This window comes from Pseudomonas brassicacearum (genome assembly GCF_009601685.2).
GTDB lineage: Bacteria > Pseudomonadota > Gammaproteobacteria > Pseudomonadales > Pseudomonadaceae > Aquipseudomonas > Aquipseudomonas kilonensis_B.
On the sequence record NZ_CP045701.2, the window covers coordinates 1660444 to 2121816 of the forward strand.

The following is a 461373-nucleotide window of genomic DNA, read 5'->3' on the forward strand; positions in this document are numbered from 1 at the left end:
TACACGGATTGGGCCTACACCATCAACTACGACTTCTCTCACAACGCCGGCAGCTCGGACGACGGTTACTTCGACGAAGCGTCCATGGCCTACAACGGCTTCAAGCCGGTCTCGATCAAGTTCGGTCGTTTCGACCCGGATTTTGGCCTGGAAAAAGCCACCAGCTCCAAGTGGGTTACCGCACCGGAGCGTAACGCCGCCTACGATTTGATCGATTGGGCCAACGGCCACCAGAACGGTCTGGGTCTGCAAGCTTCCAGCACCTTCGCCGATTCGTTCTATGCCTCCGCTGGCGTATTCGCCAAGGACAACAACGACACCGACGGCGACAGCGTCAAGCAATTCAATGGTCGCTTCGTATTCGCACCGATGCACGATTCCGGTAACGTCCTGCACTTTGGTGTGAACGTTGCTTCCCGTGACGTCTCCGACACCGTGTTCGACGCACGTTATCGCTCCCGCCTGGGCATGCGTGGCGTTGAAACCCTGGGCGGCAACGATGCCGGCCCTAACGGCAACCGTCCGCTCCTGGGCGGCGCCAACAACTCGCCGGCCGGTTCGTACGACACTGACACCGCCTTCGGCCTGGAAGCCGCTTTCGCCATGGGGCCTGCGTCGATCCAGGGTGAATACATCTCCCGTAAGACCAAGGCTGACAGCGACGCCTTCGAAGACATCAAAGGCCATGGCTTCTATGTCCAGGGTGCCTACACCCTCACCGGTGAGTCCCGCGGCTATAAAGTCGGCAAGTTTGATGCAATCAAGCCCCAGAACAAATCCATCGGCGCCTGGGAAGTGTTCTATCGCTTTGACAGCATGACCGTCGAAGACGACAACATCACCACCGCCTCGGCGACTCGTGAAGTGGGCGATGCCGAAGCCAAGGTGCACAACCTGGGCGTGAACTGGTACGCCAACGAAGCGGTGAAAATTTCCGCTGCCTACGTCAAGGCCAAGACCGACAAAGTCACCAACGCCAATGGCGACGACGATGGCGACGGTTTTGTAATGCGCGCCCAGTACGTGTTCTAAATCGCACTGACTTGATACAGAGCTCTTTCTTCATCCGTTATAGCTCCTTTCAACCCCGCCTCTGGCGGGGTTTTTTTATGTGCGTGCGGTCAGGATCGGCGATACTCGCCCCATCCGCCGTCTGGATATCGAGGAACCGCATGCCGCTTCACGTCTTGGACAGCTTGTCCGCCATCGCGCCGCACGAGTGGGACGCGCTGGTGCCCGCCAATCAACCGTTCCTGCGCCACGCCTTCCTGAGCTCGCTGGAAGACAGCGCCAGCCTGGGACCGAGTTCCGGTTGGCAAGCCGAGCATTTATTGCACATTGAAGACGGTCAACTGCTGGCGGCCTTGCCCAGCTACCGCAAGTGGCATTCCTACGGTGAATACGTGTTCGACCACGGCTGGGCCGACGCTTGCGCCCGCGCCGGCATCGACTATTACCCCAAGTTGCTGACGGCAGTGCCGTTCAGCCCGGTCAGTGGCCCGCGACTGTTGGCGGCGCGGGTGGAGGACGGCTTGGAGTTGCTGGGCAGCTTGCCTGGGTATCTGGAGATCGAAGGGCTTTCCAGTGCCCACATCAACTTCACCGATGCCTTCACCGACGCGGCGCTTGCCGGGCAAGAAGGCTGGTTGCAGCGGATCGGCTGCCAGTATCACTGGCAGAATCGCGGTTATCGCGACTTCCAGGATTTTCTCGACGCGCTCAGTTCCCGCAAGCGCAAGCAGATGCGCAAGGAGCGCGAACAAGTGGCGGGGCAGGGCATCGCGTTCCAATGGCTTGAAGGTCATCAGTTGGACGAGGCGCAGTGGGATTTTGTCTACGCCTGTTACGCCAACACCTACGCGATACGACGGCAGGCGCCGTACCTGACCCGAGCGTTTTTCAGCCTGCTGGCCGAACGCATGCCCGAGGCCATTCGTGTGGTGCTGGCCAAGCAAGGTTCGCGACCGGTGGCGATGGCGTTCAGCCTGGTGGGCGGCGACAGTTTCTACGGGCGGTACTGGGGCTGCCTGGCGGAGTTCGACCGCCTGCACTTCGAGACCTGTTTCTACCAGGGCATGGACTACGCGATTGCCCGCGGCTTGCAGCGTTTCGATGCGGGTGCCCAGGGCGAGCACAAACTGATTCGCGGGTTCGAGCCGGTGATTACCCGCTCATGGCACTACCTGCGCCACCCCGGTTTGAAAGCGGCGGTCGAAGATTTTCTCGCTCGGGAGCATGAGGGTGTGCTGGCGTATGCCGAAGAGGCGAAAACAGCACTGCCTTATCGGCAGTGCTGATCCTCGCGGGTATGACTCAGCGGTTTTCCTGGCCCAGCCAGCGGTAGGAGACACCGCCGACGACGGCGCCCAGCAGCGGCGCTACCCAGAATAGCCACAGTTGCTCGATGGCCCAGCCACCGACAATCAGCGCCGGACCGGTACTGCGGGCCGGGTTGACGGACGTGTTGGTGACCGGAATCGAGATCAGGTGAATGAGCGTCAGGGCCAGGCCGATGGCAATTGGTGCCAGCCCGGCGGGCGCACGTTTATCGGTGGCACCGAGGATGATCAGGATGAACATCGCCGTCATGACCAGCTCGGTGACAAAACCGGCCGCCATTGAATACCCACCAGGCGAATGCTCGCCATAACCGTTCGCTGCCAGGCCGGACGCGGCCAGGTCAAAGCCTTCCTTGCCGCTGGCGATGAAGTAGATCAACGCGGCGGCGAGCACCCCTCCAATGAGTTGGGCAATGATGTAGGCAGGCAACTCTCTGGCCGGAAACCGCCCGCCCACGTACAAGCCCAACGAAACGGCGGGGTTCAAATGGCAACCCGAGATATGGCCGATGGCGAACGCCATGGTCAGCACCGTCAGGCCGAACGCCAGGGCAACCCCCAGCACGCCAATCCCCGAGGCGGCCAATACCGCGCTGCCGCAGCCGCCCAATACCAGCCAGAACGTACCCAACAACTCAGTCGTTGAACGTTTGAGTAGAGACATAAGAATCCTTGATGAAACAGTCGTGATAATCGGTTATGCATCCAGCAGTATTACGACAGGTTCATCTCCAGAACCTGAGCTGAGTACAGCAGGATTTTGCGAAGAATCCAGCGGCATAAAAAACCGCCAGCGTCATGGACGGTGGCGGTTCTGGCCGTGGTCGGTGGGGAGTATGTCGTTGCGGTGTGGGCTAAATGGATCCTGGACAGATTTTTTCAGAATGGCGCTCGGACACTGGGCTGTGGGAGCAAAGCTTGCTCGCGATGCTGGCGCCTCGGGCCATCCGGGAGACCGCGTTATCTTTATCGCGGGCAAGCCTTGCTCCCACACGATCCCCACGCCTCCTGTCTGTAGAAGCTCAATCGATCCCCACAAACCCACCGGTCTGATGCTGCCACAGCCGCGCATACAACCCGCCATGGGCCAGCAGTTCGGCATGGCTGCCGGTTTCGGCGATGCGGCCGTTCTCCAGCACCACCAAGCGGTCCATCCGGGCGATGGTGGAGAGGCGGTGGGCGATGGCGATCACGGTCTTGCCTTGCATCAAGGTCTCGAGGCTTTCCTGGATCGCCGCCTCGACTTCCGAGTCCAGCGCTGACGTCGCTTCGTCCATGATCAGGATCGGCGCGTCCTTGAGCAGCACCCGCGCAATAGCGATGCGCTGGCGCTGGCCGCCGGACAGTTTCACGCCGCGCTCGCCCACATGGGCATCGAAGCCGGTGCGGCCTTCGGCGTCCGACAGCAATGGAATGAACTCATCGGCCCGGGCCTTGCGCACGGCTTCCCAGAGTTGCGCATCGGTGGCGTCTGGCTTGCCATAGAGCAGGTTGTCACGGATCGAACGATGCAGCAGCGAGGTGTCCTGGGTGATCATGCCGATGCGCTCGCGCAGGCTTTCCTGGCCGACTTCGGCAATGTCCTGGCCGTCGATGAGGATGCGCCCGCCTTGCACGTCATAGAGGCGCAGCAGCAGGTTGACCAAGGTGGATTTACCGGCGCCGGACGGACCAATCAGGCCAATTTTTTCGCCGGGCTTGATGGTCAGGTTGAGGTCGTCGATCACGCCACTTTTCTTGCCGTAGTGGAAACTCACATGCTCGAAACGCACCTCGCCCCGGCCCACCGCCAGGGGCTTGGCCTGGTCGCGGTCGGTGACGCTGACGGGTTGGGCAATGGTCTGCAAACCGTCCTGGACCATGCCGATGTTTTCGAAGATGCCATTGACCACCCACATGATCCAGCCGGACATGTTGACGATGCGGATCACCAGCCCGGTCGCCAGGGCAATGGCGCCCACGCTGATCAGCGACTGGGTCCAGAGCCACAGTGCCAGCGCCGTGGTGCCGACGATCAGCAGCCCGTTCATGGTGGTGATGACCACGTCCATGCTGGTCACCACGCGACCGGCCAACTGGGCTTTTTCGGTCTGCTCCTGGATGGCTTCGCGGGCGTATTGCTGCTCGAAGTTGGTATGGGCGAACAGTTTCAGGGTGGTGATGTTGGTGTAGCCGTCGACGATCCGGCCCATGAGCTTGGAGCGGGCATCGGACGACACCACCGAGCGCTCCTTGACCCGCGGCACGAAATAACAAAGTGCACCGATGTAGGCAGCGATCCACATCAGCAGCGGGATCATCAGGCGCCAGTCGGCTTCGGCGAACAGCACCAGGGAGCTGATGGCGTAGATCAGCACATGCCAAAGGGCATCCACGGCCTGCACCGCGGAGTCGCGCAGGGAGTTGCCGGTCTGCATGATGCGCTGGGCGATGCGCCCGGCGAAGTCGTTCTGGAAGAAATTCAGGCTCTGCTTGAGCACGTAGCTGTGATTTTGCCAGCGGATCAGGCTGGTCATGCCGGGGCTCAAGGTCTGGTGCACCAGCAGGTCATGCAGGGCCACGAAGATCGGTCGGAAAATCAGCGCCACCACGGCCATCCAGGCCAGCTCCAGGCCATGGATCTTGAAGAAGTCCACATTGGGCGTGCCCTGGGTCAGGTCGATGATGCGGCTCAGGTAGCTGAACAGCGCCACTTCGATGAGCGCACCGATCAGGCCCACTACCAGCAGCACGGCGAAGCTGGGCCAGACCTGTTTCAGGTAATAGGTGTAGAAGGGCAGGACGCGATTCGGTGGAGCCGAAGTGGGGGCGTCGCGGAAGATATCGATCAGTGTTTCGAAGCGGCGAAAAACCATGGGTAAATGCCCTGGCAGGGGCTCTCCTTATTGCTATGGGCGGCGCGCGATGACCGCGTCGCCCAGGCTGCCGTGCGCCTCTTCAGTCGATGCGCTTGGCCGACTTGATGATCACAGGATCGGCCGGCACGTCTTTCATGCCGCTGCGTTGGGTGGTTGGCGAGTTGACGATGATGTCGACGACATCCATCCCTTTGACGACCTTGCCGAACACTGCATAGCCGTCTCCAGTATCGAGGAAGTCGTTATCCTTGACGTTCACGAAGAACTGGCTGGTGGCGGAATCGGGTACGGATGTGCGGGCCATGGACAGCGTGCCACGGACATTATGCAAACCATTTTTCGACTCGTTCTTGATCGCAGCTTTGGTTTCTTTCTGCTGCATTTGCTGAGTGAAACCTCCGCCCTGGATCATGAACCCCGGGATCACCCGGTGAAAAATCGTGTTGTTGTAGAAACCACTGTCCACGTACTCAAGGAAGTTCTTGGTACTGATGGGGGCCTTGACCGGGTCCAGTTCGATTTCGATCTGACCGTTGGTGGTGTCCAGCAATACATGGGGTGCCTTGGCTGGCGTGGCGGCCATCAGGTTGGCGGCAAACAGTACGGTGCCGGCGGCGAGGGCGATTTTTTTCAGCATGGGTTCAGTGATCCTGAGTGGTGGAGTCGGTTGCGGTCAAAAAGTCGAGCAGGGTTTGGTTGAAGCGTTCGGGTTGGTCCAACGGGGTAGCGTGCCGTGAATCGGCGATGACCACCAGCCGTGCATCGGGCAGCAGCTTGACATAGGCTTCTTTCAGCGCCACCGGGGTGTAGTCGTGGTCGGCGCAGATGACGAGGGTTGGACAGACAACCTGCGAAAGTCGTTCCTGAACGCCCCAGCCTACGATCGCATCGAAGCTGGCGAGATAAGCACGTTTGTCGTTCTTTGCCCAGCGCCGGGCCATTTCCAGGCGTAACTCGGTTTGCTCAGGCTTGGGAAATAACTTGGCGCCGAGGGCCTTGCCGATGGTTTCCAGGCTAAGAATGCGCATCAGGCTCCAGCGCTTGAACCATTGCCAGCAATCGTCGGGCGTGCGGACTTTGACTTCGGGCGCGCTGTTGACGATGCACAGGCTCTTGATCCGCCCGGGTTCATCCACTGCCAGCTGAAAACAGATCATGCCGCCCATGGACCAGCCCACCAAGTGCACCGGGCCCAGGCCCAGGTGTTCGATCAAGGCGATCAGGTCGGCGCTGAAACCTTCGATGCTGTAGCGCTCCCGCGGCTTGTCGGAGCGACCGTGGCCGCGCACATCCACCACGATCAGGTGGTAATGGGCGGACAGCACCGGGACCTGCTTTTCCCAGTCCCGGGTGCTGGAACCCAAACCGTGGACCAGCAGCAAGGGCGTGCCGTGGCCATATTCCTCGTAGTGCAGGTTGCAACCTTCGTGTTCGAAATAGGCCATCGGCGAAGTCCTTGTCAGGCTTGTTCAGGGGCCGCGAACGGCGCATCCAGCGGCGCGGTGTCGAAGGTGCGCAGCAATTCGACCAGGATTTGCGTGGCTGGGCCCAGGGGTTTTTCCTTGTTCGAATACAGATAGAAGCTCGGGTTGCGGCTGCCACCTTGATCCAAGGGTAGCTGTTTAAGCGTCCCTTCCTTGAGTTCCCGCTCGATCATGTGCCGGGGCAGCCAGGCGAAGCCCAGGCCGCTGCCTACGAACGTCGCGGCGGTGGCCAGGCTGCCGACGGTCCAGCGCTGTTCGGCACCGAGCCAACCCACATCGCGAGGTTGCTGGCGTCCGGAGTCGCGGATCACCACCTGCAACTGGCTTTCCAGATCCTGGAAAGTCAGCTCGCGGTTGAGCCGATGCAGGGTGTGTTCGGGATGGGCCACCGCGACGAATTCAACGTCGCTCAATTCCGCCCCCAGATAGCCAGGAATGCTGAAGCTGCTGATGGCCAGGTCGGCCACGCCTTCGAGCAGCACTTCTTCGACCCCAGACAACACTTCTTCGCGCAGCCGCACCCGACAGCCACGACTTTGTGGCATGAACGCCGTCAAGGCGCGAACGAGGCGGGCGTTGGGGTAGGCCGCGTCGACCACCAGGCGCACTTCCGCTTCCCAGCCTTGCTCCATGTGGTGGGCCAGGTCTTCCAGTTGGCTGGCCTGTTTCACCAGTTGCCGGGAACGGCGCAGCAGTACGCCGCCGGCTTCGGTCAGCACGGCCTTGCGCCCATCGATGCGCAGCAACGGCACGCCGAGCTGATCCTGCATGCGGGCCACGGTGTAGCTCACTGACGACTGGGAGCGATGCAGCACTTCAGCGGCCTGGGCGAAACCGCCGTAGTCGACCACGGCCTGCAAGGTGCGCCATTGATCAAGGGTGACGCGGGGCGCTTTCATATCGGGCTCCTCTTGTCCTAAGCTGGCAGTCCCTTGGTGGAGACTGCCGAATGAAGAAAATCTGCTGTGTGGTGCTGGCTTTGCTACCACTGACCGCGTTTGCCTACCCGATCGATGTTGAAAAACACCTCAACGGCCTGAGCATCGACTACAACGCCTATGACACCGATGCCGACATCGGCTCTATCCAGGTCAACAACTACGGGAGCACCGATGCGGCTTGCACCGTGGTCTTCAGAAATGGCCCCGAAGCACCTCGCACCCGCAAGATCGAAGTCGCCGCCGGCAAGTTCAAGAACGCCACGGCCAAGTTCAACCGCAACATCATCAAGCTGCGCATCAAGCTGACCTGTCGGCCGAAATAGCCAGGCAGCGGGGCAGACAATACTGCTTGCTCCGCTTATAAACGAATTTATCGATGATTTGCAGCAATTATTTGCGCTTTTTCATCGATATGCTCGCGTTTAACCTTCACTCCATCGACTGACAACATTCTCAGATGGAGCCTACAAGCCATGTCCCGCGTTCTGATCATCGAAAGCAGCGCCCGCCAGCAAGACTCGGTGTCCCGTCAACTGACCCAGACCTTCATCAGCCAGTGGAAAGCGGCGCACCCGGCCGACGAAATCAGCGTTCGCGACCTGGCCATCAACCCGGTGCCGCACCTGGATGCCAATTTGCTGGGTGGCTGGATGAAGCCGACCGAGCAGCGCAACGACGTTGAAAACGCCTCGCTGGAACGCTCCAACCAACTGACCGATGAACTGCTGGCCGCCGACGTGCTGGTGATGGCTGCGCCGATGTACAACTTTGCTATCCCCAGCACCCTGAAAGCCTGGCTCGACCACGTGCTGCGTGCCGGTGTGACATTCAAGTACACCCCCACCGGCCCTCAAGGCCTGCTGGCCGGCAAGCGCGCCTTCGTCCTCACCGCCCGCGGCGGTATTCATGCCGGCGGCAGCACGGACCATCAGGAGCCCTACCTGCGCCAGGTCATGGGTTTCATCGGGATCCACGACGTGACCTTCATCCATGCCGAGGGCATGAACCTGGGCGGCGATTTCCAGGAGAAGGGTCTGAATCAGGCCAACGCCAAACTGTCCCAGGTCGCCTGATCCGTTAATCCTCGGGTAATCGCCAGGTGTTCTAGTGACCTGGCGCTTCCCTTCAAACCGTTTTGCGCATCGAACCTCCCTTTGCACTTATTGCTCCTGAGTGCATCAGCCCGATTGAACGCTTTAGCGAAATCGGGCTTTTTTTTGGGGAAGAGAAAATAACGACCACTTGAAATGGGCGCCCCTCAAGCCTTGAGGGCTGGGTGATGTGCAGGTCGCAGACTCACTGGTATTTGGCACGTCTGGCGATGCCTGCTGTGGTAATTTATGCGCGCAATTACAGTACGGAGACTGTGATATGTTCAAAGTCAAACGCAAGACATGGGCTTTATTCTTGGTCTACCTCATAGGGGCGGCTGGCTATATCTCTTACCTCTATGTCGAGACGCAAAGCGTCCTCACTGACAATATCAATAATAAATTGCTGCATGCCGCGCTGGGCGCTTCGGCCATTCTCGGTGACCGTTACCATGACAATCTGGTCGATAAACAGTCCAAATCACCGACGCAAGACTGGGACACCATAGAGCGGCTCTCCGGCTTCAACGAGTCCATGGGCACTGCTTTTGTCTATAGTGTGATCAAGCGAGGTGGAAAAGCTTATCTGGTCAGTTCCAGCGCATCGAAAAAAGAAATTCAAGAGAAGAATTTCGTGCGTTTCTTCGATCCTTATCCCGATGCCAGTCAGGCTTTACTCGATAGTTTTGAGCGCAACGAGCCAACCTGGATCGACTACTCGGATCATTGGGGTGATTTTCGCGCGGTGTTTGTCCCCTTAAAATCACAAGACGGTACCGCGTATGTTGTCGGTGCGGAAGTTACCTTGGCGGACTACTACCAACAACTTAATCATGACGCCCTGTACCATATCATCCTGGCCATCCTGGTATTTCTCGCTTTCCTGCTTTTGCGCATGCGTGCTCATCTGCAGCAACTGCGAGTCAATGAACAGGTATTAAAACAGGCGAAAAATGCCGCCGAGGACGCTGATCGTTCGAAAACCAGCTTTCTGGCAACCATGAGTCATGAAATTCGCACCCCAATGTACGGTGTGATTGGCGCGACCGAGTTGCTGGCCCGGTCCGCCCTGGATCCCGAGCAACGTCGTCTTCTCACCACGATTCATTCCAGTGGACGGAGCCTGCTGTCTCTTATCGATAACATTCTCGACCTGGCAAAAATCGAGGCGGGCAAACTTGAATTGAAACCTCGTGTTTTCGAAGTGAGAGCGTTGGTTTCATCCTGCATGGAAATGATCCGGCAAAGTATTCAGGACAAACCGATAGTGCTGGAGGCGCAGTTCTCGCCGGACGTACCGCCTTTGGTCAAAACCGATATGGATTGCCTTCGCCAGATTTTGATCAACTTGCTGGGCAATGCGGTCAAATTTACCGACGCCGGTAAAGTTTCCCTCTTGGTCACCACCAGCGGTTATGGCTCTCAAGCGTGGCTCGACTTCTCCATACGCGATACCGGCATCGGTATCCCCACGGAACGGCAAGACAACCTGTTCAAGCCCTTTGCCCAGTTTAAAGGGCCAGCAGGACAACGCTTCATAGGGAGTGGGTTGGGTCTTTCGATCTGTAAGAACCTGCTCGAGGCGCAACAGGGAACGTTATTTTTCACCAGCGAGCCTGGTGTTGGCTCGACATTTTCCTTCTCGCTCCCCATGGCGCTTTTTTCAGTCTCGGAAATACCCGTCAAGGATGATCATGCGACGGTTGGCTTCGACTCATCTTTTGCCGAGGATTATCCGCTCGATATCCTTTTGGTGGAGAACCACCCGGTGAGTCAGAAGGTGGCCATGGCGATGCTACAAGAGTTGGGTTATGCACCCGACCTTGCGTCAGATGGCCTGGAAGCGGTCAATCGTTGTATGGCTTCGATGCCAGAGATCATTCTGATGGATATCAACCTGCCCGTGATGGATGGGTTGGAGGCCGTGCGCAGAATCCGCGAATTACCCCTGGGCGATACTTGCTACATCGTTGCTTTCACCGCGAGTGTTTTTTCCAGCGAGATAGAGCGTTTCAGGGCTGCGGGTGCCGATGACATCTTGACCAAACCGGCAAACTTCCAGGCGCTGACCCGAGTGCTCCAGCGTGCCGCCAACCATCGGCACCAGCGTCAGGCCAACCCTTGGGTCGTGGATGAAGTTTCAAGTTAGTGGGAAACCAGTGGGAGCGAGCAAGCTCGCTCCCATCGTTCAAAAACGCTATCTTCGCCGCCATTCGATACGAGGGGCGGTATGGGCTATCTACTTTTTGTGACATTGATCCAGGCGTTTTCCTTCAGCCTGATCGGCGAGTACCTGGCTGGGCATGTGGACAGTTATTTCGCGGTACTGGTGCGAGTGCTGCTGGCCGGGCTGGTGTTCATTCCGCTGACGCGCTGGCGCCAGGTGGAGCCGGCGTTCATGCGCGGCATGCTGTTGATCGGCGCCTTGCAGTTCGGCGTCACCTACGTCTGCCTGTACCTGAGTTTCCGAGTGTTGACGGTGCCCGAGGTGCTGCTTTTCACCATCCTGACGCCCCTGCACGTGACCTTGATCGAGGACGCGCTGAACCGACGCTTCAATCCCTGGGCGCTGATCGCGGCGCTGGTGGCCGTGGCCGGTGCGGCGGTGATTCGCTACGACCGGATCAACCCGGATTTCTTCATGGGCTTCTTGCTGCTGCAATTGGCCAACTTCACCTACGCTGCCGGACAGGTGCTGTACAAACACCTGGTGGCCCGCCACCCGAGCGACCTGCCGCACTACCGGCGTTTCGGTTATTTCTATCTCGGTGCGCTGATGGTGGCGTTGCCGGCTTTCCTGCTGTTCGGCAAGGCCAACTTCTGGCCGCAAGCGCCGCTGCAATGGGGCGTGCTGGTGTTCCTCGGCCTGGTCTCCACCGCGCTGGGGCTGTACTGGTGGAACAAAGGCGCGTGCCTGGTCAACGGCGGGACGCTGGCGGTGATGAACAACCTGCATGTGCCGGTGGGCCTGCTGGTGAACTTGCTGATCTGGAATCAGCACGAGGCATTGGGGCGGTTGCTGCTGGGTGGGTCGGTGATATTGGCGGCGGTGTGGATCAGTCGGTTGGGGGTACGCCAACCGCAACCTGCAAACTGAAAAATCCTTGTGGGAGCGGGCTTGCTCGCGAAAGCGGAGTGTCAGGCAACAAATATATCGACTGAGACGACGCCTTCGCGAGCAAGCCCGCTCCCACAGGGGGATCTGTGCTGGGTCAAACCACCTGCTTCTGCGGCTCCGGCAACTGGCTCGCCCCCAGCACCGCCGGCAGCAGCCCCGAACGCAGGTCCGTGCCGCTTGGCTGCTGGTACAGGTTCAACCCGAACTCCGGCATCACCGCCAGCAGGTAATCGAAAATATCCCCTTGGATACGCTCGTAGTCGGCCCATGCGGTGGTGCGGGTGAAGCAGTAGATTTCCAGCGGGATGCCCTGGGCGGTGGTCTGCATCTGCCGGACCATGCAGGTCATGTTCGGCTGGATCTCCGGGTGGCTTTTCAAATACGCCAGTGCGTAAGCGCGGAAGGTGCCCAGGTTGGTCATCCGCCGACGGTTGGCCGACATCGCCGCGACGTTGCCCTGGGCCTCGTTCCAGGCCTTGAGTTCGGCCTGCTTGCGGCCGATGTAGTCGGTCAGCAGGCGCACCTGGGTCAGGCGCTGCTCTTCCTCGTCATGCAGGAAACGCACGCCACTGGCGTCGATGAACAGGCAGCGCTTGATCCGTCGCCCGCCGGACTGCTGCATGCCGCGCCAGTTCTTGAACGACTCGGACATCAGGCGCCAGGTGGGGATCGAGACGATGGTCTTGTCGAAATTCTGCACCTTGACCGTGTGCAGCGTGATATCCACCACGTCACCGTCGGCGCCGACCTGGGGCATCTCGATCCAGTCGCCGACCCGCAGCATGTCGTTGCTGGTCAGTTGCACGCTGGCGACGAACGACAGCAGGGTGTCCTTGTAGACCAACAGAATCACCGCCGACATGGCCCCCAGACCCGACAGCAGCAACAGCGGCGAGCGGTCGATCAGGGTGGCAACGATGATGATTGCGCCAAACACATACAGCACCATCTTCGCCAGTTGCACATAGCCTTTGATCGAGCGGGTGCGGGCGTGCTCGGTGCGGGCGTAGACATCCAACAGGGCGCTGAGCAGGGCGCTGATGGCCAGCACCATGAACAAAATGGTGAAGGCCAGGGCGACATTGCCCAGGAAAACCATACTGGTCTTGCTCAGTTCCGGCACCAGGTGCAGGCCGAACTGGATGATCAGTGAGGGCGTCATCTGTGCCAGGCGATGAAAGACCTTGTTATGGCGCAGGTCGTTGACCCAGTTCAAGGCCGGTTGGCGCCCCAGCAACTTGGCAGCGTGCAAAATCAGATAGCGCGCCACACGGCCAAGCACCAGGGCGATGACCAGCAGCAATATCAGGGCGAGGCTGGAATGCAGGATCGGGTGCTGGTCAAGGGCACCCCAGAGATCTTGGAGCTTGACCCAGAGTTGTTTGATGTCCATGGGCGAAACGGTTCTTCTATAAAGACGCGACGGTGCAATTAGAGCATTTAAGCCCGGTCAAGTGACCGTTGATGCAATAACGGCTGATAAAAATGCACTGATTTACCGCCGTTTGTATAAAGAAACTCGGCCTTCGCGCTCGAAACCGTTACCCTATGCAGCTGTTTTTTTGCATTTCTTCGAGGTAGCACCCGTGTTTTCCCAATTCGCCCTGCACGAACGCCTGCTCAAAGCCGTGGCCGAGCTTAAATTTGTCGAGCCAACGCCGGTGCAGGCAGCGGCTATTCCGCTCGCGCTCCAGGGGCGTGACCTGCGGGTGACGGCGCAAACCGGCAGCGGCAAGACCGCCGCGTTCGTGCTGCCGATCCTCAACCGCCTGATCGGCCCGGCCAAGGTCCGCGTCAGCATCAAGACGCTGATCCTGCTGCCAACCCGTGAACTGGCCCAGCAGACCTTGAAGGAAGTGGAACGCTTCTCGCAGTTCACCTTCATCAAGTCCGGCCTGATCACTGGCGGCGAAGACTTCAAGGTCCAGGCCGCGATGCTGCGCAAGGTGCCGGACATCCTGATCGGCACCCCCGGGCGGATGATCGAGCAGTTGAACGCCGGCAACCTCGACCTCAAGGAAGTCGAAGTGCTGGTGCTGGACGAAGCCGACCGCATGCTGGACATGGGCTTTGCCGAAGACGTGCAGCGCCTGGTGGACGAGTGCACCAACCGCCAGCAGACCATGCTGTTCTCCGCCACCACTGGCGGCTCGGGCCTGCGGGAGATGATCGCCAAGGTGCTGAACAACCCCGAGCACCTGCAGCTCAACGCGGTCAGCCAACTGAACTCCACCACCCGCCAGCAGATCATCACCGCTGACCACAACCAGCACAAAGAACAGATCGTCAACTGGTTGCTGGCCAACGAGACCTACGAAAAAGCCATCGTATTCACCAACACCCGGGCCATGGCCGATCGCATCTACGGTCGCCTGGTGGCTCAGGAATACAAGGCGTTCGTGCTGCACGGCGAGAAGGACCAGAAGGACCGCAAGCTGGCCATCGACCGCCTCAAGCAGGGCGGCGTGAAAATCCTCGTCGCCACCGACGTCGCCGCCCGCGGCCTGGACGTGGAAGGCCTGGACATGGTCATCAACTTCGACATGCCCCGCAGCGGCGACGAATACGTGCACCGCATCGGTCGTACCGGACGCGCTGGCAACGATGGCCTGGCGATCTCGCTGATCTGCCACGGCGACTGGAACCTGATGTCGAGCGTCGAGCGCTACCTCAAGCAGAGCTTCGAGCGCCGCACCATCAAGGAAGTCAAAGGCACCTACGGCGGACCGAAGAAGGTCAAGGCCTCGGGCAAGGCCGTAGGCGTGAAGAAGAAAAAGGTCGACGCCAAGGGCGACAAGAAGAAAACCGGCGCCAAGGCCCCGACCAAGCGCAAGACCGCCAACCGCCCGAAGAGCGACACCCCGTCGCTGGTCAGCAAGGACGGCATGGCCCCGCTCAAGCGCCGTAAGCCAGAGGCGCCGGCGGCTGAGTGAGTCAGCGTTAGCGTTTTATAAAAAGAACCGGACCTTGAGTCCGGTTTTTTATGGGTGACTGAAACTGACAAAACCCTGTGGCGAGGGACCTGTAGGAGCTGGCGAAGCCTGCGATCTTTTGATCTTGATCTTGATCTTGATCTTGATCTTGATCTTGATCTTGATCTTTCGCTTGCGACTCAATTGTAGGAGACAAGATCGCAGCCTCGTTGCACTCGACAGCTCCTACGCTCCTACGCGCCTACATAGCTCCTGCGATCCAGCGAGAGCAAGCTCCCTCGCCACAAAAGCGGGTTGTGCTCGGCTGTGGCTAATCATCCAGCCTTCTTCTCAGCGTTCTTCAATTCTTCCAGACGCTTATCAATCAACTGGCACTTATCCGGCACATCCTTGCTGGCAGTCTCCAGGTCCATGGCCTTTAACTCGTCGTTCATTTCCTTGGCCTTGGCCGGGTTCTGCTCGGTGAGCTTGGTCACTTCTTTTGCCAACTGTTCGCGCTTGGCGGTCGCTTCCTCTGGCGTACAAGTGGCCCAGGCGGGCAGGGCGCAGGTGAGGGTGGCGGCGAGGGTGAGTTTCAAGAGGGTTTTCATGGCAGGGCCTCATATTCCTTGTTGGGCAGGTAATGGGTTGAGGCCCGAGCTGGATCGAAAGTTCACCTTGAGCGCTCATCGCTTGAGGTCTTTTTCGAAGTTTTCCTAGCCGATATTAAACAGTCGGCTACCATGGAGGATGCGACTAGTAGCCCTGTGCCTGCAACGCCGGGACGCTTCTCGACACGGAATTTGAGTGGTGGAACAACTAGCCAGTCAGGACGTCCCGGCGGCCTGTCGTAGCAGTGAAATTCAAAGGAATGAAACCTATGAGCTTTGGAACGATTTTCTGTCGGCTGATGTTGTGTTTGTGCGGTTTACTCACGATCTCATCGGCTTACGCGCAAAGCGTGGTCATCGCCACGCCGCAACAAGGTGTGGGGATCGAAGTCGATGTGTTTGACCGTCCTGATGCCGCTAATGGCCAACCTTCTTCGACGAGCATGGTGCCCTTCACCTCGGCGGGGTTGTTTACCCCAGCGGTGCAATCGTTCAAGGGCAAGCTGTATATGTTCTGGGCCACTGATAGCGATTCCACTCATATTTATTTTTCCACTTCAGCGCAGGGAAAAAATTGGTCCTCTCCACAGCCTATCCCCGTAGCTAACATCTTGGGTAATGTTTCAGTCACCGTGTTCAAGCAAAAACTGGTACTGATCTTTACCGACGAGAACAATATAAACAGCGTCAGCTCCGAAGATGGAGTGAACTGGTCCAAGGTCAATCCTGTGACGACCTCCAGCGATGCCGACAATAACAGTCCTGTGGTGTATAACGGGCAACTGTTTGTCTTCTACAGTGCGGAGGATGATGACACTGTTTACTATGTAACGTCGGATGATGGCCTACAGTGGAGCAAGGAAAGCCTGGGGTTCAAGGCAAACGCTTATAGAGTTCTGAGTATTGTGCCCGTGGTTTATAACGGTGAGCTGTCGGTCTATTACTCTTATGATCTTAATAATTTGGCCGTTCGCACTTATGACCGGAGCGGTCACTGGGGCGATGAGCAAAAACTGTCTGGCATCACAACAGAGCTTCTCCTGAGTCGTGCAGCAATGATCGGTAACCGCATTTTTATCAGCAGCGGCCCTAATACTTTTGCTTCAACCGATGGGGTCAATTGGACTCCTTATTTTTCCAAGAGCTTCCCAGGATATTTTACTTCTGCACCGGGCTTGGGCGTTTCCTATGCCATTACCACAAGCGATCTCACTGGGGATAACCCGCAATTGCCTTCGGACCTGGCGACCGGTCTTAGCCATACCGACTATGCAACCTTCGCCTGGCGCAGTTTTTTTGCACTGAACAATATGGCCAAGACGCCATTACCGGCTAACCGGGGCGTCGGTAACCCCGGCAGCAGCTTTGCCGATTCGGGCAAGGTCTCACAATCTCCCAACCCCTTGTTGTGGCAAACCTTTGCCCACCGTAGCGAGCTGTTTCCGGCGGTAGGGTTCAATCACGTTGGCGGCCCTACGCTTGCGTTTGGGTCAGGCCCGCAATACACCTATACCCAATTTCTCAAGAACGGGATACGTGTGGCGCCAGGCGCTGACTTCACCCTTTACAACAATCTGGATGAGGCGACCCAAATAGGACAAAACGCTATTTTTTTTCCGGTCAATCCGCCGAATGTGGCGAAGGCAGGGGGAAATTACGCCCCTTCAAACGACAGCCAGATCCTGTTCGAGGCCAAGGCCAACCCCGTCGTTTACGAGTATGCGAAAGGCCTGACCAGTTATCCGGATCATATTGTGCTGCCCGACGGTGCGGTGGAGGTCAAGGCAGCATGGCGCAAGCTGGCCGACATTCCGGTACCGGATCGCGCGCGCTACCATACGGCGACAGTGGTGACTTATAAGGGCACCGACAGTGACCCGCAGGCGCAGAACGAAGACTACGCACTGGTCGCCTTGCATATCATCCATAAGACGCCCAACTACCCGACTTTTATCTTCGCCACGTTCGAGCACGAGGATGCGCTGACGTTGCCCGATGGCAAGTCGCCGACCGGACTCTATTACATCGCCAACTACAACCAGATTGCCTACCCCGGTCTCGATAGCAGCAGCCCCCCGACCGCCACCTTCTCCGACGGCAACAAAACCTATACGGTTGCCCTGCCGCAGGCGGGCAAAGTCGTAAGCGCTAACCCCAATTTGCCCGTCTACTCAGGCAATCACGGGATCCCCGAGGGACAGGCTGGGCCGATCTCGGTAGTGCAACCATTAACCATGCATTCGGAAGTCGTAGCGGTGAACAACCAGGTCAAGCGGCTCATGGACGGCAGCAGCGAATTCAATAATTCGGTCTGGAAGCATTATCGGCTCAAAGGGGTGCAGGCCATCCCGTCGAGCACTCAAACCGACCCGGATTACTACCTGGCCAATATCATGGTCGAAAGCAGTCAGCCGGGGATTCAGCTGTTTCGCGGCAGCAACGTATTTCCGATTCAGGGTAACAACACCCTGACCAATGCGCGCAACCTAACGAACATCAAGGTGCCGGATTACGAGCACAGCACCCAAAGCCTGACCATGGGCGGTTGCATGGGGTGTCACGGCATCGCCCAGAGCTCGCTCAAACAAGGTTTCAGTTTCCTGTTCGATGCGATCAACCCCACGTTCAGCAAAGGTGTTACCGGCTTTTCGGGCCCAGAGACCGTAGGTTTACCTGATCCGCGGACCATGAAGGCACGGGCCTTGAAATATTCTCTCGGCCCGCGCAATACGCAAGCCGTTGAGGAGGCGGGCAAGTAGTCGCCATGCACCTGCGAAGCAAAAATAGCCCTGCTTTCTGAGACGGGGCCAAGCCCTTTCGATAAAAACCGGACCTTGAGTCCGGTTTTTCATGAAGCCAAACCTGAATTTCACGCCGCTGCGAGAAAGCAAGCTCGTGCTGGGCTCCGTAGGAGCTGGCGAAGCCTGCGATCTTTTGATCTTGATCTTGATCTTGATCTTTCGCTTTAGATTCAAGTGTTTGGGGAAAGATCGCAGCCTCGTTGCACTCGACAGCTCCTACACAGCTCCTACGCAGCTCCTACGCAGCTCCTACGCAGCTCCTACGCAGCTCCTACACAGCTCCTACACAGCTCCTACGCAGCTGCGTGAGCAGGTTCCGGCGCCACACGGCAATTTCGCAGCGGTCTGATTTCAGATGAACGGTTCCAGTAATAGCCTCGAAGCTAGACCCAATTAGTTGACGTCAAAATGATGGCTCATTAATATCGCGCCACTATTTTGATGTCACTTTTTTCGAGGGATCGAACATGTCCTCACCCGCCTTTTGGGCGAGGTTGTGCCTGGCTTTGCTGTGCCTTTCTCCACTGACCCTGGCTCACGCCGCCCCCACGCCGGGCGACACGGACCTGATCCGCGAGCGTCAGAACCGTTTGCTCGAAGAGCAGCGTCGGCGCCTGGAGGAGCTCAAGGACCTGCCCGGCCAGGAGGCGAAGCCGACCCAGCCGACCGCACCTGCCGATACCCGTTGCTTCCCCATCAAGACCATCGAACTCAAGGGCGCCGACAGTCTTTCCGCTGGCGAACGCGAGCAGTTGCTTGCGCCCTACATCGGCCAATGTCTGGGTGTGCCGCAGCTTAACGAGCTGCTCAAAGTCATCACCGACCACTACATCGAAAAGGGCCTGGTCACTAGCCGCGCCTACCTGCCGCAGCAGGATCTTTCCAGCGGTCACCTGCAAGTGCTGGTGGTCGAGGGGCGGTTGGAAGGCCTCAAGGGCGCCGAGAACAGCAAGCTGTCGGACCGCGAGTTGGCGATGGCTTTTCCCGGTGCAGTCGGCGAGCTGGTCAACCTGCGGGAGATCGAGCAGATGGTCGATCAGCTCAATCGCCTGCCGTCGAACCAGGCAAAAATGGAGCTGACCCCCGGCCAGAACGTCGGTGGCAGTGACGTGCGGGTTACCAATGAACCGAAAAAGCCTTGGCGCGCCGGACTGTCGCGTAGCAACGACGGCCAGCGCAGCACCGGCGAGCAGCAGTGGGGCAGCAGTTTCGAGTGGGACAGCCCGCTGGGCCTGGCCGACCAGTTGATGTTGCGCGGTGGTCACGACGCGATGACCGACCACCAGCACACCTCCCGCAACGCCATGCTCTATTACAACCTGCCATTTGGCTGGTGGAACGTCAGTTATACCTACAGCCAGAGCGAATACCGCTCGCAGATCCCAGCCAACGGTTTCAACTTCAAGCAGACCGGCGACAGCCAGAACCATCAGTTGCGGGTCGAGCGGGTGATCCACCGTGATGCCCTGAGCAAGACCTCCCTCAACACGGGCCTGGCGTATCTGCGCACCAACAACTTCATCGAAGACAGCAAGCTGGCGGTGAGCAGCAATCGCCTCAGCGAAGCCCAGTTCGGCATCAACCATGGCCGGCGGGTTGGCAATGCTTTCGTCAACCTCGACCTGGGCCTGCAAGAGGGTATCGGCGCCTTCGATGCCCAGGGCGACAACGATCCAGGGCCCGGCCAAGCCGATGCCCGCTACCGCAAATACACCGCCACCGCTAGCTACCTGCAACCGTTCCAGGTGTGGGGCGAGTCCTTCAGCTTCAGCAGCCTGATGACCGGCCAGCGTAGCGAAGACGTGCTGTTCAGCCCGCAGCGTATGAGCCTGGGCGGCCAATCGTCGATTCGTGGCTACAAGGATCAGTCGCTGTCCGGCGACAGCGGCGGCTATTGGCGCAACGACCTGCGCTGGAGTCGCCCGGTGACGTTGGAGTGGCTGCGTCCGGTGTTCGCCGAATACGGCACCAGCCTCGGTTATGACCAAGGCGTGATTCGTGGGGATCGCTACAACGGCGACCAGCACGGGCGCATGTCGAGCAACTCGCTGGAGCTGTTTGCCCGCGGTGAGCACCTGAACGCCAGCGTCACCTTCGCCCATTCCCTGGAACGTCCGGATGCCCTGACCGAGCGCGAAGCGCCGATCTACTTCCGCGTGGATGTACTCCTCTAAATTTTGCTGCAACGAGACCTGATCATGGACGACCGCCAATACGCCTTCCTGGCCCGCCAGCCTTCCTCTGCCCTGCAACCCCGCGAGCAGTTCTGGGGCATGCCCAAGCGCGGCCTGGCGTTCCTGCTGGCCAACGTCATGTTCTGGCAACCGCTGTGGGCCCAGGCCGACGGCATTGTGGTCAGCGCGCCGGGCACCGGCCTGGACCGGGCGGGCAACGGCGTGCCCATCGTCAATATCGCCAAGCCCAACGGCAGTGGCCTGTCCCACAACCAGTTCAAGGATTACAACGTCGGCAGCAACGGCGTCATCCTCAACAACGCCACCGCCCGCACGCAGTCCACGCAGTTGGGCGGGATCATCCTCGGCAACCCGAACCTCAACGGTACGGCCGCCAAAGTCATTCTCAACGAAGTCAACGGCGGCAACCCCAGCCAGTTACGTGGCTACACCGAAGTGGCGGGGCAATCGGGCCACGTCATCGTCGCCAACCCGTACGGTATTACCTGTAATGGCTGCGGTTTTATCAACAGCCCGAAAGTGACCTTGAGCACCGGCAAACCGGTGGTGGAAAACGGCCAGTTGAGTCGTTACCAGGTGGACCAGGGCAGCGTCACGATTGAAGGCGCGGGCCTGAACGCCAATAACGTCGATCACTTCGAAATCATCACCCGCAGCGCCAAGATCAACGCCGAGATCCAGGCCAAGAACCTGACCATCGTCGCCGGGCGCAACGACGTCAACGCCGACACCCTCAACGCCACCGCCCGCGCGGACGACGGCAGCGCCAAGCCGGAACTGGCCATCGATTCCTCGGCCTTGGGCGGTATGTACGCAGGCACCATCAAACTGGTGGGCACCGAAGCCGGCGTCGGCGTGAAGCTGGACGGCAAACTGATCGCCAGTGGAGGTGATATTCAGCTCGATGCCAATGGGCATTTGAGCATGGTCGATACCTCGGCCAGCGGGGCGGTCAACGTCAAGGCTGCGAGCCTCGATGCCCAAGGACCGGTCTATGCCGGCACGACCCTGAACGCCCAGACCCAAGGCAACCTGACTAACCAACAAACCCTGGCGGCGCGGGACGGCATCGTCCTGAACGCGGGTGGGCAGTTGAGCAACAACGGCATCATTGAAGCCGGGGTCAATGCCGATAACACGCGCAATGCCATGGGTGATGTGAGCGTTACGGCGCAGAGCCTGAACAACAGCGGCAAGAGCATCGTCGCCAGTCGTAACCTCACCGCCGACGTTGCGCAAACGTTGAACAACCAGGGCGGGACCCTGAGCGCCGGGCAAACCACGACGGTGAAAGCTGGGACCCTGGACAACCAGAACAAAGGCCGCGTCCTGAGCAACGGTGTGCTGAACGTCACCGCCGACAAGCTGCTCAACACCCAGGGCGTCGTCAGCAGCAATGGCAACCTGACGGCCAATGTCGGGCAGTTGAACAATGGCAGCGGTGAATTCAACAGCTTGAGTAACGTCACGTTGCGCGTCGCCTCGCTGGATAACGTGGCAGGTCTGGTGGCGGCGGGGCAGATGCTCGACATCAACGCCAGCGGACAGGTGAACAACCGGGGTGGGCGTCTCACTGCGAGCAAAAGCGCTGAGTTGAGCGCCGGTTCGCTGGACAACCGCCAGGGATCGCTTTCTGCCCAACAAGGGCTGAATCTGAATCTGACTGGGCAACTGCTCAACGCTCAAGGCAGCGTGACCAGCAGCGACACGCTGCAGTTAAAGGCCGGCCAGGTGGATAACACCGCTGGCCGCATCGCCAGTGCGAAGGAGCTGGATGCCAGCGTTACTGGCCTGGATCAGCAGAACGGCGAACTGTTCAGCAACACGAGCCTCAGCCTGGACATGAATCAGGGCCAGTTGAACAACCAGGGCGGGCTGATCAACGCCTCGGGTGCGTTGCTGTTGAACAACCTCAAGGACGTGAACAACCAGAACGGGGAAATTTCCAGCAAGCAAGCGTTCATCCTGGCGGCGCAGAACCTGGATAACAGCGGCGGCAAATTGCTGAGCAACCAGGGCCTGATGCTCAGAATTGCCCAAGTGCTGGACAACGCCCGCGGCGCGATCTCGGCGGCCTCGGTGGATAGCCGCAGCAACAGCCTGGACAACAGCGAGGGCCTGATCAGCAGTCGCGACCGACTCGATCTGACTGTCGACGCCTTGCTCGACAACCAGCGCGGCTCACTGATCGCAGACGGCGCGCTGCTATTGGTTGCCGACCGCCTGGACAACCGAGTCGGGGAGATCGTCGGCAAGACCGGGCTCAACGCCACCGTCAACACGGTGGATAACCGTCAAGGCACGCTGATCAGCACCGATGCCCTGAAGCTCACGGCGGCCAGCCTCGACAACCGCCAGGCCGGTTTGATCGGCGCGACAAAAGGGCTGGATCTCGATGTCGACGACCTCGACAACCGTGGCGGCGAGCTGTCGAGCAATGCAGACGTCACGCTGGTCAGCCAGAACCTCGACAACAGCGATGGCGGCCAGGTGTTCGCCGGCCAGGCGCTGAAGCTGACGGTCGATCAACTGCTCAACCGCACCAAGGGCCTGCTCAGTGCCAAGGCTGGATTGGAACTGGACGGCGGCTCCCTCGACAATAGCGGCGGCTATCTGATCAGCCAGCAGAATCAGCGCATCAACCTGAGCCGAGACCTGCTCAACAGCCAAGGCCAGCTCAGCAGTGAAGGCTCGTTGAGTGTCACCGCCGCCAACCTGACCAACACCGGCGGCAGCTTGTCCAGCGCCAAGGACCTGACCGTGCGCAGCCTGGGACGCCTCGACAACCAGGGCGGCGAACTGGTCGCCGACGGCGGGTTGCTGCTCACCAGCGCCGCGCTGGACAATCGCCAGCAGGGCCACATCAGCGCCAAGGGCGCGGTAGGCGTTACCACCGGTGCCTACGATAACAGCCAGAATGGCCGTCTCAACAGTGCCAGCACGCTGAACCTTGTCGCGGGCCAAGTCACCAACCAGGATGGCGGGGCCATCGGCAGCCAAGGCGCGCTGACGGCGTCGGTAAAAGGTCTGGATCAGCAGGGCGGCAAGCTGTTCAGCAACACCTCGCTGAGCCTGGACATGAACAACGGCCAGCTCAACAACCAGAGCGGCTTGATCAACGCCCCCGGCATGCTGCTGCTGAAAAACCTCAGCGGCGTGAACAACCAGGGCGGCGAAATCTCCAGCGCCGAAGCGTTCATCCTCGCGGCGCAAAACCTCACCAACGACAACGGCAAACTGCTGAGCAGCCAGGGCCTGACCCTGCGCATCGCCCAGGCGTTGAACAACGTCGAAGGCATGATCGGCGCGGCCACCGTCGATACCCAGACGCAAAGCCTGAACAACAACGGCGGCACAATCACCAGCCGTGGCAACCTCGTCCTGACCGTCGATCAACAACTCGATAACCAGGCCCAAGGCCTGATCAGCGCCGCGCAACTGCTCACCCTCAAGAGCAGCAACCTGAACAACCAGGGCGGCAGCGTATTGGCCGGCGGCGCGTTGGTCCTCAATGCCATGGCCCTGAACAACAGCGCCAACGGCCTGATCAACGCCCAGGGCGACCTCACTCTCGACGCCGATTTTCTGGACTCCAGCGATGGCGGCGAAGTCTCGGCCAAGGGCGACATCAACCTGACCCTGGCATCGCTGACGCAAGACGGCGGCCGCCTGCTCGGCGAAAAAGCCGTCACGCTGAACCTCGGCAACGGTGACCTGAACAATCGCAACGGTTTGATCATCGCCAAAGGTCCGCTGACGTTCAACGCCGTGCGCGACCTGAGCAACCAGGGTGGCGAAATCTCCAGCAGCCAGAGTTTCGACCTCAAAGGCCGCACGCTCGACAACAGCGGCGGCAAGCTGATCAGCAGCCAGAACCTGGGCCTCGACGGCCAAGCGCTGGTCAACCAGAACGGGTTGATTTCCGGCTGGCAAGGACTGCTGGTCAACGGCGCGAGCCTGGACAACCGCAACAACGGCACCCTGTCCAGCCGCAACGGCAACGTGACCCTCAACCTGCTGGGCAACCTGCTCAACGGCAACGGCGGTGCGTTGGTCAGTCAGGGCAGCCTCGGTGTGACCGCCGTGTCGGTGGATAACACTAAAGGCATTCTCAGCAGTGGCGGTGCGCAGAACCTCAACCTCAGCGGCGCGCTCGATAACGGCCAGGACGGTCTGATCGACAGCGGCGCGGGCCTGACCATCAAGGCCACCTCCGTGGCGAACGTCAGTGGCGCGGTCAACGCGCAGCAAACGCTGACCCTCGATGCCAACGATGTAAACAACCGCCAGGGCACGCTGGTGGGTAACGCCGAAGTCACCCTGAACCTCAATGGCGTACTCGACAACAGCGCCGCCAAGCTCGCCAGCGCCGGCCCGCTGACCGTAAAAGGCGCGACGGCGATCAACAACCAGGGCGGCCAGATTGCCAGCCAGGATCAAATGACCCTGCTCACCGGCTCCCTGGACAACAGCAACACCGGGACCATCGCGGCAAAAAATGCCCTGGCGATCACCGCCACCGGCGCGGTGCAGAACCATACCAACGGCCTGATCTACAGCCAGACGGCGGATATCGAACTCGATGCCGCGAGCCTGGCCAATGGCAAGGGTGAAATACAAAGTCAGACCGGCCTGGATTTCGCACTGAGCGGTGATCTCGATAACCAGGGCGGCAAACTCATCGCCCAGACCGGCGATGTCAGCGTCACGGCGGCCAACATCGACAACCGCGGCGGCACCCTCGCCGCAATCAAGGGCGCCCTTGAAGCGCGCACCGTGGGCGTATTGCGCAACGGCTTCGATGTGAACAACAAGGGCGGCGTGATCCAGGCCCAGCGCCTCAATCTCCGCGCCTTGGCTGGGCTGAACAACAACGGCGGGCGGATCGCGGCTCAAGCGGGCGATGTCATTATCAACACGGCTGATCTGAATAACCGTAGCGGTGGGCTCTATGCCACTGGGCTGGTTAGCATCAGTGGCGCCGACCTGGATAACGGCGCGAGTGGCCAATTGGCGGGCGGCACCTTGGATTTCACCTTGAGAGGCGCCCTGAGCAACGTCGGCGGCGTTCTCGAAAGTGACAGCCGCATCGGCTTGAACGCTGCCAGCTTAAACAACCAGGGCGGCCAATTGCGTACTCTGGCCAGCAGCGGCAGTACTCGCCTGCAAGTGACGGGCGTGTTGGACAACCGCAATGGCGTGATGGAAGTCGCCAACCAAGACTTGACCTTACAGGCCGGCAGCTTCCTCAACACTGGCGGCCGCTTGCTGCATGGCGGTACGGGAGAGTTCCAGATCGACTTGGCCAACCTGGGCAGTGCCGGTGGTGACATTGTGACCCTCGGCGGCCTGACCCTGAGCGCCGCCAACTGGACCAACAGCAGCGTGATCCAGGCTGCGCGGCTGAATATCGACGTCGGTCAACTGACGCTCACTGGCAGCGGCCAGTTGCTGGCGACCGACAGCTTAGTGGGGCGTGGAGGCAACTGGACCAACAACGGTCTGATCGCCAGTAACGGCACACTGGATATGGCCCTGACCGGGCTATACGCGGGTAGCGGCCAGGTCACTAGTGTCGGCAATCTCGGCCTGAGCGCCGCAGGCATACAGGTATCAAGCGCTGGACGGATCGCCGGTGCGAGCGATGTGCAGGTCAGGGCCGGCGGTACGTTGGTCAACCAGGGGCGCATCACCTCCGCCCGGGACCTGACCCTCAATGCCGCCAATCTGAGCAACAGCGGCACGATCGGCAGTGCCGGCAAGCTTGACCTGGTCAGCCAGGTGCTGCGCAACGAAGGCGCGGACGCAGGTAATCAGAGTTTAATTTCCAGTGGCGGCGACATGCGCCTGCTGGTCGGCGACTTCACCAACCGCTTCGCTACGGTGTATAGCCTGGGAGGCCTGCTGGTGGCTGGCGATGCAGCGCTCAATCGCGCCAACCGCATCGACAACGTATCGGCCACGTTGCAGAGCGGTGGGGCGATGGGGCTGTACGCCAGTACGGTCAGCAACCGCAAGGACGCGTTTTCCGTCAGTGAGCAATTGGTTTCCGGCACCATCACTTATCAGTGTCTCAACTGTAAGGGACGGCACTACGACTTCTTCTATTACCTGACCGAAGAGATCGTCCGTTCAGTGCAGGCGGACTCCGCAGCGGCATCAATCAATGCCGGCGCTGCGCTGAAAGTGCAGTCATCACTTTTTGAGAACAAGCACAGTACCGTCAGCGCCGGGTCGTCCATCGATATCAGCGCGGATAATTTCAACAACGAGGGGGCGTCCACCGAAAGCGTGCTGCGCACCCGGCAGTTCCGCAATCCCAACGACAGCGAGCGAAGCTCCGTCTGGGACAGCCTGACGCGTGAGGGCGGGGCGATCGCCGAATACGCCAAATACAACTCAAAGACCCAGTTCGTCTACCAGGAAGAATGGTATGACGTCGACGGCAGTTACATCACACCAGTGGCCCAATCAAAACAGGACACCGGCATAGCCAACCCGAACTACCGGCCCAACTCGGGCTATGCGGTACCCAGCAAAATCCTGGGTTATACGCTGATCGATACACGCGAGACGCAAACCAACACAGGCGTGGCCGCTAACGCCGTCATTCAGGCTGGCGGCGCGGTTAACATCACCGCCAGCCAGACGCTGGGCAACGGCGTTACACGCCAGAACACCGGCTATTCCAGCCAATCCCTGAGCACGGCAAACACTCAGGCCAGCAGTGTGGTCAATCCCAACACCGCGCGCATCAATGCACAATTGCCGCCGGACCTGGCCCAGCGTCAGGTCAACCCGCTGGACCTGCCAGGCTTCGTCCTACCCACCGGCGGTAGCGGTTTGTTCCGTCTGAGCGCTCTGGCCGCAAGCCAGGCCAACACCTCTAGCGTCGCACCGTCGCCAGCCAATTGGACCCTGGGAGGTGCCAGCATCGGCCTTACCCAACGCCAGCAACCTTTGGAGCAGACCGGCCCAACCCAGCTGAGCGGCGGCAATGGACCGATCTTCCAGCCTGGCGCTTCAGCGGTGCTGCCGCAGGTGCTTCCCGCAGCGGCGCAGGGCGTCCCCAGCACCGCTACCGTGGTCAATCCGCAAAGCATCGCTCGAGTGCAGGGCCTACCCCTCAACAGCCGCGGACCGCAGCCGCATAAATATCTGGTCGAGACCGATCCTGCATTGGCTGACCTCAAGCAATTCATGAGCTCGGATTATCTTCTGGACAAGTTGGGGTATGACTCGGACGCCAGCTGGAAACGCTTGGGCGACGGATACTTCGAGCAGCAAATGATCCAGCAGGCGGTGACGGCTCGTACCGGCAAGCGCTTCATCGATGGCCAGACATCTGACGATGCGCTTTACCGGTATCTGATGGACAACGCCATCGCCAGCAAGCAGCAACTGGGCCTTTCGGTGGGCGTTACCCTGACCGGCTCTCAGGTGGCGGCCTTGACCCACGACATCGTCTGGCTTGAAGAGCACGAAATCATGGGCGAGAAGGTGCTGGTGCCGGTGCTCTACCTAGCCCACGCCAACGACCGCCTGGCGCCGACTGGCGCGCTGATCGAAGGCCAGGATGTGAACCTGATCGCCGGTCAGAACCTGGAGAACAGTGGGACCCTGCGTGCCAAGAACAATCTGTCGGCCAGTGCCGGCCAGGACTTGGCCAACGGTGGTTTGATCCAAGCCGGCGGTCGCGTCGATTTGCTGGCAGGCAATACCTTGTCCAACGGTGCGGGAGGCATCATCAACGGCCGTGATGTCAGCCTGAACAGTCTGCTGGGGGATGTTGTAAATGAACGCACCCAGACCCTGCAGAAGGGCGGCTACGTCGTTGAAGGTAAGCTGGACAGCGCCGCCCGTATCGAAGCCTCCAACGATCTGATCGCCGGCGTCGGGCGCGACTTGCTCAACATCGGTGGCGTGATGCTGGCGGGCCGCGATGTGGAGATCCGCACCGGGCGTGACCTGCTGATAGGTTCTGCCGAACAGACCTACAGTTATCAAAACGGGACGCGCAACCGCAGCGAGTCCATCAAACAGTCCGGCTCGCAGATCACCGCTGGTCGTGACTTGGACATGGGCGCCGGCCGCGACTTCGCCGCCATCGGCAGCAACCTGGAGGCCAAACGTAACATTGCCATTGACGCGGTCGGCGACATGACCCTGGCTTCGGCTGCCGATGAGGAACACTCCTACTCCAAGAGCAAGAAGGTGACCCGCCAGGAGGATCATGTCCGTCAGGTCGGCACCCAGTTGAGGGCCGGCGGTGATGTTTCCATGACCGCGGGTGAGGATATTCGTCTGATCTCCAGTCGGGTCAGTGCGGGTGATGAGGCGTATCTCTATGCCGCAGACCAGCTCGAATTAACGGCTGAGGCCGACAGTGACTACTCGCTTTACGAGAAGAAGAGCAAGGGCAGTTGGGGGAAAAAGAAGACCAAGCGTGACGAAGTGACAGACGTGCGTCATGTCGGCAGCGCGATTACCACGGGCGGTGACCTGATTCTGGAGAGCGGAGGGGATCAGCGATACCAGGCGGCCAAGCTCGACAGCGGCAATGACCTGACCGTCAGCAGCGGTGGCGACATCGTTTTTGAAGGCGTGAAGGATTTGCATCAGGAGAGTCACGAGAAGAGCAAGTCCAGCGCAGCTTGGTTCAGCATGAAGGGTAAAGGTCGCACTGACGAGACCCTTCGCCAGAGCGAACTGACTGCTCAGGGCGACCTGGTGATCAACGCGGTGGGCAAGATCCACGCTGACGTGCGACAGGTGAACAAGCAGACGGTAAGCGCGTCCATCGATGCGATGGTCCAGGCCGATCCAAAACTGGCGTGGCTCAAGGAGCTTGATGCGCAGGGCGGGGTCGACTGGCGGCAGGTACAGGAGGTCCACACCAGCTTCAAGTACGCGAACTCCGGTCTGGGCCCGGCTGCGCAGATGGTAATCGCCATTCTCATGACCGTCATGCTCGGCCCTGCGGGTGCTGGCCTTGGCGGCTGGGCCCTGGCAGGTGCCTCCAGCCTGGCAACCACCGGCACGGTTGCGACCATCAACAACAAAGGAGACATAGGCGCCGGTTATAAAGCCGTTCTTAGCAAAGATGGCCTTACCAACGCCGCGATCGCAGCCATCACTGCCGGTGTAGCCGAGAACTATCTTGGCGATATGACCATGACCAAGCAGGTCAATGGCAAGACGGTGATTGACTTAAGTTCTATCGAAGCCGTCAGTCATTTTGCCGGTCAGCAGTTGATCAACAACGCATCCGCTGCCGCGATCGCCAAGGCTTTCGGTCGAGACGTTACGTTGGCCGGTATCCTCCAGTCGACGATCTACAGCACCTTGGCGGCGTACTCCTTTGACCAGGTGGGTAACCTCAAGCTGAAGACGGGCAGCCCGGAGAAGATTGCCCTCCATGCATTGGTAGGCGGCATGATCGCCGAAGCTTCGGGCAGCGACTTCGCAGTCGGTGCAATGGCGGCTGGTGTGAACGAGGCGTTCGCCAACCAGCTGCGGCGTATGTCGGCCCAGATGGACCCGCAAAATCGCGACCACCTGATGCTGATGTCTTCGCAACTGTTAGGCGTAGTGGCCGCTGCCGCTGTGGCTGGTGATGACGCGAACAGCCTGCAGACAGGCTCGTATGTGGCTGGCAATGCGACCCAATACAACAACCTCAATCACCATGACATGAGTGACTTTGTCGGGGACATGAATGCCTGTGGTAGCAGCGAGATCTGTCAGAAGAACACGTGGGATGGGGGGAAGTACGAGGAGATCAGTAACGAAATCACCGATTGGTCGGAGAAGGCCGTCAGTGGAGCTTTTGCCAAATCCTTGTTGACTTCGATCCAGGGCGGGCTGACCGCTCTGAATGACCTCAATTGCACGACGGCGACTTGCACGCAGTACAAGGACACTCTGACTGAGCGTGCGTTGAACGACCTGACGAACTTGGCGAAGGTTACTGACACGTGGGAAAACGCAACAAGCGTGGCTGCGCTGGTCATACCGACCTCAGGCGGCGCGCGTGGTGCTGGCGCTGGCGAAGGAGGGATTTCGCCTAGGGTTCAGGCGGCTTTGGATAAGTTTACGGAGGCCAAGGCCATACGTACGGGCGCGACCCTAACGGCGGAGAAAACTGCTTTGCCGGCAGGTTATCGCGAAGGTAATTCCGTAGGTGCGGCTTTCAACGAGAGGGGTGGGTTACCGGAGGGCTACCGTCGGGTCATCAACACTAAAACTGGTAACACGGAGGTGTTGGCAGCGGACGGAAAGCTCTACCTTGAGACTAGTAATGGACTGACACCGAAGGCTGGGGGTAATCTTGCGGGGTTGGTTGATGCAGAGAAAAATATTGCCGGTGCAAAAAGTAATGGTTTTGCTGAGGCCTTAACTGGTGTTACACAGAAACAGCTCGATAAGAAATTTAAACATGCCTCTGATTTTGGTGTGGTGACAACAAAGAAGAATTCTGAAACACTGGCCCAGTATGAATCTGCAATCAAAACTCATATGGCATCCACTTCTACGATTCAGCAAGGTACATACGGGTTTGTAAAAGATTCAAAAGTGTTTTTTAACTCGGCCACCAACAACGCTGTTGTGCTTGATGCGACAGGAAATTTTGTGACGGGATTTAAGCTTTCTCCAGGAACTCAGCAGTTTGAGAATTTCATTAAAAATGGAGTGCTGCGATGAGCCTTACTATTTTAGAATTTGCACGATCGTTTGTAGCGGGAAGACTGACAGCCGAAATTTTCGCTGAGGCTTATATTGAACTTTGGAAGATTGAGCGAGATAGGAACGTCCTTCAACTCGATGAACCCTCGTTAAATGAGTGTCTATCAAGTATTTTTTGTGCTGCGGATATGTACGAGCCAAGCGAGTCAAGGGAAGAGTATGAGCTTGACGACGAAATGCTTAGAACTGAGGTTGCGAATTTGGTGCAAAAGATAGTGCCTGATTAGCTGTTTCAACGGGGGGGACGGATCACGTTATCTGTGCGGTTTCTTAGATAGAAAATGTGGTCTGTCCCCTGAGGAGACTTTACACATGATGGAAAAAGGGAACACCCATTAGCCGGTCTCAAGTCAAGGCTAAAAGCCAACTCCGGGCATCTCTCATGAACTCCGCAATGGCCTCTGGAGTACTGAGATATTCTGCGGGGTCAAATTCTGTAAAGGTCTCAATCATTTTGCTCTCCGCGTATGTGAAAAACGGGCGACCCAAAGGTTGCCCGTTTTCGTTACCCAGCAGCTTGCGCTCGCAACCGTCTCCCAATCACATCGAAAAAAGCGAAAAAAGGGGACAGAAAAAAGGGGACAGATTTATTTTTTGATTCTTTGCTACGCTGAAAGCTTCCACGGAGGAGGAATCAAATATGCCCAGGATGGGACGTATTGTTATACCGAATTACCCACACCATATCGTACAACGTGGTCATAACCGTCAAGTGGTGTTTGCCGTCGCTGAGGATTATCAACGCTACCTCACGGATCTGCGTGAACTTAAGGATGCATTTGGCGCAAAGGTCTACGCCTATTGCCTGATGACCAATCATGTTCGTCTGTTGCTGGCTCCGGGGGAGTCGGTCGCTGGATTGGGGCAGTTGATGAAGGCTCTGGCGGCGCGTGCGACGCGCTACCGCAATCGGTTGGAGGGGCGTTCAGGCACTTTATGGGAAAGCCGTTACAAATTCAGTGTGGTGCAGTCGGATTCTTACTTGCTTGCCTGTTGCCGTTACATCGAATTGAATCCCGTGCGAGCTCGTATGGTGGCTGATGCTGCGGATTACCCATGGTCGAGCTATCGAGCCCGGGTAGGTAATGTGCCAGACGGCCATTGGCTGGATGCTGATCCATGCTTTGTTGCTCTGGGTAATACAAGTGCGGAGCGTTGTCGTCGGTATGAAGAGTTCGTACGCCAAGCCGTTCCAGCGGACGAGATCAGATTGAATCGCAGATGCTCTGCAACGAGGTCAGTTGACGGGGACGAGCCGTTTTGTGGACGAGGTAGAGCGGATTGTTGGTGTACGGATAGAGCAACGAGGGCAGGGCCGGCCAAGGATTGATTTGGAAAAATAAATCTGTCCCCTTTTTTGTTTGCTTTTTTTGATTGGCACTACTACGTTGAAGGATGGCGGTGTCCCCACTTCTGTGTTAAAGGTATTTACCGATAGAGCCGGCAATTTGATAACAACTTTCCCTGTTAAGGCGGGTATTTGATGGGTAGTCTTCCAACTAAAGTGTGGGGTGAGTTTCAGTTGGCAGTCTCAGCTCTGGCTGATGAGGCACCTTCTAGGCAGGTTCTTGAATTATTACTTTGCTGGACTCGGAGCAATTATCAGCATCTTGACTGTGAGCCGTATACGACCTATGGGTTTGATAGGATTGTAAAGGTCAATGAGAGGGAAATGCCGGTTGAGAGATCCTGTTTTAAGGTCGCGGATTTAATAAACTTTAAAAATACTATCCTGAAGCGCCAGTCTCAAGAGGGAGAGGCGATTGCGAGATTTTTGCGCGATACGGTCGAGGAGCTGATAACGGTCGAAGTCGATGAGCAATGTCCAAAGTGTAAGTCTGCTGGAGGGCGCATTTTTATAGGTAGATATAACGGATTGCTAGCTTATCAGTGTGGTGTCTGTGGTCATTCTCATTATTCAGATGGAACTAGGGTTAAAAGGGATGAGTTAGACTTCGCGAGCGAAATGCAGCTACGAGAGCTCGGTTTGAATCAGTAGAAAACGTGTCTATCCCTCTGAGGGATCCCTAGACAATTCGGTCATCCCCTTGGCGCGTGTGACTCCTTCCGTCGCTTTGGCGATATAACTTGTATCGCCGGTTTCCTGGGCATTTCTCACGAACTCCGCAATGGCCTCGGGAGTGCTGAGATATTCTGCGAGGTCAAATTCTATAAAGGTCTCGATCATTTTACTCTCCGCGCATGTGAAAAACGGGCGACCCAAAGGTCGCCCGTTTTCGTTACTCAGCAGCTTGCGCCCGCAGCCGTCTCCCAATCACATCCATCACATCGCAGCCATCCCGCAACGCTATCGTCAGCATTTTGCAAAAGTCAGAAAGCACCACCGTATCGGAGCTGATATCCGAGCGGAACGCGATGTTTTCCAGCACCTGGGTCACGGTGCGGATGCGGTAGTCGGCGGTTTCGAAAAGGACGTCCAGCGGGGCTTCGGTATCGATGAGCAACGTTGCGGGGACGCAGTCGATGCCAGTGATGGGCATATATCGATTCATTTTGAAGATCTCTGTTTGATTGGCTGAAAGCCATCACTCAATCGTCGCCAAACGATTGGGTGGTGGCTGTGCGCAGGTTGGCGAACCGGTTACAGAGAAAACCGGCAGATCCGAAGATCTCCCGCGCACAGCCGCCGTGGAATATAGCGGCTTTGCGGGTGCGTCGGTACCTGCAATCAGCTGGTAGCTTTCGCATTCTCTGTAATCGAGTCGCCAAACCCGAATCGCCTTTTTGGGCGACGAGGGACTATAGGCTGGCCCGCTCCGGTGCCACAAGACACCGCTTTCCGAGCTTCATGTAGGACGTTTGGCCTGGCATTTGTCGGCTTAAATCGGGCGACTGCTGCCCAGTCGAGCGGGAGCAAGCCCCCTCGCCACGGGGGGCGCGCTCGACCGGGCGGGTTGGCGCATCAACTGTGGCAGCAGCCGTGGGGCTTGGCCTCTTCGTATTTATCGTGGTGCCGCACCCAGTCCATGATTTCGTCTTCGTTGCGGCCCTTGGGCGTCAGGTCGAGGTAGTTGTAGGTGCCGACCAGGATGTCGAGGCCGCGGGCGTAGGTGGAGTAGGTGTGGAAGATGTCGCCGGCTTCGTTGCGATAGAAGACGCTCAGGCCGGGGAGTTCGCCTTCGGTGGTGTCGGTTTTTTCGTAGTTGTAGGTGGCTTTTCCGGTGGCGGTGTCTTCGGTTTTGAAGCTGACGCCGAAGTCGTAGTTGAAGTCGCAGCCTTGCGATGAGACCCAGTCGAAGGCCCAGCCCATGCGGCGTTTGAAGGATTGGAATTCGGCGAAGGGCGCGCGGGATACGGCGACCACGGCGACGTCGTGGTGGGCCAGGTGTTGGTTGGCACCGTCGATGTGGTCGGACAGGAACGAGCAGCCCTGGCAGCCTTCTGTCCAGCCGGGGCCGAACATGAAGTGGTAGATGATCAGTTGGCTGCGGCCGCCGAACAGGTCGGCCAGGCTCAGTTCGCCGTGGGGGCCTTGGAAGCGGTAGGGTTTGTCGATTTTTACCCAGGGCAGGGCGCGGCGTTCGGCGCTGAGTTTGTCGCGTTCGCGGGTGAAGGCTTTTTCGTGGGTCAGGTGCTGGCGACGGGCGGCGAGCCATTCTTCCCGCGAGACGACTGGATGATTCTCTACGTTCATGGTGATTTCTCCTGTGGTCAGAGCCGCGAAATCGGCCTTTAACAGTTGGTCGTTTGGCCTCGGAGCAATTCGACAGGCCGTTGGTCGGCTCAAGGTAGAGACCGCCTGGAAACCCGGCTGAACGGCGGCGCAGCGCCTCGGTCACAACCTAGGTAGGCATCTCACTCTTTGGAGGATGGACCAGGATGACGACTTATAACTGGGACTTGATCGAACGGTTGTTGCACGAAGTGCAGAACGGCGCCGGCCACAGCTTTACCCCTCGGCCTTATGCGGAGGAGCATGCGGCGGCGAAAGCGGCTGAAGGCGAGGCGATCGAGAACCTCGATCATCTGAAAACGGTTGCCGGGGAGTACGAAAAGTTGCTGCTTATGCGTGGCTATATTGAGCCTCGGCCGGAGGAACAGGGCGGCAATGGCGAGAATTTTGTGCTGACGCCGCGTGGTTCGCGGTTGTTGAGCCTGATCGACAGCAGCATTCCGGGTAATGATCATCCGCGCCAGGTGTTGGATGAACAGGAAGATGCGCTGGATGAGTTTACTTTTGATGATTTGGCTTCGAAGGCGCAGATTGCCTGACAGGCCTGTACTGAATCCCGTGGGAGCAGGGCTTGCTCCCACACAAGCTCGCTCTCACATGGGATCTCAGTGGTTTTAGGAGCGTGCTGCTTTCAGGCACTTCAAATCACTGAAATCCTTCTTCACCCCGTCGATCTTCTTCAGCAGCCGTTCGCGCTGGGGCGGGGTGCTTTCGGCCATCAGGTCCACCAGCAGGCTGCGGGCCTGGGCTTCGGTTTTGCTGAAGGCTTCGCGGTAGGCGGGGGTCCAGAGGCTTTCGCGGTTGACCAGCAATTGTTCGATGCGTTTGGGGAAGTCGGGGCTGTGGCGTTGGGCCACTGCTTCGCTGAACTGGTTTTGCCAGTGGGCGCGGTTGGCGATCCATTGCTGGTTCTGGTCACCCAAGGCGGTGGACCAGGCCATCACTCGTTGGCGCTGGGCGTCGTTGAGCGGGCCGAGCCAGTCGTCCAGGCGTTTGACCATGCGTTCGCTGCGTTCCTGGATCTGTTCTTGCAGCGTCGGCTTGAGGTATTGCTGCTGGCGTTTGCGCTGGTCCTTGACGAAGGCGGCGTCCATGTCATCGACTTGGTCGTCGTTCAGGCCTTGCAGCAGTTCGATGGCCGAGGGGGTGATTGCCCGTGCGGTTTGGGCGATGGCGGCCTCGGCTTCCCGGGTACGCTGTTGCAGGGCTTCGTCGGTCACCTGGTCGGTTTGCACCATGGTCTTGAGGCGATCCAGCCAGTCGAGGTAGCCGGGCAATTGAGTGGTGCAGTGCCAGGTCAGGTGGTCCTTGAGGCGTTCGTTGAACCAGTCTTTTTGCTCGCCTCTGATGTCCAGGTAATCGTTGAGGGTCCAGGGGATGATCAGGTCGAGGTTGCGGTAGGCCAGGCCTATACGGCTGCAGGCGGTGAGCATCAGCAGCAGGGCGATGGACATGGCAGTGCGGGTCAACCAGCGCGGCATGAGCGAGTCCTTGCGAAGGCGTAGGTGCTTTGTTTGAGCATCGCAGACGCGCGGCAGTTCAGCCGATTAAATGCGTAACGCTTAGTAAAAAGGGTGGGCCATCTTGAGGGTCAGCAGGCTGTCGCATTCGCTGTTGTGGCCGGAGTATGCCGAGCAACTGCTGCCGCTGAGGCTCGAGTCGCTGTAGATCAGGTCCAGGTCGATGCCCATCCAGGGACGGGAAATTCTCAGTGACCAGTCGCTGAAACTGCCTACATAGCCGTTCTCGACCGACACTGGCGTATTGAGTTGGTGGGTGGTGTATTTGGCGCTGATGCCAATGCCGAACGGTATGTTGCCACCCAGGTCGGCAAACAGCGTGCTGTTCTGTTTGTCCGGATCGTTGCTCAGGGCCGCACCGAAGCGGCTGCCGAGCACGGTCAGGCCGCCGTAGAACTCCTGGCTGTCGAGCGTATCGAGGGTGGGGTAGCTGTAGTGGATCAGGCCGACTTCGTAGCCCAGGGTCTGGTCGAAGGGCTGTTTAAAACCTATGTAGGAATCCACCTCCAGGTCGGCGGATACGCCCACGCTGGGTGACCACTGACCGACGTACCAGCCGCTGTCGTGGCTCAGGTCCAGGCCACCATGGAACGAACCGGTGCTCGACGGCGTGACCAGGCCCTGGGCCATGCTGCGGCTGGGAGTGGTGCCGAGCTTGAGGTCGAAGTCGCCGAGTTCGCGCTGGAATACCTGCCCATGGACGAGAGAGCACGAGAGCAGGCTGACCGTCAGCGGAACAATGGGGATGCGCATGCTGCATTCCATCAATAGCGAGGGGCAGGAACGATAACTAAGCTGAAAGGCTTGAGCTAGAGAGGTGCAAGCATACCGGCGAATGCTCGGCTGCGAAGTCCGTTCGTCGATTCATGGGAAATGGGTGGTGCTAGGAGGGTTCCAGTCCAAGCGCTTCGAAGCTCAAAGCGCTTTGGGACCAGGTGACGCACAGCTTACTTCTTGCCCAGGCTGATCTGCTTGGACGGGCCGAATGTCTGGCCGCTGACGCCTTTGGCAATTTGCTGGATCTCGCCGCCAGACTTGAGGAACGCAGCGATCTGGTCGTTGATCGACTCGCTGGTTTCAACGGCTGGAGCTGGCTTTGCTTTGCTGTTGGATGCTTTTACGCGCATGACGGCCATTAACCTGTAGATAATTAATTGGGCCAGGCATCGTACAGGAAATACTTGACAATTGCTTGGCAAATATCCTTCTGAATTATCGCTGTGGTGACGAAATAATGAGCGGTGACCCTGCAATGATTGCCCTAAGCCTCTGTTTTAAATAACAACCGTGGGCGAAAGAGGGCGACGATGGCGAGCGCTACGCACCGTCGCCCGCCTGACGAGTGGCCGTGCCTGGGGCGAAAGCCCAGGAAAATCAACGGTTGTGCAGGGCCTTGCCTGTAAACCTTGCCTGCGGCCACGAATCACACCGCAAAACCGGGTAGAATGCCGCCCACGCAATGAGGGTATTGGAAATGGCTTTAGTCGGGCGCTACAACAGTTTGCAAGTAGTTAAACACACTAACTTCGGTTTATATCTGGACGGCGGTGCGGACGGCGAAATTCTCCTGCCCAATCGTTATATTCCCAAGGATATTCCCAGTGAAGATGAAGACTGGCTCAATGTTTTCATTTATCTGGACAGCGACGACAAACTAATCGCTACCACGGAAAAACCCAAAGTTCAGGTGGGTGAGTTCGCCAGCCTGAAAGTGGCTGAAGTCAACAGCATCGGCGTGTTCCTGGACTGGGGCCTGCCCAAGGATCTGTTGCTGCCGTACTCCGAAGAAAAGCGCCAGATGACCGCCGGCGAATACTGTGTGGTGCACGTCTACCTCGACAAGCACACTCGCCGCATCACCGCCACGGCGCGCCTGGATCGTTACCTGGACAAGACTCCGGCCAACTACACGCCGGGCCAGGAAGTGGATTTGCTGGTCGCCGAAGCCACCGACATGGGGTTCAAGGCGATCATCAACAACAAGCACTGGGGCCTGATCCACAAGAATGAAATCTTCAAGTTCATGCGCGCCGGCAAACAGGAAAAAGGCTTCATCAAGGAAATCCGCCCGGACGGCAAGATCAGCCTGAGCCTGCAGCCCGTGGGCCAGGAAGCCGCCACCAGCCTGAACGCCAAGATCCTCGCCAAATTGCGTGAGAACAACGGCACGTTGCCGGTCAGTGACAAGAGCGACCCGGTGCTGATCAGCAGCCTGTTTGGCGTGAGCAAGGGCAACTTCAAGAAGGCCATTGGTGCGCTGTACAAGAATGGGCAGATTGTCATTCATGCCGATCGCATTGAATTGAGCTGATTTTCAGTCGAGCCACAGCATCTGTGGCAAGTAAGGGTTTTATGTGGCCAGGGAGGCCAGCTGTGGGAGCAAGGCTTGCCCGCGATAAGGCGATGCGGTCTTTCTGATACCGAAGCGCCTGTTTCGCGAGCAAGCTTTGCTCCCACACAGCGGCGCGCTGCGACTTTCCTCTGTATACAAAACTCTGCACCTTTAGCATGCACCCACGCCCTGTTCGTGGGCGCATACCTGCTATTGCTCGGCTTTCGCCGCCGCCACACACCCCGGTTTGTCTCACATTCCTCGCCTATGGCACGCATTCTGCGTAGCAACGCGTATACAAACCATGCCGGCTCCCGTGCGCAGTATGGTGAGCAGGTCGATGCGGGGGCACGGCGGTACTCAAAGGAGCCCCGCAATGTCCGAGCAATTGCCCAACGGCTACAGCCCCCGCCTCTATAACGAGGACTTGGGCCCGCTGCCGCAGAAATGGAATTGGTACAACATCTTCGCCTTCTGGATGAGCGATGTGCACAGCGTGGGCGGTTATGTCTTCGCCGCCAGTCTGTTCGCGCTGGGGTTGGCGAGCTGGCAGGTGTTGATTGCCTTGCTCGGCGGGATCTCCATCGTGCAGTTGATCGCCAACCTGGTCGCCAGGCCGAGCCAACAGGCGGCGGTGCCGTACCCGGTGATCTGTCGGCTGGCGTTCGGGGTGTTCGGGGCGAATATTCCTGCGGTCATTCGCGGCTTGATCGCCGTGGCCTGGTACGGCATTCAGACGTACCTGGCCTCCAGTGCGCTGATCATCGTGGTGCTGCGGTTTTTTCCTTCGATGGAAGTCTACGCGACGCCGCATTTCGCCGGTTTGTCCTACCTGGGCTGGTTCGGTTTCCTCAGCTTGTGGTTCGTCCAGGCGCTGGTGTTCTGGACCGGCATGGAATCGATCCGTCGTTTCATCGACTGGGCCGGGCCGGTGGTGTATGCCGTGATGTTCCTGCTGGCCGGTTGGATCGTATGGAAGGCCGGTTGGAGCAATATCAGCTTCACCCTGGCGGAAAAGTCCCTGTCTGGTTGGCAAGCATTCGGCCAGGTGATCGTGGCAACGGCGCTGGTGGTGTCTTACTTTTCCGGCCCGACCCTGAACTTCGGCGATTTCAGCCGTTACTGCCGGAGCATGTCTGACGTGCGCCGGGGCAATTTCTGGGGGCTGCCGGTGAATTTCCTGGCGTTCTCCCTGGTCACCGTGGTGATTGTTTCCGGGACCTTGCCGGTGTTCGGCGAAATGCTCCATGACCCGATCGCCACTGTGGCGCGCATCGACAACAATGTGGCTGTCTTGCTGGGCGCCTTTGCCTTTGTGACCGCCACGATCGGCATCAACATTGTCGCCAACTTTGTCTCCCCAGCGTTCGACTTCGCCAACGTCGCCCCCAGCAAGATCAGCTGGCGCGCCGGCGGCATGATCGCGGCGGTGGCCTCGATTTTCATCACGCCGTGGAACCTGTTCAACAACCCCGAAGTGATCCACTACACCCTGGACGTGCTTGCTGCGTTTATCGGGCCGCTGTTCGGGATCCTGCTGGTGGATTACTACCTGATCAAAAAGCAGCAGATCGACGTCGATGCGCTGTTCAATGACGGGCCGAGCGGGCGTTATTACTACAGTGGCGGCATCAACTGGACCGCGGTGAAGGCGCTGATTCCGGCGACGTTGATGGGCGTGGCGATCACCTTCACGCCGCTGCTGCAGCCGATGGCCAACTTTGCTTGGTTCACCGGTTGCTTGCTCGGCGGGGTGTTGTATTTCGCCTTGGCGCGACGTGAGCCGGCCGCGCAGTTGAACAAGTCGTTCAGCCCGGCCGGCCAGGCCTGATCACCGCAGCGCGGTCTGGGCGCAAGGGCTTGTCGCGCCCCGGCTGGCGGGCCGCAGCAACAGGCCGCCGGCCAGCAGCAGGCCGCTGCCGGCAATGATCAGCGCCGGTTGCAGGCCGCCGCTGAAATGGCTGCTCAGCGCCGCCAGCAGGGGCCCACTGAGCTGGCCGACGGCAAAGCAGGCGGTCAACAGGCCTGCGTTGCGCTGGGTGGCGTGGGGCGCCAGTTCCCGGGAGCGCAGCATCACCAGTTGCATGCAGGCCAGGAACGGCGTGCCACACAGGATCACGCCCAACGCCAGGCCCGGGCCGCTGCCCAGCAGGCAGGCAAATACCCCGGCGGCTTGCAGCCAGAGCGTACCGATCAGCCAGCGACCGGTGGTGTTCGGGTTGGGGCGACGCAGGCTGACCAACAACACGCCGGTGGCGGCGGCCAGGCCGAAGCAGGGCCAGAACAGGTCTGCCAGCCATTGCCCGTGGAACTGCGCCGAGGCCATTTGCGATAGAAACGTGGCCGGAATGATGTAGCCCACGCCATACAGTGCGTACACCACGCCCAGTCGAGCGATGCCAGCGTTCGGCGAAGGGCTGGCCGGCCCGGCGACAGGTGTTGTTGCGCTCGGCTGCGGCACAATTGGCAAGATCACCAGCAACATCACCAACGCCACGCCGGCATACACCAGCCACAGGGTGGCGGAGCTCTGGCCCAGAAGGTTCGAGCCCAGGGCGAGCAAGCCGGTCAGGAAAATCCCCAGCCCCGGGCCGGCAAACACCAGCGCGCCGAGCCGTGGCCGTCCCGCCGCCGCTGCCAAGGGTTGGCTCAGGGCGGTGATCATCACCAGCACCCAGGCGCTCGCCACGCCGGTACCAAAGCGCAACGCCAGGTGTGGCCAGAAACCCCAGGCCCAGAACGACGCCAGTGTCAGCAGCACGCACAGCCACAGGCCGCCGAGTAACCGCCGCCGCACCTGTTCCGGACGGCGGGCGAACATGGCATCCAGCGCGCCGAGCAAATAACCCAGGTAGTTAGACGCAGCAATCAGACCGGCGGCGGTCAAGTCGAGCTGACCTTCGCCGATCAAATGAGGTAACTGGGGCGTAAGGGCGAAGCGGCCAATGCCCATGGCCATCATCAGCGCGATGAAACTGCCGAGCAGGCGAATTAGAGGTGACATGGTCGTTCTCCGGGTGTCGAGGCGAATGACCGTCAGGCTAGGACTGATTGACTTTCATTAAAAATGAATAATAGTGAGTAACTTGTTCTTTTTTGGAGAATGTCGTGGAGTTCAGCCAATTGCGGATTTTCCAGGCTGTGGCCGAGGAAGGTTCCATCACCCGGGCTGCCGAGCGCCTGCACCGGGTGCCGTCGAACCTTTCGACCCGGCTCAAGCAGCTTGAAGAGCAGCTGGGCGTGGACCTTTTCCTGCGCGAGCGTCAGCGTTTGCAGTTGTCACCGGCAGGAAAAGTCCTATTGGACTATGCGGCCAAGCTTTTCGCCTTGCACGACGAAGCCCATGCCGCCGTGCAGGGTGGGCAGCCGGCCGGGGATTTTGTGCTGGGTACGATGTACAGCACGGCGGCGACGCATCTGCCGGACCTGCTGGCGGCTTATCACCGGGCGTATCCGGCGGTGAACCTGCAGGTGCAATCCGGGCCGAGTGGTGAATTGCTCGAGGGCCTGCTCACCAATCGGCTCGACGCGGCGCTGGTGGACGGCCCGCTGGAGCTGGCGGGGCTTGATGGCGTGCCGTTGTGCGACGAGCGGTTGGTACTGATTACCGAGGCCGATCATGCGCCGGTACGCAGTGCGCTGGATGTGCAGGGCCGCGCGGTGTTCACGTTCCGGCGTGGCTGTTCCTACCGGATGCGGTTGGAAGCCTGGTTTGCCCATGACCACGCGACCATGGGCCGGGCGATGGAAATCGAGTCTTACCAAGGGATGCTGGCGTGTGTGATCGCCGGGTCCGGGGTGGCATTGATGTCCGAGTCGATGCTCGCCAGCCTGCCGGGCCGCGAGCGGGTGGCGGTACATCCGCTGGCCGAGCCGTTTGCCAGCGCCACGACCTGGCTGATGTGGCGCAAAGGCATGGTCGGGGCCAACCTCAACGCCTGGATCCAATTGCAACAACAGGCCTGGCCGCGAGCGCCCCTGGCGACGGCGCAATCGGCTTGAACTCCGGGAGGTGGATTTGGATCAATTCAGTAACAGATCATTGCAAACTGAGACGAGCATTGCGTAGAACATCGGACTATTATCAGTGCGAAGGGGCCACAGTAATTTGCCGCTCGTACCACCCTGAGGGGGCACCACGATGAAAGAGAAAATCCAGAATTGGCTTCACGACCTGGGTGTCGCGCTTGGCCTGATCGAGCCACCGATGCAACCGGTACCGATCCGCACCGATGACGAGCAACGCCGCCGCCAACCGCGCCGCCGGTAAACCCACCAGGCATTTGGAGAGATCGCAGTTGCGGACCATTTCAATTGAGATGGCCCGCCACTGCGATCTTTTTGTTTGTGATATGAGGAAGCTTGCCCGCGCTGAGCTCTGTCGAAACTCTGTTGAAGCTCTGTTGAAGCTCTGTTGAAGCTCTGTAGGAGCTGTGTAGGAGCTGTCGAGTGCAACGAGGCTGCGATCTTTCTCCAGCCACTTGAATCTCAAGCGAAAGATCAAAAGATCAAAAGATCGCAGGCTTCGCCAGCTCCTACAGAGCCCCGCGCGAGCTACGACCTTCACCACAGGGGCGATGTCAGGTAAAAAAAGGGCATGGCCACCGACGCCACACCCCTCGAAGAAAACCGCCTCTCAGTGTTTGCTCAAATCACCTTGGCCACCGCACTTGGCCGTGGCGACAGCAAGCTCACCAGCACGAAACTCACCAGTGCCACGCTCAGGCTGTAGTAGATCGGCGTGTTGGCGTCCAGGCCGTCCTTGAGCATGAAGAACAGCGCGGTCAGGAAGCCCAGCGACATGCTGCTGATCGCGCCGGCCGTGGTGGCGCGCTTCCAGTAGATGGCGCCGATCAGCGGGATCAGCATGCCGCCCACCAACAGGTTGTAGGCCAGGGTCAGGGCACTGATGACGTCGCTGACCACCAGGGCGATCACCAAGACCACCGCGCCCATCAGCAGGGTCGCGATGCGGTTTTCATGAACGTCGCCACTGCCACTTTCACGGCCCTGACGCAGACGGGGCAGCAAGTCCTGGACCACCGTGGTGGACGCCGCGAGCAGGCCCGCCGCAGCAGTGGACATCAGGGCTGCCAGGGCTGCGGCGATCACCAATCCACGAATGCCGTTGGGCAGGCTGGTCTGGACGATGCTGGCGAAGGCGTTGTTGACGTTCGCAAGGTCCGGCAGCAACACCTTGGCCGCCATGCCGATCAACGCACCGGCCAGGCCGTACAGCACGCAGTACAGGCCGGCGGCGGTGCCTGCCACTTTCGCCACGCCCTCGCTGCGGGCGGTGAACACCCGCTGCCAGATGTCTTGGCCAATGAAGATGCCGAAGAAGTAGATCAGGAAGTAGGTGAGGATGGTGTCCCAGCCAATCGCGGTGAAATCGAAGTAGCTGGCCGGCAAGGCCGCCACCATCGCGTCCCAGCCGCCGGCATCGCCGATGGACATCGGCATCAGCAGGAACACCAGGCCAACGGTCATGATCAAGAATTGCACGATGTCGGTGAGGGTCAGCGACCACATGCCGCCGATGGTGGAATACAGCACCACCACGCCGCCGCCCACCAGGATCGACACCCAGAACGGCAAGCCGAACAGCACTTGCATCACGGTGCCGATGGCGATGGTCGAGGTGGCGCCGATCATCAGCGCGTAAACCAGCATGATCAGCGCACTGGCCTGGCGCGCGGCCGGGTTGTAGCGGCGCTCCAGCACTTGGGTCACGGTGTAGATCTTGAGCTTGAGCAACGGCTTGGCGAGGAACAGGCTCAGGCCGACGATGCCCAGGCCAATGGCGCCGCACAGCCAGAATCCGGAAATGCCGTAGACGTAGCCCAGGCGCACGGTGCCGATGGTGGACGCACCGCCCAGTACTGTGGCGGCCATGGTGCCCAGGTAGAAGCCTGGGCCGAGGTTGCGCCCGGCGACCAGGTAGTCATCACGGGTTTTGGCGCGGCGCATGCCGTACCAGCCGAGGGCGATCATGCCAGTGGCGTAGAGAAGAACGACGATTAAGTCCAAAGCCATGGTGGCGTGTCTCCGATTCTATTTTTTATATGGGACGAGGCGGTGCTGTCCCTGGCACTGCAGCCTCAGTGCGAACGCGCTTTTGTGGCCAGAGATTGCTCCCGCTGGGCTCTGTAGGAGCTGGCGAAGCCTGCGATCTTTTGATCTTTTGATCTTTCGCTTGAGATTCAAGTGTCTGGGGAAAGATCGCAGCCCCGTTGCACTCGACAGCTCCTACATAGCTCCTACACAGCTCCTACGGACTCAGTCGAGCGGGAGCAATCTCTGGCCACAGGTATTTCGTGTGTTCGGATCAGGCGGTTTGCCTGAGGGCTGGTTTGTCGATGGACACCGAAGAGTCCTTGCTACGCGGATCCCCCGGCCCATACACCGCCGCGGGCTCTGGAAACAGGCTCAGTAATACCAGGTACACCACCGAGGCCAGCCCCAGGGTTACCGGCAGGCTGATGTCGATCCCGCCAGCCAGTTCCCCCAGCGGCCCGACGAACTGCCCCGGCAGGTTGACGAAGCACAACCCCACCAGCGCGCTGGGGATCCATGCCCCCAGGCCGCGCCAGTTCCAGCCGTGGCTGAACCAGTAGCGCCCGCCGGTTTCGCCGCGGGTGAACACTTGCAGGTCATCCGGGCAGTAGAAGCCGCGGCGCACCAGCAGGCCGATGATCATGATCACCATCCACGGCGTGGTGCAGGTGATGATCAGCACGGCGAAAGTCGAGACGCTCTGCACCAGGTTCGCCGCGAAGCGCCCGATGAAGATGAAGGCGATCGACAGCACGCCGATCAGCAGTGTCGCCTTGACCCGCGACAGCACCCGTGGAAACACGCTGGACATGTCCAGGCCCGTGCCATAAAGCGATGTGGTGCCGGTGGACATGCCGCCGATCACCGCGATCAGGCACACCGGCAGGAAGAACCAGCTTGGCGAAACCGCCAGCAGCCCGCCCACGTAGTTGTTGGCCGCGATGTAGTCCGGCGCCTTGATCGCCACGATGGTGGCGGTGGCGAGGCCGAACAGGAACGGGATCAACGTCGCCAGCTGCGCAGCGATCACGGCCAGCATGATGCGGCGCTTGGGCGTATTGCGGGGAATGTAGCGCGACCAGTCACCCAGGAACGCACCGAAGGAAATCGGGTTGCTCATGGCCACCAGCGCTGCGCCGATGAACGCCGCCCAGAAGCCCGGCTGGCCGAGACTGACCGTGCCGGCGAACTGGCTGTCGAATGTGGGCGCGAAGGCGAGGATGCCCAGCAAAAACAGCAGGCTGGCGGCCCACACGGCGATGCGGTTGACCCACAGCATGAAGCGGAAGCCATAGATGCACACCGTCAAGACCAGCAGGGCGAACAAGCCGTAGGCCAGGCCCAGGCTCAGGTCGGTTTCCGGTACGCCGATCAGCCGCTTGGCGCCGCCGATCAACGCGTCCCCGGAACTCCACACCGACAGCGAAAAGAACGCGATGGCGGTCAGCAACGACAGGAACGAGCCGACGATCCGCCCGTGCACGCCGAAGTGCGCACCGGAAGACACCGCGTTATTGGTGCCGTTGAGCGGGCCGAACAGGCCCATGGGCGCGAGGATGATCGAACCCACCAGGACGCCCAGCACAATGGCCCAGGCACCGGCCTGGAATGACAGGCCGAACAGCACTGGGAAACTGCCGAGCACGGCGGTGGCGAAGGTGTTGGCGCCGCCGAAGATCAGGCGAAACAGGTCGCTTGGGCCGGCGGTTCGTTCGTGGTCCGGGATCTGCTCGACCCCGAAGGTTTCAATTTGCGTAAGGCTGTTGTCGTTATTGTTATGCATGATCTGCTCCGATCATAAAGGTGCGCCCGTCGTGTGCGGGCGTCACCTGTTGCTAAGGGATTGGCAGCCCTTCCGGCATTGCGGACAAATGTTCGTGGCAGGCCAGCCATGGGCCTTGTTGTTCTTGGCGAAACACAATGGTTTCGCGCTCCTGGCTAAAGTGAAGCTCCCCTTGCATGCGCAGCTCGGTGGCCACGTCATGGATGAAAATAGCCACGTCCCCTTGCAGGCTGACGAAGGCGTTGCTCGAGGTGCAATTGAGCACCTCGAAGCCATCCTCGGACCGCCAGCGATCCCACAACGCCTGGTAGGCATCGCGTGACAGCAGGGGCTGTTCGAGGGTGTAGAACACGAAACTGGCATCGGCGGTGAACGCGCCGAAGTAGGCGTCGCGGTCATTGCGGGCGAAGGCCGACACCAAGTTTGCGGCGGCCTGGAGCACCTGGTCCTGTTCGTTCATGGGCGCACCTCAGCGATGAACCACGCCAGGCAGTACGCAGAGCATCTCGTACAGCAGGTTGGCGCCCAGCAGCGAGGTGTTGCCGGTGGTGTCGTACGGCGGCGAGACTTCTACCAGATCGCAACCGACCAGGTCGAGGCCTTGGCAACCACGGACGATTTCGATCGCCTGGATGGTGGTCAACCCACCGATTTCCGGGGTGCCAGTGCCAGGGGCCCAGGCCGGGTCGATGCCGTCGATGTCGAAGCTCAAATACACCGGGCCGCCGCCGACTTTTTCACGCACTTCGGCCATCAGCGGGGCCAGGGATTTGTGCCAGCATTCTTCGGCCTGGACCACGCGGAAACCCTGGTTGCGGCTCCAGTTGAAATCTTCGGCGGTGTAGCCCTGGGCCCGCAGGCCGATCTGCACCACGCGGTCGCAATCGAGCAGGCCTTCTTCCACGGCGCGGCGGAAGGTGGTGCCGTGGGCGATCTTCTCGCCGAACATGTGGTCGTTCACATCGGCGTGGGCGTCGATGTGCACCAGGCCGACCTTGCCGTGCTTCTTGTGGATGGCCCGCAGGATCGGCAGGGTGATGGTGTGGTCGCCGCCCAGTGTCAGGGGAATGACGTTGTGTTCAAGGATCTTGTGGTACGACTCTTCGATGATCCGCACCGCGTCCAGCAGGTTGAAGGTGTTGATCGGCACGTCGCCGATGTCGGCCACCGACAGCGAGTCGAACGGCGCGGCGCCAGTGGCCATGTTGTAGGGGCGGATCATCACGGATTCAGCGCGGATCTCGCGCGGTCCGAAACGGGTACCGGCGCGCAGGGAGGTGCCGATGTCCAGCGGCACGCCGACGAACGCAGCGTCCAGGCCGGCAGCGGTTTGCAAATGGGGGAGTCGCATCATGGTGGCGATGCCGCCGAAGCGCGGCATTTCGTTGCCGCCCAGTGGTTGGTGAAGAATCTTGTCCACGGGTAGGGCCTCATCGTTTGTTTTATTTATCAGGGGCCGATTCTGCGAAAAGCCGTTGCCGTGAAGAATCGCTGGCGGCAAATACTTAGTTCAGATTTTTCTAAACTAATGGCGGGTGGGGCGATAGACTCTGCGTCAGTGCAGTCCTGGGGGACATGATGCCCCCTGTGGCGAGGGAGCTTGCTCCCGCTGGGCTGCAGGAGCTGTGTAGGAGCTGTCGAGTGCAACGAGGCTGCGATCTTTCCCCAGACACCTGAATCTCAAGCGAAAGATCAAGATCAAGATCAAGATCAAAAGATCGCAGGCTTCGCCAGCTCCTACAGAGCCGAGCGGGAGCAAGCTCCCTCGCCACAAAAGCGCGACAAGTTCTGTCTATGTGTGATCCGGAGACACCCCCCATGGCCAACGCTCTACCCGACCTGAAACTGCTGCGTATTTTCGTCAGCGTGGTCCGACACCAGGGGTTCGCCAATGCCCAGCACGAGCTCAACCTGTCCACGTCGGCCATCAGCACCTACATGAGCCAGCTGGAATCAGCTTTGGGCCTGGTGCTGTGTCATCGCGGCCGGGGCGGGTTCAGCCTGACCAGCAAGGGCGAGTTGTTCCATCAGGAAACCTTGCGTCTGTTGGCTGAACTCGAAGGGTTCGAGCAGTACGCTGCAGCGCTCAAGGGTGAACTGCGCGGCACCTTGAACCTGGGGGTGATCGACTCCACGGTCAGCGACAAGGCCTTGCCGTTCGCCGAAGCCATCGGTGCCTACAGCCAGGAGCATCCGGCGGTGCATTTGCACCTGTCGGTCATGAGCCCTTACGAGCTGCAACTCGGCGTGCAGGACAACCGTCTGGACCTGGCCATCGGTGCGTTTTCCACGCGCATGAGCGGGCTGGTCTACATGCCGCTTTACCGTGAACAGCACTGGTTGTATTGCAGCAACCGCCATCCACTGTTCAATGAGCGGCGCATCCCCGAGCAAGTGATCACCCAGCAGCGCATGGTCGGGCGCGGTTACTGGAGCCAGGCCGAACTGGCCCGCCATGGCTTCAAGCACAGCGCGGCGACGGTGGAGAGCATGGAGGCGCAGTTGATCCTGGTGTTGTCCGGTGCCTACGTCGGTTACCTGCCTGAGCACTATGCCCAGGCTTGGGTCGACAAGGGCGACTTGCGTGTGCTGTTGCCGGCGACCTTCGGCTATCAGGCGCCGTTTTCGATGATCGTGCGCCGTGGTCGCAGCCGCGAGCCGCTGATCCAGACCTTCCGTGATTTGCTCAAAGCTCAACTGAATCAGGCCTGACCATGTCCAGAACTCAATGCCCGCGCTGCCAACGACCGCAAAGCCACTGCCTGTGCCCGTTGATCCCCAGCCTCGACAGCCGCACCCGCGTCTTGCTGTTGCAGCATCCCAGCGAAGTGAACCATGCCTTGAACACTGCCCGCTTGGCGGCGTTGGGGCTCAGCAATGCGGAACTGGTCGTGGGCGAGGTGTTCGAGGATTTGCCCAGGTTGCTCAATCAGCCGGGTTATCAGGCGCGGTTGTTGTTTCCGGCTGACGATGCACATCCGCTGCAAGCCTATGCGCCCTCCGATAACCCGCTGCTACTGGTCGTGCCCGACGGCACCTGGCGCAAGGCACGCAAGCTGCTGCACCTCAACCCGCTGCTGGCGGCGTTGCCGAGGGTGACGTTGGCCGAAGGCGGCGTGTCTCGTTACCGCTTGCGCAAGGCGCCGGGGCCGGGGGCGTTGTCGACGGTGGAGGCGATTGTCCAGGCGTTGCAGGCACTGGAAGCGCCGGCGAGCTTCGAACTGTTGCTGAGGCCGTTCGAAGCGTTGATCGAGGGGCAGATTGCGGCGATGGGGGAGGAGACCTATCAGAAGAACCATGGAGGGGGTTAGAGGCCCCTGTGGCGAGGTAAATTCGGATCACCGCTCGCGCATCGCCTCGGTCCGCGCCTTCAACACCGGCTTGAGCAAGTAATCCAGGACACTTTTCTCCCCGGTGATGATGTCCACCGTCGCCACCATCCCCGGAATGATCAACAAGGGTTTGGCATCCCCGCCCAAATGGTTTTTGTCGGTGCGCACCTGGATCAAGTAGAAGCTGTTGCCCTTGTCGTCGGTGATGGTGTCGGCGCTGATCAGTTCGAGCTTGGCGCTCAGCCCGCCGTAGATCGTGTAGTCGTAGGCGCTGAACTTGACCATGGCTTTCTGGCCCGGGTGCAGGAACGCCACGTCCTGGGGGCGGACCTTGGCTTCGATCAGCAGGTTGTCTTCCAGGGGCACGATTTCCACCATGTCGTTGCCCGGCTGCACCACGCCGCCGATGGTGTTGACCTTCAGTTGCTTGATCACCCCATGCACGGGCGAAACTACGGTAGTGCGGGTCACGCGGTCGTCGATGGCGATGCTCGAGGCGGTGATTTTCGACAGTTCGGTGCGTTTTTCGTTGAGGTCCTTGGCCGCCTCGGAACGGAAAGTCTGTTCCGATTCGTCGATCTTGCTCTTGATCTCGTTGATCGCCGATTCGGCCCGGGGAATGGCCAGGGTGGTGGCGTTGAGCGAGCCGCGGATTTCCACCGCGCTGCGCTTGAGCCGCAGGATCTCCACCGGTGATACCGCACCGGTGCGCACCAGCGGCGCGGACATGTTCATTTCCTCTTGCAGCAAAGCCAGGGAGGAGCTGAACTGGCCTTGCTTGGAGCGAAATTCCGCCAGTTCCTGGGTCTTCTGCCGCAGCTGTTCGGTCAGGGTGCGTTGCTCGCTGGCCAGGCGGCGCTGGCGTTGTTCGTACAATGAGCGCTCGTCCTCGGCCACTTGCGGGGCCTTGGCGATCACCTCGGCCGAAAGATTGAACGGCCGGCCCTCGGCCTCGGCCGACAGGCGCTCGACCTGGGCGGTCAAGGCATAGCGGTCGGCCTCGCTCTCGCCCTTGTTCGACAGGAACCGCGTGTCGTCCAGGCGCAGCAGGGTGTCGCCCTTGTTCACCATCTGGCCTTCGCGCACGAAAATCTCAGTGACGATGCCGCCCTCCAGGTTCTGGATCACTTGGATCTTGCTCGACGGAATCGCCTTGCCTTCACCGGTGGTGACTTCCTGCAACACCGCCAACTTCGCCCAAACCAGCCCGGTGACGATCAACCCGGCGGCCAGCCACACCGTAACCCGAGAGCGACGGGGCGAATCCTGCAGCGTGGCGCCAGCGGTTTCCGGCATGAACTCGCTTTCGGCGCTTTTGCTGAAACTGCCGAAGTAGCTTCGGGCGGCTGAATCCGGTGTTTGAGCAGACATGGGGCGATACCCGTTGGTTAAATGAAAAGAGCTGGGTGCTGCTTTTTGTGGTGAGGGAGCTTGCTCCCGCTCGGCTGTAGGAGCTGTGTAGGAGCTGTCGAGTGAAACGAGGCTGCGATCTTTCCCCAGCCACTTGAATCCCAAGCGAAAGATCAAGATCAAAAGATCGCAGGCTTCGCCAGCTCCTACAGAGCCCAGCGGGAGCAAGCTCCCTCGCCACAGGTGTTAATCATGTCCCCGGACCAAGCAGGGGGTGTGTTGGCTTCTATACCGCCGCGGACCCCACCCGTCCTTTGCGCAGCGCATCGATCACCGCTTCCTTCGGCCCATCGGCCACGATCCGGCCGTTATCCAGCACCACCAAGCGGTCCACCAGGCTCAGCATCGAGGTGCGGTGGGTCACCAGCAGCACGGTCTTGCCCTGTACATGGGTGTGAAGCTTCTGGCGCAAGACGTCTTCGCTGCTGTTGTCCATGGCGCTGGTGGGTTCGTCCAGCAGCAGGATCGGCGGGTCGAGCAGCAGGGCCCGGGCCAGCAGCACGGCCTGGCGTTGGCCGCCGGAGAGCAGTTGCCCGCGCTCGCCCACCGGGCGGTCGAAACCTTGGGGGTGTTGGCGCGCCAGTTCGGTGACACCGGTCAGTTCCGCCACTTCCAGCATGCGCGCGTCGCTGATATAGCGGGCGCCCAAGGTGAGATTGTCCCGCAGGCTGCCGGCCAGCAGCGGCAGGTCATGGGCAACGTAGCCAATCTGTTGGCGCAGGTCGGCGACGTCCAGTTGCCGCAGGTCCAGACCGTCCAGCAATAACTGGCCTTCTTCCGGTGCGTAGAAACCCATCACCAGCCGCGCCAGGGTGCTTTTGCCCGAGCCACTGCGGCCGATGATCCCGACCCGTTCGCCGGGTTTGAGGCTGAAACTGATATTGGCCAGCGCCGGGGCGCTCTGGCCGTTGTAGTGGAACGTCACACCGCTGACGTCCAGCGCGCCCTGCAACTGAGTGCGCTCCAGGGGCCGCTGTTTGGCGTCACGCTCCTGGGGCAACGCCATCAGCGCATCGGTGCTGCGCATGGTGAGCTGGGCTTGCTGGTAACGGGTGATCAGCCCGGCGATCTGCCCGAGCGGGGCGAGGACCCGGCTGCCGAGCATGTAGGTCGCCACCAGTGCGCCGACGCTGAGGTTGCCGGCGATGATGCTGTAGACCCCGGCAACGATGGTCGCCATGCCCGCCAGTTGTTGCAGGAATAAGGTGCCGTTGGTCGCCAGTGCCGAGAGGTTGCGCGCATGGCTGTCCAGGCGGGTGAGGGCGCCGTGGGTGCTTTCCCATTGGTGCTGGCGCTCGCTCTCGGCGCTGCAGGCCTTGAGGGTTTCCAGGCCACTGAGGGTTTCGATCAGCAGTGCCTGGCGCTGCGCGCCCAGGGCCAGGCTTTTTTGCACGGTGTCGCGCAGGCGCACCTGGATGATCATCGCGAAAACAATGGTGAGCGGAAACGCGACCACGGGAATCACCACCAGCCAGCCGCCCAACAGGCCGATCACCACCAGCATCAGCACGGCAAAGGGCAGGTCGATCAGGCTGGTAAGCGTCACCGCCGTGAGGAATTCGCGCAGGCCCTGGAAGTCGTGGATGCTCTGGGCAAAGCCGCCGATGGTCACCGGCTTGGCCTTCATCGCCATGCCGGTGATGCGCTCGAACAGGGTGGCGGAGAGAATCACGTCGGTTTTCTTGCCGGCGGTGTCCAGCAGATGGGCGCGCACCACCCGCAATACCAGTTCGAAACCGGTGCCGATCAACAGCCCCACGGCCAGCACCCACAAGGTGGACGTGGCCTGGTTCGGCACCACGCGGTCGTAGGTCTGCATGACGAACAGCGGCACCATCAGCCCCAGCAGATTGATCAGGAAACTCGCCAGGATCGCGTCGCTGTACAGCCAGCGCGACAGTTTCAAGGTGTCGCGAAACCACGCCTCGACCCGCGGTACCAGGGGCGAGCGCAGGTCTTCGAGTTCATGTCGCGGCCGGGCGAACAACGCCTGGCCGCTGTAGTCGAGGGTCAGTTCCTCGCGGCTGACCCATTGCTCGCCGCCGTCGGCTTCGCTGGGCAGGATCAGCGCCTTGCCATCCTCACCCCAACGCCGCAATACCGCACAGCGACCGCCCACCAGGATCAGCATCACCGGCAGGTTCAGAGGTGAAATATCCGCCAGCTCACGACGCAACAGTCGCGCCTGCAAGCTTGCCCGGGCCGCTGCGCGTGGCAGCAGGTCCAGGCTCAAGCGTTGGTGCGCCATAGGAAGCCCGGCGCTGAGGCTGGCGCGGCTGACCGTCGCGCCATGGAGTTTGCAGAGGATCAACAGGCCGTCCAGCAAGGGATCATCGAAGTTCAGGCGCGGGTCAGCGCTCGGGGTTGCGGGTTCCATGCTGGTCACATTGTTCGCTCCCATTTTTCTTTTTGGAGGGGGCTACTTCAGTTCCGGCAGCCGAGCCTGGTTCTTGACTTCGGTCTGCGCGATCGCATCGGCCGGCAGCACGATCCGTTGTTTTTGCAACAACAGGCCCATGTTCGCCAGTACCCGGTACATCGAGTACTCCTCGGTGTAACGCACCTCGGTGTAGCGACGGTTGGCGTTGTACAGCTCGTTTTCGCTGTCGAGCACGTCGAGCAGGGTGCGCTGGCCGAGACCGAACTGATCCTGGTACGCGGAGCGCACGCGGGCGGTGGTTTCGGCGTATTCGCGGGCGGTGGGGGTCTGTTTGCGGGCGTTGAGCATCGCGTTCCAGGCCAGGCGCGTGTCTTCGTTGAGCTGGCGCAGGGCATTGTTGCGGATGTCCATGGCCTGGTTGATCTGGTGGGCGTTGGACGCCAGCCGGGCCTTGTCGCTGCCACCGCGCAACAGGTTGTAGTTCATCACTACGCCGACCCGCCAGTTGTTGTCGTGGCCTTCTTCGCCACCGATGTTGTTATTGGCGCCCACCGCCGCCTCGGCGTCGAAGCGCGGGTAGAACGGCGACTTCGCCACTTCGTACTGGCTCTCGGCAGACTGTATGTCGGCCTGGGCCGATTTCAGGTACGGGTTGTTATCCACCATGCTTTGCTGGGCTTCGCGCAGGTCGGTAGGGAGTTCGCCTTTGGTCGAGGGCGGTGCTTCCAGTTCATCGGGCATGCGCCCGACCACGCTGTAGAAGTTCGCCTCGGCGTCGGCCAGGTCGACTTGGGCGGTGTCGTAGTTGTTTTCCGCCAGGGCCCGACGGGCGTTGGATTGGTCGGAGTCGGCGGTACTGCCCACCCCGCGCTCGGTGCGCAGGCCGATCTGGTCGTTGACCCGCAGGTGCGCCTGCAGGTTGTTCTTGGCCAGGGTCACCAGTTCGCGACGCTTGAGCACTTCCAGGTAGACCTCGATGGTGCGCAGGGCCAGATCCTGGGCGGTGCCCTGGGCGTAATAGGCCCGGGAGTTGACCACGCCCTGGGTGCGCTCCACTTCATTGGCGGTGTTGAACCCGTCGAAGATCATCTGCCGCAGGCGCAGCTCCGATTGGGTGTAGGTCAGGATATTGGTGTGGTGATTGCCCAAGGCCCGGGTGTTGGTGTTGTCGCTATAACCACGGCCGTAACCGGCATTGAGGTCCACCGACGGGAAAAAGCCCCCTCGGGCGACCTTGACGTCTTCATTAGCCGACAGACGGCTGTCCACCCGTTGTGCCAGCTCAGGGTGAGTGGCAATGGTGCTCTGGATCGCTTCGGTCAAGGACATGGCCTGCGCCTGAGAAGAGCAGGCCATGGCCAGCAAAACCGCGCTGCAGAGGGGGGTTAGAACGCGCATGGGGTGCATCTCCTGGGGTCTGTAGTGCTTCGCTTGTCGCCAAAATGTTGACGTATTTAAGATCAAAACCGTTTCAACCTTGTAACAACACAGCTAAGAACATCCTGAGACAAACCTAAGAAGAATTTCTCATAACCTTTATTTCGAAAAAAACTTATGTGCTTGAAAAAAACCGGCACATTGTTCAAAGCGAAAGCCTTTGAATTTGCGGGTTCTGACGGATTTTAGGCGTCAATAAAAGTTCCAGGCAGATTTTTAAGCAACGTGAAGAAGTGTCGAAAGGGCGATGTGTTAGGTGGATTTTAGTGACGGTTTTTTGTCGTTTTGGCGAATTGCCAGCACCTCCTGCTTTCATGAAAGCTGGCAGATTTTCCAGCTTTTTGGGTCGCCAAACCTAAGGACGGATTCTTCACCCAGACAGGTGCCGATTGCGGTCGGCAACGGAGGAAATGCACATGGCAGCGCTCATCGGTATCGTCAGCAAAGTAGTCGGGCAAGTTTTCGCAGAAGCGGCCGGTGGCCTGCGGCGGCCTCTGGTCGAAGGCGATCGGCTTTACGCCGGCGAACACCTGGTCACCGGTGCCGAAGGGGCCGTGGCTGTTCATATGCAGAACGGCCAGACGTTGACCCTGGGTCGCGAAAGCAACCTGACCCTGACCCCACAGTTGCTCGCCAACCATGCGCCTCATGTCGACACGCCCGACACGGCTGCGCCGAGTGACGCGCAACTGACCGATGTGCAAAAGCTACAGCAAGCCATCGCCGCTGGCGCCGACCCTACCCAGACCGGTGAGGCCACGGCCGCCGGCCCCGAGGGCGGCAACCCGAGTGGCGTGGGCGGTGGGCACGGTTTTGTGCTGCTGGAGGAAGTCGGCGGGGAGGTCGATCCGCAGATTGGTTTCCCGACGGCCGGGTTCAATGGGATTCCCGAGCTCCCGCAACTGCGCCTGGCCGGTGATCCGGATAACACGGGCGACAATGCAATCGTGCCGCCGGTGACACCGGATAACCCGGTGACCCTCGACGGGGTCAATGTCGAGGGCGGCGAACTGACCACCAACGAAGCCAATCTGGCCGATGGTTCGGCCAGCAATCCAAGTGCACTGGTGCAAAGCGGCACCTTCATGGTTTCCGCGCCTGACGGGCTGAACAGCCTGAGCATCGGCGGCATCAACGTGATCACCGGCGGCGTGCCCGCAGGCTTCCCCCAAACCATCACGTCGGCGCTGGGCAACACGTTGACCATCACCGGCTATGACCCGGCCACGGGCGTGATCAGCTATAGCTACACCCTGACGGACAATGAAACCCATCCTGCCGGCGGGGGTGCCAACAGCATCACCGAACAATTCCCGGTGGTAGCCGTCGACACTGATGGCGACACGGCCACCGGCACCCTGGACGTCAACATTACCGATGACGTGCCCCAGGCGATCGACGACAGCCACGCCAACACGGCGTCGGAAAGCCTGGTTACCCTCACCGGCAACGTATTGCCCAACGACCATCAGGGCGCCGACCGGATCCCCACCGGTCCCGACAGCGGGCCGATCATCGGCGGTACGTTCACTGGCACCTACGGCACCCTGGTGCTCAACCCCAACGGCACGTACACCTACACCCTGAACACCAGCGACCCGCAATTCGTCGCGTTGCATGGCGGGGGCAGCGGCACCGAAACCTTCACCTACACCCTGACCGATGCCGACGGCGACACCAGCACCGCCAACCTGGTGCTGCAAGTGCACAACAACGACGACCCGGTGATCATCACCGGCCTGGATGCTGACGGTGGCGAGCTGTCATTGCAGGAGAAAAACCTCAGCGACGGCAGCAGCCCGGATGCACCGGCGCTGACTCAAAGTGGCACGTTCAGCGTGACCGCGCTGGACGGTGTGCAGACCCTGAGCGTGGGCGGCATCAACGTCGTCACGGGTGGTGTGGCAGCGGGTTTTCCTCAGTCGATTACCACCGCGCTGGGCAACACCCTGACCATCACCGGCTACGACGCCACCACGGGCGTGGTCAGCTACAGCTACACCTTGCTGGACAATGAAGCTCATCCAAACGCCAACGGCGCCAACAGCCTCAGCGAGCAATTTGCGGTCATTGTCACCGACGATAACGGCACCACCGCTAACGGCAACCTGGACGTGAACATCGTCGATGACTTGCCTGAAGCCGTGGACGACAGCAACGCCAGCACGGCTTCGGAAACCAATCTGACCCTGACCGGCAGCGTGCTGACCAACGACACCCAAGGTGCAGACCCTGTGGCGTCCGGTCCCATCACCCCCGGTACTTTCACCGGTACTTACGGGACCTTGGTGCTCAACGCTGACGGTTCCTACACCTACACCCTCAACACCAGCGACCCGCAATTCGTCGCGTTGCATGGCGGGGGCAGCGGCACCGAAACCTTCACCTACACCCTGACCGATGCCGACGGCGACACCAGCACCGCCAACCTGGTGCTGCAAGTGCACAACAACGACGACCCAGTGATCATCACCGGCCTGGATGCTGAAGGTGGCGAGCTGTCATTGCAGGAGAAAAACCTCAGCGACGGCAGCAGCCCGGATGCACCGGCGCTGACTCAAAGTGGCACGTTCAGCGTGACCGCGCTGGACGGTGTGCAGACCCTGAGCGTGGGCGGCATCAACGTCGTCACGGGCGGCGTGGCGGCGGGTTTTCCTCAGTCGATTACCACCGCGCTGGGCAACACCCTGACCATCACCGGCTACGACGCCACCACGGGCATGGTCAGCTACAGCTACACCTTGCTGGACAATGAAGCTCATCCAAACGCCAACGGCGCCAACAGCCTCAGCGAGCAATTTGCGGTCGTTGTCACCGACGATAACGGCACCACCGCTAACGGCAACCTGGACGTGAATATTGTCGATGACTTGCCTGAAGCCGTGGACGACAGCAACGCCAGCACGGCTTCGGAAACCAACCTGACCCTGACCGGCAGCGTGCTGACCAACGACACCCAAGGTGCAGACCCTGTGGCGTCCGGCCCTATCACGCCCGGCACTTTCACCGGTACTTACGGCACCTTGGTGCTCAACGCCGACGGTTCCTACACCTACACCCTCAACACTGCCGATACTGACTTCAAAGGCCTGCACGGTGGTGGCAATGGCAGCGAAACCTTCACCTACACCCTGACCGATGCCGACGGCGACACCAGCACCGCCAACCTGGTGCTGCAAGTGCACAACAACGACGACCCAGTGATCATCACCGGCCTGGATGCTGAAGGTGGCGAGCTGTCATTGCAGGAGAAAAACCTCAGCGACGGCAGCAGCCCGGATGCACCGGCGCTGACTCAAAGTGGCACGTTCAGCGTGACCGCGCTGGACGGTGTGCAAACCCTGAGCGTGGGCGGCATCAACGTCGTCACGGGTGGTGTGGCAGCGGGTTTTCCTCAGTCGATTACCACCGCGCTGGGCAACACCCTGACCATCACCGGCTACGACGCCAGCACGGGCGTGGTCAGCTACAGCTACACCTTGCTGGACAATGAAACCCATCCAAACGCCAACGGCGCCAACAGCCTCAGCGAGCAATTTGCGGTCATTGTCACCGACGATAACGGCACCACCGCTAACGGCAACCTGGACGTGAACATCGTCGATGACTTGCCGACCGCTCACGCTGATTCCGCCTCGGTGGATGAGGGCGGGACGGTCAGTGGCAACGTCCTGAACAACGACGAAGGCGGTGCCGACGGGCCGGCCGCGAGTGGTGCCGTGATCGGCGTGCGCGCTGGCGACGACACCTCGACCCCGGCGATTGGCGGCTTGAATACCCAGATCAACGGCACCTACGGCTACCTGACCCTGGACGCCAACGGCAACGCCGTCTATCACAGCAACCCCAACACCGTCAGTGCCCCAGGCGCGACCGATGTGTTCACCTACACCGTGCGCGATGCCGACGGTGACGAAAGCACCACCACCATCACCATCGATGTTGATGAAAGCTGCATCGTTGCTACGTCGGACCACGAAATCAGCGTCTACGAAAAAGCCCTCGACCTGACCCAGGACGGCCAGGACCTGGCCCCTGGCACCGTCACCGGCAGCGACCCGAGCGCCACCAGCGAAACCGCCAGCGGCAGCCTTGTCGGCTCGGTCACCGGCGCCATCGGTGCCGTGACCTTCACCTTGGTGGGCAACGCCACCGGCGCCTACGGCCAACTGTCACTCCAACCTGATGGTTCCTACACCTACACCCTGACCTCGCCCGCCACGACCACGCCCCAGGCCAACGATGGCCCGAACGTGCTGAGCGAAAGCTTTACCTATCAGGCCACGGACTCGTTGGGCAACACGGTCACCAGCACCATCGTCATCGACATCGTCGACGACGTGCCCAACGCCCATGCCGATTTCGCCTCGGTGCTGGAGGGCGGCACAATCAACGGCAATGTGCTGGACAACGACGTGCTGGGCGCGGACGGTGGCATGGTGATCGGTGTGCGCGCCGGCAATGATACGTCAACCTCCGCAGTCGGTGGCCTCAACAACCAGATCAACGGCACCTACGGCTACCTGACCCTGGACGCCAACGGCAACGCCGTCTATCACAGCAACCCCAACACCGTCAGTGCCCCAGGCGCGACCGATGTGTTCACCTACACCGTGCGCGATGCCGACGGTGACGAAAGCACCACCACCATCACCATCGATGTTGATGAAAGCTGCATCGTTGCTACGTCGGACCACGAAATCAGCGTCTACGAAAAAGCCCTCGACCTGACCCAGGACGGCCAGGACCTGGCCCCTGGCACCGTCACCGGCAGCGACCCGAATGCCACCAGCGAAACCGCCAGTGGCAGCCTCATCGGTTCGGTCAGCGGTGCCGTGGGCACATTGACCTTCGCGCTGGTGGGCAACGCCACCGGCGCCTACGGCCAACTGTCACTCCAACCTGATGGTTCCTACACCTACACCCTGACCTCGCCCGCCACGACCACGCCCCAGGCCAACGATGGCCCGAACGTGCTGAGCGAAAGCTTTACCTATCAGGCCACGGACTCGTTGGGCAACACGGTCACCAGCACCATCGTCATCGACATCGTCGACGACGTGCCCAACGCCCATGCCGATTTCGCCTCGGTGCTGGAGGGCGGCACGGTCAACGGCAATGTGCTGGACAACGACGTGCTGGGCGCGGACGGTGGCATGGTGATCGGTGTGCGCGCCGGCAATGACACGTCAACCTCCGCAGTCGGTGGCCTCAACAACCAGATCAACGGCACCTACGGCTACCTGACCCTGGACGCCAACGGCAACGCCGTCTACCACAGCAACCCCGACTCTGTCGGCACCCCAGGCGCGACCGATGTGTTCACCTACACCGTGCGCGATGCCGACGGTGACGAAAGCACCACCACCATCAGCATTGACGTGCACAACAGCTGCCTCATCGCAGAAACCGACCACGACATAACGGTCTACGAAAAAGCCCTCGACCTGACCCAGGACGGGCAGGACCTGGCCCCTGGCAGCGTCACCGGCAGCGACCCGAGCGCCACCAGCGAAACCGCCAGCGGCACTTTGGTCGGTTCAGTCAGCGGTGCCACTGGCGCCATCACCTTCACCCTGGTAGGCAACGCCAACGGCGCCTACGGTCAACTGTCGCTCCAGCCTGATGGTTCGTACACCTACACCCTGACCTCGCCAGCCACGACCACGCCCCAGGCCAACGATGGCCCGAACGCGCTGAGCGAAAGCTTCACCTACCAGGCCACGGATTCCCTGGGCAACAGCACCACCGGCAGCCTGGTGGTCAGCATCGTCGATGATGTACCAAAGGCCGTTGCGTCCGAGCGTTCGGTCACGGCGGTGCAGATCGACTCGAACCTGCTGATCGTGCTCGACGTGTCCGGCAGCATGGCCGATGACTCCGGTGTGCCAGGGCTTTCGCGGTTGGACCTGGCGAAACAGGCAATCAGCGCCTTGCTCGATAAATACGATGACCTGGGGGATGTGAAAGTCCAGCTCGTGACGTTCAGCAGCAGTGCCACCGACCAGACGTCGGTGTGGGTCGACGTGGCGACTGCCAAGTCGCTTCTCTCAAGCCTGTCGGCGGGTGGCGGGACCAACTACGATGCGGCGGTGGCGGCGGCCAAGACGGCGTTCGTCACGTCCGGGCAACTGACCGGGGCGCAGAACATCGGCTACTTCTTCTCCGATGGCAAACCCACCTCGGGCCAGGAAACCGGTGCGGCAGATGAAGCCGCATGGAAAGCCTTCCTCGACGCCAATGGCATCAAGAACTACGCCATCGGCCTGGGCAGCGGCGTCAGCAACGCCCACCTCGACCCGCTGGCCTACGACGGCAGCGCCCACACCAACACCAATGCGGTAGTGGTCACCGACCTGAACCAGCTCAATTCGGTGCTCTCCGGCACCGTGCAAGGCGCGCCGGTCACTGGCAACCTGCTGGGCGAGGGGGGCTCGTTCGGCGCCGATGGCGGGTTTGTCAAAAGCCTGGTGGTCGATGGGACCACGTACAGCTATGACCCGACGGCCAACGGTGGCCAGGGTGCCCTGAGCGCCAGCGGCGGGGTCAACCACGGCAGTTTCAATACGACCACCAACACGCTGAGCATTGCCACCGCCCACGACGGTACCCTGGTGGTCAACCTCGATACCGGTGCGTTCAGCTATACCTCCCAGACCGCCACCAGCACATTGATCACCGAAAACATCGGCTACACCATCAGTGACAACGATGGCGACCTGGCCAGTTCCAACCTGGTGATCAACGTCGTGCCCAACAGCCCGCCCGTGGCGATGGACGACAACATCATCACCAACGTGCTGTCAGGCAACATCGTGGTACCGGGCGAATTGCTGCTGGGCAACGACAGCGACGCCAACGGCGATCCGCTCACGGCCTCACCCACCAGTTTCAATACCGGTTGGACCGCCAAAGGCGGGGACTTCACTGGCAGCACCGGCACGGTCAGCTTCACCGGTAACAACGTGCAGTCGATCAACCTCAATCGCAGCGCCTTCGTCGCCAATGCCGCGAGCATGACGGCGGTGCTGGTGGTCAGCGGTGCGCTGGGTGCGGTTTCCAACAATAATGTCAACGATGAAGACCGCCTCAACATCAGTCTCAAGCAGGGTGAAACCCTGACCTTGGACCATAACCTGGCGGGCGGTCGTATCACCCTCGAGTACTCTCTCAATGGCGGGCCTTTCATTGCGATCAGCGACGGCGCTTCGTTCACTGCCGCGGCGGATGGCAACTACCAGATCCACGTCACCAACATCGCCAATGGCAGCGGTGGCAACCCCAACGGCGCGGAAAACTATCAACTGACCATGACCGTCAATTACGCAGGCGCCCAGGACAGCACGCCGGATTATCATGGCAGCTACACCGTCAGCGACAACCATGGCGGTAGCGACAGCGCGGCGGTGGGCATCAGCTACCAGGCGGGCCATACGCTGACGGGCACCACCGGGGACGATGTGTTGATCGCCGGCGACGGTGACAACACCCTTAATGCGGGCGACGGCAACGACATACTCAGCGCTGGCTCGGGCAACAACACCCTGCACGGCGGGGCAGGCAATGACTTGCTCTACAGCGGCACGGGCAACGACTTGCTCGACGGGGGAGCGGGTAACGACACGGCGAGCTATGCCCACGCGACCGCCGGGGTCACGGTGAACCTGGGACTGTTGGCGGCGCAGAACACCGTAGGCGCCGGCACCGATACCCTGACCGGCATCGAAAACCTGGTCGGCTCGAACTTCAACGATACCCTCACCGGTGACGGCGCCAGCAACCGCATCAACGGCGGATTGGGCCATGACGTGCTCAATGGCGGTGGCGGCGATGACCTGCTGATCGGCGGCCTGGGCAACAACACGCTCACTGGCGGCAGCGGTGCCGATACCTTCCAATGGCAGGCAGGCAACAGCGGCCACGACGTGATCACCGACTTCACCCCCGGCCTCGATAAACTCGACCTGTCCCAACTGTTGCTAGGGGAGAACGGCAGTGCGGCATCGCTGGACGACTACCTGCACTTCTCCGTTACCGGCAGCGGTGCATCGCTTGTGACCAGCATCGACGTCAGTGCCATTGCCGGTGCTACACCGAACCAGACCATCGACCTGGCCGGCATCAACCTAGCCAGTCATTACGGCGTTACCCCGGGAGCGGACGGGATGATCGCGGGCGGGGCGGATACCGCGACCATCATCAACGGAATGCTCAACGATCATTCCTTGAAGGTGGACACCGTGTGAGTTGAGCTGAAACGACAAAACCCGGCGACGTGCCGGGTTTTGTCTGCTACGGGGAGTGATACTTCACCCCCGCAAATCAAAGGCGCGTTCTTATCCATTGAGTCAGACGAAATGGATTATCCAGCTCAGCGAAGTCATTGTTCCGTTCAAATACTGGGCTTGCACCCGGCACTCCTTGCGGCCCGGACCGCTTATGGTAAACGGCGCCGTCGTCCAATGGCCTTCGCTGTCCGCGACGCGTTCCACGCCGGCGGGTTGACCATCGACGAAGATGACCAGGGACATGCCGGGCAGTGCAAAGCCGCTGAAATGGGCGGCCCCGGCGGTGGTGGTGCCGCCATTGGGTACGTGTTCGCCGTTGCTGTCAATCATTGTCAGGATACTGGGCCGCAGTCGTTGCCAGACCCAGATCGTCTTGATCTGATAGTCGTTGCCATCCCCTGATGCGGTAGCGTTCTTGATTCGGAAATCAACCTCGGCATTCGCCGTCGCTTTCAGCGTACCCGCAAGGTTCGTCCAATTTTGGGTAAGGGGCGTTGGCGGGAACATTTCTCCTTGCGAGGTGTTTGTTTCCAGGTTGAGCGACGGTGTGGCGGGGGTCGGGGTTACGATTCGACGGGTCCTGATGGCGAACTCATAGTCCGCTCCAGCGAGGACCGCGAATGGCCGGTGCAAAATGATGCCGTGGCTGTTGTTGGTATACGTCATGTTTTGCAACAGCCACCCGTCTGCTGGGTCATTCACGCGCACCAGGTCCCTACCGTCACTCGCAGCAGGACCTTTTGCCCAGTTATCGTAGTCGGCGGCGAATGTCGATTGATAATTCAGAGCCTGGTAAACAACCAATGGCCAGGAATTTGAAGAGGTTCCCGTTCCTGCGTATCGCGCCGTCAAGGCAATACTGCCCGCCCTCAAAGGCGTACTGGTTACACATCGCCAGACGCCGGCGGCATCGCTGCGTGTAGTACCCACCGGCGTGGCCCCCTCGAAAAGGTCCACATTGGTGGATGGAGTTCCTTTCCCGTGCACCACCACCTGCCGATACGGCGTGCTTGAAATCTGAGGAATGTCATTGCCATTACCATCCTCCACCCGATCGATCCGCAGCTCGACGTTCGCGCTTTGTACGGTGAAACGCCAGGCGTTGGAGGTCAATCCTTCGCCATACTTGGCGACTGCCGTGAAACTGAGTAACCCGATCGGCAGTCCGGTAGCCGTATAGGTCCAGGTGCCGGTGGGACTGGCAGTGATGGTTCCCAAGGGCGTCTGATCGCGGAAAAAATCCATTGCCCCGCTCGGTTGCGCGGTGCCGGTGAAGGCGACGGTGGTATCGGTGGTGATGCCGTCGTTTTCGATGGGCCCGTTGGCACCTGCCGCTGCGCTGATGATCGGTTTTGAGACGGTGTCGAGGTGAATATCAAGATAATGGGTCTCCGACTGATTGGAGTTCCCCAACTGGTCCGTCACCCTGAATTGGAGCGCTGTATACGGGTCGTTACCGGCCTGTAGGAAGGTCTCGGTAAACAGTGTGCGCGTCACCGGTATCGAACCCGCCGGCACTTCAAATGGAACGTTCACATCGCCCAATAAGAAGTTGATGCGGTCATGGTTTCGCCGATTTGAGTAGGTGAAACCGAACTCCACACCTTGAGCTGCCCGCTCGGCACTGACTCCGTCCGTAATGACATCCGGCGGGATCACCAGATTCAGCCCTTGGGGTGCAGGCTCACCGGGTGCCCTCAGGTGATACAGCACTGTCAGGTCCCTCGAAGTTTCGCCGTTTTGACTGGGGCGGCTCACCTTGTAATACAACCGATTCACACCATTCAGTAACCGCCCATGGGGTACATGCAACTCCATGCGCAGTTGTTCCTCCCCGGGTCCCACGTTCTTGCCATCCACGGGGAACGGATCGTCATTGATGTACAAATCAGCTCGATCATCCACAGCCATCGTCCAGGAACGTCGCTGCAGCTCGGTCCATGGATCGATCAGGCATCTCAGGCCGCGAGGTTGATCGTCGTAGAGACTTTTGGGTATGCCACCTGCCGCGATACCGGCCGGTTGCACGGGCGTCACCCAACCCAAAATGATCACGGGGTATAAATCGAACAGTTCGTTCAGAGTGGAGGATTGGATGTCCATGTTGTTTTCCTGATAGGGGCGCGCGCGGGCTTCCAGCGTCAGGAGTAATCAGACATCTGGTTGGAAGGTTTGGCTACTGTCAGGATTGACAGGTGCGGGGGTGGCTTGGACGAACGGTTGGGCCAGCGAGGGGGGGCGAATAGAAATGGTTTTTCAGGATCTATGCAGGGTCTTCTGCCTGAGGATATAGATCGTCACCAGCACCGCACTGGTGAGCATGAACCCCCGCGCCCACGGCAGGGGCACCAGGTAGCAGGAAAAGAGGATGCTCACCCACATCAGCCCGATGGCGTAGACCTTGCCTTTGAGCGGAATACCGTTGCCGCTGAGGTAGTCGCTGATCCAAGGGCCGAGGCGGGGATGACTCACCAGCCAGCGGTAGAAGCGCGGCGAGCTGCGGGCGAAACAGGCCGCCGCCAGCAGCAGGAAAGGGGTGGTTGGCAGTACGGGGACGAAGATGCCGATGACCCCCAGCGCTACGCTCAGCCAGCCAATGGCCAACAGAACGTAACGCAGGATCAGCGGGCGAGTGCCAACTGGCGAGGGCACCCGGTCACTCAGTGGTGGCGAGGCTTGAGGATCGCCGGTTTTTCGTCCGGTGCGTTGCACAGCAGGTACAAGGCGGTAAGGGCTTCGGGGATCTGGACGATCATGTCGTCCATCAGGTTGGCGTCGGCGGCGATGTCAGAAAATTCCGGTTGCTCGTCGAACAGGCCGGAACCGACCATGATCGGCAGCAGCATTTCGCTGACTTCCTCTTCGGCGGTTTCGAACCAGGCGGCTTCGCGCAGGAACACGCCTTCCATGAAGCCGATGCACCAGCCACGCAATTCCGAATCGTCCGGGTCATCGCCCAGGTCCAGGTCGCATGGCAGTTCGAATTCTTCGTCGGAAGCCAGTTGGCGGGCGATGTGGGCCTTGAGGCCGACCAGCGTGGCTTCGATTTCGGCACGCTGGGCTTCGTCGCTGTAATGCGGCTCTTCGGCAAACAGGGCATCGATCCACTCACGGTCCGGCACCGTTTCTGCGCAGATGGACAGGGCGGTCAGATAGCCGTGAGCGGCCACGTAGTCCAGCGCCTCTTCGTGCAGCTCATCGGCGTCGAGGAAGACTTGCAGGCGGGTCAGTTGCTCAGCGAAGGACATTACGGGCTACCTTGGGGAATAAACAATGCGGGAATTCTAGGCCTTCTTGAGCCCCCAAGCCAGCCGCGTGGCGTATTTGCCTCTACTTGGGCGCACGAGCGGACCGCGATCCCTGTAGGAGCTGCCGAAGGCTGCGATCTTTTGATCTTGATCTTTCGGTTTTCGCTTGAGGCTCGATTGGCTGGGGAAAGATCGCAGCCTCGTTGCACTCGGCAGCTCCTACAGGGCGCATGGCGTGCAATCGCCTACTTGATCACCTCCTGTCAGCAGCCACCTTTGCAACGAAGGCCTCGGGTATACTGCCGCGTTTTGTGATGCCCTGCGGCGTCCCGCCGGTTCGAAACGCGCACTTACGATTCGCCGGTGCAGCTTTTGTGGTTCTGAACCAGCCTTGCAGGGATGTTTCGGTGATTTTTGGAGTTTCTATGCTCGAACAGGCTCAACGCGTCCTCAAGGACATCTTCGGCTACGACAGTTTTCGTGGCCGCCAGGGTGCCATTATTGAGCGCGTGGCCAGCGGTGGCGATGCCCTCGTGCTCATGCCCACCGGCGGCGGCAAATCCTTGTGCTTCCAGGTACCGGCGCTGTTGCGCAATGGCCTGGCGGTGGTGGTTTCGCCGCTGATCGCCTTGATGGACGACCAGGTCGCGACCCTCGAGGAGTTGGGGGTTGCCGCCGCTTCGCTGAACTCTACCCTCAGCGCCGAGCAGCAGCGGGACCTGGCGACGCGTATCAAGCGCGGCGAAGTGAAGATGTTGTACCTGGCCCCGGAGCGCCTGGTGCAGCCGCGCATGCTGGCGTTCCTGCAGAGCCTGGAAATCGCCCTGTTCGCCATCGACGAAGCCCACTGCGTGTCCCAATGGGGCCACGATTTCCGACGCGAATACCTGCAGCTGGGGCAACTGGCGGAGCTGTTCCCCGACGTGCCGCGCATCGCCCTGACTGCCACCGCCGACAAGCGCACCCGCGAGGAAATCGTCGAGCGCCTGCACTTGCAGAACGCCGAGCGGTTCCTGTCCAGCTTCGACCGTCCCAATATTTTCTATCGCATCGTACCCAAGGAGCAGCCGCGCAAGCAGTTGCTGGCGTTTCTCTCCGAACGCCGCAGTGATGCCGGCATCGTCTATTGCCTGTCGCGCAAGAAGGTCGATGAAGTGGCGGCGTTTCTGTGTGAGCAAGGGTTTCCGGCGTTGCCGTATCACGCCGGCCTGCCCAACGACCTGCGGGCCTATCATCAGAAGCGCTTCCTCAACGAGGAAGGCCTGATCATGGTGGCCACCATTGCGTTCGGCATGGGCATCGACAAGCCCAACGTGCGTTTTGTCGCGCACCTGGACCTGCCCAAGTCCCTCGAGGCGTACTACCAGGAAACCGGGCGTGCCGGCCGTGACGGCTTGCCGGCCGATGCCTGGATGGCCTACGGCCTGCAAGACGTGGTGATGCTCAAGCAGATGTTGCAGAACTCCGAAGGCGACGAGCGCCACAAGCGCCTGGAACAACACAAGCTCGACGCGATGCTCTCGCTGTGCGAGGAAACCCGCTGCCGTCGCCAGACCCTGCTGGCCTACTTTGACGAAGACATGCCCCAGCCTTGCGGGCATTGCGACAACTGCGTCGATGGCGTGGAAACCTGGGACGCCACCGAACCGGCCCGCCAGGCCTTGTCGGCCATCTTCCGCACCGGCCAGCGCTACGGTGTCGGGCATCTGGTGGACGTGTTGCTGGGCAAGGACAACGAGAAGGTCCGCAACTTCGGCCACCAGCATCTTTCAGTGTTCGGCGTGGGCAAGGCGCGCACCGAGAGTGAATGGCGTTCATTATTCCGACAACTGGTGGCCCGCGGCCTGGCCGACATCGACCTGGAAGGCTACGGTGGCCTGCGTTTGTCCGAAAGTTGTCGGCCCTTGCTCAAAGGCGAGGTCACCCTCGAACTGCGCCGCGACCTCAAGCCGGCAACGGCGGTCAAGAGCAGCAAGAGCCAGGCCAGCCAACTGGTGCGTGGCGAAGAGCGCGATCAATGGGAAGCCTTGCGTGCCTTGCGGCGCAAGCTGGCCGAGGAGCACGGCGTCCCGCCATACGTCATCTTCCCCGACTCGACGCTGCTGGAAATGCTCCGCAGCCAGCCCACCTCCCTGGCGGAAATGGCCCGGGTCAGTGGCGTGGGCGCGCGCAAGCTGGAGCGCTATGGCGAAGCTTTCCTCCAGGTACTGGGCGGCGAGGCCGAAGCACCGAAAGTGGTGGCCGATGTGCGCCACGAACTTATCACGCTGGCCCGGGCCGGCATGACGCCATTACAGATCGCCGGGCAACTGCAGTGCTCGGAAAAGAACGTCTACACAATGCTGGCCGAGGCCATTGGCAAACAGCAGTTGTCCCTGGAACAGGCACTGGATCTGCCCGAAGAACTGATGGGGGAGGTGCAGGATGCATTCCTGGATGGCGAAGGCGAGTTACCGCCGGTGTCCGAAGTTGCCGCACTGTTTGTCGGACGGGTTCCCGAAGGCGTGCTGTATTGCGTCAGGGCTGCATTGCAGTCGGAATTTGAAGTCTGATCAGTGAGTTGCGTTCCTTTAACGATTCAGTACAAGGCGAGCCTTGCTTGAACCCAAAGCTCATGCTTAGCTGACTAATAATTAGTTTTTCTCTATTTCAGATCTGATGAGTTTTTTTATGCCGTTAACCGATCAACACCGTTTTGGCATGCAGTTGGCGCAAATGTCCCGAGGCTGGCGTGCCGAACTGGATCGTCGCCTGGCCGGGCTGGGCCTGTCCCAGGCGCGCTGGCTGGTGCTGTTGCACCTGGCCCGTTTCGAACAGGCGCCGACCCAGCGTGAACTGGCCCAGAGCGTCGCCGTCGAAGGCCCGACCCTGGCCCGGCTGCTCGACAGCCTGGAAACCCAGGGGCTGGTGCAGCGCCAGGCCGTGGCCGAGGACCGCCGGGCCAAGAAAATCGTGCTCTGCGCACCGGCCCTACCGTTGATCGAACAAATCGAAACCATTGCCACGCAACTGCGTCGTGAGCTGTTCGAAGGTGTCGACGAAGCGGACATGCGCGTGTGCATGCGGGTCCACGGGACGATCCTGGCCAACCTGGAAAAATCCTGAGGTATATCCCTGGCGCCAGACTTTTGAGATTCGGCGATTAGCGAACTATAACCAGTACTAAGTGATCGTATTGGATGCGTTTACGCTCAGTCTGGCAGTCGAAAGGGATACCCATGCTTGAAAGTTTGCAGTCCACGTTGCGCAGTTGGGTCAACGTGTCGGTCGTCGTGGGTACCCTGGGGTATTCGGCCTTGGCTTCGGCGCTGGGACTTGGCGAGATCACGCTTCATTCCGCCCTGAACCAGCCGTTGCGCGCCGATATCGCCCTGGTCGACGTGACCGGGGTCGGCGAGGGCGATCTGTCGGCCAGCCTGGCGAGCCCGGACGATTTCAGTCGTGCGGGTGTGGAGCGGGTGTTCTTTCTCAATAACCTGCGCTTCACGCCGGTACTGCGCGGGGAGCGCAGCTTCATTCGGGTGACCTCCAGCAAACCGGTGGAAGAACCCTTTCTCAATTTCCTGGTACAACTCGATCAGCCCAACGGGCGTCTGCTGCGTGAATACACCGTGCTGATCGACCCGCCGGGCACACCGGGTATCGTGCCGGCCGGTGACGAACCTTCCGTGGCCCCAGCGTCCGCGGTGCCTGCCATCAAGCCGCCCCCGGCGGTACAGGGCAAGCGTTACACCGTCGTGCCGGGGGACAACCCCTGGCTCATCGCCAGGCGCCTGCATGACGCCGGCAGCAACGCGTCAGTCAATGAGTTGATGCATGCAATCCAGGCCCTGAACCCCGGCAGCGACCGGTTATCCATTGGCCAGCGCTTGTTGCTGCCCGATTCGGCCGTGCTGCCGATGCCGGCTGCAACCCCTGCAGGCCAGGCCCCCGCCGCGTCCGATGAGCAATTGGCCGCCAGCGTGCTGCAAAACCAGCAGCAACAGAAGACTATCGAGCAACTGCAGGCACGGCTTCAGGCCCAGGATGAGGAAGTCGCCGGCCAGCGCAAACAGATCACTGAATTACAGACCCGGCTGGCCGAAGTTGCGCCAGCCCCTGTTGTGTCGGCGCAATCGCAACCGACACTTCCTGCACCTGCACCTGCACCTGCACCTGCACCTGCAGCGGAGACACAACCGGCTACAGAACCGCTTGCAGAACCAGAGGGTATCAATTGGTCATGGGTGGCGGGGCTGGTGGGCCTCTTGGGGTTGTTGGCGTTGTTACTGTTCGTTCGGCGTCGGCAGCAGCAGGCGGAGGTGGCGCCGGTGACCGGGCATCCCGAGCCGATGCTGGAAGAGGGCAACGAAACCTTTGCAGCACTGCCCGATACGGAGCCGCCGGAGGCCGCGACCTCGTTCAACAACGGGGATGCGCCCCTGGGGGACGTACTGGAGGGCGTCGGAATCTACTTGACCTACGGTCGTTTCACCGAGGCTGCGGGGCTGTTGCGCGCCGCATTGCTGGCGGAGCCGGAACGCACCGACCTGGGCCTCAAGTTGCTGGAGGTACTGGGCAAGCAGGGCGACGTCATCGGTTTCCAGGCTCAGGAACATCATTTATTGGCACAAGGTATCGATGCCGGGACGCTGGAGGAAATCCGCGGGCGCTATCCCAAGGCTGCCGCAATTGCTGCGCCGATCGTGGCATCGGCGCAACCTCAGGTGCCGGCTCTTGCAACCGCACCCACTGCTGAACGTGAGCAGGCGCCCAGTGACGAGTTCGAGTTGGACCTGGATGCATTGTCCATGGAAACCAGCTGGGACCTCGCCGATGCCCAGGACAACACTGCTGGAAAAGATGCGGTTTTACCCCATGCCGCCGAGGGCTTGTCGCTTTCAGGGTTCGACGAGCCGGACCTGCAATGGGAAACGCCACTGGAAACCGAGTCGCTGGATGATGCTTTCCTCGATGGCTTTGCCGACGAAGAACAGTCGCTGGAACTCGAGCCGCTGGCCCTTGAGCCTGTTTTCCTGGACACCACGCCCCCTGAACCTCAGGCCCCGGAACACTCGATCAAGCTGGAACAGGCACAGAATTGCATCGACGATGGAGACCTGAAGACCGCCGTCTCCCTGCTTGAAGAACTGCTCAAGGAGGGCGATGAACCCCTCAGGCAGACTGCCCAGGTGCTGCTGGCCGGGATTCGCTAGTGCTATCGGGGTTGTAGCGGCTGGCCTCATCGTCGGAACGCCGCCCGGAGCAAGCTCGCTCCCACAGGGAACGGCGATTCCGGCTACACCCCGGACCCCATGTGGGAGCGAGCTCGCTCGCGATAGCCGCCTATCAGGCTGTCAAATCCTGTCCAGGCAGCCCATCAAAACGTCTGCCCCAGGTTCAGATACACCGCCTGTTCATCATCGTCGTTAAAGCCATAGCTGAAATTCAGTGGCCCCAGTGGCGTATCGAAACCGAGGAAAATGCTGGCGGCGTTGATGTAGCCGCTGTCGAATTCGTTGTCGTTGTTCCAGGCCCGGCCGCGTTCCAACGAGCCGCCGATGTACAGCGGGAAGTCCAGTGGCAGGTAGGCCCGCGGTGTGAGGCGGCGGTAATACACGGCACGCATCAGGCTGATGTTCTGCCCGGAGACCCCATCTTCGCGAAAGCCCGACAGTTGCCGTGCGCCGCCCAGCACAAAGCTGGAAGTCACGACCTCGGCAGTGTCCAGTGTTCGGCCGTAGCGCCCGCCCAGGATGAAGGTGTCCGGGCCGCGGCTCAGGGCCTTGTCCAGTTTGAACTCCCATTGGCGATAACGCTGGTCGGAACCCAGCCCCGGTTCGTATTGGCGCCAGGTCAGGCCAATGTCTTCCCCTTCATGGGGAAAATACACGTTGTCGAAGGAATCGAAGGAGTACTTCAGCTCATAGAAACCTTCATTGAAGTTTTCGCTGGGCTGGTCGTGATCACCAATGCGCACATCCGCCTTGCCCCAGGCCTGGCCGACACCGAAGCGGATTTCGCCATTGTTGCTGATCTGGCGGCCCACGTTCAGCCCGAAGCCATAGCGCTCGACGCGATACTGGGCCACCGGATCGTTGTCCAGGATGGCCTCCACGTTGCGCGATTCGAATTGCCCGTAGGGGGCGATGAAGTAGCGCGAGCCGACGTCCAATGGCTGGTAGAACTCGCTGTATAGCTCTTGCTTGTCGCCGATCTGCGCCCGGGTCAGCCATTCGGCGCCCAGGCGATTGATGCCGTTGACCCGATAGCTGGCTCCCAGGTTGAAAGCGCTGTCGCCGCGCATGTCATCCGACAGGCTCAGCCCCAGCCGCAGGTAGTCGGTGCCGGTGCGCCTGCCCCGGGCGCTGATCAGCAGTGTGTGGTCCGGGCCCTTGCGGACCACGCGATATTGCACTTGCTCGAAGTAGTCCAGGCCGTACAGCGTGCCCATGTCGGTCTGCAGGCGGCCCAGGTCCAGCGGTTCACCGATCTGCTGGCGAATGTAGTAGCGAATCACGTCATCGCCGACTTTCGAGTCGTTCTCCACGCGGATGGCGGTGATGACCGGCGTGCGCTCGCTGGGGGTGCGCGCGGCCATGAGTTCGGCGTCGGGGGCCTCGGACGGGCGCAGAGGGGCCAGGCGTGCCTCGAGTATCCGCGTGGCGCGGTAGCCGGCGTCGATCATTTCCCGGGCCTGGCCGAAGTCGGTGGAGCCGAAGCTCGCCAGCGCCGGCTGGATCAGCACGTCGTCTTTTTTCAGGGTTGCCAGTTGCTCTTCGGAGTTGCGCCGGGTCATCAGGGTGGTCGATTGGTTCAGCACGTCGAGCACCGTGACCAGTTGCTTGCGATTGCGCAGGGGCGTACCGATGTCGACCACGATAGCCACGTCTACGCCCATTTCCCGGGCCACGTCCAGCGGGATGTTGTCGGACATGCCGCCGTCCACCAGCAACCGGCTGTCCAGTTCCACCGGGGCGAACACCGCCGGGATCGACATGCTGGCGCGAATGACCTTGGGCAGGTGGCCTTTGCGAAACACGACCTTTTCGCCGCTGGCGATGTCAGTAGCGACCGCGCGAAACGGGATCGGCAGTTTGTCGAAGTCCCGGGTGTCACTGGCGTGGGCCAGCAGGCTTTCGAGCAGCAGGGCCAGGTTCTGGCCCTGGATGACCCCCAAGGGCAGGCCGAGGCTGCCGTCGTCGCGAAAGCTCAGTTTCTGTTTGACCAGGAAGTCGCGGTCATCCTGCTTGCGTCGGAATGGCACGTCCTTGCGTGGCGGCGCATCGGACAAGGCCTGTTGCCAGTCGATGCCCAAGGCGAGTTTTTCCAGTTCGTCGATCTTGTAGCCCGAGGCATACAGCCCGCCGATCACCGCGCCCATGCTGGTGCCGGCGATGGCATCGATCTTGATGCCTTGCTCTTCCAGGGCCTTGAGCACGCCGATGTGGGCCAGCCCCCGTGCGGCACCGCCGGACAGCACCAGGCCGATTTTCGGGCGTGGCGCTTCGACGGTGGGCTCGTTGGCATGGCCGAGCAGGGGCAACAGCAGCAGAAGCAGGAGGGGCAGGAGGCGGCGCATCGTCAATCTCGGGGCGGGCGATCAAAGGCGGGTATTATAGCGACGCCTTCGAACCCAGGAGTTCACCCGTCATGACTGAACACAAACCGGAAGTCGTCATCACCTATTGCACCCAGTGCCAATGGCTGTTGCGCGCTGCCTGGCTGGCCCAGGAGCTGCTCAGCACCTTTGGCGATGACCTGGGCAAGGTGTCGCTGGTGCCGGGCACCGGCGGTGTGTTCCACATCAGTTGCGACGGCATGCAGATCTGGGAGCGCAAGGCCGATGGCGGTTTTCCCGAAGCCAAGGTCCTCAAGCAGCGGGTCCGCGACCGGATCGACCCGGAGCGGGACCTGGGCCACAACGATCGGGGTCAGTGAGACGCGGCTTGGGCGCCGACCTCCGGTTTCTTCGAACCGCCCAGTTGGCTTGAGATCACGATGGCCGTGATGATCACCACGCCGCCCAGCAGCATGCGCAGGGTCGGGCTCTCATCGAACAGCCACCAGGCCATGGCGATGCCGTAGACCGGCTCCATGGCGAACACCACCGCCGCCGTACGGGCCTTGATCACCGCCAGGCTGGCGACGAACAGGCTGTGGGCCAGGCCGGTGCAGAACACGCCGAGCAAGCCGATCCACAACCAGTCGATGGGGCGCACGTCGCTCAATTGCGGCGCGGCCATCGGCAGCAGGCACACCCCGACCACCACGTTCTGGCACAGCGCGGCCTGCACCGGCGGTACGTGCGCCGAACCGGCGCGGTTGGTCAATGACAGCAGGGAAAACAGCAGCCCCGAGGCCACGGCCCACAGCAGGCCAGTGGTGGCGCCGCTGGCCAGGTCGAAGTTCGGCGTGACCAACACCAGGCCGATGCTCACCAACACCACCAGCCAGATTTCATTGGCGCGAATCCGCTCGCGGAAGATCAGCCCTTCGAGTAGCACCGTAAAGGCCGGGAAACTGGTGAACCCCAGCGTGGCGATCGCCACGCCGGCAACCTTCACGGCGATGAAGAAGCTCACCCAGTGCCCGGCCAGCAACAGCCCCCCGAGCAGCAATCGCCGGCCATCCTGGGCCCGCAGTTTCTGCCAGCGGCTGCTGCTGGCGAACCGGGCGAACACCGCAAGGGCAAGCACGGCGAAGATGGCGCGACCAAACACAATGACCGCCGGCGAGGCTGCCGCGAGTTTGCCGAATACACCGGTCAGGCCAAACATGAGTGCGCCAATGTGCAGGGCGCCGAGGGCGGTACGGGGTGTCATTTCAATCCTTTCAACAGATAAGCCAAAACCAACGGACAAACATCAATACCCTGTAGGAGCTGCCGGAGGCTGCGATCTTTTGATCTTTTGATCTTTTGATCTTTTGATCTTTTGATCTTTTGATCTTTCGCTTGAGATTCAAGTGTCTTGGGAAAGATCGCAGCCTCGTTGCACTCGTCAGCTCCTACACAGCTCCTACACAGCTCCTACACAGCTCCTACACAGCTGCTACTGGGCATTTAAGCGTTTGGGAGGGGGTGGTGTCTGTCGCGATCCTAGCGATTTTTAGCGCGTATCTAGCGTTGACGCCGCAGCTTGCCCGGCGAGACGCCGAATTCGCGCAGCACCGCCGCGGCGAAGGCACTTTGGGAGCTGTAGCCGACGCGGTGGGCGATCTCACCGATGGGCAACTGCGAATCACGCAACAACGCCACGGCCTTGTGCAAGCGACGGCTGCGGATGTAATCCATCGGGGTTTGTCCGCACTCGGCGACAAAGCGCGCGTGCAAGCGGGCGCTGGAAAGGCCGGCGACTCGCGCCAGGTCCGCCACTTGCAGCGGATAGGCGGCGTTCTGGTCGATGTGCGCGTTGAGTGCGGCGTAGGGCAGGCGCCGGCCGCCGAGGGTTTCCTGGCGAGCGTTATTGAGACTCGCCAGCAGCAGCACCGCGCCTTGCTGGGCGATCACCGGATCGTCCACCGGGCTCCCCGCCAACCAACTGACCAACTGGCTCTGCCCCGCATCCAGGGGCAGGCGTGCAGTGTCGTCGAGCAAGCGGCGGCTGGCGTCGGCGTGGTCCCCCAGGCATTGCCCGACCCAGTCATCACTGGGCACATCCAACACCAGGCAACGGCTGCCGTGGGGGCTGCCGCAGGCGTGATGCGCGCCGGCCGGTATCACCACGAAGCTTTGTTGCACCACCTGGCTGCCATGGCCTTCGACCTCGAAATCCAGTGCGCCAGACAGCCCGAACACCAATTGGGCATGCTCATGGCTGTGGACGATCAAGTCGTGGCTGTAGTGGCGTAGTGTGAGGATCGGTCTCATCGCGGTCTCCCGTGTCAGGCCGCCAGCATACACCGAGGGCGCAACGCCCGGCGCTGTCATGCAATGGACTTGTGTTTGTCATGGGCCATTAACCGCTGGCGTGCACAGTGGCAAAAACGATCAGAGGGTTGCCCAATGACCAGCGCAGAGCTCGCCAGACCCAGCCGCAAACAGCGTGTTCGCACCTTGTGGATTTCCGACGTGCACCTGGGCACCCGGGATTGCCAGGCCGAGCACTTGTCGCAGTTCCTCAAGGGTTACCACGCCGACAAGATCTACTTGGTGGGCGACATCATCGATGGCTGGAAACTGCGCGGTGGCATGTATTGGCCCCAGGCCCACACCAACGTCATTCGCCGCTTGCTGACCATGAGCAAGCGCGGCACTGAAGTGATCTACGTCACCGGCAATCATGACGAATTCCTGCGGCGCTATTCGAAGCTGATCCTGGGCAATATCCAGCTGGTGGACGAAGCGGTGCACGTCACTGCCGATGGTCGGCACCTGTTGGTGATCCATGGCGACCAGTTCGATGTCATCACCCGGTACCATCGTTGGCTGGCGTTCCTCGGGGATTCGGCCTACGAGTTCACCCTCACGCTGAACCGCTGGCTCAACCATTGGCGGGCCCGTTACGGCTACGGCTACTGGTCGTTGTCGGCGTACCTCAAGCACAAGGTCAAGACCGCCGTCAGCTTCATCAGCGATTTTGAAGAAGCGATCGCCCACGAGTGTGTGAAGCGCGAACTGCATGGCGTGGTTTGTGGGCATATCCACCATGCCGAGATCCGCAAAGTGGGTGAGGTGGATTACCTCAATTGTGGCGACTGGGTCGAATCCTGCACGGCGCTGATCGAGCATTGGGACGGGTCGATCGAGTTGTATCGGTTGGCGGAGGCCCAGGCGCGCGAAGCGCAGTTGAAAGCACTGAAAGTCGCCGAACCGGCTTGAAACCGTAGGAGCTGACGAGTGCAACGAGGCTGCGATCTTTCCCCTGACGATTGAATTTCAAGCGAAAGATCAAGATCAAAAGATCGCAGCCTTCGGCAGCTCCTACAGGGCCGGTGCCTGCGTCATCGCCGCCTTGTAGATCGACTGCTTCGGCGTGGCAAACACCCTTTCCAGCATCGGTTCGAAGAAGCTTAGCGGCAAAGTGTCGTATTCGGGATCGAACGCCGCCGCGTCATATTTCGCACAAAAGTCGATCGTCGCCTGGTACTGCGGATGTTCGAAAAACTGCTCGCGCAGGTGTCGGTCCATGCCCAGGTGGTGGAAGAAGTAATAGCCTTGGAAAATCCCGTGTTTTTCCACCATCCACAGGTTTTCGGCGCTGACGAAGGGCTTGAGGATCGCCGCGGCGATGTCTGGATGGTTATACGAGCCCAGGGTGTCACCGATGTCGTGGAGCAGGGCGCAGACCACGTATTGCTCGTCGCGTCCGTCACGGTAGGCACGGGTGGCGGTTTGCAGGGAGTGGGTCAGGCGATCCACCGGGAACCCGCCGAAATCGCCGTCCAGCAGTTTCAAGTGGGCCAGGATCCGCCCCGGCAATTGCCGTGCGTAGGCGCTGAAGTCAGCCGCGATGATCGCCCAGTCTTCCTGGGTACCGTCCTGCATGTGGGTAAAGCGGGCATGGGTATTCATAGTCAGACCTTTGGCTAGAACGCAACCTTGCCCAGCAGCATGTCGCGGTACATGACGAAATCGCCGAGCAGGCTGTAGAACGGGTGCTGGAAGGTGGCGGGACGGTTTTTTTCGAAGAAGAAGTGTCCGATCCAGGCAAAGCCGTAGCCGGCCACGGGCAGGGCGAGCCACAGCCACCCGCTGCCCACTACGAGGGCCGTGACGAAAATCAGGATGACCAGGGAGGTGCCGATGAAATGCAATCGTCGGCAGGTGCTGTTGCTGTGCTCGCCGAGGTAATACGGGTAGAACTCAGCGAAGGTATTGAATTGTTTGGCATTTTCCACGACAGCTGGCTCTGTGGTTATTGTTCTGATGCTTGAAGTCTAGAGCTATCAATTGCTATGGCCAGTGACAATCGGCGCCACTTTAGTATCCTTCGCAAATCCAGCCGTACCCTGCGGCTCGTCATGCAAGTAAACGTCATGAACGAACGAACCACTTCTTCAAGCTGGGCGATGGGGATTGTCAAGGCGTTGGAAATGGACGGCCTGGATTGTCGGGTGCTGTTCAAGCAACTGGGGCTGGACTTTGATGCGCTGGACGATCCGGATGCACGTTTCCCCCAGGACTCGATGACGCGGCTCTGGCAACGGGCGGTGGAATTGTCCGGTAACCCGGCCATTGGCTTGAACATGGGGAAAGTGGTGCGCCCGGCCTCGTTTCATGTGGCGGGCTACGCCTTGATGTCCAGTCGCACGCTGGCGGAGGGTTTCCAGCGACTGGTGCGATACCAGCGGATCATTGCCGAAAGCGCCGACTTGAGTTTTCGTCGGTTGGAAGAGGGTTACGGGCTGATCCTGACGGTGCATGGCGACCATTTACCCCCCACACGCCAAAGTGCCGAAGCGTCCCTGGCCTGTGCGTTGGCCCTGTGCAACTGGCTGACCGGACGTACCTTGCACCCGGTAAAAGTGCTGTTCCAAGGCACCGCCCCCCTGGACCTGACGCCTTATCAGCGAGCCTTCTGCGCGCCGCTGGTGTTCGGCGCGGCCTATGACGCGCTGATCTTTGAACGGGCCGACATGGAGGCGCCGCTGCCGACGGCCAACGAAGCGATGGCGCAGTTGCATGACCGGTTTGCCGGCGAGTACCTCGCGCGTTTTTCGGAAAGCCGTGTGACCCACAAGGCGCGACAAGTGTTGTGCCGGTTGTTGCCCCAGGGCGAGCCCAAGCGTGATGTGGTGGCGCAGACGCTGCACCTGTCACAGCGGACCTTGCAGCGGCGCTTGCAGGAAGAGGGCACGAGTTTTCAGAGCCTGCTCGAAGACACCCGTCGCGAACTGGCCGAGCAGTACCTGGCGCAGCCGGGCATGACGTTGCTGGAAATCGCCTATCTGCTGGGATTTGCCGACCCGAGCAATTTTTTCCGGGCCTTCCGCCGCTGGTTCGACACCACGCCGGGCGAATACCGGGCACGGTTGGGGAGCCAGCCTGAAGCGGTCAGTGACGCCAAAACGCCGGGATACACAGCACGAACACCGTGATGATCTCCAGTCGGCCCAGCAGCATGCCCCCTGACAGAATCCACTTGGCCGCGTCCGGCAGCGGTGCGAAGTTGCCGGACGGCCCGATGGTCTCGCCCAACCCCGGGCCGACGCCGGACACAGTACTGGCCGCGCCGGTCAGCGCCGTCATCCATTCCACCCCGAGCAGCGACAGCAGCAGGGCGATCACGCAGATGGTGATGGCGAAGAAGAACGAGAACGTGAGGATCGAGCGCACGATTTCTTCGTCGAGGCGATGACCGTTGTATTTCTGCTTGATCACCGCGCGGGGGTGGATCAGTTGATTGAGGTTGGCCCGCAGCAGGATATAGGCGACCTGGAAGCGGAAGATCTTGATCCCGCCGGCCGTCGAGCCTGAACAACCGCCGACGAACCCCAGGTAGAAGAACAGCATCAGTGAGAAGTTGCCCCACAGGCTGTAGTCGCCCAGGGCGAAGCCGGTGGTGGTGACGATGGACGTCACGTTCAGCGCCACGTGCCGCAGCGCCTCCAGCCAATGCAGGTCGGTGGTCGCCCAATACCAGGTGCCGAGCACCAGCCAGGTCACCAGCAACACCCCGATGAGCCCCTGGACCTGCTGGTCCTTGATCAGAGCCCGGCGATTACCCCGCAACATCGAGACGTACAGGGCAAACGGCAAGCTGCCGAGGATCATGATGACGATGACCACCCAGTGCACCGCCGGCTGGGTCCATTTGGCCAGGGATTGGTCCGAGGTGGAAAAACCGCCGGTGGAGATCGCCGACATCGCGTGGTTGATAGCATCGAACAGACTCATCCCGGCCCACCAGAGCGCCAGGGTGCCGAGAATGGTGATGCCCACGTAGGACGCCACGATCAGCCGCGCCACCATGTGGGAACGGGGCATGACTTTTTCCGAGCGGTCCGACGATTCGGTCTGGAACAGCCGCATGCCACCGATGCGCAGCAAGGGCAGGATCGCCACCGCCATGCCGATGAAGCCGATACCGCCGAGCCAGTGCAGCAGTGAGCGCCACATCAGGATGCCCGGGGACATGGTGTCCAGGCCACTCAGGACGGTGGCGCCGGTGGCGGTGATGCCGGACATGCTTTCGAAAAACGAGTCGGTGTAGCTGATCTTCTGGGTCAGCAGGAACGGCAACGCGGCAAAGATACACACCACCAGCCAACTGCTGACGGTCAGCAAGTACATGTCGCGCGGGCGCAGGTGGATGTGTTCCGGGCGCCCGGGAAGCACCAGTGCCAGGCCGGCGAGGAAGGTGATCATGCTCGACCAGAGGAACGACGGCAGGTCGCCGGTGCGCTCGAAGACCACCAGGGTGGCCATGGGCACGACCATGAAGATCGCCAGGGTGATCAGGAAGATGCCGATGATGAAACCAATGATCCGCAGGGTCGGCAACGCCATGAAGTCCGCTCAGGCTGAAAGGGAAGGGCGCCATTCTACCTGCGGCAAGCATCCTGTAAACCGGCACCCGGCGCCAGTTGGCGCCAGGTCGCGGAATTTGCGCTAACGAACTCGCCGCACAGCCACTAGAATAGCCGGACATTTTTTCAGGAGGTGGCCGATGCAGGCTCTCGACGCTTTGCTCAACCGTGTTTCCGTCCCGCGCCTGGTGGACCCGGCCCCCACGCCCGAACAGCGCGAACTCATGTTCGCTGCGGCCATGCGGGCGCCGGATCACGGCCAGTTGCGGCCATGGCGTTTTTTGACGGTCGAAGGGCAGGCGCGGCATCGCATGGGCGAACTGCTGGCCGAAGCCGCGCGGTTCAATGACCCGCTGGTATCGGAAGCCGTTGTGGAAAAGGCCCTCAATGGCCCCTTGCGCGCGCCCCTGGTCGTAGTGGTGATTGCCCGTCTGCAGGACCATTTCAAAATCCCCAAATCCGAGCAACTGCTGGCGGCTGGCTGCGCGGCCCATGGCATCTTGTTGGCTGCGTATGCCCAAGGGGTTGGCGGCGTGTGGCGCACCGGTGAACTGGCGTACTCGCCGCAGGTGGCCAGGGGGCTTGGCCTTGAAGACGGGGAAGAGGTGATCGGTTTCCTCTACCTGGGCACACCGCAGAAAGAAGCGCGCACGGCGCCGAAAGTGGAAACTGCAGAATTTGTCAGCGAGTGGACAGGCCTGTAGGAGCTGCCGAGCGAAGCGAGGCTGCGATCTTTTGATCCTGATCTTTCGCTCGGAACTCGATTTATAGAGGAAAGATCGCAGCCTCGTTGCACTCGACAGCTCCTACACACCGTCCAGCGGGAGCAAGTGGCCTTACTTGCAAACGTCTGCAATCGCCTCGGCCAGCAGATCCAGGCGCGTGGCGTCGATGCCGGCCACGTTGGCCCGGCCGGTGCCGACCATGTAGACACTGTGGCGCTCGCGCAGGTGCTTGACCTGCTCTGGCGTCAGGCCGGTGTAGGAGAACATCCCGCGTTGCACGCCGATATGGGCGAAGCGCTCGCGCAAGCCATGGGGTTCGAGGGCCTCCAGCAAGCCGCTGCGCAATTGCGCGATGCGCAGGCGCATGGCCTGGACTTCATCGGCCCACAGGCTTTTGAGTTCCGGGTTGCCGAGAATGGTCGCCACCACGGCTGCGCCATGGTCCGGCGGCGTCGACCACAGGTTGCGGGCGATGTTTGCCAGTTGGCTGCGGATGTCCACCAGCTTCTCGGCATCCCGGGCGCAGACGATCAATGCACCCGTACGATCGCGGTAGAGGCCGAAGTTCTTCGAGCAGGAACTGGTGACCAGCACCTCCGGCAACGCATCGGCAAACAGCCGGACCGCCCAGGCGTCCTGCTCCAGCCCATCGCCAAAGCCCTGGTAGGCGAAGTCGATCAGCGGTAGCAGGTCGCGGCTGCGCACCACCTCCAGCACCTGACGCCATTGCTCATGGGACAGGTCGAACCCGGTGGGGTTATGGCAACAGGCGTGCAGCAGCACCACATCACCTTTGGGCGCCTGGTTCAGCGTCGCCAGCATTGCTTCGAAATCCAGGCGGTTATCAGCGCCCACGTAAGGGTAGTGACTGACCTTGACCCCGGCCGCGGCGAAGATGGTTTCGTGGATCGGCCAAGTCGGGTTGCTCAGCCATACGCCACGGCCCGGCAGGCATTGGGCGATGAAGTCGGCACTCAGGCGCAGCGCACCGGTGCCGCCCGGTGTCTGGGTGGCGCTGGCACGTCTTGCGCTGATCAGCGGAGAGTCGGCACCCAGCACCAGCTCATTGATCAACTGGCCGAACGCGGCGTCGCCATGGCCGCCGATGTAGGTCTTGGTGGTCTGGCGATCCACCAGCCGCTGCTCGGCCTGTTTCACTGACTGAAGAATCGGCGTCAGGCCCTGGGCATCCTTGTAGACACCCACGCCCAGGTCGAACTTGCTTGGGTTGCTGTCCGCCGCGTAGGCCTCCATCAGGCCGAGAATCGGGTCGCCGGGTACCCGGCCGATGGCATCGAAATGCATTACTTGCGGCCCTCGGCGGTCTTGGCCACGTCATCGGTGCGGGCGGCCATGATGAAGTCGTTGCGGTGCAGGCCCTTGATGGAGTGGCTCCACCAGGTCACGGTGACTTTGCCCCATTCGGTGAGCAGGCCTGGGTGGTGGCCTTCGGCCTCGGAAATTTCACCCACAGCGTTGGTGAACGCCAGGGCGTGCTTGAAGTTCTTGAACAGGAAAACTTTTTCCAGTTGCATTACGCCGTCGCGCACTTCGATGTTCCAGTCGGGGATCTGCTTGATCAGTACCGGCAGTTCTTCGTCGCTGACTTGTGGGGCGTCGGCGCGGCAGGCTTCGCAATGGGCTTGGTTCAGAGTGTTCATGGTGTGTTCCTGGATCGAATATTTGAAAACGTCGATGCACCCACGCTAAAGCAAAGCCGCGTTGTGCAACAGACTCAATTGAGATTAAAAGACGCGGTTCACGCAGCCTTTGGTGGGAATTTCGGGGCGTGCAAGCCCAGTTCCCGACCGCGCTTGACCATGCCCATGATGTCTTCGTGGGCCAGGTCGAACAGGCGCTTGAGTTCTGGCAGCACGAAATACACCGGTTGCAGGATGTCGATGCGATACGGCGTGCGCATGGCTTCCAGTGGATCGAAGGCTTGATGCTCGGGCTCGTCGGACAGGCAGTACACGGTTTCCTTGGGCGAGGACAGGATGCCGCCACCGTAGATGCGCCGGCCCTGTGGGGTTTGCACCAGGCCGAACTCGATGGTCATCCAATACAGGCGCGCCAGGTAGACGCGTTCTTCCTTGGAAGCCTGTAGGCCGAGTTTGCCGTAGGTGTGGGTGAATTCGGCAAACCAGGGGTTGGTCAGCAATGGGCAGTGGCCGAAGATCTCGTGGAAAATGTCCGGCTCTTGCAGGTAGTCCAGTTCTTCCCGGGTACGAATGAAGGTTGCCACCGGAAACTGCTTGCTGGCGAGCAATTCGAAGAAGGTCTGGAAGGGGATCAACGCCGGCACCCGGGCAACCTGCCAGCCCGTGGTCTCGCCCAGCACTTGGTTGATTTCGCCCAGTTGCGGGATACGGTCGTGGGGCAGGCCAAGCTTGTCGATGCCGTCCAGGTATTCCTGGCACGCACGGCCTTCGATGACTTTCAGCTGGCGGGTGATCAGCGTATTCCACACCGCATGTTCTTCGGCGGTGTAGTGGATAAAACCTTGCGCATCGGGCTCGCGGGCCACGTACTGCGTCTGCTTCATGCTGTTCTCCTGCTGATTTCCCTCTCGGGGAAGACGTGTTGTTGTTATGTCCAGCGATGTATTAGAGATAACCCGAAGCAGGGAGATGTGCAGCACTCTGACAAAGGTGGGATGGGTAAAAGAATGGCAAATTCGTAAAGTTTTCGTTACGAATTGACGGGTGCGCCGATGTTATCGGGATTTTCTTGTGGGAATCTGCCTATAGCTGTCACATAATCTTGACAGTTATTTCCGCTGCCGGTCGGAAACCCTCATGGCAAAGGCCGGGCTGCGCCGTAGGAGCTGCCGAAGGCTGCGATTTTTTGATCCTTTCGCTTGGGATTCAACTGTCTGGGAAAAGATCGCAGCCTCGCTTCGCTCGGCAGCTCCTACAAGCGGGAACAAGCTCCCTTCCCACGAGTTTCCAATACACATCGGGCCTTTTCATGCGCATCAAAGTCCATTGCCAGAACCGCATCGGCATCCTGCGGGACATCCTCAACCTGTTGGTGGAGTACGGCATCAACGTCGCCCGGGGGGAGGTGGGCGGCGAGCATGGCAACGCGATCTACCTGCACTGCCCAAACCTGATCAACATCCAGTTCCAGGCGCTGCGTCCGAAATTCGAAGGTATCGCCGGGGTATTTGGCGTCAAGCGTGTAGGGCTGATGCCCAGCGAGCGTCGGCACATGGAACTCAACGCCTTGCTCGGCGCTTTGGAATTCCCGGTGCTGTCCATCGACATGGGCGGCTCCATCGTTGCGGCTAACCGAGCGGCGGCGCAGTTGCTCGGGGTGCGAGTGGACGAGGTGCCGGGGATTCCCCTGTCCCGCTATGCCGAGGATTTCGACTTGCCGGAACTGGTGCGGGCCAACCAGTCGCGCATCAACGGCCTGCGGGTCAAGGTCAAGGGCGATGTGTTCCTGGCGGACATCGCGCCGCTGCAATCGGAACACGACGACAGCGAAGCCATGGCCGGTGCGGTGCTGACGCTGCACCGGGCCGACCGGGTGGGCGAACGTATCTATAACGTGCGCAAACAGGAATTGCGTGGCTTCGACAGTATTTTCCAGAGTTCGAAGGTCATGGCGGCGGTGGTGCGCGAGGCCCGGCGCATGGCACCGCTGGACGCGCCGCTGTTAATAGAAGGTGAAACCGGTACCGGCAAGGAACTGCTGGCCCGCGCCTGTCACCTGGCGAGCCCGCGCGGGCAATCGCCACTGATGGCGCTCAACTGTGCCGGGCTGCCGGAGTCCATGGCCGAGACCGAGCTGTTCGGCTACGGCCCGGGGGCCTTCGAGGGTGCCAGGGCCGAAGGCAAGCTCGGCCTGCTGGAACTGACCGCCGGGGGAACGCTGTTTCTCGATGGTGTCGGGGAGATGAGCCCGCGCCTGCAAGTGAAACTGCTGCGCTTTCTGCAGGACGGTTGCTTCCGGCGTGTCGGCAGCGATGAAGAGGTGTACCTGGACGTCAGGGTGATCTGCGCCACCCAGGTCGATTTGTCCGAACTCTGCGCCCGGGGTGAATTCCGTCAGGACTTGTACCACCGCTTGAACGTCCTTTCCTTGCACATCCCACCGCTGCGCGAATGCCTCGATGGCCTGGCGCCGCTGGTGGAACATTTCCTCGACCAGGCCAGCCGCCAGATCGGCTGTGCCCTGCCCAAGCTGGCCCCGGCGGCGATGGACCGTCTCAGTCACTACCACTGGCCGGGCAACGTCCGGCAGTTGGAAAACGTGCTGTTCCAGGCCGTTTCCCTGTGCGACGGCGGCACGGTGAAGGCTGAGCATATCCGCCTGCCGGACTACGGCGTGCGCCAACCCCTTGGCGATTTTTCCCTTGAGGGTGGGCTGGACGAGATCGTCGGGCGTTTCGAGAAAGCGGTGCTGGAGCGCTTGTACTCCGAGCACCCCAGTAGCCGGCAACTGGGCAAGCGGCTGGGGGTTTCCCATACGACCATTGCCAATAAGTTGCGCGAATATGAGGTCGGCAAGGAGCCCGGAGCGTAATCAAATGTGGTGCGGTTGCCGGATGGGTAAACCTTTGCCTTGCAGCGGCACGACACCGCCGGTTTTTCGTCTTCGATACATTTGCACAATCGCTTCCAGAACCTCCAGGCCCTTTGTTTACCGGGTCCATCAGCGCCAGAAAAAAGTTGGTCTGCAAATTGCTTGAGGCTGTGCAACACAGCAGTGGGCGGCAAACGTCCGGCATGCAGAGGAACGACAGTGGACAAGTACCTTTATGTGGCAATGACCGGCGCCAGCCAGAACGCACTGGCGCAGCGGGCCCATGCCAACAACCTGGCGAACATCTCCACCAATGGTTTTCAGAAAGACCTGGAGCAGGCGCGCTCGATGCCGGTGTTCGGCGACAGCTTTCCGGCGCGGGCGTTTGCCATGTCCGAACGGCCTGCCACGGACTTCACTCCGGGGGCGCTGGTAGAAACCGGTCGTGACCTCGATGTGGCGGTCAGTGGGCCGGGCTGGATGGCCGTGCAGAACCCCGATGGCGGTGAAAGCTACGTGCGCACCGGCAGCCTCAATGTTGACGCCTTGGGCGTGCTGCGCGCCGGCAACGGTATGCCGGTGATGGGCAACGGCGGTCCGATCGCCGTGCCGCCAGAGCAGAAGATCGAAATCGGCCAGGACGGCACCATCAGCATCCGCGCCATGGGCGAAGGCCCGCGGGTGATGGCTGAAGTGGACCGCATCAAGCTGGTCAATCCGGACCTCAAGAACATGACCAAGGGCCTGGATGGTTCGATCCGGACCAAGGACGGCCAACCGGCGCCCATTGATGCCAATGTGCAGTTGGTGTCGGGTTTCCAGGAGGCGAGCAACGTCAATGCCGTGGATGAAATGACCTCGGTGCTGGCCCTGGCCAAGCAGTTCGAGCTTCACGTCAAGATGATGAACACCGCCAAAGAAGGCGACGAGGCCATGGCTCGGGTCTTGCAGATCTAACCATTAACTAAAGCGTCGCGCCGAAAAACAGGCGTACGAGGAGAATCGAATGCTTCCGGCTCTATGGGTTGCCAAAACAGGTCTGTCCGCCCAGGACACCAACCTGACGACCATTTCCAACAACCTGGCGAACGTTTCGACCACGGGTTTCAAACGTGATCGTGCCGAGTTCCAGGACCTGCTGTATCAGGTGAAACGCCAGCCTGGCGCCCAGTCGACCCAGGACAGCGAACTGCCGTCGGGCCTGCAAGTGGGTACCGGTGTGCGCATCGTCGGCACGCAGAAAAACTTCAACGCCGGCAGCCTGCAAACCACCGAGCAGCCCCTGGACATGGCCATCGACGGTCGCGGTTTCTTCCAGATCCTGCAGCCGGACGGCACCACGTCCTACACCCGCGACGGTACGTTCCACCTCGACTCCAACGGCCAGATCGTCAACGCCAGCGGTTTCGCCCTGGAGCCGGCCATCATCATTCCGAACGATGCCCAGACCTTTACCGTGGGCCGTGACGGCACCGTGTCCATCACCGTGGCGGGCAACCCGGCCGCCCAGGTGATCGGCAACCTGCAGACCGCCGACTTCATCAACCCGGCCGGCCTGCAAGCGGTGGGCAACAACCTGTTCCTGGAAACCGCCGCCAGTGGCGCGCCGCAAGTCGGCACCCCGGGCCTGAACGGCTTCGGCACCACGCTGCAGAACACCCTGGAAACGTCCAACGTAAGCACCGTCGAGGAGATGGTCAACATGATCACCACCCAGCGTGCCTACGAGATGAACTCCAAGGTGATCTCCACTGCCGACCAGATGCTCTCGTTCGTTACGCAGAATCTGTAACCGCGTCGCAACGTCCGTCATTACGTAGACAGGGCGGCCCCAGGGTCGCCTGCAACACCAAGAGGTAGGGTCATGAAACGCTTCGTATCTGTTCTGGCACTGAGTGGGGTCACCGCGCTCGCGGGCTGTGTCGCGCCGACACCCAGGCCCAATGACCCGTATTACGCCCCGGTGTTGCCGCGCACGCCGTTGCCGGCTGCGGCCAACAATGGTTCGATCTACCAGGCCGGCTTCGAGCAGAACCTGTACAGCGACCGCAAGGCCTTCCGGGTCGGTGACATCATCACTATCACCCTGAACGAGCGGACCCAGGCCAGCAAGAACGCCAACTCGCAGATCGACAAGACCAGCGAGACCAGCGTTGGCCTGACCTCGCTGTTCGGCTCCAGCCTGACCACCAACAACCCGATCGGTGGCGGCGACCTGAGCCTCAACGCCGGCTACGGCTCCGACCGTGCCACCAAAGGCGACAGCAAGTCCGGCCAGAGCAACAGCCTGACCGGTTCGATTACCGTGACCGTCGCCGATGTGTTGCCCAACGGCATCATCGTCGTGCGCGGCGAGAAGTGGCTGACCCTCAACACCGGTGACGAACTGGTGCGCATCGCCGGCATGGTTCGCGCCGACGACATTGCCACCGACAACACGGTTTCCTCGACCCGTGTGGCCGATGCGCGCATCACCTACTCGGGCACCGGCGCCTTTGCCGATGCGAGTCAACCGGGTTGGTTCGACCGTTTCTTCCTCAGCCCGAAGTTCCCTTTCTAGGTGGCCCCGTTGAATCTTAAACAGCTGTTGATCGGTGCCTTGGTAATGTCGGCAGCCTTTAGCGCTCAAGCCGAGCGTCTGAAGGACATCGCCAGCATTTCCGGCGTGCGTTCCAACCAGTTGATCGGCTACGGCCTGGTCGTGGGCCTGAACGGCACCGGTGACCAGACCACCCAGACCCCGTTCACCCTGCAGACCTTCAACAACATGTTGTCGCAGTTCGGTATCAAGGTGCCGGCCGGCTCCGGTAACGTGCAGTTGAAGAACGTCGCGGCGGTGTCGGTCAGTGCCGATCTGCCGGCGTTCGCCAAGCCTGGCCAGCAGGTGGATATCACCGTTTCGTCCATCGGTAACTCCAAGAGCCTGCGTGGCGGCACCCTGCTGCTGACGCCGCTCAAGGGTATCGACGGCAACGTCTACGCCATCGCCCAGGGCAACCTGGTGGTCGGCGGTTTCGATGCCGAGGGGCGCGACGGTTCGAAGATCACCGTCAACGTTCCGTCGGCCGGTCGCATCCCTGGCGGTGCGTCGGTGGAGCGTGCGGTGCCGAGCGGTTTCAACCAGGGCAACAGCCTGACGCTGAACCTCAACCGTTCCGACTTCACCACCGCCAAGCGTATCGTCGACAAGATCAACGACATGCTCGGCCCAGGCGTGGCCCAGGCCCTCGACGGTGGTTCGGTGCGCGTCACGGCGCCGCTGGATCCGAGCCAGCGGGTCGACTACCTGTCGATCCTGGAAAACCTTGAGGTCGACCCGGGCCAGGCGGTGGCGAAAGTCATCATCAACTCGCGTACCGGCACCATCGTGATCGGCCAGAACGTCAAGGTGTCTCCGGCCGCCGTGACCCACGGCAGCCTGACCGTGACCATCACCGAAGACCCGATCGTCAGCCAGCCGGGGCCGCTGTCCAACGGCCAGACCGCCGTGGTGCCCCGCTCGCGAGTCAATGCCGAGCAGGAAGCCAAGCCGATGTTCAAGTTCGGCCCGGGCACTACCCTGGATGAAATCGTCCGGGCGGTGAACCAGGTCGGCGCGGCGCCGGGCGACCTGATGGCGATCCTCGAAGCCTTGAAGCAGGCCGGCGCGTTGCAAGCCGACCTCATTGTGATTTGAGGGGCGAGCCATGGATATGCGCAAGGGCGCTTTGATCAGCGGGGACTCGGGTTCCTACTCGGACCTGAACCGCTTGAACCAGCTCAAGGTCGGCGACAAGAACAGCGACAGCAACCTGCGTAAAGTGGCACAGGAATTCGAGTCGCTGTTCCTTGGCGAAATGCTCAAGTCCATGCGTTCGGCCACCGAGGCCTTGGGCAAGGACAATCCGATGAACACGCCAGAAGCCAAGCAGTACCAGGAAATGTACGACCAGCAGTTGGCCGTTTCCATGTCCCGCGAAGGCGGTGGTATTGGCCTGGCCGATGTGCTGCTGCGCCAGATGTCCAAGAACAAGCCACTGGCCCCCGGCGAGGCGGCGACCTTGTCGGCTGCCAAGCAACAAGAGGCGCTGGACAAGGTTGCCAAGGCGCCGGTGCCGACACCGCTGGCTGCCGGGACCCTGCCTACTGACGGCCCATTGTCGCGTATCAGTGGCCAGCGTCCGTTGTGGGCTTCGCGGGCCGTGAGTGCATCGCAAGGGGCCGAGGGCGTCCACCGCAACGACATGGAATTGCTCAACCAGCGCCGCCTGGCCCTGCCACCGAAACTGGCCGACCGCCTGCTCGCCGGGCTGGTGCCTTCGGCGGCGGTCAATGCCGATGTGCCTGCGCAGAACGTCCTGACGGATCGCGCCATCGCCGCCGTCAAGCCGGCCACTGGCGACCTGGCCAATGGCGACTGGTTGGCCGCACTCAAGGCCGCCGAGCCGAAAGGCGACATGCAGGTCTATGGCCGCGCCGTGGCACAGCCACCGCTGGCACCGGCCCGCAAGGCCTTCCGCGATGCCGATGAATTCGTCAATGCCATGTTGCCAATGGCCAAGGAAGCGGCCGATCGCATTGGCGTCGACCCGCGTTACCTGGTAGCCCAGGCCGCCCTGGAAACCGGTTGGGGCAAATCGGTCATGCGCCAGCCCGATGGCAGCAGCAGTCACAACCTGTTCGGCATCAAGGCCAGCCAAAACTGGAAGGGCGATTCAGCCCGGGCGATTACCAGCGAATTCCGTAATGGCGCGATGGTCAAGGAGACGGCCGAGTTCCGTTCCTACGCCTCGTACCGTGACAGTTTCCATGACCTGGTCAATCTGCTGCAAAGCAACAGTCGCTATCAAGATGTGCTGAAGTCGGCCGATAACCCGGAACAGTTTGTACGCGAGTTGCAGAAGGCCGGTTACGCCACCGACCCGCACTACGCCAGCAAGATTTCGAACATAGCCCGGCAGATGACGAGTTACCAAAACTACGCTTCTGCAGGCGCCACCACGACTTTATAAGGTCTGAACCATGAGTTTGCTCAATATAGGGATGTCGGGTCTGTCAGCAAGCCAGACTGCGTTGGTGACCACGGGTAACAACATCGCCAACGTCGATACCGCCGGTTATTCGCGCCAGCAGACCGTGCAGACCACCAAGGCCTCGAACCAGTACGGCAACGTGTTCATCGGTTCCGGCACGACCCTGGCCGATGTGCGTCGGGTGTATAACGCCTTCCTTGAAGCACAACTGAAAACCACCACGTCGCTCAACAGTGACGCGGCGGCCTATCAGGGGCAAATCACGCCACTCGATTCCCTGTTGTCGGACAGCGGCACCGGTCTCAACGGGGCGCTGACCAAGTTTTTCGCCTCGGTGCAGAACGTCAACGCCAAGCCGGGTGACGATGCGTCCCGCCAGTTGCTGCTCAGCGATGCCCAGGCCTTGAGCAACCGTTTCAATTCGGTTGCCAGCCAGTTGACCGAGCAGAGCCAGAACATCAACGGCAACCTGTCGAACATGGTGGAGCAGGTCAACAACCTGGCGGCCACCGTTGCGCAGTTGAACAAGAAAATCGCCGAAGTCTCCAACTCCGGTGGCGCACCCAATGACCTGCTCGATGCCCGCAGCGAAACCATTCGCCAGCTCTCGACGTTCACCGGCACGCAGGTCGTCGAGAACGGCAGCAGCCTGGACATCTACCTGGGCTCCGGCCAACCACTGGTGATGGGCAATACCGTCAATACCCTCGAAGCGGTGCCGGACAAGAACGATCCGGGGCGCATTGGCATCCAGCTCAACAGTGGCTCCAGCTCCATGGACTTGACGTCGGTGCTCACCGGCGGCGAGATCGGTGGCTTGATGCGCTACCGCAGCACCGTGCTCGACCCGGCCATGAACGAGCTGGGTCGCGTGGCCCTGGTGGTCGCCGACCAGATGAACAGCATCCAGGCTTCGGGTATCGACATGAACGGGGCCTTCGGCTCCAACCTGTTCAGCAACATCAACAGCGCTGCGCAAATGAGTCAGCGCAGTGTTGCGTCGTTGAACAACAGTGCGGGCTCCGGCAACTTCAACATTGCCATCGAAGACACCGGCAAGCTGACCACCAACGATTACAAGGTGACGTTCACCAGCGGCACGGACTACACCGTCCAGCGCCTGCCCGACGGCACCTCGATGGGCGCGTTCAACACCGCGACCACGCCGCCGCCGGTGATCGACGGTTTCTCGATGACCTTCGCCAACGGCACCGCAGCCGCCGGCGACTCGTTCAAGCTCACCCCGACCCGCAACGCGGCGGCCAGCATCAAGACCGAGATGACCGACTCCAAGCGGCTGGCGATTGCCGCGCCGTTGGGCGCCGCCATCGTGCCAGGGGGCAGCGGTACGCTGACCATTCCGGCCAGCGGCCAGCCAACCATGACGACGAAGCTGGACATCTACGATGAGGCCACCACCAGCATCATCCAGAACGGCATCAAGAATTCCATGCCGGTCAAAGTGGTGTTCGGCGCGACCTCGGCCGATGGCACGAGCCAGGCTTATCAGTTGCTTGATGCACAAGGCGGTACGATCAGCAGCGGTACGATCAAGCCCGGCGAAAGCAACACCCTGAGCCTGAGTGTTCCGCTCAAGGACGCCAGCGGCAACCCGATCCTGGATTCGTCCGTACCGCCGGTGCAGCGCACCGTCACGTTCGACATGTCCATTGCCGGTGCCCCGTCCGATGGTGCCTCCATTAATGTCAGCCTCAGCCAGCCCGGCAGCCTGGACAACCGTAACGGTACTGTCCTGGCGGGTTTGCAGACTGCCAAGACCGTGGATACCGATTCTTCCAGCAAGGGTATTTCCCTGAACGATGCCTACGGCAAGCTGGTAGAAGGCGTAGGTTCCAAGGCCGCCCAAGGCAAGCTCGACAGCGCCGCCACCGGCGCGATCCTGGATAACGCCAAGAACGCCCGCGACTCGCTGTCGGGCGTGGACCTGGATGAAGAAACCGGCAATCTGGTCAAATTCCAGCAGTACTACACCGCGTCTTCGCAGATCATCAAGGCTGCGCAGGAAATCTTCAGCACGCTGATCAACAGTCTTTAAGGAGTCGTAGCCCATGCGCATTTCCACTTCCCAGTTTTACGAAAGCACGGCTGCGAACTACCAGAAGAACTTCGCCAACGTGGTCAAGACCAGCGAAGAGGCCAGCAGCCTGGTGCGGGTGAACACCGCTGCCGATGATCCGGTAGGCGCTTCGCGTCTGCTGCAACTGGGCACGCAAGCGTCGATGCTGGCTCAGTACGAAACCAACACCAACACCATCAAGGCGACCCTGGGCACCACTGAAGCGGTGATGACCAGCATTGGCAACGTGCTGCAGCGCGCCAAGGAATTGGCCGTCGGTGCCGGCAACGCCGGCTACACCGACGCCGATCGCCAGGCCAACGCCTCGGAGCTGGCGCAGATCGAAGAACAACTGCTGAGCTTGATGAACAGCAAGGACGAAAACGGCAAGTACATTTTCGCCGGCTCCAAGGGCGACACCATTCCGTTCACCCGCAACAACGATGGCAGCTACAGCTATAACGGTGACCAGGTGACCCTCGACCTGCCTGTCGGCGACACCATGTCGATGGCCACCAACAGCACCGGCTGGGAAGTGTTCCAGCAGGCCGTCAACACCAGCCGCAGCCAAGTCACCATGACTGCGCCTGCGGTGGATGATGGTCGCGTGGTGCTGTCCAACGGCCAAGTGTCGTCCAGTGTCACCTACAACAGCAAATTCCGCAGCGGCGAGCCGTACACCGTTGAGTTCACCAGCGGTACGCAACTGAAAATCACCGACTCCGGCGGCAACGATGTCACCGCAGAGGCCAGCCTGGGCGGCGCTTTTGACCCCAACAGCAAAAGCGGCCAGGCGGTACAGTTCCGGGGACTGGAACTGACCTTGAACATCAACCTGCAAACCGGTGATACCGCGGGCACTGTGTTGCCCGGCCATACTTTCACCCTGGCCGCCAAACCGGACACCTTTGTCACGACTCGCAGCCCGGGCAACCCGACCACGGTCCAGGTCACTGGCAGCGAAATCACCGACCCGGTGGCCTATCACGCCAGTTTTCCTACCGGTTCGGCCGTATTGAAGTTCACCAGTGCCACCGATTTCGACCTCTACAGCGCGCCGCTGACCGCCAACAGCCAGCCGGTGTCCAGCGGTACCCTGGCCGGCAACGTGGCTACCGCTTCGGGCGTGAGCTTCACACTGGACGGAACGCCTGCCGCTGACGATCAGTTCAGCATCGCGGTCAACACCCATGAGACCCAGAATATTCTGGACACTGTTAACCAGTTGAAAACTGCGTTGAGCACGCCGACCAACAACGATCCGATTGCGTTGCAGAAGTTGCAGGCATCGCTGGCCTCCGGCATCGGCAACCTGGCCAGCGGCACCGATCAGTTGTCCAGCGCCTTGAGCTCGGTAGGTGGGCGTGGCCAGGCCCTGGAAACCCAAAGCGACACGAACCAGAGCCTGCTGTTGGCCAATAACCAGACTCAATCATCGATTCGTGATTCCGATGCGGCCGAAGTGATGACTCGCCTGACCTTGCAGCAGACCATGTTGCAGGCCTCGCAACTGGCGTTCAGCAAGATCGCCCAGTTGGGTCTGTTCAACAAGATCTGAGCCGGTATAGACCGAGCCGCCAACCGTCTTTTTTTAAGCGGTTCCGGGGCTCCGACCTGAAAAGGACGGAGCCCGCCGCTCGAGAGTTTTAACCGTGAAGTCACTTCCGCTCGTCAGTATCGTTATCCCCGCCTACAACCCTAGGTTCTTCGACCAGGCACTGCTCAGTGCCTTGGCCCAGACCTACGAACATATCGAGATCATCGTTTGCGATGATTCGCCTGGCGATGAGATTCGCCAGATCGTCGACTCCTTCACTGAACCGTCCCATCCGATCCGCTATTTGCGAAACTCGAAGCGACTGGGGCTTCAGGGCAACCTGTTGCGGTGTGTCGAAGAGGCCAGCGGTGAGTTCATCAAAGTGCTGTGCGATGACGACCGTCTCTTCGCACCGAGCATTGCGATGCAGGCCCAGGCGTTGATGGATCATGCTGACGTCAGCGTTGTGTTCGCGCTTCGGTTGTTGTGTGACGCAGGTAACTTCATCCTGCCACCCCGTGTGGACAATTGCCGCTTCTCGCCCAATGACGCTTTGCTCAAGGGCGACGACATGCTGGCGATTTTCGAGAGCACGCCGACCAATTTTGTCGGTAATTTCAGTTCGACCCTGATGCGTCGAGCCGATGTGCTGGAATTGTTGCCCGCCCTGATTCAGGAGGGTGCCGGATTTGTTGCGGTGCTCGATTTTGCTTTGTTTGTCTGCCTGATGCGGCGCGGTAATCTGATTGCCTTGAATACCGTGTTAGGTATTGAACGGCTCTACCCGGAGCGTTTGAGCAAGACCCCGGAAATGCTCAAGGCCGCAAGAATAGAATGGGAATGGCTGGCGCAGATGCTTGTTGCGCGCAGCGGTGAAGCGGCTCCGGCCTCCGGCTGGGTGCGCTGCGTTGACCTGGACAAAGTCACCGACCAGCCTCACGCCTGGCAGGAGCTGTGCGTGACTCGTGTGCTAGGCAATCGCAATACCGTCGTCAACGGTCGGGTAGGCGCCCAGAGCGAGAGCTATGCCGAGTTCTACCGTGAATGGCTGTCTATCCGTCGTTTCAGTGAGGTTGAACGGCGTGTCATGCCTGCGCGCATCGACAGTTGGTCGCTGCGTCCGAACATCGTGCCCATTGTCATCGACGGTGCCGGTGACGATGTGGCATTGGCGTCCACGCTGCGCAGCATAGACGGCCAGCTCTATCCGGCCCAGGCTGTCGTGGTGCTTTCCGATGCCCGTTGCGAGGCCAATGACCGGGTGTTGCAGTTGCCCTATCAGCCCGATTGGGCGCGGCAACTCAATGCCATTGTCCCGCAGTTGGAGGGCGCGCATTGGTTTTACCTGTTGCGTGCCGGCGACACGCTGCGTGATTCGGCCTTGTTGATTCTGGCCGAGCGCGTGGCCGGGAAGCCGGGAATTCTCTGCGCTTACAGCGATGAGGGCGCATTGGTAAACGGCGAGTCCATCGAGCCGGTATTCAAGCCTGATTTCAACCTCGACCTGATGCGCGCCTATCCCTACGTCGGCCGGGCCCTGGCCTTCGAACGCGAGCGTTTCATGAGTCTGGGCGGGTTCGATCCGGTTCGCGGTGAGCTGGCGCCCCACGACCTGCTCTGGCGGCTGGTGGAGGAGGCCGGCCCGCAAACCATCGAGCACATTGCCGAGATTCAGGTGGAGTCGACACTGAGCTTCGCCCAGTGGTTGTCGTGGCCGGAGGTTATCGAGGGCAATGCCCCTACGGTTGGTGCTCACCTGGCGCGAATCGGCGCACCTCATGAGATTCGCCAGGATGTGTTGCCGCTGATCAATCGCATCGACTACCGATACGGCACTCGTCCGTTGGTGTCGGTCATCCTGCGCACGGGGGATTCGCTGACAGCCTTGCAGCGCTGCTGCGAAAGCCTGATCGAGCGCACGGCCTATACGCATTATGAAATTCTGATCGTGGATAGCGGCGTCCGGGATCCGGCCATGCTCGGCTGGCTGGCGGACATGGCGCAGTTGGGCGCAAGCATGCTGCGCGTGCTGCGTTACGCCGGTGACGACAATGACGCCGCGGTGCGTAACTTCGCCGCGAGCCAGGCTCGAGGCGACTACTTGTTGCTGCTGAGCCCCCAGATGGTCATTTGCGAGAGTGACTGGTTGGACGAATTGATCAACCACGCCTTGCGCCCGGAAGTCGCGGTGGTCGGCGCAAGGATACTCAGCCCCCAGGGTACGATTGTCGGCGCAGGGCAGATCCTCGGGTTGGCCGGACCGGTAGGGTCACCGTTTTATGGCGAGTCCGCGACCTCTCGTGGCTACATGCAACGTCTGCACACGACCCAGAACTGGAGTTCGGTCAGCAGCGAATGCCTGATGGTGCGCAAGCAAGTGTTCGAAGAACTCGGTTGCCTTGATGAAACGACTTTCACCCAGGGCCTCAGTGACGTCGATTTGTGCCTGCGCGCAGGTAAGGATGGCTATCTGGTGGTCTGGACGCCCTACGCCAGCGTCATGCAAACAACCGGGCAATCGCCAGCCCAGCCGGAAGAAGCGTCGCAGGAGCGCGAGCGTGAAGTTTTCTATCGCAAATGGTTGCCGCAGATTGCTCGTGACCCGGCTTACAGTCCTTCCTTGAGCCTGGGGGCTTCCAGCTTCAGCCTGGAACCTTCGCTGCGCAATAACTGGAATCCCTTCTGCTCCCGTGCGCTGCCGCTGGTACTCGGGCTGCCGGTCAACGCCACTGCGGTTGGCCACTATCGTGTCACGGCCCCGCTGGCCGAACTCGAAGCCAGCGGGCGAGTGATTGCCCGGTTGGCCTATGAGTCGCCTTCGACCGTGGAAATCGAACGGTTGTCGCCAGATACCATCGTGTTGCAAGGGCGCTACAGTGAGGGCGCGGCCGGTGACATCCTGCGGATGAAGAAATATTCCAATGCCTTGCGGATTTTCGAGCTCGACGACTACGTAGTCAGTGCCCCCAAGAAAAACACCCACGCCCGCAATAAGCCGGTCAACACCGAGCAGATGCTGCGCGAGGGGATTGGCTTGTGTGATCGAGTGGTGGTGACGACCCAGCCGCTGGCCGATGCCTTGTCCAGCATGCATAGCGAAATCCGGGTGGTGCCCAACATGCTGCCGCCCGAACCATGGACCCGCTTGACCAGCCGACGAGGAACATCCTCCAAGCCCCGGGTTGGCTGGGGCGGCGGGACCAGCCACAGCGGCGATCTGGAAATCATTGCCGATGTCGTCCGCGAACTGGCCAATGAGGTGGAGTGGGTATTCTTCGGGATGTGCCCGGATGCGTTGCGTCCCTACATCCATGAGTTCCATGCTTCCGTCGGTTTGAACACTTACCCGTTCAAACTGGCCAGCCTGAACCTCGACCTGGCGCTGGCGCCGTTGGAGTTCCACATCTTCAACGACTGTAAGAGCAACCTGCGCTTGCTGGAGTACGGCGCCTGTGGTTATCCGGTGATCTGCACCGACACCAAGGCCTACGATGGCTTCTTACCGTGTACCAAAGTACGCAGCAACAGCACCGAAGAATGGATCGCGGCCATCCGCATGCATCTGGCCGATCCGGACGCCAGCTACCGCATGGGCGATGAACTGCGCGAAGCGGTGCTTCGTGATTTCATGCTCAGCGGCGATAACTTGCAGCATTGGTTGTGGGGATGGTTGCCGGATTGATGTGTGGCAGGGGTAAATCCCCCTCGCCACAAAAAACAGCGCTCAGTTCCCTTTCCGACCCCTATGCCCCCCGAAACGCTGCCATCGGAGCTGGCGCGTTTCCTGCAAGCCCCCCTCATATCGCCATAAAACGAGCGCTCGCGGTCCATCGCAGCGTCCGGATCGGCATTGAAGGTAATCCCTGCGCCCGCAAAGCGAAACAACGCTTGGCCGAGCCCGGTGATGAACAAGAGGGGAGACGATGAAGGCAGTTATCTTGGCAGGTGGTCTCGGTACGCGGATCAGCGAGGAGTCGCACCTCAAGCCAAAGCCGATGATCGAGATCGGCGGCAAGCCAATTCTTTGGCACATCATGAAGCAGTATTCCGCTCATGGAATCCACGACTTCGTGATCTGCCTGGGCTACAAGGGCTATGCCATCAAGGACTTTTTCGCCAACTACTTCCTGCATACCTCTGACGTCACCTTCGACATGTGCAACAACCGCATGGACGTTCATCAGAACTACAGCGAGCCATGGCGCGTGACGCTGATCGACACGGGCGAAGAAACCATGACCGGCGGGCGGCTGCGTCGGGCGGCGCGTTATCTGGAAAACGAAGAGGCGTTTTGCTTTACCTATGGCGACGGCGTCTCGGACCTCAATATCGGTGCGCTGGTGGATTTTCACTTGGCGCACGGCAAGCTTGCTACGGTCACGGCCGTCCAGCCGCCGGGACGCTACGGCGCGCTGGAGCGCAATGGCGATACGGTCCTGGGCTTTACCGAAAAACCCCGGGGCGACGGTGGCTGGATCAACGGTGGTTTCTTTGTACTCTCGCCGAAGGTCCTGCCTTATATCGCTGACGACCAGACCTCCTGGGAGGCCGAGCCGCTGGCGGCATTGGCAACGGAACAGCAGCTCCAGGCGTTCCAGCACGACGGTTTCTGGCATCCAATGGACACCTTGCGGGATAAAAACCACCTCGAAGCCCTGTGGCAAAGCGGGGAGGCCCCATGGAAGCAATGGGACTGAGCCCGGAGTTCTGGCGCGGCAAGCGGGTGCTGGTCACCGGCCATACCGGCTTCAAAGGCAGTTGGTTGACGCTCTGGCTGCAGAGCCTGGGCGCGCAGGTCAGTGGTTTTTCCTTGGACCCGGCCACCCAACCGAACCTGTTCGAACTGGCCCGGGTAGGCGAGGGCATCGATGACCGACGCGGCGACTTGCGCGACCTCGGCGCCTTGCTGGAAGTGCTTGCCGACGTGCAGCCGCAGATAGTCCTGCACCTGGCGGCCCAGCCGTTGGTGCGTGAGGGTTATCGCGACCCGTTGGGTACCTATTCCAGCAATGTCATGGGCACCCTGAACCTGCTCGAGGCGATCCGTCAGATTGGCGGCGTGCGCGCCTGTGTATTGGTAACCACCGATAAGGTCTACGCCAATCAGGAGTGGCTGTGGCCCTATCGTGAAAATGAACCCTTGGGCGGTCACGATCCGTACAGCAGCAGCAAGGCTTGCTGCGAATTGCTGGCGCAGTCTTATGCCGCATCGTTTTTCTCTGCCGATCGTTATGCCGAACACGGTCTGGCCCTGGCCACGGCCCGTGCCGGTAATGTGCTGGGCGGCGGTGACTTCGCTCCTGAGCGTCTGATTCCGGACGTGCTCAGAGCCTGGTCGGCGAACGAGCCGGTGACGCTGCGCTATCCCCAGGCCGTACGCCCTTGGCAGCACGCCTTGGAGCCGCTGGCCGGTTACCTGCAATTGGCCGCGAGCCTCTTTGAGCAAGGTCCGGAGTTCGCCGGTGCCTGGAACTTCGGACCCGGAGAGGCCGACATGTGCAGTGTTGGCGAAGTCGTCCAGTTGCTCGCCGAACGCTGGCCGTTGGCGCCAGGCTTGCGGATTGAACCGAGTGATTTGCACGAGGCTGGCCTGTTGCGCCTGGACAGCAGCCGCGCCCGGCAATTGCTCGATTGGCAGCCGCGCTGGTCGCTGCAGCAATGCCTGGCCCAGACCCTCGATTGGCATTTGGCCTGGCAGAACGGCGATGACATGCGTGCGATAACTCTGAATCAATTGAATCTCTACAGGGGTCGGTTATGACTGATTTCACCCTTCAGGCGTTAGCGCTGGAAGGCTTGTATCTGATCCGGCAAAAAGTCTTCTGCGATGATCGTGGGCGTTTTGCCCGATTGTTCTGTCAGTCCCGCCTCACGCTTCAGGGACGACCGTTCGCTATCCGCCAGATCAACCATTCACGTACGGTCGAAAAAGGTAGCGTACGAGGCTTGCACTACCAAAAGGCCGGATATGCAGAGTCCAAGCTGATTACTTGCATACGTGGCGCGGTATGGGATGTGGTGGTCGATTTGAGGCCGCAATCCCCAACCTACCTGCAGTGGCATGCCGAAGAACTGCGAGCCGATGACGGACGCAGTTTGCTGATTCCTGCCGGCTTCGCCCATGGTTTCCAAGCCCTGACCGATGATACTGAGGTGCTTTACCTGACAGATGCAGACTACGCGCCAGATCATGAAGCCGGCCTCTCGGTCATTGATCCTGCACTGTCTATCCCCTGGCCGCTGCCGGTTAAAAACCTGTCGGCCAAAGACGCGAGCCATCCGTTGCTGGACAAAGACTTCAGTGGAGTTGAGCTGTAATGGGGTATTCCTCGACCGTGCTGGTCACGGGGGCCACCGGTTTTGTCGGTCGGCATCTGGTCAGTGCTTTACTCGCCAAAGGCTTCAAGGTTCGAGCTTCAGGTCGAAACGCCGACATCGCGCGTGCTATGCCATGGTTTGATGATGTGGAGTTCTGCGCGGTAGACATCCACGCACCGGACCTGGACGTGGGTGCTCTGACTGACGGGGTCGATACCATCGCGCATCTGGCTTGGCCAGGCCTGCCGAACTATCAGGCGCTGTTCCATTTCGAGCGAACCTTGCCTTTGGACTACGCGTTTCTCAAACGCGTGATCGAGGCCGGCGTCAGCCATGTGCTGGTCACCGGTACCTGTTTCGAATACGGGCTGCAAAGTGGCCCATTGAGCGAGACGATGATCGCACAGCCCTGCACGCCGTATGGTCTGGCGAAGCATACGTTGCATCGGTTCCTTGAAGCCTTGCAGCGAGAGCATGCATTTACGTTGCAGTGGGCACGCCTGTTTTATTTGCATGGTGCAGGACAGAATCCTAATAGTCTGTTGGCCAGTCTTGATCGGGCGATTGATGAAGGTGATGGGCAATTCAACATGTCTGCGGGCGACCAATTACGCGACTATCTGGAAATCGGACAAGCCGCTTCTCAGTTGGCCTCGCTGATTGCGCGGCGCGATGTCGATGGGGTAATCAACTGTTGCAGTGGCCATCCGGTGTCGGTACGGGCGCTGGTTGAACAGCGAGTGCGCGAGCGTCAGTCGGCCATCGCCTTGAATCTGGGGCACTACGGCTACTCGAGTCATGAGCCCATGGCGTTTTGGGGCGATGCTCAGCGGATTTCGCAGCTCAGGAGAGAAGAACATGCAGCATGAACTGTATCGGGCAAGCGGACTGCCGATCCTGCAGAATCGCACCTTTGCCACTGCCGAACAGGCTCAGGCATCGGCCAGCGCGGATATCGTACTGGTGCAGGACAGCCAGAGCGGTCTGATCTTCAACCAGGCATTTGACGCCAGCAAACTCAGCTATGACGTCGACTACCAAAACGAGCAGGCGCACTCAGTTCAGTTTCAACAGCACCTGAATGATGTCGAGGCGATCCTGGCGCAACATTTCAAAGACAAAAGCCTGATTGAAGTTGGCTGCGGCAAAGGTTATTTCCTAGAAATGCTGCGAGGCCTTGGCTACGCCATCACCGGGATCGATCCTTCCTATGAAGGTGACAACCCTGATGTGATCAAGGCTCCCTTCAGTCGAGAGCTGGGCATGGCGGCTGACGCTATCGTGTTGCGCCATGTGCTGGAGCACATCAGTAATCCGGTCGGCTTTCTGGCTGAAATCGCGGCTGCCAACCAGGGCGGACAGATTTATATCGAAGTGCCGTGTTTCGACTGGATTATTCAGCACAGCGCCTGGTTCGACGTGTTCTACGAGCATGTGAATTACTTCCGCCTTGCCGATTTGCGCGCAATGTTCGGGACGGTGCACGAGGCTGGGCATTTGTTCGGCGGCCAATACCTTTACATCGTTGCAGACCTGTCGACACTGTGCTGTACACCAGCCGAGGCACCACAGCCGCTGATGCTGCCGGAGAACTTCACCGCCAGCCTCGACCGCGCCGTGCAGATCATCCGCGGAGCGCCCGAGCAAGGTTCGGCGATCTGGGGTGCTTCCTCCAAAGGCGTGATCTATTCATTGGCGCTGCAACGCGCAGGCGTGGCAGTGGATCGTGTGGTGGATATCAATCCGGCTAAGCAGGGGCGCTATTTGCCTCTGAGTGGTGTGCGCGTGTCTTCTCCCCAAGAGGCGATGGACACCTTGCCCGAAGGCGCCAATCTGTTTGTGATGAATTCCAATTACCTCGAAGAGATCAAGCGGATGACCGGTGGGCGCTACGTCTATCACGCCGTTGACAGCGCTTCGTTCCAATAACCGCGAGACTCGAACATGACCGACAATACCCTTCACCAAGCTTTTGAAGCCCAATGCCAAGCTGAAATCTCAGCTCAAGGCCAAGACGAGAAAGTCGTTGCGCTGGCCAAGGAGTTTTTCAACGAATCGGCCCGCCACAAGTACAGCTACCATTTTTCATGGATGGGGCGGCCGATCATCCAACTGCCACAGGATATGATGGCCATGCAGGAGTTGATCTGGCAGATCAAGCCTGACCTGATCATCGAATGCGGTATCGCCCACGGCGGTTCGATCATCTATTACGCCTCGCTGCTGGAGTTGCAAGGCCACGGTGAAGTGCTGGGTATCGACCTGGATATCCGCCCGCATAACCGCGAAGCCATCGAGAGCCACCCGATGAACAAGCGGATCTCGATGATCGAGGGTTCGAGCATCGATGCGGCCATCGCCGAGCAGGTCCATGCAGCGGCCAAAGGCAAAAAGGTCATCCTGGTGCTCGATTCCAACCACACCCATGATCATGTGCTCGAAGAGCTGCGTTTGTACGCGCCGCTGGTTTCGGTGGGCAGCTATTGCGTAGTGATGGACACGGTGGTCGAAGACATGCCGGCGGACTTTTTCCCGGATCGTCCATGGGGTCCTGGCGATAACCCGAAAACCGCCGTATGGAAATACCTTGAGGAAAACGGGGATTTTGAAATTGACCAGCAATTGCAGAACAAACTGCTGATCACCGTTGCTCCAGACGGTTATCTGCGTCGGGTTCGTTAATCCATCCGTTTCAAGTCATTGGCGTCTGGCAGGTTGTGGGGACAGGAAATATGCAGGTTCGAAACAATATTCAAAACAACGTGGCACCGCTGAGCGAGCGGTTCACGGTGGTGGTGATCTCCCACAACCGCAGCGCATTCCTGCGGCGCACATTGCATTACTACAGTAGCTATCCGTGTTCGGTGCTGGTGCTTGATTCGTCGGTTGAGCGCGATGAGCAAATCGCCCGGGATTTTCCGTCGGTTGATTATCGCCATTTGCCTCAGTTCACCTACAAGGGGCTGCAGGACAAACTGGTGTACGGCGTCAATCAGGTCACGACGCCGTACATGGTGTTCGCCGCCGATGACGATTTCCTGTTGCACGATGCGTTGACCGAATCGGTGGAGTTTCTCGAGGCCAACCCCGACTACGGCCTGTGCCATGGCTACGGGATCATGTATCTGTCGTGTGCGACCGAAGTGAATTACTTCCGTCGCGATCGCAAGGTGCATGAGGATTACAACAGCGAGCTGGCCGAAGACCGGGTAATCCGCTTCATGGATCAGTTCCTGCCGCCATTTTATGCCGTGACCCGCACTGATCTGCTGCAGCAGTGGTATGGCCTGTTGCCGCCGGGCACCAGTTTCGAATGGCAGGAGATCGGCCACACCTTTTATCTGCTGGCCTGCGCCAAGGCGCGGATCCTGCCGATTCCATTCGCCGTTCGTGAACTCAACTACGGCGGCTCAGAGCACAACACCAACGTGTTGACCGTGCTCAGCTACAAGGATGCAAAAAGTGTCGCCGAGCGAGAGCAGTTCGCGGAGTTCCTGGCGTCCCTTCCGACACCGCTGCGCGAGCAGGCTCCGGGACGGATCAAGCAGATTGCTCTGGACAGCTTCGCGGCCATGGCTGACTGCCTGCAGCAAGGGCGTTCACTTAAGGGTACACAGATCATTCGTTCGGCCTGGCTGCAGGCTGGTGACGAGCCAGTGCGTTCGTTTGGCCCGCAACAATTTGTCGAGATGCCTTTTTACAACCAGCGCGTATTCGATCTCCTGACCCAGTTTGAATTCCTGTTGCACGCCATGCCGGCCGGTCGCCTGCAGCTTCAGCAGTTGGAAGGTATTCTGCTACGCCAGCACGAACTGATGCGCGTGCAACCCAACGATAACGAACGCACATTGCGCAGTCGCTTGTGGGAAGCCCAAGGCCTGTATGCGTTCAACCGTACCGTGGTCAAGCGCTTGGCCGAATCGTTGAAAAACAGCGCAGAGCCTGATGAGGCGGTGAAGTTGCAGGCCTGGGCCGAGCGACTGGACTCGGTGCCGGGTCAGCAGGACCGCCGGCTGCTGGAAAACATGCACTCCGGCCGTCTGTTGAACTGGCTTGAGGTACGTAATCCGGGCGCGCAGCAACTCAAGTCCATCGCGGCTCATCTGGCTGAGCATCAAGGTGGCCCGCGCTTCGGCATCTTGCTGTTGGACCTGGACGCTGACATGTTCAAGCTGCAGGCCACCTTCGACAGCCTGGTCAATGGCCATTGCAAAGCATTCAACGTAGTGGTGTTCACCACGGGTGACCTACCGGCGACCACTTCGGTACGTGACACCGTACACTTCGTCAAAGTCAGCCCCACTAACTATGTCGAGCGCATCAACCAGATCATCGGGCAGTCCAGCGCCGACTGGCTGATGCTGGCCGAGGCCGGTGACCAGTTCACCGCCAGTGGCCTGCTGCGCGCCAGCCTCGAACTGATCGGTGCCGAAGGTGTGCGCGCCGTGGCCATGGATGAAATCCAGCGCAAGGCTGACGGCAGCCTCACCGACGTATTCCGTCCGGGCGTCAACTTCGACCTGCTGCAATCGGTGCCCTCGTTGATGGCGCGTCACTGGCTGATTCGTCGTGAGGTGCTGGCCCAGGCTCGCGGCTTTACGGCTGAATACACTCAGGCCCTGGAGCTGGATCTGTTGTTGCGCCTGATTGAGGACGCAGGGTTGGCCGGCCTGGCGCACCTGGCCGAGCCGTTGTTGATCTGCAACGCCCCGGCCCAGGAAGAAAACCCCCAGGAGCGTCAGGTACTGACACGTCACCTGACCGCTCGAGGGTATCGCGCCCAAGTCACCTCGGCACAGCCGCTGACGTACCAGATCGATTACCAGCACGCCGAGCGGCCCTTGGTATCGATCATTCTCGAAAGCCGGGACAACCTTGAGCAAGTACAGCAGGCGCTGGTCAGCGTGCTGCAGCGCACGCGTTACCATCGGCATGAAATTCTGATCGCGGACAATCACAGCCAATCCGAAACGTTGGCCCAGTGGCTCGACAATCTGGAAGGCAAGGGCGATCGGATCCGCATCCTGCGCAGCGACCAGCGCCTCGGCACTTCGGCCCTGAACAACTGGGCGAGCGCCCAGGCCAAAGGGGATTACCTGGTGCTGCTGTCGGCCCAGGTGCAGGTGGTCAACGCCAACTGGCTCGACAGCCTGCTCAATCAGGCCCAGCGGCCAGAAGTGGGAGTCGTCGGCAGCAAACAAATGGATATACGCGGCATTACCACCCAGGCTGGCCTGGTGCTCAAGCCAGACGGTCAGGTGGTCACGGTATTTGTTGGCGAGCGCAAGGACGCCAAGGGCTACCTCAATGGTCATCAGGCGGAACAGAACTACTCGGCGGTGTCCGGCGCGTGCTTGATGATCCGCAAAGACTTGTTCGACGCTGTGGGTGGCCTGGACGAAGAGCACTTCGCCGACGCCTTCGCCGATGTCGATTTGTGCCTGAAAGCGGCTGATGCGGGTTATCTCACGGTCTGGACACCCCAGGCCCAGATGCTGCACGCCGGTACGTTCCCCGATGCGCCGGAGGCGGCCGACGCCTTGCGCAACAAGTGGCAGGCGCGCTTCGACCACGACGCCGCTCGTAACCCCAACCTGGCCCTGACCGGTACTGGCTTCGCGCTGGGCGACGCCACGGCGGTGGACTGGGCGCGGTTGCTCGCATAGGCCTGGCTGTCAGGTAAAAGGACTCAAGGTATGTTCAACGGTAAATCGATTTTCATCTCTGGCGGCACTGGTTCGTTCGGGCGCAGTTTTATTCGCCGATTGCTGGAGCATTATCAGCCCAAGCGCGTGGTGGTTTTTTCCCGCGACGAACTCAAGCAGTACGAGATGCAGCAGACGTTCAATGCCCCTTGCATGCGTTACTTCTTGGGGGATGTGCGTGACGCCGACCGTTTGCGCCAGGCCATGCGCGGTATTGATTATGTAGTGCACGCGGCGGCTCTCAAGCAAGTGCCGGCGGCAGAGTACAACCCCACCGAGTGCATTCGCACCAACGTCAATGGCGCGGAGAACATTATCGCTGCGGCCATCGACAATGGCGTGAAAAAGGTCGTGGCACTGTCCACGGACAAGGCGGCTAGTCCGATCAACTTGTACGGTGCGACCAAGTTGCTGTCGGATAAACTGTTCGTGGCGGCCAACAATATCGCTGGCGAACAACAGACCCGATTTGCTGTGGTGCGCTACGGCAATGTTGCCGGCTCGCGAGGCTCGGTGGTGCCGTTCTTCAGCAAGCTGATCTCGGAAGGCGCGACGCAGTTGCCTATTACCGACGAACGTATGACCCGCTTTTGGATCACTCTCGATCACGGTGTGCAATTTGTGCTCGACAGTTTTGCCCGCATGCACGGCGGTGAAGTCTTCGTGCCGAAAATTCCGTCGATTCGTATTGTCGATCTGGCGTTGGGCATGGCTGGGCATTTGCCTCACAAAAACGTTGGGATTCGTCCTGGCGAAAAACTCCATGAGCTAATGGTGCCGCTGGACGACGCGCGCATGACCATCGAGTTTGCCGATCACTACACCATCCAGCCGTCGATTCGCTTTACCAGCGTGGATGTGGATTTTACGGTGGATAACCTGGGCGAACGAGGCAAGCCTGTGGCGGAGGACTTCGAATATCGCTCCGACACCAATCCGCATTTTTTGTCGGTGGATCAGATTGCCGACCTTCATGCCCGGTTGCCGACATGATTCCCTACGGTCGGCAAAGCCTCGATCAAGCTGACATCGATGCGGTGGTCGCGGTATTGCACTCCGATTGGCTGACCCAGGGGCCGACGCTTGAGCGTTTCGAACAGGCCATGGCCCTCCGTTGCCAGGCCGATCACGCCGTGGCGGTGTGCAATGCGACCGCCGCGCTGCACATCGCCTGCGTGGCGGCGGGGCTAGGGCCAGGTGATCGTTTATGGACTACCCCCAATACCTTCTTGGCTTCGGCCAACTGCGGGCGTTATTGCGGCGCGCAGGTCGATTTTGTCGATATCGATCCGCTGACCTGGAATCTCGATGTCCATGCCCTTACCACAAAGCTTGAAGAGGCCGAGCGCGATGGGACTCTGCCCAAAGTGTTGGTGGCGGTGGCATTCTCGGGGCAAAGCTGTGACATGCGCAGAATCGGTCAGCTATCCGAGCGATACGGCTTCACAGTGATCGAGGATGCTTCCCATGCTGTGGGGGCGTCTTATGCGGGCCGACCAGTGGGCTGTGGCGAATTCGCGGACATGACAGTGTTTAGTTTCCATCCGGTGAAAATCATCACGAGCGCCGAAGGCGGCATGATCCTGACCAATCGCCCGGACCTGGCACAGCGCCTGCAACGCCTGCGCAGCCACGGAATGACCCGCGACGCCGGTCAAATGACCGAGTCCAGCCATGGGCCGTGGTACTACCAGCAGGTCGAGTTGGGTTTCAATTACCGCATGACAGACCTGCAGGCCGCCCTGGGGCTCTCGCAGTTGAACAAGTTGGATGGGTTTATCGCACGGCGCCGTGAGTTGGCAGCGCGATACGATCGTTTGCTGAGCGGTTTGCCATTGACCTTGCCGGGCTTACAGCCCGAGGCGGAGTCGGCCTGGCATTTGTATGTGGTGCGCTTGCAACTTGATGGCATCACCCTCAGCCACCTTCAGGTATTCGAGGGCTTGCGCGCAGCCGGGATTGGCGTAAACCTGCATTACATTCCGGTTCATTTGCAACCGTATTACCGTGACCTGGGATTCGCCACAGGTGATTTTCCCCAGGCCGAACGTTATTACAGCGAAGCGATCAGCTTGCCTATGTTCCCTTCCCTCAGTGATGAACAGCAGGACTATGTGGTCGAGCAACTACACCGATTGCTTGAGGAGTAACGACACGTGAGCGCAGTCGCGATCATTCCTGCCCGTGGCGGCAGCAAACGGATCCCGCGCAAGAACCTGAAGCTGTTCGATGGCGTCCCGATGATCGTCCGCTCGATTCGTACAGCCCTGGCGTCACGGTTGTTCGATGACGTGATTGTCAGCACCGATGACGAAGAGATCGCTGAGCTGGCGCAGGCCCATGGTGCGCAGGTGCCGTTCATGCGACCTACGACATTGGCCGATGATTTCACGGGGACGGCAGCGGTGATTGCCCATGCCTTGGGTAAATTGCGTGAGCGCTCGTTCGATTTTGCCTGTTGCATCTATGCCACCGCGCCGCTGTTGCAGGCTCGGTTCCTGCGTGAGGGATTTGAGTTGTTACGCGAGCACCCTGACAAGTCATTCGCGTTTTCAGTGACCGGTTTCGGTTTTCCCGTACAGCGGGCCTTGACCTTGGATGAGCAGGGCGCGCTGACCCCGCTTTATCCGCAGTTTCGCGACACGCGCTCCCAGGACCTGCCCGAAGCGTTTCAGGACGCGGGCCAATTCTACTGGGGGCGCCGGGAGGCTTGGTTGCGCGGTGATACGTTGTTTTCGCCCAGCAGCTTGCCGGTGTTCCTGCCTCGCCATCTGGTGCAGGACATCGACACACTCGAAGATTGGAAGCGGGCCGAATACCTCTATGCGGCATTGAAGGCTGGCGGTGAGCTGCAATGAGGGTTCTGATCCGTGCCGACGCTTCGCCAACCATTGGCAGTGGGCACATCGCCCGCTGCCTGACCTTGGCTCGGGTGTTGCGCGAGCAGGGGGCTCATGTCGCGTTTGCTTGCCGCCAGTTGTTGGGGCATCGCCTGCAAGCGTTGGCGTCCGAGGGCTTCGAGACGTTTGTCCTACCGGATTTTTATCCTGGGGAAGACCCGCAGCAGGCCATCGAGTCCTTGCTGCCCTGGCAGGCGGATATCACGGCGTTGGAACAGGTATTGGCCGGCCAGGCTGGTTTCGACTGGCTCATCGTCGACCATTACGGCCTGGATCATTATTGGCAAACTGCCGCCCGGCGCTTTGCGCCAAGGATCATGGCAGTGGATGACTTGGCCACCCGCACTTATAGCGTTGATTTGCTACTCAACCAGAACCTGTCCGGGAACCGAGCTGCCTACTCGGGTTTGTTGCCGGCGCATTGCCAGGCGCTGTTGGGGCCGCGTTATGCGCTGTTGCGAGATGAGTTTCGCTGCGGGGCGATTACCATAAAACCCCAGGCCAGGCGTGTACTGGTGAACTTCGGTGGGTTTGACGCGGCGATGCAGACTCACCGTGCCATGCTCGCGCTGGCGGATTTCGATGAGCTTGAAGTCGATTTTGTCGCGGGTGCCGACAACCCGGCCTGGGCTCAGATGCTGGGGATGTCGGCGAGTCGACCTCACTGGCGACTGCACAGCTTCGTCAGCCATTTCCATCAGCTCATGATCGAAGCCGATCTGTTCATTGGCGCCGGTGGTGGTACCAGTTGGGAGCGCGCCGCAATGGGGTTGCCAACAATTTGCATCGCGGTATCGAATAATCAGCAGGCCAATAGCGAGGTGATGGCGATCTCCGGAGCCCATATTTATCTCGGCCGCCACGAGGAGGTCAGTGTCGAACAGTTACGTCAGGCCATTGGCTTTGTCGCAGGCAATCAAGACCTGCGCAGAAGTTTGGCCGAGCACTCCCGGCAACTGGTCGATGGCCTGGGCGTCCAACGGGTCGCCGTCGCGTTGGCCGGTGCATTGTTGCAAGTTCGCCCGGCCACACAAGACGACGCCCAATTGCTTTTTGATGGCCGTAACGCCGAGGCTGTGCGCCGTGTATCGCTGGATACATCGGTGATCGACTGGAGCCGCCATTGCCAATGGTTGCAAGCAAGCCTGGTCAATGCGCAACGCCTGTTGCTGATCGGCGAAGCGGCAGATGGCCCGGTGGGCGCATTGCGTTATGACCTGCAGGGTGACGAGGCGCTCGTGTCAATCTATCTGTTCGAAGACCGGATGGGGCTGGGGTGGGGCAAAGCGTTGCTGGCCCGTGGCGAAGCGTTTGCTGCTGTCCATTGGCCTCAATTGCGGGCTCTTACCGCACAAGTTTTGCCGGCCAATCAAACCTCCCTGAGCCTGTTTCGCCAGGCCGGTTTTATTCAGAGCACTTGCGTGCTCACGCGCGTATTGAAGGACCACCCTCATGAGTAGTTTCAAGATCGGCCACCGTACCCTCGGGGCGGAGGCGCCGCCGTTCATCATTGCCGAGATGAGCGGCAATCATAACCAGTCCCTGGAGGTGGCGTTACAGATCGTCGAGGCCGCCGCCCGGGCGGGGGCGCACGCCTTGAAGCTCCAGACCTACACGGCCGATACCATGACGCTGGATTTGAGCGCGGGCGAGTTTTTCATCAAGGACCCTAACAGCCTCTGGGCTGGAACGTCTCTTTATGATCTGTATGAAAAAGCCCATACACCTTGGGAATGGCATGCGCCGATTTTTGCCCGGGCCAAGGCGTTGGGCATGCTGGCGTTCTCGACCCCGTTCGACGAAACGGCGGTAGATTTTCTTGAGAGCCTGGATGTGCCAGCCTACAAGATCGCCAGTTTCGAAAACACGGACCTGCCACTGATCCGCCGGGTTGCCGCGACTGGTAAACCGTTGATCATTTCCACCGGCATGGCCAGCATTGCCGAGCTCGACGAAACCGTGCGCGCCGCCCGCGAGGCCGGTTGCAAGGATCTGGTGCTGCTCAAATGCACCAGTACCTATCCGGCCACGCCGGCCAACAGCAATGTGCGCACTATCGCTCATTTGCGAGAATTGTTCGGCTGTGAGGTGGGCTTGTCGGACCATTCCATGGGGGTCGGGGTCTCTGTCGCCGCCGTGGCGTTGGGCGCGACCGTGGTGGAAAAACATTTCACTCTTGACCGCGCCGCTGGCGGTGTGGACGCCAGTTTCTCTCTGGAACCGGCGGAACTCGCGGCGCTGGTGATCGAAACCGAGCGCGCCTGGCAGGCGCTTGGGCAGGTGCACTATGGCGTGACGGAGGCTGAGCGCAAGTCGCTGGTCTATCGCCGGTCGCTGTACGTGACGCAAGACATGAACCCTGGTGATGCGTTTACACCGCAGAACCTGCGGGCCATCCGCCCGGGCCTGGGATTGGCTCCCAAACATGTGGACTCGGTGATGGGCCGGTGCGCTCGCCAGGCAATCGCGCGGGGTACTCCCCTGGCCTGGGCGCTGGTTGAATAGCTTTGTGATCGAGCTAATCAGTAAAATCGCGTGACCTATGAGTCATAACGCGCATCTTCACTGTATTGTATTGACCGGGAAGATGGCGCCTGGCCCTTATCAGGCCCAGTGATAGCCCTTTACACTTCCCGTTTGTCGGCGCCCCTCGATTCCTTGCGAGCGGTGGTATTGGGCTGTTTTTGATTGGGAAGCCGTAATGATTGGCATAAAAAGCATTGCGAGCTACGTTCCTGTAGCCGGCGTGGACAATTACGCACAGGGTGCGAAATTCGAAAAGGATGAAGAGTTCATCCTGGGCAAGATCGGTTCGGCCTTCTTGCCACGCAAGGATGACGGGCAGGAAACCTCGGACCTGTGTGTAGAAGCGGCCAATGCGCTGTTTGCCAACAATCCCGGACTGAAGCGCGAATCTGTCGATGTACTGATCGTCGTCACCCAGAACGGTGACGAAGAAGGTTTGCCTCACACGGCGGCCATTGTTCAGGACAAGCTCGGCTTGCCGACCACCGTGGCGGCGTTTGATATCTCCCTGGGCTGTTCGGGTTATGTCTATGGCATCTACGCCATCAAGGGCTTCATGGAAGCTGCCGGCCTGAAAAATGGCCTGCTGATAACGGCCGATCCGTATTCGAAAATCGTCGATCCGGAAGACCGCAACACCACGATGTTGTTTGGCGACGCCGCCACCGCGACCTGGATGGGTGAAGAGGCGCCTTGGCAGCTGGGCAAGGCCAAGTTCGGCACCGACGGTTCCGGCGCGCCGCACCTGAAGGTCAGCGACGGCGTGTTCTTCATGAACGGCCGCCAGGTGTTCAACTTCGCCTTGCTCAAGGTGCCGGCCCATCTGCATGAGTTGCTCGCCGATTCCGATCTGCAGGCCAGCGACATTGATGCGTTCTGCATTCACCAGGGCAGTGCGGCGATTGTCGATGCCGTGGCGCGGCGTTTCGAGGGTGAGCCGGAAAAGTTCATCAAGGACATGGTCGAGACCGGGAACACCGTGTCGTCGAGCATTCCGTTACTGCTGGAAAAACACGTGCTCGATTCCGATTGGACGCGCGTGGCATTAAGTGGTTTTGGCGTGGGCCTGTCCTGGGGCTCGGCGATCATCTATCGCCCGTAAACCACTAAAACCCGGGCACAAAAATAGCGTCCAAGGTGTAACCTTGAACGCTATTTTTTTGCCTGATGCAAAAGCGAGATGCCATGAGCGAGTTCTTTGAACACAACCTCCAGGTGATCCAGCAGCGTTGGCCTGCCCTGGCCGAGCACCTGTTGCTGGAGGATGTTGGTGCGTTGCAGGCGGATCTGGTCGAGGGGCTTGGTTCGACCCTGAGCATCAATGGCATTCAGTTGACCAGCCGCCATGACCGTCTCGCCGAGGCAGACCTGCAAGCCGCCAGCCTGCCGCTGGACGCTGCCATTGTGCATGTTTATGGCACTGGGCTGGGGGATCTGCAAGGCCGGCTGTTGGAGCGGGTAGGGCTCGCGAAACTGTACGTGCATGTCCTCAACGGTTCGGTGTTCGCCTTGGTGTTGCAGCTGCTGGATCAATCGCCATGGCTCGCCGATCCACGGGTCGAACTGCTTTATGCGGGGGACCTTGCCGAGATCCAGTCGCCATTTTTTGCGTTGCCTGCCGAGCTGGTGTTAGCCGATGACTTCAACGCGAAAATTCGTGATCGATTGATGAGTGAAACCCACCTGGCGTTCAACAACCGTGAATTCCACCCTGAGGCACCGCAAATCATCGAGCGCCTGCAAGCCACTTTCGGCCTGGTGCAAGCAGATCGTGATGTTACCGAACTGTTCAACTCCCTAGATGGACGGGAAGCGTTTGTCATTGCCACCGGCCCTAGTCTTGAGCAGCACTTCGAGGCGCTGCGCGGCCTGAACGACCAACCTGGGCGTCCCTTGCTGGTTTGTGTCGATACGGCCTACCGACCGTTGATCAACCACGGCATCCGACCGGATATTGTGGTCAGCATCGATCAACGTATCTCGACGCAACATCTCCCGTCGCAAAACACGGGCGCCATTTCGCTGGTCTACATGCCAATGGCTGACCCCGTGATGCTCGGCGCCTGGCAGGGGCCTCGGTATTGCGCTTACTCCTCCAGTCCGATTTATGGATCGTTGCGTCAACAATCGCGTCGAGGCGAACTGCATGTGGGCGGCAGCGTGATTCATCCGGCGGTGGACCTGGCGGTAAAAATGGGAGCGGCACACATCACTCTGTTCGGGGCCGATTTCGCCTTCCCTAATGACAAGACCCATGCCGGCTGGGGGGATGGCGACCTCGGGCCGCAACTGGGCGCGGCAAAACACTGGGTGCTGGATGGTCATGGCCAGCGGGTCAAGACCCAGCTCAACTTTCGCAGCTATCTGTGTGAACTGGAGCGTTTTATCGCCAACCATCCCCAGGTGCGTTTCTATAACAGCAGTCGGGATGGGGCGATGATCGTGGGCACTGTTTTTCATCCGGAGTTTGTGCGATGACCGGGCTTGAAACTGTGGTTGTTGATGCCCGTGAGTGCGCGCGCTTGTTTCGTCTGGGGTGCGATGTCGAGGCAGGGCTGGCGATGGTGGCGATGATCGAAGCGGCACAGGCTTTTATCGAGCTTATGCCTGGCGACCTCCAATCATCGTGGAGCGGGTTGCTCACGTTGATGTTCAACGATCAACAGGGCCAGAACTGGCTTTCGCTGGCTGATTATCTTGAGTACGAGTTGGTTGATCTGTTGACCGCTGGTCAGGCGATTTAAGTCGTTGGCCTGTTGATCGTTGCCATCTTCCGATCAGGTTCCGATTGCGGCAGTTCCCTGGCGTCATTTTTTTACCCTGCGGGTGTTGCCAAGTCCTTGATTTATGAGGGGTGGCACCCTGATGGCAAAATTTTTGAAAAAACCGCTAAAGCAAGTTCCGATTACGACGATAACTATTACGAAGGTTCTCTAGGCCACACCCGGCGGTTGCCAGGGCCGGAAGCCGCAGTACCCAACCAACGAGGAATTCGTCATGGCTTTAACAGTAAACACCAACGTCACATCGTTGAACGTTCAGAAGAACCTGAACCGGGCTTCCGATGCTCTCTCCACTTCGATGACCCGTCTGTCTTCCGGCCTGAAAATCAACAGCGCCAAAGATGACGCCGCCGGCCTGCAGATCGCTACCCGTATGACTTCGCAAATCCGCGGTCAGACTGTTGCGATCAAAAACGCCAACGACGGTATCTCCATCGCTCAGACCGCTGAAGGCGCTCTGCAGGAATCCACCAACATCCTGCAGCGTATGCGTGAACTGGCTGTCCAGGCTCGAAACGACTCCAACGGTACTGCTGACCGTGTGGCTCTGAACAAAGAATTTGCTCAGATGTCGGACGAACTGACTCGTATCGCTGATTCGACCAACCTGAACGGCAAGAATCTGATCGACGGTTCCGCTGGCACCATGACCTTCCAGGTCGGTTCCAACACCGGTGCTACCAACCAGATTACCCTGACTCTGGATAGCGGCTTCGACGCTGCAACCCTGAGTGTTGACTCTGGTGCCATCGCCATCACCGGTAACAGCAGTGCCACTGCAGAAGCCAGCACCTCTGCTGCAATCGACGCAATCGACGCTGCACTGGCAACCATCAACGCCAGCCGTGCTGACCTCGGTGCTGCACAAAACCGTCTGACCAGCACCATCTCCAACCTGCAAAACGTCAACGAAAACGCTGCTGCTGCATTGGGTCGCGTACAAGACACCGACTTCGCTGCTGAAACTGCCCAGCTGACCAAGCAGCAGACTCTGCAACAGGCTTCCACTTCGGTTCTGGCCCAGGCCAACCAGTTGCCATCCGCTGTACTGAAGCTGCTTCAGTAATAGCTGGATGAGTTTTAGCGGGGGAGTGCGCTTGCGTACTCTCTCGCTTTTTCCGTTCAAGAGGTGATGGACATGGATATGAGCGTGAAGCTGAACTTGTCTTATCCAGCTGCGAAGCCGGCGACGACATTTGCCGAAAAATCAGCGGAGAAGCCTCGAGCCGATGCTGCCGAAGTGGTACCGGTCAAGGATAAGCCCAAAGACGCCGTGGCCGAGCAAGAGAAGCTGAAGAAGGCGGTTCAGGAAATCGAAACCTTCGTTCAGTCGGTCAAGCGCAACCTGGAGTTCTCAATCGATGAGCCTTCAGGCAAAGTGGTTGTCAAAGTGATTGCCAGTGGTTCCGGTGAAGTGATTCGCCAGATCCCTAATGAAGAAGTGCTTAAACTGGCGAACAGTTTGAATGATGCAAGCAGCCTGTTGTTCAGCGCACAAGCCTGACAGCTGGCACGAATTTTGTTGTTTGGTTCTTTTGAGCGTTGTAAAGGTCAAAAGGCCGGCGGCACACTGAAGGGAGTCCCACATGGCAAGTCCAATTCTACCTGGCTTGGGTTTAGGCTCTGGCCTTGATACCGGTGCTATCGTCAAGGCATTGGTGGATTCTGACAAAGCAGCCAAGCAAGGTCAGATTGACCGTGCCACCAAGACCAATGCGGCCAATATTTCGGGGATCGGCACCCTGAAGTCGCTGCTGGCTACCTTCCAATCTGCGCTTGAAAGCCTGGGCAGCACGACCACGCCCCAATTTACTGGGGTCGCTGCTACTTCGGCCAACACCAGTGCGTTGACGGTGACAGCCGGAAATTCGGCAGTTAGTGGCACTTACTCGGTAAATGTCACTCAGTTGGCGACGTCATCAAAAGTCGCTACCGCCGCATTCGCGGGTGGCACCTCCAGTGCCGTAGAGGCGGGCACGCTGACCATCAGCCAAAGTGGCACCGATTACACGCTTGATATCCCAGCTGACGCGACGCTGCAGTCGGTTCGGGATGCGATCAATAGCAAATATTCCTCCAGTGGTTTGACCGCCAACATCGTCACGGACAACTTTGGTTCCCGTTTAGTGGTGGGGTCGACGAAAACCGGCGCTGGCAGTGATATCTCGCTCAGCGGAATTGCCAGCCTGGCCGCCGACGGTTCTACGGAGATGGGGACGCCCAGCGCAACTTCTTCGGGTTCAATCGGCCTCGCTAAAGACGCAATTTTTACTGTTGATGGGCTGTCAATGACCAGTCCAACCAACAAGCTGGATAATGTTATTTCGGGCTTGAACATGACATTACTCGTCGCCGGCTCCGGTCCGACAACTGTCACCGTTGCCGCCAACACCGACGGCCTGAAAGCTTCGATCCAGAAATTCGTCGATGCTTATAATGCCATTGCCAAGGCAGTAACATCGTTGACGAAGCCTTCGACGGATGCTGATGGTAATTCCGTTCCTGCAGCGTTGACCGGCGACTCATTGCCACGCTCGCTTTTGGCCGCGATTCGCGCGCCGTTGTCCGAAACCGGTGCCGGCGATAAGCTGACCGTGTTGTCCCAATTGGGAATTACGACCAACCAGACGACTGGCGCCCTGGATTTTGACAGTGCAAAATTCGCAACTGCCGTGAACGAAAAGCAGTTGGGTGGGGAAATCCAGACCCTGTTCACCGGGGAAAATGGCCTGATCGAGCGCATGCAGAATGCACTCAATCCCTACACGGAGACCAGTAAGAAGGACTCCAATGGAAAGTCCGTCGATAACATCCTTACGGCGCGATCCAAGAACCTGGAAATTCTTAAGGCGAAACTGAGTGAAGACCAGTTGGCCTTGGACCGCCGCATCGAAACCCTCACCGCCGTACTGACCAAAAAGTACAACGACATGGACACTCTGGTTGGCAGGCTTAAAGCCACCGCCAGCAACATCACCTCCATGTTCGAAGCGTTGACGGCACAACAGAAAAACAGCTGATCTTCGACCGATGCAAAAGGCCCGGCAACGTTTTGACAGCGTTCCGGGCTTTCGGCTTTTCGACCTAAAGTTTTTTGACGCAGCGTCGATACGCTGTTTATACGAACCGAAGTTTTTTGATGAGGTAGAACATGAATCCGATGTTAGCCCTTCGCCAATACCAGAAGATTGGCGCCCAGGCGCAAACCTCCGAAGCAAGTCCCCATCGTCTGGTGCAGATGCTGATGGAGGGCGGGCTGGATCGCATTGCCCAGGCCAAGGGTGCAATGGAGCGTAAGGATATCGCCAACAAAGGCGTACTGATCAGCAAGGCCATCGGCATTATCGGCGGTTTGCGTGAAGGCCTGGACCTGGAAAACCAGGCCGAATCGGTAACCGAGCTGGATAACCTCTATACCTACATGATGAAGCGCCTGGCCGAAGCCAACGCCAAGACTGATCCGAAGATCCTCGACGAAGTCGCCGATCTGCTTGGCACGGTCAAGGAAGGTTGGGATGCCATCGCTGTACCGGGTCCGCAATTCTAAGGAGTACGCTCATGAGTCTTGTCTTGCAGCGAATCGAACAAACCCGTGATGCCCTGGTCGATGCCCTGGCCGAGCGTAATTGGGAGGCAATCGGCCAGTTGGACCTGGCTTGCCGTTCCTGCATGGAAGACGTCCTGAGCGAGTCTGAGGTGGACGAGGCGGCGTTGCGCAATAATCTTGAGGAATTGCTGGGGGTGTATCGGCAGTTGCTGGAGGCGGCGACGGGGGAGCGTCAGGCGATCGTCGACGAGATGCAGCAGATCCATCAAGCACAGAGCGCCGCAAAGGTTTACCATCTGTTCGGTTAATGCTCAGTTAATGAGAGCCCGTTGCGCCATAAATTTGACTGTGCACGGTTTTTTGACTTAACTAGTAGCTGTTTACAGATTTAAGGCGTCTACAGGCATGACAAGTCTGCAAGCGTCTAGCTTGCCCCCTAATTTCGGGCATTGGGTTGACTAGGGAAGTTGCTATTGCATGTGGCGTGAAACCAAAATTCTCCTGATTGATGACGATAGCGTCCGCCGCCGCGACCTGGCGGTGATCCTGAATTTTCTTGGCGAAGAAAATTTACCCTGCGGAAGCCATGACTGGCAGCAGGCTGTCGGCTCATTGTCGTCCAGTCGTGAAGTCATTTGTGTCCTTATCGGGACCGTAAATGCTCCCGCATCGCTTTTGGGCTTGCTAAAGACACTCTCAACCTGGGATGAGTTCCTTCCGGTTTTGTTAATGGGCGAAAATTCTTCCCTTGACTTGCCTGAAGACCAGCGTCGCCGAGTACTTTCCACGCTCGAAATGCCGCCCAGCTACAGCAAGCTGCTTGATTCGCTGCACCGCGCGCAGGTTTATCGCGAGATGTACGACCAGGCCCGCGAGCGCGGCAGGCATCGTGAACCCAACCTTTTTCGCAGTCTCGTCGGCACCAGCCGGGCGATCCAGCACGTGCGCCAGATGATGCAGCAGGTCGCCGATACCGACGCCAGCGTGCTGATCCTGGGCGAGTCGGGCACCGGCAAGGAAGTGGTTGCGCGCAACCTGCATTACCATTCCAAGCGCCGCGAAGCGCCGTTCGTGCCAGTCAACTGTGGCGCGATCCCGGCCGAGTTGCTGGAGAGCGAGCTGTTTGGCCATGAGAAGGGCGCCTTCACCGGTGCGATCACCAGCCGTGCCGGGCGTTTCGAGTTGGCTAACGGCGGTACGCTGTTTCTCGATGAAATCGGCGACATGCCATTGCCCATGCAGGTCAAGCTGTTGCGGGTCCTGCAGGAGCGCACCTTCGAACGCGTGGGCAGCAACAAGACCCAGAGCGTCGATGTGCGGATCATTGCCGCCACGCACAAGAACCTCGAGAGCATGATCGAGGTTGGCAGTTTCCGCGAAGACCTCTACTACCGCCTCAACGTTTTCCCTATCGAAATGGCGCCACTGCGTGAGCGCGTCGAAGATATTCCGTTGTTGATGAACGAACTGATCTCGCGCATGGAGCACGAAAAGCGCGGTTCGATCCGCTTCAACTCGGCGGCGATCATGTCCCTGTGCCGCCACGGCTGGCCGGGCAACGTCCGTGAGCTGGCCAACCTGGTGGAACGCATGGCGATCATGCACCCATACGGGGTGATCGGCGTGAATGAATTGCCGAAGAAATTCCGCTACGTCGACGACGAAGACGAGCAGATGGTCGACAGCCTGCGCAGCGATCTGGAAGAGCGGGTGGCGATCAACGGCCATACGCCGGACTTCACCGCCAATGCCTTGTTGCCGCCTGAGGGCCTGGATCTCAAGGATTACCTGGGAGGCCTGGAACAAGGGCTGATCCAGCAGGCGCTGGACGATGCCAACGGCATCGTGGCCCGCGCGGCAGAACGCCTGCGCATCCGTCGCACCACCCTCGTGGAGAAGATGCGCAAGTACGGCATGAGCCGTCGCGAAGGAGATGAACAGGCGGATGATTGACGCCTGTTTTCCAACCGCCTGATTTTCAGGCGGTTTTTTTTCGGCACGGGTATTGCTATAGCCCTCGCAACGTTCCGTTTAACTGACGGTCAGCCAAGCGAGAGAGCACGATGACCCAAGCCGCCCAGATGTCTCCTGTCCCTGAATCGGGACACATGCCGTCCGCCGAACAGGCAAGTCGGCTTGGACTTGAGCAGGCATTTTCGCTGTTCAACCAGATGTCCAGTCAACTGACTGATTCCTACAGCCTGCTCGAAGCCCGAGTCACCGAGCTCAAGGGTGAGCTGGCCGTGGTCAGCGCCCAGCGCATGCAGGAACTGGCGGAAAAGGAACGCCTGGCTAATCGTCTGCAAAACCTCCTCGACCTGTTGCCCGGTGGCGTTATCGTCATCGACGCCCACGGCCGTGTGCGCGAAGCCAACCCGGCGGCTTGCGAGTTGCTCGGCCTGCCGTTGGAAGGTGAGCTGTGGCGGCATGTCATCGCCCGCTGCTTTGCGCCCCGGGAAGACGACGGTCATGAAGTGTCCCTCAAGGACGGTCGTCGCCTGTCCATCTCGACGCGCTCGCTGGATGCCGAGCCGGGGCAGTTGGTGCTGCTCAATGACTTGACTGAAACCCGTCACCTGCAAGACCAGTTGGCTCGCCATGAGCGCCTGTCTTCGCTGGGGCGGATGGTGGCGTCGTTGGCTCATCAGATTCGTACGCCGCTTTCTGCCGCGCTGCTCTATGCCAGTCATCTGACTGAGCAGCAATTGCCGATGCAAACCCAGCAACGGTTCGCCGGACGCTTGAAAGAACGCCTGCACGAACTGGAGCACCAGGTGCGCGACATGCTGGTATTCGCTCGCGGCGAGCTGCCGTTGACCGACCGCGTGACTCCCAAGGCCTTGCTGCAGTCACTGCAGGCCGCGGCGTTGACCCATGTGCAGGAACTGCCGATCCGCTGGCAGTGCGATAGCCACGTCGGTGAGGTGTTGTGCAACCGCGACACTTTGGTGGGCGCGGTGTTGAACCTCATCGAAAACGCGATCCAGGCCAGTGGCGGTGACGTCCGGCTGAAAGTGCACTTATATACACGCGACCACACCTTGCGCTTGTGTGTCAGCGACAGCGGCAGCGGTATCGAGCCGGCCGTTCTGGTGCGCCTGGGCGAGCCATTCTTCACCACCAAGACCACTGGCACCGGCCTGGGCCTGACCGTGGTCAAGGCTGTGGCGCGTGCCCATCAGGGAGAATTGCAACTGCGCTCGCGGTTGGGCCGTGGCACCTGTGCGACGGTGTGCTTGCCGCTGTTTTCCAATGCGCCAGGGGTGGAGTGAAAGCCATGGCGATCAAGGTGTTGCTGGTTGAAGATGACCGGGCCTTGCGCGAGGCGCTGGCCGATACGCTGGTGCTCGCCGGGCACGACTACGCCGCCGTCGGTTCGGCGGAAGAAGCGCTGCTGGCAGTGGGCCGCGAAGCATTCAGCCTGGTGGTCAGTGACGTCAATATGCCGGGCATGGATGGCCATCAATTGCTCGGCCTGCTGCGCGCCCGTCAGCCGCAACTGCCGGTTTTGCTGATGACCGCTCACGGCGCCGTCGAGCGCGCGGTGGATGCCATGCGCCAGGGTGCGGCGGATTACCTGGTCAAACCGTTCGAGCCAAAAGCACTGCTGGACCTGGTCGCGCGCCATGCCTTGGGCAGTCTCGCGGTCGAGGGCGAAGGGCCGGTGGCCATCGAGCCGGCCAGTGCACAACTGCTGGAATTGGCCGCGCGGGTAGCACGCAGCGATTCAACCGTGTTGATTTCCGGCGAGTCCGGTACGGGCAAGGAAGTGCTGGCGCGCTACATCCATCAACAGTCCCGGCGCGCCAGCGAACCGTTCATCGCCATCAATTGCGCGGCGATTCCCGACAACATGCTCGAGGCGACACTGTTCGGTCATGAAAAGGGCTCGTTCACCGGGGCCATCGCCGCCCAGGCCGGTAAGTTCGAACAGGCCGACGGCGGTACGATCCTGCTGGATGAAATTTCAGAAATGCCGATGGGCTTGCAGGCCAAATTGCTGCGGGTATTGCAGGAGCGGGAAGTGGAGCGAGTCGGTGCGCGCAAGCCCATCAGCCTGGATATCCGCGTGGTGGCAACCACCAACCGTGATCTGGCTGGCGAAGTGGCGGCGGGGCGGTTTCGTGAGGACCTCTATTACCGCCTGTCGGTCTTCCCGCTGGCCTGGCGTCCGTTGCGCGAGCGCACCGCCGATATCCTGCCGCTGGCTGAGCGTCTGCTGAACAAACACGTCAATAAAATGAAGCATGCTGCCGCCCGGCTTTCAGCCGATGCCCGGGCCTGCCTGATCGCCTACCCGTGGCCGGGCAATGTCCGGGAGCTCGATAACGCCATCCAGCGGGCCTTGATCCTGCAGCAGGGCGGCTTGATCCAGCCGGAGGATTTCTGCCTGGCGGGCCCGGTGGCGTGCGCGCCATTGCCTGCACTGTCGCCGGTACCAGCTGCGGCCTTTGCCCCTCCGGTGGAAGTGGAGGGCGAGTCGGCCGGTGCCTTGGGCGACGACCTGCGTCGTCGCGAGTTCCAGATGATCATCGACACCCTGCGCGCCGAACGCGGTCGCCGCAAGGAGGCGGCCGAACGCCTGGGGATCAGCCCGCGCACCCTGCGCTACAAGCTGGCGCAAATGCGCGACGCTGGCATGGACGTCGAGGCTTATCTGTTCGCCAGTTGAATGATGTGCACCGAATATCCCTTGTGGGAGCGGGCTTGCTCGCGAAAGCGATTTGCCAGTCACCGTTGCATTGACTGAACCACCGCTTTCGCGAGCAAGCCCGCTCCCACATGTATTTGTTTTTTGCGGCCATGGAGCTGGCACCCTTGTTGCTAATACCTGAATACCCGCTGAGTAAGTGTCAAAAAAATGCGGGCCGCCAGAGAGAGTAGACCATGAGCCAAGGTATTGAATTTAATCGGTTGATGTTGGACATGCGGGCCATGCAAATGGACGCCATGGCCCAGCCTAAATCGGTCGCGGTCCCCCAGGTGGGTGGCAGCAGCTTTTCCGACATGCTCGGTCAGGCCGTCAATAAAGTGAACGATACCCAGCAGGCGTCGAACCAGTTGGCCAGTGCTTTCGAGATTGGCAAAAGTGGCGTCGACCTGACGGACGTAATGATCTCCTCGCAGAAAGCCAGTGTCTCGTTTCAGGCGTTGACCCAGGTTCGCAACAAACTGGTTCAAGCCTACCAAGACATCATGCAGATGCCGGTTTAAAGGAAATTATTGAGTCATGGCAGAAGCAGCCGTTGATAACGTTCCGGCCAAGGCCACTCCGGTAGACGGCAAACCGCCGCTGTTCGGTCTGTCCTTCCTGGAAAATCTCTCCGAGATGACCATGCTGCGTCAGGTGGGCCTGTTGGTCGGCCTGGCTGCCAGCGTGGCGATTGGTTTTGCCGTGGTGCTGTGGTCCCAGCAGCCGGACTACCGGCCGCTGTATGGCAGTCTGGCGGGTATGGACGCCAAGCAAGTCATGGAAACGCTGGCTTCCGCCGACATTCCTTATACCGTCGAACCCAATTCCGGCGCCTTGCTGGTCAAGGCCGATGACGTTGCCCGTGCGCGCCTCAAGCTCGCCGCAGCTGGCGTGACACCTACCGATGGCAACATCGGTTTCGAGATCCTCGACAAGGACCAGGGCCTGGGTACCAGCCAGTTCATGGAAGCGACCCGTTATCGTCGCGGCCTGGAAGGTGAGCTGGCGCGAACCATTTCCAGCCTGAACAACGTCAAGGGCGCCCGCGTGCACCTGGCGATTCCGAAAAGCTCGGTGTTTGTGCGCGATGAGCGCAAGCCCAGCGCTTCGGTATTGGTCGAGCTGTATTCGGGCCGCTCCCTGGAGCCAGGCCAGGTCGTTGCCATCGTCAATCTGGTGGCGACCAGCGTACCTGAGCTGAGCAAATCGCAGATCACAGTGGTCGACCAGAAAGGCAACCTGTTGTCCGATCAGGCGGAAAACTCCGCGCTGACCATGGCCGGCAAGCAATTCGATTACAGCCGTCGCATGGAAAGCATGCTGACCCAGCGGGTGCACAACATCCTGCAACCGATCCTGGGTAACGATCGCTACAAGGCCGAAGTGTCGGCCGATGTCGACTTCAGTGCCGTCGAGTCCACTTCCGAGCAGTTCAACCCCGACCAGCCGGCACTGCGTAGCGAGCAGTCGGTCAATGAACAACGTACCGCCAGCAATGGCCCGCAAGGCGTACCGGGTGCCCTGAGCAACCAGCCGCCGTCGCCAGCCAGCGCACCGCAGACCACCGGTGGCGCCACGGCGGCCGCCGGCATGGTGCAGCCAGGCCAGCCGCTGATCGATGCCAATGGCCAGCAGATCATGGACCCGGCCACCGGCCAGCCGATGCTGGCGCCGTACCCGGCCGACAAGCGTCAGCAGTCGACCAAGAACTTCGAGCTTGATCGTTCCATCAGCCACACCAAGCAACAACAGGGTCGTTTGAATCGCCTGTCGGTCGCCGTGGTGGTGGACGATCAGGTCAAGATCAACCCGGCCAACGGCGAAACCAGTCGTGCACCATGGAGCGCCGACGAATTGGCGCGCTTTACTCGCCTGGTGCAGGACGCCGTCGGTTTCGACGCCAGCCGCGGCGACAGCGTCAGCGTGATCAACGTGCCGTTCTCCCAAGAGCGCGGTGAAGTGGTCGCCGATATTCCGTTTTATTCGCAACCCTGGTTCTGGGATGTGGTCAAGCAAGTACTGGGTGTGCTGTTTATCCTGGTGCTGGTGTTTGGCGTGCTGCGCCCGGTGCTCAACAACATCACCGGTGGCGGCAAGAGCAAGCAATTGGCAGGCTTGGGTGATGTCGAGCTGGGAGGCATGGGCGGCCTGGATGGCGAATTGGCCAACGATCGCGTCAGCCTCGGCGGGCCGCAGAGTATTCTGCTGCCAAGCCCGAGCGAAGGCTATGACGCTCAGTTGAACGCCATCAAGAGTCTGGTGGCAGAAGATCCGGGTCGTGTGGCCCAGGTCGTGAAAGAGTGGATTAACGCAGATGAGTGATAATCGAGCCGCTGTTGCCAAATTGTCCCGGGTCGACAAAGCTGCGATCCTGCTGCTGTCCCTGGGTTCGACCGACGCTGCCCAAGTGCTGCGCCACATGGGGCCCAAGGAGGTCCAGCGTGTGGGCGTGGCCATGGCACAAATGGGCAACGTGCACCGTGAGCAGGTCGAGCAGGTGATGAGTGAGTTCGTCGACATCGTCGGCGATCAGACCAGCCTGGGCGTCGGCTCCGACGACTACGTGCGCAAGATGCTCACCCAGGCACTGGGTGAGGACAAGGCCAACGGCCTCATCGACCGGATCCTGCTGGGCGGCAACACCAGCGGCCTGGACAGCCTCAAGTGGATGGAACCGCGGGCCGTTGCCGACGTGATTCGCTACGAGCACCCGCAGATCCAGGCGATCGTGGTGGCTTACCTCGACCCGGACCAGGCCGGTGAAGTGTTGGGCAACTTCGACCACAAGGTGCGCCTGGACATCATCCTGCGGGTGTCTTCGCTCAACACCGTGCAGCCGGCGGCCCTGAAAGAATTGAACCAGATTCTCGAGAAGCAGTTCTCGGGCAACTCCAATGCCTCGCGCACCACCTTGGGTGGCATCAAGCGCGCGGCGGACATCATGAACTTCCTCGACAGCTCGATCGAAGGTCAGTTGATGGACTCGATCCGCGAGTTCGACGAAGACCTGTCCGGTCAGATCGAAGACCTTATGTTCGTGTTCAACAACCTGTCCGATGTCGACGATCGTGGCATCCAGGCGCTGTTGCGCGAAGTGTCGTCCGACGTGCTGGTACTGGCCCTCAAGGGGTCGGACGAAGGCGTCAAGGAAAAGATCTTCAAGAACATGTCCAAGCGGGCGGCCGAACTGTTGCGCGACGATCTCGAGGCCAAGGGCCCGGTACGCGTCAGCGACGTGGAAACTGCACAGAAGGAAATCCTCACCATCGCCCGCCGCATGGCCGAAGCCGGGGAGATCGTTCTCGGTGGCAAGGGCGGCGAAGAGATGATCTAAGGTCGTTATGTCTGCCAAGAGTGATGAAGCACCCAGCGACCTGATCCGCGCCCGCGACGTCGGTGGTTTCGACGTCTGGTCGCTGCCCAGCTTCGACCCCCATGTTCCCGAGCCTGAGCCCGAACCGGTGGAAGAGCTCCCGGAACCGGAGGAAGTGCCGCTGGAAGAAGTCCAGCCGCTGACCCTCGAGGAAGTCGAGAGCATTCGCCAGGAAGCCTATAACGAAGGCTTTGCCGTGGGTGAAAAGGAAGGTTTCCACAGCACCACGCTCAAGGTCCGTCAGGAAGCCGATGTGGCGCTGACGGCCAAGCTCCGTGCGCTGGAATCGCTGATGCTCAACCTGTTCGATCCCATCGCCGAGCAGGACACCCAGATCGAGAAGTCCCTGCTGGGGCTGGTGCAGCACATCGCCCGGCAAGTGATCCAGCGCGAACTGGCCATCGATTCGACTCAGATCGAACATGTCATGCGCGAGGCGCTCAAGTTGTTGCCATTGGGCGTGGGTAACGTGCGGCTGTACATCAATCCCCAGGACTTCGAGCTGGTCAAGGCCCTGCGCGAGCGCCATGAGGAAACCTGGCGCATCGTCGAGGACGCTTCGCTGCTGCCCGGCGGCTGCCGTGTGGAAACCGAGCACAGCCGCATCGACGCCACCGTTGAAACCCGCATCAGCCAGATCATGGCCAAATTGTTCGACCAGTTGCACGAACAGGCCCTGCACCCGGCCGCTCCCGACCTGAGCCTGGAGTTACCGGACGAACCCCTGGTGGGTGCTGATGCAGCGCCGGCCGATGCAGGGTTGGATGCTGGGTTGGATGTGCCTGAATTGGATGCTTCTGCGCTGGACAGTCGCGATGCGCCTTGAGCGAACCAGCTTCGGCAAGCGCCTGGGCAGCTACGCCGAGGCCAGCGAGCTGGCCGGCCAACCGATCCTGGAAGGCCGTCTGTTGCGCATGGTCGGCCTGACCCTCGAAGCCGAAGGCCTGCGTGCCGCCATGGGCAGTCGCTGCATGGTGATCAACGACGACAGCTATCACCCGGTGCAGGTCGAAGCCGAAGTCATGGGCTTCTCCGGCAGCAAGGTCTTCTTGATGCCAGTGGGCAGCGTTGCAGGCATTGCCCCGGGAGCGCGCGTGGTGCCCCTGGCTGACACCGGTCGGCTGCCCATGGGCATGGGCATGCTCGGACGCGTTCTGGACGGGGCCGGGCGGGCCCTGGACGGCAAGGGCGGCATGAAGGCTGAAGACTGGGTGCCGATGGACGGCCCGACGATCAACCCCCTCAAGCGCGACCCCATCAGCGTACCGTTGGACGTGGGTATCCGCTGCATCAACGGTTTATTGACGGTCGGACGCGGCCAGCGCCTGGGCCTGTTTGCCGGTACTGGGGTGGGCAAGAGTGTGCTGCTGGGCATGATGACCCGCTTCACCGAAGCCGACATCATCGTGGTGGGGCTGATCGGCGAGCGGGGGCGCGAGGTCAAGGAATTCATCGAGCACATTCTCGGTGAGGAAGGACTTAAGCGTTCGGTCGTGGTGGCGTCCCCTGCGGACGATGCGCCATTGATGCGCCTGCGGGCAGCGATGTACTGCACGCGCATTGCCGAGTACTTCCGCGACAAGGGCAAGAACGTCCTGTTGCTGATGGATTCGCTGACCCGTTTCGCCCAGGCCCAGCGGGAAATTGCCCTGGCCATCGGCGAGCCGCCGGCCACCAAGGGTTATCCGCCTTCGGTATTCGCCAAGTTGCCGAAACTGGTGGAGCGCGCCGGCAACGCGGAAAAGGGCGGTGGTTCGATCACCGCGTTCTATACCGTGCTGTCCGAAGGCGATGACCAACAGGACCCCATCGCCGACTCGGCCCGGGGTGTACTCGACGGGCACATCGTGCTGTCCAGGCGCCTGGCCGAGGAAGGGCATTACCCGGCCATCGACATCGAGGCGTCCATCAGTCGGGTCATGCCGTCGGTGATCAGTGCCGAGCACATGAAGCGGGCCCAGCAGTTCAAGCAGTACTGGTCGCGCTACCAGCAAAGCCGCGACCTGATCAGCGTCGGCGCCTATGTCCCTGGCGGTGACCGCGAGACCGACACCGCTATCAACCTTTACCCCGCCATGGCCGTCTACCTGCGCCAGAGCCTGAACGACAACATCGGCATGGGCGCCAGCGAAGCGCACTTGCAGACTATTTTCGCCCCGGTCTCAGGCACGTAACCGGCCATGGCCACGAGTCGTGCGGCGCGCCTGGCGCCAGTGGTGGACATGGCCGAAAAGGCCGAGAAGACCGCCGTCCAGCGACTGGCGTATTTCCAGGGCCAGGTCAAAGTCGCCGAAAGCAAACTGGCCGATCTCGAAAACTTTCGGCTCGAATACCAGGAGCAGTGGATCGCCCGTGGCGCCCACGGGGTTTCCGGACAGTGGTTGTTGGGTTACCAAGGATTCCTTGCGCAGTTGGGTACCGCTATCGACCAGCAGCGCCAGAGCCTGGTCTGGCACCAGAACAACCTGGAGAAGGCCCGCCAGAGCTGGCAAGAGGCATTTGCCCGGGTCGAAGGGCTGCGCAAACTGGTGCAGCGTTATATTGATGAGGCTCGGCAACTGGAAGACAGGCGCGAACAGAAACTGCTCGATGAATTGTCCCAACGCCTGCCACGTCAGAATCCCTATTGATGTGAAGCCTGGATTCTGTCGGATGAATGAGGCAATACCTTGCTCAGACCTTTACCAGATGCTACACCTTGTACACGTATGTCCATGACAAGGAAGCCGATCATGTCAGTTGTTACCGAAGTATCCCCCGATGGGCATAAGCTGACGATCTCGATCAAAGGTCGATTCGATTTCGGACGGCATCAGGAGTTTCGCGAGTCCTATGAACGGCTCAACAAGAAACCCGACTCCATCGTGGTGGATTTGAAAGAAGCCACTTATCTCGATAGTTCCGCCTTGGGCATGCTCCTGCTGTTGCGTGACCATGCCGGTGGCGACGCGTCAGATATCCGGGTCGTCAACAGCAGCAGTGACGTCAAGAAAATCCTCGCGATCTCCAATTTCGACAAGCTGTTCGACATCAGTTGATCGCCATGCAATCGTCGTCGGAGTCGCTGACGGTCCTGATTGCCGAAGACAGTGCCGCTGATCGACTGCTGTTGTCGACCATTGTCCGCCGCCAGGGGCATCATGTGCTTACTGCGGCCGATGGCGCCGAAGCGGTCGACGTCTATCTGGAGCAACGTCCGCACCTGGTGCTGATGGACGCGATGATGCCGGTGATGGACGGCTTCGAAGCCGCGCAGAAAATCAAGCAGTTGGCCGGGGACCAGTTGGTCCCGATCATTTTCCTCACCTCGTTGACTGAGGGCGAAGCCCTGGCCCGTTGCGTGGAAGCGGGCGGCGACGATTTCCTGGCCAAGCCTTACAACCAAGTGATCCTGGCGGCCAAGATCAAGGCCATGGACCGCTTGCGTCGGTTGCAGGCCACGGTGGTGGAGCAGCGCGACCAGATTGCTCGGCACCACGACTACCTGCTCAACGAGCAACGGGTCGCCAAGGCCGTGTTCGACAAGATCGCCCACTCCGGCTGCCTGAGCGCGCCGAACATCCGTTACTTGCAATCGCCTTATGCCCTGTTCAACGGTGATCTGCTGTTGGCAGCGTTCAACCCGGCCGGCGACATGCACGTCTTGCTGGGGGATTTCACTGGCCACGGTTTGCCAGCGGCGGTCGGCGCGATGCCGCTGGCGGAAGTGTTCTACGGGATGACCGCCAAGGGCTACGGCTTGGCGCAGATCCTGCGAGAGATGAATGCCAAGCTCAAACGCATCCTGCCCGTGGACATGTTCTGCTGCGCGACGTTGTTATGCCTGAGCTTCCAGCGTTGCACGGTAGAAGTCTGGAACGGCGGCATGCCCGATGGATACCTGCATGACAGCCTCAGCGGCGTGCGTACGCCATTGCCGGCGCGGCACCTGCCGTTGGGCGTGCTCACCCCTCAATTGTTCGATGACCGCACCGAAGTACATCCCATGTCGCTGGGTGACCGGGTGTTCCTGTTGTCCGATGGCGTGATCGATACCACCAACGAAGACGAGCAATTGTTTGGTGTGGAGCGGCTGCAGCAGGTGTTCGCAGCCAACCGTGAACCCGACCTGCTGTTTGAAGATATCCAGCAGGCCCTGCGAGATTTTCGCGGTGAGTCGCGGGATGATTTCAGCATGGTCGAGTTACGACTGGTTGCGCCGACGCAACTCAACCCGCCGCCACCGGTCTATTCCGATAGCGGCCAGTCCAGCCCGCTGGATTGGTCGGTGAGCTTCGAGTTCCGGGCGCAGACACTCAAGCGCTTCAACCCGATGCCCTACCTGCTGCAATTGCTACTGGAGGTCCATGGGCTCAGGGCGCAGAGTGGCGCCCTTTACAGCGTCATGTCGGAGCTGTATTCCAATGCCCTGGATCATGGGGTGCTGGGTCTGGACTCGAGCCTCAAGCGTGATGCGGCGGGTTTTGCCCACTACTACCGCGAGCGCAATACGCGCCTGGATGAGCTCAACGACGGCTATGTGCGGGTGCACTTGCATGTCTCGCCAGGCGGCGAGGGTGGTCGCCTGGTCATAGAGGTCGATGACAGTGGTGAGGGCTTTGATGTCGACAGGGTGCTGGCGCGTCCTGTGGACTGTGAGCGATTGTCGGGACGCGGCGTGAGCCTGGTGCGTCAATTGAGCCACCAAGCCAGTTGGTCAGACGATGGTCGTAGTGCGCGTGTGGAGTTTTTCTGGGAGGCTCCGGCATAATCGGGGGCCATTCTTGATCAGGGAGCGAACAAGTGAACGAGATTCATCTGGACCGCGACGTGCTCAGCACGTTGAAGGAAGTCATGGAGGAGGGGTATCTGGAATTGCTGGATACGTTTCTCAATGACTCGGAGGCTCGCTTGCGCGTGCTGCATGAGGCAAGCGACGCTGAAAAACTCAGCGCCACGGCTCACAGCTTCAAGGGCAGCAGCAGCAACATGGGCGCTATCCGCCTGGCCGAGCTATGTGGCGAACTGGAACAGCGTGCCAAGCAGCCGTCATTGGGCGGTATCGAGAAACTGGTCAGCGAAATCGACAGCGAATTTGCTTGTGTTCGCAAGCTTTGCAGGGAAGAGCGCGAAGGCTTCCACTGCTGAGATTGGACGATCGGGCAGACATTGGCCCGCGCCTTGCATTGCCTAGTCTCGACTGTACCTATGATTCCAGTGCAGCGGAGACTTTATTTATGCCTGTTACCCCCAATACACTGCTTCAGGCCTCTGTCCGGGCCAAGCCTCAGGCCGCCGTCAATTCACCGGCAGCGGCCCCCGATCTCGGGGATAGAGCCTCCAGCTTCGCTCAAGTCTTCGCCAAGCAGGCGCCTGCCAAGGCAGCGCTAGCCCCTGAGCCAGCGATGAAGTCGGTGCGCGACAACGCTTCCAGCGACACCGTCAAAAAAGACACCGGCAACCAAACCCCTGCCGCCTCGGAGTCGACGGTTGCCGATAGCGGCAAACCCTTGCCCGCGGACAAGCCGGCCAGCGCCGACGACAAGACTGGCAGCGACGACAAGGCTGACTCGGCAGAAACGCCTGTGGCGGATGCTGCACCTGTCGATCCGAGCCTTGATCCAGGACTGCAGCCGGACATGACGGTGCCGGTCGCGACAGCCCCGGCGGAACCGGCCCCTGCGGTGGTCACGACTGAAGCTCAGCCAGCCACCGCGGTGGCAGCCCCGCTTGCATCACTGGCGACGCCGGCCCAGGCTGCGGCCCCAGTAGACGATCCGGCCTTTGACCCTCAAGCCGACCCTCTCGACGCATTGCCAGCGTTGCGCTTGGCGATGGAGCAGGGCGGTCATGTTTCCGCCGCTAGCCAGGCCCAACCCAAGGGGGCTGCCCCGGCGTCACCCGACGGTGAGCCGACTTCGGCGCAGACCTTCGCCGCCGGCATGGCGAGCATGCTTACCGTGCAGGCCGACCAGAACAGTACCGAGTCCGGCAGCCAGGGCGGCGACAAGGCATTCGGTGGCTTGATCAGCGAAGGCCTCAAGGACCTGGGCGCCGCTTCCAGTGACACTCGCGTGGACGATTTCGCCAACCGCCTGGCTGCACTGACCCAGGCTGCTACGCCCAAGACCGCCAACGCGGTGCCGGTCAACCAACCTATCGCGATGAATCAGAGCGGCTGGACCGAAGAGGTGGTCAACCGGGTGATGTACCTGTCCAGCGTCAATCTGAAGGCGGCCGATATCCAACTGCAACCCGCCGAACTCGGGCGCTTGGATATCCGGGTGAACATGGTTCCGGACCAGCAGACCCAGGTCACGTTCATGAGCGCTCACTCCGGCGTTCGCGAAGCCCTCGAAGGCCAGTTGCATCGGTTGCGGGACAGTTTCGCCCAGCAGGGCATGGGCCAGGTCGACGTCAGTGTGTCTGATCAATCCCGTGGTTCGCAGAACCAGGGGCAGCAGGCCCAGCAACAAGCCCAGGCTGGACGCACCACGTCGTCGGGTGGACGAGTGGATGCGGTAGATGAACACCTGCCGGCCAGCGTCGCGGAAGTGGCGGCCAGCACCACCAGCGTCATTGGCAGCAGCGCGGTCGACTACTACGCCTGATCAAGCGACGTTTTCCCTTGTGGGAGCGGGCTTGCTCGCGAAGGCGGTGTGTCAGTTCACGATTATGTCGACTGATACACCGCCTTCGCGAGCAAGCCCGCTCCCACATCGGTTTATGGCATCTGAAGATTACATCTGACGCCGTCCTTCCTCTTCTGGCATAACACTTGCTCCAGCCTTGCCGTGCAACAGTGAAAACCCCGATTAGTGACGGATTATTGGCATGGCGAAGAGTGAAGCAGCAGCTGTAAAAGACCCTGCAACCAAAGGCAAACTCAAGCTGATCATCATGATCGTGGTGGGTTTGCTCCTGGCGGTTGGTGTGTCCGTGGGGGCGACCTGGTATGTCATGCACAGCGCTCAAAGCAAGCCGGCCGTGGCGGCGGAAGCAGCGCCAGTGGGCAAGCAGCCGGCGATCTTCGAACCCATGGCGCCGGCCTTCGTGGCCAACTACACCCAGAACGGTCGTCAACGCTACATGCAGGTGAGCATTACCCTGCTGGGCCGCAACCAGGCTGACCTGGAAGCGCTGCGGGTGCATATGCCACTGATCCGCAATAACCTGGTGATGCTGTTCTCCGGACAGAATTTCGACACCCTGGCCACTCCGGTCGGCCAGGAAATGCTGCGTCAGAAAGCCACAGCCAGCGTGCAGGAAGTGGCTCAGAAAGAGCTCGGCAAAGTGGTGATCGAACAGTTGCTCTTCACTAACTTCGTATTGCAGTAGGAACACGACATGGCCGTGCAGGACCTGCTGTCCCAGGACGAAATCGATGCGCTGTTGCATGGTGTCGACGACGGTCTGGTACAGACCGAAAACGCTGCTGAACCGGGCAGCGTCAAAAGCTACGACCTGACCAGCCAGGATCGCATCGTTCGCGGACGCATGCCGACCCTGGAAATGATCAACGAACGTTTCGCCCGCTACACCCGCATTAGCATGTTCAACATGCTGCGCCGTTCGGCCGACGTGGCCGTCGGTGGCGTGCAGGTGATGAAGTTCGGTGAGTACGTACACTCGCTGTACGTACCCACCAGCCTCAACCTGGTGAAAATCAAACCGTTGCGCGGCACCGCGCTGTTCATCCTTGACGCCAAGCTGGTGTTCAAGCTGGTGGACAACTTTTTCGGTGGCGACGGTCGTCACGCCAAGATCGAAGGGCGGGAATTCACCCCGACCGAGTTGCGCGTGGTGCGCATGGTGCTGGAGCAGGCCTTCGTCGACTTGAAGGAAGCCTGGCAGGCGATCATGGAAGTGAACTTCGAGTACATCAACTCGGAAGTGAACCCTGCCATGGCCAACATCGTCGGCCCAAGCGAGGCCATTGTGGTCTCGACCTTCCACATCGAGCTCGATGGCGGTGGCGGCGACCTGCACGTGACCATGCCGTACTCGATGATCGAGCCGGTGCGCGAAATGCTCGACGCCGGTTTCCAATCGGACCTCGACGATCAGGACGAGCGCTGGATCAATGCGCTGCGCCAGGACGTGCTGGATGTCGACGTGCCGATCGGCGCGACGGTCGCTCGGCGCCAACTGCGTCTGCGGGACATCCTGCACATGCAGCCGGGGGACATCATCCCCGTCGAGATGCCGGAAGACATGATCATGCGCGCCAATGGCGTGCCGGCCTTCAAGGTCAAGATGGGCTCTCACAAAGGCAACCTGGCGTTGCAGGTGATCGAGCCGATCGAACGCCGCTGAGCGGTGTCGAACTTCTTAAGTTTGTAACGGATTTTTGCTTCTAACTGATTTTTTGCCCGCCGAGGACAAATGATGGCTGACGATATGAATACCCAGGATGACCAGGCGCTGGCCGATGAATGGGCTGCGGCCCTGGAAGAAACCGGCGATGCCGGGCAGGCTGATATCGACGCCTTGCTGGCGGCTGACACTGGCGCCCATGCGTCCAGCCGCTTGCAGATGGAAGAATTTGGCAGCGTGCCCAAGAGTCATGAGCCGGTGACGCTTGATGGCCCGAACCTGGACGTGATCCTCGATATCCCGGTGTCCATTTCCATGGAAGTGGGCAGCACCGACATCAACATCCGCAACCTGCTGCAGCTCAACCAGGGCTCGGTGATCGAGCTGGACCGCCTGGCCGGCGAGCCGCTCGATGTGCTGGTCAACGGGACCTTGATCGCCCATGGCGAAGTGGTGGTGGTCAACGAGAAGTTCGGCATTCGCCTGACGGACGTGATCAGTCCGAGCGAACGCATCAAGAAGTTGCGCTGAGTGAAAGGTTTCTTCGCAGTCGCCGCGATGCTGCCATTGAGCGTGCTGGCGGCCGAACCGGTTGCCACGGCCGCCGCTGCGCCGGCGATAGGCAGTGGCGTCGCCGGGCAACTGGCGCAATTGGTGTTCGGCTTGCTGCTGGTGCTGGGCTTGATCTTCTTTCTCGCCTGGCTGTTGCGGCGTGTGCAGCAGGCGGGGCCGGCTGGCAAGGGGCAGGTCATCGACATTGTCGGTTCCCGCGCGCTCGGGCCGCGCGACCGGCTGGTGCTGGTGCAGGTCGGTAACGAGCAGATCCTGCTGGGCTTGAGCCCCGGCACCATCACCGCCTTGCACGTGCTCAAGGAGCCGGTGCAGGTGCCCTCCACCGAGCCGGCCAGCCCCGAATTTGCCCAGCGCCTCATGGAACTGTTGGGCAAAGACCAGAAGGATAAAAAGTAATGCCGTTGCGCATTCTGTTGGCATTGGCCCTGATGCTGGCCGCACCGTTGGCGTTCGCCGCCGATCCGCTCTCGATCCCGGCGATCACCCTCGGAACCAACGCCGAAGGGGCCCAGGAATACTCGGTCAGCCTGCAGATCCTGCTGATCATGACCGCGCTGAGTTTCATCCCGGCGTTCGTCATGCTGATGACCAGCTTCACTCGGATCATCATTGTCTTTTCGATCCTGCGCCAGGCCCTGGGCCTGCAACAGACGCCCTCGAACCAGATTCTCACCGGCATGGCGCTGTTCCTGACCATGTTCATCATGGCGCCAGTGTTCGACCGGGTGAACCAGGATGCGCTGCAACCTTACCTGGCAGAAAAAATCACCGCCCAGGATGCCGTGGCCAAGGCTGAAGTGCCGATCAAGGATTTCATGCTGGCCCAGACTCGCAGCAGCGACCTGGAACTGTTCATGCGCCTGTCCAAGCGCACCGATATCCCCAGTGCCGATCAGGCGCCGCTGACCATCCTGGTGCCAGCGTTCGTGACGTCCGAGCTCAAGACCGCGTTCCAGATCGGCTTCATGATTTTCATCCCGTTCCTGATCATTGACCTGGTGGTCGCCAGTATCCTGATGGCCATGGGCATGATGATGCTCTCGCCGCTGATCATTTCCCTGCCATTCAAGATCATGCTGTTTGTGCTGGTGGATGGCTGGGCGCTGATCATCGGTACCCTGGCGGGCAGTTTCGGCGGTGTTTAGGCCTTTTGTGCGGGTAGGACGATATGACGCCTGAAGTAGCGGTAGACCTGTTCCGTGAAGCGCTCTGGCTGACGACCATGATGGTCGCCATCCTGGTGATCCCCAGCCTGCTGGTGGGGCTGCTGGTGGCAATGTTCCAGGCCGCGACCCAAATCAACGAGCAAACCCTGAGCTTCCTGCCGCGCCTGCTGGTGATGTTGGTGACGCTGATCGTCGCCGGTCCCTGGCTGGTGCAAACCTTCATGGAATACATCCTGCAGTTGTACGGCAGTATTCCGCAGTTGATCGGCTGACCTCATGTCGATGCTCGCACTGACGGACACCCAGATCAGTACGTGGGTGGCATCGTTCATCCTGCCGCTGTTTCGCGTCGCCGCGGTGCTCATGAGCATGCCGGTGTTCGGTACGACCCTGGTGCCGACCCGTGTACGGCTGTATTTCGCCTTGGCCATCACGGTGGTCATCGTGCCCGGGTTGCCACCGATGCCGCCAGTCAATGCCCTGGACCTCAGCGCGCTGATGCTGGTGGCCGAGCAGATTCTCATCGGTGCCCTGATGGGGTTCTCGCTGCAGCTGTTCTTCCAGGCGTTCGTGGTCGCCGGACAAATCATTTCGATTCAGATGGGCATGGCGTTCGCGTCCATGGTCGACCCCACCAATGGCGTGACGACGGCGGTGATCGGTCAGTTCCTGACGATGCTGGTAACGCTGTTGTTTCTTGCCATGAACGGGCATCTGGTGGTGTTCGAGGTATTGACCGAGAGCTTTACCACCCTGCCGGTGGGCAGTGCGATGCTGGTCAATCATTTCTGGGAAATCGCCGGCAAGCTCGGCTGGGTCCTGGGTGCGGCGATGGTGCTGGTATTGCCTGCGATCACCGCGTTGCTGGTGGTTAACATCGCGTTTGGCGTGATGACCCGTGCGGCACCGCAATTGAATATTTTCTCCATTGGTTTCCCGCTGACCCTCGTGCTGGGCATGGTGATTTTCTGGGTCAGCCTGGGGGATATCCTCAACCAGTATCAGCCGCTGGCCACTCAGGCCTTGCAGCTTTTACGCGACATGGCACAGGCACGCTGAACCATGGCCGAGAGCGAGAGTGGTCAGGACAAGACAGAAGACCCCACGGAAAAGCGCAAGCGCGAGTCCCGGGAGAAGGGTGAGATTGCCCGATCCAAGGAGCTCAACACGCTTGCGGTGATGCTGGCCGGGGCGGGCGGGTTGCTGATTTATGGTGGCGGGTTGGCCCTGGACCTGCTGGAAATCATGCGCCTGAACTTCTCCCTGCCCCGTGAGGTGCTGCTCAGTCCGGGCGCGATGGGTCTGTATTTGCTGCATTCAGGCAAAATCGCGATTCTGGCGGTACAGCCGGTGCTGATTTTCCTCCTGCTGGCAGCCATCATTGGCCCTATTTCTTTGGGGGGCTGGTTGTTCGCCGGGAAGAGCCTGGCGCCGAAATTCAGCCGGATGAACCCGGCCAACGGCCTTAAGCGGATGTTCTCCACGAATGCCTTGATGGAGTTGCTCAAGGCTCTTGGGAAATTCTTCCTGATTCTCTTCGTCGCGTTAACGGTTTTACAAGCCGACATCGACGACCTGCTGCGCATCGCCCATGAGCCCCTCGAGCAAGCCATTATCCATAGCGTGCAAGTGGTCGGCTGGAGCTCGTTGTGGATGGCTTGTGGGCTGATCCTGATCGCCGCCATCGACGTGCCGATCCAGCTGTATCAGAGCAAGCAGAAGCTGATGATGACCAAGCAGGAAATACGTGACGAGTACAAGGACCAGGAGGGCAAGCCGGAGGTCAAGCAGCGGATCCGCCAGTTGCAGCGCGAGATGTCCCAGCGGCGGATGATGGCAGCGATCCCAGACGCCGATGTGGTCATCACCAACCCGACCCACTATGCCGTGGCGCTCAAGTACGACCCCGAGAAAGGCAACGCACCCGTGTTGCTGGCCAAGGGCAGTGACTTCCTGGCGCTGAAGATCCGTGAGATCGCCGTGGCCAATGAAGTGATGCTGCTCGAATCCCCGGCCCTGGCGCGGTCGATCTACTACTCCACTGAACTCGACCAGGAAATTCCCGGAGGCCTGTACCTGGCCGTGGCCCAGGTGCTGGCCTACGTCTACCAGATCCGCCAGCACCGCGCCGGCAAGGGCAAGCGCCCCGAGCCGCTCAAGGATCTGCCAATCCCGCCGGATTTGCGCCGCGATTCGTAGGAACTGCCGAAGGCGGCGATCTCTTGATCTTGATATCTCGACTGCGAGGTGAAAGATCGCAGCCTTCGGCAGCTCCGACAAAAGTTGGAAGGCTTCTTGCAATACCCCGTCTGCGCCCCCTCCGGGCGTCAAAAGTTTGCTTCACAGGAACGGGGAATATTGGTGGATCGCTCTCAGTTACTCAGCACCGCACGCAACAACGTAGCAGACCTCAGCCGGGGCAATCTGGGCGTGCCGCTGTTGCTGATGGTCATGCTCGCCATGATGATGTTGCCGGTGCCGCCGTTCCTGCTGGACGTGTTCTTCACGTTCAACATCGCCCTGTCGATCGTCGTGCTGCTGGTGTGCGTATACGCCCTGCGGCCGCTGGACTTCGCGGTGTTCCCGACCATTCTGCTGGTGGCGACGCTCATGCGTCTGGCGCTGAACGTGGCGTCCACCCGGGTCGTGATGATCCACGGTCATGATGGGCATGCGGCCGCTGGCAAGGTGATCCAGGCCTTCGGTGAGGTGGTGATCGGCGGTAACTACGTGGTTGGTATCGTGGTCTTCGCCATCTTGATGATCATCAACTTCGTTGTGGTAACCAAGGGCGCCGGGCGGATTTCCGAGGTGAGCGCGCGTTTCACCCTCGATGCAATGCCGGGCAAGCAGATGGCGATCGACGCCGACCTCAACGCCGGCCTGATCGATCAGAGCCAGGCCAAGCTGCGTCGTCTTGAAGTCGCCCAGGAAGCCGAATTCTACGGTTCCATGGACGGTGCCAGCAAATTCGTACGCGGTGACGCCATCGCCGGTTTGCTGATTCTGTTCATCAACCTGATCGGCGGCATGGCCGTCGGCATCTTCCAGCACAACATGACGTTCGGCGACGCTGGCAAGGTCTACGCCTTGTTGACCATCGGTGACGGTTTGGTGGCGCAATTGCCATCACTGTTGTTATCCACAGCTGCCGCGATCATGGTGACCCGTGCTTCGGGCTCCGAAGACATGGGCAAGCAGATCGGCCGGCAAATGTTCGCCTCGCCCAAGGCCCTGGCGGTTGCCGCCGGCCTGATGGCGGTGATGGGCCTGGTGCCGGGCATGCCGCACTTTTCCTTCCTGAGCATGGCCGCCCTGGCTGGCGGCGCCGCCTATCTGTTCTGGAAGAAACAGAACGTGCAGAAAGTCCAGGCCCTGCAAGAGGTCAAGCGCCAGCAGGAACTGCTGCCGTCGCCGGCCCGCGCCATGGAAACCAAGGAGCTGGGCTGGGATGACGTGACGCCAATCGACATGATCGGCCTGGAAGTCGGTTATCGCCTGATTCCATTGGTCGACCGCAACCAGGGGGGGCAGTTGCTGGCGCGGATCAAGGGGGTGCGCAAGAAGCTCTCCCAGGACCTGGGCTTCCTGATGCCCACCGTGCATATCCGCGACAACCTCGACCTGGCGCCCAGTGCCTACCGCCTGACTTTGATGGGGGTGATCCTGGCCGAAGCGGAGATCTACCCCGACCGCGAATTGGCGATCAACCCCGGACAGGTCTACGGCAGCCTCAACGGCATCACCGCCAAGGATCCGGCTTTCGGCCTGGAAGCGGTGTGGATCGAAATCAGCCAGCGGGCCCAGGCGCAGTCCCTCGGCTATACCGTGGTGGACGCCAGTACGGTGGTGGCAACCCACTTGAACCAGATTTTGTACAAGCACTCCAGCGAGCTGATCGGCCACGAAGAAGTCCAGCAACTGCTGCAAGTACTGGCCAAAGGCTCGCCGAAGCTGGCTGAAGAGCTGGTGCCGGGTGTGGTTTCGTTGTCGCAGTTGCTCAAGGTGCTGCAGGCACTGTTGGCCGAACAGGTGCCCGTGCGCGACATACGCAGTATTGCCGAGGCTATCGCCAACAACGCCTCCAAGAGTCAAGATACCGCCGCCCTGGTGGCTGCGGTTCGGGTCGGCGTGTCCCGCGCAATCGTCCAAAGCATTGTAGGGACTGAGTCTGAGCTGCCTGTGATCACCTTGGAACCAAGGTTGGAACAGATATTGCTCAATAGTCTGCAGAAGGCAGGACAAGGCTCGGAAGAGGGTGTCTTGCTGGAGCCAAGCATGGCTGAGAAGCTGCAGCGTTCGCTGATCGAAGCAGCCCAGCGGCAAGAGATGCAAGGCCAACCGGTGATCCTGCTGGTGGCCGGTCCGATTCGCGCGATGCTCTCGCGATTCGGGCGCCTCGCGGTCCCGGGGCTGCATGTGCTGGCGTACCAGGAAATACCGGACAACAAGCAAGTGACCATCGTTGCGACAGTAGGGCCCAACGGCTGAGGTAGTGGTTTATGCAAGTGAAGCGTTTTTTCGCCGCCGATATGCGTCAGGCCATGAAGCTGGTTCGTGACGAGCTGGGCGCTGAAGCAGCCATCATCGGTAATCGCCGGATCGCTGGCGGTGTCGAGCTGACGGCCGCTCTGGATTACAAATTGTCGGCGCTGGCTCCACGGGCTCCGAACATGGAACTCGAAGACGAACTGCGCAAGACCCAATCGCGTATTGCCAGCGCCCAGGCCGAACTGAGCCTGCGCGGCAGCGAAGGCGAGGGCGCGGCGGGCACCAATCGTCAATTGTTCGCCGGTCAGCCGCTGACGGCCGGCCTGCCGTTGACCGCTGCCGAACCGCTGATCGAGCAGGCCCACGCCGAACCGCGTCGTCCTGAGCCGGCGCCAGCAGCGCCTGCCCGAGGTGTCGATCCGCGTGCCCTGGACTCGATGCGCTTTGAACTCAACAGCCTGCGCGAGCTGATGGAAGTCCAGCTCGGCTCCCTGGCCTGGAACCAGCTGCAAGGCAGCCGTCCAGCCCAGGCCAACCTGTGGCGTCGCCTGCAACGCATCGGCCTGTCCGGCCCGTTGTCCCGGGACCTGCTGGCGCTGATCAATGGCATCGAAGAGCCTCGCCAGGCCTGGCGCATGTTGCTGGCCCACCTGGCGCGGATGATTGCGACCCCGGAAGTCGAGCCGCTGGAAGAGGGTGGAGTGATTGCCATGGTCGGCCCTGCCGGCATGGGCAAGACCACCACCCTGGCCAAGCTCGCCGCCCGTTACGTACTCAAGTACGGTGCCCAGAGCATTGCCCTGGTGAGCATGGACAGTTTCCGTATCGGTGCCCAGGAGCAACTCAAGACCCTCGGCCGGATCCTCAATGTGTCGGTGACCCATGTGGATCCGGGCCAGTCCCTGGCCCAGGCACTGGAGCCGCTGCTGCGCAAACGCGTCGTGCTGATCGATACCGCAGGCCTGCAAGCCAGCGATCCAGCCCTGCGCATGCAGCTCGAAAGCCTGGCTGGACGCGGTATCAAGTCAAAAAATTATCTCGTGTTGGCAACCACCAGCCAGAAACAGGTTCTAACCGCCGCATACCACAGCTACAAACGCTGCGGGCTGGCCGGCTGCATCCTGACTAAGCTGGACGAAACGGCAAGCCTGGGCGAGGTGTTGAGCCTGGCGATCGGTCATGAACTACCGGTGGCCTACCTGACCGACGGGCCGCGGATCCCGGATGATTTGCATCTGCCGCGCCGTCATCAACTGGTCAGTCGTGCCGTGAGTGTGCAAATGCAGGAAGAACCCAGCGAAGAAGCCATGGCTGATATGTTCGCTGATATCTACCACAGCCCGACCAAGCAGGTCGGCTGAGGTAATCATGAATATTTTTTGTACCTACATCGATGGTCTGCCATGCATTGTTCCGTATGTGAACGCGCAGCCAGTAATGTGGCCTCCGTCTAAGTAAGACAAGGTAAAGAACGAACATGGGCAGCATGCATCCCGTACAGGTGATCGCGGTGACCGGCGGCAAAGGTGGCGTCGGGAAGACTAACGTGTCAGTGAACTTGTCCCTGGCTCTGGCAGAGCTTGGCCGACGGGTCATGCTGCTGGACGCCGACCTGGGCCTGGCGAACGTCGACGTGTTGTTGGGGCTTACACCCAAACGCACGCTGGCGGACGTGATTGAAGGGCGCTGTGAGCTGCGCGACGTGTTGTTGCAGGGGCCGGGCGGCATTCGCATCGTGCCGGCTGCCTCAGGCACCCAGAGCATGGTTCACCTGACCCCGGCCCAGCACGCCGGCCTGATCCAGGCTTTCAGCGACATCGGCGACAATCTCGATGTGCTGGTGATCGACACCGCAGCCGGTATCGGTGACTCGGTCGTCAGTTTCGTGCGCGCCGCCCAGGAAGTGCTGCTGGTGGTCTGCGACGAACCGACGTCCATCACTGACGCCTATGCCCTGATCAAGTTGCTTAACCGCGACTATGGCATGAACCGCTTCCGCGTCCTGGCCAACATGGCCCAGAGCCCGCAGGAAGGACGCAACCTGTTCGCCAAGTTGACAAAGGTCACGGATCGCTTCCTGGACGTCGCCCTACAATACGTCGGCGCAGTGCCTTACGACGAAAGCGTACGCAAGGCTGTCCAGAAGCAACGTGCCGTTTATGAAGCCTTTCCACGTTCCAAATGCGCGCTGGCGTTCAAGGCGATCGCCCAGAAGGTCGATACCTGGCCACTGCCGGCCAACCCACGCGGGCATCTGGAATTTTTCGTCGAGCGTCTTGTGCAACAAACAGCAGGGCCCGTGCTATGACAGCCAGCGGTTACAACCATCTCTACAAAAAATCGGCACGGGACGCCCAATACGAATTGATCGAGCGTTACGCGCCACTGGTCAAGCGTATCGCCTATCACTTGCTGGCGCGCTTGCCGGCCAGTGTCCAGGTCGAAGACTTGATCCAGGCGGGCATGATCGGCCTGCTCGAAGTGTCGAACAAATACGACGCGAGCAAGGGCGCGAGTTTCGAGACGTATGCCGGTATTCGCATTCGCGGCGCCATGCTCGATGAAGTCCGCAAGGGCGATTGGGCGCCGCGTTCGGTACACCGCAATACCCGCATGGTCAGTGATGCAATTCGTGCAATTGAAGCTAAAACCGGGCGTGACGCTAAAGATCACGAGGTTGCGGCCGAACTCCAGTTGAGTCTCGACGATTATTACGGGATTTTGAACGATACCTTGGGCAGCCGCCTGTTCAGTTTCGACGACCTGTTGCAGGACGGCGAACACGAAGGGCTGCACGAGGATAACGCGAGTGCTCACATGGAGCCGTCGCGTGACCTGGAAGATGAGCGTTTCCAGAGTGCGCTGGCGGATGCGATTGCCAATTTGCCGGAGCGTGAGCGACTGGTCTTGGCGCTGTACTACGACGAAGAGCTGAACCTCAAGGAAATCGGTGAGGTCCTGGGGGTCAGCGAATCGCGGGTCAGCCAGTTACACAGCCAGTGCGCGGCCCGTTTGCGGGGGCGTTTGGGGGAGTGGCGAGCGCGTTGACAGGCAGTGTGGGGACACTGCGAACGAGGCTGGCCTGGCAGGTGCTGCGCCAGTCTCCATCCGTTGTGCTCCAAACCGTCGTCGAGTGTTGTGCCGGATTGATTGAAATGGCGCGTCCAGGTGCTGGGCGCGTTTAAGACTGCTTGGAGGTCGAATTGGACAAGAACATGAAAATCCTCATCGTTGATGACTTCTCAACGATGCGGCGGATCATAAAAAACCTGTTGCGTGACCTTGGGTTCACCAACACGGCCGAAGCAGATGACGGGACCACTGCGCTCCCGATGTTGCACAGTGGCAACTTCGATTTTCTGGTCACCGACTGGAACATGCCGGGCATGACCGGTATCGACCTGTTGCGTCAGGTGCGTGCCGACGAAAAACTCAAGCATCTTCCGGTGCTGATGGTCACTGCCGAAGCCAAGCGCGAGCAGATCATCGAAGCGGCCCAGGCCGGTGTGAACGGCTATGTGGTCAAACCCTTCACGGCCCAGGCGTTGAAAGAGAAGATTGAAAAAATCTTTGAACGCATCGGTTAACGGCGCCACGGGGGAGCTATGGATAACGAATCTTCAATGGGCGATTTCGAATCGACCCTGAAAAAACATGCCCGCGAACTGGTCGACAGCCTTGAAAAAGGTCGCTTTGGCGATGCGGTTCAAATGATCCATGAGCTCAACCAGACCCGTGACCGCGGTCTGTATCAGGAGGTGGGCAAGCTCACGCGTGAATTGCACAGCGCGATTGTCAATTTCCAGATCGACCCGAATATGCCGCAGGCCGAAGAAGTCTCGCAGATCACCGACGCCACCGAGCGTCTGGGTTATGTGGTCAAGCTGACCGAGGCTGCGGCCAACCGCACCATGGACCTGGTGGAAAGCGCAACGCCGCTGGTCAATGGCCTGAGCGAAGAAGCCCAGGCCTTGAGCACCGACTGGGGGCGGTTCATGCGGCGCGAAGTCGGTGCCGAAGAGTTTCGGGAGCTGGCCCGTCGAGTCGACGGTTTCCTGACGCGCAGCAGCACCGAGAACCGCGCGGTGGCCAGCAACCTCAACGATATTCTGCTGGCCCAGGACTATCAGGACCTGACCGGCCAGGTGATCAAGCGGGTGACCCAATTGGTCACCGAAGTGGAAAGCAACCTGCTCAAATTGGTGTTGATGGCCAGCCAGGTCGACCGCTTTGCCGGCATCGAACACGACCGTGAAGCGATGCTCGCTGAAAAAGATCCACAAAAACATCTCTCTCAGGGTGAAGGTCCGCAGATTCATGCCGATAAAAGAGAAGACGTTATGTCCGGTCAGGACGATGTGGACGATTTGCTGTCCAGCCTTGGATTTTGATTTAGCCCTATTTTAGGAGCAGCCATTAATGAGCTTCGGCGCCGATGAAGAGATCCTTCAGGATTTCCTGGTTGAGGCCGGCGAGATTCTAGAGCAACTGTCCGAGCAACTGGTCGAGCTGGAAAGCCGACCAGATGATGCGGATCTGCTCAATGCAATTTTTCGCGGTTTCCACACTGTAAAAGGAGGCGCCGGCTTCCTCCAGCTCAACGAGCTGGTGGAGTGCTGTCACATTGCCGAAAACGTGTTCGACATCCTGCGCAAGGGTGAGCGTCGCGTTGATTCGGAACTGATGGACGTGGTGCTCGAAGCGCTGGATGCGGTCAACAGCATGTTCAGCGAAGTGCGTGAGCGCTCGCCGATCACCGCTGCCACCCCCGAGCTGCTCGCTGCGCTGTCGCGTCTGGCCGAGCCGCAATCGGCTGACGAAGCGACTCCGGTTGCCGAGGCCGTGGTTGAAGAACCGGTCGCCGAGGAATCGGGCGACATCACCGATAACGAATTCGAACAACTGCTGGACTCCCTGAATACCGTCAAGGCCCAGGCCGAGGCGCCGGTCGCTCCGGCTGCACCTGCTGCGCCGGCTGTCGATGGGGCTGCCAGCGATGAAATCACCGATGCCGAGTTCGAATCACTGCTCGACCAGCTCCATGGCAAGGGCCAGTTCGCGCCTGATGCCGTGGTCCCGCCGGCGGCCCCGGCCGCGCCGAAAGCCGCGGGCGACAGCTCCGACATCACTGACGACGAATTCGAAGCCTTGCTTGATCAGTTGCACGGCAAGGGCACGTTTGCCGTTGACGCGCTGGATTCAGCCATCGCTTCGGTGCCGACGCCGGCCAAGCCCGCCGCCGCTGCCGCGGGCAGCGACCTGATCAGCGATCACGAATTCGAATCACTGCTCGATGAGCTGCACGGCAAGGGCAAGTTCAGCGAAGTCGGTACCGCTTCCGCTGCGCCTGCTGCGCCTACTGCCGCTGCCACTGCGGCCGCACCGGCGGCCAAGGCTGCGCCCAAACCCGCTGCCAAGGCACCGGAACCGAAGGCCGAGCCCGCCAAGGCTGCCGCTGCTGCTCCGGCGCCAGCCCGTGCTGCGGCGGCTGCGCCAGCGGACAAACCGGCCAGCGAAGCCGAGACCACCGTTCGGGTCGATACCGCACGCCTGGACGAGATCATGAACATGGTCGGCGAACTGGTGCTGGTGCGTAACCGTCTGGTGCGCCTGGGCCTCAACAGTCAGGATGAAGCCATGTCCAAGGCCGTGTCGAACCTCGACGTGGTCACGGCAGACCTGCAGACCGCGGTCATGAAGACCCGGATGCAGCCGATCAAGAAAGTCTTCGGGCGCTTCCCGCGCCTGGTTCGCGACCTGGCTCGCCAGCTCAAGAAAGAAATCAACCTGGAACTGGTGGGTGAAGAGACCGACCTCGACAAGAACCTTGTCGAGGCCCTGGCCGACCCGCTGGTCCACTTGGTGCGCAACGCGGTCGACCACGGCATCGAGTCGCCGGAAGAACGCGAAGCCTCGGGCAAGGTCCGCAGCGGCAAGGTGATCCTGGCCGCTGAGCAGGAAGGCGACCACATCCTGCTGTCGATCTCCGACGACGGCAAAGGCATGGACCCGAACGTGCTGCGTTCCATCGCGGTGAAACGCGGTGTGATGGACAAGGATGCCGCCGACCGCCTGAGCGACACCGAGTGCTACAACCTGATCTTCGCCCCGGGTTTCTCGACCAAGACCGAGATTTCCGACGTGTCGGGCCGTGGCGTGGGCATGGACGTGGTGAAAACCAAGATTTCCCAGCTCAACGGTTCGATCAATATCTACTCGACCAAGGGCCAGGGCTCGAAGATTGTCATCAAGGTCCCGTTGACCCTGGCGATCATGCCGACCCTGATGGTGATGCTGGGCAACCAGGCATTCGCCTTCCCGCTGGTCAACGTCAATGAGATCTTCCACCTCGACCTTTCGCGCACCAACGTGGTGGACGGCCAGGAAGTGGTGATCGTACGGGACAAGGCACTGCCACTGTTCTACCTCAAGCGCTGGCTGGTCAGCTCCGCCGCTCATGTGGAGCAGGGCGAGGGCCATGTGGTGATCCTTTCGGTGGGCACCCAGCGGATCGGCTTCGTCGTCGACCAATTGGTGGGCCAGGAAGAAGTGGTCATCAAGCCGTTAGGCAAGATGCTCCAGGGCACCCCGGGCATGTCCGGCGCCACCATCACCGGCGACGGCCGCATCGCGTTGATTCTCGATGTGCCAAGCATGCTCAAGCGTTACGCCGCCCGGCGTATTTGATTCTGGAGGGGCGTGGCCCAGGGCCGCGCCTCGTCTAACGGAGTGTTTATGGTAGTTAAAGTCCTGGTGGTGGACGATTCGGGGTTTTTCCGCCGCCGCGTCTCGGAAATTCTTTCGGCGGACGCGAGTATTCAGGTCGTCGGTACCGCGACCAACGGCAAAGAGGCGATCGATCAGGCCCTGGCACTCAAGCCGGACGTGATCACCATGGACTACGAGATGCCGATGATGGACGGCATCACGGCCGTGCGGCATATCATGCAGCGCTGCCCGACCCCGGTATTGATGTTCTCGTCCCTGACCCATGAAGGCGCCCGGGTGACCCTCGATGCGCTGGACGCCGGGGCGGTGGATTTCCTGCCGAAAAATTTCGAAGACATTTCGCGCAACCCAGACAAAGTCCGGCAGTTGCTGTGCGAAAAGGTCCACAGCATTTCCCGCAGCAATCGCCGTGTCGGTGCCTACAGCGCATCGGCGCCAGCCCCTGTTGCGGCGCCCAGCCCGACGCCGGCTGCATCGAGCAGCTTCAATCCGGCACCGGCACGCAGTGCCCCGGCACCTGCGCCGGCTCGCCCGGCACCCGCCAGTACGTCGTCGCCGGCGCCCAAGCGCAAAGCCTACAAGCTGGTCGCTATCGGTACGTCCACGGGTGGCCCGGTGGCGCTGCAGCGGGTCCTGACCCAGTTGCCGGCCAACTTCCCGGCCCCCATCGTGCTGATCCAGCACATGCCGGCGGCCTTCACCAAGGCGTTTGCCGAGCGCTTGGACAAGCTGTGCAACGTCAGCGTCAAGGAAGCCGAGGATGGCGACATCCTGCGTCCAGGCCTGGCGTTGCTGGCACCGGGTGGCAAGCAGATGATGATCGATGGCCGCGGCGCGGTGAAAATCCTGCCCGGTGACGAGCGTCTGAACTACAAGCCCTGCGTGGACATCACCTTCGGTTCCGCGGCCAAGTCCTACGGTGACAAAGTTCTGGCGGTGGTGCTCACCGGCATGGGCGCCGACGGTCGCGAAGGCGCGCGCCTGCTCAAGCAGGGCGGCAGCGCGATCTGGGCCCAGGACGAAGCCAGCTGCGTGATCTACGGCATGCCGATGGCCATCGTAAAGGCCGATCTTGCCGACGCGGTGTACAGCTTGGACGACATTGGTAGACACCTGGTCGAGGCCTGCCTGTAATGGATGTGCTCAGCCTGATCGGCATCATCATGGCGTTCGTCGCCATCATTGGCGGCAATTATCTGGAAGGCGGTCATCTGGGCGCGCTGGCCAACGGCCCAGCGGCGTTGATCGTGCTCGGTGGCACCATCGGCGCGGCGTTGTTGCAGTCGCCCATGAGCGCTTTCAAGCGCGCCATGCAAGTGCTGATCTGGATTCTGTTCCCGCCCCGTGTCGACCTGGCCGGTGGTATCGATCGCGTGGTGAACTGGAGCCTGACCGCTCGCAAGGAAGGTTTGCTGGGCCTGGAAGGGGTGGCCGATGCCGAACCTGACAGCTACTCGCGCAAAGGCCTGCAATTGCTGGTGGACGGCGCCGAGCCGGAAGCCATCCGCAGCATCCTGGAAGTGGATTTCTACACCCAGGAAAGCCGCGACATCGAAGCGGCCAAGGTATTCGAAAGCATGGGCGGCTACGCGCCGACCATTGGCATCATCGGTGCGGTGATGGGCCTGATCCACGTGATGGGCAACCTGGCCGATCCATCGCAACTGGGCAGCGGCATCGCCGTGGCGTTTGTCGCCACGATCTATGGTGTGGCGAGTGCCAACCTGGTGTTGCTGCCCATCGCGGCCAAGCTCAAGTCCATCGCGTTGCGCCAGTCGCGCTATCGCGAAATGCTGCTGGAAGGGATCCTGTCGATCGCCGAAGGTGAAAACCCGCGCTCCATTGAGTTGAAGCTCCAGGGCTTCATGGACTAAGACCATGGCACGTCGCAGACACCGTGAAGAACACGTCAACCATGAACGCTGGCTCGTTTCCTACGCCGACTTCATCACGCTGCTGTTTGCCTTTTTTGTGGTCATGTATTCGATTTCGTCGGTCAATGAAGGCAAGTACAAGGTCATTTCCGAGGCGTTGATCGGCGTATTTACCGACTCCGATCGTGCCCTCAAGCCTATCCCCATTGGCGAAGAGCGACCAAAGACGATCACGCCGGCCAAACCCTTGGTCAAGGACAGCGAGCAGGTCGATGCCGGTATCGCCGGTGGTAGCGATCCGTTGAAAAGCATCGCCGACGACATCAGCGCGGCGTTCGGCGACCTGATCAGTTCCAACCAGATGACCGTGCGTGGCAACGAGTTGTGGGTCGAGATCGAGCTCAATTCCAGCCTGTTGTTCGGCAGCGGCGATGCCATGCCCAGTGACATGGCGTTCAACATCATCGATAAGGTCGCGGCGATCCTCAAACCCTTCGACAACCCGATCCATGTCGAAGGCTTCACGGACGACCAGCCGATCCGTACCGCGCAGTACCCGACCAACTGGGAACTGTCCTCGGCCCGTTCGGCGAGCATCGTGCGCATGCTGGCGATGCAGGGAGTGAACCCCGGTCGCCTGGCCTCGGTGGGCTACGGCGAGTTCCAGCCGGTCGCCAACAACGCCACGGCCGAGGGGCGTGCGCGCAACCGGCGGGTGGTGCTGGTGGTGTCGCGCAACCTCGATGTACGTCGTAGCCTGACCGGTACCGGTACCGCCAAGGCAACTCCAGATGCGGCATTGAAGCGGGCTGGCACACAAACTGCACCGGCTCCGGTCAAGTCGCCGGGAAGACAGAGTGCCGTCAATTCTCCGTCACCCGCTTTATAACCGAGCTATTTCTCGGTCGAGCCTGTTTCGGCCGGGAGGAACGATCCGAATGAGAGTCTGGGCAGTCGCCAATCAAAAAGGTGGTGTGGGCAAGACCACATCTTCCATCGCTTTAGCCGGGTTGCTGGCCGAGGCGGGCAAGCGCGTGGTCATCGTCGACCTGGACCCCCATGGCTCGATGACCAGCTATTTCGGCTACGATCCCGACAGCCTGGAGCACAGCAACTACGACTTGTTCCTGCACAAGGGTGCTGTGCCCGAGGGCTTGCCGGGGCAATTGCTGTTGTCCACCAGCAACGAGCGGATTTCCCTGCTGCCATCGAGCACCGCCCTCGCCACTCTGGAGCGACAGTCGCCCGGGCAAAGCGGGCTGGGCCTGGTGATCGCCAAGAGTCTGGCGCAGCTGTGGCAGGATTTTGATTACGCAATCATCGACAGCCCGCCGTTGCTGGGGCTGCTGATGGTCAATGCCTTGGCCGCCAGCCAGCAATTGGTGATCCCGGTGCAGACTGAGCACTTGGCGGTCAAGGGCCTGGAGCGCATGGTCAATACACTGGCGATGGTCAACCGCTCGCGCAAGCAGACGCTGGCCTTCAACATCGTGCCGACCCTGTTCGATCGTCGCACCCAGGCCTCCCTGGGCACCCTGCGGGTGTTGCGGGACATGTACCCGGATGACATCTGGCAAGGCTACATCCCCGTCGATACCCGCCTGCGGGACGCCAGCCGCGCAGGTGTGACCCCTTCGCAATTCGATGGCAAGAGCCGTGGCGTGCTGGCCTACCGGGCGCTGCTCAAGCACCTGTTGGCCCAGCAGCTTGTTCCGCAGCAGGTGGCCTGATTGAAATCTCTGTATGTGGGGGCTGTAGGAGCTGGCGCAGCCTGCGATCTTTCAGTGAACCTGAATGTGCCGCAGATCAAAGTCAAAGGATCGCAGCCTTCGGCCGCTCCTACTCGGATGTCTGACAGTTTTGCAGGCTCAAGTCTCATGGCATTCATGCCGATAACCTCTTCAAGTGGCGCACTGTTCCTATGAGCCGCCCGATAAAGACAACCTCGCGTCCGCAAATGGCCCTGCAGTCCTATCTGGATGGGCTGCTGCAGGAAGCGACCGAAGAATTGCCGCCACAGCCAAGCGTGATCGAGGCGTTGCCCGAGAACGTCGAAGCCAAGGGGGAGCTGGATGAATTTCAGGCGGCCGTGCTCGAAGAGCAGGCCCGTGATGCACAGAAATCAGTAGTGGCTGCAGCGGTCGAGGCACCGTTTATCAAGCCTCAGGTAGCGGTCATGGACGCGCCTGCGCCGATCCTGGCGCCGGTCTCGACCGTAGCCCCGCTGCTGCAAGGCCTGGTGACGCCGGTGGTGGAAATCCATTTGCCACCGAGCAACCCACCGCCTCCGGTGCCGGGCGATGACCGGCCGGCCTGGGCTGCCGAGCCGTTCGAGTGTTTGTTGTTCGATGTGGCCGGGTTGACCCTGGCGGTGCCGCTGGTATGCCTGGGATCGATTTATTCCCTGGCCGGGCAGGAATTGACGCCGTTGTTTGGTCAGCCGGAATGGTTCCTCGGGATCCTGCCGAGCCAGGCCGGCAACCTGAAGGTACTGGATACGGCGCGCTGGGTGATGCCGGACCGTTATCGCGATGACTTTCGCCAGGGCTTGCAGTACGTGATTTCAGTGCAGGGTTACGAATGGGGGTTGGCGGTGCATCAGGTCAGCCGTTCGCTGCGCCTGGACCCGAACGAGATCAAGTGGCGCAGCCATCGAGGGCAACGGCCATGGCTGGCCGGTACGGTGATCGAGCACATGTGCGCCTTGCTGGACGTTTCCGAGCTGGCGGAGTTGATCGCCAGCGGTGGGGCAAAACATCTGGGCGGCAGCAAGAAGCCGGTCCAGAAACCGAAATAAGACAACCGGTGGCGCACAGCGTCGCCGGACAGAGTACACGCCGCCACAGGCGGTTTTTCGAGGGGTCAGGGTATGAATGATAAGGCGTCGTCTCAAAAGGGTTCTGAAGATCCGATTCTGCAATGGGTGACCTTCAAGCTCGATAACGAAACCTACGGCATCAACGTGATGCGTGTTCAGGAAGTGCTGCGCTATACCGAGATCGCTCCGGTACCGGGTGCACCGAGCTACGTGCTGGGCATCATCAACCTGCGTGGCAACGTGGTCACGGTAATCGATACCCGCCAGCGCTTCGGCCTGATGAATGCCGAGATCAGCGATAACACCCGGATCGTCATCATCGAAGCCGACAAGCAAGTGGTTGGCATCATGGTCGACAGCGTCGCCGAAGTGGTTTACCTGCGTCAGTCGGAAATCGAGACTGCGCCGAACGTGGGTAACGAAGAGTCCGCCAAGTTCATTCAGGGCGTGTGCAACAAGAACAACGAGTTGCTGATTCTGGTTGAACTGGACAAGATGATGAGCGAAGAAGAGTGGTCGGAACTGGAGAGTATCTGATTTGATTCTTGAGGTAGCAGTCATTGTCCTGTTCCTTTTCTGGGCAGGCACGCTGGCGATGTTCTTGGCGTACATACGTGGCCAGCGGCAGATCGCCGCTCAGCAGGCCCAGGGCGATGCGCTGCGCGACCAGCGCATCAAGGACCTGGCCAAGCGCGTCGACGATTACCAGAACGGCACCGTGCGCATGGGCGAAGCGCTCCATGAGCTGCGTGCCGTGGTCGCGCCGTTGCCGGATAAACTCGCCCAGTTGGAACAGCGCGACCCCTCCAGCCTGTCCTTCGCCCAGGCTGCCCGCCTGGTGGGTATGGGCGCCAGCGTCGACGAACTGACCCAAGCCTGCGGCCTGACCCAGGCCGAGGCGGAGTTGATGAGCAAGCTGCACAAGGGCGACTGATCGCCATGTAGGAGCTGCCGAGCAACGCGAGGCTGCGATCTTTTGATCTTGATCTTGATCTTGATCTTGATCTTTCGCTTGAGATTCAACTGTCAGCAGAAAGATCGCAGCCTCGCTTCGCTCGGCAGCTCCTACACAGCGCCTGACCTTCAACTCGTTGAAGGCTCAGTAATCGTCACCGCGGTCGGTCACATCCTTCTCGACGCTCGGCGCATTCGGGTCATGGCCCTGGGGAAACTTGCCCTTGAGGTTCCAGGCAAAGGCGATGATTTCGGCAATCGTGCGATACAACTCTTCCGGGATGCTGTCCCCCAGCTCCATCCGCGCCAAGAGTTTCACCAGCTCGGCATTTTCATAGATCGGTACTTCGCTTTCGCGGGCGATGCGCAGGATTTCCTCGGCCAGGGCTTCGTCGCCCTTGGCGGTGAGGGTGGGGGCGTGGTGACCGTCGTACTTGAGGGCGATGGCCTGGCGGGGTTCGGTGTGGGTTGTCATGCGGTTTCGTCTACCCAGCGTTGTTCCAGGCGGGTCTTGGGGCCTTGGGGCGGGGTGCCGAGGTGGCAGTCCAGGTCGCCGACGTTCAGGCCACAGGTCACCAGGCGCTCACGCAATGCTGTCAGGTTGCTTTCGATCAGGCTCGCGGTGTACGGCCGTTCCGCCCACAACTGGCTGGACAGGCTGCCGCTGAGCAACTGCGCCTGAACCTGCAACGGGCCTAACGGTTCCATGTCGAACGCCAATTCCACCCGCCAGAGCTGCTGCTTCGGCTCGCGTTCTTCCCGGCGTTCGTCTGGTTGTTCCCGGGGCGGGGTTTCCTCGCGCTGGAACTTGACCTGCAACGGCACGATGTCCTGCAGGTTGCGCATCGGGATTTCCAATTGCCAAGTGCTCATCAGCCGACCGTCGTCGGTCAGGCCGGTCTGTTCCAGGCTCGACAACTGATGGCTTTGCAAGCGTGACACGGCGGCAGCGGCCAGGCGCAACAGGTGTTCCAGGTTGCCTTCTTCATCCTGGCCTTTCATCAGGCGCGAGGGCAGTGGGAAGCTGGTGGGTTGGGGCTTGGCGCTGACCTGGCCGAGGGTTCCCAGGGCATTGCGGACAAAACTGGGCAGCACCTGGGCCAGGGTGTTGGCGGCAATGATGGCCGTGAGGTTGGTGGAGGCGGGCAGGGCCGGGGTCAGTTGGGCGATCAGCTTGAGCAGGTCGCCTTTGAGGTCCGGTGCCGGCCCCGGCAGCTGCCCGGCGAGCAACTTGCTTTCCAGGAACACACCGCTGGCGACCATGGCTTGGGCCAACCCCTTGGGCGTGCTCAACTGCTGGACATCCGGCAGGCTGGCCAACAGGCGTGTCACCGCGGCGCGCAGCTCGGCACCGGTGTCGTCAGTGGCCGGCAGGTTTTGCAGGGCCGTGATCAGGCTGTCCAGCGAGCCCTGGCGGCTCACTTGGGTGACCAGTTGCTGGCTCACAGCCAGTTGCTCCTGGCGGTTGCTCAGCGGAACGAATTTCAGCGTCTGGGTATCTTGCACCTGGGCACTCAAGAGTGTGCCGATGCGCAGTGGTTGCGGGCTGTCGATGTCCAGGGTATTGCCAGCCTGGGCGGTGTTGAGCAGGCTCACCAATGACCGATAGACCGCCGGTTGCCCAGGCAACTGCGGCAACGCCTGACTGGTCAGCACTTTACCTTGCAGAAGGGTGCCGACCGGCATCTGCGCCGTGTCGATGCGCGTCAAGGTGGCGACGCTGGAGGCCACGGCCTGTTGCACGGCGATCGCCAGGTTGCTGGCGGACGGCTGGGTCACGGCCAGGCTGGTGCCTTGGGGCAACGGCTGGGTGCTGGTGGCCTGCACGGTGGTCTGGCGGCCGCTCTCCAGAGTGACCTTGAGCAACAGCTGGAAAGTCTGGTCGGCCTGCTTGAGCGACAGCACTTCGGCCTGGGCGATCTGGCCCGAGCTGATCAGGCCTTCGGTCGGCACCAGCAGTTTGAGCAACTCGCCACTGACCACTGGCGCGCGCGTCGTTGCCGTGGGCTGGGGCACCGGCAGGATGTTCATGTCGCCTGTCATTTGCGGTCTTACCTTGGGGAAATAAGCTCTCTTGAGAGTGGGTTAGGGCATGTATAATGCCGCCCGTCTTTCAGGGAGTGGCGAAAACCTTGCAATTGTTTGACGCAGCTCTGTGGAACAGGCCGTCAATGCATCTATGCTGCACCACTTTAACGGCCGCTGCACCGCCGACTTGAACCGTATAAGGCCCGCGATCCCTTGACCAGTCCTCTCCTGCAAACCGTCGGCCTCGCCTGTGAGCGAGACTTGCGACTGCTTTTCGAAAATCTCGAATTGAGACTCTCGCGTGGCGATATGGTGCAAATCAGTGGTCCCAACGGCAGCGGCAAGACCAGCCTGCTGCGCCTGCTGGCCGGGTTGATGCAACCCACCGCAGGCCAGGTGTTGCTCAATGGCCAGCCCTTGCACAGCCAGCGCAGCGAACTGGCCCGCAATCTGCTGTGGATCGGCCATGCCGCCGGTATCAAGGATTTGCTGACCCCCGAAGAGAACCTCAGTTGGCTCTGCGCATTGCATACGCCGGCCGGCCGCGAAGCGATCTGGCAGGCGTTGGCGGCGGTAGGGCTGCGCGGCTTCGAAGACGTGCCGAGCCACACCTTGTCCGCCGGCCAGCAACGCCGCGTGGCCCTGGCCCGGCTGTACCTGGACAGCCCACCGTTGTGGATTCTCGACGAGCCGTTCACCGCCCTGGACAAGCAGGGCGTCGCGCAGCTCGAAGAACACTTGGCCCGGCACTGTGAAAATGGCGGCATGGTGCTCTTGACCACCCACCACACGCTGACGCGGATGCCGGCCGGTTATCGCAACATTGATCTGGGGAACTGGGCCGTATGAGTGTGTTTGGCCTGTTGCTTGCCCGCGAGGCGCGCCTGCTGTTCCGTCGTCCGGCCGAATTGGCCAATCCGCTGGTGTTCTTCGCCATTGTCATTGCATTGTTCCCGTTGGCGGTCGGGCCGGAGACTCAATTGTTGCAAACCTTGTCTCCGGGACTGGTCTGGGTCGCTGCGCTTTTATCGGTCCTGCTCTCGCTGGACGGGCTTTTCCGCAGTGATTTCGAAGACGGCTCACTGGAACAGTGGGTCCTTTCGTCGCACCCCCTGGCCCTTCTGGTTTTGGCCAAGGTACTGGCACACTGGGTTTTTTCCGGCCTGGCACTGGTATTGCTCTCGCCACTGCTGGCGATGATGCTGGGGCTGCCTGGCGCGTGCATGCCAGTGCTGCTGGTGTCGCTGCTGCTGGGTACACCGGTGCTGAGCCTGCTCGGTGCGGTGGGTGCGGCGTTGACGGTGGGGTTGAAGCGTGGTGGCCTGCTGCTGGCGCTGCTGATCCTGCCGTTGTATATCCCGGTCTTGATCCTGGGCAGTGGTGCCTTGCAAGCGGCGTTGCAAGGCATGCCCGCGACCGGTTATCTGCTGTGGCTTGGGAGCCTGACCGCCCTGGCGATAACCCTGACACCCTTTGCAATAGCCGCTGGCCTGAAAATCAGCGTCGGCGAATAATAACGAGGCCTGGTCAAAAACTGACCACTTCTTTGGAAGTAAAGGCTGCCCCGGCGGTTCGTGACGGCGAGCCGCAACCGTGATGGAAACAGCAATGAACTGGACCTGGTTTCACAAGCTCGGCTCACCCAAGTGGTTCTACGGCATCAGCGGCAAACTGCTCCCATGGCTGAGCATCGCTGCACTGTTGTTGATTGGTTCTGGCGTGGTCTGGGGCCTGGCCTTCGCACCGCCGGACTACCAGCAAGGCAACAGCTTCCGCATCATCTACATCCACGTGCCCACGGCGATGCTGGCTCAGTCCGTCTACGTGATGCTGGCGGTGTGCGGTGTGGTCGGGCTGGTGTGGAAGATGAAGCTGGCCGACGTGGCCCTGCAATGCGCCGCGCCCATCGGCGCCTGGATGACCGCCGTGGCGTTGGTCACCGGGGCCATCTGGGGCAAGCCGACCTGGGGGTCGTGGTGGGTCTGGGATGCGCGACTGACGTCGATGCTGATCCTGCTGTTCCTGTACTTCGGTCTTATTGCGCTGGGCAACGCCATCAGCAATCGTGACAGTGCCGCCAAGGCCTGCGCGGTACTGGCGATTGTCGGCGTGATCAACATCCCGATCATCAAGTACTCGGTGGAGTGGTGGAACACCCTGCACCAGGGCGCAACCTTCACCCTCACCGAAAAACCGGCGATGCCTGTCGAAATGTGGCTGCCGCTGTTGCTGACCGTGCTGGGTTTCTATTGCTTCTTCGGTGCGGTGCTGTTGCTGCGCATGCGCCTGGAAGTGCTCAAGCGCGAGTCCCGGGCCAGTTGGGTGAAGGCCGAAGTACAGAACAGCCTGGAGGCCGCTCGATGAGTTTCGCTTCATTCGGCGATTTCCTCGCCATGGGCCATCATGGCCTGTATGTCTGGTCAGCCTATGGCATTTGCCTGGTGGTGCTGGCCCTCAACGTGGCGGTGCCGATCCTGGCCCGCAAGCGGTATCTGCAACAAGAGGCGCGTCGTCTGCGCCGGGAGAACGGTCAGTGAATCCGCTGCGCAAAAAACGTCTTATCATCATTCTTGCGATCCTGGTGGGTGTCGGTGCCGCGGTCGCCCTGGCCCTGAGCGCCCTGCAGCAGAACATCAACCTGTTCTACACCCCGACCCAGATCGCCAACGGCGAAGCGCCCAAGGACACGCGCATCCGCGCTGGCGGCATGGTGGAAAAAGGCTCGCTGGAGCGCTCCGGGGATTCACTGGACGTGAAATTCAATGTCACCGACTTCAACAAGACCGTGACCATCACCTATCGCGGCATCCTCCCGGATCTGTTCCGCGAAGGGCAGGGCATCGTTGCCCTGGGCAAACTCAACGCCGAGGGCGTGGTGGTGGCTGACGAAGTGTTGGCCAAGCACGACGAAAAATACATGCCGCCGGAAGTGACCAAGGCCCTGAAAGACAGCGGCCAGTCGGCGCCCGCTCCCGTGAAGGAGGGTTGATCGATGACGACCGGCATCTTTATTCCCGAACTGGGCCACCTGGCGATGATCCTGGCCCTGTGCTTTGCCCTGGTGCAAGCCGTGGTGCCGTTGCTGGGCGCCTGGCGTGGCGATCGTTTGTGGATGAGCCTGGCCCAGCCGGCGGCATGGGGGCAGTTTGCTTTTATGCTGTTCGCCTTCGGTTGCCTGACCTATGCGTTCATGTCCGACGACTTTTCCGTGGAATACGTCGCCAGCAACTCCAACAGCGCCTTGCCCTGGTACTACAAGTTCAGCGCGGTGTGGGGCGCCCATGAGGGTTCACTGTTGCTCTGGGCGTTGATCCTGGCCGGTTGGACCTTCGCCGTTTCGGTGTTCTCCCGGCAGTTGCCCCAGGTGATGCTGGCCCGGGTCCTGGCAGTGATGGGCATGATCAGCACCGGTTTCCTGCTGTTTTTGATCGTTACCTCCAACCCGTTCGAGCGCATCCTGCCCCAAATGCCGACGGATGGCCGCGACCTCAACCCCTTGCTGCAAGACATCGGTCTGATCGTTCACCCGCCCATGCTCTACATGGGCTACGTCGGCTTCTCCGTGGCCTTCGCCTTCGCCATCGCCGCGTTGCTTGGTGGGCGCCTCGATGCCGCGTGGGCACGCTGGTCGCGTCCGTGGACCATCGTTGCCTGGGCCTTCCTCGGCATCGGCATCACCCTCGGCTCGTGGTGGGCCTACTACGAGCTCGGCTGGGGCGGCTGGTGGTTCTGGGACCCGGTGGAAAACGCCTCGTTCATGCCTTGGTTGGTGGGCACGGCGCTGATCCATTCCCTGGCGGTTACGGAAAAACGCGGTGTGTTCAAGAGCTGGACCGTGCTGCTGGCCATCGCGGCGTTCTCCCTGAGCCTGCTGGGGACGTTCCTGGTGCGTTCCGGCGTGCTGACGTCGGTGCATGCCTTCGCCTCGGACCCTGAGCGTGGCGTGTTCATCCTGATGTTCCTGCTGTTCGTGGTCGGCGGTTCGCTGACGCTGTTCGCCCTGCGTGCGCCGGTGGTCAAGAGCCAGGTCGGCTTCAACCTCTGGTCACGGGAAACCCTGTTGCTGGGCAACAACCTGGTGCTGGTGGTGGCCGCGTCGATGATCCTGCTGGGAACCTTGTACCCGCTGGTGCTCGACGCGCTGTCCGGCGCCAAGCTGTCGGTCGGGCCGCCGTATTTCAATGCGCTGTTCATCCCGCTGATGGCGATCCTGATGGTGGTGATGGCCATCGGTATGCTGGTGCGCTGGAAAGACACTCCGGTCAAGTGGCTGCTGGGCATGTTGACCCCGGTGCTGCTGGGCACGGCCGCCCTGGCCGTGGTGGCCGGCGTGGCGTATGGCGACTTCAACTGGGCGGTGCTGGCGACGTTCGTGCTGGCAGCCTGGGTGTTGCTGGCGGGTGTACGGGACATCTTCGACAAGACCCGGCACAAAGGCCTGATCAAAGGCCTGCCAACCCTGACCCGCAGTTACTGGGGCATGCAGGTCGCTCACCTGGGCATCGCCGTCTGCGCCCTGGGCGTGGTGCTGTCCAGCCAGAACAGCGCCGAGCGCGACCTGCGCCTGGCGCCGGGTGAGTCCATGGACCTGGGGGGCTACCAGTTCGTGTTCGAGGGCGCCAAGCATTTCGAGGGGCCGAACTTCACGTCCGACAAAGGCACCGTGCGGGTCATCCGCAACGGCCAGGAAATCACCGTGCTGCACCCGGAAAAACGTCTCTACACCGTGCAGAACTCGGTGATGACCGAAGCCGGCATCGATGCCGGTTTCACCCGCGATCTCTACGTGGCGCTGGGCGAGTCCCTGGGCGACGGCGCGTGGGCGGTACGGGTCCACGTCAAGCCGTTCGTGCGCTGGATCTGGTTCGGTGGCTTGCTCACTGGCCTGGGTGGGGTGCTGGCGGCGCTGGATCGGCGTTATCGAGTCAAGGTGAAAACCCGGGTGCGTGAAGCCCTGGGCGCGACGGGAGCCACTGCATGAAACGTTGGTTGATGTTGGTGCCGCTGGCGCTGTTCCTGTTGATGGCGGTGTTTTTGTACCGGGGGCTGTACCTGAATCCGACCGAGTTGCCTTCGGCGATGATCGGCAAGCCGTTCCCGGAGTTTTCCCTGCCATCGGTGCAGGGCGATAAAACCTTGACCCGTGCCGACCTGCTGGGCAAGCCGGCGCTGGTCAACGTGTGGGGCACCTGGTGCATTTCCTGCCGGGTCGAGCACCCGGTGCTGAACAAACTGGCCCAGAACGGCGTGGTGATCTACGGCGTCAATTACAAGGACGTCAATGCCGACGCCTTGAAGTGGCTGGCCGAGTTCCACAATCCGTATCAACTGGACATTCGTGATGAAGACGGTTCCCTGGGCCTGAACCTGGGTGTCTACGGCGCGCCGGAAACGTTCTTCATCGATGCCAAGGGCGTTATCCGCGACAAATTCGTCGGCGTGATCGACGAACAGGTCTGGCGCGAGAAACTGGCCGCCAAGTATCAGGCGCTGGTGGACGAGGCCAAGCCATGACGCGCTGGTTAGCCGCCGCCATCCTCGGCCTGAGCCTTGCCGGTGTGGCCCACGCCGCCATCGACACCTACGAATTCGCCAACGACGGCGAGCGCGAGCGGTTTCGCGAACTGACCAAGGAACTGCGCTGCCCCAAGTGCCAGAACCAGGACATCGCCGACTCCAACGCACCGATTGCCGCCGACCTGCGCAAGGAAATCTTCCGCATGCTCGGCGAGGGCAAGGACAACCAGCAGATCATTGATTTCATGGTCGATCGCTACGGTGAGTTCGTACGCTACAACCCCGCCCTGTCTTCCAAGACCGCGCTGCTCTGGTTCGGCCCCGCCGGGCTGTTGCTTGGTGGTTTCGTCGTCATTGCAGTGATCGTGCGCCGTCGCCGGGTCCAGCGCACGGCCGCCCCGGACACGCTTTCTGTCGAAGAGCGCCAGCGCCTCGACCAACTGTTGGATAAAACCAAGCATGATTGATTTCTGGCTCGCCGCAGGTCTGCTTCTTCTGGTTGCCCTGAGTTTTCTGTTGATCCCTGTACTGCGTGGTCGTCGCGCTCAACGCGAGGAGGACCGTACCGCGCTCAACGTGGCCCTGTACCAGGAGCGCGTTGCCGAACTGCAAGCCGAGCGGGAGGAGGGCGTGCTCAACGCCGCGCAGCTGGATACCGGTCGCGCCGAAGCCGCCCGTGAACTGCTCGCCGACACCGAGGGTGCCGATGTGCCGCGCGAATCCCGGTTGGGCAAGCCGTTGCCGTTGCTCGCCGCTGTGCTGGTGCCGGTGTTGGGCCTGGCGCTGTACCTGCATTTCGGCGCCAGCGACAAGGTCGAGCTGACCCGTGAATTCGCCCAAGCGCCGCAGTCGATGCAAGAGATGACCCTGCGCCTGGAACGTGCGGTGGCGGCGCAACCGGATAACGCCGAGGGCCTGTATTTCCTCGGGCGTACCTACATGGCGCAGGATCGGCCCGCAGACGCGGCGAAGGTCTTCGAGCGCACCGTGGCGGTGGCCGGTCGTCAACCCGAACTGCTGGGCCAATGGGCCCAGGCGCAGTATTTTGCCGATGGCAAGAAATGGTCGGACAAGCTCCAGGCGCTGACCGACGAAGCGCTGAAACTCGATCCGAAGGAAGTCACCAGCCTCGGCCTGTTGGGCATCGCCGCCTTTGAGGGCGAACGCTACCAGGACGCGATCGATTATTGGGGCCGCCTGCTGGTAGAACTGCCGGAGGGCGACAAGTCCCGTGAAGCGCTGCAGGGTGGCATTACCCGCGCCACCGAGAAGCTGCAAGCCAGTGGTGGCAAGGTCGCCCAGGCTCCGGTGGCCAAGGCTGCGGCACTGCTCAAGGTGCGCGTCGACCTGGCGCCAGCGCTCAAGGCCAAGGTGCAGCCGAGCGACAGCGTATTCATTTTCGCCCGCGCCGTTTCCGGCCCCCCCGCGCCGCTGGCCGCCAAGCGCCTGACGGTCGCCGACCTGCCAGTCACCGTAGAGTTGGGGGACGCGGACGCAATGATGCCGCAGTTGAAACTGTCGAACTTCCCTGAAGTCCAACTGGTGGCGCGTATCTCCCGGGCCGGCCAGCCGACCGCCGGGGAGTGGATCGGTCGCAGCCAGCCCTTGGCGAGCAGTACCACGGCGCAGCAACAACTGACCATCGACAGCCCGGATAAATAACAGGAATTCGCACCATGACCGCCATCGCTCGTATCACCCTGCTCACGCTCGTCATGGGCCTGAGCGCTTGTGCGGTCCAGCGGCCGCCGGAGCCCTCGGCGCCGCTGCCACCGATCCCTCCATCGACCCCGACCACCAAACCTGTCCCGTCAATGCCTCCGGGCAAGCCTGTCACACCGAACAAACCGGCCAAGCCGCTGCCGCGTACCTCCGCCAGCTTCGCCCCGCCACCGGGTGGCAACAGTCACTGGGACGCCAAGCTTGGGGTCTATGTGCTGGACAAGCAGACGAACACGTTCTATCGCCAGCGTACCTATTACCGCTGGAACAACGGTTGGAGCCGTTCCGTCAGCCCGAATGGCCCATGGGAAGACACCACCATCGAAGGCGTGCCGGCGGGCTTGGGTCGACAGTTTCATTGAGAAGCGGGAGACCTTGCCCCCGCGGGACTCTGTAGGAGCTGCCGAAGGCTGCGATCTTTTGATCTTTGATCTTTGATCTTTCGCTTTAGATTCAAGTGTTTGGGGAAAGATCGCAGCCTCGTTGCACTCGACAGCTCCTACACAGCTCCTACACAGCTCCTACACAGCGCCTACACAGGTCCTACCAGTTCCTACACAGAGGGAGTAAGCGCTCTCGCCACCCTAGCGTTCGGCCCAAGCGCATCGGCAGGCTGGGCTTTTTGTGTTTCTGAATATTCTTTGAACGAAATTTTCACCAAATCTTGCGGACAATCTCTCGCGCTCATATCGCCGCCGGTTATTTAATGGCAATGCCATAGCCGTTCGTGCAACATCTGCGCACTCGCGCAAGCCCCGATGCCAGCTTTGGCCAATAGAGGGCGCGCCGTTGTTTCTTTTGTCACTCCAACTCCAATAGGGTCCTTAAACGACATGGCAATCCCGGACGCCCTGAGTCAGCAGCGCAATACGCATCGCCTGCTGCAACCGACCGTCAAATCGCACCTGTCCTACACGTTGCTTTGCGCCCTGGTGATGATGGTCATGTTCAGCCTGCTGCGCGTGGCGCTGCTGGTCTATAACCGCGAGATGATCCTCGACACCCCGGCCTCGACCTTCGTTGAAGCGTTCGTCAACGGCCTGCGTTTCGACTTGCGCCTGGTGGTCTACCTCAGCATTCCGTTATTGCTGGCGTTGTTCAGCACAAGGGCCATGGCGGCTCGTGGGTTCTTTCGTTTCTGGCTGACCGTTACCTCCAGCATCGCGCTGTTCCTGGGCTTGATGGAAATGGATTTCTACCGTGAATTCCACCAGCGCCTCAACGGCCTGGTCTTCCAGTATGTCAAGGAAGACCCGAAAACCGTGATGAGCATGCTCTGGTACGGTTTCCCGGTGGTGCGCTACCTGCTGGCGTGGGCCGGCGGTACTCTCATCCTCAGCCTGGCGTTCAAGGGCGCCGACCGCGCCACGCGTCCCCGCGGGCCGTTCAGTGGCGGCACAATCGGCACCCGGCAGGTCGCCCCGTGGTATGGGCGTGTCGTGGTGTTCGTCGTTTGCCTGCTGGTCGCCGTGACAGCCGCGCGTGGCACCTTGCGCCAAGGGCCGCCCCTGCGCTGGGGCGACGTCTACACCACCGATTCGAACTTCGCCAACCAGTTGGGCCTCAATGGCACGCTGTCGCTAGTGGCCGCAGCCAAGAACCGGATGTCCGAAGAGCGTGACAACATCTGGAAGGCCACCCTCGAGCAACCGCTGGCGCAGCAGACCGTGCGCGACATGCTGGTGATGCCCGACGATAAACTCGTGGACCCCGAGACAGCCGCCGTGCGCCGCGACTACACGCCGCCGGCGGACAAGACCCTGCCGATCAAGAACGTGGTCGTGATTCTCATGGAAAGCATGGCCGGTCACTCGGTGGGCGCCCTGGGTGCGCCGGGCAACATCACGCCTTACCTGGACAAGCTGTCCAAGGAAGGCCTGCTGTTCGACCGTTTTTTCTCCAACGGCACCCACACCCACCAAGGCATGTTCGCCACCATGGCGTGTTTCCCGAACCTGCCGGGTTTCGAATACCTGATGCAGACGCCGGAGGGCAGCCACAAGCTGTCGGGCCTGCCGCAACTGCTCAGCGCCCGTGACTACGACGATGTGTATGTCTACAACGGCGATTTTGCCTGGGACAACCAGTCGGGTTTCTTCAGCAGCCAGGGCATGACCACGTTCATCGGGCGTAACGACTTCGTGAACCCGGTGTTCTCCGATCCGACCTGGGGCGTGTCCGACCAGGACATGTTCGACCGTGGCCTGATCGAGCTCAAGGCGCGGGAAAACGGCAAGCCGTTCTATGCCTTGCTGCAAACCCTGTCCAACCACACGCCCTATGCGTTGCCGACGCCGTTGCCAGTCGAGCGGGTCACCGATCGTGGCAGCCTGAACGAACACCTGACCGCCATGCGCTACTCCGACTGGGCGTTGGGCCAGTTCTTCGAGAAGGCCCGCAAGGAGCCTTATTTCAAGGAAACCCTGTTCGTCGTGGTCGGCGACCATGGCTTTGGCAACGAACGTCAGATCACCGAGATGGACCTGGGCCGTTTCAACGTGCCGATGCTGTTGATCGGCCCGGGCGTCCAGGAAAAATTCGGCCAGCGTAACCACACCGTGGGCACCCAGGTCGACATCGTGCCGACCATCATGGGCCGGATCGGTGGGCAAGTACGCAACCAGTGCTGGGGCCGGGACCTGTTGAACCTGCCGCAAGGCGATCCCGGTTTTGGTGTGATCAAGCCGTCGGGCAGTGATCAGACCACCGCGATCATCCGGGGTGACACCGTCCTGATGCTACCGAAGGAAAAGGAAATGGCACCGAAGATGTATCGCTATGAACTGGGCGCCAACCCGCATGCGCAAATCATCCCGGATGCACCTGACACTGCCGAGATGAAACTCAAGCTCGAAGCTTTCCTGCAAACCGCGACCAAGAGCCTGTTGGATAACACCGCTGGTGTCGTGGACGGCAAGCCGGACTGATAAACGGTGCACATAAAAAAGAGGCCTGCAAAGGCCTCTTTTTTTTGCGCTTACTTAGTGGTTTATATCTTGCCCAGTAGTAGCAGGACCAACAGCACCACCAATACCACACCGATGATACCGGACGGGCCGTAACCCCAACTTCTGGAGTGGGGGAAGACTGGGAGACCACCGATCAGCAGGAGGATCAGGATAATGATAAGTATTGTGCCCATTGTAGATTTCCTTATTGGTCAGTTCTGGAGTGATGCAACTTCCAACTACCAGCGCGCATGCGTTAAATCCGGGCGGCTTAATAAGTCCGACCGTCGCGCCTTGTAAAAAATTCAAAGTTTTTATACGGCTACGGTTTGCCTTCGCCATTCAGCAATCTGATGGAGCGTGGGTCTGTTGAACGCCTTCGCTACACTCGACCCATCTCTCCCGGAACAACAAGGCTGTTTGCTATGCAAAATCGCATGATGATCACTGGTGCGGGCTCCGGCCTGGGTCGCGAAATCGCGCTGCGCTGGGCCCGCGAAGGATGGCGCTTGGCCTTATCGGATGTCAGCGAGCCAGGCCTTGTGGAAACCCTCAAGTTAGTGCGTGGTGCTGGTGGCGACGGCTTCATCCAGCGTTGCGATGTGCGCGACTACAGCCAGTTGACTGCGTTCGCCCAGGCCTGCGAAGAGAAGTTCGGCGGTATCGATATCATCGTCAACAATGCCGGCGTGGCCTCGGGCGGCTTCTTCAGCGAACTCTCCCTGGAGGATTGGGACTGGCAGATCGCAATCAACCTGATGGGCGTGGTCAAGGGCTGCAAGGCGTTCCTGCCGCTGCTGGAAAAGAGTCGCGGCAAGATCATCAACATCGCTTCCATGGCAGCCCTGATGCAGGGCCCGGCCATGAGCAACTACAACGTGGCCAAGGCGGGTGTCGTGGCGCTCTCGGAGAGCCTGCTGGTGGAGCTGGCGCAGCAGGAAATTGGCGTACACGTGGTGTGCCCGTCATTCTTCCAGACCAATCTGCTGGACTCCTTCCGCGGTCCGACCCCGGCCATGAAAGCCCAGGTTGGCAAGTTGCTGGAAAGCTCACCGATCAGCGCCACGGATATTGCCGACTACATCTACCAGCAGGTCGCCCAAGGCGAGTTCATGATCCTGCCCCACGAACAGGGACGCATGGCTTGGGCCCTCAAGCAGAAGAATCCCCAGTTGTTGTACGACGAAATGACCGTCATGGCCGACAAGATGCGCGCCAAGGCCCGGCAAAACCTCAATTGACCTGGCTGCCCGATGTCCTCAGGATGGCGCCATTCGGCCTTCCTGATGGACATCTGCATGCTCAATTACCTGTGGTTTTTTCTCGCCGCGCTGTTTGAGATCGCTGGCTGCTACGCCTTCTGGATGTGGCTGCGTCAGGGCAAGAGCGCCTGGTGGATCGCCCCGGCGTTGCTCAGCCTCACGTTGTTCGCCCTGTTGCTGACCCGCGTCGAAGCGACGTACGCCGGGCGCGCCTACGCCGCCTACGGCGGTCTCTATATCATTGCCTCCATTGGCTGGCTGGCGGTGGTGGAGCGGGTCCGGCCACTGGGCTCCGACTGGATTGGCGTGGCGCTCTGCGTGTTGGGGGCGAGTGTGATTCTGTTCGGGCCGCGGCTCTCGGCGCCCTGAAATAACGGTCGGTCCGACAGGGTTTTGCAGGAAGTTTCCGTCAGTCACAAGAACTTTGCTTGTAGGGCCTTACTGAATTCTCGCGGGTGTCTTGAGAACAGGAAACAGGCCGGGCATGGTCAGGGTCCAGACATTCTTAAGGACAAGAACCATGCTTGTATTAAGCCGCGCTGTAGGTGAGTTGATTTCCATCGGTGACGATATTTCCGTCCGTGTGCTGTCGGTCAGTGGCGGCACGGTGCGTTTTGGCGTGGAAGCGCCACGGCACGTCGATGTCCATCGCTCCGAAATCTACGACAAGATCCAGAAGAAAAAGGCCCATGCCACCCGCAAGGCCTGTTCAGTCGAATAGGTGTTTGGGCACGTCGTGCTTGAGCATCAGTTGGCACTGTTCACTTTCGGGGTCGAAGACGATCAACGCCTGGCCTTTGGTCAGGGCTTGCCTGACCCGCAGAACCCGCGTTTCCAGGGGCGTGTCGTCACCATTGTCGGTGCCGTCGCGGGTCACGAAATCCTCGATCAGGCGGGTGAGCGTATCGACTTCGAGTTGATCGTGGGGGATGAGCATGGGGTACCTCGGCTAGACAATAGGGCGATGCTACGGCCAACGGGCTTTTGCGGCTAGCCTTGGGTTCTATGGGGCTGTTCTGGCCCCATCGTGAGCAAGCTCCCACAATGGCGCACCCTGTGGGAGCGAGCTTGCTCGCGATGGCAATAGCCCAGTCAGTGAAGTGTTGGATCAGCTATCGGAGCGCTGTCCCACCAGGCTATCCACCGGCGGCACCCGGGTATCACTTTCCATCTGCGTATCGTGTTCGATCTGATGACTGAAGCGGTCCAGTGAGCCTTGGGCTGGTTGCGCGTCGCTGGCGAACACCGGCGGGCTGAGGATGTAGGCGCCGAGCAGGCGGCTGAGGGCGGCCAGGCTGTCGATGTGGGTGCGTTCGTAGCCATGGGTGGCGTCGCAGCCGAAGGCGAGCAGGGCAGTGCGGATATCGTGGCCGGCGGTGATGGCCGAATGAGCGTCGCTGAAGTAGTAGCGGAACAGGTCGCGGCGTGCCGGTACCTCGTTCTCCTTGGCCAGTTTCAACAAATGCCGCGACAGGTGATAGTCGTAGGGGCCACCGGAGTCCTGCATGGCCACGCTGACAGAATGTTCGCTTGAGTGCTGGCCAGGGGCGACGGGCGCGATGTCGATGCCGACGAATTCACTGACGTCCCAAGGCAATGCGGCCGCTGCACCGCTGCCGGTTTCCTCGGTGATGGTGAACAGTGGGTGACAATCGATCAGCAGTTCTTCGCCGCTGTCGACAATCGCCTTGAGCGCCGCCAGCAGCGCCGCGACCCCGGCCTTGTCGTCCAGGTGCCGGGCGCTGATGTGGCCGCTTTCGGTGAATTCCGGCAAAGGATCGAAGGCGACGTAGTCGCCGATGCCTACACCCAGGGTTTCGCAATCGGCGCGGGTGGCGCAATAGGCGTCCAGGCGCAGCTCGATGTGGTCCCAACTGATGGGCAGTTCATCCACGGCGGTATTGAATGCGTGTCCGGACGCCATCAATGGCAGCACGCTGCCACGGATCACGCCGGTGTCGGTAAACAGGCTGACCCGGCTGCCTTCGGCAAATCGGCTGGACCAGCAACCCACCGGGGCCAGGGTCAGGCGGCCGTTGTCCTTGATGGCCCGCACCGAGGCACCGATGGTATCCAGGTGCGCCGACACGGCCCGGTCGGGGCTGCTCTTGCGGCCTTTGAGCGTGGCGCGGATGGTGCCACGGCGGGTCATTTCAAAATCGATACCCAGCTCTTCGAGCCGCTCGGCGACATAGCGCACGATGGTGTCGGTAAAGCCGGTAGGGCTGGGAATGGCGAGCATCTCCAGCAGGACCTTTCGCAGGTATTCGAGATCCGGTTCGGGAATTTTACTGATCATGGAAACTCCTCACGGAACATTGAGTTGAAGTACGGAAACCCTGTGGCGAGGGAGCATGCTTGCGCTGGACTTTGTAGGAGCTGGCGAAGCCTGCGATCTTTTGATCTTTTGATCTTTTGATCTTTTGATCTTTCGCTTGAGATTCAAGTGTTCTTGGAAAGATCGCAGCCTCGTTGCACTCGACAGCTCCTACACAGCTCCTACACAGCTCTTGCACAGTTCTTACGTCGCAGCTTTGCGCGAGCAAGCTTCTTCGGCACAGAAGAAGAGCTAGGCCACCACCTGGCTATGGGGAAACAACAAATCCACAAAGCGTTCGGCGGTGGGTTGTGGTTCGTGGTTGGCCAGGCCTGCGCGTTCGTTGGCTTCGATGAACACGTACTCGGGTTGATCGGCCGCCGGCACCAACAGGTCGAGGCCGACCATGGGGATGTCCAGTGCCCGCGCGGCGCGCACCGCCGCATCTGCGAGGGTCGGATGCAGGATCCCGGTGACATCCTCCAGCACGCCGCCGGTATGAAGGTTCGCCGTACGCCGCACGAACAGATGCTCCCCAGCGGGCAGCACGCTGTCGTAGTCGAACCCTGCTGCGCTGAGCGTGCGCAGGGTTTCGGCATCCATCGGGATTTTACTTTCGCCGCCCGTGGCCGCTTGCCGTCGTCGGCTCTGGGCTTCGATCAATGCGCCAATGGTGTGCCGGCCATCGCCGATCACCTCCGCCGGCCGCCGGATCGCCGCCGCCGCCACTTCAAAGCCGATCACCAGGATGCGCAGGTCCAGCCCCTCGTGGAAACTTTCCAGCAGGACCTGGCTGTCGAACTGCCGGGCCGCTTCGATGGCACTCTGCACCTCCTCGATGGTGCGCAGGTCTACCGCCACGCCTTGGCCCTGTTCACCGTCCAGCGGCTTGACCACCACCCGTTCGTGCTCGTCGAGAAACGCCAGGTTGTCATCGGCATTGCCCGCCAACTGTTGGGCCGGCAGGTTCAGGCCGGCGTTTTTCAGCACTTTGTGGGTCAGGCTTTTGTTCTGGCACAGGGTCATGCTGATGGCGCTGGTCAGGTCGCTCAAGGATTCGCGGCAGCGCACCCGGCGGCTGCCGTGGACCAGGGTGAACAAGCCGGCCTCGGCATCGTCCACCTGCACGTCGATGCCTCGACGGTGAGCCTCTTCGACAATGATTCGCGCATAAGGATTGAACTGCGCTTCGGGGCCTGGTCCCAGGAACAACGGTTGGTTGATGCCGTTCTTGCGTTTGATGGCGAAGGTCGAGAGATTGCGAAAGCCGAGTTTGGCGTAGAGGTTTTTCGCCAGGCGATTGTCATGCAACACCGACAGGTCGAGGTAACTCAAGCCACGGCTCATGAAATGCTCGATGAGGTGACGTACCAGCACTTCACCCACGCCGGGCCGTGGGCATTGCGGGTCTACGGCCAGGCACCAGAGGCTGCTGCCGTTTTCGGGGTCGTTGAAGGCTTTCTGGTGATTCAGGCCCATGACGCTGCCGATCACCGAACCGGTATCGTCATCTTCGGCCAGCCAGTAGACCGGGCCACCCTCATGGCGCGGGGTCAGGCGCAGCGGGTCGATGGGCAGCATGCCACGGGCTTGGTAGAGCTGGTTGATGGCCTGCCAGTCGGTCTCGCCCTGGGCCCGGCGAATCCGAAAGCCGCGGAACACCCGTGTGGCCTGGCGATAGTCGCTGAACCACAGGCGCAAGGTGTCGGATGGATCGAGGAACAGTTGTGCCGGTTCCAGCCCCAGCACTTGCTGGGGCGCGGCCACGTACAAGGCGATGTCGCGTTCGCCGGGTTGTTCGTTGAGCAGTTCCCGGGCCAGGCTTGCCGGGTCCGGGAAGGTGTGGCCGATCAAAAGTCGGCCCCAGCCGCAATGCACCGCGATCGGGTCGGCACCCAATTCGCTGCCGTCTTCGGCCAGGCGTGCCTGCAGGCGTTCGTAGGAGGGCGCCTGGCCGCGCAAGAGGCGTTGGTTGTGAACGGTTGCATGAGGTTTCATCGATCAGATTCCTTGCTCGCTGAGCCACAGGTTCAGCGCCGCCAGTTGCCACAGCCGCGATCCGCGTAATGGCGTGAGCTGGCCATTGGGGTCGGTCAGCAGGCGGTCGAGCATGGAGGGGTTGAACAGGCCGCGGTCCTGGCTCGGATCCAGCAGCAGCTCGCGGACCCAGGCCAGGGTATTGCCTTCCAAGTGCTTGAGGCCTGGCACCGGGAAATAGCCTTTCTTGCGGTCGATCACCTCGCTGGGGATCACTCGCCGGGCGGCTTCCTTGAGCACCTGCTTGCCGCCATCGGGCAGCTTGAATTTCGCCGGGACCCGGGCCGAGAGTTCCACCAGGCGGTAGTCCAGGAAGGGCGTGCGCGCTTCCAGGCCCCAGGCCATGGTCATGTTGTCGACGCGCTTGACCGGGTCGTCCACCAGCATCACGGTGCTGTCCAGGCGCAGGGCCTTGTCCACCGCGGCATCGGCACCGGGCTGGGCGAAATGGTCTTTGACGAAGTCGCCGGCCGCATCGTTGGCCGTCAGCCATTTGGGCTGCACGGTGGCGGCATATTCTTCGTAGCTGCGGTCGAAGAAGGCGGCGCGATAGGCCGCGTACGGATCGCTGGCGCCATCGACCTGCGGGTACCAGTGATAACCGGCGAACAGCTCGTCGGCGCCCTGGCCGCTCTGCACCACTTTGCAATGCTTGGCCACTTCCCGCGACAGCAGGTAGAAGGCGATGCAGTCGTGGCTGACCATCGGCTCGCTCATGGCACGGAACGCTGCCGGCAGTTGCTCGATGATCTCTTTCTCGTCGATGCGCAGTTGGTGGTGGCGGGTGCCGTAGTGCTTGGCGATCAGGTCCGAATACTGGAACTCGTCACCGCGCTCGCCACCGGCATCCTGGAAACCGATAGAGAAGGTCGACAGGTCTTCTACGCCGACTTCCCGCAGCAGGCCCACGAGCATGCTCGAATCCACGCCGCCGGAAAGCAGCACGCCGACATCCACGGCGGCGCGTTGGCGAATGGCGACCGCTTCACGGGTGCTGTCGAGCACGCGGTCGATCCAGTCTTCCAGATTCAGGTGCTGTTCATCGGCCCGGGGGCCGTAGGGCAGGGTCCACCAGGTTTTCTGCTCGGTGCTGCCGTCGGCTTCGATGCGCATCCAGGTGGCGGGCGGCAGTTTTTCAACACCGGCCAGCAAGGTACGGGGCGCCGGGACCACCGCGTGGAAATTCAGGTAATGGTTGAGGGCCACCGGGTCGAGCATCGGGTTGATATCGCCGCCCTTGAGCAGCGCCGGCAATGCCGAGGCGAAACGTAGCCGCTGGCCGGTGCGCGATAGGTACAGCGGCTTGACGCCGAGGCGGTCGCGGGCGATGAACAGCCGCTTGGCATCGCGTTCCCAGATGGCGAAGGCGAACATGCCGTTGAGCTTGGGCAGCAGCGCTTCGCCCCAGGCGTGGTAGCCCTTGAGCAGCACTTCGGTGTCGCCACCGGAATAGAAGGTGTAGCCCAGGCCTTCGAGCTCGCTGCGCAGTTCCGGGTAGTTGTAGATCGCGCCGTTGAAGGCCAGGGACAGGCCCAGTTGATTGTCGATCATCGGCTGGGCCGAGCCGTCCGACAGGTCCATGATTTTCAGGCGCCGATGGCCCAGGGCAATCGGCCCCTGGCTATGAAAGCCCCAGGCGTCGGGGCCGCGAGGGGCCAGGTGATGGGTGATTCGCTCTACGGCCGCAAGGTCCGCAGGTTGTTGATCGAAACGTAACTCTCCAGCTAATCCGCACATAAGTCCTTACCGGTTTTTCCGTTGGGGAGGGGTCAAGCATACACGCCGAAAGAGCGGGTATCCTGAAACTGACCTAGGGGATCGCTGTGAGTTTTAGATCAATGCGTTATAAGCCGGCGGGTAGGGGGTTGCCCCGAATCAATGCCCGCAACGCAAACCGGTTCGGATGGCAGGCTTCGGCCACGCTGCGGGGCAGTGGCAGGGGTTCGTTGTCCAGCCAGGCGGCGATCAGTTCGCCCGACAGGGGGGCGGTGATCAGGCCGCGGGAGCCGTGGCCGCTGTTGATGTACAGGCCGTCGAGCCACGGGCACGGGGTGTCTGGCACCTGGCGGGCGTCCTTGCCCAGGGCCGCATAGGCCTCGGAAAAGGCCTGGCGGTCCGCTAATGGGCCGACGATCGGCAGGTAATCCGGGCTGGTGCAACGGAACGCCGCACGGCCTTCGAGGCGTTCCGGGTCCAGGCTGCCAGCGTTCAGGCGGTCCACCAGATCGTGGGAGATTTCTTCGAGCATCTGCAGGTTGCCGGCGTGCTCGGCGGCCGTGGGCGTCAGGTCGTCGCTGTTGAAATCGAAACTGGCGCCCAAGGTGTGTTCGCCCAGCCGTGGCGGGGCCACATAACCTTCGGCGCAGACCACGGTTGCCAGGCTCTGGCTGCGGGCGGTTTGCGGCAGCCGGGTGATTTGCCCGCGAATGCGCTTGAGCGGCAAGTCGGTGGCCGGTTCGAAACGCTTGATCTCGGCGGCACTGGCCAGGATCGCCACCGGCGCGCTGGCCAGGCATCGTTCGCCGTCCCACGCCTGCCACTGGCCGTTCACGCGGCGCAGTGACAACACTTCATGGTGGGGCTGGACGTCAATCGTCGTGCCCGAGGCTTGCCAGCGACACAGCGCCGGTGGATGCACCCAGCCGCCCTCGGGATAAAACAGACCACCACAGGCCAGGCCGATGCCGGACCGCACCTGCGCCTCGGACTGCTCGAGGGTGTGCAGCAAATCCCCTGGGAACGCCTCGGCCAGTTGCGCCTGACGCTCGGCTTCCTTGCTGTTGAAGGCCAGTTGCAAGACGCCGCAGGCGTCCCAGTCAATGCCGCGTTGCAGTTGCTCCAGCACGCGCCGGGTGTAGCCGAAGCCGCTGAGGATCATCTGCGACAGCGCCGTGCCATGGGCCGACAGCTTGAGGTACAGCACACCCTGGGGGTTGCCGGAGGCTTCCTCCGCCAACCCGGCGTGACGCTCCAGCAGCGTCACCTGCCAGCCACGTGCGGCGAGGCTGGCGGCGCTGGCACAACCGGCCAGGCCGCCGCCGATCACCAGTGCCCTGCGTTCGCCGGTTTGCGGCAGGGGGCGGGCGTACCAGGGTTTTGCCGGAGACGGCATGGGTGTCTGCTCCGGCCAGCCGAGAAACACACCGCGCAGGATTTCCCATTTATGGCCGATGCCCGGCGTGCGCTTCATCTTGAAGCCCGCCGCGTTCAGCAATCGCCGGACCCAACCGGTGCTGGTGAAGGTGCTGAGGGTGGCGCCGGGCGCTGCCAACCGGGCCAGTTCGGCGAACAGCTCGGCGGTCCACATCTCGGGGTTCCTGGCCGGCGCAAAACCGTCCAGGAACCAGGCGTCGATCTGCCCGTCCAGCTGCGGCAACTGCTCCAGGGCATCGCCGATCAACAAGGTCAGCGTCACCCGTCCGTTCGCCAAGACCAGGCGTTGGAAACCCTGGTGGATCGCCACGTACTGCTCAAGCAACTGCTCCGCCTGAAGGCGCAGTTGCGGCCACAGGGCCAGGGCCCGGCCCAGGTCCTGGGGGCTCAAGGGGTACTTCTCGACACTGACGAAATGCAGCCGGGCGCCTGTCGGTGCGCACTGTTCGAACAGTTGCCAGGCACAGAGGAAATTCAAGCCGGTGCCAAATCCGGTTTCGCCGATCACCAGCCGCCCGTCATCGGCCAGGGCCGCGAAACGCTCGGCCAGGTTGTTCTGCTCAAGGAACACATAACGGGTTTCTTCCAGCCCCGACTGGTCGGAAAAATACACATCGTCGAATACCCGCGATCGCGGGCGACCCTGATCATCCCAGTCGAGTTGGGCGTGTTGCTGGATGGGCGTCATGGCAGGCTCGGTCAAAACTGAGCGGCCATTCTAGCCGATCGATTGCCGATTGCTGCCGTGCATACACATCTGTAGGAGCTGTCGAGTGCAACGAGGCTGCGATCTTTCCCCAGGCAATTGAGTCCCAAGCGAAAGATCAAGATCAAAAGATCGCCGCCTCGCTTCGCTCGGCAGCTCCAACATACAAACACACGAGCCGCATCCAATCCGCTAATCTTGGCCCATCCCCGGAAGGAGCTGTCCATGTTTGAATCCGCTGAAATCGGTCATGTCATTGATAAAGACACCTTCGAGGCCGAGGTGCCGGCCCTGCGTGAAGCGCTGCTCGAAGCTCAATTCGAGCTGCGGCAGCAGGGCCGGTTCCCGGTCATTGTGCTGATCAACGGCATCGAAGGTGCGGGCAAGGGCGAGACGGTGAAGTTGCTCAACGAATGGATGGACCCGCGGCTGATCGAGGTGCGCACCTTCGACCAACAGACCGACGAGGAACTGGCGCGGCCTCCGGCATGGCGCTATTGGCGGATGCTGCCAGCCAAGGGGCGCATGGGAATTTTCTTCGGCAACTGGTACAGCCAGATGCTGCAGGGCCGGGTCCATGGTGAGTTCAAGGACCCGCGGCTCGACCAGGCGATTGCCGGTGCCGAGCGCCTGGAAAAAATGCTCTGCGACGAAGGCGCGTTGATCTTCAAGTTCTGGTTTCACCTGTCCAAGAAACAGATGAAGGCCCGGCTCAAGGGGCTCAAGGATGACCCGCTGCACAGCTGGCGCATCAGCCCGCTGGACTGGCAGCAGTCCCAGACCTACGACAAGTTCGTCAAATACGGCGAGCGCGTATTGCGCCGCACCAGTCGTGATTACGCGCCGTGGCATGTGATCGAAGGCATGGACAGCTGTTATCGCAGCCTCACCGTCGGACGGATCCTGCTCGACGGCTTGCGACAGGCCCTGGACCGGCCGAAGGTCAGGCCGCAAAAGGTCAGTGTGGCGCCGCTGCCGGCGCTGGACGGCCAGGTCACGCTGCTCGACAGCCTGAACATGACCCTGCGCCTGGACAAGGCCGATTACGAAGAACAACTGATCACCGAGCAGGCGCGGTTCTCCGGCTTGCTGCGGGACAAACGCATGCGCCGGCACGCCTTGGTGGCGGTGTTCGAAGGCAATGATGCGGCAGGCAAGGGCGGGGCGATCCGGCGGGTCGCGGCCGCCCTGGACCCGCGTCAGTACAGCATCGTGCCGATTGCCGCACCCACTGAAGAAGAGCGCGCGCACCCCTACATGTGGCGGTTCTGGCGGCATATTCCCGCGCGGGGAAAATTCACCATGTTCGACCGCTCCTGGTACGGCCGGGTGCTGGTGGAGCGGGTCGAAGGGTTTTGCAGCCAGGCCGACTGGCTGCGGGCCTACGGAGAGATCAACGACTTCGAAGAGCAGATTGCCGATGCCGGCGTGGTGGTGGTCAAGTTCTGGCTGGCCATCGACAAGGAAACCCAACTGGAGCGTTTCCAGGAGCGCGAGGAGATCCCGTTCAAGCGTTTCAAGATCACCGAGGATGACTGGCGCAACCGCGACAAATGGGGCGCTTACCGCGCTGCGGTGTGTGACATGGTCGACCGGACCAGCACCGAGATTTCCCCTTGGACATTGGTGGAAGCCAACGACAAGCGCTGGGCGCGGGTCAAGGTGTTGCGCACCCTCAACGAGGCGCTGGAGGCCGCTTTCGAGCGTAGCGCAAGACAGGCTCGCAAGAAGAAGCGCTAGGGCGATGGGGACGCATACGCGGGGTGAATGATTGTCGCGGTCGGTTATGCAGTGGATTTATGCTCGATTCACTCTCAACCGACTAAAACAATGAGGTACAGCCATGCGTGAAGTGGTGATCGTCGACAGCGTGCGGACCGGCCTGGCCAAGTCCTTTCGCGGCAAGTTCAACATGACCCGTCCAGACGACATGGCGGCCCATTGTGTCGATGCCTTGCTGGCGCGCAACGACATCAACCCGGCCAGTGTCGAGGATTGCATCGTCGGGGCCGGGTCCAATGAAGGTGCCCAGGGCTACAACATCGGGCGCAACGTGGCGGTGCTCTCGCGCTTGGGCATCGGCACGGCCGGCATGACCCTCAACCGCTTCTGTTCCTCGGGCCTGCAAGCCATCGCCATCGCCGCCAACCAGATCGCTTCAGGTTGCAGCGACATCATCGTGGCGGGCGGCGTGGAATCCATCAGCCTGACGATGAAAAGCGTCAACACCGACCACCTGATCAATCCGCTGCTCAAGGAGCAGGTGCCCGGGATCTATTTCCCCATGGGCCAGACGGCCGAGATTGTCGCCCGTCGTTATCAGGTCAGCCGCGAGGAACAGGACCGCTACGCCTTGCAGAGCCAGCAGCGCACCGCCAAGGCCCAGGCGGCCGGGTTGTTCGATGACGAAATCATCCCGATGGCGGTCAAGTACCGGGTCGAGGACAAGAACACGGGTGCTGTGCAGATCCTCGACGGTGTGGTCGATCGCGACGATTGCAATCGCCCGGACACCACCTACGAAAGCCTGGCCGGGCTGAAACCGGTGTTCGCCGAGGACGGTTCGGTGACGGCGGGCAACTCGTCGCAGTTGTCCGACGGGGCCTCGATGACCTTGGTGATGAGCCTGGAGAAAGCCCTGGCGCTGGGCCTCAAGCCCAAGGCGTTTTTCCGTGGCTTCACCGTGGCCGGTTGCGAGCCGGACGAGATGGGCATCGGCCCGGTGTTCTCGGTGCCCAAGCTGCTCAAGGCCAAGGGCTTGCAGATCGCCGATATCGACCTGTGGGAACTCAACGAGGCTTTCGCTTCCCAATGCCTGTACAGCCGCAACCGGCTGGAAATCGATCCCGAGAAATACAACGTCAACGGCGGCTCGATCTCCATCGGCCATCCGTTCGGCATGACCGGCTCGCGGCAAGTGGGGCATCTGGTGCGCGAGCTGCAACGACGCAACCTGCGCTACGGCATCGTGACCATGTGCGTGGGCGGTGGGATGGGGGCTACGGGGTTGTTTGAGGCGGTGAGATAATCACGAGCTTATGGCGTCAGAAGCTTTTGTGGCCAAAGAATGCTCCTGCTTGGCTTTGTAGGAGCTGGCGAAGCCTGCGATCTTTTGATCTTTTGATCTTTCGCTTGAGATTCAAGTGTTTTTGGAAAGATCGCAGCCTCGTTGCACTCGACAGCTCCTACACAGCTCCTACACAGCTCCTACACAGCTCCTGTGCAGTTCGGGCACGGCGGCGCGGGGGCTACCGATGAATAAGGCTCAGCTGGCAACCTGAGTCAGACGCTGCATCCGCTGGATATACGCTGCTATCTCCACTTCTGCCGCCTCGCGGGTGGCGAACGGACCTTCCTGGGTGCCCTCGCGCGTATTGAAATAAAACTCGCCGTTAACCCGGCAGATCCGGTCACTGCGAAAAATGGTCGTAGGGGCGGGATCCAAGGCGCGTTTTCCAAGCATGTCGGGTCTCCAGAGTGCAGCAAGGTCTGTTTCAAATGAGCATATGTGTTGTCCCTGATTCCCGCCTGTCCAGCCGATCGACGGCTACGACCCATACAATCCCATGGGCGGCCTCTGTTCAACTGTCCCTGTGTCGTGGCGCAATAGACGCCTAGAATGGAAGTCCTTTGTCTTGGGCTTCGAGGGTTGCATGCACATATCGTCCGGTCGCTGGGTCTACGGCCTGTTCCTCGCCCTGTTGACTGCCCTGCTCTGGGGAATCCTGCCGATCAAGCTCAAGCAAGTGCTGCAAGTGATGGACCCGGTCACCGTGACCTGGTTTCGCTTGCTGGTGTCCGGCGGTTTGCTGTTCATCTATTTGGCTGCCACCCGGCGCCTGCCCAGTCGCAAGGTCCTTGGGCCGCGTGGCGGCTGGCTGGTGGCGATGGCGGTGCTGGGGCTGGTGGGCAACTACGTGTTGTACCTGATGGGCCTGAACCGCTTGAGCCCTGGCACCGCGCAACTGGTGGTGCAGATGGGGCCGATCATGTTGCTGGTCGCCAGCCTGTTCGTGTTCAAGGAGCGCTTCAGCGTAGGGCAGGGCATCGGCCTGCTGGTGCTGCTGATCGGTTTTATGCTGTTCTTCAACCAGCGCCTGGGCGAGTTGCTGACGTCCCTGAGTGACTACACCACCGGGGTGCTGATGGTGTTGCTGGCGTCGACAGTCTGGACATTTTATGCCCTGGGCCAGAAGCAATTGTTGACGGTGTGGAATTCGTTGCAGGTGATGATGGTGATCTACCTGTTCTGCGCGTTGCTGCTCACGCCCTGGGTGCATCCGTTGGAGGCGCTGCAATTGAGTCCGTTGCAAGGCTGGTTGTTGCTTGCGTGTTGCCTCAACACGCTGATTGCCTATGGCGCGTTTGCCGAAGCCTTGGCCCATTGGGAGGCGTCGCGGGTCAGCGCGACCCTGGCGATCACACCGCTGGTGACGTTCGCAGCAGTGGCGATGGCGGCCTGGTGGTGGCCTGATTATGTTCATGCCGAGCAGATCAATCTGCTGGGGTATGGCGGGGCGGTGCTGGTGGTGCTGGGGTCGGCGCTGGTTGCCCTGGGCCCGTCGCTGATCGCCGGGCTCAGGGCCCGACGCGAGCGTTTGGCGGTCGGGCCTTAAACCGCGTTATCGTTCTTCGCGAGCAGGGGGCGGCGTTAACCCTGGCTACCCGCCTCCAGCATATTCTCCGGCCGCACCCAGGCATCGAACTCTTCATCGGTCAGGTACCCCAGTTGCAGCGCCGCCTCACGCAGGGTCAACCCTTCGCCGTAGGCTTTCTTGGCGATTTCCGCAGACTTGTCGTAGCCGATGTGCGGGTTCAGCGCAGTCACCAGCATCAACCCGCGCTCCAGGTGCGCGGCCATTTGCACGGCATCCGGCTCGAGCCCGGCGATGCAATGCTGCTGGAAGTTGCTGCAGCCATCGGCCAGCAGGCGAATCGATTGCAGCAGGTTGTGGATGATCACTGGTTTGAACACGTTCAACTGCAAATGCCCCTGGCTGGCGGCAAAGCCGATGGTCACGTCGTTGCCCATGACCTGGCAGGCCAGCATGGACAAGGCTTCGCACTGGGTCGGGTTGACCTTGCCGGGCATGATGGAACTGCCCGGCTCGTTGGCCGGCAGTTTCACCTCGGCAAACCCCGCCCGTGGCCCAGAGCCCAGCAGGCGCAGGTCGTTGGCGATCTTCATCAAGGTCACGGCGAGGGTTTTCAGTGCGCCGGACAGGGACGTCAGGGGTTCATGGCCGGCCAGCGCGGCAAACTTGTTCGGCGCGGTGACGAACGGCAGGCCCGACAGCGCCGCCAGTTCAGCGGCAATCGCTTCGCCGAAACCGTGGGGTGAATTGAGCCCGGTGCCGACCGCCGTACCGCCCTGGGCCAGTTCGCAGACCGCTGGTAGCGCGGCGCGGATCGCCCGTTCGGCGTAATCGAGTTGGGCAATGAACGCCGACAGTTCCTGGCCAAAGGTGATCGGCGTGGCATCCATCATGTGGGTACGGCCGGTCTTGACCAGTTTCATGTGGCGTGCCGCCAGTTCCGCCAGGCCGCCGGACAGCTCACTGATGGCCGGGAGCAATTGCTGGTGGACGGCCTGGGCCGCGGCAATGTGCATGGCGGTGGGGAAACAGTCGTTGGAGCTCTGGGAGCGGTTGACGTGGTCGTTGGGGTGCACCGGGGTCTTGCCGCCGCGGGGGGTGCCGGCCAGTTCGTTGGCGCGCCCGGCGATCACCTCGTTGACGTTCATGTTGCTCTGGGTTCCGCTGCCGGTCTGCCAGACCACCAGCGGGAATTGGTCGTCATGCTGGCCGGCCAGGACTTCGTCGGCGGCCTGTTCGATCAGGCGCGCGATGTCGGCGGGCAAGTCGCCATTGCGGTCATTGACCCGCGCGGCGGCTTTTTTGATCAGCGCCAGCGCGTGCAGCACCGACAGCGGCATGCGTTCGTTGCCAATGGCAAAGTTGATCATGGAGCGCTGCGTCTGGGCACCCCAGTAGGCTTCATCCGGGACTTCAACCTGGCCAAGGCTGTCGGTTTCGATACGGCTCATCGGGTCAAACTCCTGTAGGTCTGAATGCGCAGTTTAGGCCCTGAAGGGCGACACGGGTTCCCTCAATCGTTTTTCGATCGGTCCGGCCCGTCAATCGGACGCGCAGAGTAATGGGGTTGAGGGTCGGCGTTTATTAGGCGCAGAATGATCGCCCTTGGGGTTCTACCTCGCCTGTAATCAAAGGAAACTCGATGACCCGTCTTCGTGCCATCTGTACCGCAGTTGCTCTGGTGTGTGCCAGCGGTCCTGTTTTTGCCGATACCGCCAGCCACAACGCCAGTGCCGAAGAGTTCCTGACCCTGGCGCACGCTGACAAACTGGGTACCCCGGTGTACATGCAAGTGCAGCAGATGTTTGCCCAGCGCTTTGAACAGACCAAGGCCCCCGAGTCGAAGAAAGCCACCCTCGAAACCTACCAGGCCAAGGCCAACGCCGCGCTGGACCAGGCCATCGGCTGGAAGAAGCTCAAGCCTGACATGGTCAAGCTCTATACCTCCAACTTCAGCGAGCCGGAACTCAAGGAGCTGGTGTCCTTCTACCGCTCGCCCCTGGGCAAGAAAGTCCTGGAGAAAATGCCTCAACTGACCCAGCAATCGGCCCAACTGACCCAGGCCAAGCTTGAAAGCGCGGTCCCGGTGGTCAACAAGCTGCTGGCGGACATGACGGCCGAGCTCGAGCCCAAAGCCGCCGCCCCAGCCAAGAAAAAGCCGTAAGCGGAGCCTGGTATGAGCATGCAACAACGCATCGAATCGACGCTCGGGCTCTTGCAGCCTGAGCACTTGCAAGTGCTGGATGAAAGCCACATGCACAGCCGTGGCCTGCAGACCCACTTCAAGGCCGTGGTGGTCAGCCAGCAATTCGAAGGGCTCAATCGCGTCAAGCGTCATCAGAAGGTCTACGGCACGCTGGGCGAGCTGATGGGTGAGTTCCACGCGTTGGCACTGCACACCTACACCCCCGAAGAATGGGCCCAGATCGACGCGGCCCCAGCTTCCCCGACGTGTGCCGGTGGCAGCAAGCACTGATCGATAGGGCGTGAGGCTTTTTGTGGCGGGGGCTGTAGGAGCTGTCGAGTGCAACGAGGCTGCGATCTTTCTCCTCGCACTTGAATCTCGAGCGAAAGATTAAAAGATCGCAGGCTTCGCCAGCTCCTACAGAGCAGCCGGGAGCAAGCTCCCTCGCCACGATAAGCGCTTCGCTCCAGGGCACTTCGCTCCTAAAGCCACATTGTTTTTGTTAGAATCCGCAACGCGCCTTTCACCCGGCGCTTTTTTTTCGCATCCGGTTCACCCTTTACGAGGGTAGCCACCTGGAGAAACACCCATGACACAACCCATTGTCGTGGCGGCACTGTACAAGTTCGTCACCCTTGAAGATTACGTCGAGCTGCGTGAGCCCTTGCTCAAGGCCATGCTCGACAACGGCATCAAAGGCACATTGCTGATTGCCGAAGAAGGTATCAACGGTACGGTTTCCGGCACTCGCCAAGGCATCGACGGCCTGCTGGCCTGGCTCAAGAACGATCCGCGCATGATCGACATCGACCATAAAGAGTCGTACTGCGATGAACAGCCGTTCTACCGCACCAAGGTCAAGCTCAAGAAAGAAATCGTTACCCTCGGCGTCGAAGGCGTGGACCCTAACAAGCAGGTCGGCACCTATGTCGAACCACAGGACTGGAACGCGCTGATCAGCGATCCGGAAGTGCTGTTGATCGACACCCGTAACGATTACGAAGTGTCCATCGGCACCTTCGAAGGCGCCATCGACCCCAAGACCACCAGCTTTCGTGAGTTCCCTGAGTACATCAAGGCCAACTTCGACCCGGCCAGGCACAAGAAAGTCGCGATGTTCTGCACCGGCGGCATTCGTTGTGAAAAAGCCTCCAGCTACATGCTCGGCCAGGGTTTCGACGAGGTCTATCACCTCAAGGGCGGCATCCTGAAATACCTCGAAGAGGTCCCTCAGGAAGAAACCAAGTGGCGCGGCGACTGCTTCGTGTTCGATAACCGCGTCACCGTTCGCCACGACCTCAGCGAAGGGGACTACGATCAATGTCACGCTTGTCGTACCCCAGTGAGCGTGCAAGACCGCGCTTCGGAGCACTATGTGCCGGGCATCAGTTGCCCGCACTGCTGGGATAAATTGAGCGAGAAAACCCGTCGCAGTGCCATCGACCGGCAGAAGCAGATCGAATTGGCCAAGGCTCGCAACATGCCGCATCCGATCGGCTACAACTATAAGCAAACATCTTCCGAGGCTTGAACCATGGCGTCACGCCTGCTCTATGTGATGGACCCGATGTGTTCCTGGTGCTGGGGCTTTGCGCCGGTGGCCGAGGCGTTGGTAGAGCAGGCGCAGGCCGCGGGGGTGGAGTTGCACCTGGTGGTGGGCGGTTTGCGCACCGGCAGCGGTTCGGCGCTGGAGCCGACCACCCGGCGCTACATTCTTGAGCACTGGCAGGCCGTCACCCAGGCCACCGGCCAGCCCTTCACGCTTGAAGGCGCGTTGCCGGACGGTTTTGTCTACGACACCGAGCCTGCCTGCCGGGCACTGGTGACGGCCCGCAGCCTGGCCCCTGACTTGGCCTGGAAGTTGGTGAAGCTGATCCAGCAGGCTTTCTATGTGCAAGGCCGCGACGTGACCCACGCCAGCGTCCTTGTTGAGTTGGCCGAACAGGCCGGGCTGCCACGCATCGAATTCGCCGCGACCTTCGACCGCGCCGATCAACATGCGGCTACCGCTGCGGACTTCACCTGGGTGCAGGACTTGGGCATTGCCGGGTTCCCCACACTGTTGGCCGAGCGTGATGGCCAGTTGGCCTTGCTGACCAACGGTTACCAGCCCTTGAGCCAACTGTCGCCTTTGCTTGGCCGCTGGCTGGAGCGCGCGGCCTGTGCCTGACCGGCCGCCAGATCCATCGGCCTCGCAGCGCATCGACCGGTTGAGCTGGGCAGAAATCCGTCGCCTGGCCCTCAAGCATAGAAAAGCCTTGTGGATCGCCAACGGCGTGGCCGTGCTGGCGACGCTGTGCAGCGTACCGATCCCGTTGCTGTTGCCCTTGCTGGTGGATGAAGTCTTGCTGGGGCATGGCGATGCGGCCCTGAAAGTCATGAACCAGGCGTTGCCCATGGGCTGGCAGCGCGCTGCCGGCTATATCGGGCTGATGTTGCTGGTGACCCTGACCCTGCGCTGTGGCGCCTTGCTGTTCAACGTGGTGCAGGCGCGTTTGTTCGCCCGCTTGGCCAAGGACATCGTCTATCGCATTCGCATCCGCTTGATCGAACGTCTCAAGCGCATTTCCCTGGGCGAGTATGAAAGCCTGGGCAGTGGCACCGTGGCGGCCCACCTGGTCACCGACCTGGACACCCTCGACAAATTCATCGGCGAAACCCTCAGTCGTTTCCTGGTGGCGATGCTGACCCTGGTGGGCACTGCCGGGATCCTGGTATGGATGCACTGGGAGCTGGCGCTGCTGATCCTGCTGTTCAACCCGCTGGTGATCTACGCTACGGTGCAGTTGGGCAAGCGGGTCAAGCACCTCAAGAAACTGGAGAACGACAGCACCTCGCGTTTCACCCAGGCCTTGACCGAAACCCTGGATGCCATCCAGCAAGTGCGCGCCGGTAACCGCCAGGGGTATTTCCTTGGCCGCTTGGGGATGCGCGCCAAGGAGGTCCGCGATTACGCCGTGAGTTCGCAGTGGAAAACCGATGCCTCGAACCGCGCCAGTGGTTTGCTGTTCCAGTTCGGCATCGATATTTTTCGCGCGGCGGCCATGCTCACCGTGGTCTTTTCCGACCTGTCCATCGGCCAGATGCTGGCGGTGTTCAGCTACCTCTGGTTCATGATCGGGCCGGTCGAGCAACTGTTGAACTTGCAGTACGCCTATTACGCCGCCGGCGGTGCCTTGAACCGGATCAATGAACTGCTGGCCCGGGCCGACGAGCCGCAGTACGCGGGCGGCATCGATCCGTTCAAGGGCCGTGACACCGTGGGCATCGAGATTCAGGGGTTGAGTTTCGGGTACGGCGAGGAACTGGTGCTCAACCAGTTGAACCTGTCCATCTCGCCGGGCGAGAAAGTCGCCATCGTCGGCGCCAGCGGCGGTGGCAAGAGCACCCTGGTGCAGTTGTTATTGGGGCTGTACACGCCACAGTCGGGCAGCATTCGCTTCGGTGGTGCCACGCAACAGGAGATCGGCCTGGAGACCATCCGGGAGAATGTTGCAGTGGTGTTGCAACATCCAGCGCTGTTCAACGACACGGTACGGGCCAACCTCGCCATGGGCCGTGAATGCAGTGACGACGACTGCTGGCGGGCACTGGAAATCGCCCAGCTCGATGTTACCGTGCGGGCGCTGCCCCAAGGCCTGGAAAGCGTCGTGGGGCGTTCCGGGGTGCGGCTGTCGGGTGGGCAGCGTCAACGGCTGGCCATCGCCCGCATGGTACTGGCCGACCCACGGGTGGTGATTCTCGACGAAGCCACCTCGGCCCTGGACGCCGCCACGGAGTACAACCTTCACCAGGCACTGGCGCGCTTTTTGAGCGCCCGCACCACGCTGATCATCGCCCACCGGCTCTCGGCGGTAAAACAGGCCGATCGGGTATTGGTGTTCGACGGTGGGCAGATCGCCGAAGACGGCGACCATTTGCAACTGATTGCCGAAGGTGGCCTTTACGCTCGACTCTACGGTCATTTGCAACAGATTCAGCAGCCTTGAGTTTCCTGCGCATTTCTGCGCTTAGTATCGGAAAAAAGCAGGCAAGCACGCCGATTTTTCCGAATTCCACGCAAAGTCTATCGTTCTGTTCATCCATTCATTCGAAGGGTTGAAAACTAGCCTAGGCTATTGAGTCAGGAGCGGAATTCTGGCGGGTGTTCGTCCGGCAATACCTGTGTGCAAGGGACCTCATGAAGCAAAAGCAGACTCTCGGAACACCACGGCTGCTGGGCATCGTCTGGCCCTTTATCGCCGTCGTGCTATTTCAGGCATTGCTTGGCGGCGTCAGCCTTTATGTGTTGTCCGCCGTTCGCGGCTATGTGGCGGGGGAGAGTCTCTGGTCCAAGGGCCAGAAAGACGCCATCTATTACCTCAACCTCTACGCCGACAGCCGCGACGAGGCGATTTTCCGCAAATACCAGCAAGCCATCGCCGTCCCTGAGGGCGGCCATGAATTGCGGGTGGCGCTGGACCGCGAACCGCCGGATCTCGAAGCAGCACGGGCCGGGATTCTCCAAGGCGGCAACCATCCTGATGACGTGTCCAGCGTGATCTGGTTGTACCTCAATTTTCGCCACTTCAGTTACCTGGAAGAGGCCATTGATCTCTGGACGGTGGGCGACGGCTACCTGATCGAGCTGGATAACGTCGCCCAGCAGATGCACAGCAGCATTTCCGCAGGCCAGGCGTCGGAGGTGGATGTCCGCGGTTGGAAGGCGCAGATTTTTGCGATCAACGACTCCGTCACTCCGGCTGCCAAGGCATTCAGCGATGCACTGGGCGAGGGCTCGCGTTTCATCTTGCGGCTCTTGCTGGTGACCAATTTCGCCACGGCCCTGGGGTTGATCGTCCTGGCGTTGTTGCGGACCCATAAATTGCTGGCCCAGCGGCAGGTGTTCGCCAATGCGCTGCAGATGGAGAAAGAGCGGGCGCAGATCACCCTGCAATCCATTGGCGATGGGGTCATCACCACCGACGTCGAGGGTGCCATCGCCTACATGAACCCCGCTGCCGAAGCGATGACCCACTGGAAGGCTGAACACGCCACCGGCTTGCCCCTGGCCGCGCTGTTCAATTTGCTCGATGACAATGCCCAGAGCGAGGGGTTGACCCTGATCGAGCACATTCTCAGTGGTCGGCTCAGCGGTGCCAGTGAACATTCGAAGTTGATCCAGCGCCTGGATGGCAGCACCGTGTCGGTCACCCTGGTGGGCGCGCCGATCCGTCATGCAGGCAAGGTCAGCGGCGCCGTGCTGGTGTTGCATGACATGACCCAGGAACGCCAATACATCGCCAACCTGTCGTGGCAGGCCACCCATGACGCCCTGACTGGCCTGGCGAACCGCCGGGAATTCGAGTATCGCCTCGAGCAGGCCTTGCACAACCTCACTCGCCAGGTCGGGCGCCATGCCTTGATGTTTCTCGACCTGGACCAGTTCAAGCTGGTCAACGACACCTGCGGTCATGCCGCCGGTGACGAATTGTTGCGTCACATCTGCGCCTTGCTGCAATCAGGGCTGCGGGAAAACGACACCCTGGCCCGGCTGGGCGGGGATGAATTCGGGATCTTGTTGGAGAACTGTTCACCGGAAGCGGCGGAAAAGATCGCCGAAGGGCTGCGCCAGACCGTGCAGAACCTGCACTTTGTCTGGAAGGGCCGGCCGTTCGTCACCACCGTGAGCATCGGCCTGGTGCATATCGCCCAGACGCCGACGACCCTGGAGGCGTCCTTGCGGGCTGCCGACATGGCCTGCTACATGGCCAAGGAAAAGGGGCGCAACCGGGTCCAGGTCTATCATGCCGACGACTCGGAGCTGTCCCTGCGCTTTGGCGAGATGGCCTGGGTCCAGCGCCTGCACATGGCCCTGGAGGAAAACCGCTTCTGCCTCTATGCCCAGGAAATCGCCGCGCTGGGCCCGGGCGACCACGGCGGCGGGCACATTGAAATCCTGCTGCGCCTGCATGACGAAGCCGGACGGATGATCCTGCCGGACAGTTTCATTCCCGCCGCGGAACGCTATGGCCTGATGACCTCCCTGGACCGCTGGGTGGTGGAGAATGTCTTCAAGATCATCCGCCAGTGCCTGAATGATTCCCGACAGGGGCCCATGGCCATGTGTGCGATCAATCTGTCAGGCACGACTATCGGAGATCAGGCGTTCCTCGACTTCCTGCGTAAACAGTTCGCGGCTTATTCGATTCCGCCAGAAATGATTTGTTTTGAAATTACAGAAACCAGCGCTATTTCGAATTTGGGCAGTGCGATCCGCTTTATCAATGAACTCAAGGGCTTGGGGTGCTATTTCTCGCTGGATGACTTTTGCGCCGGAATGTCTTCATTCGCTTACCTGAAACATTTACCTGTAGACTTCCTGAAGATCGACGGGAGTTTCGTAAAGGATATGCTGGACGACCCGATTAACCGTGCAATGGTCGAAGTGATTAATCACATCGGCCATGTCATGGGTAAGCGCACGATTGCCGAGTTTGTTGAAACCGCCCAGATCGAGCAGGCATTGCTTGAGATAGGGGTGGACTACGCTCAGGGGTATGTGATCGAACGCCCGCAATTGTTTACCTGCGACACGTTGCAATGTCGGCCGGCCCGGCCCCAGCCGTTGTTATTCAAGGCCCCCGGCACGTTCCGCTGAACCTCTTGTTGATCCGGAAAATCACAATCAAAAGGAGCCCGACAGTGATCGACACATTCAACCGAACAGGCCCGCTCATGGACGCCACGAGCTATCCGAAATGGGCACAGCAGCTCATTACCGATTGCAGCGAGAGCAAGCGCCGGGTTGTCGAACACGAACTGTACCAGCGCATGCGCGACAACAAGCTCAGCGCCAAGACCATGCGCCACTACCTCATTGGTGGTTGGCCGGTCGTCGAACAGTTCGCTTTATACATGGCACAGAACCTCACCAAGACTCGTTTTGCCCGCCACCCCGGCGAGGACATGGCGCGTCGTTGGCTGATGCGTAACATTCGTGTCGAACTCAACCATGCCGACTACTGGGTCAACTGGAGCGCCGCCCATGGCGTGACCCTCGAAGACCTGCAAGCCCAGCATGTGCCGCCTGAGCTGCATGCCTTGAGCCACTGGTGTTGGCACACCAGTTCCTCGGACTCGCTGATCGTGGCCATTGCCGCGACCAACTATGCCATTGAGGGGGCCACGGGCGAGTGGTCGGCGCTGGTGTGTTCCAGCGGTGTGTATGCGGCCGCTTTCGCCGAGGAAGACCGCAAGCGAGCCATGAAATGGCTGAAGATGCACGCCCAGTATGACGATGCCCATCCTTGGGAAGCCCTGGAAATCATCTGTACGCTGGCGGGAATGAACCCGAGCAAGGCCCTGCAAACGGAGCTGCGCCAGGCCGTGTGCAAGAGCTATGACTACATGTACCTGTTCCTGGAACGTTGCATGCAACTGGAGCAGTCGGAGACGGTGAGCAAGTCCTCATCCACCCGCGAGCGCCTGGCATTGGCGGAAAGCTGATTTGCATCGCTGCGGATAGGTAACCCAGTGTGGGAGCGAGCCTGCTTGCGAAGAGGTCTGACAGTCGACGGGGAGGTTGACTGCCAGACCGCTGTCGCGAGCAAGCCCGCTCCCACAGGGATTTCTGTGTTATTGGCGTCTGTGGTTGTTTTCAGCCTGCCATTGCCAGTCGATTACGTCCTTCGCGCTTGGCCACGTACAGTGCGCTGTCGGCCCTTCTCAGCAGACTTTCCGATGATTCCCCCGGTAGCAGGGTGGCGCAACCCAGGCTGACCGTCAGCTCGATCCTTGTGCCAGCGGCGAAATAGTCCTGGGTCTGGGCGGCGTTACGTAGTCGTTCACCGACCATGGCTGCAGCATCCCGGCTGGTATTGGCCAGCAGGATCAGAAACTCTTCACCGCCGAACCTGAACACCATGTCCACGTTGCGCAGCTGGCTCTTGATCGACTCGGCCACGGCCTTGAGCACTTCGTCGCCAACGCCGTGACCATGGCTGTCGTTGATGCGCTTGAAATGATCGATATCGAGCATCAGCACCGACAAGGGTTGCGAATGACGCTTGGCCATGTCGATTTCACGCATCAGTGTCTGGTCCATGGCGATGCGGTTGCCGGTACCGGTCAGCGGATCGCGCAGGGCACTTTGCGTGGCGGCGCGGTAGAGCAGCGCGTTGCGCATTGGATACAGCAGCGTCGACATGATGGATTCAAGGTCGCTCTGTTCCGCTTCGGTGAAGCGCTGGTTGCGACGAAATACCAGTTCACCCAGGTGCTCGCCTTCATGGCTGAGGTTATAGGTGAGGGTGTGATGCCCGCGTTGCCCGAACTCCAGGCGCAGATCACTGGATTTGTGCTGGTAGGCCAACGCATCCAGGGGCACCAGTCGCTGGATTTCGCGGAAAAACAGACCGAGGATTCGCTGTGGCTCCAGACTGGTCTGCAGTTGCAGGCTCAGTTGCTGACGCAATTGCGAAAGACTGACGGAGCGTGCCGCGAGCGGCGATGGCTGGCCAAGACCCAGACGCTTCAATTTGGCGCTGTCGAAGTCAATCGCGTTGATCTGGGTGGGCGTTTTCATATGGCGTTAGCCCCTAAGCTAAATCTGTCCTGGCAGGTTGGGTGTGGCGGCTTTGGGCTGCGCGTCTTACTGGTCCTTCAGTCCCGTAGGGCAATTGAGCTAAGTTTAGTCCGCTTTCCCTGTCAGGCATAAACCCCGTCTCAATGTCCGTTACCCGCCGAACATGGCGTGTTTGAGGATATTTAGAGCGAAAGTCGTGCCATTCGGTTCACTTCAATAAAAACTGATTAGCAATCAATGTATTAATGGCCAGTCGCGACATTTCCAGCGCCGTGGGTTTGGCGGTTCGCCTGGCTGGGCCTCGAATAAGGCCTGCGTCGCGACGGTAAGTCGCCGCGACGCAGGCCGGGGCCCTTATTGCGCGTTGAACGCCTGGCCATTGACGCCGGAACTGTCCGGGCCCATGAGGTACAGGTAGACCGGCATGATCTGCTCGGGTGTCGGATTGTTGAGCGGGTTTTCCCCCGGGTAGGCCTGGGCGCGCATGCTGGTGCGGGTGGCGCCGGGGTTGATGCTGTTGGCGCGCACGGCGGCGACGGTGTCGACTTCGTCGGCCAAGGTCTGCATCAGCCCTTCGGTGGCGAATTTGGACACGCCGTAGGCGCCCCAATACGCCCGGCCCTTGCGCCCGACGCTGCTGGAGGTGAACACCACGGACGCATCCTTGGACAACTTGAGCAAGGGCAGCAAGGTGCTGGTGAGCATGAACATCGCATTGACGTTGACGTGCATCACCCGCATGAAATTCTCACCGGACAACTGTTCCAGGGGGGTACGCGGGCCGATGATCGAGGCGTTGTGCAGCAGGCCGTCCAGATGACCGAACTCGGTTTCGATCATGGCCGCCAGTTCATCGTACTGATGAGGCAGCGCGGTTTCGAGGTTGAACGGGATCACCGCTGGCTGCGGATGACCGGCCGCTTCGATTTCATCATAGACCTGGGTCAGGTTGGCTTCGGTCTTGCCCAGCAGCAGCACGTTGGCACCGTGGGCAGCGTAGGCTTTCGCGGCAGCGGCACCGATCCCGCGACCGGCGCCGGTGACCAGAATCACCCGGCCATTGAGCAGGTCGGGGCGGGCGGAATAATCAAACATAAAAGAACCTCAGAAAATCAATCTGTTGGCAGAAGCTGTTGTGGCGAGGGGATTGATCCCCGCTATGTGGGGGCAGGCTGTGGGAGCAAAGCTTGCTCGCGAAACAGGCGCCTCGATTCCTGAAAGACCGTATTGCCTTCATCGCGGGCAAGCCTTGCTCCCACATGAATTCCTTCACTACAACCACAGTCACATCAGCAACTGCACAACGCGTTATCCAGCACCTCGCGCAGCGCCGATGGGTGATCGATCACCACATCCGCGCCCCAGTGCCTGGGGTTGTCGTCCGGGTGGATGTAGCCGTAGGTCACTGCGCAGGTCTTGGTGCCGGCGCTGCGACCGGACTCGATGTCCCGCAGGTCATCACCCACGAACAGCACGCTGGCCGGGTCCAGGTCGAGCAGCTTGCACGCCAGGGTCAGCGGTTCCGGGTCTGGCTTGCTGTTTGTCACGTGGTCAGGGCAGATCAGCACTTTCGAGCGTTCGGCCAGGCCCAGTTGCTGCATGATCGGTTCGGCGAAGCGCACCGGCTTGTTGGTGACCACGCCCCAGATCAGGTTGGCCGCTTCGATATCGGCCAGCACCTGGGCCATACCGTCGAACAAGTGGCTGTGGACCGCGCACCCCTTGAGGTAGCGGTCGAGGAACTCCTGGCGCAGTTCCTCGAACCCCGGTGATTCCGGGTCCATGGAAAAGGTCACCGCGACCATCGCCCGGGCGCCGCCGGAAATCTCGTCGCGAATGTGTTGCGTGTTCATCGGTGGCAAGCCACGGTCGGCGCGCATGGCCTGGCAGATGGCGATGAAATCTGGCGCGGTGTCGAGCAGCGTGCCGTCCATGTCGAAGAGAACCGCTTTGAGACGCATCGACTTACTCCTCGCGCAGGGTCTGGATCATGTAGTTGACGTCAACGTCGGCGGCCAGCTTGTAGTGCTTGGTCAGCGGGTTGTAGGTCAGGCCAATGATGTCCTTGACGGTCAGCCCGGCCGCACGGCTCCAGGCGCCCAGTTCGGAGGGGCGGATGAATTTCTTGAAGTCGTGAGTGCCGCGAGGCAGCAGCTTCATGATGTATTCGGCGCCGACAATGGCGAACAGGTAGGCCTTGGGGTTGCGGTTGATGGTGGAGAAAAACACCTGGCCGCCCGGCTTGACCATGCGAAAGCACGCGCGGATGACCGATGACGGGTCTGGCACGTGCTCGAGCATTTCCAGGCAGGTGACCACGTCGAATTGGCCGGGCATTTCTTCGGCCAGGGCTTCGGCGGTGATCTGCCGGTATTCGACGCTGACACCCGACTCCAGTTGATGCAGTTGTGCAACCGCCAGCGGCGCTTCGCCCATGTCGATGCCCATCACCGTCGCGCCGCGCTGGGCCATGGCTTCGCTGAGGATGCCGCCGCCACAACCGACGTCGAGCACCTTTTTGCCTGCGAGGTTGACCCGTTCGTCAATCCAGTTGACCCGCAGCGGGTTGATGTCGTGCAGCGGTTTGAATTCGCTTTCACGGTCCCACCAGCGATGGGCCAGGGCTTCGAATTTGGCGATTTCGGCGTGGTCGACGTTGCTCATGTGCAGATCCTCGAAAAGCTTGAAAAATCAGGTGCCCCGAGCCGTGGCTCAAGGGGCGTGGTTATTCGTCGTGGCCGCTGATGCGGCGACCCCAGGCCTGGGCCGTGGCGATCAGTCTGGATTCGTCCATGCGGGTCAGTCGGCCATCTTCCAATAGCGGCTTGCCGCCCACCCACAGGTGTTTTACGCAATCGCGGCCGGTGGCATAAATCAACTGCGACACCGGGTCATAGATCGGCTGCTGGGCCAGGCCCGACAGATCGAAGGCCACCAGGTCGGCGGCCTTGCCCACTTCCAGCGAGCCGACAGTGGCTTCGATGCCCAGCGCCCGGGCGCCATTGAGCGTGGCCATGCGCAGCGCCCGATGGGCATCCAGGGCCGTGGCCGAGCCGGCGACGGCCTTGGCCAACAGGGCAGCGGTGCGGGTTTCGCCGAGCAAATCCAGGTCATTGTTGCTCGCCGCACCGTCGGTGCCGAGGGCAACATTGACGCCGGCCTGCCACAGGCGTTCCACCGGGCAGAAACCGCTGGCCAGCTTCAGGTTCGATTCGGGGCAGTGGATCACGCTGCAATTGCTTTCTACCAGCAAGGCCTGGTCTTCGTCGCTGATTTGAGTCATGTGCACGGCCTGAAAGCGTGGCCCCAGCAGGCCAAGTCGTCCCAGGCGCGCCAGCGGTCGCTCCGCGGTGTTATCCACAGCCTGCTGCACTTCGAAGGCGGTTTCGTGAACATGCATATGAATGGCCGCGTCCAGTTCCTCGGCGATCACGCGGATTTTCTCCAGGTTCTCATCGCTCAGCGTGTAGGGCGCATGCGGGCCGAATGCAACTTTGAGCCGGGGGTGGTGCTTGAGGTCGCCAAACAACTCGATGCCCTGACGAATGGCTTCGTCGGCGCTGGCGGCACCGGGGACCGGGAAGTCGAGGATCGGAATCGCGATTTGCGCACGAATACCGCTGTCGTGGACACATTCGCTGGCGATCTTGGGATAGAAATACATGTCGCAGAAGCAGGTGATGCCGCCCTTGATCTGCTCGGCGATTGCCAGGTCGGTGCCATCGCGAACGAAATCTTCATCGACCCATTTGGCTTCCGCCGGCCAGATATGCTGTTGGAGCCAGGTCATCAAGGACAAGTCGTCGGCCAAGCCGCGGAGCAGGGTCATGGCTGCGTGGCCATGGGCATTGATCAGGCCGGGGCTGAGCAACATGCCGGGCAGCTCTCGGACCTGGGCGGCGTCACACTTGAGGGCTTCTGCCCGTGGGCCGATGAACACGATGCAGCCGTCGCGAATGCCCAGGCCATGATCCTTGAGCACTACACCGGCGGGTTCGACAGGCACCAACCAGGTCGGCAGCAATAATAAGTCGAGCGCAACGGCAGGCTTGGGCATCGTGGAGCGGTTCCATGGGGTATAAAGGATGGCGAAGTATACCCGAGCGTCTTCGCGGAGGGATCGCTATAATCGGCGGCTTTTGTTCATGAGTGCGGGGTGAAGGATGCGCGATCGACTATTGGCTGCGGAGAAGGTGAAGGCCATCGATTGGCGTGATGGCGTCCTGTACCTGTTGGACCAGCGTAGCTTGCCGTTCGAGGAAAGCTGGATCGCTTGCACCCGTGCCGCCGATGTGGCCGAGGCCATTGGCTCGAGGGCGGTGCGCGGCGCGCCGGTCATCGGCATCAGTGCGGCGTATGGCGTGGTGCTGGCGGCGCGGGCCAGGATGGCCGAGGGCGGTGACTGGCAAGCGGCGCTGGAGGCCGATTTTGCCTTGCTGACCCAGGCCCGGCCAACGGCGGCGAACCTCTTCTGGGCGCTGGATCGGATGCGCGACCGGCTAGGGCGCTTGAAAGGGCACGCCGAGCCGCTGTCGGTGCTTGAGGCCGAAGCCATCGCGATCCACGAGAGTGACCGCGAAGCCAACCTGACCATGGCCCAGCTCGGTGTCGACCTGATCCGCAAGCACCAGGGCAATGCCCAGGCCATCCTCACCCACGGCAACACCGGCGCCTTGGCGACCGGCGGCTTCGGCACGGCCTTGGGGGTGATCCGTGGCGCGTATATCGAAGGCATGGTGGAGCGCGTCTATGCCGACGAAACCCGTCCATGGCTGCAAGGCTCACGCCTGACGGCGTGGGAGTTGGCCCGCGAGGGTATCCCGGTGACCCTCAACGCCGATTCCGCCGCTGCCCACATCATGAAAACCAAGGGTGTGACTTGGGTGATCGTTGGTGCCGACTGCATCGCCGCCAATGGCGACGTGGCGAACAAGATCGGCACCTATCAACTGGCGGTCTGTGCCATGCACCATGGCGTGCGTTTCATGGTAGTGGCGCCGAGTTCGATCATCGACATGAGCTTGGCCTGTGGTGATGACATTCCGGTCGAGGAGGGCGACGGGCGTGAACTGCTGGAAATCGGTGGCAAGAGGCTTGGCGCGCAGGTGGACGCCTTCAACCCGAGGTTCGATGTCACCCCGGCGGATTTGATCGACGTCATCGTTACGGAGAAGGGCATCATCGAACGCCCGGACACCGCCAAGCTGGCGCAGTTGATGTGCCGCAAGCGGTTGCACTGAAGTTTGGAATGTCTGATCCATCGCCTTCGCGAGCAAGCCCGTTCCCACAGTGGAATGTGTTGTGGCCGATATCTCTGGCACACAAAAAATCCCCTGTGGGAGCGGGCTTGCTCGCGTAAAGGCCCTTAGGGGCAAAAAAACCCTTGCATTTGCACCCTGATTCTCCATCCAAAGCGCTTCTAAGCCCCTCTGATCCCATATCAGCCTGTCACCGGTCAACTAACTACGCACCATGCGCATCTGGGGGATAGGTGCGTGGCGGCTCTTGTGATAACATCCGGCGGTTTCCAAGGCTGCCTCGCGAGGTGGCCTTTACTGCGCAGATCCGTGGCATAACTCGTTGATTTGTCGTAAGTCGCTGCACGGCATTTGTTCTGCAGCGGCGAGCTTCGTTCGTCCCATCTGGATGTGACGAGGTTTCACCAGAAAAAGGAATCAGGCTTCTCATGGGCGAACTGGCCAAAGAAATCCTCCCGGTCAATATCGAAGACGAGCTGAAACAGTCCTACCTCGACTACGCAATGAGCGTGATCGTCGGGCGGGCGCTGCCGGATGCGCGCGATGGCTTGAAGCCCGTGCACCGGCGCGTACTGTTCGCGATGAGCGAGCTGGGCAACGACTTCAACAAGCCGTACAAGAAATCTGCCCGTGTCGTCGGCGACGTGATCGGTAAGTATCACCCCCACGGCGACACTGCCGTGTACGACACCATCGTTCGTATGGCCCAGCCATTCTCCTTGCGCTACCTGCTGGTAGACGGCCAGGGCAACTTCGGTTCCGTGGACGGCGACAACGCCGCGGCCATGCGATACACCGAAGTGCGCATGACCAAGCTGGCCCACGAACTGCTGGCCGACCTGCACAAGGAAACCGTGGACTGGGTGCCGAACTACGACGGCACCGAAATGATCCCGGCGGTCATGCCGACCCGTATCCCGAACCTGCTCGTCAACGGCTCCAGCGGTATTGCCGTAGGCATGGCGACCAACATCCCGCCGCACAACCTCGGTGAAGTCATCGACGGTTGCCTGGCCCTCATCGACAATCCCGAGCTGACCGTCGATGAGCTGATGCAGTACATCCCGGGCCCTGACTTCCCGACCGCCGCGATCATCAACGGTCGCGCCGGCATCATCGAGGCCTACCGCACCGGTCGTGGCCGCATTTACATGCGCGCCCGCTCCACCGTCGAAGACATCGACAAGGTCGGTGGCCGCCAGCAGATCGTCATCACCGAACTGCCGTACCAGCTGAACAAGGCCCGCCTGATCGAGAAGATCGCCGAGCTGGTGAAAGAGAAGAAGCTCGAAGGCATCACCGAGTTGCGTGACGAGTCCGACAAGGACGGCATGCGCGTCGTGATCGAGCTGCGTCGTGGCGAAGTGCCTGAGGTGATCCTCAACAACCTCTACGCCCAGACCCAACTGCAAAGCGTGTTCGGCATCAACATCGTTGCGCTGATCGACGGCCGTCCGCGGATCCTGAACCTCAAGGACCTGCTGGAAGCCTTCGTGCGTCACCGTCGCGAAGTGGTTACCCGCCGTACCGTGTTCGAGCTGCGCAAGGCTCGCGAGCGTGGTCACATTCTCGAAGGCCAGGCCGTTGCCCTGTCGAACATCGACCCGGTGATTGCCTTGATCAAGGCCTCGCCAACGCCGTCGGAAGCCAAGGAAGCGCTGATCAGCACCCCTTGGGAGTCCTCTGCGGTGGTGGCCATGGTCGAGCGCGCTGGCGCCGATTCGTGCCGCCCGGAGAACCTCGATCCGCAATACGGCCTGCGCGAAGGCAAGTACTTCCTGTCCCCGGAACAGGCGCAAGCCATCCTGGAACTGCGCCTGCACCGCCTGACCGGCCTGGAGCACGAGAAGCTGCTGGCCGAGTACCAGGAAATCCTCAACCAGATCGGCGAGCTGATTCGCATCCTCAACAGCGCCACGCGCCTGATGGAAGTGATCCGCGAAGAACTGGAAGTGATCCGCGCCGAATACGGCGATGTGCGCCGCACCGAGATCCTCGATGCGCGCCTGGACCTGACCCTGGGTGACATGATCCCGGAAGAAGAGCGCGTGGTGACCATTTCCCACGGCGGCTACGCCAAGACCCAGCCGCTGGCCGCCTACCAGGCCCAGCGTCGCGGCGGCAAAGGCAAGTCGGCGACCGGCGTCAAGGACGAGGACTACATCGCTCACCTGCTGGTCGCCAACAGCCACACCACGCTGCTGCTGTTCTCCAGCAAAGGCAAGGTGTACTGGCTCAAGACCTACGAAATCCCGGAAGCATCCCGTGCTGCCCGTGGTCGTCCGCTGGTCAACCTGTTGCCGCTCGATAGCGATGAATACATCACTACCATGCTGCCGGTGGAGCAATACACGGAAGGTCACTACATCTTCATGGCCACCGCCAAAGGCACCGTGAAGAAGACCCCGCTGGAATCCTTCAGCCGCCAGCGCAGCGTCGGCCTGATCGCCCTGGAGCTGGACGAAGGCGACGTGCTGATTTCCGCCGCCATCACCGACGGCGAGCGTGAGGTCATGCTGTTCTCCGACGGTGGCAAGGTCACTCGCTTCAAGGAATCCGACGTGCGTGCCATGGGCCGTACCGCCCGCGGTGTGCGCGGCATGCGCCTGCCCGAAGGCCAGAAGCTGATTTCCATGCTGATCCCCGAAGAAGGCAGCCAGATCCTCACCGCTTCGGCCCGTGGTTATGGCAAGCGCACGGCCATCAGCGAGTTCCCTGAGTACAAGCGTGGCGGCCAGGGCGTGATCGCCATGGTCAGCAACGACCGTAACGGTCGTCTGGTTGGCGCTGTCCAGGTGCTCGATGGCGAGGAGATCATGTTGATTTCCGACCAGGGTACCCTGGTGCGTACGCGAGTCGCCGAAGTGTCGAGCCTGGGCCGTAACACCCAGGGCGTGACGCTGATCAAGCTGGCCAGTGATGAAACGCTGGTAGGGCTTGAGCGAGTCCAGGAGCCATCGGAAGTCGAAGGCGAGGAACTGGAAGGCGAGGAAGGTGAGAACGGCGTGGCGTTCGACGGCACCCTGGGTGCCGATGTCGACGACGTGACCGGCGACCAATCGCTCGACGCTGCCGCAGACGAAGAAGAACCGCAGGACTAAGCGGACACGCAGGGGGCGGATGAAGATTCGCCCCCTTGTTGTTTGTTCCGGTTGAAATTTCGTATCAAATTGCAGCTTTGTGAGAACAAGGCTTGTGTGGGAGCAAGGCTTGTGGGAGCAAGGCTTGCCCGCGATGGCGGTAGACCAGTCAACATCAATGTTGGATGACAGTCTGCTATCGCGGGCAAGCCTTGCTCCCACACCTTTGCTCTCTCGCCCTAGGTCCACAATGCGCACCACCTGATACCGTATTAATTGCGTGAACCACCAGATCAGAGCGAGATTGGATGTGAGCAAGAGAGCCTATAACTTCTGTGCCGGCCCGGCGGCGCTTCCTGAGGCGGTCCTGAAGCGTGCCCAGGGTGAACTTCTCGACTGGCACGGCAAGGGCCTGTCGGTCATGGAAATGAGCCATCGCAGCGATGAGTTCGTGTCCATTGCCACCAAGGCCGAGCAGGACCTGCGTGATCTGCTGAACATCCCGTCCAACTACAAGGTGCTGTTCCTGCAGGGCGGCGCCAGCCAGCAGTTCGCCCAGGTTCCGCTGAACCTGCTGCCCGAAAGTGGCAAGGCCGACTACATCGACACCGGTATCTGGTCGCAGAAGGCCATTGAAGAAGCTTCGCGCTACGGTCACGTCAACGTGGCTGCCACCGCCAAGCCCTACGACTATTTCGCGATCCCTGGCCAGAACGAATGGAAGCTGTCCAAGGACGCGGCCTACGTTCACTACGCGCCGAACGAAACCATCGGTGGCCTGGAATTCAACTGGATCCCGGAAACCGGTGACGTTCCATTGGTGGCCGACATGTCCTCGGACATTCTCTCGCGCCCTGTGGATATCTCCCGTTTCGGCATGATCTACGCCGGTGCCCAGAAAAACATCGGCCCTAGCGGCATCCTGGTCAGCATCATTCGTGAAGACCTGCTGGGGCGTGCCCGTTCCCTGTGCCCGACCATGCTCAACTACAAGGTCGCGGCCGACAACGGCTCGATGTACAACACCCCGCCGACCCTGGCCTGGTACCTCTCCGGCCTGGTGTTCGAATGGCTGAAGGAGCAGGGCGGTGTCGAAGCCATCGGTAAGCTCAACGAAGTGAAGCAGCGCACGCTGTATGACTTCATCGACGCCAGCGGCCTCTACAGCAACCCGATCAACAAGACCGATCGCTCGTGGATGAACGTGCCGTTCCGCCTGGCCGACGACCGTCTGGACAAACCGTTCCTGGCCGGTGCCGACGAGCGTGGCCTGTTGAACCTCAAGGGCCACCGTTCGGTCGGTGGCATGCGCGCCTCCATCTACAATGCCGTCGACATCACCGCCGTCAATGCGTTGATCGCCTACATGGCAGAGTTCGAGAAGGAACATGGCTGATGTCTGAGCAAGAACTCAAGGCGCTGCGCCTGCGCATCGATGCCCTGGACGAAAAAGTCCTGGAGCTGATCAGCGAGCGCGCGCGCTGCGCCCAGGAAGTCGCCCGGGTGAAGATGGCCTCCCTGGCCGAAGGCGAAGTGCCGGTGTTCTATCGTCCTGAGCGTGAAGCTCAGGTGCTCAAGCGTGTCATGGAGCGCAACAAGGGGCCGCTGGGTAACGAAGAGATGGCGCGGTTGTTCCGCGAAATCATGTCGTCGTGCCTGGCGCTCGAGCAGCCGCTGAAAGTCGCCTACCTGGGCCCGGAGGGCACCTTCACCCAGGCTGCAGCCATGAAGCACTTCGGTCACGCCGTGATCAGCAAGCCGATGGCGGCCATCGACGAAGTCTTCCGTGAAGTGGCGGCCGGCGCGGTGAATTTCGGCGTGGTGCCGGTGGAGAACTCCACCGAAGGCGCGGTCAACCACACGCTGGACAGCTTCCTGGAACATGACATGGTGATCTGCGGCGAAGTCGAGCTGCGTATCCACCATCACCTGCTGGTCGGCGAGAACACCAAGACCGACAGCATCAGCCGGATCTACTCCCACGCCCAGTCGTTGGCCCAGTGCCGCAAGTGGCTGGACGCCCATTACCCGAACGTCGAGCGCGTAGCGGTATCGAGCAACGCCGAAGCGGCCAAGCGGGTCAAGGGTGAATGGAACTCGGCGGCGATTGCCGGCGACATGGCAGCCGGCCTGTACGGGCTGACTCGCCTGGCCGAGAAAATCGAGGATCGCCCGGACAACTCCACGCGGTTCCTGATGATCGGTAGCCAGGAAGTACCGCCGACCGGCGACGACAAAACCTCGATCATCGTTTCCATGAGCAACAAGCCCGGCGCGCTCCATGAACTGCTGGTGCCGTTCCACGACAACGGTATCGACCTGACGCGGATCGAGACCCGTCCGTCGCGCAGCGGTAAATGGACCTACGTGTTCTTCATCGATTTCGTCGGCCACCACCGCGATCCGCTGGTAAAAGGTGTGCTGGAGAAAATCAGTCAGGAAGCAGTGGCACTCAAGGTGCTGGGTTCCTACCCCAAGGCAGTTCTTTAAGGGCGGATAGCAAATGAGTGGCAACTTCCTCGCTCTGGCTCAGCCAGGCGTGCAACAACTCTCGCCTTACGTTCCGGGCAAACCCGTGGACGAACTGGCCCGCGAGCTGGACCTGGATCCGGCCAGAATCGTCAAGTTGGCGAGCAACGAAAACCCGTTGGGCGCGAGCCCCAAGGCACTGGCGGCGATCCGCGACGAACTGGCCGAGCTGACCCGTTACCCCGATGGCAATGGGTTCGCTTTGAAAAGCCTGCTGGCCGAGCGCTGTGGTGTCGAGCTGGACCAAGTCACGCTGGGCAATGGCTCCAACGACATTCTCGAGCTGGTGGCGCGCGCCTACCTGGCACCAGGTCTCAACGCCGTGTTCAGCGAGCACGCGTTTGCGGTCTACCCGATCGCGACCCAGGCCGTGGGTGCCGATGCCCATGTGGTTCCGGCCAAGGACTGGGGGCACGATCTGCCGGCCATGCTGGCCGCCATCGACGCCAACACGCGGGTGGTCTTCATTGCCAACCCGAACAACCCGACCGGCACCTGGTTCGATGCCCAGGCCCTGGACGACTTCCTGCAAGACGTGCCCGCGCACGTGCTCGTGGTGCTGGACGAGGCCTACATCGAATACGCCGAAGGCAGTGATTTGCCCGATGGCCTGGATTTCCTTGCGGCCTACCCGAACTTGCTGGTTTCGCGCACGTTCTCTAAGGCCTATGGCCTGGCTTCGCTGCGGGTCGGCTACGGCCTGTCCACCGCCGTGGTGGCCGATGTGCTGAACCGCGTGCGCCAGCCGTTCAACGTCAACAGCTTCGCCCTGGCCGCCGCCTGCGCCGCCTTGCAGGATGAGGCTTACCTGGCCGAAAGCCGCCGCCTGAACGCGGCCGGCATGCAGCAGTTGGAAGCGGGGTTCCGTGAGCTGGGCTTGAGCTGGATTCCATCCAAAGGCAACTTCATCTGCGTCGACCTGGGGCGTGTCGCCGCACCGGTGTACCAGGGGCTGTTGCGCGAAGGTGTAATCGTACGTCCGGTGGCCAACTACGGCATGCCGAATCACTTGCGCATCACCATCGGCCTGCCCGCGGAAAACAGCCGTTTCCTTGAGGCGTTGAGCAAGGTTCTGGCTCGTGGTTGATGTCACTTCGCTGCAACGTGCTGCCCCTATGATCGGTCGCCTGGTGGTGGTCGGCCTGGGGTTGATTGGCGGTTCGTTTGCCAAGGGCTTGCGCGAAAGCGGCCTGTGCCGCGAGGTGGTCGGTGTTGACCTGGATCCGCAGTCGCGCAAGCTGGCCGTGGAGTTGGGGGTGGTCGATCGTTGCGAAGAAGACCTGGCGATCGCTTGCCAGGGCGCGGACGTGATCCAATTGGCGGTGCCGATCCTGGCCATGGAAAAACTGCTGGCGCGTCTGGCCACCATGAACCTGGGGCAAGCGATCCTGACCGACGTCGGCAGCGCCAAGGGCAATGTCGTGCGTGCGGCCACTGAGGCCTTCGGCGGGATGCCGGCGCGCTTCGTGCCCGGCCATCCGATTGCCGGTTCCGAGCAGAGCGGGGTGGAAGCCTCCAACGCCGAGCTGTTTCGTCGCCACAAAGTGATCCTCACGCCGCTGGACCAGACGGATCCAGCCGCGCTGGCGGTGGTGGACCGTTTGTGGCGCGAGCTGGGCGCCGATGTCGAGCACATGCAGGTCGAGCGTCACGATGAAGTGTTGGCGGCCACCAGCCACTTGCCGCACCTGTTGGCGTTCGGCCTGGTGGATTCGTTGGCCAAACGCAATGAAAATCTTGAGATCTTCCGTTACGCTGCCGGCGGTTTCCGCGATTTCACGAGAATCGCTGGAAGCGACCCGGTCATGTGGCACGACATCTTCCTCGCCAACCGCGAAGCTGTCTTGCGCACACTCGATACATTTCGCAGCGACCTCGACGCCTTGCGCGACGCGGTCGATGCAGGGGACGGGCACCAATTGCTGGGCGTTTTCACACGCGCCAGGGTGGCCCGCGAGCATTTCAGTAAAATCCTGGCCCGTCGGGCCTATGTGGACGCTATGAACTCCAACGATCTGATTTTCCTGGCACAACCTGGTGGCTCCCTGAGTGGGCGTATTCGTGTACCGGGCGATAAATCGATTTCCCACCGTTCGATCATGCTCGGCTCCCTGGCCGAAGGCGTGACCGAGGTGGAAGGTTTCCTCGAGGGCGAAGACGCCCTGGCGACGCTGCAAGCGTTTCGCGACATGGGGGTGGTCATCGAAGGCCCGCACCACGGTCGCGTGACCATCCATGGTGTTGGCCTGCACGGCCTCAAGCCGGCCCCGGGGCCAATCTACCTGGGGAACTCTGGGACCTCGATGCGCCTGTTGTCCGGCCTGCTGGCCGCGCAGGACTTCGATAGCACCCTGACCGGTGACGCTTCGTTGTCCAAGCGCCCGATGAATCGCGTCGCCAACCCGTTGCGGGAAATGGGCGCGGTCATCGAGACGGCCGCCGACGGTCGCCCGCCGATGATCATCCGCGGTGGCAACAAGCTCAAAGGCCTGACCTACACCATGCCAATGGCCAGCGCCCAGGTTAAATCCTGTCTGCTGCTGGCGGGTCTCTACGCCGAGGGCAAGACCACCGTCACCGAACCGGCCCCGACCCGCGACCATACCGAGCGCATGCTGCGCGGCTTCGGCTACCCGGTCACGGTCGATGGCGCCACGGCGTCCGTCGAGTCTGGCGGTAAGCTGACCGCTACCCACATCGAAGTGCCGGGCGACATCTCGTCGTCGGCATTCTTCCTGGTGGCCGCCTCGATCGCCGAGGGCTCCGACCTGGTGCTCGAGCACGTCGGCATCAACCCGACCCGTACCGGCGTGATCGACATCCTGCGCCTGATGGGCGCCGACATCACCTTGGAAAACCAGCGTGAAGTCGGCGGCGAACCTGTGGCGGACCTGCGCGTACGAGCAGCTAAACTCAAAGGTATCGAGATTCCGGAAGCGCTGGTTCCGCTGGCCATCGACGAGTTCCCGGTGCTGTTCGTGGCGGCCGCCTGTGCAGAAGGGCGCACCGTATTGACTGGCGCCGAAGAGCTGAGGGTCAAGGAATCGGATCGCATCCAGGTGATGGCTGACGGCTTGCTAGCCCTGGGCGTCAAGTGCCAGCCAACGCCGGACGGCATCATCATCGACGGCGGCCAGATCGGCGGCGGCGAAGTTCATGGTCACGGTGACCACCGTATCGCCATGGCTTTCAGTGTTGCGTCTTTGCGCGCCAGCGCGCCGATTCGCATCCATGATTGCGCCAACGTCGCGACGTCGTTCCCGAACTTCCTGGCGCTGTGCGCACAGGTCGGTATCCGAGTAGCGCAAGAGGCACAGTCGTGAACATCGAGGCACCGGTCATCACCATCGATGGCCCAAGCGGTTCGGGCAAGGGCACCGTCGCCGGGATCCTGGCCAGGCAGTTGGGCTGGAACCTGCTCGATTCGGGTGCCTTGTACCGTCTGCTGGCCTTCGCCGCCGCCAACCACGGCGTCGACCTGACCAACGAAGAACTGCTCAAGGCGCTGGCCGCTCATCTGGACGTGCAATTCATTGCGGCGACCGACGGTCAGCTCCAGCGCATCATTCTGGAAGGTGACGAAGTCAGCGACGTCATCCGTACCGAAAGCGTGGGTGCCGGGGCCTCCCAGGTCGCCGCGCTGCCCGCGGTGCGCGAAGCCCTGCTGCAACGCCAGCGCGCATTCCAGGAGCCGCCGGGGTTGGTGGCGGACGGTCGCGACATGGGCACGGTGGTTTTCCCCGATGCGCCGCTGAAGATCTTCCTCACCGCCAGTGCGGAGGAGAGGGCGCGTCGCCGATATTTGCAGTTGAAGGGCAAAGGCGAAGATGTTAGCCTGTCGAGTCTGCTAGATGAGATCCGTGCACGCGATGAGCGTGACACCCAGCGCGCAGTAGCCCCGCTCAAGCCGGCGGCCGACGCGATACAGCTGGATTCCACGGAGTTGTCCATCGATCAGGTGCTGCAACGCATCATGAGCGAGATCGCCATTCGCGATATCGCCGGGTGACCAGGAAGCTTCGCAGGGGACCAGTCATAGTCCTGCGATGCTTCTTTTATATGAAACTAACCCACATCGTCTGGGATGTGGAGGCGGGCGTATTCTTCGCCCTAATCAACAGGAATTAAAATGAGCGAAAGCTTTGCGGAACTCTTTGAAGAAAGCCTGAAAACCCTGAACCTTCAGGCAGGCTCCATCATCACCGGTGTTATCGTTGATATCGATTACCAAGCTCGCTGGGTAACCGTTCACGCTGGTCTGAAGTCTGAAGCACTCATCCCGCTTGAGCAGTTCTACAACGACGCTGGCGAACTGAACATCAACGTCGGTGACGAAGTTCACGTGGCGCTGGACTCGGTTGAAGATGGCTTTGGTGAAACCAAGCTGTCCCGTGAAAAAGCCAAGCGCGCTGAATGCTGGATCGTTCTGGAAGCGGCTTTCGCAGCTGAGGAAGTGGTCAAGGGCGTTATCAACGGTAAGGTTAAAGGCGGCTTCACTGTCGACGTTAACGGCATCCGTGCGTTCCTGCCAGGTTCCCTGGTTGACGTCCGTCCAGTGCGCGACACCACGCACCTGGAAGGCAAAGAGCTGGAATTCAAGGTCATCAAGCTGGACCAGAAGCGCAACAACGTTGTCGTTTCCCGTCGCAGTGTCCTGGAAGCCGAGAACTCCGCCGAGCGTGAAGCTCTGCTGGAATCGCTGCAGGAAGGCCAGCAGGTCAAGGGTATCGTCAAGAACCTCACCGATTACGGCGCATTCGTCGATCTGGGTGGCGTCGATGGCCTGCTGCACATCACCGACATGGCCTGGAAGCGTATCAAGCATCCTTCGGAAATCGTCAACGTTGGCGACGAGATCGATGTCAAGGTTCTGAAGTACGATCGCGAGCGCAATCGTGTTTCCCTGGGCCTCAAGCAACTGGGTGAAGATCCATGGGTCGCTATCAAAGCCCGTTACCCAGAAAGCACCCGCGTCACCGCTCGTGTTACCAACCTCACCGACTACGGCTGCTTCGCTGAGCTGGAAGAAGGCGTTGAAGGCCTGGTACACGTTTCCGAAATGGACTGGACCAACAAGAACATCCACCCTTCGAAAGTCGTACAAGTCGGCGACGAAGTGGAAGTCATGGTTCTGGACATCGACGAAGAGCGTCGTCGTATCTCCCTCGGCATCAAGCAGTGCAAGTCCAACCCATGGGAAGACTTCTCTGGCCAGTTCAACAAGGGCGATAAAATCTCCGGCACCATCAAGTCGATCACCGATTTCGGTATCTTCATTGGTCTGGACGGCGGCATCGACGGCCTGGTTCACCTGTCCGACATCTCCTGGAACGAAGTGGGCGAAGAAGCCGTACGCCGTTTCAAGAAGGGCGACGAACTGGACACCGTTATCCTGTCGGTTGACCCAGAGCGCGAGCGCATCTCCCTGGGCATCAAGCAACTGGAAAGCGATCCGTTCTCTGAGTACGTTCAAGAGAACGACAAAGGCGCAATCGTTAAGGGCATCGTGAAAGAAGTTGACGCCAAAGGCGCCATCATCACCCTGGCCGACGATATCGAAGCGACTCTGAAAGCCTCCGAAATCAGCCGTGACCGCGTTGAAGACGCGCGCAACGTTCTGAAAGAAGGCGAAGAAGTAGAAGCCAAGATCATCAGCGTTGACCGCAAGAGCCGCGTAATCCAGCTCTCCATCAAGTCGAAAGACGATGCTGAAGAGAAAGAAGCAATCCAGAGCCTGCGCGACAAGCCAGCCGCTGACATTGCTGCTGGTCCTACCACTCTGGGCGACCTGCTGCGTGCACAAATGGAAAAACAGAACTGAGTTCTGTCAGACCATAAAAAAAGGGCGACTTCGGTCGCCCTTTTTTGTGGCTGCGATTCCTTGTATGAGCTGCCGAAGGCTGCGATCTTTTCGGCTGTGCCACGAAACCAACCTTCAAGCCTGGCTGTCTCTTTTGTTAAGCAAATCATCTCTCGTCCAGTTCCTGCCCCATACTTGAAGCCCAAACGCCGCAAAGTCCTCAATCAAAGGATGCGAATGAACAAGCTCTTCCTGATACTGACCCTGCTCGTATTAGCCGGCTGCACCACAAGCGCCAAGACCCACGCAGTGCGTGGTGTCAGTGGTATCGAGGTCGACTGCTCGGGGTTGGGTTCTGGCTGGGAGAAGTGCCATAAGAGAGCGGCAAGAGAGTGCAAGGGGGCGGGTTACAAGGTGATTACCCGATCCGACGACGCGAAGGACGAAGATTGGTACCCCTTTGGCTTCAATCCGGCTGGCTATCTGACTCGCACGATGCTGGTCATCTGTCGATAGTGTCTCCCTGCTTGCGCGGAAAGAGGCAGTAGGGGAGTCAAGAAGAATGTCAATACTTGGGCTGTTCAAATCCCTCCGGTCATGCTAAAACCTTTTCAAGCGATTTTCCTAGCTGCTTGAAAAAGAAGGGAAAAATATGACGAAGTCGGAGTTGATCGAACGAATTGTCACCCATCAAGGGCTACTCTCATCCAAGGATGTGGAGCTGGCCATCAAGACCATGCTTGAACAAATGTCCCAGTGCCTGGCTACGGGAGATCGTATCGAAATCCGTGGTTTCGGCAGCTTTTCCCTGCATTACCGCGCTCCGCGGGTTGGGCGCAACCCCAAAACGGGTCAGTCCGTCAGTCTTGATGGGAAGTTCGTTCCTCATTTCAAACCAGGCAAAGAGCTTAGGGATCGTGTGAATGAGGAGGAGGGGGATGAGCTCTGACGGAGCCCCAAAACAGAGGAGTTCTCATGCGGAACTTTAAACGCTTGGCCCTTGTCGTACTTGCGCTGCTCGTGGCTTCAGCTATCGTCCTGTTCGTGCTTGAAAACAACCAGCCAGTGGCACTGCTGTTTCTGGGCTGGTCAGCTCCGCAGCTTCCCGTTTCGGTTTTCGTGATCCTGGCGCTTCTCGCTGGTATGATAGTCGGGCCGTCGCTTGCGTGGTTCCTAGGGATGCGTAGACGGCCGAAGTAATGGATATGTGAGCCCAGTAGTCTTGGTGTAAGGATCACGACCAACAATTTTTTCTGACTTTGGGTGTGTTTTGTTCAAAATTAACTTGATTCAGTTTGTCGCTGTGCCCGTCTTGCCCTTTAGTGAGTTCGATGTGTCTGTAGACGCAATGCCAAAAAAGGGAGTCGGGGTCACCCATGCAAAATAACCGTATTGAAACCCCTGGCGCCAATGAGATCGATCTGATTGCGCTTGCGCGCGGGCTCTGGGGGCAAAAGTGGTTGATCCTTGCGGTCACCTTGTTGGTTACCGCGGGTGCAGCTGCTTATGCGTACCTCAGTAAGCCGGTTTATGAAGCCAAGCTTTTTATCATGCCACCCACTCAGAACGGTATTGCTGAGTTGAACTATGGTCGAGGGAAAAGCACTGAGCTGGATCTTTATTCCATCAAGCATGTTTATGATGTATTTGTCCGAAATTTACAAAGCGAATCTCTCCGGCAGGCTTTCTTTAATGAGGTTTATCTTCCTTCTCTTGATGAATCTGAACGAAAGGGCGCGCTCGATCGCTTGTATGAACGTTTTTCTCGAGAGTTAGTAACAAGGGGGGCAGGTAAAGGTACCGCGGACCGCTATTCGGTTACGGTCCAGGGTGAAGACCCCGTTCGAGCGACGGAATGGGCGAAAGCGTATGTGGCGCGCGCCAGTGAAGCCGCTGAGTCAGAGTTGATCAAGAACGTTACGGCTGAGGCTGCGGTAAGGGCGCGTAATCTGGAGCAGCGTATTGTCGGTTTGCGCGAAACTGCGCAGCGACTACGTGAGGATCGGATTCAGCAATTGCGCGAAGCATTGAAGATCGCCGAAGCAATCGGCCTCACCAGCCCGAGTATAAATTCCACGGCGGCTGTTGATATAACGGTAGAAACTGGCAATAAAATGGATTACCAGCGAGGCAGTAAAGCCTTGGCAGCGGAAGTGAAAGCGCTCGAGTCGAGAACTTCTGATGACGCCTTCATATCGGATTTGCGTTCGCTCCAAATGCGATACAGTTTTTACCGTAAGCTGAATATTGATCCGGAAAGCATTTCGGTTTATCGGCAAGACGGTAGCGTCGAGGTGCCGCAAAGCCCGATTAAACCAAGAAAGGCTTTGATATTGCTGCTGGGCATTATTGCTGGCGGGGTATTGGGTGGTTTTATAGCGTTAATTCGATTTGCAGTTGTTCGGGGTAAGAAACAGCAAGTGTAGGGTTAAGAGGGTTAGTTTCTTAACTCTAGAATGTTTTCGCAGCGCTTTTAGAAAGGCGCCTCCAAATGATTACTTAGGCCCGTCTTTGTGAGGATTATCTTCGTGAAGTCGGGCTTTTTGCTGGTATGAGAAGTTAATGGAAGTTGGAATTCTGATCTGGAGCAGGGTAGAAGGTTGTGTAGGAAATGATGCAAAAGTAGTAGGTGTGCCGAAGCCCCGTCTGTTGTATTCATCAGGCCCGCCAGATGGGGGCTAAGAGATTGGATGTCGAAATGATGGCAAAAAAGCAAGCTAGCTAACGGAAGCAAGCCCTGAAAAAGCTTGCCAGAGATCAGTAAAGTGCAATCCACGAAAGCCATTTTGCTACACAACAGGCATAATGGCGGTTTGCGAGGGGACGGGATGACCCTGTCGCTCAACGGTCGCCATCAATAAGTTCTGTAGTGCCTTAAATCAGAGCATGGTGAGACATCTGTCGGGGCGGCGGTAGGTGCCGGATCGTGCTGTCCCTTGATGGGTTTTGGCCTAGCGATAGAAAAGCTGAGGTGAATGCGCCCAGTACCGGTCCGTCGGGTTGAGGCGCAGGTTTACCGGGTTTGCAATGGTAGGGGTCAGGCAGATTCAGGCCTGATTCATAGCCCTGATGAATTAGATAATTTTGACAAGTTAAATGGAGAGTTGGATGTCGAGCATAAAGCAGGCGAGCGTCGCCAAATTTAAAGCAAAAGAGGCCGTCATCGGTATCGTCGGTCTTGGGTACGTCGGCCTGCCTTTGATGCTGCGTTATAATGCGATTGGGTTTAAAGTCATTGGTCTCGATATCGATAGTTCAAAAGTTGAACTGCTGAATTCGGGAAAAAGTTACATTGAACACATTCCTGGCGAGAAAATCGAAGTCGCTTGCCGAAGTGGGTTTGAAGCCACTACCGATTTTACACGTGTACCTGAATGTGATGCGCTGATTCTCTGTGTACCAACACCGTTGAATAAATATCGCGAGCCCGATATGAGCTTCGTGATAAACACTACTGATGCGATAAAACCCTATCTAAGGGCGGGTCAGGTCGTTTCTCTTGAAAGTACGACTTACCCGGGTACCACAGAAGAGGAGCTGCTGCCGCGTGTCCAGGAGAAAGGATTGCGTGTTGGTGAGAACATCTTCCTGGTTTACTCTCCGGAGCGCGAAGATCCGGGCAATCCGAACTTTGAGACCCGTACCATTCCAAAGGTAATCGGCGGGCATACGCCGGAGTGTCTTGAGGTCGGTGTAGCTCTCTATGAGCATGCGATTGACCAAGTGGTACAGGTTAGTTCTACCAAAGCTGCTGAAATGACCAAACTGTTGGAAAATATCCACCGTGCGGTCAATATCGGCTTGGTGAATGAGATGAAAGTGGTCGCAGACCGCATGGGCATTGATATTTTCGAAGTAGTTGATGCCGCTGCAACCAAGCCCTTCGGCTTTACTGCCTACTATCCGGGCCCCGGTCTTGGTGGTCACTGCATTCCAATCGACCCGTTCTATCTGACTTGGAAAGCCCGTGAGTATGGTTTGCACACACGGTTTATCGAGCTTTCGGGTGAAGTCAACCAGGCTATGCCAGAGTACGTGCTGAACAAGCTGATGGACGGTCTGAATGAACGCGGCAAGCCTTTGAAAGGCAGTAAAGTTCTGGTGCTTGGTATCGCCTACAAGAAGAACGTAGATGATATGCGTGAGTCGCCTTCGGTTGAAATCATGGAGTTGATCGAGGCCAAAGGAGGCGTCGTAGGATATTCCGATCCCCACGTCCTGAAGTTTCCGAAGATGCGTGAGCACCACTTTGACCTTTCCAGTGAGCCTCTGACCGCAGAAGTCCTAAAGGCTTATGATGCTGTTATCCTGGCCACAGACCACGATAGGTTCGACTATGAGCTTATCAGTCAACATGCTCAACTGATCATCGATAGTCGTGGTAAATATCGCGCCCCTCAATCGAATATTATCAAAGCTTGATGACAGGAGAGTTTTGGATGAAACGTTTTGCTCTAATTGGGGCCGCCGGATATATCGCCCCCCGCCATATGCGCGCCATTAAGGATACCGGCAATACATTGGTGTCCGCTTATGACATCAATGACTCGGTAGGTATCATCGACAGCATTTCACCGCAAAGCGAATTCTTTACCGAGTTCGAGTTCTTCCTTGATCACGCCCACAGCCTCAAGCGCGACCCAGCGACCGCCTTGGATTACGTGTCGATCTGCTCGCCCAACTACTTGCACCAACCGCACATTGCCGCCGGTCTGCGCCTGGGCTGTGACGTGATCTGCGAAAAACCGCTGGTGCCGACCCCGCAGCAGTTGGACCAGTTGGCCCTGATCGAGCAGGAAACCGGCAAGCGCCTGTTCAACATCCTGCAACTGCGCCATCACCAGGCAATCATTGCCTTGAAGGACAAGGTTGCCCGCGAGAACAACCCGCACAAGTACGAAGTCGACCTGACCTACATCACTTCCCGCGGCAAGTGGTACCTGCAAAGCTGGAAAGGTGACCCACGCAAGTCGTTCGGCGTAGCCACCAACATCGGCGTGCACTTCTACGACATGCTGCATTTCATCTTCGGCAAGCTGCAGCGTAACGTTGTGCACTTCACTTCCGAACACAAGGCGGCCGGTTATCTGGAGTACGAGAAAGCACGCGTACGCTGGTTCCTGTCGGTCGACGCCAACGACCTGCCGGAATCGGTGAAGGGCAAGAAGCCGACTTACCGTTCGATTACCGTCAACGGTGAGGAAATGGAGTTCTCCGAAGGCTTCACTGACCTGCACACCACCAGCTACGAGGAAATCCTGGCTGGGCGTGGGTATGGCATCGAGGATGCTCGCCACTGCGTGGAGACGGTCAATACCATTCGCAGTGCGGCCATCACCGTGGCAGCGGACAACGAAGCGCATCCGTTCGTCCAAGCCCTTTCTCGCTGATCGGCGAGACAACACGGGTGGCCTTGCGCCACCCGTTTCAAGTTTCCCAAGCAGGATCGCAAGCCAGCGTGTCTAATAATAATTTCAACAAGCCAAACGAAGCGGGTGCAATGCGCCACGCGCGCAATATACGTCTCGATATTCAGGGCTTGCGTGCAATCGCGGTGCTGGCGGTCATGCTTTATCACGCCAATAGTGGCTGGCTGAAAGCCGGCTATGTTGGCGTCGACATCTTTTTTGTCATCTCTGGCTTCATCATAACGGCATTGTTGACCGAGCGAAGCGACAAGGTCGATCTCGTTTCATTCTATGCCAGCCGCATCAAGCGTATTCTGCCGGCGTATTTCGTCATGCTGGTGGTGGTGTGCGCGCTGTCCGCGCTTCTGTTTCTGCCTGATGACTTTGCATTTTTTCTCGACAGCCTGAAGTCCTCGGCACTGTTTACCAGCAACCAGTACTTCTCTGGCTTCGGCAGTTATTTCGCGCCGCGAGCCGATGAGTTGCCGCTTTTGCATACCTGGTCCTTGGCCATCGAGATGCAGTTCTATCTGTTCTTCCCAGTGCTGGTCATTTGCTTGCCAAAGCAATGGCGTCTCATGGCGTTTTCCTTGCTAGCCGCCAGTCTGTTTGCCTGGAGCGGCTACTGTGGACTGGGCGAATCGCTAGATGGGATGTACTTTGCCCTGTCGGCACGGATTCCCGAGTTCATGGTCGGTGCCATCGTTGCCTTGCTGATGCGCCAGCGCGAGCTACCCATGTTACTTGCAAGCGTGTTCGGTGGTCTGGGCGCAATTCTGCTGGCTTGGGCGGTGCTGGCTATCGATAAGCAACACTTCCCAGGCTTCTGGTCCATCCTGCCTTGTGTTGCGGCAGGGCTGCTCATCGTCGCCCGGCGTGGCCCGGTCAGCGCGTTGCTGGCCACTCGGCCGATGGTCTGGATCGGCGGCATTTCCTATTCGTTGTACCTGTGGCATTGGCCGGTGCTGGCGTTCATTCGCTATTACACGGGGCAGTACGAGCTGACGGCTGCATGGTTGCCGATTTTTGTGGTCAGCTCTGTACTGCTGGCATGGCTTTCCTATCGCTTGGTCGAAACACCCGCCAGAAAAGCTTCCGGCATGCGCCAGGTGCCCAAGTGGGCTGTAGCCGGTGCTGTGGTCGTGCTTGTGGTGTGGGGGGGGCAACGTGTCAACGCCTCGCTGGTCGCTCCGTTGCCTGTGGAACTCACCCGTTATGCTGCTCCAGAGCTTATTTGTCATGGCACCCAAGTGGGCGCGTGCAAGCGAGGCAAGGCGGATGCTGAAGTGTCCGTCCTGGTAATTGGCGATAGCCACGCTGCCCAATTGAACTACTTCTTTGACCAGGTGGGCGAAGAGCAGGGCGTCGCTTACCGTGTGCTCACTGCCAGCAGTTGCGTGCCTATCCCCGGCTTCGACTTTGAACGCCTGCCAGTTTGGGCGCAAAAACCTTGCCGCGCGCAGATCGAGGCCGTGGCACGTGAGTTGCCGAAGGTGGAGCGGGTGATCATCGCAGGCATGTGGCAGTACCAGATGCAGAGCCAAGCATTCGCCAAGGCGTTTGCTGAATTTCTCGTCGATACTGCAGGAGCCCATAAACACATCGTGGTGCTTGCTCAGGTACCAATGTTTGAAACGGACGTGCAGCGGGTAAGGCGCTTTACCGAGCTTGGCCTGCCGGCGCCATTGACATTCAATCACGAGTGGCAGGTTGCCAACCAGCAAGTTCAGGCCATTGTCGACCGCACGCCTGGTGTGCGTTTCCTGGACTTTTCCAATAGCAGCTTCTTTGCCGCTGCGCCTTATCAGCAAGGCTTGCTCATCTACCGTGACAGCCACCACCTCAACGAGGTAGGTGCAAGGCGTTATGGGCACTATGCTGCCGAGCAACTGCAGCGTGCTTTCGATCAACCTCAGTCCAATGTGAGTCTGAACCCATGAATTACTATCAGCACCCAAGCGCAATCATCGATGAGGGCGCGCAGATCGGTGATAACTCCCGTGTCTGGCACTTTGTCCATGTTTGCGCGGGCGCCCGCATCGGTGTTGGCGTTTCGCTCGGTCAGAATGTGTTCGTGGGCAACAAAGTCGTGATCGGCGACCGCTGCAAGATCCAGAACAATGTTTCGGTCTACGACAATGTCACGCTGGAAGAGGGCGTGTTCTGTGGCCCCAGCATGGTCTTCACCAATGTCTATAATCCGCGTTCGCTGATCGAGCGCAAGGACCAGTACCTCGATACGCTGGTAAAAAAGGGCGCGACGCTTGGCGCCAATTGCACCATCGTCTGCGGCGTTACCATTGGTGAATATGCCTTCGTCGGTGCCGGCGCGGTCATCAACAAGGATGTACCGGCCTATGCATTGATGGTGGGTGTGCCCGCACGGCAGATTGGCTGGATGAGCGAATTTGGCGAGCAATTGCAGTTGAACGAGCAGGGCGAGGCCTTCTGCTCGCATACGGGGGCGCGCTACGTGCTGAACGGAAAATTTTTGAACAAGACGGATGCCTGAGCATGATTGAATTCATTGACCTGAAAAGCCAGCAAGCACGTATCAAGGACAAGATCGATGCCGGTATCCAGCGTGTCTTGAGCCACGGCCAGTACATTCTCGGCCCAGAGGTAGCGGAACTCGAGGAAAAACTTGCTCAGTTTGTTGGTGCCAAACATTGCATAACCTGCGCCAATGGCACCGATGCCTTGCAGATCGCTCAAATGGCGCTGGGAATTGGGCCAGGTGACGAAGTCATAACACCAGGTTTCACCTATATTGCGACCGCCGAGACAGTCGCCTTACTCGGTGCAAAACCGGTGTATGTGGATATTGATCCACGCACGTATAATCTTGACCCGCAAAAGCTGGAAGCAGCAATTACCCCGCGTACGAAAGCTATCATTCCAGTTTCTCTATACGGACAATGTGCAGACTACGATGCGATTAATGCGATTGCCGCTAAATATTCAATCCCAGTAATCGAAGACGCAGCACAAAGCTTCGGCGCTACCTACAAAGGGAAACGCTCCTGCAACCTCACTACAATAGCGTGCACCAGCTTTTTTCCGAGCAAACCGCTGGGATGCTATGGGGACGGGGGCGCGATTTTTACCAATGATGACGAACTGGCCAAAGTACTACGCCAGATCGCCCGGCACGGGCAGGATCGCCGCTATCATCATGTGCGCGTGGGAGTTAATAGTCGCCTGGATACGCTGCAAGCGGCAATTCTCTTGCCCAAGCTTGAAGTTTTTGAGCAGGAGCTTGAGCAACGTCAGCGTATTGCAAAACTGTATGATGAGTCACTCAAGGTCCTAGGTATAAACACTGCTCCTTACGTGGAAGAGTGGAACACCAGTGCCTATGCTCAATATACAATTCTCGTTGGCGAGCGTGATCAGTTACAAGAGAAGTTAAAGAAGCAGGGAATTCCGACAGCTGTTCATTACCCTATCCCGTTGAACAAACAGCCTGCTGTGGCCGATCCAAGCGTCCAGTTACCTACGGGAGACCGCGTCGCAGACCAGGTCATGAGTTTGCCAATGCATCCTTATCTGGATGACGAGACTGTTGCAACTATTTGTGCAGCGGTAGTTGGCTAGATATGTACATCTCTTTGAAAATTGACAGGGCGATTTTCGTTAACGCCCTTTACTTTTTTTTGTATTTTTTCTTGTTGGTGTGGGTGAATAATAATTATATTTATATGTTGTATGAATATATGGGGGCTGCCTCAAAACCATTAGATGGGGTATTGCTGGCGTATCTGTTTTTACTCGCGCTGCTTAGTTCGTTTTTATGTGGCCCAAGGATAAGCAAGCCGGGAGATATTGTTGTAATTTTTTTGGTCATGATTATTGTGCCGCATGCGTTAGTATTGAATGGCGCGAACGTTTTTTATCCTGACGCCAGTCCCTTTTCCGGAGTTTGTTTTTCTATTTTATTAGGAAGTGTCGTGATATCGCTTTTTAATAAGGTTAAGTTCCGTTCTGGTAATGAGGATAGGGGGGGCGGAAGAAAGTACTTGCTATGCGTATCATTGATAAACTCCTTTGTTCTGGTGTTTATAATATTGGAAAGCTCTTCATACTTTTCTTTCGATTTTTCAGAGCAGTATCTTCGACGCGCTATTGCACGAGATGTTTTCTCTGCCGGATCCCTAGAAGGGTATGTTGCCTCGATAGGGACGCAGGCGTTCTTTCCTGTTTTATTTGCGTGGGGTGTTTATAAGAAAGATAAATTTTTTCTTTGGTTAGGCGTTATTAACGTTTTTGTGCTTTGGGGAGCCTTCGGGCAGAAATATCCGTTTGTTGTTATTGCATTGATATACTTTTTAATGGCGTACTTTAGGCGAGCGGGACACGTTAATGTTTCCTGGCTCTTGCTGGCTGTAATAGGTTTGTTATTAGTTGGCGTTCTTGAGTACGAGGCTTTAGGATACTCTTATATTAATGATTACTTCATAAGGCGCGCATTTACTGTGCCATCAACTTTATTAGGTGGAGCAGAGACTTTTGTGCAGGTGATGGGGGAAAATAAATACAGTGACACGATTTTTGGCGCGATTTTTGGAGATTCCAAAAGTGAGCCGGTCACCTTTCAGATAGGTCGTTGGATGTACAACAATCCGGATAATAATGCAAATATTAATTTCCTGGCTGTAGCCTATCTACGACTCGGATATTTAGCGGTGGTCGTCGAGGCTTTAGTTGTCAGTGCCATTGTGTTCCTGCTCAATTTTTTATATGCAACACGGTCTACTTTTACGGCTATGCCCATCGCTTTGCTTTTTGCGACGAAAATAATTGAGCAATCTTTGCCAACAGTTCTCCTGGGGTCAGGCGTATTTTTTATGCTTCTTCTAATAATGCTGATGGCATTGTCGAAGCGAAGCGTAATGCGAGACAGGAGCGCATTTTGAATAGCGCGTTCTTCTCTCGTGTCAGGAAGGTGCTAGTCGGCACGTTGGGCGCTCAATTGGTATCTTTGAGTGTGATGTTATTGCTGGTGCGTCTTTATACGCCCGATGAGTTAGGCTTTTTTAACGTTTGGCTTTCATTTGCTACCATTATGGCCGTTCTTGTGACAGCTCGTTATGAGTTGGCTCTTTTTAGCGGTGAAAAAAATGATGATTCCAAGGCGCTTGTAAAGTTAATACTTTTGATCGCTATCTTTCTCTCTATTGTTTCTACGCTATGTCTTGTTTTGTTTGGTGTATTTATAGAGCAAGTTCCTTCGGTTGTTAGATCTTATTCTGTTGGTCTGGCGTTTGTCATTTTTGGAATGGGGATCAATAAAGCCGCTCTCTCAGTATTGGCGCTGCAACAAGAGTTTAATAAGTTGGGCGTCGCAAGAATTCTCTTGGCAATAGCGATTGCTTTAGCTCAGGTGATTGCGGGGTACTTCGCTCTGGGTGTTTCAGGGTTAATTTATGGGCAAGTAGCAGGTGTGCTGTTAGCAACGATTTTTGTTTGCTTGTGGTTTGAGCGGACTTGGCTAAAAAAATGCTGGAGTGTTAGTTTTGACACGGTAAAAAATACAGCGCGTAAGTACAGAAAGTTCCCCCAGCTTTCATTGCCAGCAGACTTAATAAATACAATTGCCAGTCAATTGCCTATTATATTAATTGCTGCTCGATTTGGCGCTGAACCTGCGGGGTTGTTTGCACTTACCATGAAAATTATGGGTGCTCCGGTCACGTTGTTGGCTACATCAGTTTTGGATGTCTTTAAAGAGCAGGCTGCTAGGGATTATAGGAATACAGGTAACTGCAAGTCCGTCTTTCTTAAAACCTTCGTAGCTCTCGCGCTACTTGCCATTCCCCCATTCCTGCTTTTCTGGTGGTTGGGAGAATGGATCTTCACGTTTTTCTTTGGTGTGGAATGGAATGAATCTGGTAAGTACGCAGTGTTGCTAATTCCTATGTTCTACATGCGATTTGTTATAAGTCCATTAAGCTATACGATATATATCGCGCAAAAACAACAAATGGACTTGGTGTGGCAGACTGCATTGCTACTCATTACATGCGGATGCTTTTTGCTTGCAGGTGATGTGCTAGAAGCCCTGTGGTGGTACTCCCTGAGCTATGCAATAATGTATGCCATTTATTTCGCGGTGTCGTATCGCTGTGCTCAGGGAGTCCCCTCATGATTGTCGTTGTCGACTACGGGGTAGGAAACATTGCTTCAGTATTGAATATGCTTAAGCGGGTTGGTGCCAAAGCCAAGGCTTCCAGGCTGGCTGAAGATATTGAGAGCGCAGAAAAGCTTATTCTGCCTGGCGTGGGGGCTTTTGACGCTGGAATGAGGACGCTGCGTCAAAGTGGCCTAATAGATGTTCTCAATCACCAGGCACTTGTCGTTCGAAAACCTGTTATGGGGGTGTGCCTGGGGGCGCAAATGTTGGGGCGTGGCTCTGAAGAAGGAGACGAGCCAGGACTCGGGTGGATCGACATGGATATCAAACGGTTCGAAAAGCGTGCCGAAAGGAAGGTGCCGCATATGGGCTGGAGCCATGTTTCGCGAAATTATGAACATCCCTTGGTGCAGGGGCTGACTGATGAAAGTCGTTTTTATTTCGTTCATGGGTATTACATGTCGCCTGATAACGATCAGGACACACTTTTGACTGCTGATTATGGGCAGAAGTTTACTGCGGCGGTCGCTAAAAATAACATTTTTGGGTTTCAGTTCCATCCGGAGAAAAGTCACCGGTTTGGAATGCAGTTATTCAAAAATTTTGTAGAGCTAGCCTGATGCAAAGAAAACGTGTAATACCCTGTCTTCTATTGAAGGATAGAGGACTCGTCAAAACGGTAAAATTTAAATCACCTAAATATATTGGCGATCCAGTAAACGCAATCCGAATTTTTAATGAAAAAGAAGTTGATGAGCTGGTACTGTTAGATATCGAAGCGTCATTATTAGGGCGCGAACCTGACTATGAGCTAATCGCAGAAGTTGCCGGTGAGTGTTTTATGCCTATTTGCTACGGCGGGGGCATTCGTACTCTTGAGCATGCACAGAAAATTTTTTCGTTAGGTATTGAGAAAATCGCGTTGAATTCCGCCGCTTTGGCCGATATTGAGTTGTTGAGACAGATTGCCGATCAGTTTGGCTCTCAAAGTGTGGTTTGCTCAATGGATTGCAAAAAAAGCTTGCTCGGGAGATATTCGGTTTATTCCCAGGCGGGCATGAAAGATACCAAAGTTTCGCCGATCGAATGGGCAAGGAAAGCTGAAGCGGCAGGGGCTGGTGAAATATTCCTTAATTCCATTGATCGTGACGGAATGATGCAGGGGTATGATATTCCTTTAATAAAATCAGTCGTCGCTGCTGTGGATATTCCTGTAATAGCGTGTGGTGGTGCGGGGTCAATAGCTGATCTAAACGAGCCGTTCGAAAAGGCAGGGGTGTCTGCGGTTGCTGCAGGAAGTTTCTTCGTTTTTCACGGGAAGCATAAAGCTGTTTTAATCAGCTATCCTGATCTTAATCAGAACTTTTCGAGAGCTTAACGGGTTAAGAATTTGCATTTAGATGCTGTCTATGAAAATGTCACTTGTAGACTGTGCTGTTATTTCTGAATTTGAGAGGGATAGTTGTGTATAGAGTATGTACTCGTTGTGTAATGGATGAAACTGATACCAATATTAAGTTTGATGAAAATGGCGTCTGCAGCCACTGCCATAAATTTGACGATGTACAGTCTCATCAACTATTCACCGGGGATGAAGGCGAGGTTCGCTTGCAGAGCCTCGTAAAAAAAATAAAAGAAGACGGATCAGGTAAAGATTACGATTGCATCATCGGGTTGAGTGGGGGAGTAGATAGTTCTTATTTGGCGGTAAAGATTAAAGATTTAGGGTTGCGCCCATTAGTTGTTCATGTAGATGCAGGTTGGAATAGCGAGCTGGCTGTTAGTAATATCGAGAAAATTATTAAGTATTGCGGTTATGATCTCCATACTCATGTTATGAATTGGGAAGAAATGCGGGATCTGCAGCTTTCTTATATGAAGGCTGCGGTTGCGAATCAAGATGTACCTCAAGATCATGCTTTCTTTTCAAGTATGTATCATTTTGCTGTAAAGAATAATATTAAATATATCCTCAGTGGTGGGAATTTAGCGACGGAATCGGTCTTTCCTGATAACTGGCATGGCAGTGCGATGGACGCTATAAATCTGAAGGATATTCATCGTCGATACGGATCTAAACCTCTTAGGGATTATAAGACCATTAGTTTTATTGACTACTATTTTTGGTACCCATTTGTTAAGGGTATGCGCACGGTGCGCCCATTGAATTTTATGGACTACGATAAAAGGGAAGCTGAGGCGTATCTTCAGGAAACTGTTGGGTATCGATCATATGCACGTAAGCATGGCGAGTCTATTTTTACTAAGTTGTTTCAGAATTATTACCTCCCTACGAAATTTGGTTATGATAAGCGCAAGCTGCACTACTCCAGCATGATCCTTTCCGGGCAGCTGTCTCGTGAAGAGGCTTTGTCCAAACTTGCTGAACCGCTTTATGATCCACAAGAGCTCGAAGTCGATATCGACTACTTCTGCAAAAAGGTACGAATCAACCGTCAGCAATTCGATGAGTTGATGAATATGCCAATCCATGATTATTCAGATTTTAAGAATTGGGATAAGTTACAGACACTCGCTAAAAAGTCTCAGATGCTGCTGCAGAGGATTCTTGGGCGACGTGTCAGCGTTTATTCTTAATAATTTGACGGTTGGAGGTTTTGTTGAAAGTAGCCCACGTAACTTCGGTTCACTCTAGATACGATATACGCATTTTTAGAAAAGAGTGCAGAACCTTGGCGGCAAATGGATATAATGTATTTTTAGTTGTGGCAGATGGAAAAGGTGATGAGATCAATGACGGGGTCAAAATTATAGATGCCGGGCTGCTTCGTGGCCGACTCAACCGTATATTTCGCACAACAAGGAATGTGTTGCGACGGTCAAAGGAGTTAAACGCTGATATTTATCATCTGCATGATCCGGAGCTGTTGCCGATAGGATTGAAGTTGAAGAAACAAGGGAAGGTCGTCATATTTGATTCACATGAAGATGTTCCCAAGCAACTGCTGAGCAAACCTTATCTTTCACCGACAATCCGTCGTTTGGTTTCTGTTGCGTTTTCTTTTTTTGAACGTTTCGCATGCCCCAAATTAGACGGGATTCTTACTGCAACGCCATTTATTCGCGACAAGTTTTTGGCTATTAATCCCAATACGCTGGATATCAACAACTTCCCCATGATTGGCGAATTGGATGCAGACGTACCTTGGGACCAAAAGAAGAATGAGATCTGTTATGTCGGCGGCATCACCTCCATTCGCGGAATCCGAGAAGTCGTGACTGCTCTGAAATATGTTAAGAATGATGTTCGTTTGAATTTGGTTGGTGGATTTTCCGAGCCTGGTCTGGAGACTGAAAGCAAGCAGTTGGAAGGTTGGTCTTTTGTTAATCAATGTGGTCAGCTCGGGCGCTCGGAGGTTCGAGAGGTTTTGGGAAGATCGATTGCGGGCTTAGTAACCTTTCACCCATTGCCAAATCACGTAGATGCACAGCCAAACAAAATGTTTGAGTATATGTCCTCAGGCATTCCGGTAATTGCATCAAATTTTCCATTGTGGCGCGAAATTATAGAAGGAAACGACTGCGGTATTTGCGTTGATCCTTTAGATTCGAAAGCTATTGCTGAGAGCATAGATTACTTACTGGGTAATCCTGATCGTGCCAAGCAAATGGGCTTAAATGGTCAAAAAGCGGTGTTTGCACATTACAACTGGGATCTCGAAGGCCGTAAGCTGCTCAACTACTACTCTGATTTAAAGAAATCGAAGGGGCTGGTATGAAGATTTTTACTATAATTGGCGCTCGCCCGCAGTTCATCAAAGCCAGCGTTGTCTCTATGGCCATCGCTCAAAAGAAGGGCCTGACGGAAACCATCATACATACGGGTCAGCACTTTGATTCCAATATGTCTGACATTTTTTTTGATCAACTCGGGATACCTAGGCCTGATCACCAGTTAGATATACATGGCGGTTCGCACGGAGAAATGACGGGCCGTATGATGATAGAAATTGAACAGGTTATGCTCAGGGAGAAGCCTGATCGAGTATTGGTTTATGGGGATACAAATTCAACGTTGGCTGGCGCTTTAGTCGCTGCGAAGTTGCATGTTCCTGTAGCGCATATCGAGGCAGGTTTGCGTAGTTATAATATGCGGATGCCCGAAGAGATAAATCGGATTGTTACTGATCAGGTGAGTGATATTCTTTTTTGTCCAACCCAAACAGCGGTGGATAATTTGCAGCGGGAGGGCTTCTCCCAAAAGCCTGTAGAAATATTAAACGTTGGCGACGTAATGCAGGATAGCGCATTATTTTTCGCCAAAAGGGCGGTCGCTCCAAAAGGTCTCGATCAAGCCCAAGGTTTTATTCTTGCTACGTTGCATCGAGCAGAAAACACGGACGACCTCCTGCGATTGAGCGCGATCGTCAATGCGTTGAATGAAATACATCAATCAATAGCTCCTGTGGTTATGCCGCTGCATCCCCGCACACGTAGTGCGCTTGCCAGCGCGGGGTTGAAACTAGATGTCAATGTCATTGAGCCAGTCGGATATTTAGAGATGATCTGGCTTCTTCAACGAGCTGGCCTGGTGTTAACCGATAGTGGTGGAGTGCAAAAAGAAGCGTTTTTCTTCAACAAGGCCTGCGTAACAGTGCGTGATCAAACCGAGTGGGTTGAGCTGGTCACCTTGGGCGCCAACGTGTTGGTGGGTGCCGAGAGTTTATCGATAGTCAACGCTGTGGCTAATAATTTTAACAGGGCTGTTATCGACAGTGACCAGTTGTATGGGGGAGGACAGGCTGCCGTCCGCATAGCTGACCATCTTCTGAGGAGCTAAGTATTATTTAACGTGTTTTTAAAGGATTATGATGAAAATTTGGTATATACATCCATACGCGGGTGGTCCAGGAGTTGGACGGTACTGGCGGCCCTACTATTTCTCCAAGTATTGGAATAGAGCTGGTTGTCAGTCTTTAATTATCTCAGCTGCTTATCACCATCTTTTAGAGCCCGATGAGTATCGGCATGCCTCCCTTGAGAGAGACGGTGCTAAGTATGTGTATGTACCAACAACAAAATATCGAAAGAACGGTTTTAAACGAACCCTTTCGATGCTAGTTTTTTCGTGTTTGTTGTTTCCGTTCTGCTTTCTTCAGGCCCACAGAACAGGAAGGCCTGACGTTATTATATATTCTTCGCCTCACCCTTTCGGTGTGCCCAGTGTTTGGTTGGCTGCAAAAATTTTTCGTGCCAAGTTTGTCTTTGAAGTGAGAGATATTTGGCCGCTCAGTTTAGTGGAGCTTGGTGGTTTGCGGCCCGATAGCCTACTAGTGCGGATAACGGGTTGGATTGAAAAATTTGCATATAAACAAGCAGATAAGGTCATCAGTTTATTGCCTTGTGCCGATAAACATATGATAGAGAGGGGGTTGGATCCGCAAAAATTTCTTTGGGTGCCTAATGGTGTCGATATAGAAGAAGTTAGCCTGAATTCCTCGGCAGACGGGCAGTTGCTACGGGATATACGGCGCTATAAGGAAGAAGGCTATTTTATCCTTGTTTATGCAGGGGCTCACGGTGAGCCCAATGCCTTAGAGGGGCTTGTTCGTGCCGCTAAGATTCTTGAAGCAAAAAAAATGAAAATAAAAATTCTCCTGATTGGGAAGGGAGAACGAAAAGAAGAGCTGAAGAATTTCGTGGTGTTGAATGCATTGAGCTCGGTAGAGTTTTTTGAACAGCAGCCAAAAGAAGTGGTCGTGTCTGCTCTGAGTGTTGCGACGGCTGGTTATATTTCTTTAAAAGGACAACCGATATTTAGGTTTGGGATAAGCCCGAATAAATTATGGGATTATATGCTCTCCGGTTTGCCTATTATTTTTGCATGTAAAGCCGGAAATGACCCGGTCGAGGACTATAGTTGTGGTTTTAGCGCTGACCCTGAAGACGCAGAGGATATAGCGAGGGCTATTTCGAAACTCTATGAGACTTCCGAAACTGAAAGGGTTTCGATGGGGCGTCGAGGCCATGAGGCCGTTATGTCTTTTTATGCCTATGAAAAGCTTTCTCTAACTGTTACGAAGGCACTAGAGGCGGTTCCGCATGCCAAATCCTGATCCGCGCAGATCAACGGTCCTGATTACCGGTGCTGGTGGCTTCGTCGGCAGCATGCTATGTAGAAAATTGGGCACTGAGTCTTACGACGTACGTGCGGTGGTGCGAAACAAAACTAAGGAATTTAGTCAAACTTTGGGCGTCACTTACATAGAGAGTGATTTGCTTACTGAGCGCTCATTGGCGGATCTTTGCTCAGGTGTTGACTGTGTTGTACATTTAGCTGGCCGAGCACACGTCCTTCGTGAAAAAAAAGTAGATCCATTGGATGCCTTCCGTCAAGTTAATTCCGAACTGACGTTGCGCTTAGCTCGGCAAGCAGCGTTGTCGGGTGTACGGCGGTTTATTTTTATCAGCTCCATTGGTGTCAATGGAAATAAAACTGAGGAAAGACCTTTTGATGAATCTTCTCAATCCAATCCGGAAGCGTATTATGCTGTTTCGAAGTTTGAAGCGGAACAGCGCCTCATAGAGTTAGCGGCTGCTACCGGGATGGAGCTGGTTATTGTTCGGCCTCCGTTAATCTTCGGTGTTGACGCCCCTGGTAACTTTGGACGATTGCTAAAAGTTGTCGCCTCCAATTTGCCGTTGCCATTTTCGAATATAAATAATTTGCGCAGTCTCGTATCTGTTCAAGATGTTGTTTCTTTTATAGGGCTTGCGATTCATCATCCATCGGCTGCCGGAGAGCTTTTCCTGTTATCTAACGGCGACGATGTATCTACGACACAGATCGTTAGATCTCTTGCTCGTGGCATGGGAAAAAAGAAATTCCTTTTTTTTCTGCCGAGCAGACTTCTTGAAATTGGAGCTGCAATCGTTGGGAGAACGGGAATGTACACCCAGCTTTTTGGTTCTCTGCAGATTGATTCCTCCAAAGCCCGGCGTACCCTTGGATGGCGACCGGCAGCAAAAACCTGTGCAGAGTTAGAAGAAATCGGTCGGTTATATGTTGACAGAAATTCAAAGGCTTAATGTGAGTTATCAATGATAAATTCATGGCTGTTTTTTTCTTTTTTAGTTTTGGTCGTCTCACTTCTGTTCACCGGTGTTTTACGTCGTTATGCGCTATCACGAAGCTTGATCGATATCCCCAACGCGCGTAGCTCGCATTCGGTACCTACTCCACGTGGTGGTGGAGTAGCGATTGTCATAAGCTTCTTAATAGCTGTAGTGTATTTAGGTATAAATAACTGGATTAGTTGGTCTTTCACTTTCGTATTACTGAGTTCAGGTATTGGTATCGCGCTCTTGGGCTTTCTTGATGATCATGGTCATATCCCGGCACGCTGGCGGTTGTTAGGGCATTTTTTTGCCGCCATATGGGCGCTGTACTTGTTGGGCGGTATGCCGCCATTAGTTTTATTCAGTGTGAATATTAATTTAGGATTTTTGGGGCATATCCTCGCCGTTTTTTATCTTATTTGGATGCTGAATCTTTACAATTTCATGGACGGTATTGACGGTATTGCAAGCGTGGAGGCTGTTTCCGTTTGTCTTGGGGCTTGCCTGTTGTATTGGCTAGCGGGCTTCCACAGCTTGATCATAGTTCCCTTCACGCTGGCGATGTCGGTAATGGGTTTCTTGTATTGGAATTTCCCTCCGGCTCGAATATTCATGGGGGACGCAGGAAGTGGTTTCCTTGGGGTCGTTTTGGGAGTGCTTTCGCTGCAGGCCGCGTGGTTTGCCCCTAAGCTGCTTTGGGTGTGGCTGATCCTTCTAGGCGTTTTTATCGTCGATGCCACCGTTACGCTGATACGGCGTCTATTGCGAGGTGACAAGGTGTATGAGGCTCATCGCAGCCATGCTTATCAATTCGCTTCGCGCCACTACGGAAGTCACCTGCCGGTGACCTTAGTGGTGATGGCTATAAACCTTTTTTGGCTTCTGCCTCTGGCAGCGTGTGTTGTGTTATGGGACGTTGACGGGGCGTTAGCTCTGATAGTGGCTTACGTACCGCTGGTGCTGCTGGCGGTCAGGTTTCATGCCGGTGAGCTCGAAAGGGCGTGATTCAGGCTACAATTCGAATTTTTTATTGTCGATTGTTAAATACTTGATCTTTCGTACAGTCGGGATGGATTAGCTTTTGGAGCAGGCCAAGGTGCGTGAAGGATTTATGGATAAATTTAGAATAGCTCTACTGGGGTTGCCAAGACGCCACAAGCGTGCGGTCCAAGTGGCTACGGATGTAGTTTTGGTTTGGACGGCCTTATGGCTCGCGTTCGTCGTACGCTTGGGCGTCGATGCTTTGGCCAGTCCGATCGAAACGCATCTTTGGCTCTTTGCCTCTGCTCCGCTGATTGCCATCCCGATTTTCATCCGCTTTGGCATGTATCGCGCCGTCATGCGTTATTTCGGCAACGATGCGCTGATCACCATCTGCAAGGCTGTCAGCCTTTCAGCCTTGCTGCTGGCTCTTGTGGTGTATTGGTACAGCAATCATAGAACCGTGGTTCCGCGCTCTATCATTTTCAACTACTGGTGGTTAAGCCTGATCATGATTGGCGGGCTGCGCCTGGTGATGCGGCAGTATTTTCTCGGGGACTGGTTTACTGCAGCGCAACATGTGCCGTTTACCAGTCGTGACGATGGCCTGCCCAAGGTCGCTATTTATGGCGCTGGGGCCGCAGGTAACCAACTCGTTGCTGCATTGCGCATGGGGCGGGTGATGCGGCCGGTCGCATTTATCGACGATGACAATAGCATCGCCGACAGAGTCATTGCGGGATTGCAGGTCTATCAACCCAAGCACATTCAAAAAATGATTGATACTACGGGCGCTCAAGAGATTTTGCTTGCTGTCCCGTCCTCGTCTCGAGGACGCCGTCGGGAGATATTGACGCTGCTTGAAGGTTTTCCACTGCATGTGCGTAGCGTCCCCGGCTTCATGGACCTGGCCAGTGGGCGGGTCAAGGTCGACGACATTCAGGAAGTCGATATCGCAGATCTCCTTGGGCGTGATCCGGTCCCTGCACAGGGCGATCTGCTTGAGCATTGCATCTTGGGACAGTCGGTTTTGGTGACTGGGGCGGGCGGTTCGATCGGCTCCGAACTTTGTCGACAGATCCTCGCGCTCAAGCCCACTACGCTACTTTTGTTCGAGCATAGCGAATTCAATCTATATAGCATTTTGTCCGAACTCGAGCCTCGAATTGCTCGTGAGTCGCTGTCGGTTCGATTGTTACCGATCCTCGGGTCGGTGCGGGATCAGGACAAGTTGCTTGATGTGATGAGGACATGGAATGTCGACACGGTCTATCACGCAGCCGCTTATAAGCATGTACCGATGGTGGAGCATAATATTGCCGAAGGTGTCTTGAACAATGTGATCGGGACGCTGAATACTGCCCAAGCCGCTCTTCAAGCAGGTGTATCGAATTTTGTATTGATTTCGACAGACAAGGCCGTGCGTCCAACCAACGTGATGGGCAGTACCAAACGCCTCGCTGAGCTGACCTTGCAAGCCCTTAGTCGTGAACTGGCGCCAGTGCTGTTCGGCGACAAGGCCAATGTATCTCGCGTCAATAAGACCCGTTTTACAATGGTCCGTTTCGGTAATGTATTGGGGTCATCCGGTTCGGTTATCCCCCTGTTCCATAAGCAGATCAAATCCGGTGGACCGTTAACGGTCACCCATCCGAAGATCACACGTTATTTCATGACGATTCCCGAGGCCGCTCAGCTGGTAATTCAGGCGGGTTCTATGGGGCTGGGTGGGGATGTGTTTGTGCTGGACATGGGCGAGCCGGTGAAGATTGTCGAGCTGGCGGAAAAAATGATCCACTTGTCCGGCTTGAGTGTGCGTTCGGAGAAGAACCCTCACGGCGATATCTCAATCGAGTTTACAGGCCTGCGTCCTGGCGAGAAGCTTTACGAAGAGTTGCTGATTGGCGACAACGTTGTCGCAACTCCCCATCCGATGATCATGAGTGCCAACGAGGATCATCTGCCGTGGGATGTGCTTAAGGCTAAGTTGGCTGAACTTTTGGCGGCCATTGAGCATGATGATTACGCGAGAGTTCGTCAGTTGCTGCGGGATACTGTCAGTGGGTACGCCCCTGACGGGGAAATTGTTGATTGGATCTATCAGCAACGTCGTCTTGAGCCTTGACATCGGTATGCGATCCATAAACTCCACCTACCCCAAGGTGGGTCAACGGTCTACTGTGGCATCTCAGGTGAGCAGTTCCACGGCAGTAACGCTTCATAGTCTTCGACCGACGAGGCATGCGGTAACTGCTCCAGTACGTGGCGCAGCCACGTATAGGGCTCTTAGCCGTTGAGTTTGGCGGTCTCGACCAGGCTGTAGACTTGGGCGCTGGCGGTAGCGCCTTTGGGCGTGTCGCTAAACAGCCACGCCTTGCGTCCTATGACAAACGGCTTGATTGCTCTTTCTGCCGCATTGTTGTCGATGGGTAAAAAGCCTACTTCGATATAGCGCTCCAGCTGGCTCCAGTTGTTCGCCGGATAATGCACGGCCTTGCCCAGTGCACTTTGCGCCGTGACTTGCGGTTGGGTCTTGTCCAGCCAGCTTTTCAGTTGACCCAGGATCGGCAAGCTCTTTTCCTGACGAGCGATAAACCGTTGTCATCGCTGGTGTCTTTGCATTCGCGTTCGATGCCGTACAGTTTGTTGATCATCGTCAGCGCGATATCTGCCCTCCCGGTTTTACCCTTAGGCTGCACTTTTTGCGCATCCACGAACTTGCGTCGCGCATGCCTGACGTTCCATGCCCGGCTGCAACGCCAAGGCGTTATAGCCGGCGTAATCATCGGTCATCACGTAGCCGCGATAACTGTCCAGCTAGCGAAACGGCGTCCTGCGCGCGGCTGGAGGTGTAGTCGAACAACACCACTTTTCGATCGGGCGGGCCGCTGACCTGCACCCACATCCAGGATTGACTGGTCGGATCGCGATCCGGCTCCTTCAACACCTGAACGCGAGTTTCATCGCAGTGGATCGCCGGACTTTCGTATGCGATCCATAAACCCCACCTACCCAACAGTGGATTAACGGTTTACCGTGGCATTTCTGGCGAGCAGTTCCACGGCAGCAAGGCTTCATAATCTTCAAGCGACGAAGCCTGAGGCAGCCGCTCCAGTACGTGGCGCAACCACGTATAGGGCTCTTGGCCGTTGACCTTGGCGGTCTCGACCAGGCTGTAGATCTTTGCGCTGGCAGTGGCGCCGTTGACGGTATCGCTGAACAGCCAGGCCTTGCGTCCAATGACAAACGGCTTGATCGCTCTTTCGGCCGGGTTGTTGTCGATGGGCAGATAACCCGCTTCGACATAGCGCTCCAGTCGGCTCCAGTTATTCGCCAGATAATGCACCGCCTTGCCTAATGCACTTTGCGGCGTCACCTGGGATTGGGTTTTATCCAGCCAGACTTTCAGCTGCCCCAAGATCGGCAGGCTCTTTTCCTGGCGAGCGATAAACCGCTGTTCATCACTGGCAACCTTAAGTTCACGCTCGACTCCATACAGTTTGTTAATCATCGTCAGCGCGATATCCGCACGTCCCGTCTTGCCCTTGGGTTGCACTTTTTGCGCGTCCACGAACTTACGTCGTGCATGGGCCATGCACGCCAAGCGCTCCACGCCCGGTTGCAACGCCAAGGCGTTATAGCCAGCGTAATCATCGGTCATGACATAGCCACGATAGCTTTCCAGCAAACGCAACGGCACCTCCTGCGCACGGCTGGACGTGTAATCGAATAGCACGACTTTTCGATCCGACGGACCACTGGCTTGCACCCACATCCAGGATTGACTGGTCGGGTCTCGATCCGGCTCTTTCAACACTTGGACGCGGGTTTCATCGCAATGGATCACCGGACTTTCCAGTAATCGGTCGCGCATCAAATTCAACAGTGGCTGAAAGTGCTCGCTGCACTGGATGATCCAGCGCGCGAGAGTCTGGCGCGGAATATCAATGCCATGTCGGCTTAGCACCGTTTCAAACCGGTGCAACGGCAAGCCATCAACATATTTGGTGGTCAGCAGCATCGCCAACACGCTAGGGCTGGCCATGCTTTTTTCGATCAACTGGGCCGGTTTGTCGACGGTGACCGGTGCAGTTTCGCAGCCTCGGCAAGCGTAGATCTTGCGGATATGTTTGATGACGCGGATCTGCATCGGCACGATATCCAACTGCTCGCTGGTTTCCTCACCAATGGCATGTTTGCGGCAACCACAGGCACAGGTCAGCTCGTGTTCGGGCAGTTCATGGATAACTTCGATACGTGGCAGCTCAGCCGACAACGGCTTGCGTTTGCCACGGCGAGGTGTCGGTGCAACGACTTCTTCATCAGCGTCGCCAACTAGCGGCATGGGTTCGCTTTCAGGCTCGTTGAACAAGGCCAATTGCGGCGTGTTGGGCTCAACAGTTTGCTCGGACTTGCGCCCAAATAGACGGTCGCGCAACAGCTTGATCTGTTCTTTCAGGTCGACAATATGGGTCTGATAAGCTTGCGCCGATTCTTCCTGGCGACTGAGTGCCTCAAGCAGCAATTGCTTGAGCAAAACAGGATCATCAGGAAGGTCGTCGGGTAGAGAAATCATGGCCCGGATTATACCGAGTCACGCCACGTAGCGCGGCGTCAAAACTTGATGAGGACGGTTACGCCAGAGATCAAAACCGTCGAGCAGCCAGTTCAGCTCCTGGACGCTGAGGATAATCGCCTCGTCCGTGGCATCGGGCGACGTTTTGAAGCGCTCGGATTCTAAGCGCTTGAGCCAAAGACAGAAGCCGTTGCGCTCCCAGTACAAGATCTTCACGCGGTTGCGGGACTTGTTGAGAAAGACGAAAAGTATTGGATCGAATACCGCCACTTTTATATCCAGTTCGACCAACGCGGCGAGGCCGTCGATAGATTTTCGAAAGTCCACCGGCTTGGGGTAGAGGTACACTTTTTCGACTTTGGCGTCGGGTCGCATCATGGCGGGGCTGGCTCCAGAAAGAGATCGGGAGCGAAGCATCGGGGATCAAATGCGGGCTTGGAATGTGGGGGTCATGGATCACTTACGGACTTTCCAACAATCGGTCGCGCATCAAATTCAGCAGTGGCTGGAAGTGTTCGCTGCACTGGATCACCCAGCGAGCCAGAGTCTGGCGCGCAATCTCGACGCCATGTCGGCTAAGCTCGGTTTCAAAGCGATGCAACGGCAAGCCATCGACGTACTTGGTAGTCAGCAACATCGCCAGCACGCTTGGGCTGGCCATGCTCTTTTCGATCAGTTGGGCAGGCTTATCAGCCGTGACCGGTGCAGTTTCACAACTCCGGCAGCCGTAGACCTTGCGGATGTGTTTGATCACCCGAATCTGCATCGGCACGATGTCCAGTTGCTCGCTGGTCTCTTCGCCGATGGCGTGTTTGCGGCAACCGCAAGCACAGGTCAGTTCGTGTTCAGGCAGTTCGTGCATGACTTCGATACGCTGCAGATCGGCCGACAACGGCTTGCGTTTGCCACGGCGTGGCATCGGCGCAACGGCTTTTTCGTCAGGGTCATCAACGAGCGGCATCGGCTCGCTTTCGGGCTCGTTGAACAGCGCCAGTTGCGGCGTGTTAGGCTCGACAGTTTGTTCGGACTTACGTCCGAACAAACTGTCGCGCAGTAACTTGATCTGTTCTTTCAAGTCGACGATGTGGGTTTGATAAGCCTGGGCAACTTCACATGCAGCGCTGGCAAAAAAAGCAGCCCTGCGACGCTAGCTGCTTTTATTTAAGTGTTTCACTGTTGAGGGAAATATGCCGCTTCATTGCGCTTAAGAAATAACTCCAGATTAGCTGTGTTTCGGATCACTGAAGCTTCTTTTATTTTGATCTCAAAGTCCTTGCTGTTGGGTTTGGTGTAGATGCGCAGCATTATTTTTGAAATGCGTTCTTCAAGCTCTGCGCCTTTGTCAAAGCCAAGCTTGTTAAGTACAACAATGTTGTCTCTGCCAGCTTTTAAAATCGGATAATAGCTTGAAGCGCGTTTCCCATTCGCGCCATCAAGAACAATACCAAGTTGTGAGTCTTCAGTTGAATGGATGACGAGGGCTATCTTTTCAGACGCAGACACGTCGCGATTTATATCCATTGTAATCCTTGCCTCTCCAGTCGTTGCAGCTTCCCCCTTCGCTGGGGTGATACTGATTTTTTGATCTGGCGTAAGCATGCCCTGCATTGTGACAAGGGGAATCAAGTCGATTTTATCTTCATTTGGATTTTTTATAATCTTGAATTTATCTTGCTTGTACATGCTGACTTCCACGTTGCTGTGGATGGAGACAGCACAATGGTCAGGGGTGGTTTTTACTGGCAAACGAAGAATCATACGTTCTGGAAGTGGCTTTTTACTATAGACATCTCGATTGGTTTGAGACACCGTTTGGTTTCCAACCTTGCAGGACACCGTTACGGGATAGGTATCCGTCCAATATGCATTCGGAGCGCCCATCATTGAGAATTGAATTTGCAGGCCTTTTGTAGTTTTTACCAAGTAAAGTGGATAGGCATTTTTGAAAATGGCAATGCGGCGTTGTTCTGGCTCTTTGTAGACAGCATCACCCGTTAGTGCTGTCATTGCTCTGAATTGAGCTGTTTCAATGATGTTGTAGTGCGTAGGATTGATAACACGCGGTACTAGTTGATACCACGTCCAGCTGCCTGTAGCGTTGTAATACTCAGGAAGTCGGTTGATAGTACCTTGTCTTGCGCATTTGTATGCCTCTTTCAGATCTTTATCGCCCGAGGCGTCGGCCAGCATGAACAATGCTTGAAGGCCCCAAAGGTGGCCATTTAATACATGGTATTCCTTGTCACGAGTTATTCCCTTCCATGAATATTCGGAAATCCAGCAGTTCTCACCGTCGCGCCATAGAACGCCGCCTTCCGTTGGCGGGCGAAGCATCAGTTTCGCGCTCTTGAGTGCAGCATCGCGATAGCGTTCGTCACCCGTAGCCTGCCAACCGGCGAACAATGTCATCGGACCGAAGAACCCATCCATGCCAGACCACCAAGGGGCTTTGATGCCTCGGTCGTAGTCGAAGCCATAAAACCAACGCGTGCCTTCGCTTTCACGAGTTGCTGGCTGATATTCGTCAAGCATGAAGTTCAGGGCTCTCTTTGCGCTTTTCAATGCATCTGGGTCGCCGGTTTTTTCGTAAATCGTCAACAATCGGAACGCTAGGAAGAAGGGGCGCAGAGGATCTTTCTTGGAAGCAGTTTTCTGAAGGCCTTCCTCGTTGAATGTAACAGGATCCATCCATGACCATTGAAAAGGGGCTAGTTCAACGTCCGAGCCAGCCGCCAACCTTTTCTGCACGTTCTCTGAAGCATGTAACGGGCTTGAAAGTGCTAGGAGGGCGATCAAAAAAGCAGGCGTTTTCATAGTTAGGTATTCCATCCATTTTTTTTAGCGGCGAGCATGGTATCCCACAAGCCGAATTCAGATAAAAAATATTTGGCAAGCTGGCCCGTAAAGATAAATTTGAGGCCCTGTTGGCTAAGTGTCAATGTTCGCTAAGCGGTTGAGTTGCTGATCGCCACGAGTATTTTTTCTTGAGCTTCATTATTGGTTTTTCGAAAAATACGTAACTTAATGGTGCGACTATAAAAGTCAGCCAGACACCGACGTCAACACTCGGTGGAAATGGCGCTCCGGATCTATATGGGCCGTTGCCAGTGAAAACACCTTGCCACACATATAGCCCATAACTAATAATGCCAAGGCTGGCCAGTGGCTTAAACTCCAATAATTTAACTAATGTTGAATCCTGATTGTAGAATACATACAGAACTAAAGCGCAGATGGATGTTAGCCAGATTACGTCGGAGTTGATGAATGCTGGTGCAGCAGTGCCAGAAAGTATAGCTATAAGTAATATGTTCGATGTGGGCTTTTTAGTCATGGTTATCTTAATTGTTTCGGTGTTGCAGATAAAAGCTAATAGGCATCCAGCTAGAATTGGCAGCATAGCGGGGAAGGTCCATCTGTTCATATAATACAGTGTGCTGTCTGGATACAGGGAAGTTCCAAAAATTACGCAGCTTGTTGCAATGGCCAGTGCCACTAATACCGCAATTCGTTTCCCCAAGCAAAAAATTAATGGCCAGAATAGATAAAAATGTTCTTCAACAGATAAAGACCAGAAGTGTGACATTGCTGAGTAGGCGCATTCTTTTGGATAGAAGTTTATTGTATATGTGAGTGCGTAAGCAAAAGAGCAAGTTGGAATGCTGGCCTTTCCTGTGTAGTCTATATACACAAGGAAGAGAATCGCCAAATAGTAGAGAGGGAAAATTCGTAATGCTCGGCGTTTTATAAACGCGATAATATCTATTTTGCCAGTTGCTTCTTTCTCTTTTATGAGAAGGTAGGTAATTAAAAATCCTGATAAAACAAAAAATACACTAACCCCTGTCTGTGCACTTAGGGCGGAACGTAGTGCACTGCTTGTAATGCCAAGCGCCTGCCATGCCTCGGCATGGGACATGATTACTAATAGGACAGAGATGGCTCGAAGCCCGTCAAGTCCTTTAATTTTACCAAGCATTGAACACCCCAAGGTTGTGAAAGCGCGGAGATTCTACCTGATTTGGGGCAAATGCTGTCCAAAACTATTGCCCGATGCGCTCCGAGTTCCGCTATTTGTTAGGTTCTGTACGCAATCAGCCGAAACCATTTGCAATGCACGCACGTCCAGATTCAGCAAAGTACGCATCAAAGGCAAGACCCCAGATGGCCAGACGGTACGAACTCCCCGATGCAGTCTTTGATTTGGTACGGGTATCCTCGATGAGCCTCGCCTTAGCGGGCGCCCAAGAACAGAGGAGCAATTGGTACTCGATGGCATCCTGTGGGTGCTTTTTTTAGCGCTGCCTGGCGCGACATGCCCGAGCGCTTCGGCCCATAGTCTCGGGTTAATCAACGTTTTCGTGACTGGCGCAAACATGGAACGTTTGACCTGATGTTCGAGCGTCGTCACATCAAAGACGGGCCGTGCGGATATCGACTAACTAATCATGGTTAACATGCTGTAAGGCATCGAGGGTGAACTCAAAGACGTCTTGGGCGATTGGCGTGCGGGCGTCAAGAAAAGAGCTGGCCTCTGTTCGCATCTGAAGAATTGGCTGGAGAAAAATTATCCGCAGGTCACATCACAATGTGCCTTGGGCAAGGCCGCGCGTGATTTGGCCACTAACCGGAGGCGGCTGGAGCGGTACATTACGGCTGTTTTTTACTGCGTGACGTACTATAGCGCTTGCCGTAGGCAGCTTCGATTGAGGACCTCGAAGCGCCGCTTTATGTGGACTCACGATGAATTCCTGCTTCTATTACGCGTTCTGTAACATTCAGAGCTTTGACAACCCACCTCCATCGCCTAAGTTTGAGAAGCAGCTTCGGAAAAGCTGCTTCTCTCTTAACGACTTCATGGAGCGTCATTTATGCGTACAGGCTACTTCTACTCTTTGATTTTTGCCCTTCTGACCAGCGCCTCGATTGCTGCTATCGCCGCCCCAGCGGCCAAGCATGAGTTGGTCGCTGCGCCGCAAGCAGTGGAGCAGCCAGCCAAAACCCAGGGCGCGAAGGTCGATTTGAACGGGGTGGATGCCGCGACGTTGCAGCGCGAGCTATCGGGAATAGGCAAAGGCAAGGCCGAGGCGATTGTTGCGTATCGTGAGAATAATGGGCCGTTCTCTTCGGTGGAGGAGCTGCTGGAGGTCAAGGGGATCGGCAAGGCGATTCTCGACAGGAACCGTGACAAGCTGGAAGTGAATTGAGTATGTGATTGAAGGAGGCCGGTCGAATCGACTGGCCTTTTTGCTATCTGATGGATGCGAATTCTGAAGGTTTCCCAGTAGTTGGCATAGATAATGGTTACCTAGAGCCAACCGATTGTTCAACAATCCAAGGCCCTCCGCCCATGACCAACACACTCTCCCTCGCCGACCAGATCACCCTGGAACTACGCGCCGACATCATCGGCGGTCGCCTGCTGCCAGGCACGGCACTGGTAGAGAACAATCTGGTCTCGGCCTACAACGCCTCACGCAACACCATCCGTGAAGCGCTACACCGTCTGGGCCAGGAAGGCCTGACCCGTTACGTGCGCAACAAAGGTGTGATGGTCCGCAGGTTAGGTGTCGATGACTTACGAGATCTGTTCAAGGTCCGTCGCACCTTGGAGCTGCAAGCCATCTTGAACAGCCAACCATTGCGTGAGTATCAATCCGACCGGATGCTCGAAGCCCTCGAGGCTGCGGATTTGGCTCAGGAGCGTGAAGACTGGCGTTCGGTCGGTACCCATGGCCTGGCGTTCCATCAGCACGTCGTTGGGTTGATGCACAGTCCATTACTTGATGAGTTTTTCACCAATGTCGTTGCACAACTGCGCCTGGTGTTTAGCTCCGCGCCTGATGAGGCGCGTTTCCAGGCGCCGTGGCTAGCGCGTGACCGCTATATCCACGATTGCCTGGCCGAGGGCGACAAGCTTGCGGCCCACGAAGCTATGAGTCTTTACCTCGACGATTCCGAGCAACTGCTTCTGCAACTGCTAACTCCCACCCATCACCACTGATCAAGGACCCGCGCCATGTACAAAGACTACCCAGCCGCCTACCAGGTCAGCAAAGGCTCAGCCCTGCAGGTGAACAAACCCTTTTACGACCGCATCCGCACCCAGCAGGACAAGCGCACCCTGATCGAGCAGTTCGAAGTACCCATCCGCACTGGCCGCGCTTGGCACGTCCCCGCCGGTCACGTGTTCCGCGTCACCACCCCGGTGGGCCCGCAGGTGGGGGACTTCAACGTCTGGAACGCCCATGATCCGCGGGAGCGCTTGTGGGCGGCGCGTACTCGTCAGCTTCAGGGCGCCCACGTCAGCACCCATGATCGGTTGTGGTCGAACCTGCCGTTTCTGCGGCCATTGGTGACCATCACCGATGACAGCCTGGCCGGCTACGGCATCGATGAGCATGGTGGACGGCTGCACGATCTACTGGGGACGCGCTGTGATCCCTATGTGAACAAGATGCTGACCGGCGAGGATTTCCATCATCACTGTCACTCGAACCTGACCCGGGCGGTGTTGCCCCACGGCCTGACGGAGTTCGATGTGCATGACGTGCTGAATATTTTCCAGTGCACGGGGCTCAATCATGACGACATGTACTTCATGAAGGCCTGTCCGGCGCAGAAGGGCGATTACCTGGAGCTTTTTGCCGAGATTGATCTGTTGTGCGCCCTGTCCACCTGCCCGGGTGGCGACTTGTCGCTGGCGATGTGGGGGCCTGATGCACAGGATCCCCTTAGCGTCTGTCGTCCGCTGGGGGTTGAGATCTATCGGTTGGAGGATTCATTGCTGGAGGGGTGGAGTCAGCCTGAGCGGGCAGCGTACAAGGGGTTGCATGGCTTGCATATCGCCAAGGCGGATTGGGAAAGGTGATGCAGTAGGCGCTGGCTTTGTAGGAGCTGGCGAAGCCTGCGATCTTTTGATCTTCCCTCCAGACTCAATTTATAGGGGAAAGATCGCAGCCTCGTTGCACTCGACAGCTCCTACAGACCCAGCGGGAGCAAGCTCCCTTGCCACACAAGCAGATCAACGGTCCTTGGCCTCCTTCGCATCCATTTCCGCATTGCGCTCGGCAACGCGCTTGCGTTGCTCATCGGTCAACTCGACCTTGTGGGCGGTGTCGCGCAGCATCATCAGACCACCAACGATCGAGCCGATTGCAACAATCAGAATCAACCAGGCATACCAGGGCATAGGGCTCTCCTTGAGGGGGCGATGGACGGGCGAACGTTTTGCCGATCCATCGCACCTACCACTTATGAGCGAAGATTGTTCGCAGTGGTTCAATACTACGCCCGTTCGGCTGGCTTCACCTTAAAGCCCGGTCAGCATCGCATCGGCGGGAGCGTCCGCGCGCAGTTGTGCGGTGAGGATGAAGTAGACGAAACCCACCGCCATGAAACCGAGGAAGATCAGCCCGATCAGCGCGTTGAACCAAGCCATCGCCACCAGGCACACCACGGCCAATACCAGGGCGATGCCGGGTACAAGCGGATAGCCCGGCGCCCGGAAGGTGCGTTCCAGGTTGGGTTCGGTTTTACGCAATTTGAACAGGCTGAGCATGCTCATGATGTACATGACGATCGCGCCGAACACGGCCATGGTGATCATGGCGGCGGTCAGGGTCATGCCGCCGAGGTTGATCAGGCCGTCGCTGTAGATCGCCGCGATGCCGATCAGTCCTCCGGCGATGATGGCTCGGTGCGGCGTCTGGAAGCGTGACAGTTTGGCCAGGGAGGCGGGCAGGTAGCCGGCGCGGGCCAGGGCGAAGAATTGCCGCGAGTAGCCGAGGATAATGCCGTGGAAACTCGCCACCAGGCCGAACAGGCCGATCCACACCAGCATATGCAGCCAGCCGGAGCTTTCGCCGACCACGGTTTTCATGGCTTGGGGCAGGGGATCGTTGATGTTCGACAGGGTGCGCCAATCGCCGACACCGCCGGCAAAGAACATCACGCCCATGGCCAGGACCACCAAAGTCAGGATGCCGCTGATGTAGGCCTTGGGAATCGTGCGTTTCGGGTCCTTGGCTTCTTCGGCGGCCATGGCCGCGCCTTCGATGGCCAGGAAGAACCAGATGGCGAAGGGAATCGCGGCAAACATTCCGGCAATGGCCGGTGCGCCAAACACATCGGAACCGGCCCAGCCGTTCAGGGCAAAATTGCTGAAACTGAACGCCGGGGCCACGACGCCCATGAACACCAGCAGTTCGGCCACCGCCAGGACGCAGACGATCAGCTCGAACGTCGCGGCCAGTTTCACCCCGAGGATGTTCAGGCCCATGAACACGATATAGGCCCCGACCGCCGCGTGTTTCGGGTCCAGGGCCGGGAATTGCACGTTCAGGTAGGCGCCAATGGCCAGGGCAATGGCTGGCGGGGCGAAGACGAATTCGATCAGCGTCGCCAGCCCGGCGATCAATCCGCCTTTCTCACCGAAAGCCCGACGACTGTAGGCAAACGGCCCGCCGGCGTGGGGAATGGCGGTGGTCAGTTCGGTGAAGCTGAAGATGAAGCAGGTGTACATGGCCGCGACCATGAATGACGTCACCAAAAAGCCCAGCGTCCCGGCCACGCCCCAGCCGTAGCTCCAGCCGAAATACTCGCCGGAAATCACCAGCCCGACGGCAATACCCCATAAATGCAGGGTGCCCAGGGTGGGTTTGAGTTGTGTGTTCATCGGTGGCTCCCTTGATCCATAGCAAAAGCGCTGGGGAGGGCCGTGCAGTGGACGTGCCAGTGTGGCGCGGGCGGTCGTAATGGGTGAAATCGTGTCGTATCGGGGATGTTCGCTGCCGGATGGCTTGGTTTTGTGCCCCAGTTCAGAGCGTCGGCGCCTGGGCTGGCCTCATCGCGAGCAAGCTCGCACACATGGGATCAGTGGTGAATAAAGAACTTGTGTTCACTGAAGCCCTCCTGTGGGAGCGAGCTTGCTCGCGATGAGGCCAGCCCAGCCAACACTTTTTACGGATTCTTTATTCCCCAGCCCCGCTCTCGATCTCGTTCCTTTACAGCCTCCCTGCCGACAATCACTCCACACACGGCACGACGCCGTACCACGGAGAAATCCCATGAGTGTTCTGGACGGGGTGTCGCTGCTGTTGGCAGTGGCGCTGTTCATTTATCTGCTGGTTGCGCTGTTGCGCGCCGATCGGAACTAGGAGCGGCTATGCACGGTTATGACTACGGGCTGATCCTCGCCTTTTTCGCCTTGGTGCTGATTCCGGCACCGTTTCTGGGGCGTTTTTACTATCGGGTGATGGAAGGCCAGCGCACTTGGCTTTCGCCGATCCTCGGCCCGGTGGAGCGTGGTTGCTACCGCCTGGCCGGTGTCGATCCCACTGCTGAGCAGAGCTGGCAGAAATACACCCTGGCCTTGCTCGCGTTCAATCTGGCGGGTTTTTTCTTGCTGTTCGCCATTCTGCTGCTGCAGGGACACCTGCCGCTCAATACCGAGCAGTTGCCCGGCATGGAGTGGACCCAGGCTTTCAACACGGCCGTGAGTTTCACGACCAACACTAACTGGCAGTCCTACAGCGGCGAAGCGTCCCTGAGCTACCTGAGCCAGATGGTCGGCCTGACCGTGCAGAACTTTGTCAGCGCCGCCACCGGCCTGGCCGTGCTCGTGGCGCTGTGTCGCGGCATCGGGCGCAAGTCCGCTGCGACACTGGGTAATTTCTGGGTCGACATGACCCGCGCCACCCTCTACGGGCTGTTGCCGTTGTGCCTGCTGCTGGCATTGTTCCTGGTCTGGCAGGGCGTGCCGCAGACCTTTGCGCACTATGTGCACGGGGTCACGCTGCAGGGCGCCGACCAGGTCATCCCGTTGGGGCCGGCCGCCAGCCAGATCGCGATCAAGCAACTGGGCACCAACGGTGGCGGTTTCTTCGGCGTCAACTCGGCGCATCCGTTCGAAAACCCGACGGCCTGGAGCAACCTGTTCGAAGTCGCTTCGATCATCCTGATTCCCGCTGCGCTGGTGTTCACCTTCGGCCATTACGTCAAGGACCTGCGCCAGAGCCGGGCGATCATCGCCTGCATGCTGGCCTTGTTCCTGATCGGCGGCGCTACCTCGCTGTGGGCCGAATACCAACCCAACCCGGCCCTGAACAACCCGGCCGTCGAGCAAACCGCACCACTGGAAGGCAAGGAGGCACGCTTCGGCACCACCGCCACGGTGCTGTGGTCAGTGACCACCACGGCGGCGTCCAATGGCTCGGTCAACGGCATGCACGACAGCCTCAGCCCGCTCAGCGGCATGGTGTCGCTGGTGAACATGATGGTCGGCGAAGTGATCTTCGGCGGCGTCGGGGCCGGGCTCTACGGCATGCTGTTGAACGTGCTGATCGCGGTGTTCCTGGCCGGCTTGATGATCGGTCGCACCCCGGAATACCTGGGTAAGAAGCTGGGCGCCCGGGAGGTGCAACTGTTGGTGGCAACCCTGCTGGTGATGCCTGTCAGCGTGCTGGTGCTGGGGGCCGTCGCTGCGAGTCTGCCCGGGCCGGCCGCGGCGGTGAGCAACCCGGGTGCCCACGGTTTCAGCCAGTTGTTGTACGCCTACACCTCGGCGGGAGCGAACAACGGTTCGGCATTTGCCGGGTTCGGCGCCAACACACCTTTCCACAACCTGATGTTGGGCCTGGGCATGTTGATCGGCCGGTTCGGCTACATCCTGCCGGTGCTGGCATTGGCCGGCAGCCTGGCCTTGAAGAAGACCGCGCCGATTGGCCAGAACAGCTTTCCTACCCACGGCCCGCTGTTCGTGACGCTGTTGACCGTGACCATCCTGCTGGTGGGGGGCTTGACCTTCCTGCCGACCCTGGCGCTGGGGCCGATTGCCGAACACTTGAGCATGGGCTTCTGAGGACCTGATGATGAATATGCCGATGAGCAAAACCGTCGCCGCTAAGGCACCGGAACAACCGAAGACCCACCTGTCGGCCCTCTGGCGGCCGGCGTTGGTGCAAGCCTTCGTCAAGCTCGATCCACGCCAGTTGCACCGCGCGCCGGTGATGCTGGTGGTGGAGCTGACCGCGATCCTCACCACCGTGTTGTGCTTCATCCCCGACAACGCCGTGCCGACCTTCGTCGCCGCGCAAATTGCGCTGTGGCTGTGGTTCACGGTGCTGTTCGCCAACTTCGCCGAAGCGTTGGCCGAAGGTCGCGGCAAGGCCCGGGCCGACAGTCTCAAGGCCGGCAGCGAAGGCCTCAACGCACGTCGCCAGACCGCCAGCGGTTTTGAAATCATCCCCGCCACCCGTCTGCGCAAAGGCGATGTGGTGCGCGTCGAGGCCGGCGACATGATCCCCGGCGACGGTGAAGTGATCGAAGGCATCGCCGCGGTCAATGAGGCGGCAATTACCGGCGAATCGGCGCCGGTCATTCGCGAGTCCGGCGGTGATCGCTCGGCCGTCACCGGCAACACGCGGCTGGTTTCCGACTGGCTGCTGGTGCGCATTACCAGCAATCCCGGCGAGTCCACTCTGGACCGCATGATCGCCCTGGTCGAAGGCGCCAAGCGCCAGAAAACGCCGAACGAGGTGGCGCTGGATATCCTGTTGATCGGCCTGACGCTGATCTTCCTGTTGGTGGTGGTGACGCTGCAACCGTTCGCCCATTTCGCCAACGCCAGCCTGCCGCTGGTGTTTCTGGTGGCGCTGCTGGTCACCTTGATTCCCACCACCATCGGCGGGCTGCTGTCGGCCATCGGCATCGCCGGGATGGATCGGTTGGTGCGCCTGAACGTGATCGCCAAATCCGGCCGTGCGGTCGAGGCGGCGGGTGACGTGCATGTGTTGATGCTGGACAAGACCGGCACCATCACCTTTGGCAATCGTCGTTGTACAGCGGTCCATGCCGCCCCCGGTGTGAGTACCAACGAACTGGCCGAAGGCGCGCTGTTCGCCTCGTTGGCTGACGAGACGGCCGAGGGCAAGTCCATCGTCGAGTACCTGCGAGGTTTGCATCCACAGCCCGAGCCCGGCATCGACGCGCTGACGGCTGTGCCGTTCAGTGCTGAAACCCGTTTGTCCGGGGTCGACTATCAGGGCCGTATCTACCGCAAGGGCGCGGTGGACTCGTTGCTGGATTTCATCGGCCTTGCACGCAATGAGTTGCCGCCGGCACTGGCGCGGGAGGTCGACAAGATCGCTCAGAGTGGCGGCACGCCGTTGCTGGTGTGCGTGGACGGCAAGCTGCTCGGTGTTATCCATCTCAAGGACGTGGTCAAACCCGGCATTCGCGAGCGCTTTGCCGAGCTGCGCAAGCTGGGGATCCGCACGGTGATGGTCACCGGCGACAACCCGTTGACCGCCGCGGCGATTGCCGCCGAGGCCGGTGTCGACGACGTGCTGGCGGAGGCCACGCCGGAGAAGAAACTGGCGCGTATCCGTCATGAGCAAAATGACGGTCGGCTGGTGGCCATGTGCGGCGACGGCGCCAACGACGCCCCGGCCCTGGCCCAGGCCGATGTCGGCATGGCGATGAACGACGGCACTCAGGCCGCGCGGGAGGCGGCCAACATGGTCGACCTCGACAGTGACCCGACCAAATTGCTCGATGTGGTACAGATCGGCAAGGAATTGCTGGTGACCCGTGGGGCGCTGACCACCTTTTCCATCGCCAATGACATCGCCAAGTATTTCGCGATCCTGCCGGCGCTGTTCGCTTCGATTTATCCACAGCTCGGCGTGTTGAATGTGATGCACCTGAGCAGCCCCCGGAGCGCGATCCTGTCGGCCATCGTCTTCAACGCCTTGATCATCGTCGTGCTGATCCCCCTGGCCCTGCGCGGCGTGCGCGTGCAAGCGGCAAGCGCGGCGGCGCTGTTGCGACGCAATCTGTTGATCTATGGCCTGGGCGGGATCGTCGTGCCGTTCGTGGGGATCAAGGCGATCGATATGTTGCTGACGGCGTTGCACCTGGTTTGAGCCTGACGTGCGGTGAACCAATTTTTGTTGCAAGAAGATAGCTCCCGCCGAGCTCTGCAGGAGCTCTGCAGGAGCTGTGTAGGAGCTCTGTAGGAGCTGTCGAGTGCAACGAGGCTGCGATCTTTCCCCAGACACTTGAATCCCAAGCGAAAGATCAAGATCAAGATCAAAAGATCGCAGGCTTCGCCAGCTCCTACAGAGCCCAGCGCGAGCAAGCGCCTTGCCTGGAAGTTAGCTGTTTCTTATTCGAGGATTTTGAAATGTCCACTCTGATTCGCCCGGCCTTGAGCCTGTTACTACTGATGGCCCTGATCACCGGTGTCGCGTACCCACTGGTGGTCACCGGCGTGGCGCAAGTCGCCTTTCCGGTCCAGGCCAATGGCAGCCTGATCGTCGATGCGGCCGGCAAGGTCCGTGGCTCGACGCTGATTGCCCAGGATTTCACCGGCGATGCCTGGTTTCATCCACGGCCATCGGCCGGCGCCTTTGCCACGGTCGCCAGCGGCGCCAGCAACTTTTCCCCGAGCAACCCGGCCCTGGCCACGCGGGTGATCGATGACGCCCAAAAACGCCAGGTGCCCGGCCAGGGCCCGGTGCCGCTGGCGTTGCTGACCACCTCCGCCAGCGGGCTGGATCCGCACTTGCCACCGGCAGCGATTGCCTATCAACTGGCCCGTGTCGCCGCAGCGCGCAACCTGCCGGCCTCGACCTTGCAGCAACTGCTCGACGACAACACTGAGCAATCCTTGGTGGGCCCGCCCGTGGTGAATGTGCTGGCGTTGAACCTGGCCCTGGAAAAACTGTAGAACCTGTGGGAGTGGCGCCTGTGGGGGCAAGGCTTGCTGCAGCAAAACCTGTGGGAGCAAGCTTTGCTCCCACAGGTCCAGTGCCCATAAGCTTTGCTCCCACAGGTCCGCCTTCCGCAGGGTGTTTGATCAATATTTGAAAGAGACTTTCACGCCATGAGCGACTCCGGCCGCGCCGACGCACTGTTAGCCAATCTGCCCCGCAATGACCGTGGCCGGCTCAAGGTCTTCCTGGGCGCGGCGCCCGGTGTCGGCAAGACTTACGCCATGCTGCAAGCGGCACACACCCAACTGCGTCAGGGCGTGAAAGTCGTCGCCGGGGTGGTGGAAACTCACGGTCGTGCCGAAACCGAAGCACTGCTCGGCGGCCTGGTGCAGCAGCCCTTGGTGCGCTCGGAATATCGCGGTGTGATGCTCGAGGAAATGGACCTCGACGGCTTGCTCGCCACCCGGCCGAACCTGGTCCTGGTGGACGAACTGGCCCATAGCAATGCGCCGGGCAGTCGCCATGCCAAACGCTGGCAGGACATTCAGGAACTGCTTGCGGCGGGTATCGATGTCTACACCACCGTCAATGTCCAGCATCTGGAAAGCCTCAACGACCAAGTGCGCGGCATCACGGGCGTGCAGGTGCGCGAGACGTTGCCGGATTGGGTCCTGCAGGAGGCCGATGAACTGCTATTGATCGACCTGCCATCGCGCGAGCTGCTGGAGCGCCTGCGTGATGGCAAGGTCTACGTGCCGGAACAGGCCCGGGCGGCGATCGATGCGTTTTTCACCCAGACCAACCTGACCGCGTTGCGCGAGCTGGCCATGCAGACCGCCGCTGCCCAGGTCGACAATGACCTGGCCCAGGGGTATCGACAACTGGGTCAGGCGGCGCCGGCGGTGCGCGGACGCCTGCTGGTGGGGGTGGGCGCCGACGTGCAGGCCGAACGTCTGGTGCGCCACGCCAGTCGCGTCGCCCAGCGTCGGCATTTGCCGTGGAGCCTGGTCCACGTAGACAGCGGCGTCGCGCACGATGAGTCGTCGCGACAGTATCTGCAAAATGCCCAGCAGTTGGCTGAACGTCTCGGCGGGGAAGTGGTGCTGTTGCGGGCCGGCGAAGTCGCCAAGACCTTGATCCAGCACGCCACCGAACGTCGCGCCACGCTGCTGCTGGTGGGCCAGTCCAGGCCGCGTTTGCGACGGCGACTGTTGGGCGGTGGTTTGGCTTCACGCTTGCTGCGCGATGCCCGGGGACTGGAAATCAGTGTGCTGGACAGCGATGAGCAGCCCCGTCCCACCCGCGTGCGTTCGAGCGCCGTCCAGACCGGGTTCGACTACGTGTTGGCGCTGGCGGCGACCGTGGCGGCCAGCGCGTTGGCCTGGGGGATTTCAGGGTGGCTGGCGTTGCCCAATATTTCCCTGGTGTTTCTGATGGCGGTGTTGCTGGTGGCGGTACGCAGCAGCCTCGGCCCGGCGCTGGCCTGCGCGGCGCTGTCGTTCCTGGCCTATGACTTCCTGTTCATCCCACCGAATTTTTCCTTCACCATCCAGCGCGAAGAAGACGTGCTGACGCTGGTGTTTTTCCTGCTCATGGCAGCCCTGACCGGCAACCTTGCCGCTCGCCAGCGTCGCCAGTTGCAGGCCCTGCGCGACACCCAGCAGGAAACCGGCGAACTGCTCGACCTGTCGCGCAAACTCACTGCCGCCACCGACCGCCAGGCAGTGGTCAGCGCCGCTGCGCAGCACCTCAACGGCCTGCACGACTTGCAGCTTTGCCTGCTCAATCGCGACGGCCAGAGCGATTGGAAGGTCGAGACCGGCGAGCCGCTGACGTTTACCGAAGCCGAACGTGCGGCGGCCGACTGGGCCTGGCAGCACGACCAGCCCGCTGGTGCCGGCACCGGGACGTTGCCGTCTGGGCGCTGGTGGTGGTGGCCGCTGTCGGCGGAAGGCGGACCACTGGGGTTGCTGGGTGTGTGCCCGAACGAAGGCAAGCCGTTGAGCGGCCAGCGTCGGCGTTTGCTGGCGGCCCTCAGTCAACCATTGGCCCAGGCGTTGGCCCGGGCGCAACTGGCCCAGGACCTGGAAGCAGCGCGCCTGCACGGTGAAACCGAGCAACTGCGCAGCGCCTTGCTGGCGTCAGTGTCCCACGATCTGCGCACACCGCTGACGTCCATGCGCGGCAGCATCGACAGCTTGCTGGCGCTGGGGGAGGCGATCCCACTGGCCGATCGTCGCGAACTGCTCGAAGGCACCCGCGATGAAGCCGAGCGGTTGGATCGCTACATCCAGAACCTGCTGGACATGACCCGTCTGGGGCACGGTGCCCTGAAGCTGGCGCGGGACTGGGTCTCGCCGGCCGATATCGTCGGCAGCGCGCTGAACCGCTTGCGGGCGGTGTTGGCGCCCCTGGCGGTCGGCGTCGAGGTGCCTGCTGACCTGCCGTTGCTATATGTCCACGCGGCACTGATCGAGCAGGCCTTGGTAAACGTGCTGGAAAACGCCGCGCGTTTTTCACCGGCCCATGGGCGGCTGCTGCTGAGCGCGGGTACGAGGGACGGCGAAGTGTTTTTCGCCGTGGCCGACGAGGGCCCCGGGATCCCTGAACAAGAGCGAGAAAAAATCTTCGACATGTTCTATACCGCCGCGCGCGGTGATCGGGGCGGGCAGGGCACGGGGTTGGGATTGGCCATCTGCCAGGGCATGGTCGGTGCCCATGGCGGGCGAATCAGCGTGGCCGATGGCCTCGACGGGCGCGGCACCTGCATCACGTTGCACCTGCCGTTGCAGGCACAACCGGGTATGGACGATGAAGCCTGAGCGGCGCTGGGTTACTCTCTCGTCCCACCTGCTTGCCTTTTCACCTGATTGCAACGAACGAGCGCCATGAGCCAGACCGCGACCCTTTTGGTTATCGATGACGAACCGCAGATCCGCAAATTCCTGCGCATCAGCTTGAGCTCCCAAGGCTACAAGGTGCTGGAAGCCGGCACCGGCGCTGAAGGGCTTGCCCAAGCGGCGCTGAACAAGCCCGATCTGCTGATACTTGACCTGGGCCTGCCGGACATGGACGGCCAGCAGGTGTTGCGCGAGTTTCGCCAATGGTCGACGGTGCCGGTGCTGGTGCTCTCGGTGCGGGCCAGCGAAGCGCAGAAGGTCGAGGCGCTGGACAACGGTGCCAACGATTACGTGACCAAACCGTTCGGCATCCAGGAGTTTCTCGCCCGCATCCGCGCCTTGTTGCGCCAGGCCCCGGCGGGCGAGCCACAGGAAGCCGCGCTGATGTTCGGTCCGTTGACGGTGGACCTGGCGTATCGACGGGTGCTGCTGGACGGCACCGAAGTGGCCCTGACCCGCAAGGAGTACGCGGTACTGGCGCAACTGGCGCGGCACCCGGGGCGGGTCATTACCCAGCAGCAACTGCTCAAGGACATCTGGGGCCCGACCCACACCGAAGACAGCCACTACCTGCGGATCGTGGTCGGCCACCTGCGCCAGAAACTGGCCGACGACCCGACCCGACCGCGGTTCATTGTGACCGAGGCGGGGGTGGGGTATCGGTTGTTGGGGGAGGGTGGGCTTTAGTCTTGTGTTGTCAGGGCTGCCGCCATCGCGGGCAAGCCTTGCTCCCACAGGGTTCACCGCAGATCAATGTAGGAGCGAGCTTGCTCGCGAAGAGGCCCGAACAGCCACTCGAGATCTCTCAGTTCTGGTCACTCTCATACCGATCCAAGGTATCGCTGGCAATCTCCCGCCCCAGTGCGATCAACTCCGGCGCCTTGTAGAACTCGAAGAACCGGCATACCCGTTTCGGCACGTTGATCAGCACGTCCGGCGGGTAACCGGCGATCTTGTACTGGGCGAGCGAGGTCTGCATCACTTCGAAGCTCTGGTTGATCAAGTCCAGCAACGACGCCGGGCCGACGTTGTCGATGATGAACGAACCGGTGGCGGATTTCGGTGCGCCTTCGTTCTCTGGCGAGGCGGCCGGTTGTTGGCCTTCGGGCTCGGCCGAGTCGATCCATGGGTTGATGTCGGCGGCCTCGGCCTTCAAGGCTTCCTGTTCCAGCAGCAACAACTGTTCGGCCTGTTTGCGGCGAAACGGCAGGCGCGAACCCAGGGAGCTGACCAGGGTGTCGAAGCGCCGCCGGAATGCGGCGGGGCGCTGGATGACCGGTAATTGGTATTGTTTCTGGTTGGTGGCGTTGAGGTTGACCGCGATGATCAGGTCGCAGTGGCTCGACACCACCGGCACGATCGGCAACGGGTTGAGCAGGCCGCCATCGACCAGCATGCGGTTGCCTTGCATCACCGGTGTGAACAGGCTGGGAATCGCCGCCGAGGCGCGCATTGCCTGATGCAGGCAACCTTCCTGGAACCAGATTTCCTGCTGGTTGGTCAGGTCGGTCGCGACGGCGGTGTAGGGAATGCGCAATTGCTCAATGTTGATTTCGCCGACGATCTTGCGGATCTGCCCGAAGACCTTTTCGCCACGGATCGCCCCCAGGCGAAAACTGACGTCCACCAGGCGCAGGACGTCCAGATAATCCAGGCTTTCGATCCAGTTGCGGTACTCCTCGAGCTTGCCCGCCGCATAGATCCCACCCACGACCGCCCCCATGGAACAACCGGCGATGCAGGCAATGTCGTAGCCACGTCGTTCGATTTCTTCGATCACCCCGATATGGGCATAGCCCCGGGCGCCACCCGAGCCCAATACCAATGCGACACGTTTTGTCATGACCCGGCCTCTTGTCGAACAGACTTCAACAATGCACCCATCGACGGCTTGGCTCAATCGTTGTGGCGCACGCGTCGTTATTTGACACGCCGGCGTGGCATTTGCGTATTCTCATCCACACTGAATTTACACGGTCGGGTCTTGGCACTTTTTGCCGGCGCAACCGTCTTACCAGCACGACTGTTTTCCTGACTTGAGGTGTAATCAATGAAAGCCCGGATCCGCCTGCCCTTGGTGGCATCTTTGATGGTTCTGGCCCTGGCCGGTTGCGCAGGCAAAACCGCTTACCGCGACAGTTGCGGCAGCCAGCTCGACGCCGCCTGGCGTGAACTGGACCTGGCCAAGGCCGAAGGTTTTGCCGGCACCGTCAGCTACTCCAAGGCCCTGTCCCTGCTGACAGGCGCCAAGACCCAGCAGCAATTCGAAGCGTTCGAAGGCTGTACCAAGAAAGCCGAGAAGGCGCGTTTCTACATTCGCGAATCCCGCGCCGGACGATAAAGGCAGCGACAAGCAATCAACTGCAAGCTACAAGGGAAGGATGCCAAATCGTTTTTCACTTGTAGCTTGCGGCTTGACGCTCAACGCTGTGTACGGAGTACGTCCATGATCGATCGGCTGGTTGCCCGGATACTGGGCCTGGAAGTCCGCCTGTTGGCCTGTCAGGCCCGCTTGAATGCCCATACCGACAGCGAAGCGCTGCATGACCTGCGCACCACGATACGCCGTTTGCGCAGCCTGCTTCGTCCATTGCGTGGATTGCCCGGCGTCGAACAGCTGGAAACGGCTGCTTCTGCGGTCGGCACCCTGACCACGCCCTTGCGCGATCGGGAAGTGTTGGCCGCTTACCTGGAGCAGCATGGCCAGGTCGCGGCGGCGCGGCACCGTCAGGTGCAAATGGTCCAGGCCTATCCCGCCGTGGCCGCGAGTGTTGAACTGGCGCAGTTGTTGATGATCCTCGATGCCTTCCCGCGCTTCATTCGCGCGGCCCAGCGTGAGGGGCTGCTGAAGGGCTTGCGCAAACGCATCGAAAAGCGCCTGGACAAACAGTGGAAAAAACTCGGCGAAGCCCTGTGCGATCCGGCCCATGACCGTCATCGATTACGCCTGCTGATCAAGCGCGTGCGCTACGCCATCGAAGCCTATCCTGAACTCGACCGCCTGCCTGAAGCGGCCATGCCCCGGCTCAAGTCCGCCCAGGCCGCGCTGGGCGATTGGCACGATTGCTGGCAATGGCTGGCCAGGGCCAAGGAAGAAACCGACCTGCACGCTTGTGTGCCAACCTGGCACGCCACGATGGAAAAGGCCGAGGCCAAGTCCGACAAGGTGCTCGACAAGCTGATTGCCAGTTGCTTCAAGAAATCCTGAACCGAGCAAGCCCGCTCCCACAATCGATTGGGTCGAATTCAAAAACGGCGGCCTATCTGTCAGCCTCTTTGGCCGGAATGAGCCCTGTGCCGCCAGCCGGCGCTGGTTAAGATCCCTTCATCCTTTTCCCTGTTTTCGAGGTCGTCATGCGCTTTTCCGATTTGATCGATGCCGTGCGCCGGCAGCCCGGTGCGGTGACCATCGCGCCTGAGTGGGGCCAGGGGCGAGCCAGTTTTGGCGGGTTGGTGGCGGCGCTGCAATATGAGGCTATGCGTGCCCAAGTGCCGGCGGACCGCCCGGTGCGCTCGTTGGCCATCACCTTTGTCGGCCCGGTCGAACCCGACGTACCTGTCAGTTTCGAAGTCGACGTATTGCGTGAAGGCAAGGCTGTGAGCCAGGTGCTGGGGCGTGCGGTGCAGAACGGCCAAGTGGTGACCGTGGTGCAAGGCAGTTTCGGCGCGTCGCGCTCATCCGTGGTGTCGGTGCAGGCCGATCCAGCACCAGAATTCAAAAGCGTGGAGCAATGCCAGGAACTGCCTTACGTCAAAGGTGCGACGCCGGAATTCATGCGTCACCTGGCGATGCGCTGGAGCGTTGGCGGCTTGCCATTCAGCGGCAACAAGTCCCGGAGCATGGGCGGCTGGGTACGCTTGCGCGGTGATGTGCAGGAGGAGGCGCTGAACGAAAGTCATATCCTGGCCTTGGTGGACGCCTGGCCGCCGGCCTTGCTGCCTCATCTTTCGCAAATGGCCCCGGGCAGCACGCTCACGTGGACCATCGAGTTCGTCCAGCCGCTGCTGGAACTCACGACACTGGACTGGTGCAAGTACCTGGCCGAGATCGAACATGCCCAGGACGGCTACGGCCATGTCGCCGCGAAGTTCTGGAGCGCCGATGGCCGCTTGATCGCCCTGAGCCGGCAGACGGTCACTATTTTCGGCTAAGGCTCTCGGTGACAATGGCGCTGCAGCCCGAGTGCCGCGAGCAGGCCGATGATGCCGATGGCGACATCGCCCAGGCTCAAGCTGAACACCCCCGACACAATCAGCAGAAACGCGATGATGAACAGCGGCACGGCAATCAGGTGCAACACCAGGTTGGTGGGATGCCGATGATTGTCTGGGTAGGCGCGCCATTGCCAGGCCGGAAGATTGGGGTGACGTTTGCCCATGATGCTGTTTCCTTGAACGAAATCGAATAACCCAAGGATAGGTCCGGGCGGGCGGGGCGGCGAATGGCGGTTGGCTATCGAAGCGATAGGTGGCCATACAGTTTTGCTGTTGTGCAAAGGTGCTTGCTCCCGCTGGCCTCTGTAGGAGCTGCCGAAGGCTGCGATCTTTTGATCTTTCGCCTGAGATTCAAGGGTCTGGGGAAAGATCGCAGCCTCGTTGCACTCGTCAGCTCCTACAGCGCGGCCCGGCGGGAGCAATCTCTGGCCACAGAAGCCCCCGGCGGTCCAGCGCTCTACAGTTTCAACTGCCCGATCGCCTTGCTCAACTCGCCCGCCAACGTTGCCAGTTCATCGCTGGTGGTGGCTGAGTCGACGGTCTGGCGCACGGTGTTCTCGGTCACGTCGCGAATGCTTACCACTGCCCGGTTCATTTCCTCGGCGACATGGCTTTGCTGCTCGGCCGCGACAGCGATCTGGGTGTTGCTCTCGCGCATTTGCGCTACCGCAGCGGTGATCTGTGCCAACGCGTCGCCGGCCTCGCGGGCCTGTTGCACGCAATCGTCGGCCTTGAGCGAACTCTCCTGCATGAAGTCCACCGCGTCGCGGGTCCCGGCCTGCAGGGCCGAAATCATGGAGGTAATTTCGTCCGTAGAGGTCTGCACCCGCTTGGCCAGGTTGCGCACCTCGTCGGCCACCACGGCAAAGCCCCGGCCCATTTCCCCGGCCCGCGCCGCTTCGATAGCCGCGTTCAGGGCCAGCAGGTTGGTTTGCTCGGCGATGCTGTGGATCACACTGACCACGCCATTGATCTTCTGGCTGTCTTCGGCCAGGCGCTGGATCATTTCGGCGGTCTGCTGCACACCCGAAGACAACCCGGTGATCGACTGTTGCACCCGACCGACCACTTCCTGACCGTTGCCGGCCAGGGTATCGGCGGTTTTCGACAGGTCGCGGGTGGCGCCGGCGTGCTGGGCGATGTGATAAACCGTGGCGGACATTTCGTTGATCGCCGTGGCCGCCTGATCGGTTTCGCTTTGCTGGCCGAGCATGCCGTGGCGCACATCGTTCATGCTCGATGCCAGGCGCGCGGCACCACTGTCCAACTGCCGGGCGGTGCTGGCAACGGTGTCGACGACCCGTTGATAACCGGCCTGCATGGCGTTGAACGCCGCCGCCATCTGGCCCACTTCGTCCCGGCAGGCCAGGGGCACGCGGGCGGCCAGGTCGCCGGTTTTTTCCACGTGCAGCATTACGTCTTTGAGCGTATTGAGCTGGCTGAGCAAGAAACGGATCAACAACTGGGATGCGCCCAGCATCGCCAGCATCAACACGAACACGGCCACGGCATATTGGCTGAAGCGTTCACCGAACACTTGGCTCAGGCTCACACCTTGGGCCAACACGGCGAGTTGTTGGCCGTCACCTCGACGGATCACTTGGGCACCCAGCAGCGGGTCGTCGCCAAACAGCAATCCGGTGTCGAGTGCGACCCAGCCGTTGGCCTGGGCCAGCGAAGGCAACGGTTGTTCATTGAGAACGGGAACCTGGTCGCGCTGCAATGCCAGGAGATGGTCGACCTTGGGCAAGGGCGTTCCGGCAGGCCAGGCATCCAGCAGGCGAGCCTGGGCTTGCGCGTTTGCCTGGGCCGCATGGTTGCGCGACTGCTGTTCGAGGTGCACTGCGTAGAGCACCAGCAGCAAGGTGGTGACAAAGGCGACCGCATTGACCGCCCAGAATTTGTATTTCAGCGAGATATTGCTAAGCCAGGCACCCATGGAAGGTCTTCTCTGATAGCGGAAACAGCATTGGCAAGGTGCCATTATTTTGCCGCTATTCAGGTGGCGGGATTTTGATATGGGTCAACAGACAACATCGATCCCGGGGGTTTTTGATGTGGACCCACAGACAACCCGCTCCCACAGGGATGTGTGTTTATTCGCAAATGGCGGGCAAACCAAAAAACGCCCGGGCGCACTTGGTGCTGTGGGCTGCCAGGTCGTCCTGGCTTTCGCCCCGGTGCAAGGCCACTTCGCGCAAGACTTCCGTCAGGTAGGCCGGTTCGTTGCGGCCATTCTTGGGTTTGGGGCGTAGTGTGCGAGGCAGCAGGTACGGTGCGTCGCTTTCGAGCATCAGCCGACCACGGGGGATCTCGCGCACCAACGGGTGCAGGTGCGTCCCCCGGCGTTCGTCGCAGATCCAGCCAGTGATGCCAATGTGCAGGTCCAGGTCCAGGTAGCTGAACAGCGCCTTTTTTTCACCGGTAAAGCAGTGCACCACGGCCGCCGGCAACTGATCGCGAAAATCCCGGAGGATGTCCAGCAAGCGCTGGTCGGCATCGCGTTCATGCAGGAATACCGGCAATTGTAATTGGACTGCCAGGGCGAGGTGTTCCTCCAGGACTTTTACCTGTTGCGGTCGAGGGGAGAAGTCCCGATTGAAATCCAGCCCGCATTCGCCCACCGCGCGCACGCGGCTGTGCATCAGCAGATCCTTGAGGTGCCGGGCGCTGTCGGCGGTCCATTCGCTGGCGCTGTGGGGGTGAATGCCGGCGGTGGAAAACAGCCGCTCACCCGTGTCGTCGAGGCGTTGGCACAGCTCCAGGGCCTGTTCGCTGCCCTCGATACTGGTGCCGGTCAAGACCAGTTGGCAGACGCCGGATTCATAGGCGCGCTCAAGCACCGCCTGATGTTTGTCGGCGAAACTGGGGTTGGTCAGGTTGACGCCGATATCGATGAGTTGCATGGTGCTACCTCGACCCAAAGGCCGGAAAGCATATCAGAGCTGTAGATTTATAAGAAAAGCCAAGAACTACAACGAGTTGAGGCTGTCTGTTAAGGCCGCGAGACACATCGGGTTGGTATAAAAGCCGTCACTGTGCCAGTCTTCCGCACTTTTTCAGCGCCCCAGGCGCTCTGTTTCTGTCGACTCAGCCTCGTTTTTCAAGGGGGGCGGTCCACAGTATTGCTTCCGGAGAGTGGATGACACGTCCCCAGGTATTACTACTGTTGTGTTGTTCGCTGTTGTTGCCAATGCCGGCCGAGGCGCGGCTGCCTGGGCCCGTGCAGACGGTGGCGCCGGTCACGGTGCGCGACCTGGCGCAAATCCGCAGCAGTCGCGTGTTGAAGGTTTTGGTCAACCAGAGCCGCAACAGCTCCGGTGAAGTTCAGGGCCAGCCCATTGGCGTCGAATACCATCGGCTGCGAGCCTTCGAGCAATACCTCAACGGCCACGCCCGGGATGGCCAGGAAATCACCCTCAAAATCATTCCCATGGCCAAGGACCAACTGCTCGGCGCCTTGCAGCGCGGGGAAGGCGACCTCGTGGCGCCGGGTGAGTTGCTCGACCCCCAGGCCGGCCATGCGGTCGGCGCCAGCGATCCGGTTCGTACCGACGTGCCGTTGCTGCTGGTGGGTATCAAGGGCGAGAAGCGCTACACGCGCGTGGAGCAACTTTCCGGCAAGACCCTGGCCTTGCCCAGCGGCAGCGCGGCGGGGGACGCCGTGAGCCAGATCAACCAGAAACTGGCGCTGCTCAAGCTGCCGCCGGTGAAGGTCGAATGGGTCGATCCCACCCTGGCTGTGGAGGATGTCCTGGAAATGGTCCAGGGCGGGATTTTTCATTTGACCATCGTCGAACAGCCCATCGCCGAGCGCTGGGGCAAGATCCTGCCCAAGTTGCGCTTGGACCGTCAGGTGCAGATCGGCGAGCCGGGTGACGAGTATTGGTTCGTTCGTCGTGATGCCGCCATGTTGCGGGCGAGCATCGACCGATTCCTGGTGACCTACAAAGTGCCTTCCAACCAGGACGCGGCATTCCTGCGCATCTATCGGCGTTTGTACCGGGTCCATTATCCGTTGGCCCGGGCCAATCGCCAACGCCTTGAGAAACTGCGTCCGGTGCTGCAAAAACATGCCGATGCCCAAGGCATGGACTGGCTCAACCTGGCGGCGCTGGCTTTCAAGGAATCGGCCCTGCAACCCAACGCCCGCAGCGGTGCAGGTCCCACCGGCCTGATGCAGATCACCCCGGCGGCGGCTCAGCGGGTCGGGGTCGCTAACATCCAGAACCTGGATGCCAATGTGCAGGCCGGCGCCAAGTACCTGGCCCTTATCCGTCGAAAATTCTTTGCCAGCCCCAAGCTCAACGAGCGCGAGCGCATGGCCTTCGTCCTGGCCGCCTACAACATGGGCCCCGAACGCGTCCAGGGCATGCGAGCCGAGGCCCGGCGGCGAGGACTGAACCCCAACCAATGGTTTTTCCAGGTCGAGCGCATTGCCATGGAGCAGGTGGGAATGGGCGCGGTCAGCTACGTTAATAGTGTCAATAAGTATTACTTGGCCTTTGATCGTGAACGAGAGTCGCTGGAGCCTGGAAGTCAGAAGGTTGCCGAGCGAAAATAATCGATAATTTCGATTTGTATCTCGCATTTTTTGCGCTTTTGGTACAAGTTTTTTTGATTAATATAGCGACCAACAACCACACACCTTGGGATGAACCCGCATGAGCTCGTTGATCAATAAAGTCTTGTTTACCCGCGCCGGCTACGGCCTGACGGTCCTGCGCATTGTCGTCGGCATTATTTTCGCCGCCCACGGCTCGCAGAAACTCTTCGGCCTGTTTGGTGGCTACGGCCTGGCAGGCACGGCACAGTGGATGGAAAGCATCGGCCTGACCCCGGGCTACGTGATGGCGACACTGGCGGGCGGTACGGAGTTTTTCGCCGGGCTGGCGCTGATCATCGGCTTGTTGGCGCGTCCTGCGGCACTGGGCCTGGCCTTCCTGTCGCTGGTGGCGATTTTCTCCGTGCACATCGGTAACGGCTTGTTCATGGCCAACAACGGTTATGAGTTTGCCTTGGCGTTGCTGGCGGGCAGTATTGCCGTGCTGATCGAGGGGGCGGGCAAGCTGTCGGTCGATCGCGCCATTGCGGGTTGATTGCTCGATTTTGAATTCGAGGCCCGTCTTGTACGTAATGCTGTTCACTTAGGAAAAACGGCGCTTCTTTCAGAAATGGGAAGCGCCGTTTTTTTGAGGTTTTTTTTGGAAAAATCTATTCGCCTTTTTCCGGATGGATCGTGTGTATATCCGTTGCTGCGGCAACGGATATACACACCAACCCACGCCTCTCGGAACAGATAATCAGAAAACAGCATTACCGTCTTGTACGGGCCTTTTTATGGGGAGTGATTCTTGACACTGCCCAGTCAGCTTCTCTAGGATGCCGCTCATGCGCCGATTTAAACAGCTACTTGCGGGGCGCCAGGTGACTCAATCCAGTCGCCGATAGAAGCCGAAGACAAGGCTTCGAAATACCGCTAAAGCGCTGGTTCGGTGTTGCCTCTCACCTGCCATGCAGACTTTTGAGGCAGAGACACGACACGATGAACGCACCCAGCCCCCTAGTACGTCTTGCGCCGATCACGGCGAACCTTGTCCAACGTAATCCGAAAATTCTCCTGGGCGGGGCCCACCAGCCAACGCTCTTGCGCTATCTCGACGGCTGGCCGCGTCGCAATCATGGGCCCGCTGCTTTCCTGATCCAGTTTGTCGAAGACTGCGAGTCACTGGCGCGTTTCGCCAATGACAGTTTCGACCTGGCCGTCATCCAGTCCCCCAGCGGGGCGGACGCTCCTGAAATGATCCGGCAGTTGACCCGTGTCGCCCGGCAGGGATTGATCACGCGCCGCTGAGGCACGGATTACGGATACGCGATGTCCACGATGTAGACCCGTTTCTCGCCGGTAGGCGTCTGGACGCTGACTTCGGCGTCCAGGGCCTTGCCGATCAGGGCTCGTGCCAACGGTGAGTCGATACTGATCAGGTTCTGCTTCAGGTCCAGCTCGTCCGGGCCGACGATGCGATAGCGTGACTCCTTGCCATCCTCATCTTCGACCGTCACCCAGGCACCGAAGTACACCTTGTTCGGATCGCTGGGTTTTTCACTGACCACTTTAAGCGCCTCGAGGCGCTTGGTAAGGAAACGCACGCGACTGTCGATTTCCCGGAGCATTTTCTTGCCGTAGGTGTATTCGGCGTTTTCCGAGCGATCACCCTGGGCCGCCGCCTCGCTGACCGCCTGGGTCACCTGGGGACGGCGCACATGCCACAGCTCATGGAATTCAGCGCGCATCCGCGCTTCACCCTCGGGGGTGATCAGCGCGGTGCCGGCGGTGCGGGGTGGGCGATAACGGCTCATGGCGACTTCTTGTAATAGCGAAGCCGGGAGTCTATCAACCCTCGCGCAATACTGTCAGCGGGCTGGCATTGAGCGCTCGACGGGTGCCAAACACACCGGCCGTACCGATCAACAAGGCCCCCAGCAGTGGCAATGCCAGCAGCCATGGATGCGGATGCCAGGGCAGGTCGAAGGCGTACCGGTAAAGCACCAGGCTCACCAGCTCCGACCCCAGGGCCGCGAGCAGGCCACTGACCGCGCCCAGCAGGCCGAACTCGATGCGCCGGGCCTTGACCAGCAGGGGCCGTTCGGCGCCCAGTGCACGCAATAGCGCGCCTTGGCGAATGCGCTCGTCGAGGGTTGCCTGCAGGCCGGAAAACAACACCGCCATCCCCGCAGCCAGCACGAACAGCAACACATACTCCACCGCCAGGGTCACCTGGGCCAGGATGCTGCGCAGTTGCTCGAGCAGGGCCTCGACTTGCAGGATCGTCACCGCCGGAAAGGCCCGGGACAGGTCGACGATCTGTTGGTCGTGCCCCGATGCCAGGTAGAAACTGGTGAGATAAGTGGCCGGCAGATCCTTCAAGGTGCCGGGCTGGAAAATCATGAAGAAGTTGGGCTGGAAATTGTCCCAGTTGATCTCCCGCAGGCTGGTGACCTTCGCTTCACGGTTGACGCCGCCCACGCTGAACACCAGGCGATCGCCCAGCTTGATCTTGAGGTTCTCGGCCACTTTGCCTTCCACCGAGACCCCGGGGATATCATCCGGTGGCTGCTGCGGCCACCAGGTCCCTGCGGTGACGATATTGCCCGCCGGCAGGTCCGCGGCCCAGGTCAGGCTCAGGTCACGTTGCAGCGCCCGGTCACCCGCCGAGTCCTTGGTGACGAACTCTGTGGCCGGTTCGCCATTGATGCTGATGAGGCGTCCGGGCACCACGGGGTAGAGCGGGGCCGATTGCGCCGACAGTGCCAGCAGCTTGTCGGTGAAGGCCTGCTTGTCGTTGGGCAGGATGTTCAGGGCGAAATAGTTCGGGGCGTTTTTGGGCAACTGGTTTTGCCAGGTGTCCAGCAATTCACCACGTAATAGCGCGATCAGCGCCATGGACAACAGGATCAGGCCGAACGCCAGGGCCTGTCCGGCCGCCGCCAAGGGATGACGCAGCAATTGGCCCAGGCCCAGCCGCCAGGGCAGGGAAGCGCGGGCCAGCAGTCGACGCAGGCTCTGGAGCAGCAGCAACAACAGGCCGCCAAGCACCAGGGCGGCCACGACGCCACCACCCAGCAGGGCGAAAGTGAGGACCAGGTCCAGGCTCAGGCGCCACATGATCAGGCCCAGGGCGCCCAGCGCGGCACCGTAGATCACCCAGGAGCTGGAGGGGATCGGCAGCATGTCCCGGCGCAGCACGCGCAATGGCGGTACCCGACCCAGTGCAGCCAGTGGCGGCAGGGCGAACCCCGCCAGGGCCACCAGCCCGGTGCCGATCCCGGCGATCGCTGGCAGCAGGCCACCCGGCGGAACGGTGCTGGGCAGCAGGTCATGCAGCAGGGCGAACAGGCCCAGTTGGGCGATCCAGCCGAGCAGGGCGCCACTGATGCTGGCGAGCAGGCCCAGCACCGTCAATTGCAGGCTGAACAGCATCATGGTTTCCCGACGTGACAGGCCCAGGCAGCGCAGCAGCGCGCTGGCATCGAAACGTCGGGTGGCAAAGCGGTTGGCCGAGAGCGCGACGGCGACACCGGACAGCAACACTGCCACCAGGCTGGCCATGTTCAGGTAGCGTTCGGCCTTGCCCAGGGCGCCACCGATCTGCCGGTTGCCGTCGCGGGCATCCTGCAGGCGCTGGTTGGCTTCAAGGCCAGGCTTGACCAGGTCGCGGTAGGTTTGCAGCGCCGATGCCGGGCCACGCCACAGGTCGCGATAGCTGACACGGCTGCCCGGCTGGACCACGCCGGTGGCCTCCAGGTCCTTGAGGTTGATCAGCACCCGCGGGGTGAGGCTGTAGAAGTTGCCGGCGCGATCGGGCTCATAAGTCAGCACGCGGCTCAGGCGCAAGGTCTGGTTGCCGACGTCGATGCTGTCGCCGATCTTCAGGTCCAGTGCCGTCAGCAGCCGTGCTTCGACCCAGGCCTCGCCAGGGTTCGGACGTCCGCCGATTTCTTCCGGGGCGAACGGGGTTGGGGTGCTTTTCAGCTCGCCGCGCAATGGGTAGCTGTCATCGGCCGCCTTGACGCTGGACAGTTGGATGCCATTGTCGGTGGCCACGACGCTGGAGAACTCCACCACCCGAGCATGTTCCAGGCCCAGTTCGGTGCCGCTGCGGATCTGCTCCGGGCGGGCGGGGGAGCTGCCTTCGAGCAGCAGGTCGGCACCGAGGAACTCGGTAGCGCGCATCATCATCGCGCCGTTGAGACGGGCACCGAAGTAACCGATGGCCGTACTTGCCGCCACCGCCACCAGCAGGGCGAAGAACAACACCCGCAACTCACCGGCGCGGGCATCGCGAAGCAATTGACGGACAGCGAGACTGAAAAGGCGCAACAGCGGCAAGCGTGCCATCAAGGCTCCAGAGGGGCGACCATCTCGCCGGCTTCAAGTCGGATCAGGCGCCGGCAGCGATGGGCCAGGCGTTCATCATGGGTCACCAGCACCAGGGTCGTGCCGCGTTCCTTGTTCAATTCGAACAGCAGGTCGCTGATGCGCTCGCCGGTGTGGCTGTCGAGGTTGCCGGTGGGTTCGTCGGCAAACAGCACGTCGGGTTCGGCGGCAAAGGCGCGGGCAATCGCCACGCGTTGCTGTTCGCCGCCGGAGAGCTGGCGCGGCGAGTGAGTCAGGCGCTGGCCCAGGCCGACGCGCTCCAACAATTGCGTGGCGCGTTCGCGGGCATCCTTGCGCCCGTCCAGTTCCAGCGGCAGCATGACGTTTTCCAGTGCATTGAGGCTGTCGAGCAACTGGAACGACTGGAAGACGAAACCGACATGCTCGGCGCGGATCCGCGCACGCTGGTCTTCATCCAGTGTGCTGAGGGCCTGGCCGGCGAGCGTCACCTCGCCGCTGCTGGGCAGGTCGAGGCCGGCCAGCAGGCCCAGGAGGGTGGATTTGCCGGAACCGGACGCGCCGACGATGGCCAGGCTATCGCCTTTGTTCAGTTCCAGGCTGAGTTCGTGCAGGATGGTCAGTTCACCTTCCGCGCTGGAGACCACTTTGCTAAGGTCCGTCGCGGTGAGAATGCTTGAGCCCATGGAGAATCCGATGCGTGTGTGGTTTTTGAGTGCCGGCCTGGCCTTTATGTGCATGGCCCAGAACGCAGCGGCGGGTACAGTCCTGATCGTTGGCGATAGTATCAGCGCGGCTTTCGGCCTGGATACCCGGCAAGGGTGGGTGTCGTTGCTCGAACAACGGCTCAAGGCCGAGGGTTTTGACGATAAAGTGGTCAATGCTTCCATCAGTGGCGACACCAGTGCCGGAGGTCAGGCGCGGCTGCCGGCGCTGCTTGCAGCCCATAAGCCGGACCTGGTAATCCTCGAGCTGGGCGGCAACGATGGCTTGCGCGGACAGCCGCCAACACAATTGCAACAAAACCTTGCAGCGATGATCGACAGCGCCCGCGCCAGCGGTGCCCAGGTGCTTTTGCTGGGCATGCAACTGCCGCCCAATTACGGACGGCGCTACACCGAGGCCTTTACCCGGGTCTACAGCACCCTGGCCGAGGAGAAAAAGGTCCCGCTGGTGCCGTTTTTCCTCAAGGACGTCGGTGGTGTCCCGACCATGATGCAGGGCGACGGATTGCACCCGTCCGTCGCGGCCCAGGGCAAGTTGCTGGAAAATGTCTGGCCGACGCTCAAACCGCTGCTTTGACGCTTTTCTACAGGCGGGCTTTCGGCTAATGTGGCGCCCCCGATTTGGAGCCCCCGATGCCGCGTCCCGCCTGGTCCCTGTTTGCCTACCAACTGATCGAGCCTGACGAGCAGTTGGATCTGTTCGCCTGCCAGGAAGTGCGGGTGCACCTGGTGACCCGGCAGTTGGAACTCGGTGGCTCGGCCGACCGCACCCTCTGTGGCAGCCTGCTGCCGGCCCAACCGCGCTGGTCGAGCGTCGATCGCAAGATTTTCCAGGATCATCGCCTGTGCTCGTTGTGCCGGGCGATCCTGGAGTCCCAGAAACGCGGCACCTCGCCAATCTGGCCGGAGCTGCGGTTCGAGCTGTAATCCCTCAGATTCCCGACATCTCCCACAGGGTTTGTGTCGAACCATCCATATGTGAATGCCTGAAACAATGCAGCGCATCGGACGCCTCTGTACCGCTCTCCCCGAAATAACAAGGGGCAGTGTACAATCGCCGTTTTAATAACCCTGTTCGATCTGCGAAGGATTTCCCGGATGTTGCCGCGCTTGCCTGCCGTCGCCCGCTGCCTGTCTCTTGCCGCCCTGTGTATGGCGGGCCCCGTTGCCGCACTGGAGCTGCCTCTGCCGCCGCCGGGGGAAGACATCGTTGGCCAGGTGCAGGTTATCAAGGCCAAGTACGAAGACACCTTCGCCGACCTGGGCACCACCCATGACCTGGGCTACAACGAGATGGTCGCCGCCAACCCGGGGGTCGATCCCTGGTTGCCGGGCGCCGGCACCGAGATCGTGCTGCCGACTCGCTTCATCCTGCCGCCGGGCCCGCGCGAAGGTATCGTGATCAACCTTGCCGAGTACCGTCTCTACTATTTCCCCAAGGGGCGGAACGTGGTCTACACCTTCCCGCTGGGGATCGGGCGTGAGGGCTGGGGATCGCCGATCGCCCACACCAGCATCGTCGCCAAGACGCCGAACCCGACCTGGACCCCGCCGGCATCGATCAAGGCCGAACACGCCGCCGACGGCGACCCGCTGCCCAATGTCGTGCCCGCCGGCCCGGATAACCCGCTGGGTCCTTTCAAGTTCACCCTGGGCACCCCGGGCTACCTGATCCATGGTTCGAACAAGAAGTTCGGCATCGGCATGCGGACCAGCCACGGTTGCTTCCGGATGTTCAACAACAACGTACTGGAAATGGCCGGCATGGTGCCGGTGGGTACATCGGTGCGGATCATCAACGACCCCTACAAGCTTGGCGTGAGCGGTGGCAAGGTGTATCTGGAAGCTCATACACCGTTGGACGACAATGGCAACCCGTCGGTGGTGGACAAGCACACCGCAGTGATCAACACGATGCTCAAGCGTGAAGACATCACCAGCAACCTGCGCATGAACTGGGACGAGGTGCGGGACGTGGTGGCGGCCGAAGATGGCATGCCGGTGGAAATCGCTGTTCCGAATACCTCGGCGTCGATGGTCATGAGCGCGCCGATCGACTTGCAGCAGTAAACGACGCGACTACAACCCGTCGACGTTTCGCGATGTCGGCGGGTTTTTTATTGCCTGGGAAAACACTGGGCAATAGCTCTCGAATCCAAAAAAAAAGCCGACCCAAAAATGGGTCGGCTCGATAACAATCCCGAAGGATTATTACTTGCGGCTAGCTTTTTCCAGCATGCGCAGAGCACGCTCGTTAGCTTCGTCAGCAGTCTGTTGTGCTTTTTGAGCAGCAGCCAGAGCTTCATCAGCTTTACGGTAAGCTTCGTCTGCACGAGCTTGGGAGCGAGCTGCTGCGTCTTCGGTAGCAGTCAGACGTGCTTCGGTTTCTTTCGATGCGCTGCTGCAACCGGTAGCCAGAACTGCGGCCAGGGCCAGAGCAGAGAATTTCAGAACGTTGTTCATCGTGTTCCCCTTCAAGGACATTCTATTAGTGACTCTCTCCCCAGACTGAGGAGTTAGCCGGCGTACATACTACCCATTACTTGTAGTAAGTAAACTGACGTAGCGCAAGAAGCAAAAAAATTCTAGGCGGTGATTCTTTTTCGGGCAACTTTTCCAAGGGGTGTTTAAAAAATATACAGCCCAAAGCCCTTGGCTGGAGCGCGTCAACGACAAAAAGTTCCGTAGTGACAGAGAACTCCGGCAGCCCTCGCTAACGTCGTTGTTTATTGATTCGCCTACACTTTTGTACATTTTTTGTGCAACGCCCCAGGCATCTTTTATTGGTATTGGCGGTGACTTTAACTACGCGCGCTCGTCTCAAGACTCAACAACTGGCGATGTTCAGCTATTGCACCGTGACCGATTGCAGCGCGACGATGGCGCTCAATCGATAAACCCGAGGAGGTTTACCCCCTTCGATGACAGGCGTGCCTTGAGCATTTACGTCATTGGTGCCTACTATTCACGACGTGCTCGGGTTTGAGCGGATCGGTTTTGGCGCTCGGTGACCAGGAAGGCACGGGGTGGCGTAGATGTTCCTTCGCCGGAAAAACATCGGTAAGGTAGGGGTCGGCATTCAGACCCGCGAGGAGTAGTGATGAGCGAGGCGGTTACCATCCACCATGACCAGGCTGGTCATCAGTTCGAGACCAATGTGGACGGTCATCGTGCCTATCTGACCTATATGGACCTGGGCAAGCAGACCCTGGATATCTATCGCACCTTCGTGCCCAACGCCTTGCGCGGCCGGGGCATCGCGGCGGCGTTGACCGAACGGGCGCTGCAGTACGCCGAAGAAATGGGCTACACGGTGATCCCGTCCTGCTCCTACGTGGAGCGTTACATGGAGCGCCACCAGCGGCACGCGGCGAAACTCTGAGAAAACGGATTCCCAATAAAAACGCCGGACTTTTCAGTCCGGCGTTTTTTTATGCTTTGAGCAGAGCAAAAGATCGCAGGCTTCGCCAGCTCCTACATCCCCGCTCCAAATATATGTAGGAACCGCGTAGGAGCTGTGTAGGAGCTGTCGAGTGCAACGAGGCTGCGATCTTTTTTAACCGCGCTGCCGCTTCGGCAATACATCCTTGAGCTTGGCATGCATGCTGCGCAGCGTATTCTCGGTCGCGCTCCAGTCGATGCAGGCATCGGTGATGGAGACACCGTACTTCAAGTCGGCGAGGTCTTTCGGGATCGCCTGGCAGCCCCAATTCAAGTGACTTTCGACCATCAGGCCGATAATCGACTGGTTGCCTTCCAGGATCTGGTTGGCCACGTTCTCCATCACCAGCGGTTGCAGCGCTGGGTCCTTGTTGGAGTTGGCGTGGCTGCAGTCGACCATGATGTTCGGCTTGATCTTGGCTTTGTTCAGCGCCTGTTCACACAGCGCGACGCTGACCGAATCGTAGTTCGGCTTGCCGTTGCCACCGCGCAACACCACGTGACCGTAGGCGTTGCCCTTGGTGGTGACGATCGACACGCCACCTTCCTGGTTGATGCCCAGGAAACGGTGCGGGCTGGAGACCGATTGCAAGGCGTTGATCGCCACGGTGAGGCCACCGTCGGTGCCGTTCTTGAAGCCCACTGCCGACGACAGGCCGGAGGCCATTTCGCGGTGGGTCTGGGATTCGGTGGTGCGCGCGCCGATGGCCGACCAGCTGATCAGGTCCTGCAGGTATTGCGGCGAGATCGGGTCCAGGGCTTCGGTCGCGGTGGGCAGGCCCATTTCTGCCAGGTCCAGCAGCAACTGGCGACCGATGTGCAAGCCGTCCTGGATCTTGAAGGAGTCGTCCAGGTACGGATCGTTGATCAGGCCTTTCCAGCCGACGGTAGTCCGCGGCTTCTCGAAATACACCCGCATGACCAGGTACAGGGTGTCGGACACTTCCGCGGCCAACACTTTCAGGCGCTCGGCGTACTCGTGGGCGGCCTTGATGTCATGGATCGAGCAGGGCCCGATGACCACGAACAGGCGATGATCGGTGCCGTCCAGGATGTTGCGGATGACTTCGCGGCCCTTGGTCACGGTGCGCAGGGCAGCGTCGCTCAGGGGGATATCGCGCTTGAGCTGGTCAGGCGTGATGAGGGTCTCGTTGGAGGCGACGTTAAGGTCGTTGATCGGTAAATCAGCCATCGTGTTACTCGTCAGGTCACGGGTGCCGGCCGCCAGCGATCCCCGCGCGGCGGTGCACAGCGGATTTTAAGCGCGTCGGGGAGCCGAACCTTAGCGCGTTACGAGGTGGCTCGACAATGGGCTGGTATGGGTTTAATGCCCTATAGACTGGGGAAAAGGCCTTGGAGATGGCTCTACAGCAGATTCGTGAACAGATGTAATGAAGATTGCATGCCATGGCGCTCGCGCTGATAGTGTGCAGGGGCCGTTTACCAGAGGAGTTGCAAAGATGCAGGCAGGCGTTAAACCGCGGATCGGGATGATCGGCACCGGGGCGATCGGTGGGTTCTACGGCGTGATGCTGGCGCGTGCCGGTTTTGACGTGCACTTTCTACTGCGCAGCGAGTTTGCTGCCGTGACCGAAGCCGGCTTGCGAATCGACAGTGCGGTTCACGGTGCGCTGGCCCTCAACCCCGTCCAGGCGTATCGCTCGGCGGCTGACATGCCACCCTGCGACTGGCTGCTGGTCGGCGCCAAGACCACCAGCAATGCCGAACTGGCCCCGGCCATTATCCAGGCTGCCGCTGACGGTGCGAAAATCCTGCTGCTGCAGAACGGCCTGGATGTCGAAGACGATCTTCGACCTTTGCTGCCCGATTCGTTGCACCTGTTAGGGGGGCTGTGCCTGATCTGCGTGCATCGCGTCGGCCCTGGTGTCATTGCCCACCAGGCCCTCGGCGCGGTCAACATCGGTTACCACAGTGGTCCTTGCGCCGATCATGCACAACGCATGGAAATCGTCGAAGAGGCGGCGACGTTGTTCCGCAGCGCCGCTATCGACGCCCAGGCCATGCCTGGCCTGCAACAGGCCCGTTGGCAGAAGTTGGTGTGGAATGTGCCGTACAACGGTCTTTCGGTTCTGTTGGGCGCCAGTACCACGCCGTTGATGGCCAACGACCATAGCCGCGAATTGATCCGGGCACTGATGGAGGAGGTGGTCCGCGGTGCGCAAGCCTGCGGGCATCACATCGCGCCGGGTTATGCCGAGTATCTGTTCACGATGACCGAGAAGATGCCCGACTACTGGCCCAGCATGTACCACGATTATTCCCACAAGCGTGCGCTGGAGCTGGACGCGATCTACGGCCGGCCATTGGCGGCGGCGAAAGCGGCGGGGTGTGAGCTGCCGAAAATCGAAGCCTTGTACCAGGCGTTGGCGTTCGTGGACCGATATAACCGCTGAGCAGGCGAAAGGGGGGAGCGGTATGGCAAACAACATCGACGATAAACTGGTGCTGGCGATTTCGTCGCGGGCGCTGTTCGACCTGAGGGAAAGTCACAAGGTGTACCTGTCGAGTGGCGTCGAAGCCTACCGGCAATACCAGATCGAGCATGAAGACGAAGTGCTTGCCCCCGGTGATGCGTTCGCCCTGGTGCAAAAGCTGCTGAACCTCAACGAGCACCTGGGTCGTGCCCGGGTCGAGGTGATCCTGGTCTCGCGCAACAGTGCCGACACCGGTCTTCGAGTGTTCAACTCGATTCATCATTATGGGCTGGCGATCTCGCGCGCCGCCTTCGTGGGCGGCCGCAGTCCCTACCCGTACCTCAAGGCGTTCGGTTGCGATCTCTTTTTGTCTACCCACGCTGAAGACGTGCGCAGCGCCCTGGACGCCGGCTTTGCCGCCGCGACCATCCTGTCGGGCGGTGCCAGTCGCGCGGCCAGCGAGGAACTGCGCATTGCCTTCGACGGCGATGCCGTGCTGTTTTCCGATGAATCGGAGCGCGTCTATCAGGCCGATGGGTTGGAAGCCTTCCAGGCCAGCGAACGACAGGCCGCCCGCGAGCCGTTGCGAGGCGGGCCGTTCAAGGGGTTCCTGGCGGCGCTCAATGCACTGCAGCGCGAGTTTCCCGAAGACGCCTGCCCCATTCGTACGGCGCTGGTGACGGCCCGTTCGGCACCGGCCCACGAGCGGGTCATCCGGACCTTGCGTGAGTGGGATATTCGCCTGGACGAATCGTTGTTCCTGGGCGGCCTGACCAAATCGGCCTTCCTCGAAGCGTTCGCCGCCGATGTTTTTTTCGATGACCAGACCGGCCATTGCGAACTGGCCCGAGAGGTGGTCGCCACCGGACATGTGCCCCACGGTATCAGTAACGAAATGAAGCCCTGACTGCCTCAGGTCCGGGACGTCAAGCCGCACGTCGCAGTCTCCAAGGCGCTGCTAAGCTGAATCAATCTCCGCCATTTTGGCACGCGAGGAGGTCACATGATTCGTTCGATGCTGTACGCCACAGACCTGGGCCTGTACGCCCCTTATGTGATGCAGCATGCCTTGGCGTTAGCACGGACGTTTGAAGCCGAGTTGTATGTGGTGCATGCGGTAGAACCGATGGGGCTGTTCGCCGAGTCGGTGTTGCAAAGCTATCTCGACGAGCAGGCGCTGAACGAATTTCATCGTCAAGGTCTGAATACGGTGATGGCCAATATCGAACAGCGAGTGCTCGACAGTTTCCGCGAGGAATTGGGAGAGGGGCAGCAGGATTTGCAACTGATCAAGTCGGTCAGGGTGTACCAGGGCGATCCTTCCCAGGTCATCCTGGAGCAGGCTGCGAAACTCTCTGTCGACTTGCTGATCGTAGGCAGTCATTGCCAAGGGGCAAGCGGTGAAACTCCCTTGGGCAGGACCGCTGCACGGGTATTGCAGTTATCCCGGGTGCCGGTCTACCTGGTGCCGCTGGTACAGCGCCGACGCCAGGGAGAGGCTTGAGGCTAAATGGTGGCTTTTATAAAAAGTTCTAGATATATTGTCAAAACCTTTCATATAGTTATATACCGTCGCTGATGCCCGTGGCGTCCAACTGCTTTGAGGGATACATATGAAGCTTCAACAACTGCGCTACATCTGGGAAGTGGCGCACCACGACCTCAACGTTTCCGCTACTGCCCAAAGCCTCTACACGTCGCAACCTGGTATCAGCAAGCAGATCCGCCTGTTGGAAGATGAACTGGGCGTTGAAGTCTTCGCCCGCAGCGGCAAACACCTGACCCGCGTGACCCCGGCCGGCGAGCGTATCATCACCACCGCTGGCGAGATCCTGCGCAAGGTCGAAAGCATCAAGCAGATCGCCCAGGAGTTCTCCAACGAGAAAAAAGGCACCCTGTCGATCGCCACCACGCACACCCAGGCCCGCTATGCGCTGCCGCCGGTGATCAGCAATTTCATCAAGCAGTACCCCGACGTGGCGCTGCACATGCACCAAGGCTCGCCGATGCAGATCGCCGAGATGGCGGCCGACGGCACGGTGGATTTCGCCATTGCCACCGAGGCCCTGGAGTTGTTCGGGGACCTGGTGATGATGCCGTGCTATCGCTGGAACCGCTGCGTGGTCGTGCCCCAGGGCCACCCGTTGACCAAGCTGCCGAAGCTGACCCTCGAAGCCCTGGCCGAATACCCGATCGTGACCTACGTATTCGGTTTCACCGGTCGTTCCAAACTTGACGAAGCCTTCAGCCATCGTGGCCTGACGCCGAAAGTGGTGTTCACCGCCGCCGACGCCGACGTGATCAAGACTTACGTTCGCCTGGGCCTGGGCGTGGGCATCGTCGCGAAGATGGCCGTCGATACCAAGCTCGACAGCGACCTGGTGGTACTGGATGCCAGCGAGCTGTTCGAATCCAGCGTGACCAAGATCGGCTTCCGTCGTGGCACATTCCTGCGCGGCTTCATGTGCGATTTCATCGAGAAATTTGCACCGCACCTGACCCGCGAAGTCATGGCCAAGGCCATCCAATGCCACAACAAGCAAGAACTCGAAGAGTTGTTCGACGGCGTCGAACTACCGGTGCACTAAAGCCCTTCTAGATCGCCTCGGTGACAGCGAACTGTTGCCGGGCGCCCGCTACCACGATCTCCACTTCATCCCCTTCGAACTTGCCCAACAGGCCGCGGCCCAACGGTGAGCGAGGGGTGATGACAGTGATCGGCTGGCCCACCAGCGAGACCTTCAAGCCCGCCGCATCCGGCCCCAGGAAAAGCCATTGCTGGCGACCGTCCTCATCTTCCAGCCCGATCAAGGTGCCGACCTGGATACCGCGCTGCTCGTCGTAAGGCCTTAGTGTCAGGTTCTGGCAGAGGGTCAGGGCCTGGCGGATTTCTTCCACGCGCCTGGCTTGTCCGGCGGCGAGGTAGGAAGCCTCCAGGCCCAGGGTGTCGTACTTGTTCTCGGCGATGTTTTCTTCGTGGGTCGCGGTTTCGTAGGCGGTTTGCGCGGCGCGTTCGGCGATGTCGAGATCAATCTTGAGCTTGTCGAGAATCAACTGGTGGACGGTCTGTTTATTCATGATCATTCGCAGAATTGCAGAACGTTGGCGCGGCTTTTTTCACTGGGCGCATTCTGGTCCTGTTGCAGCCAGAACTGGCACTTGGGGTTGGACAGGTTGCGCGGATTGTTGCGGGCCTGATCGAGCGCCTGGCGCTGCTCGTTCCTTTGCAGGTTCTGCTGGTATTGCTCGAACATCGGCGTAGGCGGCTCCGGGGCCGGTTGCACTGCCGGCGGTTGCGCCAGTTGATGGACGGCGGCGGCCACCGGTGCCAGTTGTTCGTTGAACAGGAATCTGGACAGCAGCCAGCCCGTCAACACGATGGCGAGAAACCCCAGCCACAGGCCCAGGGCAATGCTGAAGGTCAATTGCAAAGCTGTAAGGCGCGAGGGTGTCGAGTGATCGGGCATGGCTGCTTCCTGGCAGAGTCATGGACAGGCGGTGATTGTCGCATGAAGATTAATCGCCGTCGGCTCTTCTGCGTGATCGGTTTATTCGGGACAATCAGGCCTTTGCCACAGGGAGTCGGGAATGACCGTGCGTTGGGATATTTTTTGCACCGTCGTCGATAACTATGGCGATATTGGTGTCACTTGGCGCCTGGCTCGGCAGTTGGTGGCCGAGCATCAATGTGCGGTGCGGCTATGGGTCGACGACCTGCGTGCCTTCGAACGGCTGTGCCCGGAAATCGACGTCACCCTGTCCGAGCAATGGCAACAGGGCGTGCAAGTGCGTCACTGGCCCGGGGAGTGGGCGCCCACCGAAGCCGCCGACGTGGTGATCGCTGCGTTTGCCTGCCAGTTGCCGAGCGCCTACATGGATGCGATGGCCGCGCGCCAGACGACGCCCCTGTGGATGAACCTTGATTATTTGAGCGCCGAGGACTGGGTGATCGGTTGTCACGGCCTGCCGTCGGTCAAATACAAACACGTGCAGAAATATTTCTTTTTCCCCGGCTTCCAGGAAGGAACAGGTGGCCTGCTGCGTGAGGCGGGGCTTTTGGAGCGCCGTCGACAATTCCAGCAGGATGCCGAAGCACAACGAATATTCCTGCAAGGGCTGGGTGTCGAGCGGGCGCCGGATGCCTGCCTGATCTCGCTGTTCGCCTATGAGAACGCCGGGTTGGCGAGCTGGTTTGACGCAATGGCCGCTGATGCCCAAGCGTTTCATGTGCTGGTTCCCGAAGGGCGGGTGCTGGGCGATGTCGAGCGTTGGCTTGGGGTCGACGGCCTGGCGGTCGGTGCGCTACATCGACGCGGCGCACTGACGGTGCAGGTGTTGCCGTTCATCCGCCAGGACCAGTACGACCACCTGCTATGGTGCTGCGAGTTCAACGCCGTGCGCGGCGAAGACTCCTTCGTGCGTGCCCAATGGGCTGGTCGGCCGCTGCTCTGGCATATCTACCAGCAGGAAGAAGACGTCCACCTGGAAAAGCTCGAGGCGTTTCTCAGGCTCTATACCCAGGGGCTTTCTCAGGCGGCGCAAAAAGCGATCAGCGGTCTTTGGCGGGCCTGGAATGCCGGCCAAGACATGAGCGAACATTGGAAAGCCACCCGTGAACAGCAGCAGGAACTGGCCGAACATGCCCAGGCGTGGTGTCTGGAACAGGCCTCGCGAGCCGATCTTGCCGCAGCGCTGGTGAAGTTTTATGTAAATTGGATATGATACGCGGCCTAGATTTTTGTAAATCCCATCCAAATTCGGATATTCGCAATGAAAACTGGTAAAGAACTGAAACCCGGGACCGTGATCCGTCTCGAAAACGATCCTTGGCTGGTTCAGAAAGCTGAGTTCACCAAGTCGGGTCGTAACAGCGCGATCATGAAGACCAAGCTGAAGAACCTGCTGACCGGTTACAAGACCGAGATCGTCTACAGCGCCGACGACAAACTGGACGACGTGATCCTCGACCGCAAAGAAGCGACCCTGTCCTTCATCAGCGGCGACACCTACACGTTCATGGACACCACTGACTACACCATGTACGAGCTGAACGCCGAAGACATCGAAAGCGTTCTGCCGTTCATCGAAGAAGGCATGACCGACGTCTGCGAAGCCGTGTTCTTCGAAGAGCGCCTGGTTTCCGTAGAACTGCCGACCACCATCGTGCGTGTAGTTGACTACACTGAAGGTTCCGCTCGCGGCGACACTTCCGGCAAGGTCATGAAGCCTGCCAAACTGAGCAACGGTACTGAACTGCAAGTTGCTGACTTCATCGAAATCGGTGACAAGATCGAGATCGATACCCGCGAAGGCGGTTCCTACAAAGGCCGCGCTAAATAAGCGAAGCCTTCTGTATGAAAAAGCCCGACCATTGAGTCGGGCTTTTTCATTTCAGGACTGAATACCAGATATCCGTGGCGAGGGAGCTTGCTCCCGCTGGGCCTGTAGGAGCTGTCGAGCGGAGCGAGGCTGCGATCTTTCCCCGGACACTTGAGTCTCAAGCGAAAGATCAAAAGATCGTCCGAACGCGGCCCGAGCCTTCGCCAGCTCCTACACAGCCGAGCGGGAGTAAGCTCCCTCGCCACAAAGGCTGCTCCTGGCTCCGTCACTACTTCAGGTGTTGCTTGAGCTCTTGCGACACCTGCAGCATCGCCGAACGCACCGCCGGCACCTGGCTGACCACGTTGAGCAAGCCATAGTCGTGGATCATGCCGTTGTAGCGTACGGCCGTCACTGGTACACCGGCCGCGTCCAGCTTGCGGGCATAGGCTTCACCCTCATCGCGCAAGACGTCGGCCTCGGCGGTCTGTACCAGCGCGGGCGGCAGACCCTCGAGCTGTGCGGTGCTGGCGCGTAACGGCGAGGCATAGATCTCGCTGCGTTGTCCGGCATCGGTGGTGTAGTTGTCCCAGAACCACTTCATCATGTTTTTACTGAGGAAGTGTCCTTCGGCGAACAGGTTGTAGGACGCCGTCTCGAAGCTGGCATCGGTCACCGGCCACAGCAACGCCTGGAAACGAATCGCCGGGGTGCCTTTGTCCTTGGCCATCAGGGCCACCACCGCCGCCATGTTGCCGCCGACGCTGTTGCCCACCACGGCCAGGCGCTTGCCGTCGACGTTGATCTGTTTGCCGTGTTCGGCCACCCATTTCGTGGCGGCGTAGGCCTGGTTGATCGCCACCGGATAATGCGCCTCGGGTGAGGGCGTGTAGTTGACGAACACCGCGACAGCGCCCGAGCCCGCCACCAGATCCCGAACCAGGCGTTCGTGGGTTGGAAAGTCGCCCAATACCCAGCCACCGCCGTGGAAGAACATGAACACGGGCAGCTCGCCCTTGACCCCAGCCGGGCGAACGATGGTCAGGCTGATTGGCTGGCCATCGACCTGGATGGTTTTCTCGCTGACATCGGCCTTGGGCAAGGTCAGTTTTACCCCCGCCTGGGCCCCCACCAATACGGCGCGGGCGTCTTTGGGCGACAGTTGTTCCAGGGGCTTGCCGGTGCCGGCATTCAGCGCGTCGAGAAACGCCTGGGTGTTGTGTTCGACGATGCCGTCGGCGAAGGCACTGCTGACGCTGAGGGCGAGAAGGGTGGCGGTCAAGGCTTTGCTGAGCGTGTTCATGGGCATCTCCTTAGGTTCGGGTCCAGGGTCGGTGGTCAGACGGTCACGTGCAGGCGGACATCAACGTTGCCACGGGTGGCGTTGGAGTACGGGCAGACTTGGTGAGCCGCATCCACCAGGCTTTGCGCGTCGGTCTGGTCCAGCCCTGGCAGGCTGATGTGCAGGTCGATGTCGAGGCCGAAACCGCCGGGGATCTGGCCGATGCCGACATGGGCGGTAATCGAGGCGTCATCCGGGATCTTGCGTTTGCTCTGGCTGGCAACGAATTTCAGTGCGCCGATGAAGCAGGCCGAGTAGCCGGCGGCGAACAGTTGCTCAGGGTTGGTCGCCGCACCGCCTGCACCGCCGAGTTCCTTGGGCGTGGCAAGTTTGACGTCGAGGATGTTGTCGCTGGAGATCGCACGACCATCACGGCCGCCGGTGGAGGTTGCGATTGCGGTGTAGAGCGTTTGCATGATGAGAGCCTCGTTTCTGGGTTTGTGTTATTGCGCTAAATGTTTGCGCGCTAAGTAGGTATAAAGCGAATGTATAGCGCTAATATTTTGTGCGCAAGATAAATTTTCGAGGCGAATCGGATTTTCGAAGCTGAGAAGGCTTGTAACCTTTGAGCTAGAGCGTTTTAGTGCAGCAAAAATTTTTTTGGATGGGCTAGTTACAGATCAGGGAGCGACAGGGGCTGCCGCCATTGCGAGCAAGCTCGCTCCCACATTGGATTTGCGTCGAACGCAGATTTATAGCCACTGAGCATCAAGTGTGGGAGCGAGCTTGCTCGCGATAGCGGTGGGTCAGTTGAAGGTCAGTCAGAGGCTGTCTTGCAAATGCCCGCGCAGCGCTTGCAGATCAAGCTGCAGCTTCTTCAACTGTTCCAGGGTCTGACCGCTGGCGGCGAGGATGCATTGGGGGATGTCGAGGGCTTTTTCGCGCAGGGCGCGGCCCTGTTCGGTGAGTTCGACAATCACCACGCGTTCGTCTTCACGGCTGCGGGTGCGGCTCAGCAGGCCTTCGGCCTCCAGGCGCTTGAGCAGCGGCGTCAGCGAGCCGGGGTCTGTCAGTAGGCGCGTGCTGATTTCTCCGACGGTCAATCCGTCCTTCTCCCACAACACCATCATCGCCAGGTACTGCGGATACGTCAGGCCCAGGGCCTGTAGTAGCGGCTTATAGACTTTGGTCATCAGCAGCGATGTGGAGTGCAGGGCGAAACAGACCTGGTTGTCGAGCAGCAGGGCTTCGCAGGCTTCGGGGGTGTCGTGCGGGGTGTTCATGGCAAAACCTTCAATCAATGATCGGTACGAATCTAGCGGGCGAATCTTTAATGCGCCAGATAAATTTGATGTCTTGCACCGATGTTGCGTTTCCCCGTCGGCGCCGACTGCGTAGGATAAGGCCCCTAAGGAAAGGGGAATCGTCTTGTTCGAATTTGCGCAGTTTTTGGTGTTTGGTGCCGTGTTGGGCACCCTCGGGGGATTGTTCGGCATCGGTGGTGGCCTGATCGCCATTCCGGTGCTGGGCGTCTGGTTCGGCCTCGACCAGCAACTGGCCCAAGGTACGGCGCTGGTCATGGTGGTGCCCAACGTGATGCTCGCATTGTGGCGCTATCACCAGCGCAATCGCATCGAATTGCGCCATGCCCTGCCGTTGGCTTCCATGGGATTCTGCTTTGCCTGGCTTGGTTCGATCTGGGCGGTGGGGATCGACGCGAACAGCATGCGGATCGGCTTCGTCGCGTTCCTGATCGCCCTGACACTCTACAACCTGGCCCGCATGTTCGTCGCCAACGCACCGGCTTCGGCGCAGATGCGCTATGGCTGGCCATGGCTCGGCGTGCTGGGAGCCGCATCCGGGACCATGGGCGGTTTGTTCGGTGTCGGCGGGGCCGTGGTCGCGACGCCGATCCTGACCAGCATCTTTGGCACCAGCCAGGTGGTTGCCCAAGGTTTGTCCCTGGCGCTGGCCTTGCCCAGTACCGGCGTGACCCTCGCCACTTATGCGTTTCACCATGAAGTGGACTGGAGCATCGGCCTGCCGCTGGCCGTCGGTGGCCTGCTGAGCATCAGTTGGGGGGTGAAAGTCGCCCACGCCTTGCCGGAGCGGCTGTTGCGCGGGCTGTTCTGCGGTTTCCTGGTGCTGTGCGCGGTACTGCTCACCTTTAAAGCTTGAAACCGTCGACGATGTGCTCGGCCAGGCACTCGGTGATCGGCGATGGGTTATGCAGGTTGCGGATCAGCATGATGCTGGCCTCGGGCAGTTCCGGCAGGTCTTCAGCCTTGCCCAGCACGCGCATGTCCGGGGTCAGCAGGCTTTCCAGTTGCGCCGTGATCGCCAGGCCGGCGCCCACCACTGCCATGAGCGCCGACAGGCTCGAGCTGTTGTACGCCACGCGATAATCGCGGCCCATGGCATCCAGCGCATTGCACGCCCATTGTCGGCAGAAACAGTCACTGTTGAACATCGCCAGCGGCAGCGGTGTTTGTTCATGGACGTTGAAGCAGGCGGCTTCGGCCCAGACAAAGCGCTCCTTGCGCAGCAACTGGCCGATTTCGTCCCCCGGTTTGCGGGTGACGATGGACAGGTCCAGGTCCTGGCGCAGCAGCAACTGCTTGGACGATTCGCAGTGCACTTCAATTTCGATCAGGGGGTAGAACTGGGCGAAGCGTTGCAGGATGCCTGGCAGGAAGCGCATCACGTAATCGTCCGGCGTGCCGATGCGCACCGTGCCGACCATGTGCGGTTCGCGCAGGGTATTGAACACCTCGCTGTGCAGCTTGAGGATCCGCCTGGCGTAGCCCAGCAGCACCTGGCCTTCGGCGGTGAGCTTGACTTGGCGCCCATCACGTTCGAACAGCCGCCGTTGCAATACGTCTTCTTCGAGCCGCTTCATCTGCATGCTGACGGCCGACTGGGTGCGATTGACCAATTCCCCGGCCCGGGTGAAACCGCCCTGGTCGGCGATGGCGACAAAGGTACGCAGCACTTCCGTATCGATGCTCGGGTAACTCGACAATTGATCAATCTCCGAGATGTATTGCATAAGAAACATTCGTTGGATTGATCTTAGCGTTAGCGCGAGACTTGAGCCATCCCCAACGGAGGACATCACGATGAAAGGTCAAAAAGGTTATCTACTGATAGACAAACTCTCCCACGGCTTTTCCGTCAGCGCCCTGCTGCACAAGTTTAGCCGCTGGTACGAATTGCACCACGAGCGCGAACTGCTGGCCGGAATGAGCGATGAGGCGCTCAAGGACATTGGCGTGAGTCGTGCAGACGTGGAGCAGGAAGTGGTCCGGCCATTCTGGGATGACCCAATTCACAAATGAGCCATCCTTTCCTACACAAACCCCTTATTGGTGAGGTAGGTTGCGAGCAGAGAAGGAGATCTCCATGCCCGCGACTCTGTCCTTTACCCTCAAACAGGCCCGGCGCCTGGCGTTGGCCGCCCAAGGATTCGATGGGCGGTCGCCGCCAGCTTCGGTGCAACCCTCACGCCTCAACCGCCTGATCGAACGCCTCGGCGTCCTGCAGATCGACTCAGTCAATGCGTTGGTGCGCTCGCATTACCTCCCGCTGTTCTCCCGCCTCGGTCACTACAATCGCGATTTGCTCGATCAGGCCGCCTGGAGCCAGGGGCGACGTCGCACGCTGTTCGAATATTGGGGCCATGAAGCGTCGCTGTTGCCGATGTCAATGTATCCGCTGATGCGCTGGCGCATGAGTCGGGCGTCGGGTGGCGAAGGGATTTATCAGCAGTTGGCGCGTTTCGGTCATGAGCGTCAGGACGTTATTCGCCGCGTTCTGGCTTCGGTGCAGGAGCAGGGCGCCATTGGTGCGGGCAGCTTGTCCACGCGCAAGGAAAAGGCCGGGCCCTGGTGGGACTGGAGTGCCGAAAAGCACGCGCTGGAATGGCTGTTCGCCGCGGGCGAAGTCACGGTGGCGGGGCGGCGCGGGTTCGAGCGGCTCTACGACTTGCCCGAGCGGGTACTGCCGGCCTCGATCCTGCAGCAACCGTTGCCGGACGAGGCCCAGGCCCAACGCGCCTTGCTGCTACATGCAGCGGACGCCTTGGGTATTGCGACCGAGAAAGACTTGCGCGACTACTTTCGCCTCGACCCGGCCGACAGCCGTGGGCGCTTGGCCGAACTGGAAGAGGCCGGGGAACTGCTGCGCTGCCAGGTGCAGGGCTGGAAACAACCGGCCTGGTGCCGACCCGCGGCGAAAATTCCTCGCAAGGTCGCCGCCAGTGCCTTGCTTTCGCCGTTCGACTCGCTGGTCTGGGAGCGCGGCCGTACCGAGCGGTTGTTCGATTTTCGCTACCGGCTGGAGATCTACACACCTGTCCACAAGCGGGTGTACGGCTATTACGTGTTGCCGTTCCTGCACCACGAACGCATCGCGGCTCGGGTGGACCTGCGGGCAGAGCGGGCCTTGGGGCAGTTGGCCGTGCATGCCGTGCACGAGGATGCGTCGGGGCTGGACGAGGAGGGGATGCTAGCCCTGGCGCTGAACCTGCAGCGCATGGCTCGGTGGCTGGGGCTGGAGCGGGTCCAGCTCAATTGTCAGCGGGTGAGTGGGGTGCGGTTGGCGGTGGCATTGGCGCAGATCGATGGTGACTGAGGCATCGCCATCGCGAGCAAGCTCCCACATTGGATCTGCTGTGAGCACATGACTTGTGGTCACCCAGGTTCCCCTGTGGGAGCGAGCTTGCTCGCGATAGCAATCCAGCAGGCGACAAATGCCTTACTGGCTCACCGCCGAACCTGCTTCAACGTCTCTGCAATCAGGAAAGCCAGCTCCAGTGACTGATCGGCATTCATCCGCGGGTCGCAGTGGGTGTGGTAGCGGTCCGATAGTCCGTCCTCGGTAATCGGGCGTGCGCCGCCGATGCATTCGGTGACGTTTTGCCCGGTCATTTCGATGTGAATCCCGCCGGCATAGGTGCCTTCGGCTGCGTGGACCTGGAAGAACTGCTTCACTTCACCGAGGATCTGCGCAAAGTCCCGGGTCTTGTAGCCGCTGCTGGCTTTGATGGTATTGCCGTGCATGGGGTCGCAGCTCCATAGCACTTGCTTGCCTTCACGCTGCACGGCGCGCAACAGCGGCGGCAAGTGTTCGCCGACCTTGTTGGCGCCCATCCGGGCGATCAGGTTCAACCGGCCGGGGTCGTTCTGCGGGTTGAGCACGTCGATCAGGCGGATCAGGTCGTCCGGGTCCATGCTCGGACCGACCTTGACCCCGATCGGGTTGTGCACCCCACGCAAGAATTCCACATGGGCGCCGTCCAACTGACGGGTGCGGTCGCCGATCCACAGCATGTGGGCCGAGCAGTCGTAATAGTCGTTGGTCAGGCTGTCACGACGCACGAAGGCTTCTTCGTAATTGAGCAGCAGCGCTTCGTGGGCGGTGAAAAAGCTGGTTTCGCGCAGTTGCGGCGAGCTGTCCATGCCGCAGGCGCGCATGAATGCCAGGGTTTCGTCGATGCGGTCGGCCAGGTGGCTGTACTTTTCGGCCAGGGCCGAATTGGCGATGAAATCCAGGTTCCACTTGTGCACCTGGTGCAGGTCGGCGAACCCGCCCTGGGCGAAGGCGCGCAGCAGGTTCAAGGTGGCAGTGGATTGGTGGTAGGACTGCAGCAACCGCTCCGGGTCCGGTACGCGGCTTTTTTCATCGAAACCGATACCGTTGACGATGTCGCCGCGATAGGCCGGCAGGGTCACGCCGTCGATGGTTTCGTCGTTCGCCGAACGCGGCTTGGCGAACTGCCCGGCCATGCGCCCGACCTTGACCACAGGGCAGCCGGCGGCAAAGGTCATGACGATCGCCATCTGCAAGAGCACCTTGAAGGTGTCGCGGATCTTGGCCGCCGAGAACTCGGCAAAGCTTTCGGCGCAGTCGCCGCCTTGCAGCAGGAACGCCCGGCCCTGGGTCACCTCGGCGAACTGACGGCGCAACTCCCGGGCTTCACCGGCAAACACCAGTGGCGGATAGCTGGCCAGGGTCTGCTCCACCTGCAACAGGTGCGCGGCGTCGGGGTAGCAGGGTTGTTGCTGGATCGGCAGGGCGCGCCAGCTGTCAGGGCTCCAGGGTTGGCTCATCATGATCTCTAGGTGATTTACGCTTGGACGGCCATGTTATCAGCAAATTAGTGCGTGACCTGCTCCGGTTGCTTCGCGGACAATCGCGCCTTTGTCCCGTATACGCAGGCTCAAGCCGGCACGGCCACCATCAGGAGATGAAATGACAGAGGAACGCGTCGAGCATTTGCTCGCCGAGGTGCACGACGAGTTCGGCATGATTCGCGTATTCGAAGTGGCCGATTACCGGTTTCTCGAGTTTGGCGATGCCATCGAGCAGAGTTGCGTGTTCACAGCCGATCCGAGCTGGCTCGAATATGACTATACCCGCGCCATGCTCATCGGCGCGTTGTGTCACGAGCAGCCGGAAAGTGCACTGTTTCTGGGGCTGGGCGCCGGTACCTTGACCCAGGCCTGCCTCAAGTTCCTGCCGTTGGAAGATGTCGAGGCCATCGAATTGCGCCCCGACGTGCCGCGCCTGGCCATCGAATACCTGGGGTTGGATGACGATCCGCGATTGTATATCCGTATCGGCGATGCACTGGAACTGCTTGAAAGCGCCGAGCCGGCGGACTTGATTTTCGTCGACCTCTATACCGATGTAGGTCCCGGCGTCGGTCACTTGGCGTGGGGCTTCCTGGAAAACTGCCAGAAGCGTCTGAACCCGGGTGGTTGGCTGGTGATCAACCAGTGGGCTACCGATGACGGCAAGCCATTGGGTGCGGCGCTGTTGCGCGGCTTGTACCACCGGCATTATTGGGAGCTACCGGTGAAGGAGGGCAATGTGATCCTGATCGTGCCGGCGGACCTGGATCAGGAACTGGATATGCAAGGGCTGGTCGCCAGGGCCGAAGGACTGGCGCCGCGGCTGGGTTATTCGTTGCAGTCGTTGATCAAGGCGATCCGCCCGGCGACCTGACACCCGTCCAAGGTGTGACCACCCGCTGTGGGAGCAAAGCTTGCTCGCGATGGACACAACTCAATACCTGCGCAAATCGCGGTGCCTGCATCGCGAGCAAGCTTTGCTTCCACAGGTGAAGATGAACCGTTTTAGCACCCCACCCCCGCAACGCCGTGCCTGTGCAAAACAAACGGTTGTACCGTTAACCCCGGGGCCTCTGAAAAAGAGCCCCATAACGGGGTTCGGCAATAAAAAAAGCTCCCTTTTCGGGCGAATTCCGGTATAGTGCGCGCCGGCCTTTAGCCGGGCCGCGTCAAGGTAGCGCAATTCTCCGAAGTCAGCTTCGGTTGCATGTCCGCACAACGGATCTTCCACGACGTTCTTTTTCATTCATTCGTTTTCGCAAATCCCCGCCGACAAAGCAGCCAGGGCGACTCTTGAGTCTCAACACGGCATGCGCAGCTTTGGAGCATGGGTCTTTGCGGATGCACTTAGAGGCAGACCCATGACCCAGGAAACCGGCGGCTTCGCCGCTTTTAATCTCAACCCGAACATTCTTGCTGCCGTCACTGCGACCGGCTACGAAGAACCTTCGGCGATTCAGCAGCAATCGATCCCGATCATCATGGCCGGCCACGACATGATTGGTCAGGCGCAAACCGGTACGGGTAAAACCGCCGCGTTCGCCCTGCCGATCCTGCATCGCATCGATCCTGCCAAGCGCGAACCGCAAGCCCTGATCCTGGCGCCAACTCGTGAGTTGGCGCTGCAAGTAGCAACCGCTTTCGAAACCTATTCCAAGCAGATGCCTGGCGTTACCGTCGTGGCCGTTTATGGCGGCGCCCCGATGGGCCCGCAGCTGAAAGCCATCCGTAATGGCGCGCAGATCGTTGTCGCCACTCCGGGTCGTCTGTGCGATCACCTGCGTCGTGACGAAAAAGTCCTGGCCACCGTGAACCACCTGGTTCTCGACGAAGCCGACGAAATGCTCAAGCTGGGTTTCATGGATGACCTGGAAGTCATCTTCAAGGCCCTGCCAGCCACCCGCCAGACTGTATTGTTCTCGGCCACCCTGCCGCAATCGATCCGTGCCATTGCCGAGCGCCACCTGCGCGATCCGCAACACGTGAAGATCCAGACCAAGACCCAGACCGTCACCGCGATCGAACAGGCTCACCTGCTGGTTCACGCTGACCAGAAGACGTCTGCCGTTCTCAGCTTGCTGGAAGTGGAAGACTTCGACGCCCTGATCATGTTCGTGCGCACCAAGCAAGCGACCCTGGACCTGGCCAGCGCCCTGGAAGCCAAAGGCTACAAAGCCGCTGCGCTGAACGGTGACATTGCCCAGAACCAGCGTGAGCGCGTGATCGACTCCCTCAAGGATGGCCGCCTGGACATCGTTGTGGCGACCGACGTCGCTGCCCGTGGCCTGGACGTTCCGCGCATCACCCACGTATTCAACGTGGACATGCCGTACGATCCGGAATCCTACGTTCACCGTATCGGCCGTACCGGCCGTGCCGGTCGCGAAGGCCGTGCGCTGCTGCTGGTCACCCCGCGTGAGCGTCGCATGCTGCAAGTGATCGAGCGTGTAACTGGCCAGAAGGTTGCTGAAGTTCGCCTGCCGGACGCCCAGGCCGTTCTCGATGCCCGCATCAAGAAACTGACCAACAGCCTGTCGCCACTGGTGGCTGACGCCGAATCGACCCACGGTGATCTGCTCGATCGCCTGACCGCCGACATCGGTTGCACCCCACGCGCCCTGGCCGCCGCACTGCTGCGCAAGGCCACCAATGGCCAAGCGCTGAACCTGGCTGCAATCGAGAAAGAACGTCCCCTGGTGCCGAACAACGCACCGCGTGGCGATCGTCCTGAGCGCACCGGTGATCGTCCGGATCGTGGTGACCGCGAGCGTCGTGCTCCGATCCCGCTGGCCGAAGGTCGTGCTCGCTGCCGTACCGCGCTGGGTGCCCGTGACGGCATCGCTGCCAAGAACCTGCTGGGTGCCATCCTCAACGAAGGCGGCCTGGCCCGCGAAGCGATCGGCCGCATCCAGGTGCGTGACAGCTTCAGCCTGGTAGAGCTGCCGGAAGATGGTCTGGAGAAGTTGCTGACCAAACTGAAGGACACTCGTGTCGCCGGCAAGCAGCTCAAACTGCGTCGCTATCGCGAAGATTGATCCGCTCTAGGGCTGATTGATCGAACATAAAAAATCCCCGACTGGTTCGGGGATTTTTTTGCCTGTCGTTTGGTGTTCCTTCAGGTTGATTGGCGTTGTCCCGTTCGCCAGCAAGCCCACACATTCGATCTGCGTTTCCTGTGGGAGCGGGCTTGCTCGCGAATGGAGCGACTCGGTCTATCGGTCAGTCAAACCGATAAATGTCCATCCCCAGAGCGCCCATCGTGAACCCTTGGTGGACAGCACTGAATTTCCCACCGGCACCCCGGGCAAAATACAGCGGCAGCAAGTGCTCATCGCTGGGGTGGCTGCGCACGGCGTTCGGCGCCTGGCGACGGTAATCATGCAGTGCGTTCTCGTCGTCGGCCGCCAGCGTCCCAACCATCCAATCGCGAAAGGCCTTGGCCCAGGGCTCAATGCTGTCGGGGCCGGCGTTCCAGTCCAGGTCGCGCAGGTTATGGGTGATACTGCCAGAACCGATCAGCAAGATGCCCTGTTGGCGCAGGTTCGCCAGGGCCTGGCCGACCTGTGTCTGCAACACCGGTCCCTGGCGGCTGGGCAGGGAAACCTGCACCACCGGGATGTCGGCCTCGGGGTACATCAAGGACAATGGTACCCAGACGCCATGGTCGAACGGCCGTTGAGGGTCCAGGCGTGCCGGCAGGTGCGCGGCGTTGAGCATGGCTGCGACTTGCGCCGCCAGTTGAGGATCGCCAGGCGCGGGGTACTGCACCTCATACAGGGCCGGTGGGAAGCCGCCGAAGTCGTGCCACGTGCGTGGCTGCGGATTGGCGCTGACCAACAGTTCGTTGCTTTCCCAGTGGGCGGACACGATGACGATGGCCTTGGGCTTGGGTAATTGAGCGGCCAGGCGAGCCAATGCCGGACCGCTGTCGCCGGGTTCCAGGGCAAGCATCGGTGAGCCATGGGAGATAAACAGGCTGGGCAGCATGAAGGGGCTCCTGAGCGTTAAGATGGGGTCATCTTCCATTAGGTCAATGATCTAAATCTAATATAAGTTTTAACCCGTTTTGATCGATTTTTTTGGAGTGAATCATGGAGCCCGAGTTTTGGCACAAGCGCTGGTCATCGAACCAGATCGGTTTTCACTTGCCGGAGGTGAACCCTTACCTGCAACGTTTCTGGCCGCAACTGGGGCTGGCCCAAGGCAGTCGGGTGCTGGTGCCGTTGTGTGGGAAAAGCCTGGATCTGCTGTGGCTTGCCCATCAGGGCTATTCGGTGCTGGGCGTGGAGTTGTCGGAAAAAGCCGCCACTGATTTTTTCCTTGAGCATCAGCTTGAGCCGAGCATCAGTGAAGAGGGCGCGTTCAAGGTATTTCGGTCCGGTGATATCGAAATCCGATGCGGTGACTTCTTTGCCTTGGAACGCGAGGATGTGGCTGATTGCGCGGCACTGTACGACCGTGCCGCGTTGATCGCCTTGCCCGTGCCGATGCGCGAGCGGTACGCGGCCCATCTGCAGAAGATCTTGCCCAATGGCACCGGATTGTTGATTACCCTGGATTACAACCAGGATGAAATGCCTGGCCCGCCGTTCTCTGTCGGGGATGATGAGGTGCGGCGGCTGCTGGGAGGTGCCTGGCAGTTGGAGGTGTTGCAGGAAGAGGATGTGCTGGGGGAAAGCTGGAAGTTCTTGCAGGCGGGGGTGACGAGGTTGGATGAGCGGGTGTATCGGATTTCCTGGCGTTGATGTTGTGTGTTTATGCTCGTGCCCACAGTTGATCTGCTGTGAACAATGACTCTGGGGGGGGGTATATCCGTTGCTGCAGCAACGGATATACACACCAAAACAAGTAGATACCGCAAAAAAACGGCGCTTCCCATTTCTGAAAGAAGCGCCGTTTTTCCAAGCTGAACTGCATTACGCATTTCTGCGGGTTTTCTCTTGAGGCTAACGATCAGCCCCGACGACGCAGTGCGTCGATACGCTCTTCCAGCGGCGGGTGGCTCATGAACATGCGCGCCAGGCCCTGCTTGATGCCACCGTTGATGCCAAAGGCACTCAGGGTGTCGGGCATGTGCACTGGCAGGCCTTGCTCGGCGCGCAGGCGTTGCAGGGCACCGATCATGGCGCTGGTGCCGGCCAGGCGTGCACCGGCGTCGTCGGCGCGGAACTCGCGTTTGCGCGAGAACCACATGACGATGGCGCTGGCGAGGATGCCCAGTACCAGCTCGGCGAAGATGGTCGCCACGTAGTAGGCGATGCCCTGGCCTTCTTCGTTCTTGAAGATCACCTTGTCGACGAAGTTGCCGATGATGCGGGCGAAGAACATCACGAAGGTGTTCACCACGCCCTGGATCAGTGCCAGGGTCACCATGTCGCCGTTGGCGACGTGGCCGATCTCGTGGGCCAGCACGGCCTTGACTTCATCTGGCGAGAACCGCTCGAGCAAACCCTGGCTGACGGCGACCAGTGCGTCGTTCTTGTTCCAGCCGGTGGCGAAGGCGTTGGCTTCGTAGGCTGGGAAGATACCGACTTCCGGCATCTTGATACCGGCTTCGCGGGACAATTGCTCGACGGTTTGCAGCAGCCATTGTTCGTGGCGAGTGCGCGGCTGGCTGATGATCTGGGTGCTGGTGCTCATCTTCGCCATCCACTTGGAGATGAACAGCGAGAACAGGGAACCGGCGAAACCGAACACCGCACAGAAAATCAGCAGCTGATTGAGGTTGAGGTCAACCCCATTGGCCGCCATGAACCCGTTGAAGCCGAAGAGGCTCAGGGTGATGCTGGCAATCAGCACGACCGCCAGGTTGGTGGCCAAGAACAGCAGGATGCGCATCATGGTTGTGAAAATCTCCTCATGCTAAAGATGTAGCGTTATGCGGGGTATATAAGGTGCTGCCGCAGGCTATTCAACTCACCGACTATTTCAAACTGTGTCCTACAAGCGTCCTAAATGTTTGAAAGACTTTTCTGAAAGTGACTAGGGAAAAGAAATACGGCGTTTGCCCCCCGTGAACGTTGAGCCGAGGTGCTTGTCGGCTGTCCAGCGCCCTAGTGTAGAAGGCCTTGTGGAGTCGACAGAACGGATATGTTGCTGAATCAAACAGCGTGCGAGGCGAGGACTCCTCGCACGCTGTCTGGTTTATTGACGGTAGGACTTGAGGAAGTTGCCGATCCGGCCGATGGCCTGGTCGAGGTCATCGACCCGCGGCAGGGTCACGACGCGGAAGTGATCCGGCCACGGCCAGTTGAACGCCGTGCCCTGGACCACCAGCAGCTTCTCGGACAGCAGCAGGTCGAGGACGAATTTTTCATCGTTGTGGATCGGGCAGACCTTCGGGTCGATCCGCGGGAAGGCGTACAGCGCGCCCATCGGCTTGACGCAACTGACACCGGGAATGTCGTTGAGCAGTTCCCAGGTGCGATTTCGCTGTTCCAGCAGCCGGCCCTGGGGCAGGATCAGGTCGTTGATGCTCTGGTAGCCGCCCAGCGCCGTCTGGATCGCATGCTGGCTCGGCACGTTGGCACACAGGCGCATGTTGGCCAGCATATCGATGCCCTCGATGTAGCTCTGGGCGTGATGCTTGGGGCCGGAAATGACGACCCAGCCTGAGCGGAAACCCGCTACCCGATAGGATTTTGACAGGCCGTTGAAGGTCAGGCACAGCAGGTCCGGTGCCAGGGATGCAGTGCAGATGTGCACGGCGTCATCGTAGAGGATCTTGTCGTAGATCTCGTCGGAGAACACCACCAGGTTGTGCTGGCGGGCCAGTTCCAACATGCCCAGCAGCACTTCCCTGGAGTATACGGCGCCAGTCGGGTTGTTCGGGTTGATGATCACCAGCGCCTTGGTATTGGGCGTGATCTTGGCCTTGATGTCCGCCAGGTCAGGGAACCAGTTGGCCTGTTCGTCGCACAGGTAATGCACCGGGTTGCCACCGGACAGGCTCACGGCAGCGGTCCACAGCGGATAGTCCGGCGCCGGTACCAGCACTTCATCGCCGTTGTTGAGCAGGGCCTGCATCGACATCACGATCAGTTCGGACACGCCGTTACCCAGGTAGATGTCCTCGATGCCGACGCCTTCGACCTGTTTCTGCTGGTAGTACTGCATCACGGCCTTGCGGGCACTGAACAGGCCCTTGGAGTCGCTGTAGCCCTGGGCGGTCGGCAGGTTGCGGATGACGTCCTGGAGGATTTCATCGGGCGCTTCGAAACCAAAGGGGGCCGGGTTGCCGATGTTCAGCTTGAGGATGCGATGGCCTTCCTCTTCCAGGCGTTTGGCGTGCTTGAGCACCGGGCCGCGAATGTCGTAGCAGACGTTGGCGAGCTTGTTCGATTTGCTGACCTGCATGGCGATGTGTTCCCGAAAATGAACGATCCAGGCGGCGTATGAACTACCGTACTGGGAATCCTGCGTCTGTGCCCAGGCCTGACGCGGTATAAGGCGCCACAATCCGTTTGAATGCGCATGACGTGACTGCCAGACTGGCGCCTGACGAGGCGCAATCATACGTGCCGCCCGATCTGCGGAAAAGCGTCGGATCGGGCTTTTTCAATTGCCGAGGTAGGACGATGGAAAAGTTGGAAAAAACCCTTGAACAATGGCGCTCGATGCTTGACCCGGAGCAGTACAACGTTTGTCGGCTCAAGGGCACCGAGCGGCCATTCTCCGGTAAATACAACGCCACCAAGACCGACGGTGTGTACCACTGCATCTGCTGCAACGAGCCGTTGTTCGATTCCAAGACCAAATTCGATTCCGGTTGTGGCTGGCCGAGTTTCTACGCGCCGATCGAGGGCAGCGCGGTGGTGGAGGTGCGGGACGTCAGCCACGGCATGATTCGCACCGAGGTGGTCTGCGCCAAATGCGACGCCCACCTGGGCCACGTCTTCCCCGACGGCCCACCGCCCACGGGTTTGCGGTACTGCATCAACTCGGTGTGCCTGGATCTGGTCCCCCGAGAATAATTCGGTGGAGCAAAGCTTGTTCGCGAAACAGGGTGTCTCGATTTCTGAACGACCGTATCGCCTTTATCGCGGGCAAGCCTTGCTCCCACAGTCTGCGGAGTGGGTAATTCGGATAATTAAATTGCATGCAATTTAATTGCTCACTATCTTAACCCGCCTGTCCTATAACTTTTCGGAGCCTTGCCATGAGCGACAACCTGCTGAGCATCCCGTGCACCACCATCAAGGGTGAGCAAAAGACTCTCGCCGATTTTTCCGGCAAGGCCGTGCTGGTGGTCAACACGGCCAGCCAGTGCGGGTTCACCCCGCAGTACAAGGGGCTTGAGGCGCTGTGGCAGACCTACAAGGACCAGGGCCTGGTGGTGTTGGGCTTTCCCTGCAATCAGTTCGGCAAGCAGGAGCCGGGCAACGAGGGGGCGATCACCGAATTCTGCGAGCTGAACTTCGGCGTGAGTTTTCCGCTGTTCAAGAAAATCGAGGTCAACGGCGCCAACGCCCATCCGCTGTTCGTCCAGCTTAAGCAGCGGGCGCCCGGCGTGCTGGGGTCCAAAGGCATCAAGTGGAACTTCACCAAGTTCCTGATCGGCAAGGATGGTCAGGTGGTCAAGCGTTTTGCCCCGACCACCAAGCCCCAGGACCTGACCGGTGAGATCGAAGCACTGCTCAAATGAATGACCTGTCAGTCGATTCGCTGAAGCTCGACAGCCAGTTGTGCTTCAAGCTGTACGCTGCTTCGCGTGCAGTGATCCGTGGCTACAAGCCAATGCTCGATCAACTTGGCCTGACCTATCCGCAATACCTGGCGATGCTGGTGTTGTGGGAATGGCAGGACACGGCCCCGCCACAGCCGACGGTCAAGGCCCTGGGGGAGCGTTTGTTGCTGGATTCCGGCACGCTGACGCCGCTGCTCAAGCGCCTGGAGCAACTGGACCTGGTCCAGCGCCAGCGTTCGGCCCGGGACGAGCGAGAGATGCACTTGAGCCTAACGGCTGCCGGGCGAGCCTTGCGTGAGCAGGTTGGCCCGCTCAAGGCTCGCCTGTTGTGTGACAGTGGTATCGACCTGGACCGCCTGGGCGCGTTGCGAGACGGCCTCGATCACCTGCTGGGCCAGATCAAAGCGCTGACGTAGTCGGCACCCACTGGTCCAGCACGGCTGCCAGTTCTTCGCGGCGGAACGGCTTGGACAGGTAATCGTTCATGCCGGCCGCGCGGCAGCGCTCGCGTTCTTCAGGCATCGCGTTGGCCGTCAGGGCAACGATCGGCAGGTCCGACCAGCGCCCGCTGCGGCGGATCTGCCGGCTGGCTTCGTAACCGTCCATCACCGGCATGTTGCAGTCCATCAACACCAGGTCGAACACTCGCTGTTCCAGTTGATCCAGCGCTTCGACGCCGTGGGCGGCGACGCTGACTTCGCAGCCCAGCTTCACCAGCATGCCCTTGGCCACCAGTTGGTTGACCGGATTGTCCTCCACCAGCAGCACCCGTCCACGCCTGGCTGGCGTCAGGGTTTCGATCTGTGCGTCATTGATGGTGGTGGCCTCGCTTTGCATGGCGCGCCGCAGAATCTGGTACAGCGCATGGCGTGCCAGCGGTCGGGCCTGTTGTATCAGCGGAGCGAGGGCGGCGGCTTCTTCGCTGGGCATGAAACTGCCATAGGCGGTCACCAGCAGGATCGGCGCATCAAAGGTCGGCCGCAGGTTGAACAGGCATTCCGGGCAGTCCGTGATCAGCACGTCAGGCTTGAGGCCCAGCAACCCGTCATCGATGGAGCGCTGCACATAATCCAGTCCCCACCCCGGCAACAGCATGCCGAGCAACTCGGCCAGGCCGCTGCTGCTGGCGGTGATGGCGACGACGTTGCCGCGCAACGGTTCGACCGGCGTTGCCGGGAGATGGCAGGGCAGGGGCAGGTCGGCACAGAACTGACTGCCAAAGCCGGCTTCGGAGCTGATGGTCAACCGGCCCTGCATGGCTTCGCAGAGGTTGTAAGTCAGTGCCAGGCCCAGCCCGGTGCCGCCAAACTGGCGGGTAATCCCGGCGCCGGCCTGGGTGAACGGTTGCAGGATTCTTGCCTGGGCTTCCTGGGGAATGCCGATGCCTGTGTCGCAGACCTCGATGCGCACGCCGCCTTCGTAATGGCTCAACTTCACGTCAACCCGGCCGAAGCGCGTGAACTTCAATGCGTTGGACAACAGGTTACTGACGATCTGGCGCACCCGGGTCGGGTCGCCGAGTACCTGCGCCGGAAACTGCGGGTCGATCAGGCAGGCCAGTTCAACGCTGGGGGCCGCATTCTGGGAAAGCAGGTTGGCGGTATCCTCCACCAGGGAGCCGAGGTCGAACGGGATGCGTTCGAGCTCCAGTTGACCGGCGTCGAATTTCGACAGGTCGAGAATGTCGTTGAGCAGTTCGACCAATACCTTGCCCGAGTCATGGGCAATCGATAGCTGCTGCTGTTGTTCGGCCGTCAGGGGGCCGTCCAGGGACAGGGCGATCATGCCCAGCAGGCCGTTGAGCGGTGTGCGGATCTCGTGGCTCATGTTGGCGAGGAACGCAGAGCGGGCCTCGGCCATGTCCAGGGCCGTGCGTCGGGCCACTTCCAGTTCCTCGTTGGACTGGCTGAGGCGGGCATTGATGGCCTTGAGTTCGGCGGTGCGTGCCGAGACGATGTTCTCCAGTTGCGCCAGGTATTCGGTGAGGCGATTTTCGGCCGTGCGCCGCTGCTGGATTTCGGTGGAGATATTTTCGAATTGTTGGTTGGCGACGGACACCAGTACGCCGATTTCATCGGACTGGTGGCCGCTGGGGCATTCCAGGCGGCTCTGTTCGCCGCTGCTCGGATCGCGGCTGCTCAGTTCGCGAATGACCCGCACCAGGGGCTTGGTCAGCATCACGTAGAACAGTGCCAGCAGCAGGCCGGTGAGGATCAGGCTGCGGGCGAAGCCGTTGAGCAAGGTGACCTCGGCACGGCGCAAAAAACGACTGCCGAACGCATAGGTGTCGACGTCCAGTCGCAATATGCCCAGGGACTCGGCGGGCAGGTGGTCCAGATAGAGCCGGTCCTCGAACTGACGCTGGGCACCGAACAGGAAGTCGCTGATGAACCGGTAGCTGCTTTGCAGCTCTGGCCGCTTGACGCTGGCCAGCACGATATTGTTGTTGTCGATCAACTCGGCCCCAATGATGGCCGGTGAGCGCAACAGGCCCATGGACAGCTCCTGGGCGAGTTCGGCGTCGATGTTGTAGGCGATGCGCGAGGCCGGGTTGTGGCTGATTTCCAGCAGCGAGAGGATTTCACGGTTGATCGATGCGTCTTCGCTGGCATAATCGATGCCGATCTGCATCAGGCTGAGCAAAGTGCCCAACACAAAGCCCACCAGGACGGTCAGGCGGGCCTGCTTGTAGGAAAGCCGTTGGGTGAATCTGATGTCCATTGAGTGATGAACCACTTACGTTTCCCTTCGCCGGTCAAGCATAGCTGATCATCTCTGAAGTCCGGTGTAGCCGGTGTGTATTGTGTGAAGTAGACCCGCCATTGGATACGGCGTTTCGTTGCTGTAGCGCCATCATTACTGTGAACCTGTCCGAGGAGAAGACGTGGACTCGCGATTGAATGCTTTTCTTGAGCGTGCCGATGCCGTGCTGGCCCGGATCGAGCCTTTGCTGCCGGCGCCACGGCCCGCCATCGATTGGACCCAGACCCTGGCCGCCCGCTGGCAGCGTGACGGCCGTAGCGGCTACCTGCTGCCGCTGCAGGTCAGCCTCGACATGCGCCTGTCGGACCTGATCGGCGTGGACCGCCAGGTCGAACAACTGGGCCGCAACACCCGGCAATTCATCGATGGCATGCCCGCCAACCATGCCTTGCTCTGGGGCTCGCGTGGTACCGGCAAGTCGTCCCTGGTACGCGCCCTGTTGGCTGAACATGCCCCGCATGGCCTGCGCTTGATCGAGATCGAACGCGATCACCTGGCCGATCTGCCCCGGGTGGTCGAGCAGGTTGCGAAACTGCCCCAGCGCTTCGTGTTGTTCTGCGATGACTTGTCGTTCGAATCCGGCGAAGGCGATTACCGCGTGCTCAAGAGCGTGTTGGATGGATCGCTGGAGCAGGCGCCGGACAACGTGCTGCTGTATGCCACTTCCAACCGTCGTCACTTGGTGCCGGAAAAGGAAAGCGACAACGAGAATTGGAAACGAGTCGACGGCGAACTTCACCCCAGCGAAGCGGTAGAGGACAAGATCGCCTTGTCCGACCGATTTGGCCTGTGGCTGTCGTTTTATCCGTTTACCCAGGAGCATTTCCTCAACGTGGTGGAACATTGGATCGGCGAACTGGCGGCCAAGGCCGGGTTGGCCTGGCTGCGCGACGAAGCGCTGGATGTGCTGGCGGTACGCTGGGCAACCGGCCGCGGCAACCGCAACGGACGTTGCGCCTATCAGTTTGCCCGTTATTGGGTAGGCCTTAAATTGTTGGAGCACAAGGCATGATCGATTTGAATGGCAGCGGAGTCGGCCTTGACGGCTACGCGTTGTTATCGGCACAGCTGGAATCCTTGCTGGCCGATGAGCGTGACTTCATCGCCAACGCCGCGCAGTTCTCGGCTTTGCTGTCCAGTCAATTGGACGACCTGAACTGGGCCGGCTTCTACCTCAATCGCAACGAAGAGCTGGTCCTGGGACCGTTCCAGGGCCAGATCGCCTGCGTGCGGATCCCCTTTGGCCGCGGCGTATGCGGTACGGCGGCCGCGACTCGGCAGACCCAGCGCGTCGAAGACGTCCATGCCTTCGCCGGGCACATCGCCTGCGACAGCGCGTCGAACAGCGAGCTGGTGGTGCCGCTGGTCAAGGATGGGCGCCTGATCGGCGTGCTCGACCTGGACAGTCCGAAACTGGCGCGTTTTACCGAACATGATCAAGCCGGCATCGAGCAGTTGGCCGCGGTATTCCTGCGCCTGACGGATTGCTGACAGCGTCCTGTAGGAGCTGGCGAAGCCTGCGATCTTTTGATCTTTCGCTTGAGATTCAATTTGATTTTTCGCTTGAGATTCAATCGGCAGTGGAAAGATCGCAGCCTCGCTTCGCTCGGCAGCTCCTACAGCAGCTCCTACAGCAGCGTCTACAGGGATAGTTGTCATGCTTTCAGCCCTGCCTTGACCAGCAGGCTGTGGGGATCGACTTCATCGATCTGGTGCGGGTCGAGGAACTGATTGGCGTAGCTCAGGTAGATCTTTTCATCGATGAACAGCGCGAACAGCTCGGGATCGATATGGGCGTCACGGCACATGGTGGCCATGATGCCCAGGGCCTCGCTCAGTTTCTTCGCTTTCTTGTAGGGGCGGTCGGCTGCTGTCAGCGCTTCGAAGATGTCGGCAATGGCCATCATGCGCGCCGGCAGGCTCATCTCTTCGCGTTTGAGGCGCTTGGGATAACCACTGCCGTCCATCTTCTCGTGATGACCACCGGCGATCTCCGCGACGTTGTCCAGGTGACTGGGGAAAGGCAACTGGCTGAGCATCAGGATCGTCTGCACCATGTGATGGTTGATGACGTAACGCTCCTCGCGGGTCAGCGTGCCCCGGGGGATGCTCAGGTTGTAAAGCTCGCCGCGATTGTATTTCCAGGCCGGTACATCGAGCTGGAAGCCCCACGGGTTGTCCGCCGGGATCAGTTCGGCATCGTGGCGCTCGAGCAGGTGCTCGGGCTTGTCTGCCAACAGCGGTTCAGTGACCGGTAGGGTCGGTTTGGGCGTGCGACCCTGGCGACGGTTCTCTTCCCAGGAAACCCCCAGACGATCATCGAGGGTCCGGGTCCACGGGCGTTGGGCGATCTGTTGCAGGCGTTGCAGATCGGCCTCGGCCATGGCTTCGGAGCCCAGGTTGCAGCGGGCGACGAAAGCAAAGTCGTCATCCAGGGCCGTCAGTGTCGCGTCGCGCCGCTGCGCCAGGGATGACGGCTCGCCGCCGCTGGCCACGGCCTGCCAGTAATCGACCCAGGCGTCGCGCTTGAGCACCTCGAAGCGGGTACGTATCTCATGGATCCGGTCGTTCAGGGTTTCCAATTTGGTGGCTTTATCGACCACGTATTCGGGGGTGGTGACCTTGCCGCAATCGTGCAGCCAGGCGGCGATGTGCAGGGCTTCCCATTCATCCTCCGTTGGCCGATAGGCGTCGAATGCCGGTGCCTGGCTGGCAGCGGCGGCCTGGGCGAGCATCAGGGTCAGGACCGGCACCCGCTGGCAATGGCCGCCGGTGTAGGGGCTCTTGGCATCGATCGCGCCGGCCAGCAATTGGATGAAGGCGTCCAGCAACTGCTTTTGCCTGGCTTGCAGACGCTGGCCCTCGATGCTCACGGCGGCGACACCGGACACGGCCTGCAGGAAGGCGATGCGGTCGGGCTGCAGTTTTTCCAGATCCGCTTCGGTGCCGCTGTCGGTGATCAGCAGGACCAGTACGCCGACGGTTTCCTGGTGGCGATTGCGCAGGCGAATACCGATCAAGTGGACCCGCGGCGAGTCCAGTGCCTGCAGGACGCCCTGCAGATCGCCAGCCTGCTCGAAGCCCAGGGAGGCCACGAGGTTGTCCGAGGTGGCCAGTTGCTGGAGCCATTGCGGGCTGTCGCCAGTCTGGAGCTCATGAGTGCGCAGCTTGAAGGCGTCGAGGTCCCTGGGCGTCCCATCGATTACCAGCCCATACGGCTTGACCCGATTGTCGTCGTTCTCGCGCAGGTAGATCAGGCCGGCCTGGGCCTGGCCGATCTTCACGGTTTCAAATAACACCCGCTCCAGCAACGGGGCGAAGCGGGTTTCGGCGCGCAGGCTGGCGGTGATTTCAAAGAAACTCGCCAAGGTCTCTTTCATGCGCGCCATCGATACGCTCAACTGGTCGACCTCCAGTACCGGGGAGCGACGGGACACCGGGTAGTTGAAGTCAAAGCTGCGAATGGCATCGGCCTCCTGCACCAGTTCGCGCAAAGGCTTGACCAGGATCCGGGACGTCAGCCAACCCAGGGGCAGGCACAGAAGCAGGGTGGCGAGGGTGATGAGCGCGCCTTGCCAGCGCATGCGATAGGCATTGTCCAGCAGCTCATCTTCAGGGACCAGCAACGCCAGTTCCAGGCCCTGGGGCCCGCCTTCCTGCATGTGGCTGCGAGAAACGATCCACTGGCGTCCAGCCGCTTCCAGGCGCGTGGTGTCGGTGTTGTCGTCGAGCGCGGCGGCGATGGCCGGGCTGAGGTCGCGGGCCTTGATCAGGCGTGCCGACTGGGCGTCGGCGAGCAGCCGGCTGCTGTCGGGATAGCCCACTGCGTTGCCCGTGGGATCGAGCAGGACGATTTCGGTGCCGGTGGTCACCTTGTGCTTGGCCAGGGTCTGGGACAGGGCCGCCAGGGTCAGGTCGGCGCCGATGACAGCCTGCTCGCCACTGCGTCGGGCGAGGGTGGTGCCGACGTTATGGGTGGAGAAAAAAACGTAGGGCTCGGTGGTGATCTGTTCGGTGCTGTCGGCGGCGCTGCGAAACCAGCTGCGGCTGCGCGGATCGTAGGTCTCGTCGGCAATGTCCCGGCGCCCGATGAGCGTCAGCGTCTCGTCGTAGAACAGCGATTGGGAATGAACCGGGCCTTGCTCGGTGGCCCGCTCAACCGTCCAGACCTGATAGGCCGCCTCGGTCGGTGCTTGCAGGGCGGCTTTCAGGGCTGCGGTGCGCAATGGCCGGACCATCAGGAAGTTGCCGTGATGATCGCCCAGGTACAACGACGCCAGGTTCGGGTTGTCCCGCAGTGCCTGGCTGAAGGGCACGAGCAGGGCCAGGCGTTGCGCCATCCGGGGCGTGCGCGTCGCTGGATAGTCGGCCAGCAGGCTCAACAGGTGGCGGATGGGTTCGTAGGTGTCGTATAGATCCAGGCGCACATCCTGTTCAATACGATTGAACAGTTTTTCACTGCTGGACAGGATGATCTGCGTGGTTTGCCGGTAATTGAAAATCCCCAGCACCACCCCGGTCAGCAACAGAAGCAGGGTAAACATCACGCTGATGTGGACGTGCAGGGGAAACCGGCGTTTTTCCGGACGCGGTGCGCTGGGCATTGCAGTCACTCCAAGTGTCAGGGGGCGTTCTCGATGGGTGTTGCCGCGTGCAGGGAAAACCGCTCGAGAACCCTCCCAGGTACGCACTGCTGAGCGAATAGCATAGTAAACGCTGGATTATTTTGCCTTGGCGATCTCCGTTTCGAGGGCCCGCTCCAGTTCGCGCATGGCGCGGTCGAGAGCGTCGATGCAATCTTTGATTCGCTCAGGTGTCTGCGGCTGGTGACAAGCGTGCTCCAACGCCTCGCACCGCTGGATCAGCGCGGTCGCCTGGACGATGCGGGCGACGCCTTTTATCTTGTGCGCCATTTCGCTCAGCGCTTGCCGGTTTGCGCCGTGGGCAACGTCGAGCAACTCCTGGCGGTCCGAGCGGCTGCTGCTGAGTAATTCAGCCAGCAGGCGCCGGTTGGACGAAGGGTCGCCGCCGGTCAACGCCTGCAGGCTTTGGACGCTGAAAACCGCCGGGCGGCCGGTGGGTTTGACGGTCTTGATCCATTGGCTCAAGGCGCTCAGGCTGATGGGCTTGAACAGGCAGTCATCCATCCCAGCGTCCTGGCAGCGTTGTTTTTCCTCCGGTTGTGCATTGGCGGTAAACCCCAGGAGGGTACAGGGTGGCCGTTGCTGCTCGGACTCGTCGCGACGAATCGAGCGGGCCAGTTCGTAGCCGCTCATGATGGGCATGTTGCAATCGGCGATGACCAGATCGAAGTGGTTTTTTTGCCAGACCTCGAGCCCGTGGGCACCATCGTGGGCGACCTGGTAATGATGGCCCAGGTATTCCAATTGCTGCGACATCAACAGGCGGTTGGCGGGATGATCGTCCACGATCAGGACGTTCAGGGTGGACTGGGCCGTTTCGATGACCGGTTCAGGTGAGGGGCTGACCGGCGCTGTCGACAGGACGGTCAGTTGCAGGCGGACCTGGACCTGGGTGCCGACGCCAGGTTGGCTGCTCATGTGCAGGCTGCCGCCCATCGCTTGGCACAGGTTGCGACTGATCACCAGCCCCAACCCCGCGCCGTTGCGGGCCACCCGGCTGGTGTTATCGACCTGGGCAAAAGGCTCGAACAAACGTTGCAGGTCCGCAGGGCCAATACCGATGCCGCTGTCGTTGACCTCCAGGTGCATTTGCAGGACGTGGTCCCGGTCGGCTGGAGACAGCCGGACCTTGATCACGACCTGACCCTGCTCGGTAAATTTGAGGGCATTGCTGATCAGGTTCGACAGCACCTGTTTGAATCGCAACGGGTCCATCAACACGTCAGGGCTGCCCTCGGCATCATCGAACTGCAAGGACAACGCCAGGTTTTTCTGCCGGGCCACGCCCTCGAATACCCGTATGACCGATTGCAACAGGGCCCTGAGATCGACTCGTTCGGGGGCCAGGCTCAGATGGCCGGATTCGATGCGGGCGATGTCCAGGATGTCGCCAATCAGTTCGAGCATACCGGAGGCCGACTCGTACGCGACTTCAATGGTCGAGCGGTCCACGTGGCCTTTGTCAGCATGTTTCAGGGCCAGCTCCAGCATGCCGATCACCGCGTTCATGGGCGTACGGATTTCATGGCTCATGGTTGCCAGGAACGTGCTTTTGGCGCGGTTTGCGTCATCGGCCTGTTGCTTGGACGCGCGCAGTTCCTCGAACAGCTGGCGCCGTTCACTGATGTCGATCCAGCCGCCGATGATGCCTTGCACTTCGGCAGCGGAGTTTCGGTAGGGCAGGATCCAGTGATAGATCGTCAGCTTCCTGCCCCCGATGTGCAGGGGGCGATCCATGATCAGGGCGGTGCCTTCGGCCATGACACGTTGGTAATCTGCCTGGTACTCCTGCGCTTCGAAGGCGTTGCTCATGGAACCTGGCATCAGGTTCTTGCCAATGACGTCCTCGTGTTTTACGCCGAACGCTTGCAGGTAACTGTCGTTGCAGCTTTGCAGGATGCCGTTGCGATCCCTCACGTAGATGGGGTGGGGGGTGCCGTTGACCAGTGAATGCATGAATTCGAGCTGATCATTGAGGGCCAGTTCTGCCCGTTGACGTTGCCTGATCTGGCGCTGCATGTAGGCGTTCCACGCCAGGGAAAACAGCAGCAACAGGCCAACGCCCGCGACGATCTGGAGGAACAGGCGGTTATAAGTGCGCCAGGTGTGTTCCGAGGGTGAGACGTAACCGCGCCAGCGGTTGTTGATCACCCCCAGCTCGTCGGGGTCGATGCTGGTCAGGGCTTTGTCGAGGATGGCGTTCAACTCGGTGGCGTTTTTTGCCGTGGCCAGCGCGAACATGGCCTGTTGGGTGCCCACCGTGCTGCTGATTTGCAACCTGTCGCGCCACGCATAGGAAGAGATGAAATAGTTGGCCATCACCTGTGAGTTGACGCTGCCGTCGACTTGACCGTGGGCGAGCATTTCCACGGCGAGCAAGGGGCCGTCCGTTTCGATGATTCTAATGTCCGGGTACTGGCTGCGTAGCCATTCAATGACCGGGTTGCCTTTGGCGATTGCCAGGCTGGCGTGGCCGAACTGATCGAGTGTCGTGGGCGTGTCGGACTGTTTGCGGGTCAGCAGGACGAACGAGCTGTCGATGTAGGGGCGGCTGAACTTCAACTGGAGTTGTCGTTCACTGCTGGGCAAAAGTGCGGCGATCATGTCGGCTTGATCGTTCAGGACCGCAGTAATCATTTCGCTATCGTTCTGACGGCGCTGGATGTCCAGGCGCAGGCCGGTGCGCAGCCGGATCAGTTCCAGCAGGTCGGCACTTATGCCGCGAAAATCACCGTCCGCATCGAAGAAGGTGAACGGCGCGGAGGTTTCGTTCACCACCACCCGGACCACCGGATGCCTCGCCAGCCAGCGTTGCTCACGGTCGGTCAGTTGTATCCTGTGGTCCGTGAGGTACAAGTCGCTGCCTGCACTCCAGCGTTTGGAGATGGCGGCTTGCTCAGCAATGGAGACCTGGTTCAGCGTAGCGTTGATGACTTCCAACAGGCGGGTATCGCTACGTCGTACGGCGAAACCGAACCCATGGGATTCGTGTTTGCCAAAGTTGGCCATGCGGATATTGCTCAAATAGCCCTTGTTGATCATGTAGTGGGTGGAAAGGGTATCGCCGAGAAATACGTCGGCCTGGCCGAAGGCCACGGCGTTGATGGCATTCTGGTAGGACGGGTAGGTGGTGATGAGTGCCTTGGGGTAGAGTTTTTCAATTTCCCGTAGCGGCAGGTAGTGGTAGACCATGCTCAGCCGCAGCCCCTCGAGATCGTCAGTCAGGGATCGGCTTTCATTCGTTCGGGTGACGAGAACGGGTTGGTCCACTGCATAGGGCGTCGACAGCACAATGTCGGGGTTGCGGGCTTCGAAACCGTTGGCGGTGCCAAGCATATCGATTTGCCCATCCTTGAGTGCGGCGATGGCAGCCTCGCGGGAACCGAAGCGCAGCACTGTTATGGGCAGCCCCGTGGCCTTGGCGATGATGTTGGCATAATCGGCAGTCAGGCCTTCGTAGTCGCGTCCGCTGGTGGAGAGATCGAAGGGCGGGTAATCCGGGGCGGAAGTTCCCAGGACCAGCGCCTGCCGATCCTGTAGCCAGGCGCGGTGAACGCCATCCAGCTTGACCTCGGTATGGGCAACGGACGAACGGCCCAGCAGCGTATATCGCTCGGGCGCATCCGCTGCTGCCGTGAGCACTCCTGTATATAACGCTGCGCTGATCAGCAGCAGACATTCGATTATGCGTCTGAGCATCCTTTTTTCTCACACCAGCGCGTTGCGCTTCGCCATTTCAATCAGCTCGACCAGCGACTTGACCTTGAGTTTCTGCATCAGCCGTTTCTTATAAGTACTGACGGTCTTGTTGCTTAGAAACATCCCCTTGGCTATTTCCTTGTTGGTACGGCCTTGGGCAAAAAGTTGCAGCACCATCAGTTCCCGATCATTGACACTTTTGAAAAGGTCCAGCTCGATACTGCGTGGGTCATCCGGGCGTACCGGATTCAACGCCTGGCTGGGAAAATAGTTATAGCCGGACAATACCGCTTTGATTGCGCTGACAAGTTCGCTGAGGTCTTCCTGTTTACACACGTAACCAGAGGCCCCGGACTGCATGCATCGAATGCCGAAAAGCGTCGGCGACTGGGCCGTGAGCACCAGCGTCTTGAGCGGAGTGGTCATGGCGTTGAAACGCGAGAGGATTTCCAGGCCGTCGAGTTTGGGAATGCTGATGTCCAGGATAACCAGGTCTGGCATGCATTCGCGCACCATTTGCATCGCATCGACGCCGTTGTCAGTTTCTCCTACGACCTTGTACCCCTCATGTTCCAGAAGCATGCGAACGGCAAGGCGGATAACCGGATGATCGTCGACAATGAAAACGGAGTTCATGAATAAATTACCCTGCGAACTTGAATAAAGCGCGCACCTTAGCCCACTTGCAACCAGGGCCGTACGAAGAGACAGGCATGCAACTTCAATTTCAGAAGTTTCCTACAAAAAAAGAGGCAAGATATTACGATGTAATCGGGTTTTTAGTAGGCGGATGAAATAGGACGGGAGGATTGCTGACCGTTTGTGAAAGGATATTTCTTGCGGTGGATGTTTATGCAAACAAGTGGGTCGGTGTGTTGTTCAATATTGCGTGCAAGTTTCACGGTGGGAAACTTGCACGCTGAACCTTGTGGGAGCGGGCTTGTTCGCGAAGGCGCAGCTTCTTCAACATCGCCGCAGCCTGACCCGCCGCTTTCGCGAGCAAGCCCGCACAGGTTTTTGCCTGGCAGATCCCACATCGCTCATTGGCGCGTGCGGCCGGTCATCTCCTGGGCCATTTCGCTGGCGTAGCTGTCAGTCATCCCGGCGATGAAGTCAATCATTCGCAGGAAAGCGCCATGCAAAGGACCGTTGGGATCCGGCGCGTTGTTCCCCAGCAAGTCGAGAATGCGGCGATTCTTGAACGAAGGCGTGCGGCCACCGTGCTGTTCGAGGGCGGCTCCGCAAAAACCGTTGAGCAGGATTTCCAGGGTGGTGTAGGCACCGATTTCATGCAAGGTCTTGCGCTTGTCCTGGAAAATTTTCCGGCGCGCCATGTCCTTGGCATTCAACACACAGCGTTTTGCCGGGCCGTGCATATGCTCCACCAGATCCCCGGGCAATGTGCCGGCAAGCAATGCTTCCTGCTGTTCAACAAACGCCTGGGCGGCGGCGTTGGTCAGGTGTTCGATGGCCTTGCCGCGCAGGATCGCCAGTTTGCGCCGTCGCGAGTCCAGCGGCCCCAACTGCCGGTAAGTGTCCGGAAGATCGTCGCCCACCAGGTCCAGGAGCAGCGACTCCACCTGGGGGTATTCCAGGAGATCCATCTCCACGCCATCTTCCAGGTCGATCAGTGCGTAGCAGATGTCATCGGCGGCTTCCATCAGGTACACCAAGGGATGCCTGGCCCAGCGTTGATCCTCGATCTGTGGCAAACCGAGCTTGTGGGCGATCTGCTCCAACAGCGGCAGTTCGCTCTGGTAGCAACCGAACTTGTGCTTCTTGTAGCCCAGCGAGTCCGCGTGGCGGGCGGTCCAGGGGTATTTCAGATAGGTGCCGAGGGTGGCATAGGTCAGCCGCGTCCCGCCGTCGAACTGATGGTATTCAAGCTGGGTGAGGACGCGGAATCCTTGGGCGTTGCCTTCGAAATTGAGGAAGTCGTTGCGCTCGGCTTCGCTCATTGCATCAAGCCAACCTCGGCCGGCGGCCTGCTGGAACCAATAGCGGATAGCATCCTCGCCCGAGTGACCGAACGGCGGGTTGCCAATGTCGTGGGCCAGGCAGGCCGATTGCACCACCATGCCCAGGTCGCTTGGTTCACACCAGTCAGGCAGGGCGTTGCGGATGGTTTCTCCCACGCGCATACCCAAGGAACGCCCGACGCAGCTGACTTCCAGCGAATGGGTCAGGCGCGTATGGATGTGGTCGTTGCTGGAAACCGGATGCACTTGTGTCTTGCGTCCGAGGCGGCGGAAGGCGCCGGAAAAGATGATCCGGTCGTGGTCCTTGTGGAACGGACTGCGGCCCAGCTCTTGCGGACTGTGCAGCGGTTTTCCGAGGCGTTCGCGAGTCAGCAGGGTGTGCCAATCCAAGGCTGGTTGCTCCGTTTGATGATGTCGATGCCCTAGCTTCCCGGTTCGTGGGTTGCCCTGCAAGGCTTATGGAGGTAGGAGATTGCGATCTTTTCTTTCGCTCACGATTCAATTGGTTGGGACAAGATCGCAGTCTCGTTGCACTCGACAGCTCCTACACAGCTCCTACACAGCTACTGCGATGCAGGCCCGCGGGGGGCAGGCTCTCAAGGTTTGCGCACGCTGTTGGCCAACTTGATCAATGGTAGCAATGTCGTTGCCAGGCGGATCAGGCCAGTCAAGCCACCGCCGCCACCCGTGCGGGTCCGTTTGCCGGTGAGGAAACCGAGCAGCGACACCGCCGCCACGCCCCACAGTGGCGCGTGCTTGATGCCGAAGCCTTCGTGCCAGCTTTGCGTCAAGCCGCGCACCCGTTGCAAGGGCTGCAGCAACTGGCGCGTTTCCTGACGAATTTCCTGGCGGTGCATTTCCATGCGCAGGCGCACCAGCGCCTTGCGCATTTCCTGTCGGGTTCGGGCTTGAGGGATATCAGGCAGGCTCATGGCAGCAGGCGCTCCCGGTCGTTGGCCAGTTCTTCGAGGGTGGCGTTGAAAGGGGAGGACTCGTCGTAGATCGCTGCCTTGAGCCGAAGGCCGCAGAACAGCGCCGCCAGCAGATAGAACAGGCACAGGCCGATGATGCCCGCCAGACGATAGCTGTCCCATACCAGGATCAGTACCAGTGCCGAAAGCCCGACCAACAGCAGCAAGCCGAACACCAGCGCAAGGCCTGCGAACAGCAGGAGGCTGACGGTACGTGCCTTCTGTTCCTGCAACTCCATGCCGAACAATTCGACGTGGCTATGCAGCAAACCAAGAAACGCCGCGCCCAGGCGGCGTGCAGTAGGTTGCGTGCCCTCTTCGGACGAGCCGGATTCATTGATACCCATCATCAGCGCCGTGTCGCCAGCAGACCAATCAGAAAACCAACGCCGGCGGCAATGCCCACGGATTGCCAAGGGTTGGCCTGTACATATTCCTCGGTGGCGACCACCGCAGCCTGGCCACGTTCGCGCATGGAATCTTCCGTCAGCTTGAGCGTTTCGCGGGCGCGCAGGAGGGTTTCGTGAATCTGGCTGCGCAGTGCATCGGCCTGGTCGCCTGCCAGCGTCGCGGTGTGATCGAGCAAGCGTTCCGTGTCGCTGACCAGCGTCTGGAAGTCTTCGATCAGGATCTCTTGAGCTGTCTTTGCCTGGGTTCTGGCCATCGGTGGATCTCCGTAAGTGACGTCTGAGACGTTCGAGTATGAGCCTTGCTGGAAGGTTCAGTACAAGTGACTGGTACAACTTTTGCTCAGGATTTTGCCATGTACTGGTGCATCAGCTTGCGCCAGTGCGCTGAAGCTGGGCGAAAGCCCGAAAAACCTTGACCCAAATAATTAAAAACCGCGAAGCACCTCCAAGCGGGATTTCGTTTTGACCGTTCTTGCGCACCAAAGCGGTTCATCGGCCTGTGTCCGGCCAATGAGTCGTTTCAACTTGGTGCGTTCGCGAGGCAAGCGAACCGGTTTGGTGCTTTTTTCAACTTTTTCAGGTCTGCCAATACCATGGAAAATATGCAAAGTGCCGTGGACAGTCTGGTCCACAGCTCCAACACGCTGTTCATCCTGCTCGGCGCAGTCATGGTCCTGGCCATGCATGCCGGCTTTGCGTTTCTTGAAGTGGGAACGGTCCGGCAAAAGAATCAGGTCAATGCGCTGTCGAAAATCCTCAGCGATTTTGCTGTCTCGACCCTGGCCTATTTCTTTATAGGCTATTGGATTGCCTACGGTGTGACCTTTCTGCAACCGGCGGCGGTGCTCAGCGCCGATCACGGATACAGCCTGGTGAAGTTCTTCTTCCTGCTGACCTTTGCCGCCGCGATCCCGGCCATCATTTCCGGTGGTATTGCCGAACGTGCGCGGTTCGCACCGCAGTTGTGCGCCACGGTGCTGATCGTGGCGTTTGTCTATCCATTTTTCGAAGGCGTGGTCTGGAACGGTAATTTTGGCCTGCAGGCCTGGTTGCAAGCCCAATTTGGCGCCAGTTTCCATGACTTCGCCGGCTCCGTGGTGGTGCATGCCATGGGCGGCTGGCTGGCGCTGGCTGCCGTACTCTTGCTCGGCCCGCGTAACGGCCGCTACCGGGACGGACGCCTGGTGGCGTTCGCGCCCTCGAGCATTCCGTTCCTGGCCCTGGGTTCGTGGATCCTGATTGTCGGCTGGTTCGGCTTCAACGTGATGAGTGCCCAGACCTTGCCCAGGGTGAGCGGCCTGGTAGCGGTCAATTCGTTGATGGCCATGGTGGGCGGTACCGTGGCGGCATTGATTGTCGGACGCAATGACCCGGGCTTCCTGCATAACGGCCCGCTGGCCGGGTTGGTGGCGGTCTGTGCCGGTTCCGACCTGATGCACCCGGTCGGTGCCCTGGCCACCGGTGCCATTGCTGGTGCCTTGTTTGTCTGGTGCTTCACGGCGGCCCAGGGCAAGTGGAAGATCGACGATGTGCTCGGCGTCTGGCCGTTGCACGGGCTGTGCGGGGTCTGGGGCGGCGTTGCCTGTGGCATCTTTGGGCAGAATGCCTTGGGCGGCCTGGGTGGGGTCAGCCTGATCAGCCAGTTGATCGGCACGGCGCTGGGCGTTGTCGTCGCCCTGGCCGGCGGGTTTGCGGTCTATGGCGTGATCAAGGCCGTGCTGGGGCTGCGCCTGACCCAGGAAGAAGAGTATTACGGCGCCGACCTGTCGATTCACAAGATCGGCGCGGTCAGCCAGGACTGAGCGTCGCACTAAGGCTCCTTGTCCTGGTTGCCAGGATAAAACCCATGGAGCAGGCGATAGCGGTCGTGACGGACCTGATCCACATGATGCCGGACCTGCTGTTCGGGCAGGCCGAGCATGATCAGGGCGTGGGAGGCCAGCATCAGGCTCGACTCCAGCAGCTCCGGGACCACTTCGCTGGCCCCGGCAGCTTGCAATTCGGCCAACTGGCTGTCGTCACGGGTGCGCACCAGGATCGGTACCCGATGATTGACTTGTCGGGCCGCCTTGAGCACGGTGATGGCGATGTCGGTCTTGTCCACCGCGATCACCAGCAGCCTGGCGCGGCTCAAGCCAACGGCCGCAAGCAGGTCGCCTCTGCGCGAATCCCCGTAATGCACGCAGTTTTCCCCAACAGTGGCTTCCTGGATGATCACCGGGTCGTCATCCAGGGCGACGAATGCCTGGCCTTCGCGGCGCAGAAACCGCCCGATGGATTGGCCGACGCGCCCGTAGCCGCAAATGACCACATGGCCCGACAAGCCGGCGTTGAGTGCGCTGATCTGGTCCAGTTGCGCCTCTTCGTTGGGTTTGCGATGCAGGCGCGCGGCGATGCGTGGCGCGGCGCGCAGCAATAGCGGGGTCAGTAGCATCGAGCAGAACGTCGCGGCCAGCAGCAGGCCGCTGATGTCGGCGGGCATGAGGCGGTTCTGCTGCATCAGGGCCATCAGGGCAAAGCAGAATTCACCGCCCTGGGCCAGCGCCAGGCCACTGCGCCAGGCGGTTTCAACGTCGCTGCCGCGCCATTTCACCAGGACGGCGACCACGCAGCCCTTGATGAGCATCAAGCCGAGGGTCAGCCCCAGGATCAGCAAGCCGTCGTCGAGGAACAGCTGCAAGTCGATCAGCATGCCGATGCTGACGAAGAACAGCCCCAGCAGGATGTCGCGGAACGGGCGTATGTCGGCTTCGATCTGGTGCCGGTAGTGGCTTTCCCCCAGCAGCATGCCCGCCAGGAAAGCCCCCAGGGCCGGCGACAAGCCGAGCAGGTGGGTCAGCCATGCCGTCAGCAACACGATCACCAGGGCCAGCAGCACGAACAGCTCTGCGGACCGGGACGCCGCCACTTCATGGAATAGCCGCGGCAACAGCAGCCGGCTGGCCAGCAGCAGGCCACCAAATAAAACCAGGGTCTTGCCCAGGGTCAAGGGCAGTGCCCAATACCACGAGTGCTCACTGCTGCCAGCGAATACCGGCACCAGGGTCAACAACAGCACTGCGATAACGTCCTGGAACAACAGCACCCCGATGGCGTTTTGGCCGTGGCTGCTGAAGATTTCTCCCAGGCTGCTCAATTCCTTGCTGACGATGGCAGTGGAGGACAAGGCCAGCCCGGCACCGAGCAACAATGCGGCGATCACAGGCGCGCCACCCAATGCCAGCAATCCCGCCAGAACCGCTCCCGAGCACAGCACTTGCAGGCTGCCGAGGCCGAACACGACCCGACGCAGTTCGAGCATTTTCGACAGGGAAAACTCCAGCCCCAACGAGAACAGCAGGAACACCACCCCGAGCTCGGCCAGGTCTGGCAGTTCTTCGCTGTCGTTCACCCAGTCAAGCGCGGTAGGCCCGACCGCCAGCCCGACACAGAGATAACCCAGTACGGGCGGCAGGCGCAGCCGTCTGAAGAGGGCGATGACCACCAGGGACGAGGCAAGGATGATCAGCAGGTTGGCAAACAAGGGGAACTCCGTTTCAAGGCTACAACGCACAGCGTAGAGGGAAAAACGCCACAAGCGTCGCTGGAAAAGCATTGGCGTTCAGTGATTTGCATCAGCGTTTTACCGAAACACCGTGAAGCGAGCCAGCGACTCGACGGTTTCCCGGGTCAGGCCTAGAATGACCGTCTATCTTTTTTGGGTCTACCCGCCATGCTTCCTGAATGCCAGTTGTTCGGCACCCTGGGGTGTCATCTATGCGAAGTTGCCGAAGGGATGTTGATGCCTTTCGTCGAACATGGATTGTTGGTGGAACTGGTGGACATCGCCGAGAGTGAGGCTTTATTCGACGCTTATGGGTTACGCATCCCGGTCCTGCGCAGGATCGATACGGCTGCGGAGCTGGACTGGCCTTTCGATGCCGAACAGATCGTGACCTTTCTCCGCTAAGCGGTTCGTCCGTCGGTTTCTGATACTGCGGTTGGCGAAAATAGTATGCTTCGGTTACTGTATGGGTATACAGCTATCTGGAGTGCTCCCCTTGGTCAATGTCGAACAACTGAAAAGCAGCGTGAACAGGATGTCCGCGGACGTTGTGCGCGAGGCAGTCCTGGAGCTGCGCCTGGATGGCTTGGTTACCGAAGCCAAGACCCCCTTCAATAAACTGCATTTCAACACCTGTTTCGCCGAGATCGAAGCGTTGTTCCAGCGTGCCGGCTATCACAAGCAGTTGGATGTGGTGGGTTACCAGGGCCTGTTGTACGCGCTGTACGATCCGGGTCGCTGGGAAGCGGTGGAAGTGCTGCGCTGGTTGAAAGAGTTCACCGAAGCGGCGGCAGATCCGACGTCAGTCACGGCGTGAAGCAATCATCGCTGGGCTGGCTGGTGTGACTGTCGGATAATACCGCCCTGCAAAAATGCCTAAGAGTTTCCAATGTCCGGTTCATCGTTTTCCGCCGCTCATCATCAGGCCAGTACGCTGTACCTGCCGCCCGGTTCCTGGCAAACGGTGCTGGAGTGCCTGTGCGAGCATTTCAGTGCCATCAGTCGCGAGCAGTGGCTGGACCGGATCGCTCGGGGCCGAGTATTGGACGGGGAGGGCAAGGCCATCCAGGTCGACTTGCCATACCGCGAAGGCCTGCGCATCCACTACTTCCGTGAGGTGCCCGACGAGAAGCCGATTCCGGTGGTGGAGTCGATCCTGTATGCCGATGAGCACCTGGTGGTGGCAGACAAACCGCATTTTCTGCCCGTCACCCCAGCGGGCGAATACGTCGAGCAAACCTTGTTGCGACGGCTGATCCGGCGGCTGGACAATCCTCATCTGGTGCCCCTGCACCGCATCGACCGGCACACAGCCGGGCTGGTGTTGTTTTCGGCCAACCCGAACACCCGCTCGGCGTATCAGTCGTTATTCCCGACGCGGCAGATCGAAAAACGCTACCAGGCCATTGCCCGTGCGTTGCCTGGGCTGACCTTTCCGCGGGTGCATAAAAGCCGGATGATCGATGGCGAACCGTTCTTCCGAATGCAGGAAGGGCCCGGCGAGCCCAATACCGAAACGGCCATCGAAGTGCTGGAAAGAAACGGCGAGTTGTGGCGCTATGGCTTGTATCCGGTTACGGGTAAGAAGCATCAGTTGCGGGTTCACATGAATGCCCTTGGGGCGGGGATCTGCAATGATCCGTTTTATCCTGATGTACTTCGGGATGTTGAGGATGATTACTCGAATCCTTTGAAGCTGCTGGCTCAAGGGTTGCGTTTTGTTGATCCGGTTACTGGTCAGGAGCGGATGTTCGAGAGTGATATTGTGTTGCGGTGGTAGTTTTTTGTTCAGGGTATGGTGTGTATATCCGTTACCAAAAAAACGGATATACACCCAAAACCAAGCCAAAAAAAACGGCGCTCCCCTCTTCAGGAAGCGCCGTTTTTTCTAGCGACTTAGGGCAGCAGCGTTACAGATTACAAATCCTTAACGGTACGAACCTGATCTTTGTTCACGCGAGTCTGCTTGCCATCCAGTTGCTCGAATTCGTAGAAGCCGCTTTCTTCATCGTAATGTGGGGTGTCGACGGCCTGGATTTCGCGACCGTCATTCAAGGTGATCACTGTTGGCGAAGCGCACCCGGCTAGGGTGGCGAGGCCCAGAGCGAGCATGAACGTGGCGAGGGTCCGTTGTGTCATGGTGTTTCTCCGAAATGAATTCTTCAAGTTACTGACCTTCAGACGTATACATCGCGTGCAAGTTCCTGGCTAGTGTCAATCTGACACGCCTTGGTGTCGGGCCAGTAACTCCGGCGTGTTCAGGTTTGCCAGGCGGGGATCGTCGGCTGGGCATTGCAGTGCAACGGCGTGCAGTGCGCGCATGATACGGCCGGGGCTGCGTTCGCCTTCGCTCCAGGCGCGTTCGAAGCTTGGCGCCAGGGCCAACGGGATGACACACAGCAGCGGCTCCCAGTGCTCGCCGTGCCGCACCATAAGCGGCTTGTCGGGGTGCTGGCTGGCCGTCTTGCGCATGTTGTCGAGCAAGCTCGCGTCGATTTGCGGTACGTCGCATGGCAGCACCAGCAAATACGGATGCCTCGCAGCCTTCAGGCCTGCCCGGATGCCCGCCAGCGGCCCGGGAAAGTCGCCTTCCTCGTCATGCACCAACTGATCGGCATACATCGCATAAAGTTGCGGGTTGCGGTTGCAGGAAATGATCAGGTCATCGCTCATGGCGCGGGTCTGTCGATGGATATGGGCAATCAGCGGTTCACCCTGCCACAGCACGAGGCCTTTGTCCTGGCCGCCCATGCGTTGTCCGCGTCCGCCCGCCAAGAGCAGGATGGAGCAGGGTGGCAGTGACGTATTCGAGGTCATGGCGTGTCTCCGCACGGGCGAAAAAATGAAGCGCTGTGATATAACACCGGGCTGTTTCCTTCACAACTGGACGAGCCTATGAAAGCCAAGGCTGATGTACCTTTCGTACCGCTCAATATCGCGGTGCTGACTGTCAGTGATACCCGTACCCTGGAAACCGATACGTCCGGCCAGGTCTTCGTCGATCGGCTCACGGCGGCCGGCCACAACCTGGCGGCGCGGGTCCTGCTCAAAGATGATTTGTACAAGATCCGGGCGCAAGTCGCGACCTGGATTGCCGAGGACGTGGTGCAGGTGGTGCTGATCACCGGCGGCACCGGTTTCACGGAACGTGACAGCACGCCGGAAGCCGTCACGTGCCTGCTGGACAAGCTGGTCGATGGCTTTGGCGAGTTGTTCCGACAGATATCCGTGGCCGACATCGGCACTTCCACCGTGCAGTCCCGCGCGCTGGCAGGCCTGGCCAATGGCACGCTGGTGTGTTGCCTGCCGGGTTCGACTAACGCGGTGCGTACCGGATGGGATGGCATCCTGGCCGAACAGTTGGATGTGCGGCATCGACCGTGCAACTTCGTGGCTCATTTGAAACAGGCTGCGCCTTGTGAATCCCGTGGGTAAACCGGGCAAGGCCAGTGCCTTGATGGCCGTTGAGGTCGCGTTGGAGCGATTGCTCGAGATGGCGGCGGCCACGCCGATTGTCCAGCGCGAGCATTTGCCTTTGGCCGCGGCGCTAGGGCGAGTGCTCGCCGAGGATCTGGTGTCGACCCTGGATTTGCCGCCATGGCCCAACAGCGCCATGGACGGTTACGCTTTGCGGCTGGCTGACTGGAATGGCGAGCCGTTGAAGGTCAGCCAGCGGATTTTTGCCGGGCAGGCCCCACAGCCGCTGGCCGTTGGCACGTGTGCGCGAATCTTCACCGGGGCGCCAGTCCCTGCGGGCGCCGACTGCGTCGAGATGCAGGAAAATGCCGTGGTTGAAGACGACCAGCGGGTGCGGTTTACCGAGCCTATGGTCAGCGGACAGAACATTCGCCCTCAAGGACAGGAGACCACCGTCGGGGAGCAGGTTCTCTCTGCCGGCACTCGCCTGGGCCCGATCGAGCTGGGGCTGGCGGCCTCCTTGGGTTGTGCATCGCTGGAAGTGGTGCGCAAGGTTCGCGTCGCAGTCCTGTCCACGGGGGATGAGTTGGTCGAACCCGGTCAGGCGCTGGGCCCGGGTCAGATCTATAACAGCAACCGCGTGCTGCTGTGTGGCTGGCTGCAACGCATGGGTTGTGAGGTGGTTGACGCCGGTATCCTGCCTGATGATTTATCGGCCACCCGCGAGCGCCTGACACAGTTGTCGGATGTCGATCTGATCCTGTCCACGGGTGGGGTATCGGTGGGGGAAGCGGACTTCCTGGGGATCGCCTTGCGCGAGGATGGCGAGTTGGCGCTTTGGAAACTCGCCATCAAGCCGGGTAAGCCGCTGACGTTCGGGCATTACCGTGGTGTGCCGGTCATTGGCTTGCCTGGAAACCCTGCCTCGACCCTCGTGACGTTCGCACTGCTGGCACGGCCCTACCTGCTAAGACGCCAGGGCGTTCAGCAGGTGGCGCCACTCAAGTTCAAGGTGCCGGCCGGTTTCGCCTGGCTGAAGGCGGGCAGTCGCCGAGAATACTTGCGAGGCCGCATGGAGAATGGGCGAGCGATCATCTACCGGAATCAAAGCTCAGGTGTCCTGCGTAGCGCGGCCTGGGCCGAAGGGTTGGTCGAAGTGCTCGAGGGGCGAACGCTGGTGGAGGGCGATGAAGTAGGCTTCATACCCTTGAGCGAAGTCCTGGGCTAGCACTGTGGTGGGTGTTCTACGGCCCGAGTCGGACGCTCGGGCCTTCATGCACCTCACCTTCATCGTGTGAGCAGCATCACCAACTGATCGAATCGATTGTTCGCAATCCAGCCCAGCAGGCCGAGCACCACCGCTGCCGCGCCAGCCGAATAGGCCAGCCTGTGGCGGATCACCTTTACGTCGGTGCGGATTTCATCCATGTCTTTGCGGATGTATTTGAGGTGGGTTTCCAATTCAACGACGCGCGGTTCCAAATCAATTCCTCCAACGGGATTACTGCAACTTTTGCATTCGTTCTGAGTATCGGCCCGCTCGCTTCCAAAGAACGCGCGCTGCCGGGGCAACAGCTTGTATTCATGGTTATGCATGGGACGGTTCATCCCCTTGGTCATAACTGTTCGAACGACTGAACCGACCCCAGGGGGCCGTGACGTATCCATCCATGGGTAAGTGCTTCCTTGTGCGATGAGGTTTTTAGCGTTCCAGCAGAACAGAAGGCCAAATTGTCTTAATACCGCTAAAGGGTCAATTGAGCTGATTCGCCAGATCTTGTAAGAAAACTCTTCGAATTAAGGCATCCCGGTCGAGCGAGCTGCCCTGCGGACTTTCTCCCGGGGCACGCTTTCCTGCTTTTTTTAATAAATTGAGGTACGCCGGGCTTTTTCAGTCGATTGAGCGGTCCCATTTCCTGAACCTTCCAATGACGGAGACCACGATGAGCAAAGGCAAGGCGCTGTTGATTTTGCATGGCAAGCAAGCGCTCAACGAAGAGGTTCGCACGGCAGTGATGCTCAAGCGCGAGCAGGGTTGGGACCTGGCGGTACGGTTGACCTGGGAGGCCGGTGATGCCCAGCGATGCGTCGATGAGGCGCTGGAGGCCGGTTATACGCGACTGATTGCCGGTGGCGGTGACGGGACCTTGCGTGATGTCGTCGAAGCGATCGTCCTCAAGTCGAGCGATGCCAGCCTGGTGCTGCTGCCGCTGGGCACTGCCAACGATTTCGCCCGGGCGGCCGGTGTGCCGTTGGAGCCTGTGCAGGCCCTGGATTTGCTCGACGTTGCGCCGCAGGCTGTTGATGTGGGTGAAGTCTGCGGACGGATTTTCCTGAACATGGCCACCGGCGGTTTTGGCAGCCAGGTGACGGCGAACACCTCCGAGGACCTCAAGAAAGTCCTGGGGGGCGCGGCTTACCTGTTCACCGGCCTATCGCGATTCAGTGAGCTGAGTGCCGCCTATGGTGAGTTGCAGGGCCCCGATTTCCACTGGCAGGGCGATCTGCTCGCGCTGGGTATCGGCAATGGCCGGCAGGCGGGAGGTGGCCATGTGCTTTGCCCGGAGGCGTTGGTCGATGATGGTTTGCTGGACATCAGCATCCTGCCGGCGCCTCAGGAAGTGGTCAGTACGTTAAAGGACTTGCTGGCGGGTGGCCTGGGCATCGACAACATGTTTGTCCGCGCGCGGTTGCCGTGGGTGGAGATCAAGGTCGCGCAAGGCCTGGATATCAATCTCGATGGCGAGCCGTTGCAGATAGACGCCCTGCGTTTCACTGTCCACCCAAAGGCACTGCGCGTGCACCTGCGGTCCGATTCGCCGCTGTTGGGCGGCGCCACGGCGCTCAATCGTCCAGGCTGATGATCTGTTCGCGCACCGCGAACAGCACAAGGCCGGCCACGTCATGGATCTGCAGGCGCTTCATGATTTGCGCCCGGTGGGTTTCCACGGTCTTGATGCTCAGGTTCAAGCCGTTGGCTATTTCCCGGGTGGACTTGCCGCGCACGATCAGCCGCAGTATTTCCAGCTGGCGTGCCGTCAGGTTATGGGTCTGGGCAGGGTCCGGCTGAAGCTTCTGGACGCGGGTCAGCGCTTGGTTGATCACAGTATGGGCGATGGCCGGGCTCAGGTAGCGTTCGTTGTTGCGCAGCGCCTCCAAGGCATGTTTCAGCTCATTGGCGGTGGTGTCCTTGAGCAGGTAGCCATGGGCTCCGGACTCCAGCGCCTGCATGATCAGCGCCGGATCCGTATGCATCGACAGGATCAGCACCTTGCTGTGGGGGCGCACCCGCTTGAGCTGTTGCAAGGCGTCCAGGCCGCAGGTGTCCTTCATGGAAATGTCCAGCAGCACGATATCGGGGTTGAGTCGTTCGACCAAGTCGACCAATTGCGTGCCATCACTGGCTTCGCCGATGACGGCATAGCCCGGTATATCCATGACCAGCGCGCGTACGCCGGCCCTGATCAGGGAGTGGTCATCTACCAGCAGCAAATTACAAATCAAAGGAAAACCTTATTCTTACTGGCTCGCTCCAGGGCACGCGGCGCCCACGGAAAGCGTGCTTCGATATGCGTGCCTTTGCCGGCCTCGCTCATGACCTTGAGGGTGCCGCCCAATTGTTCGACCCGCTCCGACATGCCGGCCATGCCCCGTTGGCCTTCGCGAGCGGGGTGGGTGGCCGGGACAAACCCCTGGCCATCGTCGCTGATCAGCAAGGTCAGGCCGTCAGGCAGGCGTTGCAGGCGTACCAGCAGATTCGTCGCCCGGGCATGACGCAAGATGTTGGTGACCGCTTCCTGGGTGATCCGGAACACCGCGACCGACATTTCCTCCGGGATCCCTGCCATGCGCTGTTGGCAATCGAGGCTCCACTTCACCGGAGCATTGGCCAGCGTCTTGAGCAGGTGCGCCCGCAGACTGGCTTCCAGTCCGAGGCTGGTCAGTTGCCGCGGGTTGAGGATCGCCGATACATCGCGGACCTTGTTTAGGGTTTCGTCCAGCGTCTCACAGAGTAGCGCGCATTGGCCTTGCAATTCTTCCGGCGTCCGCCGCTTGAGCCATTCGCCTTGCAGTTTCGCCGCGGTCAGTAACTGGCCGATGTCGTCGTGCAATTCGCGGCTGAGACGATGGCGCTCGTTTTCCTGGACCTCAAGCAACCGGTCGGCCAGCTCCTGAGGCTGAAACCTGATGGATTTGCGCGACAGCCGATGGTGGATCCAGACACAGGTCGTGGCCGCCACATTCAGTACCAGCAGGCTCAACGGCACCGTAGGGGCGAACAGGTAGGCCAGCAGGCAGCCCACGGCCGAGCAGATGCACAGTAGTAATGTGAAGCGACGGGCGTTTTCTCGAGAGGGAGGCCAGGTGATGAATGACTTGAGGCTGGCGTACATAGCGGATGGAGCCAATGAATGTTCGCTGCGGGCAGGCCGGTCAGCGCATCTGACAGGCCGGGTCGGGTAAACGTTTCAGGTCGACGGCGGCTTCGGTTGGCGGCTTTTACGGCGCTGTCTTGAAGTGGCTGACGCGGGGGATAGTACCACTTCGCCTATCGTTGGTCGCGCTCGGCATGGCCGGTGAAAGCGCCATGGACCAGGCACGCCGCATTGAGCCGGCATCATCGTATCAGGCTTGTTTCTGGGAGTAGGATACCAACGCCAGCGGACGTGACGCTGCCAATGCCTGGCCGGGGCTCTGGCCCACCTGGAAAGCGAATGCTTCGATCAACGAGGTCTGCTCGCTGCTGTCCAGGCTCAATTGGCCGGTGGTGTGATCGACCAGTTCCAATTGCCAGGCCATCAGGGTGAAGCAATCCTTCAGGGCGTCCAGGGCCTGGTCATGCAACTCCATGTTGTTTTGCGCGTGGTTGAGCAAGCCATGGATATGCAGCGAAAACTCCGAAACGGCTTCCAGCGCCAGGGCATTGGCCTTGTTCGACAGTTTCAGCAAGGTGCTGAGCATGCAATCGATGGCGTCCTTGTCGTTGTTGATCAATTGCAGATGGCTCAGGCATTCCTCCGACTTGGCCAGCAGCGTCTCGGCCTCGATCAGAAGCTCGGGAAGACGCTGACTCCAGTTCCTACGATCGTTCGGCATGCTTATCTCCACAACATCATGTCAGGCGAAAGAAAACCGCGTACGGCGAACGGCTGGATCTCAAGGTCGACCGCGGACGGACGCACGGCGACACGCCCGTGCGGTTCAGCGAAGGTGAACTCGCAAACAATTGCACGGGTGGGATCGGCCGAAAGGCTGTAGGTCCGATGTCCTGCGGTCGCGCACAAAAGCCTGACTCCGTTCAGCAATGAGAATGGCGTCACATTAATGGCTATTGGATAACGGGAATATCAGGTTGGACCTGATTGTGCCTAGGGGAATCCCTTAGGCAGGGGAACTTTGCACGCAAACCAGGGTCGCGCGGCGCAGGGCAATTGCAGATGAAATCATGAAGCCAGTAAAGCATGATGTTAATGTGACATCAATGCCCCCGCGTTTGTATTTTATCCGGGGGTCAAGATCCGGCTCGTGCAGCCGATATCTCTTTTATTGGATTCATCCGAACAAGCCCAGGAGTCATCGATGGCCGGCATTCTCGACACAGTAGATCAACGAACCCAACTGGTGGGTGAGAATCGCCTGGAAATTCTCATGTTCCGCCTGGCGGGTCGACAGTTGTTCGCCATTAACGTGTTCAAGGTCCAGGAAGTGCTGCAACTGCCGAAGCTGACCCTGATGCCGCAGCGCCACCCGTTCGTGTGCGGGGTGGTCAATCTGCGGGGCCAGACGTTGCCGGTGATCGACCTGTCCCAGGCCATTGGCATGCGTCCGTTAGTGCCGGGCCCTAACAGCACCATTATCGTGACCGAATACAACCGCTCGGTTCAGGCATTTTTGGTGGGCGGTGTCGACCGCATCGTCAACATGAACTGGGAAGCGATCCTGCCACCGCCGACCAGCGCTGGCCGCGAGCACTACCTGACCGCCATCAGCAAGGTGGACGATCAGTTGGTGGAAATCATCGACGTGGAAAAAGTCCTGGCCGAAATCGTGCCCTACAACGCCAAGGTCTCCCGGGACAAACTCGAAGACCCGGTGCTGGAACGCGCCCGTGGTCGCGAAGTGTTGCTGGTGGACGACTCCAACGTCGCGCTCTCGCAACTGCGCGATACCCTGGGGCAACTGGGGGTGAAAATGCACATCGCCAGCGACGGCCTCAAAGCGCTTAACATGCTCAAGGCCTGGGCCGATACCGGCGAGGTGATGACCGATAAATTGCTGATGGTCTTCACCGACGCGGAAATGCCGGAAATGGACGGCTACCGCCTGACCACCGAAATCCGCAACGACCCGCGTCTGCGTGGGCTCTATGTCGTACTGCACACCTCGCTGTCCGGCAGCTTCAACGATTCGATGGTCAAGAAGGTCGGTTGCGACAACTTCCTCTCCAAATTCCAGCCGGACAAGCTGGTCGATGTGGTGCGCCAGCGGCTGATGCTCGACTGAAGCCGATGGTGGTTTGCTTCAATGGCCGGCTCGTATAAGGTGGCATTTTTTCGCCACCAGGGAAGTTGACCATGTTGCGGCTGAGCGCGCTGTATCGGTATCCGTTGAAGTCCGGCAAGGGCCAGCCCTTGCAAGGGATCGGTCTGGACAAGCTCGGGCTGGACGGCGATCGGCGCTGGATGCTGGTGGATGCGGGCACGGGGCGGTTCCTGACCCAGCGCGCCGTGGCAAAGATGAGCCAGCTCTCAGCCTTGTGGAACGAGACGGGCGGCCTGACGCTCAGCGCGCCGGGCCATGGCGCCATTGATGTGCCGCTACCGCCAACGGTGGAGGAACAGCAGCGCGGGGTGATCATCTGGCGTGACACTTTGCGGGTGCCGGATGCCGGTGACGAGGCCGCGGCCTGGGTCAGCGAATTCATCGGCAATCCCACCCGCCTGGTGCATGTGCCGGTTGAACTGGCGCGTACCACCGCCGCCGGTTATGGCAAGGATGACGACAAGGTCGCGTTTGCCGATGGTTTCCCTCTGCTGCTGATTGGTCAGGCGTCCTTGCAGGACCTGTCGAGTCGGGTTGGCCGTTCGCTGGAAATGCTGCGCTTTCGCCCCAACCTGGTGGTCGAGGGCAGCGAGGCGTTTGCCGAGGACGGCTGGAAGCGCATTCGTATCGGCGAGGTTGAGTTCCGGCTGGTCAAGCCATGCTCACGTTGCATCATGACCACGGTCGATCCGCAAACCGGCGAACGCGATCCGAATCGCGAACCTTTTGCCACGTTGCAGCAATACCGTTCGACACCGGACGGTGCGATGTTCGGCCAGAACCTGGTCAATGACAGCAACGGTCGGCTTGAAGTCGGCATGCCGGTTGAAGTGCTGGAATAAAAAGATCCGTAAATAAAAATGCCCGTGTCACTGGACACGGGCATTTTTATTCGCGAGGAAGCTTGCTTCCGCAGGGCTGCATTGTGGGCGCTGCCGAAGGCTGCGATCTTTTGATCTTTGGCTTGATACTCAAGTGTCCGGGGAAAGATCGCAGCCTCGCTTCGCTCGACAGCTCCACATTGCCACGGGTTGTGTGGGCAGAATCAGCCGCGGTATTCACACAGGTAGGCGGTGTCGACGGCTACTTTGAGCTGGAACTTGCTGTTGGCCGGGACATTGAACTGGCTGCCGGCCTCGAAGGTTTCCCAGTCGGTGCTGTCAGGCAGCTTCACGGTCAGGGCGCCGGAGACCACGTGCATGATTTCCCGTTGGGCCGTGCCGAACTCATATTCGCCCGGTGCCATGACGCCGATGGTCGCAGGGCCTTCGGCAGTACCAAAAGCGATCGACTTGACGGTGCCGTCGAAGTACTCGTTGACTTTAAACATGGGCGATTCCTCGAAAAAGGGGCTGAAAAAGGCCGGCCAGTATGCACAAGGCTTCAAGATTCGTCATCTGCCGCACTGGGCGGTAGCTGCCGCTCAACCCGGAAGCACCAGGGGCAGCAACCGCGCGGTATTGCGGGCATCTTCCAGTGCGCGGTGCTGTTGACCGCAGAATTGCAGGCCAGCCAGTTGCAGTGCGCCATTGAGCCCCAGCGGGCGTTCCAGCCGACGGGCCTTGGCGAAGCGTTGCTTGAGGTTCATGTGCGGCACCTGACCGAGAGCACTGTGCAGTTGCTGGTGCTGCCATTCCTGAAGCAGTTGCTTGCGGTCGTAATCACCCCAACTGACCCAGCTTTCCAGCTTCGACTGATACGGCGCCAGCCAACGCTCGAAAGCCGGCCAGACCTCGGTCAAGGGCGCGGCACTGTCGATATTGGCCTGGGTGATGTGGGTCAGTTCGCGACAGAAGGGCGTGAGCAGCGGTCGCCTCAGGGGCCGCACGAAGCGCTGGAAATGATCCACTTCGCGGCCGTCACGATTCACCAGCGTGGCGCCGATTTCGATAATTTCCATTTCAGTTACGGGCCAACCACCTTCATCGGTGGTGGCCTCCAGATCAATCACCAGCCAGTGAGGCATTGCAGGGTTCCCGGTATCGGCGTGCTGATGGGTTTGAGCGTAGTCAAACCCTCGGCATCCGACTAGTGGGCCGTTTCAACGCGCAACAAAACCTGGCGTTTTTTCACTTGGTCACCCCGCGAGACCTGCAATTGCCTGACCACGCCGTCGACGCCTGCCTTGAGTGGGTGCTCCATTTTCATGGCCTCAAGCACCATCAGCAGTTGGCCTTGGCGCACCGTGCTGCCTTCTCGGACCAGCAGCTCGACAATGGCGCCGTCCATTGGCGCCTTCAGCGTGCCGTCGCTGGGACTGGCCTTGGCGGCGACGGCGGCCAGGGTCCGGTCTTGCAGGAGCAGGCTGCCGGGGCGGGTGAACAGCCAGAGATCGTTGCCATCGAGGCGCCACGCATGCCGCCGGCGAATGCCATCGATCACCCCTGTCGCGCCATGGGGGGCAGCGTCGAGCAGCTTCAGTTCGATCAAGCGCCCGGTGCTGCGGATTTTGAGTGTACCGTCGGTTTCGGCCACCAGGCTCAGCGCCCAGTCGCGCTCCCCGACGCCGATCCGGTAGTGCAGTGTCGCGCCGATGTTGTTGTGCCAACCGCCCAGGCCCGACGCATGCCGTGCCTGAGAGGCCTGATAAAACGCCGCCGTGGCGATGGCGAGTTGTTCGGCGGAGGGCTCAAGGGGCTGGAGCGTCGCATGATCGGCAAAGTGCTGCCCGATGAATCCGTTGCCGAAGTCACCGTCGATGAACCGCGGATGTGCCAGCAACCCGGCGAGCAACCGCTGGTTGCTCTGGACACCAAGCAGGACGCAATCTTCCACCGCTCGCAACAATTTGCGCCGGGCCTCCTCGCGAGTGGCGCCGTGGACGATGAGCTTGCCCAGCATCGAATCGTAGAACGGGGTGATGGCTTGGCCCTCCAGCAGGCCATGGTCGATTCGCACGCCGTCCCATATAGGCGGCTCCCAACCGATCAACCGACCGGTCTGGGGCAGGAAACCCGCCGCCGGGTCTTCGGCGTACAGCCGCACTTGCATGGCATGGCCGCTGAGTATCACTTGCTCCTGGCGCAGGGGCAGCGGCCTGCCGGCGGCGACGTCCAATTGCCAAGCCACCAGGTCCAGGCCGGTGATCAACTCGGTGACCGGGTGTTCGACCTGCAGGCGCGTGTTCATCTCCAGGAAGTAAAACCGACCATCTGCAGCGAGCAGGAACTCCACGGTCCCGGCGCCGACATAATTCACTGCGCGTCCGGCCTTGAGTGCTGCGTCGCCCATGGCCTGGCGCAGGTCGGCGGTCATGACCGGGCAGGGCGCTTCCTCGATGATTTTCTGATGGCGCCGCTGGATCGAGCAGTCCCGTTCGCCCAGGTGGATCAACTGGCCGTAGTGGTCGCCGAAGATCTGCACTTCCACATGTCGCGGATCGATCAGGGCCTGTTCGAGGATCAACTCGTCGCTGCCGAAGCCGTGCAAGGCTTCCGAGCGCGCGCTGCGCAACTGCTCCAGCAGGTCATCGGCGCGCTGGACCAGACGCATGCCTCGCCCCCCGCCACCGGCGCTGGCCTTGATCATCAACGGGTAGCCGATGCGCCCGGCTTCGCGCTGCAGCGTGTCGTCGTCCTGGGCGATGCCCTGGTAGCCGGCGATGCAGGAAACGCCGGCGTTGATCATGGCGATTTTTGCCCGACGCTTGCTGCCCATCAGGTCGATGGCCTCGGGGCTGGGGCCGATGAACACGATGCCGGCCGCTTCGCAGGCCTTGGCGAACCCAGCATTTTCCGAAAGAAAGCCGTAGCCGGGATGGAGCGCATCGGCCCCGCAGCGCCGGGCTGCATCGAGAATGGCCGAGGGGTTGAGGTAGGACTGCTGCACCGGGGCCGGGCCGATCAGCACGGCTTCATCGGCCATGCGCACGTGCAGCGCCTCGGCGTCGGCCTCGCTGAACACCGCCACCGTGCGGTAGCCCAGGGCCTGGGCGGTGCGCTGGATCCGGCAGGCGATTTCACCGCGGTTGGCGATGAGGATTTTGCTGAAGGCGGGCATGGGGTTCATTCCTGGCGTTTTGCGCTGTCTGGTAGGGCCTCATCGCGAGCAAGCTTTGCTCCCACAATGGCCAGTGATTGCATTCACCTGTGGGAGCAAAGCTTGCTCGCGATGGCGGTCTGGCAGGCGATGTACTCAGTTTTTCTTCCCTGGCAAAATTCCCATGAGCTTGCAGATGATGCCCAGCATGATCTCGTCCGCACCGGCGCCAATGGACACCAGCCGCACGTCGCGATAAGCCCGGGCGACCGGGTTGTCCCACATGAAGCCCATGCCGCCCCAGTATTGCAGGCAACTGTCGGTGGTTTCCCGGGCCAGGCGCCCGGCCTTGAGCTTGGCCATCGACGCCAACCGTGTGACGTCCTGGCCGTTGATGTACTGCTCGGTGGCCTGGTAAACCAGCGCCCGCAGGCATTCGACCTCGCTGGCCAGTTCCGCCAGGCGAAAGTGGATCACTTGGTTGTCGATCAGGGCCGCGCCGAAGGTCTTGCGTTCCTTGCAGTACTCGATGGTGCGGTCGATGCAATGCTCCAGGCCCTTGATCATGTTGGCCGCGCCGAACAGGCGTTCTTCCTGGAACTGCAGCATCTGCATCATGAACCCGGCGCCTTCCTGGCCGATGCGATTGCGTTGTGGCACCCGCACGTCGTCGAAAAATACCTGGGCGGTTTCCGAGCTGCGCATGCCGAGTTTGTCCAGGTGCTGGCCGAGGCTGATGCCGGGGCTGCGCATCGGAACCATGATCAGCGATTTGTTGACGTGGGGCTTGTCATCCGAAGTGTTAGCCAGCAGGCACATGAAGTCGGCGCTCGGTGCATTGGTGATCCACATCTTGCTGCCGTTGATGACGTAGTCGTCGCCGTCCTTGCGCGCCGTGGTCTTGAGCCCCGCAACGTCGGAGCCGGCGCCAACCTCCGAGACGCCGATGCAGCCGACCTGTTCGCCGCGGATGGCTGGACGCAGGAACGCTTCACGCAACTCATCGGAGCCGAAACGGGCCAGGGCCGGGGTGCACATGTCAGTCTGCACGCCAATGGACATCGGTACACCGCCGCAATGGATGGTGCCGAATTCCTCGGCCGCGACGATCGAATAGCTGTAGTCCAGGCCCATGCCGCCGAAGGCAGCTGGTTTGGAAATGCCCAGCAGGCCGAGCTCGCCGGCCTTGCCGAAAACCTCATGGATGGGGAAACGCCCGGCCTTTTCCCATTCGTCGACGTAAGGGTTGATGTCATGCTCGACAAACTGGCGAACGGTGCGCCGCAGTGCTTCGTGTTCCTGGGTGAAGATCATTGTTGTTGTTCTCCTGTGAGCCGTGGAGCGTCCTCAGAAACGGGCCACGCCGAAGCTGTTGGCTTGCAGTGGCCGCTGCTCGGCCTCGTGACAGATGTCCAGCAGGTAACCCAGCAGTGTGCGGGTGTCGCGCGGATCGATGAGCCCGTCGTCCCACAGGCTGGCGCTGCCGTAGAGGGCGGTGGACTGGCTGTCGAGTTGCTGCGCGGTAGTTTGCTCGAGCAGGTCCAGCATCTTCGGGTCGGGGCTCAGGCCGTTCTTGATCTGCGTGGCCTCGGTGACCATGCGCAGGACCTTGCCGGCCTGGGCACCGCCCATCACCGCCGTATGGCTGTTGGGCCAGGCGAAGATGAAGCGTGGGTCCAGCCCGCGGCCGCACATGGCGTAATTGCCGGCGCCGTAGGAGCCGCCCACCACGACGGTCAGCTTGGGCACTCGGGCATTGGCCACGGCCTGGATCATTTTGGCGCCGTGCTTGATCACCCCTTGTCGCTCGGACTCGGTGCCGACCATGAACCCGGTGGTGTTGTGCAAAAACAGCAACGGCGTGCGGCTCTGGTCGCACAGCTGGATGAACTGCGCGGCCTTGCTGGCGCCTTGGGGCGTGATCGGTCCGTTGTTGCCGATCAGGCCGCAGGCGTGGCCGCGAATGTGCAGGTGGCCGCAAATCGTCTGGGCGTCGAACTCGCTTTTGAAGGCCAGGAACTTCGAACCATCGGCGATGCGCGCGATGATTTCCTGCACGTCATAGGGTTTCTTCGGGTCGTCGGGGATCAGTCCCAATAATTCGTCGGCGGGGTAGAGCGGCTCTGTCCAGCTCCGTTCGGGTTGGAGCGCCAGTTGCGCATTCCAGGGCAGCAGGCTGAGGATCTCCCGAGCCAGGCGCACGCCGTGGGCGTCGTTCTCGGCCAGGTATTCGGCGGTGCCGGCCACTTGTGCATGCATCTGCGCACCGCCCAGTTCCTCTTCGCTGGCCACTTCCCCCGTCGCGGCCTTGAGCAACGGTGGCCCGGCCAAAAACAGCCGCGCCTTGTCGCGCACCACCACCACGTAATCCGACAACCCTGGCTGATAAGCCCCGCCTGCGGTGGCCGAGCCATGCACCACGGTGATCTGCGGCAGGCCCATGGCCGACATACGTGCCTGGTTGGCGAAGCAGCGCGCGCCTTCGACGAAAATCTGCGCGGCGTAATTGAGATTGGCGCCGCCACTTTCGGCGAGGGTGATGACCGGCAGTTTGTTTTCCATGGCGATCTGTTGCAGGCGCAGGGTCTTGTACAAGCCGCTGGGGGAAATCGTGCCGCCCTTGATTGCGCTGTTGTTGACCACCGCCAGCACCCGCACCCCTGACACGTAGCCGATCCCGGCGATCAGGCCGCCGCCGGCCTGGCTGCCGTCCTTGTCGTCATGAAGTTTGTAGCCGGCCAGGCTCGCCAGTTCGAGAAACGGCGCGCCAGGGTCCAGCAGCAGGTTCAGGCGCTGGCGTGGCAACAATTGGCCGCGCTGGTCGAATTTGCCCTGGGCCTGGGCGGCTTTCTCCAGCACGGCCTGTTCGAGCTGGCGCAGCTGTTCGACCCCGGCCAGCATCGCCGCATGGTTGCGCATGAAGTCAGTGTTGTGCGGATCAAGGTGCGATTCGATGACTGGCATACACACTCCTTTTGCTCGAACGGATTAGCCCAAAACCTGCACTCCTCTGTAGGAGCTGCCGAAGGCTGCGATCTTTTGATCTTTCGCTTGCCACTCAATTGTCTGGGACAAGATCGCAGCCTCGTTGCACTCGTCAGCTCCTACGGGGTCAGCATGCATCAGGGTGGTGTGGGGAGGCGTTGACCCGGTCGGCAATGTCTTGCGGCACCGGAATCTGAATCTCCAGCAGTTGCTGGGCGAACGCCTTGCCCTGGGGATCGATGCGCAGGCTGGCGACACCGCCGCCGCCGAGGGCGTTTTCCAGCAGGAAATTCAAACTGTGGGTGCCCGGCAGGTACCAGCGTTCGACCCGGCCCAGCCGCGGGTCGAGCACGTGGCTCATCCAGTCGACCATCACCTCCTGTGTCAGCGCTTCGGCGATCCAGGGCAGGTATTCGGGTTCCCGGGCGATCACGCCAATGTTGCTGTGGTTGCCCTTGTCACCGGAGCGCGCCACCGCCAGTTTGACCAACGGCACGCTGGCATCGGCCCGGCCCTGGGGTTTGGGCAGGCCCGGGGCGACGGGCAGATCGACGGTGTGCAGCGGTTCGAAAGCGGGCAGGGGGCAAGTGTGACGCTGGCCGTCGAGTTCAATGTCGAGCCGGCAAGTGGTTTTGTCGATCAGGAACGAGAACAGGCGAATCAACGGCGACACCGTCGGCCGGCCGCCGACCAGGCCGGTCAGCCCCGGTGCCATGCCGGTGGCAGCTTGGGCGATTTCCCGGGAAAACAGCACCAGCGGCGGTTTATCCGGGTGCCGCACCGCCAGCTTGATTACCACCTCACGGCTGTCCCGACGCTGGCCGTGCTGGCCGTAAGTGGCTTCGCTGCCCAGCAGTTCGATGTTCACTTCGCTGTAGGGCGCCCAGCCACGTTGGTTGAAAATCTGTGAGGTCTTGGCGACGATTGCCTGGCTGACCCGTTCAGCCTTGGCCACCGCATCGATGCCAGCGATCAGGCAGGTGGCGGTGCAGCGAAATCCGTCCAGCCAGGTGGCGCTGACCTTGTATCGATCGGTGGGCGGCAAGCCCTTGGCCCCGTGGACATGCACGGCGTGCTTGCCTTGCTGGATCAACCTGACCTGGCTGAAGTCACAGATCACGTCCGGCAACAGATAGCCCTGCGGGTTGCCGATTTCGTAGAGCAACTGCTCGCCGACGGTCAAGGGCGTGACCAACCCGCCGCTGCCTTGGGCTTTGGTAACCGTGAACTGGCCGTCGGCGCTGACCTCGACGATGGGAAAGCCGATGTGCTCGTAATCCGGGACTTGCTGCCAGTCGGTGAAGTTGCCGCCCGTGCACTGGGCGCCGCACTCGATCAGGTGCCCGGCCAGTGCAGCCTGGGCCAATCGGTCGTAATCGTCCCAGGCCCAGCCGAATTCATGCACCAAGGCGGCGCTGACCACGGCGCTGTCCACCACTCGGCCGGTGATCACCACATCGGCCCCCAGGCGCAACGCCTCGACGATGCCGGGCGCGCCAAGGTAGGCGTTGATGGATACGCACGCGCAGGGCAGGGGCTCGCCACTGAACATTTCGCGAATGCCTTGGGCGGTGAGTCGATCGAATTGCGGTTGCAGGTCATCGCCCAGCAGCACGGCGATCTTCAATGCCACCCCCGCCTGATCGCAGGCCGCTTGCAGGGCCTTCGCACAGGCCTGGGGATTGACCCCGCCGGCGTTGCTGATGACACGGATCCCGTCGTCATGCAAACGCCCTAGCAGCGGTGTGAGAACCTCGATGAAGTCTGTGGCATAGCCGCTCGAAGAATCCTTCAGGCGCGCCCCGGCCATGATCGACATCGTCACCTCGGCCAGGTAGTCGAACACCAGGTAGTCCAGCGCCCCGCCCTCGACCAGTTGCGCCGCCGCAGTACAGGTATCGCCCCAAAAGGCACTGGCGCAACCGATACGGATCGTTTTTGGCATGGCGCTCCCTCCGGCAAAGGTGGCTCGAGACTACCAAGCAAGCGCTTGGTTTGTAAACGACCGCTGGTTCTTCTGGCCGAGCGCTTGCTTGGCTGCCTCGGTCAGCTTAAATTGCCCGCGCCCCTGTTGGTTTGGGCGCAACGGCCGTGCGTTGGTTGATCGACTGTAGGAGAGAATGGGTGGACGAGCAAAAAGCCCTGGGCGTGATGCGGGAGCTGGTCGACAACGGGCAACTGACCGACCCGGACAGTGCTCGCGGCAAACTGCTCCAGACCGCCGCCCACCTGTTTCGCAACAAAGGCTTCGAGCGCACCACGGTGCGTGACCTGGCCAGTGCCGTGGGCATTCAGTCGGGCAGCATTTTTCACCATTTCAAGAGCAAGGACGAAATCCTGCGGGCCGTGATGGAAGAAACCATCCGCTACAATACCGCTTTGATGCGCGCCGCCCTGGCCGAGGCCGACAGCGTGCGTGAACGGGTATTGGCGCTGATCCGCTGCGAATTGCAGTCGATCATGGGTGGCACCGGCGAGGCCATGGCGGTGCTGGTCTACGAATGGCGTTCGCTGTCGGAGGACGGACAGCGGCACGTACTGGCCCTGCGTGATATTTATGAAGACTTGTGGCTCGAGGTCCTGGGCCAGGCCAAGGAGGCCGGGTATATTCGTGGGGATGTGTTCATTACCCGACGGTTCCTCACGGGAGCGTTGTCCTGGACCACCACCTGGTTTCGCGCCGAAGGCAGCCTGAGCCTCGATGAGCTCGCCGAGCAAGCCCTGATCCTGGTGCTTGAAGAAAAACAATAATCGAGCAACGCCTTGAATGACCGTGTGGCTGGCTAAGTGGCTGAAACCGCCTAGCTTGATTGTTATTGATGGGAACTTTTGGGGAGTGGGTTATCTTGACGTTTTCGCCGATGGGGATGACCTCGCGTCTGCTGCTGGCTGCTCTGGCCGTTTTCCTGGCGTTGCCGACCGAGGCAGCGCAACTGGTACGGATTGGCGCGGCGCATTTTCCGCCTTATACCGTTCGTCCCGAGAACGGCGCCGACACCGGCCTGCTGCCGCAAATGGTGGAGGCCTTGAACCAGTCGCAAACCGACTACCAGTTCGTGCTGGTGCCGACGTCGATCCCGCGCCGCTTCAATGATTTCAGGCATGGTCGGGTCGACATGGCGATTTTCGAGAACCCCGAATGGGGCTGGCAGAATGTGCCGCACACCTTGGTAGACATGGGCCTGGAGGATGCGGAAGTCTTCGTCGCCCAGCGCCAGCCGGATCGAGAGCAAAGTTATTTCACCGATCTCAGGGGCAAGCGCCTGGCCTTGTTCAGCGGTTATCACTATGCCTTTGCCGAATTCAACGCCGATCCCAAGTTCCTTACCGGCCAATACAACGCCACGTTGACGTATTCCCACGACAGCAACCTGCTGATGGTCTTGCGCGGGCGAGCGGATATCGCCCTGGTGACCCGTTCGTACCTCAACGATTACGTGTTGCGCAATCCCGAAGTCGGCCCGCAATTGCTGGTGTCTGATCGCATCGATCAGGTTTACCACCATTACGCTTTGATCCGGCCGCAGGCGCCGATCTCCAGTGAAGCGTTTGCCCAGTTGCTGCAAATGTTGCGGGATAACGGTCAGTTACTGAAGATTTTCCAGCCCTACCAAATTCATCTGGTGTCCACGCATTCCCATTGAATGCGTCACTAAATTTCCCTTCCTGGCTCACGTCCCACGTTGACTACCGACGAATACGCGAGCCCCTCCCATGTCCAACCTCAACCACCTTACGACGCTGCCCTTGCCCGGTGGCCGTCGCCTCGGCGCCGATGAAACCGAACGCCACCTGAGCCTGATGCTCGAAGGCGCGCCGCTGATCCGGCTGCGCCTTGCGCGCGGCCCGGAGTTGCACGTGCACTTGCAGCAAATCAACGACCGACCGGTGGGCCCGGCGCTGTGGGCGGCCTGCTATTGGCTGTTTGCTCGCGATCCCGACTGCCAGCGCCTGACCTGGCACCTCGACGAGCGCCCCGGCGAAGCCTTGCTCAGCGGTTTGTTGACGGCCACTGAGCGTGCCGGTGAATACATTTGCGAGCGCACGATATTCTGGCAATTGCCGCAGCCCTGGCTGGGGGTGTCGTTCAACGGCAGTTACCCGCAACACATGATCATCACCGATGGCCAGCGCCATCCACGCCGGCCCATCAAGCCCCGTGGCGAGGTGTACCGGCGTTTCGATGCGCGGCTGGGGGCCTGGGTGTCCTTGCGCACCTTGGAAATCGAGCACGACCTTACGCGTTTCAACCGCTGGCAGAACAGTCCGCGGGTGGCGCGTTTCTGGCAGGAGGAGGGCAGCCTGGAACAGCATCGCGAGTACTTGGGCAAGCTGCAGGCCGATCCCCGGGTCTTGACCCTGATCGGGTGCTTCGATGACCAGCCGTTCGCTTATTTCGAAGCCTATTGGGCCAAGGAGGATCGGATCGCGCCGTTCTATGACGCCGGCAACTACGATCGCGGTATCCACATGTTGGTGGGCGAAGAGCACCACCGGGGGCCGCACAAGGTGGCCAGCTGGTTGTCGGCGCTGGTGCACTACCTGTTCCTGGATGACCCGCGTACTCAGCGCGTGGTCGCCGAGCCCCGGGCCGACAATGCCCGGATGATCGGGCACCTGCACAACCAGTGCTTCCATTGTGAAAAGGAATTCGACTTCCCTCACAAGCGCGCGGCGCTGATGATCCTGGGGCGTGAGCGGTTTTTTGATCGGTGTGGGTTGATGTGAGGTTTGGCAGGGGGCCAGGTGGTGGTCATCAGGACGCCATCGCGGGCAAGCCTTGCTCCCACAGGCCCCGGGCTTCTCACCCTATCTGCCTGCCAGAAAAACCTGTGGGAGCAAGGCTTGCCCGCGATGGGGCCGGAACTGACACCTCATATCACCGCCGGGCGAAGGTATCCCCCCGAACCCCCGACACCTTGCGGCAATGCACCAGGGCATCGCGGATCATGAAGTTCACCAGGGTCGGCGAGACGCCCAGTTCCTTGGCGATGTCCTTCTGCGGCACGCCATGCAGGCGATACATCTCGAAGGCATAGCGGGTGCGGCTGGGCAGTTCGGTCAGCGCGTCGGCGATGTGCTCCAGCGTGGAAAAGTTGATATGGGAGGTTTCTGGTGAAGCACCCTGGATCACCACGTTCAACCCTTCCTCTTCCGGCCCCGAGTATTTCTGTTCCAGCGCCTGCTTGCGGTAATGGTCGATCGCCAGGTTGCGCACGATCTGGAACAGATAGCTGAGCTGCGCCTTGAACGAGGAGGTGATCTGGGGCGCCGATTGCAGTCGGAAAAACGCGTCCTGCACCACATCTTCCGCGCGGGAGCGGCAGCCGGTAATGCGTGCCGCGATCTTGACCAGGATCAATCGGTTGTCCACGAATGCCTGGAGTAACGGTGAGTCGCACCTGCTTGTGGATACTTGTTCCGTCATGGAATTCACCTTGCTGCAAAAAGTTAGCAGGACGTCCGGATGCCGCACCCGTCCTACACATCGAGCGCCAAATTAGGCTTAATGATAATGATTGTCAATTGAGAAGAAGAATTATTGATGATGTGGCGTCCAGCCTCGGTGCTGCGACCCATTGCCGCGGTGCGTGGCTGTCGGCGGCTTCGGCGAGCCGGCTCCCCGACTAATTATTTATCGGTGCTATCCGTTCCCATGGGTGACAACTTGCAAGCCGAATCCAGGCAGGAACCCCCCATGACCGACGCGTTCGAACTCCCCATCACCCTGGCTCATGCCCTCCAGCGCCGCGCCGCGTTGACGCCGGACCGGGTGGCCCTGCGCTTCCTTGCCGACACCCCTGGGCAGGGCGTGGTGTTGAGTTATCGCGACCTGGACCTGCGTGCCCGGACCATCGCCGCCGCCTTGCAGGCCGAGGCAGCGCTGGGTGATCGCGCCGTGCTGCTGTTCCCCAGCGGCCCGGATTACGTCGCGGCGTTCTTTGGCTGCCTCTATGCCGGGGTGATTGCCGTGCCGGCCTATCCACCGGAGTCCGCCCGTCGCCATCATCAAGAGCGCTTGCTGTCGATCCTCAAAGACGCCGAACCGCGCCTGCTGCTCACCAGCAGCGATCTGCGCGAGCCATTGCAAGCCATCGACTCGGCGCCGCCGGTGTTGTGCGTCGATACCCTCGACCCGGCTTGCGCCGGGCAATGGCGGATGCCGGCGCTGCAGGACGATGACATTGCCTTCTTGCAATACACCTCCGGCTCCACCGCGTTACCCAAGGGCGTGCAGGTCAGCCACGGCAACCTGGTCGCCAACGAACTGCTGATCCGCCATGGCTTCGGCATCGACCTGAACCCTGATGACGTCATCGTCAGCTGGTTGCCGCTGTACCACGACATGGGCTTGATCGGCGGCTTGCTGCAGCCGGTGTTCAGCGGCGTTCCGTGCGTATTGATGTCGCCGGCCTACTTCCTGGCCCGACCCCTGCGCTGGCTCGAAGCGATCAGCGAATACGGCGGCACCATCAGCGGTGGCCCGGACTTCGCCTATCGGCTGTGCAGCGAACGGATCAGTGATTCGGCCCTGCAGCGTCTCGACCTGAGCGGCTGGCGCGTGGCCTATTCCGGTTCCGAGCCGATCCGCCTCGACACGCTGGAGCGTTTTGCCGAGAAGTTCGCCCCGTGCAGCTTCACGCCGGACAATTTCATGGCCTCCTACGGCCTGGCCGAAGCGACCTTGTTCGTCGCCGGCACGCCGCGCCGCCACGGCATTGCTTCGCTGCGGGTGGATGATGTGGCGCTGGCGCAAAACCGTGCCGAGCCGGGGCAGGGCAGTGCGGTGATGAGTTGTGGTGTCAGCCAGCCCGGGCACGCGGTGCTGATCGTCGAGCCCGCCACGTTGCAGCCATTGGCCGACAATCAGGTCGGTGAAGTCTGGGCGGCCGGGCCGAGCATCGCCCTGGGTTACTGGCGCAATCCCGAAGCCAGCGCCAAGACCTTTGTCCAGCACGACGGCCGGACCTGGCTGCGTACCGGTGACCTGGGTTTCCTGCGCGGTGGCGAGCTGTTCATCACCGGTCGCCTGAAAGACCTGCTGATCGTGCGCGGGCATAACCTCTATCCCCAGGACATCGAGCAAACCATCGAACGTGAAGTGGAGGTGGTGCGCAAGGGCCGCGTGGCCGCGTTCGCGGTCAACGATGGCGGTGAAGAAGGCATCGGCATCGCTGCGGAAATCAGCCGCAGCGTGCAGAAAATCCTGCCGCCCGAAGCCTTGATCAAAGCCATTCGCCAGGCGGTGGCCGAGGCCTGCCAGCAAGCCCCGAGCGTAGTGGTGCTGCTCAATCCCGGCGCGTTGCCCAAGACCTCCAGCGGCAAGTTGCAGCGCTCGGCGTGCCGCAGTCGATTGGCCGATGGCAGCTTGGACAGTTATGCACGGTTCCCATCAGCCGAGGCAGAAGTCGCTGACGAGTCTGCGCCGTCCTCCGAGCTGCAAACGCTCATCGGCCAAATCTGGCGGGAGCAGTTGCAGGTCGAACAGGTCCAGGCTGACGATCATTTCTTCCTGCTGGGCGGCAACTCCATCGCCGCCACCCAGGTGATCGCACGGCTACGGGAAACCCTGGGGCTGGAACTGAACCTGCGCCTGCTGTTCGAAGCGCCAACCCTGGCCGCGTTCGCCGCCGCGGTGGCGAACCAGCAACAGGACGGCGGTCAGCCTCAAGGCGCGATCAGCGCATTGTCGCGCGACGAAGCGTTGCCGCAATCCCTGGCCCAGAACCGTTTGTGGTTTACCTGGCAGCTCGATCCGACGAGCCATGCCTACAACATTCCTGGCGCCTTGCACCTGCGCGGCGAGCTGGACGAAGACGCGTTGCGCGCCAGTTTCCAGCAATTGATCGAGCGTCATGAGTCCCTGCGCACGCGGTTTCTGGAGCGGGATGGCGTGGCCCTGCAACAAGTCGATCCGGCCGGTGAATTCAAGCTGCCCGTCATCGACCTCGGCGACCTGCCCGCCGCCTCGCGTGAAGCCCGGGCGCGACAGGTTCGAGAAGACGAAGCGGCCACGCCGTTCGATCTGCAGAAGGGGCCGCTGCTGCGGGTCAGCCTGTTGCGTCTCGACGAGGATGACCATCAACTGCTGGTGACACTGCACCACATCATCGCCGACGGCTGGTCGATGAATGTGTTGATTGAAGAATTCTCCCGCTTGTACGCCGCCGCCTCCCAAGGCCAGGTCGCCGAGCTGGCGCCGTTGTCCTTGCAATACGCCGACTACGGCAGTTGGCAGCGCCAATGGCTCGCCCAGGGCGAGGCCGAGCGCCAACTGAGCTACTGGAAGCAGCAATTGGGTGCTGAACATCCGGCCCTGGTGCTGGGCACGGATCACCCGCGCGGCGCTCAACGCCAGCGCAGTGCCGCGCGGCATAGTCTGCGCCTGGACAACGGCCTCGGCGAGGCGCTGCGTCAAGTGGCCCAGGCCCATGAGGCGACGCCATTCATGTTGTTGCTGGCAGCCTTCCAGGCGCTGCTGCAGCGTTACACCGGCCAATCCGACATCCGCATCGGCGTGCCCAACGCCAACCGTCCGCGCCTGGAAACCCAGGGGCTGATCGGCTTCTTCATCAACACCCAGGTGCTGTGTGGGCAGGTCGATTCACGTCAGCCATTCGCCGCGCTGCTGGCCCAGGCACGGGAAGCCACACTTGGTGCCCAGGCCCACCAGGACCTGCCATTCGAACAACTGCTCGAAGCGTTTCCCGAGGCGCGTGAGCAGGGCCTGTTCCAGGTGATGTTCAACCACCAGCAGCGGGACTTGAGTGCCTTGCGCCGTTTGCCGGGGTTGCTGGCCGAGGCGTTGCCGTGGCACAGCCGCGAAGCCAAGTTCGACCTGCAACTGCACAGCGAGGAAGATCGCAACGGTCGGTTGACGCTGTCGTTCGACTACGCCGACGAACTGTTCGAGGCGGCGACTATCGAGCGGCTGGCGGCGCATTACTGCAACCTGTTGCGGGCGGTCTGCGCCGATCCGCAACAAGCCATCGGCGATGTGCCGTTATTGGGCGCTGCTGAACACAGCCAACAGCAGCAATGGAGCGCTGCCCCGTGCGCACCGGCCAGCCAATGGCTGCCGGAACTGTTGAACGAACAGGCCCGGTGTACGCCGCAACGTATCGCGTTGCGCTGGAACGGTGGCCAACTCGAGTATGCCGAGCTGCACGCCCAGGCCAACCGCCTGGCCCATTACCTGCGGGACAAGGGCGTTGGCCCGGACGTGTGCGTGGCGATTGCCGCCGAGCGCTCGCCGCAGTTGCTCATCGGCGTGCTGGCGGTCATCAAGGCCGGCGGCGCCTACGTGCCGCTGGATGCGGACTACCCGACCGAACGGCTGGCCTACATGCTCCACGACAGCGGCGTCGACTTGCTGCTGACCCAAACCGCGCTGCTCGAACGTTTGCCGGCTTGCGACGGCGTCAGTGTCATCGCCATGGACACCCTGCGCCTGGAGCAATGGCCGAGCAACCCGCCGGGCCTGCACCTGCACGGCGACCACCTGGCCTACGTGATCTACACCTCCGGCTCCACCGGCCAGCCCAAAGGCGTCGGCAACACCCACGCCGCCCTGGCCGAGCGCCTGCAATGGATGCAAGCGACCTACGGGCTGGATGCTACCGATGTGCTGATGCAAAAAGCGCCGATCAGTTTCGACGTGTCGGTCTGGGAATGCTTCTGGCCGCTGATCACCGGCAGCCAATTGGTGCTGGCTGGCCCTGGCGAACACCGTGACCCGCACCGCATCGCCCAGTTGGTGCAGCAGTTTGGCGTCACCACGCTGCACTTCGTGCCGCCGTTGCTCAGCCTGTTTGTCGACGAACCACTGAGCGCCCGCTGCAGCAGTCTGCGCCGGCTGTTCTCCGGTGGCGAAGCCTTGCCCGCCGAACTGCGCAACCGGGTGTTGGCGCAACTGCCGGCGGTGCAATTGCACAATCGCTATGGCCCGACCGAAACCGCGATCAACGTCACCCATTGGTATTGCACCGAGGCCGATGGCGAGCGCTCGCCGATCGGCCGTCCCCTGGGCAACGTGCTGTGCCGGGTACTCGACAGCGACCTCAACCCCGTACCGGCCGGCGTGCCCGGCGAGCTGTGCATCGGCGGCCTGGGCCTGGCCCGGGGTTACCTCGGCCGTCCGGGCCTGAGCGCCGAGCGCTTCGTCGCCGACCCATTGGGGCCGGCCGGTGCGCGGTTGTACCGGACCGGCGACCGTGCGCGCTGGAGCGCCGATGGCGTGATCGAATACCTTGGCCGCCTCGACCAGCAGATCAAGCTGCGCGGTTTTCGGGTCGAGCCGCAGGAAATCGAAGCGCGCCTGCTGGCCCAGGACGGCGTCGCCCAAGTGGCGGTGTTGGTGCGCGACACCTCGGCCGGTCCGCAGTTGATCGGCTATTACACCGCCTCGGATGTCGCTCAGGATCAGGACGAGTTGAGCCATCGACTCAAAACCGCCCTGGCTGCCGAGCTGCCCGATTACATGGTGCCCGCCCAGTTGCTGCGCCTGGACGCCATGCCCCTGGGCCCGAGTGGCAAGCTCGACCGCCGCGCCTTGCCCGAACCGCAATGGCAGGTGCGCGAGCACGTCGAACCGGCCAGCCCCCTGGAGCAGCAAATCGCCGGCATCTGGCGCGACGTGCTGGGCCTTGCGCGCATCGGCCTGCGGGACGATTTTTTTGCCCTCGGCGGCCATTCGCTGCTGGCGACCCAGATCATTTCCCGTACCCGCCAAACCTGTGACGTCGAACTGCCGCTGCGCACGCTGTTCGAGGCCAGTGAACTGGGGGCTTTTGCCGAGCAGGTGCGCTTGATCCAGGCCAGCGGCCAGACCAACCGCCAGCCGCCCATCGAGAAGGTCGACCGCAGCCAACCGGTGCCGCTGTCCTATTCCCAGCAGCGCATGTGGTTCCTCTGGCAGATGGAGCCGCACAGCCCGGCCTACAACGTCGGCGGCATGGCGCGGTTGCGCGGGGTGCTGGATGTCGGGCGCTTCGAGGCGGCCTTGCAGGCGTTGATCCTGCGCCACGAAACCCTGCGCACCACGTTCCCGAGCGTCGATGGCGTGGCTCGTCAGCAGGTGCACAGTGAAACGGGCCTGCGCATGGGCTGGAAGGATTTCTCGAAGCTGGCCGCCGACGTCCGCGAACAGCGGGTACAGCAACTGGCCGACAGCGAGGCCCACCAGCCTTTCGACCTGGAAACCGGGCCGCTACTGCGGGCCTGCCTGGTCAAGACCGCCGAGCATGAGCATTACTTTGTCCTGACGCTGCACCACATCGTCACCGAAGGCTGGGCGATGGACATTTTCGCCCGTGAACTGAGCGCGCTGTACGAAGCCTTTGTCGACGACCGTGAATCCCCGCTGGAACCGCTGCCGGTGCAATACCTGGACTACAGCGTCTGGCAGCGTCAGTGGCTGGAGTCCGGCGAGCGCCAGCGACAACTCGACTATTGGACCGCGCAATTGGGCCGCGAACATCCGCTGCTGGAACTGCCCGGTGACCGTCCGCGTCCGTCGGTGCAAAGTCATCGCGGTGAATTGTTCCGTTTTGACCTCAGCGATGAGCTGGCGGCGCGAGTCCGTGCCTTCAACGCGCAACAGGGCCTGACCCTGTTCATGACCATGACCGCCGCCCTGGCCGTGCTGCTCTATCGCTACAGCGGCCAGACCGACCTGCGCATCGGCGCGCCGGTGGCCAACCGCATCCGCCCGGAAAGCGAAGGGCTGATCGGGGCGTTCCTCAACACCCAGGTGTTGCGTTGCCAGCTCGACGGGCAGATGTCGGTGGGCGAACTGTTCGAACAGGTGCGCCACACCGTCATCGAAGGCCAGTCCCATCAGGACTTGCCGTTCGATCATCTGGTGGAAGCCCTGCAACCGCCGCGCAGTGCGGCCTACAACCCGCTGTTCCAGGTGATGTGCAACGTGCAGCGCTGGGAATTTCAGCAGAGCCGCACGCTGGCCGGTATGACGGTGGAATACCTGGTCAACGACGCCCGGGCCACCAAGTTCGACCTCAACCTGGAAGTCACCGACCTGGATCAGCGCCTGGGTTGCTGTCTGACCTACAGCACCGACCTGTTCGACGAACCGCGCATCGCGCGCATGGCCGGGCACTGGCGCAATCTGCTGGAGGCGTTGCTGGTCGATCCGGGCCGACGCCTGAGCGAACTGCCGTTGCTGGACACCCGCGAGCAGCAACAGCTGCTCGACAGCCTGGGCGTCGAGCCCGGTGAGCATCGCCTGGACCAATGCCTCCACGAACTGTTCGACGAACAGGCGCGGATGCGTCCCGATGCGCCGGCCCTGACGTTTGCCGGGCAGACCCTGACGTATGCGCAACTGAACAGCCGCGCCAATCGCCTGGCCTGGATGCTGCGCAAGCGAGGCGTCGGGCCGCAGGTGCGGGTCGGCCTGGCCCTGGAGCGTTCGCTGGAAATGGTCATCGGCCTGCTGGCGATCCTCAAGGCCGGCGGCGCCTACGTGCCGCTGGACCCGGAATACCCGCTGGACCGCTTGAGCTACATGATCGAGGACAGCGGCGTCAGCCTGCTGCTCAGTGACCGGGCGATGTTCCAGGCCCTTGGCGCGTTGCCCGAGGAAGTGGGGTGCTGGTGCCTGGAAGATGATTCGGCGGCCCTGGCGCACTACCCGGATCACCCGCTGCCGCTGATCAACCTGCCGCAACACCAGGCGTACCTGATCTACACCTCCGGCTCCACCGGCAAGCCCAAGGGCGTGGTGGTGTCCCACGGTGAAATCGCCATGCATTGCCAGGCAGTGATCCAACGCTTCGGCATGCGCCCGGACGATTGCGAGCTGCACTTCTATTCCATCAACTTCGACGCGGCCACCGAACGTCTGCTGGTGCCATTACTCAGCGGCGCCCAGGTGGTGCTGCGGGCCCAGGGCCAATGGGACGCCGAGGAAATCTGCGGGCTGATTCGCCAGCATCGCATCAACATTCTTGGTTTCACCCCCAGCTACGGCAGCCAGTTGGCGCAGTGGCTGGCGACCCAGGGCCAGACCCTGCCGGTGCGCATGTGCATCACCGGCGGCGAGGCCCTGACCGGCGAGCATTTGCAACGCATTCGCGCGGCGTTCAGCCCAAATCTGTTCTTCAACGCCTATGGCCCGACCGAAACCGTGGTCATGCCGCTGGCGAGCCTGGCTGCGCAGCGACTGGAAGAGGGCGCGGCCAGTGTGCCGATTGGCAGCGTGATTGGCGCCCGCGTGGCGTACATCCTCGACGCCGACCTGGCGTTGGTGCCGCCAGGCGCCACAGGTGAGTTGTATGTGGGCGGTGCCGGTCTGGCCCAGGGTTATCACCAGCGTCCGGGCATGACCGCCGAGCGTTTCGTCGCCGACCCGTTCGCCACCGAGGGCGGACGCCTCTATCGTACCGGCGACCTGGTGCGCCAGGGTGCCGACGGTCTGGTGGAATACCTGGGGCGGATCGACCATCAGGTGAAAATCCGCGGCTTTCGCATCGAACTGGGGGAAATCGAAACCCGCCTGCTGGAGCATGACGCGGTGCGCGAGGCCGTGGTATTGGCCCTCGACACGCCCGGCGGCAAGCAACTGGCCGGTTATCTGGTGAGCGACGTCGCCAGCCAGGACAACGCGCAACAAGCGACCTTGCGCGACGCCTTGAAAAACCACCTCAAGGCCCAACTGCCGGACTACATGGTGCCCGCGCACCTGATCCTGCTAGCGAGCATGCCGCTGACCGCCAACGGCAAGCTCGACCGCCGCGCCTTGCCGCTGCCCGATCCCGAACTCAATCGCCAACACTACGTGGCGCCGAGCAATGCCCTGGAGCAGACCCTGGCGGCGATCTGGTGCGACGTGCTGAACGTCGGGCAGGTGGGACTCAACGATAACTTCTTCGAGTTGGGCGGCGATTCGATCCTGTCCATCCAGGTGGTCAGCCGCGCCCGGCAGCAGGGCATTCATTTCACGCCCCGCGACCTGTTCCAGCACCAGACCGTACAGACCCTGGCAGGCGTTGCCACGCTCAGCCAGCAAGTGCACGCCGAGCAAGGCCTGTTGCAGGGTGAGTCCGGACTGACGCCGATCCAGCACTGGTTCTTCGAGCGTCAGATCCCCAATCGGCATCACTGGAACCAGGCGCTGGTGCTGGAGCCGACCACGGCCCTGGCGCCGCAACCGCTGGAGCAGGCGCTGCGCAGCGTCTTGCAGCACCACGATGCCTTGCGCCTGGGCTTCAGTGAGACCGCCGGGCATTGGCGTGCCGAGCATCAGCCATTGTCTGGCGTTGCGCTGTTGCAGCACCTGTGCGTGGACACCGCGCAGGATTGCGAAGCGTTATTTGCCCAGGCGCAGAGCTGTTTCAATCTATCAACCGGGCCATTGCTGCGCGCCGTGCTGGCGCAGCTACCCGACGGCCAGCAACGGTTGCTGATCGTCATCCATCACCTGGTGGTCGACGGTGTGTCGTGGCGGGTGCTGATGGACGATTTGCAAACCGTCTACCGCCAGCTCACCGCCGGGCGGGAGGTGCAGTTGCCGGCCAAGACCAGCCCATTGCGCGATTGGGCCGCACGCTTGCAGGCCTACGCCGGCAGCGAGTCCTTGCGCGAGGAACTGGAGTGGTGGCAAGCACAGTTGAGCGGCGCGCAGCTGCAGCTGCCCTGCGCGAATCCCGACGGCGGACTCCAGGAACGTCACGCTGAAACCATCAGCGTGCGCCTGGACGCCGAGCGCACCCGGCAACTGCTGCAACAGGCGCCGAGCGCCTATCGCACCCAGGTCAACGACCTGCTGCTTACCGCGCTGGCCCGGGTGCTGTGCCGTTGGAGCGGCCATGCCTCGGCCCTGGTCCAGCTCGAAGGCCACGGCCGCGAAGCACTGTTCGACGACATCGACCTGACCCGCACCGTCGGTTGGTTCACCAGCGTCTATCCCGTGCGCCTGAGTCCAGCGGCCGAAGGCTACGGTGCCTCGATCAAGGCCATCAAGGAACAACTGCGCGCGGTGCCCCACAAGGGCCTCGGCCATGGCGTATTGCGCTACCTGGCGGACGCGGCGACGCGCCAGACGATGGCCGGCTTGCCGCACGCGGCGATCACCTTCAACTACCTGGGCCAGCTCGACCAGACCTTGGGTCACGATGCGTTGTTCCAGCCGCTGGATGCGCCGCTGGGTGCGATTCACGATCCCGAGGCACCACTGCCCAACGAACTGAGCGTCGACAGCCAGGTCAGCGGCGGCGAGCTGGTGCTGCGCTGGACCTTCAGTGCCCAGCGCCATGACCGCCAGGCGATTGCCTCGCTGGCCGAGGCCTACCTCGATGAGTTGCAACACCTGATCGAGCATTGCCTGACGGACGAGGCGGGCGGCCTGACGCCATCGGACTTCCCCCTGGCGAAACTGACCCAGGGCCAACTCGACAGCTTGCCGGTGCCGGCCGGGCAGATCGAAGACGTCTACCCGCTGACGCCGATGCAGGAAGGCATGCTCCTGCACACCTTGCTGGAACCGGGTACGGGCCTGTACTACATGCAGGATCGCTATCGCATCAACAGCGAACTGGACGCGCAGCGTTTTGCCCAGGCCTGGCAAGCGGTCATCGCCCGCCACGAAGCCTTGCGCGCCTCGTTCTGCTGGAACGTCGGCGAAGACATGCTGCAAATCATCCACAAGCCGGGCCGCACGCCGGTGGATTACCTCGACTGGTCCGAGGTGCCCGAAGACGCCCAGGAAGCCAAGCTCCAGGCGCTGCTCAAGAACGAGCGCGAGGCCGGTTTCGATCTGCTGAACCAGGCGCCGTTCCACCTGCGGTTGATTCGGGTCGGCGCGGCACGCTACTGGTTCATGATGAGTAACCACCACATCCTCATCGATGCGTGGTGCCGTTCGCTGCTGATGGACGACTTCTTCGAGATCTACACCGCCCTGGGTGAAAACCGCGAACCGCAGTTGGCTGTGCCGCCGCGTTATCGCGACTACATCGGTTGGTTGCAGCACCAGAGCCTGGCCGAAGCCCGGCAGTGGTGGAGGCACAACCTGCAAGGCTTTGAGCGGACCACGCCGATCCCCAGCGACCGGCCGTTGCTGCGCGAGCACGCCGGTGACAGCGGCGGCATGAGCGTCGGCGACTGCTACACCCGTCTCGATGCCCGGGATGGCGCACGGCTGCGGGAACTGGCCCAGGCCCATCAACTGACGGCCAACACCTTTGCCCAGGCGGCGTGGGCGTTGGTGCTGCGGCGGGTCAGCGGGGATCGCGACGTGCTGTTTGGCGTCACTGTGGCCGGACGCCCGGTGGAGCTGCCGCAGATGCAACGCACCGTGGGGCTGTTCATCAACAGCGTCGCCTTGCGCGTGCAAATGCCTGAGGACCATCAGCGTTGCAGTGTGCGCCAGTGGCTCAGCGATCTGCTGGACAGCAACATGCAACTGCGCGAGTACGAATACTTGCCGCTGGTGAGCATTCAGGAGGTCAGCGAACTGCCCAAGGGCCAGCCGCTGTTCGACAGTCTGTTCGTGTTCGAGAACGCGCCGGTGGAGGTCTCGGTGCTGGACCGCGCGCAAAGCCTCAACGCCACTTCGGACTCGGGCCGCACCCACACCAACTTCCCGCTGACGGCGGTCTGCTATCCGGGGGATGACCTGGGCCTGCACCTTTCGTACGACCAGCGCTACTTCGATGAAAGTACCGTCCAGGGGCTGCTGGGCGAGTTCAAGCGGTTGTTGCTGGCGTTGATGGAGGGCTTGCACGGCGACATGAGCGAGCTGCCGCTGATCGGTGCTCAAGAGCAGGATTTGCTCATCGAAGGCTGCAACCAGAGCGAGCGTGCCTATCCGTTGGAACAGAGCTACGTCGAACTGTTCGAGGCGCGGGTCGCGGCTCATCCGCAACGTCCTGCGGTCAGTTGCCTGGACGCGAGCTACAGCTACGCCGAATTGAATGCGCGCAGCAACCGCCTCGGTCATGCCCTGATCGCTGCCGGTGTCGGCCTGGATCAGCCGGTGGCGCTGCTGGCCGAACGGGATACCGAGCTGCTGGGCATGATCATCGGCAGCTTCAAGGCCGGTGCCGGCTACTTGCCGCTGGACCCGGGCCTGCCGAGCCAGCGCCTGAGCCGCATCATCGAATTGAGCCGCACGCCGTTGCTGGTTTGCACCCAGGCCTGCCAGGCCCAGGCGCAGGCCTTGCTGGATGAGTTCGCCTGCTCCGGGCGCCCGAAGTTGCTGGTGTGGGAAGCCGTCCAGGCCAGCGCTCTTTCGCTGGAAAACCCGGGCGTCTACAGCGGGCCGGATAACCTGGCCTACGTGATCTACACCTCTGGCTCCACCGGCCTGCCCAAAGGCGTGATGGTGCAACAGCGGGGCATGCTCAACAACCAACTGAGCAAGGTGCCGTACCTGGCGCTGAGCGAGGCGGATGTGATCGCCCAGACGGCGTCCCAGAGCTTCGATATTTCGGTCTGGCAGTTCCTGGCCGCGCCGTTGTTCGGCGCCCGGGTCGACATCGTGCCCAACGCCATCGCCCACGACCCGCAAGGGCTGCTGGAGCATGTACAGCAGCAGGGCATTAGCGTGCTGGAAAGCGTGCCATCGCTGATCCAGGGCATGCTCGCCCAGGAACGCATCGGCCTGGATGGCTTGCGCTGGATGCTGCCCACCGGCGAAGCGATGCCGCCGGAACTGGCCCATCAATGGTTGCTGCGTTACCCGGACATCGGTCTGGTCAACGCCTACGGCCCGGCGGAATGCTCCGATGACGTGGCGTTCTTTCGGGTCGACCTGGCCTCGACCCGTGGCACGTATCTGCCGATTGGCACGCCCACCGACAACAATCGTCTGTACCTGCTCGACGGCGCGCTGGACCTGGTGCCGCTGGGCGCGGTGGGTGAGTTGTGCGTGGCGGGCGCCGGGGTCGGGCGTGGTTATGTCAGCGATCCGTTGCGCACGGCTCCGGTGTTTGTGCCGAACCCGTTCGGCGCGCCGGGGGAGCGGCTGTACCGCACCGGCGACCTGGCGCGGCGGCGCAGCGATGGGGTATTGGAATACGTTGGACGCATCGACCATCAGGTGAAAATTCGTGGCTACCGCATCGAGTTGGGCGAAATCGAAGCGCGCCTGCACGAGCAAACCGAGGTCCGCGATGCGGCTGTCGGAGTACAGGAGGGCGCCAATGGCAAGCATCTGGTGGGTTACCTGGTCGCCGCCGAGTCGTCATTGACGCCGGTCGAACGCCTTGAGTGCATCAAGCGGCGCCTGCGCAATGAACTGCCGGAATACATGGTGCCGCTGCACTGGTTATGGCTCGACCGCCTGCCCCTCAATGCCAACGGCAAGCTCGACCGCAAGGCCTTGCCGGCCCTGGAGATCGGCCAGTTGCAAAGCCAGGACTACCAAGCCCCCGGCAATGAACTGGAACAGACCCTGGCCGACATCTGGGCCCAGGTATTGAGAGTCGAGCGGGTGGGGGTTCGGGACAACTTCTTCGAGCTGGGCGGGCATTCCTTGCTGGCGACGCAAATCGCCTCGCGGGTGCAAAAGGCCTTGCAACGCAACGTACCGCTGCGGGCGATGTTCGAATGCAGCACGGTGCGGGAGCTGGCTGACTACATCGATGGGTTGGCGGCCAGCGAGATCACTGAGGAGAAGGTGGATCGGTTGAATGATTTGATGGCGGAGTTGGAAGGGTTGTAGTTTTGCAGCGCTTGTAGCGGCTTCATCGCGGGCAAGCCTTGCTCCCACAGGGATCAGCTGTGAACAGAGTATTTGTGTTCGAGCATCAACCCTGTGGGAGCAAGGCTTGCCCGCGATGGGGGCAGCACAGGCACTGCTGGCTCAAAGGTTGACTGCTCACCTAGCACAGCTCAGTCTCCCCAAGGCTTTTTTCCCAGACTCAAACAAGGAGCTCACCCATGCCCTTTGCAACGATCGACGGACAACCGCTTCACTACCTGGACCAAGGCCAAGGCCCGGTGGTGGTGCTGGGCAGCAGCTATCTGTGGGACCACACCATGTGGGCGCCCCAGATCGAGGTGTTGTCCCAGCACTATCGGGTCATCGCCCTGGACTTGTGGGGGCACGGCCAGTCCGGGCGTTTGCCTGAGGGCATGACCTCCCTGGACGACCTGGCTCGTCAGGCATTGGCATTGATGGATCACTTGAACATCGACTGCTTCAACCTGGTCGGGCTCTCGGTGGGCGGGATGTGGGGCGCGCGGCTGGCGCTGGCGGCGCCTGAGCGCGTGCAGTCGCTGGTATTGATGGACACCTACGTGGGCGTCGAGCCGGAACCGACTCGCCAGTATTACTTCTCGCTGTTCGACAAGATCGAAGCCAGCGGCAGCATTCCCGAACCGTTGCTGGACATTATCGTGCCGATTTTCTTCCGGCCGGGCATCGACCCGCAGTCGGCGCTCTACCAACAGTTTCGCGCCACATTGGCCACGCTGCCTGTTGATCGCTTGCGCGACAGCATCGTACCGTTGGGGCGGATCATTTTTGGCCGGGACGATATCCTGCCGCGCCTGCATGAACTGGATGCCAAGCGCACGACGGTGATGTTTGGCGACCAGGACAAACCGCGTCCGCCGTCCGAGTCGCTGGAGATGGCCGAATTGATCGGGTGTCCCCATGTGTCGATTCCGGAAGCGGGGCACATCTCCAACCTGGAGAATCCAGAATTCGTGACCGGGGCGTTGCTGGAGTTCCTGACGCGCAAGCACTGACTGCTGGCTAACCGTGGCGAGGGAGCTTGCTCCCGCTGGGGCTGTAGGAGCTGGCGAAGCCTGCGATCTTTTGATCTTGATCTTTCGCTTGGGACTCAATTGTCTGGGACAAGATCGCAGCCTCGTTGCACTCGTCAGCTCCTACACAGCTCCAGGCGCACCCCAGCGGGAGCAAGCTCCCTCGCCACAAGAGCAGTTTTGGACTTTGGATCACTTCGGCCCGAGAATCTTCACCAGTTTGTCTGGTGACGGCGCGCCTTGCTGCTGTTGCAGGTCGCCTTTTTCATCCAGATAGAAAATCGCCGGGGTGGCGGACAGTTCCAGCTCGTCCATCAATTGCTGGTTGGCGTCCAGTTTCGCCTGGATGGCGGGCGGTATGTCCTTGAGCGGTTTGAGCGAGCTGCCCTTGCCGGCCTTTTCATGCTCGGCGAGGGCTTTTTCCGGGTCTTTGGCCGCCAGCAAGGCAGCGGATTTACCGGGGCTGTCTTCGCGAATGATGCCCACCATGATGTGGCGCAACTGCACCTTGCCGGCCTTGACCCAGGGCCGTGCCTGTTCCCAGAACATGTTGCAGTACGGGCAATTCGGATCGCTGAACAGGTACACCGTGCGCGGTGCGTCCTTGCTGCCGTCGGTGATCCAGTTGCTGCCCTCCATCTTCGCCCAGATGGCCTTGGCCATCGGTGCATAAACCAGTTTTTGCAGTGGCTCGGCGCTCAGGTCCTTGCCGTCGGCGTCGTACAGGTTGCCCAGCAGGACGTGCTGCCCATCCGGGGTCAGGTACAGCGCCATGCCACGGTTCTGGTATTGCGCCGCGTAACCACGCAAGCCGTCCGGCGCGTCGAAGGTGCCGATGATTTTTGCGCCCTTGGCTTCGATCTTCTTGATCGCCGCCGGCAATTCTTCGGCCTGGAGCAGCGGGGCCTGCGACAGTGTGGCGGCGACGGCCAGGGTCAGCAGGTGGCGGAGGCGGGGCATGGCGATTTCCTTATGGCGGAGTGGGGTGTCGTGGACGAGTCCGGCGTTTCGAAGTTCTCCAGGGCACGAGCCAGGCTCGCTTCCGACAATTCCCCCAGGTGGCTGCCCAGCAGGCGACCATCGGCGCTGTAGAACAGGGTGGTCGGCAGGGCCATGGAACCGACAGCCTGGCCGAGGCGGCCACTGCCATCGAACAATACGTTGGTCAGGCTCAGGCCTTGGGTGGCCAGGTAGGTGCTGACACTTTGCATGCTTTCGGCCTGATTGACGAACAGGAAGGTCAGGTCCGGACGCTGTTGCTGGGCTTCTTCGAGCACCGGCATTTCACGCCGGCAGGGCGGGCACCAGGTGGCCCATAGATTGATCACCAGGGGACCGCCCTGATAATCGGTGAGTTTCACGGTCTCGCCGTCGGCGGTGCGCAGGTTGATGTCCGGCAGCCGAGTGCCCTGTTCATAAATCGCCAACGACATTGTCGCCACCAGCCAGAACAGCAAGCCGCTGCCGACGCCGAAGCCCAATGGCCGACGCAGGGGCGGACGGCGCCGGGCCCACGACAAGGCGCCAATCAGCAGCGCCACGATGCCCGGCCAGGCCAGGAAGCCACCGTCGCGCAGGTCGACGATCTGCCACGGGTCGTCCCGGTAATGTTGCCAATAGGCGGCGACGAAGCCGATTCGTGCGGCCAGCAGGCCCAGCAGAAACAGCACGAACAGCACCGACTCAGGGTTTTCGCCTCCACGCTTGGCCACCCGCCAACCCACGAAGGTTGCCAGCGCCAGGGCGCTGATGAGCAACAGGTGATTAAGGGCGATGGCAAAGGTGCCCAAGGTAAACGTCAGCATCAGCGCGCGTCCCGGGTGAGGTTCCAGCGCTCCAGGAACGCCTTGGCATCGACTTCCCCGGTGATCCGCTGGCTGCGGCGCTCTTCACCGTCGGCGCCGATCCACAGCAGGCTCGGCGGCCCCGGCACCTGGTAACGGCCCAGCAGTTCGCGGCTGGCGGGGCTGTCGGCGGTGACGTCCAGGCGCAGCAGGCGCACACCGCTCAGGGCGTCCAGCACTTCGCTGCGGCCGAAAACCTGTTTCTCCATGATCTTGCAGGACACGCACCAGTCGGCGTAGTAGTCCAGCAGCACCCACTGGCCCTGGGCCTTGGCGGCGTCCAGTTCCCGTTGCAGGGCGGCGGGCTCGCTGACGGTGACGAACGCGTCGTGAGCACTGACGGTCGCGCTGCCCTCGGTGCCGGCGTAGACCTTCAGGGGCTGGAAGAAGTCATCGCCGCCGCCCGCTGCGCCGATCACCAGCAGGCTGCCCCACAGGCCGAACAGCAACGAGGCGCTGCCGCAGATATAGGCGGTGCGGCCGAAGCCTTCGGTCTGGCGCCAGGCGCTGTAGGCGGCGATCAACAGCAGCACGCCCCACAGACCGACCCACAACGAACCGTCGATGATCGGGCGAACCATCAGCAGCGCGGTGCCCAGGAACAGGAAGCCGAACACGCCCTTGAGCAGGTTCATCCAGGCGCCGGGCTTGGGCAGGAAACGGTTGCCCACGGTCACCAACAGCAACAGTGGCAAGCCCATGCCGAGGCCCATGGTGAACAGGATCAGCCCGCCGTGCAGCGCATTGCCGCTCTGGGCGATGTACAGCAGCGCGCCGGCCAGCGGGGCGGTCATGCACGGGCCTACCAACAGGCCGGACAGCGCCCCGATAATACCGGCGCCCACCAGGCTGCCACCGCGGCGCTGGCGCCCGGCGTTTTCCAGGCGGTCACGCAGGGCGGCCGGCAATTGCAATTCGAAGAAGCCGAACATGGGCAGCGCCAGCAACACGAATACGGCCGCGAAGCTGCCCAGCAGCCACGGTTGTTGCAGCAGCGCCTGGAGGTTGGCCCCCAACAGCGCGGCGAGCACGCCCATGGCGGCGTACACCAGGGCCATGCTGATCACGTAGCTGCCGGCCAGGGCCAGGCCGCGTCTCGGCCCGGCGCCGCTGCCCACCACCAGCCCGGCCAGGATCGGCAGCATCGGCAGCGAACACGGTGTGAACGCCAGCAGCAGGCCCAGGCCGAAGAACACCAGCAGGCTCCAACCCAAGGCTCGTTGTTGCAGGCCGCTGGCCAGGGCCTGGTCCTGCGCCTCGTCATTGACTGTCGTTGGTGCGGTGCCGCCCAGGTCCACCACCTGGGTCTGGGGGGGATAGCACAGGCCGGCGTCGGCGCAGCCCTGGAAGCCGACCTTGATCTGGCCCGTGGCACTGGCGGGTATCTTCAATTCCAGCGCCTGGCGATAGACCTGCTGGTCACCGAAAAACTCGTCGCTGTGGGCTTCACCCTCCGGCAGCTTGGGTTTCTGCGCCTCGGCCAAGCCATCGAACTTGAGCCGCTGCTGATACAGGTAGTACCCATCGGCGATTTGCCAGAACAGCTGGGTTTCCCCGGAGTCCAGGCGTTCGGAGGTAAACACGAACGCCTTTTCCACCGGCAGGAAATCGGGTTTGGTTTCGAAGGGATTGGCGGCCTGGGCCAGGCCCGAGATCAGGAACAGCCACAACAAAAACAATCGACGCATGGATAAAGCCTTAGAACGATGCAAGTGGAAAACACAATGGCGGCTGGCGATTAACCGTCGATTAACCCGGCGCCGGCCGGCAGGCGGCAATGATCGCCCATGTTGGCCGTACTCGTCGCATAATGTCGGCTTAATCGGCCGGCGGCCTAATGTACCTTTTTCCACGGGGCTTACCATGCGCGTACTGGTCTGCGAAGACGATGAGTTGATTGCCAGCGGGATCGTTGCCGGCCTTACGGCACAGGGCCTGACTGTCGAGCACGTCGCCACCGCCTCGGCGGCACGGGCGATGGTCGGCGTGGCGGAATTCGATGTCATGGTGCTGGACTTGGGATTGCCCGACGAGGACGGTCTCAAGCTGCTCAGGCAGTTGCGTCAACAGGGGCTGGAGACGCCGGTGCTGATCCTCACCGCCCGGGACTCGGTAACCGACCGGGTGGACGGCTTGCAGGCCGGCGCCGATGACTACCTGCTCAAACCCTTCGACCTGCGCGAACTGGCGGCGCGCCTGCACACGTTGCTGCGGCGCGTGGCGGGGCGCAGCGTCAACCTGATCGAGCACGGTCGCCTGACCTACGACCCCAGCAGTCGGGAAACCACCCTGGATGGCCAGCCGGTGGATCTGTCCCGGCGCGAGCAATCGCTGTTGCAGGCGCTGCTGCACAGTCGCGGCCGGGTGCTGTCCACCGAACAACTCAAGGACAGCGTCTATGGGTTCAACGACGAATTGGAAAGCAACGCCCTCAACGTCCATATCCACCACCTGCGGCGCAAGTTGGGTAACGGGATTGTCGAGACCGTGCGCGGCCTGGGCTATCGCCTGGGGCCGGCCGAAGGTGGAGAGTCCTCCAAGTGATGAGCTTGCGACTGCGCCTGAGCCTGACCCTTGGCGCGGCCTTCGCCCTGATCTGGGCCCTGGCCGCGGCGTGGATGATCAGTGACCTGCGCAACCAGATGATGTTCTCCCTCGACCAACGCCTGGTGGCGTCGGCGCGGATGGTCGCCGGGTTGCTGGAACAGATGCCACCGTTGTCCAGCAAAGGCGAAGGCACGCATTTGAGCGCCGAGCAATTGAGCATCCCTGGCGGCATGGCCTGTCAGGTCAGTTCCTTGCGCGGCGAGATTCTGGCCCGCAGCCACGGCACTCCAGAGCAAACACTGGAAGCCGAAAAAATGGGCTTTCACGACCAGATGATCGACGGCGCGCCCTGGCGCAGCTTCACCCTGGCCCGGGGCGATCTGCGCATCACCACCGCCGACCGCCAGATCGAACGCGAAGCCCTGAACATGTCGATCCTGCTGGCCGCCTCGGTGCCGGTGGGCGTGGCGTTGCTCGGTTGCCTGTGCCTGTTGTGGCTGGGTATTGGCCAGGGCCTGGCACCGCTCAATCGTATGCGCGATGCGTTGATGCGGCGCAATGCCGATTCCCTGGAGCCCTTGCAGATCCATCCGCTGCCCAGCGAATTGCGACCGCTGCTGGAGACCCAGAACCAGTTGTTCCAGCGCATCGGCAAGACCATCGAGCGCGAGCGACGGCTGACCGGCGACGCCGCCCACGAGCTGCGCAGCCCGCTGACGGCGATCAAGACGCACCTGCAAGTGGCGCGCATGACCGAGGGCGCCGCCCGCGACCAATCCCTGGCCCGGGCCGAGGAGGGCGCCGACCGCATGCACCGCACACTCGAACAGTTGCTGCTGCTGGCTCGGGTCGAGGGCAGCCTGTCGTTCGACGATGGCGTGCAGTGCAACGCCGAACAGGTCGCCCGGCTGGCGATCCAGGACTCCGCCAGCAGTGATTCGCGGCGGATCAGGCTGTACGTATCCCCAGGGTTGTCCGACGCACCGGTGCAGATGCCGGCGGTGCTTTCCATCGCCGCCTTGCGCAATCTGCTGGATAACGCCCTGCGCCATACGCCGGACGATACCGATGTGGAACTGAGCCTGGAGATGATCGGCCAGCGCGTGCGCTTCCAGGTCCGCGACCACGGCCCTGGCATCGCCGCCGACGACATCCAGCACCTGACTCAGCGCTTCTGGCGCAACGGCCAGAGCACCGGTTGCGGACTGGGGCTGGCGATCGTCCAGGCCATCGTCCAGCGTTGCGGCTGCGGCCTGCATTTCGACAGTCGCCCGGATGGGCTGCGGGTCGAATTGACGGTACCGGTGCAGGTGTTGCCGGCCTGATTCACTTCAACAATGGCCTGTAGGAGGGCCCTGTGGGAGCAAAGCTTGCTCCCACAGGCTTGATGAACAAACCACTGATCGCGTCGACCGGGAAAGCGCTGCCCGAGAGTAAATCCCTGCATTGCTGATCCGTTCCCACAACAGGAAACCTGCACGTGCGCTCCGACCGGAGGCGCACCTGTGCGGTGTGTCGTTACTTCAGCGTATTGCGGGGTCGAGGGATGTCAGTCGCCAACAGTCTTATCGAAGTACAGCCGGCGCGGGTCAGCCCTGCACCGGCCGAGACGCTCTACCAGTTCAATGAGTCGCCGCTGCTGGCCCGCCAGAATCGGCAGGAGTCCAATGCCCGCAGCTACCCACGACGGATTCCCCTGGCCCTCAAGCGCGCCAAGGGGTTGTATGTCGAGGACGTCGAGGGCCGCACCTTCATCGACTGCCTGGCCGGTGCCGGCACCTTGGCGCTGGGGCATAACCACCCGGTGGTGATCGAAGCGATCCAGCAGGTGTTGGCCGATGAGCTGCCGCTGCATACCCTGGACCTGACCACGCCGGTCAAGGACCGTTTTGTCCAGGACCTGTTCGGCCTGTTGCCGGCAGAGCTGGCCGCCGAGGCGAAGATCCAGTTCTGCGGCCCTACCGGAACCGACGCGGTGGAAGCCGCCCTCAAGCTGGTGCGCACCGCCACCGGCCGCAGCACCGTGCTGTCGTTCCAGGGCGGTTATCACGGCATGAGCCAGGGGGCGTTGAGCCTGATGGGCAGCCTGGGGCCGAAGAAACCCCTGGGCGCCTTGCTCAGCAGCGGTGTCCAGTTCATGCCATACCCCTACGATTACCGCTGCCCGTTCGGCCTGGGCGGCGTGGAGGGCGTGAAGGCCAATCTGCATTACCTGGAAAACCTGCTGAATGACCCCGAGGCCGGCGTGCAATTGCCGGCTGCCGTCATCGTCGAAGTGGTGCAGGGCGAGGGCGGGGTCATTCCCGCCGATCTGGACTGGCTGCGCGGTTTGCGGCGGATCACCGAGCAGGCGGGGGTAGCGTTGATCGTCGACGAAATCCAGAGCGGCTTTGGCCGTACCGGCAAAATGTTTGCGTTCGAGCACGCCGGGATCATTCCGGACGTGGTCGTGCTGTCCAAGGCCATCGGTGGCAGCCTGCCGCTGGCGGTGGTGGTTTATCGCGCCTGGCTCGACACCTGGCTGCCGGGTGCTCACGCCGGGACCTTCCGCGGCAATCAGATGGCCATGGCCGCCGGTTCCGCGGTGATGCGCTATCTGCAGGAGCATGACCTGCCGGCCCACGCCGCCGCCATGGGCGAGCGCCTGAGCGAGCACCTGCGCATTTTGCAGCGGGACTTTGCGCAACTGGGTGATATTCGCGGCCGCGGGTTGATGCTCGGCGTCGAACTGGTGGACCCAACGGGTAAGCCCGACGCCCTGGGCCATCCGCCAGTGCATGCACGCCTGGCGCCACAGCTGCAACGTGAATGCCTCAAGCGCGGGCTGATCCTGGAACTGGGTGGCCGGCAGGGCGGCGTGGTGCGGTTCCTGCCGCCGCTGATCATCACAAAGGTGGAAATCGACCGGGTTGCCGAAATTTTTGGGCGAGCCCTGCGGGCGGCGCTCGCCCAGGACTAATTTTCACTCGGGCCCGCACGTTCCTTTCATAGCCTGGCTGCGCATGCGCTGCAGCGAACCTCGAGCAAAGATGGAGAGACACCCATGACTTCAGTATTCGACCGCGAGGACATTGTCTTTCAGGTCGTGGTCAACCACGAAGAACAGTATTCGATCTGGCCAGACTACAAGGCCGTTCCCGAAGGCTGGCGTACCGTCGGCAAAAGCGGGTTCAAGAAGGAATGCCTGGCCTACATCGAAGAGGTCTGGACCGACATGCGCCCGCTGAGCCTGCGCAAGAAGATGGAAGAGCAGGCGGCTGTGGCTCATTGAGGTAGAACCTGTGGGAGCAAGCTTTCCACAGGAGGAAAGCAGGGAATACAAATCCTGCAGTCATACCAGAACCAATGTGGGAGCGAGCTTGCTCGCGATTGGGGAGTGTCAGGCAACATTCATGCAACTGACGCACCGCTATCGCGAGCAAGCTCGCTCCCACAGGTTTGGCTTTAGGCCTCTACCTTACTTGAACCGCCGCTCCACCCCTTTCTCCACCAGGATCTTCGCCGAAATCTCTTCCACGGAAAAATGCGTGGAATTGATATGGGGAATGTTCTCCCGCCGGAACAGGTTTTCCACCTCGCGCACTTCGAACTCGCACTGGGCATAGCTTGAATAGCGGCTGTTGGGCTTGCGCTCGTTGCGGATCGCGGTGAGGCGGTCCGGGTCGATGGTCAGGCCGAACAGCTTGTGCTGGTGGGCGCGCAGGGCGCTGGGCAGTTGCAGGCGCTCCATGTCGTCTTCGGTCAGCGGGTAATTGGCCGCGCGGATGCCGAATTGCATCGCCATGTACAGGCACGTCGGTGTCTTACCACAACGCGACACGCCCACTAGGATCAGGTCGGCCTTGTCGTAATAATGCGTGCGCGCGCCATCGTCGTTGTCCAGCGCGAAGTTGACCGCCTCGATCCGCTCCATGTAGTTGGAGTTGTGGCCAATGGAGTGGGATTTGCCGACCGAGTAGGAGGAATGCTCGCTCAGCTCCTGCTCCAGGGGCGCCAGGAACGTGGAAAAAATGTCGATCATGAAACCATTGGACGTTGCGAGAATCTCACGGATGTCCTGATTGACGATGGTATCGAAGATAATCGGGCGGAAACCGTCGGTTTCGGCGGCTTTATTGATTTGCTGTACCATGGCCCGCGCCTTGTCGACGTTGTCGATGTACGGGCGTATGAACTTGGCGAAGGTAATGTTTTCGAACTGTGCCAACAGGCTTTGGCCTAGCGTTTCGGCCGTGATGCCGGTGCCGTCGGAGATAAAGAAAGCAGATCGTTTCATTTGCGCCTTGGGCCTTAAGCTAGTGAGCTAGTGACGATTCTTGGATATGATAGGCGCGATTTGCCGGCCGCCAGTGGCCCGCATTCTCACTTATTTTCCAGGTCCAGGCCATATCGCCGGTCGTCGCTCCCCTGGAGCCACCGGTGCCTTGAGCTTTTCCAACACAGTTAGTGGAGAGATCACCTTGGTAGAGTACGTAGTTTCCCTCGATAAGCTCGGCGTCCATGATGTGGAGCATGTGGGGGGCAAGAACGCATCCCTGGGCGAGATGATCAGCAACCTCGCCGGTGCCGGCGTATCGGTGCCAGGTGGCTTCGCCACGACCGCCCAGGCTTATCGTGATTTCCTGGAACTGAGTGGCCTGAACAAGCAGATCCACGATGCGCTCGATGCCCTGGACGTCGATGACGTCAATGCCCTGGCCAAGACCGGTGCCCAGATCCGCCAATGGATCATGGAAGCCGAGTTCCCCGAGAAACTGAACGCCGAGATCCGCACCGCTTTCGCCAAGCTGTCCGAAGGCAATCCCGACATCGCCGTCGCCGTGCGCTCCTCGGCCACTGCCGAAGACCTGCCGGATGCCTCCTTCGCCGGCCAGCAGGAAACCTTCCTGAACATCCGTGGCGTGGAAAACGTCATCCGTGCCGCCAAGGAAGTCTTCGCCTCCCTTTTCAACGACCGTGCCATTTCCTACCGTGTGCACCAGGGCTTCGACCACAAGCTGGTTGCCCTGTCCGCCGGTGTGCAGCGCATGGTCCGCTCCGAAACCGGCACCGCCGGCGTGATGTTTACCCTCGACACCGAGTCGGGCTTCCGTGACGTGGTGTTCATCACCGGCGCCTACGGCCTGGGTGAAACCGTCGTGCAGGGTGCCGTGAACCCGGACGAGTTCTATGTCCACAAAGGCACGCTGCAAGCCGGTCGTCCGGCCATCCTGCGCCGCAACCTGGGCAGCAAGGCCATCAAGATGGTCTACGGCGACGAAGCCAAGGCCGGTCGTTCGGTGAAGACCGTCGACGTCGACAAGGCCGAGCGCGCGCGTTTCTGCCTGACTGACGCTGAAGTCAGCGAACTGGCCAAGCAGGCGATGATCATCGAGCAGCACTACAAGTGCCCGATGGACATCGAGTGGGCCAAGGACGGTGACGACGGCAAGCTGTACATCGTGCAGGCCCGTCCGGAAACCGTGAAGAGCCGTACCCAGGCCAACGTCATGGAGCGCTACCTGCTCAAGGAAACCGGCACCGTGCTGGTGGAAGGTCGTGCCATCGGCCAGCGCATCGGCGCCGGCAAGGTGCGGATCATCAAGGACGTTTCGGAGATGGACAAGGTCCAGGCCGGCGACGTACTGGTCTCCGACATGACCGACCCGGACTGGGAACCGGTGATGAAGCGCGCCAGCGCCATCGTCACCAACCGCGGCGGGCGTACCTGCCACGCGGCGATCATCGCCCGTGAACTGGGGATCCCGGCAGTGGTCGGTTGCGGCAACGCCACCGAGCTGCTCAAGGACGGCCAGGGTGTGACCGTGTCCTGCGCCGAAGGCGATACCGGCTACATCTTCGAAGGCGAACTGGGCTTCGATATCAAGAAGAACTCCGTGGACGCCATGCCGGACCTGCCGTTCAAGATCATGATGAACGTCGGCAACCCGGACCGCGCCTTCGACTTCGCGCAACTGCCGAACGCCGGCGTGGGCCTGGCCCGCCTGGAGTTCATCATCAACCGCATGATCGGCGTGCACCCCAAGGCGCTGCTGAACTACGACGGCCTGCCGCAGGAAATCAAGGACAGCGTCGACAAGCGCATTGCCGGTTACAACGACCCGGTCGGTTTCTACGTCGAGAAGCTGGTGGAAGGCATCAGCACCCTGGCGGCGGCGTTCTGGCCGAAAAAGGTCATCGTGCGCCTGTCGGACTTCAAGTCCAACGAATACGCCAACCTGATCGGCGGCAAGCTCTACGAGCCGGAAGAAGAAAACCCGATGCTGGGCTTCCGCGGCGCTTCGCGCTACATCAGCGAGTCGTTCCGCGACTGCTTCGAACTCGAGTGCCGCGCCCTCAAGCGCGTGCGCAATGAGATGGGCCTGACCAACGTCGAAATCATGGTGCCGTTCGTCCGGACCCTGGGCGAAGCGAGCCAGGTCGTCGACCTGCTGGCGGAAAACGGCCTGGCTCGTGGCGACAATGGCCTGCGCGTGATCATGATGTGCGAGCTGCCGTCCAACGCGATCCTGGCTGAAGAATTCCTCGAGTTCTTCGACGGTTTCTCCATCGGCTCCAACGACCTGACCCAACTGACCCTGGGCCTGGATCGCGACTCCGGGATCATCGCGCACCTGTTCGACGAGCGGAACCCGGCGGTCAAGAAGCTGCTGGCCAATGCCATTGCCGCCTGCAACAAGGCAGGCAAGTACATCGGCATCTGCGGCCAGGGCCCTTCGGACCACCCGGACCTGGCCAAATGGCTGATGGAGCAGGGCATCGAAAGCGTTTCGTTGAATCCGGACTCCGTGCTGGAAACCTGGTTCTTCCTGGCTGAGGGTCAGGCAGCGGTCTGATCGAGTGAAGGGCCTGATCGACTAAAGCCCGTCAGTTAAATCGCAGAACCTGTGGGAGCGGGCTTGCTCGCGAAAACGGAGTGTCAGACAACATCAATGTTGACTGTTCTACCGTCTTCGCGAGCAAGCCCGCTCCCACATCCGCCCTTTTTTTTGTGCAAGAGCATTATGCAAAGCAGCAGCAACCTCTTTCCTGTCGCCCTGATCAGCGCCGAGCTGCGCGGTGATCTGAGCGAAGACGTCTATCGTTTGAAACCCGGCAACAGCCCGGACTACAGCGTTGAGCTGGCCGTCACCCGCCTGGGCATGGCCGACGCCTGCGAAACCCGCGGGGTCCCGGTGATCTTGTTGCACGGCAGCTTTTCCAACCGGCGCTTCTGGTATTCACCCAAGGGCATGGGCCTGGGCGCGTACCTGGCACGCCTGGGGTTCGATGTCTGGATCCCCGAGATGCGCGGCCATGGGTTGTCCCAGCGCAACCAGGCCTATCGCAACAATCGCGTGGCTGACTACGCCCGCTACGACTTGCCGGCCATTGGCGCCTTCGTGCGTGAGCAGAGCGGGCAAGTGCCCCACTGGATCGGTCATTCCCTGGGTGGCATTACCCTGGCGGCCGCCTTGGGCGGCCACTACCTGGGCGAACCTGCGGTGGCGTCGGCGGCGTTTTTTGGTACCCAGGTCAGCCGCACCTACTGGCCGCTGAAGATTCCACCAGTGGAGTGGAGCGGCCGGTTCATCCTCAAGCGTTTTGCCCAATTGTCCGGCTCAAGGCTCAAGCGTGGCCCCGAGGACGAGCCCATCGGCCTGGCCTTGGAAAGCATGCGCTGGTACGGTCTGTTCGGGCGTTTCGGCGATGCCGAGAAGAACTGGTGGGCCGGGTTGGCCGATGTCCAGTTGCCGGTGTTGGCGGTGAGTGCCGCCGGCGATCACCAGGACCCGACCTGGGCATGTCGCAAACTCTTCGAACAGATCGGCTCCGAGCACAAGCAGTTTGTCTGCCTGGGCCGGGGACAGGGTTTCACCAATGACTTCGGTCACGTCGAGATGCTGGTCAGCAAGGCTGCGCATCTTGAGGTCTGGCCGCTGGTGGCACGTTGGCTCAAGGATCAACAGGCACCCTTGCTGGCCGAACGGTCCCCGTTGGCCGAGGCGGTTTGAAGCGAAGGCTCTGACAAGGGCATTTCGCTCAGGTCTGCTTGCGGCTAAGATATGACGCTTCAAGCGGTTCCAGTCACAAACGGTTGCTCATTCAGTCTGACGTTCCAGCCTTTCAGGAGTTGTTCGATGAACCATTACCTCACGCCCGACCTGTGCGACGCCTACCCGGAACTGGTACAGGTGTTGGAGCCGATGTTCAGCAATTTCGGCGGTCGCGATTCCTTCGGCGGCGAAATCGTGACCATCAAGTGCTTCGAGGACAATTCGCGGGTCAAGGAGCAGGTTGAACTCAAGGGCAACGGCAAGGTGCTGGTCGTCGACGGTGGCGGCTCCCTGCGTCGGGCATTGCTGGGCGACATGCTGGCGGAAAAAGCCGCGAAAAACGGCTGGGAAGGGCTGGTGGTCTACGGTTGCATCCGCGACGTCGACATCATTGCCCAGACCGACCTCGGGGTTCAGGCCCTGGCCAGTCACCCGATGAAGACCGACCGGCGCGGCGTCGGCGAACTCAATGTGCCGGTGACCTTTGCCGGTGTGACGTTTCGCCCGGGCGAGTATGTCTATGCCGACAACAACGGTGTGATCGTCTCGCCAAGCCCGCTGAAAATGCCTGAATAAAGCAGCACGGCCATAAGGGATGAGGATGTTCGAGGAAGAAAACGCGCAATGGGGGCTGGTGCATGCCCTGGTGCTGGACGGTAAAGGCGGCGCGCGTTCCATAGCCCGGACCGAACTCGACGATTTGCAGTTGCAGGCCCATGAAAGCCTGTGGCTGCACTGGGATCGCAGTCATCCGCAGACTCACACCTGGCTGCGCAAATCCAGTGGCCTGAGCGAATTCAACTGCGACCTGCTGCTTGAAGAGAACACCCGGCCGCGGCTGTTGCCGTTGCCCAATGCCGAGCTGCTGCTGTTCCTGCGGGGGATCAATCTCAACCCGGGGGCCGAGCCTGAAGACATGGTCTCGGTACGGATCTTTGCGTCCGCCCAGCGTGTCATTTCCCTGCGCCTGCGTCCGTTGCGCGCCACCGATGAGCTGTTGGCGCAACTGGCCGAGGGCAAAGGCCCGAAAACGGCGTCCGAACTGATCCTCTACATGGCGCAATACCTCACCAACAAGGTGCAGGACCTGGTCACCTGCCTGTGCGAAATCGTCGATGACGAGGAAGAAAAACTCGATACCGACGAACGGTATACTCCCGAGCACGACGCTATTTTGCACATCCGCCGACGGGCCGCCGGCCTCAAGCGATTCCTGGCGCCACAGCGGGACATCTTCGGCCAAATGACGCGGCTCAAGTTGCCGTGGTTTTGCGACGATGACGGCGACTACTGGAACGAATTGAACAACAGCCTGACCCGTTACCTGGAGGAGCTGGAATTGACTCGGGAGCGCGTGGGGCTTGTGCTGGAGGCCGAAGACCGACGCCTTTCGGTGCGCATGAACCGTACCATGTACCGCTTCGGCATCGTCACCGGGATTTTCCTGCCCATGAGCTTTCTCACCGGCCTTCTGGGTATCAATGTCGGCGGCATTCCATTTTCCGCAAGCCCCTACGGTTTCATGGTCGCCTGCCTGCTGATGATTTGCGTGGCGCTGGGGCAGTGGTGGTTGTTCCGTCGTTTGCGCTGGGTGTGATGGGGTTTCATGTGACCCGACGAAATTTGATCGCGTCTTCCACAGACATCACGAGAGGTGCGTATGCACGATCCGTTTGAACAGTCTTTGCGCGACATGCTCAAGGCTTCGCCGTCCAGCCGGGACGACGATGCATGCCTGGGACGTGTACTGAAAACCGCCAACCGCCAGGTCGGCGCAGGCGATCTGTTCAGCCTGCTGGGCCGCTGGTTGCCCGCGCTGATGATCGCCCTGAATAACGGATCGGCCCATGTCTCGCCGGTTTCCCGCCGTAAACCTGTTACTCGCACCGCTGATAAGGCTGATTGAATATGGAACTTGATCTCTGGACCCAGAGCCTCGTCACGGCAATGACTGCGTTGTGGACCAAAATAGCTAACTTCATCCCGAACCTCTTCGGCGCGCTGGTAGTGCTGTTGCTGGGCTTTGTCGTGGCCAAGCTGCTGGACACGCTGCTGTCCAAGTTGCTAGCCAAGCTGGGCCTGGATCGCCTGATGGGCGGCACCGGCTTGACCAAGTTGCTGTCCCGAGGCGGCATCCAAGTGCCGATCTCGACCTTGGTCGGCAAGATCGTGTATTGGTTCGTACTGCTGATTTTCCTGGTTTCGGCAGCAGAATCCCTTGGCCTTGAGCGGGTTTCGGCTACGCTCGATATGCTTGCTCTGTATTTGCCGAAGGTTTTTGGTGCCGCGCTGGTGCTGCTGGTCGGCGTACTGCTGGCGCAACTGGCTAACGGGCTGGTGCGCGGCGCGGCCGAGGGCGTTGGGCTGGAATACGCCGCTGGCGTGGGGCGAATTGCCCAGGGCCTGGTGATCATCATCAGTATTTCGGTGGCGATCAGCCAGTTGGAGGTCAAGACTGACCTGCTCAACCACGTGATCGTGATCGTTTTGATTACCGTTGGTCTGGCGGTTGCGCTGGCAATGGGGTTGGGAAGTCGGGAAATCGCCGGCCAGATCCTGGCGGGAATCTATGTGCGTGAATTGTATGAGGTTGGGCAACAAGTGCGTGTTGGCGAGGTCGAAGGCCAGATCGAAGAGATTGGCACGGTAAAGACCACATTGCTGACCGAGGAGGGCGAGTTGGTGTCGCTTTCCAATCGGATCCTGCTGGAACAGCATGTGAGTAGCCGCTAACCCGGCAAACCCTGCTAATGTATGCCGCCGCAAAATGCCCGATACTGCAGGCTGCGGCGCACATTGACCTAGACTGTCGGCCCGACTTGTTTTGAACAAACCCCAATCGCTATCCACGCGCTACGACCCCCGTGATCTCTCTGATGAGGAGTTGGTCGCGCGCGCGCATACGGAGCTGTTTCACGTAACGCGTGCCTATGAAGAGTTGATGCGTCGTTACCAGAGAACTTTATTTAACGTTTGTGCGCGTTATCTGGGGAACGATCGTGATGCTGACGATGTCTGTCAGGAGGTGATGTTGAAGGTGCTGTATGGCCTGAAGAACTTCGAGGGGAAATCGAAGTTTAAAACATGGCTTTATAGCATCACGTACAACGAATGCATCACGCAGTATCGCAAGGAACGACGAAAGCGTCGCTTGATGGACGCGTTGAGCCTGGACCCTCTGGAAGAAGCGTCTGAAGAAAAGGCGCCCAAGCCCGAGGAGAAGGGTGGACTTGATCGCTGGCTGGTTCATGTGAACCCGATCGATCGGGAAATTCTGGTGCTACGATTTGTCGCAGAGCTGGAATTCCAAGAGATCGCAGACATAATGCATATGGGTTTGAGCGCGACAAAGATGCGTTACAAGCGTGCTCTTGACAAATTACGTGAGAAATTTGCAGGTATTGCTGAAACTTAGTTTGGCGCAAATATCTCTTACGTGTAGGCAAGTTCTGATAGACTTGCCGCCGAGTTGTCCCCCGGTTTGCGGGACTGCTTCACAATCACCAGATGGGGATTTAACGGATGAAACTGAAAAACACCTTGGGCTTTGCCATTGGTTCTTTGATTGCTGCCACTTCGTTCGGCGCTCTGGCACAAGGCCAAGGCGCAGTTGAAATCGAAGGCTTTGCCAAGAAAGAAATGTTCGACAGCGCTCGTGATTTCAAGAACAACGGCAACCTGTTCGGCGGTTCGGTCGGTTACTTCCTGACCGACGACGTTGAACTGCGTCTGGCCTACGACGAAGTCCACAACGCACGTACCGATGATGGCACCAACGTCAAGGGCGCCAACACCGCTCTGGACGCTCTGTACCACTTCAACAACCCAGGCGACATGCTGCGTCCTTACGTCTCTGCCGGTTTCTCGGACCAGAGCATCGACCAGAATGGCAGCAACGGTCGTAACCGTTCTACCTTTGCCAACGTTGGTGGCGGCGCCAAGCTGTATTTCACTGACAACTTCTATGCCCGTGCCGGCGTTGAAGCTCAGTACAACATCGACCAGGGCGACACCGAGTGGGCGCCTAGCGTCGGTATCGGTGTGAACTTCGGTGGCGGCTCCAAGCCTGCTGCTGCTCCAGTTCCAGCTCCAGCTGAAGTCTGCTCCGACAGCGACAACGATGGCGTGTGCGACAACGTCGACAAGTGCCCTGACACCCCAGCCAACGTAACCGTTGACGCTGATGGCTGCCCAGCTGTTGCTGAAGTCGTACGTGTTGAGCTGGACGTGAAGTTCGACTTCGACAAGTCGGTCGTTAAAGAAAACAGCTACGGCGACATCAAGAACCTGGCTGACTTCATGAAGCAGTACCCATCCACCAGCACCACTGTTGAAGGTCACACTGACTCCGTCGGTCCTGACGCTTACAACCAGAAGCTGTCTGAGCGTCGTGCAAACGCCGTTAAGCAAGTTCTGACCAACCAGTACGGTGTTGAATCGTCCCGCGTTCAGTCTGTTGGCTACGGCGAATCCCGCCCAGTTGCTGACAACGCCACTGAAGCTGGTCGTGCAGTTAACCGTCGCGTAGAAGCGCAGGTTGAAGCCCAAGCTAAGTAATTAGCCCACAGCTTTGGAAGAGCCCGGCCTAGGCCGGGCTTTTCTTTGACTGGGATTTATGAAAGCCAGGGGGGAAATAGTTTTCGGTGGCGGTTTGATTGGGTGCATATCCATTGCTGCGCGATGGCGGTCTGACGGCATGACCGGGTACATATCCATTGCTGCGGTAACGGCTACTTAGGGTTCCGCCCTTACGGCGGCTCACTTTTTTTCAGACGCCAAAAAAGTAAGCAAAAAAGGCTTGCCCCACCACTCGGTGCCTCGCTTAGGCTCGGCATGCCCTCACTCCGGCATTGCTCCGTGGCCCACTGCGCAATGCCTGCGTTCGGCCAGCGTGGTTAACGGGGCGCCCCCAGATCAAGATCAAAAGCGAGGCGGCCTAACAGCCGGCCTGGCTCTCCCGGTCGTACACCCATCCGATCTGTGGGAGCAAAGCTTGCTCGCGAGGCGGCCTAACAGCCGGCCTGGTTCTCCCGGTCGAACTCAGATCCCATTGTGGGAGCGAGCTTGCTCGCGATTGCTGTGTGTCAGTCACCATCCAGGCTGCTGATACACCGCAATCGCAAGCAGGCTCGCTCCCACATTGGTAGGGGATCTATGTCAGAGGGCTGAAACCTGGCCCCAGGCAGACGGGGTGGCGGCCAGTTCGGCCGCACCGGCCACCGCGCCAATCACCAGGATCGCCGGGCTCTTGAGTTGAAAGGCGCTGGCATCGCCTTCCATCGAGGCCAAGTCGCTACGGCAGTCACGTTGATGGGGCAGGGACGCGTTTTCGATCATGGCCACGGGCGTATCCGCCGCCAGGCCACCGGCCAGCAGCTGCTCACGGATCTCGCTCAGTTTCGCCACGCCCATGTACACCACCAGCGTCGTGCCGCTTTGCGCCAAGGCTTGCCAGTTCAGGCTGCTGCCGTCCTGGGTGTGGGCCGTCACCAGCGTCACGCCCCGGGCGATCCCGCGCAGGGTCAGTGGGATATCGCACTGGGTCGCCCCCGCGAGGCCGGCGGTGATGCCATTGACCATCTCCACTTCGACACCCTGCTCGCGCAGCCACTGCGCCTCTTCACCGCCGCGGCCGAAGATGCACGGGTCGCCGCCCTTGAGACGTACGACGCATTTGCCCTGGCGGGCATAACGCAGCATCAGGCGATGGATAAAGGCCTGGGGTGTGGAGCGGCAGCCGCCGCGCTTGCCCACGGCAATGATGCGCGCATCGGGGCAATGTTCCAGCACTGCGGCGTTGACCAGATCGTCGATCAACACCACGTCGGCCTCGCCCAGGGCGCGCACGGCTTTGAGGGTCATCAATTCAGGGTCACCGGGACCTGCACCCACCAGCCAGACTTTTGCGTTCATAGTGTTTTCCTCACGAGATAGCCGCCAGCGGTTGCGCAGTGGCAACCAGCAGGCGCTTGATTTCCGGTACGCAGGAGCCGCATTGCGTGCCACAGCCCAGTTCCTGTTTGAGCCCCTGCAAGTCCAGGCCCCGTTCAATGCCTGCGCAGATCGCACGCTGGCTGACGTTCATGCAGTTGCACAGTGTTTTGCTGCCACCCGTTGCGGCACCGACATTGCCCGGTGGCGCGCTCAAAGGCGCCAGCAGCCAGCGCCGCAGTTGTTCATCGGCACGACCTTCCAGCCACAGGCTCTGCAGCCAGTGCCGGGCCAGGGTTTCTCCGGCCAGGCGAATGGCGGTGATGCGGCCGTTTTCGATGCGCACCCGCTTACCGATGGAGCGACGCGGATCGTCATAGGCCAGCACCGGCCCATCGATCAGGCCCAATTGTTCGTCGATGGCCTGGAGCAGCTGCGGTTGGGGCGCGATGGCGCTGGCTGCGCGAATCAGCAGCGCGGGACGCTCACGGCCAGTCAGGCTCAGGCTGACGTAGGAAAACGCCTCGCACAGGGGGCGCAGGGCCTCCAGATGCTGTTGAACATCGCCTTCGATCAAGGCGAAAAGCTGCCAAGGCAGGTCCACCGGCTCCAGGCGCACGCCGCTGTGCTTGAGTTCCGGTTGTTTCGACAAGGGGTCGAAGGCCGGTTGCGTCAGGGTATTCACGCCGCCCTTGAGGAACCGGTCGCCCCAGTGCATGGGCAGGAACGCCTGGCCGGGACGCACGCTGTCGTCGCTGTCCACGGCGACGATCACGCTGCCGCGACGGCTCTTGAGGTTGACCAGGTCGCCCGCTTGCAGGCGATGGCGTTGCAGTTCGTCGGGGTGCAGGCTGAGCACCGCTTCGTTCACATGACCGAACAACTGCGCGGCGGTACCGGTACGGCTCATGCCGTGCCACTGGTCACGCAAGCGGCCGGTGTTCAGGGTCAAGGGATAGCGGGCGTCACGCAGTTCCTTGGCGGCGCGATAGGGGTCGGCGACAAACCGCGCCCGACCGCTGTCGGTAGGAAAAATCCCGTCCACGTACAGGCGCGCCGTCCCGACCGTGGCGCCGTCCGGGAAGGGCCATTGCTGAGGGCCGAGTTCATCGATCAGGGCATGGCTGATACCCGACAAGTCCAGGTCGCGACCACGAGTCAGCTGTTTGTATTCATCGAACAGTTGGGCCGGGCTTTCAAAGGCGAACAGGCTGGGCTGGCCCGGACGCAGGCGTTTTTCCAGGCGTTGTGCGAAATCCACGGTAATCGCCCAGTCCGCTCGTGCTTCACCCGGTGCGTTAATTGCCCGACGGACGTGGGAAATGCGCCGCTCGGAGTTGGTCACCGAGCCTTCTTTTTCGCCCCAACTGGCCGCTGGCAGTAGCAGGTCGGCAAAGGCGGCGGTTTCGGTGGTCCGGAACGCCTCCTGCAACACCACGAATGGACAAGATTGCAGGGCTTCACGCACCGCGGTCTGGTCCGGCATCGATTGGGCTGGGTTGGTGCAGGCGATCCACAGGGCCTTGATCTTGCCGCTGCGAACCTGCTCGAACAGCTCGATGGCGCTCAAGCCAGTGGAGGCGGGCAGTTGCTCGACGCCCCAGTAGTGGGCGACTTCGGCACGATGCTCCGGGTTGGCGGCTTCGCGATGGCCCGGCAGCAGGTTCGACAGGCTGCCGGTTTCCCGCCCGCCCATGGCATTGGGCTGCCCGGTCAGCGAGAAGGGGCCCGCACCCGGTCGGCCGATCTGCCCCATGGCCAAGTGCAGATTGATCAGGGCGCTGTTTTTCGCGCTGCCGGCGGTGGACTGGTTCAAACCCATGCACCATAACGACAGAAAGCTTGGCGAGGTGCCGACCCATTCGGCGCACTGGTGCAGGTGTTCGACGCTGATGCCGCACAACTGCGCGACCATCGTCGGGGTGTAGTCGCGTACCAGGTTTTTTAGCTCCGCCAGACCTTCGGTGTGGGCCTTGATGAAGTCACGGTCGACCCAGTCTTCCCACAACAACAGGTGCAAAATCCCATGGAACAAGGCGACATCGGTGCCCGGCAGGATCGCCAGGTGCAGGTCTGCCAGGTCGCAAGTGTCGGTGCGCCGGGGGTCGATGACGATGATTTTCATCTGCGGCCGGCGGGATTTGGCTTCTTCCAGGCGGCGAAAGAGGATGGGATGGGCGTAGGCCATGTTACTGCCGACGATCATCACGCAGTCGCTCAACTCCAGGTCTTCATAGCTGCAGGGCGGGGCGTCGGCACCGAGACTGCGCTTGTAGCCCACCACGGCGGAGGACATGCACAGCCGCGAATTGCTGTCGATGTTATTGGTGCCCACCAATGCCCGGGCCAGCTTGTTGAAGGCGTAGTAATCCTCGGTCAGCAATTGGCCGGAGATGTAGAACGCCACGCTGTCCGGGCCGTGCTCGGCGATGGTCTCGGCGAAGACGCTGGCGGCGTGATCCAGGGCGCTGTCCCAGCCGGTGCGGGCCCGGGCCAGGCCTTTGCCCAGGCGCAGTTCGGGGTACAGGGCGCGGGCGGCGAGGTCGCCGGTCAGGTGCAGGGTGGAGCCCTTGCTGCACAGTTTGCCGAAGTTGGCCGGATGGGCGGGATCGCCGCTGACGCCGAGGATGCGCTCGCCGTCATGCTCGATCAGGACGCCGCAACCGACCCCGCAATAACAGCAGGTCGAGGCAGTGATCTGGCGGTTCATCAGCTTGCGTCCCGCAGGGCCAACTGGACCCGGCCGTTTTCGACCCGGGCCGAATGATGATGGGCGCAGCCCACGTCCGGGGCTTGGGCCTGGCCGGTTTCCAGGTCGATCTGCCAGTTGTGCAGTGGGCAGGCTACGCGTTTGCCGTAGACCAACCCTTGGGACAACGGGCCGCCCTTGTGCGGGCAACGGTCATCGAGGGCGAACACTTCATCGTCACTGGTACGAAAAATCGCGATATCGCCTTTCGGGCCGTTGATGATGCGCGAACCCAGGATATTGATGTCTTCCAGTGCGCAGATATCCAGCCAGTTCATGCCGGCACCTCCAGGTTTTTCACGGGGATGACCTCAAACTCTTTCTTCAGCTGGGGTTGTTCCAGGCGTTGTTTCCACGGGTCTTGTTCCAGCGACAGGGAGAACTTCAACCGCTCATGAAGCGCTTTGCGCCGCGTCGGGTCTTCAAGCACGGCTTTCTTGATGTGGTCCATGCCGACCCGCTGCATGTAATGCACGGTGCGTTCGAGGTAGAAGGCTTCCTCGCGGTACAGCTGCAGGAAGGCGCCGTTGTATTCACGCACTTGTTCGGCAGTCTTGAGCTTGACGAAAAACTCGGCGACCTCGGTCTTGATCCCGCCGTTGCCGCCGATGTACATCTCCCACCCGGAATCGACGCCGATAATGCCGACATCCTTGATGCCCGCTTCCGAACAGTTGCGTGGGCAACCGGAGACGGCCAGCTTGACCTTGTGCGGCGACCACATGTTGAACAGGTCGTGCTCCAGCTCGATGCCCAGTTGGGTGGAGTTCTGCGTACCGAAGCGGCAAAACTCGCTGCCCACACAGGTCTTCACGGTGCGGATGGACTTGCCGTAGGCGTGGCCGGACGGCATGTCGAGGTCTTTCCACACGCCGGGCAGGTCCTGCTTCTTGATTCCCAGCAAATCGATGCGTTGGCCGCCGGTAACCTTGACCATGGGCACGTTGTATTTGTCGGCCACGTCGGCGATGCGCCGCAGCTCCGAAGGGTTGGTCACGCCACCCCACATCCGTGGGACGACCGAGTAGGTGCCGTCTTTCTGGATGTTGGCGTGGGCACGTTCGTTGATCAGGCGCGACTGAGGATCGTCGTGGGCTTCGCCAGGCCAGGTGGAAATCAGGTAGTAGTTCAACGCCGGGCGGCAGGTGGCGCAGCCGTTGGGGGTGCGCCAGTTCAGGTAGCTCATGGCCCCGGCGATGGTCAGCAAATGCTGGTCGCGGATCGCCTGGCGGATCTGGCCATGGTTGAGGTCGCTGCAACCGCAGATGGCTTTTTCGCTTTTCGGTTTGACGTCTGCCGCACCGCCGACGGTGTTGATCAGGATCTGCTCCACCAGGCCGGCGCAGGAGCCGCAGGAACTGGCAGCCTTGGTGTGTTTTTTCACGTCATCGACGCTGAACAGCCCGTGTTCCTGGATCGCCTTGACGATGGTGCTCTTGCACACGCCGTTGCAGCCGCAGACTTCGGCAGTGTCGGCCATGCTCATGGCTTTGTCCTGGCCCTGATGACCTACGTCTCCAAGAGCGTTTTCCCCGAACATCAAGTGATCGCGGATCTCGCTGATGCCATGGTTCTCACGGATCTGGCGGAAATACCAGCCGCCATCCGCCGTATCGCCGTACAGGCAGGCACCCACGAGCACGTCGTCCTTGATCACCAGCTTTTTGTAGACGCCGCCGATGGGGTCGGAAAGGGTGATGGTCTCGGTGCCTTCGCCGCCCATGAAGTCGCCGGCAGAGAACAGGTCGATGCCGGTGACTTTCAACTTGGTCGACGTGACCGAGCCCTTGTAAGTGGCGAAGCCCAGTTGCGCGAGGTGGTTGGCGCAGACCTTGGCCTGTTCGAACAACGGCGCCACCAGGCCGTAGGCGGTGCCGCGGTGGCTGGCGCATTCACCGATGGCGTAGATGCGTGGGTCGTAGGTTTGCATCGTGTCGTTGACCAGGATCCCGCGGTTGCACGGGATGCCGGATTTTTCCGCCAGTTCGGTATTGGGACGGATGCCGGCGGCCATCACCACCAGGTCGGCGGGGATGATGTCGCCGTTCTTGAACTGCACCGAGCCGACCCGGCCATTGCCGGCGTCGTGCAACGCCTGGGTCTGTTCGCTGAGGCGGAACTTCAGGCCACGGTTTTCCAGGGCGGTCTGCAACAGTTGGCCGCTGGTCTTGTCCAGTTGCCGTTCCAGCAGCCATTCGCCCAGGTGCACCACGGTCACGTCCATGCCCCGCAGCTTCAGGCCGTTGGCGGCTTCCAGGCCGAGCAGGCCGCCGCCGATCACCACGGCGTGCTTGTGGGTCTTGGCGGTATTGATCATCGCCTGGGTGTCGGCGATGTCGCGGTAGCCGATCACGCCTTCCAGGGTGTTGCCGGGGATCGGCAGGATGAAGGGCGTGGAGCCGGTGGCGATCAGCAGACGGTCGTATTCGGCCTCGCTGCCGTCTTCGGCGATGACCCGGCGCTTGACCCGGTCGATTTCCACCACTTTACGGTTGAGCAGCAGCTTGATGTTGTTGTCCAGGTACCAGCTCAGGTCGTTGAGCACGATCTCTTCGAACGTCTGCTCGCCGGCCAGCACCGGCGAGAGCAGGATGCGGTTGTAGTTGGTGTGGGGCTCGGCGCCGAACACTGTGATGTCGTACAGCTCGTTGCTCAGCTTGAGCAGCTCCTCGAGGGTTCGAACCCCGGCCATGCCGTTGCCGATCATCACCAGTTTGAGTTTCTTCATCAGGGTTCTCCGCAAGCGCATGTCCGTTTCATCACGGCGATCGGACTGGCTCGGTCATTTTTACGAAAACAAAAAAAGGCGTCCCGCTAGCAAGCTAGCGAGGACGCCTTTGTCCTGGTCCCGTTCTCTCGGGAAGCACCGCCTTCATCGTTGGAGGCGTTGCCTTATGTCTGTTGAAAGGGATTATGCAGTGGTTGTGCCAACTGGCTCGAAGGTGCGGATTTATTGCTCGGCGGGCTGGTTGAGCGAATCGGGGAGGGATTTATTGCACCGAATCAAAGCGTGTTGCCCGGTAATGGAGCGTGGGGGCGGTGGATGTGGAGTGACAGGCAAGCCGCTATCGCGAGCAAGCTTTGCTCCCACAGCGAATCCCTTGTGGCAGCAAATCCTCTGTGGAAGCAAATCCTCTGTGGCAGCAAATCCTCCTATGGAAGCAGATTCCTGTGGGAGCAAAGCTTGCTCGCGATGGGAGCGACCGGATCTCAGCTATGAAACACCAGGAACAACAGCACAACATTCACCACCAACGACACCAGTGCCAACGTCCGCCAAACCTTCAGCGGCTCTCTTTCCAGCAACGGCCTGGGCCTGACGCTCAAGCTGCGGCGTTCGCCCTGTTCCAGCAGCAACAACCATTCCTCGGCGGTTTCAAAACGTTGTTGCGGATCGGCCGCGACGGCGCGCTCCAGGCTTAGCCCGAGCCACTCGGGCAGGTCCGGTCGATAGCGGCTGGCATTGACCGGCACGCCAAAGCGCGGGCGTTGGAAGGCTTCGATTTCGCCGTAGGGATAATGCCCGGTCAGCAGGAAATACAAGGTTACGCCGACGGCATACAGATCCTGCTGCGCCGTGGGTGCGGTGCCGGCGAAGGCTTCCGGGGCAATATAGCTGGGTGTGCCGGGCAAGACGTTGGCCTGATCCTCAGACAGCCCCGGGCAGTACGCCAGGCCGAAATCCAGCAGGCGCAGCTCCCCGTCGTCGCCCAAGTGCAGGTTTTCCGGCTTGATGTCGCGGTGATAGATCTGCCTTCGATGCAACAGGCCCACCGCCCGCACCAGCCGTTGCGCCAAGTCCAACCATTGAGCCAAGGGCAGCGGCCCGCCCTGGTTGAACAGCTCGGCCAGGGTCGCACCCGGATATTCCCGCATCACGTAGTACAAATGCTGGCGCTGGGGAGCGCCATGGACCTCGGGAAATTGCCGCCCCGCGACGCGCTTGAGAAACCATTCTTCCGAGAGCAAGGCCTGTCCGGCCCGGGTGTCGTCCCGTAGATGCATGGGCAGGGTTTTCAGCAGCCAAGGTTGGCCCTGGCCGTCATGTACCCGGTAGAGCAACGATTGCTGGCTGTGGCCGAGCAGGCTTTCGACCTGCCAACCCTCGAAGACCTGGCCCGGTTTCAGCGCTGGCGGCAGGGGCCATTGCTGCAACTGGATCAGGGCATCGCCGATGCTCGCTTCACCCACCGCATCGACCCGCACCAGCAAGGCACTGGCGTTGTCCTGGCTACCGGCCAGGTGCGCGGCGTTGACCAGCGTCTGCGCGGCGAGGTCCAGGTCCGGTTGGTCGCGCAGGATGCCGGCGATGGCCGTGTCCCCCAGGACTGCCCAGACGCCATCGCTGAGCAGCACGAAGGTTTCATCGGTACGCAGTTCGCCATCGAGAAAGTCCAGGATCAGGTGTTGATCCAGCCCCAGGGCCCGCTTGAGCACGTGTTGCATGCCTTGCTGTTCCCAGACGTGATCCTCACTGATCCGTTGCAGGTGATCGGCATGCCAGCGGTAGACCCGGCAATCACCGACATGCGCGAGGGTGAAGCGCTGGCCCCGCAGGACCAGGGCGCTGACGGTGGTGAGCAGCGGTTGCCCGCCACCGTTGGCTTGCAGCCAGCGGTTTTGTGCCAGCAACAGCCGGTCCAGTGCCTGGGCCACGCCCCAGGTTTGCGGCGTGGAGTAGTAGTCCAGGGCCAGCGCCTGCAAGGTCGAACGCGCGGCCAGCCCGCCATCGGCGCATTGGCTCACACCGTCGGCGATGGCGAACAGGTAACCCTTGCTGGCGGCCAGGGCCGGGGCGGGGGTGACCAGGCGCAGGGCGTCCTGGTTTTCTTCCCGCGGGCCGATGGCACTGGCCTCGGCGAAACTCAGTTGCAGGCTCATGGTTGCAGGTTATACCCGAGCAGCGGTGACAGCGGCCGAACCCCAAGTGGTTCTCCAGCGACGCTTGACGCCGTGCAGGCCAAACCAGGCCAGGACACCGAGGCTGGCAAACAACCACAGGGCCAGTTGATAGCTGCCGGTGCTCTGCTTGATCGCACCCATGCCCGCCGCCAGGGCGAAGCCGCCGATACCGCCGGCCATGCCGATCAATCCGGTCATCACGCCGATCTCGCGACGGAAGCGTTGTGGCACCAGTTGGAACACCGCGCCGTTGCCCGCACCCAAACCGAGCATGGTGCAGACGAACAGGGCCAGGGCCGCGTAGGAACTCGGCAGGTTGAAGCCCACTGCGGCGATGCAGACGGCCGCTACGGTGTACATGCCCAGCAAGGTGCGGATGCCGCCGAAACGGTCTGCCAGGGCACCGCCCAAGGGACGCATCAGGCTGCCCCCGAAGACGCAGGCGGCGGTGTAGTAGCCGGCGGTGACCGGGCTCAGGCCGTATTGGTCGTTGAAATAGCCGGGCAGGGCGCTGGCCAGGCCGATGAAACCGCCGAAGGTCACGCTGTAGAAAAACATGAACCACCAGCTGTCACGATCGCCCAGGGCCTTGAGGTAGTCGGCCATGGATTTGGCTTTCGGCCGCTCGGGGGCGTTCTTGGCCAGCCAGGTGAAGAGCACCAGGGTCAGCACCAGTGGAATCAGCGCGAAGCCGAACACGTTGGTCCAGCCGAAGGTCACGGCCATGACCGGCGCGATCAACGCAGCCAGCACGGTGCCCGAGTTACCGGCGCCAGCAATGCCCATGGCCTTGCCTTGGTGCTGTGGCGGATACCACTGGGACGCCAGCGGCAGGGCCACGGCGAACGATGCGCCGGCCACACCGAGGAACAGGCCGAGCAGCAGGGCTTGTTCGTAGCTGTGGATGCCCAGTTTCCAGGCGCAGAACAGGGCACCGATCACGATCACCTGGCCCACCATGCCGGCGGCCTTTGGCGAAATTCGATCGGCCAGCAGGCCCATGAACAAGCGCAGCACGGCGCCGGCCAGGATCGGCGTCGCCACCATCAGGCCGCGTTGCTGGGTGGTCAGGTGCAGGTCAGCGGAGATCTGTACCGCTAGAGGACCGAGCAGGTACCAGACCATGAAACTCAGGTCGAAGTAGAGGAAGGCCGCGAACAGTGTCGGGGTATGGCCGGATTTCCAGAAGCTTGAATTCATCGCGCACCTCAGCTGTAAAAGTCTCGAGAAATGAGTCAGTGCTTTTGAGCAGTGCGCCGCCTGTGGTCGCACCACCGGCCCCGAAGGGCCAAAACAAAAAAACGCCGCAACCCGGATCGCCAGAGAGGCAAGGAGGGTGTGCGACGTCTTTGTCGTAGGTGGGGCAACCGCCGTTGGTTACCTGTGGGTTTGCTTAAGCGAGATCTGTGCCAACAAGGGGGACTATCGCGAGCCAGACGCTACAAGGCGTTCAGCCCAGCAGCTCATTCATGGCAATGATCTGCTCCGCCACCTGGATCAGCTTCTGCTGGCGGCTCATGGCCTGGCGCCGCATCAGGGTGTAGGCCTGTTCCTCGTTGCATTCCTTCATCTTCATCAGCATGCCCTTGGCCAGTTCGATGCGCTTGCGTTCGGCCAGTTGCTGGTCCCGGGCCAGGAGTTGGGCGCGCAGGGCCTGGTCGCTTTCGAAGCGGGCCATGGCCACGTCGAGGATCGGTTGCAGGCGCGCGGCGTGGATGCCTTCGACGATGTAGGCGCTGACGCCCGACTTGATCGCCTGGCGCATCACATTGGGGTCGTGCTCGTCGGTAAACATGACGATCGGTCGTGGCTGGTCGCGACTGACCAGTACCACTTGCTCCATCACATCGCGCCCGGGTGACTCGGTATCGATCAGGATCACGTCCGGACGCACCGTTTCGACGCGCGCCGGCAGGTCGATGGTCAGGCCGGATTCGTCGATCACTTCGAATCCGGCTTCCATCAGGGCGGCCTTGAGGCGACCGACTTTTTTCGCGGTGTCGTTGATCAGCAGGATACGCAGCATGGTCGTGGGCTCCTGTCAGCGGCTGGCGAGAAGGGGAGCCGCATCGCTCAAGGCGTGCAGTTTGAAGCTGCGGGCGTACCCGGCCGGATCCGAGCCGTCCCAGGTGATGCCGTCGATCAGCTGGCTGCTGCGCATGTCCTGGCGCGGGGACGCGATGTCCAGCGCCGCGCAGGCTTCGCGGTACAGCTTGAGCTGCTGGACGTCCTGGGCCACGGCCAGGTAATCCGGGTCTTCGCGCAGCAGGCCCCAGCGGCGGAACTGGGTCATGAACCACATGCCGTCGGACAGGTACGGCAGGTTCACCTCGCCGTTGCCATGAAAGCGCATGGCGTGGGGATCCTGCCAGCTGTTGCCCAAGCCGTCGGCATAAATTCCCAGCAGGCGCGGCTCGATGCAGTCCAGCGGGGCGTCGAGGTATTCAGGCGCAGTCAACAGTTGCGCGGTGCTGCGACGGTTTTCGTTGCTTTGTTCGATGAAGCGGCTGGCTTCGAGGATCGCCATCACCAGGGCCCGGGCGGTATTGGGGTATTGCTCGACGAACGCGCGGGTGCAACCCAGGACTTTTTCCGGGTGATCGGGCCAGATGGTCTGGGTAGTCGCCAGGGTGAAGCCCAGGTTCTGCTTCACTGCGCTGGCGCACCAGGGCTCGCCGACGCAAAACCCGTCGATACGCCCGGCTTGCAGGTGCGCGATCATTTGCGGCGGAGGCACGACCACGCTGTCGACGTCCGACAACGGGTGGATGCCCTGGGCGGCAAGCCAGTAATAGAGCCACATGGCGTGGGTGCCGGTGGGGAAGGTCTGGGCGAAGGTCAGTTTCGGGCGAGTTTGGTGCACATGCCGTTCCAGTGCTTCAGGACTGGTCACGCCCTGGGCCTGCAAGCCATGGGACAGGTTGATGCTCTGGCCGTTCTGGTTCAGCCCCATCAGCACGGCCATGTCGCTTGCCGCGACCCCGCCGATGCCCAGGTGCACTGCGTAGATCAGCCCATACAGGCTGTGGGCGGCATCGATTTCGCCGCTGACCAGCTTGTCGCGAAGGTTGGCCCAGGACGCCTGGCGCTTGAGGTTCAGGGTCAGGCCGTAGGGCTGAGCGAAGCCCTGGGTGGCGGCGACCACCACCGGGGCACAGTCGCTCAAGGCCATGAAACCGAGGTTGACCGCGCTCTTTTCCGGGGCATCGCTGCCGTTGACCCAGGCCAGGGGGTTGGCTGGAACTTCATTCATCGGTATCACCTTCCGCAAAAAAAAGCGCCGTGTCCGGGCCCAGGAGACCGGACGACGACGCCGTTGTCCCTTAAAACAGTGTGGCACTCATTCCGTCGCTGGCATGGGCGCTGATGACCAAAAGGGTGCAAGGCATATGCCAGCGCTATCGTTTTGTGCGGGCGCCTCGCTTGAGCCGCCGTTGCCCGGCTATAATCGCCGCCTCATTTCGTCGCCCGAGTCAAAGCCGCCCATGTACACCCTGGTCCGTGAACTGCTGTTCAAACTCTCCCCGGAAACCTCCCACGACCTGTCCCTGGATCTGATTGGCGCCGGCGGACGCCTGGGCCTCAATGGATTGCTGTGCAAGGCCCCGGCAAAATTGCCGGTGACGGTCATGGGCCTGGAGTTCCCCAACCCGGTCGGGTTGGCGGCAGGCCTGGACAAGAATGGCGCGGCCATCGACGGGTTCGCCCAGTTGGGTTTCGGTTTCGTGGAAATCGGCACCGTCACCCCTCGACCGCAGCCGGGCAACCCCAAGCCACGGCTTTTCCGCCTGCCGCAAGCCGAGGCGATCATCAACCGCATGGGGTTCAACAACCTGGGCGTCGATCATCTGCTGGCCCGTGTGGCTGCGGCCAAGTACAAGGGCGTGCTGGGCATCAACATCGGCAAGAATTTCGACACGCCGGTGGAGCGCGCCGTCGACGACTACCTGATCTGCCTGGACAAGGTCTACGCCCACGCCAGCTACGTGACTGTCAACGTCAGCTCCCCCAACACCCCGGGGCTGCGCAGCCTGCAATTCGGTGATTCGCTCAAGCAACTGCTGGCCGACCTGGCCCGGCGTCGTGCAGAACTGGCGTTGATTCACGGCCGGCACGTGCCGCTGGCGATCAAGATCGCCCCGGACATGACCGACGAAGAGACCACCCAGGTAGCCCTGGCCCTGATCGAGACGGGCATGGACGCGGTAATCGCCACCAACACGACCCTGGGTCGTGAAGGGGTCGAAGGGCTGGAATACGGTGACGAGGCGGGCGGCTTGTCTGGCGCGCCAGTGCGTGACAAGAGCACCCACACGGTGAAGGTGCTGGCCGCTGAACTGGCGGGGCGCTTGCCGATCATCGCCGCAGGCGGGATTACCGAAGGCCGCCACGCCGCCGAGAAGATCACCGCAGGGGCGAGCCTGGTGCAGATTTATTCGGGCTTTATCTACAAGGGGCCGGCGTTGATTCGTGAGTCGGTGGATGCCATTGCGGCGTTGGGTTGATCCAGGCGCGGCCGGCTCTATGGTGGCAAGCAGGTTTTTTGTGGGAGTAAACCTTGGTGGGAGCAAAGCTTGCTCGCGATGCAGGCGCCTCGGTTCCAGGTAGACCGCGTTGTCTTCATCGCGGGCAAGCCTTGCTCCCACAGAAGGATGAGTTAGCCCACAAGAGTGTTTGCAGTTCAGGCATGCAGAGCGCTCATGAAACCCAGGCATTAAAAAGGGCTCCTCGAAGGAGCCCCCTGGGCCGTAGCCCGCCGTCCGGATGGGACGTGCGTGGTTAAATCGATATGGGTGTCAAATTTATCGGGTTCTTGAGTATTAAGCCCTGTGTCAGCCGACGGCGTGAAGTTCGTTGAGTCTATGGATACCCGCAGTGCCGGTCATACCGTCCCAGTTGTCGCCGCGTCCTTCTCGCCAGCCATTGATCCAGGCTTGACGTACCGACGGTAGAGTAAAGGGGCAAAGCTCACGGGATTTACCACCAACGCCATATTGGTAACCACGTAAAAATGCTCTTTCCAACGGATCACGCTTAAGTCTTCTCATAGGGTGTTGCCCTCACTTGTTGACTGTTACTTAGCGTCGACCTCTATCGAGGTCGGGGCAGAGTCATTCTGCCGTTGGTGGCTCGTTGCCGGCGTGACGAGCCGAGGTGTTGACGCCGTTGTGACGTCAACCTGTGTTGAGTTCTAACCAAAGCGTCACATGGATGGAATGATCGTTTTGTCATAAGCGCGTAACAATAAAGATGTTAGGGCGATAAGTAACTTGATGTTCGTTGACCGCTTTTGAGCAAGACCCCTGTATGATCGGCCCTGCGCCGAAAGGGGTAGGTCTGGTTCGGATGAGAATGTCCTCCCGTTGCACTCGGGTACTATTCGACGAAAGGGTCGAGTTTTCACAATTTGTTGCACAGAATTTTTTATCTACCTTCGCCTCTAAGCTCTTTTAACCTGAGCGGCGAGGGTGGTGCGGCACACTTTCGTGCCACGCGGGTGCTCTTGAGAAAAGCACCTGATTGAACCCGGCCCGGCAATGCGTTGCCCGGTCCACTTAGCCAAAGGCTCTGGAAATCCCATGTCCGATCGTTTCGAACTCTTCCTCACTTGCCCCAAGGGCCTCGAAGGCCTGCTCGTCGAGGAAGCCGTCGGGCTTGGCCTTGAAGAAGCGCGCGAGCACACCTCGGCCGTGCGCGGCATGGCCGACATGGAAACGGCGTATCGCCTGTGCCTGTGGTCGCGCCTGGCCAACCGCGTGTTGCTGGTACTCAAGCGCTTCCCGATGAAGGACGCCGAAGACCTGTACCACGGCGTGCTGGATGTCGACTGGCAAGACCACATGCTGGCCGATGGCACCCTGGCCGTGGAGTTCAGCGGCCACGGTTCGGGCATTGACAACACCCATTTCGGCGCCTTGAAGGTCAAGGACGCCATCGTCGACAAGCTGCGCACGCCATCGGGCGAGCGGCCGTCCATCGACAAGCTCAATCCGGACCTGCGCATTCACCTGCGCCTGGACCGCGGCGAAGCGATCCTTTCCCTCGACCTCTCCGGCCACAGCCTGCACCAGCGCGGTTATCGCCTGCAGCAAGGCGCCGCGCCGCTGAAGGAAAACCTCGCTGCCGCGATCCTGATCCGCGCCGGTTGGCCGCGCATTGCCGCTGAAGGCGGGGCACTGGCCGACCCGATGTGCGGTGTGGGCACGTTCCTGGTGGAAGCCGGGATGATTGCCGCCGACATGGCACCGAACCTGCGTCGCCAGCAGTGGGGCTTCACCGCCTGGCTCGGCCACGTGCCGGCACTGTGGAAGAAACTCCACGAAGAGGCCACTGCCCGCGCCGCCGCCGGCCTGGCCAAGCCGCCGTTGTGGATTCGTGGCTACGAAGCTGACCCACGGCTGATCCAGCCGGGCCGCAACAACGTCGAACGTGCCGGCCTGAGCGAGTGGATCAAGATCTATCAAGGCGAGGTCGCCACCTTCGAGCCGCGTCCGGACCAGAACCAGAAGGGCCTGGTGATCTGCAACCCACCGTACGGCGAGCGTCTGGGCGATGAGGCCAGCCTGCTTTACCTCTACCAGAACCTGGGCGAGCGTCTGCGCCAGGCGTGCTTGAACTGGGAGGCGGCTGTGTTCACCGGTGCGCCGGACCTGGGCAAGCGCATGGGCATTCGCAGCCACAAGCAGTATTCGTTCTGGAACGGCGCCTTGCCGTGCAAATTGCTGCTGATCAAGGTGTTGCCGGATCAATTCGTCACTGGTGAGCGTCGCACCCCGGAACAGCGCCAGGCCGAGCGTGAGCAGGCCGCCTACGATCAAGCCCCTGAAGTACCGCAAGAGCGCCAGTACAACAAGAACGGCAACCCGATCAAGCCAGCACCGGCGCCGGCCCCTGTGGTCGAGCAGGCGCGGTTGAGCGAAGGTGGGCAGATGTTCGCCAATCGCCTGCAAAAAAACCTCAAGTTGCTGAGTAAGTGGGCCAAGCGTGAAGGCATTGACTGTTATCGGGTCTACGACGCCGACATGCCGGAATATTCCATGGCCATCGACCTGTACCACGACTGGGTGCACGTCCAGGAATACGTCGCGCCGAAGTCCATCGACCCGGAAAAAGCCTCGGCCCGGTTGTTCGACGCCCTGGCGGCGATTCCCCAGGCGCTGAACGTGGACAAGAGCCGCGTGGTGATCAAGCGTCGCGAGCGCCAGAGCGGCACCAAGCAGTACGAGCGCCAGAGCGCCCAGGGCAAGTTCACCGAGGTCAACGAAGGTGGCGTGAAGCTGCTGGTCAACCTTACTGATTACCTGGACACCGGGCTCTTTCTCGACCATCGGCCAATGCGCCTGCGGATCCAGAAAGAGGCCGCCGGCAAGCGTTTCCTCAACCTGTTCTGCTACACCGCGACCGCCAGCGTCCACGCCGCCAAGGGCGGGGCGCGCAGTACCACCAGCGTCGACCTGTCCAAGACCTACCTGGACTGGGCGCGGCGCAACCTGTCGCTCAATGGTTTTTCCGACAAGAACCGCCTGGAGCAGGGCGATGTGATGGCCTGGCTTGAAGCCAGTCGTGACGAGTACGACCTGATCTTCATCGACCCGCCGACTTTCTCCAACTCCAAGCGCATGGAAGGCGTGTTCGACGTGCAGCGCGACCACGTGCAGTTGCTAGACCTGGCCATGGCGCGCCTGGCGCCAGGCGGCGTGCTGTATTTCTCCAACAACTTCCGCAAGTTCCAGCTCGAGGACAATCTCGGCGAGCGCTACTCGGTGGAGGAGATCACGGCCAAGACCATTGATCCGGATTTTGCGCGTAACAATAAGATCCACCGTGCCTGGAAGATCACGGCCCGTTGACCTGTAGCTGATTGGATCCACGAAGCCTTGTAATTCAAGGCTTGCGGCCTCGTTTGGGGACTGGTCAAAGTGATGGCTAATAGCTATAACTTAGGCTGTGTCCAGGGCTGTGCCTATGCCTGGTCCCCTTTCTGAGTTGTGTTTATGGCATTGCATCAGGTGCGCCCCAGGATCCTGGGCTTTATCAGCGAAGACGTATCGGCCTGGCTGGTGGCTTCGCTGGTCCTGCTGGCCGGTACGGTCCTGACCGGCGTGCTGACCTGGGCGATGATGGACCTGTTCAATCAGCAACTGCGCCAGCGCTTCGAGCTGCAAGCCGAAGAGCGTTTCAGCCGCATCGAAGAACACTTCCATGACCAGGAGCGACGCCTCGACAGCCTCAGGCGTTTCTTTGCCAACTCCGAAGGGGTCTCCAACACTGAATTCCGTGGTTACGCCGACGCGCTATTGCGCCGTACCCGAGCCTTCGCCTGGGCGCCCAGGGTGCAGCGCGACCAACGGCAATCGTTCGAACAACAAGCGCAGGCCGAAGGGGCCTCTCAATTCACGATCCGCGAGCCGGACGGCAACGGTGGCCTGCGGCAGGCCGCCGAACGGGACGAATACGCGCCGATGCTCTACATTCAGAGCCAGGCTTCCTTTGGGGCGCCGCTGGGCCTGGATCTGCTTTCCGAACCGTTGCCTCGTGCCGCGCTTGAGCGGGCGCGCCAGCGTGGCCGGGTGGTGGCTTCGCAGCCATTGGAACTGATGGGCACCGACCCGGTGTTTGCCCGCGGGGTACTGCTGGTTGCGCCGGTCATCCGGGAATCGGTCAGCGAACCGTTCGGGTATGTGGTGGCGGCCATCAGCATGCGACAACTGGCGGGTGATGGGCTGCCAGCGTCCGCTCACGATAACCTCTCGATGCGTGTCATGGACCTGTCTACCGAAAACGCGGAGGAGGCGCTGTTCGAATCCCACAACCGGCAGGGCCACAGCGAATTGTCGGCCACTCGCCTGCTGCGCCTGGCTGATCGCGATTACCGGATAGAGTTGCGGCCCAGCCGGGTGTTCCTGGCGACCAACCATTCTTCGGTGATGAGCCTGATGGTGCTCGGCGGTTTGCTCAGCCTGCTGCTCAGCGTCTTGCTCTATGTGTTGGTCAGCCAGCGGCAGCGGGCCTTGAAACTGGTAGAGCAACGCACCCGTGAATTGCGCGCCCGGGAACAGGAGTTGCGTGGTACCCACGGCCAGTTGCGCGGTGTGCTGGATGCGGCGACCCAGGTCGCGATCATCGCCACGGACCTGCGTGGTGTCATCACCACCTTCAACGTCGGCGCCGAACAGATGCTCGGCTACCCGAGCTGTGAGGTCCTGCAGAGCATGACCCTGGAAAGCCTGCATGTGCCGCGCGAGCTCCAGGCTCGCGCCGCCCAGCTCGGCGCACGCTTTGGCAAGCCGATTCCGACGTGCCACGCGATGCTGCTCGAGGGCGGCGAGCAGGGCGGGCAACAGGCGCGGGAGTGGACCCTGGTGCGCCGCGATGGTAGCCACCTGACCGTGAACATGCTCGCCACACCGATGCTAGATGACCAGGGGTTGTGGATCGGGCACCTGGCGATCTGCATCGACATCACCGAACGCAAGCGCGTCCACGAGGCATTGGCCGCCCGTGACCTGTTGCTGAAAAAGCTCAGTGCCCACGTGCCGGGGGGAATCTACCAGTTCAGAATGGATTTCAATGGTCGCTTCAGCGTGATCTATGCCAGCGACGGCATTCGCGACATCTATGAATTGGAACCCGATGTGCTGGTGCAGAACGCCGAGGCGATTTTCTCGCGCATTCACCCGTTGGACAGCACGCGCGTCCGCGCTTCGATTCGTGCTTCGGCCCACACCTTGAGCCCATGGCGGGAAGAGTACCGGGTGCAGTTGCCCCTGCGCGGCCTGCGCTGGGTACGCGGCGAAGCCACGCCCGAGGAACTGCCCGGCGGCGGGGTGTTGTGGCACGGCTATATCTCGGATATTTCCGACCTCAAGCGTGTGGAAGAAGAGCTGCGGGCCCTGTCAGTGACCGATGCCCTGACCGGTATTCGCAACCGTCGCTATTTCCAGGAGCGCCTGACTTCGGAGATGGCCCGGGTCGAGCGCGGTTCCGGGGGGCTGGCGGTCATCATGCTCGACATCGACCACTTCAAGCGCATCAACGACCAGCATGGCCACGCAGTGGGCGACCGGGTGTTGCAGGCGGTCTGTCAGCGCGTCGCGCAACGATTGCGGCGCACCGATGTGTTCTGCCGGCTGGGTGGGGAAGAGTTCGTGGTGCTGTGCCCGGACACCGACAGCGACAGCGCCTATTCCTTGGCATTGGAGCTGTGGGAGGGCTTGCGGGCGGCGCCCATCGAGAACGTGGGTTTTGTCACCGCCAGCTTCGGTATCGCCACCTGGCGCGCCGGGGAGGGCGCCGACGCGTTGTTGCTAAGGGCCGACTCGGGCGTGTATGCGGCCAAGCAGGCCGGGCGGGATCGGGTCGAGGTGCAGTTGAGCTAGCTGGATATACACGGTCAACTGTGGGAGCGGGCTTGCTCACGAATGCGGCGTTACATTCAACAATTGCGTTGATTGATACACCGCATTCGCGAGCAAGCCCGCTCCCACATTTGGTTTCTGGCGGGATTAGAGCGCCGAAGCCGTCTGCGGCAGTTTCGGCTGGCGGTACAAGTCCAGCAGCACCTGGTCCAGCACCGATGAAGCGCCCCAAGGCTTCGGATCGTTGAGAATCGCCACCACCGCCCATGTGTTGCCATTGATGTCACGGCTGTAGCCGGCGATGGCGCGCACGGTGTTCAGGGTCCCGGTCTTGACGTGGGCTTCGCCGGCCATGGCGGTGGTCTTCAGGCGTTTGCGCATGGTGCCGTCGGTGCCGGCAATCGGCATCGAACTGATGAACTCCGCCGAGTACGGGCTGCGCCAGGCGGCTTGCAGCATGGCCGCCATTTCCCGGGCGCTGACCCGTTCGGCGCGGGACAGGCCGGAGCCATTCTCCATCACCAGGTGCGGCGCGGTGATGCCTTTCTTGGCCAACCACTGGCGCACCACCCGTTGCGCAGCCTTGGCGTCGTCACCGTCGGCTTCGTTACGAAATTGCGCGCCCAGGCTCAGGAACAACTGCTGGGCCATGGTGTTGTTACTGTATTTGTTGATGTCGCGGATGATCTCCGCCAGGTCCGGGGAGAACGCCCGGGCCAGCACCTTGGCGTTGCTCGGGGTCGCGGCCAGGCGGTCCTTGCCCTGGATGCTGCCGCCCAGTTCCTTCCAGATCGCCCGCACGGCGCCGGCGGTGTAGGTGGCATGGTCCAGCAACGACAGGTAGGTCTGGGAGCTGCAACCGTCCCCGAGCTGGCCGCCGACAGTCACCGTCACGCTGCCGTCCGTCTGTGTCACTGGGTTGTAGCGCACGCCGCCGGTGCATTGCTTGGAGTTGACGGCCTTGACCTGGTTTTCGATGCGAATGCTCGCAATCGGCGGCTCCACCGACACCAGCACCCGGCCGCCGTCATTGCGGGCGACAAAACGCAGGGCCTTGAGGTTGACCAGCAGGGAGTCGGGCTTGACCAGGAACGGTTTGTTTTTGTCGTTGCCGTCGTCGTTGAATTCAGGCAACTGCGGTTTGATGAAGAAACCACGGTCCAGCACCAGGTCACCGGTCACCTGTTGCACGCCGTTGGCCCGCAGGTCGCGCATCAGCAGCCAGAGTTTTTCCATGTTCAGCTTGGGGTCGCCGCCACCTTTGAGGTACAGGTTGCCGTTGAGAATCCCACCGCTGAGGGTGCCGTCGGTGTAGAACTCGGTTTTCCACTGGTGATTGGGGCCGAGCATTTCCAGGGCGGCGTAGGTGGTCACCAGTTTCATGGTGGACGCCGGATTGACCGAGACGTCGGCGTTGTAGAGGGTCGGGGTGCCAGGGCCGTTGAGCGGGATCATCACCAGGGACAGCGCGTCATTCTGCAGCTTGCTGTTCTTGAGGGCCTTTTGCACATTGGGCGTCAGGGCCGTGTTGATGGTGGCGGCGCTGGTGGACGCAGGCAGGGCCAGGGGAAGAAGAAGGCCGGCCAAAAGCAGTGGACGCAAAGATTTGATCATTTGAAATAAAACCCTACAGGCGAGGGGGAAAAAACGAGGACATGAAAATGAACGCCCTCAACGTCATGAAAGTGTCGGCATTATGCCCCAAGGTGCAACGGCGTGTGCCGTGCCTGAGCCCTTCGGGCGCTATTTTTTACCGACGGTAGGCCCACACACCTGATCAGGCGGGCAAACGGTGCACCAAACTGGTAGAGTGCCGGCCGTTATTACTTATGAGGATTGTTCCAATGGCGACTAACCGTTCCCAGCGTCTGCGCAAAAAACTGTGCGTGGATGAATTTCAAGAGCTGGGTTTCGAACTGAACCTGGATTTCAAAGAAGATCTGGCCGATGAGGCTATTGACGCTTTCCTCGATGCTTTCCTCAAAGAAGCCATGGAAGCCAACGGCCTGGGCTATGTCGGCGGCGATGACTACGGTCTGGTTTGCCTGCAGAAGCGTGGCTCGGTTTCCGAAGAGCAGCGCGCTGCCGTTGAAGCCTGGCTCAAGGCACGTCCTGAGCTGACCAGCGTTGAAGTCAGCCCGCTGATGGACGTCTGGTACCCGGAAAAGCCGATCAATCCGGTCGCTTGATGGTCTGAACCGGCAGCCCGTCCTTCGGGTTGCCGGTCAAAAAGATCGCAGCCTTCGGCAGCTCCTACAGGATGTACGCATTCCAATGCAGGAGCTGCCAAAGGCTGCGATTTTTTTTTTAGGCGCTACGCCAGTTCAGTATCACTAAGGTCAACACCCCCGCCACAATCCCCCAGAACGCCGAACCGATGGAGAACAGCGTCAGCCCCGACGCCGTGACCATGAAGGTGACCAGCGCCGCTTCCCGCTCCTTCACTTCGCTCATGGCGATGCTCAAGCCATTGATGATCGACCCGAACAGCGCCAAGGCCGCGATGGACAGCACCAGCTCCTTGGGCAGCGCCGCGAACAACGCCGCCAGCGTAGCGCCAAACACCCCGGCAATCCCGTAGAAGATCCCGCACCAGACCGCCGCCGTGTAGCGCTTGTTGCGATCTTCGTGGGCGTGGGGCCCGGTGCAGATGGCCGCGCTGATGGCCGCCAGGTTGATGCCATGGGAACCGAACGGTGCCAGCAACAGCGAAGCGATGCCGGTGCTGGTGATCAGCGGGGAGGCCGGCACGTTGTAGCCGTCGGCCCGCAGCACGGCGATGCCGGGCATGTTCTGCGAGGTCATCGCCACCACGAACAGCGGAACGCCGATGCTGATGGTGGCTGCCAGGGAAAAGTGCGGCGTGGTCCAGACCGGCGTCGCGACTTCCAGGGCAAAGCCGCTGAAGTCCAACAGCCCCAGCAGGCCTGACAGCGCCGTACCGATCAACAGTGCCGCCAGTACCGCGTAGCGGGGCGACAGGCGCTTGACGATCAGGTAGGTGAAAAACATCCCCAGCACCAGCCCGGTGCGATGCTGGGTAGCGACGAAGATCTCGCTGCCGATCTTGAACAGGATCCCCGCCAGCAACGCCGCCGCCAGCGAGGCTGGAATACGCTTGACCAGGCGTTCGAAACTGCCGGTCAGGCCGCAGATCGTCACCAATACGGCACAGGTGATATAGGCGCCGATGGCCTCGCCGTAACTCACGCCGCCCAGGCTGGTGATCAGCAGCGCCGCGCCGGGTGTCGACCAGGCGATGGTGATCGGCGTGCGATAGCGCAGCGACAGACCGATGGAACACACCGCCATGCCGATGGAAATCGCCCAGATCCACGAGGAAATCTGCCCGCTGGTCAGCCCGGCCGCTTGCCCGGCCTGGAACATCAGCACCAGGGAGCTGGTGTAGCCGGTCATCATCGCGATGAACCCGGCGACAATGGCCGAAGGTGAGGTGTCGGCCAATGGACGAAGTGGCGTGGTCGTGACTTCGGTCATGGTGGGCGGTGGTCCTTGTTGTAGATTGGCTGGGCTTGATCGCGCCGCAGGTTTTGGGTTTAAAGCCTAAACTCAACGCAGTAGCCGATTGCAATACAGCCATGCCCGCAAACAGCCGTACAGTCGTGTTGCCATCAGAGGTTGTGTACAATCGGGCTGTTTTTTACGCGATACTTGCCAGCGACCCGCTGTGCCGTATTACAGTCACGGTCAATTCGCCGCAGTTCTCCCGACTCGAGTGCCCATGAACGAACAGTTGCAACCCCTCAAGAAACAACCGCGAGCCGGTAAAGCTGGCCGCAGCGGAACCCAGGACGATATTGTCTATGCACATATCTTCGAGGCCATCCTCGAACAACGCCTGGCGCCCGGTACAAAGTTGAGCGAAGAGGCACTGGGGGAGATTTTCGGGGTCAGCCGCACGATCATTCGCCGGGCGCTGTCACGCCTGGCCCACGAAGGCGTGGTGTTGCTGCGGCCCAACCGCGGTGCGGTGGTGGCGAGCCCGAGTGTCGAAGAGGCTCGCCAGGTATTCATGGCTCGGCGCCTGGTGGAAAGGGCGATCACCGAACTGGCGGTGCAGCATGCCACGGCCGAGCAATTGGCTGAGCTGCGGCAGATGGTCAGCGACGAGCGCGACAGTTTCTCCCGTGGCGACCGTGGCGCCGGCATTCGTTTGTCGGGCGAGTTCCACCTCAAGCTGGCCGAAGCGGCGAAGAACGCCCCGCTGATCAGCTTCCAGCGCAGCCTGGTGTCCCAGACGTCGCTGATCATCGCCCAGTACGAAAGCGGCAACCGTTCCCACTGTTCCTATGACGAACACACCCAGTTGATTGACGCCATCGAGGCGCGCGATGCCACGCTGGCGGTGGACCTGATGATGCATCACATGGACCACATCGACAGCAAGCTCAACCTCGACGAGGAAAGTGCGTCGGATGATTTGCATGCGGTGTTCTCGCACCTGCTGCAGAGCAAGAAGCCGGGGCGCTCGACCGCCAAGCTTTGATGGGTTGAATCAGTCATACCGCCAATCGCGAGCTTGCTCGCGATGGCGATTCAACAGGCAATGAAACCTACCGCTGATGCACCAACTGACCGGCCGCATAAGTCTGCGCCACCGTCCGGTCATCTCCCAGCGTCATCAACACGAACAGCCGTTCGGCAATGTCCTTGGCCTGCTTGAGGCGATAGCTCAGAAGCGGCGTGGCGTTGTAGTCCAGCACCAGGAAGTCCGCATCGGTCCCCGGCTGCAACGTCCCGATCTTGTCCTCCAGGCGCAGGGCCCGGGCGCCGCCGAGGGTGGCCAGGTACAGCGACTTGAACGGGCTCAGTCGCGCGCCCTGCAACTGCATCACCTTGTAGGCTTCGTTCAGGGTTTGCAGCAGAGAGAAACTGGTGCCGCCCCCCACATCAGTGCCCAACCCCACGTTCACTTTATGCTTCTCAGCCATCGGCAGGTTGAACAGGCCGCTGCCGAGGAAAAAGTTCGAGGTCGGGCAGAACGCGATGGCCGAACCGGTCTCGGCCAGGCGCGCGCATTCGTCGTCACACAGGTGCACGCCATGGGCGAACACCGAGCGTTCGCCGAGCAGATGGTAGTGGTCGTAGACGTCCAGATAACCTTTGCGCTCTGGAAACAGTTCCTTGACCCATTGCACCTCCTGCAGGTTTTCACTGATGTGGGTCTGCATGTACAGGTCTGGATATTCCCCGAGCAACTGACCGGCCAGGGCCAGTTGCTCGGGCGTGCTGGTGGGGGCGAAGCGTGGGGTCACGGCGTAGTGCAGGCGGCCCTTGCCGTGCCAGCGCTCGATCAGCGCCTTGCTTTGGGTGTAGCTCGATTCGGCGGTGTCGACCAGGTAGTCCGGGGCGTTGCGGTCCATCATCACTTTGCCGGCGATCATGCGCAGGTCAAGTTTCTCGGCTACTTCAAAAAACGAATTCACCGATTGCGGGTGCACGCTGCCGAACACCAGCGCGGTGGTGGTGCCGTTGCGCAGCAGTTCCTTGACGAAAATATCGGCCACGGCATCGGCGTGGGTCTTGTCGGCGAACTGGCTTTCGCAGGGGAAGGTGTAGGTGTTGAGCCAGTCCAGCAATTGCTCGCCGTAGGCGCCGACCATACCGGTCTGTGGCAGGTGGATGTGAGTGTCGATCAAACCTGGAGTGATCAGCGCGTCCGGGTAATGGTGGATTTCGATATCCGCCGCCAGGGTCGGCAACAGGTCATGGGCGTGGCCGATGGCGCTGATCTGGCCGTTTTCCACCACCAGCAAACCGTCTTCGAAATATTCATAGGACGCCTCGATACCGACTTCGGCCGGGTCGGCGAGGCTGTGGAGCAGGGCGGCGCGGTAGGCTTTGCGTGTCAGGGGCATGGGAATTCTCAACGAGTGTTCAACGGTTCGCCTGGCTGCGGCGCGAGGCCGGCAGCAGCTTGGCAATCGGTTCGGCGCGGGCGGTGTGCTGGCCGAAATCGGCGTTATAGGTGGCGATGATTTCGCCGGCGATGGAGATGGCGATTTCCACAGGCAACTTGCCTTTGACTTCGCCAATACCCATCGGGCAACGCATGCGTTGCAAGGTGCTGCTGTCAAAACCACGATCACGCAGGCGATGTTCGAACTTGACCCGTTTGGTCTTCGAGCCGATCAGGCCGAAGTAGGCAAAGTCGTTGCGCTTGAGGATCGCGGCGCTCAGTTCCAGGTCGAGTTGATGGTTGTGGGTCATGACGATGCAGTAGCTGCCGACGGGCAATTCGTCGACTTCATCCAGTGGCTCTTCGGTGACGACCTTGCGCACGCCATGGGGCAGGTGTTCGGGGAATTCCGCCTCCCGCGAATCGATCCAGCGCACCTTGCAGGGCAGGTTCGCCAGCAGCGGCACCAGGGCGCGGCCGACATGGCCGGCGCCGAACACAGCGATCTGTGCCTGGACTTGGCCCATGGGTTCGAACAGCAACACGGTCACGCCGCCGCAGCACTGGCCCAGGCTCGCACCGAGGCTGAAGCGCTCCAGATGGGTGCTTTGCTGGCCGCTGGCGAGCATCTGCCGGGCGAGTTCCATGGCTTTGTATTCCAGGTGCCCGCCACCGATGGTGTCGAAGGTCTGGCTGGCGCTGATGACCATCTTCGAACCGGCGTTACGCGGGGTGGAGCCGAGCTCTTCGATGATCGTCACCAGCACGCAGGGTTCACCGCGATCTTGCAGGTCGGCGAGGGCGCTGATCCAGTTGTACATATTCACCTCGACATCTCTCTTGTCTGTTCCGGCCTCATCGCGAGCAAGCTCGCTCCCACATTGGATCGGCGTACACAAATCCCCTGTGGGAGCGAGCTCGCTCGCGATAGCCGCGCCGCGGTCTAAAGCGAAGCCAGCTCGGCCTCGGCTTGCGCAGGCTTCACGGTCTTCAACCCCCGCATCTGCTCACACCCCCACAACACCCGCTCCGGCGTCGCCGGCGCATCGATTTTCGGTTGGTGCTGGTAATCCCCCAGGCTCGCCACGGCGTCCTTGATGGCGCACCACGCGGCGATGCCGAGCATGAACGGCGGCTCGCCCACGGCCTTGGAATGGAACACCGTGTCTTCGGGGTTCTTGCGGTTTTCCACCAGCTTGACCCGCAGGTCCAGCGGCATGTCGGCCACGGCGGGGATCTTGTAGCTGGCCGGGCCATTGGTCATCAGTTTGCCCTTGTCGTTCCACACCAACTCTTCCATGGTCAGCCAGCCCATGCCCTGGATGAAACCGCCCTCGACCTGGCCGATGTCGATGGCCGGGTTCAGCGAGGCGCCGACGTCGTGGAGGATGTCGGTGCGCAGCATCTTGTACTCGCCGGTGAGGGTGTCGACGATCACTTCGGCACAGGCCGCGCCATAGGCGTAGTAGTAGAACGGCCGGCCACGGGCCTGGCTGCGGTCGTAGTAGATTTTCGGGGTCTTGTAGAAGCCGGTGCTCGACAGCGAGACCTGGGCGAAATACGCCTGCTGCACCAGCGCCTCGAAGGTCAGGATGTGATCGCGCACCCGCACATGGCCGTTGTGGAATTCGACGTCTTCTTCGCTGACCTTGTACTGCCGCGCGGCGAATTCCACCAGGCGCCGCTTGATGGTTTCGGCGGCGTTCTGCGCCGCCTTGCCGTTCAGGTCGGCACCGCTGGAGGCGGCGGTGGGAGAAGTGTTCGGCACCTTGTCGGTGTTGGTCGCAGTGATTTGCACGCGGTCCATTTCTACCTGGAACACTTCGGCTACTACTTGGGCGACCTTGGTGTTCAAGCCCTGGCCCATTTCGGTGCCGCCATGGTTGAGGTGGATGCTGCCGTCGGTGTAGACGTGGATCAAGGCACCGGCCTGGTTGAGGAAACTGGCGGTAAAGGAAATGCCGAATTTCACCGGGGTCAGCGCCAGGCCCTTTTTCAGGATCGGACTATTGGCGTTGTAGCGGCGGATCGCTTCGCGGCGTTCAGCGTACTGGCTGCTTTCTTCAAGCTCGGCGGTCATCTCCTCGAGCATGTTGTGCTCGACGGTCTGGTAGTAGTGGGTGACGTTGCGTTCTGTCTTGCCGTAATAGTTGGCCTTGCGCACCGCCAGCGGATCGAGCCCCAGATGCCGGGCGATGGCGTCCATCACTTCTTCGATGGCGACCATGCCTTGCGGCCCGCCGAAACCTCGGTAAGCGGTGTTCGACGCGGTATTGGTCTTGCAGCGATGGCCGTTGATGGTTGCATCGCCCAGGTAATAGGCGTTGTCGGCATGGAACATCGCCCGGTCGACGATCGAGGCCGACAGGTCCGGCGAGCACCCGCAGTTGCCGGCCAGTTCCAGGGCGATGCCGTGCAGGCGCCCGGTGCTGTCGAAGCCGACGTCGTATTCGATGTAGAAGGGGTGGCGCTTGCCGGTCATCAGCATGTCTTCGACCCGGGGCAGGCGCATCTTGGTGGGCTGGCCGGTGAGGTGGGCGATGACGGCGCACAGGCACGCCGGGCTGGCGGCCTGGGTTTCCTTGCCGCCAAACCCTCCGCCCATGCGGCGCATGTCCACCACGACTTTGTTCATCGACACGCCCAGCACTTCAGCTACCAGTTTCTGAACTTCGGTGGGGTTCTGGGTCGAGCAGTAGACGAGCATGCCGCCGTCTTCGGTGGGCATCACCGAGGAAATCTGGGTTTCCAGGTAAAAGTGTTCCTGGCCGCCGATGTGCAGCGAGCCCTGGATGCGATGCTCGGCGCTCGCCAGTGCCGTGGCCGAATCGCCGCGCTGGTGGGTGTGGCTGTCGAGCACGAAGTGCCGCTTGCGCAGGGCCTCGACCACGTCCAGCACCGGTTCCAGGTCTTCGTATTCGACGATGGCCGCCATCGCCGCCTTGCGCGCGGTGTCCAGGTCCTTGGCGGCGACGGCCAGCACTGGTTGGCCGACGAACTGCACGTCATCGATGGCCAGCAACGGATCACCCGGCAACAGCGGGCCAATGTCCTTCAGGCCAGGGATGTCTTGGTGGGTAATGGCGATGCGCACGCCTTCGAAGGCGTAGCAGGGCGTGGTATCGATGCGAATGATCCGGGCGTGGGCGCGGTCCGACAGCCGGGCATAGACGTGCAACTGGTTCGGAAATTCCAGGCGATCATCGATGTACTGTGCCTCGCCGGACACATGTTTGGCGGCGCTGTCATGCTTGACGCTGCGGCCCACGCCAGTGCTCAGGTCGCGGGCGAACAGCTCGGCCAGTTCGGTTTGGGTCTTCTCTACGGTGTGATGGTTAGACATAAGCGGTCACCCGAGTCTCGATGTGCGGCGTTTGCAGTTCGATGAAGTATTTGCGCAACAGGTTGCGCGCGCTGAGCAGGCGGTATTCCTTGCTGGCGCGGAAGTCCGACAGCGGCGTGAAGTCCTCAGCCAAGGCGATGCAGGCGCGTTCGATGGTGCTGTCGGTCCACGGCGCACCGATCAATACCGCTTCACAATGCTTGGCGCGCTTGGGTGTGGCGGCCATGCCGCCGAAGGCCACGCGGGCGTCGCGGACCACGCCGTTGTCGATGCGCAGGTTGAAGGCCGCGCACACGGCGGAAATGTCATCGTCCAGGCGCTTGGAAACCTTGTAGGCGCGGAACGCCTGTTCGGCACTGGCCCGCGGCACGATGATCTTTTCGATGAATTCGCTTTCCTGGCGGGCGGTGACCCGGTAGTCGATGAAATAGTCTTCCAGGGCCAGGGTGCGGCGGGTCTGGCCCTTGCACAGCACGATCTGCGCGCCAAGGGCGATCAGCAGGGGTGGCGAGTCGCCAATCGGTGAGGCATTGCCGATGTTGCCGCCCAGGGTGCCCTGGTTGCGGATCTGCAGCGAGGCGAAGCGCTGCAGCAGTTCGCCAAAGTCCGGGTATTCGGCTTTCAGGGCTTCGTAGCAATCGGAGAGGGCGGCGGCGGCGCCGATCTCCAGGCGATCGTCGAAACGTTCGATGCGCTTGAGTTCGGCGACGTTGCCCACGTAGATCATCACCGGCAGGGTGCGGTGAAATTGCGTGACTTCCAGGGCCAGGTCCGTGCCGCCGGCCAGCAGGCGTGCTTGAGGATAAGCATCGTAAAGATCGGCCAGGTCGGCCACGGTCAGCGGCACCAGGCAGCGTTTGTCGCCACTGTTGAGCTCACCGGTTTCGGTCGGGGCGATGGCCTTGAGGCGGGCGATGGTTTCGGCTTCGCGGGCATCGAACTGATCTGGCTGCTTGGCGCAGCAGGCCTGCTCGGCGGCGGCCAGGATCGGCCGGTAGCCAGTGCAACGACAGAGGTTGCCGGCCAGGGCTTCGTGGGCCTGGTGGGCGTCGGGTTGTTCGCTGTTCTTTTGCAGGGCGAACAATGACATGACGAAGCCCGGTGTGCAGAAGCCGCATTGCGAACCGTGGCAATCGACCATCGCCTGCTGGACGCTGTGCAGTTGGCCCTGGTGCTTGAGGTCTTCGACGCTGATCAGTTGCTTGCCGTGCAGGGACGAAACGAAGGTCAGGCACGCGTTGAGGCTGCGATAGCGCATGCGCGCCTGGCCTTTTTCGTCCGTGTGCAATTCGCCCACCACCACGGTGCACGCGCCACAGTCGCCGCTGGCGCAGCCTTCTTTGGTGCCTGGCTTGCCAACGTGTTCGCGCAAATAGTTGAGCACGGTCAGGTTCGGGTCCAGGGCGTGCTCGCTACGGAGTTCCTGGTTAAGTAAAAACTGGATCACGGAAGGCCTCGCAGACTCATTATTGTTGTATCGACGTGGGCTGAATTTATCAGTTCTGACTTTTCGGTCAACGATTTTCTGACTTAAAGGTCAAGAAAATCCTCTTGGTCGATGAACAACGATCTATGGACACTGTAGAACCCTGTGGGAGCCGCACTTGCTCGCGATGCCGGCGCTACATTCAGTATGGATGCAAGCTGACTTACCGCTATCGCGAGCAAGCTCGGCTCCCATAGGATTTTTTTGCTTGTATCGTGCCAAAAACCCGGTACAGGCCCTGCGCCATGACGTATCGAGTGCGCTACACTGCGCCGCTTGTGCAAATCGAAGAGTTTGAAGGACAACCATGACGTTCAAGGCCCCGGACAGCCTCGCCGAGCAAATCGCCCATCACCTCGCCGAACGCATCATTCGCGGCGAAATGAAACCGGGAGAGCGCATCCAGGAGCAGAAGGTCACGCTGGCGCTCAACGTCAGCCGCGGCTCGGTCCGCGAGGCCTTGCTGATCCTGGAGCGACGCCACTTGATCGCGATCCTGCCGCGCCGCGGCGCCCACGTCACCGAGCTTACCGAACACAAGGTGCGCAGCCTCTGCACGCTGATGAGCGAGCTGTACATCCTGCTGGGCAACGCCGTGGCCCATGGCTGGAAAGAACAGGCCGACATGGCGCCGTTCGTGGCGATCCAGCAGCGTCTCAACGACGCCTACGTGCGCCAGGACATCCGCACCTTCGTCGATGAAAGCTTCAGCGTGATGCGCGCCGCCTATCCCTTTGCCAACAACCCGTATTTGCAGGAAACCGTCGAGAACCTGCAACCGGCCATGAGCCGTGCCTATTTCCTGGCCCTGGAACAACGCAAGGCGGAAATGAGCGAGTTCCTAGACCTGTTCCAGCGCCTGCTCGCCGCCGTGCTGGCCCGTGATTTGCCGCAGATCCGCATCGTGCTCACGGCCTACGCCCAGCGCAGTTGCGATCTGGTGGTTTCTGCCCTGACGGCGGCCTGACGTGCGGCTCAAGTGCATCAAGTTGGCGGGGTTCAAATCCTTCGTCGACCCGACCACGGTGAACTTCCCCAGTAACATGGCGGCGGTGGTCGGGCCCAATGGTTGCGGCAAGTCGAACATCATCGACGCCGTGCGCTGGGTGATGGGCGAGAGCTCGGCCAAGAACCTGCGCGGCGAGTCGATGACCGACGTCATCTTCAACGGCTCCACCAGCCGCAAGCCGGTGAGCCAGGCCAGCATCGAGCTGGTGTTCGATAACTCCGACGGCACCCTGGTGGGTGAATACGCGGCGTATGCAGAAATCTCCATTCGTCGCAAAGTGACCCGCGACAGCCAGAACAGCTATTTCCTCAACGGCGCCAAGTGCCGGCGTCGCGACATCACCGATATTTTCCTCGGCACCGGCCTGGGCCCGCGCAGCTACTCGATCATCGAACAGGGCATGATCTCCAAGCTGATCGAGGCCAAGCCCGAAGACTTGCGCAACTTCATCGAAGAAGCCGCCGGTATTTCCAAGTACAAGGAGCGGCGGCGCGAGACTGAAAACCGCATTCGTCGCACCCACGAGAACCTGGCGCGCCTGACCGACCTGCGCGAAGAACTCGAACGCCAGCTCGAGCGTCTGCACCGTCAGGCCGAGGCCGCGAAGAAGTACCAGGAATACAAGGGCGAGGAGCGCCAGCTCAAGGCCCAGCTGTCGGCCCTGCGTTGGCAGGCGTTGAACGAGCAGGTCGGCCAGCGTGAGGCGATCATCGGTAACCAGGAAGTCAGCTTCGAAGCCCTGGTGGCCGAGCAACGCAACGCCGACGCCGCCATCGAGCGCCTGCGTGACGGGCACCACGACCTGTCCGAGCGCTTCAATCTGGTGCAGGGGCGCTTCTATTCCGTGGGGGGCGACATCGCCCGGGTCGAGCAGAGCATCCAGCATGGTCAACAACGACTGCGGCAGTTGCAGGATGATTTGAAGGAAGCCGAGCGGGCGCGCCTGGAAACCGAATCACACCTGGGGCACGACCGCACCTTGCTGTTGACCCTCGGCGAGGAGCTGGACCGACTCACGCCGGAGCAGGAAATCACCAGCGCCGCCGCCGAAGAGGCTGCCGCGGCCCTGGAAGAAGCCGAGCTGACCATGCATGGCTGGCAAGAGCAGTGGGACAGTTTCAACCTGACCTCGGCCGAGCCGCGGCGTCAGGCTGAAGTCCAGCAGTCGCGCATCCAGCAGTTGGAAACCAGCATGGAGCGCCTGGCCGAACGTCAGCGTCGCCTGTCCGAAGAGCGCGCCTTGCTCGCGGCGGACCCGGAAGACGCAGCGATCCTGGATCTGAATGAGCAACTGGCGACCAGCGAAGCCACCCTCGAAGACTTGCAGGCCAGCGAAGACGCCCAGGTCGAACGGCTCGAACAACTGCGCCAGGCCTTGCAACTGGCCTTGCAGAACCAGCAACAGGCCCAGGGCGAATTGCAGCGGCTCAATGGGCGCCTGGCCTCGCTGGAAGCCTTGCAGCAAGCCGCACTGGACCCAGGCACCGGCACCGCCGAATGGCTGCGCGACCAGCATCTGGCCGAGCGTCCGCGACTGGCCGAGGGCCTGAAGGTCGATGCCGGTTGGGAGCTGGCGGTGGAAACCGTGCTGGGTGCCGATCTGCAAGCTGTGCTGGTGGATGACTTCGGTGGCTTCGACCTGTCGGGTTTCACTCAGGGCGATCTGCGCCTGCTCAGTCCGGCGGGCGACGGCGTACGAATCCCCGGCAGCTTGCTGGACAAGGTCGAGGCCCAGGTCGACCTGTCGCCCTGGCTGGGGCAGGTCAAACCGGTGGACAGCCTTGAGCAGGCCTTGGCCCTGCGTGGGCAATTGGCGGCCGGCGAAAGCCTGATCAGTCGTGACGGGTATTGGGTCGGCCGGCATTTCCTGCGGGTGCGTCGGGCCAGCGAAGCCGAGAGCGGCATGCTCGCCCGTGGCCAGGAGATCCAGCGCCTGGGCGCCGAGCGCGAAGAGCGCGAGGCCAGCGTCGAAGCCCTGGAAACCGAATTACAGAACCTGCGGGCGCAACAGCGTCAGCAGGAGAACGGCCGCGAACACCTGCGCCGGCTGTTGCAGGATGAAGCGCGCCAGCAAGGCGAGCTCAAGGCGCAGCTGTCGGCCGGCAAGGCCAAGGTCGAACAGTTGGCGCTGCGCCGCACCCGCCTCGAAGAAGAAATCGCCGAACTGGGCGAGCAGCGGGCGCTGGAGCACGAACAGATCGGCGAGGCGCGCTTGCAACTGCAAGAGGCCCTCGATGCCATGGCACTGGACACCGAGCAGCGCGAACTGCTGCTGGCCCAGCGTGACAGCCTGCGCGAGCGCCTGGATCGGGTGCGCCAGGAAGCGCGCCAGCACAAGGACCATGCCCATCAGTTGGCGGTGCGCCTGGGCTCGCTCAAGGCCCAGCACGATTCCACGCGCCAGGCATTGGAACGGCTGGAAATGCAGTCCGAACGCCTGACCGAAAAACGCGAACAATTGAGCCTCAATCTGGAGGAGGGCGAAGCGCCGCTGGAAGAGCTGCGCCTCAAGCTCGAAGAGTTGCTCGACAAGCGCATGAGCGTCGACGAAGAGCTCAAGACGGCACAGATCGCTCTGGAGGACGCCGACCGCGAACTGCGCGACGCCGAGAAGCGCCGCAGCCAGGCCGAGCAGCAATCGCAACTGATCCGCGGCCAGATGGAACAGCAGCGCATGGAGTGGCAAGCCCTGACGGTGCGGCGCAAAGCCTTGCAGGACCAGTTGCTGGAAGACGGCTACGACCTCGACGGGGTGCTCGCCACCTTGGTGGCCGGGGCCAACGAGAAGGACGCCGAGGAAGAGCTGGAGCGCATTGCCCAGCGCATCCAGCGCCTGGGGGCAATCAACCTGGCGGCCATCGACGAGTATCAACAGCAGTCCGAGCGCAAGCGCTACCTGGACGCCCAGAACGACGATCTGGTGGAAGCGCTGGAGACCCTGGAAAACGTCATTCGCAAGATCGACAAGGAAACCCGCAATCGCTTCAAGGATACCTTTGATCAGATCAATGGCGGTTTGCAGGCACTTTTCCCAAAAGTTTTCGGTGGCGGCAGTGCCTACTTGGAACTGACGGGCGAAGATTTACTCGATACAGGGGTGACAATCATGGCGCGTCCTCCTGGCAAGAAGAACAGCACCATCCATTTGCTCTCCGGTGGCGAAAAGGCGCTGACCGCATTGGCCCTGGTCTTTGCCATCTTCAAACTGAACCCGGCGCCGTTCTGCATGCTCGATGAGGTCGACGCACCACTGGACGACGCCAACGTAGGCCGTTACGCACGGCTGGTGAAGGAGATGTCTGAAACGGTGCAGTTCATCTATATCACCCACAACAAGATCGCCATGGAAATGGCCGATCAGTTGATGGGGGTGACCATGCATGAGCCGGGCTGTTCGAGACTGGTGGCGGTGGATGTGGAGGAGGCCATGGCCATGGTGGATGCCTGATCAACAAGCTGTAGGGCATTTGCTTGGAACGCTGTAGGTATTTTTACCCTGGGGGGTGATGTTCAATTAACAGATTGGGCACAAGCCTGTGCGACAGACGGTGTAAAGTTATCTTTGGTCGTGCTAGTTTAATGTCAATTTTTCGTATGCGTGGGCAAAACGCCATTCAGAACATAGAGTTGGCGCCACGTTTTAAAGCGGTTTGCAAATAGCTAAGCCCCTTATTTTTCAGCATTTTTATAGAGGCACGGGATTACATGGAAATCGGTCTGCGCGAGTGGCTGATCGTCATCGGCATCATTGTCATTGCCGGTATTCTTTTCGACGGCTGGCGCCGCATGCGCGGCGGCAAGGGGAAACTGAAGTTTCGCCTGGACCGCAGCTTGTCGAACCTGCCCGATGAGGATGACAGCGCCGAGCTGCTGGGCCCGCCCCGGGTGCTGGACACCCATAAGGAGCCGCAGCTGGATGAACATGACTTGCCGTCGATGAGCGCGCCTGCCCGTGAGCCACGGGAATCGGGTTCCAAGCGCGGCAAGCGCAACAGCGAACCGTCTCAGGGTGATTTGAACCTGAATCTCGACCTGGATGGTGGCCCGAGCTTCAGCAGTCGCGACAGCGATTTCCCGGACGAGAACAAAACCTCGAGCGCCGACAAAGACCAGGCCCAGGCTGAAGAAGTGCTGGTGATCAGCGTGATCTGCCGCGACCCGGCCGGCTTCAAGGGCCCGGCGTTGCTGCAGAACATCCTGGAAAGCGGCCTGCGTTTCGGCGAGATGGATATTTTCCATCGTCATGAGAGCATGGCCGGCAACGGCGAGGTGCTGTTCTCCATGGCCAACGCCGTCAAGCCTGGCGTGTTCGACCTCGACGACATCGATCATTTCAGCACGCCGGCGGTGAGTTTCTTCCTTGGCCTGCCGGGCCCGCGTCATCCCAAGCAGGCCTTCGATGTGATGGTGGCCGCGGCTCGCAAGTTGTCCCAGGAGCTCAATGGCGAACTCAAGGATGACCAGCGCAGCGTGCTGACCGCCCAGACTATCGAGCACTACCGCCAGCGTATCGTCGAATTCGAGCGCCGGGCACTGACCCAGAAGCGCTGAGGCCAAAGATCGCTGGCCTGTAGGAGCTGTCGAGTGCAACGAGGCTGCGATCTTTCCACTGACGATTGGGTCGTGAGCGAAAGATCAAAAGATCGCAGCCTCGTTGCACTCGTCAGCTCCTACAGCTCCTGCACGCGATCGAAGTATTGAGAATGAGCAGCCTAGGCTGCTCTTTTGCTTTATGAGAGAACACCCATGAACGCCGTCGAAACCCGAATTCAACAGCTGCGCACCGAGCTGGATCAGCACAACTACCGCTACCACGTGCTCGATGAGCCGAGCATCCCGGACGCCGAGTACGACCGCTTGTTCCACGAGCTCAAGGCCCTGGAAGAGCAGCACCCGGAACTTGTGACCAGTGATTCCCCGACCCAGCGGGTCGGTAGCGGGGCGCTCTCGGCATTCAGCCAGGTGCGCCACGAGATCCCGATGCTCAGCCTGGGCAACGCCTTCGACGAAACCACCATGCGCGAATTCGACCGCCGGGTAACTGAAGGCCTCGACCTGCCCATGGGCGACCTGCTGGGCGGGGGTGCGGCGGTGGAGTACAGCTGCGAGCCGAAGCTCGATGGCCTGGCGGTCAGCCTGTTGTATCAGGACGGCCTGCTGGTGCGCGGTGCTACGCGTGGTGATGGCACCACGGGCGAGGACATCAGCGTCAACGTGCGTACGGTGCGCAACATCCCCCTCAAGTTGCAGGGCAGCGGCTGGCCGCCACTGCTGGAAGTGCGCGGCGAGGTGTACATGTCCAAGGCCGGCTTCGAACGCCTCAACGCCACGCAACTGGAAGCGGGTGGCAAGACCTTCGCCAACCCGCGCAACGCGGCGGCCGGCAGTCTGCGTCAGTTGGACTCCAGGATCACGGCCAACCGTCCCCTGGAATTTTGCTGCTATGGCATCGGCCAAGTGACCGCGGACATTGCCGATACCCACATTGGCAACCTCAAGCAGCTCAAGGCCTGGGGCTTGCCCATCAGTCGTGAGTTGAAGCTGGCCCACGGTATTGACGAATGCCTGGATTACTACCGCGACATCGGCGAGCGCCGTAGCGCGTTGCCTTATGAAATCGACGGGGTGGTGTTCAAGGTCAACAGCATCGCCTCCCAGCGCGAGCTCGGTTTTCGCGCCCGGGAGCCGCGTTGGGCCATCGCTCATAAATTCCCGGCCTCTGAAGAACTCACCGAGTTGCTGGACGTCGAGTTCCAGGTCGGTCGCACCGGCGCTGTCACGCCCGTGGCACGCCTCAAGCCGGTCAAGGTCGCTGGCGTGACCGTGGCCAACGCCACCTTGCACAACATGGACGAAGTGGCACGCCTGGGCCTGATGATCGGCGACACCGTGATCATCCGCCGTGCCGGCGACGTGATCCCGCAAGTGGTGCAAGTGATCACCGAGCGCCGTCCGGCCGATGCCCGCCCCGTGGAGATCCCCAGGCAGTGCCCGGTGTGTGGTTCCCATGTCGAGCGCACACAATTGATCAAGCGCAGCAAGGGCCGTGAAACCATCAGCGAAGGCGCGGTGTACCGCTGCGTCGGTCGCCTGGCCTGTGGTGCGCAGCTCAAGCAGGCGATCATCCACTTCGTGTCGCGTCGGGCCATGGACATCGAGGGCCTGGGCGAGAAGAGCGTCGAGCAACTGGTGGACGAGGGCCTGGTGGGTTCGCCCGCCGATCTGTATGCCCTGACCTTCGAGCAGGTGGTCGACCTGGAAGGCTTCGCCGAACTGTCGAGCAAGAACCTGCTGGCGGCCATTGTCGACAGCAAGAAACCGAGCCTGGCGCGTTTCATCTACGCCCTCGGCATTCCGGACGTGGGCGAGGAAACCGCCAAGGTCCTGGCTCGCTCCCTCGGTTCGTTGGAGCGCGTGCAGGCGGCTCTGCCCCAGGTGCTCACGTACTTGCCTGACGTCGGCCTGGAAGTGGCCCACGAGATCTACAGCTTCTTCGAGGACTCGCACAATCGCCAGGTGATCAAGGACCTGTTGCGCCACGGCCTTGAGATCCAGGATCAGGGCGAGTTGGGCGCCGAGTTCTCCGCCAGCACGACCCTGGGTGGTTTTCTCGACAAGTTGAACATTCCTTCGGTCGGACCGGGCGGAGCGCAGAAACTGGCAGACAAGTTCGGTTCACTCGAGGCGGTGATGAGTGCCGACTGGCTGGACATGCGCCAGGCGTTGCCGGAAAAACAGGCCAACGCCGTGCGCGAGTTCTTCGCCATTGCCGCCAACCGTCAGCAGGCCGAAGCCGCGGAGCAACAGTTGCAGGACTTCGGCATGCATTGGCAGAGCGAGAAGAAGGTCGTCGAAGGTTTGCCTGAGGCGGGTCACACCTGGGTGCTGACCGGTTCGCTGGAGTTGATGAGTCGCGACGTCGCCAAGGACAAGCTGGAGAGCCTGGGGGCCAAGGTCGCAGGTTCCGTGTCGGCGAAAACCCACTGCGTGGTGGCCGGGCCGGGCGCCGGTTCGAAATTGACCAAGGCCAATGAACTAGGGCTCAAGGTGCTGGATGAAGAGGCGTTTGTCGTCTTTCTGAGTCAGCATGGCATCACGGTTTAGTGCCCTGTGTGGTGAGGGGACAAGTGCCCTCGCCACGGTTTATCCGCTGCCAGTGGTACATCGCTCGGAACGATCATGAACGTAAGGTGATCTAGTCTTGCAGGCTCCAGGGAGAGATCGCCATGTACCGCTTCTTCGAACAACTGAGCTCACGCATCGCCGCGCCGTTCTTGGGCGATCGGTCACGTAACAGCAAGGTCTGGTCGTGCCGTTGCGGCCAGTCGTTGTTCTTTCGCAACAGCCAATGCCTGGCCTGCCTGGCGGCGCTGGGTTATCAACCTGAGCGCAGTCGCCTGACGTCCTTGCAACCCGGCGAGCAAGCCGGGACCTGGACGCTGGACGCCGATCCCCAAGCCGGGCTGTTCCGCCGTTGCGCCAACCTCGACACCCCGGCGGCCTGCAATTGGCTGTTGCCGGCCAACGGGTACGATACCCTGTGCATCGCCTGTAGCTTGAACCGCACCATTCCCGACCTGTCGATCCCGGAAAACCCCGAACGCTGGTGCAAGGTCGAGACAGCCAAGCGTCGTCTGGTCGCGCAACTGATTAGCCTCGGCTTGTCGGTCATCCCGAAAACCGTCGACGAAAACACCGGCTTGGCGTTTGATTTCATCGGTGTCGATCCCGACGGCACACCACCCACCACTGGTCACGCCAGTGGATTGGTCACCCTCGACATCAAGGAAGCTGACGATGCCCATCGTGAATACGTGCGCCAGCAGATGCGCGAGCCGTATCGCACCTTGCTCGGGCATTTCCGACATGAGGTGGGGCACTATTATTGGGATCGGCTGATCGCCAACAGCCACTGGCTCGAGGCTTTCCGCGAGCTGTTCGGCGATGAGCGCGTCAGTTATGCCGAAGCCCTGGACCGGCACTACCAGCAAGGCGCGCCGCTGGACTGGCAAACCCGTTACGTCAGCGCCTATGCCACCATGCACCCGTGGGAGGACTGGGCGGAAACCTGGGCGCATTACCTGCACATGATGGACGCGGTGGACACCGCCCTGGGTTTGGGCATGAGCGCCCGGGAAATGGATTTCGACTACCAGCCGTTCCCGCCCGAAACCCTATACGATTGCGAGCACGCTGGCGGTGCGGCTTTCCTCTCGTTCGTCAACGCCTGGATCGAACTGGCCGGCATGCTCAACGAACTGTCCCGCAGCATGGGCCAACCGGATTTCTACCCGTTCGTCGTGCCGGCGGCCGTTATTACCAAGCTGCATTTCATCCACCTGGTGATCCAGGAGGAGGGTGGCCGGGCGGATGAGGTGCTGTTGTAGGTTCCTGTGAAAGCCGCCTGCATCCTTGCCTGATGTGCCGATGTCATCGCGAGCAAGCTTTGCTGCCACAGCAAGTGCTTGAACATCTTAAGTTTTTTAATCCGGCACGAACGGTTGTAACTTCTTGCCAGATAGGTACAATGGCGCGGCTCGCCGTCAGGCGGGCGTCGTTATGGTGACCCCATCGGTCCCCCCGCAACGATTACCCGTGAACCTGGTCAGATCCGGAAGGAAGCAGCCACAGCGGGAACATTGTGTGCCGGGGTGTGGCTGGTGGGGTTGCCTCCATAACGCTCAGGCCTTCGTTCGCAGGGTCTGCCAAATTCAAAATTTCTTTTTGTGTTGCTGATCGAATCGATCAGTGCGTTCTGCTGTTCAGGTTTTGGCCAGGCAGGACAGGCCGAAGTCAAAGAGAAACCCGGCCTGCCTCCCATCGACAGTCCCGGCTTCTCTTTCACATCTGCATCAAGGCTTGGACAAGGCCTGGTCGACCGCTGCGATCAGTTTTCCCAGGTCCTTGGAGGGGGCTTTGTGTATGACACCGAACAGATACGCCCGCTGTTCGTCCTCATCGCCCATGTCGGCAAAAAAGGCTTTCAGTTGTACATCCAGCACATTGGCAAGCAGGAACAAGGCTTCGACGCTGGGGGTGTAGGTGCCGGTTTCGAAGCGGCTGATGGTTTTGGGGTCAAAACCGGTTTTTTCGCCAAGTTCAGCCTGAGTAAGCCCCGCTACTTTGCGGTAGCGTCTGATGGCTGGACCCAAACTTGAAATTTGCATCGCTTAATTCCCATTTAGAATCAAGAACTTAACGATAGATTTTCGCATTAGGCAACCGCGTGATCCATCACCTTGCTTTGCAAAATGTGATGTCTTTCGTAGAATCGGCCTTTGGCACGGGTATTTGGTGACCTGCTTCAGAAACCGGGGTGTGTGCAGAGACCGGGCCTTGCGTTTCTTGCCGCGATACAAGGCAAGGGCTGAAGCCCTCCCTTAACCCCGCCAAGGCCCGCGCTCCAGCTTTCCTCAGAGTGTTTGAGCCTAGTTGATTTTCGCCTGTCTTGAAGGCGGTGCAACCGCGCGCGACAAATGAGCCTGACTCATGGATGACTGCTTCGATGGATAAGAAGTACCGCAGAGCCGTTGACGCCGCCGCGATTTTTTCCGAAACCGATCTGAGCGGGCGCATCACCTACGTCAACGATCAATTTTGCAGCCTTTTTGGCTACCGGCGCGATGAGCTGCTGGGCGTGAACCATCGCCTGCTCAATTCCGGCGAGCACCCTGACGAATTCTTCCGCACCATGTGGCGCACCATCGCCCTGGGCCAGGTCTGGAAAGGGGAAATCTGCAACCGGGCCAAGGACGGTACGCTGCACTGGGTCGACACCACCCTGGTGCCGGTGATCGATGACGAGACAGGGCAAGTCGAGCGCTATCTGGCGATTCGCTTCGACGTCAGCGAAAAGCGTCGCCTGCTGCATTCGCTGCAATGGCGGGTCGGTCACGATGTGCTGACCGGGCTCCCCAACCGTACTTATCTGTCCGATCTGCTGGACCAGGCCCTGGCGTTTTCCCGTGCGGAAAACTTGCCCCTGGCAGTGTGCATGCTCGACCTCGATGGCTTCAAGGCGGTCAATGATGGCTATGGTCACGCCAGTGGTGATTGGTTGCTGGTGGAGGTCGCCAGGCGCCTGCGCAGTATCGTGCGTGGCGAGGATGTGGTGGCGCGGTTGGGGGGCGACGAGTTTGTGCTGGTGCTGCGTCATGTGCGTGGGATGGATGAGTTGCACGCCGCGTTGAACCGGGTGTTGATCGCCGTTTCCAAGTCGTATGGTATTGACGGCAAGGACATCAAGGTCTTCGCCAGCATTGGCGTCACACTGTTCCCCTGGGATAACGAAGACGCCGAGACGTTGTTGCGCCACGCCGACCAGGCGATGTACGTGGCCAAGCAGAGCGGTCGCAATCGTTTCCACTTGTTCGATGTGTCCCGGGACAAGGAAGTGCGAGCCACTTACCAGACCGTCGAACGGGTCCGCCAGGCACTGGCCGATAATGAACTGCGGCTGCATTTTCAGCCCAAGGTCAATATGCGTCATGGCACCGTGGTCGGCCTGGAGGCGCTGCTGCGCTGGAAGCATCCGCAACGCGGCCTGGTGCCGCCACGGGAGTTCCTGCCGCTGGTGGAAGAGACCGACCTGATCGTCGAGATCGGCGAGTGGGTCATGGAGCAGGTATTGACCCAGTTGCAGCAATGGCAGCAAGCGGGGCAGGGCTGGCCGGTGAGCATCAATATCTCGGCGCGGCATTTCCAGCGGGCGGATTTTGTCGAGCGGCTGCGACAGGTGTTGGAACGGCATCCGGCGGTACCGCCACGTCTGTTGGATCTGCAGATTGTCGAATCCGTCGCGGTGGAAAACCTTGCCCACGTCAGCGCCTGCCTCCAGGCCTGCCATGCCTTGGGCGTGGGGTTTTCCCTGGGTGGTTTCGGCACGGGCTATTGCTCGCTCAACGACCTCAAGCACCTGCGCACGCAAACCATCAAGATCGACAAGACCTTTGTCCGCGACATTCTCCATGACCGTGACGACCTGGCACTGACCGAAGCGGTGATTGGCCTGGCCCGGGCGTTTGGCCGTGAGGTGGTCGCCGAAGGGTTGGACAGCCTTGAGCATGGCCAACTGCTGTTGAGCCTGGGCTGCGAGGTGGCACAAGGTTATTTCATCGCCCGGCCCATGCCGCCCGAGCAGATACCCGGCTGGGTGCAGGGGTTCATCCCGCCGTCGCAATGGCAGCAGCGGCCAGGCGATCAGGGGGAGGACGCCTCGCTCCTGGCCCGCGATGCTTCACTGCGGCCCGTGTAAAGCTGGATGATCGCGTCGATCTCCCCGGACGTTTTCATGTTCGACAAGGTTTCCAGAATGCGTTGTGCTGGAATGTTCGGATCGTTGCGCACGTAACAACTCAACTGCTGTTCCTGAAGCACTGCCACCTCTTGCAGTTGCCGATCAGCGGTATGACGTTGATTGAACCAGTCCAGCGCCCATTGGTTGCTGATCCCGTAGCGATGACGCCCGGCCAGCAGTTTCGCCAGCACTTGTTCCTGGCTGCGGGCATCGTCGCGGTGCAGTTGTCCACGGTTGAACAAGGGTTGCAAGGTGGGGTAGGTATAGCCGAGCACCGTGCCGATGGGCTGCTCCGGCAACGTGCTGAGCGTGACCGCCGCAGGGGCGCTTGCCGTGGCGACGAGCAGGTCGCGCTGGAAAAACAGCGGGCTGCTCCAGAGGTAGTCGCCGCTGTCCTTCACCCAATCGGGGCTGACATAGCAGCGCACGTCGATCTCGCCGTGTTTCATGGCGCCGTCGAGGCGGGCGCGGGACAGGACATGGAATTGCGCCGGCATTGCCATCTGGGTCGCCAGGCTGGTCAATATATCGGGAAGGATGCCCTGGGTCGGGCGACCTCGTTCGATCTGCACCATGGGCATCGCCCAGCCGTCGGTAATGGCGAAACGCAGGGGGCCTTCCTCGGCAAAGCAACTGGTACCCAACAACAGCAAAGCCCCCATGGCTGAACGCATAAACTCTCCTGATTGTGCAAAACCCATGTCGACAAGCGGGTCTCTGATCCAATCTTAGTCAGATTAGACGAGCACACCGGATGCAATTTCGCCCCTGCTCCGCTAGCATTAGCCGCTTATGTTCCTTCGTTGCGACGGTTTTCGATGAGTTATCAGGTTCTTGCACGTAAATGGCGTCCGCGCTCGTTCCGCGAAATGGTCGGCCAGACCCATGTGCTCAAGGCTCTGATCAATGCCTTGGACAGCCAGCGGCTGCACCATGCCTACCTGTTCACCGGTACCCGTGGCGTGGGCAAGACCACCATCGCGCGGATCATCGCCAAGTGCCTGAACTGTGAAACCGGCATCACCTCCACGCCTTGCGGCGAGTGCTCGGTCTGCCGGGAAATCGACGAGGGCCGCTTCGTCGACCTGATCGAGATCGACGCCGCCAGCCGCACCAAGGTCGAAGACACCCGCGAGCTGCTCGACAACGTGCAGTACGCGCCGAGCCGTGGGCGCTTCAAGGTCTACCTGATCGACGAAGTGCACATGCTCTCCAGTCATTCCTTCAATGCGCTGCTCAAGACCCTCGAAGAGCCGCCGCCCTACGTCAAGTTCATCCTGGCGACCACCGACCCGCAGAAACTTCCTGCAACCATTTTGTCGCGGTGCCTGCAGTTCTCCCTCAAGAACATGACGCCGGAGCGGGTGGTCGAGCACCTGACCCATGTACTGGGCGTCGAGAATGTGCCCTTCGAGGACGATGCGCTGTGGCTGCTGGGCCGCGCCGCCGATGGTTCGATGCGTGACGCCATGAGCCTGACCGACCAGGCCATCGCTTTCGGTGAAGGCAAGGTCATGGCCGCGGATGTCCGGGCCATGCTCGGCACCCTCGATCACGGCCAGGTCTATGACGTTTTGCATGCGCTGATCGAAGGCGACGCGAAGGCGCTGCTCGAAGCGGTGCGTCACCTGGCCGAGCAGGGCCCGGACTGGAATGGCGTGCTCTCGGAAATCCTCAACGTGCTGCACCGGGTCGCCATCGCCCAGGCCTTGCCTGAGGGTGTCGACAACGGCCACGGCGACCGTGATCGCGTACTGGCCCTGGCCCAGGCATTGCCGGCCGAAGACGTGCAGTTCTATTACCAGATGGGCCTGATCGGTCGTCGCGACCTGCCCCTGGCACCGGACCCGCGCGGCGGCTTCGAAATGGTCCTGCTGCGAATGCTGGCGTTCCGGCCAGCCGACACGGCGGACGCCCCGAGGCAAACGCTAAAGCCAGTGGGGATCAGCCAGGCCACAGCTGATTCCGCCAAGCCAGTGGCTGCCGCGCCCGTCGTTGCGCCGGCAGTGGCTTCGGCTCCGGTAGCGCCGGCACCTGTGGTACCACCGGCCCCGGCCCCCGTTGCTGCAGTCCCTGAGCCAGAACCTGAACCGGTCGCTGAGGCGCTGCCCGAACCGGTCGTTGAAGCCGTCGTCGATCTGCCTTGGAACGATCCGATCGAGCCCGAGGTTGTCCAGCAACCTGCCGTGGAGCCGGTCCTGGAGACCGTCGCCGAGCAGCCTGAGTTGCCGCCGATGCCTTTGCCAACGCCCGACAGCGTGGTGCCCGATGCGCCGGAGTGGGTTGCCGCGCCGGTGCCCGAGCCGACAGTGGCCGACGTCGATGTCGCCACGCCAGGCGTCGACGAGGACGACGAGCCACCGCTGGACGAGGATTACATCGAGCCGGACATGGATTCGGCCTACAGCTACCTGGACGACCTGGCCAGCGAGCACGCTGCTGAGCCGGCCCCGGAGCCCGAGCCGGAACCTGCGGCGATGCCGGCCACCGGGCTGGCCCTGCAATGGCTGGAGCTGTTCCCTAAACTGCCGATCAGCGGCATGACCGGCAGCATCGCCGCCAACTGCACGTTGATCGCCGTGGAAGGCGACCACTGGCTGCTGCACCTGGACCCGGCCCACAGCGCCCTGTTCAATGCGACCCAGCAACGTCGCCTCAACGATGCGCTGAACCAGTACCACCAGCGCCCCCTGACGCTGACCATCGAGCTGATCAAGCCCGAGCAGGAGACCCCGGCCCAAGCGGCGTCCCGGCGCCGTGCGGACCGTCAGCGCGAAGCGGAGGAGTCGATCCACGGTGATCCATTCATCCAGCAGATGATGCAACAGTTCGGCGCCGTGGTTCGTCACGATACTATCGAACCTGTCGAGGCCCCGGTCACCCAGGGCTCATAACTGAAGGCGCCGGGCCGAACGGGCCGGGCGCGTTGTTTATCCAAGTACTTTCGAGGTGATTCCCATGATGAAAGGTGGCATGGCCGGCCTGATGAAGCAGGCGCAGCAGATGCAGGAAAAAATGGCCAAGATGCAGGAAGAATTGGCCAACGCCGAAGTCACCGGCAAGTCCGGCGGCGACATGGTGACCGTGGTCATGACCGGTCGCCACGACATCAAGCGCGTCAGCATCGACCCAAGCGTGGTCGAAGGCCTGAGCGAAGACGACAAGGAAATGCTCGAAGCCCTGTTCGCCGCCGCCGTCAATGACGCGGTGCGCAAGATCGAAGCCAACAGCCAGGACAAGATGTCCGGCATGACGGCCGGCATGCAACTGCCGCCGGGCATGAAACTGCCGTTCTGATTCGCCATCCCGGTCGGGATGGGCTACACACAATGCCAGGCATCGCGCCTGGCATTTTTGTTTCTGTCATGGGAGCGAGCGGTGGCAGAAATCTTATCTGTGGGGACAAGCCTTGCTCCCACAAGCACCTGCTGAACAAACATCGAACGCCACCCCCTTGGCAATGGTCTGCTCCCTATACGTGCCACTCAACGATCAAGGAGACGCTTCCATGTCACAAGCATCGACTTCCAGCCAGCGCATTGTCCTTGCCTCCCGCCCCCACGGCGCCCCGACCCCGGACAATTTCCGGCTGGAGCACGTGACGCTGCCGGACCTGGCGCAAGGGCAGATCCTGCTCAAGACACTGTTCCTGTCCCTGGACCCCTACATGCGCGGGCGAATGAGTGACGGACCTTCCTACGCTGCTCCGGTGCAAATCGACGAGGTGATGACCGGTGGCGCCGTCAGCCGCGTGGAACGCTCGACGCACCCGAAATTCCAGGAGGGTGATCTGGTGGTAGGGGCCACCGGTTGGCAGAGCCACTGCATCAGCGACGGGCGCAACGTGATGCCCATCCCTTCTGGGCTGCCCAGCCCGTCGATGGCCCTGGGTGTGCTGGGTATGCCGGGCATGACCGCTTACATGGGGCTGATGGACATTGGCCAGCCCAAGGCCGGGGAGACCCTGGTGGTCGCGGCGGCCTCGGGTGCGGTGGGCTCGGTGGTCGGACAGGTGGCAAAGATCAAGGGCCTGCGTGTCGTCGGCGTCGCGGGTGGCAGTGAGAAATGCAAGTACGTGGTCGACGAGCTGGGATTCGACGCCTGTGTCGATCACAAGAGCGCGAGTTTTGCCCAGGAGCTGGCGCAGGCTTGCGACAAGGGCATCGATATCTATTACGAAAACGTCGGTGGCAAGGTGTTTGATGCCGTCGTGCCATTGCTCAACGCCAAGGCGCGGATCCCGCTCTGTGGCTTGATCGCTTCCTACAACGATCATCAAGCGCCGAGCGGCCCGGATCGCTTGCCGCAGTTGCAGCGCACTTTGCTGACCAAGCGTGTGCGGATCCAGGGGTTTATTGTGTTTGATGACTACGGTGACCGTCAGCCGGAGTTCATCAGCGCCATGGTCCCTTGGGTGCGTGATGGCAAGGTCAAGTTCCGTGAAGACGTGGTCGATGGCCTTGAGAATGCGCCGCAGGCGTTTATCGGGTTGTTGGAAGGGCGCAACTTCGGCAAGTTGGTGGTGCGGGTCGCGCAGGATTGAGTATTTGACGCTAATCGGAGGCGCGGGTATAAACCGCGTCTCGTTGTTATGTCGGACATTTCCTCCATGAGCTTCAGCCCTTTGATTCGCCAACTGATCGATGCCCTGCGAACGTTGCCGGGTGTAGGTCAGAAAACTGCCCAGCGCATGGCGTTGCAATTGCTCGAGCGTGATCGCAGCGGCGGTTCGCGCCTGGCCCAGGCCCTGAGCCAGGCCATGGAAGGCGTAGGGCATTGCCGTTTATGCCGAACCCTCACCGAGGACGACCTCTGCCCACAATGTGCCGACCCGCGACGGGACGACAGCTTGCTCTGTGTGGTGGAGGGGCCGATGGATGTGTATGCGGTAGAGCAGACCGGTTTTCGTGGCCGTTATTTCGTGCTCAAGGGCCATCTGTCACCGCTCGACGGCTTGGGGCCTGAAGCCATCGGCATTCCGCAGTTGATCGCGCGGATCGAAGAAGCGGGTACGTTCACGGAAGTCATCCTTGCTACGAACCCGACGGTCGAAGGCGAAGCCACCGCCCATTACATCGCCCAACTGCTCAACAATAAAGGCATGGTCGCCTCGCGCATCGCCCACGGCGTGCCGCTGGGTGGGGAGCTTGAACTGGTGGATGGCGGGACGCTGGCGCATTCGTTTGCGGGGCGCAAGCCGATCGCGTTGTAACAGCAACACAAATCCCTGTGGGAGCGAGCAAGCTCGCTCCCACAGGGATTTGTGTTTCGTTGGCGAGATTATTTTTCGCTGAGCGAGAACTGCGTCAGGCAGAAAGTGGGAATCCCCATGTCTTCCAGGCGCTGGGTGCCGAGCAGCTCCGGCAGGTCGATGATCGCCGCGGCCTCATGGACCTTGGCGCCCATGCGGCGGATCAGGTTGGCAGCGGCGATCAGCGTGCCGCCGGTGGCGATCAGGTCATCGAACATCACCACCGAATCACCCTCGCACAAGCTATCGGCGTGCACTTCAAGGAAGGCTTCGCCGTATTCGGTCTGGTAACCCTCGGCCAGCACATCGGCCGGCAGCTTGCCTTGCTTGCGGAACAAGATCAGCGGCTTGTTCAACTGATAGGCCAGGATCGAGCCAATCAGGAAACCCCGCGCATCCATCGCGCCGATGTGAGTGAACTCGGCCTCGACATACCGGTGGGCGAAACTGTCCATGACCAGTCGCAGGGCAGTCGGGGATTGGAACAGGGGGGTAATGTCGCGAAAGATCACGCCGGGCTTGGGGAAATCGATCACAGGGCGGATCAGGGATTTGATGTCGAAGGAGTCAAAGACCATCGTGGAGGTGTCCTGGCTAAGCTGCAAACGCGGCAGTATAGCGCGGCTGGGAACATCCCTCAGCCGCGCGCGGCCATCAGCCTTCGATCGAGCCGCCGGCCAGGGCGCAGAGCTGGATCGGGTCGAGAATGTGAATTTCCTTGCCTTCGGCGGCAATCAACTCGTTCTGCTGGAAGCGAGTGAATACCCTGGACACGGTTTCCACCGCCAGACCCAGGTAATTGCCGATTTCGTTGCGCGACATGCTCAAGCGGAACTGGTTGGCCGAGAACCCGCGGGCGCGGAAGCGTGCCGAGAGGTTGACCAGGAACGTGGCGATACGCTCGTCGGCGGTTTTTTTCGAGAGCAGCAGCATCATTTGCTGATCGTCACGGATTTCCCGGCTCATGACGCGCATCAACTGGCGGCGCAGTTGCGGCAGCTGTATGGCCAGCTCATCCAGGCGATCGAAGGGGATTTCGCACACCGAGGTGGTTTCCAGGGCCTGGGCCGAGACCGGGTGGGACTCGGTGTCCATGCCGGACAGGCCCACCAGTTCGCTGGGCAGGTGGAAGCCGGTGAGCTGTTCTTCGCCGCCGTCGCTCAGGTTGAAGGTCTTCAAGGCGCCCGAGCGCACCGCATAGACCGAATCGAAGGTATCGCCCTGGCGAAACAGGAATTCCCCTTTTTTCAACGGGCGACCCCGTTTGACGATGTCGTCCAGCGCGTCCATGTCCTCCAGGTTCAGCGAAAGTGGCAGGCAGAGGGGGGCCAGGCTGCAATCCTTGCAATGGGCCTGGTTGTGGGCGCGCAGTTTGACTGGCTCGGACATTTCTTAAATCCTTGTGGGAAATCACGCATAGGACGTAAGGGTACCCCAGAGCAGACAGTCCGGCCAGCGTGGCTTCGTCGTCAAATTGTCGCGCTCAGATCACTCGGGAGAAGCGTTGGCGATTGTGCTGGTCCAGATAGGCATCGAACACCATGCACACCGATCGCACCAGCAGGCGCCCGGCAGGCAAGACCCGGATGTGGTTGTCATCCAGCTCGATCAGCCCGTCTGCGGCCATGGCCTGCAATTGCGGCCACTGCAGCGCGAAGTAGCCGCGAAAATCGATGTTGAAGGTTTGCTCGATCTCGGCGAAGGGCAGGTGGAAATGGCAGATCAACTGCTGGATCACCGCGCGCCGTAGCCGGTCGTCAGCGTTGCAGATCAGCCCGCGACTGGTCGCCAGTTGTCCGTCGGCGAGGGTGTTCTGGTAGTGGTTCAGGTCACTGCTGTTCTGGCAGTACACATCGCCGATCTGGCTGATGGCTGACACGCCGAGGCCGATCAGGTCGCAGTGACCATGGGTGGTGTAGCCCTGGAAGTTGCGCTGCAACGTGGCCTCTTCCTGGGCGATGGCCAGTTCGTCGTCGGGCAGGGCGAAGTGGTCCATGCCGACGTAGCGGTAACCGGCGTCGGTGAGTTGTTCGATGGTGCCTTGCAGCATCGCCAGTTTCTGCTCCGGGTTCGGCAAGTCCTGGCTGTTGATGCGCCGCTGGGGCATGAAGCGTTCCGGCAGGTGGGCGTAGTTGAACACCGAGAGCCGGTCCGGTTGCAGGTGGATGACTTCCTGGACGGTGCGGGCGAAGTTTTCCGGGGTCTGCTTGGGCAGGCCGTAGATCAGGTCGATGTTGATCGAACGGAACTGCAAGGTCCGGGCGGCTTCGACCACGGCACGGGTTTCTTCCAGGCTTTGAAGGCGATTGACGGCACGCTGCACCGCTGGATCAAGGTCTTGCAGGCCGATACTGACCCGGTTGAAACCCAGTTCGCGCAGCAGGCCCATGGTTGACCAGTCGGCTTCCCTGGGGTCGATTTCGATGCTGTAGTCACCGGAATCGTCGTCCAGCAGGTTCAGGTGCTGGCGCAGCTTGGCCATCAGTTGGCGCAGTTCGTCGTGGCTGAGGAATGTCGGAGTGCCGCCGCCAAAGTGCAACTGTTCCACGCGCTGGGTGGGGTCCAGGTGGCAGCCGATCAATTGGATTTCCTGTTCCAGGCGCTGCAGGTAGGCGTGGGCGCGACCGCGGTCCTTGGTGATGACTTTGTTGCAGGCGCAGTAGTAGCAAATGTTCGCGCAGAACGGTATGTGCACGTACAGCGACAGCGGCCGCAGGGCCTTGCGGCTGTCGCGCAGGGCGTGGAGCAGGTCGAAGGTGCCCACCTGGCTGCCGAACTGCGCCGCAGTGGGGTACGAGGTGTAGCGTGGTCCCGCCAGGTCGTAACGGCGGATGAGATCTGAGTCCCAACAAATGGTGTCGAGCATGCGGGCATTCCCCGGATAGACTGGCATGGGGCGAGTCTAGGGGCGCGTGGGCGTGGACGTTTTGATTTGCGTCAACGGGGTGGGAGCTGAGTCAGGGCCAATCGCGAGCAAGCCCGCTCCCACAAAGGATTTGTGGTGGATATGAGCTCCATTCGGTCAATGCCCCATGAGCCAATGTTGATGCGGCCCCGGCAGTGTCCATACCCCGAAAACAATCACCAACAAGCCACCGGCCATGCGCACGCTGCGTTTGCGCAGCAGGGCGGTGACGCGTTCGGCGGCCAGGCCGGTGGCGAGCAGCACCGGCCAGGTGCCCAGGCCGAAGGCGAGCATCAGCAGCGCGCTGTCCAGGGCATTGCCCTGGCTGGCGGACCACAACAGGGTGCTGTAGACCAGACCGCACGGCAGCCAGCCCCATAGCGCGCCGAGCAGCAAGGCCCGGGGCAGGCTCGACACCGGCAGCAAGCGGTTGGCGACCGGCTGGATGTGCCGCCACAAGCCACGCCCCACGCTTTCGATGCGGGTCAGGCCGCTCCACCATCCCGCCAGGTACAAGCCCATGGCAATCAACAGCAAGCCGGCCAGCACTCGCATGATCATCGCTGCCGGGCTATTGGACACGGCCCAACCGGCCAGGCCAATCAGCAACCCGGCGGCGGCGTAGCTCAGGATCCGCCCCAGGTTGTACGCCAGCAGCAACCGAAAGCGCCGGCTGCGTTGTTCCTTGGGAATCGCCAGGGTCAGGGCGCCCATCAGTCCGCCGCACATGCCCAGGCAGTGTCCGCCGCCGAGCAGGCCAAGGATAACCGCCGAAACCAGCAGTGGCGCCAGATCAAGCATGGGGTGGGGCCTTGTCGTCCGGCTTGCGGGCCTCGCCACTGGCTTCGTCCACTGCCGCCTTGTGGTTCGGGTCCTGATCGTCGAACAGAATGCTGTGGGCCGGACCGTCGAGGTCGTCGTACTGCCCGCTGTCCACGGCCCAGAAGAAAATGTACACGGCGATGGCCACGATCAGCAGCGCGGCGGGGATCATCACGTAGAGAGCTGGCATGTCGGAACTCCATGCCCGTGCGGCTCAGACCGGCAGCGGGCGGGTATCGGGCGTGGCGTCGAAAACCGGCGTCTTGGGCTGACGCGTCAGCCTCAGCGCATTCAACACCACGGTCAACGAACTGATGGACATGCCGACCGCGGCCCACACCGGCGTAATCCAGCCGAGGGCGGCGAACGGCAACATGAGGCCATTGTACAGCCCTGCCCACACCAGGTTCTCAATGATTACCCGGCGGGTGCGGCGGGCCAGGCTGAAGGCGTGGATCAGGGCGTCGAGGCGGTTGGACAGCAGTACCGCGTCGGCGCTGGTCTTGGCCAGGTCAGTGGCCGAACCCATGGCGACACTGATGTCCGCCGCCGCCAGCACTGGCACGTCGTTCACGCCATCGCCGAGCATCAGCACCTTGCGACCCTGCTGGTGCAACTGCTGCAACACGGCCAGTTTGTCGTCCGGGCGCAGGCCGCCGCGGGCTTCATCGATGCCCAGCTCGGCGGCGACGCTGGCAACCATCGGCGAACTGTCTCCCGATAGCAGCAATGTCCGCCAACCCCGTGCCTTGCAGGCCGCCAGCAGGGCCGGGGCATCGACGCGCAAGCGGTCATCGAGGACGAACCAGGCCAGTGGCCCGATCTCATTGCCCAGCAACAGCCATTGCCCCGGTTCGTCCGGCATTTTCGGTACGGCGGCGCCACTCAGTTCGCAGACAAAACCGGGCTGGCCGATGCGCAGGCGCTGTTCGGCCACCAAGCCTTCCAGCCCCAACCCTGGGGTGCTTTGCACCTGTTCGGCGGCCAACGGCGCGCGGCCGAAGGCGCGGGCGATGGGGTGTTCGGAGCGGTTTTCCAGGGCAGCGGCCAAGCCCAGGCATTGATCGCTGTCGAGGGCCGCCAATGGCCGAATGGCACGCAACGCCAGGCGGCCTTCGGTGAGGGTGCCGGTCTTGTCGAAAATCACCGTGTCGATCTGGTTCAGGCCTTCCAGCACATGGCCGCGTGTCAGCAGCAGGCCAAGCTTGTGCAGGGTGCCGGTGGCCGCGGTGAGGGCGGTCGGCGTGGCGAGGGACAACGCGCAAGGGCAGGTGGCGACCAGCATCGCCAGGACGATCCAGAACGCGCGCGAAGCGTCCAGTTGCCACCACACCAGCCCGATGACGGCAGCGGCGAGCAAGGAGAACAGCAAGAACCATTGGGCGGCGCGGTCGGCGATTTCCGCCAGTCGCGGCTTCTCGGCCTGGGCCCGTTCCAGCAGCCGCACGATGGCCGACAACCGGGTGTCTTGCCCAAGGGCCAGCACCTGGACCGTCAAGGCTCCTTCGACGTTCAGCGTGCCGGCGGTGACCGCGTCGCCCACCTGGCGAGGTTGTGGCAGGTATTCGCCGGTCAGCAGCGATTCGTCGATGCTGGACTGGCCATCGAGGATCCTGCCATCAGCCGGCAGGACCGCCCCGGGATGCACCAGCACCCGGTCACCGGTGCGCAATTCGCTGAGCAGGATGCGTTCACTCTGGCCGTTATCCTCCAGGCGCAGGCACGAGGCCGGTAACAGATTGACCAGATGGGCGGTGGCGGCCGCCGTGCGCTCCCGGGCCCGGCGTTCCAGGTAACGGCCGGCCAGCAGGAACAGGGCGAACATGCCCACGGCATCGAAGTACAACTCGCCGACACCGGTAATCGACGTCCAGATTCCGGCAACGTAAGCGCCGCCGATGGCCAGGGACACCGAAACGTCCATGGTCAGGTGGCGGGTGCGCAGGTCGCGCATGGCGCCCTTGAAGAATGGCGCGCAGCTATAGAACACGATGGGTGTGGTAAGGAACAGGGCAACCCAGCGCAGGATGGTGTGCATCTCCGGGCTCAGGTCGATGTTGAATTCCGGCCAGGTGGCCATGGTCGCCATCATCGCCTGGAACCACAGCAGGCCGGCTACACCCAGTTGGCGCAGGGCCAGGCGGTTTTGTGCGGCGAGTTGTTCACAGGCCTGGTCGGCCTGGTACGGGTGCGCTACGTAGCCGATCTGGCGCAATTCGGCGAGCAGCGTGCTCAGCGGCAGTTGAGCGTCGGCCCAGCGTACATGCAGGCGATGATTGGACAGGTTCAACCGCGCCTCGGCCACGGCCGGCAGGCTGCGCAATTGTTTTTCAATCAACCAGCCGCAGGCAGCACAACTGATGCCTTCCATCAACAGGGTGGTTTCGGCCAGTTCGCCTTCATGGCGCACGAATGATTGCTGCACGTCAGGGCGATCGTACAGCGCCAGTTCATCGGTCAACTGGACGGGCAGGGTGTCAGGGTTGGCCGACGCTTCGCTGCGATGCTGGTAATAACTTTCCAGGCCACCGGCGACAATGGCCTCGGCCACAGCCTGGCAGCCCGGGCAGCACAGCTCGCGGGTTTCACCGAGGACAACGGCGGTGAAGCGACTGCCCGGGGGGACGGGCAGGGCGCAATGGTAGCAGGGCTGTGGAGTGGTCATGGTTGTCGCATGAAGGCCTGGCATAGTGGGCTTGCAAGCAAGGAGATACACAAACTGTAGGAGCTGCCGAAGGCTGCGATCTTTTGATCTTTTGATCTTTTGATCTTTCGCTTGGGACTCAAGCGGCTGGGCAAAGATCGCAGCCTCGCTTCGCTCGGCAGTTCCTACAGGGGCTGTCGTCTAGCTTATTTTCCCAGGTCTTCAGCGCCTTGCAGCGGTTCATCGCCGAGCAGGATGTCCTGGTTGTGGTTGATCTGCTCTTCTTCGAACAGGCGCCAGGTCTTGTCGTTCTCCACCCCGAGCAATTCGACAAAGCGCCGGCCCTCGACTTTGTCCGTCAACTGGCCGACGTAGCGCCCCGGTTCGCTGTCGTTGCGGGTCAGGACGATCTTGCGGTCCTTCTCCGGCTGGGTCGGCGAGATGAGGTTCAGTTCCAGGGTCTGGGGACGGCTGTTGCCGTTCAGGCGCAGGTTCACTTCACCGGTGAGCTCGTCCAGTTGCACGTTGGCGCGCAGTTGCAGGGTCTGGGCCAGCAATTCACGCTCCAGCGAACGATTGATGCCCTTGCCGGCTTCGTAATAGTTGTCGTTGACCAGGTTGTCCGGGTTCTTCACTGCAATGGTTACCATCGTCAGGCTCAGTGTCACCGAACAAGTCAGGATCGCGATGATGATCCACGGCCAGAGGTGCTTGTACCAAGGGCTGGTGGCGGTTGCTGCAGGCATGTTCAGTTCTCTCAACGAGTTTGTGGGCCGATGAACCGGCTCTTGGCTTCGACATGTACGCTTTCGTCATCGGCGTCCTTGAGGATGAAGGTCACCTCGTTGGTGCTCGATGGCAGTTGTTCTGGTGCGCTGGACAGCTCGACTGGCTGGCTGTAGATCTCGCCGGCCGCGACTTTGATTTCCCGGCGGCCTTGCAGCTTGAGGTCGGGCAGGCCAGTGGCTTCCAGGACGTACGTATGGTCGCGTTGGTCTTTGTTCATGATCTTCAGGCTGTAGACGTTCTCGATCCGGCCTTCGGCGTTTTCGCGGTACAGCACGCGGTCCTTGCTGACGTCGAAACCCACCAGCGAGCGCATGAAGAACGCTGCTGCCAACAGGCTGATCATGGTCAGCAGTACCAAGGCATAACCGATCAGGCGCGGGCGCAGTTTATGGGTTTTCTGCCCGGAAAGGTTGTGTTCGGTGGTGTAGCTGATCAGGCCGCGTGGATAATCCATTTTGTCCATGATGTTGTCGCAGGCGTCGATGCAGGCCGCGCAGCCGATGCACTCGATCTGCAGGCCGTCGCGGATGTCGATGCCGGTAGGGCAGACCTGGACGCACATGGTGCAATCGATGCAGTCCCCGAGACCCAGGGCCTTGTAGTCAACACCCTTCTTGCGCGGGCCACGGCTTTCGCCACGACGCGGGTCGTAGGAAACGATCAAGGTGTCTTTGTCGAACATCACGCTCTGGAAGCGCGCGTAAGGACACATGTAGATGCACACTTGCTCACGCAGCCAGCCGGCATTGCCGTAGGTGGCGAGGGTGAAGAAACCCACCCAGAAATACGACCAGCCATCGGCCTGGCCGGTAAAGAACTCGAACACCAGTTCGCGGATTGGCGTGAAGTAACCGACGAACGTCATGCCGGTGACGAAGCCGATCAGCAGCCATAGGCTGTGCTTGGCGAACTTGCGCAGGAACTTGTGGGCGCTCATGGGCGCCTTGTCGAGCTTGATGCGCTGGTTGCGATCGCCTTCGGTGACTTTTTCGCACCACATGAAGATCCAGGTCCACACGCTCTGCGGGCATGTGTAGCCGCACCATACGCGTCCGGCATAGACCGTGATGAAAAACAGGCCAAAGGCGGCAACGATCAACATCCCGGAGAGCAGGATGAAATCCTGGGGCCAGAAGGTGGCGCCGAAAATAAAGAATTTGCGTTCCGGCAAGTTCCACCAGACGGCCTGATGGCCACCCCAGTTCAGCCAGACCGTACCGAAATACAGCAGGAACAATAGTGCGCCGCCAACCATGCGCAGGTTGCGGAACAGGCCAGTGAAGGCTCGGGTGTAGATTTTTTCCCGAGAGGCATACAGGTCGACGCTTTTGTTCGCGTCCTTGGCAGGCGGGGTGACGTCATGTACCGGAATCTGGTTGCTCATCGAATGCATCCCACGGCAGTGGAAAAGTGCCGGGGCCAGTACGTGCCGACCACGGTCAGAAAGGGTGTTGCGGTGGCGCAATGATACGCCTGTCGCTCTAGCCCAAGGGTGCGACCTTTGGTCGCGTTGGGGGTCTGCATAGAATGGTGTAGCGGATGTAACAAGTCATGACTCAGATCAATTGACTATAGCTATTTCATAACGGTAAGCGAAACGAAGGGCGCGTTCTGAAGACTGCCCTGTTTTTGTGGCGAGGGAACTTGCTCCCGCTCGGCTGCGCGTAGGAGCTGCCGAAGGCTGCGATCTTTTGATCTTGATCTTGATCTTGATCTTGATCTTGGTCTTGGTCTTGGTCTTGATCTTGATCTTTCGCTCTCGACTCAATTGTCAGTGGAAAGATCGCAGCCTCGTTGCACTCGACAGCTCCTACACAGCTCCTACACAGCTCCTACACCGCCGCCCAGCGGGAGTTGGCCTCCTCGCCACAAAAGGCCATTTTGTGATGACTGCCGAATATGCATCAGCCAACCCACGGGTTGAGCACCGCCACGCCGCTGCTTTGAAAATCACTCACGTTGCGGGTCACCACGGTCAATCCATGGACCAGGGCGGTAGCGGCGATCAACGCATCGCATTCATTGCTGCGGTCAGGCACATGCAGGCGAGCGCAACGCAGTGCGACGGCACGGTCCACGGCCAGGATCCTGCCGGCAAAGGCTGGCATCACGTGACTATCCAGCCATGCCCGCAGGCGACTGCCTTGCGCCGGGTCCTTGCGTTCGAAGCGCAACACACCAGTTTCCAGTTCCAGTACGGTGATCGCCGAGAGATACAGGCTGGGAGCAGGAACGCTACGTGCCCAGGCTTGGACGTTTTTGTCTGCCTGGGGTTTGCGCAGTTCCGAGATGACATTGGTATCGAGTAAAAACATTCAGGACAGGTCCACCGAGCGGGGGGCGATGACGGCACGCTCGGTATCGAAGTCGATGTCCGGCGCATCGGGCATGACCAGCAACTCGACAATGCTGGTGCCGATGCCGGTCAGTTTCTGGTACTCCTCAATGCTTAGCAGCACATGGGCCGGCTTGCCACGGTCGGTGATAATCACCGGCCCTTCACGGGTGGCTTTTTTGGCACCACTTGTGTCGTGGTTGAATTCGCGGCTGGAGATGGTGGTGATGGACATGGAAGTGTCCTCGTTTGAACTTGAATGTAGGCACGTTACTACCTGTGTGGGTGGCCGGCAAGCAAAACGGATTTCCCCAGGTTTTTCGGCCAGTAACAAAAAGGCCCCGCCAATCTGATTGGCGGGGCCTTTGGTGTATCAGCTACTTGTCTTACTGGGCGTCAGCGGCCGGAGCCTTTTCGCCATGAGACAGGCTGTAGACATAGGCGGCCAGCAAGTGGACCTTGTCATTGCCTTGCAGGTCCGCTTGGGCAGGCATCTGGCCCTGGCGGCCGTAACGGATGGTCTGCTGCAGTTGAGCGAAGCTCGAACCATAGATGAAGCCGGCCGGATGCGTCAGGTCAGGTGCGCCCATGGCGGGCGTGCCCTTGCCGGCTGGGCCGTGGCAGGCCACGCAGTTGGCCGCGAACAGTTTCTGGCCGTTGGCCGGATCGGCCTTGGCGCCTTCCGGCAGTTTGCGGCCGTGCAGGCTGGTCACCAGGTAGGAAGCCACGTCAGCGACGCCTTGCTCGCCGACCACGGCAGCCCATCCCGGCATCACGGCGTGACGACCGCCCATGATGGTGGTCTTGATGGTTTCCGGTTCACCGCCCCAGCGCCAGTCGGCGTCGGTCAGGTTGGGGAAGCCATAGGCACCCTTGGCGTCGGAACCGTGGCAAACCGAGCAGTTGGAGGCGAACAGGCGGCCACCCATCTTCAGGGCTTGCGGGTCCTTGGCGACTTCTTCGATCGGCATGGAGGCGAACTTGGCGAAGATCGGACCGAACTTGGCGTCCGAACGAGCCATTTCCTTTTCCCACTCATGGACGCCGGTCCAGCCAGTCTGGCCGTTGGCGAAGGCGGTCTGCTTCTCGGTGTCCAGGTAGTTGTAGCCTGGCAGCAGGCCTTTCCAGTTGCCCAGGCCAGGGTAGAGCACCAGGTAACCGAGGGCGAACACAATGGTGCCCACGAACAGCATGAACCACCATTTTGGCAGTGGGTTGTCATATTCCTCGATGCCATCGAACGAGTGACCAACGGTCTCGTCCGTTTGCTCGGCGCGCTGGCCCTTGCGGGTCGACAACAGCAGCCAGGTCAGGGCGAAGATTGTTCCCAGACTGAGGACTGTGACGTACAGACTCCAGAACGTAGTCATTCTTTGTTACTCCTAGAAGCTTGCTCGACGTGCTTGATGGCTTCGGGATCATCCGCGAACGGCAGCAAGGTCGCGTCTTCAAACTCCGACTTGCGCTTGGGGCTGAACACCCACAAGGCCAGACCGATAAAGGCAACCATCACGACGACGGTGCCCAGGCCACGAATCATCCCGATATCCATCTAAATCACCGTTTGCTTTTGATGATGGTGCCCAGGCCTTGCAGATAGGCCACCAGCGCGTCCATTTCAGTCTTGCCCTTGACGGCATCCTTGGCACCGGCGATGTCTTCGTCGGTGTAAGGCACGCCCAGGGTGCGCAGGACTTCCATTTTCTTGGCGGTGTCTTTGCCGTCGAGCTTGTTTTCTACGAGGAACGGGTAGGCCGGCATTTTCGACTCAGGCACCACGTTGCGCGGGTTGTACAAGTGCGCACGATGCCAGTCGTCGGAGTAGCGGCCGCCAACACGGGCCAGGTCCGGACCGGTACGCTTGGAACCCCACAGGAACGGGTGGTCCCAGACGCTTTCACCGGCCACCGAATAGTGGCCGTAGCGCTCGGTCTCGGCGCGGAACGGACGGATCATCTGCGAGTGGCAGCCGACACAACCGTTGGCGATGTAGATGTCGCGACCTTCCAGTTCAAGGGCGGTACGTGGCTTCATGCCTTCGACCGGCTTGTTGGTCACGTCCTGGAAAAACAGCGGAACGATCTGGGTCAGGCCGCCGATGCTCACGGCGATGACCATGAAGAAGGCCAGCAGGCCGATATTCTTCTCTACGGCTTCGTGCTTCATCAGTGAGCTCCAACTACGGCGATCTTGGCGGCGGCTTCAGCTTCAGCCGGGTCAGAGGCACGAACGGTGCGGTACACGTTGTAGGCCATCAACAGCATGCCGCTGGCGAAGAACGCGCCGCCCAGGGCTCGGACGATATAGCCCGGGTGGCTGGCTTGCAGGGCTTCGACGAACGAGTAGGTCAGGGTGCCGTCGTCGTTGATTGCACGCCACATCAGGCCTTGGGTGATGCCGTTGACCCACATCGAGGCGATGTAGAGCACGGTGCCGATGGTCGCGAGCCAGAAGTGCGCGTTGATCAGGCCGGTGCTGTGCATCTGCGCACGACCGAACAGTTTCGGGATCATGTGGTAGATGGCGCCGATGGAAATCATCGCAACCCAGCCGAGCGCACCAGCGTGTACGTGGCCGATGGTCCAGTCGGTGTAGTGGCTCAGGGAGTTGACGGTCTTGATGGCCATCATCGGGCCTTCGAAGGTCGACATGCCGTAGAACGCCAACGACACCACCAGGAACCGCAGGATCGGGTCGGTGCGCAGCTTATGCCAGGCGCCCGACAGGGTCATCATGCCGTTGATCATGCCGCCCCAGCTTGGCGCCAGCAGGATGATCGACATCGCCATGCCCAGGGACTGCGCCCAGTCTGGCAGTGCGGTGTAGTGCAGGTGGTGGGGACCTGCCCAGATGTACAGGGTGATCAGCGCCCAGAAGTGCACGATGGACAGGCGATAGGAATAGATAGGACGCTCGGCCTGCTTCGGCACGAAGTAGTACATCATCCCCAGAAAGCCTGTGGTCAGGAAGAAGCCCACGGCGTTGTGGCCGTACCACCACTGGATCATCGCATCGGTCGCGCCCGAATAGGCCGAGTACGACTTGAAGAAGCTGACCGGCAGGGAGGCGTGGTTGACGATGTGCAGCATGGCCGTCACGAGGATGAAGGCACCGTAGAACCAGTTACCGACGTAGATGTGCTTGGTCTTGCGCTTGACGATGGTGCCGAAGAACACCAGCGCATAGGTCACCCAGACGATGGCCAGCAGGATAGCCAGGGGCCATTCCAGCTCTGCGTATTCCTTGGTGGTGGTGTAACCCAGTGGCAAGGTTACGATCGCGCCGACGATCACGGCTTGCCAACCCCAGAAGGTGAAGGCCGCGAGGCTGTCGGAAATCAGTCGCGTTTGGCAGGTTCGCTGCACGACGTAGTAAGAAGTGGCAAACAATGCACAACCACCGAAGGCGAAGATCACCAGGTTGGTGTGCAGCGGGCGCAGGCGTCCAAATGTCGTCCATGGCAGATCGAAGTTCAACTCCGGCCAGACCAGTTGCGAGGCGATGAAGACACCGAGCCCCATGCCAAGGATCCCCCAGACCACCGTCATGATGGCGAACTGGCGGACTACCTTATAGTTATAAGCAGTCGGACTGATTGCTGTGCTCATTCTAAGGTTCCACGGTTTGGGTGTTTTATTAGGATAAAAATCGGTCGCAAGTATGGAGAAAGCGGGGGGTCATTGCAACGCGCCATGACCTGGGTCAATGCTTTCCAAAGCTGATTCTGCGGCCTTTCCATGTTCGGTGTAGGGACAAAAATCGCCCACGGCAAATTGTCGCAACGAAGGAAAGAGGCGAGGGGGTCAGGTCGGTTGTAACGGGGTGTGTTCAAACACAGCGTTCGGGTGATGCCAGGCAACTGTCGCAACAGCCGGTATTCACCTGCCTTTGCGGCCTTTTTGACGAACGATTGTCGAACGCATCGGGTCGGGTGGACCTGAAACCGGCAGTCGCCAGCGCATGCAACGGCAAGCTTAGACCCGAATCCGGGGAACCGAAAGAAAGACTATGGGAGGGTGCGACAATGCGTCGCGCAGGGGCACGGAACAGCCGCATCCAGATGAATGCGGCTGTTGGTGTGGTCAGGATTTATTCGCTTTTGCTTTCAGCTTGCAGACGCTCGGTGCCGGTGCCGTGAGACAGGCTGTAGACGTAAGCGGCGAGCAATTGCACTTTGTCATTGCCCAGCAACTCATTCTGCGCCGGCATGTGGCCCTGGCGACCATGGCGAATGGTCTGTTGCAACTGTGCCAGGCTGGTGCCGTAGATGAAACCGGCTGGGTGCGTCAGGTTCGGCGCGCCCATGGCTTCGGTCCCTTGGCCGTTGGCGCCGTGGCAGGCGACGCAGGTGGTGTTGAAGGCCTGCTGGCCGGCTTGCAGGTCGGCACCGCTGTCCGCCGGCAGAGGCAGGCCGGCCAAGTCGTGGCGTACGTACGCGGCCACGTTCTTGACCCCGGCCTCTCCCAGGACCTCGCCCCAGGCCGGCATCGCCGCCATGCGGCCGCCCATGATGGTGGTCTTGATGGTGTCGGCAGCGCCGCCCCAGCGCCAGTTGCTGTCGGCCAGGTTCGGGAAGCCGAAGGCACCCTTGGCGTCCGAGCCGTGGCAGACCGAGCAGTTGGAGGCGAACAGGCGGCCACCCATCTTCAAGGCCTGTGGGTCCTTGGCCACTTCTTCCACGGGCATGGCGGCGAATTTGGCGAAGATCGGCCCGAACTTGGCGTCGGCCTTGGCCATTTCCTTTTCCCATTCATGGGCGCCGGTCCAGCCGTTCTCGTAGCCCGGCAGGATGCCTTTCCAGTTGCCCAGGCCTGGATAGAGGACCAGGTAGCCGACGGAAAACACCAGGGTGCCGGCGAACAACAGGAACCACCACTGCGGCAGCGGGTTGTCGTACTCCTCGATGCCGTCGAAGCTGTGGCCCATGGTCTGGTCGACGCTGCCCTTGGTCTCGCCCTTGCGGGTGCCGATCAGCAGCCACGTCAGGCCGATGAGGCTGCCGATGGTCAGTACGCAGATCCACGTACTCCAGAAGGTGGTCATGGCCGGGTACTCCTTGTTGCAGGGTCTTGGGGGGTGGCGATGTCGGCAGGTGGCTCGTCGGCGAACGGCAACAGGCGCGCTTCGGCGAACTCTGGACGACGTTTGCTGCTGAATACCCACAGGGTCAGGCCAATGAAGGCCACGAACACCACGACCGTGCCCAGGCCGCGGATCATTCCAGTACTCATTTCAAGAACCATGGCTCACCTCTTGCTCTTGATGGCAGTGCCGAGCACTTGCAGGTAGGCCACCAGCGCGTCCATTTCGGTCTTGCCCTTGAGCGAGGCCACGCTACCGATGATGTCGTCGTCGGTGTACGGCACGCCCAGGGTGCGCATGGCGCGCAGCTTGCCTTCGGTGTGGCTGCTGTCTACTGCCTGGGTCACCAGCCATGGGTAGGCCGGCATTTTCGATTCGGGCACGACGTTGCGCGGGTTGTACAAGTGGGCGCGGTGCCAGTCATCGGAGTAGCGCGCGCCGACCCGTGCCAGGTCCGGCCCGGTGCGCTTGGAGCCCCACAGGAATGGGTGGTCCCAGACGCTTTCGCCGGCAACGGAGTAGTGGCCGTAGCGCTCGGTCTCGGCGCGGAACGGACGGATCATCTGCGAGTGGCAGCCGACGCAGCCTTCGCGGATGTAGATGTCTCGACCTTCCAGTTGCAGGGCGGTGTAGGGCTTCATGCCGTCCACCGGTTTATTGGTCACGTCCTGGAAGAACAGCGGCACGATCTGGGTCAGGCCACCAATGCTCACGGCCAGGACCATCAGCAGCATCAGCAGGCCGACGTTTTTTTCGATTGTTTCGTGTTTCATGGTGGATTCCTCAGGCCATCTGCGCGGCAGCGGCGGCTTCGGCAGGCTGGGAAGCCTGCACGGTGCGCCAGGTGTTGTAGGCCATCAGCAGCATGCCGCTGAGGAAGATCGCCCCGCCCACCAACCGCACGACGAAGCCTGGGTGGCTGGCCACCAGGGTTTCGACGAAGGAGTAGGTCAGCGTGCCGTCGTCGTTGATTGCACGCCACATCAGGCCCTGGGCGATGCCGTTGACCCACATCGAGGCGATGTAGAGCACGGTGCCGATGGTCGCGAGCCAGAAGTGCGCATTGATCAAGCCGATGCTGTACATCTGCTCGCGACCGAAGATTTTCGGGATCATGTGATACAGCGCGCCGATGGACACCATTGCCACCCAGCCCAAGGCGCCGGCATGAACGTGGCCGATGGTCCAGTCGGTGTAGTGGGAGAGGGCGTTGACGGTCTTGATCGCCATCATCGGACCTTCGAAGGTCGACATGCCGTAGAACGCCAGGGACACCACCAAAAACCGCAGGATCGGGTCGCTGCGCAACTTATGCCAGGCGCCCGAAAGGGTCATCATGCCGTTGATCATGCCGCCCCAGCTCGGTGCCAGCAGGATCAGCGACATCACCATGCCCAGTGACTGTGCCCAGTCCGGCAGCGCGGTGTAGTGCAGGTGGTGGGGACCTGCCCAGATGTACAGGGTGATCAACGCCCAGAAGTGCACGATGGACAAGCGATAGGAGTACACCGGGCGCTCGGCCTGTTTCGGCACGAAGTAATACATCATCCCCAAAAAGCCCGCGGTGAGGAAAAAGCCCACGGCGTTGTGGCCGTACCACCACTGCACCATCGCATCGGTTGCACCGCCATAGGCCGAGTAGGACTTGGTGAAGCTCACCGGCAATTCGGCGTTATTGATCAGGTGCAGGATCGCCACGGTGATGATGAACGCACCGAAGAACCAGTTGCCGACGTAGATGTGCTTGGTCTTGCGCTTTGCCAATGTGCCGAAGAACACGATGGCGTAGGCGACCCAGACGATGGTGATCAGAATATCGATCGGCCATTCCAGCTCGGCGTATTCCTTGGAACTGGTGTAGCCCAGTGGCAGGCTGATGGCCGCCAGCAGGATCACCAGTTGCCAGCCCCAGAAGCAGAACGCGGCGATTTTCGGCGCGAACAACTGAGTCTGGCAGGTGCGTTGCACCGAGTAGAACGAACTGGCGAACAGGGCGCAGCCGCCGAAAGCGAAGATCACCGCGTTGGTGTGCAGCGGGCGCAGGCGGCCGAAGCTGGTCCAGGGCAAATCGAAGTTGAGTTGTGGCCAGACCAATTGGGCGGCGAGAAAAACCCCGAGCCCCATGCCGACGATGCCCCACACCACCGTCATAATGGCGAATTGGCGGACCACCTTGTAGTTGTAGGCGGTACTGATAGAAGTGTTCATGGTTCCCCATCCACGGTTCAGCCGAAGTAGCGCCTGCGCAAGGCAGTGCGGCGTTCTTCGCCTGGAGTTATAGGCAGACTAAAAGCGAGGTCAGCATGGACAAACAGCACAAGGCCAGTATTGACGGGGATCAATGGGCGCGATGTGTGGCCGAACACGGCTGGTTGTGGACAGCCGGGCAATCGGTCGCCAGCGCCAGGGCACCCACCCTGATCCTGGCCCATGGCGCCGGTGCGCCAATGGACAGTGGCTTTATGGAACAAATGGCCGCGCGCCTTGGCGCACAGGGCGTCAACGTGTTGCGCTTCGAGTTTCCCTACATGGCCCAGCGGCGCCTGGATGGGGGCAAGCGGCCACCCAACCCGGCACCTAAGCTGCTGGAATGCTGGCGTGAGGTGTACGCCACGGTGCGGCCTTATGTCGCTGGGCGCTTGGCCGTGGGGGGTAAATCCATGGGCGGGCGCATGGCGAGCCTGCTGGCCGATGAGCTGGGCGCCGATGCGCTGGTGTGCCTGGGCTATCCCTTCTACGCGGTGGGCAAGCCGCAGAAGCCACGGGTCGAGCATCTGGCGGCGTTGAAAACCCGGACCTTGATCGTCCAGGGCGAGCGCGATGCGTTGGGCAATCGGGAGGCGGTGCAGGGGTATGCCTTGTCACCGAGCATCGAGGTGTTGTGGCTGGCGTCGGGCGATCATGATTTGAAGCCGCTGAAGGCTTCGGGGTTTAGTCATGAGCAGCATCTGGAGGCGGCGGCGCAAAAAGTGGCTGGGTTTCTTATTCGGGAGTGAAGTGTTTGTCTCGGCCTAACAGGCTCCCCAGAGGGTAAATAAAGTCATGAGGGGGAACCTGTTTGCGGCAAAGGATTTGCCTCTTTGCATGAGTATTTTTATTCACCGAGGATTAAATCAAATGTCCCTGTCGGGTTCAGTCGATAACCATCAGTTTTGAAGAGGGCGCTGAAGTCGCCCTTGGCTGTTCCTTTGATAGGGTCGAGCCGGATGGTTAGTTCTGCTTTATCTGCACTGACCGTCTGAAAGCCATAGAAACCGGGCGGTGCGGGGATCGAGTGGATGTGATGAAACGTGAGTCCGCCTTCCATTGTGTAGCTGGCATCCATAATTTCATCGCTGACGTAGGGAATTGCAAAACCGAAAAGGAAGAAGTTCTCCTCGGGACCCGAGCCGGTGCTTCCGCTAAGGGACCAACTCTTCTCTCCCGTGGGTGGATATATATGCAGGTAAAACAATGTGCTTTCGGCGCTGACGGGACCTGTGCCGAGGTTCCAGATAAATGAGTTTCCTGTGGCTTTCAGGGTCTTTTCTTTGGGAATGAAAAAACTTTGACTGTTCATGTGAGTCCCTCTCTGTTAGTTGCCTCGCATTAAAATGTCTTACTGGCTTTCGCAGGGTAAGGTCGTGGGGGTTGCTGTCTACTGTCAGAGCTGACAGGTGGCGGCGAATAAGATGGCTGAGTTTCTTCGGCGGGTTTCTGGCAGGTATTCCGGCATCGTCGCGAGCAAGCTCCCACAGGCGGGGTGACCGCCACAAATCCAGTGTGAGAGCGAGCTTGCTCGAGATAGCGCTCTATCAGGCAACAAAAAACCCGGAAGCTTTCGCTGTCCGGGTTTTTTGATCAGGCCGACATCTGTCAGCGGTTAAACCGCTCCACCAACGAGTACTGGGTATGGGCCGTTCGAGTCAGTTCTTCGCTCAGCAGTGCCGAGCTGTGGGCCTGGCCCGAGGTCTGGTCGGCCAGTTCCGAGATATTGCTGATGTTGCGGCTGATCTCCTCGGCCACTGAGCTTTGCTCCTCGGTGGCGGCGGCGATCTGGGTGGTCATGTCGGTGATATGGGCCACCGCTTCGCTGATCCCCACCAGCGCCTCGTCCGCTTCCATGACCCGTGCCACGCCTTCTTCGGCCTGGCGATGGCCGGCGTCCATGGTCTGCACGGCGTTGGTGGCGGTCTGCTGGAGCTTGGCGATCAGGGCGTGGATCTGCCCGGTGGATTCGCTGGTGCGTTGTGCCAGTTGCCGCACTTCGTCAGCCACCACGGCAAAGCCGCGGCCCATTTCCCCGGCACGGGCCGCTTCGATGGCGGCGTTGAGGGCCAGCAGGTTGGTCTGGTCGGCGATGCCTTTGATCACGTCGACCACACCACCGATCTCGTCGCTGTCCTTGGCCAGCTGGGTCACGGTCTGCCCGGTCTCGCCGACCACCACCGACAGGCGCTCGATGGCTTCGCGGGTTTCGCCGGCGATGTCGCGGCCGCGGCTGGTCAGGCGATTGGCTTCCTGGGTGGCATCGGCGGTGCGCTGCACGTGGCTGGCGACTTCCTGGGTCGTTGCCGCCATCTGGTTGACGGCCGTGGCGACCTGTTCGGTTTCCACCCGCTGGCGCTCCAGGCCGCTGGAACTGTCATGGGCCAGGGTGTTGGACTGCCGAGCCTGGTCGTTGAGGTGCTCGGCGGTGTCCTGCAGGCGGGTCAGGCAGGTTTTCAGGCGCGCTTCCTGGCTGAGGATCGACATCTCCAGGCGTGCCTGGACGCCGCGGCTGTCGGTGTACATCCGCGCGATCAGCGGGTCGGACGTGGTTTGCTCGGCCAGGCGCAGCAGGCGTTTGATCCCGCGCTGCTGCCATTGCAAGCCCAGGAGCCCCAGCGGCACCGACAGCAGGGCGGCCAGAGCGAAGCCCCAGGAGGAATCCAGGAACGCGCCGACGATGAAACTCAACTGGCTGACCAGGATAAACGGTAGCCAGTCCTGCAGTATGGGCACCCATTTGTCGCTGCCCGGAACCGCGGACTTGCCTTGGTTGATGCGTTGATAAAGCGCTTCGGCGCGGGCGATCTGCTCGGCGCTGGGCTTGACTCGTACCGACTCGTAGCCGATCACCTGATTGCCCTCGAACACGGGCGTGACATAGGCGTTGACCCAGTAATGGTCACCGTTCTTGCTGCGGTTCTTGACGATGCCCATCCATGGCAAGCCTTGTTTCAGCGTACCCCACATGTGCGCGAACACCGCGGATGGGACGTCGGGATGGCGCACGAGATTGTGCGGCGAACGAATCAGTTCTTCCTTCGAATACCCGCTGATGTCAACGAACGCGTCGTTGCAGTAGGTGATTACGCCCTTGGCGTCGGTGGTCGAAATCAATCGTTGCTGGGCCGGGAAGGTCCTTTCGCGTTGTGTGACGGGTTGGTTGTTGCGCATGGTGTGTAGATCCGCAAGGCTTTGAAAGGCTATGAAAGGTTGTCGGCGGTGTCAGGTTTTAATTGAAGTTATTTTTGCTTGTCGCTATCACGCCAGCATCGGGTAGGTAAATAGGGCGAAATGAAGCAGGTTGAGGAAAAAATGCGTGGCAATCGCCGCGCCCAGGCCGCCGAAACGATACGCCAGGCCGTAGCCGACCCCCGCCAGGCCCGACAGCAACACCCATTGCCAACCTGCGCCAGCGTGCACCAGGCCGAACAGCAGCGAGGCCAGGAGCAGCGCCAGGTTGTCGCCGTAATTCAGGTGTTTGAAGCGCCGGCTCAAGCCCCCCTGAATGTAGCCACGAAACAGCGCTTCCTCCACCAGCGTCACCAATAAAAGATTATTGAGCACCCATATCCAGGCGTGATCCGGCCATTTGGGTGCCCAATGGATCATGCCCAGCAGCACCGCCCCGCCGAGGGCCAGCACCGCGCTCAATGCCAGGCCCTGTGCCGTGGCCAGGACCGACAGGCGCAACGATCGTCGGCCGACGATCCAGGGGCAGGCCAGCAACAGCCAGAAACCGATCAGCGGCTTGTCCTGGTTCAGGTACATGGCAAACGGCGCGGCATCGTCGGTCAGGCGTTGCGCCGGGATCACCCGCCCATTGAAGAAGCCAGGCATCCAATGCAGGGCCAGTGCCAGGGCCATGACCAGGAACAAGGCATGCCCGAGAAACTGGCCTACCGGCGTTTGCTGCTGGCGAACCGCATACCCGGCGAACAACAGCAGCGCGACCGAGATGATCGCCGTCCAGGCCAAATGGCCGTAGACCAGCGCCAGACAGTAGCCTGTGGAGAGAAGGGCCAGGTGAAGCCAGGGTAAAGCAGGCATACAGCATCCTTTTAGCAGGAGCGCTCTGGGCGAGGGCGGCCGTCGGGTGTTCGACGCCACCGTGTCGCGCAAAGAGCACATTTGCGTCCATGCAGGTTCATGCGCAGGAGAGCAAGCAGTTGGCAGACTCTGTCCCGTGAGCGTCGGCGGGATTATAGGCAGGCTGATATAAAAACACCGCCTGTTAAAACGCTAATAACGGTCAGTAAGCCGCAGAAGCTGTGGGAGCGGGCTTGCTCGCGATAGGGACTTGTCAGTCAACATCGATATTGGCTGATCGACCGCTATCGCGAGCAAGCTCGCTCCCAGTGGGTGCTTATCTTTAACCGGCAATCAACTGCCGCAAGACATAGTGAAGAATCCCGCCGGCCTTGAAATACTCCACTTCATTCAAGGTATCGATCCGGCACAGCACTTCGATTCGCTCCTGGCTGCCGTCCTCGCGGGTGATGACCAGGGGCAGGTTCATGCGCGGCGTCAGTTCGACGTCATTGAGTCCCAGGATGTCCAAGGTTTCCTTGCCCGTGAGGTTCAGGCTCTTGCGGTTCTGGTCGAGCTTGAACTGCAATGGCAGTACGCCCATGCCCACCAGGTTGGAGCGATGGATGCGCTCGAAGCTTTCGGCGATCACTGCCTTGACCCCCAGCAGGTTCGTGCCCTTGGCGGCCCAGTCCCGGCTCGACCCGGTGCCATATTCCTGGCCGGCGATCACCACCAGGGGCGTGCCCGTGGCCTGGTACAGCATGGCGGCGTCGTAGATCGGCATTCGTTCGCCGCTGGGAATGTAGATCGTGTTGCCGCCTTCTTCGCCGTCGAGCATTTCGTTACGAATGCGGATATTGGCGAAGGTGCCGCGCATCATCACTTGGTGGTTGCCGCGCCTGGAACCGTAGGAGTTGAAGTCTCGCGGCTCCACGCCCTGTTCGCGCAAGTAGCGACCGGCCGGGCTGTCCGTCTTGATGTTGCCGGCCGGGGAGATGTGGTCGGTGGTCACCGAGTCCCCCAGCAGGGCCAGGACCCGGGCACCCTCGACGTTCCTGATGGCCGGTGGCGGCCCGCCGATGTCGTCGAAGAATGGCGGGTGCTGGATATAGGTCGAGTCGTCCTGCCAGACGTAAGTCGCCGCTTGCGGCACTTCGATGGCCTGCCATTGCTCGTCACCGGCAAACACGGCGGCGTATTCCTTGTGGAACATGCTGGTGTTGACCTGGGCCACGGCGGCGGCCACTTCCTGGCTGCTGGGCCAGATGTCCCGCAGGTACACCGGCTTGCCGTCCCGGTCGTTGCCCAGCGGCTCGCTGCTGATGTCGATGCGCACCGTGCCGGCCAGGGCATAGGCGACCACCAGCGGCGGGGAGGCCAGCCAGTTGGTCTTCACCAGTGGGTGCACCCGGCCTTCGAAGTTGCGGTTGCCCGACAATACCGAGGCCACGGTCAGGTCGGCTTTCTGGATGGCTTTTTCGATGGGCTCCGGCAACGGCCCGGAGTTGCCGATGCAGGTGGTGCAGCCATAGCCCACCAGGTCGAAACCGAGTTTATCCAGGTATTCGGTCAGGCCGGCGGCCTTGTAGTAATCGGTGACCACCTTGGAGCCCGGGGCCAGGGAACTCTTGACCCAGGGCTTGCGGGTCTGGCCTTTTTCCACGGCTTTTTTGGCCAGCAGCCCGGCGGCCATCATCACGCTGGGGTTGGAGGTGTTGGTGCACGAGGTGATGGCGGCGATTACCACCGCGCCGTTTTTCAGGCGATGGGTGTGGCCTTCGAATTCGTATTCGGCTTCGCCCACCTGGTCGGCATTGCCCACCGCGACGCCACCGCCACCTTCACTTTCCAGGCGACCTTCTTCTTTGCGGGTGGGTTTGACCTGCAACCCCAGGAAGTCGCTGAAAGCCTGACCGACGTTCGGCAGCGAAACCCGGTCCTGAGGGCGTTTCGGCCCGGCGAGGCTGGCTTCGACGCTGCCCATGTCCAGCTCCAGGGTGTCGGTGAACACCGGTTCCTGGCCGGGCAAGCGCCACAGGCCCTGGGCCTTGCAATAGGCTTCCACCAGTTTCACTGTTTCCGTCGGCCTTCCCGACAGACGCAGGTAGTCCAGGGTCACCTCGTCCACCGGGAAGAAACCGCAGGTGGCGCCGTATTCCGGAGCCATGTTGGCGATGGTGGCGCGGTCGGCCAGGGGCAGGTCGGCAAGACCGTCGCCATAGAACTCGACGAACTTGCCCACCACGCCTTTCTTGCGCAGCATCTGCGTGACGGTCAGCACCAGGTCGGTGGCGGTGATGCCTTCGCGCAGCTTGCCGACGAGTTTGAAGCCGATGACCTCGGGAATCAGCATCGACACCGGTTGGCCGAGCATGGCCGCTTCCGCCTCGATCCCGCCGACGCCCCAGCCCAGCACGCCGAGGCCATTGATCATGGTGGTGTGCGAATCGGTGCCCACCAGGGTGTCCGGGAACGCGTAGGTGAGACCGTCTTCCTCTTTGGTCCACACGGTGCGGCCCAGGTATTCAAGGTTGACCTGATGGCAGATGCCGGTGCCCGGTGGCACCACGCTGAAGTTGTCGAAAGCGCTCTGGCCCCAGCGCAGGAAGGCGTAGCGTTCACCGTTGCGTTGCATTTCGATGTCGACGTTCTGCTCGAACGCCTGGCTGCTGGCGAATTTGTCCACCATCACCGAGTGGTCGATCACCAGGTCCACCGGCGACAGCGGGTTGATCCGCTGGGGATCGCCGCCGGCCTTTTCCATGGCGGCGCGCATGGCGGCCAGGTCGACCACGGCGGGGACGCCGGTGAAATCCTGCATCAACACCCGGGCGGGGCGGTATTGAATCTCGCGGTCGGAGCGGCGTTCCTTGAGCCACCCGGCCAGGGCCTTGAGGTCGGTGCCGGTGACGGTTTTTTCATCTTCCCAACGCAGCAGGTTTTCCAGCAGTACCTTCAACGACATGGGCAGTTTGTCCAGGTCGCCCAGGCTTCGGGCGGCATCCGGCAGGCTGAAATAGTGGTAGGTCCTGGCGTCGACTTGCAGTGTTTTAAGGGTTTTCAGGCTATCGAGGGACGGCATTGAAATCACTCCTTTGAGTCCGCACGGCTACGGACTGACGGAACGGACAGAGCCTTTAACCTAGCCCTGTTTTGAGCGTATGACTAATCACTGGACTCTATGGGCAGGTTCGGGGTTCCGAAGTCCGCTATCATGCGGCGGTTTTCGTGACAGGCTTTGCTACGGAGTTTCAATGAATACGCTTTTCATGCACTGCCGCCCGGGCTTCGAAGGCGAGGTCTGTTCCGAGATCGCCGAACACGCGGCCCGGCTCAACGTGGCCGGCTACGCCAAGGCCAAACCGGCCAGTGCCTGCGCTGAGTTTGTCTGCACCGAAGACGACGGCGCCGAGCGGCTGATGGGCGGCCAGCGTTTCGCCGAACTGATTTTTCCGCGCCAGTGGGCGCGCGGTACTTTCATCGATTTGCCGGAAACCGATCGCATCAGCGTCATCCTGGCCCACATGGCCGCTTTCCCGACCTGTGGCAGCCTGTGGCTGGAGGTGGTGGACACCAACGACGGCAAGGAGCTGTCGAACTTCTGCAAAAAGTTCGAAGGCCCCTTGCGCAAGGCGCTGATTGGCGCCGGCAAGCTGGTGGACGACCCACGCAAGCCGCGCCTGCTGCTGACCTTCAAGAGCGGCCGCGAAGTGTTCCTGGGCCTGGCCGAATCCGATAACTCGGCGATGTGGCCCATGGGCATTCCCCGCCTGAAATTTCCCCGGGAAGCGCCGAGCCGCTCCACCCTCAAGCTTGAAGAGGCCTGGCACCACTTCATCCCCCGGGACCAGTGGGACGAGCGCCTGCACAGCGACATGACCGGCGTGGACCTCGGCGCCGCGCCGGGCGGCTGGACCTGGCAGTTGGTCAACCGGGGCATGCTGGTGACAGCCATCGACAATGGCCCGATGGCCGAAAGCCTGATGGACACCGGTCTGGTGCAGCACCTGATGGCGGACGGCTTCACGTTCAAGCCCAAGCAGCCGGTGGACTGGATGGTCTGCGACATCGTCGAGAAACCGGCGCGCAACGCGGCGATGCTGGAAGAGTGGATCGGCGAGGGCCATTGTCGCGAGGCCGTGGTCAACCTCAAGCTGCCGATGAAACAGCGTTATGCCGAGGTCAAGCGCCTGCTCGAACGCATTGCCGAGGGTTTCAAGGCTCGGGGGATCAAGGTCGAGATCGGTTGCAAGCAGCTGTACCACGACCGCGAGGAAGTGACGTGCCATCTGCGGCGGCTGGACACGAAAAAGCCCCGTGGGAGCAAAGCTGTGGGAGCAAAGCTTGCTCGCGATGAACGATGACGCGGTCTGGAGACTGAGGTGCCTGCATCGCGGGCAAGCCTTGCTCCCACAGGCTTACTCTTACATGTCTGCTATTCCACGTTTTGCTTTCATATGTTTGCGAGTTCACAGGCTTTGCTCAGAACCGACATTGCGCGACAATGCCGGCCAGCTTCAGGAGTAGAACATGAGTGAAATGAACGACACGCCGGTCGACGGCACGCTGGATGCCACGGGTCTGAATTGCCCGGAACCGGTGATGATGCTGCATCAGCACATCCGCGACCTGGTTCCCGGTGGGCTGCTGAAAGTGATCGCCACCGACCCCTCGACTCGCCGTGACATCCCCAAGTTTTGCGTGTTCCTGGACCACGAACTGGTGGCCCAGCAGGAGGAAGCGGGCACTTACCTCTACTGGATCCGCAAGAAACTCGCTTAACCCGTCGAGCGGCTGAGGCGGATCTGCTTGCGCGCGCTGCGTGCCAGGCGGATCGACAGCATCAGCGCCGCGCAGCTCAAGCCTACGATCAGGCCTTGCCACAACCCGCTCGGGCCGCTGGCGGCGCCGAGCCTGTCGGTCAGGCCCAGGGCGTAACCCACCGGCAGGCCGATGCCCCAATAGGCGAACAGGGTCAGGATCATCGTCACCCGGGTGTCCTGGAAGCCGCGCAACGCGCCTGCCGCCGTGACCTGGATCGCGTCGGAAAACTGGAACAGCGCCGCGTAGACGATCAGCATCGAAGCCACGTCGATCACCACCGGATCGGCGGTATAGATCGCCGCGATAGGCCCGCGCAGTGCGAACATCAGGCTCGCCGACAGGCAGGCGTACGCCAGGGCCGTGCCCATGCCCACCCCAGCAGCGAAGCGCGCTTCGCGCGGCTGGCGACGGCCCAGGGCCTGGCCGACTCGCACCGTGACGGCCATGCCCAGGGAGTAGGGGATCATGAACACCAGGGAGCTGAAGTTCAGGGCGATCTGGTGCCCGGCCACCACCGTGGCGCCGAGGCTGCCGATCAGCAGCGCGATCACCGCGAAAATACTCGACTCGGCGAACACCGCAATGCCAATCGGCAAGCCGATGCCCAGCAGGCGTTTGATGACCGCCCATTGCGGCCAGTCGTAACGGCTGAACAACCGACTCGACTGATAGGCCGGCGCCCACCGGGCCCAACCGGCCATGCCCAGGGCCATGACCCACATCACGATGGCCGTGGCCCAGCCACAACCAACGCCGCCCATGGCGGGCACGCCCAGGTGCCCATAGATGAAGATGTAATTGAGCGGAATGTTCAGCGCCAGCCCGCACAACCCCAACACCATCGCCGGCCGCGTGCGCCCCAGGCCGTCGCTGAAGCAGCGCAGTACGTGATACAGCGCCACGGCCGGCAGACCCGTGCCGATGCCCCGCAGGTATTCCATGCATGGGCCGATCAGTTCGGGGTCCACATTCATGATGTGCAGGATCGGCTCGGCGCTGAGCAGCGCCAGCGTCGCGATCAACCCCACCACCAATGCCAGCCACAGCGCCTGGCGCACCAGCGGCCCGATTTCGTCGAACGTACCGGCGCCGAAGCGCTGGGCAACTTTCGGCGTGGTTGCCAGCAATGTGCCGGTCATCAACAGGAACACCGGCACCCAGATCGAGTTGCCCAGGGCCACGGCCGCCAGGTCCCGTGGGCCGACCCGGCCGGCCATCACTGCATCGACGAACCCCATGGCAGTGGTTGCCAGTTGCGCCACCATGATCGGCAACGCCAGGGCCAGCAGGGTCCTGAGTTCCAGGCGAACCCGTGCCGGGCGGGAGAGGGTGGTGGTGGGGGCGTCGATGACAGGATTCACAGGGCAAGCGTCCGAAAAGGTTAAGCGCAAGGCGGCGAATTCTACGCCTTGACGCAGTGGTCAGGAAAAAACCTGTGTTGTGGATTTGTAATCGTTCTTTCGCCTGTGGGAGCAAGGCTTGCCCGCGATGAAGATGATGCGGTCTCCTTGGGAACCGAGGCGCCTGCATCGCGAGCAAGCTTTGCTCCCACATAAATCCCCTCGCCACAACATTCGCTTCGGGTAATGCACAGGCTCAACGGAACGCCTACACTGCCCCTCCCGCCAAAGGAGCTCTGCCATGCTGATCGTCGCTGACGAAAACATCCCCCTGCTTGATGCGTTTTTCCAAGGTTTTGGTGAAATCCGCCGGGTACCGGGCCGGGGGATCGACCGGACGATGGTTGAGCAAGCCGATGTGCTGTTGGTGCGTTCGGTCAGCCAAGTCAATCGGGCCCTGCTGGAAGGCAGCAAGGTGCGCTTCGTCGGCACCTGCACCATCGGCACCGATCACCTGGACCTGGACTATCTTGCCGAGGCCGGTATCCGCTGGGCCAGTGCGCCAGGCTGCAATGCCCGTGGCGTGGTGGACTATGTACTGGGCAGCCTGATGACCCTGGCTGAAATCGAAGGCGCGGACCTCAAGCAGCGCACCTTCGGCGTGGTCGGTGCCGGCCAGGTGGGCGGGCGGTTGATCGAGGTGCTCAAGGGGCTGGGCTGGACCGTGAAAGTCTGCGATCCGCCGCGTCAGGCCGCCGAGGGGGGCGACTATGTGAGCCTGGAGCAGATCATCGAGCAGTGCGATGTGATCAGCCTGCACACACCGTTGACCCGCGACGGCGAGCAACCGACCTGGCACCTGTTCGACGAAGCGCGTCTGAACCAGCTCAAGCCCGGGACCTGGCTGATCAATGCGGCCCGCGGTCCGGTGATCGACAATGCCGCGCTACGCGAAGTGTTGCTGGAGCGCGAAGACCTGCAAGCGGTGCTGGATGTCTGGGAGCAGGAGCCCACCGTGGATGTGGACCTGGCCGACTTGTGCGTGATTGCCACACCGCACATTGCCGGTTACAGCCTCGATGGCCGCCAGCGTGGCACTGCCCAGATCTACCAGGCCTTGTGCGCTTTCCTGGAGCGACCGGTTGAAGTCAGCCTCAGCGACCTGCTGCCTCGGCCCTGGCTGGGTGGCATCACCCTGGACGCCGGAACCGACCCGGCCTGGGCGTTGGCGGCGCTGTGTCGGAGCGTGTACGACCCCCGTGGCGACGACGCGAACTTTCGCCGCAGCCTGGTGGGCACGGTCGGCGAACAACGCAGCGCGTTCGATGCCTTGCGCAAGCATTATCCACCACGGCGGGAAATCGACAGCTTGAAGGTTTGTATCGACGGGCAGTCGGCGGTCTTGCAACAGATCGTGACGGCGCTGGGTGCCACTGCCATCTAGCGCGGAGCGCTATTGTGGCGAGGGAGCTTGCTCCCGCCGGCTGCGCAGCAGTCGTCGCTTTTTGGAAACTGGGGTTGCTTCGCAACCCAGCGGGAGCAAGCTCCCTCGCCACAAAAGCCTGGCCCAAAACCTGCAAAATCAACAGGCATAAAAAACCCGACATCAAGGTCGGGTCCAATCGAGACGGGCTGTATCACTGTTGTTCGGCAGGCTTGACCAGTCGTTTTTCCAGCTCGCTGCAGGCTTTGCGGATCATGTCTTCGGTGATCGGTACTTCGCGCCCTTGGGCATCGATGAACGAGCAGCCCAGGGACTGGTCCGGTTGCGTGCGGATTACTTGAATCTTGTCGTCGCTGCTGTGTTGCAAGGACATGGCCTGTCTCCTCATCAGGTTGTGTGCCTACTTTAATGTCGCCAGGTGACCGAGCCATGACACTCCTTGTAGGTTCATGGCGACATCTCCACTCAATCAGAAACACAGTTGCGTTTCCAGCCGGACTTTAGACCGATAACATCTAGCCACTAGTCGTAGTGGTCATATTTAACCTGACTCATTCTGATTCAATTTGGTTCCGCTACGCTTTGGCGTCGCTGGCCGGCCTTTTTCCTGCTGCATTATCGGATGCCCTTGATGCTTTCTTCCCGACATCGCCGTGCCATACGCCTGGCCAGTGGCTTCATCGCCCCTTACCGCAAACAGGTCGCCGGCGCCTTGCTGGCTCTGATTGTCACTGCCGGTATTACCTTGTCCATGGGCCAAGGCATCCGGTTGCTGGTGGACCAGGGCTTCATGACCCGCTCGCCGCATCTGCTCAATCAATCCATCGGCCTGTTCATGGTGCTGGTGGTCGGGTTGGCGATCGGGACGTTTTCACGTTTTTACCTGGTGTCCTGGATCGGCGAGCGGGTGGTGGCCGATATCCGGCGGCAGGTCTTCAACCACCTGGTGTACTTGCACCCCGGCTTCTACGAAAACAACCGCAGTTCGGAAATCCAGTCGCGGCTGACCGCCGATACGACCTTGCTGCAATCGGTGATCGGTTCGTCGCTGTCGTTGTTTTTGCGCAACGCCTTGATGGTGGTCGGCGGCATCGTGTTGCTATTCATCACCAACCCCAAGCTGACCAGCATCGTGGTGATTGCCCTGCCGCTGGTATTGGCGCCGATCCTGGTCTTTGGTCGTCGGGTGCGCAGTTTGTCGCGCCAGAGCCAGGACCGCATTGCCGATGTCGGCAGCTACGTCTCCGAAACCCTCGGCCAGATCAAGACCGTGCAGGCCTACAACCATCAGGTCCAGGATGAACAACGTTTTTCCGTGACCGTGGAGCAGGCCTTCGACACCGCCCGCAAGCGCATCGCCCAGCGTGCCTGGCTGATCACCCTGGTGATCGTGCTGGTGCTGGGCGCGGTGGGGGTGATGCTCTGGGTCGGGGGCATGGACGTCATCGCCGGGCGGATTTCCGGCGGTGAGCTGGCAGCGTTCGTGTTCTACAGCCTGATCGTCGGCAGCGCCTTCGGCACGCTGAGCGAGGTGATCGGCGAGCTGCAACGGGCGGCGGGTGCGGCAGAGCGCATTGCCGAGTTGCTGCGTTCGCAGAACATCATCCAGCCGCCGGCTTCAGGCCTTGTCACCTTGCCGGAGCGAGTCCGGGGCGATTTGCGCCTCGAAGGCGTGCGTTTTTCCTATCCCTCCCGACCGGACAGTTATGCGGTCGACGGCCTCGACCTGACCATCAAGGCCGGCGAGACCCTGGCCCTGGTCGGGCCTTCCGGTGCAGGCAAGTCGACGGTGTATGACCTGCTGCTGCGCTTCTACGATCCGGTGCAAGGGCAGATCCTGATCGACGATGTGCCGTTGACTCGACTCGATCCGCTGGACCTGCGCCGCCACTTCGCCCTGGTTTCACAAAACCCGGCGCTGTTTTTCGGCACGGTCGAAGAGAACATCCGCTACGGCAACCCGCAAGCGACGTCCGAGCAGGTGCGTGAGGCCGCGCAGATCGCCCACGCCCACGACTTCATCGAAAAAATGCCCGACGGCTACCAGACCCACCTGGGCGACGGCGGCCTGGGCCTGTCCGGCGGGCAGCGCCAGCGCCTGGCCATCGCTCGGGCGTTGCTGGTGGACGCTCCGATCCTGCTGCTGGATGAGGCCACCAGCGCCCTCGATGCGCAAAGCGAACACCTGATCCAGCAGGCCCTGCCCAGCCTGATGAAAAACCGCACGACCCTGGTCATCGCCCACCGTTTGGCCACGGTGAAAAACGCCGACCGGATCGCGGTGATGGACCAGGGCAAAGTGGTTGCCGTGGGCACTCACCAGGAGCTGGTTGCCAGCAATGCGCTGTATGCGCGGTTGGCGGCGTTGCAGTTCAATGTGGGGCTGGAGGCGGCAACCGACTAGGTATGGCGTCCACATGAATCCCCTGTCGGAGCGAGTAACCGACCAAAAAATGCCCACATCTTTCGATGTGGGCATTTCTTTTTCTTCTCAGCAACAGCTTGCGCTAATAATCACTGATCATCGAAATACCGCTCATGCCAATCCACCAGCGGTTGCGGCGAGTTGAGTTTCTGACCGTAGATCACCGAGTACGACAACACGTTCTGCACGTATTGGCGGGTTTCGTCGAATGGGATGCTTTCGACCCAGACATCGAAGCTCAAGTGGTCGGCGCCGCGCAGCCACTGGCGCACGCGACCGGGGCCGGCGTTGTAGGCCGCCGAGGCCAGGACGCGGTTGCCGTTGAACTGGCTGTGAACCTGGCTCAGGTAGGCCGCGCCTAACTGGATGTTCTTGTCCGGGTTCAACACTTGCCGTGGCGAGGCCAGGGGAATGCTGAACTTGCGCGCGGTTTCCTTGGCGGTGCCAGGCATCAGTTGCATCAGGCCGGTGGCGCCGACGCCGGAGCGGGCGTCGTCCATGAAGGCGCTTTCCTGGCGGGTGATCGCGAACACCCAGCTCGAATGCAGGCCACGGACCTTGGCCTCGCGCACCAGGGTGTCGCGGTGGGCCATCGGGAAGCGGATGTCCAGGTCGTCCCAGTATTTGGCCTGGCTGATGGTGCGAATGGCCGGGAAATACCACTTCAGGTCATAGGCCAGTTTGGCTTGGGCGACCATTTCGTCCCGGTTGAAATGACGACTGACGTGATACCACTCGCGGCGTCCGTCGACGATGTCTCCGCGGGCGTGGAACTCCAGGGCCCGACGTATGCCCGGCGTATTGCAAACCTTGTTGATCAGCGCCTGGCTCAATACCAGTGGCTTGTTGATCAGAGAGTACGGCGACTGGGAACGGTCGGCGGCCAGGAAGCCATAGAAATCCCGTTCCCGGGCCAGGTGCTTGTAGAGCTCCAGCGCCTCGGGGTTCTGCGGCTGTGCCAGCTCCAGCGTGCGGGCCTGCCAATATCGCCAACGGTTGGTGCTGGCCAGCGACTCGGGCAGGCGGCGGGTCAGTTTGTAGGCATCGTCCCAGCGAGCCAGGCGCAGCAGCAGGCGCAAGCGCCACTCCGAAACGGTGTCATCGCGCAGTTCCGGGTCGTATTTCGTCATCACGCCCAAGGCCCGGCTGTCAAAGCGCTTGGCCAGGGTCAGGCCGATTTCCCGGGCGATCGCCACTTTTTCATCCCGGGAAAAGTGCATGGTGCTGGCATAGCCGTCCAGCAGCGCCATGGCTTTTTCCGGATCCTGGCGGGCCAGGCGACGCAGGCCGAGGCTGACGATATCGGCCATCGGCTCATCGGCCGGGCTGAAGCGCGAAGGCTGGTTGAGCAGATCGGGCTTTTGCGCCACGTCCACCAGCAACTTGCCACGGGGGGCGAGGGTGGTCAGGCCGCTGACCAGGCTGTTGGCCAGCGGGAAGTTGCGGGCCTGGGCCGCCAGTTTTACGCGCGCCCAGCGTTTCTGTTCGGTCAATTGGCCCTGGGAGGCCCATAGGCCGAACAGCGCATCGCACGCCTGGGGCTGGGATTTGGCGGAGAGCCACAACTTTTCGGTGTTGGCATAGCCTTCGGCCTTCAAGCCATGGCTGAGCTGGTACTGGGCGTTAAGGCAGTCCAGTTCGGTGAAATTGAGCTTGGGGTCGTAATACTTGACGAAGGTCTCCCAATCGCCGCGTTCGCTCAGCCAACGCAGCCAGCGCAACTTCATCCAGTTGGCCTGGGGCAGGTCGCCATGTTCGGCGAGGAACTTCTCGATTTCGGCGTTGCTGGCGCTCTTGAGGCGGGCGGTCAGCTCGTCATAGGCCAGGTACGGCTCCAGCGGATAATCGCGCAGGGCCTGGCTATAGCGAAAGTAGGGACCGGAATCACCTTTGGCCAAGGCGCGCTTGGCCTCGTCGTAATATTGGCGTTGAGTGGAGATATCCACCGCCTGCGCGGATTGAACGGCAGTGGCACATACAAAAAGACACGATAAAACACTGAAAAGGCGACTGCGCATGAGACATCCGGGCATAAAAAAAACATGACAAGCCCAAGGGGTAACCCAGGGTAACTGTCTGTAGCTTAGCCTTTTGCCAGCAGCTGGCGAAAGCTTTGCGGGTCCGTCGGTGCAAGTTCGCAACATTTGTCATGCAGAGTGCTTCGGTGGCGAAATTGGCGGACCCCTGAGGCCTCATCTCAGGTAGAATGCGCGCCCGGTTTTTGGAGAAGCTCATGACCCTGCTCAAATTCAGCGATGTGTCCCTTGCTTTCGGCGCGATGCCGTTGTTGGACAAGGTGTCCTGGCAGATCGCCCGTGGTGAGCGGGTGTGCATCATCGGCCGCAACGGCACTGGCAAGTCCAGCATGATGAAGCTGGTCAAGGGCGATCAGAAGCCCGATGACGGCTCGGTCTGGCGCGCGCCAGGCCTGAAAATCGGCGAATTACCCCAGGAACTGCCGGTGGCCGACGAGCGGACTGTGTTCGACGTGGTCGCCGAAGGCCTGGACGGTGTCGGCGCGCTGTTGGCCGAGTACCACCACCTGAGCCAGAACATCGTCACCGATGCCGATCTGGACAAGTTGATGCACGTGCAGCACGACCTTGAAGCCCGAGACGGCTGGCGTCTGCAGCAATTGGTCGACAGCACCCTGAGCCGCCTGCAACTGCCGGCCGACAAGACCCTGGCCGAGTTGTCCGGCGGCTGGCGTCGCCGCGTCCTGCTGGCCCAGGCCCTGGTCTCCGAGCCGGACCTGCTGCTGCTCGACGAACCGACCAACCACCTGGACATCGGCGCCATTGCCTGGCTTGAAGAAGCCTTGAAGGACTTCCAGGGGGCGGTGCTGTTCATCACCCACGACCGTTCCTTCCTGCAAAACCTGGCGACCCGCATCCTTGAACTGGACCGTGGCGGCCTGATCGACTGGAACGGCGACTACGCCAGCTTCCTTGTACACAAGGAAGCGGCGCTGGCGGCGGAAGAAACCGCTAACGCGTTGTTCGATAAGAAACTGGCCCAGGAAGAAGTCTGGATTCGCCAGGGTATCAAGGCGCGTCGCACCCGCAATGAAGGCCGTGTGCGGGCGCTCAAGGCCTTGCGCATGGAACGCAGTGAGCGTCGCGAGCGCACCGGCAAGGCCAACATTCAGTTGGATACCGCTGACAAGTCCGGCAAACAGGTGATGGTCCTTGAGAACGTGAGTTTCGCGCACCCGGGCGGCCCGTTCCTGATCAAGGACTTTTCCATGGTCCTGCAACGTGGCGATCGCATCGGACTGCTGGGTGCCAACGGCACTGGCAAGACCACCTTGCTCAAGCTGATGCTCGGCGGCCTGGTGCCGACCAATGGCAAGGTGGAGGAGGGCACGAAGATCGACGTCGCCTACTTTGACCAGTTGCGCCATCAGTTGGACCTGGAAAAGACCGTGATCGATAACGTGGCCGAAGGTCGCGATTTCATCGACATCGACGGTCAGAGTCGCCATGTGCTGAGCTACCTCGGTGATTTCCTGTTCAGCCCCCAGCGTGCCCGTACGCCGGTCAAGGCGCTGTCGGGGGGCGAGCGCGCCCGTCTGTTGCTGGCCAAGTTGTTCAGCAAGCCGGCGAACCTGCTGGTGCTCGACGAACCGACCAACGACCTGGACGTGGAAACCCTGGAGTTGCTGGAGGAGGTGTTGCTGACCTTCAACGGTACTGTGCTGATGGTCAGTCACGACCGGGCATTCCTCGACAACGTGGTCACCAGCACGCTGGTGTTCGAAGGCGAAGGCCTGGTGCGTGAATACGTCGGTGGTTATCAGGACTGGCTGCGCCAGGGCGGCTCACCGCGTCTGCTGGGAGTAACCGAGAGCAAGTCCGGCAAGGCCGACCTGAATTCGGCCGTGGTCAAGGCCGAGCCGGCCCCGGTAGCTGCCGCAGCGGCCCCGGCACCGGCCAAGAAGAAACTCAGCTACAAGCTGCAGCGTGAGCTGGAGGCGCTGCCGGGTGATATCGACGCGAAGGAACAGCAGATCGCCGCGGTGCAAGCGCAGATGGCTGAGGCCGGCTTCTACCAGCGACCTGCTGCCGAAACCGCCAAGGTCATCGCGCAGCTGGAGCAGTTGCAGGCCGAGCTGGACGCACTGCTCGAGCGCTGGGCTGAACTGGACGCTTGATTCATTGAGGTAAGAAATCCTGGCGCTCAGCGATGAGCGCCGGGATTTTTATTTGAAACGCTATTCCCCTGTAGGGGTGAGCCTGTGGGAGCAAAGCCTGCTCGCGATGAACGATAACGCGGTCATTCGACAGACCGAGATGCCTTCATCGCGAGCAAGCTTTGCTCCCACAGGTTCAGGGGTCATGTGCGCTTGATCAGGTGCACCGCCAGCACGTCGCAGGGCGCGCCATGCAGCACGTCGTTGGCGGTCGAGCCCAACAACAGCGCCAGGCCGTGGCGACCATGGCTGCCGACCACAATCAGGTCGCAACCCTGTTCCTTGGCCAGGTGATGGATCTCCTGGCGCGGCTGGCCGTAGGTCAGGTGGCTGAATTCCTTTTTCAGGGCAGGGTATTTCACGATCAGTCGGTCAAGGCGTTCCTTGGCTTGGTCGAATTGCTGCTGCTGCAACTGGGAAAGGTCCATGGGGACGTCGCCACCGAAGGCCATGGCCATCGGTTCGACGATATGCACCAGCGAAAGCTTGGTGTCCCGGCCTTCACAAAGGGCGAGGGCGCGCTTGACGACCGGATCGCATTCTTCAGTGAGGTCGACGGCGACCAGAATGTGTTCGTAGTACATGGGAAGCACTCCAGAGAATTGCAATACGGTAAGTATGGCTGGTTTCAAGCGCATTGACGGCGACATGGCTCAATGGGCTCATCAGAATTCGGGAGTACGAATATGACGGTCTGGATAGTGGTGTCAATCCTGTTGGTGGTGTTAAGCCCCTTGGCATGGTTGCGTCCGTCCCGTGTTCAGAGCGGTCGCATGGCCCTGCGCATGGAGGCACGACGCCTGGGCCTGGCCATGCAGCTGGCGCCGCAGGAGTGGCCGCACTGGCTCGGCCAGCAGCCGCCAAACCCTTGCGCGCAGTACCACCGGCCCCGGCGCGGCAAGGAACCGGCGGCCTGGAGCTATTGGCAGACCGCGCCGGGCGTGTGGGTCAACCAATGGCGGGAAGTCTGCCAGGATGAGGCGCTGCTCAATCATTTCGAAAAATTGCCGGCCAACGTCTATAAGGTCGAAGCCGACCGGCAAATGATCGCCTTGTACTGGGGCGAGAAGGGCGAAGCCACTGTTTTGCAGGACATTGCCAGCACGCTCAAGGCGCTGGCCTGAGCGAATTTAGCTGCGTAGGAGCTGTCGAGCGGAGCGAGGCTGCGATCTTTACCCGGGCCATTGAGTCTCAAGCGAAAGATCGCAGCCTTCGGCAGCTCCTACAGGCATAAAAAAGCCCGACAGTCTCATCGGGCGGGTTGGCCAGGCAGGCCGGTAATCAAACGCGTACCAGGGCGTGCGTTCGTAACGCCCTTCACTCCCAAATGTTCAATCGCGCTCCCGACAGCGTAGTCGGCTGGATCCGGTATGTCTGGAATTAGGGCGATTTTTCTAATTATTGATCCTATGAATAGCTGCTCATGCGGCGCCGTGTTGCGGATCCGTACGGTACGGAAATGACCGTGAAGTCGCGTTCACGCCTGTGTTTAGGGCGATTGACAATTGTCGGAAATTCCGTGAAGGTGACGTACCCAAATCAAACGGGCGTATGAATTGAGCGTTTGTATTTTCAGAATGCTCCTACAGACCCCGACTATCGCGTTGACGGGTGTGCCTGGCGGATTGGCGTAGCATCGACGGTAAACGTCAATGCCCAACCAGTGGTCAGCGTTCAACGTGTACTGTTCAGCTTCCATATCGTGGAGATCAGTTGATGATTTACGAAGGTAAAGCCATCACGGTTAAGGCTCTTGAAAGTGACATCGTCGAATTGAAATTCGACCTCAAGGGTGAGTCCGTCAACAAGTTCAACCGTCTAACCCTGAATGAATTGCGTCAGGCCGTGGACACTATCAAGGCAGATGCTTCGATCAAGGGTGTGATCGTCAGCAGCGGCAAGGACGTGTTCATCGTCGGTGCCGACATCACCGAATTCGTCGACAACTTCAAGCTGCCCGATGCCGAACTGATCGCTGGCAACCTCGAAGCCAACCGTATTTTCAGCGACTTCGAAGACCTCAACGTACCGACCGTCGTGGCCATCAACGGCATCGCCCTGGGTGGCGGCCTGGAGATGTGCCTGGCGGCGGATTACCGCGTCATGTCCACCACGGCCAAGATCGGCCTGCCGGAAGTCAAGCTGGGCATCTACCCAGGCTTCGGCGGAACCGTGCGCCTGCCGCGCCTGATCGGTGCCGACAACGCCATCGAGTGGATTGCCGCCGGCAAGGAAAACCGTGCTGAAGATGCGCTGAAAGTGGGTGCAGTGGATGCCGTGGTCGAACCTGGCAAGCTCCAGGAAGCGGCCCTTGAAACCCTCAAGCGCGCCATCAGCGGTGAGTTCGACTACAAGGCCAAGCGTCAGCCGAAGCTGGAAAAACTCAAACTCAACGCCATCGAACAAATGATGGCCTTCGAAACCGCCAAGGGTTTCGTGGCCGGCCAGGCAGGCCCGAACTACCCGGCGCCGGTCGAAGCGATCAAGACCATCCAGAAAGCCGCGAATTTCGGTCGCGACAAGGCCCTGGAAGTCGAGGCTGCTGGCTTCGTCAAGCTGGCCAAGACCTCGGCTGCGCAAAGCCTGATCGGTCTGTTCCTCAATGACCAGGAACTGAAGAAAAAGGCCAAGGCCTACGACGAAATCGCCAGTGACGTGAAGCAGGCTGCGGTACTCGGTGCTGGCATCATGGGGGGTGGTATCGCCTACCAGTCGGCGTCCAAAGGTACGCCGATCCTGATGAAGGACATCAACGAACACGGGATCGAGCAGGGCCTGGCCGAAGCCGCCAAGCTGCTGGTCGGCCGTGTCGACAAAGGTCGCATGAGCGCTGCGAAGATGGCCGAAGTGCTCAACGGCATTCGTCCGACCCTGTCCTACGGCGATTTCGGCCATGTCGACCTGGTGGTCGAAGCCGTTGTCGAGAACCCGAAGGTCAAGCAGGCGGTACTGGCTGAAGTCGAAGACCAGGTCAAAGAGGACACCATCCTGGCCTCGAATACCTCGACCATCTCCATTTCGCTGCTGGCCAAGGCCCTCAAGCGTCCGGAGAACTTCGTCGGCATGCACTTCTTCAACCCGGTGCACATGATGCCGCTGGTGGAAGTGATCCGTGGCGAGAAGTCCAGCGAACATGCCGTTGCCACCACCGTGGCCTACGCCAAGAAAATGGGCAAGAACCCGATCGTCGTCAACGACTGCCCGGGCTTTTTGGTCAACCGCGTGCTGTTCCCGTACTTCGGCGGTTTCGCCAAGCTGGTCAGCGCCGGTGTGGACTTCGTGCGCATCGACAAGATCATGGAAAAATTCGGCTGGCCGATGGGCCCGGCGTACCTGATGGACGTCGTCGGCATCGACACCGGCCACCACGGTCGCGACGTCATGGCCGAAGGCTTTCCGGACCGCATGAAGGACGATCGCCGTTCGGCTGTCGATGTGCTCTACGAAGCCAAGCGCCTGGGCCAGAAGAACGGCAAGGGCTTCTATGCCTACGAGACAGACAAGCGCGGCAAGCAGAAGAAAGTCGCCGATTCGTCGGTGCTGGAAGTGCTCAAGCCGATCGTCTACGAGCAGCGCGAAGTCACCGACGAGGACATCATCAACTGGATGATGATCCCGCTGTGCCTCGAAACCGTGCGTTGCCTGGAAGACGGCATTGTCGAAACCGCCGCCGAAGCCGACATGGGTCTGGTCTACGGTATCGGTTTCCCTCCATTCCGTGGCGGTGCGCTGCGCTACATCGATTCGATCGGTGTGGCTGAGTTCGTTGCCCTGGCTGACCAGTACGCTGATCTGGGCGCGCTGTACCACCCGACCGCGAAGCTGCGTGAAATGGCCAAGAACGGCCAGAGCTTCTTCGGTTAAGCGCCCAACGACTAGAGCGAGAGAACATTTATGAGCTTGAATCCTAGAGACGTCGTGATTGTCGACTTCGGTCGTACGCCGATGGGCCGCTCCAAGGGCGGCATGCACCGCAACACCCGCGCCGAAGACATGTCGGCGCACCTGATCAGCAAGCTGCTGGAGCGTAACGTCAAGGTCGACCCCAACGAAGTCGAAGACGTGATCTGGGGCTGTGTGAACCAGACCCTGGAGCAGGGTTGGAACATCGCCCGCATGGCCTCGCTGATGACCCAGATCCCTCACACGGCGGCGGGCCAGACCGTCAGCCGCCTGTGCGGTTCGTCCATGAGCGCGCTGCACACCGCCGCCCAGGCGATCATGACCGGCAACGGTGACGTATTCGTCGTCGGTGGTGTCGAGCACATGGGCCACGTGAGCATGATGCATGGCGTCGATCCGAACCCGCACATGTCGCTGTACGCGGCAAAAGCCTCGGGCATGATGGGCCTGACTGCGGAAATGCTTGGCAAAATGCACGGCATCACCCGCGAACAGCAGGACGCCTTTGGCGTGCGCTCCCACCAGCTCGCCCACAAGGCGACCGTGGAAGGCAAGTTCAAGGATGAGATCATCCCGATGCAGGGCTACGACGAGAACGGCTTCCTGAAGCTGTTCGACTACGACGAAACCATTCGTCCGGAAACTACCCTGGAAAGCCTGGCGGCCCTCAAGCCGGCATTCAATCCGAAGGGCGGCACCGTGACAGCCGGTACCTCGTCGCAGATCACCGACGGTGCCTCGTGCATGATCGTGATGTCGGCCCAGCGTGCCCAGGACCTGGGTATCCAGCCGATGGCGGTGATTCGTTCGATGGCTGTGGCGGGTGTGGACCCGGCGATCATGGGCTATGGTCCAGTACCGGCCACGCAGAAAGCCTTGAAGCGTGCAGGCCTGGGTATTGCCGATATCGACTTCTTCGAACTCAACGAAGCTTTCGCCGCACAGGCCCTGCCAGTGCTGAAAGATTTGAAAGTGCTCGACAAGATGAACGAGAAGGTTAACCTGCACGGCGGCGCGATCGCCTTGGGTCACCCATTCGGTTGCTCCGGTGCGCGTATTTCCGGCACGCTGCTCAACGTCATGAAGCAGAATGGCGGCACCTTCGGTGTGTCCACCATGTGCATTGGCCTCGGCCAGGGCATCGCCACTGTCTTCGAACGCGTCTAAGCGTCGCGTTGATGGAAGCCGGGGCCAAGTGCCCCGGTTTTTGTTTTTTCGGGTTTAGTAAAAAAAAGATTTTGTTTTTATTTTGAAAAAATTTGAGTGAGTGCCAAGCATGCCGATACAACCTGGGCTCTACCAACATTACAAAGGTCCGCAGTACCGCGTATTCAGTGTCGCGCGGCATTCCGAGACCGAGGAAGAAGTGGTCTTCTATCAAGCCCTGTATGGCGATTACGGCTTTTGGGTGCGTCCCTTGAGCATGTTCGAGGAGTCCGTTGAGGTTGACGGCGAACAGGTGCCACGCTTTGCTTTGGTGCAGGCCGAGGAGAGCATTTTTTCCAAGCCTTGAGGCCGGTATGTGGGCAACCCTGCGCTTGACCTCACCTTGCAGCCACTATATATAGCGGTGCCGCGTCAGGCGCCAACCGCCTTTCACTTTTTAGAATTCAGGAATTTTCTGATCCATGGGCAAATCGCTGGTCATTGTGGAATCCCCGGCTAAGGCCAAGACCATCAACAAGTATCTGGGCAACCAATACGTGGTGAAGTCGAGTATCGGCCATATCCGAGACCTGCCCACCAGCGGTTCGGCTAGCGCCAGCAAGGAGCCAGCCGCCAAGCGCGGCAAGGCTGCTGCCGGTGAAGGCCCGGCGCTGTCGCCGAAAGAAAAGGCGCGCAAGCAGTTGGTCTCACGCATGGGGGTCGATCCGGAGCACGGCTGGAAAGCCAAGTACGAGATCCTCCCGGGCAAGGAAAAGGTCATCGAGGAGCTGCGCCGGCTCGCCAAGGATGCCGACACCATCTATCTCGCGACGGACTTGGACCGCGAAGGGGAAGCCATTGCCTGGCACCTGCGCGAAGCCATTGGTGGGGATGACAGCCGCTACAAGCGCGTGGTGTTCAACGAAATTACCAAGAAGGCCATCCAGGAAGCCTTCTCCCAGCCGGGCGAGCTGGATATCGATCGGGTCAACGCCCAGCAGGCGCGTCGCTTCCTCGATCGCGTGGTGGGCTACATGGTCTCGCCACTGCTGTGGGCCAAGATCGCCCGCGGCCTGTCGGCCGGCCGCGTGCAGTCGGTCGCGGTGAAGCTGGTGGTGGAACGCGAGCGGGAAATCCGTGCGTTCATCCCTGAAGAGTATTGGGAAGTCCACGCCGACCTCGGCACTGCCAAGGGCGCGACTGTGCGCTTCGACGTGGCCCGCGAGAAGGGTGAAGCCTTCAAGCCGCTCAACGAAGCCCAGGCCATGGCGGCGCTGGAGAAGCTCAAGGCTTCCAGCTACAGCATCGTCAAGCGCGAAGACAAGCCGACCAGCAGCAAACCGTCGGCGCCGTTCATCACCTCCACGCTGCAACAGGCCGCGAGCAATCGCCTGGGCTTCGGCGTGAAGAAAACCATGATGATGGCCCAGCGCCTGTACGAAGCCGGCTACATCACTTATATGCGTACCGACTCGACCAACCTTTCGGCCGATGCCGTGGCGATGGCGCGCACTTATATAGAAAGCGAGTTCGGCAAGAAGTACCTGCCGGACACGCCGAACGTCTACAGCAGCAAGGAAGGCGCGCAGGAGGCGCACGAAGCGATTCGTCCGTCCGATGCCAATACCGAGCCAAGCAAGCTGTCGGGCATGGAACGCGATGCCGAGCGTCTCTACGAGCTGATCTGGCGCCAATTCCTGGCCTGCCAGATGCTGCCGGCACAATACCTGTCGACTACGGTCAGCGTCGGTGCCGGCGACTTCGAGCTGCGCGCCAAGGGCCGTATCCTGAAGTTCGACGGCTACACCCGCGTCATGCCGCAAATCACCAAGCCTGGGGATGACGACGTCCTGCCGGACATGGCCCAGGGCGACGTGATGAAGCTGATCAAGCTTGATCCGACACAGCATTTCACCAAGCCACCGGCTCGTTACTCCGAAGCCAGCCTGGTCAAGGAAATGGAAAAGCGCGGCATCGGTCGTCCTTCGACCTACGCAGCGATCATCTCCACCATCCAGGACCGCGGCTATGTGGCGCTGCACAACCGTCGCTTCTATTCGGAAAAGATGGGTGACATCGTTACCGAGCGTTTGTCCGAAAGCTTCTCGAACCTGATGGACTACGGCTTCACCGCCGGTATGGAAGAGAACCTCGACGATGTGGCCCAGGGCGAGCGCGACTGGAAAAACGTTCTCGACGAGTTCTACGGCGACTTCAAGAAAAAGCTCGAAGTGGCCGAAAGCCCTGACAGCGGCATGCGCGCCAACCAGCCGGTCATGACCGACATCCCATGCCTGACCTGCGGGCGTCCGATGCAAATCCGTACCGCCTCGACCGGTGTGTTCCTTGGTTGCTCGGGCTACAGCCTGCCACCCAAGGAGCGCTGCAAGGCGACCGTCAACCTGGTGCCGGGCGACGAAATCGCCGCGGACGACGAGGGCGAATCGGAATCCCTGGTGCTGCGCGGCAAGCATCGTTGCCCGATCTGCAGCACGGCGATGGATGCCTACCTGCTGGATGAAAAGCGCAAGCTGCACATCTGCGGTAACAACCCGGACTGTGCCGGCTACGAGATCGAAGAGGGCACTTATCGCATCAAGGGCTACGAAGGCCCGAGCCTGGAGTGCGACAAGTGTGGCAGCGAGATGCAGCTCAAGACCGGTCGTTTCGGCAAGTTCTTCGGTTGCACCAACCCGACCTGCAAGAACACCCGCAAGCTGCTCAAGAGCGGTGACGCGGCGCCGCCGAAGATGGACCCGGTGAAGATGCCTGAGCTCAAGTGCGAGAAGGTCAACGACACCTACATCCTGCGCGACGGCGCCTCCGGCCTGTTCCTGGCAGCCAGCCAGTTCCCGAAAAACCGTGAGACCCGTGCGCCGTTGGTGATGGAAATCGTGCCGCACAAGGACGAAATCGATCCGAAGTACCATTTCCTTTGCGAGGCGCCGCAGAAAGACCCGGATGGACGTCCGGCGGTCATTCGCTACAGCCGCAAGACCAAGGAGCAGTACGTGCAGACCGAAGTTGACGGCAAGCCGACCGGCTGGAAAGCCTACTACGACGGCGGTAAGTGGACGGTTGAAGACAAGCGCTGATTGATGGCGCCTGTTTGACGATCCGGGGCTAATGAGGCTCCTCAGCCTGATAGCCTCGAATGTACAAAAAGGCCGCATGACAACCCACAGGTTTTCATGCGGCCTTTTTGTTTTTGGCTTGCAGTGGCCTCGGTTGATCCATGACACTGTCACACTTGCGTGAAGCTTTCATTTCGTTGGGGAGATGCCGCCATGGCCCACGAACTCTATACCCGCACCAATCAGAAAATCTATTTCGCCGGTCTGTCGCTTGAAGCACTTACCAGGGCCGAGGATGGACGTGCGATGAATTCCCCGGCGTTGCTCCAGGCAGGACGCGAATCCGCGCTGTTTCACCTGTACGGTGCATTGTTGGGGTTGTGCCATGAAATCGCCGGTTTCTATCGCCTGCCACAAGCGAATGCGCCGCGGGCCGAGCTGTTGTTGACCCGTGAAGTGCTGGAAACCATCGCTATCCCGGAATTGGCCGAAATGGTCGAATTGGCGCACAACCCGGAAACCTGGCTGGCGAAGCTATTGGCGGCCCATGCGGCGCTGTTCGAGCCGCCGCGGGCCCCGCGCAAGCCCAAGGGGGACGTGACCCAGCCGTTGATCGTGGCGGTCAATCTGGACGAGCAAGAGCCCGAGCAGGAGTTGAGCCGGGAGGAGCTGGAGAGCTGGCGCCAGAACCTCAAGAGCCTGGCGATACGCTTTCGTGAAGGGTTGAACGAGTGCTGAGTTTTCCCTCGGCCCGTTACATTCGTTGATAACGCTTGGTCAAGATCCCGAGCGGAGCCTGGCCGATGACTATATAATCCTCGCCTTTCGTGGAGAACAGACTTTTATGCCTACGTCCTTTCTAGAAATTGTCGAACTTCCTGATGGCCGCATCGAGCTGCGCAGGGCTGAGGACGAGGGTTCTCTGGTTACCCTGAACTTCTCCGAAGATGCCAAGGTATTCCTGCAGGGCCAGCACGTCGAAGTCGCCAAGGCGATGCTGAGCGTGGGCGTCCAGATGGCAGGTCGCCTCGTTGAAGGCGAATTCAACAAGGAAGAGGGGCCGCGGGTCCTTCATTGATCCCGCCTGTCGGCTTTTTTGGATAGTGTGACTGGTCGGCTTCTCTGTCTTGGAGAAGCCCCGCGTTTGTCTTAGCCCAATCGAATATTCAGGCTTTGTGCGTCCCCGGTACGGGCGGCGCTGATCAACTGTTGCCGTGCGGTCGCGGTTAGCGGGTTGAGCCAGCTGACCACGGTGTGGCTGCGGCCCAGGCGCAAGGCCTCGCAGGTCAACTGTTGGGCGCTTTGGGCGCCCCGTGGTTGCAACAACAGGATGCGTTCGCGGTTCAGGCCGGCATCCCGCAGCCAGGCCTGGGTGACGCTGGCCGGTGGTGCGATCAGCGTCAGCCAGCGAGCATCCTGGTCCTGGCTGAGTTCTCGCAGAATCGGCGCCAGCAGGTTCAGGCAGTTTCCGGCCGCACCACGTAACGACAGTTCGCTGAAAGCCTCGGGCTCGACGCCCCAGGGCGACTCGATGACCTCTTTCAGGACTGGAGCCAGCGGTTGGGCCATGAATGCCTCGAACAGCGGAAGTTGTGTGTGTTGTGGTGTGTGAGGGAACTGCATAAAGCCTCCTTTAGCGGCGAATGACGCCGACACTCAAGCCTTCGATGACCAGGTCCTGATCTTTCAGGTTCACTTCGATGGGCGCGAACTCCGGGTTTTCGGCGATGAGCCAGACCTTGCTGCCGTCGCGCTTGAAGCGCTTGACGGTCACCTCGTCGCCGATTCGCGCCACCACGATCTGGCCATTGCGGGCTTCGCGGGTGGTGTGCACGGCCAGGAGGTCACCGTCGAAGATGCCGATGTCCTTCATGCTCATGCCGTGTACACGAAGCAGGTAATCGGCCCGAGGATGGAAGAACGAAGGGTTGATGTTGCAGGATTCCTCGACATGCTGCTGGGCCAGGATCGGTGCGCCTGCCGCTACCCGGCCGATGATCGGCAGGGTGGTTTCGTCGGCCTTGGCTTCGAAGCCGGGAATACGAATGCCACGGGATGCGCCCGGAGTCATTTCGATCGCGCCCTTGCGCGCCAGCGCCTTGAGGTGTTCTTCAGCCGCGTTGGGCGACTTGAAACCCAGTTCCTGGGCGATTTCCGCACGGGTCGGCGGATAGCCGTTGTCTTCGAGGCAGCGTTTGATGAAGGCCAGAATCTCTGCTTGGCGTGGCGTCAGCTTTAGCATATTGATCGCTCTGTCTTTTTATACAGTGACTGGGATTATATACAGTGGACGCCACTTGGCAATCCTCCTTTTTTCATCGGCCGCTGGACGGTCGGTCGGGCTGTTGGATACGACATGGCTACCACCCGTGAAAAGGTGTGGTTAAATACGTGACCGGGCGTTCGCAAAACGCCCCGGCAGGCTTGACAACCCCTAGGCTGAAACGTATGTTTCAAACAAGTGTTTGTCAGGCGGAGTAACCATGGCCCAGTCGGAAACCGTTGAACGCATTCTCGATGCTGCCGAGCAGTTGTTCGCGGAAAAAGGTTTCGCTGAAACCTCGTTGCGTCTGATCACCAGCAAGGCCGGGGTGAACCTGGCGGCGGTGAACTATCACTTCGGCTCGAAAAAGGCCCTGATCCAGGCGGTATTCTCGCGGTTCCTCGGGCCTTTCTGCCTCAGCCTCGATCGCGAGCTGGAACGGCGCCAGGCCAAGCCTGACGTCAAGCCGACCCTGGAAGAGCTGCTGGAAATCCTGGTCGAGCAAGCCCTTGTCGTGCAACCGCGCAGCGGCAACGACCTGTCCATTTTCATGCGCCTGTTGGGCCTTGCCTTCAGCCAGAGCCAGGGCCACCTGCGACGTTACCTGGAAGACATGTACGGCAAGGTTTTCCGTCGCTACATGCTGCTGGTCAATGAGGCCGCACCGCGTATTCCACCCATCGAGCTGTTCTGGCGGGTGCACTTCATGCTCGGCGCCGCGGCGTTCAGCATGTCCGGTATCAAGGCGCTGCGCGCCATTGCTGAAACCGATTTTGGCGTGAACACGTCCATCGAGCAGGTGATGCGCCTGATGGTGCCGTTCCTGGCAGCGGGCATGCGTGCCGAAAGTGGCGTCACCGATGAAGCCATGGCTGCCGCGCAACTGCGTCCGCGCAGTAAATCAACGCCGGCGCTGGCCAAGGCGTAAGTGCACGGGTGGGCGCGGCGGCCTACATCCGCTAAGCTAGCCGCCCATGCCGACTCTCGTTTCGAACCCGTTCCATTTTTCATTGCATGACCGCAACCTGCCGGGCCTTGGGCCCAGCGGTGTGGTCGTGCCTGTGTTACCGCACGGGTTCATCATTATCAAGGAAATGCTATGACTGCTGGCCTGCAAGGCTCGTTGATGGTGGACGTCGCCGGTACCTGGCTGACGGCCGAAGATCGCCACCTGTTGCGCCAGCCTGAAGTAGGCGGCCTGATCATCTTTGCCCGCAATATCGAGCATCCACGTCAGGTGCGCGAGTTGAGCGCATCGATCCGCGCCATCCGCCCCGACCTTTTATTGGCGGTGGATCAGGAAGGTGGTCGTGTTCAGCGGCTGCGCCAGGGTTTTGTGCGGCTGCCGGCGATGCGGGCGATAGCCGATAACCCGAATGCCGAATACCTGGCCGAGCAGTGTGGCTGGATCATGGCTACCGAAGTGCTGGCGGTCGGCCTCGACTTGAGTTTTGCCCCGGTGCTGGACCTCGATTACCAGCGCAGCGCCGTCGTCGGCAGTCGTTCCTTCGAAGGCGATCCCGAGCGCGCTGCGTTATTGGCCGGTGCCTTCATCCGCGGCATGAGCGCCGCCGGGATGGCCGCCACTGGCAAGCATTTCCCGGGGCATGGCTGGGCCGAGGCCGATTCCCACGTGGCGATTCCGAACGATGAGCGCAGCCTCGAGCAGATTCGCGCCAATGACCTGGTGCCGTTCGCCAGGCTGAGCAAGCAACTGGCCGCCGTCATGCCGGCCCATGTCATCTACCCGCAGGTCGACGCCAATCCAGCCGGGTTTTCCCGCCGCTGGCTGCAGGACATCCTGCGCGGCGAGTTGCAATTTGAGGGTGTGATCTTCAGTGATGACCTGTCGATGGCCGGTGCTCATGTGGTCGGTGATGCCGCCAGTCGTATCGAAGCGGCGTTGACGGCGGGTTGCGACATGGGCCTGGTGTGCAATGATCGCGCGGCTGCAGAGTTGGCCTTGAGCGCTGCCCAGCGCCTGAAGGTCAAGCCTTCGGCACGGATCGCCCGCATGCGTGGCCGGGCCTTTGCCTCCACCGAGTATCGCCAGGACCCTCGCTGGTTGGCGGCGCTTGGCGCGCTGAGGGCTGCCCAGCTGGTTGATTAGCATCTTTTGAAGGTCGCTATCTCGAAGCAAGGTGGGAGCAACATCGGCGCGATCTGACCCTCCGCCATCGCAAGCAAGCTCGGCTCCCACAAGGATTGGGGGGTTAGCGCTTTTCCAGCTTGTCCGGCAGCGGCGCGAACAACGCCTCAATATCATCGCTCTGCAATTTCCAGTCTCCGGCCACGCGTCCGTCCAGCACCCCGGCCGCGAGGTCGGATTTTTCCTTTTGCAGCAGCTGGATTTTCTCTTCCACCGTGCCTCGGGCAATCAGCTTGTAGACGAACACCGGCTTTTCCTGGCCGATGCGGTAGGCCCGGTCGGTCGCCTGGTTTTCGGTGGCCGGGTTCCACCACGGGTCGTAGTGAATCACCGTGTCGGCCTCGGTCAGGTTCAGGCCTACACCACCGGCCTTCAGGCTGATCAGGAAGATCTGACGCTTGCCGCTCTGGAATTCCTTGACGGGCGTGCGACGGTCCCGGGTCTGGCCGGTCAGGAGGGCATAATCGACGCCGCGTTTCTTCAGTTCATCTTCAATCAGCGCCAACATGGACGTGAATTGGGAAAACAACAGCACCCGGCGACCTTCTTCAAACAGCTCTTCGAGCATTTCCATCAGGCTGTCGAGCTTGCCCGAGGTGCTGCCTCGGGCGGGCAGGGTGGCGTCGTTGATCAGGCGCAGGTCGCAACACACCTGGCGCAGCTTGAGCAGTGCTTCGAGAATAATGATCTGGCTGCGGGCCACGCCTTTGCGGGTGATCTCGTCGCGGACCTTCTTGTCCATCGCCAGGCGCATGGTTTCGTAGACGTCCCGCTGGGCGTCGCTGAGTTCGACCCAATGGATGATCTCGGTCTTGGGTGGCAACTCCGTCGCCACTTGCTCCTTGGTCCTGCGCAGCAGGAAAGGTTTTATCCGACCGTTGAGGTGCTGCAGTCGTACATCGCTGCCACGCTTTTCGATCGGTACACGGTAATCGCGATTGAAACTCTTGACGTCCCCGAGCCAGCCCGGCAACAGGAAGTGAAACAACGACCACAGTTCCCCCAGGTGATTTTCCAGGGGCGTGCCGGACAGGCACAGCCGCTGGCGGGCGTTGAGCTCGCGGGCGGCCTGGGCGGCTTTGCTGGTGGGGTTCTTGATGTACTGGGCTTCATCGAGAATCAGCACGTGCAATGGCTGCGCGGCCAGGCGCTCGACATCCTTGGGCAGCAGGGCATAGGTGGTGAGGACCAGGTCGTAATCGGCCAGTCGTTCGAAATGCTTTTTGCGCCCGGCGCCATACAGGGCCAGCACCTTGAGTTGCGGCGTGAAATGAGCCGCCTCGTCGAGCCAGTTGGGGATCAGGCTGGTGGGCATCACCACCATGCACGGTCGGTCGAGGCGTCCGGCGTTTTTTTCGCTGAGAATATGCGCCAGGGTCTGTAGGGTTTTGCCCAGGCCCATGTCGTCCGCGAGAATGCCGCCGACTTCCAGCTGCCTGAGCGATTGCATCCAGCTCAAGCCTTCGAGTTGATACGGCCGCAGCGTCGCGTTCAGGCCTTCTGGCGCGGTGGCGGTGTAATCCTTGATGTCCCTCAGGCGTTGGGCCAGGCCGCGAATGTGTTCGCCACCTTCCCAGGTCAACGGCATGTCCTGCAGCGGGTTCAGGCGCAGGGCGTCCGCGCTGTTGAGGCGCAGTTTGGTGGTGCCGGGTTCTTGCAGGTAAAACTCGCCCAGGGTCGCCAGCACCGGTTTCAGCCGGCCATAGGGCAGGGCCACCTGCTGCGGGCCGAACTCCGAGTTCGGGCGGTTGGGCAGGTTGACCAGAATGAGTTCGTCGTCCCGACGCCTGGCCAGGCGTTCCGGGTTGAACAGTTCGATGTGCGAGCGCATCAGGTTCAGCAGGATCGGCAGCAGGCTCAGGCGCTCACCGTTGACGATGATTCCCAGTTCCAGGTCGAACCAGTCTCGCTCCGGCGTTTCCTCTACCGTGGCGTACCACTCGTCCACTGCCGTCAGGTCGAAGCCGAAGTCTTCGTCGATCTGCAGTTCCCAGCCTTGGGTGCGCAGTTTCGGCAGGTCGTTGAGGGTGAAGGTCAGCCAGGCACTGTCGTTGACCATCTCGTACAGTTCGCCGGCGCTTTCCGGCAGGGCCTTGCTTTGTCGGGTCGCGACCTTGAAGCCGAGGATCCGCAGCTGTTCGCGGTAGGACTGTTCCACATCCGTGTGGCGTTTTATCCGCAGCGTCTGGGTTTCCTGGCGAATCAGCACGTCGGTGTTGCGCTGGCCGCTGACGTATTCGTCCAGGTAACCGAAGGACAGCGCGGCGCGGTGTTGGATGTAGCGCTGCATCTTGCCGTTGCGCGGCTCGAAGGCGCTGAACTCGACACTGGCCAGCCATAGGCGCGGCACCGGTTGCACGTTGTCCACCAGCACTTGTGGTGGGGCCTTGGGGCTGCGGTTGTCCAGCACGGCCTGGAGTTTCTCCAGCAGGTGCGCGTCTTTTTCGGCGGCCGGGTAGGCCAGGGTTTCCTGGACTTGCAGCAACACGGCCGCGCAGTGCTTGCAGTTGATGCGCACCGGGCAGGAGCACGCGGCTTCGAGCAGGATCAGCGTGCCCTTGGCTGACTCCTTCAGGCGAATGGTCTGACGGTAGACGTTACCGCCAGAGCCTTCGCAACTGGCGGTGATGGTGCTGTCGCCGGCCTCGACGATCCTGACGCGGTTTTCCAGCGCATAACGGCGCCCGCGCTCCAGGCTCTGTTCCTTGAATCGATTGACCCAGGAAGGTGCCAGGGGTTTGCTCAGGGGCGAGGGCATAGGCGCGCCAATCAGTCCGGAATGACTTCAGGTGCCTGCCGTGGCGCGGGCGCGGTCAACGAGGTGATCTTGATCAGCAGGCCAAGATGACCGTTGTCGAGGAAGTTCAGTTGGCCATTTTTGGTATGGCTCTGCTGCTTGAGGCGCTCACTGGAGGTGACCAGGCCATTGGCGTTGATCTGGTTGATCCAGAAATCGGCATCCACGTCGGTGAAACGGCCCAGCTTCAGTTCCAGGGTGCCTTCGATGGGGAACTGCCCGAACTGTTCGGCGCCGTCGCTGATGGCGATTTTGCGCCCCTGCTCGCCGAGGGTCTGCTGCCAGGCCTTGTGCATCAATACCGTGTATTGGCCGCTGGCGTTGAGTTTCTCGACGATGTTGCCCATGGCCGGTGTGCGCTGGCTGTCCGCGCCCAGGCGTTGCGCGCCGGCGTCCCAGTCTTCCGGTGCGGCGCGGCTGGCAATCGCCGGCTCGGCGTTCTGGCGCACCAGGATCATTTCAACCTGATACAGGTCGTCGGCAAATGCCAGGGGAGCGACCAGGGTCATCAACAAGGTCAGTGAGCGAAACAGGCGCATTTGGCGTCCTTCAAGCAGTGGTCGTAGTGAGGCGCTCGAACAGCGCCTCTACGGTATTGAAGCGCTCTTCCGCGCGTTCCATGGGCACCATGAATTTGAACATCGTGGCCCCTTCGAACTTGTAGCGTTTGGGCTGGCCCTGGATCAACTTGATCAGCACCAGTGGATCGACCGGGGTCTGGGCCTCGAACTCGATCCGGCCGCCGTTGGGGCCGCCGTCGACTTTCTTGATGCCCAGTTGTTCGGCCTTGAGCTTGAGCAGCGTCGTGCGCACCAGGTTCTTGGTCGGTTCCGGCAGCAGGCCGAAGCGGTCGATCATCTCCACTTGCAGGTCCTTGAGGCCTTCCTCGTCGCTGGCCGAGGCGATGCGTTTGTAGAGGATCAGCCGTGCGTGGACGTCCGGCAGGTAGTCTTCCGGGATCAGTGCCGGCACCCGCAGGTTGATTTCCGGCCCGCCGCCCAGGGGTTGATCGAGGTTCGGCTGTTCGCCCTTGCGGATCGACTTGACCGCGCGTTCGAGCATTTCCATGTACAGGGTGAAACCAACGGCCTGGATCTGGCCGCTCTGGCCGTCGCCGAGCAATTCGCCGGCCCCGCGGATTTCCAGGTCGTTGGTGGCCAGTACGAAGCCGGCGCCCAGATCCTGGGTATTGGCGATGGCTTCCAGGCGTTTTTCCGCATCCGGGGTGATCTGCTGGCGCGGTGGCGTCAACAGGTAGGCGTAGGCCTGGTGGTGGCTACGACCAACCCGGCCGCGCAACTGGTGCAACTGGGCCAGGCCGAACTTGTCGGCGCGTTCGATGATGATGGTGTTGGCGCTCGGCACGTCGATGCCGGTCTCGATGATGGTCGAGGCGATCAGCACGTTGAAGCGCTTGTGGTAGAAGTCGCTCATCACCTGTTCGAGTTCGCGTTCGCGCATCTGCCCGTGGCCGATGCCGATACGCGCTTCCGGCACCAGCTCGGCCAGGTCGGCGGCGCATTTCTCGATGGTCTTCACGTCATTGTGCAGGTAATAGACCTGGCCGCCACGCAGCAGCTCGCGCAGCAAGGCTTCCTTGATCGTACTTTTGTTCTGTTCCATGACGAAGGTGCGCACCGACAGGCGACGGGCCGGCGGCGTGGCGATGATCGACAGGTCGCGCATGCCCGACACCGCCATGTTCAGCGTGCGCGGAATCGGCGTGGCGGTCAGGGTCAGTATGTCGACTTCGCTGCGCAGGGCCTTGAGCTGTTCTTTCTGGCGCACGCCAAAGCGGTGCTCTTCGTCGATGATCACCAGCCCCAGGCTCTTGAACTTCACGTCGTCCTGCAGCAGCTTGTGCGTGCCGATGACGATGTCGATCTTGCCCTCGGCCAGGTCGGCCACGGCGGCGTTCACTTCCTTGGTGGATTTGAAACGGCTCATCACTTCCACGGTCACCGGCCAGTCGGCAAAGCGGTCGCGGAAACTGTTGTAGTGCTGCTGGGCGAGCAGGGTGGTCGGCACGAGGATCGCCACCTGCTTGCCGCCGTGCACGGCAATGAACGCGGCGCGCATCGCCACTTCGGTCTTGCCGAAGCCCACGTCGCCACACACCAGCCGGTCCATCGGCTTGGGTGCGAGCATGTCGGCGCGCACGGCTTCGATGGTGGTCTGCTGGTCGACGGTTTCTTCGAACGGGAAACCGGCGCTGAAGGTTTCGTAGTCGGCTTTCGGATCGGCGAAGGCATAGCCCTCGCGGGCCGCACGACGGGCGTAGATGTCCAGCAGCTCGGCGGCCACGTCGCGCACCTGTTCGGCCGCCTTGCGCT

General features: G+C 60.5%; 382 protein-coding genes, 1 other RNA gene and 5 pseudogenes (2 of these 388 cut by a window edge). 237 read left to right on the forward strand and 151 right to left on the reverse strand.

Annotated features, from left to right (window positions below; genetic code table 11):
• Window positions 1–1032: the 3' portion of an OprO/OprP family phosphate-selective porin gene (locus GFU70_RS07320; RefSeq protein WP_058546189.1), read on the forward strand. The gene continues 279 nt to the left of window position 1, outside the view; the window shows 1032 of its 1311 coding nt (coding positions 280–1311); its start codon lies off the left edge, out of view; it ends in the stop codon at window positions 1030–1032.
• A gap of 140 nt (window positions 1033–1172) precedes the next feature.
• Window positions 1173–2297: a GNAT family N-acetyltransferase gene (locus GFU70_RS07325; protein ID WP_058546190.1), complete on the forward strand. Its 1125-nt coding sequence runs from the start codon at window positions 1173–1175 to the stop codon at window positions 2295–2297.
• A 16-nt stretch (window positions 2298–2313) separates the two neighbouring features.
• Here GFU70_RS07325 and aqpZ read toward each other — a convergent pair whose 3' ends face one another.
• From aqpZ to GFU70_RS07350, 5 genes are all read right to left on the reverse strand, one after another.
• Window positions 2314–3003 (reverse strand): aquaporin Z, encoded by a 690-nt coding sequence (aqpZ, locus tag GFU70_RS07330; protein ID WP_058546191.1) that lies wholly within the window; start codon window positions 3001–3003, stop codon window positions 2314–2316.
• A 358-nt stretch (window positions 3004–3361) separates the two neighbouring features.
• A complete protein-coding gene (locus tag GFU70_RS07335) occupies window positions 3362–5194 on the reverse strand; it encodes an ABC transporter ATP-binding protein (RefSeq protein WP_153387793.1) in 1833 nt (610 codons plus the stop codon).
• An 82-nt stretch (window positions 5195–5276) separates the two neighbouring features.
• Complete coding sequence (locus GFU70_RS07340; RefSeq protein WP_058546193.1) at window positions 5277–5834, reverse strand: peptidylprolyl isomerase; 558 nt, start codon at window positions 5832–5834, stop codon at window positions 5277–5279.
• 4 nt (window positions 5835–5838) lie between these two features.
• A complete protein-coding gene (locus tag GFU70_RS07345; RefSeq protein ID WP_153387794.1) occupies window positions 5839–6642 on the reverse strand; it encodes an alpha/beta fold hydrolase in 804 nt (267 codons plus the stop codon).
• A 14-nt stretch (window positions 6643–6656) separates the two neighbouring features.
• A complete protein-coding gene (locus GFU70_RS07350; protein WP_058546195.1) occupies window positions 6657–7580 on the reverse strand; it encodes a LysR family transcriptional regulator in 924 nt (307 codons plus the stop codon).
• 50 nt (window positions 7581–7630) lie between these two features.
• Between GFU70_RS07350 and GFU70_RS07355 the strand changes: the two genes are divergently transcribed.
• The 4 genes from GFU70_RS07355 (at window position 7631) to GFU70_RS07370 (ending at window position 11810) form a co-directional block, all read left to right on the forward strand.
• Window positions 7631–7945 (forward strand): hypothetical protein, encoded by a 315-nt coding sequence (locus GFU70_RS07355; RefSeq protein ID WP_058546196.1) that lies wholly within the window; start codon window positions 7631–7633, stop codon window positions 7943–7945.
• 150 nt (window positions 7946–8095) lie between these two features.
• A complete protein-coding gene (locus tag GFU70_RS07360; protein ID WP_058546197.1) occupies window positions 8096–8695 on the forward strand; it encodes an FMN-dependent NADH-azoreductase in 600 nt (199 codons plus the stop codon).
• 298 nt (window positions 8696–8993) lie between these two features.
• The gene (locus GFU70_RS07365; protein ID WP_153387795.1) at window positions 8994–10862 is read left to right on the forward strand and encodes an ATP-binding protein; all 1869 of its coding nucleotides are present in this window, start codon (window positions 8994–8996) and stop codon (window positions 10860–10862) included.
• 81 nt (window positions 10863–10943) lie between these two features.
• The gene (locus GFU70_RS07370; RefSeq protein ID WP_058546199.1) at window positions 10944–11810 is read left to right on the forward strand and encodes a carboxylate/amino acid/amine transporter; all 867 of its coding nucleotides are present in this window, start codon (window positions 10944–10946) and stop codon (window positions 11808–11810) included.
• 115 nt (window positions 11811–11925) lie between these two features.
• On the opposite strand, the gene GFU70_RS07375 is transcribed toward GFU70_RS07370, so the two are convergent.
• Complete coding sequence (locus GFU70_RS07375; RefSeq protein ID WP_153387796.1) at window positions 11926–13224, reverse strand: mechanosensitive ion channel family protein; 1299 nt, start codon at window positions 13222–13224, stop codon at window positions 11926–11928.
• 193 nt (window positions 13225–13417) lie between these two features.
• On the opposite strand from GFU70_RS07375, the gene GFU70_RS07380 reads away from it, so the two are divergent.
• On the forward strand, window positions 13418–14764 hold the full coding sequence (locus GFU70_RS07380) for a DEAD/DEAH box helicase (RefSeq protein ID WP_153387798.1): 1347 nt from the start codon (window positions 13418–13420) through the stop codon (window positions 14762–14764).
• 314 nt (window positions 14765–15078) lie between these two features.
• Here the strand turns inward: GFU70_RS07380 and GFU70_RS07385 are convergent, their stop codons facing one another.
• Entirely contained in the window at window positions 15079–15354 is a 276-nt protein-coding gene (locus GFU70_RS07385; protein ID WP_058546202.1) for a hypothetical protein, read from the reverse strand.
• Between the two features lie 269 nt (window positions 15355–15623).
• Between GFU70_RS07385 and GFU70_RS07390 the strand changes: the two genes are divergently transcribed.
• From GFU70_RS07390 to GFU70_RS07410, 5 genes and pseudogenes are all read left to right on the forward strand, one after another.
• Window positions 15624–18113, forward strand: a complete 2490-nt coding sequence (locus GFU70_RS07390; protein ID WP_193034279.1) for a glycoside hydrolase — start codon at window positions 15624–15626, stop codon at window positions 18111–18113.
• Window positions 18114–18622: 509 nt separating this feature from the next.
• Window positions 18623–20329, forward strand: coding sequence for a ShlB/FhaC/HecB family hemolysin secretion/activation protein (locus GFU70_RS07395; RefSeq protein WP_153387799.1), 1707 nt, complete (start codon window positions 18623–18625; stop codon window positions 20327–20329).
• A gap of 24 nt (window positions 20330–20353) precedes the next feature.
• A complete protein-coding gene (locus GFU70_RS07400) occupies window positions 20354–31054 on the forward strand; it encodes a filamentous hemagglutinin N-terminal domain-containing protein (RefSeq protein ID WP_153387800.1) in 10701 nt (3566 codons plus the stop codon).
• Entirely contained in the window at window positions 31051–31323 is a 273-nt protein-coding gene (locus GFU70_RS07405; protein ID WP_058544384.1) for a colicin immunity domain-containing protein, read from the forward strand. The genes GFU70_RS07400 and GFU70_RS07405 overlap by 4 nt, the downstream gene beginning before the upstream one ends.
• Before the next feature lie 413 nt (window positions 31324–31736).
• Window positions 31737–32439: pseudogene (locus tag GFU70_RS07410) on the forward strand (transposase).
• A gap of 665 nt (window positions 32440–33104) precedes the next feature.
• Here the strand turns inward: GFU70_RS07410 and GFU70_RS07415 are convergent.
• The 3 genes from GFU70_RS07415 to GFU70_RS07425 form a co-directional block, all read right to left on the reverse strand.
• Window positions 33105–33284: a DNA-binding protein gene (locus GFU70_RS07415; RefSeq protein ID WP_058544381.1), complete on the reverse strand. Its 180-nt coding sequence runs from the start codon at window positions 33282–33284 to the stop codon at window positions 33105–33107.
• A 52-nt stretch (window positions 33285–33336) separates the two neighbouring features.
• Window positions 33337–33609: a hypothetical protein gene (locus GFU70_RS07420; RefSeq protein ID WP_058544380.1), complete on the reverse strand. Its 273-nt coding sequence runs from the start codon at window positions 33607–33609 to the stop codon at window positions 33337–33339.
• 410 nt (window positions 33610–34019) lie between these two features.
• The gene (locus GFU70_RS07425) at window positions 34020–34751 is read right to left on the reverse strand and encodes a DUF899 domain-containing protein (RefSeq protein WP_153387801.1); all 732 of its coding nucleotides are present in this window, start codon (window positions 34749–34751) and stop codon (window positions 34020–34022) included.
• A gap of 185 nt (window positions 34752–34936) precedes the next feature.
• Between GFU70_RS07425 and GFU70_RS07430 the strand changes: the two genes are divergently transcribed.
• Window positions 34937–35329 carry a hypothetical protein gene (locus GFU70_RS07430; protein WP_058544378.1) on the forward strand — a complete coding sequence of 131 codons (393 nt, stop codon included), beginning with the start codon at window positions 34937–34939 and terminating at the stop codon, window positions 35327–35329.
• 75 nt (window positions 35330–35404) lie between these two features.
• Here the strand turns inward: GFU70_RS07430 and GFU70_RS07435 are convergent, their stop codons facing one another.
• The 3 genes from GFU70_RS07435 to GFU70_RS07445 form a co-directional block, all read right to left on the reverse strand.
• Window positions 35405–36271 (reverse strand): DUF6279 family lipoprotein, encoded by an 867-nt coding sequence (locus GFU70_RS07435; RefSeq protein WP_153387802.1) that lies wholly within the window; start codon window positions 36269–36271, stop codon window positions 35405–35407.
• Between the two features lie 81 nt (window positions 36272–36352).
• Entirely contained in the window at window positions 36353–37063 is a 711-nt protein-coding gene (locus GFU70_RS07440; RefSeq protein WP_058544376.1) for a TorF family putative porin, read from the reverse strand.
• 194 nt (window positions 37064–37257) lie between these two features.
• Window positions 37258–37446: a hypothetical protein gene (locus tag GFU70_RS07445; RefSeq protein WP_018607615.1), complete on the reverse strand. Its 189-nt coding sequence runs from the start codon at window positions 37444–37446 to the stop codon at window positions 37258–37260.
• A 338-nt stretch (window positions 37447–37784) separates the two neighbouring features.
• Here GFU70_RS07445 and GFU70_RS07450 point away from each other — a divergent pair, with 338 nt between their 5' ends.
• Both GFU70_RS07450 and GFU70_RS07455 read left to right on the forward strand, forming a co-directional pair.
• The gene (locus GFU70_RS07450; RefSeq protein ID WP_013692512.1) at window positions 37785–38621 is read left to right on the forward strand and encodes a S1 RNA-binding domain-containing protein; all 837 of its coding nucleotides are present in this window, start codon (window positions 37785–37787) and stop codon (window positions 38619–38621) included.
• A 397-nt stretch (window positions 38622–39018) separates the two neighbouring features.
• Entirely contained in the window at window positions 39019–40473 is a 1455-nt protein-coding gene (locus GFU70_RS07455) for an NCS1 family nucleobase:cation symporter-1 (RefSeq protein WP_153387803.1), read from the forward strand.
• Here the strand turns inward: GFU70_RS07455 and GFU70_RS07460 are convergent, their stop codons facing one another.
• Window positions 40474–41646 (reverse strand): MFS transporter, encoded by a 1173-nt coding sequence (locus GFU70_RS07460; RefSeq protein WP_153387804.1) that lies wholly within the window; start codon window positions 41644–41646, stop codon window positions 40474–40476.
• Window positions 41647–41750: 104 nt separating this feature from the next.
• Here GFU70_RS07460 and ptrR point away from each other — a divergent pair, with 104 nt between their 5' ends.
• Together ptrR and GFU70_RS28895 are read left to right on the forward strand one after the other, a co-directional pair.
• Window positions 41751–42644 carry a putrescine utilization regulator PtrR gene (gene ptrR / locus GFU70_RS07465; RefSeq protein WP_058545240.1) on the forward strand — a complete coding sequence of 298 codons (894 nt, stop codon included), beginning with the start codon at window positions 41751–41753 and terminating at the stop codon, window positions 42642–42644.
• A gap of 139 nt (window positions 42645–42783) precedes the next feature.
• Window positions 42784–42912 carry a PA1414 family protein gene (locus tag GFU70_RS28895; RefSeq protein ID WP_003198971.1) on the forward strand — a complete coding sequence of 43 codons (129 nt, stop codon included), beginning with the start codon at window positions 42784–42786 and terminating at the stop codon, window positions 42910–42912.
• Between the two features lie 377 nt (window positions 42913–43289).
• Here the strand turns inward: GFU70_RS28895 and GFU70_RS07470 are convergent, their stop codons facing one another.
• The 4 genes from GFU70_RS07470 to speB form a co-directional block, all read right to left on the reverse strand.
• Window positions 43290–44678 carry a sodium:solute symporter gene (locus GFU70_RS07470; protein ID WP_058545241.1) on the reverse strand — a complete coding sequence of 463 codons (1389 nt, stop codon included), beginning with the start codon at window positions 44676–44678 and terminating at the stop codon, window positions 43290–43292.
• A 292-nt stretch (window positions 44679–44970) separates the two neighbouring features.
• Window positions 44971–46485 (reverse strand): purine-cytosine permease family protein, encoded by a 1515-nt coding sequence (locus GFU70_RS07475; protein WP_226921158.1) that lies wholly within the window; start codon window positions 46483–46485, stop codon window positions 44971–44973.
• Between the two features lie 49 nt (window positions 46486–46534).
• Window positions 46535–46942, reverse strand: coding sequence for a YybH family protein (locus tag GFU70_RS07480; protein WP_058545243.1), 408 nt, complete (start codon window positions 46940–46942; stop codon window positions 46535–46537).
• Window positions 46943–46951: 9 nt separating this feature from the next.
• Window positions 46952–47902 carry an agmatinase gene (gene speB / locus GFU70_RS07485; RefSeq protein WP_116642951.1) on the reverse strand — a complete coding sequence of 317 codons (951 nt, stop codon included), beginning with the start codon at window positions 47900–47902 and terminating at the stop codon, window positions 46952–46954.
• 398 nt (window positions 47903–48300) lie between these two features.
• On the opposite strand from speB, the gene GFU70_RS07490 reads away from it, so the two are divergent.
• Both GFU70_RS07490 and GFU70_RS07495 read left to right on the forward strand, forming a co-directional pair.
• On the forward strand, window positions 48301–49194 hold the full coding sequence (locus GFU70_RS07490) for a LysR family transcriptional regulator (protein ID WP_058545245.1): 894 nt from the start codon (window positions 48301–48303) through the stop codon (window positions 49192–49194).
• A 2-nt stretch (window positions 49195–49196) separates the two neighbouring features.
• Window positions 49197–49793, forward strand: a complete 597-nt coding sequence (locus tag GFU70_RS07495) for a tRNA-uridine aminocarboxypropyltransferase (protein ID WP_153387805.1) — start codon at window positions 49197–49199, stop codon at window positions 49791–49793.
• A 27-nt stretch (window positions 49794–49820) separates the two neighbouring features.
• Here the strand turns inward: GFU70_RS07495 and GFU70_RS07500 are convergent, their stop codons facing one another.
• The 3 genes from GFU70_RS07500 to GFU70_RS07510 form a co-directional block, all read right to left on the reverse strand.
• Window positions 49821–51185 (reverse strand): HlyD family type I secretion periplasmic adaptor subunit, encoded by a 1365-nt coding sequence (locus tag GFU70_RS07500; RefSeq protein ID WP_058545247.1) that lies wholly within the window; start codon window positions 51183–51185, stop codon window positions 49821–49823.
• A gap of 265 nt (window positions 51186–51450) precedes the next feature.
• The gene (locus GFU70_RS07505; protein WP_058546881.1) at window positions 51451–53610 is read right to left on the reverse strand and encodes a type I secretion system permease/ATPase; all 2160 of its coding nucleotides are present in this window, start codon (window positions 53608–53610) and stop codon (window positions 51451–51453) included.
• A 33-nt stretch (window positions 53611–53643) separates the two neighbouring features.
• Window positions 53644–55002, reverse strand: coding sequence for a TolC family outer membrane protein (locus tag GFU70_RS07510; RefSeq protein WP_058546880.1), 1359 nt, complete (start codon window positions 55000–55002; stop codon window positions 53644–53646).
• A gap of 455 nt (window positions 55003–55457) precedes the next feature.
• On the opposite strand from GFU70_RS07510, the gene GFU70_RS07515 reads away from it, so the two are divergent.
• Window positions 55458–63287: a retention module-containing protein gene (locus tag GFU70_RS07515; protein WP_153387806.1), complete on the forward strand. Its 7830-nt coding sequence runs from the start codon at window positions 55458–55460 to the stop codon at window positions 63285–63287.
• Between the two features lie 102 nt (window positions 63288–63389).
• On the opposite strand, the gene GFU70_RS28680 is transcribed toward GFU70_RS07515, so the two are convergent.
• The 3 genes from GFU70_RS28680 to GFU70_RS07530 all read right to left on the reverse strand — a co-directional run bounded on the left by GFU70_RS28680 (window position 63390) and on the right by GFU70_RS07530 (window position 66577).
• Window positions 63390–65432 (reverse strand): hypothetical protein, encoded by a 2043-nt coding sequence (locus GFU70_RS28680; RefSeq protein WP_226921055.1) that lies wholly within the window; start codon window positions 65430–65432, stop codon window positions 63390–63392.
• Window positions 65433–65585: 153 nt separating this feature from the next.
• Window positions 65586–65981, reverse strand: a complete 396-nt coding sequence (locus tag GFU70_RS07525; RefSeq protein ID WP_027913208.1) for a YbaN family protein — start codon at window positions 65979–65981, stop codon at window positions 65586–65588.
• 8 nt (window positions 65982–65989) lie between these two features.
• Complete coding sequence (locus GFU70_RS07530; protein WP_003198997.1) at window positions 65990–66577, reverse strand: YecA family protein; 588 nt, start codon at window positions 66575–66577, stop codon at window positions 65990–65992.
• A 425-nt stretch (window positions 66578–67002) separates the two neighbouring features.
• On the opposite strand from GFU70_RS07530, the gene recQ reads away from it, so the two are divergent.
• The 3 genes from recQ to GFU70_RS07545 all read left to right on the forward strand — a co-directional run bounded on the left by recQ (window position 67003) and on the right by GFU70_RS07545 (window position 71772).
• Window positions 67003–69129: a DNA helicase RecQ gene (recQ, locus tag GFU70_RS07535; RefSeq protein WP_153387807.1), complete on the forward strand. Its 2127-nt coding sequence runs from the start codon at window positions 67003–67005 to the stop codon at window positions 69127–69129.
• A gap of 118 nt (window positions 69130–69247) precedes the next feature.
• A complete protein-coding gene (locus GFU70_RS07540) occupies window positions 69248–69682 on the forward strand; it encodes a MarR family transcriptional regulator (RefSeq protein WP_003199001.1) in 435 nt (144 codons plus the stop codon).
• A gap of 113 nt (window positions 69683–69795) precedes the next feature.
• Window positions 69796–71772 (forward strand): FimV/HubP family polar landmark protein, encoded by a 1977-nt coding sequence (locus GFU70_RS07545; protein WP_153387808.1) that lies wholly within the window; start codon window positions 69796–69798, stop codon window positions 71770–71772.
• A gap of 164 nt (window positions 71773–71936) precedes the next feature.
• Here GFU70_RS07545 and GFU70_RS07550 read toward each other — a convergent pair whose 3' ends face one another.
• Complete coding sequence (locus tag GFU70_RS07550; RefSeq protein WP_153387809.1) at window positions 71937–74138, reverse strand: patatin-like phospholipase family protein; 2202 nt, start codon at window positions 74136–74138, stop codon at window positions 71937–71939.
• Between the two features lie 71 nt (window positions 74139–74209).
• Here GFU70_RS07550 and GFU70_RS07555 point away from each other — a divergent pair, with 71 nt between their 5' ends.
• Window positions 74210–74497 (forward strand): SelT/SelW/SelH family protein, encoded by a 288-nt coding sequence (locus tag GFU70_RS07555; protein WP_058543939.1) that lies wholly within the window; start codon window positions 74210–74212, stop codon window positions 74495–74497.
• On the opposite strand, the gene GFU70_RS07560 is transcribed toward GFU70_RS07555, so the two are convergent.
• Both GFU70_RS07560 and GFU70_RS07565 read right to left on the reverse strand, forming a co-directional pair.
• Window positions 74491–75381 carry a DMT family transporter gene (locus GFU70_RS07560; RefSeq protein WP_058543938.1) on the reverse strand — a complete coding sequence of 297 codons (891 nt, stop codon included), beginning with the start codon at window positions 75379–75381 and terminating at the stop codon, window positions 74491–74493. The two genes, GFU70_RS07555 and GFU70_RS07560, sit on opposite strands and share 7 nt — an antisense overlap.
• A 296-nt stretch (window positions 75382–75677) precedes the next feature.
• The gene (locus tag GFU70_RS07565) at window positions 75678–76427 is read right to left on the reverse strand and encodes a helix-turn-helix transcriptional regulator (protein WP_116642946.1); all 750 of its coding nucleotides are present in this window, start codon (window positions 76425–76427) and stop codon (window positions 75678–75680) included.
• Window positions 76428–76562: 135 nt separating this feature from the next.
• Here GFU70_RS07565 and GFU70_RS07570 point away from each other — a divergent pair, with 135 nt between their 5' ends.
• Window positions 76563–77378 carry a UDP-2,3-diacylglucosamine diphosphatase gene (locus tag GFU70_RS07570; RefSeq protein ID WP_058543936.1) on the forward strand — a complete coding sequence of 272 codons (816 nt, stop codon included), beginning with the start codon at window positions 76563–76565 and terminating at the stop codon, window positions 77376–77378.
• A 102-nt stretch (window positions 77379–77480) separates the two neighbouring features.
• On the opposite strand, the gene GFU70_RS07575 is transcribed toward GFU70_RS07570, so the two are convergent.
• Together GFU70_RS07575 and GFU70_RS07580 are read right to left on the reverse strand one after the other, a co-directional pair.
• Entirely contained in the window at window positions 77481–78071 is a 591-nt protein-coding gene (locus GFU70_RS07575; RefSeq protein ID WP_116642945.1) for an HD domain-containing protein, read from the reverse strand.
• Between the two features lie 14 nt (window positions 78072–78085).
• Complete coding sequence (locus GFU70_RS07580; protein WP_116642944.1) at window positions 78086–78397, reverse strand: DUF962 domain-containing protein; 312 nt, start codon at window positions 78395–78397, stop codon at window positions 78086–78088.
• A 138-nt stretch (window positions 78398–78535) separates the two neighbouring features.
• Between GFU70_RS07580 and GFU70_RS07585 the strand changes: the two genes are divergently transcribed.
• On the forward strand, window positions 78536–79597 hold the full coding sequence (locus GFU70_RS07585) for an AraC family transcriptional regulator (RefSeq protein WP_116643802.1): 1062 nt from the start codon (window positions 78536–78538) through the stop codon (window positions 79595–79597).
• Here the strand turns inward: GFU70_RS07585 and GFU70_RS07590 are convergent.
• The gene (locus tag GFU70_RS07590) at window positions 79554–81008 is read right to left on the reverse strand and encodes a TrkH family potassium uptake protein (RefSeq protein ID WP_058545690.1); all 1455 of its coding nucleotides are present in this window, start codon (window positions 81006–81008) and stop codon (window positions 79554–79556) included. The two genes, GFU70_RS07585 and GFU70_RS07590, sit on opposite strands and share 44 nt — an antisense overlap.
• Before the next feature lie 160 nt (window positions 81009–81168).
• On the opposite strand from GFU70_RS07590, the gene GFU70_RS07595 reads away from it, so the two are divergent.
• Window positions 81169–81732 (forward strand): NAD(P)H nitroreductase, encoded by a 564-nt coding sequence (locus GFU70_RS07595; RefSeq protein ID WP_058545689.1) that lies wholly within the window; start codon window positions 81169–81171, stop codon window positions 81730–81732.
• 132 nt (window positions 81733–81864) lie between these two features.
• Here the strand turns inward: GFU70_RS07595 and GFU70_RS07600 are convergent, their stop codons facing one another.
• The 3 genes from GFU70_RS07600 to phhA all read right to left on the reverse strand — a co-directional run bounded on the left by GFU70_RS07600 (window position 81865) and on the right by phhA (window position 84298).
• Complete coding sequence (locus GFU70_RS07600) at window positions 81865–83058, reverse strand: amino acid aminotransferase (RefSeq protein WP_153387810.1); 1194 nt, start codon at window positions 83056–83058, stop codon at window positions 81865–81867.
• The gene (locus tag GFU70_RS07605; protein ID WP_003184087.1) at window positions 83058–83414 is read right to left on the reverse strand and encodes a 4a-hydroxytetrahydrobiopterin dehydratase; all 357 of its coding nucleotides are present in this window, start codon (window positions 83412–83414) and stop codon (window positions 83058–83060) included. Before GFU70_RS07605 ends, GFU70_RS07600 begins: the two co-directional genes overlap by 1 nt.
• 98 nt (window positions 83415–83512) lie before the next feature.
• Complete coding sequence (gene phhA / locus GFU70_RS07610; protein WP_116642942.1) at window positions 83513–84298, reverse strand: phenylalanine 4-monooxygenase; 786 nt, start codon at window positions 84296–84298, stop codon at window positions 83513–83515.
• 425 nt (window positions 84299–84723) lie between these two features.
• Here phhA and GFU70_RS07615 point away from each other — a divergent pair, with 425 nt between their 5' ends.
• The 64 genes from GFU70_RS07615 to GFU70_RS07930 all read left to right on the forward strand — a co-directional run bounded on the left by GFU70_RS07615 (window position 84724) and on the right by GFU70_RS07930 (window position 153637).
• Window positions 84724–86286, forward strand: coding sequence for a sigma-54-dependent transcriptional regulator (locus GFU70_RS07615; RefSeq protein ID WP_058545686.1), 1563 nt, complete (start codon window positions 84724–84726; stop codon window positions 86284–86286).
• Between the two features lie 219 nt (window positions 86287–86505).
• Window positions 86506–87243, forward strand: a complete 738-nt coding sequence (locus tag GFU70_RS07620) for a flagellar basal body rod protein FlgF (protein WP_003199043.1) — start codon at window positions 86506–86508, stop codon at window positions 87241–87243.
• A 49-nt stretch (window positions 87244–87292) separates the two neighbouring features.
• A complete protein-coding gene (flgG, locus tag GFU70_RS07625) occupies window positions 87293–88078 on the forward strand; it encodes a flagellar basal-body rod protein FlgG (RefSeq protein WP_053146447.1) in 786 nt (261 codons plus the stop codon).
• Window positions 88079–88150: 72 nt separating this feature from the next.
• Window positions 88151–88846, forward strand: a complete 696-nt coding sequence (gene flgH / locus GFU70_RS07630) for a flagellar basal body L-ring protein FlgH (RefSeq protein WP_058545685.1) — start codon at window positions 88151–88153, stop codon at window positions 88844–88846.
• Window positions 88847–88891: 45 nt separating this feature from the next.
• Window positions 88892–89962 (forward strand): flagellar basal body P-ring protein FlgI, encoded by a 1071-nt coding sequence (locus GFU70_RS07635; protein WP_165826099.1) that lies wholly within the window; start codon window positions 88892–88894, stop codon window positions 89960–89962.
• Between the two features lie 10 nt (window positions 89963–89972).
• Window positions 89973–91277: a flagellar assembly peptidoglycan hydrolase FlgJ gene (flgJ, locus tag GFU70_RS07640; protein ID WP_058545683.1), complete on the forward strand. Its 1305-nt coding sequence runs from the start codon at window positions 89973–89975 to the stop codon at window positions 91275–91277.
• Between the two features lie 10 nt (window positions 91278–91287).
• A complete protein-coding gene (flgK, locus tag GFU70_RS07645) occupies window positions 91288–93354 on the forward strand; it encodes a flagellar hook-associated protein FlgK (RefSeq protein ID WP_058545682.1) in 2067 nt (688 codons plus the stop codon).
• Between the two features lie 13 nt (window positions 93355–93367).
• Window positions 93368–94933: a flagellar hook-associated protein 3 gene (locus GFU70_RS07650; protein WP_116642941.1), complete on the forward strand. Its 1566-nt coding sequence runs from the start codon at window positions 93368–93370 to the stop codon at window positions 94931–94933.
• 94 nt (window positions 94934–95027) lie between these two features.
• Window positions 95028–98594, forward strand: a complete 3567-nt coding sequence (locus GFU70_RS07655; protein WP_153387811.1) for a glycosyltransferase — start codon at window positions 95028–95030, stop codon at window positions 98592–98594.
• Window positions 98595–98835: 241 nt separating this feature from the next.
• On the forward strand, window positions 98836–99609 hold the full coding sequence (rfbF, locus tag GFU70_RS07660) for a glucose-1-phosphate cytidylyltransferase (protein ID WP_058545679.1): 774 nt from the start codon (window positions 98836–98838) through the stop codon (window positions 99607–99609).
• Window positions 99591–100673 (forward strand): CDP-glucose 4,6-dehydratase, encoded by a 1083-nt coding sequence (gene rfbG, locus GFU70_RS07665; RefSeq protein WP_058545678.1) that lies wholly within the window; start codon window positions 99591–99593, stop codon window positions 100671–100673. The genes rfbF and rfbG overlap by 19 nt, the downstream gene beginning before the upstream one ends.
• Window positions 100670–101230 carry a dTDP-4-dehydrorhamnose 3,5-epimerase gene (rfbC, locus tag GFU70_RS07670; RefSeq protein ID WP_058545677.1) on the forward strand — a complete coding sequence of 187 codons (561 nt, stop codon included), beginning with the start codon at window positions 100670–100672 and terminating at the stop codon, window positions 101228–101230. The genes rfbG and rfbC overlap by 4 nt, the downstream gene beginning before the upstream one ends.
• Window positions 101230–102099 carry an NAD-dependent epimerase/dehydratase family protein gene (locus GFU70_RS07675; protein ID WP_153387812.1) on the forward strand — a complete coding sequence of 290 codons (870 nt, stop codon included), beginning with the start codon at window positions 101230–101232 and terminating at the stop codon, window positions 102097–102099. The genes rfbC and GFU70_RS07675 overlap by 1 nt, the downstream gene beginning before the upstream one ends.
• The gene (locus GFU70_RS07680; RefSeq protein ID WP_058545675.1) at window positions 102089–103159 is read left to right on the forward strand and encodes a class I SAM-dependent methyltransferase; all 1071 of its coding nucleotides are present in this window, start codon (window positions 102089–102091) and stop codon (window positions 103157–103159) included. Before GFU70_RS07675 ends, GFU70_RS07680 begins: the two co-directional genes overlap by 11 nt.
• 15 nt (window positions 103160–103174) lie before the next feature.
• The gene (locus GFU70_RS07685; RefSeq protein WP_058545674.1) at window positions 103175–103912 is read left to right on the forward strand and encodes a cephalosporin hydroxylase family protein; all 738 of its coding nucleotides are present in this window, start codon (window positions 103175–103177) and stop codon (window positions 103910–103912) included.
• Window positions 103913–103962: 50 nt separating this feature from the next.
• A complete protein-coding gene (locus GFU70_RS07690; RefSeq protein WP_153387813.1) occupies window positions 103963–106896 on the forward strand; it encodes a TIGR00180 family glycosyltransferase in 2934 nt (977 codons plus the stop codon).
• 30 nt (window positions 106897–106926) lie between these two features.
• Complete coding sequence (gene pseB / locus GFU70_RS07695) at window positions 106927–107928, forward strand: UDP-N-acetylglucosamine 4,6-dehydratase (inverting) (RefSeq protein WP_153387814.1); 1002 nt, start codon at window positions 106927–106929, stop codon at window positions 107926–107928.
• On the forward strand, window positions 107925–109085 hold the full coding sequence (pseC, locus tag GFU70_RS07700) for a UDP-4-amino-4,6-dideoxy-N-acetyl-beta-L-altrosamine transaminase (RefSeq protein ID WP_153387815.1): 1161 nt from the start codon (window positions 107925–107927) through the stop codon (window positions 109083–109085). Before pseB ends, pseC begins: the two co-directional genes overlap by 4 nt.
• A 6-nt stretch (window positions 109086–109091) precedes the next feature.
• Window positions 109092–109793: a pseudaminic acid cytidylyltransferase gene (gene pseF / locus GFU70_RS07705; protein WP_153387816.1), complete on the forward strand. Its 702-nt coding sequence runs from the start codon at window positions 109092–109094 to the stop codon at window positions 109791–109793.
• Complete coding sequence (pseG, locus tag GFU70_RS07710) at window positions 109790–111295, forward strand: UDP-2,4-diacetamido-2,4,6-trideoxy-beta-L-altropyranose hydrolase (RefSeq protein ID WP_153387817.1); 1506 nt, start codon at window positions 109790–109792, stop codon at window positions 111293–111295. Before pseF ends, pseG begins: the two co-directional genes overlap by 4 nt.
• Complete coding sequence (gene pseI / locus GFU70_RS07715) at window positions 111288–112340, forward strand: pseudaminic acid synthase (protein ID WP_058542246.1); 1053 nt, start codon at window positions 111288–111290, stop codon at window positions 112338–112340. The genes pseG and pseI overlap by 8 nt, the downstream gene beginning before the upstream one ends.
• Window positions 112341–112536: 196 nt before the next feature.
• A complete protein-coding gene (locus tag GFU70_RS07720) occupies window positions 112537–113463 on the forward strand; it encodes a ketoacyl-ACP synthase III (RefSeq protein WP_058542247.1) in 927 nt (308 codons plus the stop codon).
• 83 nt (window positions 113464–113546) lie between these two features.
• A complete protein-coding gene (locus GFU70_RS07725; protein WP_116642936.1) occupies window positions 113547–114839 on the forward strand; it encodes a motility associated factor glycosyltransferase family protein in 1293 nt (430 codons plus the stop codon).
• Entirely contained in the window at window positions 114836–115105 is a 270-nt protein-coding gene (locus GFU70_RS07730; RefSeq protein WP_116642935.1) for a hypothetical protein, read from the forward strand. Before GFU70_RS07725 ends, GFU70_RS07730 begins: the two co-directional genes overlap by 4 nt.
• 253 nt (window positions 115106–115358) lie before the next feature.
• Entirely contained in the window at window positions 115359–116210 is an 852-nt protein-coding gene (locus GFU70_RS07735) for a flagellin domain-containing protein (RefSeq protein WP_058542250.1), read from the forward strand.
• Between the two features lie 72 nt (window positions 116211–116282).
• The gene (locus tag GFU70_RS07740) at window positions 116283–116648 is read left to right on the forward strand and encodes a flagellar protein FlaG (protein ID WP_058542251.1); all 366 of its coding nucleotides are present in this window, start codon (window positions 116283–116285) and stop codon (window positions 116646–116648) included.
• Window positions 116649–116730: 82 nt separating this feature from the next.
• Window positions 116731–118164 (forward strand): flagellar filament capping protein FliD, encoded by a 1434-nt coding sequence (gene fliD, locus GFU70_RS07745; RefSeq protein WP_058542252.1) that lies wholly within the window; start codon window positions 116731–116733, stop codon window positions 118162–118164.
• Window positions 118165–118295: 131 nt separating this feature from the next.
• The gene (gene fliS / locus GFU70_RS07750) at window positions 118296–118691 is read left to right on the forward strand and encodes a flagellar export chaperone FliS (protein ID WP_014337156.1); all 396 of its coding nucleotides are present in this window, start codon (window positions 118296–118298) and stop codon (window positions 118689–118691) included.
• An 11-nt stretch (window positions 118692–118702) separates the two neighbouring features.
• A complete protein-coding gene (locus GFU70_RS07755) occupies window positions 118703–118999 on the forward strand; it encodes a flagellar protein FliT (protein WP_092331770.1) in 297 nt (98 codons plus the stop codon).
• Window positions 119000–119168: 169 nt separating this feature from the next.
• The gene (locus GFU70_RS07760) at window positions 119169–120644 is read left to right on the forward strand and encodes a sigma-54 dependent transcriptional regulator (protein ID WP_058542254.1); all 1476 of its coding nucleotides are present in this window, start codon (window positions 119169–119171) and stop codon (window positions 120642–120644) included.
• Between the two features lie 110 nt (window positions 120645–120754).
• Window positions 120755–121963 carry an ATP-binding protein gene (locus GFU70_RS07765; RefSeq protein WP_153387818.1) on the forward strand — a complete coding sequence of 403 codons (1209 nt, stop codon included), beginning with the start codon at window positions 120755–120757 and terminating at the stop codon, window positions 121961–121963.
• Window positions 121964–121968: 5 nt separating this feature from the next.
• Window positions 121969–123363, forward strand: coding sequence for a sigma-54-dependent response regulator transcription factor FleR (fleR, locus tag GFU70_RS07770; RefSeq protein WP_058542256.1), 1395 nt, complete (start codon window positions 121969–121971; stop codon window positions 123361–123363).
• 215 nt (window positions 123364–123578) lie between these two features.
• Window positions 123579–123905 carry a flagellar hook-basal body complex protein FliE gene (fliE, locus tag GFU70_RS07775; RefSeq protein ID WP_003199082.1) on the forward strand — a complete coding sequence of 109 codons (327 nt, stop codon included), beginning with the start codon at window positions 123579–123581 and terminating at the stop codon, window positions 123903–123905.
• Between the two features lie 16 nt (window positions 123906–123921).
• Window positions 123922–125706 carry a flagellar basal-body MS-ring/collar protein FliF gene (fliF, locus tag GFU70_RS07780; protein WP_058543556.1) on the forward strand — a complete coding sequence of 595 codons (1785 nt, stop codon included), beginning with the start codon at window positions 123922–123924 and terminating at the stop codon, window positions 125704–125706.
• Complete coding sequence (fliG, locus tag GFU70_RS07785; protein ID WP_003199086.1) at window positions 125699–126718, forward strand: flagellar motor switch protein FliG; 1020 nt, start codon at window positions 125699–125701, stop codon at window positions 126716–126718. The genes fliF and fliG overlap by 8 nt, the downstream gene beginning before the upstream one ends.
• 7 nt (window positions 126719–126725) lie before the next feature.
• Window positions 126726–127583 (forward strand): flagellar assembly protein FliH, encoded by an 858-nt coding sequence (fliH, locus tag GFU70_RS07790; RefSeq protein ID WP_058543555.1) that lies wholly within the window; start codon window positions 126726–126728, stop codon window positions 127581–127583.
• On the forward strand, window positions 127573–128931 hold the full coding sequence (fliI, locus tag GFU70_RS07795; protein ID WP_058543554.1) for a flagellar protein export ATPase FliI: 1359 nt from the start codon (window positions 127573–127575) through the stop codon (window positions 128929–128931). The genes fliH and fliI overlap by 11 nt, the downstream gene beginning before the upstream one ends.
• Before the next feature lie 6 nt (window positions 128932–128937).
• Window positions 128938–129387, forward strand: coding sequence for a flagellar export protein FliJ (gene fliJ, locus GFU70_RS07800; RefSeq protein ID WP_058543553.1), 450 nt, complete (start codon window positions 128938–128940; stop codon window positions 129385–129387).
• Window positions 129388–129489: 102 nt separating this feature from the next.
• The gene (locus GFU70_RS07805; protein ID WP_058543552.1) at window positions 129490–129795 is read left to right on the forward strand and encodes an STAS domain-containing protein; all 306 of its coding nucleotides are present in this window, start codon (window positions 129490–129492) and stop codon (window positions 129793–129795) included.
• 5 nt (window positions 129796–129800) lie between these two features.
• On the forward strand, window positions 129801–131507 hold the full coding sequence (locus GFU70_RS07810) for a fused response regulator/phosphatase (protein WP_153387819.1): 1707 nt from the start codon (window positions 129801–129803) through the stop codon (window positions 131505–131507).
• 32 nt (window positions 131508–131539) lie between these two features.
• Entirely contained in the window at window positions 131540–131884 is a 345-nt protein-coding gene (locus tag GFU70_RS07815; RefSeq protein WP_153387820.1) for an Hpt domain-containing protein, read from the forward strand.
• A gap of 89 nt (window positions 131885–131973) precedes the next feature.
• Entirely contained in the window at window positions 131974–133347 is a 1374-nt protein-coding gene (locus GFU70_RS07820; RefSeq protein ID WP_153387821.1) for a flagellar hook-length control protein FliK, read from the forward strand.
• Window positions 133348–133570: 223 nt separating this feature from the next.
• A complete protein-coding gene (gene fliL, locus GFU70_RS07825) occupies window positions 133571–134074 on the forward strand; it encodes a flagellar basal body-associated protein FliL (RefSeq protein WP_058543548.1) in 504 nt (167 codons plus the stop codon).
• A 9-nt stretch (window positions 134075–134083) separates the two neighbouring features.
• Window positions 134084–135052, forward strand: coding sequence for a flagellar motor switch protein FliM (gene fliM / locus GFU70_RS07830; RefSeq protein WP_003184019.1), 969 nt, complete (start codon window positions 134084–134086; stop codon window positions 135050–135052).
• Window positions 135053–135124: 72 nt separating this feature from the next.
• Entirely contained in the window at window positions 135125–135583 is a 459-nt protein-coding gene (gene fliN, locus GFU70_RS07835; RefSeq protein WP_003199107.1) for a flagellar motor switch protein FliN, read from the forward strand.
• Complete coding sequence (fliO, locus tag GFU70_RS07840) at window positions 135584–136021, forward strand: flagellar biosynthetic protein FliO (protein WP_058543547.1); 438 nt, start codon at window positions 135584–135586, stop codon at window positions 136019–136021. It begins immediately after the preceding gene.
• Window positions 136021–136770 carry a flagellar type III secretion system pore protein FliP gene (gene fliP / locus GFU70_RS07845; protein WP_003199111.1) on the forward strand — a complete coding sequence of 250 codons (750 nt, stop codon included), beginning with the start codon at window positions 136021–136023 and terminating at the stop codon, window positions 136768–136770. Before fliO ends, fliP begins: the two co-directional genes overlap by 1 nt.
• A gap of 23 nt (window positions 136771–136793) precedes the next feature.
• Window positions 136794–137063: a flagellar biosynthesis protein FliQ gene (gene fliQ / locus GFU70_RS07850; RefSeq protein WP_003184009.1), complete on the forward strand. Its 270-nt coding sequence runs from the start codon at window positions 136794–136796 to the stop codon at window positions 137061–137063.
• A 10-nt stretch (window positions 137064–137073) separates the two neighbouring features.
• Window positions 137074–137850, forward strand: coding sequence for a flagellar biosynthetic protein FliR (fliR, locus tag GFU70_RS07855; protein WP_193034301.1), 777 nt, complete (start codon window positions 137074–137076; stop codon window positions 137848–137850).
• Between the two features lie 3 nt (window positions 137851–137853).
• A complete protein-coding gene (gene flhB, locus GFU70_RS07860; protein WP_153387823.1) occupies window positions 137854–138990 on the forward strand; it encodes a flagellar biosynthesis protein FlhB in 1137 nt (378 codons plus the stop codon).
• A gap of 162 nt (window positions 138991–139152) precedes the next feature.
• Entirely contained in the window at window positions 139153–141282 is a 2130-nt protein-coding gene (flhA, locus tag GFU70_RS07865) for a flagellar biosynthesis protein FlhA (protein ID WP_058543557.1), read from the forward strand.
• 11 nt (window positions 141283–141293) lie between these two features.
• Window positions 141294–142643, forward strand: coding sequence for a flagellar biosynthesis protein FlhF (gene flhF, locus GFU70_RS07870; RefSeq protein ID WP_153387824.1), 1350 nt, complete (start codon window positions 141294–141296; stop codon window positions 142641–142643).
• 116 nt (window positions 142644–142759) lie between these two features.
• A complete protein-coding gene (fleN, locus tag GFU70_RS07875) occupies window positions 142760–143590 on the forward strand; it encodes a flagellar synthesis regulator FleN (RefSeq protein WP_003184001.1) in 831 nt (276 codons plus the stop codon).
• On the forward strand, window positions 143587–144330 hold the full coding sequence (gene fliA / locus GFU70_RS07880) for an RNA polymerase sigma factor FliA (RefSeq protein WP_014337177.1): 744 nt from the start codon (window positions 143587–143589) through the stop codon (window positions 144328–144330). The genes fleN and fliA overlap by 4 nt, the downstream gene beginning before the upstream one ends.
• A gap of 167 nt (window positions 144331–144497) precedes the next feature.
• Window positions 144498–144869, forward strand: coding sequence for a chemotaxis response regulator CheY (locus tag GFU70_RS07885; protein ID WP_003199125.1), 372 nt, complete (start codon window positions 144498–144500; stop codon window positions 144867–144869).
• Window positions 144870–144887: 18 nt separating this feature from the next.
• Window positions 144888–145673 (forward strand): protein phosphatase CheZ, encoded by a 786-nt coding sequence (locus tag GFU70_RS07890; protein ID WP_058543543.1) that lies wholly within the window; start codon window positions 144888–144890, stop codon window positions 145671–145673.
• A 28-nt stretch (window positions 145674–145701) separates the two neighbouring features.
• Window positions 145702–147969 carry a chemotaxis protein CheA gene (locus GFU70_RS07895; protein ID WP_153387825.1) on the forward strand — a complete coding sequence of 756 codons (2268 nt, stop codon included), beginning with the start codon at window positions 145702–145704 and terminating at the stop codon, window positions 147967–147969.
• 48 nt (window positions 147970–148017) lie between these two features.
• On the forward strand, window positions 148018–149145 hold the full coding sequence (locus GFU70_RS07900; RefSeq protein WP_058543541.1) for a protein-glutamate methylesterase/protein-glutamine glutaminase: 1128 nt from the start codon (window positions 148018–148020) through the stop codon (window positions 149143–149145).
• Window positions 149145–149885 carry a flagellar motor protein gene (locus tag GFU70_RS07905; protein ID WP_003199135.1) on the forward strand — a complete coding sequence of 247 codons (741 nt, stop codon included), beginning with the start codon at window positions 149145–149147 and terminating at the stop codon, window positions 149883–149885. Before GFU70_RS07900 ends, GFU70_RS07905 begins: the two co-directional genes overlap by 1 nt.
• 4 nt (window positions 149886–149889) lie before the next feature.
• The gene (motD, locus tag GFU70_RS07910) at window positions 149890–150774 is read left to right on the forward strand and encodes a flagellar motor protein MotD (protein WP_058543540.1); all 885 of its coding nucleotides are present in this window, start codon (window positions 149890–149892) and stop codon (window positions 150772–150774) included.
• Between the two features lie 49 nt (window positions 150775–150823).
• Window positions 150824–151615 (forward strand): ParA family protein, encoded by a 792-nt coding sequence (locus GFU70_RS07915; RefSeq protein WP_058543539.1) that lies wholly within the window; start codon window positions 150824–150826, stop codon window positions 151613–151615.
• Between the two features lie 191 nt (window positions 151616–151806).
• Complete coding sequence (locus GFU70_RS07920) at window positions 151807–152682, forward strand: CheW domain-containing protein (RefSeq protein WP_058543538.1); 876 nt, start codon at window positions 151807–151809, stop codon at window positions 152680–152682.
• Window positions 152683–152754: 72 nt separating this feature from the next.
• Window positions 152755–153240, forward strand: coding sequence for a chemotaxis protein CheW (locus GFU70_RS07925; protein ID WP_003199144.1), 486 nt, complete (start codon window positions 152755–152757; stop codon window positions 153238–153240).
• A 1-nt stretch (window position 153241) separates the two neighbouring features.
• Window positions 153242–153637 carry a DUF2802 domain-containing protein gene (locus GFU70_RS07930; RefSeq protein ID WP_058543537.1) on the forward strand — a complete coding sequence of 132 codons (396 nt, stop codon included), beginning with the start codon at window positions 153242–153244 and terminating at the stop codon, window positions 153635–153637.
• A gap of 165 nt (window positions 153638–153802) precedes the next feature.
• Here GFU70_RS07930 and GFU70_RS07935 read toward each other — a convergent pair whose 3' ends face one another.
• Complete coding sequence (locus GFU70_RS07935) at window positions 153803–154132, reverse strand: EscU/YscU/HrcU family type III secretion system export apparatus switch protein (protein ID WP_014337186.1); 330 nt, start codon at window positions 154130–154132, stop codon at window positions 153803–153805.
• A complete protein-coding gene (locus GFU70_RS07940; protein ID WP_153387826.1) occupies window positions 154129–155700 on the reverse strand; it encodes a flagellar hook-length control protein FliK in 1572 nt (523 codons plus the stop codon). The genes GFU70_RS07935 and GFU70_RS07940 overlap by 4 nt, the downstream gene beginning before the upstream one ends.
• A 198-nt stretch (window positions 155701–155898) precedes the next feature.
• On the opposite strand from GFU70_RS07940, the gene ccmA reads away from it, so the two are divergent.
• The 11 genes from ccmA to GFU70_RS07995 all read left to right on the forward strand — a co-directional run bounded on the left by ccmA (window position 155899) and on the right by GFU70_RS07995 (window position 165851).
• On the forward strand, window positions 155899–156534 hold the full coding sequence (ccmA, locus tag GFU70_RS07945; RefSeq protein ID WP_058545029.1) for a cytochrome c biogenesis heme-transporting ATPase CcmA: 636 nt from the start codon (window positions 155899–155901) through the stop codon (window positions 156532–156534).
• On the forward strand, window positions 156531–157199 hold the full coding sequence (gene ccmB, locus GFU70_RS07950; protein ID WP_003199151.1) for a heme exporter protein CcmB: 669 nt from the start codon (window positions 156531–156533) through the stop codon (window positions 157197–157199). Before ccmA ends, ccmB begins: the two co-directional genes overlap by 4 nt.
• Window positions 157200–157293: 94 nt before the next feature.
• On the forward strand, window positions 157294–158049 hold the full coding sequence (locus tag GFU70_RS07955; protein WP_003199153.1) for a heme ABC transporter permease: 756 nt from the start codon (window positions 157294–157296) through the stop codon (window positions 158047–158049).
• Window positions 158046–158222 (forward strand): heme exporter protein CcmD, encoded by a 177-nt coding sequence (gene ccmD / locus GFU70_RS07960; protein WP_003199159.1) that lies wholly within the window; start codon window positions 158046–158048, stop codon window positions 158220–158222. The genes GFU70_RS07955 and ccmD overlap by 4 nt, the downstream gene beginning before the upstream one ends.
• On the forward strand, window positions 158219–158674 hold the full coding sequence (ccmE, locus tag GFU70_RS07965; RefSeq protein ID WP_058545028.1) for a cytochrome c maturation protein CcmE: 456 nt from the start codon (window positions 158219–158221) through the stop codon (window positions 158672–158674). The genes ccmD and ccmE overlap by 4 nt, the downstream gene beginning before the upstream one ends.
• 3 nt (window positions 158675–158677) lie before the next feature.
• Complete coding sequence (locus GFU70_RS07970; protein ID WP_153387827.1) at window positions 158678–160666, forward strand: heme lyase CcmF/NrfE family subunit; 1989 nt, start codon at window positions 158678–158680, stop codon at window positions 160664–160666.
• Window positions 160663–161199, forward strand: coding sequence for a DsbE family thiol:disulfide interchange protein (locus GFU70_RS07975; protein WP_057448502.1), 537 nt, complete (start codon window positions 160663–160665; stop codon window positions 161197–161199). Before GFU70_RS07970 ends, GFU70_RS07975 begins: the two co-directional genes overlap by 4 nt.
• On the forward strand, window positions 161196–161669 hold the full coding sequence (locus GFU70_RS07980) for a cytochrome c-type biogenesis protein (protein WP_153387828.1): 474 nt from the start codon (window positions 161196–161198) through the stop codon (window positions 161667–161669). The genes GFU70_RS07975 and GFU70_RS07980 overlap by 4 nt, the downstream gene beginning before the upstream one ends.
• Entirely contained in the window at window positions 161662–162864 is a 1203-nt protein-coding gene (ccmI, locus tag GFU70_RS07985) for a c-type cytochrome biogenesis protein CcmI (protein WP_058545026.1), read from the forward strand. The genes GFU70_RS07980 and ccmI overlap by 8 nt, the downstream gene beginning before the upstream one ends.
• A gap of 14 nt (window positions 162865–162878) precedes the next feature.
• Window positions 162879–163286 (forward strand): hypothetical protein, encoded by a 408-nt coding sequence (locus GFU70_RS07990; RefSeq protein ID WP_058545025.1) that lies wholly within the window; start codon window positions 162879–162881, stop codon window positions 163284–163286.
• A gap of 471 nt (window positions 163287–163757) precedes the next feature.
• Window positions 163758–165851 (forward strand): LTA synthase family protein, encoded by a 2094-nt coding sequence (locus tag GFU70_RS07995; protein ID WP_058545024.1) that lies wholly within the window; start codon window positions 163758–163760, stop codon window positions 165849–165851.
• A gap of 62 nt (window positions 165852–165913) precedes the next feature.
• Here the strand turns inward: GFU70_RS07995 and GFU70_RS08000 are convergent, their stop codons facing one another.
• Window positions 165914–166066 carry a DUF3309 family protein gene (locus tag GFU70_RS08000; RefSeq protein ID WP_003183939.1) on the reverse strand — a complete coding sequence of 51 codons (153 nt, stop codon included), beginning with the start codon at window positions 166064–166066 and terminating at the stop codon, window positions 165914–165916.
• Window positions 166067–166297: 231 nt separating this feature from the next.
• Between GFU70_RS08000 and GFU70_RS08005 the strand changes: the two genes are divergently transcribed.
• The 3 genes from GFU70_RS08005 to csrA all read left to right on the forward strand — a co-directional run bounded on the left by GFU70_RS08005 (window position 166298) and on the right by csrA (window position 167855).
• Window positions 166298–167113, forward strand: a complete 816-nt coding sequence (locus tag GFU70_RS08005) for an SDR family oxidoreductase (protein ID WP_116642929.1) — start codon at window positions 166298–166300, stop codon at window positions 167111–167113.
• Between the two features lie 57 nt (window positions 167114–167170).
• The gene (locus GFU70_RS08010; RefSeq protein WP_058545031.1) at window positions 167171–167503 is read left to right on the forward strand and encodes a YnfA family protein; all 333 of its coding nucleotides are present in this window, start codon (window positions 167171–167173) and stop codon (window positions 167501–167503) included.
• Window positions 167504–167654: 151 nt separating this feature from the next.
• Window positions 167655–167855, forward strand: coding sequence for a carbon storage regulator CsrA (csrA, locus tag GFU70_RS08015; RefSeq protein WP_003199177.1), 201 nt, complete (start codon window positions 167655–167657; stop codon window positions 167853–167855).
• Here the strand turns inward: csrA and GFU70_RS08020 are convergent.
• The 5 genes from GFU70_RS08020 to mnmC form a co-directional block, all read right to left on the reverse strand.
• A complete protein-coding gene (locus GFU70_RS08020) occupies window positions 167844–168071 on the reverse strand; it encodes a YheU family protein (RefSeq protein WP_003199186.1) in 228 nt (75 codons plus the stop codon). The two genes, csrA and GFU70_RS08020, sit on opposite strands and share 12 nt — an antisense overlap.
• Window positions 168072–168242: 171 nt before the next feature.
• Window positions 168243–169433, reverse strand: a complete 1191-nt coding sequence (locus tag GFU70_RS08025) for an osmoprotectant NAGGN system M42 family peptidase (RefSeq protein ID WP_058545022.1) — start codon at window positions 169431–169433, stop codon at window positions 168243–168245.
• A gap of 270 nt (window positions 169434–169703) precedes the next feature.
• On the reverse strand, window positions 169704–171449 hold the full coding sequence (gene ngg / locus GFU70_RS08030) for an N-acetylglutaminylglutamine synthetase (RefSeq protein WP_058545021.1): 1746 nt from the start codon (window positions 171447–171449) through the stop codon (window positions 169704–169706).
• Window positions 171450–171452: 3 nt separating this feature from the next.
• Entirely contained in the window at window positions 171453–173225 is a 1773-nt protein-coding gene (locus tag GFU70_RS08035) for an N-acetylglutaminylglutamine amidotransferase (RefSeq protein WP_058545020.1), read from the reverse strand.
• A gap of 106 nt (window positions 173226–173331) precedes the next feature.
• Window positions 173332–175329 (reverse strand): bifunctional tRNA (5-methylaminomethyl-2-thiouridine)(34)-methyltransferase MnmD/FAD-dependent 5-carboxymethylaminomethyl-2-thiouridine(34) oxidoreductase MnmC, encoded by a 1998-nt coding sequence (mnmC, locus tag GFU70_RS08040; RefSeq protein ID WP_153387829.1) that lies wholly within the window; start codon window positions 175327–175329, stop codon window positions 173332–173334.
• Window positions 175330–175572: 243 nt separating this feature from the next.
• On the opposite strand from mnmC, the gene pap reads away from it, so the two are divergent.
• Window positions 175573–177087 carry a polyphosphate:AMP phosphotransferase gene (gene pap / locus GFU70_RS08045; protein WP_058545018.1) on the forward strand — a complete coding sequence of 505 codons (1515 nt, stop codon included), beginning with the start codon at window positions 175573–175575 and terminating at the stop codon, window positions 177085–177087.
• Window positions 177088–177190: 103 nt separating this feature from the next.
• Complete coding sequence (locus GFU70_RS08050; protein WP_153387830.1) at window positions 177191–178375, forward strand: thiolase family protein; 1185 nt, start codon at window positions 177191–177193, stop codon at window positions 178373–178375.
• 237 nt (window positions 178376–178612) lie between these two features.
• On the opposite strand, the gene GFU70_RS08055 is transcribed toward GFU70_RS08050, so the two are convergent.
• Window positions 178613–178810 (reverse strand): DUF6316 family protein, encoded by a 198-nt coding sequence (locus GFU70_RS08055; RefSeq protein WP_058545016.1) that lies wholly within the window; start codon window positions 178808–178810, stop codon window positions 178613–178615.
• Window positions 178811–179000: 190 nt separating this feature from the next.
• Between GFU70_RS08055 and GFU70_RS08060 the strand changes: the two genes are divergently transcribed.
• The gene (locus GFU70_RS08060; RefSeq protein WP_153387831.1) at window positions 179001–179963 is read left to right on the forward strand and encodes a DMT family transporter; all 963 of its coding nucleotides are present in this window, start codon (window positions 179001–179003) and stop codon (window positions 179961–179963) included.
• Between the two features lie 35 nt (window positions 179964–179998).
• On the opposite strand, the gene GFU70_RS08065 is transcribed toward GFU70_RS08060, so the two are convergent.
• Window positions 179999–181393, reverse strand: coding sequence for a class II fumarate hydratase (locus GFU70_RS08065; RefSeq protein WP_153387832.1), 1395 nt, complete (start codon window positions 181391–181393; stop codon window positions 179999–180001).
• A gap of 191 nt (window positions 181394–181584) precedes the next feature.
• Here GFU70_RS08065 and GFU70_RS08070 point away from each other — a divergent pair, with 191 nt between their 5' ends.
• From GFU70_RS08070 to GFU70_RS08100, 7 genes are all read left to right on the forward strand, one after another.
• Complete coding sequence (locus GFU70_RS08070) at window positions 181585–182106, forward strand: DUF2059 domain-containing protein (RefSeq protein WP_058545013.1); 522 nt, start codon at window positions 181585–181587, stop codon at window positions 182104–182106.
• 12 nt (window positions 182107–182118) lie between these two features.
• Complete coding sequence (locus GFU70_RS08075) at window positions 182119–182418, forward strand: BolA family protein (RefSeq protein WP_014337210.1); 300 nt, start codon at window positions 182119–182121, stop codon at window positions 182416–182418.
• Between the two features lie 298 nt (window positions 182419–182716).
• Window positions 182717–183658, forward strand: coding sequence for a rhodanese-related sulfurtransferase (locus GFU70_RS08080; RefSeq protein WP_116642925.1), 942 nt, complete (start codon window positions 182717–182719; stop codon window positions 183656–183658).
• Window positions 183659–183694: 36 nt separating this feature from the next.
• Window positions 183695–184297: a DsbA family protein gene (locus tag GFU70_RS08085; RefSeq protein WP_175359758.1), complete on the forward strand. Its 603-nt coding sequence runs from the start codon at window positions 183695–183697 to the stop codon at window positions 184295–184297.
• Window positions 184290–186116: an ABC transporter ATP-binding protein gene (locus GFU70_RS08090; RefSeq protein WP_058545010.1), complete on the forward strand. Its 1827-nt coding sequence runs from the start codon at window positions 184290–184292 to the stop codon at window positions 186114–186116. The genes GFU70_RS08085 and GFU70_RS08090 overlap by 8 nt, the downstream gene beginning before the upstream one ends.
• A gap of 191 nt (window positions 186117–186307) precedes the next feature.
• A complete protein-coding gene (locus tag GFU70_RS08095; protein ID WP_116642923.1) occupies window positions 186308–188767 on the forward strand; it encodes an EAL domain-containing protein in 2460 nt (819 codons plus the stop codon).
• A 77-nt stretch (window positions 188768–188844) separates the two neighbouring features.
• Window positions 188845–189615: a TenA family transcriptional regulator gene (locus tag GFU70_RS08100; protein ID WP_217501146.1), complete on the forward strand. Its 771-nt coding sequence runs from the start codon at window positions 188845–188847 to the stop codon at window positions 189613–189615.
• A gap of 151 nt (window positions 189616–189766) precedes the next feature.
• On the opposite strand, the gene GFU70_RS08105 is transcribed toward GFU70_RS08100, so the two are convergent.
• The 5 genes from GFU70_RS08105 to GFU70_RS08125 form a co-directional block, all read right to left on the reverse strand.
• Window positions 189767–190693: a GGDEF domain-containing protein gene (locus tag GFU70_RS08105; RefSeq protein WP_058545007.1), complete on the reverse strand. Its 927-nt coding sequence runs from the start codon at window positions 190691–190693 to the stop codon at window positions 189767–189769.
• A 354-nt stretch (window positions 190694–191047) separates the two neighbouring features.
• Window positions 191048–191788 carry a YciK family oxidoreductase gene (locus GFU70_RS08110; RefSeq protein WP_153387833.1) on the reverse strand — a complete coding sequence of 247 codons (741 nt, stop codon included), beginning with the start codon at window positions 191786–191788 and terminating at the stop codon, window positions 191048–191050.
• Window positions 191789–191982: 194 nt separating this feature from the next.
• Entirely contained in the window at window positions 191983–192654 is a 672-nt protein-coding gene (gene mupP, locus GFU70_RS08115; RefSeq protein ID WP_058543221.1) for an N-acetylmuramic acid 6-phosphate phosphatase MupP, read from the reverse strand.
• 4 nt (window positions 192655–192658) lie between these two features.
• The gene (ubiG, locus tag GFU70_RS08120) at window positions 192659–193357 is read right to left on the reverse strand and encodes a bifunctional 2-polyprenyl-6-hydroxyphenol methylase/3-demethylubiquinol 3-O-methyltransferase UbiG (RefSeq protein WP_003199224.1); all 699 of its coding nucleotides are present in this window, start codon (window positions 193355–193357) and stop codon (window positions 192659–192661) included.
• Between the two features lie 61 nt (window positions 193358–193418).
• Complete coding sequence (locus tag GFU70_RS08125; RefSeq protein ID WP_058543222.1) at window positions 193419–194750, reverse strand: TRZ/ATZ family hydrolase; 1332 nt, start codon at window positions 194748–194750, stop codon at window positions 193419–193421.
• 106 nt (window positions 194751–194856) lie between these two features.
• Between GFU70_RS08125 and mtnA the strand changes: the two genes are divergently transcribed.
• The 28 genes from mtnA (at window position 194857) to GFU70_RS08265 (ending at window position 229087) form a co-directional block, all read left to right on the forward strand.
• A complete protein-coding gene (gene mtnA, locus GFU70_RS08130; RefSeq protein WP_153387834.1) occupies window positions 194857–195933 on the forward strand; it encodes an S-methyl-5-thioribose-1-phosphate isomerase in 1077 nt (358 codons plus the stop codon).
• Between the two features lie 446 nt (window positions 195934–196379).
• Window positions 196380–199052 (forward strand): DNA gyrase subunit A, encoded by a 2673-nt coding sequence (gene gyrA / locus GFU70_RS08135; protein WP_153387835.1) that lies wholly within the window; start codon window positions 196380–196382, stop codon window positions 199050–199052.
• Between the two features lie 289 nt (window positions 199053–199341).
• Window positions 199342–200427 carry a 3-phosphoserine/phosphohydroxythreonine transaminase gene (gene serC / locus GFU70_RS08140; RefSeq protein ID WP_058543225.1) on the forward strand — a complete coding sequence of 362 codons (1086 nt, stop codon included), beginning with the start codon at window positions 199342–199344 and terminating at the stop codon, window positions 200425–200427.
• Complete coding sequence (pheA, locus tag GFU70_RS08145; RefSeq protein WP_003199233.1) at window positions 200427–201521, forward strand: prephenate dehydratase; 1095 nt, start codon at window positions 200427–200429, stop codon at window positions 201519–201521. The genes serC and pheA overlap by 1 nt, the downstream gene beginning before the upstream one ends.
• A gap of 13 nt (window positions 201522–201534) precedes the next feature.
• On the forward strand, window positions 201535–202647 hold the full coding sequence (hisC, locus tag GFU70_RS08150; RefSeq protein ID WP_153387836.1) for a histidinol-phosphate transaminase: 1113 nt from the start codon (window positions 201535–201537) through the stop codon (window positions 202645–202647).
• A gap of 28 nt (window positions 202648–202675) precedes the next feature.
• Entirely contained in the window at window positions 202676–204883 is a 2208-nt protein-coding gene (locus GFU70_RS08155) for a bifunctional prephenate dehydrogenase/3-phosphoshikimate 1-carboxyvinyltransferase (protein ID WP_264295993.1), read from the forward strand.
• Window positions 204880–205569 carry a (d)CMP kinase gene (gene cmk / locus GFU70_RS08160; RefSeq protein ID WP_153387837.1) on the forward strand — a complete coding sequence of 230 codons (690 nt, stop codon included), beginning with the start codon at window positions 204880–204882 and terminating at the stop codon, window positions 205567–205569. Before GFU70_RS08155 ends, cmk begins: the two co-directional genes overlap by 4 nt.
• Window positions 205570–205689: 120 nt before the next feature.
• The gene (gene rpsA / locus GFU70_RS08165; protein WP_058543229.1) at window positions 205690–207381 is read left to right on the forward strand and encodes a 30S ribosomal protein S1; all 1692 of its coding nucleotides are present in this window, start codon (window positions 205690–205692) and stop codon (window positions 207379–207381) included.
• Between the two features lie 216 nt (window positions 207382–207597).
• The gene (locus GFU70_RS08170) at window positions 207598–207876 is read left to right on the forward strand and encodes a hypothetical protein (protein WP_058543230.1); all 279 of its coding nucleotides are present in this window, start codon (window positions 207598–207600) and stop codon (window positions 207874–207876) included.
• A 136-nt stretch (window positions 207877–208012) separates the two neighbouring features.
• On the forward strand, window positions 208013–208309 hold the full coding sequence (gene ihfB, locus GFU70_RS08175; RefSeq protein ID WP_003199243.1) for an integration host factor subunit beta: 297 nt from the start codon (window positions 208013–208015) through the stop codon (window positions 208307–208309).
• 26 nt (window positions 208310–208335) lie between these two features.
• Window positions 208336–208560 (forward strand): lipopolysaccharide assembly protein LapA domain-containing protein, encoded by a 225-nt coding sequence (locus GFU70_RS08180; protein WP_041475801.1) that lies wholly within the window; start codon window positions 208336–208338, stop codon window positions 208558–208560.
• A 176-nt stretch (window positions 208561–208736) separates the two neighbouring features.
• Window positions 208737–209786, forward strand: a complete 1050-nt coding sequence (locus GFU70_RS08185) for an LPS O-antigen chain length determinant protein WzzB (RefSeq protein WP_153387838.1) — start codon at window positions 208737–208739, stop codon at window positions 209784–209786.
• A 682-nt stretch (window positions 209787–210468) separates the two neighbouring features.
• A complete protein-coding gene (wbpA, locus tag GFU70_RS08190) occupies window positions 210469–211782 on the forward strand; it encodes a UDP-N-acetyl-D-glucosamine 6-dehydrogenase (protein ID WP_153387839.1) in 1314 nt (437 codons plus the stop codon).
• A 17-nt stretch (window positions 211783–211799) separates the two neighbouring features.
• Window positions 211800–212750 carry a UDP-N-acetyl-2-amino-2-deoxy-D-glucuronate oxidase gene (gene wbpB, locus GFU70_RS08195; RefSeq protein WP_153387840.1) on the forward strand — a complete coding sequence of 317 codons (951 nt, stop codon included), beginning with the start codon at window positions 211800–211802 and terminating at the stop codon, window positions 212748–212750.
• 110 nt (window positions 212751–212860) lie between these two features.
• Window positions 212861–214708 (forward strand): acyltransferase family protein, encoded by a 1848-nt coding sequence (locus tag GFU70_RS08200; protein ID WP_153389152.1) that lies wholly within the window; start codon window positions 212861–212863, stop codon window positions 214706–214708.
• Window positions 214705–215280 carry a UDP-2-acetamido-3-amino-2,3-dideoxy-D-glucuronate N-acetyltransferase gene (wbpD, locus tag GFU70_RS08205; RefSeq protein WP_153387841.1) on the forward strand — a complete coding sequence of 192 codons (576 nt, stop codon included), beginning with the start codon at window positions 214705–214707 and terminating at the stop codon, window positions 215278–215280. The genes GFU70_RS08200 and wbpD overlap by 4 nt, the downstream gene beginning before the upstream one ends.
• Before the next feature lie 2 nt (window positions 215281–215282).
• The gene (locus tag GFU70_RS08210; protein WP_153387842.1) at window positions 215283–216365 is read left to right on the forward strand and encodes a DegT/DnrJ/EryC1/StrS family aminotransferase; all 1083 of its coding nucleotides are present in this window, start codon (window positions 215283–215285) and stop codon (window positions 216363–216365) included.
• Window positions 216366–216367: 2 nt separating this feature from the next.
• Window positions 216368–217684: a polymerase gene (locus GFU70_RS08215; protein WP_153387843.1), complete on the forward strand. Its 1317-nt coding sequence runs from the start codon at window positions 216368–216370 to the stop codon at window positions 217682–217684.
• Window positions 217681–218916, forward strand: coding sequence for a lipopolysaccharide biosynthesis protein (locus GFU70_RS08220; protein WP_193034280.1), 1236 nt, complete (start codon window positions 217681–217683; stop codon window positions 218914–218916). Before GFU70_RS08215 ends, GFU70_RS08220 begins: the two co-directional genes overlap by 4 nt.
• On the forward strand, window positions 218913–219521 hold the full coding sequence (gene hisH, locus GFU70_RS08225; protein WP_153387844.1) for an imidazole glycerol phosphate synthase subunit HisH: 609 nt from the start codon (window positions 218913–218915) through the stop codon (window positions 219519–219521). The genes GFU70_RS08220 and hisH overlap by 4 nt, the downstream gene beginning before the upstream one ends.
• Window positions 219521–220279: an AglZ/HisF2 family acetamidino modification protein gene (locus GFU70_RS08230; RefSeq protein WP_153387845.1), complete on the forward strand. Its 759-nt coding sequence runs from the start codon at window positions 219521–219523 to the stop codon at window positions 220277–220279. The genes hisH and GFU70_RS08230 overlap by 1 nt, the downstream gene beginning before the upstream one ends.
• 86 nt (window positions 220280–220365) lie before the next feature.
• On the forward strand, window positions 220366–221499 hold the full coding sequence (locus GFU70_RS08235) for an N-acetyl sugar amidotransferase (protein ID WP_153387846.1): 1134 nt from the start codon (window positions 220366–220368) through the stop codon (window positions 221497–221499).
• Between the two features lie 20 nt (window positions 221500–221519).
• Complete coding sequence (locus tag GFU70_RS08240; protein ID WP_153387847.1) at window positions 221520–222641, forward strand: glycosyltransferase family 4 protein; 1122 nt, start codon at window positions 221520–221522, stop codon at window positions 222639–222641.
• Window positions 222638–223702, forward strand: a complete 1065-nt coding sequence (gene wecB, locus GFU70_RS08245; RefSeq protein WP_153387848.1) for a non-hydrolyzing UDP-N-acetylglucosamine 2-epimerase — start codon at window positions 222638–222640, stop codon at window positions 223700–223702. Before GFU70_RS08240 ends, wecB begins: the two co-directional genes overlap by 4 nt.
• Before the next feature lie 31 nt (window positions 223703–223733).
• Window positions 223734–224978 carry a glycosyltransferase family 4 protein gene (locus tag GFU70_RS08250; RefSeq protein ID WP_153387849.1) on the forward strand — a complete coding sequence of 415 codons (1245 nt, stop codon included), beginning with the start codon at window positions 223734–223736 and terminating at the stop codon, window positions 224976–224978.
• Window positions 224965–225951 carry an NAD-dependent epimerase/dehydratase family protein gene (locus tag GFU70_RS08255; RefSeq protein ID WP_153387850.1) on the forward strand — a complete coding sequence of 329 codons (987 nt, stop codon included), beginning with the start codon at window positions 224965–224967 and terminating at the stop codon, window positions 225949–225951. The genes GFU70_RS08250 and GFU70_RS08255 overlap by 14 nt, the downstream gene beginning before the upstream one ends.
• Before the next feature lie 12 nt (window positions 225952–225963).
• Complete coding sequence (locus tag GFU70_RS08260) at window positions 225964–226986, forward strand: MraY family glycosyltransferase (protein ID WP_193034281.1); 1023 nt, start codon at window positions 225964–225966, stop codon at window positions 226984–226986.
• A gap of 106 nt (window positions 226987–227092) precedes the next feature.
• Entirely contained in the window at window positions 227093–229087 is a 1995-nt protein-coding gene (locus GFU70_RS08265; RefSeq protein ID WP_153389155.1) for a polysaccharide biosynthesis protein, read from the forward strand.
• Window positions 229088–229137: 50 nt separating this feature from the next.
• On the opposite strand, the gene GFU70_RS29035 is transcribed toward GFU70_RS08265, so the two are convergent.
• The 8 genes and pseudogenes from GFU70_RS29035 to GFU70_RS08310 form a co-directional block, all read right to left on the reverse strand.
• Complete coding sequence (locus GFU70_RS29035; RefSeq protein WP_153389156.1) at window positions 229138–229233, reverse strand: hypothetical protein; 96 nt, start codon at window positions 229231–229233, stop codon at window positions 229138–229140.
• A gap of 15 nt (window positions 229234–229248) precedes the next feature.
• Window positions 229249–229755, reverse strand: a pseudogene (locus tag GFU70_RS29040) (IS66 family transposase).
• Complete coding sequence (locus GFU70_RS29045; protein WP_193034283.1) at window positions 229745–229909, reverse strand: IS66 family transposase; 165 nt, start codon at window positions 229907–229909, stop codon at window positions 229745–229747. Before GFU70_RS29045 ends, GFU70_RS29040 begins: the two are co-directional and overlap by 11 nt.
• 84 nt (window positions 229910–229993) lie before the next feature.
• Window positions 229994–231538 (reverse strand): IS66 family transposase, encoded by a 1545-nt coding sequence (gene tnpC / locus GFU70_RS08290; RefSeq protein WP_153387853.1) that lies wholly within the window; start codon window positions 231536–231538, stop codon window positions 229994–229996.
• A gap of 18 nt (window positions 231539–231556) precedes the next feature.
• Window positions 231557–231916, reverse strand: a complete 360-nt coding sequence (tnpB, locus tag GFU70_RS08295) for an IS66 family insertion sequence element accessory protein TnpB (protein ID WP_226920929.1) — start codon at window positions 231914–231916, stop codon at window positions 231557–231559.
• Window positions 231917–232001: 85 nt separating this feature from the next.
• Window positions 232002–232625 (reverse strand): annotated as a pseudogene (locus GFU70_RS08300) (transposase); the annotation flags it as partial.
• An 83-nt stretch (window positions 232626–232708) separates the two neighbouring features.
• Window positions 232709–234352: a D-glucuronyl C5-epimerase family protein gene (locus tag GFU70_RS08305; protein ID WP_193034284.1), complete on the reverse strand. Its 1644-nt coding sequence runs from the start codon at window positions 234350–234352 to the stop codon at window positions 232709–232711.
• 121 nt (window positions 234353–234473) lie between these two features.
• Window positions 234474–235517, reverse strand: coding sequence for an acyltransferase family protein (locus GFU70_RS08310; protein WP_153387855.1), 1044 nt, complete (start codon window positions 235515–235517; stop codon window positions 234474–234476).
• 185 nt (window positions 235518–235702) lie between these two features.
• Here GFU70_RS08310 and GFU70_RS28690 point away from each other — a divergent pair.
• The 4 genes and pseudogenes from GFU70_RS28690 to GFU70_RS08325 form a co-directional block, all read left to right on the forward strand.
• A pseudogene (locus GFU70_RS28690) lies at window positions 235703–235955 on the forward strand (transposase); the annotation flags it as partial.
• A gap of 454 nt (window positions 235956–236409) precedes the next feature.
• A complete protein-coding gene (locus GFU70_RS08315; RefSeq protein ID WP_153387856.1) occupies window positions 236410–236745 on the forward strand; it encodes a ComEA family DNA-binding protein in 336 nt (111 codons plus the stop codon).
• Window positions 236746–236888: 143 nt separating this feature from the next.
• Window positions 236889–237542: a GntR family transcriptional regulator gene (locus tag GFU70_RS08320; RefSeq protein WP_153387857.1), complete on the forward strand. Its 654-nt coding sequence runs from the start codon at window positions 236889–236891 to the stop codon at window positions 237540–237542.
• Window positions 237543–237557: 15 nt separating this feature from the next.
• Complete coding sequence (locus GFU70_RS08325) at window positions 237558–238409, forward strand: urea carboxylase-associated family protein (protein ID WP_153387858.1); 852 nt, start codon at window positions 237558–237560, stop codon at window positions 238407–238409.
• A 153-nt stretch (window positions 238410–238562) separates the two neighbouring features.
• On the opposite strand, the gene GFU70_RS08330 is transcribed toward GFU70_RS08325, so the two are convergent.
• Entirely contained in the window at window positions 238563–238730 is a 168-nt protein-coding gene (locus GFU70_RS08330) for a DUF2897 family protein (RefSeq protein ID WP_014337248.1), read from the reverse strand.
• Window positions 238731–238850: 120 nt separating this feature from the next.
• The gene (gene eat / locus GFU70_RS08335; protein WP_058543262.1) at window positions 238851–240215 is read right to left on the reverse strand and encodes an ethanolamine permease; all 1365 of its coding nucleotides are present in this window, start codon (window positions 240213–240215) and stop codon (window positions 238851–238853) included.
• A gap of 391 nt (window positions 240216–240606) precedes the next feature.
• Here eat and kdpF point away from each other — a divergent pair, with 391 nt between their 5' ends.
• From kdpF to GFU70_RS08365, 6 genes are all read left to right on the forward strand, one after another.
• The gene (kdpF, locus tag GFU70_RS08340; protein ID WP_003218754.1) at window positions 240607–240696 is read left to right on the forward strand and encodes a K(+)-transporting ATPase subunit F; all 90 of its coding nucleotides are present in this window, start codon (window positions 240607–240609) and stop codon (window positions 240694–240696) included.
• Between the two features lie 8 nt (window positions 240697–240704).
• The gene (kdpA, locus tag GFU70_RS08345) at window positions 240705–242399 is read left to right on the forward strand and encodes a potassium-transporting ATPase subunit KdpA (protein ID WP_116642897.1); all 1695 of its coding nucleotides are present in this window, start codon (window positions 240705–240707) and stop codon (window positions 242397–242399) included.
• 10 nt (window positions 242400–242409) lie between these two features.
• Window positions 242410–244464: a potassium-transporting ATPase subunit KdpB gene (kdpB, locus tag GFU70_RS08350; RefSeq protein ID WP_153387859.1), complete on the forward strand. Its 2055-nt coding sequence runs from the start codon at window positions 242410–242412 to the stop codon at window positions 244462–244464.
• A gap of 260 nt (window positions 244465–244724) precedes the next feature.
• Window positions 244725–245270: a potassium-transporting ATPase subunit KdpC gene (gene kdpC, locus GFU70_RS08355; protein ID WP_058543674.1), complete on the forward strand. Its 546-nt coding sequence runs from the start codon at window positions 244725–244727 to the stop codon at window positions 245268–245270.
• A 156-nt stretch (window positions 245271–245426) separates the two neighbouring features.
• Window positions 245427–248078: a sensor histidine kinase gene (locus tag GFU70_RS08360; protein ID WP_153387860.1), complete on the forward strand. Its 2652-nt coding sequence runs from the start codon at window positions 245427–245429 to the stop codon at window positions 248076–248078.
• 66 nt (window positions 248079–248144) lie between these two features.
• Window positions 248145–248843, forward strand: coding sequence for a response regulator (locus tag GFU70_RS08365; protein ID WP_058543672.1), 699 nt, complete (start codon window positions 248145–248147; stop codon window positions 248841–248843).
• A 118-nt stretch (window positions 248844–248961) separates the two neighbouring features.
• On the opposite strand, the gene GFU70_RS08370 is transcribed toward GFU70_RS08365, so the two are convergent.
• Window positions 248962–249999: a patatin-like phospholipase family protein gene (locus tag GFU70_RS08370; RefSeq protein WP_058543671.1), complete on the reverse strand. Its 1038-nt coding sequence runs from the start codon at window positions 249997–249999 to the stop codon at window positions 248962–248964.
• A gap of 207 nt (window positions 250000–250206) precedes the next feature.
• Between GFU70_RS08370 and GFU70_RS08375 the strand changes: the two genes are divergently transcribed.
• The 3 genes from GFU70_RS08375 (at window position 250207) to GFU70_RS08385 (ending at window position 252308) form a co-directional block, all read left to right on the forward strand.
• Window positions 250207–250497, forward strand: coding sequence for a hypothetical protein (locus GFU70_RS08375; protein WP_058543670.1), 291 nt, complete (start codon window positions 250207–250209; stop codon window positions 250495–250497).
• A gap of 105 nt (window positions 250498–250602) precedes the next feature.
• Window positions 250603–251364, forward strand: a complete 762-nt coding sequence (locus GFU70_RS08380) for a CHAD domain-containing protein (protein WP_058543669.1) — start codon at window positions 250603–250605, stop codon at window positions 251362–251364.
• Between the two features lie 146 nt (window positions 251365–251510).
• Entirely contained in the window at window positions 251511–252308 is a 798-nt protein-coding gene (locus GFU70_RS08385) for an acyl-CoA thioesterase (protein ID WP_058543668.1), read from the forward strand.
• Between the two features lie 8 nt (window positions 252309–252316).
• Here GFU70_RS08385 and GFU70_RS08390 read toward each other — a convergent pair.
• The 3 genes and pseudogenes from GFU70_RS08390 to GFU70_RS08400 all read right to left on the reverse strand — a co-directional run.
• Window positions 252317–252535: pseudogene (locus GFU70_RS08390) on the reverse strand (terminase); the annotation flags it as partial.
• Between the two features lie 293 nt (window positions 252536–252828).
• On the reverse strand, window positions 252829–254310 hold the full coding sequence (locus tag GFU70_RS08395) for a methyl-accepting chemotaxis protein (RefSeq protein ID WP_153387861.1): 1482 nt from the start codon (window positions 254308–254310) through the stop codon (window positions 252829–252831).
• Between the two features lie 157 nt (window positions 254311–254467).
• Window positions 254468–255277 (reverse strand): TatD family hydrolase, encoded by an 810-nt coding sequence (locus tag GFU70_RS08400; RefSeq protein WP_153387862.1) that lies wholly within the window; start codon window positions 255275–255277, stop codon window positions 254468–254470.
• Window positions 255278–255513: 236 nt separating this feature from the next.
• On the opposite strand from GFU70_RS08400, the gene GFU70_RS08405 reads away from it, so the two are divergent.
• From GFU70_RS08405 to GFU70_RS08415, 3 genes are all read left to right on the forward strand, one after another.
• The gene (locus tag GFU70_RS08405) at window positions 255514–256935 is read left to right on the forward strand and encodes a transglycosylase SLT domain-containing protein (protein ID WP_153387863.1); all 1422 of its coding nucleotides are present in this window, start codon (window positions 255514–255516) and stop codon (window positions 256933–256935) included.
• Between the two features lie 100 nt (window positions 256936–257035).
• Window positions 257036–257470, forward strand: a complete 435-nt coding sequence (locus GFU70_RS08410) for a DoxX family protein (protein WP_018603042.1) — start codon at window positions 257036–257038, stop codon at window positions 257468–257470.
• Between the two features lie 446 nt (window positions 257471–257916).
• Window positions 257917–258225, forward strand: a complete 309-nt coding sequence (locus GFU70_RS08415) for a hypothetical protein (protein ID WP_058543665.1) — start codon at window positions 257917–257919, stop codon at window positions 258223–258225.
• A gap of 8 nt (window positions 258226–258233) precedes the next feature.
• Here the strand turns inward: GFU70_RS08415 and greB are convergent, their stop codons facing one another.
• The 3 genes from greB to GFU70_RS08430 are packed head-to-tail and all read right to left on the reverse strand — an operon-like array spanning window position 258234 to window position 261953.
• Window positions 258234–258731 (reverse strand): transcription elongation factor GreB, encoded by a 498-nt coding sequence (gene greB / locus GFU70_RS08420; protein ID WP_003199337.1) that lies wholly within the window; start codon window positions 258729–258731, stop codon window positions 258234–258236.
• Window positions 258732–258765: 34 nt separating this feature from the next.
• Complete coding sequence (locus tag GFU70_RS08425) at window positions 258766–261270, reverse strand: ABC transporter permease (RefSeq protein WP_153387864.1); 2505 nt, start codon at window positions 261268–261270, stop codon at window positions 258766–258768.
• Window positions 261270–261953, reverse strand: coding sequence for an ABC transporter ATP-binding protein (locus tag GFU70_RS08430; RefSeq protein WP_058543663.1), 684 nt, complete (start codon window positions 261951–261953; stop codon window positions 261270–261272). The genes GFU70_RS08425 and GFU70_RS08430 overlap by 1 nt, the downstream gene beginning before the upstream one ends.
• Before the next feature lie 10 nt (window positions 261954–261963).
• On the opposite strand from GFU70_RS08430, the gene GFU70_RS08435 reads away from it, so the two are divergent.
• The 3 genes from GFU70_RS08435 to GFU70_RS08445 all read left to right on the forward strand — a co-directional run bounded on the left by GFU70_RS08435 (window position 261964) and on the right by GFU70_RS08445 (window position 264062).
• Window positions 261964–262569 (forward strand): arylesterase, encoded by a 606-nt coding sequence (locus GFU70_RS08435; RefSeq protein ID WP_058543662.1) that lies wholly within the window; start codon window positions 261964–261966, stop codon window positions 262567–262569.
• Window positions 262570–262625: 56 nt separating this feature from the next.
• On the forward strand, window positions 262626–262919 hold the full coding sequence (locus GFU70_RS08440) for a hypothetical protein (protein ID WP_003199347.1): 294 nt from the start codon (window positions 262626–262628) through the stop codon (window positions 262917–262919).
• 171 nt (window positions 262920–263090) lie between these two features.
• The gene (locus GFU70_RS08445) at window positions 263091–264062 is read left to right on the forward strand and encodes a L,D-transpeptidase family protein (RefSeq protein WP_058543661.1); all 972 of its coding nucleotides are present in this window, start codon (window positions 263091–263093) and stop codon (window positions 264060–264062) included.
• Window positions 264063–264203: 141 nt separating this feature from the next.
• On the opposite strand, the gene oprI is transcribed toward GFU70_RS08445, so the two are convergent.
• Window positions 264204–264455: an outer membrane lipoprotei OprI gene (oprI, locus tag GFU70_RS08450; protein ID WP_003183784.1), complete on the reverse strand. Its 252-nt coding sequence runs from the start codon at window positions 264453–264455 to the stop codon at window positions 264204–264206.
• 637 nt (window positions 264456–265092) lie between these two features.
• Between oprI and GFU70_RS08455 the strand changes: the two genes are divergently transcribed.
• Complete coding sequence (locus tag GFU70_RS08455; RefSeq protein ID WP_053120470.1) at window positions 265093–265374, forward strand: GNAT family N-acetyltransferase; 282 nt, start codon at window positions 265093–265095, stop codon at window positions 265372–265374.
• Window positions 265375–265548: 174 nt separating this feature from the next.
• Here the strand turns inward: GFU70_RS08455 and GFU70_RS08460 are convergent, their stop codons facing one another.
• The gene (locus GFU70_RS08460) at window positions 265549–266625 is read right to left on the reverse strand and encodes a 3-deoxy-7-phosphoheptulonate synthase (RefSeq protein WP_058542424.1); all 1077 of its coding nucleotides are present in this window, start codon (window positions 266623–266625) and stop codon (window positions 265549–265551) included.
• 268 nt (window positions 266626–266893) lie between these two features.
• Here GFU70_RS08460 and GFU70_RS08465 point away from each other — a divergent pair, with 268 nt between their 5' ends.
• From GFU70_RS08465 to cysB, 4 genes are all read left to right on the forward strand, one after another.
• Window positions 266894–267847, forward strand: a complete 954-nt coding sequence (locus tag GFU70_RS08465) for a putative 2-dehydropantoate 2-reductase (RefSeq protein ID WP_153387865.1) — start codon at window positions 266894–266896, stop codon at window positions 267845–267847.
• A 22-nt stretch (window positions 267848–267869) separates the two neighbouring features.
• The gene (locus GFU70_RS08470; RefSeq protein ID WP_003199368.1) at window positions 267870–268775 is read left to right on the forward strand and encodes a 5'-nucleotidase; all 906 of its coding nucleotides are present in this window, start codon (window positions 267870–267872) and stop codon (window positions 268773–268775) included.
• Window positions 268776–268871: 96 nt separating this feature from the next.
• On the forward strand, window positions 268872–269372 hold the full coding sequence (locus GFU70_RS08475) for a universal stress protein (RefSeq protein WP_058542426.1): 501 nt from the start codon (window positions 268872–268874) through the stop codon (window positions 269370–269372).
• Between the two features lie 109 nt (window positions 269373–269481).
• A complete protein-coding gene (gene cysB / locus GFU70_RS08480; RefSeq protein WP_003199376.1) occupies window positions 269482–270456 on the forward strand; it encodes an HTH-type transcriptional regulator CysB in 975 nt (324 codons plus the stop codon).
• A gap of 7 nt (window positions 270457–270463) precedes the next feature.
• Here cysB and GFU70_RS08485 read toward each other — a convergent pair whose 3' ends face one another.
• Window positions 270464–270946: a GreA/GreB family elongation factor gene (locus GFU70_RS08485; protein ID WP_003199378.1), complete on the reverse strand. Its 483-nt coding sequence runs from the start codon at window positions 270944–270946 to the stop codon at window positions 270464–270466.
• Between the two features lie 2 nt (window positions 270947–270948).
• Window positions 270949–271335 carry a hypothetical protein gene (locus tag GFU70_RS08490; RefSeq protein ID WP_058542427.1) on the reverse strand — a complete coding sequence of 129 codons (387 nt, stop codon included), beginning with the start codon at window positions 271333–271335 and terminating at the stop codon, window positions 270949–270951.
• 121 nt (window positions 271336–271456) lie between these two features.
• Between GFU70_RS08490 and earP the strand changes: the two genes are divergently transcribed.
• Window positions 271457–272590: an elongation factor P maturation arginine rhamnosyltransferase EarP gene (gene earP, locus GFU70_RS08495; protein ID WP_058542428.1), complete on the forward strand. Its 1134-nt coding sequence runs from the start codon at window positions 271457–271459 to the stop codon at window positions 272588–272590.
• 48 nt (window positions 272591–272638) lie between these two features.
• Entirely contained in the window at window positions 272639–273208 is a 570-nt protein-coding gene (locus GFU70_RS08500) for an elongation factor P (RefSeq protein ID WP_018603118.1), read from the forward strand.
• A 268-nt stretch (window positions 273209–273476) separates the two neighbouring features.
• On the opposite strand, the gene GFU70_RS08505 is transcribed toward GFU70_RS08500, so the two are convergent.
• The 3 genes from GFU70_RS08505 to GFU70_RS08515 all read right to left on the reverse strand — a co-directional run bounded on the left by GFU70_RS08505 (window position 273477) and on the right by GFU70_RS08515 (window position 275752).
• Window positions 273477–274490, reverse strand: coding sequence for an alpha/beta hydrolase (locus GFU70_RS08505; protein WP_153387866.1), 1014 nt, complete (start codon window positions 274488–274490; stop codon window positions 273477–273479).
• 35 nt (window positions 274491–274525) lie between these two features.
• Complete coding sequence (locus GFU70_RS08510; RefSeq protein WP_055127284.1) at window positions 274526–274945, reverse strand: organic hydroperoxide resistance protein; 420 nt, start codon at window positions 274943–274945, stop codon at window positions 274526–274528.
• Between the two features lie 345 nt (window positions 274946–275290).
• Complete coding sequence (locus GFU70_RS08515; protein ID WP_058542430.1) at window positions 275291–275752, reverse strand: MarR family winged helix-turn-helix transcriptional regulator; 462 nt, start codon at window positions 275750–275752, stop codon at window positions 275291–275293.
• A gap of 145 nt (window positions 275753–275897) precedes the next feature.
• On the opposite strand from GFU70_RS08515, the gene GFU70_RS08520 reads away from it, so the two are divergent.
• Entirely contained in the window at window positions 275898–276647 is a 750-nt protein-coding gene (locus GFU70_RS08520) for a sulfite exporter TauE/SafE family protein (protein WP_058542431.1), read from the forward strand.
• On the opposite strand, the gene GFU70_RS08525 is transcribed toward GFU70_RS08520, so the two are convergent.
• The gene (locus GFU70_RS08525; RefSeq protein WP_175359757.1) at window positions 276637–277491 is read right to left on the reverse strand and encodes a LysR substrate-binding domain-containing protein; all 855 of its coding nucleotides are present in this window, start codon (window positions 277489–277491) and stop codon (window positions 276637–276639) included. The genes GFU70_RS08520 and GFU70_RS08525 overlap by 11 nt on opposite strands.
• Before the next feature lie 97 nt (window positions 277492–277588).
• Here GFU70_RS08525 and GFU70_RS08530 point away from each other — a divergent pair, with 97 nt between their 5' ends.
• Complete coding sequence (locus GFU70_RS08530) at window positions 277589–277807, forward strand: DUF1127 domain-containing protein (RefSeq protein ID WP_058543206.1); 219 nt, start codon at window positions 277589–277591, stop codon at window positions 277805–277807.
• A 64-nt stretch (window positions 277808–277871) separates the two neighbouring features.
• Window positions 277872–279101 carry a winged helix-turn-helix domain-containing protein gene (locus GFU70_RS08535; RefSeq protein WP_153387867.1) on the forward strand — a complete coding sequence of 410 codons (1230 nt, stop codon included), beginning with the start codon at window positions 277872–277874 and terminating at the stop codon, window positions 279099–279101.
• A 131-nt stretch (window positions 279102–279232) separates the two neighbouring features.
• Here GFU70_RS08535 and GFU70_RS08540 read toward each other — a convergent pair whose 3' ends face one another.
• Complete coding sequence (locus GFU70_RS08540; RefSeq protein ID WP_058543208.1) at window positions 279233–280579, reverse strand: class II 3-deoxy-7-phosphoheptulonate synthase; 1347 nt, start codon at window positions 280577–280579, stop codon at window positions 279233–279235.
• A gap of 142 nt (window positions 280580–280721) precedes the next feature.
• Between GFU70_RS08540 and GFU70_RS08545 the strand changes: the two genes are divergently transcribed.
• Window positions 280722–281477 (forward strand): spermidine synthase, encoded by a 756-nt coding sequence (locus GFU70_RS08545; RefSeq protein WP_058543209.1) that lies wholly within the window; start codon window positions 280722–280724, stop codon window positions 281475–281477.
• Between the two features lie 487 nt (window positions 281478–281964).
• On the forward strand, window positions 281965–283638 hold the full coding sequence (locus GFU70_RS08550) for a DEAD/DEAH box helicase (protein ID WP_014337279.1): 1674 nt from the start codon (window positions 281965–281967) through the stop codon (window positions 283636–283638).
• Window positions 283639–283822: 184 nt separating this feature from the next.
• Here GFU70_RS08550 and GFU70_RS08555 read toward each other — a convergent pair whose 3' ends face one another.
• The gene (locus GFU70_RS08555; protein ID WP_058543210.1) at window positions 283823–284590 is read right to left on the reverse strand and encodes a DODA-type extradiol aromatic ring-opening family dioxygenase; all 768 of its coding nucleotides are present in this window, start codon (window positions 284588–284590) and stop codon (window positions 283823–283825) included.
• Window positions 284591–284694: 104 nt separating this feature from the next.
• Between GFU70_RS08555 and GFU70_RS08560 the strand changes: the two genes are divergently transcribed.
• Window positions 284695–285348 (forward strand): thiopurine S-methyltransferase, encoded by a 654-nt coding sequence (locus tag GFU70_RS08560; protein ID WP_153387868.1) that lies wholly within the window; start codon window positions 284695–284697, stop codon window positions 285346–285348.
• A 208-nt stretch (window positions 285349–285556) separates the two neighbouring features.
• Here GFU70_RS08560 and htpX read toward each other — a convergent pair whose 3' ends face one another.
• Both htpX and GFU70_RS08570 read right to left on the reverse strand, forming a co-directional pair.
• Window positions 285557–286444, reverse strand: a complete 888-nt coding sequence (htpX, locus tag GFU70_RS08565) for a protease HtpX (RefSeq protein WP_058543211.1) — start codon at window positions 286442–286444, stop codon at window positions 285557–285559.
• Between the two features lie 303 nt (window positions 286445–286747).
• Entirely contained in the window at window positions 286748–287959 is a 1212-nt protein-coding gene (locus GFU70_RS08570; RefSeq protein WP_116642884.1) for a pyridoxal phosphate-dependent aminotransferase, read from the reverse strand.
• Window positions 287960–288180: 221 nt separating this feature from the next.
• On the opposite strand from GFU70_RS08570, the gene msrB reads away from it, so the two are divergent.
• The 3 genes from msrB to GFU70_RS08585 all read left to right on the forward strand — a co-directional run bounded on the left by msrB (window position 288181) and on the right by GFU70_RS08585 (window position 289705).
• Complete coding sequence (gene msrB / locus GFU70_RS08575; protein ID WP_058543213.1) at window positions 288181–288576, forward strand: peptide-methionine (R)-S-oxide reductase MsrB; 396 nt, start codon at window positions 288181–288183, stop codon at window positions 288574–288576.
• Between the two features lie 185 nt (window positions 288577–288761).
• Window positions 288762–289247: a glutathione peroxidase gene (locus GFU70_RS08580; protein ID WP_153387869.1), complete on the forward strand. Its 486-nt coding sequence runs from the start codon at window positions 288762–288764 to the stop codon at window positions 289245–289247.
• On the forward strand, window positions 289244–289705 hold the full coding sequence (locus GFU70_RS08585) for a MarR family winged helix-turn-helix transcriptional regulator (RefSeq protein ID WP_058543214.1): 462 nt from the start codon (window positions 289244–289246) through the stop codon (window positions 289703–289705). Before GFU70_RS08580 ends, GFU70_RS08585 begins: the two co-directional genes overlap by 4 nt.
• On the opposite strand, the gene GFU70_RS08590 is transcribed toward GFU70_RS08585, so the two are convergent.
• Window positions 289689–292010, reverse strand: coding sequence for a response regulator (locus GFU70_RS08590; RefSeq protein ID WP_058543215.1), 2322 nt, complete (start codon window positions 292008–292010; stop codon window positions 289689–289691). The genes GFU70_RS08585 and GFU70_RS08590 overlap by 17 nt on opposite strands.
• 163 nt (window positions 292011–292173) lie before the next feature.
• Here GFU70_RS08590 and GFU70_RS08595 point away from each other — a divergent pair, with 163 nt between their 5' ends.
• A complete protein-coding gene (locus GFU70_RS08595) occupies window positions 292174–293064 on the forward strand; it encodes an ATP-binding protein (RefSeq protein ID WP_116642883.1) in 891 nt (296 codons plus the stop codon).
• Window positions 293061–293543 carry a GAF domain-containing protein gene (locus GFU70_RS08600; RefSeq protein ID WP_153387870.1) on the forward strand — a complete coding sequence of 161 codons (483 nt, stop codon included), beginning with the start codon at window positions 293061–293063 and terminating at the stop codon, window positions 293541–293543. Before GFU70_RS08595 ends, GFU70_RS08600 begins: the two co-directional genes overlap by 4 nt.
• 164 nt (window positions 293544–293707) lie before the next feature.
• On the opposite strand, the gene GFU70_RS08605 is transcribed toward GFU70_RS08600, so the two are convergent.
• The 7 genes from GFU70_RS08605 to GFU70_RS08635 form a co-directional block, all read right to left on the reverse strand.
• Window positions 293708–296656 carry an HD domain-containing phosphohydrolase gene (locus GFU70_RS08605; protein WP_153387871.1) on the reverse strand — a complete coding sequence of 983 codons (2949 nt, stop codon included), beginning with the start codon at window positions 296654–296656 and terminating at the stop codon, window positions 293708–293710.
• Window positions 296657–296773: 117 nt separating this feature from the next.
• Window positions 296774–300394, reverse strand: a complete 3621-nt coding sequence (locus GFU70_RS08610; RefSeq protein ID WP_116642882.1) for a transporter substrate-binding domain-containing protein — start codon at window positions 300392–300394, stop codon at window positions 296774–296776.
• Window positions 300395–300403: 9 nt separating this feature from the next.
• Window positions 300404–301030 carry a response regulator transcription factor gene (locus GFU70_RS08615; RefSeq protein WP_014337291.1) on the reverse strand — a complete coding sequence of 209 codons (627 nt, stop codon included), beginning with the start codon at window positions 301028–301030 and terminating at the stop codon, window positions 300404–300406.
• 404 nt (window positions 301031–301434) lie between these two features.
• Entirely contained in the window at window positions 301435–302763 is a 1329-nt protein-coding gene (locus GFU70_RS08620; RefSeq protein ID WP_153387872.1) for a deoxyguanosinetriphosphate triphosphohydrolase, read from the reverse strand.
• Window positions 302764–302969: 206 nt separating this feature from the next.
• Window positions 302970–303305 carry a hypothetical protein gene (locus GFU70_RS08625; protein ID WP_058545502.1) on the reverse strand — a complete coding sequence of 112 codons (336 nt, stop codon included), beginning with the start codon at window positions 303303–303305 and terminating at the stop codon, window positions 302970–302972.
• Window positions 303302–303691, reverse strand: a complete 390-nt coding sequence (locus tag GFU70_RS08630; RefSeq protein WP_116642869.1) for a phage holin family protein — start codon at window positions 303689–303691, stop codon at window positions 303302–303304. The genes GFU70_RS08625 and GFU70_RS08630 overlap by 4 nt, the downstream gene beginning before the upstream one ends.
• 2 nt (window positions 303692–303693) lie before the next feature.
• On the reverse strand, window positions 303694–304008 hold the full coding sequence (locus GFU70_RS08635) for a DUF883 family protein (protein WP_058545500.1): 315 nt from the start codon (window positions 304006–304008) through the stop codon (window positions 303694–303696).
• A 339-nt stretch (window positions 304009–304347) separates the two neighbouring features.
• Here GFU70_RS08635 and GFU70_RS08640 point away from each other — a divergent pair, with 339 nt between their 5' ends.
• A complete protein-coding gene (locus GFU70_RS08640; protein WP_153387873.1) occupies window positions 304348–305556 on the forward strand; it encodes an ammonium transporter in 1209 nt (402 codons plus the stop codon).
• Between the two features lie 8 nt (window positions 305557–305564).
• Here the strand turns inward: GFU70_RS08640 and GFU70_RS08645 are convergent, their stop codons facing one another.
• Window positions 305565–307277, reverse strand: a complete 1713-nt coding sequence (locus GFU70_RS08645; protein ID WP_116642867.1) for a cation:proton antiporter — start codon at window positions 307275–307277, stop codon at window positions 305565–305567.
• A gap of 189 nt (window positions 307278–307466) precedes the next feature.
• On the opposite strand from GFU70_RS08645, the gene GFU70_RS08650 reads away from it, so the two are divergent.
• The 3 genes from GFU70_RS08650 (at window position 307467) to GFU70_RS08660 (ending at window position 309078) form a co-directional block, all read left to right on the forward strand.
• Window positions 307467–307703, forward strand: coding sequence for a glutaredoxin family protein (locus GFU70_RS08650; protein WP_058545497.1), 237 nt, complete (start codon window positions 307467–307469; stop codon window positions 307701–307703).
• A gap of 91 nt (window positions 307704–307794) precedes the next feature.
• Window positions 307795–308115 carry a transcriptional regulator gene (locus tag GFU70_RS08655; RefSeq protein WP_153387874.1) on the forward strand — a complete coding sequence of 107 codons (321 nt, stop codon included), beginning with the start codon at window positions 307795–307797 and terminating at the stop codon, window positions 308113–308115.
• Window positions 308116–308187: 72 nt separating this feature from the next.
• On the forward strand, window positions 308188–309078 hold the full coding sequence (locus GFU70_RS08660) for a pseudouridine synthase (RefSeq protein ID WP_153387875.1): 891 nt from the start codon (window positions 308188–308190) through the stop codon (window positions 309076–309078).
• A gap of 137 nt (window positions 309079–309215) precedes the next feature.
• On the opposite strand, the gene GFU70_RS08665 is transcribed toward GFU70_RS08660, so the two are convergent.
• Together GFU70_RS08665 and mobA are read right to left on the reverse strand one after the other, a co-directional pair.
• Entirely contained in the window at window positions 309216–309437 is a 222-nt protein-coding gene (locus GFU70_RS08665) for a YgdI/YgdR family lipoprotein (RefSeq protein WP_003199454.1), read from the reverse strand.
• Window positions 309438–309512: 75 nt separating this feature from the next.
• Window positions 309513–310115, reverse strand: a complete 603-nt coding sequence (mobA, locus tag GFU70_RS08670) for a molybdenum cofactor guanylyltransferase MobA (protein ID WP_058545494.1) — start codon at window positions 310113–310115, stop codon at window positions 309513–309515.
• 78 nt (window positions 310116–310193) lie between these two features.
• On the opposite strand from mobA, the gene moaB reads away from it, so the two are divergent.
• Both moaB and glp read left to right on the forward strand, forming a co-directional pair.
• Window positions 310194–310733: a molybdenum cofactor biosynthesis protein B gene (moaB, locus tag GFU70_RS08675; protein ID WP_058545493.1), complete on the forward strand. Its 540-nt coding sequence runs from the start codon at window positions 310194–310196 to the stop codon at window positions 310731–310733.
• A 22-nt stretch (window positions 310734–310755) separates the two neighbouring features.
• Complete coding sequence (glp, locus tag GFU70_RS08680) at window positions 310756–311943, forward strand: gephyrin-like molybdotransferase Glp (protein WP_175359756.1); 1188 nt, start codon at window positions 310756–310758, stop codon at window positions 311941–311943.
• Between the two features lie 59 nt (window positions 311944–312002).
• Here the strand turns inward: glp and GFU70_RS28695 are convergent, their stop codons facing one another.
• Window positions 312003–312311 (reverse strand): hypothetical protein, encoded by a 309-nt coding sequence (locus tag GFU70_RS28695; protein ID WP_226921063.1) that lies wholly within the window; start codon window positions 312309–312311, stop codon window positions 312003–312005.
• 347 nt (window positions 312312–312658) lie between these two features.
• Between GFU70_RS28695 and yegS the strand changes: the two genes are divergently transcribed.
• Entirely contained in the window at window positions 312659–313576 is a 918-nt protein-coding gene (yegS, locus tag GFU70_RS08690; RefSeq protein WP_116642864.1) for a lipid kinase YegS, read from the forward strand.
• Here yegS and GFU70_RS08695 read toward each other — a convergent pair.
• The 3 genes from GFU70_RS08695 to GFU70_RS08705 all read right to left on the reverse strand — a co-directional run bounded on the left by GFU70_RS08695 (window position 313560) and on the right by GFU70_RS08705 (window position 315812).
• Window positions 313560–314219, reverse strand: a complete 660-nt coding sequence (locus tag GFU70_RS08695; protein ID WP_153387876.1) for a response regulator transcription factor — start codon at window positions 314217–314219, stop codon at window positions 313560–313562. The genes yegS and GFU70_RS08695 overlap by 17 nt on opposite strands.
• On the reverse strand, window positions 314216–315109 hold the full coding sequence (locus GFU70_RS08700; RefSeq protein ID WP_058545489.1) for a sensor histidine kinase: 894 nt from the start codon (window positions 315107–315109) through the stop codon (window positions 314216–314218). Before GFU70_RS08700 ends, GFU70_RS08695 begins: the two co-directional genes overlap by 4 nt.
• Window positions 315110–315341: 232 nt before the next feature.
• Window positions 315342–315812, reverse strand: a complete 471-nt coding sequence (locus tag GFU70_RS08705; protein WP_058545488.1) for a hypothetical protein — start codon at window positions 315810–315812, stop codon at window positions 315342–315344.
• A 483-nt stretch (window positions 315813–316295) separates the two neighbouring features.
• On the opposite strand from GFU70_RS08705, the gene GFU70_RS08710 reads away from it, so the two are divergent.
• On the forward strand, window positions 316296–317219 hold the full coding sequence (locus GFU70_RS08710) for a chemotaxis protein CheV (protein ID WP_058545487.1): 924 nt from the start codon (window positions 316296–316298) through the stop codon (window positions 317217–317219).
• A gap of 71 nt (window positions 317220–317290) precedes the next feature.
• Window positions 317291–318100 carry an MOSC domain-containing protein gene (locus tag GFU70_RS08715; protein WP_058545486.1) on the forward strand — a complete coding sequence of 270 codons (810 nt, stop codon included), beginning with the start codon at window positions 317291–317293 and terminating at the stop codon, window positions 318098–318100.
• A gap of 203 nt (window positions 318101–318303) precedes the next feature.
• On the opposite strand, the gene GFU70_RS08720 is transcribed toward GFU70_RS08715, so the two are convergent.
• The 6 genes from GFU70_RS08720 to GFU70_RS08745 form a co-directional block, all read right to left on the reverse strand.
• Window positions 318304–318588 (reverse strand): pyrimidine/purine nucleoside phosphorylase, encoded by a 285-nt coding sequence (locus tag GFU70_RS08720; protein ID WP_014337306.1) that lies wholly within the window; start codon window positions 318586–318588, stop codon window positions 318304–318306.
• Between the two features lie 93 nt (window positions 318589–318681).
• Window positions 318682–319224, reverse strand: coding sequence for an exonuclease domain-containing protein (locus tag GFU70_RS08725; RefSeq protein WP_058545484.1), 543 nt, complete (start codon window positions 319222–319224; stop codon window positions 318682–318684).
• Window positions 319225–319286: 62 nt separating this feature from the next.
• Complete coding sequence (locus GFU70_RS08730) at window positions 319287–321257, reverse strand: acetyl/propionyl/methylcrotonyl-CoA carboxylase subunit alpha (RefSeq protein WP_153387877.1); 1971 nt, start codon at window positions 321255–321257, stop codon at window positions 319287–319289.
• Window positions 321258–321392: 135 nt separating this feature from the next.
• The gene (gene atuD / locus GFU70_RS08735) at window positions 321393–322550 is read right to left on the reverse strand and encodes a citronellyl-CoA dehydrogenase (protein ID WP_058545482.1); all 1158 of its coding nucleotides are present in this window, start codon (window positions 322548–322550) and stop codon (window positions 321393–321395) included.
• A gap of 33 nt (window positions 322551–322583) precedes the next feature.
• Window positions 322584–324200: a geranyl-CoA carboxylase subunit beta gene (gene atuC / locus GFU70_RS08740; protein WP_153387878.1), complete on the reverse strand. Its 1617-nt coding sequence runs from the start codon at window positions 324198–324200 to the stop codon at window positions 322584–322586.
• A 148-nt stretch (window positions 324201–324348) separates the two neighbouring features.
• Window positions 324349–326166: an acyclic terpene utilization AtuA family protein gene (locus GFU70_RS08745; protein ID WP_153387879.1), complete on the reverse strand. Its 1818-nt coding sequence runs from the start codon at window positions 326164–326166 to the stop codon at window positions 324349–324351.
• A 179-nt stretch (window positions 326167–326345) separates the two neighbouring features.
• On the opposite strand from GFU70_RS08745, the gene GFU70_RS08750 reads away from it, so the two are divergent.
• From GFU70_RS08750 to GFU70_RS08760, 3 genes are all read left to right on the forward strand, one after another.
• Entirely contained in the window at window positions 326346–326972 is a 627-nt protein-coding gene (locus tag GFU70_RS08750; RefSeq protein ID WP_058545479.1) for a TetR/AcrR family transcriptional regulator, read from the forward strand.
• A gap of 116 nt (window positions 326973–327088) precedes the next feature.
• Window positions 327089–327865: a substrate-binding periplasmic protein gene (locus GFU70_RS08755; protein ID WP_058545503.1), complete on the forward strand. Its 777-nt coding sequence runs from the start codon at window positions 327089–327091 to the stop codon at window positions 327863–327865.
• 70 nt (window positions 327866–327935) lie between these two features.
• A complete protein-coding gene (locus GFU70_RS08760; RefSeq protein WP_153387880.1) occupies window positions 327936–328949 on the forward strand; it encodes a GNAT family N-acetyltransferase in 1014 nt (337 codons plus the stop codon).
• Window positions 328950–329100: 151 nt separating this feature from the next.
• Here GFU70_RS08760 and GFU70_RS08765 read toward each other — a convergent pair whose 3' ends face one another.
• Window positions 329101–329649: an RNA polymerase factor sigma-70 gene (locus GFU70_RS08765; protein WP_024619408.1), complete on the reverse strand. Its 549-nt coding sequence runs from the start codon at window positions 329647–329649 to the stop codon at window positions 329101–329103.
• Between the two features lie 270 nt (window positions 329650–329919).
• On the opposite strand from GFU70_RS08765, the gene GFU70_RS08770 reads away from it, so the two are divergent.
• Both GFU70_RS08770 and GFU70_RS08775 read left to right on the forward strand, forming a co-directional pair.
• The gene (locus GFU70_RS08770; protein WP_153387881.1) at window positions 329920–342906 is read left to right on the forward strand and encodes a non-ribosomal peptide synthetase; all 12987 of its coding nucleotides are present in this window, start codon (window positions 329920–329922) and stop codon (window positions 342904–342906) included.
• A gap of 218 nt (window positions 342907–343124) precedes the next feature.
• Window positions 343125–343937 (forward strand): alpha/beta fold hydrolase, encoded by an 813-nt coding sequence (locus GFU70_RS08775; RefSeq protein ID WP_153387882.1) that lies wholly within the window; start codon window positions 343125–343127, stop codon window positions 343935–343937.
• A gap of 210 nt (window positions 343938–344147) precedes the next feature.
• Here GFU70_RS08775 and dsbG read toward each other — a convergent pair whose 3' ends face one another.
• Genes dsbG through dsbD form a run of 3 tightly spaced genes read right to left on the reverse strand, consistent with a single transcriptional unit; the run spans window position 344148 to window position 347487 of the window.
• Window positions 344148–344915: a thiol:disulfide interchange protein DsbG gene (dsbG, locus tag GFU70_RS08780; protein ID WP_058545828.1), complete on the reverse strand. Its 768-nt coding sequence runs from the start codon at window positions 344913–344915 to the stop codon at window positions 344148–344150.
• Window positions 344891–345760, reverse strand: a complete 870-nt coding sequence (locus GFU70_RS08785) for a TlpA family protein disulfide reductase (RefSeq protein ID WP_058545827.1) — start codon at window positions 345758–345760, stop codon at window positions 344891–344893. Before GFU70_RS08785 ends, dsbG begins: the two co-directional genes overlap by 25 nt.
• Complete coding sequence (dsbD, locus tag GFU70_RS08790; RefSeq protein ID WP_153387883.1) at window positions 345760–347487, reverse strand: protein-disulfide reductase DsbD; 1728 nt, start codon at window positions 347485–347487, stop codon at window positions 345760–345762. Before dsbD ends, GFU70_RS08785 begins: the two co-directional genes overlap by 1 nt.
• 175 nt (window positions 347488–347662) lie before the next feature.
• Here dsbD and GFU70_RS08795 point away from each other — a divergent pair, with 175 nt between their 5' ends.
• The 4 genes from GFU70_RS08795 (at window position 347663) to GFU70_RS08810 (ending at window position 351617) form a co-directional block, all read left to right on the forward strand.
• Window positions 347663–348343, forward strand: coding sequence for a response regulator (locus tag GFU70_RS08795; RefSeq protein WP_013692602.1), 681 nt, complete (start codon window positions 347663–347665; stop codon window positions 348341–348343).
• Window positions 348340–349671 (forward strand): ATP-binding protein, encoded by a 1332-nt coding sequence (locus GFU70_RS08800; protein WP_153387884.1) that lies wholly within the window; start codon window positions 348340–348342, stop codon window positions 349669–349671. Before GFU70_RS08795 ends, GFU70_RS08800 begins: the two co-directional genes overlap by 4 nt.
• A gap of 221 nt (window positions 349672–349892) precedes the next feature.
• Complete coding sequence (locus GFU70_RS08805; protein ID WP_153387885.1) at window positions 349893–351305, forward strand: aspartate aminotransferase family protein; 1413 nt, start codon at window positions 349893–349895, stop codon at window positions 351303–351305.
• An 84-nt stretch (window positions 351306–351389) separates the two neighbouring features.
• Window positions 351390–351617: an MbtH family protein gene (locus tag GFU70_RS08810; RefSeq protein WP_028237696.1), complete on the forward strand. Its 228-nt coding sequence runs from the start codon at window positions 351390–351392 to the stop codon at window positions 351615–351617.
• Between the two features lie 186 nt (window positions 351618–351803).
• Here the strand turns inward: GFU70_RS08810 and GFU70_RS08815 are convergent, their stop codons facing one another.
• Window positions 351804–352622 (reverse strand): pyruvate, water dikinase regulatory protein, encoded by an 819-nt coding sequence (locus tag GFU70_RS08815; RefSeq protein ID WP_014337326.1) that lies wholly within the window; start codon window positions 352620–352622, stop codon window positions 351804–351806.
• 184 nt (window positions 352623–352806) lie between these two features.
• Between GFU70_RS08815 and ppsA the strand changes: the two genes are divergently transcribed.
• From ppsA to GFU70_RS08855, 8 genes are all read left to right on the forward strand, one after another.
• Window positions 352807–355182 (forward strand): phosphoenolpyruvate synthase, encoded by a 2376-nt coding sequence (gene ppsA, locus GFU70_RS08820; RefSeq protein ID WP_064106901.1) that lies wholly within the window; start codon window positions 352807–352809, stop codon window positions 355180–355182.
• A 168-nt stretch (window positions 355183–355350) separates the two neighbouring features.
• Window positions 355351–356340, forward strand: a complete 990-nt coding sequence (locus GFU70_RS08825) for an alpha/beta fold hydrolase (protein WP_153387886.1) — start codon at window positions 355351–355353, stop codon at window positions 356338–356340.
• A gap of 126 nt (window positions 356341–356466) precedes the next feature.
• Window positions 356467–356958, forward strand: coding sequence for a ribonuclease E activity regulator RraA (rraA, locus tag GFU70_RS08830; protein ID WP_003199517.1), 492 nt, complete (start codon window positions 356467–356469; stop codon window positions 356956–356958).
• A gap of 25 nt (window positions 356959–356983) precedes the next feature.
• The gene (locus GFU70_RS08835; RefSeq protein WP_058542371.1) at window positions 356984–357979 is read left to right on the forward strand and encodes a zinc transporter ZntB; all 996 of its coding nucleotides are present in this window, start codon (window positions 356984–356986) and stop codon (window positions 357977–357979) included.
• Window positions 357980–358042: 63 nt separating this feature from the next.
• Window positions 358043–358288, forward strand: coding sequence for a hypothetical protein (locus GFU70_RS08840; protein ID WP_014337331.1), 246 nt, complete (start codon window positions 358043–358045; stop codon window positions 358286–358288).
• 2 nt (window positions 358289–358290) lie between these two features.
• On the forward strand, window positions 358291–359115 hold the full coding sequence (locus GFU70_RS08845; RefSeq protein WP_058542370.1) for a mechanosensitive ion channel family protein: 825 nt from the start codon (window positions 358291–358293) through the stop codon (window positions 359113–359115).
• A 91-nt stretch (window positions 359116–359206) separates the two neighbouring features.
• The gene (gene sigX, locus GFU70_RS08850) at window positions 359207–359797 is read left to right on the forward strand and encodes an RNA polymerase sigma factor SigX (protein WP_042729583.1); all 591 of its coding nucleotides are present in this window, start codon (window positions 359207–359209) and stop codon (window positions 359795–359797) included.
• Between the two features lie 107 nt (window positions 359798–359904).
• Entirely contained in the window at window positions 359905–360939 is a 1035-nt protein-coding gene (locus tag GFU70_RS08855) for an OmpA family protein (protein WP_058542369.1), read from the forward strand.
• A 600-nt stretch (window positions 360940–361539) separates the two neighbouring features.
• On the opposite strand, the gene cobA is transcribed toward GFU70_RS08855, so the two are convergent.
• From cobA to GFU70_RS08895, 8 genes are all read right to left on the reverse strand, one after another.
• Complete coding sequence (gene cobA, locus GFU70_RS08860; protein ID WP_058542368.1) at window positions 361540–362295, reverse strand: uroporphyrinogen-III C-methyltransferase; 756 nt, start codon at window positions 362293–362295, stop codon at window positions 361540–361542.
• A gap of 10 nt (window positions 362296–362305) precedes the next feature.
• Window positions 362306–365023: a nitrate reductase gene (locus GFU70_RS08865; protein WP_153387887.1), complete on the reverse strand. Its 2718-nt coding sequence runs from the start codon at window positions 365021–365023 to the stop codon at window positions 362306–362308.
• On the reverse strand, window positions 365023–365340 hold the full coding sequence (nirD, locus tag GFU70_RS08870; protein ID WP_058544713.1) for a nitrite reductase small subunit NirD: 318 nt from the start codon (window positions 365338–365340) through the stop codon (window positions 365023–365025). Before nirD ends, GFU70_RS08865 begins: the two co-directional genes overlap by 1 nt.
• Window positions 365337–367790 (reverse strand): nitrite reductase large subunit NirB, encoded by a 2454-nt coding sequence (nirB, locus tag GFU70_RS08875; protein WP_153387888.1) that lies wholly within the window; start codon window positions 367788–367790, stop codon window positions 365337–365339. Before nirB ends, nirD begins: the two co-directional genes overlap by 4 nt.
• Before the next feature lie 482 nt (window positions 367791–368272).
• Window positions 368273–369943, reverse strand: coding sequence for a bifunctional protein-serine/threonine kinase/phosphatase (locus tag GFU70_RS08880; RefSeq protein ID WP_153387889.1), 1671 nt, complete (start codon window positions 369941–369943; stop codon window positions 368273–368275).
• 9 nt (window positions 369944–369952) lie between these two features.
• Window positions 369953–371164, reverse strand: coding sequence for a nitrate/nitrite transporter (locus GFU70_RS08885; RefSeq protein WP_153387890.1), 1212 nt, complete (start codon window positions 371162–371164; stop codon window positions 369953–369955).
• Window positions 371165–371414: 250 nt separating this feature from the next.
• Entirely contained in the window at window positions 371415–371990 is a 576-nt protein-coding gene (locus GFU70_RS08890; protein ID WP_058544718.1) for an ANTAR domain-containing response regulator, read from the reverse strand.
• Window positions 371991–372005: 15 nt separating this feature from the next.
• Window positions 372006–373217 carry a CmpA/NrtA family ABC transporter substrate-binding protein gene (locus GFU70_RS08895; protein WP_058544719.1) on the reverse strand — a complete coding sequence of 404 codons (1212 nt, stop codon included), beginning with the start codon at window positions 373215–373217 and terminating at the stop codon, window positions 372006–372008.
• A 232-nt stretch (window positions 373218–373449) separates the two neighbouring features.
• On the opposite strand from GFU70_RS08895, the gene GFU70_RS08900 reads away from it, so the two are divergent.
• Complete coding sequence (locus tag GFU70_RS08900) at window positions 373450–374469, forward strand: quinone-dependent dihydroorotate dehydrogenase (protein ID WP_153387891.1); 1020 nt, start codon at window positions 373450–373452, stop codon at window positions 374467–374469.
• A gap of 327 nt (window positions 374470–374796) precedes the next feature.
• On the opposite strand, the gene rmf is transcribed toward GFU70_RS08900, so the two are convergent.
• A complete protein-coding gene (gene rmf / locus GFU70_RS08905) occupies window positions 374797–375012 on the reverse strand; it encodes a ribosome modulation factor (protein ID WP_003223300.1) in 216 nt (71 codons plus the stop codon).
• A gap of 531 nt (window positions 375013–375543) precedes the next feature.
• Between rmf and rlmKL the strand changes: the two genes are divergently transcribed.
• Window positions 375544–377814, forward strand: coding sequence for a bifunctional 23S rRNA (guanine(2069)-N(7))-methyltransferase RlmK/23S rRNA (guanine(2445)-N(2))-methyltransferase RlmL (gene rlmKL, locus GFU70_RS08910; protein ID WP_058544721.1), 2271 nt, complete (start codon window positions 375544–375546; stop codon window positions 377812–377814).
• A gap of 144 nt (window positions 377815–377958) precedes the next feature.
• Window positions 377959–380343: a GGDEF domain-containing protein gene (locus GFU70_RS08915; protein WP_116642848.1), complete on the forward strand. Its 2385-nt coding sequence runs from the start codon at window positions 377959–377961 to the stop codon at window positions 380341–380343.
• Window positions 380344–380469: 126 nt separating this feature from the next.
• On the opposite strand, the gene dacB is transcribed toward GFU70_RS08915, so the two are convergent.
• Window positions 380470–381936 carry a D-alanyl-D-alanine carboxypeptidase/D-alanyl-D-alanine-endopeptidase gene (gene dacB, locus GFU70_RS08920; protein WP_064106904.1) on the reverse strand — a complete coding sequence of 489 codons (1467 nt, stop codon included), beginning with the start codon at window positions 381934–381936 and terminating at the stop codon, window positions 380470–380472.
• Window positions 381937–382166: 230 nt separating this feature from the next.
• Between dacB and GFU70_RS08925 the strand changes: the two genes are divergently transcribed.
• A complete protein-coding gene (locus tag GFU70_RS08925; protein WP_003199553.1) occupies window positions 382167–382511 on the forward strand; it encodes a YggL family protein in 345 nt (114 codons plus the stop codon).
• Window positions 382512–382629: 118 nt separating this feature from the next.
• On the opposite strand, the gene GFU70_RS08930 is transcribed toward GFU70_RS08925, so the two are convergent.
• A complete protein-coding gene (locus GFU70_RS08930) occupies window positions 382630–383820 on the reverse strand; it encodes a benzoate/H(+) symporter BenE family transporter (RefSeq protein WP_153387892.1) in 1191 nt (396 codons plus the stop codon).
• A 244-nt stretch (window positions 383821–384064) separates the two neighbouring features.
• On the opposite strand from GFU70_RS08930, the gene GFU70_RS08935 reads away from it, so the two are divergent.
• Entirely contained in the window at window positions 384065–384829 is a 765-nt protein-coding gene (locus GFU70_RS08935; protein WP_003183531.1) for a GntR family transcriptional regulator, read from the forward strand.
• Between the two features lie 67 nt (window positions 384830–384896).
• On the opposite strand, the gene guaD is transcribed toward GFU70_RS08935, so the two are convergent.
• The 4 genes from guaD to xdhA form a co-directional block, all read right to left on the reverse strand.
• Entirely contained in the window at window positions 384897–386201 is a 1305-nt protein-coding gene (guaD, locus tag GFU70_RS08940) for a guanine deaminase (protein WP_153387893.1), read from the reverse strand.
• Window positions 386202–386220: 19 nt separating this feature from the next.
• Entirely contained in the window at window positions 386221–387063 is an 843-nt protein-coding gene (gene xdhC, locus GFU70_RS08945) for a xanthine dehydrogenase accessory protein XdhC (RefSeq protein ID WP_058545541.1), read from the reverse strand.
• 122 nt (window positions 387064–387185) lie between these two features.
• The gene (gene xdhB, locus GFU70_RS08950) at window positions 387186–389585 is read right to left on the reverse strand and encodes a xanthine dehydrogenase molybdopterin binding subunit (protein WP_153387894.1); all 2400 of its coding nucleotides are present in this window, start codon (window positions 389583–389585) and stop codon (window positions 387186–387188) included.
• Complete coding sequence (gene xdhA, locus GFU70_RS08955; RefSeq protein WP_153387895.1) at window positions 389578–391032, reverse strand: xanthine dehydrogenase small subunit; 1455 nt, start codon at window positions 391030–391032, stop codon at window positions 389578–389580. The genes xdhB and xdhA overlap by 8 nt, the downstream gene beginning before the upstream one ends.
• A gap of 346 nt (window positions 391033–391378) precedes the next feature.
• On the opposite strand from xdhA, the gene GFU70_RS08960 reads away from it, so the two are divergent.
• The 6 genes from GFU70_RS08960 to ffs all read left to right on the forward strand — a co-directional run bounded on the left by GFU70_RS08960 (window position 391379) and on the right by ffs (window position 400746).
• Window positions 391379–392038, forward strand: coding sequence for a GntR family transcriptional regulator (locus tag GFU70_RS08960; RefSeq protein WP_058545538.1), 660 nt, complete (start codon window positions 391379–391381; stop codon window positions 392036–392038).
• 1 nt (window position 392039) lies between these two features.
• The gene (gene smc, locus GFU70_RS08965) at window positions 392040–395528 is read left to right on the forward strand and encodes a chromosome segregation protein SMC (RefSeq protein ID WP_058545537.1); all 3489 of its coding nucleotides are present in this window, start codon (window positions 392040–392042) and stop codon (window positions 395526–395528) included.
• Between the two features lie 257 nt (window positions 395529–395785).
• Window positions 395786–396631: a cell division protein ZipA gene (zipA, locus tag GFU70_RS08970; protein WP_058545536.1), complete on the forward strand. Its 846-nt coding sequence runs from the start codon at window positions 395786–395788 to the stop codon at window positions 396629–396631.
• A 195-nt stretch (window positions 396632–396826) separates the two neighbouring features.
• Window positions 396827–399184 carry an NAD-dependent DNA ligase LigA gene (gene ligA, locus GFU70_RS08975; RefSeq protein ID WP_153387896.1) on the forward strand — a complete coding sequence of 786 codons (2358 nt, stop codon included), beginning with the start codon at window positions 396827–396829 and terminating at the stop codon, window positions 399182–399184.
• Window positions 399185–399306: 122 nt separating this feature from the next.
• Window positions 399307–400467, forward strand: coding sequence for a putative zinc-binding metallopeptidase (locus tag GFU70_RS08980; protein ID WP_116642844.1), 1161 nt, complete (start codon window positions 399307–399309; stop codon window positions 400465–400467).
• A gap of 182 nt (window positions 400468–400649) precedes the next feature.
• Window positions 400650–400746: signal recognition particle sRNA small type (gene ffs / locus GFU70_RS08985), an RNA gene on the forward strand.
• Window positions 400747–400932: 186 nt separating this feature from the next.
• On the opposite strand, the gene GFU70_RS08990 is transcribed toward ffs, so the two are convergent.
• The gene (locus GFU70_RS08990; protein ID WP_014339392.1) at window positions 400933–401247 is read right to left on the reverse strand and encodes a helix-turn-helix domain-containing protein; all 315 of its coding nucleotides are present in this window, start codon (window positions 401245–401247) and stop codon (window positions 400933–400935) included.
• 338 nt (window positions 401248–401585) lie between these two features.
• Here GFU70_RS08990 and GFU70_RS08995 point away from each other — a divergent pair, with 338 nt between their 5' ends.
• Entirely contained in the window at window positions 401586–403334 is a 1749-nt protein-coding gene (locus GFU70_RS08995) for a putative bifunctional diguanylate cyclase/phosphodiesterase (RefSeq protein ID WP_116642843.1), read from the forward strand.
• On the opposite strand, the gene GFU70_RS09000 is transcribed toward GFU70_RS08995, so the two are convergent.
• A complete protein-coding gene (locus GFU70_RS09000; protein ID WP_153387897.1) occupies window positions 403280–404050 on the reverse strand; it encodes a substrate-binding periplasmic protein in 771 nt (256 codons plus the stop codon). The genes GFU70_RS08995 and GFU70_RS09000 overlap by 55 nt on opposite strands.
• A gap of 144 nt (window positions 404051–404194) precedes the next feature.
• Here GFU70_RS09000 and dnaX point away from each other — a divergent pair, with 144 nt between their 5' ends.
• The 4 genes from dnaX to recR all read left to right on the forward strand — a co-directional run bounded on the left by dnaX (window position 404195) and on the right by recR (window position 408588).
• A complete protein-coding gene (dnaX, locus tag GFU70_RS09005) occupies window positions 404195–406270 on the forward strand; it encodes a DNA polymerase III subunit gamma/tau (protein ID WP_116642841.1) in 2076 nt (691 codons plus the stop codon).
• Window positions 406271–406334: 64 nt separating this feature from the next.
• Window positions 406335–406673 carry a YbaB/EbfC family nucleoid-associated protein gene (locus tag GFU70_RS09010; RefSeq protein WP_003183512.1) on the forward strand — a complete coding sequence of 113 codons (339 nt, stop codon included), beginning with the start codon at window positions 406335–406337 and terminating at the stop codon, window positions 406671–406673.
• Window positions 406674–406884: 211 nt separating this feature from the next.
• On the forward strand, window positions 406885–407919 hold the full coding sequence (locus GFU70_RS09015; protein ID WP_116642840.1) for an NADP-dependent oxidoreductase: 1035 nt from the start codon (window positions 406885–406887) through the stop codon (window positions 407917–407919).
• A gap of 66 nt (window positions 407920–407985) precedes the next feature.
• Window positions 407986–408588: a recombination mediator RecR gene (gene recR, locus GFU70_RS09020; RefSeq protein ID WP_153387898.1), complete on the forward strand. Its 603-nt coding sequence runs from the start codon at window positions 407986–407988 to the stop codon at window positions 408586–408588.
• Window positions 408589–408656: 68 nt separating this feature from the next.
• Here recR and GFU70_RS09025 read toward each other — a convergent pair whose 3' ends face one another.
• The 18 genes from GFU70_RS09025 to ccoN (GFU70_RS09110) all read right to left on the reverse strand — a co-directional run bounded on the left by GFU70_RS09025 (window position 408657) and on the right by ccoN (GFU70_RS09110) (window position 425412).
• The gene (locus tag GFU70_RS09025) at window positions 408657–409205 is read right to left on the reverse strand and encodes an adenine phosphoribosyltransferase (RefSeq protein ID WP_058544610.1); all 549 of its coding nucleotides are present in this window, start codon (window positions 409203–409205) and stop codon (window positions 408657–408659) included.
• A 76-nt stretch (window positions 409206–409281) separates the two neighbouring features.
• Entirely contained in the window at window positions 409282–410016 is a 735-nt protein-coding gene (gene fnr / locus GFU70_RS09030) for a fumarate/nitrate reduction transcriptional regulator Fnr (RefSeq protein WP_003199588.1), read from the reverse strand.
• A gap of 94 nt (window positions 410017–410110) precedes the next feature.
• The gene (gene hemN, locus GFU70_RS09035; RefSeq protein WP_153387899.1) at window positions 410111–411493 is read right to left on the reverse strand and encodes an oxygen-independent coproporphyrinogen III oxidase; all 1383 of its coding nucleotides are present in this window, start codon (window positions 411491–411493) and stop codon (window positions 410111–410113) included.
• 156 nt (window positions 411494–411649) lie between these two features.
• Window positions 411650–412333, reverse strand: coding sequence for a sulfite exporter TauE/SafE family protein (locus GFU70_RS09040; RefSeq protein WP_058544612.1), 684 nt, complete (start codon window positions 412331–412333; stop codon window positions 411650–411652).
• Window positions 412326–412544, reverse strand: a complete 219-nt coding sequence (ccoS, locus tag GFU70_RS09045) for a cbb3-type cytochrome oxidase assembly protein CcoS (protein ID WP_003183505.1) — start codon at window positions 412542–412544, stop codon at window positions 412326–412328. The genes GFU70_RS09040 and ccoS overlap by 8 nt, the downstream gene beginning before the upstream one ends.
• A gap of 24 nt (window positions 412545–412568) precedes the next feature.
• Entirely contained in the window at window positions 412569–415019 is a 2451-nt protein-coding gene (locus GFU70_RS09050) for a heavy metal translocating P-type ATPase (protein WP_153387900.1), read from the reverse strand.
• A 185-nt stretch (window positions 415020–415204) separates the two neighbouring features.
• Window positions 415205–415744 carry a FixH family protein gene (locus GFU70_RS09055; RefSeq protein WP_058544614.1) on the reverse strand — a complete coding sequence of 180 codons (540 nt, stop codon included), beginning with the start codon at window positions 415742–415744 and terminating at the stop codon, window positions 415205–415207.
• 11 nt (window positions 415745–415755) lie between these two features.
• Complete coding sequence (ccoG, locus tag GFU70_RS09060) at window positions 415756–417171, reverse strand: cytochrome c oxidase accessory protein CcoG (protein ID WP_064106769.1); 1416 nt, start codon at window positions 417169–417171, stop codon at window positions 415756–415758.
• Between the two features lie 520 nt (window positions 417172–417691).
• Window positions 417692–418102, reverse strand: a complete 411-nt coding sequence (locus GFU70_RS09065; protein WP_153387901.1) for a type II toxin-antitoxin system VapC family toxin — start codon at window positions 418100–418102, stop codon at window positions 417692–417694.
• Complete coding sequence (locus tag GFU70_RS09070) at window positions 418103–418357, reverse strand: type II toxin-antitoxin system Phd/YefM family antitoxin (RefSeq protein ID WP_024618410.1); 255 nt, start codon at window positions 418355–418357, stop codon at window positions 418103–418105.
• Between the two features lie 151 nt (window positions 418358–418508).
• Window positions 418509–419492 carry a cytochrome-c oxidase, cbb3-type subunit III gene (ccoP, locus tag GFU70_RS09075; RefSeq protein ID WP_116642836.1) on the reverse strand — a complete coding sequence of 328 codons (984 nt, stop codon included), beginning with the start codon at window positions 419490–419492 and terminating at the stop codon, window positions 418509–418511.
• Window positions 419489–419674, reverse strand: a complete 186-nt coding sequence (locus GFU70_RS09080; protein ID WP_003175465.1) for a CcoQ/FixQ family Cbb3-type cytochrome c oxidase assembly chaperone — start codon at window positions 419672–419674, stop codon at window positions 419489–419491. The genes ccoP (GFU70_RS09075) and GFU70_RS09080 overlap by 4 nt, the downstream gene beginning before the upstream one ends.
• Before the next feature lie 5 nt (window positions 419675–419679).
• The gene (gene ccoO / locus GFU70_RS09085) at window positions 419680–420288 is read right to left on the reverse strand and encodes a cytochrome-c oxidase, cbb3-type subunit II (protein ID WP_003199605.1); all 609 of its coding nucleotides are present in this window, start codon (window positions 420286–420288) and stop codon (window positions 419680–419682) included.
• Complete coding sequence (gene ccoN, locus GFU70_RS09090; protein ID WP_058544616.1) at window positions 420288–421730, reverse strand: cytochrome-c oxidase, cbb3-type subunit I; 1443 nt, start codon at window positions 421728–421730, stop codon at window positions 420288–420290. Before ccoN (GFU70_RS09090) ends, ccoO (GFU70_RS09085) begins: the two co-directional genes overlap by 1 nt.
• A 481-nt stretch (window positions 421731–422211) precedes the next feature.
• Window positions 422212–423165, reverse strand: a complete 954-nt coding sequence (gene ccoP / locus GFU70_RS09095; protein ID WP_058544617.1) for a cytochrome-c oxidase, cbb3-type subunit III — start codon at window positions 423163–423165, stop codon at window positions 422212–422214.
• Window positions 423162–423365, reverse strand: a complete 204-nt coding sequence (locus tag GFU70_RS09100; protein WP_058544618.1) for a cbb3-type cytochrome oxidase subunit 3 — start codon at window positions 423363–423365, stop codon at window positions 423162–423164. Before GFU70_RS09100 ends, ccoP (GFU70_RS09095) begins: the two co-directional genes overlap by 4 nt.
• Window positions 423366–423368: 3 nt before the next feature.
• A complete protein-coding gene (gene ccoO / locus GFU70_RS09105; protein WP_153387902.1) occupies window positions 423369–423977 on the reverse strand; it encodes a cytochrome-c oxidase, cbb3-type subunit II in 609 nt (202 codons plus the stop codon).
• Between the two features lie 10 nt (window positions 423978–423987).
• A complete protein-coding gene (ccoN, locus tag GFU70_RS09110) occupies window positions 423988–425412 on the reverse strand; it encodes a cytochrome-c oxidase, cbb3-type subunit I (RefSeq protein ID WP_057452412.1) in 1425 nt (474 codons plus the stop codon).
• A gap of 95 nt (window positions 425413–425507) precedes the next feature.
• Between ccoN (GFU70_RS09110) and GFU70_RS09115 the strand changes: the two genes are divergently transcribed.
• The gene (locus GFU70_RS09115; RefSeq protein ID WP_153387903.1) at window positions 425508–426200 is read left to right on the forward strand and encodes an alpha/beta family hydrolase; all 693 of its coding nucleotides are present in this window, start codon (window positions 425508–425510) and stop codon (window positions 426198–426200) included.
• Window positions 426201–426298: 98 nt separating this feature from the next.
• On the opposite strand, the gene GFU70_RS09120 is transcribed toward GFU70_RS09115, so the two are convergent.
• The 4 genes from GFU70_RS09120 to acnA all read right to left on the reverse strand — a co-directional run bounded on the left by GFU70_RS09120 (window position 426299) and on the right by acnA (window position 432565).
• Window positions 426299–426763, reverse strand: coding sequence for a hypothetical protein (locus tag GFU70_RS09120; protein WP_116642834.1), 465 nt, complete (start codon window positions 426761–426763; stop codon window positions 426299–426301).
• Window positions 426764–427059: 296 nt separating this feature from the next.
• Complete coding sequence (locus GFU70_RS09125) at window positions 427060–428625, reverse strand: methyl-accepting chemotaxis protein (RefSeq protein WP_058544620.1); 1566 nt, start codon at window positions 428623–428625, stop codon at window positions 427060–427062.
• 87 nt (window positions 428626–428712) lie between these two features.
• The gene (locus GFU70_RS09130) at window positions 428713–429501 is read right to left on the reverse strand and encodes a CPBP family intramembrane glutamic endopeptidase (RefSeq protein ID WP_116642833.1); all 789 of its coding nucleotides are present in this window, start codon (window positions 429499–429501) and stop codon (window positions 428713–428715) included.
• A 322-nt stretch (window positions 429502–429823) separates the two neighbouring features.
• On the reverse strand, window positions 429824–432565 hold the full coding sequence (gene acnA, locus GFU70_RS09135; RefSeq protein WP_153387904.1) for an aconitate hydratase AcnA: 2742 nt from the start codon (window positions 432563–432565) through the stop codon (window positions 429824–429826).
• Window positions 432566–432737: 172 nt separating this feature from the next.
• On the opposite strand from acnA, the gene rlmM reads away from it, so the two are divergent.
• Entirely contained in the window at window positions 432738–433847 is a 1110-nt protein-coding gene (rlmM, locus tag GFU70_RS09140; RefSeq protein ID WP_018608570.1) for a 23S rRNA (cytidine(2498)-2'-O)-methyltransferase RlmM, read from the forward strand.
• A 166-nt stretch (window positions 433848–434013) separates the two neighbouring features.
• Complete coding sequence (tusA, locus tag GFU70_RS09145; RefSeq protein ID WP_014339369.1) at window positions 434014–434265, forward strand: sulfurtransferase TusA; 252 nt, start codon at window positions 434014–434016, stop codon at window positions 434263–434265.
• On the opposite strand, the gene GFU70_RS09150 is transcribed toward tusA, so the two are convergent.
• Window positions 434262–435668, reverse strand: coding sequence for an MATE family efflux transporter (locus GFU70_RS09150; protein ID WP_319017039.1), 1407 nt, complete (start codon window positions 435666–435668; stop codon window positions 434262–434264). The genes tusA and GFU70_RS09150 overlap by 4 nt on opposite strands.
• A 280-nt stretch (window positions 435669–435948) precedes the next feature.
• Here GFU70_RS09150 and pdxB point away from each other — a divergent pair, with 280 nt between their 5' ends.
• Window positions 435949–437091 (forward strand): 4-phosphoerythronate dehydrogenase PdxB, encoded by a 1143-nt coding sequence (gene pdxB, locus GFU70_RS09155; RefSeq protein WP_058544624.1) that lies wholly within the window; start codon window positions 435949–435951, stop codon window positions 437089–437091.
• A 193-nt stretch (window positions 437092–437284) separates the two neighbouring features.
• Here the strand turns inward: pdxB and GFU70_RS09160 are convergent, their stop codons facing one another.
• On the reverse strand, window positions 437285–437464 hold the full coding sequence (locus tag GFU70_RS09160; RefSeq protein WP_153387905.1) for a PA1571 family protein: 180 nt from the start codon (window positions 437462–437464) through the stop codon (window positions 437285–437287).
• A gap of 249 nt (window positions 437465–437713) precedes the next feature.
• On the opposite strand from GFU70_RS09160, the gene GFU70_RS09165 reads away from it, so the two are divergent.
• Entirely contained in the window at window positions 437714–439495 is a 1782-nt protein-coding gene (locus GFU70_RS09165; protein WP_165826041.1) for an ABC transporter transmembrane domain-containing protein, read from the forward strand.
• 110 nt (window positions 439496–439605) lie between these two features.
• On the opposite strand, the gene GFU70_RS09170 is transcribed toward GFU70_RS09165, so the two are convergent.
• Window positions 439606–441534, reverse strand: coding sequence for a transglycosylase SLT domain-containing protein (locus GFU70_RS09170; protein WP_153387906.1), 1929 nt, complete (start codon window positions 441532–441534; stop codon window positions 439606–439608).
• 215 nt (window positions 441535–441749) lie between these two features.
• Between GFU70_RS09170 and GFU70_RS09175 the strand changes: the two genes are divergently transcribed.
• Entirely contained in the window at window positions 441750–443669 is a 1920-nt protein-coding gene (locus GFU70_RS09175) for an ATP-binding cassette domain-containing protein (protein WP_058544628.1), read from the forward strand.
• A 182-nt stretch (window positions 443670–443851) separates the two neighbouring features.
• On the opposite strand, the gene GFU70_RS09180 is transcribed toward GFU70_RS09175, so the two are convergent.
• Entirely contained in the window at window positions 443852–444292 is a 441-nt protein-coding gene (locus GFU70_RS09180) for a universal stress protein (RefSeq protein ID WP_058544629.1), read from the reverse strand.
• A gap of 102 nt (window positions 444293–444394) precedes the next feature.
• Between GFU70_RS09180 and GFU70_RS09185 the strand changes: the two genes are divergently transcribed.
• The 7 genes from GFU70_RS09185 (at window position 444395) to GFU70_RS09215 (ending at window position 452909) form a co-directional block, all read left to right on the forward strand.
• Window positions 444395–444832, forward strand: coding sequence for a hypothetical protein (locus GFU70_RS09185; RefSeq protein WP_058544630.1), 438 nt, complete (start codon window positions 444395–444397; stop codon window positions 444830–444832).
• A 592-nt stretch (window positions 444833–445424) separates the two neighbouring features.
• Complete coding sequence (fadB, locus tag GFU70_RS09190; protein ID WP_058544631.1) at window positions 445425–447572, forward strand: fatty acid oxidation complex subunit alpha FadB; 2148 nt, start codon at window positions 445425–445427, stop codon at window positions 447570–447572.
• A 30-nt stretch (window positions 447573–447602) separates the two neighbouring features.
• A complete protein-coding gene (fadA, locus tag GFU70_RS09195; RefSeq protein ID WP_024618393.1) occupies window positions 447603–448778 on the forward strand; it encodes an acetyl-CoA C-acyltransferase FadA in 1176 nt (391 codons plus the stop codon).
• Window positions 448779–448887: 109 nt separating this feature from the next.
• Entirely contained in the window at window positions 448888–449124 is a 237-nt protein-coding gene (locus GFU70_RS09200; protein ID WP_058544632.1) for a DUF1653 domain-containing protein, read from the forward strand.
• 115 nt (window positions 449125–449239) lie between these two features.
• The gene (topA, locus tag GFU70_RS09205; RefSeq protein ID WP_058544633.1) at window positions 449240–451852 is read left to right on the forward strand and encodes a type I DNA topoisomerase; all 2613 of its coding nucleotides are present in this window, start codon (window positions 449240–449242) and stop codon (window positions 451850–451852) included.
• Window positions 451853–452044: 192 nt separating this feature from the next.
• Window positions 452045–452569: a DUF6586 family protein gene (locus GFU70_RS09210; protein WP_014339359.1), complete on the forward strand. Its 525-nt coding sequence runs from the start codon at window positions 452045–452047 to the stop codon at window positions 452567–452569.
• A gap of 106 nt (window positions 452570–452675) precedes the next feature.
• On the forward strand, window positions 452676–452909 hold the full coding sequence (locus GFU70_RS09215) for a hypothetical protein (RefSeq protein WP_003183419.1): 234 nt from the start codon (window positions 452676–452678) through the stop codon (window positions 452907–452909).
• A gap of 71 nt (window positions 452910–452980) precedes the next feature.
• On the opposite strand, the gene sulA is transcribed toward GFU70_RS09215, so the two are convergent.
• Together sulA and lexA are read right to left on the reverse strand one after the other, a co-directional pair.
• A complete protein-coding gene (gene sulA / locus GFU70_RS09220) occupies window positions 452981–453454 on the reverse strand; it encodes an SOS-induced cell division inhibitor SulA (RefSeq protein WP_058544635.1) in 474 nt (157 codons plus the stop codon).
• A gap of 10 nt (window positions 453455–453464) precedes the next feature.
• Window positions 453465–454073 (reverse strand): transcriptional repressor LexA, encoded by a 609-nt coding sequence (lexA, locus tag GFU70_RS09225; protein ID WP_003199651.1) that lies wholly within the window; start codon window positions 454071–454073, stop codon window positions 453465–453467.
• 241 nt (window positions 454074–454314) lie between these two features.
• Here lexA and GFU70_RS09230 point away from each other — a divergent pair, with 241 nt between their 5' ends.
• Window positions 454315–455022, forward strand: coding sequence for a TetR/AcrR family transcriptional regulator (locus GFU70_RS09230; protein WP_013692622.1), 708 nt, complete (start codon window positions 454315–454317; stop codon window positions 455020–455022).
• 183 nt (window positions 455023–455205) lie between these two features.
• A complete protein-coding gene (gene nagZ / locus GFU70_RS09235) occupies window positions 455206–456204 on the forward strand; it encodes a beta-N-acetylhexosaminidase (RefSeq protein WP_175359753.1) in 999 nt (332 codons plus the stop codon).
• A 103-nt stretch (window positions 456205–456307) separates the two neighbouring features.
• On the opposite strand, the gene GFU70_RS09240 is transcribed toward nagZ, so the two are convergent.
• The 3 genes in view from GFU70_RS09240 to mfd are tightly spaced (at most 11 nt apart) and all read right to left on the reverse strand, a layout consistent with a single transcriptional unit that may run on beyond the window.
• Window positions 456308–459001, reverse strand: coding sequence for a DEAD/DEAH box helicase (locus tag GFU70_RS09240; RefSeq protein WP_116642827.1), 2694 nt, complete (start codon window positions 458999–459001; stop codon window positions 456308–456310).
• A gap of 11 nt (window positions 459002–459012) precedes the next feature.
• Entirely contained in the window at window positions 459013–459579 is a 567-nt protein-coding gene (locus GFU70_RS09245; RefSeq protein WP_058544638.1) for a CsiV family protein, read from the reverse strand.
• 10 nt (window positions 459580–459589) lie between these two features.
• Window positions 459590–461373: the 3' portion of a transcription-repair coupling factor gene (mfd, locus tag GFU70_RS09250; RefSeq protein ID WP_153387907.1), read on the reverse strand. 1666 nt of this gene lie beyond the right edge of the window; only the last 1784 of its 3450 coding nucleotides appear in the window; its start codon lies beyond the right edge, outside the window; its stop codon occupies window positions 459590–459592.

Coding starts and splice junctions, on each gene's coding strand:
- hisH (WP_153387844.1), top strand. CDS start 218,913: ATGATTGTCGTTGTCGACTACGGGGTAGGAAACATTGCTTCAGTATTG.
- GFU70_RS07740 (WP_058542251.1), top strand. CDS start 116,283: ATGGATATGAGCGTGAAGCTGAACTTGTCTTATCCAGCTGCGAAGCCG.
- GFU70_RS08265 (WP_153389155.1), top strand. CDS start 227,093: ATGGATAAATTTAGAATAGCTCTACTGGGGTTGCCAAGACGCCACAAG.
- ccoN (WP_058544616.1), bottom strand. CDS start 421,730: ATGAGCACAGCAATCAGTCCGACTGCTTATAACTATAAGGTAGTCCGC.
- GFU70_RS08705 (WP_058545488.1), bottom strand. CDS start 315,812: ATGCCGAACGATCGTAGGAACTGGAGTCAGCGTCTTCCCGAGCTTCTG.
- recQ (WP_153387807.1), top strand. CDS start 67,003: ATGCTCGAACAGGCTCAACGCGTCCTCAAGGACATCTTCGGCTACGAC.
- GFU70_RS08935 (WP_003183531.1), top strand. CDS start 384,065: ATGAACGAACAGTTGCAACCCCTCAAGAAACAACCGCGAGCCGGTAAA.
- GFU70_RS08470 (WP_003199368.1), top strand. CDS start 267,870: ATGGCAAACAACATCGACGATAAACTGGTGCTGGCGATTTCGTCGCGG.
- fliG (WP_003199086.1), top strand. CDS start 125,699: ATGAGTGATAATCGAGCCGCTGTTGCCAAATTGTCCCGGGTCGACAAA.
- GFU70_RS28895 (WP_003198971.1), top strand. CDS start 42,784: ATGAAAGAGAAAATCCAGAATTGGCTTCACGACCTGGGTGTCGCGCTT.
- GFU70_RS08640 (WP_153387873.1), top strand. CDS start 304,348: ATGGAAAATATGCAAAGTGCCGTGGACAGTCTGGTCCACAGCTCCAAC.
- GFU70_RS07570 (WP_058543936.1), top strand. CDS start 76,563: ATGACCAGCGCAGAGCTCGCCAGACCCAGCCGCAAACAGCGTGTTCGC.
- GFU70_RS09245 (WP_058544638.1), bottom strand. CDS start 459,579: ATGCGCCTGTTTCGCTCACTGACCTTGTTGATGACCCTGGTCGCTCCC.
- GFU70_RS07550 (WP_153387809.1), bottom strand. CDS start 74,138: ATGCGCCGCCTCCTGCCCCTCCTGCTTCTGCTGCTGTTGCCCCTGCTC.
- GFU70_RS08325 (WP_153387858.1), top strand. CDS start 237,558: ATGTACAAAGACTACCCAGCCGCCTACCAGGTCAGCAAAGGCTCAGCC.
- GFU70_RS08535 (WP_153387867.1), top strand. CDS start 277,872: ATGCCCGCGACTCTGTCCTTTACCCTCAAACAGGCCCGGCGCCTGGCG.
- GFU70_RS08665 (WP_003199454.1), bottom strand. CDS start 309,437: ATGACACAACGGACCCTCGCCACGTTCATGCTCGCTCTGGGCCTCGCC.
- flgK (WP_058545682.1), top strand. CDS start 91,288: ATGAGTTTGCTCAATATAGGGATGTCGGGTCTGTCAGCAAGCCAGACT.
- GFU70_RS07435 (WP_153387802.1), bottom strand. CDS start 36,271: ATGCCGCGCTGGTTGACCCGCACTGCCATGTCCATCGCCCTGCTGCTG.
- ccmD (WP_003199159.1), top strand. CDS start 158,046: ATGAGTTTCGCTTCATTCGGCGATTTCCTCGCCATGGGCCATCATGGC.
- GFU70_RS08545 (WP_058543209.1), top strand. CDS start 280,722: ATGACAGAGGAACGCGTCGAGCATTTGCTCGCCGAGGTGCACGACGAG.
- GFU70_RS07735 (WP_058542250.1), top strand. CDS start 115,359: ATGGCTTTAACAGTAAACACCAACGTCACATCGTTGAACGTTCAGAAG.
- dacB (WP_064106904.1), bottom strand. CDS start 381,936: ATGATCAAATCTTTGCGTCCACTGCTTTTGGCCGGCCTTCTTCTTCCC.
- GFU70_RS07430 (WP_058544378.1), top strand. CDS start 34,937: ATGACGACTTATAACTGGGACTTGATCGAACGGTTGTTGCACGAAGTG.
- GFU70_RS07895 (WP_153387825.1), top strand. CDS start 145,702: ATGAGCTTCGGCGCCGATGAAGAGATCCTTCAGGATTTCCTGGTTGAG.
- GFU70_RS08200 (WP_153389152.1), top strand. CDS start 212,861: ATGCGCCACGCGCGCAATATACGTCTCGATATTCAGGGCTTGCGTGCA.
- ngg (WP_058545021.1), bottom strand. CDS start 171,449: ATGAAACCTCATGCAACCGTTCACAACCAACGCCTCTTGCGCGGCCAG.
- ihfB (WP_003199243.1), top strand. CDS start 208,013: ATGACGAAGTCGGAGTTGATCGAACGAATTGTCACCCATCAAGGGCTA.
- GFU70_RS08865 (WP_153387887.1), bottom strand. CDS start 365,023: ATGAACCGCCAGATCACTGCCTCGACCTGCTGTTATTGCGGGGTCGGT.
- GFU70_RS08410 (WP_018603042.1), top strand. CDS start 257,036: ATGAGCTCGTTGATCAATAAAGTCTTGTTTACCCGCGCCGGCTACGGC.
- GFU70_RS08050 (WP_153387830.1), top strand. CDS start 177,191: ATGCGTGAAGTGGTGATCGTCGACAGCGTGCGGACCGGCCTGGCCAAG.
- GFU70_RS08585 (WP_058543214.1), top strand. CDS start 289,244: ATGAATGACCTGTCAGTCGATTCGCTGAAGCTCGACAGCCAGTTGTGC.
- GFU70_RS08995 (WP_116642843.1), top strand. CDS start 401,586: ATGGATAAGAAGTACCGCAGAGCCGTTGACGCCGCCGCGATTTTTTCC.
- fliP (WP_003199111.1), top strand. CDS start 136,021: ATGCCGTTGCGCATTCTGTTGGCATTGGCCCTGATGCTGGCCGCACCG.
- GFU70_RS07345 (WP_153387794.1), bottom strand. CDS start 6,642: ATGGCCTATTTCGAACACGAAGGTTGCAACCTGCACTACGAGGAATAT.
- tusA (WP_014339369.1), top strand. CDS start 434,014: ATGAGTGAAATGAACGACACGCCGGTCGACGGCACGCTGGATGCCACG.
- GFU70_RS08085 (WP_175359758.1), top strand. CDS start 183,695: ATGTGTTCCTGGTGCTGGGGCTTTGCGCCGGTGGCCGAGGCGTTGGTA.
- GFU70_RS09160 (WP_153387905.1), bottom strand. CDS start 437,464: ATGTCCTTGCAACACAGCAGCGACGACAAGATTCAAGTAATCCGCACG.
- GFU70_RS07585 (WP_116643802.1), top strand. CDS start 78,536: ATGAACGAACGAACCACTTCTTCAAGCTGGGCGATGGGGATTGTCAAG.
- rraA (WP_003199517.1), top strand. CDS start 356,467: ATGAACCATTACCTCACGCCCGACCTGTGCGACGCCTACCCGGAACTG.
- xdhC (WP_058545541.1), bottom strand. CDS start 387,063: ATGTACAACTGGATCAGCGCCCTCGCCGACCTGCAAGATCGCGGTGAA.
- GFU70_RS07540 (WP_003199001.1), top strand. CDS start 69,248: ATGCCGTTAACCGATCAACACCGTTTTGGCATGCAGTTGGCGCAAATG.
- GFU70_RS08925 (WP_003199553.1), top strand. CDS start 382,167: ATGGCGACTAACCGTTCCCAGCGTCTGCGCAAAAAACTGTGCGTGGAT.
- pseB (WP_153387814.1), top strand. CDS start 106,927: ATGTTCAACGGTAAATCGATTTTCATCTCTGGCGGCACTGGTTCGTTC.
- pseC (WP_153387815.1), top strand. CDS start 107,925: ATGATTCCCTACGGTCGGCAAAGCCTCGATCAAGCTGACATCGATGCG.
- kdpB (WP_153387859.1), top strand. CDS start 242,410: ATGAATATGCCGATGAGCAAAACCGTCGCCGCTAAGGCACCGGAACAA.
- GFU70_RS09210 (WP_014339359.1), top strand. CDS start 452,045: ATGGCCCACGAACTCTATACCCGCACCAATCAGAAAATCTATTTCGCC.
- GFU70_RS07890 (WP_058543543.1), top strand. CDS start 144,888: ATGGATAACGAATCTTCAATGGGCGATTTCGAATCGACCCTGAAAAAA.
- fliH (WP_058543555.1), top strand. CDS start 126,726: ATGTCTGCCAAGAGTGATGAAGCACCCAGCGACCTGATCCGCGCCCGC.
- GFU70_RS07885 (WP_003199125.1), top strand. CDS start 144,498: ATGAAAATCCTCATCGTTGATGACTTCTCAACGATGCGGCGGATCATA.
- GFU70_RS07455 (WP_153387803.1), top strand. CDS start 39,019: ATGTCCGAGCAATTGCCCAACGGCTACAGCCCCCGCCTCTATAACGAG.
- fliS (WP_014337156.1), top strand. CDS start 118,296: ATGAATCCGATGTTAGCCCTTCGCCAATACCAGAAGATTGGCGCCCAG.
- GFU70_RS08540 (WP_058543208.1), bottom strand. CDS start 280,579: ATGAGCCAACCCTGGAGCCCTGACAGCTGGCGCGCCCTGCCGATCCAG.
- GFU70_RS09175 (WP_058544628.1), top strand. CDS start 441,750: ATGACCCTGCTCAAATTCAGCGATGTGTCCCTTGCTTTCGGCGCGATG.
- GFU70_RS09170 (WP_153387906.1), bottom strand. CDS start 441,534: ATGCGCAGTCGCCTTTTCAGTGTTTTATCGTGTCTTTTTGTATGTGCC.
- GFU70_RS08000 (WP_003183939.1), bottom strand. CDS start 166,066: ATGGGCACAATACTTATCATTATCCTGATCCTCCTGCTGATCGGTGGT.
- GFU70_RS09055 (WP_058544614.1), bottom strand. CDS start 415,744: ATGCCTGCAGCAACCGCCACCAGCCCTTGGTACAAGCACCTCTGGCCG.
- ccmI (WP_058545026.1), top strand. CDS start 161,662: ATGATTGATTTCTGGCTCGCCGCAGGTCTGCTTCTTCTGGTTGCCCTG.
- fliF (WP_058543556.1), top strand. CDS start 123,922: ATGGCAGAAGCAGCCGTTGATAACGTTCCGGCCAAGGCCACTCCGGTA.
- GFU70_RS07990 (WP_058545025.1), top strand. CDS start 162,879: ATGACCGCCATCGCTCGTATCACCCTGCTCACGCTCGTCATGGGCCTG.
- GFU70_RS08360 (WP_153387860.1), top strand. CDS start 245,427: ATGAGCGACTCCGGCCGCGCCGACGCACTGTTAGCCAATCTGCCCCGC.
- GFU70_RS08815 (WP_014337326.1), bottom strand. CDS start 352,622: ATGAAACGATCTGCTTTCTTTATCTCCGACGGCACCGGCATCACGGCC.
- earP (WP_058542428.1), top strand. CDS start 271,457: ATGACCGTGCGTTGGGATATTTTTTGCACCGTCGTCGATAACTATGGC.
- GFU70_RS08825 (WP_153387886.1), top strand. CDS start 355,351: ATGCAAAGCAGCAGCAACCTCTTTCCTGTCGCCCTGATCAGCGCCGAG.
- mnmC (WP_153387829.1), bottom strand. CDS start 175,329: ATGACGCCCATCCAGCAACACGCCCAACTCGACTGGGATGATCAGGGT.
- GFU70_RS07935 (WP_014337186.1), bottom strand. CDS start 154,132: ATGACAACCCACACCGAACCCCGCCAGGCCATCGCCCTCAAGTACGAC.
- GFU70_RS07675 (WP_153387812.1), top strand. CDS start 101,230: ATGGGGTATTCCTCGACCGTGCTGGTCACGGGGGCCACCGGTTTTGTC.
- GFU70_RS09065 (WP_153387901.1), bottom strand. CDS start 418,102: ATGTTTTTACTCGATACCAATGTCATCTCGGAACTGCGCAAACCCCAG.
- GFU70_RS08795 (WP_013692602.1), top strand. CDS start 347,663: ATGCGCGTACTGGTCTGCGAAGACGATGAGTTGATTGCCAGCGGGATC.
- GFU70_RS08555 (WP_058543210.1), bottom strand. CDS start 284,590: ATGCTGCCCAGCCTGTTTATCTCCCATGGCTCACCGATGCTTGCCCTG.
- atuC (WP_153387878.1), bottom strand. CDS start 324,200: ATGCCAGTCATCGAATCGCACCTTGATCCGCACAACACTGACTTCATG.
- GFU70_RS08745 (WP_153387879.1), bottom strand. CDS start 326,166: ATGCCAAAAACGATCCGTATCGGTTGCGCCAGTGCCTTTTGGGGCGAT.
- GFU70_RS07940 (WP_153387826.1), bottom strand. CDS start 155,700: ATGACAGGCGACATGAACATCCTGCCGGTGCCCCAGCCCACGGCAACG.
- GFU70_RS07980 (WP_153387828.1), top strand. CDS start 161,196: ATGACGCGCTGGTTAGCCGCCGCCATCCTCGGCCTGAGCCTTGCCGGT.
- GFU70_RS07690 (WP_153387813.1), top strand. CDS start 103,963: ATGCAGGTTCGAAACAATATTCAAAACAACGTGGCACCGCTGAGCGAG.
- GFU70_RS08365 (WP_058543672.1), top strand. CDS start 248,145: ATGAGCCAGACCGCGACCCTTTTGGTTATCGATGACGAACCGCAGATC.
- ccoN (WP_057452412.1), bottom strand. CDS start 425,412: ATGAACACTTCTATCAGTACCGCCTACAACTACAAGGTGGTCCGCCAA.
- fliI (WP_058543554.1), top strand. CDS start 127,573: ATGCGCCTTGAGCGAACCAGCTTCGGCAAGCGCCTGGGCAGCTACGCC.
- GFU70_RS08435 (WP_058543662.1), top strand. CDS start 261,964: ATGCGTGTGTGGTTTTTGAGTGCCGGCCTGGCCTTTATGTGCATGGCC.
- GFU70_RS08785 (WP_058545827.1), bottom strand. CDS start 345,760: ATGCTGACGTTTACCTTGGGCACCTTTGCCATCGCCCTTAATCACCTG.
- GFU70_RS07920 (WP_058543538.1), top strand. CDS start 151,807: ATGAGCCGCCCGATAAAGACAACCTCGCGTCCGCAAATGGCCCTGCAG.
- GFU70_RS08890 (WP_058544718.1), bottom strand. CDS start 371,990: ATGCTGCGTATCCTGCTGATCAACGACACCGCGAAAAAAGTCGGTCGC.
- GFU70_RS07325 (WP_058546190.1), top strand. CDS start 1,173: ATGCCGCTTCACGTCTTGGACAGCTTGTCCGCCATCGCGCCGCACGAG.
- csrA (WP_003199177.1), top strand. CDS start 167,655: ATGCTTGTATTAAGCCGCGCTGTAGGTGAGTTGATTTCCATCGGTGAC.
- GFU70_RS09215 (WP_003183419.1), top strand. CDS start 452,676: ATGCCTACGTCCTTTCTAGAAATTGTCGAACTTCCTGATGGCCGCATC.
- GFU70_RS08170 (WP_058543230.1), top strand. CDS start 207,598: ATGAACAAGCTCTTCCTGATACTGACCCTGCTCGTATTAGCCGGCTGC.
- GFU70_RS07900 (WP_058543541.1), top strand. CDS start 148,018: ATGGTAGTTAAAGTCCTGGTGGTGGACGATTCGGGGTTTTTCCGCCGC.
- GFU70_RS08570 (WP_116642884.1), bottom strand. CDS start 287,959: ATGCAGGTCAGCAAATCGAACAAGCTCGCCAACGTCTGCTACGACATT.
- GFU70_RS07370 (WP_058546199.1), top strand. CDS start 10,944: ATGGGCTATCTACTTTTTGTGACATTGATCCAGGCGTTTTCCTTCAGC.
- GFU70_RS08580 (WP_153387869.1), top strand. CDS start 288,762: ATGAGCGACAACCTGCTGAGCATCCCGTGCACCACCATCAAGGGTGAG.
- guaD (WP_153387893.1), bottom strand. CDS start 386,201: ATGCCCCTGACACGCAAAGCCTACCGCGCCGCCCTGCTCCACAGCCTC.
- GFU70_RS07420 (WP_058544380.1), bottom strand. CDS start 33,609: ATGAATCGATATATGCCCATCACTGGCATCGACTGCGTCCCCGCAACG.
- zipA (WP_058545536.1), top strand. CDS start 395,786: ATGGAAATCGGTCTGCGCGAGTGGCTGATCGTCATCGGCATCATTGTC.
- GFU70_RS07765 (WP_153387818.1), top strand. CDS start 120,755: ATGACCCAAGCCGCCCAGATGTCTCCTGTCCCTGAATCGGGACACATG.
- GFU70_RS08930 (WP_153387892.1), bottom strand. CDS start 383,820: ATGACCGAAGTCACGACCACGCCACTTCGTCCATTGGCCGACACCTCA.
- GFU70_RS07460 (WP_153387804.1), bottom strand. CDS start 41,646: ATGTCACCTCTAATTCGCCTGCTCGGCAGTTTCATCGCGCTGATGATG.
- aqpZ (WP_058546191.1), bottom strand. CDS start 3,003: ATGTCTCTACTCAAACGTTCAACGACTGAGTTGTTGGGTACGTTCTGG.
- GFU70_RS07335 (WP_153387793.1), bottom strand. CDS start 5,194: ATGGTTTTTCGCCGCTTCGAAACACTGATCGATATCTTCCGCGACGCC.
- ccmB (WP_003199151.1), top strand. CDS start 156,531: ATGAGTGTGTTTGGCCTGTTGCTTGCCCGCGAGGCGCGCCTGCTGTTC.
- GFU70_RS09200 (WP_058544632.1), top strand. CDS start 448,888: ATGCCGATACAACCTGGGCTCTACCAACATTACAAAGGTCCGCAGTAC.
- wbpB (WP_153387840.1), top strand. CDS start 211,800: ATGAAACGTTTTGCTCTAATTGGGGCCGCCGGATATATCGCCCCCCGC.
- GFU70_RS07440 (WP_058544376.1), bottom strand. CDS start 37,063: ATGCGCATCCCCATTGTTCCGCTGACGGTCAGCCTGCTCTCGTGCTCT.
- GFU70_RS08035 (WP_058545020.1), bottom strand. CDS start 173,225: ATGTGCGGATTAGCTGGAGAGTTACGTTTCGATCAACAACCTGCGGAC.
- GFU70_RS08615 (WP_014337291.1), bottom strand. CDS start 301,030: ATGAACTCCGTTTTCATTGTCGACGATCATCCGGTTATCCGCCTTGCC.
- GFU70_RS07635 (WP_165826099.1), top strand. CDS start 88,892: ATGTCGGCAGCCTTTAGCGCTCAAGCCGAGCGTCTGAAGGACATCGCC.
- moaB (WP_058545493.1), top strand. CDS start 310,194: ATGAAAGCCAAGGCTGATGTACCTTTCGTACCGCTCAATATCGCGGTG.
- GFU70_RS08635 (WP_058545500.1), bottom strand. CDS start 304,008: ATGGCCAGAACCCAGGCAAAGACAGCTCAAGAGATCCTGATCGAAGAC.
- GFU70_RS07390 (WP_193034279.1), top strand. CDS start 15,624: ATGAGCTTTGGAACGATTTTCTGTCGGCTGATGTTGTGTTTGTGCGGT.
- GFU70_RS08105 (WP_058545007.1), bottom strand. CDS start 190,693: ATGAAAACGCCCACCCAGATCAACGCGATTGACTTCGACAGCGCCAAA.
- GFU70_RS08490 (WP_058542427.1), bottom strand. CDS start 271,335: ATGCCCGATCACTCGACACCCTCGCGCCTTACAGCTTTGCAATTGACC.
- rpsA (WP_058543229.1), top strand. CDS start 205,690: ATGAGCGAAAGCTTTGCGGAACTCTTTGAAGAAAGCCTGAAAACCCTG.
- GFU70_RS08610 (WP_116642882.1), bottom strand. CDS start 300,394: ATGCTCAGACGCATAATCGAATGTCTGCTGCTGATCAGCGCAGCGTTA.
- GFU70_RS07605 (WP_003184087.1), bottom strand. CDS start 83,414: ATGAACACTCTGAACCAAGCCCATTGCGAAGCCTGCCGCGCCGACGCC.
- GFU70_RS07560 (WP_058543938.1), bottom strand. CDS start 75,381: ATGACACCCCGTACCGCCCTCGGCGCCCTGCACATTGGCGCACTCATG.
- GFU70_RS08805 (WP_153387885.1), top strand. CDS start 349,893: ATGTCAGTCGCCAACAGTCTTATCGAAGTACAGCCGGCGCGGGTCAGC.
- GFU70_RS07680 (WP_058545675.1), top strand. CDS start 102,089: ATGCAGCATGAACTGTATCGGGCAAGCGGACTGCCGATCCTGCAGAAT.
- GFU70_RS07590 (WP_058545690.1), bottom strand. CDS start 81,008: ATGGCGTTGCCGACCCTGCGGATCATTGGTTTCATCATCGGCATCTTC.
- GFU70_RS08625 (WP_058545502.1), bottom strand. CDS start 303,305: ATGAGCCTGCCTGATATCCCTCAAGCCCGAACCCGACAGGAAATGCGC.
- dsbD (WP_153387883.1), bottom strand. CDS start 347,487: ATGCGTCGATTGTTTTTGTTGTGGCTGTTCCTGATCTCGGGCCTGGCC.
- kdpC (WP_058543674.1), top strand. CDS start 244,725: ATGTCCACTCTGATTCGCCCGGCCTTGAGCCTGTTACTACTGATGGCC.
- GFU70_RS08315 (WP_153387856.1), top strand. CDS start 236,410: ATGCGTACAGGCTACTTCTACTCTTTGATTTTTGCCCTTCTGACCAGC.
- GFU70_RS08840 (WP_014337331.1), top strand. CDS start 358,043: ATGCACGATCCGTTTGAACAGTCTTTGCGCGACATGCTCAAGGCTTCG.
- GFU70_RS08060 (WP_153387831.1), top strand. CDS start 179,001: ATGCACATATCGTCCGGTCGCTGGGTCTACGGCCTGTTCCTCGCCCTG.
- GFU70_RS08725 (WP_058545484.1), bottom strand. CDS start 319,224: ATGCCTCACTGGCTGGTGATTGATCTGGAGGCCACCACCGATGAAGGT.
- GFU70_RS07470 (WP_058545241.1), bottom strand. CDS start 44,678: ATGGCTTTGGACTTAATCGTCGTTCTTCTCTACGCCACTGGCATGATC.
- ligA (WP_153387896.1), top strand. CDS start 396,827: ATGAACGCCGTCGAAACCCGAATTCAACAGCTGCGCACCGAGCTGGAT.
- GFU70_RS08895 (WP_058544719.1), bottom strand. CDS start 373,217: ATGAATGAAGTTCCAGCCAACCCCCTGGCCTGGGTCAACGGCAGCGAT.
- flhF (WP_153387824.1), top strand. CDS start 141,294: ATGCAAGTGAAGCGTTTTTTCGCCGCCGATATGCGTCAGGCCATGAAG.
- GFU70_RS09180 (WP_058544629.1), bottom strand. CDS start 444,292: ATGTACTACGAACACATTCTGGTCGCCGTCGACCTCACTGAAGAATGC.
- lexA (WP_003199651.1), bottom strand. CDS start 454,073: ATGCTAAAGCTGACGCCACGCCAAGCAGAGATTCTGGCCTTCATCAAA.
- GFU70_RS08515 (WP_058542430.1), bottom strand. CDS start 275,752: ATGAACACCCCGCACGACACCCCCGAAGCCTGCGAAGCCCTGCTGCTC.
- GFU70_RS08370 (WP_058543671.1), bottom strand. CDS start 249,999: ATGACAAAACGTGTCGCATTGGTATTGGGCTCGGGTGGCGCCCGGGGC.
- GFU70_RS07995 (WP_058545024.1), top strand. CDS start 163,758: ATGGCAATCCCGGACGCCCTGAGTCAGCAGCGCAATACGCATCGCCTG.
- fliM (WP_003184019.1), top strand. CDS start 134,084: ATGGCCGTGCAGGACCTGCTGTCCCAGGACGAAATCGATGCGCTGTTG.
- GFU70_RS07340 (WP_058546193.1), bottom strand. CDS start 5,834: ATGCTGAAAAAAATCGCCCTCGCCGCCGGCACCGTACTGTTTGCCGCC.
- GFU70_RS08765 (WP_024619408.1), bottom strand. CDS start 329,649: ATGACGGAACAAGTATCCACAAGCAGGTGCGACTCACCGTTACTCCAG.
- GFU70_RS08080 (WP_116642925.1), top strand. CDS start 182,717: ATGACACAACCCATTGTCGTGGCGGCACTGTACAAGTTCGTCACCCTT.
- GFU70_RS07350 (WP_058546195.1), bottom strand. CDS start 7,580: ATGAAAGCGCCCCGCGTCACCCTTGATCAATGGCGCACCTTGCAGGCC.
- fliN (WP_003199107.1), top strand. CDS start 135,125: ATGGCTGACGATATGAATACCCAGGATGACCAGGCGCTGGCCGATGAA.
- GFU70_RS08405 (WP_153387863.1), top strand. CDS start 255,514: ATGACACGTCCCCAGGTATTACTACTGTTGTGTTGTTCGCTGTTGTTG.
- flgG (WP_053146447.1), top strand. CDS start 87,293: ATGCTTCCGGCTCTATGGGTTGCCAAAACAGGTCTGTCCGCCCAGGAC.
- GFU70_RS08855 (WP_058542369.1), top strand. CDS start 359,905: ATGAAACTGAAAAACACCTTGGGCTTTGCCATTGGTTCTTTGATTGCT.
- GFU70_RS08230 (WP_153387845.1), top strand. CDS start 219,521: ATGCAAAGAAAACGTGTAATACCCTGTCTTCTATTGAAGGATAGAGGA.
- fleR (WP_058542256.1), top strand. CDS start 121,969: ATGGCGATCAAGGTGTTGCTGGTTGAAGATGACCGGGCCTTGCGCGAG.
- htpX (WP_058543211.1), bottom strand. CDS start 286,444: ATGATGCGCATCCTGCTGTTCTTGGCCACCAACCTGGCGGTCGTGCTG.
- GFU70_RS08400 (WP_153387862.1), bottom strand. CDS start 255,277: ATGCAACTCATCGATATCGGCGTCAACCTGACCAACCCCAGTTTCGCC.
- flhB (WP_153387823.1), top strand. CDS start 137,854: ATGGCCGAGAGCGAGAGTGGTCAGGACAAGACAGAAGACCCCACGGAA.
- GFU70_RS08760 (WP_153387880.1), top strand. CDS start 327,936: ATGTCCAACCTCAACCACCTTACGACGCTGCCCTTGCCCGGTGGCCGT.
- GFU70_RS28695 (WP_226921063.1), bottom strand. CDS start 312,311: ATGCATAACCATGAATACAAGCTGTTGCCCCGGCAGCGCGCGTTCTTT.
- xdhB (WP_153387894.1), bottom strand. CDS start 389,585: ATGTCTAACCATCACACCGTAGAGAAGACCCAAACCGAACTGGCCGAG.
- GFU70_RS08385 (WP_058543668.1), top strand. CDS start 251,511: ATGCGCTTTTCCGATTTGATCGATGCCGTGCGCCGGCAGCCCGGTGCG.
- GFU70_RS07955 (WP_003199153.1), top strand. CDS start 157,294: ATGAACTGGACCTGGTTTCACAAGCTCGGCTCACCCAAGTGGTTCTAC.
- GFU70_RS09240 (WP_116642827.1), bottom strand. CDS start 459,001: ATGCCCTCGCCCCTGAGCAAACCCCTGGCACCTTCCTGGGTCAATCGA.
- GFU70_RS08065 (WP_153387832.1), bottom strand. CDS start 181,393: ATGAGCCGTATCGAAACCGACAGCCTTGGCCAGGTTGAAGTCCCGGAT.
- GFU70_RS08250 (WP_153387849.1), top strand. CDS start 223,734: ATGAAAATTTGGTATATACATCCATACGCGGGTGGTCCAGGAGTTGGA.
- GFU70_RS08445 (WP_058543661.1), top strand. CDS start 263,091: ATGTTGCCGCGCTTGCCTGCCGTCGCCCGCTGCCTGTCTCTTGCCGCC.
- GFU70_RS08475 (WP_058542426.1), top strand. CDS start 268,872: ATGATTCGTTCGATGCTGTACGCCACAGACCTGGGCCTGTACGCCCCT.
- pseG (WP_153387817.1), top strand. CDS start 109,790: ATGAGGGTTCTGATCCGTGCCGACGCTTCGCCAACCATTGGCAGTGGG.
- GFU70_RS09120 (WP_116642834.1), bottom strand. CDS start 426,763: ATGAACAGTCAAAGTTTTTTCATTCCCAAAGAAAAGACCCTGAAAGCC.
- GFU70_RS08070 (WP_058545013.1), top strand. CDS start 181,585: ATGACCCGTCTTCGTGCCATCTGTACCGCAGTTGCTCTGGTGTGTGCC.
- GFU70_RS08055 (WP_058545016.1), bottom strand. CDS start 178,810: ATGCTTGGAAAACGCGCCTTGGATCCCGCCCCTACGACCATTTTTCGC.
- GFU70_RS07685 (WP_058545674.1), top strand. CDS start 103,175: ATGACCGACAATACCCTTCACCAAGCTTTTGAAGCCCAATGCCAAGCT.
- GFU70_RS08650 (WP_058545497.1), top strand. CDS start 307,467: ATGCTTCCTGAATGCCAGTTGTTCGGCACCCTGGGGTGTCATCTATGC.
- GFU70_RS08960 (WP_058545538.1), top strand. CDS start 391,379: ATGACGTTCAAGGCCCCGGACAGCCTCGCCGAGCAAATCGCCCATCAC.
- GFU70_RS07360 (WP_058546197.1), top strand. CDS start 8,096: ATGTCCCGCGTTCTGATCATCGAAAGCAGCGCCCGCCAGCAAGACTCG.
- nirB (WP_153387888.1), bottom strand. CDS start 367,790: ATGAAGAAACTCAAACTGGTGATGATCGGCAACGGCATGGCCGGGGTT.
- phhA (WP_116642942.1), bottom strand. CDS start 84,298: ATGAAGCAGACGCAGTACGTGGCCCGCGAGCCCGATGCGCAAGGTTTT.
- GFU70_RS08095 (WP_116642923.1), top strand. CDS start 186,308: ATGAAGCAAAAGCAGACTCTCGGAACACCACGGCTGCTGGGCATCGTC.
- GFU70_RS09165 (WP_165826041.1), top strand. CDS start 437,714: ATGCCCTTGATGCTTTCTTCCCGACATCGCCGTGCCATACGCCTGGCC.
- GFU70_RS07820 (WP_153387821.1), top strand. CDS start 131,974: ATGCCTGTTACCCCCAATACACTGCTTCAGGCCTCTGTCCGGGCCAAG.
- fliD (WP_058542252.1), top strand. CDS start 116,731: ATGGCAAGTCCAATTCTACCTGGCTTGGGTTTAGGCTCTGGCCTTGAT.
- cysB (WP_003199376.1), top strand. CDS start 269,482: ATGAAGCTTCAACAACTGCGCTACATCTGGGAAGTGGCGCACCACGAC.
- GFU70_RS07925 (WP_003199144.1), top strand. CDS start 152,755: ATGAATGATAAGGCGTCGTCTCAAAAGGGTTCTGAAGATCCGATTCTG.
- GFU70_RS08210 (WP_153387842.1), top strand. CDS start 215,283: ATGATTGAATTCATTGACCTGAAAAGCCAGCAAGCACGTATCAAGGAC.
- GFU70_RS08125 (WP_058543222.1), bottom strand. CDS start 194,750: ATGCCCAAGCCTGCCGTTGCGCTCGACTTATTATTGCTGCCGACCTGG.
- GFU70_RS09025 (WP_058544610.1), bottom strand. CDS start 409,205: ATGGTCTTTGACTCCTTCGACATCAAATCCCTGATCCGCCCTGTGATC.
- GFU70_RS08590 (WP_058543215.1), bottom strand. CDS start 292,010: ATGGACATCAGATTCACCCAACGGCTTTCCTACAAGCAGGCCCGCCTG.
- GFU70_RS07355 (WP_058546196.1), top strand. CDS start 7,631: ATGAAGAAAATCTGCTGTGTGGTGCTGGCTTTGCTACCACTGACCGCG.
- oprI (WP_003183784.1), bottom strand. CDS start 264,455: ATGAACAACGTTCTGAAATTCTCTGCTCTGGCCCTGGCCGCAGTTCTG.
- msrB (WP_058543213.1), top strand. CDS start 288,181: ATGGAAAAGTTGGAAAAAACCCTTGAACAATGGCGCTCGATGCTTGAC.
- GFU70_RS07905 (WP_003199135.1), top strand. CDS start 149,145: ATGGATGTGCTCAGCCTGATCGGCATCATCATGGCGTTCGTCGCCATC.
- GFU70_RS09040 (WP_058544612.1), bottom strand. CDS start 412,333: ATGCTTGATCTGGCGCCACTGCTGGTTTCGGCGGTTATCCTTGGCCTG.
- fadA (WP_024618393.1), top strand. CDS start 447,603: ATGAGCTTGAATCCTAGAGACGTCGTGATTGTCGACTTCGGTCGTACG.
- GFU70_RS08710 (WP_058545487.1), top strand. CDS start 316,296: ATGGCCGGCATTCTCGACACAGTAGATCAACGAACCCAACTGGTGGGT.
- GFU70_RS07600 (WP_153387810.1), bottom strand. CDS start 83,058: ATGCATTTCGATGCCATCGGCCGGGTACCCGGCGACCCGATTCTCGGC.
- GFU70_RS07810 (WP_153387819.1), top strand. CDS start 129,801: ATGCAATCGTCGTCGGAGTCGCTGACGGTCCTGATTGCCGAAGACAGT.
- tnpB (WP_226920929.1), bottom strand. CDS start 231,916: ATGATGCGACCCGACGCCAAAGTCGAAAAAGTGTACCTCTACCCCAAG.
- GFU70_RS07490 (WP_058545245.1), top strand. CDS start 48,301: ATGGCCAACGCTCTACCCGACCTGAAACTGCTGCGTATTTTCGTCAGC.
- ccoG (WP_064106769.1), bottom strand. CDS start 417,171: ATGAGCAACCAGATTCCGGTACATGACGTCACCCCGCCTGCCAAGGAC.
- pheA (WP_003199233.1), top strand. CDS start 200,427: ATGTCTGAGCAAGAACTCAAGGCGCTGCGCCTGCGCATCGATGCCCTG.
- GFU70_RS08430 (WP_058543663.1), bottom strand. CDS start 261,953: ATGGGCTCAAGCATTCTCACCGCGACGGACCTTAGCAAAGTGGTCTCC.
- GFU70_RS09185 (WP_058544630.1), top strand. CDS start 444,395: ATGACGGTCTGGATAGTGGTGTCAATCCTGTTGGTGGTGTTAAGCCCC.
- GFU70_RS08330 (WP_014337248.1), bottom strand. CDS start 238,730: ATGCCCTGGTATGCCTGGTTGATTCTGATTGTTGCAATCGGCTCGATC.
- tnpC (WP_153387853.1), bottom strand. CDS start 231,538: ATGATTTCTCTACCCGACGACCTTCCTGATGATCCTGTTTTGCTCAAG.
- pap (WP_058545018.1), top strand. CDS start 175,573: ATGTTTGAATCCGCTGAAATCGGTCATGTCATTGATAAAGACACCTTC.
- GFU70_RS09100 (WP_058544618.1), bottom strand. CDS start 423,365: ATGGTTCTTGAAATGAGTACTGGAATGATCCGCGGCCTGGGCACGGTC.
- GFU70_RS08550 (WP_014337279.1), top strand. CDS start 281,965: ATGACCCAGGAAACCGGCGGCTTCGCCGCTTTTAATCTCAACCCGAAC.
- GFU70_RS08730 (WP_153387877.1), bottom strand. CDS start 321,257: ATGCCCGCCTTCAGCAAAATCCTCATCGCCAACCGCGGTGAAATCGCC.
- pseI (WP_058542246.1), top strand. CDS start 111,288: ATGAGTAGTTTCAAGATCGGCCACCGTACCCTCGGGGCGGAGGCGCCG.
- GFU70_RS07405 (WP_058544384.1), top strand. CDS start 31,051: ATGAGCCTTACTATTTTAGAATTTGCACGATCGTTTGTAGCGGGAAGA.
- GFU70_RS08510 (WP_055127284.1), bottom strand. CDS start 274,945: ATGCAAACGCTCTACACCGCAATCGCAACCTCCACCGGCGGCCGTGAT.
- GFU70_RS07385 (WP_058546202.1), bottom strand. CDS start 15,354: ATGAAAACCCTCTTGAAACTCACCCTCGCCGCCACCCTCACCTGCGCC.
- ccoP (WP_058544617.1), bottom strand. CDS start 423,165: ATGACCACCTTCTGGAGTACGTGGATCTGCGTACTGACCATCGGCAGC.
- recR (WP_153387898.1), top strand. CDS start 407,986: ATGAGCTTCAGCCCTTTGATTCGCCAACTGATCGATGCCCTGCGAACG.
- GFU70_RS08100 (WP_217501146.1), top strand. CDS start 188,845: ATGGACGCCACGAGCTATCCGAAATGGGCACAGCAGCTCATTACCGAT.
- GFU70_RS09010 (WP_003183512.1), top strand. CDS start 406,335: ATGATGAAAGGTGGCATGGCCGGCCTGATGAAGCAGGCGCAGCAGATG.
- GFU70_RS09070 (WP_024618410.1), bottom strand. CDS start 418,357: ATGTCCATCACCACCATCTCCAGCCGCGAATTCAACCACGACACAAGT.
- GFU70_RS07575 (WP_116642945.1), bottom strand. CDS start 78,071: ATGAATACCCATGCCCGCTTTACCCACATGCAGGACGGTACCCAGGAA.
- GFU70_RS08755 (WP_058545503.1), top strand. CDS start 327,089: ATGACCTCGCGTCTGCTGCTGGCTGCTCTGGCCGTTTTCCTGGCGTTG.
- pdxB (WP_058544624.1), top strand. CDS start 435,949: ATGCTGATCGTCGCTGACGAAAACATCCCCCTGCTTGATGCGTTTTTC.
- kdpA (WP_116642897.1), top strand. CDS start 240,705: ATGCACGGTTATGACTACGGGCTGATCCTCGCCTTTTTCGCCTTGGTG.
- GFU70_RS08485 (WP_003199378.1), bottom strand. CDS start 270,946: ATGAATAAACAGACCGTCCACCAGTTGATTCTCGACAAGCTCAAGATT.
- rfbF (WP_058545679.1), top strand. CDS start 98,836: ATGAAGGCAGTTATCTTGGCAGGTGGTCTCGGTACGCGGATCAGCGAG.
- ubiG (WP_003199224.1), bottom strand. CDS start 193,357: ATGAGCAACGTCGACCACGCCGAAATCGCCAAATTCGAAGCCCTGGCC.
- GFU70_RS08020 (WP_003199186.1), bottom strand. CDS start 168,071: ATGCTCATCCCCCACGATCAACTCGAAGTCGATACGCTCACCCGCCTG.
- GFU70_RS08180 (WP_041475801.1), top strand. CDS start 208,336: ATGCGGAACTTTAAACGCTTGGCCCTTGTCGTACTTGCGCTGCTCGTG.
- GFU70_RS08845 (WP_058542370.1), top strand. CDS start 358,291: ATGGAACTTGATCTCTGGACCCAGAGCCTCGTCACGGCAATGACTGCG.
- GFU70_RS07755 (WP_092331770.1), top strand. CDS start 118,703: ATGAGTCTTGTCTTGCAGCGAATCGAACAAACCCGTGATGCCCTGGTC.
- GFU70_RS09130 (WP_116642833.1), bottom strand. CDS start 429,501: ATGCCTGCTTTACCCTGGCTTCACCTGGCCCTTCTCTCCACAGGCTAC.
- GFU70_RS08075 (WP_014337210.1), top strand. CDS start 182,119: ATGAGCATGCAACAACGCATCGAATCGACGCTCGGGCTCTTGCAGCCT.
- GFU70_RS08810 (WP_028237696.1), top strand. CDS start 351,390: ATGACTTCAGTATTCGACCGCGAGGACATTGTCTTTCAGGTCGTGGTC.
- flgH (WP_058545685.1), top strand. CDS start 88,151: ATGAAACGCTTCGTATCTGTTCTGGCACTGAGTGGGGTCACCGCGCTC.
- ccoS (WP_003183505.1), bottom strand. CDS start 412,544: ATGCCAGCTCTCTACGTGATGATCCCCGCCGCGCTGCTGATCGTGGCC.
- GFU70_RS08005 (WP_116642929.1), top strand. CDS start 166,298: ATGCAAAATCGCATGATGATCACTGGTGCGGGCTCCGGCCTGGGTCGC.
- GFU70_RS08560 (WP_153387868.1), top strand. CDS start 284,695: ATGGAGCCCGAGTTTTGGCACAAGCGCTGGTCATCGAACCAGATCGGT.
- GFU70_RS07365 (WP_153387795.1), top strand. CDS start 8,994: ATGTTCAAAGTCAAACGCAAGACATGGGCTTTATTCTTGGTCTACCTC.
- GFU70_RS08010 (WP_058545031.1), top strand. CDS start 167,171: ATGCTCAATTACCTGTGGTTTTTTCTCGCCGCGCTGTTTGAGATCGCT.
- cobA (WP_058542368.1), bottom strand. CDS start 362,295: ATGAACGCAAAAGTCTGGCTGGTGGGTGCAGGTCCCGGTGACCCTGAA.
- rlmKL (WP_058544721.1), top strand. CDS start 375,544: ATGTCCGATCGTTTCGAACTCTTCCTCACTTGCCCCAAGGGCCTCGAA.
- fliA (WP_014337177.1), top strand. CDS start 143,587: ATGACAGCCAGCGGTTACAACCATCTCTACAAAAAATCGGCACGGGAC.
- GFU70_RS09230 (WP_013692622.1), top strand. CDS start 454,315: ATGGCCCAGTCGGAAACCGTTGAACGCATTCTCGATGCTGCCGAGCAG.
- GFU70_RS08375 (WP_058543670.1), top strand. CDS start 250,207: ATGAAAGCCCGGATCCGCCTGCCCTTGGTGGCATCTTTGATGGTTCTG.
- fliQ (WP_003184009.1), top strand. CDS start 136,794: ATGACGCCTGAAGTAGCGGTAGACCTGTTCCGTGAAGCGCTCTGGCTG.
- sulA (WP_058544635.1), bottom strand. CDS start 453,454: ATGCAGTTCCCTCACACACCACAACACACACAACTTCCGCTGTTCGAG.
- GFU70_RS07450 (WP_013692512.1), top strand. CDS start 37,785: ATGGCTTTAGTCGGGCGCTACAACAGTTTGCAAGTAGTTAAACACACT.
- GFU70_RS07915 (WP_058543539.1), top strand. CDS start 150,824: ATGAGAGTCTGGGCAGTCGCCAATCAAAAAGGTGGTGTGGGCAAGACC.
- rfbC (WP_058545677.1), top strand. CDS start 100,670: ATGACTGATTTCACCCTTCAGGCGTTAGCGCTGGAAGGCTTGTATCTG.
- rfbG (WP_058545678.1), top strand. CDS start 99,591: ATGGAAGCAATGGGACTGAGCCCGGAGTTCTGGCGCGGCAAGCGGGTG.
- GFU70_RS08395 (WP_153387861.1), bottom strand. CDS start 254,310: ATGGGTGCCTGGCTTAGCAATATCTCGCTGAAATACAAATTCTGGGCG.
- greB (WP_003199337.1), bottom strand. CDS start 258,731: ATGAGCCGTTATCGCCCACCCCGCACCGCCGGCACCGCGCTGATCACC.
- rmf (WP_003223300.1), bottom strand. CDS start 375,012: ATGAGAAGACTTAAGCGTGATCCGTTGGAAAGAGCATTTTTACGTGGT.
- GFU70_RS07400 (WP_153387800.1), top strand. CDS start 20,354: ATGGACGACCGCCAATACGCCTTCCTGGCCCGCCAGCCTTCCTCTGCC.
- ccoO (WP_003199605.1), bottom strand. CDS start 420,288: ATGAAGCACGAAGCCGTAGAGAAGAATATCGGCCTGCTGGCCTTCTTC.
- GFU70_RS08500 (WP_018603118.1), top strand. CDS start 272,639: ATGAAAACTGGTAAAGAACTGAAACCCGGGACCGTGATCCGTCTCGAA.
- GFU70_RS07495 (WP_153387805.1), top strand. CDS start 49,197: ATGTCCAGAACTCAATGCCCGCGCTGCCAACGACCGCAAAGCCACTGC.
- fliL (WP_058543548.1), top strand. CDS start 133,571: ATGGCGAAGAGTGAAGCAGCAGCTGTAAAAGACCCTGCAACCAAAGGC.
- gyrA (WP_153387835.1), top strand. CDS start 196,380: ATGGGCGAACTGGCCAAAGAAATCCTCCCGGTCAATATCGAAGACGAG.
- GFU70_RS07725 (WP_116642936.1), top strand. CDS start 113,547: ATGAGCGAGTTCTTTGAACACAACCTCCAGGTGATCCAGCAGCGTTGG.
- glp (WP_175359756.1), top strand. CDS start 310,756: ATGGCCGTTGAGGTCGCGTTGGAGCGATTGCTCGAGATGGCGGCGGCC.
- GFU70_RS08310 (WP_153387855.1), bottom strand. CDS start 235,517: ATGCTTGGTAAAATTAAAGGACTTGACGGGCTTCGAGCCATCTCTGTC.
- GFU70_RS07760 (WP_058542254.1), top strand. CDS start 119,169: ATGTGGCGTGAAACCAAAATTCTCCTGATTGATGACGATAGCGTCCGC.
- acnA (WP_153387904.1), bottom strand. CDS start 432,565: ATGCCGTCCCTCGATAGCCTGAAAACCCTTAAAACACTGCAAGTCGAC.
- GFU70_RS08900 (WP_153387891.1), top strand. CDS start 373,450: ATGTACACCCTGGTCCGTGAACTGCTGTTCAAACTCTCCCCGGAAACC.
- fliR (WP_193034301.1), top strand. CDS start 137,074: ATGCTCGCACTGACGGACACCCAGATCAGTACGTGGGTGGCATCGTTC.
- hemN (WP_153387899.1), bottom strand. CDS start 411,493: ATGCTCGACACCATTTGTTGGGACTCAGATCTCATCCGCCGTTACGAC.
- GFU70_RS08660 (WP_153387875.1), top strand. CDS start 308,188: ATGTCCGGTTCATCGTTTTCCGCCGCTCATCATCAGGCCAGTACGCTG.
- GFU70_RS07515 (WP_153387806.1), top strand. CDS start 55,458: ATGGCAGCGCTCATCGGTATCGTCAGCAAAGTAGTCGGGCAAGTTTTC.
- GFU70_RS08915 (WP_116642848.1), top strand. CDS start 377,959: ATGGCATTGCATCAGGTGCGCCCCAGGATCCTGGGCTTTATCAGCGAA.
- GFU70_RS07530 (WP_003198997.1), bottom strand. CDS start 66,577: ATGTCCTTCGCTGAGCAACTGACCCGCCTGCAAGTCTTCCTCGACGCC.
- GFU70_RS07445 (WP_018607615.1), bottom strand. CDS start 37,446: ATGGCCGTCATGCGCGTAAAAGCATCCAACAGCAAAGCAAAGCCAGCT.
- atuD (WP_058545482.1), bottom strand. CDS start 322,550: ATGATCTTCACCCAGGAACACGAAGCACTGCGGCGCACCGTTCGCCAG.
- GFU70_RS08720 (WP_014337306.1), bottom strand. CDS start 318,588: ATGTTTAAAGTCAACGAGTACTTCGACGGCACCGTCAAGTCGATCGCT.
- GFU70_RS08505 (WP_153387866.1), bottom strand. CDS start 274,490: ATGAACACGCTCAGCAAAGCCTTGACCGCCACCCTTCTCGCCCTCAGC.
- GFU70_RS08700 (WP_058545489.1), bottom strand. CDS start 315,109: ATGTACGCCAGCCTCAAGTCATTCATCACCTGGCCTCCCTCTCGAGAA.
- GFU70_RS07375 (WP_153387796.1), bottom strand. CDS start 13,224: ATGGACATCAAACAACTCTGGGTCAAGCTCCAAGATCTCTGGGGTGCC.
- fliE (WP_003199082.1), top strand. CDS start 123,579: ATGAGCCAAGGTATTGAATTTAATCGGTTGATGTTGGACATGCGGGCC.
- GFU70_RS08305 (WP_193034284.1), bottom strand. CDS start 234,352: ATGAAAACGCCTGCTTTTTTGATCGCCCTCCTAGCACTTTCAAGCCCG.
- GFU70_RS08885 (WP_153387890.1), bottom strand. CDS start 371,164: ATGAATTCAAGCTTCTGGAAATCCGGCCATACCCCGACACTGTTCGCG.
- ccoO (WP_153387902.1), bottom strand. CDS start 423,977: ATGAAACACGAAACAATCGAAAAAAACGTCGGCCTGCTGATGCTGCTG.
- GFU70_RS08380 (WP_058543669.1), top strand. CDS start 250,603: ATGATCGATCGGCTGGTTGCCCGGATACTGGGCCTGGAAGTCCGCCTG.
- motD (WP_058543540.1), top strand. CDS start 149,890: ATGGCACGTCGCAGACACCGTGAAGAACACGTCAACCATGAACGCTGG.
- GFU70_RS08185 (WP_153387838.1), top strand. CDS start 208,737: ATGCAAAATAACCGTATTGAAACCCCTGGCGCCAATGAGATCGATCTG.
- kdpF (WP_003218754.1), top strand. CDS start 240,607: ATGAGTGTTCTGGACGGGGTGTCGCTGCTGTTGGCAGTGGCGCTGTTC.
- GFU70_RS07500 (WP_058545247.1), bottom strand. CDS start 51,185: ATGTCTGCTCAAACACCGGATTCAGCCGCCCGAAGCTACTTCGGCAGT.
- dnaX (WP_116642841.1), top strand. CDS start 404,195: ATGAGTTATCAGGTTCTTGCACGTAAATGGCGTCCGCGCTCGTTCCGC.
- GFU70_RS08630 (WP_116642869.1), bottom strand. CDS start 303,691: ATGGGTATCAATGAATCCGGCTCGTCCGAAGAGGGCACGCAACCTACT.
- fleN (WP_003184001.1), top strand. CDS start 142,760: ATGGGCAGCATGCATCCCGTACAGGTGATCGCGGTGACCGGCGGCAAA.
- GFU70_RS07415 (WP_058544381.1), bottom strand. CDS start 33,284: ATGATCGAGACCTTTATAGAATTTGACCTCGCAGAATATCTCAGCACT.
- GFU70_RS08530 (WP_058543206.1), top strand. CDS start 277,589: ATGAAAGGTCAAAAAGGTTATCTACTGATAGACAAACTCTCCCACGGC.
- GFU70_RS08455 (WP_053120470.1), top strand. CDS start 265,093: ATGAGCGAGGCGGTTACCATCCACCATGACCAGGCTGGTCATCAGTTC.
- GFU70_RS09000 (WP_153387897.1), bottom strand. CDS start 404,050: ATGCGTTCAGCCATGGGGGCTTTGCTGTTGTTGGGTACCAGTTGCTTT.
- yegS (WP_116642864.1), top strand. CDS start 312,659: ATGAGCAAAGGCAAGGCGCTGTTGATTTTGCATGGCAAGCAAGCGCTC.
- GFU70_RS08600 (WP_153387870.1), top strand. CDS start 293,061: ATGATCGATTTGAATGGCAGCGGAGTCGGCCTTGACGGCTACGCGTTG.
- GFU70_RS08415 (WP_058543665.1), top strand. CDS start 257,917: ATGAACGCACCCAGCCCCCTAGTACGTCTTGCGCCGATCACGGCGAAC.
- GFU70_RS08260 (WP_193034281.1), top strand. CDS start 225,964: ATGATAAATTCATGGCTGTTTTTTTCTTTTTTAGTTTTGGTCGTCTCA.
- GFU70_RS08465 (WP_153387865.1), top strand. CDS start 266,894: ATGCAGGCAGGCGTTAAACCGCGGATCGGGATGATCGGCACCGGGGCG.
- GFU70_RS07970 (WP_153387827.1), top strand. CDS start 158,678: ATGACGACCGGCATCTTTATTCCCGAACTGGGCCACCTGGCGATGATC.
- nirD (WP_058544713.1), bottom strand. CDS start 365,340: ATGAACTGGCTGGATATCTGCGCACTGGAAGACATCAATATCCTGGGT.
- GFU70_RS07730 (WP_116642935.1), top strand. CDS start 114,836: ATGACCGGGCTTGAAACTGTGGTTGTTGATGCCCGTGAGTGCGCGCGC.
- GFU70_RS07555 (WP_058543939.1), top strand. CDS start 74,210: ATGACTGAACACAAACCGGAAGTCGTCATCACCTATTGCACCCAGTGC.
- mupP (WP_058543221.1), bottom strand. CDS start 192,654: ATGCGTCTCAAAGCGGTTCTCTTCGACATGGACGGCACGCTGCTCGAC.
- fliJ (WP_058543553.1), top strand. CDS start 128,938: ATGGCCACGAGTCGTGCGGCGCGCCTGGCGCCAGTGGTGGACATGGCC.
- ccoP (WP_116642836.1), bottom strand. CDS start 419,492: ATGACTACGTTCTGGAGTCTGTACGTCACAGTCCTCAGTCTGGGAACA.
- GFU70_RS08025 (WP_058545022.1), bottom strand. CDS start 169,433: ATGATCAGTAAAATTCCCGAACCGGATCTCGAATACCTGCGAAAGGTC.
- flgJ (WP_058545683.1), top strand. CDS start 89,973: ATGGATATGCGCAAGGGCGCTTTGATCAGCGGGGACTCGGGTTCCTAC.
- GFU70_RS08155 (WP_264295993.1), top strand. CDS start 202,676: ATGATCGGTCGCCTGGTGGTGGTCGGCCTGGGGTTGATTGGCGGTTCG.
- hisC (WP_153387836.1), top strand. CDS start 201,535: ATGAGTGGCAACTTCCTCGCTCTGGCTCAGCCAGGCGTGCAACAACTC.
- GFU70_RS08440 (WP_003199347.1), top strand. CDS start 262,626: ATGCCGCGTCCCGCCTGGTCCCTGTTTGCCTACCAACTGATCGAGCCT.
- GFU70_RS09015 (WP_116642840.1), top strand. CDS start 406,885: ATGTCACAAGCATCGACTTCCAGCCAGCGCATTGTCCTTGCCTCCCGC.
- GFU70_RS08320 (WP_153387857.1), top strand. CDS start 236,889: ATGACCAACACACTCTCCCTCGCCGACCAGATCACCCTGGAACTACGC.
- GFU70_RS07395 (WP_153387799.1), top strand. CDS start 18,623: ATGTCCTCACCCGCCTTTTGGGCGAGGTTGTGCCTGGCTTTGCTGTGC.
- GFU70_RS07480 (WP_058545243.1), bottom strand. CDS start 46,942: ATGAACGAACAGGACCAGGTGCTCCAGGCCGCCGCAAACTTGGTGTCG.
- GFU70_RS07650 (WP_116642941.1), top strand. CDS start 93,368: ATGCGCATTTCCACTTCCCAGTTTTACGAAAGCACGGCTGCGAACTAC.
- GFU70_RS08255 (WP_153387850.1), top strand. CDS start 224,965: ATGCCAAATCCTGATCCGCGCAGATCAACGGTCCTGATTACCGGTGCT.
- GFU70_RS07565 (WP_116642946.1), bottom strand. CDS start 76,427: ATGAGACCGATCCTCACACTACGCCACTACAGCCACGACTTGATCGTC.
- GFU70_RS08770 (WP_153387881.1), top strand. CDS start 329,920: ATGACCGACGCGTTCGAACTCCCCATCACCCTGGCTCATGCCCTCCAG.
- GFU70_RS07805 (WP_058543552.1), top strand. CDS start 129,490: ATGTCAGTTGTTACCGAAGTATCCCCCGATGGGCATAAGCTGACGATC.
- GFU70_RS09080 (WP_003175465.1), bottom strand. CDS start 419,674: ATGGATATCGGGATGATTCGTGGCCTGGGCACCGTCGTCGTGATGGTT.
- GFU70_RS08605 (WP_153387871.1), bottom strand. CDS start 296,656: ATGCCCAGCGCACCGCGTCCGGAAAAACGCCGGTTTCCCCTGCACGTC.
- GFU70_RS07615 (WP_058545686.1), top strand. CDS start 84,724: ATGCGCATCAAAGTCCATTGCCAGAACCGCATCGGCATCCTGCGGGAC.
- wbpD (WP_153387841.1), top strand. CDS start 214,705: ATGAATTACTATCAGCACCCAAGCGCAATCATCGATGAGGGCGCGCAG.
- mobA (WP_058545494.1), bottom strand. CDS start 310,115: ATGACCTCGAATACGTCACTGCCACCCTGCTCCATCCTGCTCTTGGCG.
- GFU70_RS08460 (WP_058542424.1), bottom strand. CDS start 266,625: ATGGCTGATTTACCGATCAACGACCTTAACGTCGCCTCCAACGAGACC.
- GFU70_RS28680 (WP_226921055.1), bottom strand. CDS start 65,432: ATGGACATCCAATCCTCCACTCTGAACGAACTGTTCGATTTATACCCC.
- GFU70_RS09115 (WP_153387903.1), top strand. CDS start 425,508: ATGGACAAACAGCACAAGGCCAGTATTGACGGGGATCAATGGGCGCGA.
- fadB (WP_058544631.1), top strand. CDS start 445,425: ATGATTTACGAAGGTAAAGCCATCACGGTTAAGGCTCTTGAAAGTGAC.
- GFU70_RS07720 (WP_058542247.1), top strand. CDS start 112,537: ATGATTGGCATAAAAAGCATTGCGAGCTACGTTCCTGTAGCCGGCGTG.
- GFU70_RS07975 (WP_057448502.1), top strand. CDS start 160,663: ATGAAACGTTGGTTGATGTTGGTGCCGCTGGCGCTGTTCCTGTTGATG.
- GFU70_RS07510 (WP_058546880.1), bottom strand. CDS start 55,002: ATGCGCGTTCTAACCCCCCTCTGCAGCGCGGTTTTGCTGGCCATGGCC.
- GFU70_RS07545 (WP_153387808.1), top strand. CDS start 69,796: ATGCTTGAAAGTTTGCAGTCCACGTTGCGCAGTTGGGTCAACGTGTCG.
- eat (WP_058543262.1), bottom strand. CDS start 240,215: ATGAACACACAACTCAAACCCACCCTGGGCACCCTGCATTTATGGGGT.
- GFU70_RS08715 (WP_058545486.1), top strand. CDS start 317,291: ATGTTGCGGCTGAGCGCGCTGTATCGGTATCCGTTGAAGTCCGGCAAG.
- GFU70_RS08980 (WP_116642844.1), top strand. CDS start 399,307: ATGTACCGCTTCTTCGAACAACTGAGCTCACGCATCGCCGCGCCGTTC.
- dsbG (WP_058545828.1), bottom strand. CDS start 344,915: ATGCCCCGCCTCCGCCACCTGCTGACCCTGGCCGTCGCCGCCACACTG.
- wbpA (WP_153387839.1), top strand. CDS start 210,469: ATGTCGAGCATAAAGCAGGCGAGCGTCGCCAAATTTAAAGCAAAAGAG.
- GFU70_RS09050 (WP_153387900.1), bottom strand. CDS start 415,019: ATGACCACTCCACAGCCCTGCTACCATTGCGCCCTGCCCGTCCCCCCG.
- GFU70_RS08775 (WP_153387882.1), top strand. CDS start 343,125: ATGCCCTTTGCAACGATCGACGGACAACCGCTTCACTACCTGGACCAA.
- topA (WP_058544633.1), top strand. CDS start 449,240: ATGGGCAAATCGCTGGTCATTGTGGAATCCCCGGCTAAGGCCAAGACC.
- mtnA (WP_153387834.1), top strand. CDS start 194,857: ATGCGCGATCGACTATTGGCTGCGGAGAAGGTGAAGGCCATCGATTGG.
- wecB (WP_153387848.1), top strand. CDS start 222,638: ATGAAGATTTTTACTATAATTGGCGCTCGCCCGCAGTTCATCAAAGCC.
- GFU70_RS08880 (WP_153387889.1), bottom strand. CDS start 369,943: ATGAGCCTGCAACTGAGTTTCGCCGAGGCCAGTGCCATCGGCCCGCGG.
- GFU70_RS08835 (WP_058542371.1), top strand. CDS start 356,984: ATGTTCGAGGAAGAAAACGCGCAATGGGGGCTGGTGCATGCCCTGGTG.
- GFU70_RS08110 (WP_153387833.1), bottom strand. CDS start 191,788: ATGTTTGATTATTCCGCCCGCCCCGACCTGCTCAATGGCCGGGTGATT.
- fnr (WP_003199588.1), bottom strand. CDS start 410,016: ATGTCCGAGCCAGTCAAACTGCGCGCCCACAACCAGGCCCATTGCAAG.
- GFU70_RS07425 (WP_153387801.1), bottom strand. CDS start 34,751: ATGAACGTAGAGAATCATCCAGTCGTCTCGCGGGAAGAATGGCTCGCC.
- GFU70_RS07595 (WP_058545689.1), top strand. CDS start 81,169: ATGCAGGCTCTCGACGCTTTGCTCAACCGTGTTTCCGTCCCGCGCCTG.
- GFU70_RS09125 (WP_058544620.1), bottom strand. CDS start 428,625: ATGCGCAACAACCAACCCGTCACACAACGCGAAAGGACCTTCCCGGCC.
- GFU70_RS08215 (WP_153387843.1), top strand. CDS start 216,368: ATGTACATCTCTTTGAAAATTGACAGGGCGATTTTCGTTAACGCCCTT.
- GFU70_RS08425 (WP_153387864.1), bottom strand. CDS start 261,270: ATGGCACGCTTGCCGCTGTTGCGCCTTTTCAGTCTCGCTGTCCGTCAA.
- GFU70_RS08990 (WP_014339392.1), bottom strand. CDS start 401,247: ATGCAAATTTCAAGTTTGGGTCCAGCCATCAGACGCTACCGCAAAGTA.
- rlmM (WP_018608570.1), top strand. CDS start 432,738: ATGAATACGCTTTTCATGCACTGCCGCCCGGGCTTCGAAGGCGAGGTC.